A 449,083-nucleotide genomic window follows, 5' to 3' on the forward strand; every position below is an offset into this window, starting at 1 on the left:
TCCCTGTCAGCGGGCGTGGCCCGAAAATTCATCCCTGGCGCCAAATTATTCAGCGCTTTTTCATCAACGGCAGCATGCGCACCAGCGCATTGTCCTTGACGATGTAGTGGTGAAACAGTGCGGCGGCGGCATGCAGGCCGATCAGCCAGTAGCCGAATGACGCCAGCGTTTTGTGCCAGCCGATAATCATCCGCGCCTGCGGCCGATCGGCCACGTCGGCGAACGGCATCGGCAGGCCGAACAGATACCACTCCTTGCCGCCCAGATAGCGCGAATACACCCCCAGCACCGGCAGCGTCAACAGCAGCAGGTAAATCAGGGTGTGCGTCAGGTGCGCCAGGCCGGTTTGCCACTTCGGCGGTTTGGGCGCGATGGCGGGCGAAGGGTGGCGCCAGCGCAGGAACAGGCGGGCGATCATCAGCGCAAACACCGTTACGCCGCAGCTGAAGTGGGTGACAACCAGCACGTACCAGGGGGCGCTGCCCGGTTCGGCAAAGCCTCGCAGCTCGATGGTGACGCAGGTGATGACCAGCAGGATCGCCACCAGCCAGTGCAGGCGAATTTGCCACGGCATGTAGGTGTTCTGCACCGGGTTGCCTTTTGATGTTAAAGGGTCTGTGCGCCGATGGTAACGAAATGTTACAGGTGAGGAAAGCGCCCGTGTGCAGTTTAAGCAAAATGCCAGGGGTTAAACCGCTTATTAAGCTATGAATTTAGTGGGCTAAGTGCCTGGAGGCACGCAAGGCAGCCGGCATCGTAAGTTGTGAAGCTAATGGACGATAGATTCAGAGGCTGGCAGCTTAATAAGTAGCGAAGCAAATAGCGCCGCAGCCCTCGCTGCGGCGCCTGAGATCAGTTCAATTTGGCCTTGGCGAAATCGCTGCCGTTCACGTCCACCACATAGCCGCTCAGGTTGCTGCGGGTGGCGTAGAACACTTTGCCGGTGGCCAGCGGCAGCCACGGCGCCTGTTTGGCGAAGATCACCTGTGCCTGTTGATACAGCTTGGCGCGAGCCTGTGGCTGGTTCTCCAGAATCGCCTGCTGGATCAGCCGGTCATAATCCTTATCGCACCAGCGCGCCACGTTGGCGCCGCTCTGCACCCCGGCGCAGCCGAGCAGGGTGGCGAAGTTGTCCGGATCGCCGTTGTCCGACACCCAGCCGTACAGCGCGCTCTGCTGCTCGCCTTTGCGCAGCCCGGCCAGATACTGGCCCCACTCCCAGGTGACGATCTTGGCCTTCACGCCCACCTTCGCCCAGTCGCTCTGGATCATCTCGGCGATGCGCTTCGAGTTCGGGTTGTAAGGGCGCTGTACCGGCATCGACCAGATGTCGGTCTCAAAGCCCTGCTCCAGCCCGGCCTGCTTCAGCAGCTCGCGCGCCTTCTGCGGATCGTAGGCGTACTCCGGCAGTTTATCGTTGTAGCCCAGCATGCCCGGCGGCAGCAGCGAATTGGCCGGCGTGCCGCTGTCTTTGAACACCGCGGCGACGATCGCTTTCTTGTCCACCGCATAGCTCAATGCCTGGCGCACCAGCAGGTTGTCGAACGGTTTTTTCTGGGTGTTGAACGCCAGATAGCCGACGTTCAGCCCGGTGATGTCGTGCAGCTGCAGGTTGCCGTCGGCCTTGATGGCGGCGAACTGTTCCGGCAGCGGCGCGGGGATGATCTGGCATTCGTTGGTTTTCAGCTTGGCCAGCCGGGTTTGCGGATCCGGCGTGATGGAGAAGATCAGGTGCTTACTGGCCACTTCGCCCTGCCAGTAGTGCGGATTGGCGATGTAGCGGATCAGCGAATCCTGTTTGTACTGCTGCAGCGCGAACGGCCCGGTGCCGATCGGCCAGTTGTCGACGTATTCCGGCGTGCCCTTTTTCAGCATTGCGTCGGCGTATTCGGCGGACAGGATCGAGGCGAAATCCATCGCCCAGTCGGCGACGAAGGCGGCGTTGGGCTGGCTAAGCGTGAAGCGCACGTGATGCTCGTCCACCGCCTCCACCTTGGCGATCAGCTTGTCCAGGCCCATGTCGGTGAAGTATTCATAGTTGCCGCCGGAGACCTTGTGATACGGGTTAGCCGGATCCTTCTGCCTCATCACGGTGAACACCACGTCTTCGGCGTTGAAGTCGCGCGTTGGGGTGAAGTATTTGTTGCTGTTGAATTTCACGCCCTGGCGCAGGGTAAAGGTGTAGGTCTTGCCGTCCGGGCTGACGCTCCACTCGGTGGCCAGCGAAGGGGCGGGGGTTTTATCGCTTTCGCGCAGCGTCACCAAGCGGTTGTACAGCACCTGCGAGGTGGCGATAAAGGTCGGCCCGGAGCTGGAGAGCTGCGGGTTGAACGATTCCGGCGAGGCGACAGTGCAGTACACCAGCGCATCGGAAGCGGCCAGCGCGCCGCCCGCCGACAGCAGGCCGGCACTTGCCAGCGCCAGCGCGGCGATAGGGTGTTTTAAAAACGTCAAGGCAAGATCCTCAGGTGGAATGGGCCGTTACCGGCGAATTGATTTAACTATAGATAACGGATGGCGAGACGGGGAACAAGCGTCTCATCTGCGCATTCTGTGCGCCCCGCGTTGCCAGGCAAACCGCTTTAATCGGCCGCGCGCTTGCGGTCTGCATCATAGCGCTCGCGGGCGGCGTCCAGCTCGGGGAAATGGTATTCCGCCCATCGGTCGAGCGCCGTCAGCGTCTCGACCAGCGAGCAGGCGACGGCGCTGAGCCGGTATTCCACATGTGCCTGATTCTTTTCACTTAAATCCAGCCGTTCGAGCAGCCCGTTGCGTTCCAACTGGCGCAGCGTTTGCGTCAGCACCTTCTGCGAAATGCCGTCGATGCGGCGCAGCAGCTCGCCGTTGCGCATCGGCCGCTGTGCCAGCACGGGCAGGATCAGCATCACCCACTTGCCGGAAATCAGCGCCAGCGCATCGCGCGCGGAGCATTTACTCGAATAGACGTCGCCGGGATAGGCCATGGGGGGTTACCTTCAGGTGCGTAATTGCCAAGGGGGCGATAAAGCCACAGCATAGCAGCACCACCTTACAACGGGAGACACAGGATGAACGTGCTGATTGTGCTGGCTCACCCCGAGCCGCATTCTTTCAATGCCCATTTGGCCGAACAGGCGCGGCAGGCTTATCTGGCGCAAGGGCATCAGGTGAAGACGGTCGATCTGTATCAGGAGGAGTTTGATCCGCGCGAGGGTGCCGGTCATTACCCCAGCAGAAAGCAGGCGGACAGGTTCGATGCGATGCAGGAGCAGCGCCATCACTGGACGACTCAGGCGCTGCCGGCGGAGATCCGGCGGCATATCGAGCTGCTGCGCTGGGCGGACACGCTGGTGCTGCAGTTCCCTTTCTGGTGGTTCGGCGCGCCGGCCATCCTCAAGGGCTGGATGGATCGGGTGTTCGTTTACGGCGGGATCTACGACAGTCGCCACCGCCATGAAAACGGCGTGATGCGCGGCAAACGGGCGCTGCTGACCGTCACCGCCGGCGCCTCTGCTCAGGCCTGCGCACCGAACGGGCGCGACGGCGATATGCGGCTGATGCTGTGGCCGATCATGCATGCGCTGCACTATATCGGCTTTAGCGTGCTGGAGCCGTTCCTGGTTTATGGCGTGCGCGGCGGGTTGACGGGCGAGGCGCTGCAGGTGCAGAACGCCGCTTTGGCGCAGGTGACGCAGGCGTATCGGGCTGGCTTAGGCGATCTTGCCGCCTGGCCGGCGGTGTGGTTCAACCGCAATGAAGATTTTGACGCCGATCTGGCGCTGAAGCCCGGTGCGCCGGTCTATAGCCCGTTCGTGCGCCACCGCGATCCGGTTTAGAAACCGGCCTTCAGCAGTTCCTCGCGCAGGTCGTCGATAATCGCCGGTTCGATGTCGGGGAACTGCTGCTGAATATCGGCGATGGCTTCGGCCACGCTCGGGCCGGCAAAGGTGCCGGAGAAGGGCAGCAGCGGCAGATTGGCGTCGCTGTCCGGCAGCTCGCCGCGGATAGTGCCGGTGATCATGCCCGCTTTTTTTTCCGCCGTGAGGTCGTACTCCCCCACGTTTTTGTCGATCGGTTTCATTGGCCGCCTCGCTGTCGGTGAGTGTTTACCCTGTTCGGTTAAAGCATAGTGTTTCAGGCAATGAATACCAATCAATGTATATAATATTAATATAAAACAATGTGATGCGTATTTTGTTGTTTGACGTTTACCGGGGGCCGGCGCTATGCTCTTGGCGCTAAAGGAACCTTCCTCACTGACAGGGACAGACGACATGAAAAGACTGAAAAGCGCGGCGCTGTTGTTGCCGCTGTTGGCGCTCAGCGCCTGCACCCACCACCTCAGCAGCGCGGAGCGGCATGCCAAGCACTACGTTTATCAAACGCGCGACGACTTCGACCCGCAATTCCGCACCGATGTGAACGGCAGCATTAAAAACGCCGTGCCGATGTTCGAACAGTTCTACCAGCAGGGGAAAAAGGATCGCGCGGCAGGCGTGGCGCGCAGCGAGGCGCAGCAAAAGGCCGATTATCTGGCCAGCCCGGAATTCCAGCAGAACATGGAACACAAAACCATTTTCATCAATCGCGCCTACAGCGGCTCCGACAATCCTAAACGCCGTCAGGTGCTGTCGCAGGAAGCGGTGGGCGCCTACTGGGACGGTTACGAAGGCCGCTGACTGAATCCCACATAAACAGAAGGTAATAAAAACTGGCCTTCTGCCGGTTATTTGATTATAAAAACCGCCGCTAAGGACGATGTTCATAATCGAAACCAGGAGTGTTTATGTTGGCAAACGTTAAGCGTTCGTTCGCTGCCGCCGTCGTATTGATGTTGGCGCTGCCCGCGGTTCAGGCCGCGGATTACCGTGCGGGCGAGCAATACACCCGGCTGGATAAGCCGGTAGCCGCCGCGCCTGCGGTGGTGGAGTTCTTCTCCTTCTACTGCGGCCCTTGCTATCAGTTCGCCGAGACCTACCGCGTAGGCAGCACCGTGGCGCAGGCGCTGCCCGCCGGTGAGAAAGTCACCAAGTATCACGTCAGCCTGATGGGCAAACTGGGCAATGAGCTGACCGAAGCCTGGGCGGTGGCGACGGTACTGGGCGTAGAAGACAAGATTGAAGGGGCGATGTTCGACGCGGTGCAGAAACAGCGCGCCGTCAATAGCGCCGAAGATATTAAGCGGGTGTTCACGGCGGCCGGCATCGATGCCGCAACCTATGAAAACGCGCGCCACAGCCTGCTGGTCAAAGGGTTGATCGCCAAGCAGAACGAAGCGGTAAAGGCGTTCGAGGTGCGCGGCACCCCGTCGTTCTACGTAGCCGGCAAATACAAGATAGACAATGCCGGCATGGCCAGCACCAGCGTTGAAGGCTACGCCAAAGAGTACGCGGCGGTGGTGCGGCATCTGTTGGATACGCAGCCTTAAGGCGATTCCTCCTCCGGCGCCCGATGAGATGATCTGTGATCGCGGCGCCAAATCCCCGGCTCGCCATTGATTGTGTGTTAACGGATTGTTATGGTGGTTTTCTGTTCAACGGCGCAGCACCGCTGCTGTTTGAAGGGAGAGATCATGACGGCATTGGCAACGCTCCGGGACGTCGGCTTCGAAGAGTGGCTGGGGAAAATCAACACCGCCTGCGGCAGATTCTGCGCAAAAACGCTGGGGCCGGGCTTCAGCGGGGCGATGCAGGAATTCCGCGCCCATGCGCTGCGCCTGAGCGTGGTCGACGTGTCTCAGGCCCGGCTGTACCGCACGCCGCGCGAGATCGCCCGCAGCGACGGCGCGCACTTTTTTACCGTCTTCCAGCTGCGCGGCAGCGCGTTGATGGAGCAGGGCGAGAGCCAGACGGTGCTCTCTCCCGGCGACATCACGCTGATCGACGCCTCACGGCCCAGCAGCTTCACCTTCCAGCGCGATTCACGCCAAATCTCCCTGTTGTTGCCGCGCGGCTGCCTGCCGCTGCCGCCGCCTTGCGCCCAGCGTCTCGGAGCAGAGCTCAGCGCGGTGCGCCTCAGCCGCCAACTGGTGCTGAGCAGCATGCAGGATCTTCAACTCGCCGCGGCGGAAAGCAAGGCGGTGCTGAATGCGCTGGCGGCGCTGCTGCGCCCGGCGCTGGCGCTCGAACAGGCGCGCCCGGAGGGGCAACAGCCGGTTTTCGACAAGGCGCTGGCGTTGATCGACAGGCATATTCAGTCGCCGCAGCTGCGCCCGGAATGGGTGGCGGCCGAGTTGGGGGTGTCACTGCGCAGCCTGTATCGGCTGTTCGCCCGTCAGGGGCTGGTGGTGGCGCAGTACATCAGGAACCGCCGGCTGGATCTGTGCGCGCAGGCGCTGCGCAGCGCCGCCGGGCAGGAGAAGCTGGCCGGAGTCGGCCTCGACTGGGGTTTTGCCGATCACAGCCATTTCTCGACCGCTTTCAAGCAGCGTTTCGGCATGTCGCCGAGCGAGTACCGTCGGCAGTATCAGTAAGTCAGGGCGCGGGCCAGGCCCGCGCCGCTTCACTCAATAGCGGATGCAGACCGATTTCGACTCGGTGTAAGCGTCCAGCCAATCCGGGCCGAAATCACGGCCGCTGCCCGACTGTTTGAACCCGCCGAACGGCATGTTCGGGTCGATCAGCGTATGGGTGTTGACCCACACGGTGCCGGCCTGAATGCGCGGCGTCAGCGCCATCGCCTGCTGCAGGCTGGTGGTCCACAGGCTGGCAGTCAGCCCGAAGTCGGTGTCGTTGGCCTTGCTCAGTGCCTCCTCGGCGCTGGCCACCCGAATCAGGTTGACCACCGGGCCGAACACTTCTTCACGCGTCAGGTTCAGCCTGTCGTCCGGGTTGATCACCAGCGTCGGCGGAATGTAGAAGCCGTTGGCATCCGGCCCGGCCGCGCCGCCGATAAGCTCGGCGTTTTTCGCCCGGGCGTCGTCCAGGTAGGCCGCCACCTTGTCGCGGTGCGCGAGCGACACCAGCGGGTTGATTTGCGCGCCGGTATCCATCCCCGGCCCGACCGACAGCGATTTCACCGCCTGTTCGAAACCTGCCACCAGCTGGTCATAAATCGGCGCTTCGATATAAATCCGCGAGCTGGCGGCGCACACCTGCCCCTGATTGAGGAAGCTGCCGAGCATCAGGCCTTCGATCACCTGCTGCGGATCGGCATCTTTCAGCACGATGGCCGGGTTTTTGCCGCCCAGCTCCAGCGTCACGCGGGTCAGGCGATCCGCCGCCGCGCGCGCGATGCTTTTGCCCACCGGCGTGGAGCCGGTAAAGCTGACTTTGGCGATCAGCGGATGTTCGGTCAGCACCTTGCCGCACACGGTGCCGCGGCCGGTGACCACGTTGAACACGCCCGGCGGCACGCCGGCTTCGCTCGCCAGTTCGGCGATGCGCAGCAGGGTGAGCGGGGTGGTTTCCGACGGCTTGATGACGATGGAGCAGCCCGCCGCCAGCGCCGGCATCACTTTCCACATGCCGATCATCAGCGGGAAGTTCCAGGGCACGATGCCGGCGACCACGCCGATCGGCTCTTTACGGGTATAAACCTGATATTTAGCGCCCGGCGGCATCGGAATGGAGACGTCCAGCGTCTGGCCGGTGATTTTGGTCGCTAGCCCGGCGGTGTAGCGCATCCAGTTCAGGGTGCTGCCGACTTCGAAAGCGCGGGCGATGTTGATGGATTTGCCCTGCTCCAGGGTTTCCAGCTGCGCCAGCTCCTCGGCGTGCTGTTCCACCAGATCGGCGAAGCGCAGCAGGATGCGTTCGCGCTCTACCGGCAGACGCTGCGCCCAGACGCCTTCGCTGAAGGCTTTGTGGGCGGACTGCACCGCCAGCGCGACGTCGTGTTCGTTGGCATCGGCGGTGGTGGCGATCTGCTGCCCATTGGCGGGGTTATACACCGCCAGGCGGCCTTCCGCGGCGGACGCGCGCCACTGGCCGTCGATATACAGCCCATGCTGACGATCGAGAAAACGCGACACGCTATCCAGCACGGCTACGGTATTGTCAGACATACATCCTCCGATCAGGCTCATCAGGTTATCGTTAACCCTGCAAGTCTAGATCAGCGGAAAAGCGGCGGCTTTGGTCTGCCTGACATTCGGTTTGCCCTGCGTGTCATTTTGCCGTGACGGAAGGGTAAACCGCGGCCGGCGGGCGCCGGCCGGGAGGGATCACGAGCTCAGGGTCGCCAGACGGGTAGCGAAGCCGAGGAATAGCAGGCCGATGAGGCCGTTGCCGAGCTTCGCCAGGCCTTTCTTGTGATTGAAGAAATGCGCCAGCATCGCGCCGGAGAAGATCAGCGTGCTCATGTAGATAAAGCTGACGGCTTCGAGGATCAGCGCCAAAATGGTGAACGACAGTCCGGTGTGCGCGTAGTTGAAGTCGATGAACTGCACGAAGAACGACACGTAAAACAAGATAGCTTTCGGGTTGGTCAGGCTCAGCGTCAGCGATTTGCGCAGAATGCTGTGGCCGCCTTCAATCTGCTGCTGTTGCGCCTGCGCCTTCTGCACGAAGGTGGCGTAGAGGATTTTTGCGCCGAGGAACAGCAGGTAAATCGCGCCGAGAAAACGCACCAGGGTGAACAGGAACGGCGTGGTGCGGATCAGCGAAGCCACGCCGATATAGGCGCAGAAGATCAGGATCGCATCGCCGATGAACACGCCGAGCGCCGCGGTGTAGCCGGCGCGCACGCCGCGCGATACGCCGGTTTTCAGTACGTACAGCGTATTCGGCCCCGGCAGAATGATAATGAAGACCACCCCGGCCAAATAGGTCCATAAATTCAGGACGCCAAAACTCTCTAACACAATAACCTCTCCATGCGCGCAACTAACAGGCAAAAACACTGGCCACGCCCGTGACCGGCCGCGATCCTAACGCTGTGCAACCGGGTTGGCAACGTAATAAACTTCATATTGTTGGTTAAAAATTGTCGAAACATTGTTGAAAACGTCGGCGCCGAATTAAAAAGCAAGAGCCGACGTGTTTCGCCAACGGCCCGTCACTATGCTGGTTAACATCGAAACCGCAGTGAGGAACGGATGATGAAAAACGTAATCGACAGCGCCGACCCGCGCTGGCTGGCGATCGTCAGCCGCGATAAACACGCCGACGGCCGCTTTATCTATGCGGTGAAAACCACCGGCGTGTATTGCTCGCCTTCTTGCCCGTCACGCCAGCCGAACCGGCAAAACGTGGAGCTGTTCGAGGACGCCGAGCAGGCGGAGGCGGCCGGTTATCGGCCCTGCAAACGCTGCCGCCAGGGGCTGACGCCGTTGACGGAGCAGCATGCGCGGCAGATAGCCGAGGCCTGCCGCTATATCGAACGGGCGGAGAAAGCGCCGTCGCTGCAGACGCTGGCGCGCCACGTCGGGTTGAGCCAATACCATTTCCACCGGCTGTTCAAAGCGATCACCGGCCTGACGCCGAAAGGCTATGCTGACGCGCAGCGCAGCCAACGGCTGCGCACCGGTCTGACGCAGCAGGAGACGGTGACCGACGCGATTTTCGACGCCGGCTATGGCGCCAACGGCCGCTTCTACCGGCAAGCCAACGCCGCGCTGGGCATGACGCCGAAGGCTTACCGGGCGGGCGGCAAAGGCATGCGCATCCATTTCGCCGTTGGGCGCTGTTCGCTGGGCGAGATCCTGGCGGCGCAGAGCGAGGTGGGCATCTGCGCCATTCTGCTGGGGGACGATGCGCAGCGGTTGGTGCAGGATCTGCAGGACAAGTTCCCTAATGCCGAGCTGATCGGCGGCGACGCGCAGTATGAAGCGCTGATGGCGCAGGTGGTGGGGCTGATTGAAGCGCCGGAGAACGGGCTGGCGCTGCCGCTGGATATTCGCGGCACCGCGTTTCAACAGCGGGTTTGGCAGGCGCTGCGGGCGATACCGGTCGGCGAAACCGTCAGCTATGCCGATATCGCCCGGCGCATCGGCGCGCCCAAAGCGGTGCGCGCGGTGGCCGGCGCCTGCGCCGCCAACGTGCTGGCGGTGGCGATCCCCTGTCACCGGGTGGTGCGCAACGACGGCGCCTTGTCCGGCTATCGCTGGGGCGTCGAGCGCAAGAAAGCCTTGCTGGAAAAAGAGGCGCAGCGATGAGCCGCTCGCTGGCGGCGCGGCTGGCCGAATTGGACTGGGCGGCAATTGAACGCGAACTCGATGCGCAGGGCTGCGCGCGGTTGCCTGGCGTGCTCAGCCAAGACCTGTGCCGCGAGCTGGCGGCGCTCTACCCGCACGATGCGCATTTTCGCAGCCGTGTCGTGATGGCGCAGCACGGTTTTGGCCGCGGCGAGTACCGCTATTTCGCCTATCCGCTGCCGCTGCCGGTGGCCGAGGCGCGCAGCCTGATGTATGCGCGGCTGGCGCCGGTGGCCAACCGCTGGAATACCTTATTGGGCCTGGCGGCGCGCTATCCCGCCGAACACGAAGCCTACCTGGCCGAATGCCACCGGGCCGGCCAACGGCGGCCGACGCCGCTGCTGTTGCGTTACGAAGCGGGGGATTACAACTGCCTGCATCAGGATCTGTACGGCGAGCGGGTGTTTCCGCTGCAAGTGGCGTTTTTGCTCTCCGCACCCGAACGGGACTTCACCGGCGGCGAATTCGTGTTGACCGAACAGCGGCCGCGGATGCAGAGCCGGCCGGAGGTGGTGCCACTGCAGCAGGGCGACGCGGTGGTGTTCGCCGTGCATCATCGCCCGGTGGCGGGGGCTAAAGGCTATTATCGGGTCAATCTGCGCCACGGCGTCAGCCGGGTACGTTCCGGCCAACGCCACACGCTGGGGGTGATCTTTCACGACGCGCTATAGCTTGCGCGCCAGCAGGGTGGCGAAGCGCAGCGAGATACGGTTGCCGGCGGCGTCGGTCTTGTGCAACTGGCCGACGTCCTCGTTGTATTTGAGGATCTCCCAGTCGCGATAATAATGCTGCAGTTCACCCGGGCTAAAAGTGAACGGGAACGGCAGCGGGCAGGGATAATCCTCGCTATCCATCGCCGCCACGATCAGGTTATGGCCGCCGCGAACGGTGCTGTCCTGCATGTTTTGCACGATATGCGGAATTTGCTGGCGTTCGAGAAACATCATCACCACGGTGGACAGGATGAAGTCGTATTCGCCGCTGAAGCGGTGGGTATTGAGATCCTGCACCCCGGCGCTCAGGCGGGTCAGCTGCTCGGCGTCGATGATCTGATTGAGGCGGTCTATCGACGGCGCGTGCTTGTCCCAGGCGGTGACGTCGAAACCCTTCAGATTGAGATAGAGCGAATTGCGGCCGCCGCCGCAGCCCAGATCCAGCGCCTTGCCCGGCGCGATGCGCGCCGCCGCCTCGATCACTTCGGAGTGGGTGCGCGTCAGTTCGTATTTCTTGTGGTAGTAATCTTCCGCCGTGCAGTAAAACGCCAGCCGGCAGGTCATGTCGTCCGAGAAGGAAACGATGCGATGCCACTGCTGCGGTGCGATAAACGGCGGCTGGCTTTCGGGGCTGAACTGCCAGGTCTCGGTGGTGGCGCCGTCCTCGGTCATCATGGCGAACGTCAGGCTGCCGCTCAGTACGGTGAGCTTCGCCCAGGTGCCGCTCTGGGTGTTGTGGCGCTGGCGGAAGGCCTCCGGCAGCGTGTCGCTGTTCCATTCCGGCAGGGTTTTATAGCAAAGCAGCTGCTGCTCCATAAGGGGCTCCTCTGGCTGGGCAAGCAAAGTGATTTATATGATGTATATAAAATACATCTTTATCGAGCGTTTGAACATAGCGGCCTGACGGAAAGGCGTGGCATATCTTTATACTGGATTGTGCGCGGCGGCTGGGCTAATTTCAGTGCTGTTCATGTCATCACGTTCAGGGAAAAGATGCCGATACCTCGTTTATTCCACCCGATATCCTTCCGTTGGCTGAGCCTGGCCGCGCTGCTGGCGCTGGCGGGCTGTACCAGCAAAACCACCACCACGGCGCCGACGGCGCGCCCCGCCGATGTCAAAGCCCGGCTGCTGACGCTGATCCCGGCCAACGCCGGCGATCGTCAGGGCTGGGCCACCGATATTACCGCCGCCTTCGCCGCGCAGGGCATCGAGCCGAGCGATGAGAACCTGTGTTCGGTGCTGGCGGTGACCGAACAGGAGTCGACGTTCCGGGCTAACCCGCAGGTGCCGGGGCTGCCGAAGATCGCCTGGAAGGAGATCGACCGCCGCGCCGATCAGATGCACATCCCGAACTTTTTGGTACACACCGCGTTGAAGATTTCGTCGTCGAACGGGCAGAGCTACAGCGAGCGGCTGGATAAGGTGCGCACCGAGAAGGATCTGAGCGATATCTTCGATGACATGATCGACCGCGTGCCGATGGGGCAGAAGCTGTTCGGCCATTTAAACCCGGTACATACCGGCGGCCCGATGCAGGTGAGCATCGCCTTCGCCGAGGCGCACGCCAAAGGGTACCCTTATCCGATCGACGGCTCGATTCGCCGCGAAGTCTTCAGCCGGCGCGGCGGCATGTACTTCGGCATTATGCATTTGCTGGGATATCCGGCCGATTACAGCCGGCCGATTTATCGCTTTGCCGACTTCAACGCCGGCTGGTACGCCAGCCGCAACGCGGCGTTCCAAAACGCGGTCAGCCGGGCGAGCGCCATTCCGCTGGCGCTGGACGGCGATCTTATCGACTTCGGCAGCGACAAGCCCGGCTCGACCGAGCTGGCGGTGCGCACGCTCGGCAAGCGCCTGAACATGAGCGACAGCGCCATTCGCCGGGCGCTGGAGAAAGGCGAGACGGCCGACTTTGCCGACACCGATCTGTATAAGAAGGTCTTTGCGCTGGCGGGCGGCAAGCTGCCGCGCGAGATGCTACCGGGCATCCAGCTGGAAAGCCCGAAAATCACCCGCAAGCTGACCACCGCCTGGTTCGCCAAACGGGTGGATGAACGCCGCCAGCGCTGCATGGCGCGCGCCGGCGGGTAACCCAAAAGAAAACGCCGCCGGTGGCCTGAAACCATCGGCGGCGCGATCGCGCATCAGGCGCTGCGGCGCGGGTTGGTCAGGCCGAAGTTAAAGCTGTTGCAGCGGTTGCAGAACTCTTTCATCACCGGCGGCGTGTCCATCATCGGCACTTTCACCTCGATAAACGCCAGCCGATCCTGCCGCGAGGCGTGTTCCAGGGCCATTTCCAGCTGTTGCGTGGTTTCCACCGCCACGCTGAACGGCTGCGCCTGGGTATTCAATACCGCCGGCAGTTTGGCGTAGTCCCACGGGCCGATGTCGTTGTAGGACGAGTTTTCGCCGAGGATATACCGCTCGATGGTGTAACCGTCGTTGTTGATCAGGAAGATGATCGGCTTTTGCTCGCAGCGCAGCAGGGTAGACACTTCCTGCGCGGTGAGCTGGAAGGAGCCGTCGCCGATGAACAGCAGGTGACGGCGCTCAGGGGCTGCCATCAGGGTGCCGAGCAGCGCCGGCAGGGTATAACCGATCGAGCCCCAGATCGGTTGGTTGACCACCTTGACGCCGCCCGGCATGCGCATGCCGCCGATGGCGGCGCCAGAGGTGCCGTTTTCCACCACCACCACGTCATCCGCCCGGATAAATCGCTGGATCCGTTGCCACAGATAGGCCTGGTCGATGGGGGCGTCGCTCGGCGTCGCCAGCTTTTCACGCGGATCGGGCAGCGGCGCCAGGCGCTGTACCGGCGCGTCTTCGCTCAGATCCAGCAGCGCCTGCAGCAGATCCGCCGTCGCCACCGCTGGATAGGAGGTGTTGTCCAGCTTCAGCGAGAACGGCTGGATATCCACCTGAGCGGCGGCGGGAATTTGCTGCGAGAAATAGCCGGTGGTGGAGTCCACCAGACGCACGCCGAAGCTCAGCACGCAGTCCGAGTGCGCCATGCGTTCATACAGTTCGGGGCGCGACAGGTTGCCGCTGTAGCCGCCCATCCAACCGGCGGTATCTTCCGGAATGATGCATTTGGCGGTCGGCATATTGGTCAGCGGAATGGCAAAGCGGTGAGCGACCTCGATCACCAACCGCTGCAGCTGATAGCGATCCACCATTTGGTCGACCAACATGATCGGGCGCTGCGCGCGTTTTATTTTGGTTAACAGCGCCATCGCCGCTAATTGCACATTGTATTTATCGCTGGCCGGCAACTGCGGCGCCTCTGTGGCTGCGGTGATTTCAATTTCGACGTCGCAAATATCGGAAGGCAGCTGTAAATACACCGGTTTCTTCTCTATCCAGGCGCGGGAAATAACGCGCGGAATTTCCTGCGCGGCATTTTCCGGCGTAATCAAGGCTTGAGCAACGGTGAATTGTTTAAAACAGTTCATGACGTTGTCGAAATTGCCGTCGCCCAGAGTATGGTGCAATAGCTGATGATTCTTCATCGCGTGCAGCGGCGGCGTGCCGGCGATGCAGACCACCGGCGAGGATTCGGCATAGGCTCCGGCGATGCCGGACAGCGCGGCCAGATCGCCGACGCCGTAGGTGACGATCAGCGCGCCGGCGCCCTTCATTCGGGCATAGCCGTCGGCGGCGTAGGCGGCGTTCAATTCATTACAGTTGCCGATAAACGCCAGCCGGTCGTCGCTTTCCAGCAGCTCCAGCAGGCTGAGGTTATAGTCGCCGGGCACGCCGTAAATACGATCGACGTTCAGGGCGTGAAGCTGTTGCAGAATGAATGACCCGATAGTTATTTTCATTGATTGCTCCGGATTATTTATCTTTATTTTGTCAGGCGAAAATCAGCAAAAATAAATTGCTGGCGATGTTGTGTCGTTAGCATTAACAGTTATTTAAAGCGTCGACTTGTTCAAGAGACGGTGGGCAGGCGGTAAATAGACGGTTTGTATTCGGCGCTTTACGCGACTGGGAAATACATAAAAAGTAGGGTTATCGTGTATTGGGAGGAGGCGGTATTTTTCATTGGCGGTATATCGACAGCAAAGCGGCGGCGCATTGGCATTTATCATGATGCAGGGGGAGTTTACCGGTACTTTTGATGCCGCGTTAAATCCTGCCTGGCGGTACCCGGCAGTTAGCCTGGAAAAGAAAAGCCGAAGCTGACGTGAAGGGGGATTTTGGTGATCCGCCGCACGCTTATTTCATGAAACCATTGTGCAACTATTAAAAAACAAAAAATTAACAACAATCGGTTTTTGTTCGCCCATTTTCGTCAGCTTTGCTTTACGGGGGCTGCAGTGCGCGCCACGTCGGGCCGGCGTTAAAATACGCCGTTGCGGGCGCTAATATAACGTGGTGGCCATCACATTCCGTGGGAAGTGATACGTAAACTTTTCTCCACGTGCGCGAAGATGGCGTATACCTACCAAAGAGGGTAGTGCCCCAGTGGCACTGACCGACGGGGGGAAAGAGCGATGAAAAGCTATCGGCATATTCTGGTAATGATTCACGATGAGCGCGATGGGCTGCCGTTGCTGCGTCAAACGGTGGCGATGGTGCGCGGGCTGCCGATCGCCATCACCGTCGGCCACCTTAACGCCGACTATGCGGAGCTGGAGTACGGCAGCGATGCGCTGGTCAAAGATCGCCAGGCGCAGGAGGTGATCGCCGCCAAGGCGATGCTGAGCCGGTTGGTGAGCGCCGTCGATGCGCCGGTTGCGGTCAAGGAAATTGTCACCATCCGGCGCTTTAAGGACGTCAACGATTTCATTCATCAGGCCGGCATCGATCTGGTGGTGGTCGGGCACCAAAACCGCCTGTTCGGCCTCTATTCCTCATATTCTCTGGAATTTGTGAACCGTCTCGATGTCGATGTGTTGGTCAAGCATCTTGCCCGCGAGTAGCGTGCGACAAAGCGGACTTTTCCCACGGTTTTGCCGCCTTAAAGGCGATAGCATGCGGATAGACAGAGGTACGGTTTGTTATGAATTATTGGGCATTTTCCGGCGCTAAACTTAACCAAAGCACAACGGGCGTTGGATAAATTAGATACAGCTTGATCTTGCCTGGGCTATCGGTAAAAATCTGCGGCCGTATTTTTACAGGAGCTTTACGATGTTTCTCAAACGGACTCTTTTGGCATGTTCTCTGGCGTTGATATTTCCTGCACTGCCTTCTTACGCTGAGGTTGGTACAGAAAGTGGCAATACCGCGCAGGCTGAAAAACCGGGTCTATGGCAGCGTTTTACCGATAACGTGGCGGAGACCTGGAACAACTCGCCTAACCACGATCTCTATATCCCGGCCATTACCTGGCACAACCGTTGGACTTATGATGATGAACATATCGATAAGTACAACGAACGCCCGTGGGGCGCCGGTTACGGCATCTCCCGCTACGACAGCGACGGTGACTGGCACGGCATCTACATCATGGCGTTCAAGGACTCCTTCAACAAGTGGGAGCCGATCGGCGGCTACGCCTACGAGAAGATCTGGCGCCCGCTGGATGACAAGGATTTCCGCCTGGGGCTGGGCTTTACCGCCAGCGTCACCGCGCGTGACAACTGGAAATACATTCCCATCCCGGCGCCGCTGCCGCTGGCTTCTATCGGCTATCAGCGGCTGACGTTCCAGGCGACCTACATTCCCGGCACCTATAACAACGGCAACGTGTTCTTCGCCTGGCTGCGCTGGCAGTTCTAAACTTCCTGAATTCCGAAAAACGGCGCAGCGGCGAGATTAAAGGAACTTGTCGCCGCCGGCGGCGTCGGAAAGGGTATCCCGGCGCGCTGCGCCGATTGCATGCCGTTATTACAGGAGTTTCACCACTATGATCACCAAACATCGTTTACTGCTGGCTTTGGCGCTGTCCGCTACCCTGGCCAGCGGCGCCAGCCAGGCCGCCGGGCTGATGGATTCCCTCAGCAGCGCGGCGGGCGAACTGAGCAAGTCGGGCGGCGACAGCAGCGGCGGCATGTCGCTCTCCTCGTTGACCGGCCTGCTGAACGGTGGCGACAAGGCGTTGAGCTCCAGCAGCATGACCAATGCCGCCGGCATCCTGCAGTACTGCGTGAAAAACAACGTGCTGTCGGCTAACGGCGCCGAAGGGGTGAAAGATCAACTGCTCAGCAAGCTGGGCATCACCAGCACCGAAAACGCCAAGAGCCAGGATTATCAGCAGGGCCTGGGCGGCTTGCTGCAGACCGGCGAAGGCAAGAGCCTGGATCTGAACAGCCTGGGCACCTCGCAGATCACCGAGAAGGTGAAGCAAAAAGCCTGCGATCTGGTGCTGAAACAGGGCAAATCCTTTATTTCATGATAAGCGAACGGCGGAGTGCTCCGCCGTTCTTTTTTGTATAAGCTGGAAAAATGAAAAAAACGTTGATGCTTTCCCTGCTGGCAGGGATGACGATGTTGCAGGGGTGTTCCGTGAAATCCAACGATGCGCCACCGCCGCCGCAGGTGAAACCGATCGGCATGGCGAACCCGGCCGACGTGTACTGCACCCAAATCGGCGGCAAGCTGAACGCCAAAGAGAATGCGGCAGGCCAGTATTCCACCTGCACCTTGCCGAGTGGGCAGGAAATTGAAAGCTGGGAGCTGTTCCGCCGCGATCATCCGGTGAAAAAGTAACCCTATGCGGCGCCGGTTCCGGCGCCCGATCAGAATTGGCGATCGCCTATCGACTGCAGTTGCAGGCTGCCGTCCTTTTGTAGCGTCAGCGGCATGCGCCAATCGCGCTGTTTATCCAGGTTGAACGGCCGGGAGCGGAACATGCAGCCGGTCTTGATGTTCTTGATTTTCATCACGTGTTCCGCGTCCGCATTGATTTTCACCTCGAAGCTGCCGGCGGGCGGAATAAAGACTTCCGCCAGCTGCTGCGGCGCCGTCGGCGTTTCCAGCTTGACCAGCACCGCAAAATCGTTGCCCTGATTATCCAGCGTCAGCCGATGTAGACCGGCCGTGGGCAGCCGCGTCGGCTGATGCAGATAACCCGCTGAGGCGGGCCACGGCTGCCCGGCATTGTCATGCAGCGGCCCGCCGCACTGTTCACGCGCCTCGCGCAGCGGCATTTCGCGCTTTATTGCGCGGTTGTAATCGGCGGGGGCGGTGAGGCTGAACTCGTCGTCATATTGGTGGGCGCGCAGATAGCGCTTGGCGCCGAGCACCCCAACGGCGACCAGCATGAAGAACAAAAATATCCTCAGGCGATTTTTGAAAATCAGCCCGAACAGCTTCCCGGGGAGTTGAAACAGCCACCTTGCGATCGTCAATAACATCGTTTTCCCTTAGCGCCCAAGCCGTTACGTCTGCGGTAACTTCGCTTGCCTCAGTATAGCCAACATCCCGCAGGCGAAAATCCTGCCCGGCGATTTTTCTTTCGCTCACGGTTGTACGTTTGTGTTTGTTTATGTACATTTGTGATCACTTTAGCGTCACCGGATTGACACGATGTCCAAACTGCTACCGAATGAGCGCCACCAGGCCATTCTCGACACGCTTCGCCAACAGGGGCGGGTGCTGGCGCTGGAGATGGCGCAGCGGCTGAATACCACCGAAGCCACCATCCGCCGCGATCTGCGCCAGCTGGCGGCGCAGAATCTGTGCAAACGCATCTATGGCGGCGCGCTGGCGCCGACGCCGGCCGAGGGGCCCGTTGCGGCGCGCATGGCGCTCAGCGGCGATGAGAAGCTGGCGCTGGCGCAGACCGCGCTGGGGTTGATCGGTGAAGAGCAGCTGATCTTCCTCGACGCCGGCAGCACCCACCTGTATCTGGCGGATCTGTTGCCGCGCGATCGGCGTTTGACGGTGGTGACCAATGCGTTGAGCATCGCCGGCAAAATGCTGGAACGGCCGGGGCTCCGCACCATTCTGATCGGCGGCGAGCTGGATGCGCAGGTCGGCGGCTGCGTGGACGCCAAGGCGGCGGAAGAGATAGACGGTTTCCATTTCGATCTGGTGTTCACCGGCATCTGCGCCTACGACCCGGACGGCGGCTTTTCCGCGCTGAGCTACCAGGATGCCACGTTCAAAAAGCGGCTGCTGACGCGCGCCGGCAGCGTGGCGGTGCTGTGTACCCGCGACAAGCTCAATACCTACGCCCCTTACCCCTTCCTGCCCGCCGGGCGGGTGGATCATCTGGTGACGGCGCGCGGCGCGCACCCGCAGCTCGAGCTGCAGGTGGCGCAGGGCGGTGGCCAGGTTTGGCACAGCGATTTACCGACCGGAGAATGATGATGAAAATAGCCCATGTCGCCCTGTGGACCCGCGACATCGACGCGCAGCTGGCGTTCTGGCAGCGCTATTTCAACGCTGAGGCGGGCGAGGAGTATGTCAGCCGCAACCGGCCGGGGTTTGTTTCCCGCTTCGTCAGCCTGGCGGCCGGGCCGACGCTGGAGATCATGCGCGTGCCGACGCTGTTGCCGGCGCAGGCCCAGGAAGAGCGGGTGGGCTGGGCGCACATCGCGCTGTCGCTGGGGGATGAGGGGCAGGTCGATCGGTTGGCGAAGCGCGCGCAGCAGGAGGGTATCCTGCTGTCCGCGCCGCGCTGGACCGGCGATGGCTTCTACGAGGCCGTCATCCGCGATCCGGACGGCAACGCGATTGAAATCACCGCCTGATCACTCCTCTTCGATGCTGGTGAACTGCTCGCCCAGATAATCGAGCAGCAGCCTTACCGCCGGCAGCAGCCCGCGGCGCGACGGGTAAACCGCATGCACCACGCCGCCCTGCGGCTGCCAGCCGGGCAGGAGCTGGACCAGTTCGCCGCGCAGCATGTCGTCGCGCATCATCATCGCCGGCAGCTGAACGATGCCGGCGCCGGCGATGGCGGCGGTGCGCAGCATCAGCATGTCGTCGGTGACCAGCCGCGGCGTGTGTTCCCACTCCACCCGTTCACCCTGCGGGCCGGTCAGCCGCCATTGGTGCTGAGCGCGCGCGGGGCCGAGATCGAGCGTCGGGTATTTACGCAGGTCTTCCGGCGCGTGCGCCGGCCCGAGGGTACGCACCAGCGCCGGGCTGGCGGCGACGCACCAGGTGCGCTGCGCCAGGATCTTCAGCACCAGATCGCTGTCTTCCAGCGGCGGCGGCCGCACGCGGATCGCCAGATCCAACCCTTCCCCCACCACGTCCACCCGGCGGTTGGTCGCTTCCAGATGCACCGCCACCTTCGGATAGTCGGCCATAAAGGCCGCCACCATGCTGCCGACGCGGGTGTGCAGGATCGCCACCGGGCAGGACATGCGCACCGTGCCGCAGGGCTCGGCGCGCGTCTGTTCGATCGCCTGCTGCGCCGCTTCCGCTTCCACCAGCATCGCCTTGCAGTGCGCGTAATAGTTTTGGCCGACCTCGGTCACCGAGAAACGCCGCGTCGAGCGCTGGATCAGGCGCACGCCCAGCCGCTCTTCCAGCAGCGCCACGCGGCGGCTGAGCTTGGATTTGGGAATGCCCAACGCCCGGCCGGCGGGGGCGAATCCCTGGTGATCGACCACGCTGGCGAAGAAAAACAGATCGTTCAGATCGGTCAGCATCCTATCCCTTATCGTTCTACCAGTAGAACGCTGAGTGTACATCTTGCCTACTACTGCAGCAAACCCCGACGGATTAAACTTCCGACATCAACTTAAGGCCGTGAGGCCTGAAACGGGAGTTCAAGATGAAAAAAATCCTCGGTATTCACAACAGCCCGGAAGCACATTGGGTCGGTAACGGTTTCCTGGTGAATTCGCTGTTCTCTTATAACGATTTGGGGGCGGAAATGAGCCCGTTCCTGCTGCTTGATCACGCGGCGCCAACCAAATTCCGCTCTGCCTCCGGCACCCGCGGCGTGGGTCAGCATCCGCATCGCGGTTTTGAAACGGTGACCATCGTCTATCAAGGCGAAGTGGAACACCGCGACTCGACCGGCAGCGGCGGGGTGATTGGCCCCGGCGACGTCCAGTGGATGACCGCCGCCTCCGGCATTCTGCACGAAGAGTTCCATTCGCGGGAGTTCTCGCGCAAGGGCGGCACCATGGAAATGGTGCAGCTGTGGGTCAACCTGCCGGCCAAGGACAAAATGGCCGAGCCGGGTTACCAGACGCTGCTGAACGCCGATATTCCGGTGGTTCCGCTGGCGGACGGCGCAGGGCAGGTGCGGGTGATCGCCGGGGACTTTGGCGGCCACGCTGGCCCGGCACGCACTTTCAGCCCGCTCAACGTGTGGGATATGAAGCTGAATGCCGGCCACACCACCACGCTGACGGTGAAAGAAGGCCATACGCTGGCGTTGGTGATGCTGCACGGTGCGATCCTGGTCAACGGCGAAGAGGTGGTGCGCGAAACCCAAATGGTGCGTTTCGACCGGGCGGGGGATTCGATCACGATTGAAGCCAACAACGACGTCGCGCTGCTGGTGCTGAGCGGCGAACCGATCGATGAGCCTATCGTCGGCTACGGCCCGTTCGTCATGAACAGCGACGCGGAAATCCAGCAGGCGTTCCGCGATTTCAACAGCGGCAAGTTCGGCAGCATGAACGCCGAAGCAAGCGCCGGCTGACCTTGGCGCCTGGGGCGGGACGTGTTCCCCGGCTCAGGCGCTACACTTAAACCTCAACGCCCCGCCCTGGCGGGGCGTTTCATCCGCAACATCAACCCCCACAGGAGTAAAACCATGACTGCAAATTACAAGCGCCTCGACAAGGACCAGGCCGCCGTATTGCTGGTGGATCATCAGGCAGGGCTGCTTTCGCTGGTGCGCGATATCGATCCCGATCGGTTTAAAAACAACGTGCTGGCGCTGGGTGATTTAGCGAAGTACTTCAATCTGCCGACCATTCTCACCACCAGTTTCGAAAACGGCCCCAACGGCCCGCTGGTGCCGGAACTGAAAGCCCAATTCCCCGATGCTCCCTTCATTCCTCGCCCTGGCCAAATCAACGCCTGGGATAATGACGACTTCGTCAAGGCGGTAAAAGCCACCGGCCGTAAACAGCTGATCATCGCCGGCGTAGTGACCGAAGTGTGCGTGGCATTCCCGGCGCTGTCGGCGCTCAATGAAGGCTTTGAGGTCTTTGTGGTGACCGACGCCTCCGGCACCTTCAATGAGCTGACGCGTCAGTCGGCCTGGAGCCGCATGGAAGCCGCCGGCGCGCAGCTGATGACCTGGTTCGGCGTCGCCTGCGAACTGCACCGCGACTGGCGCAACGACATCGAAGGCCTGGGCACGCTGTTCTCCAACCATATCCCGGACTACCGCAATCTGATGACCAGCTATAACACGCTGACGAACGGTAAGTAACGCGCGCGATAGATGGGCAGTATTCCCTGCCCATCATTTGTCGCTGGATTCTGTATAAGTACCAATAATGGTTCACTCGCTATAAATTCCCATCTGTTAATACTTATCTCTTTTTTATTGTGATCGGCTGTAGGTCTTCGTGTTCCTATTTTGATTAAGGCTATTTGTTCTGCTATATAACTAATAATTAATGCTAATTCTATTAAATATTGACGGAGTTCTATTTAAGAACACCGCTTTGTTGCAAGAAAAGCACTTTTGAACGTGTGATTTAAGACTACAGCGATTTAACACAGCAGAGGGATGGTTGATGAATGCATTCAGAGATAAGCTTAAGGCCCATGTTCTTCATGTGGCCTCTGTTGGCCAGCATTGCAATACTGAGGAAACGACTAAGCAGGCATTAATTTTGCCGTTATTAGAAACCTTAGGCTTTCATCCGTATGACCCCACTAAGGTGAAGGCAGAGTATGGTGCTGATTTTCCAGGTGTTAAAGTGGGTGAGCGCGTTGATTACGCCCTTTTTTGCCATGCGGTTCCCGTCATGTTCATCGAGGCGAAGTCTTTCAATCAAAATCTGTCAAACCATAGTCCCCAGCTATCTCGCTATTTTAATGCGACACCAGAGGTCACTGTTTCTGCAATAACTAATGGAAAAGAATGGCGATTTTTCACCGATCTGAAAGATAAGAACATCATGGATGATTCGCCATTCCTGAAAATAGATTTTAATAATCTAAACGATTCTGATATTGATCAGCTTTATAGATTTAGACACGACCAATTTCAGCCTGAAGCGCTGCGAACGTTAGCTGAAGAAAGTATCTATCTGACTTCATTTACAAAAACTATCAGCGCCAGCCTTCGAGACGTTGATTCAGATTTTGTTCGTTATGTGGCAAGTCGCTCTAACGTTCAGCGTCAGCTAAACCAACGTTTTTTGGACACAATAACGCCATTGGTTCGTTTGGCTGTTGAAAAAGCAGTGAGTGCGATGGTCGTTTCTGGTCTGTCAGTGACGTCGGAAAGTGTTGTAACGTCTGAGTCACCAGATGAAGGTGAAACGCAAAACAGACCCGACCCGCTCGCCCCGATCGTTGACCCCGAGAATAGTAAAATAGTGACGACCTTTGCAGAAAGGTGCCTGTTTGACAATGTGGCGATGATCTTGGGCACTGAGGCAGAGCTGGTTGCGAAAGATACCGAAAGCTATTACAGCATCCTCTTTCAAGGGAAGACGACGCGTTGGATTCTGCGTTATTTCGACAATAAGCAACGCCCAACCATTTTGCTTCCGCTTGAGATAGACGATGCCAGGCAGGCTGAGATAACTCGCGCCGGCCTGGAGTTGGCAGCAGGGGGGCATATCATTATCGACCGCCCGGAAAATATTTTGCGGCTAACGGGGTTGATCGTTGATTCTTACCAATATTGTATTAATGACGAAAACTTTAGGCAGAAGAGAAAAGATAAGCAGGAAAGCTAGCCTGTATCCCCATTAAGTGGTTGATTGCAAAATTAAAGCCTTCCACACAGGGTTGTATGCGCCGTGTGGAAGGATAGAAAAATCGGAGTGCTTCCAAATCTTCTATTTTCATTAAGTTAGACGCGGGATGTAAGCAAAACGTAGCGGGGCGAAAAGGTAGCGAAAAGCGGCTTTCTCATTAGCCGGGAGCGGGGTAGCGTAATCCCGAACCCGGCAAATGAGGCTAATTCAATGAAACAAGCAATCAAGATCCTGGCGCTGCCCTGCATGGGCATGGCGCTGTTGTTCAGCGCGAGCGCGATATCTGCCCCCGAGGCGCCTGCGGCCAAAGCGGTGCCGCCCGCGGCGGATGAGCCGATGCGCATGCCGCCTTTCCCGGGCGGCCACCCGCCCAAGCCGGGGTTCTGCCACGGCGGTGAACTGTTCTGCGCCACCTCGGTCAGCGACAATCCGGTGGAAACCATCAATAAACTGACGGCGGTGATCCCGGCGGGCAGCGCCAAACATTACGAGGTGCGCGTCGCGGTGGTCGCCGTGCCGGACGCCCCGCCTGCGCGTTAACGGGCCGTCATCCCGCTCTGGTTCGCACGCTCAAGGCGCGTTAGGCTAAGGCGTGCGTTTAACGGGAGGCGGAATGACCCCTTTATCACCATTGCCCTATCTCCAGCCCGGCGATCGCGCGCTGTTGTTCGACGGCGAATGCAATCTGTGTCACGGGCTGGTGAGGTATCTTATTCGCGCCGATCGGCAGCGGTGCATTCTGTTGGCGACGGTGCAATCCGTCGAAGGGCAGGCGATCCTGCAGGCGTTGGGGCTGCCGACCGATCGTTTCGATTCCGTGGTCTATGTTGAGCAGGGGTGCTATTGGCTGCGTTCGGCTGCGCTGTTCCAGGCGCTGCGCCAATTGGGGTGGCCGTACCGCGTGCTGGCGCTGGCGCGTTACCTGCCGCCGCGGCTGGCGGACAAGGTCTACGACGCGGTCGCCGGCAATCGCTACCGGCTGTTTGGCCGCAACGACGGCACCGGCCTGCCGGGCGCCGATCAGCCCGGGCGCTATCTGCCCCGGCGGCGGGAACCGCCGGCCTGAGCTTTACGCTTCTTTACCATCCAACTGCTTGAAATATCAACATTCCAGCCCCATATAATGGAACGTTCAGCCAACAAGGAGCGCGTATGGGAATCAGTGAAGAAGAACACATCCGCCGTTTGACCCAGGAGAAGAGCGACATGGGCAATACGGCGAAGTGGGTGGCGATCGTTTCCGCCGTATACTTTGCCTTGATGGTGTTTTACGGCCACCCGATCGGCGTGTTGGCGATGTCGGGCGCGGTATTCATCGTCTCTACCACCACCTGGCTGAAAAAGCGTCAGAAGGTCAAATCTTACCGCATGGCGTTGGCTAAAATCAGCGGCGATCAGCCCTGATAGTCGCCGCGCTTTAGCGTATACACCAGGCTCGGCGCCGCGCCGGGCACGTCATCCAGCGTATCCACACGCTGCATGCCGATCTTTTCCAGCACCCGCCACGAAGCCTGATTCTCCGCGCGCACAATGGCGGAAATCTCACCCAGCCCCAGCCCGACAAACCCGTATTGCAGTGAAGCCCGCGCCATCTCGGTGGCCAGCCCCATGCCCCAGACGCAGGTGTCGAAGCGATAGCCGAGGTTCACGGTGCGCTGCGCGCCGAGCGGTTTCCAGGACAACCCGCCAAACCCGATAACCCAATCCGGCCGTTCGCGCAGGGCGAGCGCCCAGGAGCCGTAGCCGTGTTGCCGCCAGCCGGCGAGCCGCTCCTGCAGCGCCGAAGCGGCCTGCGCTTCGCTGGTGAGCGGGCCGGCGGGGTTGAAAAGCTGGGTTTGCGGATCGCCAAAGATGGCGTAGAAACGTTCGAGGTCCGCCATCACCGGCGGCCGCATCTGCAGGCGTTCGCTGAAGTACGGGGCTGAAGGATTAAAGCTCGGCATCGTTTCTCCCGGCCGGATAAATGAACAGCGTTCACTGTAGTCCAGATCGGCGAAACGGGAAATCCCCCCTCTGCGGGTGAGAGGGGGAGAGAGGCATTACAGGAAGGAATCGTCGTCGTCGTTGTAATCGTCGTCGGCGTAGTCCTGGTCGTCCTGGTAGTTGGCGTTCTGGAAGCCGTTGTCCTGATTCAGGAAGCTGCCTCCGTCGCCGCTGTTGACGGTATCAAGGTTGTTGGAGGCGTCGAAATTGCGCATCGCGCTGTCGTCCAGCGGCGCCGGGGTTTCTTCGATAATGTTCACGATTTCCTGCGGCTGCGAATGGCGAAACATGCCGGTCAGCATGTCGGCCAATACCACGCCGCCGGCGACGCCCGCCGCCGTTTGCAAGGCGCCTCCCAGGAAGCCGCCGGCGCGTGAAGGCGCCGCCTGCTGCGGTTGGGCGTAGGCTGGCTGCTGCGGCTGCGCGTAGCCCCCCTGCTGCGCGTTGTTCCAGGCCGCCGTATTTTGCTGCTGCGCCTGATACTGTTCACGCGGGCTTGGCGTATTGCGGCTGCCGCCGCCGAACAGGCCGGCCAGGAAACCGCCGCTGCTCTGTTGGCCGTTGGCGGTTTGCTGCAACTGCGCAACCTGGGCTTCCAGCTCTTTGACCCGCTGGTCCATCTGCTTGAGCGCCGCTTCCTGAATGATCATCGCCTGCGCCATGTAATAAGGGGCGGAAGGCTGCTCGCGAATATGCTGATTGATTTGCTGTTCTGCCTGGAGATCCCGTGGGCCCGTCTTGGTCTCGGCTTCTTTCAGGCGGCCAAACAGACCATCGATAAGGCGTTGTTCTTCGGATTGCATAGGCGTACCTCGGGAGATAAATAACGGTGCTGGATGATCGTTGTCATCGGTAACAATCACCCTAGCGCGTTTACATGAACCAATAAATAAATGACGGGTAAACCTGTCTATGAATTTGTTACCAATTACGGCAGCGGGATCAGCATCACCAGCTTCAGGCCGCCGTGCTCCGCCGGGTGGAAGGTGAGCTGGCGATAGCGCAGCGCGCCTTGCTGAGGGTGCTCGAACGCGCGCTCGCCGCCTTCGCGCGCCATCACGTCATGCTGTTTCCACCAGTGATTAAAGTCCGCGCTGTTGTGCGTCATGCTGCGCACGAAGGCGCGCATCTCTTCGGTGTTTTGATGGTGGCTGGTTTCGGCACGGAATTCGGCCACCACGCGGCGGGCACGTTCTTCCCAATCGCTGACCAGCGTTTTCGCCAGCGGGTGGAAGAACATGAAGTGCAGCAGGTTGGGGCTGTTGGCCACATCCAGCCAGCCGCTGAACAGCGCCGCCGCCTGCGGGTTCCAGGCGACGACGTTCCAGGTCACGTCCAGCAGGTAACAGGGCACCGTCATCTGGTGCACGCTTTGCAGCACCGCGTCGTTGGCGGTTTCGCGGTGAGTTTCCTGCTCGGGGTCGGCGACGCGCGCCAGGGTAAACAGGTAGTGGCGTTCGGCGGGGCCGAGCCGCAGCGCCTTGGCGATGCGCGCCAGCGTGAAGGGGGAAATGGACACCTCGCGCCCCTGTTCGATCCAGGTATACCAGGTGGCGCTGATGCCGCTGATTTGCGCCAGCTCTTCGCGCCGCAGGCCGCTGGTGCGGCGGCGTGAGGAACTGGGCAGGCCGAGCATTTCCGGCGTGATGCGTTCGCGGTGTGCGCGCAGAAACGCGCCGAGGGCCTTTGGCCCGGATAAGGCTTCTGATGACATAGCGTGGTACCTATTTATACCAGGATAACTGCTCATATTGTACCCGTATAGTAGCCTGATTATAGTAGCCGAAAGTCTTCAGGCACAGGCGCAAGCCGGATAATAACGGGAGCAAACATGAGCATCAGCAACAGCCATAAAAACGCGGTAGACCGGCAGTTCGGCGAGCAGGCCAACGCCTACTTAACCAGCGCGGTACACGCGCAGGGCAAGGATTTGCAGCGCCTTGCACAGTTACTGGAACCGCATGCCGGCGCGCGCCTGCTCGATCTGGGCTGCGGCGCCGGGCATGCCAGCTTCACGGCGGCGGCCAGGGTAGCGCAGGTGGTGGCCTACGATCTGTCGGCGCAGATGCTGGCGGTGGTGGAGCAGGCGGCGGCGGAAAAAGGCCTGAACAACATTCAGCTGCAGCAGGGCGTGGCGGAGTCTTTGCCGTTTGAGGACGCCGGCTTCGATCTGGTCATCAGCCGCTATTCGGCGCACCACTGGCACGACGTCGGCCAGGCGCTGCGTGAGGTCAGGCGGGTACTCAAGCCGGGCGGCAGAGCGATCTTTATGGACGTGGTCTCGCCGGGGCATCCGCTGTTGGATATCTATCTGCAAACCGTGGAAGTGCTGCGCGACACCTCACACGTGCGCAACTATGCGCCGGGCGAGTGGCTGACGTTGCTGACCGAAGCCGGGCTGGTGGTGCGCGAGGTGACGTCGGATCGGTTGATGCTGGAGTTTGGCAGTTGGGTGGCGCGCATGCGCACGCCGGCGCATTTCGTTACCGCGATCCGTGCGCTGCAGCAAAGCGTGTCGCAGGAGGTGGCGGCGCACTTCGCCATTCAGCCGGACGGCTCCTTTACCAGCGATATCATGATGTTTGAAGTGACGAAGGGCTGAAAGCAACGGGGCAGCCGATGAAGGCTGCCCCGCGAAACGCTATCGGCTGCGATGCGCTTATTTTTTATCTTCCAGCAGGCAGCGGTAGATCAGGCCGCCGATAATGCCGCCGACCAGCGGCACCAGCCAGAAGACCCACAGCTGCTGCAGCGCCCAGGTGCCCTGGAAGATCGCTACGCCGGTGCTGCGCGCCGGGTTGACGGAAGTGTTGGTCACCGGGATGCTGATCAGGTGGATCAGGGTCAGCGTCAGGCCGATCGCCAGCGGGGCGAATCCTGCCGGCGCGCGCTTGTCGGTCACGCCATGAATAACGATCAGGAAGAAGGCGGTCAGCACCAGCTCAATCACGATAGCTGATTGCAGAGAATAACCGCCCGGAGAGTGTTCGCCGTAACCGTTGGAGGCGAAACCGCCTGCGGTGGCGTCGAAACCGGCTTTGCCGCTGGCGATCAAATACAGTACCGCCGCTGCGGCGATACCGCCGATCACCTGTGCGATCACGTAAGGGATCACGTCTTTCGCCGCGAAACGGCCGCCGGCGAATAAGCCGACGGTGATCGCCGGGTTAAAGTGCCCGCCGGAAATATGGCCGACGGCATAGGCCATCGTCACCACGGTCAGACCGAAAGCGAGCGCGACGCCGAGGAAACCAATACCCAGCTGTGGGAATGCCGCTGCTAATACTGCGCTACCACAACCACCAAACACCAACCAAAATGTGCCAAAAAATTCGGCAAAAAGTCGCTTTGACATAGATTCCATCCTGCGGAATTGACTAACGGGCGTTAGCACTAAAAACTATAGAACAGCTTTTTCAGTTCATGCAGATATTCTATAGAATTTTCTTAATGCACCTTGAATAACGGCGGTATTAAATCCTCGGCATTTTATTTTGTCTATGAGAAAAACGCCGTTTTTTCCCGTGCCGGCGCGCGTTTGCCGATTTTTTTATCTTTGCCATAAGAATTTACCCTAAGCGAAATGGCACGCTATTTTCGGGCGATTTTTTCCAGCGGTTTTCCCCATTCAATACGCTCAGGTTAATTGCTAATTTCTATTTGCCAGCCAACCTTATTACCGATTGTGCATTTGACGAATGGCCTGTTGTCATCTAAGTGTCATGCTAAATTAATATCTTCTTCTGCCTGATAACGCTTCATTCAACCTCGGGTAAAAACCATGAAAATAAAATCGCTCTCCCTGCTGTTGGCTTCACTGTTTCCTGTATTCACCTACGCTGCCGACATTGAGGTGGCGCGTTATGTGGTCGGCTTTCCCGGCGGGGAACGCGTCGCGTATCAGGGGGCGTTCGCCAAGAATTTCCCGCAGGGGCTGCCGGTGGGGATCGGCTCAGGGCTGACGTTCAACAGCAAGCAGGGCGACGATCTGGTGCTGACGACGCTGACCGATCGCGGCCCGAATGCCGATGCCCCTGCGGTGGGCAAGCAAGAAGCCAAGATTTTCGCCAATCCGCAATTCGTGCCCCTGTTGATGGACATTCGTATTGGCGGCGGCAAGGCCGTGGCCGAGAATGCGCGGCCCTTGCATGACGAAAAAGGGCCGATCAGCGGGCTGCCGCTGCCGGGCGAGCTGATTGGTTCCACGAACGAAGTGGCGTTGAATGACGCGCTGCAACCGCTGTCCGGCGATCGCCGCGGGTTGGATACCGAAGGCATCATCGGTGACGGCAACGGCGGCTATTGGCTGTGTGACGAGTACGGCCCGTTTCTGATCCATGTCGACGGCAAAGGCAAAATTCTTGCCAAATACGGCCCAACGCCGCAGGCCGGCGAGCAGGCGGTGGCGAGCGGTTTACCGAACATCCTGAAGTGGCGCCAGCCCAACCGCGGTTTTGAGGGGCTGACCCGAATGCCGGATGGGCGCATTCTGGCGGCGGTGCAGAGCACGCTGGATGTCGAGGGCAAAAGCAAAAACAAGGCGCAGTTTATCCGGCTGGTGAGCTTCGATCCGCGCAGTGGCAAAACCGCCATGTACGGCTATCCCATCGATATCGACAGCTATAAAAAAGCCAAAGACGCCAAGATTGGCGATGTGGTGGCGTTGGACAACCAGCGCGTCCTGTTGATTGAACAGGGAAGCGATAAAGATAAGACGATGATCAACAAGATCTATCTGGTGGATCTCGCGCAGGCCAGCGATCTGAGCGCGTTTGACGACCAGGGGAAAGCGCTGGAGTTCGACGATGCGAAAGAGCTCGCCAAACGTGGCGTGAAGCTGGCGCAGAAACGGGAAGTGGCGGATCTGCGCCAGTTGGGCTGGCGCCAGGAGAAAGCCGAAGGGTTGGCGCTGATCGACGATCGCAGGCTGGCGGTGATCAACGACAACGATTTCGGCTTGCAGGCCAAGCTGGTGGATGCGTCGCCAAAGAGCAAGAAAATCGGCGACTACCAGTTGGAGAAAGAAGGGCGGCTGAGCCTCGACGGCGACAAGACCGACGCCCGCATCGAATTGCGCCCGCTGGAGCAGCCGGAGTCGCTGAGCGAGCTCTGGGTGCTCACCTTGCCGCACCCCTTGAAGTGACCGATATCGGGGGCGATAGCGCCCCCTTTTGCTTCAGGCTTTCGCGTGCCGCTGCGGCGTTCTGCCGCGCGAGATGCTCTCCCACATCGCCAAAATCAGCGTAGCTCAGCGCGCCTCGGCGGGGAAAAAATCTTAAATAGCGGCGGCGCGCGTTCTTTCTTTCGTCCTGTCTTTAATTGTTCATCAAATAGGGGTAAGGTGAAGCCTGTAAAGTTATTCCTGCCTGAAAATACATACTCGCTCTCACTTCCTCCTTATTCTCCTCACAATGATTGATGTTCTTTACGTTGCGTGACGTCCGTTTTCATTGGCTAGCGGATAATTAACATCACTGACAACGAGCTAATAAACAAGAACACCTGGAGTCAATCATGAAACTTATCCCAAGCATCGCAGCCGTATTGATCGCCGCCGCTTCCTTCTCCACTTTCGCCGCGCCGCTGTCGTCGGTGAAACAGGTCAACAGCGAGCAGGCCGCCAATCTGCAAAGCGTCGGCGTAGTGTCGGTTTCCGGCATTAGCGGCTCACCGCATGACGCCATCACCGCCCTGAAAGAAAAAGCCGCGGCGGACGGCGCCAGCCATTACCGCATTATCGGTCTGGATACCCCCGGGGATTCCAGCAACTGGCGCGGCAATGCGGAAATTTATCGCTAAGCGTTGGTTTTTTTACCCTCTGGCCGCGGCAGTGCGGTCAATAAAATAAACGGTCGTAATAATTATCTGAACAGCCGGGGCATAAGCGGCTTATTTTCAGGTCATTATTACGACCGTTTTTCTTTTTCCACCGCGGCAGAGGTTGCATTTTTTTACAACTGTGTCCGCCGCTTTCGGAATCATGTTAATGATTACTTAAGAAATTCGGCTCACATTGAGGGCTTAACCCAAGGAGGCCTCAATGTTAAATGCGACCCGGCTGCAACTGATGAATCACTTCGCTTACCTGCAGCAATTTATGGCTTCGCCGCGCACCGTCGGCACGCTGGCGCCTTCTTCTCCGTGGCTGTGCCAGGCGATGTTGAACCAGATTGAATGGACCCGGGCGTTGTCGATCGCGGAGCTGGGCGCGGCGGACGGCGTACTGACCAAACGCATTCTGGGGCGGATGCGCGCCGATGCGGCGCTGGAGGCTTTCGAGATCCAACCCCATTTCGTGCATCGGCTGCGCGGAATAGACGATCGGCGGCTGCAGGTGATGGCCCATTCGGCAACCCGGATGGCCACGGATTACGACGTGGTGTTTTCCTGCCTGCCGTTGCTGTCGATCCCGGTCAGGATCAGCGTGCGCATTCTTCAGCAGGCCCGGCAGCGGCTGCTGGCGCGCAATGGCACGCTGGTGCTGTTCCAGTACAGTCACCTGTCGGAAAAATTGCTGTCGCGCTATTTTCACTGGAAGCGCCTGCGGGTGGTGCGCAACTTCCCGCCGGCGCTGGTGTATGTCTGTACGCCGCGTTAGCTACAGCGTTTTCTCCATCACCACCACGTCTTCGTCATACTGCCGCCGGCGTTCCAGAGGCTGCCAACCCCAGCCGGCGTACAGCGCTTCCGATTTATCGGTGATGAGATGCAAGACCGAGTGATGGCGCTGCCGCGCCGCCTCGACGATGGCCATTTCCAGACGGTGGGCGATGCCCTTGCGGCGGTGATCGGGATGCACGAAAACGCCGGCCAGCCACGGGGTGAGATCCTGGCGCTGATGATCGTCGCTGGGCCACAGGCTGGCCATGCCCACCGGGCGATCGCCATCGATCATCATCAATGTCAGGTGATCGTCGCTCGGCCGGCTGCATTGGGCGAAGCGCAGCTGGGTGCGCTCCAGCGTTCCGCCGCGCTGTGAGCCCCACTGGCCGAAGGCCCAGGCGGCGCACACATCGGCAAACTGCGGGCACTCCGACAGCGGAATGATGCGTTGAGTCATGGTGATCTCCCGGTTTTTTGCTGTTTCTCCGTTCTATTTAACCGACTTTTCCGCCATTTTTTTAACTTTTTAAAGCCGCTCTTTCAGCGGTTTCGCGGTGTTTCGGCGCGCGCCCGGCGCCGTTTCCCGGATTTCTTTTGGCAATTGCGGCGCAGGATTGCAAGTGCTAATGAGAGTGATTATCATGCGCACACTATTCCCCGTGTCGGTTCAATCATGCGCAATTCCCTCATTTTACTGCTGCTTTCCCTGTGCTTTGGCGTGTTTTCCGCTCAGGCGAAGACGGTGACCGATATCACAGGCCGCCAGGTCGTGGTGCCGGACAACCCGCAGCGCATCGTGGTGGGGGAGAGCCGCATGCTGTATACGCTGGCGCTGCTGGAGCCGGGCAACCCGGCGCAGCGCATCGTCGGCTGGCCGGCGGATCTGGCGCGGTTCGACGCGCAAAGCTGGCAGCTCTATACGCAGAAGTTCCCGCAGATCGCCGCGATCCCCATTATCAGCGGCAATAATTTCCGCCAGGTCAACATCGAAAGCCTGCTGCAGCTGAAGCCGGATCTGGTGATCCTGGCGCGCTACGCGCGTGAAGACGGCGACAACGATCTGCTGGTTTCCGCGCTGAACAAGGCCGGCGTGGCGGTGATCTACGTCGATCTGCGCATCGATTTGCTGAATAACACCGTGCCGAGCGTGCGGCTGCTGGGCGAAGTGCTCAATCGCCAGCCGCGCGCCGAGCAGTTCATCGCGTTTTATCAGCAGCATATGGTGGTGATCCGGCAACGGCTGGCGGGCTATCAGGGGCCGAAGCCCAAAGTGATGCTGCACCTGCATCTGGGGCGGCGCGACACCTGCTGCACTACCGCCGCGCACGGCAATCTCGGCGATCTGCTGACCTTCGCCGGCGGCGACAACATCGCCAACGCCAGCGTCAAAGGGGTGTATGGCGAGCTGAACCCGGAAACCATTCTGAGCGCCAATCCCGACGTTTACCTCGCCACCGGCATGGCCGGCCCGCAGGGCAAACGGCTGTCCGATCTGCGCCTCGGGCCGCAGGTCAGCCAACAGGACGCCGCCGATAGCTTCCGCCGGCTGATCGCCAAACAGCCAATGCTGGCCAGCCTGCAGGCGGTGAAAAACCATCGCGCCTGGAGCGTCTGGCACAATTTTTACCTCAGCCCGTACCACGTGGTGCTGGTCGAGATGTTCGCCAAAGCGTTTTACCCGGATCTGTTCGCCGACATTAACCCGCAGCAGACCTTCCAACAGCTGTATCAGCAGTTTTTGCCGTTACCTTTTTCAGGGACCTATTGGAGTCAGTTAGATAATGAATAACAACAAGCGCGGCTGGTGGTGCGCGTTGCCTTTGGCGGCCTGCGCAACATCGCCGACGTGGGCGGCGGAAAAAGCCGCATCGAAAGAAGAAAGCCTGGTGGTGATTGGCCGCAAAGACGCCGACGGCGTGCAGAGTTATCAGCCGTTGACCAGCGTCACCGGCACCCGCAGCGAAACCAGCCTGCTGAACGTGCCGCAGGCGATCGACGTGGTGCCGCAGCAGGTGATTACCGATCAGGCGGTCAGCAGCCTGGACGAAGCGCTGTACAACGTCAGCGGCATTACCCAGGCCAACACGCTGGGCGGCACCCAGGACGCGGTCATGAAACGCGGCTTCGGCGATAACCGCGATGGCTCGATTCTGCGCGACGGCGTGCGCTCGGTGCAGGCGCGCAACTTCACGCCGACCACCGAGCGGGTGGAGGTGCTCAAGGGGCCGGCCTCGATGCTGTACGGCATGGGCGAGCCGGGCGGGATGATCAACATGATCACCAAAAAGCCCCAGCTGCAGCAGCATACCCACGTGGAAGGCTGGGGCAGCAGCTTCAACGGCGGCGGCGGCCAGCTTGACGTTACCGGGCCGCTCGGCACGTCGGGGTTCGCCTATCGCATGATCGTCGATCACGATGAAACCGATTACTGGCGCAACTTTGGTCGCAATCGCCAGACGGTGATCGCGCCGTCGTTGATGTGGTACGGCGAGAACACCACCGTGCGCTTGGCCTATGAACATATGGAATATCTGGTGCCGTTCGATCGCGGCACCATTATCGATTCGCGCACCGGCAAACCGGTGAATACGCCGCGCGATCGCCGTTTCGACGAAGCCTATAACGCCACCCGCGGCGATCAGGACAGCGTTACCCTGCAGATCGATCAAACGCTCAACGAGCGCTGGAAAAGCTCACTGACCTACGCCTACAGCCGCAACAGCTACAGCGACAACCAGGCGCGCGCCACGGCGTTGAACCCGGAGAGCGGCGTGTTGAGCCGCCAGGCCGACTCGACCGCCAACGCCGTCAGCCACGCCAACGCGGTGCAACTGACGCTCAATGGTGACGTGGACTGGGGTAGCATCAACCACCAGATGCTGTTCGGCTTCGATTTTGAAGATAACCGTACCTTCCGCGGCGACATGATCCGCGGCAAAAAGAACAGCGATTTCAATATCTACCATCCGGTATACGGTCTGATGCCGCCGTCGACGGCGGTCAGCGCCAAAGACAGCGACCAGCGGGAAAACCTCACCAGCTACGGTTGGTTTATGCAGGATTCCATCCAGCTGACCGATAAATGGCTGGTGATGGGCGGGCTGCGTTACGACGCTTTCGACGTCTATGCCGGCAAGGGGCGGCCGTTCCAGACCAATACCGACAGCTCGGACAGCAAGCTGGTGCCGCGCGCCGGGGTGGTCTACAAGCTGACGCCTTATGTGTCGCTGTACAGCAGCTATACCGAGTCGTTCAAGCCGAACTCTTCCATCGCCACCCAAATTGGTTCGCTGCCGCCGGAGCAGGGCAAGTCGTGGGAAGTCGGCGGCAAGCTGGCGCTGCCGAACGGCGTTACCGGCACGCTGGCGCTGTTTGACATCACCAAGCGCAACGTGATGGTCAGTGAGCTGGTGGAGGGCGAAACCGTGACGCGCACCGCCGGGCGCGTGCGTTCGCAGGGCGTGGAGCTGGACGTGGCCGGTAATCTCACCGACTCGCTGAGCCTGATCGGTTCCTATGCGTATACCGACGCGCGGGTGGTGGACGATCCGGACAACAAGGGGAAAGAGATGACCAACGTGGCGCGCCACACCGCCTCGCTGTTCCTGACCCAGAATCTGGGCAGCCCGGGCCTGTACAGCGGCGATGAGGTGCGCATCGGCGCCGGCGCGCGTTACGTGGGCCGCCGCCCGGGTGACGCCGCCAACAGCTTCTACCTAGATAATTACACCGTTGCCGATGCGTTCGCCGCTTATACCATGCCGATCAACGGCTATCGGGTGAAATGGCAGCTGAACGTGAAGAACCTGTTCGATAAAACCTACTACCCGTCCAGCGGCGGCAACCTGCGCGTGGCGGTGGGGGAACCGCGTGAGGTGGTGCTGCGCGGCAGTGTCGATTTCTAAGCCACGGGCGGTGAAATTTGCTTAAATAACCGCCCCAACGTTAAGGAGAACCCATGAGCCTGCAGATTCGTTTGGCGCAGCAGCGGGATATCGTGCACTTGATGGCGGTTGAACGTTCGGCGGCGCAGCTGTTTCGCCAGCAGCCGGAATGGCGCTTTATCGCCGAAGGCGAGGTGATGGCCCCGCAGCAGCATGCCTCATTTATCGCCGAGCGCCGTGAATGGCTGGCGGAAAGCGACAACGGCGAGTGCGCCGGTTTTATTGCCGTGCAGGCTCAGGGGGAAGATTGGCACATCGCCGAATTGTCGGTCGCCGGCACCTGGCAGCGGCAGGGCGTCGGCCGTCGCCTGATCGGCGCGGTGGCGCAAGAGGCCAAACGGCACGGTGCGGGCCGCCTGACGCTCACCACTTTCATTGAGGTGCCGTGGAATGCGCCTTACTACCGGCGGCTGGGATTCCGGCCGCTCGACGACGCGCGGCTCACGGCCGCTCTGCGGCGGCACCTGGATGAGGATCTGGCGCACGGCTTTGCTGCAGGCAGTCGCTGTGCCATGGAATTTACACTATCGTAAATATTGAAATACAGAGCGGGCAGGGTATGATGCTGCCACCACGCCATCGCACCCGCTCGGTATTTTGGTATGCAATGCACTCAAGTCACCGCATAAGGGACAACCCGTAATGACACAAACCCTGTTCATGATAGGCGCTCGCGGAGCCGGCAAGACCACGGTAGGCAGCGCATTGGCGCTGGCGTTGGGCTATCAGTTCGTCGATACCGATCTGTTTATGCAGCAGGCGGCGCAGATGAGCGTGGCGGAAATGGTCGAGCGCGAGGGCTGGCTGGGGTTCCGCCGCCGCGAGACCATCGCGTTGCAAACCGTGACCAAGCCGTCAACTATAGTTGCCACCGGCGGCGGGGCGATCCTGGCGGAGGAGAACCGTCAGTTTATGCGCCAGCATGGCACCGTTATCTACCTGCGCGCGCCGGCCAGCGTGTTGGCGCAGCGGTTGGAAGAGTACCCGGAAGATGCGCAGCGCCCGACGCTCACCGGCAGACCGATCGCCGAGGAGATGCTCGAGGTGCTGGCGGCGCGCGAAGCGCTGTATCAGGACGCCGCGCATTACGTGATAGACGGCGCCGCCGATCCGCAGCGGGTGGTGGAACAAATCCTCGCGGTGTTGCCGCGTGAGACGGTGAAGTAACCCTTTCTTCTCTTCGGGCGCCGGGCGCCCGTTTTCCTATTCCGTTTGCCGAGCCGGCGCAAAGTACGCCCCGGGCGTGACGCCGAAGCGGCGACGAAAGGCGGCGATATAGGCGCTGACGTTATCATAGCCACAGGCGTCGGCCACCTCGCCGACCGCTTTGCCGCGTGATAATCCCTCCAGTGAACGCAATACCCGCGCCTGCTGGCGCCACAGCGCGAAGCTGATGCCGGTTTCCTGCAGAAAGCGGCGGCTCAGGGTGCGCGGGCTGAGCCCGGCCCAAATGGCCCAGTCGCGCTGGCTGCGCGGGCTGGCGGGATCGTTCAGCAGCGCCCGGGCGATGTTCAGCAACCGGGCGTCCTGCGGCAGCGGCAATTGTAACGGCGCGCGGCTTGCCGCGTGCATTTCGTCCAGCAGCACCTGCAGCAGCCGCCGTTGCGGCGCGCTCAGCGGGCCGGCGGGGAACTGCGCGATGCGCTCCACCAGGGCCTGCAACAGCGCAGAGGCCGTGAACAGCTGCGGCAGCGGCGGCATCTCCGGCACGCTTTCCACCGGCAGATACAGACTCCAGCCCGCCACGTCGCCACAGGCCAGCGCCTGATGGGCGCATCCCGGCGGCAGCCAGCCCAGCGTACCGCCGGTGATCGCCCATTGCCGGCCCGGGAGTTCCATTGCCAGCATGCCGCGCGTCAAGAGATAGATCTGGCCGCCTTCGTGCCGGTGCCAGGGCGTCAGGTGCTTTTTTTCATGCTGAAGGCGTTGGCTGCGGATCTGCGTCATATTGGCCGTTTAACGTTATTAAAAGTCTTGATGTGGTTATTGTGCCATCGCCTGGCCGGGATAGGATCGCCGTTCACCCTATTTCGGAGAAACCTGATGACTCAACTTACCCCACTGGATCTGGTACTCGATACGCTGCAGCAGGTCGTCGCCAGCCCTGAACATCGGCCGACGCAGCTCGCCGCCCGTTTCAGTGCAGGCTACCGCCAGCAGGTGGATGGCAAGGTGCTGAACTTCGAGCAGTTTGAGCAACACATGGCGCTGCTGAAGCGGCAAACCCGGCGCATGACGCTGAGCGTGATCGCGGCGGCGGAGCGGGGCGAGGCGGTGCTGACCCATCATCTGGTCGAGGTGGAAAAGCGCGACGGCTCCTGCAGCCGCGTGCGGGTGCTGGCGCACTTCACCGTGCGTGAGGGCCGCATTTGCGCCTGCGACGAACTGACCGAGCTGCTGGCGGGCGCGCCCGGCGATCGCGATCTTGGCTCGCGCGTGTCGGAATGAGGGCGGCTGCTATACTTGCTACTGTGTGAAACACACGGGAGAACGGCATGCGCGAAAATGATCAACCTGCTTATCCACGGAGCGCCCGCGTCGTAGAGGTGTTTCGGGGCGACCCGAACCTGCATCTGCGCCGTTTTGAAGTGCGCACCGACGACATTGAGCCGAATACGCTGCTCAGTGAACATGAAACCGAGCAGGAAGCGCTTGACGCCAAGCATCGCTATGAGGACGAGGCGTTAGAGCTCTGACCTGCAGCCCAGCGGAAACCGGCGCCAGGCCGGTTTCCCGTTTATCCCCGCCTTAGCACATATTTCCCAGAACAATATTGATAATGATAATCATTTATGTGATTTTTATCGCCCCTATTGGGTGTTTCACTTCTGGGAAAAGAGATGTCCAATTCCGAGTTGCAGGCGCTGTTTCTGCGCCATATGCGGCCGCTGCAAGCCTATTTGAACGCCAAACTGCGCGACCCTCAGCTGGCTGCGGACTTGGCGCAGGAAAGTTTTACCCGCCTGACCGAGCAGTATCCGCAGGGTAATATTCTCGATATCGAGGCCTACCTGTACAAAACCGCCAAAAACCTGATGCTCGACCATCTGCGCCAGCAGCAGCGGCGGCAGACCGAAGCGGTCGAAGACGACATTCTGGCGCAGTATCCCTCCGGTGAACCGGCGCTTGAACAACTGGCGATCGATAGTCAATTGCTGCAACTGTTGCAACAGGCGCTGGCGGACATGCCGCCGCGCACGCAGCAGATTTTCCGCCTTAACCGGCTCGATGGCCTGACCCAGGCGCAGGTGGCGGCGCAGCTGGGCGTGTCGCTCAGCACGGTGGAAAAACACCTGGCCAGCGCGCTCGAGCGGCTGATGGCGCGGATGGAAGAACAATAATGGCAATTTTTTTACGGGTTTATCCGCGCTCAGACGTCTTAACCTATAACCAGAAAAAACAGAGGTCTATGCCATTATGAAACCGCTAACCGCACAGGCGCGACAGCAGGCGGCCGCCTGGGCCGTGAGCCTGGCCGAAGGGGCGCTGCCGGCCGATCGGCGGCGAGCGTTGGACGCCTGGCTGGCCGCCGATCCGCAGCATCGGGCGGCGCTGCGTCAGGCACGCCTGCTGTGGACGACGCTGGGGCAGCTGCCGCCAGAGCAGCGGCAGGCGTTACAACCGCAGGTGGCGGCGCTGAAAACGCCATCTCGCCATCGATGGCCCCGCTGGGCGGTGGCGGCGGCGGTGGCGATCGCCGTTTCCTTCGGCGTTTATCGCGGGCCAGCTCTGTGGATCGGCATGCAGGCGGATTATCAAACCGTTCGCGGCGAGGTGCGCGAAGTGGCATTGCCGGACGGCAGCCGGGTGGCGCTGGACAGCGGCAGCGCGATCGCGCTGGCGTATTCCGCAGGCGAACGCAAGGTGCGGCTGCTGAGCGGCGCCGCCTATTTTATCGTCGCGCCGTTAGGTGGGGCGGAAAGCCGCCCATTCAGGGTGGAGGCGGAAAACGGTGTCACCCAGGCGCTGGGCACGGAGTTCAGCGTGGCGCGCACCGAACGGGGCGTGGACGTCAGCGTGCATCAGCACAGCGTGCGGGTGACGCTTGAGCGCGGCGAGCGCTCGCTGGTGGTCGCGCAACGCCAGGCGGCGCATTACCGCAACGGGCAGCTGCAGCTGACGCGGCAAACGGCCGGCGATGACGCCTGGCGGCGCGGCTGGCTGGTGATCGACCGCCAACCGCTGCCGCAGGCGCTCGCGCAGCTCAACCGCTATCGCGCGACCCGCATCGTGGCGGTCAATCCCGCGCTAAGAGCGCGCACGGTGAGCGGCGTGTTTGCGCTCAATAAGCTCGACGACGGCGTCGGCGCCATTCGTCAGGAACTCTCCGCCCGCCAACTGAATCTCCCCGGCATCACGCTGCTTTACTGAGCGGCGCAGGCGGGCCGGGATGCCCGTTTCGCCGCTATTTTCACTTTCTGTAAAAAATCTTTACGGGTTTTTGCCTCCCGGAACGTCCTTATGTTTAAACGAGATTGATTTCCATTATCACTTGGTTTGGCATTCTTTCGGGTGGAACACACACGCATGTTTATTCACAAGGGAACCACGCCGGCTGGCCGATTGGCCACGGCGGTACGCGCCGCGCTGGCGGCGATGATGTTGACTCAGCCGGCTGTGGCGCTCGCTGCCCAGGCTGAGGCGAACGGCGCGCAGGCTGCACAGCAAAAGCATTTCAACGTTGCGGCGCAGCCGCTGCAGAGCGCCATGTTGCGCTTCGCCGAGCAGGCCGGCATGCAGGTATTTTTCGACGAGGTGAAGCTCGACGGCATGCAGGCGGCGGCGCTGAACGGCAGCATGAGCGTTGAACAGGGCCTGCGGCGCTTGATCGACGGCAATCCGGTGGCTTTCCGCCTGCAGCCGCAGGGGCAGATCGTATTGAGCCGGCTGCCGACGGCGAACGGCAACGGCGGCGCGCTGGCGCTGGACAGCCTGACGGTGCTGGGCGCCGGCGGCATCAACGCCAACGATTGGGTTTACGACGAACCGCGCTCGGTCAGCGTCATCAGCCGCGAACAGATGGACAACCGCCCGGCGCGACACGCGGCCGATATTCTGGAGCAGACGACGGGGGCCTATTCCAGCGTCAGCCAGCAAGATCCGGCGCTGTCGGTCAACATCCGCGGCATACAAGACTACGGCCGGGTGAACATGAACATCGACGGCATGCGGCAGAATTTTCAAAAGAGCGGCCATGGCCAGCGTAACGGCACCATGTACATCGATTCCGAACTGCTGTCCGGCGTAACCATCGACAAGGGCACCACCGGCGGTATGGGCAGCGCCGGCACGCTCGGCGGCATCGCCACCTTCAATACCGTCAGCGCGAGCGATTTCCTGGCGCCGGGCAAAGAGCTGGGCGGCAAGCTGCACGCCAGCACCGGCGATAACGGCACCCACTTCATCGGCAGCGGCATACTGGCATTGGGTAACGAAACCGGCGATATCCTGCTGGCCGCCAGCGAACGCCACCTCGGCGACTATTGGCCCGGCAACAAGGGCGACATCGGCAACATTCGCATCAATAACGACACCGGCAATTACGATCGCTACGCCGAGAGCATCAAGAACAACAAAATCCCCGACACTAATTACCGCATGCACTCGCGGCTGGCCAAGGTGGGCTGGAACCTGCCCGCCAACCAGCGCCTGCAGCTGAGCTATCTGCAGACCCAGACCGCGTCGCCGATCGCCGGCACCTTGACCAACCTGGGCACCCGGCCGCCTTATGAACTGGGCTGGAAGCGCACCGGTTACAGCGACGTGATGGCGCGCAACGCGGCATTCGACTACAGCCTGGCACCGGAAGGCGTCGACTGGCTCGATTTTCAGGCCAAGCTGTATTACGTCGATACTCAGGACGACAGCGACACCTACAGCACCAGCTCGCTGCTGGACAACGGCTACGCGACGCGCACCCGCCTGCGCACCTATGGCGCGCAGGCGCAAAACACCTCGCGTTTCAGCCTGGCGCCGGGACATGACTTCCGCGCCAACTACGGGCTGGAGTTCTATTACGACAAAGCGACCAGCGACTCTTCCCGTGAGGGTATGGAAGGGGTGACGCCGGCCGGCAACCGTTCGGTCGGCAGCCTGTTCGCCAACCTGACCTACGACTACGACGGCTGGCTGACGCTGGAGGGCGGGCTGCGTTACGACCGCTATCGCCTGCGCGGCCAGACCGGCCTGAGCTATCCGGATTTGGCCAAGGATGGGCAACGCTACACGATTGACAATCCTTGCAAAGCGTTGCGTCTGACCGGCTGTTCAACCACGACCCGCGAAGATTGGGACGTGGATCGCGATCAGGGCAAGCTGTCGCCGACGCTGGCGGTGGCGGTGCGCCCCGGCGTGGAGTGGCTTGAGCTGTATACCACCTACGGCAAATCCTGGCGGCCGCCGGCGATCACCGAAACGCTGACTAACGGCAGCGCGCACAGTTCTTCCACGCAATACCCCAACCCGTTCCTGCAGCCCGAGCGCTCGCGCGCCTGGGAAGTCGGGTTCAACGTGCAGCAGCCGGATCTGTGGTTTGAGGGCGATCGGTTGGTGGCCAAGGTGGCCTACTTCGACACCAAAGTGGATAACTACATCAACCTGGCGATAGACCGCAATAAACCGGGGCTGGTGCAGCCGAGCATCGGCAATGCCGCTTACGTCAACAACCTGTCTAAAACCCGCTTCCGCGGGCTGGAGTACCAGCTCAACTATGACGCCGGGGTGTTCTACGCCGACCTGACCTACACCCACATGATCGGTAAAAACGAGTTCTGCTCGAACAAGGCCTGGTTGGGAGGGCGTCTGCGCTACGGCGACGGATCGCGTCGCGGCAACTTCTATGTTGAGCCGGATGCCGCTTCCAATGACTTCGTCACGTGTGACGGGGGGACGCAGTTCGGCTCCGCCGCCTACCTGCCGGGCGATCGCGGCTCGGTGACGCTGGGCGGCCGCGCCTTCGATCGCAAGCTGGACGCCGGGGTGACCGTGCGCTTCGCGCCGGGCTATCAGGACAGCTCGGTGCCATCCAACTACCCGTACCTGGCCGACTGGCCGAAGTACACCCTGTTCGATCTGTACGCCAGCTACAAGCTGACCGAAAGCCTGACGCTGCGCGGCTCGGTGGAGAACCTGACCAACCGCGCCTATGTCGTCAGCTATGGCGAGACGCTGGCCAATACCCTCGGGCGCGGCCGCACCGTGCAGGGCGGGGTGGAATACCGTTTTTAAGCAGTAAAAGGGCGTTGCTCATCCTTGAGCACAAGGGCTGCCTCGCAAGGGGCGCCGTTCATCAATGGAGATAGAGAAATGGCATTTTCAGTCAACTATGACAGCAGCTTTGGCGGTTACAGCATTCATGACTATCTGGGCCAATGGGCTTCGACATTCGGTGATATCAACCATACCAACGGTAATGTCGTCGAAGGCTCAAACAGCGGTGGCTTCTACGGCGGCCGGTTGTCCGGTAGCCAATACGCCGTGACCAGTACGGATAACCATGTCACGTCGGTCGTGGCGGGTGGCAACCTGACCTACACGCTGTTCAATGAACCTGCGCATACCCTATACGGCCAGCTGGATTCCCTGTCATTCGGCGACGGTTTGAGCGGTGGCGATACATCACCGTACAGCATTCAGGTGCCTGACGTCAGCTTCGGCGGCCTGAACCTCAGCAGCCTGCAGGCGCAGGGCCACGATGGCGTGGTGCACCAGGTGGTGTACGGCCTGATGTCCGGCGATACCGGCGCGCTGGAGACCGCGCTGAACGGCATCCTCGACGACTACGGCCTGAGCGTCAACTCCACCTTCGATCAGGTGGCGGCGGCGACGGCGGTGGGCGTGCAGCATGCCGACAGCCCGGAACTGCTGGCGGCCTGATCGTGGCCGTTTGCCCGCCGGCGCCGCGCGCCCCGGCGGGCATTTTCTCGTTTTTAGCCGATGGAAAACGCCATGAAAAACGCCGTCAGGCGCGGAGAAGTGATGAGCGTGCTGGCCGCATACCGGCGCGTATTTTGGGGCATCGCACTGTTTACCGCGGTGATCAACCTGTTGATGTTGGCACCGGCGCTGTACATGCTGCAGGTCTACGATCGCGTGTTGCCGTCGGGCAACCGCATGACGCTGGCGATGCTGACCCTGATGGTGGTCGGCCTTTACCTGTTTATGGGGCTGCTGGAGTGGGTGCGCAGCCAGGTGGTGATCCGCCTCGGCGCCCAGATGGATATGCGCCTGAATCAGCGAGTCTACGACGCCGCCTTCGAAACCAATCTGAAAACCGGCAACCCGCTGGCGGGGCAGGCGCTGAACGATCTGACCAACCTGCGCCAGTTCGCCACCGGCAATGCGCTGTTCGCCTTTTTCGATGCCCCCTGGTTCCCGGTTTATCTGCTGGTGGTTTTTCTGCTCCACCCCTGGCTTGGCGCGTTGGCCAGCGCCGGGGTGATCGTGCTGGTGCTGCTGGCCTGGCTCAACCAGCGGGTGTCGCAGGCGCCGCTCGCGGAGGCCGGCCGGGTCGCGCTGAGCGCCACGCAGCAGGCCAACGGCAACCTGCGCAATGCCGAAGCCATCGCCGCCATGGGGATGCTGACCGACTTGCGCCTGCGCTGGCTGCGGCAGCATCAGCAGTTCCTGCTGTTGCAGAACCGCGCCAGCGAGAAAATCGCCGCCGTCACCGCCTGGTCGAAAACCGTGCGGCTGGCGCTGCAGTCGCTGATGTTGGGCTGCGGCGCGCTGCTTGCGGTCAACGGCGACATTACGCCGGGCATGATGATCGCCGGATCGATCCTGATCGGCAGGGTGCTGGGGCCGATCGATCAGCTGATCGGCGCCTGGAAGCAGTGGTCGTCGGCGCGCCAGTCCCTGCAGCGGTTGGAGGTGATGCTGGCCGCCAACCCGCCGCAGGCGGCGAGCCTGCCGCTGCCTGCGCCCAGCGGCACATTGGCCGTGAATCAGTTGACCGCCAGCGCGCCGGGCGGGAGCGCGCCGGTGTTGCACGGCGTCAGTTTTCGTCTGGAGGCCGGGGAGGTGCTGGGCGTCATTGGCGCGTCCGGCTCCGGCAAAACGCTGCTGATGCGCCAACTGGTCGGCGCGCTGACGCCGCTCAGCGGCGACGTGCGGCTGGACGGTGCGGATCTTCGGCAGTGGGACAAACAGCAACTGGGGCCGCATATCGGCTACTTGCCGCAGGATATCCAGCTGTTCGCCGGCACCCTGACGGAAAATATCGCCCGCTTTGGCCAGGTTGACGCCGAGAAGGTGGTGGCCGCCGCCGCGCTGGCCGGCGTGCACCAACTGATCCTGCATTTGCCCAAAGGGTATGAAACCGAGCTGGGCGAGGGTGGCAGCGGCCTGTCCGGCGGCCAGCGTCAGCGGGTGGCGCTGGCGCGCGCGCTGTATGGCTCTCCGGCGTTGGTGGTATTGGACGAACCGAACGCCAACCTCGATCGCGAAGGGGAAGAGGCGCTGCAGCGGGCGATCGAGGCGCTGAAAAAGCGCGGCACCACCATCGTGTTGGTGACCCACAAACCGGCGATCCTGGCGACGACCGACAGATTGCTGGTGCTGGCCGCCGGCCAGGTGCAGCACTTCGGCCCCAGCGACGCCATTCTGAAAAAACTGCCTGGTTTTACGCCCGCGGCCGTACCGGTCAACGCCGGCCGCAGCAGCGGCGGCGGTTTCAACGTCAACTACGCCAATTTTGCCAAAACGGCTAGCGGTGAACGAAAAGTATGAGCAATCAGAGTGTGATCCCCGGCGATATCGACGCGCTTTCCCGGCAGTTCGACGAAGGGCGCCACCTGCGGCTCGGTGGTTGGCTGGTGCTGTTGGGGTTTGGCGGTTTCCTGCTGTGGGGGCTGTTGGCGCCGCTGGATAAGGGCGTGCCGGTCTCCGGCAGCGTGGTGGTGGCCGGCAACCGCAAGGCGGTACAGCACCCGAGCGGCGGCGTGGTGTCGCAAATTCAGGTGCATGAGGGCGACCGGGTCAGCGCCGGGCAGGTGCTGCTGCTGATGGATACCGTCGACAGCCGCACCCAGCGCGATGCGCTGCGCAGCCAGCAGTTGAGCAACGCCGCGCAGCGGGCGCGGCTGCAGGCCGAGCGCGACGGCCTGCAGGCGATCGCTTTCCCGGCATTGCTGCAGGCACGGCGGGAGGAGCCGGAGGTGATGTCGTTGATGCTGTTGCAACAGCAGCTGTTCACCAGCCGCCGCGCGGCGTTGCAGAGCGAGCTGGCGGCGATCGCGGAGAGCATCGCCGGATCGCAGGCGATGCTGGAAGGGATCCGGCAGTCTTACGCCAGCAAGCAGCGGCAAAAGGCCATGTTGCAGGAGCAACTGAGCGGCATGCGCAAGCTGGCGGCGCAGGGATATGTGGCGCGCAACCGGCTGCTGGATCTGGAAGGGCAGTATGCGCAGATCGACGGCCAGGCGTCCGAAGACACCGGCAATATCGGCCGCCTGGGGCGCCAGATCCTGGAGCTGAAGCTGCGGGCGATCCAGCGGCGGGAAGAGTATCAAAAAGAGGTCAGCAGCCAATTGGCCGAGGTGCGGATGAAGCTGGACGAGCTGGATAACCGCCTGGCCAAGGCGGAGGCCGATCTGGGCCATACGCAGGTGAAAGCGCCGGTGGCGGGCACGGTGGTGGGGCTGAGCGTATTCACCGAAGGCGGCGTGATCGGCGCCGGTCAGCAGCTGATGGAGATCGTGCCCAGCGATCGGGGGCTGCAGGTGGAGGCGCGTATCCCGGTCGAGCTGATCGACAAGGTGCAGGTGGGCTTGCCGGTCGAGCTGTTGTTCTCGGCGTTTAACCAAAGCACCACGCCGCGCGTCGAGGGTGAAGTGACGCTGGTCGGGGCCGATCGCCTGACCGACGAGAAAAGCGGTGCGCCCTATTACAGCGTGCGCGCCAAGGTCAGCGAAGCGGGTCTGCAGCGGTTGAACGGGTTGGAAATCCGCCCGGGGATGCCGGTCGAAGGGTTCATCCGCACTGGCGAGCGTTCGATGATGAACTACCTGTTCAAACCGCTGACCGATCGCCTTCATCTGGCGCTGACGGAAGAGTGAGCATGTCGGTTTCGCCGCTGCCTTTCGCCGCGCCCGGCGATGCCATGCCCTGGCGCCGTTGCCTGGTGTTGGTGCTGGCGCTGCACCTGCTGGCCGCGGCGCTGCTCTGGCCCTGGCGAGACAAGGCCGAGCCGCCGTGGGTGCCGCCGCCGGCGGTCATGGTGGTGATGGCCGCCGCACCGCAGGCTCCGGCCGAGGTAAAACAACCGCCGGGGCAAAGGAAGCCGCCGCCTCAGGTTGAACCGCCGGCGCCGCCGGAACCCTTGCCGACGGTGAAGGTGCCTGAAGCCGTACGGCCGAATATCGCCGTAGCGCCGAAGCAGAAAAAATCGCCCAAGCCGGTGAAGAAAATCCCCCTGCCGCGCACGCCGCCGCAGGAGAAAACGATCGCGCCGCCGAGAATTCAGGAGCAAAGCGTCGGCGCGCCGCCGCCAGGCCGGGCGGATAAAGCGGCCGCGCCGCAAACCCGCCTGACGCCCTATGCACAGGCGGGGGAAGATAGCTGGCGCAGCCGCATCAACGGCCGCCTTAATCGCTTTAAGCGTTATCCCAAAGACGCCTTGCGGCTGAAGCGCCAGGGCGTCGGGCAGGTGCGTTTCACCCTGGACAGGCAGGGCCATGTGTTGGCGGTGACGCTGGTCAGCAGCGCCGGGTTGCCGTCGCTGGATCGCGAAATCCAGGCGCTGGTCAAGCGCGCTTCGCCGTTGCCTACGCCGCCGGCGGACGCCTACGTCAACGGCACGGTGGAATTGACGTTGCCGATCGATTTCAGTTTGCGCGGCGCAAGTTTTTGAGCCGCGACAATATCTCTCCCTGATAAAATCATTTTTCAGCAGCTTGTCCTGCCATTCATTATTTTCAAAGCGTATCGTTATTTTATTTGGCGCGGCGGAGTTGGCGTTCTGCGCGATATTTTCATTTAAAAAGCACGAATGCCTTTTATTTTGCGGCTGACAAAAAATAAACAGCTTGACGCTGCGGAGTTCGGGTTTTAGTTTTTAATTATAAAACAGGAACTGAGTTCCATATAGTGGAACAAGGCGGATCATGACAACGCTGGAAAATGCCGCTGCGGTATTAAAACTCTTTTCTCAACAACGCGTGATGCATGGCCAACCGGGCATTGCATTCAGCGACGTGGTGGACCAATTGGCGCTGCCGAAAAGCACGGTATCGCGCCTGCTGCAGAGCATGGAAAATCAGGGCATGCTGGAGCGCGATCCCGATAGCCGGCGTTACCGCATCGGCGCGCTGTTGCTGGCGGCATCCAGCCACTATTTGTCGATGCCGCTGGTGGACAACCTGGCGGCCAGCATGGCGCAGCTGTGCCGCCAGACGGCGTGTACCGGCTACCTCTCGGTGTTGGAGGGGCAGGAGATCATGGTGATGCGCATGTTCCCCGGCCGCCACTTTTTGCAGGTGGTCACCCCGGCGGGCTACCGTTCACCGGCGGCGGAAACCTCGGTTGGTCGGGCGATACTGGCGCGTGAAAGCGACGAGCAGGTTCGGGCGCGTTACGCCGGCGGTTACCGGGCGGCTTCGCCCAATGCGCCGCAAACGCTGGATGCGCTGCTGCAGAAGTTGCAGCAGGTGAGGCGCCAGGGCTGGTCGCTGGCGCGCAATGAAACCTTGAACGGCATCAGTTCGCTGGCGACCGCGCTGGTGAACAAGCACGGCAGCGAGACGGTGGGGCTGTGTCTGTCCTTCCCTTCGCAGGGCGAGGAACAGCCGTTTGTACCGGAAGTTCTGGCCGAATTAACCGCAGTCAGCCGCCAACTGGCGGAAAAATATGGCGATGATTATTGGCAGCAGATCAACTAACGCGCCGGAGCTATAACGTTTCATCATCATTAACGAGCGCCGACACCAGGGAACTCATTAATTATATTTCACCGTATTTTATTGGTGAGAAATAGACAGGCTAAATAAGAAAATAATCACGTTATGACGCCGGCAGTTCCAAATAATGGAACTGCCGCGGCGAACTATCGTCGGGCGTTATTTCCGGCATGCGGCAGGAAATATTCAGGGATACCAAGTATGAAATCAAATAATCCGCTAAAAGAGGCCGGCACGCTGTTGGTCATGGCGCTGCTTTCGGTGGTGGGGGCGATCATCGGCGTTCAGCTGATCACCACGCTGGGCGTGACGCCCAACACCTCGATCATCGGTGCGCTGATCGCCATGCTGCTGGCACGCATTCCGCTGCAAATGTTTCAACGCTACCGCTCGGTGCACACCCAGAACCTGGCGCAGACGGTGATCTCCTCCGCCACCTTCGGCGCGGCCAACTGTCTGCTGATGCCGATTGCGGTGCCTTACGTGATGGGGCAACCGCAGCTTATTCTGCCGATGTTCTGCGGCGTGGCGGCGGCGATGCTGCTCGACGCCTATCTGCTTTATCGCCTGTTCGATACCAAAGTGTTCCCCGCCGCCAATGCCTGGCCGCCGGGCGTCGCCGCCGCGGAGGCGATTAAAGCCGGCGATCGCGGCGGCAAGCAGGCCTGGCTTTTGGTGGTGGGCGTAGGGGTGGGCATCGCCGGATCAATGCTCAAGATCCCCATGGCGGCCTTCGGCACCGCCTTTATCGGCAATATCTGGGCGCTGAGCATGTTCGGCGTCGGGCTATTGCTGCGGGCCTACGCCGAGCCGGTGGCCGGTTTCGATATCAATGCCCATTTTATTCCGCACGGGGTGATGGTCGGCGCCGGCCTGGTGGCGCTGATCCAGGTCGCGCAGGTGATCCGCAGCCGCCGCGCCGATAGCGCCGGTTATACCCAACCGGACAGCGCGGTAAGCAAAGCGCTCGGCCTGGGCGCGGTCGGCTACATCGCCATCGCCGCGTTTTTGGCTCTGGTCGGCGGGCTGTTTAGCGAGATGTCGCTGCCGATGCTGGCGCTGTTCGTGATTTACGCGGCGTTCGCCGCTTTCGTTCATGAGCTGATCGTCGGTATCGCCGCCATGCACTCCGGCTGGTTTCCGGCGTTCGCGGTGGCGTTGATCACCCTGATCGTCGGTATCCTGATCGGTTTCCCACCGCTGGCGCTGTGCATCCTGACCGGCTTTACCGCCGCCACCGGGCCGGCCTTCGCCGACATGGGCTTTGACTTGAAAGCCGGCTTCATCCTGCGCGGCTACGGCGAGGATCTGCGGCAGGAACTGCTGGGGCGCCGCATTCAACTGTTTGCGGCGCTGATCGCCTTCCTCATCGCCATTCCGGTGGTTTACCTCTCTTACCACAGCTATTTCCTGCAGGACCTGATCCCGCCGGTCGCGCGCGTTTACGCCAAGACCATCGAGGCCGGTGCGCAGCCGGGCATCGCCTGGAGCCTTTTGATCTGGGCGATCCCCGGCGCCGTGGTGCAGCTGATCGGCGGCCCCAAGCGCCAGCTCGGCGTGCTGCTGGCAACCGGCCTGCTGATCAACAACGCCTTGGCCGGGTGGGCGGTGCTGGTGGGCATCGCGCTGCGCGTGGCGATCCTGCGCCGTTGGGGCGATCGCGGCCGCACGCCGATGGAGATCATGGCGGCCGGATTTATCGCCGGCGACGCGCTCTACAACTTCTTCAGCTCGATTTTTTCCAGCAAGGGCAAATAGCCCCTGCCGATGACATTGGTGAGGTAAAACGACCATGAGTTTGCAACAAACGCTGCAGGTTTTTGAATTGATTGATAGCGCATTCGTCAGCGGCCAGGACGTCGTCGACCTGTTTGCGCCTTACTCGGCGATCCGCGCCAGCACCCTGCGCGCCGAGGGGCCGAAGGGCGGCACCGATTTCGTGCGCATCGAGATCCCCGGCAGCGCAGGCAAATTCGCTGGCGGTGCGGCGCCGACGCTGGGCATTATCGGCCGCCTGGGCGGCATCGGCGCGCGGCCGACGCGTATCGGGCTGGTGTCCGACGGCGACGGCGCGATCGCCGCCATTGCCGCCGCGCTGAAGCTGGCGGAGATGCAGCGCAAGGGCGACACGCTGCCGGGGGATGTGATCGTCACCACCCATATTTGCCCGAACGCACCGACCCGGCCGCACGATCCGGTCGATTTTATGGATTCGCCGATCGATGACGTGACGATGAACGATAATGAAGTGGTGCCGGAGGCTGACGCCATCCTGTCGATCGACACCACCAAAGGCAACCGCATCATCAACCACAAAGGCTATGCGCTATCGCCGACGGTGAAAGAGGGCTACATCCTGCGGGTGGCGGAAGATCTGCTGCGCATCATGGAGATGACCAGCGGCCGCCCGGCGGTGACCTTCCCGATCACCACGCAGGACATCACCCCTTACGGCAACGGCGTGCATCACCTCAACAGCATCCTGCAGCCCTCGACCGCTACTGCGGCGCCGGTGGTCGGCGTGGCGATCTGCAGCGAATCGGTGGTGCCGGGCTGCGGCACTGGCGCCAGCCACGAAACGGATATCGCGCTGGCGGTCAAATTCGCGGTGGAAGTCGCCAAAGAATTCGGCCGCGGCACCTGCCGGTTCTACGATGCCGCCGAATATGGCCAGCTGCTGGCGCTGTACGGCAGTCTGAGTCACCTGCAAAAAAGGAGATAGCCCCATGACGGCTTCATTCGCCACGCTGACCATCGGCCAGGCGCCGCGCAGCGATATCATGCCGCTGCTGTCTGCTTATCTGCCGGCGGAGCGGGTGAGGCACGTCGGTTTGCTGGACGGCCTGGATGCTGGGCAGATCGCCGAGCGTTATGCGCCGCAATGGGGCGATAAGCTGCTGGTGTCGCGCCTGTTGGACGGCACGCAGGTGACGCTCTGTGCCGCTCGCGTCGAAAGCGGGTTGCAGCAGAAGATCCGCGAGCTGGAGGCGGCGGGATGCCAGGTGATCCTGCTGCTGTGCACCGGCGAATTCGGCCGATTGCAGGCGGAGCAGGCGCTGTTGCTGGAGCCGGATCGCATCATCCCGCCGTTGATCTCCGCGATCGTCGGCGAACACCGCGTCGGCATCGTGGTGCCGGTGGCGGAACAGGTTGGGCAGCAGGCGCGCAAATGGCGGCAGCTGGCGACGCCGCCGAGCTATGCCGTCGCCAGTCCTTATCTGGCGGATGACGCCGCGCTGGAGCAGGCGGCTTGCGCACTGCTGCGGCAGGGGGCGGAGGTGGTGGTGCTCGATTGCATCGGTTATCACCAGCGCCACCGCGCTTTTTTGCAGGCGCGTCTGTCGGTGCCGGTGCTGCTGTCGAACGTTCTGGTCGCCAAGCTGGCCGCAGAGTTAATCGGCTGATTCAAATAGCCATAAATCACCGCCCGGCGCGGCCTCGGGCGCTTTGCGCTCGCGGGTATCCCCGGGTTTCAGCAGCCCTGACTGCCGGAGAGAGGCCGGGCGGCGTTTTCCTCTGCGCCGCGATCGCATTTCGCGCGAAAAACCAGTGACAGATCAACCGCAATCCCCCAATATGGATTTTCCATCAAGATGATTACGCGGGTGCCAGTCTATGCTGAAAGTGAATGAGTATTTTGCCGGAAAAGTGAAGTCTATCGGTTTTGACAGTAGCAGCATCGGTCTTACCAGCGTGGGCGTGATGGAAGAGGGGGAATACACCTTCTCCACCGCGCAGCCGGAAGAAATGACGGTGATCACCGGGGCGCTGAAAGTGCTGCTGCCGGGGGCGCCGGACTGGCAGGTGTTTACGCCGGGTGAGAAGTTCTTCGTGCCGGGGCACAGCGAGTTCAACCTGCAGGTGGCCGACGCGACCGCCTATCTGTGCCGCTACCTGAGCAAATAAATTTTGTTCGTTAGGGAAACGCAGGGCTCAGCGGATGCTGGGCCCTGGTCGTTTCTGCGGCGGGATTAACGCTGGGCTTCGCCGCCGAGCGCTTCGATGGTGTTTTTGATCAACGCCGCCAGCTCGCTGGTCATCAGGATAAAGTCGGCGTCAAAGCGCTGGGCGAAGTCATCACGATCGATATCGTCGTTCTGCTCGCGCAGCGTGTCGGCGAACTTCAGGCGCTTGAGCGAGCCGTCGTCCGACAGCATCAGCTGAATGCGCTCCTGCCAATCCACCGCCAGCTTGGTCACCAGCTTGCCGGCTTCGATATGCACCGCGATTTCGTCGCTGATCAGATTCTGTTTCTTGCAGCGGATCACGCCGCCTTCTTCCAGAATCGCTTTCAGTTCCGCTTCATCCTGAATGGCGAAACCAGCCGGCATCTCGCCGGAACGCACCCATTCGGTCAGCGTCAGTTCGATCGGGCTTTCCATGGTCAGCGGCACCACCGGCAGCGAGCCGAGGCTTTTGCGCAGCAGCGCCAGCGTATCTTCGGCGCGTTTGGCGCTGGCGGCATCGACCATGATCAGATCGTTGACGGTGTCGATCCACATGAAGGTTTGGTTGAAGCGGCTGAAGGCGCGCGGCAGCAGGCTGTGCAGCACTTCGTCCTTCAGCGCGTCTTTCTCGGTTTTCTTCAGTTTGCGGTGTTGTTCCGCCTCCAGGCGCTCAATCTTGGCCTGCAGCTCTTGCTTGATGACCGGCGACGGCAGGATTTTCTCTTCCTTGCGCGCGCAGATGACGATTTGGCCGTTGACCGCGTGCGTCAGCGCATCGCTGTGCGAGCCCATCGGGGAGACCCAGCCGGTCTTGGCCATGTCCTGGCTGCCGCACGGCGTGAAGGCGAACGCGCTGAGTTGTTTTTCCATTTCATCCGCGTTTAACGCCACTTCGCGGCTCAAACGGTAAACCATCAAATTCTTAAACCACAGCATAATGTTATCCCTGGCTGGGCGTGCGCTCGGCACGCTGATTCGTCAAAAGCAGGGCGGCATGATAACGAATTGACGCTGAAAAATCGCCCCATTCTCTCCGAATTGCGTCGCCGACCGCAGAGGAAAAGGCCGGGCGGGGGAGAGGGAAACAGGTGATTCATCTGCGTACTTACATTAGGCTGTGGCAACGCTGCGCGGCATCGAGGAGAAAAATACATGCGCATTGGCATCGATTTGGGCGGGACAAAAATTGAAGTGATTGCGTTGGCGGACGACGGCCGGGAGCTGTTTCGCCATCGCATCGCCACGCCGCGCCATGACTATGGGCAAACCCTGGCGGCGATCGCCGGGCTGGTGAAACTGGCGGAAGATCATACCGGCGAGCGGGGATCGGTCGGGATCGGCATTCCCGGCACGCTGTCGCCGTTTACCGGGCGGGTGAAAAACGCCAACTCGGTATGGCTCAACGGCAAACCGCTGGACAAGGATCTCTCGGCGCTGTTGGCGCGCGAGGTGCGTATCGCCAACGACGCCAACTGCCTGGCGGTGTCGGAAGCCACCGACGGCGCAGGCGCCGGCGCGCAAACCGTGTTTGCGGTCATTGTCGGCACCGGCTGCGGCGCCGGCGTGGCGCTGAATGGGCAGGCGCATTCCGGCGGCAACGGCATCGCCGGCGAGTGGGGCCACAATCCGCTGCCGTGGCAGGATGACGATGAGCTGCGCTACGCCCGCGAAGTGCCGTGCTACTGCGGCAAACCGGGCTGCATCGAAACCTTTATTTCCGGCACCGGTTTCGCCACCGACTATGCGCGCCTGGGCGGCAACGCGCTGCAAGGGCACGAAATCATGGCGCTGAGCGAGCGGGGCGATGCGCTGGCGGAGCAGGCGATCGTGCGCTACGAAATGCGGCTGGCGAAAGCGTTGGCGCACGTGATCAACATTCTTGATCCGGACGTGGTGGTGCTCGGCGGCGGCATGAGCAACGTGGATCGCCTGTACCGCACGGTGCCGCAGCGGGTGAAAGATTGGGTGTTCGGCGGCGAGTGTGAAACGCCGATCCGCAAGGCGGTGCACGGCGACTCCAGCGGCGTACGCGGCGCGGCCTGGTTATGGCCGCAACAGCAGCGCTAAGCGTTGCAGCAAAGCGCGAGGCTGCTCGCGCTTTAAACCATTCCCTGTACAAAAACTGGACGGCGCTTTATGCTTTAGCTAACTTAGCTAAGGAGGACGCGTATGCCGATTCAGGCCAATATGCACGAAGCCAAATCCAATCTGAGCCAGCTGGCGGACAGAGCCGCGGAGGGAGAAACCGTGATTATTGCAAAAGCAGGGAAGCCGTACGTACAGCTGGTCGCCATCCAGGGCGAAGCGCGCCGGCCCGGCGCCGCCAAGGGCAAGTTTACCGTGCCGGCGGATTTCAACGCGGGGGATGCGGCCATTGCGGCGCTGTTTGAGGGCGATGCATGAAGCGCCTGCTGCTGGATACCCACGCGTTGCTGTGGTGGCTGATTGATGACGCCTGCCTGGGCGCGAACGCCAAAAGGCAGATCGCCGATCCGGGCAATGCGGTATACGTCAGCGCGGCCAGCATTTGGGAGATCTCGATCAAGCAGGCGCTGGGCAAGCTGGCGCTGCCGGAAGACATCTTTGCGATCATCGAGGCCGAAGATTTTCTGGCGCTGCCGATGGACGCCTTTCATTGCCAACAGGCCGGGCAACTGCCGCCCTATCATCAGGATCCTTTCGATCGCATGCTGATCGCACAGGCGCAGGCCGAGGGGCTGACGCTGATCTCCGCCGACGCGGTGTTTCCGCAGTACGGCGTGCGGGTAGCGGACGCCCGCCGTTAAGCCGGTTTTTCCTCGCTTTCGCTGCGCACCCGTTCGATATGAATGGTCAGGAACATCATCTCTTCCGTGGTGAGCTGGTGCTGATAGTGCTTTTCGATGTGGCGGTTGATCTTGCCGGCGCAGGCGAATGACTCACGGTATTTCTCTTTCACCACCTGATACAGCGAGTCGTCGTCGCTGTCGACGTAGTTTTTCCCCAGCAGGCGCTGGGCAAAGAATTTCAAATGGGTGACGAAACGGTGGTAACTCAGGGCTTCCTCGTTGTAATCAAAGCGGAAGTGGTATTTGACCAGGTTGAGGATCTCTTGCATCACGCGGGTGATGTGCAGCGTGTTGTGCATCTCGTCGTTAAGCTGGGCGTTGACCAGGTGCAGGGCGATAAATCCGGCCTCGTCTTCCGGCAGCGCGGTATTCAGCCGCTCGGCGATCAAGGCCAGCGCCTCCAGCCCGACGGCGAACTCGGCCTGATAGAGCTTTTTAATCTCCCACAGCAACGCATTTTTGATATCCAGCCCTTGCGCGTGGCGCTGCAGAGCGAAATGGATGTGGTCGGTCAGCGTGATGTAGACGATGTTATGCAACTTGCCCGGCAGCCGTTCGCGGGCGAGGGTAATAATCCGGTCGGCGGTGGTGACGCAGGCCAGCGGGATCTCGGAGAGCAGCTCTTTATAGCGCTCGGCGATTTCACCGCCGTTATGGGTGAACACCTTTTCGATCAGGCTTTCGTCCAGCGTGTCGCCGGGCTTCTTTTTAAAGCCGATTCCTTTTCCCATTACGACCGTCTCTTCCTGACGGTCGTCCAGCGTAATCACCACGTTATTATTGAGTATTTTAGCGATTTTCATGGTCTTTCCCGGTGTTTCAGCATCCTGAAAACGAAAAAACCTGACGCCCGGGAGCGATCCCGAGCGCCAGGTTTTGCCTGTATTTTATGTTTCTGTCCTGCGGCCTGAGCGGCGGAGGGGATACAGTAACAATCCTGTTATGTCTGCATAATAACCCGTGCTCGCCGCGGCTCAACGCTTTTCACCGCGGAGTGCCGCCGCGGTCACACTTCTGCGCCGCGGGATCATTCCAGCCTGAAGTGCGCCTCCAGCCGGCTGACGCCGAGCCCGTTGACCTTTTTCACCTTGATCTGCACCGGAATACGCTCTTTCATCGCCTCGACGTGGCTGATCACGCCAATGGTTTTGCCAGAGGCGTTCAGGCTGTCCAGCGCGTCGAGCGCGGTATCGAGGGTTTCGGCGTCCAGCGTGCCGAAGCCTTCGTCGAGGAACAGCGAATCGATGCTGGTTTTGTGGCTGACCAGATCGGACAACGCCAGTGCCAGCGCCAGGCTGACCAGGAAGCTCTCGCCGCCGGACAGGGTGCGGGTATCGCGCAGCGCGTCGGCCTGCCAGGTGTCCACCACCTGCAGCTCCAGCGCGTCGCTGGTTTTGCGCTGCAGCAGGTAGCGCCCGTGCAGCCGGCCGAGTTGCTGGTTGGCCAGATAGACCAGATGATCGAGCGTCAGCCCCTGAGCGAAGCGGCGGAACTTGTCGCCTTCTTTCGAGCCGATCAGCTGATTGAGGTAGCTCCAGTCGTCGTAGTCTTGCTGGCTGCGGGCGATTTGCTCGAACAGCGCCTGTTGATTGAGGCGGCGGGCGGCGTCGCTTTCCAGCTGGTTGCGCAGTTCACCCTGGCGCAGCTGCAACGTTTTCAACTGCTGTGCCAGCTCGGCCAGCGATTGCGTGAGTGCGTCGAGATCCGCGTTGGCTTCATCCACCCCTTCAGGGCGGCTTTGCCGATGCTGCTCCAGCGTTTGCGTCGCCTGCGTCAGCAGGGCGGCGGCCTCCACCTGGCGCTGTTGCAGTTGCTCTTTGCGCTGCTGCAATTCGCGGCGCAGGGCGTCGTCCAGCAACGCAGCGGCGAAGGCGGTTTCATCGGCGAATTCGCTGTCGGCCAGCGCCTGCTGCCACAGCTGCTGCGCCTGCTGCAGCCGTTCTTGCATTTGGGTGTGCTGTTGTTGCAATCCGGCCTGCTGGCCGGCCAGGCGCTCACGCAGTTCCTGCGCTTTTTGCCACTGCTCGGCGGCCTGCAAGCTGGCCTGCTCACAGGCGGTTTGTTTGGCGCGCAGCTGTTCGCGCACCTCGGCGACCTGCTGTTCGCCGAACAGCGCCAGCCGCTGCGCGCGCCGTTCGGCGAGGGTCTTCTCGCCTTCTTGCCAGCGTTGTTGCAGGTCTTGCTGCTGTTGCAGGCTGTCGGCATGGGTTTTCTGCAGCAGCGTAAAGCGCTCTTCGAGCAGCGCCAGCCGTTGCTGCGCCTGCTGCTGCTGCGTTTGCAGAGCGGCGAGCGCGTCTTTTGCCTGCTGTACCGCCTGCGCCGCCTGTTCATGCTGCTGCAGCGCGTGTTGCCCGCGCCGCTCTTCATCGTCGCAGCCGCTCAGCCAGGCGCTGAGCCGCTCGCCCTCCGCCAACGTAAAGTCGAATGCCAGCGGCGCGCTGAGCTGCTGCCACTGCTGCTGTTGGGCAGCCAGCTGCTGCTCATCCTGCGCGATAGCCTGCTGTTGGCGTTGCAATTGCTGTTGCAGGTTGTCGTAACGGGCTCGCAGCTCGACGCCTTGTTTTTGCAATGTTTCGGTCTGGACTTTCATTTGCTCCAGACGTTGCGCAGTTTCTGACAGTTTTACCTCTTGGTATTGTTCTACCGCCGGGTGATCGCATGAGCCGCACAGCGGGCAGGGGGCGCCGGGTTGCAAACGGGCGCGCTCGGCTTCCAGGCCCACGATCCGTTGTTCCAGCGCATAGGTTTTTTCAACATCGGCCTGGTGGGCTTTCTGCTGCTTAAATTGCTGACGGATGAGCTCTAACTGTGGCTCCAACTGGGTCAGTTCATTTTGACCGATGTTTAGCTCTTGCCGCTGCTGTTCCAGCCGTTTAACAACTTGTTGCGATAAAGAGGCGAGAGTAAATAACTGCTGGCGCGTCGGGCGCAGATCCGCCAGGGCGCTCAGGCGCTGGCGCAGCGGGGCCAGCGGCGTTTGCGCCGCCAGCGCTTGTTGCTGTTGCTGCTGAACGGCCAGCGCTTCGGTCAGTGCGTTCAACCGCTGCTGATGCTGTGCGGCCTGCGCCGTCAGCTGGCTGCGCTCGGCGGTGAGCTGCTCCAGCGTGGTTTGCTGTTTGGCACACTGCTGCGCGGCCGCATCGCCGGCCTGTTGCCGCTCGGTCTGTGTCAACTGCAGTTGGGCTATTTGGTGGTCGAGCGGGGCGACCTGTTCATCGATCAGCTGTTGTTGTTGCTGCATATGCTCGGCATGGGCTTGCTGCGCCAGACGGGCCTTTTCCACCGCCTGCTGCAGTGGCGCCAGCTGCGCCGAGTGCTGTTCCTGTTGCTGCGTCAGCTGGGCTGCCTGCTGTTGTATCGTCTGCAGCTCGGCGCGGCAGCGATCGCGTTCACCGCGCAGCGGCCGCAATTTCTCGGCCGGTTCGCTGAGCGCCAGCCGCTGCAGCTGCGGGGCGGCCTCCGTCTGCTCGCGCTGGGCGGTTTCCAGCCGCCGTTGACCCTCGTTTTGCTGTTGCTGGAGGCGTTGCCATTGCTGCAGCCAGCTCAGCGCCTGTTGCTGTTGCTGAGTTTGCTTACCGAGGGCGCTTTCCTGCGCGCTCAGCGCCGTCAGCTGTTCAGTCAGGGAGTGGCGCTGTTCATCGTTCAGCAACTCGATGCCGCTGGCGCGCTGGTGCAACCCATCCAGGTCGGTTTTGGCCTGCTTGTGCGATTCGAACACCTGTTCGGACAGCCGCCCGTAGATTTCGGTGCCGGTCAGCTCTTCCAACAGCTCAGCGCGATCGTTGGCGTCGGCGTTGAGGAATGCGGCGAACTGCCCCTGAGACAGCATCATCGATTTGGTGAAGCGGCCGAAGTCCAGCCCGGTGATGGCGGCGGTGATCTCCAGCTTGTCGCGCACCTTGTCCGCCAGGATCTTGCCGTCCTCGCGGCGCGCCAGTTCCACCTTCGGCGCCTGCAGGTTGCCGTCCGGCGCGTTTTTGGCGCGGCGCTGGCTCCAGAAGGCGCGATAGCCGACGCCCTTGACCTCGAATTCGACCTCCGCCAGCGATTCGGCGGTGTGGCGGGTCATCAGTTCATTCTGGCTCGGCGTGACGTTGAGACGCGGCGTCTGGTGGTACAGCGCCAGGCAGATGGCGTCCAGCAGGGTGGTTTTGCCCGCGCCGGTCGGGCCGGTAATGGCGAACAGGCCGTTGCTGGCGAACGGCTCGGCGGTGAAGTCAATTTTCCACTCGCCCTGCAGCGAGTTGAGGTTTTTTAACCGCAGGCTGAGGATCTTCATGGATTGGTCTCCTCAGGATTGTGCTGCACCGCCTCGACCACCTGGCGGAACAGTTGGTGCATCCGCCGTTGGCGCGCTTCTGGCATGTCGGCCTCCTGCGCCAACCTGCGTTCGAACACCTCGTTGACGCTCAGCTCGTTGAGCGTTTCCTTATCCTGCTGCGCGATCGCCTGGCGGCGCTGCTCTTTGCTGCGCCGCAGCAGCACCACTTCCACCGGCAGCTCATCCGCCAGCAGTTGGATGCGGCGCTGGATATCGCTGAGGTAGTCCTGCGTCGCCACTTCGATATCCAGCCACACCGGCAGCTCGCCGGCATAGTCGGCAAATTGCTGCAGCTGCCGTTCGATCTCGGCCAGATCGCCTTTGATCAGCTGCATGGGCTGGAACTGCGGGATCGCTAACGCTTCTACCTGCTGCAGGGCGCCGTCGGCGAAATCGACCAGGAAGACGCTTTTGGCTTTGCCCAGTTCATCGAAGCTGAGCGGAATCGGTGAGCCGCTATAGCGAATATGCTCTGATTTGGCGACGTTCTGCGCGCGGTGAATGTGGCCCAGCGCGATGTAATCGGCAGGTGGGAAGGCCTGCGCCGGGAAGGCGTCGAGGGTGCCGATATAGATGTCGCGCACCGAGTCGGAGGTGGTGACGCCGACGGTGGTCAGGTGGCCGGTGGCGACGATCGGCAGCGGCAGGCCCAGCCGATCGCGGCGTTCGCAGGCCGCCTGATACAGCGCCTGGTAATGTTCGGCGATGGCTTCCTGCAGCGCCTGCTGTTTTTGCGCGCCGGATTCGCCGGCGCGGCTGGTGAGCAGATCGCGCGGCCGCAGAAAAGGAATGGCGCACAGCACCGCGCCCGGCTGGCCGTCGCGCCGGTTCAGCACCACAATCTGCTGTTCGGGGGCGCTTTGCGCGCTCGCGATCACCGTGGTGTTCAGGCAGGAGAGCAGCTCACGCGATTCGTTCAGCGTCGCCACCGAGTCGTGGTTGCCGCCCAGCACCACCAGCTGACAGCCGGTGCGCTGCAGATCCACCACGAAGCGGTTGTACAGCTCGCGGGCGTAGCTGGGCGGCGAGCCGGTATCGAACAGATCCCCGGCGACGATCAGCGCATCCACCTGCTGCTGCTCGATCTGCTCGATCAGCCAGTTCAGAAAAGCCTGGTGCTCGGCGGCACGGCTTTTGGTGAAAAAGTACTGGCCAAGGTGCCAGTCAGAGGTGTGGATCAGGCGCATAACACTCCCGGATGCAAAGGTAATGGCGATGATTATAAAGGCCGCGGCGGCGGCTGTCCCGGCGCAATGATGATGACAACCGGATGATTTTTCTTTGCGCCGGGAAATAATCGCTATGCTTACTGCCTATAACAGCCGCTTTTTTTCATAAAAGTGTCACAAAACTGACGCATAATGGCGCCCGCAAAGTCGCTAACACATTGGCAGGATTGACGATGGCAAGACGCATACTGGTGGTGGAAGACGAAGCGCCGATCCGTGAGATGGTGTGCTTTGTGTTGGAACAGAATGGTTACCAACCGTTGGAAGCCGAGGATTATGACAGCGCCGTGACGCGCCTGTCTGAGCCGTTCCCTGATTTGGTGTTGCTCGACTGGATGTTGCCCGGCGGTTCCGGCATTCAGTTTATCAAACATATGAAGCGCGAAGCGCTGACGCGCGATATCCCGGTGATGATGCTGACCGCGCGCGGCGAAGAGGAAGACCGGGTGCGCGGCCTGGAAGTGGGGGCGGATGATTACATCACCAAGCCGTTCTCGCCCAAGGAGCTGGTGGCGCGCATCAAAGCGGTCATGCGCCGCATTTCACCGATGGCGGTGGAAGAAGTGATTGAAATGCAAGGGCTGAGCCTGGATCCGTCCTCCCACCGCGTGATGGCGAACGATCAGGCGCTGGACATGGGGCCGACCGAGTTCAAGCTGCTGCACTTCTTTATGACCCACCCGGAGCGGGTTTATAGCCGTGAGCAGTTGCTTAATCACGTCTGGGGCACTAACGTTTATGTGGAAGACCGTACCGTTGACGTGCATATCCGTCGGCTCCGCAAGGCGTTAGAAACCAGTGGGCATGATAAAATGGTTCAAACCGTTCGGGGCACCGGCTACCGGTTCTCAACGCGCTACTGATCGCGCTGCGCTGGAGAATATGCCGTGTTAGAACGTCTGTCGTGGAAGAGGCTGGCTCTGGAGCTGGCTCTTTTCTGTTTGCCCGCCTTACTGCTGGGGCTGATTTTCGGTTATCTGCCCTGGTTCCTGCTGGCCTCCGCGCTGGCCGCGCTGGTGTGGAATTTCTACAACCAGCTCAAACTCTCCCATTGGCTGTGGATCGACCGCAGCATGACGCCGCCGCCCGGCCGCTGGAGTTGGGAGCCGCTGTTCTATGGCCTGTATCAGATGCAACAGCGCAATCGCCGTCGCCGGCGTGAGCTGGCGCTGTTGATCAAGCGCTTTCGCAGCGGGGCCGAATCGCTGCCTGACGCGGTGGTGATGACCACCGTTGAAGGCAACATCTTCTGGTGCAACGGGCTGGCGCAGCATCTGCTCGGCTTCCGCTGGCCGGAGGACAACGGGCAGCACATCCTCAACCTGCTGCGCTATCCGGAATTCAGCCATTACCTGCAACAGCAGGAGTTCTCGCGCCCGCTGACGCTGCAGCTGAACAACGAACACTACGTCGAATTCCGCGTAATGCCCTATTCCGAAGGGCAGTTGCTGATGGTGGCGCGCGACGTCACCCAGATGCGCCAGCTGGAGGGGGCGCGGCGCAACTTCTTCGCCAACGTCAGCCATGAGCTGCGCACGCCGCTGACGGTGCTGCAGGGCTATCTGGAGATGATGGGCGACGAAGAGCAGGACGGTTCGCTGCGCAGCAAGGCGCTCGGCACCATGCAGGAACAGACCCGCCGGATGGACGGGCTGGTCAAGCAGCTGCTGACGCTGTCGCGCATCGAGGCGGCGCCCAATGTCGACATGAACGAGCGGGTGGATATCCCGCTGATGCTGCGGGTGTTGCAGCGCGAGGCGCAATCGCTGAGCGGCGGCAATCACGAGATCACTTTCCGGGTGAACGAACAGCTCAACGTGTTCGGCAATGAAGACCAGTTGCGCAGCGCGGTGTCTAACCTGGTGTACAACGCGGTCAACCACACGCCGAAGGGCACCCATATCGAAGTGAGCTGGCAGCAGACGGCGCACGGCGCGCAGTTCCAGGTCAGCGACAACGGGCCGGGCATCGCCGCCGAACACCTGCCGCGCCTGACCGAGCGTTTTTACCGCGTCGACAAGGCCCGTTCGCGCCAGACCGGCGGCAGCGGGCTGGGGCTGGCGATCGTTAAACATGCGCTCAGCCATCACGACGCGCGGCTGGAGATCCTCAGCGAGCCGGGGATCGGCACCCGCTTTATCTTTACCTTACCCAACCGGTTGATTGTTCCCGCCGCTTTATCAGAGAATGCGGTGAAAAATTAACGCGAGACACCGGTATGACCCGAATAACCCGAGGGCTGTTGCTTTGCCTGGCGCTGCTGGCCGGACGCGGCGCGCTGGCGCAGCCCGACGGCATGCTGGCGGGCAACCTGTCCAGCGTCGGTTCCGATACTTTGGCGAATCTGATGGCGCTGTGGGCGCAGGATTTCAGCCGGCATTATCCCAACGTTAACCTGCAGATCCAGGCCGCCGGCTCGTCGACCGCGCCGACCGCGTTGGCGGCGGGCGCTGCGCAGCTGGGCCCGATGAGCCGGCCGATGAAGGCGGCCGAGGTTTCGGCGTTCGAACACCGTTACGGCTATGCGCCGCTGGCGGTGCCGGTGGCGGTGGATGCGCTGGTGGTGTTGGTGCATCAGGACAACCCGCTGCGCGGCCTCAATCTGCAGCAGCTCGATCGCATTTTCTCCGCCACCCGGCGCTGCGGTGAAAGCAAGCCGCTGACGCGTTGGGGCGAGCTGGGGCTGAGCGGCGACTGGGCGACGCGCTCGCTGCAGCGCTTCGGCCGCAACTCGGCGTCCGGCACCTACGGCTATTTCAAACTGCGCGCGCTGTGCGGCGGCGATTTTATGCCGCGCGTCAATGAGCTGCCCGGTTCGGCCTCGGTGGTGCAGGCGGTGGCCGGTTCGCTCAACGGCATCGGCTACGCCAGCATCGGTTTTCGCGCCAGCGGCGTGCGGCTGCTGCCGTTGGCGGAATCGGGAGAGGACTATGTCGCGCCTACCGCCGCCAACGTGCGCAACGATCGCTACCCGCTGTCGCGCTATCTCTATATCTACATCAACAAAGCCCCCAATCAACCGCTGGAGCCGCTGACCGCCGCGTTCCTCGATCGCGTGCTGTCGAACGCAGGGCAGAGCCTGGTCAATCACGACGGCTATCTGCCGCTGCCGCCGGGCGCCCTGCAGAGGACCCGCCAGGCGCTCGGGCTGCAGCCGCTCGCGGCGGCCACGGTGCAATAAGCGACAAAAAGCGGCGTAATTTTCGCCTTTTTTAACGGCCAAACGGAGCTTATACCACGCGAAAACCGGGCATTTATTGGCGTTTTCGCGCGGTAAAGTGGTATATGTTTCACGTTTCGTGAATCCATTGTTCAAAAATGATACAAATCATGTAGTGTATATTTATTGATAGCCAATATGATCGACTGGTGGCTAAAGTTTATATGGTTGATAGCTCTGCTTTTCGCCGTGCGTCTTGCCTTGAAGCGCTATAAACGTTTACCTTAGCCCTCGTTGTCGGATTAAACCTCCATTTTTATAACTCCTAAAATTTTGCCCATCTTCATGAGCGGCCACTTTCGAATAGGGACATAAACGCCGGATCGACTGCGTTTAGGATGCTTATTTGGCGCTGCGACGATCGGGCATGCCGGCAACCGGTGGGGCGTCACGCCACCACGCTATCGGACACTATTTTTCATTTGAACAGGCAACACGACATCGTATGAGTCATCGTTTAACGTCAAAAGATATCCTGGCACTGGGCTTCATGACCTTTGCCTTATTCGTTGGGGCCGGGAACATCATCTTCCCGCCGATGGTCGGCTTGCAGTCCGGTGAACACGTCTGGATCGCGGCGCTGGGCTTCCTGATCACCGCCGTCGGTCTGCCGGTCATCACCGTCATCGCGCTGGCGCGCGTCGGCGGCGGCATCGACGCCCTCAGTTCGCCGATCGGCCGCGGCGCCGGCCTGCTGCTGGCGACCGTCTGCTACCTGGCCGTCGGCCCGCTGTTCGCCACGCCGCGCACCGCCACCGTGTCCTTTGAAGTGGGCATCGCCCCGCTGACCGGCGACGGCGCCATGCCGCTGTTCATCTACAGCCTGGTGTACTTCGCGCTGGTGATCGGCATCTCCCTGTATCCGGGCCGCCTGCTCGACACCGTCGGCCACGTGCTGGCACCGCTGAAGATTGTGGCGCTGGCCGTATTGGGCATCGCCGCGCTGCTGTGGCCTGCCGGCGCGCCGATCCCGGCGACGGCGGCTTACCAGAGCGTGCCTTTCTCTTCCGGTTTCGTTAACGGCTATCTGACCATGGATACGCTGGGTGCGCTGGTATTCGGCATCGTTATCGTCAATGCGGCGCGCTCGCGCGGCGTGAAAGACGCCGGTCTGTTGACCCGCTACACCATTCTGGCCGGTTTGATTGCCGGCGTGGGCCTGACGCTGGTTTACCTGAGCCTGTTCAAGCTGGGCTCCGGCAGCGGCGCGCTGGTGCCGGACGCCACCAACGGCGCGGTGATCCTGCACGCTTACGTTCAGAACACCTTCGGCGGCCTGGGCAGCTTCTTCCTGGCGGCGCTGATCTTCATCGCCTGTATGGTGACCGCGGTAGGCCTGACCTGCGCCTGCGCCGAGTTTTTCGCGCAATACCTGCCATTCTCGTACAAGACGCTGGTGTTTATCCTGGGCCTGTTCTCGATGGTGGTGTCCAACCTCGGCCTGAGCCACCTGATCCAGATCTCCATTCCGGTGCTGACCGCGATTTACCCGCCGTGCATCGTGCTGGTGGTGCTGAGCTTCACCCTGCGTTGGTGGCACAGCGCGCCGCGCATCATCGCGCCGGTGATGCTTGTCAGTCTGTTGTTTGGTATCCTTGACGCGGTGAAAGCCTCCAGTTTCCAGCAGCTGCTGCCGGCCTGGACCACTCACCTGCCGCTGGCGGAGCAGGGGTTGGCATGGTTGCCGCCTTCGCTGCTGATGCTGGTGCTGGTCGCGATTTATGATCGGGTGTGTACGCGTTCCCAAGTGACCGCGCACTGATAATCCCCCGGCTTAATCCAGGGCCACGGACATGTCCGTGGCTTTTTTACGTTTAAAACTATGGGTCATTTTCATGCAACAACAGTCACCCACCACTGCCCCCGACAATAAGCTGAAACGCGGCCTCAGTACGCGTCATATCCGCTTTATGGCGCTGGGATCGGCCATCGGCACCGGGTTGTTCTACGGCTCGGCGGACGCCATCAAAATGGCCGGCCCGAGCGTGCTGCTGGCTTACCTGATCGGCGGCATCGTGGCCTTTATCATCATGCGCGCCCTGGGGGAGATGTCGGTCAACAACCCGCAGGCCAGCTCGTTTTCCCGCTACGCGCAGGACTACCTCGGCCCGATGGCGGGTTACATCACCGGCTGGACTTACTGCTTTGAAATCCTGATCGTCGCCATCGCCGACGTGACCGCCTTCGGCATCTATATGGGGGTCTGGTTCCCGGAAGTACCGCACTGGATTTGGGTGCTGAGCGTGGTGCTGATCATCGGCGCCATCAACCTGATGAGCGTCAAGGTATTCGGCGAGCTGGAGTTTTGGTTCTCGTTCTTCAAGGTCGCTACCATCATCATCATGATCGCGGCCGGCATCGGCATCATCATCTGGGGCATCGGCAACGGCGGGCAACCGACCGGCATTCATAACCTGTGGACGAACGGCGGCTTCTTCAGCAACGGCTTTATCGGTATGATCCTGTCGCTGCAGCTGGTGATGTTCGCTTACGGCGGCATTGAAATCATCGGCATCACTGCCGGCGAAGCCAAAGATCCGAAAAAATCGATTCCGAAGGCCATCAACTCGGTGCCGTGGCGCATTCTGGTGTTCTACGTCGGCACGCTGTTCGTCATCATGTCTATCTACCCGTGGAACCAGGTGGGCACCAACGGCAGCCCGTTCGTGCTGACCTTCCAGCATATGGGCATCACCGTGGCGGCAGGTATCCTCAACTTCGTGGTGATTACCGCTTCGCTGTCGGCGATCAACAGCGACGTGTTCGGCGTCGGCCGCATGCTGCACGGCATGGCCGAGCAGGGCCATGCGCCGAAGATGTTCAGCAAGGTGTCGAAGCGCGGCATTCCCTGGGTGACGGTGGTGGTGATGATGCTGGCGCTGCTGCTGGCGGTATACCTCAACTACATCATGCCGGAGAGCGTGTTCCTGGTGATCGCGTCCCTGGCGACCTTCGCCACCGTGTGGGTGTGGATCATGATCCTGTTCTCCCAAATCGCCTTCCGCCGCAGCCTGAGCAAAGAACAGGTGAAGCAGCTGGCGTTCCCGCTGCGTGGCGGGGTGTTCACCTCGGTGGTGGCGATCGTGTTCCTGGTGTTCATCATCGGCCTGATCGGCTACTTCCCGACCACGCGCGTCTCGCTGTACGCCGGCCTGGTCTGGGTGGTATTGCTGCTGGCGGGGTACTGGTTCAAGGTCAACCATCAGAAAAAACGCGCACCGTTGGCGACGCAGCAAGACTAAATGGAAAAACACCGGCTAAGGCCGGTGTTTTTTTAGGAGCAGGCGTCAAGCGAAGTCCAGCTTGCGCAGTTTGGAAACGTCGATGGACTGCCTGGCCTGCCACAGATCGTAAGCATCCTGCATGCCCATCCAAACCTGTTCGGAACTGCCTATCACGATGGACAGGCGGATGGCCATTTCCGGCGAGATATCGGACTTTCCGCTGATCAGGCGTTGAACCGTGGAGGGCGCGACGTCCAGCGCTTTAGCCAGCGCGCGCGCGCTGAGATTCAGCGTTTCCATGGTTTCTTTGATCAACTCGCCAGGATGAGGGGGGTTATGCATGCGGTTCATTAGTGATAGTCCTCATAATTCACGATATAAACATCACCCTCGACCAGTTCAAACGTGATACGCCAGTTGCCGGTTACGGTGACGGACCATTGCCCGCTGCGAGCGCCCGTTAGCGGGTGCAAGAAGAAGCCGGGCAGATCTACGTCATCAATCACTTTCGCCAGATCCAGCACGCTCAGCCGCAGCGCGATTTTCTTCGCCTGCTTGGCGTCGATACCCGCCGTTGAACCGGTTTCGAAAAACTTTTTGAGTCCCTAATGCTTGAAGCTTCTTATCATCCTGACGGCTCCATGAGTGTTGCGCTATACGCATCATAGCCAGGTGTTGCGTATGGCGCAACAAGATGGGGCGTTTTTTAACCTATTATGCCGGGCGTTTGTCTTCCGCTTCATCCTCCCCGGCGGCGCGCGCTTCGATACGCACGTCGCCGCCGTTAAGGCGTTCCTCCTCTTCCTCGCCGGCACAGCGCGCCAGCACTTCGCGAATGTCCTGCATATTGCTGCTGAGGGCGCTCAGCGAAGGTTGCAGATTGCGGGGCATGCGGCTTTCGTCCAGCGAAGCGCTGTGCAGGCAGCCGATAAACAGCAGGGTGGCCATCAGGGTAAACAGCCGGTGACGTAAGCGTTTCAGCAAAGGCTTTCCCTCTCGGTGGTGAAGGTGATGGCGCATTAACGCCGTTTTCACCGGGGAAAAGAAGGGGATGGAGATATCTGCTGGCAATTGAAAGAACATCATTACCAGCAGACACAGTTACGTCAGCCGACGTCAGGAAGCGTTGGCGTTTTGTAGCAGCATGCCGCGCAGGTCATTGCCGGTTGGCGTTTGATGCACGCGCAGGCCGAACTCGTCGATCACCGCCAGGATATGGTCGAAAATATCCGCCTGAATGCTTTCATACTCCGCCCAGACCGTGGTGTTGGTGAAGGCGTAGATTTCCAGCGGCAGGCCTTCCGGCGTCGGCGCCAGCTGGCGCACCATCAGCGTCATGTTCTGGTGAATGCGCGGGTGAGCGCGCAGGTAGGCTTCCAGATAGGCGCGCAGCGTGCCGAGGTTGGTCAGGCGGCGGCCGTTGAGCGGCGAGGCCAGATCGATGGCAATCTCCTGATTGTGCCGGCTCAGCTCCTGGGTTTTATCATTCAGGTAGCTGTGCAGCAGCGGGTTGCGCTGCAGGCGACGCTGTTCCTCTTGCGACAGGAAGTGCACGCTGCCGGTGTCGATATTCAGGCTGCGCTTGATGCGGCGCCCGCCGGATTCCGACATCGACCGCCAGTTTTTGAACGAGTCGGAGATCAGCGCGTAGGTGGGAATGGTGGTGACGGTGTTGTCCCAGTTACGCACTTTGACCGTGGTCAGGCCGATGTCGGTGACCGCGCCGTCGGCACCGTATTTCGGCATTTCCAGCCAGTCGCCGATCTTCAGCATATCGTTGGCGGAGAGCTGGATGCCGGCCACCAGGCCGAGGATCGGATCCTTGAACACCAACATCAGGACCGCGGTCATGGCGCCCAGGCCGCTGAGCAGCAGCAGCGGCGATTTGCCCATCAGCAGCGAGACGATCATGATGCCGATCAGGATCGCCGCCACCAGTTTCAGGCCCTGGAAAATGCCGCGCAGCGGCAGCTGATTGGAGATCGGGCTTTGGCGCAGCAGCGCCAGCAGCGTATCCAGCAGCGAGAACAGCGACAGCAGGGTGAAGGCGAGGATCCACACCTGTGCGGCGGTGACGATCACCGCCTGGGTCTGGCTGCCGCTCTGTAACCACAGCGTCGCCTGGATGCTGATGATCACCCCTTGCAGCAGCAGCGCCACGCGCTGGAACAGTTTGTATTGGGTGATGGCCTGTTGCCAGACGCGCTGCGATTGCTGGCCGCGGCGCTGAAGGGCGGCCAGCACCACCCGGTGCAGCACCAGGTGGATCGCGACCGAGATCAGGACAATCAACCCCAATACCATCAACAGCGACATCACTCCGCCGAATTCCAAACCAAACTGTTCCAGCCAGCGCGTTATCTGTTGTTGCATTACCGCTCCTTAAAAAATGCGCAAAAAATATCCTGTAAACTTAAAACGCGTTAGCCTAAGGGGTAACGTGCAGGATTTGTACCTGTTTACCTTTTTTTACATCGGGTTAGCGTTATTTTTCGGTCTCCGCCCCCCGGCTCATCCCCGGGTTTTGCGGCCAGAGAGGAGGGGGAGTTGCACTTAACGTGGCATTGTTCGCTTCTTGAAGAACGCCGTCGATTTCGTTTGGTACAGCAGGAGAAACAGTATGCTTAACGCCTGGCATCAACCGGTCCCGCCTTTTGTGGTGAAGCAAGGGCAACGTTTGGATATCACGCTGTGGTTACAGGGGGATGAACTGCCGGAACGGGTGTTTTTGCGCGCCGAACCGGATAACGAAGAGTGGCTGCTGGTGATGAAAGCGCAGCGCCACGAGGGGATGCGGCGCTACCAGGCCAGCCTGACGCTGAATGAGGGCGAGCCGACGCGGCGTTACTGCTTCAAGCTGCTGTGGGCCGATCGCCAGCAGTGGTTCGGGCCGCAGGGCTGGTCGCCAACGCCGCCGGGGCAGCTGGCGCAGTTCGCCGTCGACGAACCTGACAACGGCCCCGAGTGGGTGGCGGATCAGCTGTTCTACCAGATTTTCCCCGATCGCTTCGCCAGCAGCGGCGGCGAGCACGGCATCCAGAGCGGCAGCTACCGCCATCACGCGGCCGGCGCCGAGGTGATTCGGCGCGACTGGCAGCACCCGCTGGAGGATCGCCACGCCGCCTCGACCTTTTACGGCGGCGATCTGGACGGCATCGGCGCCAAACTGCCGTATTTGCAGCAGCTGGGGGTGACGGCGCTGTACCTGAACCCGATTTTTACCGCACCGAGCGTGCATAAGTACGATACCGAGGACTATTACCAGGTCGATCCGCACTTCGGCGGCAACGCGGCGCTGCAGCGTTTGCGAGTGAGCACTCACAAGGTGGGCATGAAACTGGTGCTGGACGGGGTATTTAACCACACCGGCGACTCGCATCCGTGGTTCGACCGCCATCGTCAGGGCGAAAACGGCGCCTGTCACCACCCCGATTCGCCGTATCGCGGCTGGTTCAACTTTTACCCGGACGGCCGCGCGCTCGACTGGAAGGGCAACGCCAGCCTGCCGAAGCTCAACTTCGCCGAGCCGCAGGTGGCGGAAGCGATCTATCGCGGGGAAGGCAGCGTGGTGCGCCACTGGCTGCGCCCGCCGTACAGCATCGACGGTTGGCGGCTGGACGTGGTGCACATGCTGGGGGAGAACGGCGGCGCCACCGGCAACCTGCACCACCTGGCTGGCATCTATCAGGCGGTGAAGCAGGAGAATCCGCAGGCCTACGTATTGGGCGAGCACTTCGGCGACGCGCGCCGCTGGCTGCACGCCGGCGTGGAGGATGCGGCGATGAACTACATGGGCTTCGCGCTGCCGGTGCGGGCGTTCTTGGCGGGGCTGGACGTAGCCTATCACCCGGTGCGGCTGGACGCCGCCGGGTGCGCGCAGTGGATGGACGGCTACCGCGCCGGGCTGCCGCACGGCCGCCAGCTGATCCAGTTCAATCAGTTGGACAGCCACGATACCGCGCGTTTTCTCACGCTGTTGCAGGGGAACGCGGCGCGCATGCAGATGGCGGCGGTGTGGTTGCTGAGCTGGATAGGCGTGCCTTGCCTCTATTACGGCGATGAGATTGGTCTGGACGGCGGCAACGATCCGTTCTGCCGCAAGCCGTTCCCGTGGGACGTCGGCGACTGGGACCGGCCGCTTCTGGCGCTGTTCCAGCGCATGGCGGCGCTGCGTAAACAGAGCGTGGCATTGCGCCGCGGCGGTTGTCAGGTGCTGTACGCCAGCGGGGAAACGCTGGTGTTCGTGCGCCTGTATCAGCAGGAGCAGGTGCTGGTGGCGCTGCAGCGCGACGGCAGCGGCCAGGCGCAGCTGCCGTACAACCCGCTGTTGGCGCGCGGCCCGTGGCGGCGTGTGGAAGGGCGGGGAGAGTTGAGCGAAACGGCAGGCGGGCTGCGCCTGCAGCTGGCGGAAGAGACGGCCACCGTGTGGCGCTGTGAAGGCTAAAGACACTGCGGGGGCCGAAGGGCCCCCGCGATAAAGGTGAGTAGGCGTTTACATCAGTAACCGACCGCAGAACCTGCCGGGCGACGCACGTCGTTGGCACCGTACAGATAGCCTTCGCGTACCTTGCCGGAAACCGCCGAGTCGTTGCCGGAGTTGGCCGGGCTGACGCCCGCCGCACCCGGCAAGCCGACCAGAATCAGTTCGGCGGCGCCCCACGGCGTTTGCTCGACCATCTTATAGCCCATGCCGCTCAGCAGCTTCAGCGTATCGGCGGAAACGCCGCGCTGTTCGTAGTACACCTCATCCGGCAACCATTGGTGATGGATGCGCGGTGCGTCCACCGCTTCCTGCGGCGCCATGCCGTGGTCTATCACGTTCAATGCGGTCTGCAGGGTGATGGTGATGATGCGCGAGCCGCCCGGCGAGCCCAGCACCATAAAGATCTTGTTGTCCTTGGTCACCAGCGTCGGGCTCATCGACGATAGTGGGCGCTTACCGGGGGCAATGCTGTTGGCGGTGCCCTGCACCAGCCCGTACAGGTTTTTCTCGCCCACTTTGACCGTAAAGTCGTCCATCTCGTCGTTGAGGAAGAAGCCGGTACCCGGTGCGATCACCACGGCGCCGAAGCGGCCGTTGACGGTATAGGTGGTGGAGACCGCGTTGCCGTCGTGATCGACGATCGAATAGTGGGTGGTTTCCGGTTTCTCATGCGGTTCCATGCCGGGCTGCACGTTTTCCGACGGCGTGGCCTTGTCCGCGACGATTTTCTTGCGGATCTGCTCGGCGTAGCTCTTGCTCACCAGCCGGTCGATTGGGTTTTTGATGAACTCCGGGTCGCCGAGGTAGGTGTTGCGGTCCATGTAAGCATGGCGCATCGCTTCGGTCATGGTGTGAATGGCCGCCGCCGAGTTGAAGCCCATGCTTTTCAGGTCGTAGCCTTCCACCACGTTGAGGATTTCGCACAGCGTCACGCCGCCGGAGCTGGGAGGCGGCGCCGACACGAACTTGTAGCCGCGATAGCTGCAGGTAATCGGCGGCGTTTCGGTGACCTTGTAATTGGCGAAGTCGGCGGCGGTCAAGATACCGCCGCCCTGTTTGGCCGCCGCCTCCACCGCCTGCGGGATCTTGCCTTTATAGAAGGCGTCGGTTCCCCCTTTGGCGATGGCTTCCAGCGTATTGGCCAGATCGGTTTGCACCAGTTTGTCCCCCGGCTGCAGCGGGCTGCCGTCCGGGCGCAGGAAGATTTTGGCCGACTCGGGATCCTGTTTGAAGCGCGCGACGGTGGTGTCGAGGATATCGGTATCGGCGCGGGTCAGCACAAAGCCTTCGCGCGCCAGCCTGATCGCCGGCGCCAGCACCTGTTCACGGCTCAGCTTGCCGTACTTCTCACGCGCGGTTTCCATCCCCAGCACGGTGCCCGGCACGCCCGCCGCCAGATAGCCGTACAGGCTGGCGTCTTTCTTCACCTTGCCGTCGGCATCCAGATACATGTTGGCGCTGGCCGCCGCCGGCGCGGTTTCACGGAAGTTGATGAAGGTGTCGGTGCCGTCCGCCAGGTGAACGGTCATAAAGCCGCCGCCGCCGATGTTGCCGCAGCAGGGGTTAACCACCGCCTGCGCATAGCCCACTGCCACGGCGGCGTCGATGGCGTTGCCGCCCATCTTCAGGATATCCACGCCGACCTGCGAGGCCAGGTGCTGCGAGGTGACCACCATGCCGTTTTTGGCTTCCACCGCGGGGTTGGATGCCGCATACAGGCTGCCGCTGACCAGCAGCGCCGCCATGGTCAGGGGTTTGCTCCATTTCTGTAAAAACATAGTTATTCCTACCCTGTCAGTTTTTTATTGTGTTGTGTTTGCTTGCCGCTGTTCGCTTGCAAAGCGCGAGCCAGCGTTATTGATAGTAGCCGCTGCTGGGCGCACGCGCGGCGAGCAGGGTGGGAAATGTGAGCGGAAACAGGGAAATAAAGCACTGAAGGTGGGCGGTCTGCCCCATAAAGGGGCATAAAAAAACCGGCCGCGTGGGCCGGTTGATTCACTATCAGGCTGAAATTACAGCTTGGCAGCGTTTTCAGACAGGTATTTTGCAACGCCGTCTGGGGAAGCGCCCATACCTGCTTTGCCTTTTTCCCACTGAGCCGGGCACACTTCACCGTGCTCTTCGTGGAATTGCAGCGCATCAACGGTACGGATCATTTCGTCGATGTTACGGCCGATTGGCAGATCGTTAACAACCTGAGCACGCACGATGCCGTCTTTGTCGATCAGGAAGGAGCCGCGCAGCGCAACGCCGGCTTCCGGGTGTTCGATGCCGTAAGCTTTCTGGATTTCACGCTTGATGTCAGCAACCATTGCGTATTTCACTTCACCGATGCCGCCTTTGTCGACAGGGGTTTTACGCCATGCGTTGTGAACGAACTCTGAGTCGAAGGAAACGCCAACCACTTCAACGCCACGCTTCTGGAACTCTTCATAGCGGTGATCGAAAGCGATCAGCTCGGAAGGGCATACGAAGGTGAAGTCCATTGGCCAGAAGAACAGCACGGCCGGTTTGCCGTTCAGGTGCTTCTTCAGGTTGAAGTTTTCAACGATTTCGCCGCTACCCAGTACGGCAGCTGCAGTGAAGTCAGGGGCTTGACGAGTTACCAGGACCATAATTACTCCTGTAATAGGTGTTAAAGGGTGGATGTAAAAACAAGGGCCAGTATAGGGGCCGCGACTTGGTGAATAAAGGGTAAAAGACCAATCGATGAGATAGCTTTCACCTATCAAAGTCGTTGATATAATTTAGCGAGCTTTAAAAATAACCTTTTCCCACAAAAGGGCAAGCGGCAAAACGTAAATTCTTGCAAGGCGTTGCAATTTCAAGGGCTTGAGCTTGACCTCAGAGCGCTTTGTCCTTCGCCTGCCGCATCATTTGCGGGTAAAACTGCCAGAACTGTGTTTCAAGCTGATGATAATGTTGCTCGACGTCGGCGAACGAACCGGCCAGCGCCTCGAGGCGCGGGCGGCGGCTGGCCATGCCCTGCAGCACCCGGGCGATGAACGGCAATTCGGCGTAGCGCTCCAGCCAGCGTTCCTGCCACAGGTAGCCGTTCAGGTTCTGAAAGCGCGGCGGCGTGAGCGGCAGAAAAGGTTCGATCTGGCTGCGGGCTTCCTGGGTAAACTGGTGCAGGTCGCGCGAAGGCTCGAGCTGCTGCCAGTGGCGCGCCAGAAAATGGTCCCACACCACGTCGAGGGTGATCGGCGCCACGCGGCGGTAGGGGGCGCTGAAATAGTCGCGGCTGGCTTTGACCTGCGGCAGGCTGTCGGTCAGCACGTCGACGCGGCGGTGCATCATGATGCCGGCCACCACCTCGGGCTGGTAGTCGGCGGCGGGGTTGCCGCGCACGAAATCGGCCAGCAGGTTGCCCAGCAGCGAGCTGTCCGCCAGCATGGCCAGGTGAAGATGAGCGAGAAAATTCATCCCTCAACTATACCCGAAGTCAGGCAAATCCTCCTTATTTCTTGCCGCTGACCGCCCCCGGCTTTAGACTAGGCCGCCTGTTTTTTACCAACCAGCCCTAAATTGAAGAAGTGAATACCCATGCGCGTCGCTGATTTTTCGTTTGAACTTCCCGAATCCCTGATTGCCCACTATCCCCAGGCCGAACGCAGCGCATGCCGCCTGCTGCAGCTGGACGGGCCGAGCGGGGCGCTGACGCACGGCGTATTCACCGATCTGCTGGATAAGCTGGAAGCCGGCGACCTGCTGGTGTTCAACAATACCCGCGTGATCCCGGCGCGCATGTTCGGCCGCAAGGTCAGCGGCGGCAAGATAGAAGTGCTGGTGGAGCGCGTGCTGGACGACCATCGCGTGCTGGCGCACGTGCGCGCGTCGAAAGCGCCGAAGCCGGGCGCCGAGCTGTTGTTGGGGGATGACGAGAGCATCGCCGCCACCATGGTAGCGCGCCACGAGACGCTGTTCGAGCTGCGCTTCAACGACGAGCGCGACGTGTTCACTATCCTCAACGCCGCCGGCCACATGCCGCTGCCGCCTTATATCGCCCGCCCGGATGAAGACGCCGACCGCGAGCTGTATCAGACGGTCTACAGCGAGAAGCCCGGAGCGGTTGCCGCGCCGACCGCCGGCCTGCACTTCGACGAGCCGCTGCTGGCGGCGCTGCGCGCCAAGGGCGTGGAAATGGCGTTCGTGACGCTGCACGTCGGCGCCGGCACCTTCCAGCCGGTGCGCGTGGAAACCATCGAAGATCACGTGATGCATGCCGAATACGCCGAAGTGCCGCAGGAGGTGGTCGATGCGGTGCTGGCCTGCAAGGCGCGCGGCAAGCGCGTGGTGGCGGTGGGCACCACCTCGGTGCGCTCGCTGGAAAGCGCCGCGGCGGCCAGCAAAGAAGCGCTGATTGCGCCGTTCTTCGGCGACACCAGTATCTTTATCTATCCGGGCTATCACTATCAGGTGATCGACGCGCTGGTGACCAATTTCCACCTGCCGGAATCGACCCTGATCATGCTGGTGTCGGCCTTCGCCGGCTATAAAAATACCATGAACGCCTATCAGCAGGCGGTGGCCGAGCAGTATCGCTTTTTCAGCTACGGCGATGCGATGTTCATCAGCCGTAACCCGCAGGCGGAAAACGAGTCCGTCGGCGGTTAATTTCCCGGGCTGCGCGCACGGCGCGGCCCCGTTTCAACGACATCAGACTGTTTCTCTGATGCTGGAGGTTTTGTGAAGTACGAACTACAAACTACCGATGGCCGCGCGCGTCGCGGCCGCCTGATCTTCGACCGCGGCGTGGTGGAGACCCCGGCCTTTATGCCGGTCGGCACCTACGGCACGGTCAAGGGCATGACGCCGGAAGAAGTGAAAGAAACCGGCGCGCAGATCCTGCTGGGCAACACCTTCCACCTGTGGCTGCGCCCGGGCCAGGAGATCATGAAGCTGCACGGCGACCTGCACGATTTCATGCAGTGGCATGGGCCGATCCTTACCGATTCCGGCGGTTTCCAGGTGTTCAGCCTGGGGGCGATGCGCAAGATCAAAGAGGAAGGCGTGTACTTCCGCAACCCGATCAACGGCGACAAGGTGTTCCTGAGCCCGGAAAAATCGATGGAAATCCAGTATGACCTGGGTTCCGACATCGTGATGATCTTCGATGAATGTACGCCGTACCCGGCCGACTGGGACTACGCCAAGCGTTCGATGGAAATGTCGCTGCGCTGGGCGGAGCGCAGCCGCAAGCGATTCGACGAGCTGGAAAATAAAAATGCGCTGTTCGGCATCATTCAGGGCGGCGTTTACGAAGATTTACGTGATGTTTCAGTCAAAGGGCTGGTGGATATCGGCTTTGACGGGTACGCTGTGGGCGGCTTGGCTGTAGGCGAGCCGAAAGAGGATATGCATCGCATTCTTGAACACGTTTGCCCGCAAATTCCGGAAGATAAGCCACGCTATTTGATGGGCGTCGGCAAGCCGGAAGATTTGGTGGAAGGCGTGCGTCGCGGCATCGACATGTTCGACTGCGTCATGCCGACCCGCAACGCCCGCAACGGCCATCTGTTCGTGACTGACGGTGTGGTAAAAATCCGTAATGCCAAGCACAAGGATGATACTTCTCCGCTGGATAAGGACTGTGATTGCTACACCTGTCGCCATTACAGCCGCGCCTACTTGCACCATCTCGACCGTTGCAACGAAATATTGGGTGCTCGACTGAACACGATTCATAACCTGCGTCACTACCAACGCCTGATGGCGGGTTTACGCCAGGCTATCGAAGAGGGTAAATTAGAGCAGTTTGTTGCGGATTTCTATGGTCGGATCGGCAAGCCGATTCCGCCTTTAAACGCTTGATCCAATAATTGATAACTTAATGAGGGAATTTCAATGAGCTTTTTCATTTCTGACGCCGTCGCATCCGCAGGGGCTCCGGCTCAGGGAAGCCCGTACTCTCTGATCATTATGCTGGTGGTGTTCGGCCTGATCTTCTACTTCATGATCCTGCGCCCACAGCAGAAACGCGCTAAAGATCACAAGAAGCTGATGGACTCCATCGGTAAAGGCGACGAAGTGCTGACCACCGGCGGCCTGATCGGTCGCGTGACCAAAGTGGCCGACACCGGCATCATCGCCATCGCGCTGAACGACACCACGGAAGTGATGATCAAGCGTGACTTCGTGGCGGCCGTTCTGCCGAAAGGTACCATGAAGGCCCTGTAATCTTTTTTCCCGAAGGGAATTGCCGTGCTAAACCGTTATCCTTTGTGGAAGTATCTGATGTTGATCGTCGTGATCCTCGTCGGTCTGCTTTATGCGCTTCCCAACATCTACGGTGAGGATCCGGCCGTACAAATCACTGGCGCGCGCGGCGTCGCCGCCAGTGAAACTACGCTGGACCAGGTCCGTACCGTATTAGAAAAAGACAACATCGCGAGCAAGTCGATTGCGCTGGAAAATGGCGCCATCCTGGCTCGCTTTAAAGATCCTGACGTTCAGCTGCGCGCCCGCGAAGCGCTGGTGACCGAGCTGGGTGACAAATTCGTCGTGGCGCTGAACCTGGCGCCGGCCACGCCGACCTGGCTGGCCATGCTGGGCGCAGAGCCGATGAAACTCGGCCTGGACCTGCGCGGCGGCGTCCACTTCCTGATGGAAGTGGACATGGACACCGCGTTGAGCAAGCTGCAGGAACAGACCATGGATACCCTGCGCAGCGAGCTGCGCGAGAAGGGCATTCCTTACGCGTCTATCCGCAAGCTGGACAACAACGGCGTGGAAGTTCGCTTCCGCGACAATGCGGCCCGTGACCAGGCCATCAGCTACATCGGCCCGCGTCAGCGCGATCTGGTGCTGTCCGCCAACGGCGCCAACACCATGAAAGCCAGCCTGACGGACGCCCGTCTGAGCGAAGCGCGCGAATACGCCGTCCAGCAGAACATCACTATCCTGCGTAACCGCGTCAACCAGCTCGGCGTCGCCGAACCGCTGGTACAGCGCCAGGGCGCCGACCGCATCGTGGTCGAGCTGCCGGGTATTCAGGACACCGCGCGCGCCAAAGAAATTCTGGGCGCCACCGCGACCCTCGAGTTCCGTCTGGTGAATACCAATGCGGACGCCACTGCGGCGGCCAACGGCCGCGTACCGGGCGACTCCGAGGTGAAATACACCCGTGACGGCCAGCCGATCGTGCTGTACAAGCGCGTGATCCTGACCGGCGATCACATCACTGACTCCACCTCGAGCACCGACGAATACAACCAGCCGCAGGTTAACATCTCGCTGGACAGCGCCGGCGGCACGTCCATGTCCAACTTCACCAAGGACAACATCGGCAAGCCGATGGCGACCCTGTTCGTGGAGTATAAGGACAGCGGCAAGAAAGACGCCAACGGCCGTGCAGTGCTGGTGAAACAGGAAGAAGTGATCAACGTGGCGAACATTCAGTCGCGTCTGGGCAACAGCTTCCGCATCACCGGTATCGGCAACCCGAACGAAGCGCGTCAGCTTTCGCTGCTGCTGCGTGCGGGCGCGCTGATCGCGCCGATTCAGATCGTCGAAGAGCGCACCATCGGCCCGACCCTGGGTCAGCAGAACATCACCCAGGGTCTGGAAGCCTGTCTGTGGGGCCTGGTGGCGTCCATCGTCTTCATGGTGGTCTGGTATCGTAAGTTCGGCGTGATCGCCACCACGGCGCTGGTCGCCAACCTGGTGCTGATCGTCGGCGTGATGTCCCTGTTGCCGGGGGCGACGCTGACCATGCCGGGCATTGCCGGGATCGTGTTGACGCTGGCGGTGGCGGTCGACGCCAACGTACTGATTAACGAACGTATCAAGGAAGAGCTGAAGAACGGCAGGTCCGTTCAGCAGGCGATCCATGAGGGCTATAAAGGCGCGTTCTCCAGTATCGTCGACGCCAACATCACCACGCTGATCACCGCGATCATCCTGTACGCAGTCGGCACCGGTTCGATCAAAGGCTTTGCGATCACCACCGCTATCGGTGTGGCGACGTCCATGTTCACCGCGATTGTCGGTACCCGTGCCATCGTCAACCTGCTTTACGGCGGCAAACGCATTAACAAGCTGTCTATCTGAGGAGTGCGTTGTGGCACAGGATTATACTGTTGAGCAACTCAACTACGGCCGTAAAGTCTACGACTTTATGCGCTGGGACTATTTGGCCTTCGGCATCTCGTTGCTGCTGTTGGTCGCGTCGATCGCCACCATGTCGGTGCGCGGCTTTAACTGGGGTCTGGATTTCACCGGCGGTACGGTGATTGAAATCAACCTGGAGAAGCCGGCTAACCTCGACCTGATGCGCGATACGCTGGAGAAGGCCGGGTTCCAGGATCCGATCATCCAGAACTTCGGCAGCAGCCGCGACGTGATGGTGCGCATGCCACCGGCGACCGGCACCGCAGGCCAGGAACTGGGCAACAAGGTGATCGGCGTGATCAACGACTCGGTGGATAAAAACGCCACCGTGAAGCGTATCGAGTTCGTCGGCCCGAGCGTGGGCAGCGAACTGGCGCAAACCGGCGGCATGGCGCTGCTGGTGGCGTTGATCTGTATCCTGATCTACGTTGGTTTCCGCTTCGAATGGCGCCTGGCGCTGGGGGCGGTTATCGCGCTGGCGCACGACGTGATCATCACGCTGGGCGTGCTGTCGCTGTTCCACATCGAGATTGACCTGACCATCGTCGCGTCCCTGATGTCGGTTATCGGCTACTCGCTGAACGACAGCATCGTGGTTTCCGACCGTATTCGTGAGAACTTCCGCAAGATCCGCCGCGGTACGCCTTACGAGATCATGAACGTGTCGTTGACCCAGACGCTGAGCCGTACGCTGATGACTTCCGGGACCACCCTGATGGTGGTGCTGATGCTGTACATCTTCGGTGGCGCGATGCTGCAAGGCTTCTCGCTGGCGATGCTGATCGGCGTGTCGATCGGTACCGTCTCCTCGATCTACGTCGCGTCCGCGCTGGCGTTGAAGCTGGGGATGAAACGCGAACACATGCTGCAGCAAAAAGTGGAAAAAGAGGGCGCAGATCAGCCTTCGATTCTGCCTTAACAACCGCAGTATTCAGCGATATGAGAAGGAGCGACGATGGCGCTCCTTTTTTTTGCCTCGGGGGTCAGTGCTGCTTCACTACCGCCGGTTGGGCGGTCGAAACCAGACTGTGCAGACGGATATAGCCCAATTGTTCCGGCGTCAGGCCGCTGAAGCGCAGTTCGAAGTCCTGGCCGGGCTTCGGCAGCAGCGAATCGGCGCTGGCGATCGGTTGCGACAGCGCCTCGGCGGTCAACGGCCGGCCGGTGGCGTCGTCCAACTGGCCCCATTCCACCACGGCTTTGAACGGCGGCAGCGTGGCCTGTGAGAGGACGCGCACATGCAGCTGCGCCTGCGTGCCGTTGGCTTCATTCTTGATGTGGCTCAGCGAAACGCTCAGTTCGCCGATACCGCTCTGCAAACGGGCGGCGCTTCGGGCCGCCGGCAGCAGATAGACGCCGTTGTCGGAGTGCTGATTGAGCTGATTCTGCCGCTCCAGCGCGGTGGTTTGATCGGTCAGCACGCTCACTTTCTGGTTCAGCGCGGCGACCTGATGGCGCAGCTGGGGCACGGCGGCGTTATGCGCGCAGCCCGCCAGCAACACGGCGGCGGCGAGCAGGGCGATTTTGGGGTAACAGGTTGTCATGACGGCGATTTCCTATGCTGAATCTCCTGTTATCAGCTTAGTCCGCCCGGAGGGGAAAGTCATATCGGCGCCGCTTCCCGGCCGCGTGTCGCAACAAATGGCCGCCGCCCTTTGTTGTGGCTGCACTTCGGGGTAAACTGCATTTATCTATAAAAAACGTTTATCAGGACGTGTTATGCATTGCCCTTTCTGCGCCGCCGTTGATACCAAAGTCATTGATTCCCGCCTGGTGGGGGACGGTTCGCAAGTGCGCCGTCGCCGCCAGTGTCTGGTGTGCAATGAACGCTTCACCACCTTCGAGGTGGCTGAGCTGGTGATGCCGCGAGTGATTAAAAGCGATGAGGTGCGCGAGCCGTTCAACGAAGACAAACTGCGCCGCGGCATGCTGAAAGCGCTGGAAAAGCGCCCGGTCAGCTCGGACGACGTGGAAAACGCCCTTAATCATATCAAATCCCAACTGCGCGCCACCGGCGAACGCGAAGTGCCGACCAAACTGGTGGGCAATCTGGTGATGGACGCGCTGAAAAAGCTGGATAAGGTCGCCTACATTCGCTTCGCGTCGGTGTACCGCAGCTTCGAAGACGTGCGCGAGTTCGGCGAAGAGATTGCCCGCCTGCAAGACTAAAGGATCTTTCATGCATCACGACGAACTTTATATGGCGCGCGCCTTCGAACTGGCGCGGCTGGGGCGTTTTACCACCGCACCCAATCCGAACGTCGGTTGCGTTATCGTGCGCGACGGCGAAATTGTCGGTGAAGGCTATCATCTGCGCGCCGGCGAGCCGCACGCGGAAGTGCACGCGCTGCGCATGGCGGGCGACAAGGCGCGCGGCGCCACCGCCTATGTCACGCTCGAGCCGTGCAGCCATCACGGCCGCACGCCGCCCTGCGCCGATGCGCTGGTGGCCGCCGGCGTAACCCGGGTGGTCGCGGCGATGCAAGATCCCAATCCGCAGGTGGCGGGGCGCGGGCTGTACAAGCTGCAGCAGGCCGGCGTCGAGGTGCGGCACGGCCTGATGCTGGCCGAGGCCGAAGCGGTCAACCTGGGCTTCCTCAAGCGCATGCGCACCGGTTTCCCTTACGTGCAGCTGAAGCTGGGCGCGTCGCTGGACGGCCGCACGGCGATGGCCTCCGGCGAGAGCCAGTGGATCACCTCACCCGAAGCGCGTCAGGACGTGCAGCGCCTGCGTGCGCAGAGTGCCGCCATTCTCAGCACCAGCGCCACCGTGCTGGCGGACGATCCGTCGCTGACGGTGCGTTGGGATGAATTGGACGCCGAGACGCAGTGCCTCTATCCGCGCGACAATCTGCGCCAGCCGCTGCGCATCCTGCTCGACAGCCAAAATCGCATTACTCCGCAGCACCGCGTGGTGCAGCAGCCGGGCGCCACCTGGCTGGCGCGCCTGCAGGCGGATGAACAGGCCTGGCCGCAAGACGTCGAGCAGTTTATCTGCCCGGCGCACGGCGGCGGCGTCGATCTGGTGGTGATGATGATGCTGTTGGCCAAGCGCCAGGTGAATTCAATCTGGGTGGAGGCGGGCGCATCGCTGGCCGGCGCACTGCTGCAGGCCAGCCTGGTGGATGAGCTCATTTTGTACATCGCGCCGAAACTGTTGGGCGATAATGGCCGTGGCCTGTGCCACCTGCCGGGCCTGGAGCGGTTGGCCGACGCGCCGGAATTCGTCTTTAGCGACGTGCGCCAGGTCGGCCCCGATCTGCGTTTGCGCCTGCGGGTGAAACACTGAATCTCGCGCCCGTGCGCCGGTTTTACAAAAGCGCCGCGCAGGCGATGAAAGAATATGATAGAATCCGCCCCCCTGCGGGGTATTGAACCCATTTTTAAGGAAAGCCCATGAAAGTTATCGAAGGTGTTGTTGCTACTCCAAAGGCCCGTGTGGCGATCGCAATTGCACGTTTTAACAATTTCATCAACGACAGCCTGCTGGAAGGCGCGATCGACGCGTTGAAACGCATTGGTCAGGTTGCTGACGACAACATCACCGTTGTCTGGGTCCCGGGCGCTTACGAGCTGCCGCTGACGGCGAGCGTATTGGCCAAAACCGGCAAATACGACGCGGTTATCGCGCTGGGCACCGTTATCCGTGGGGGCACCGCGCACTTCGAATATGTGGCGGGCGAAGCCAGCTCCGGCATCGGCAACGTTGCGATGAATGCCGAAATCCCGGTTGCTTTTGGCGTGCTGACCACCGAAAGCATCGAGCAGGCGATCGAACGCGCCGGCACCAAAGCGGGCAACAAGGGCGCTGAAGCCGCGCTGACCGCACTTGAAATGATTAATGTTATCAAAGCTATTAAAGCCTGAATTTAGTTAAGGGGAATTCCGTGAAACCTGCTGCTCGTCGCCGCGCTCGTGAGTGCGCTGTTCAAGCGCTTTACTCTTGGCAGTTGTCTAAAAACGACCTTGCCGATGTTGAACACCAGTTCCTGACGGAGCAGGATGTCAAAGATGTTGACGTCGCCTATTTTCGCGAGTTGCTGTCCGGCGCGGCAGTGAATGCAGGTATGCTGGACGAACTGATGGCGCCTTACCTGTCGCGTCAGCTCGAAGAGCTGGGCCAGGTGGAGCGCGCGGTGCTGCGCGTCGCGCTGTTTGAACTGAAAATGCGCGAGGATGTCCCTTACAAGGTGGCGATCAACGAAGCGATCGAACTGGCGAAAACCTTCGGCGCGGAAGACAGCCACAAGTTTGTGAATGGGGTGCTGGATAAAGTGGCACCAACCCTTCGCAAGAAAAAGTAAAACATTAAGGCCGGTATTCCCGGCCTTAATTTCTTCTAGTGGAATATCGATATGGCATGCGGCGAATTTGACCTCATTGCCCGCTATTTTGACCGGTTCAAGCGTGTGCGCCGGGATGTACAGTTGGGCATTGGAGATGACTGCGCACTGCTGGCAGTGCCGGAAAAACAGCTGGTGGCCGTCAGTACCGATACGCTGGTGGCGGGCATGCACTTTCTGCCGGACATCGATCCGGCCGATCTCGGCTATAAGGCGTTGGCGGTCAATCTGAGCGATCTGGCGGCGATGGGCGCCGATCCGGCCTGGCTTTCGCTGGCGCTGACCCTGCCTGAAGTGAACGAATCCTGGCTGAAGGCCTTCAGCGACAGCCTGTTCGATCAGCTCAACTATTACGGCATGCAGCTGATCGGCGGCGATACCACGCGCGGGCCGCTGAGCATGACGCTGACCATCCAGGGGCTGATCCCGGCCGGCCGGGCGCTGACTCGCAGCGGCGCGCGCATCGGCGACTGGATCTATGTGACCGGCACGCTGGGCGACAGCGCCGCCGGGTTGGCGATCCTGCAGGATCGTTTGGCGGTGACGGAAACGACGGCGCGCGATTATTTGGTCGCTCGCCATCTGCGGCCGCAGCCGCGGGTGTTGCAGGGGCAGGCGCTGCGCGATCTGGCCAGCTCGGCGATCGACATCTCCGACGGCCTGATTTCCGATCTGAAGCATATCCTTAAGGCCAGCGACTGTGGCGCACGCATCGTGCTGGACGAGCTGCCGATGTCGCAGGCGCTGAGCAGCCACGCCGATGCCGAACAGGCGCTGCGCTGGGCGCTGGCGGGCGGTGAAGATTACGAACTGTGCTTCACCGTGCCGGAGATCAACCGCGGCGCGCTGGAAGTGGCGTTGAGCCACCTCGGGGCCGACTACACCTGTATCGGCCAAATTGGCCCGCTGTCTGAAGGCATCCGCTATTATCGCGACGATGAGGCGGTAGAGCTGGACTGGGCTGGGTTCGATCATTTCAACGCGGAGCCGGGCACCCATGGATGAAGCCAAGCGCCGGCTGCGGATGAGCAATCCGTGGCACCTGCTGGCCACCGGGTTTGGCAGCGGTTTGTCGCCGGTGATGCCGGGCACCATGGGATCGCTGGCGGCGATCCCGTTTTGGCTGCTGCTGATCCAGCTGCCGTGGCAGCTCTACTCGCTGACGGTGATGTTCAGCATCTGCATCGGCGTCTATATTTGCCACCGCACGGCAAAAGACATGAAGGTGCACGATCACGGCAGCATCGTCTGGGACGAGTTCGTCGGCATGTGGATCACGCTGATGGCGCTGCCGGTCAACGACTGGCGCTGGGTCGCCGCCGGTTTCGTTATCTTCCGCATTCTCGACATGTGGAAGCCGTGGCCGATCCGCTGGTTCGACCGCAACGTGCATGGCGGCATGGGCATCATGGTCGACGATATCATCGCCGGCGTGCTGTCTGCCGGCATCATCTACCTGATTGGGCACCACTGGCCGATCGGGCTGTTCTGACAGACGGGCGCGCCGTTTTGCGCCCGCTTCTCTTATTCAAATCCCGTCACCCGATGCGGCACGTAAGCCGTCTCCAGTTCTGCGACCTCTTGCGGCGACAAACTCAAATCGACCGCGGCGATGGCGTCATCCAACTGCTCGCTGCGTGAAGCGCCGACGATCGGCGCGCTGACCGCCGGCTTGTTCAGCAGCCAGGCCAGCGCGATCTGCGCGCGTGAAACGCCGCGTTCGTCGGCGAGGCTGGCGACGCGCTCGGCGATAATGGCGTCGATGCCTTCAGTTTCCTCGTACAGGCTCTTGCCGAACTGGTCGGAAACCAGCCGCGCGGTGGTTTCGCCCCAGGGGCGGGTCAGGCGGCCGCGCGCCAGCGGGCTCCACGGCAGCACGGCGATGCCTTCGGCGGTACACAGCGGATGCATTTCGCGCTCTTCTTCGCGCTGGATCAGGTTGTATTGATCCTGCATGCTAACAAAGCGCGTCCAGCCGTGCAGATCGGCGGTATACAGCGCCTTGGCGAACTGCCAGGCGTACATTGAGGAGGCGCCGATGTAACGCGCCTTGCCGGCTTTCACCACGTCGTGCAGCGCTTCCAGCGTCTCTTCCAGCGGCGTTTCGTAATCCCAGCGGTGGATCTGCAGCAAATCGACATAGTCGGTGCCGAGACGGCGCAGGCTGTCGTCGATGGATTGCATGATGTTGGCGCGCGACAAACCGCGCTCCAGGTTGCTCAGCGGGAAATACACCTTGGTGGCGACCACCACGTCTTCGCGGCGCGCATAGTCGCGCAGCGCCCGGCCGAGGATCTCCTCGCTGCTGCCGTCGGAATAGCTGTTGGCGGTATCGAAAAAGTTGATGCCGGCTTCCAGCGCCTGTTTCAGCAGCGGGCGGCTGCTCTCTTCCGGCAGCGTCCAGGCGTGATTGCCGCGGTTCGGTTCGCCGTAGGTCATGCAACCCAGGCAGATGCGCGAGACGTTCAGATCGGTGTTGCCCAGTTTCAGGTACTTCATACTTGCCTCCCATTCGAAAGCTCAGACAGTAACTGTAGCGCGGATCCCGGAGGGCGGAAACGAAAACGCCCCCGAGAGCGGAGGCGTTTTTTCAGGCGCGAGTGGCGATTACTGCGCCAGCCAGGTTTCGATTTGGCGCTGAATGCCGGCGGCGTCCAGCCCCAGATCGGCGCGCAGTTCTTCCTGGCTGCCCTGCGAGACAAAACTGTCCGGCAGGCCGAGGTTCAGCACCGGCACCGGACGGCGTTTGGCCATCAGCAGTTCGTTGACGCCGCTGCCGGCGCCGCCCATGATGGCGTTCTCTTCCAGCGTGACCAGCGTTTCATGGCTGGCGGCCAGTTCGAGCACCAGCTGCTCGTCCAGCGGTTTGACGAAGCGCATGTCGACCAGCGTGGCGTTGAGCGCCTCCGCCGCTTGCGCGGCCTCCGGCAGCAGGGTGCCGAAGTTGAGAATGGCGATCTTTTCTCCCTGGCGGCGCACCACGCCTTTGCCGATCGGCAGCAGGTTGAGCGGCTCCAGCGCCGCGCCGGTGCCGGTGCCGCGCGGATAGCGCACGGCGCTCGGGCCGTCGTTGTAGTGATAGCCGGTGTACAGCATCTGGCGGCATTCGTTCTCGTCGCTCGGCGTCATGATCACCATGGTCGGGATGCAGCGCATGAACGACAGATCGAACGCCCCCTGGTGAGTCTGGCCGTCGGCGCCAACGATGCCGCCGCGATCGATGGCGAACATCACCGGCAGGTTTTGGATCGCCACATCGTGGATCAGCTGATCGTAGGCGCGTTGCAGGAAGGTGGAATAGATCGCCACCACCGGCTTGTAGCCGCCGATCGCCAGCCCGGCGGCGAAGGTGACCGCATGCTGCTCGGCGATCGCCACGTCGAAATATTGCTGCGGGTAGTCACGAGAGAACTGCACCATGCCGGAGCCTTCGCGCATCGCCGGCGTGATCGCCATCAGCGAGCTGTCTTTGGCGGCGGTTTCACACAGCCAGTCGCCGAAGATTTTCGAATAGGTCGGCAGACCGCCGGCGCTTTTCGGCAGCGTGCCGCTGGCGGGATCGAACTTCGGCACCGCGTGGAAGCTGATCGGATCCTTCTCCGCCGGCGCGTAACCGCGGCCTTTCTTGGTCATGATGTGCAACAGCTGCGGGCCTTTCAGATCGCGCATGTTTTTCAACGTGGCGACCAGCCCCTGCACGTCGTGCCCGTCTACCGGGCCGATATAGTTGAAGCCCAGCTCTTCGAACAGCGTGCCCGGCACCACCATGCCTTTCAGGTGCTCTTCGGTGCGTTTCACCAGCTCCTTGATCGGCGGCACGCCGGCCAGCACTTTCTTGCCGCCTTCGCGCAGGGTGGAGTAAAGCTTGCCGGACAGCAGCTGCGCCAGGTGGTTGTTCAGCGCGCCGACGTTTTCCGAGATCGACATCTCGTTGTCGTTCAGCACCACCAGCATGTCCGGGTTGATGTCGCCGGCGTGGTTCATCGCTTCGAAAGCCATGCCGGCGGTGATGGCGCCGTCGCCGATCACGCACACCGTGCGGCGGCCTTTGCCTTCACGTTCCGCCGCCACCGCCATGCCAAGGCCGGCGCTGATCGAAGTCGACGAGTGGCCGACCGACAGCACGTCGTATTCGCTTTCGGCGCGCCACGGGAAGGGGTGCAGGCCGTTCTTTTGCCGAATGGTGGCGATACGGTCGCGGCGGCCGGTCAGAATTTTGTGCGGGTAGGCCTGGTGGCCGACGTCCCACACCAGATGATCGAACGGCGTGTTGTAGACGAAATGCAACGCCACCGTCAGTTCGACGGTACCCAGCCCGGAGGCAAAGTGGCCGCTGGAGCGACTGACGCTGTTCAGCAGGTATTGCCGCAGCTCATCGCACAGCTTCGGCAAGCTCTCTTTGGGCAGTGAGCGGAGTTCCTCGGGGTTTTCCGCTAGCGCCAGGGTTGGGTATTTGGCTATATCAAGACTCATTCGATACTCATATCAGAGGAGTTAACGTCACACGTTAATTGTCGCGTTCAATAATGAAGCTGGCTAACGCTCGCAATGGCGCTGTGTTATAAGATTGCGCTGCCAAAGTGTCTAATGCAGCTAATGCTTCCTGATAGAGATCCCACGCTTTTGCTTTCGCGCTGTCAAGCCCGAGCAACGCCGGGTAGGTACTCTTTCCGTGTTGTTGGTCCGCTCCCTGGCGCTTGCCGATTTTTTCAGTCTCGCCGACAACGTCCAAAATGTCATCCTGCACCTGGAACGCCAGGCCAACCGCAGCGGCGTAACGATCCAGCTGCGGCAACGCCGCTCGCCCGGCTTCGCCGGCGCTCAGCGCGCCCAGACGCACCGCCGCGCGGATCAGCGCGCCGGTTTTGTGGCGATGGATCTGCTCCAGCGCCTGCAGGTCCACGCGTTTGCCTTCGGCTTCCAGATCCAGCGATTGGCCGCCGCACATGCCGGCTACACCGCTGGCGGTCGCCAGTTCAGAGACCATCGCCAGCCGATCGCGCAGGGCCACGTCGGGCATTTCAGCATCGGCCAGGATCGAAAACGCCAGCGTTTGCAGCGCATCGCCGGCCAGGATCGCGTTGGCTTCGCCGAATTTAATGTGGCAGGTCGGCTGGCCGCGGCGCAGATCGTCGTCGTCCATCGCCGGCAGATCGTCGTGGATCAGCGAGTAGGCGTGAATGCATTCCACCGCCGCCGCCGGCGCGTCCAGGTTGGCCAGCGACACGCCGAACATCTGGCCGGTGGTGTAGACCAGGAACGGGCGCAAGCGCTTGCCGCCCAGCAAGGCGCCATGACGCATCGCCGCCACCATATTGCCGTCGTTGAACGGCAGTGGGGCGATGAAGTCCAGCAGCGCGCGATCGGCGCGCTGGCGGAAAATCTGCAGTTGATCGGCAAAAGCGGCCGCTGGGGCGATCTCAGACATGTCGGTTACTCGGCATCCGGTGTGAAAGGCGCCAGCGCCGCGTCGTCGGCGCTGTCGTTAAGAAGTATCTGCACACGCTGTTCCGCTTGTTGCAGTTTCTGCTGGCCCTGACGCGCCAGCTGCACGCCGCGTTCGAATTCGTTCAGCGCGTCTTCCAGCGGCAGTTCTCCTGATTCCAGACGCGTCACGATGCTTTCCAGCTCGCCGAGGGCGCTTTCAAAGCTGGCTGTTTGCTCTGTACTGGCTGATTGTGCTGGTTTTTTCGGCATAATTTTCTTTTTACGTCATCATGTGAACCGTGGCGCCAGAGCCTATCCTAGCGGATCTTGATTAGCAAATCATGGCGCTCATGTGTGGTTTTGTGCGCAGAGCGCGGCGATATGGTGATATACTCCGCGCCGTAATTCTTATCTGACAACAAAGACCGCCATGAAGTTTATCATTAAATTGTTCCCGGAAATCACCATCAAGAGCCAATCTGTGCGCTTGCGCTTTATCAAGATTCTCTCGACCAATATTCGCAACGTCCTGAAGCAGTATGATGAAACGCTGGCGGTTGTCCGTCACTGGGATCATATCGAAGTTCGCGCCAAAGATGAAAACCAGCGGCCGGTCATCGCCGACGCCCTGACGCGCATTCCCGGCATCCACCATATTCTGGAAGTGGAAGATCGCGCTTATACCGATATCCACCACATCTTCGAGCAGACGCTGGAAGCCTACCGCGCCCAGCTGGAAGGCAAAACCTTCTGCGTGCGCGTCAAGCGCCGCGGCAAGCAGGCGTTCAACTCGCAGGACGTGGAGCGCTATGTCGGCGGCGGTCTGAACCAGCATATCGAGAGCGCGCGCGTTAACCTGACCCGCCCGCAGGTTACGGTAAACCTGGAGATCGAAGACGACAAGCTGATGCTGGTCAAACGCCGCCTCGAAGGCATCGGCGGTTACCCGGTCGGCACCCAGGAAGACGTAATGTCGCTGATTTCCGGCGGTTTCGACTCGGGCGTGTCCAGCTACATGCTGATGCGTCGCGGCTGCCGCGTGCACTTTTGCTTTTTCAACCTGGGCGGCGCCGCGCACGAGATCGGCGTGAAGCAGGTGGCGCACTACCTGTGGAATCGCTTCGCCAGCTCGCACAAGGTGCGCTTCGTCGCCATCGATTTCGAGCCGGTGGTGGGTGAGATCCTGGAGAAGATTGACGACGGCCAGATGGGCGTGGTGCTCAAGCGCATGATGGTGCGCGCCGCTTCGCAAGTGGCCGAACGCTACGGCGTGCAGGCGCTGGTGACCGGCGAAGCGTTGGGGCAGGTCTCCAGCCAGACGCTGACCAACCTGCGCTTGATCGACAACGCGTCCGATACCCTGATCCTGCGTCCGCTGATCTCGCACGATAAAGAGCACATCATCAAGCTGGCGCGCGAAATCGGCACCGAAGACTTCGCCAAAACCATGCCGGAATACTGCGGCGTGATTTCGAAGAGCCCGACGGTGAAAGCCGTCAAGGCCAAGATCGAAGAGGAAGAGAGCCACTTCGATTTCAGCATTCTCGACCGGGTGGTGAGCGAAGCGAAGAACGTCGATATCCGCTCCATCGCCGAGCAGGCGCAGGAGCAGGTGACCGAGGTCGAAACCGTCGCGGCCTTCGGCGCCGACGAGGTGATCCTGGATATCCGCTCCAACGACGAGCAGGAAGAGAAGCCGCTGCAGCTGGAACAGGTTGAAGTGAAAGCGCTGCCGTTCTACAAGCTGAGCACCCAGTTCGGCGATCTGGATCAGAGCAAAACCTACCTGCTGTACTGCGAGCGCGGCGTGATGAGCCGCCTGCAGGCGCTGTACCTGCTGGAGCAAGGCTTCAGCAACGTGAAGGTTTATCGTCCGTAATTTATCCGCCGGCGTCGCCAGACGCCGGCCGTTTTCTTTCAAAGCGCATTTTCCCGCCAAATAACCCTGCTTATTACGCCGTTTTTTAAATAATACACTTAACTTGGCTTTTGTTTTTATTAAAATCACTTCAGTCAATATATTAAATATCTATTGATTTTTTTATTTGATGGTATGGATATTATTGTTATCGAACGCTGGCAGCCCTGTCGGTGTTTATCTGCAGATTCCCTATTGAAATTGTGTTTTGGCATTTGATTGCGCATATTTTTTCTCTTACTGTGCAAATTATATTTTTGCTGAGCATAGGCCATTCGTATTTTATGGTTATCAGGGTAATGCACATTGCAAAGGAGGATATCCCTATGGCCATTAATGTTTTTCGCCATTAGTCTGAACGTCAGTTAATGGTTGGCAGGGATGGACAACGTTATTTAAGGAGAGCGATTAATGAAAATGAATAAGACGACATTGCTGTTGTCGGCAGCGGCGTTGCTGTTGCCCAGCGCGCCGCTGTTGGCGCAAATAGCACCTCAGGCGGGGGGCGCATCGGTTGACCATATCAATCAGGTGCCGGTGGTGAATATCAATCGTGCGGGTGCGGACGGTGTCTCGCATAACGTTTACACGCAGTTCGACGTTGGCGCTCAGGGCGCTATTTTAAATAACAGCCTTGCGGGCGCGAATACGTCATTGGCCGGAACCGTTGCGGGGAACGCTCAGTTAGAGGGTCGTGCAGCTAAGGTAATTCTGAATGAAGTGAATTCGGCAAATAAAAGTATTTTGAAGGGGGTGGTAGAAGTCGCCGGGCAACGTGCCGATGTTGTCATTGCCAATAAATCCGGCATTACCTGCAACGGTTGCGGTTTTATTAATGCCCGCAACGGCGTATTAACTACCGCCGATTTGCAGTTCAAGGACGGCGCTTTTAACGGCTTCCACGTTAATCAAGGCAATATTCGAGTCGAGGGGGAGGGCTTGACGAAGGGAGATGTCGATTATACGGCTGTTATTGCGCGCACGGCGGAAATCAGCGCGGCGGTTCATGCGGACGCCCTGTTAGTCTCGGCGGGGAAAAAAACGGTTTCGGCAGATCTATCCCGCTTCAATAGCGTTGAAGCGTCTAAAGATAAGCCTGAAGTATTGATCGACGTCGCCGAGTTGGGGGGAATGTATGCCAACAAGATTAGGCTGGTCGCCAATGAAAACGGCGTAGGCGTCAATAGCGGCAATGCCAATGGGGCGGGCTCCAACGCCGGCGCCGCGTTGAACAATGTCAGCATCGTCAGTATCCAAACCGACGCGGGAAGTGATGAACGCGTGCAAATCGACAACGGCGCTCAAAACGTATCTCGCGCTTCCGTCGGTATCGCCAACCGCGGTCAGATTCAGGCGAAAAACGGTGGCGCCGACATCAGTACCGACTCGCTGGTCAATCAAGGAAATATCGCTTCACAGGGGCAATTGAACATCAGCGCTACCCGGCTGCAAAATGAAAAGAACGTGAGTGCGCGTTCGGCCTCCCTGACGGCAACGCAGCTGGACAATATCGGCCGCATCGAGGGCGGGGCAATACGGCTGAATGCGACCCAACTGAACAATCGCGGCAGCGTCAAAACGCAAAACGGCGCGCTGACACTGCGGGCGACCCGCGTCGACAATACCGGCGGCATTCAATCCGCGCAGGCTTTACAACTCAACGCCACCAGCTTGTTCAACGCCGGCAATGGCGTGATCGAAGCCCAAAACGGTGCGGCGATCCAGGGAACGTCCATCACCAACCGCGGGAGCATCGTTTCTCGCGCTTCTTCCATCAGCTTGTCGGACACCAGTTTCAGCAACTACGGCAGGATTGAAGCCTATGGCGATATCAGCCATCGCGGCGTCTCTTTCAACAACTCAGGCACGATGTGCTCCACGTCCGGCGCGGTCACCAACAACGGCCACGACATCAACAAGCCTGCGAATAGCTGGGGTTGGGGATACGGCGGTTTCGGCTGGCCTTACGGTTGGTCTTATTGGATGTGACAAACGTTTCCCCCACCCAAGGGTGGGGGAATGGATGAGAGAGCATGAAAAGGGAATGTCTTATTCTTTGTCTGGGCGTGCTGTTCAGCTGTTGCAGCCGCGCTGAAGCCACGCCGGCGCCGGCCAAACAACGCGTTAGCCAGGAAAGCCTCATCGGCGATACGCAACGCAAACTGTTACCGTCCACCCCTCCTGTTTTGTCGCCGCAGCCGGAGCAAAATGCGCAAGCGGACATATTTATCAGCGAATCTCCGTGTTGGATGATCGATAAAGTCGAAACGGCGACGGCGCCGCTACGCCTCACGGCTTTCAAACAGTTGGCGCATACGGCCCGTGGCCGCTGTATGGGGGATAAAGGGTTGGCGAGGTTGCGCAAAAAGCTGCAAAACGCGCTGATAGCGCAAGGTTATATCACTTCGCGGGTGCAGCTCGACGTTCAAGAGGTACCGACAGGGATACTGAAGGTACGTGTGCATTATGGCCGCATCGGTCAGCTGAAAATGCAGGCGGGCAGCAGCGCCTATTTCCGCCCCGATGCGCTTTTTCCCATTGCGGCCGGCGATGTGCTGAATTTGCGTAGTATCGAGCAAGGGCTGGAGAACATGGGGGGGATACCGGGCGTCATCAGCGATATCCGCATTGCTCCGGGCGAACGAGCTGGCGAAAGCGATATCGAGATCCTGCGCCAACAGGATAAATATTGGCGTTTTACCGCCTGGGCGGATGACGCCGGCGTTCGTTCTACGGGGCGTTATCAGACCGGCGGCGCGCTGTATCTCGATAATCTGACCGCATTGGGCGACGTTTTATACCTGTCGATGGCGCGCAGCATTCTGGCGCCGCCGGGCAAAGGCAATGAAAGCCGCGCCCTGTACTATAGCTTGCCTTGGGGATACTGGCGCTTCAGCGCGTTGGGCGGAGACAGCCGCTATCACCAGACTTTCGCCGGCAACTTCACCGATTATCGCTATAACGGCCGTTCGCAGTATTGGGGGCTGCAGGCTGACTATACGTTGGCGCGCGGGATGAATGAGAAAACGTCGTTGAATGCGCAACTGCTGCAACGTCATTACCGCTATTACCTCAATGACACGGAGATTGCCTTGCAGAGCGCACGGCTAACCAGCCTGAAGCTGGGCGCCAGCCATCTTTATTATGGCGCCCGTACGCAAATCGCGCTGACCGCCGACGCCCTTGCCGGCGTCGGGAAGGGGAGCTCACATGCCGAACAGCAGCTGCGAGCGGGCGGCAGTATGCTGAAACCCTTCAATGCATTTGGTCATCGTCTGCGTTATCTCGGGGAGTTATCGGGGCAATGGGCAAGCGCCGCACAGCCGATCCAGGATAAGTCGTTTATCGGCGACCGTTCTACGGTGCGCGGGTTTAGCGGCGATAGCAAATTGATCGGCAGCAGCGGAGGGTATCTGCGCAATACGCTGACGCTGGAACGTGACATGCTGCAACCCTATATTGGATTCGACTATGGGCAGTTGGCCAAACAACAGGGGGAAGGCGGCCAGTTGGCGGGGAGCGTCATTGGCCTGCAGGTGAATCAGGGGCGTTTTGCTGCGGACATTTTCGCCGGCACGCCGGTGATCAAACCCGGCGCGCTGCCGAGTGAGCGTCTGGTTTTGGGCTTCTCCAGCCAGCTCAGTTTTTGACGCGATACGGGGCGCGGATCTGCGCCCCGTGTTTACGATCGCTGATTCAGTTTTCTTCACTGTCGCGATAATCGTACATCCCGGGGATCAGCACCAGCTGCGCGGCGATCTCCGCCGCCTTGGCCTTGCCGAGCAGCAGGTCTATCAGCTTCAGCGCGAACTCCATCGCGGTACCCGGCCCCTGGCTGGTGAGCAGGTTGACGCGCGCGTCGTACACCACGCGGCGCTCCATCCATTTATCCGCCGGTATCTGGTCTTTCAGGCCCGGGAAGCCGGTCATGTTGCCGATCGGGAACAGATCGTGATGCTGCAGCACCAGCGCCGGCGCCGCGCAGATGGCGGCGACGATGTTGCCCTGCAGATGCATCTGCCGCACCTTTTCCACCAGCAGCGGGCTGTCGCGGAAGCATTCTGCGCCTTTCAGGCCGCCGGGCAGTACGATGGCGTCGAACGGCTCATCGACGATCGCCACCAGCGGCGCGTCGGCCAGCAGCTTGACGCCGCGCGAACAGACGATAGTCAGCTCGCCGTCGCCGGCAACGCTGGCGGTAGTGACTTTTACGCCCGCCCGCACCAGCAGATCGAGGGTGGTGACGGCTTCGATTTCTTCGCTACCAGGTGCCAGGCAGACCAGCGCCGATACGCTCATATTCATTTTCCTTTCGTTTAATCAGTTCAAATAGCCGCGCATTCTCCGGCAGCGTGAGGCCGTGGCTGCGCGCGCGGCGCAGCAGGTAACCGGTGATGTAGTCGATCTCGGTGTGCCGCTGGCTGCGGATATCCTGCAGCATCGACGAAACGTTGTCGGCGGTGCTGTGGATCACGTCCATCACGTATTGCATCAGGCCTTCGCAGGAGGTGTGGTAGCCCTCCATCGCCATCACGCTGGCGACTTCACGGCACAGCGTTTCGATCTGCTCCGGGTAGCGCTGCAGATCGCCGTTGCGGCAGCCGTACAGCGCCGTCAGCGGGTTGATCACGCAGTTGACCGCCAGCTTGCGCCAGTTGGCCGAGGCGATGTTGTTGTGCCAGGCGACGTCGGGCAGCGCCTGATGCAGCACTTCCGCCAGGTGGCTGAGGTGTTGGGCGGCCGGCGAGGTGGGGCCGATGTGGGTGATGCCGGTGGCGACGTGAATAATGGTGCTGCCTTCGTGGCGCGCGGCGTGGGTGGTGGTGCCTTGCAGGATCGGCTGGCCGTTCGGCGGCAGCTCCTCCTGGGTGCCCATGCCGTTGTGCAGCAGCAAAATGGCGCACTGGGGGTTCAGCTTCGGCAGCAGCGCGCTGACCGCGCTGGACACCTGCCAGGCTTTCAGCGTCACCAGCAGCAGCTCGCTCTGCGCGAGGTGCTCCGGATCGTTGGTGGGCAAATTGCGATTGAACGAGACGCCTTCCGGCTCTATCACGTTCACGGCGCAAAAAGGCTGAGGCACTCTTAGCCATCCCTGCACATCGTGGCCCTGTTGATACAGCCGGGAGAGCCACAGTTGTCCGAGCGCGCCGCAACCAAGAATGGTTATTTTCATTCAGTCTCCTTGGAAACACGGGAATACCGCTCAATTACCGTGAATTAACTATAGGCTTTATGGCAGCCCGAAGCGCTATCCCTGCGTGCGTTCAGCAGATTTTGTCTGAGGCGGCAAAGCGGTTATCATGCTCGGCATCAAAATCGCCTAAGCTATTAGGCACTCATTCAGGAGGAAGAAGTATGCCATCTTTCGACATCGTTTCCGAAATTGATATGCAGGAAGTGCGTAACGCCGTTGAGAACGCCACCCGCGATCTCGGCACCCGCTGGGATTTTCGCAACGTGCCGGCCAGCTTTGAGCTAAACGAGAAAAACCAAAGCATCAAGGTTGCCACCGAGTCTGATTTCCAGGTGCAGCAGCTGCTCGACATTCTGCGCGAAAAGCTGAGCAAGCGCAGCATCGACGGCGCCGCGCTGGAGATCCCGGAAGAGTTTACCCACAGCGGTAAAACCTACAGCGTGGAAGCCAAGCTGAAGCAGGGGATTGAAACCTCTGTGGCGAAGAAAATCGTCAAGCTGATCAAAGACAGCAAGCTGAAGGTGCAGGCGCAGATCCAGGGCGAAGAAGTGCGGGTGACCGGCAAGTCACGCGACGATTTGCAGAGCGTGATGGCGCTGGTGCGCGGCGGCGATCTGGGGCAGCCGTTCCAGTTCAAGAACTTCCGCGATTAATCTCTACGGGGCCGGCATTGCCGGCCCTGATGCTTTATAGCGAATTGACCAGCGCTTCCAGCTGACCGCGATTGGTCTGCTTGGTATCCACCTTGACGTAGGCGCTGCGCTCTTCCGGCACCACGATCGCTTCGGCCACGCCGGGCTGCGCCTTCAGGCGGCTTTCCAGCGCCGAATCCTTTACCGCCAGTTCCGACAGCGTAATGCGCAGGCTGCTGACATACGGCGGCTCTTTCATGGTGCTGCTGACCAGGAACCAGAGCGCGGCCAACACGGCGCCGGCGATAAACACCAAGCCCGCCCCCTGCAAACCGTACAGCCAGCCGCCGAGGCTGCCGCCGATCGCCACGCCGATAAACTGGCTGGTGGAGTAGACCCCCATTGCGGTGCCCTTATAGCCGGCCGGCGATTCTTTGCTGATCAGCGAAGGCAGAATGGCTTCCATCACGTTGAAGGCCATGAAGAACAGCTGCACGCCGGCGATGATGCCCCACAGGTGCGCGCCGGAGAGCCACAGCAGCACTTCGGCGCAAAACAGCACCGCCACGCAGCCCATAAAGACCTGCTTCATGCGGCGATATTTTTCGGCATAGATGATGAAAGGCACCACGGCGGCGAATGACACCAGCATGGTGACCAGGTAAACGATCCAGTGCTCGCTGGCTGCCAGTCCGGCTTTTTCCATCGCTAGCGGCAGCGCCACGAAGCTCGACATCAGCAGGATATGCAGGCACATGATGCCGAAGTTGAGCTTCAGCAGGCGCGAGTTGCTCAGCACCTTGCGGAAGCTGCCGCGCACGATGCTGGACTCGCGGTTCAGCAGGTGAGTGTCGGCGGAAGGCACCACCGCCAGTGTGATGACAATGCCAGCCAGCGCCAGTACGGCGATCATCCAGAACAGCGCATGCAGGCCTAAGGCGTGGGTGATGATAGGGCCCAATACCATGGCGATGGCGAAGGTGATGCCGAAGCTGACGCCGATAAACGCCATCGCCTTGGTGCGGTTCTGCTCGCGGGTCAGATCGGAGAGCAGCGCCATTACCGCGGCGGCGATGGCGCCTGAGCCTTGTAGCGCGCGGCCGAGGATCACGCCCCAAATCGAGTCGGTAGCGGCGGCGATCACGCTGCCGAGGGCAAAGATCAGCAGGCCGCCGACGATCAGCGGCTTGCGGCCGATGCGATCGGACACCAGGCCGAACGGGATTTGAAACACCGCCTGCGCCAGGCCGTAGATGCCGATGGCGATGCCGATCAGCGCTTCGCTGGCGCCGTTGAGCGCCATGCCGTAGGTGGTCAGCACCGGCAGTACCATAAACATGCCGAGCATGCGCAGGGAGAATACGGTGCCTAATCCCCAGGTGGCGCGGCGCTCCTGCGGGGTCATTGAATTATCGTTCACATCAAACCTCGGTAAAAACCATGCCATCAGACGTTGAGACAGCGCCTGATGGCATGATTTCTGTAAAGTTGCGTCATTTTAGTGTGCAGGGCAGGGGGGGTAAATCGAATGTTGTTTAACAGATATTACAGTTCGGCCGCTTTTCGGCGTGACAAATAAAATGGGCCGCAAAAGCGGCCCATTTACGGATGATTTGGCTTACCAAACGTAGGTCACCAGCGCTTCAGGCGCCGCCGTGGCGCTGAAGTCGATCGACATCATCACGCTCAGCGAGGTAATGGCGACGATGGAGAACACGAACAGTTTACGCGCCCAGACGCTGTCGTTTTCGGTTTTGTAACCGCGCAGCGCCATGCCCAGCCACCAGACGCTCACCGCCGCAGCGACGATCAGGTATTTGTAGCCGGCGTAGCCCACCAGGGTCAGCATCAGCGTGGCGATCATAAATGCCAGGATGTAGACCGTGATGTGGTTCTTGGCGACGGAAATGCCTTTCACCACCGGCAGCACCGGAATGTTGGCCGCCTGGTAATCTTTAAAGCGGAAGATAGCGATCGCATAAGAATGCGGCATCTGCCACAGGCTAAAGATAGCCAGCAGGATCAACGCGCCGGCGTCGAACTCGTTGGTTACCGCGCAGTAGCCGATAACCGGCGGCGCGGCGCCCGACAGGCTGCCGATCAGCGTGCCGTAGACCGAGTGGCGTTTCATGTACAGGCTGTAAACGCCGACATAAACCACGAAGCCCATCACCGCCAGCCACATGGCCAGCGGGTTGGCCGCGATATACAGCAACGCGAAGCCCACAATACCCAGAACGGTCGCATAAACCAGGGTGACACTCGGCGCGATCAGGCCTTTTACCAGCACCCGATTCTTCGTTCTCTCCATTTTCTTGTCGATGTCGCGGTCGATGTAGTTGTTAAACACACAGCCCGACGCGACCACCAACGAGACACCCACCAGGGTGGCGAGAAACAGGGGATAGTCGATGCTCCCTTTGGAAGCGAGCAGGAATCCCCCAACGACAGAAATTAAATTGCCGAAAATAATTCCTGGTTTAGTGACTTGCAGGTATTGCTTAATCATCACGTGCAGCTCAGCTCTTAATCGACCATCATATTGATGTTGAGGTTGTACATAATCCAGAGTGAACCTACAACAACGATACCGATGATCATAGCGGTGAACAGCAATGCCACCAGGTTCCAGCGCTCTTCCGATGAGGTGTTCATGTGCAGGAAGTAAACCAGGTGAACAATCACCTGGATAACCGCCATGCCGACAACAACCGCCAGGATGGTGGAATGAGAGGCAGTGCCGTTCATTACCATCGCAAATGGAATTACCGTCAGGATGATCGACAGGATAAAGCCGATCAGGTATGACTTCACGCTGCCGTGGCTTGCGCCGCCGTGAGAGGTTTCATGGGATGAATGGCTCATTACATAACCCCCAGCAGGTAGACAACGGTAAATACGCAGATCCAGACCACGTCCAGGAAGTGCCAGAACAGGCTCAGGCACATCAGGCGGGTTTTGTTGGTCGCGGTCAGGCCGAACTTGCTCACCTGAATCATCAGCACGATGATCCAAATCAGGCCGGAAGTTACGTGCAGACCGTGGGTGCCAACCAGCGCGAAGAAGCTGGACAGGAACGCGCTGCGATCCGGACCGAAGCCTTCGGCGATCAGATGATGGAATTCATAGATTTCCATCGCCACGAAGCCCAGACCAAACAGGAAGGTCAGGAACAGCCAGGTGTTTACACCGCCAACTTTACCCTTGTTCATGGCGATCATCGCCATGCCGTAGGTGATGGAGCTGAACAACAGCAGGAAAGTTTCGACCAGGACAAACTTCAGGTCGAAGATATCTTTACCTGAGGGACCGCCAGCGGTCCCGTTCACCAGGACTGCATAAGTCGCGAACAAGCTCGCAAACAAAATACAGTCGCTCATCAGGTAGATCCAGAATCCGAAGACTTTGGTCTCACCCGCATCGTGGTGCCCATGCTCTGCATGGGCTGCGTTATGATTGGTCAGAGTTTCAGTTGACATGGTTCACGCCTGCTTTACGGATTTGTTCGTAGTGTTGGTTCTCAATGCGCTCGATTTCATCAACCTGCACATAGTAGTCAACATCGTGATCGAAGCTCTTGCCGATCCAGACAACGATCATACCGATGAAGCCGGCCAGAGCCATCCACCAGATTTCCCAAATCATTGCGAAACCGAAGACCAGGCTGAAGAAGGCGATGATCACGCCGGCGCCGGTGTTCTTAGGCATATGAATCGGTTCGTATTTAGCCGGTTTCTTATACGCTTCGCCTTTTTCTTTCATGTCCCAGAATTCATCACGGTCATGAATCTGCGGCACTACGGCAAAGTTATAGAACGGCGGTGGAGACGAAGTTGACCACTCCAGAGTACGAGCGCCCCATGGGTCACCGGTCAGATCGCGGTTTTGTTCGCGGTCACGGATACTGACGAAGATCTGGATCAGCTGGCACAGGATGCCGCAGGCGATCAGCGCCGCACCGCCGGCTGCAACCAGCAGCAGAGGGTGGAACTCAGGGTTGATGTTCTGGCTGATACGACGGGTCATACCCATAAAGCCCAATGCGTACAGCGGCATGAAGGCGGTGAAGAAGCCGATGATCCAGAACCAGAACGCGCGGATGCCCCATTTTTCGTTCAGCGTGAAGCCGAAGGATTTCGGGAACCAGTAGGTCAGGCCCGCGAAGCAACCGAACACCACGCCGCCGATGATGACGTTGTGGAAGTGAGCGATCAGGAACAGGCTGTTGTGCAGCACGAAGTTCGCGCCCGGCACCGCCAGCAGAACGCCGGTCATACCACCTACGGAGAAGGTGATGATGAAGCCAACGGTCCACAGCATCGCGGAGTTGAGCTTGATACGGCCCTGATACATGGTGAACAGCCAGTTGAAGATTTTCACCCCGGTCGGGATGGAAATGATCATGGTGGCGATACCGAAGAAGGCGTTAACGTTCGCGCCGGACCCCATGGTGAAGAAGTGGTGCAGCCAGACGATGAACGACAGAACGGTGATCGCGATGGTTGCCCATACCAGTGAGGTATAGCCGAACAGGCGTTTTCTGGAGAAGGTCGCGGTGACTTCGGAGAACACGCCGAACACCGGCAGAACCAGAATATACACCTCTGGGTGACCCCAGGCCCAAATCAGGTTGATGTACATCATCATGTTGCCGCCCATATCATTGGTGAAGAAATGGGTGCCCAGATAGCGATCCAGGGTCAGCAGCGCGATGGTGACGGTCAGAATTGGGAAAGAAACGATGATCAGGACGTTGGTACACAGCGCCGCCCAGGTGAACACCGGCATCTTCATCATAGGCATGCCTGGGGCACGCATCTTCAGAATGGTGGCGAAGAAGTTCACGCCGGTCAGCAGGGTACCCAGACCGGAAATCTGCAGACTCCAGATCCAGTAATCGACCCCGACGCCAGGACTGTACTCTTTACCCGACAGCGGCGGATACGCCAGCCAACCGGTCTGAGCGAACTCACCGACCCCCAGGGAGATGTTGATCAGCACAACGCCCACCACGAAGAACCAGAAGCTCAGGGAGTTCAGGAACGGGAAGGCGACGTCGCGCGCACCGATTTGCAGCGGCACCACGACGTTCATCAGGCCGACCACGAAAGGCATCGCCATGAAGAAGATCATGATAACGCCGTGCGCGGTGAAGATCTGGTCGTAGTGGTGCGGCGGCAGGAACCCGGCTTCGCCGGCGGACGCCAACGCCTGCTGGCTACGCATCATGATTGCGTCGGCGAAACCGCGCAGCAGCATGACCATCGCCACGATGATGTACATGATACCAATTTTTTTATGGTCGACCGAAGTCAGCCATTCGCTCCACAACCACTTCCATTTGCCGAAATATGTCAGCAGCGCCAGCACTGCCAGGCCCCCGACAATAATTGCGGCTACGGTGACCATGATGATCGGTTCGTGGTACGGAACCGCATCAAGTGTTAATTTTCCCAACATCAGTTATTCCTCGGCTCCGGCGTGAGCAGCATGTTCACCCATGTCCATACCTTGGCTCATGTCCATGCCTTCGTGCGCGCCAGCGCCCTTGTGCATATCCATGTCGCCCATGAATTTGGCAATTGTTTCTTTGAACAAATTCGGTTTGACAGCGGCAAAGTACTCAACCGGGTTGTTTTCACTCGGCTCTGCCAGTTTGTTAAAGTCGTCGGTGGTGTTCAGGTTTTTAGACGATGCTTTCACCTTGGCTACCCACTGATCGAAGTCGCCTTCGGTCGGGGTAACGATCGCGGTGAATTTCATGCCGGAGAAGCCTGCGCCGCTGTAGCTGCTGGAGATGCCCTTGTAGGCACCGGCTTCGTTGCCGATCAGGTGCAGTTTGGTCTGCATGCCGGCCATCGCATAAATCTGTCCACCCAACTGCGGGATAAAGAACGAGTTCATTACCGAGTTAGAGGTGATCTTGAATTCGACTGGAACATCTTTCGGGAAAGCCAGCTCATTAACGGTCGCAATGCCTTGTTCCGGGTAGATGAACAGCCATTTCCAGTCGAGCGACACCACTTCGATCGTCATCGGCTTCTTGTCGGTGACAATCGGCTTGAACGGGTCGAGTTCGTGGGTGGTCTTCCAGGTAATGGTGCCAAGGATGGCGATGATAATGATAGGAATGGTCCAGACGACCGCTTCGATCTTGTTGGAGTGGGCCCAGTTCGGACTGTACTTGGCGTCTTTGTTGGAAGCGCGATACTTCCAGGCAAAGGCGAACGCCATGAAGATAACTGGCACCACCACGATCAACATCAACGCGATTGCAGTGATAATCAGTGTCCGTTGCTCAACACCAATTGCTCCTTTGGGATTCATCAAAACCATATCGCAACCACTGAGCAATACAGTGGCTGCGATTAATGACAGCATCCCAATACTTTTATTGTATTTCTTAAGTCTCATCTAACGACCTCAATAACAAAGGCTCAATTGTCGTTTCATGTGTGCGGGCATTTTACGGGAAGGTTGCAGTACTGTAAACATGCTTAAGGGAGTGTCAGCGGCTTGTTGACACTTTCTGTTAAGGGGGTCACAGATGTAACCCTGCGTGACAATTTACTAATGACAACAACGCGTTGGCACGCTGAATCGTGACGAGCAGCCCGTATGTTAAGGAAAACTAAAGGTATGATGAATTTGGCGAAGAAATGCGCGGCAGGGAAATACGAAGAAAAGGTTTATTTAATGTAAAATAATTGTGTCTTAAAGGTGAATTTAATTTTATTTCCGAGCGCGGCAGTCGGATAAAAAAATAATTTTCGCGCCGATTATCTTTTTTTAGCGAAATAAATATACCCCCGGATCGCTTTTTTTTCGGCCGGCGAAATCGCCGGCCGGTCAGATTATGCCAAACGGGTGCGGCGAAGGGCGAGGTAATCCAGCGTGCTGCCCATCGCGACGCCGAGCAGGCTCACCGCGGCGCCGACTTGCAGCAGCCGATCGGCCAGCAGCGGTGCCTGCGTCCAGTCCAGCGCATTGGCGATCAGCAACAGCAACCACAGGCCCAACAGCGAACAGCCTAGCGTCAGCAGGCGCAGTGCCCAACGGTAAGATTCTGAAAACTCGGTGCGCGGCATGAAGTCGCCATGCTGCTGGGTGTGCTCCAGCGTCTGACGGCAGATGCCGAGCAGCAGCAAGCCGGGCAGGGCGGCGGCGATAGAGAACAGGTAGAACAACGGCCAGCCGTGGGCTTCGACGAACCAGCCGGCGATCGGGCCGACATAGACGCGCCCCACGGCGGACAGCGCCGACAGCAGCGCGAACTGGGTGGCGGAGAACGAACGGTTGCACAGCGTCATCAGCAGCGCCACGAAGGCCGCGGTGCCCATGCCGCCACACAGGTTTTCGAGGAAGATGGCGCTGCCCATGGTGAGCAGGCTCTTGTCGGTCACCGCCAGGATCCAATACCCGAGGTTGGAGACCGCCTGCAGGACGCCGAACAGCATCAGCGCGCGGAACAGGCTGAGACGCTGCATCAGCACACCGCCGAACAGGGCGCCGACGATGGTGGCGAACAGGCCGAGGGTTTTGTTGACCAGCCCGACTTCACCGGCGTCGAACCCCACACCGCGGATCAGGAAGGTGGTGCTCAGGCTGCCGGCGAAGGCGTCGCCCATTTTGTACATCACGATCAGCAGCAGGATCAGCCAGGCGTTGTTGCGGCCGAAGAAATCGCGCAGCGGCGCGACGACCGCCTGTTCCATGGTGCGCGGCGCCGGGATGCTTTCGTCCGGCTCCGGCGCCAGCAGCGTGGCGGCCACGCCGATCAGCATCAATCCGGCCATCAGCCAGTAGGTGGCTTGCCAGCCGAAATAGCGATCCGCCAGCCACAGCGCCAGGCCGCCGGAAACCAGCATCGCCAGCCGGTAACCCAGCACCGAGATCGCCGCGCCCGCCCCGCGCTCTTCGGCTTTCAGCAGATCGGTCTTGTAGGCGTCGAACACGATATCTTGCGAGGCGGAGCAGAACGCCACCAGCACCGCCAACGCCGCCAGCCACCACAGGTGCTGCGCGGGCTGCATAAAGCCCATCGCCACGATCGCCGCCACCAGCAGCAGCTGGCTGACCAGCAGCCAACCGCGTCGCCGCCCGAGGAACGGCGGGGTATAGCGGTCCATGAACGGCGACCAGAGGAATTTGAAGACGTAGGCCTGGCCCACCAGCGAGAAGATGCCGATGGTTTTCAGATCGATATTTTCGACGGTCATCCAGGCTTGCAGCGTGCCGGAGGTCAATGCCAGCGGCAGACCCGACGCGAAGCCCAGCAGCAGCAGAATGGCGGAGTTACGCTGGGTGAAAATGTTCAGATAGTGTTTCGACATGAGTTCCCTGTCTGCGCCGCCCGATCCGCCGGGCGGCACAAGGCGCGGCGATTAGCGCGCGTTTTGCTTGATGAAATCGTTGACGCTGGTGTCCTGGGCCATATCGGCGATCACGTCGCCCAGCACGGAGTTGACGGCGTCGGTGATCTTCTCGTTGGTGGCCGTGAAGGCGCCCTGCACGTTATAGGTCGAGCGGTAATTCTTCACCTGCTTGTTGCCGTTCTTCGCCTGGGCGATGATCGAGATGTCGGCTTTGGTGGTGATGTTGTAGCGCAGGTTGCCTTCGGAGACGTCCGCGTACAGATTATTGACGACGATTTGCAGCGCCACCGGGCCGTCGGCGCCGATCATGTAGCCGCGAGCGCCCATCTGTTTCTCCAGCACTTCCTGCAGCAGGAAACGCAGATCGCGCGATGGCGTCAGCGTGACCAACTGGCCGTCGCGGTTCACCTTGGCCAGCGCCTGATCGGTGCGCTGATCCGCGCCGTTGATGCTGACGGTGATGCCCTGCAGGGTAGGATCCTGCTGCGGCAGAACGATTTTCGGCGTGACGTTCAAGGTGTTGCTGCTGGTCGCGCAGCCGGCCAGCAGCAGGGCGGCCAGCAAAGGAAGACAAAGTTTCTTTAACATGTTTTCTGTCTCATTCTCGATGGATTTAGCAATAATCAGAGCGGGATAGCTGACAACAAATTGCCGACATCATAGCATCGCCGCCGTTCGGTGGAAGCGCGGAAGGCGCCTGAGTGACAAATTTTTACCTGCCGTTGATAAAAACACGCTTTTTTGGCCCGCTCAATCGGATAATCCCCCAAGCGGCGGGGATGACGCTCATCATTTGACCGCAGAAAAGAGAAATTTGTCCCGGCGATGGTCTAAACGGGGGGAAACCGGCTAATATTGAACTAGATGGGCACGGTCCTCTGCCGGTGTTGTAAGGAGATCCTATGATTCGCGAGCAAATAGAAGCAAAGTTAAGGGCGGCGTTTGAGCCCGCGTATCTGGAAGTCGTTGATGAAAGCTATCGTCATAACGTTCCGGCGGGTTCAGAAAGCCATTTCAAAGTGGTATTGGTCAGCGATCGCTTCGTCGGCGAACGTTTTTTGACGCGCCACCGCTCCATCTACGGCGTGCTGTCGGAGGAGCTGGCGGACGGCGTACACGCGCTGGCGCTGCACACCTACACGCTCAAAGAGTGGGAAGGGTTGCAGGATACCGTGCCGGCTTCGCCGCCGTGTCGCGGCGCCGGGACGCTGGCCTGAGGGGGAAATTTTCAGGTATCAGTGGAACTTTGCCCTTGAATTAGGGTATTACTACTGACGAATTTTGAAACGGCCTGCGGGCCGTTTCTGTTTTTGACGACGACACGGCCGATGCGCAATGTGGCCAACGTTCGGGCTGTTTTGGCGGCCTTTTGGCGATCGAATCGGCAAAAGTGTGAGTTTTAGCGCGCCTGCGCCGCCTAGCTTTCCTCGACTCGCCATGCATGCGCCGCTATAATGTCGCGTCTTATTTTTCCGGAATGGTTTCGGGACGCTTCTGTCATCAGGGAACTCGGTTCTTATTTGTAGCCGTCCTGGTTCTTGGAACGGAGTTGACCGAGCACTGTGATTTTTTTGAGGTAACAAGATGCAAGTTTCAGTAGAAACCACTCAAGGCCTTGGGCGCCGTCTCTCTATTACTGTACCGGCTGATACTATCAAGCAGGCGGTGAAGAAAGAGCTGATCAACGCAGCGAAAAGCGTGCGTATCGACGGCTTCCGCAAAGGCAAAGTGCCGATGAACATCGTGGAACAGCGTTACGGCGCCTCTGTTCGTCAGGACGTGCTGGGCGAAGCGATGCAGCGCAGCTTCGTTGACGCGATCATCAAAGAAAAGATTAATCCGGCCGGCGCACCAAACTACGTGCCGGGCGAGTACAAAGAAGGTGAAGACTTCACCTTCGCCGTTGAATTCGAAGTGTATCCAGAAGTTGAGCTGAAAGGCCTGGAAAACATCGAAGTTGAAAAACCTGTGGTTGAAGTGAACGACGAAGACGTCGACGCGATGCTGGATACCCTGCGCAAGCAGCAGGCGACCTGGAAAGAAACCGATCGCGCAGCGGAAGCTGAAGATCGCGTGACCGTTGACTTCACCGGTTCTATCGACGGTGAAGAGTTCGAAGGCGGCAAAGCGTCCGACTTCGTACTGGCAATGGGCCAGGGCCGCATGATCCCAGGCTTCGAAGAAGGCCTGGTCGGTCACAAAGCGGGCGAAGAGTTCTCCATCGACGTGAACTTCCCGGAAGATTACCACGCGGAAAACCTGAAGGGCAAAGCGGCCAAATTCGCTATCGTGCTGAAGAAAGTTGAAGAGCGCGAACTGCCGGAGCTGACCGAAGAGTTCATCAAGCGTTTCGGCGTGGCGGACGGTTCCGTTGCCGGCCTGCGCACCGAAGTTCGCAAGAACATGGAGCGCGAGCTGAAAGGCGCCGTGCGTAACCGCATCAAGTCTCAGGCGATCGACGGCCTGGTGAGCGCGAACGAAATCGACGTGCCTGCTGCCCTGATCGACGGCGAAATCGACGTACTGCGTCGTCAGGCTGCACAGCGTTTCGGCGGCAACGAGAAGCAAGCGCTGGAACTGCCACGCGAGCTGTTCGAAGAGCAAGCGAAACGCCGCGTAGTGGTTGGCCTGCTGCTGGGCGAAGTGATCAGCACCAACGACCTGAAAGCTGACGAAGACCGCGTGAAGACGCTGATCGAAGAAATGGCTTCTGCCTACGAAGATCCGAGCGAAGTCATCGAGTTCTACAGCAAAAACAAAGAGCTGATGAACAACATGCGCAACGTGGCTCTGGAAGAGCAAGCGGTTGAAGCCCTGCTGGCAAAAGCGAAAGTGACTGAAAAAGCCACTACCTTCAGCGAGCTGATGAACCAGACTCAACAGGCGTAATGCCGGCGTGCCGGGCGCCATGAACGGCGCCCCCGGTTTCGCCTGGCGAACCGGCGCACGATGAAAAAGCCCGCAACCTCAGGTTGCGGGCTTTTCTTTTTGCCACGTTGCTGATTAATCTCAGGTTAAGCGGGGCAATATGCACTATATTTACCCTGTTGCCTGGGGAACTGGCTGGCATGATAACGGTCAGATTAACGGCATCGTTTTCGGCGCGCGGAGAAAATCGGCCTCTGGGCTTGAAATCGCGCCGGGATCCCCCAATCTGTAAAGAATAATTCTGGGGCTGTTTGCCAAAGTGCGCGGGATGAAATAACCGTCGGGTACGTGCGGCGCGGGTCGAATGCTTGAGCATAGTCATCATGGCCGTTCTCAAGTAGAATCGGCGTATTAGGGTGACACCCTGGCCGCCAAGGCAATTTCTATTAGGAGACGGTAATGTCATACAGTGGCGAACGAGATCAATTTGCACCGAACATGGCGCTGGTGCCGATGGTGGTAGAGCAGACTTCACGCGGGGAGCGTTCTTACGACATCTATTCCCGCCTGCTGAAAGAGCGCATCATTTTCCTGACCGGCCAGGTGGAAGATCACATGGCCAACCTGATCGTGGCGCAAATGCTGTTCCTCGAAGCGGAAAGCCCGGAAAAAGACATTTTCCTCTACATCAACTCGCCGGGCGGGGTGATCACCGCGGGCATGTCGATTTACGACACCATGAAGTTCATCAAGCCGGACGTCAGCACCATCTGTATGGGGCAGGCGTGCTCGATGGGCTCCTTCCTGCTGACCGCGGGCGCCAAAGGCAAACGTTTCTGCTTGCCGAACTCGCGCGTGATGATTCACCAGCCGCTGGGCGGCTACCAGGGCCAGGCGACGGACATCGAAATCCACGCGCGTGAAATCCTTAAGGTGAAAGCGCGCATGAACGAACTGATGGCCGAGCATACCGGCCAGCCGCTGGAGCAGATCGAGCGCGACACCGAGCGCGATCGCTTTATGACCGCGGAAGAAGCCGTGGAATACGGCCTGGTTGACGGCATTCTGACACACCGCAGCTAGAACCACGCGGCGCCGATGGACTATAGTAATCAGAGTGGGCAGGGGCTCGCTCTGTTGTGGCCCCTCGGCGTTCCCGATATGAGTTTGGGCGCACTGCCGCCGTGATTTTCCTGCGGGACAAGACTAAAGAAGAGGTTTGACTGATGACAGATAAGCGCAAAGACGGTTCAGGAAAGCTGCTGTACTGCTCTTTTTGCGGCAAAAGCCAGCATGAAGTGCGTAAGCTGATTGCCGGGCCGTCAGTGTATATCTGCGATGAATGTGTCGATCTGTGTAACGACATTATTCGCGAAGAGATTAAAGAAGTTGCCCCGCATCGTGAGCGCAGTGCGCTGCCGACGCCGCACGAAATTCGCCACCACCTGGATGACTACGTCATCGGCCAGGAGCAGGCGAAGAAAGTGCTGGCGGTTGCGGTGTACAACCACTACAAACGCCTGCGCAACGGCGATACCAGCAATGGTATCGAGTTGGGCAAGAGCAACATCTTGCTGATCGGCCCGACCGGCAGCGGTAAAACCCTGCTGGCGGAAACGCTGGCGCGCTTCCTGGACGTGCCGTTCACCATGGCCGACGCCACCACGCTGACCGAAGCCGGTTACGTGGGCGAGGACGTGGAAAATATTATCCAGAAGCTGTTGCAAAAATGTGACTATGACGTGCAGAAAGCGCAGCGCGGCATCGTTTATATCGATGAAATCGATAAGATTTCCCGCAAGTCCGACAACCCGTCGATCACGCGTGACGTCTCGGGTGAAGGCGTGCAGCAGGCGCTGCTGAAGCTGATTGAAGGCACCATCGCCGCGGTTCCGCCGCAGGGTGGGCGCAAGCATCCGCAACAGGAGTTCCTGCAGGTTGATACCTCCAAGATCCTGTTTATCTGCGGCGGCGCATTTGCGGGCCTGGATAAGGTGATCGGTCAGCGCGTCAACACCGGCTCCGGCATCGGCTTCGGCGCGACCGTCAAGGGCGAGTCCGAGAAGGCGACCGAGGGCGAACTGCTGCTGCAGGCCGAACCGGAAGATTTGATCAAGTTCGGTCTGATCCCAGAGTTCATCGGCCGTCTGCCGGTGGTGGCGACCCTGAGCGAGCTGAGCGAAGATGCGCTGATTCAGATCCTGAAAGAGCCGAAGAACGCCCTGACCAAGCAGTATCAGGCGCTGTTCAATCTGGAAGGCGTGGAGCTGGAGTTCCGCGACGAAGCGCTGAACGCCATCGCCAAGAAAGCCATGGCGCGCAAAACCGGCGCCCGCGGCCTGCGTTCCATCGTGGAAGGCGCGCTGCTCGACACCATGTACGATCTGCCGTCGATGGACAGCGTAGACAAAGTGGTGATCGACGAGTCGGTCATCGCCGGCCAATCCAAGCCGCTGCTGATTTACGGCAAGCCGGAAGCCCAGGCGTCTGGTGAATAATTAACCAGTTAAACCAGAGCGTTATCAGCAAAATGGGGGATTTCATCCCCCATTTCTTTTTCCTGCATTCTTGCCGTTGAATGTAAGAGATTCATCCCCATATACTCGTTAACCAGATTTTATGAAACGTTAGATGCTTGCGTCTCATGAGATTCCCCCTCAACCTGGCGGAAATTAAACTAAGAGAGAGCTCTATGAACCCTGAGCGTTCCGAACGCATTGAAATCCCCGTTCTGCCATTGCGCGACGTGGTGGTTTATCCGCACATGGTGATCCCGTTATTTGTTGGCCGGGAAAAATCGATTCGGTGCCTCGAAGCCGCAATGGATCACGATAAGAAGATCATGCTGGTGGCACAGAAAGAGGCCTCAACGGATGAACCTGGCATTAACGACTTGTTCTCGGTTGGCACCGTAGCGTCGATCCTGCAGATGCTGAAGCTGCCGGACGGCACGGTAAAAGTGCTGGTCGAGGGGCTGCAGCGCGCGCGCATCACCACGCTGTCCGACAGCGGTGAGCATTTCGCCGCGCAGGCGGAATACCTTGAGTCGCCGTCGATCGACGAGCGCGAGCAGGAAGTGCTGGTGCGCACCGCGATCAATCAGTTTGAAGGCTATATCAAGCTGAACAAAAAAATCCCGCCGGAGGTGCTGACTTCACTGAACAGCATCGACGACGCCGCGCGCCTGGCGGACACCATCGCCGCCCACATGCCGCTGAAACTCAGCGACAAGCAGTCGGTGCTTGAGATGTCCGACATCACCGAGCGCCTGGAATACCTGATGGCGATGATGGAATCGGAGATCGACCTGCTGCAGGTCGAGAAACGCATCCGCAACCGCGTCAAGAAGCAGATGGAGAAGAGCCAGCGCGAGTACTATCTGAATGAGCAGATGAAGGCGATTCAGAAAGAACTGGGCGAGATGGACGACGCGCCGGACGAGCACGAAGCGCTGAAGCGCAAGATCGATGCGGCGAAAATGCCGAAAGAGGCGCGCGAGAAAACCGAAGCGGAACTGCAAAAGCTGAAGATGATGTCGCCGATGTCGGCGGAAGCGACCGTGGTGCGCGGCTACATCGACTGGATGCTGCAGGTGCCGTGGAATGCGCGCAGCAAGGTGAAAAAAGACCTGAACAAGGCGCAGGAAGTGCTCGATACCGATCACTACGGCCTGGAGCGCGTCAAGGATCGCATTCTCGAGTACCTCGCGGTGCAGAGCCGCGTCAGCAAAATCAAGGGGCCGATCCTGTGTCTGGTGGGGCCGCCGGGCGTGGGTAAAACCTCGCTGGGGCAGTCGATCGCTAAAGCGACCGGCCGCCAGTACGTGCGCATGGCGCTGGGCGGTGTGCGTGACGAAGCGGAAATCCGCGGCCACCGTCGTACCTACATCGGTTCGATGCCGGGCAAACTGATCCAGAAGATGGCCAAGGTTGGGGTGAAGAACCCGCTGTTCCTGCTGGATGAGATCGACAAGATGTCTTCCGACATGCGCGGCGATCCGGCCTCCGCTCTGCTGGAGGTGCTGGATCCGGAACAGAACGTGGCGTTCAACGACCACTACCTGGAAGTGGATTACGATCTGTCCGATGTGATGTTCGTCGCCACCTCGAACTCGATGAACATTCCTGCGCCGCTGCTGGACCGTATGGAAGTGATCCGCCTGTCGGGTTACACCGAGGACGAGAAGCTCAACATCGCCAAGCAGCACCTGCTGCCGAAGCAGCTTGAGCGCAACGCGCTGAAAAAAGGCGAGCTGACGGTCGACGACAGCGCCATCATCGGCATCATTCGCTTCTACACCCGTGAAGCCGGGGTGCGCAGCCTGGAGCGTGAAATCTCCAAGCTGTGCCGTAAAGCGGTGAAAACGCTGCTGATGGACAAGAAGCTCAAGCATCTCGAGATCAACGGCGACAACCTGAAGGATTACCTGGGCGTGCAGCGCGTCGATTACGGCCGTGCGGATACCGAAAACCGCGTGGGCGAAGTCACCGGGCTGGCGTGGACGGAAGTGGGTGGCGATCTGCTGACCATCGAAACCGCCTGCGTGCCGGGCAAAGGCAAGCTGACCTACACCGGTTCCCTGGGCGAAGTGATGCAGGAATCGATTCAGGCGGCGCTGACCGTGGTACGCGCGCGCGCGGAGAAATTGGGCATCAACGCCGATTTCTACGAGAAACGCGACATCCACGTGCACGTGCCGGAAGGGGCGACGCCGAAAGACGGCCCGAGCGCCGGTATCGCGATGTGCACCGCGCTGGTCTCCTGCCTGACCGGCAACCCGGTACGCGCCGATGTGGCGATGACCGGGGAGATCACGCTGCGCGGTCAGGTGTTGCCGATCGGCGGCCTGAAAGAGAAGCTGTTGGCGGCGCATCGCGGCGGCATCAAAACCGTGCTGATCCCTTACGAGAACAAGCGCGATCTGGAAGAGATCCCGGACAATGTTATCGCCGATCTGGAGATTCATCCGGTGCAGCGAATCGATGAAGTTTTGAACATTGCGTTGCAAAACCCGGCCTTCGGCGCACTGCCGGTAGCGGCAAAATAGTGACGAATCGCAAAAACCATTGATAAAACTTATACTGGCAAGCCATTTCGGACTTGCCAGTATTTTTTTGTACCGCTAAGTTAGATCTCTGTCGGCCCGCGTTTTGCCACCCAGTCGGTGGCTTGCTAAGGTTCGATGGGATTGATATAACAGCTGCGCTGTCGCAACCGTAGGGATTTTTCGGTGCGACGATAGAATTCTAGAGGGGATGATAGAGTGAATAAGTCACAACTGATCGACAAGATTGCCGCAGGTGCTGATATTTCCAAAGCGGCAGCGGGACGTGCTTTAGACGCAGTAATCGCTTCCGTTACCGACTCTCTGAAAGCAGGGGATGACGTGGCTCTGGTAGGTTTCGGTTCCTTCACCGTGCGTGAACGTTCGGCTCGTACCGGCCGCAACCCGCAGACCGGTAAAGAGATCAAAATCGCGGCAGCCAAAGTACCGGCCTTCCGTGCAGGGAAAGCGCTGAAAGACGCTGTAAACTGATTTAGCGTCTAACCGTTTAGCGTAACAGGGTTTTGTAATAAACAATCACCTGACGCAGCGGTGCTGGTAAGGTAAGATACAAGGCGCATCGGACTGATGCGCTTTTTTTATTTTTGTCGCAGGGAACGCGCCTGCACAAGGGTTGTTAATCCACATCACAGCGGAGTGTTGTCACACTATGATGGACAATTTACGCGCGGCTGCTAATCACGTCGTGCTCAAAATCATCCTGGCCCTGATCATCCTGTCATTCGTTCTGACCGGGGTGGGTAACTACCTGATCGGCGGCTCCGGCGATTATGCTGCGAAAGTAAATGGTCAGACGATCGAGCGCGCTCAGCTGGAACAGGCTTTCCAAAGCGAGCGTAGCCGCATGCAGCAGCAGCTGGGTGACCAGTTCTCCGCGCTGGCCGGCAACGAAGGCTATATGCAGCAGATGCGCCGTCAGGTGTTGTCCCAGTTGATCGACAACATGCTGCTCGACCAGTACGCCAAGAAGCTGGGCCTGGCGGTCAGCGACGATCAGATCAAGGACGCCATCCGCAAGGCGCCTTACTTCCAGACCAACGGCCAGTTCGATAACGCCAAATACCTCGACCTGATCGGCCGCATGGGCTACACCGCCGACAACTTCGCGCAGTCGATGCGCCAGCAGTTGGTCAATCAGCAGGTGATCCAGGCCTTCGGCGATTCCGGCTTCGTGCTGCCGTCTGAATCGCAAGCCATGGCGGCGTTGGTGCTGCAGGAGCGCGACGTGCGCCTGGCGACCATCGATTTGAAAGCGCTGCAGGCGAAACAGAGCGCCGGCGACGACGAACTGAAGGCGTATTACGATCAGAACAAGAACAGCTTCATCGCACCTGAGCAGGTGAAGGTGAGCTATATCCCGCTGGACGCTGCGTCCATGCAGGACAAGGTGAAAGTGAGTGAAGAAGACATCAGCGCTTACTACGACCAGCACAAGAGCAGCTACGGCCAGCCGGAGCGTAAAAACTACAGCGTGATCCAGCTGAAAACCGAGGCGGAAGCCAACGCGGCGCTGGACGAGCTGAAGAAGGGCGCCGATTTCGCCACGCTGGCGAAAGAGAAATCCACCGATATCATCTCACGCCGCACCGGCGGCGAGCTGGGTTGGCTGGAGCCGGAAACCACCGCCGACGAGCTGAAGCAGGCTAACCTGACCGAGAAAGGGCAGCTGTCCGGCGTGGTGAAGTCTTCCGTCGGCTACCTGATCGTGCGTTTGAACGATATCGAACCTGAGAAAGTGAAGCCGCTGAGCGAAGTGCATGACGCCATCGCCAAGCAGGTGCAGCAGGAGAAAGCGGTAGACGCGTATTACGCGCTGCAGCAGAAGGTGAGCGAAGCGGCGACCAGCGACAACGAATCTCTGGCCTCGGCTGAAGAAGCGGCCGGCGTGAAAGCGGCGCAAAGCGACTGGTTCACCCGTGACAACATTCCTGCCGCGCTGAACTTCAAGCCGGTCGTGCAGGCGATCTTCGACGGCTCGCTGATCGGCGAGAACGGCGCGCCGGGCAGCAACTCCGACGTGATCACCGTAGACGGCGACCGCGCCTTCGTGGTGCGCGTGAGCGGCCACAAGCCGGAAGGCATCGAACCGTTCGACCAGGTGAAAGACCGCGTGGCGGAACTGGTGAAGCGCAACAAGGCGCTGCAGGCAGCGAAACTGCAGGGCGAGAAGCTGCTGGTTGAGCTGAAGCAGGGCAAGGGCGACGAGGCGATGAAAGCCGCCGGCCTGAGCTTTGGCGCCGTGCAGAAGATGGCGCGCGCGCCGGAAGACAGCCAGCTGGTAGAGAGCGTGTTCGCGCTGCCGCACCCGCAGGACGGTAAACCGGTATACGGCATGTCGCAGGATCGTCAGGACAACGTGGTGCTGATCGCGCTCGATGCGGTGAAGCCAGGCACGTTGCCGGAAGACGAAATGAAAACCTTCGTTGGCAAGATGGAAGAGGGCGCGACCGGCGTCTCCTTCGATTCGCTGCTGGCGAGCCTGCGTAAAGAAGCCGAGATCAAAATGGGCGCCGCTGAGCAACAGCCTCAGTAATCGCCGCATTTTTCTGCAACGCAGTGCAACAAACAAAGGCCGCTTTCGCGGCCTTTTCCACATCTGATATCCGCCGATTGCTGAATATCCGCCGCCGCGGCAAGGTAACCGTGCTGTCACACACAAGGAGGATACAGCATGCAACATTCAGAGAAAAAAGCGTTTTTCGGTTACCGTCGTCACGTTAACGCCGCGCTGACCGCGCTGTTGTTATGCCTGGCTGGGCCGGGCGCCGCGGCGGAAAAAACCGAGGCGCCGGCGCCCATGCTCTCAACGCCGACGAGCAATGGCGGGCAACAGACGATGACCAGGGTGGCCGAAGAAACGGCGGTCAGCATCAATCAGGCTACCGCCGAACAGCTGGCCGCCGCCTTGAGCGGCGTCGGCCTGAAGAAGGCGGAAGGCATCGTGCGCTACCGCGAGCAGAATGGGCCATTCACCCAGGTTGAGCAGTTGCAGGAGGTGCCGGGCATCGGGCCGGCGCTGTTTGAGAAGAACCGCGCCCGGCTGAAAATGTGATCCCGGTCGCGGCTGCGTGGCAAAATGCCGCTGAGGCCGAAACTCCTCTGCTACATTTTACAGGTCTTACCAGTTTGGCGCGTTGACCAAACGGGCGAGGGAGCCAGCGCGGCTCCCTCTTTCTGTAATCACCAGGCAGGAGCGATCGTTCCCTATGCAAACCTTTATCAAAGTTCGCGGTTATCATCTTGATGTTTACCAGCACGTTAACAATGCTCGCTATCTGGAGTTTCTGGAAGAGGCGCGTTGGGAGTGGCTGGAGAACGAGGCCGGGTTCCGCTGGATGACGGGAAACAACATCGCTTTCATCGTGGTGAACATCAATATCAATTACCGCAGCCCGGCGGTATTGGGGGATAAGCTGCGTATCGACAGCCAGATGGTGCAGCTCAACGGCAAGAGCGGCGTGTTGAGCCAAAAGGTGACGCAGGATCCGGCGGGGACGCCGGTGGCCGACGCGCTGCTGACTTTCGTGTGCGTCGATCTGAAAACGCAGCGTGCGCTGCCGCTCGAGGGGGAACTGCGTGCGCATCTGGAGGCGCTTGTGCCGCAGGAAAACTCACGGTAAACAGGGGGATAATGGGCGGCAGAAGCTGCCGCCGTCACTGCCTCAGGCCAGACCGGCCTTTTGTTTCAACGCGACCATCACTTCCACCTGATTGGCGCGATACTGCGTCAGGCCATTGGCGCGCAGGTTGCAGGCGGCGCACTCGCCGCAGCCGTCACCCTTGATGCCGTTGTAGCAGGTCAGCGTATCCTGGCGCACGCGATCCAGCTGGTGGTAATAGTCCGCCAGCGCCCAGGTCTCGGCCTTGTTCAGCCACATCAGCGGCGTTTCGAAGCGGATATCGCGGGCGATGCCCAGCGTCACCGCCTTGTTCAACGCTTTAACGAACTCGTCGCGGCAATCGGGGTAGCCGGAGAAATCGGTTTCACACACGCCGGTGATCACCGCTTCCGCTTCCACCTGGTAGGCGTAGATCGCCGCCAGCGTCAGGAACAGGATGTTGCGGCCCGGCACGAAGGTGCTCGGCAGCGCATTTTTCTGATTGGGATCGTAGGCGGGAACCGGGATATTGTCGCGCGTCAGGCTGCTGACGGCCAGCTCGTTGAGCAGCGTTACGTCCAGCACCTTGTGCGCCTTGGCGCCGAGGGCCATTGACAGCTCCTGAGCCACTTCAATCTCGGCGCGATGGCGCTGGCCGTAATCGAACGTGACGCAGTGAACTTCGTCATACTGTTGCAATGCCTGGATCAAGCAGGTCGTGGAGTCTTGTCCACCGCTGAAAACGACAACCGCGCGCTTCATAAAATCACCTTTTTGGGCTTTGGCCTCTCCCGATACACATTCGGGCGGCAGGATAAAATTGCGTTGCGGCGACAATGGTAGCAGAAAGGGCCGCCAGGTGCAGGGCGGTTCGGCTCAGGCCGGGGCGTCGTCCACCGGCGGCGGCAGCCACGCCTGGCAAAAATCGAACCAGCCGTGGGCGGTCAGCGTGACGCCATGCATGCGCGGCGGCGCGCTGATCTGATACTGGTAGTGAAACAGCGGCGTGATGATGGCGGCGGCCATCAGCCGTTGATAATAAGCCTGCAGTTGTGCGAAGCGCGGTTGCTGCGCCTGCAGCTGCTGGATCTGCCGCAGCGTGTCCTGTTGCTGTTGCCAGCGGCTTTCCGTCAGGATGCCGCGCCACAGCGTATCCTGCCGCAGCCAGCTCTCCAGCGTCGCCTCCGGCGCTTCGCCGATCAGGTTGTCCGCCAGCAGCAGGTCGGCCTGGGCGATCTGTTCCTCGCTTTGCCAGCGCTTGCCGGCGTAGTAGCGCACTTCCAGCTCGCAGCCGTGCTGCGCGAGCAGCCGCTGTAGCGCGGCCGTCACCGTTTCCAGCTCGACCGGCGGCCGATACAACAGCGTCAGCCGGGCGGGCAGGGCGACGTCCTCTTCGACCTGTTGGCGAGGGATGCGCCAGCCGGGCAGCATTTCATGGCTGGGGGTGATCACGCTGTTGGGGATCGGCAGATGGCTCAGCAGGCCGGATTGCTGGATCAGCATCAGCAGTTTTTGCCCCTGGGCTTCGCTCAGCACGCCGTGGCGCAGGTTCAGCGCCAGATAACACCAACCCAGGCTCATGCTGCGCTGCACCGGCCGGGCCTGCGCCAAATCGTCTTGTTGACCGATGGTGATGCGCACCGGATGCTGGCAGCTGGTGTAGGGGGCGGCGGTGGGCAGATCGGGGGTGATCCAGTATTCGATGGTGTCCAGATACGGATGCTGCAGGTGGTAACCGGCGTGCTGTTCCAGCCGCACCAGCTGCGGTTCATTCAGCGTCAGCTTGAACGGGCCGGCGCCGATGGCCGGCAGCTCCGGGTGGGTCATCAGGCAAGGCAGTTCCGCCAGCCGGTGGGCCAGCCAGTAATCCGGCAGATGCAGATCGAACTGAACGCACAGCGGATGCGGCAGGCTGATGCGCGCGACGTTGGCCAGGCTCGGTTGGCTGCGCGGGTGGTGTTGCAGTTTTTCCAGCGTTTGCAGCAGCTGGTGGCCGGTCAACGGTTCGCCGTTGTGCCAGCGCAGCTGGCTGCGCAGAAAGAAGCGCCAGCGCAGGCCGCGATCGCTAATCTGCCAATGGTGCGCCAGATCGGGCTGCGGTTCCGGGTTACCGGTCATCAGGCGCGTCAGCCCGGCGTGCAGGGTCGACACCAGGTGTTGCTCGGCGCGGCCGGTCAGCGTGAGCGGGTCGAGCGCTTCCAGCGTGCGGTAATAGGGAATGCGCAGCGTCGGGCTGCCGGCCTGCCATTGCCCGCCGAGGTGCGGGCTGAGCAGATCCTGCAGGTGCTGCGGATCGAGCTGCGCCATCTCCAGCGCCCCCTGATGGTTGCCCTGTTGCAGCAGCTGTTGCAACAGCTGCGCGCGTAGCTCATCCGGGGTTTTCAGGCAGTGCAGGCGAGCGCGTTTGCCCCGGCCGGGCTGCGAATGCCAGCTCAGCCAGCCCTGATCCTGCAGCTGTTGCACCAGCGTGCGGGCGTGCCGCTCGCTGCAGTAGAACATCGCCGCCAGTTCGCCGATGGTCACGGCGACCGGCGCGCTGCCGAGCTGATGGTACAGGCGTTGATATTGGCTGAGGCGGTGAACCAGGCGCATGGGCAGAAATCCGGAACGGTTTTTTCAAATTGTTCACTATTACTTCCGCAAATACCATTCCATACTGCACGGATTGTAATCGCGTTCACATTCAAGAGGTCTTTATGTATCGCCTGGCAGCTTTCGATATGGACGGCACGCTGTTGATGCCGGATCACCGGGTTGGCCCGGAAACGCTGGCGGTGCTGAACCAGCTGGTGGAACGGGAGATGGTGGTGACGTTCGCCACCGGGCGGCACTACCTCGACGCGCAGCCGATCATGGCGCAGCTGGGGCTGCAGGGCTACCTGATCACCGGCAACGGCACGCGGGTGTATGACAACCGCGGCCAACAGCTGCACGCTACCGATCTGCCGGCGGCGGTCGCCGAAGAGGTGCTGCATCATCATTGGCGCACCCGCGCCAGCATGCATGTGTTCCGCGACGAAGGCTGGCTGACCGAGTTTCCCGTGCCGGAAGAGATGCTGCGGGCGCACCACCTGAGCGGCTTTCGTTTTCAGCTGGCCGACGTGCGCCGCCTGCCGGCGTTCGGCAACAGCAAGGTGTGCTTTGTCGCGCCGCACGAGGAGCTGCTGGCGTTGCAGGTGCAGCTGCGGGCGCAGCTGGGTGACGAGGCAGACCTGTGCTTTTCCGCCTACGATTGCCTGGAGGTGCTGCCGCTCGGTTGCAATAAGGGCACGGCGCTGGACCGGCTGAGCCGCCATCTGGGGCTGACGATGGCCGACTGCATGGCGTTCGGCGACGCGATGAACGACAAAGAGATGCTGGGGGCGGTGGGGCACGGCGTGGTGATGGGCAACGCCTTGCCGCAGCTGAAATCCCTGTTGCCGCAACTACCGGTTATCGGCCATTGCCAACAGCAGGCGGTGGCCCACTATTTACAACATTGGCTGCGTTCACCTTGCCTCACCTATTCCCCCGAAGAATGAGGTTCTCCTTACAGCCGGCCGGGTATGACTACCCGGCTTTTTTTTATCCGGAGCCTGGCGTTACAAATCCGCCAGCTGCGCCAGATACGGCTGCAGATCGCCGATGTTATTGCTGACCCATTCCGGGTTGTAATAGGTATCCAGATAACGCTCGCCGCTGTCGCACAGCAGGGTGACGATCGACCCTTGCTCGCCGTTTTCCCGCATCTGCTTCGCCAGCTGCAGCGCCCCCCAGACGTTGGTGCCGGTGGAAGCGCCAACCTTGCGGCCGAGCACGCCTTCCAGCCAGTGAATGGTAGCGACACTGGCGGCATCCGGCACCCGCAGCATGTTGTCGACCACCGACGGGATGAACGACGGCTCGGCACGTGGGCGGCCGATGCCTTCGATGCGGCTGCCGCAGCTGCCGATCAGGGTGCGATCGCCGTGGTGGAAGCAGTCATAGAACACCGAATTTTCCGGATCGACCACCGTCAATTGCGTATCGTGCCCCTGATAGCGGATGTAGCGCCCCAGCGTGGCGGAGGTGCCGCCGGTGCCAGCGCTCATCACGATGTGTTTCGGCACCGGGAAGGGTTCGCGCGCCATCTGGCGGAAGATGCTGTCGGCGATGTTGTTGTTGCCGCGCCAGTCGGTGGCGCGCTCGGCGTAGGTGAACTGATCCATATAGTGGCCGTTCAGCTCTTTCGCCAGCTGTTCGGAGGCGGCGTAGATCTGGGCGGCGTGATCGACGAAGTGACAGCGGCCGCCGTAAAAGGCGATCTGCTCCACCTTGCGGCGCGCGGTGCAGGACGGCATCACCGCGATGAACGGCAGGCCGATCAGACGGGCGAAGTAGGCTTCGGACACCGCGGTGCTGCCGGAAGAGGCCTCGATGATGGTGGTGTTTTCGGTGATCCAGCCGTTGCACAGGCCATAAAGGAACAGCGAGCGCGCCAGACGGTGTTTCAGGCTACCGGTCGGGTGGGTGCTCTCATCTTTCAGATACAGGCAGATGCCGGGAAACGCCGGCATGTTCAGGCGAATCAGGTGCGTATCGGCGGAGCGCTGAAAATCCGCTTCTATTTCACCGATAGCATATTTTACCCAAGAGTTTGTCATGATTTGGCCTCAGAATAGGGGGCTGGTTTATGGCGTAGCATAGCCTGTCGGCAGGAAAAAAGGATTGCCATTTTCCCTGTTTAATCGCCTAATGGGAGAAAATTTTTCTCCTGGTAGCCGCTATGTTAGATAAAACAGACCGTAAGCTGCTGTGCATGCTGCAGCAAGATTGCACCCAGTCACTGCAGGCGCTGGCCGATGCGGTCAATTTGACCTCGACGCCGTGCTGGAAACGGCTGAAGCGCCTGGAAGACGAGGGCTATATCCGCGGCCGGGTGGCGCTGCTGGATAACGAAAAGCTCGGCCTGGGGCTGACGGCGTTTGTGCTGATCAAGACCCAGCAGCACAGCAGCGAGTGGTATCAGGCGTTTGTGCAGTTGACCAGCCAGATGCCCGAGGTGCTGGCGTTCTACCGCATGGCGGGGGAGTACGATTACCTGATGCAGGTCGAAGTGGCGGACATGAAAAGCTACGACGGCTTTTATAAGCGCCTGGTGAACGGCGTACCGGGCCTCATCGACGTCACCTCGAGCTTTGCCATGGAAAAAATCAAATACACCACTGCATTGCCGGTGCCGGAGTGAAAAGTTCACCGGACGGGCGGCTCAACGGTGGTATCCTGCTCCGCTGAAGCAGAAAAAGAGACAAATCCCATAAAATCCTGGAATCAAACTGCGTGAGATTATTTGCTCAAATCGGCTGGTACTTCCGCCGGGAGTGGCGCCGCTACCTCGGGGCGGTGGTGCTGCTGATCGTCATCGCCATCCTGCAACTGTTGCCGCCTAAGCTGGTCGGCATCATCGTGGACGGCGTCACCGAAAAACAAATGTCTACCGGCGTGCTGATGGCCTGGCTCGGGCTGATGATCGGCACCGCGATCGTCGTTTACCTGCTGCGCTATGTGTGGCGGGTATTGCTGTTCGGCGCGTCCTACCAGCTGGCGGTCGAACTGCGCGAGAACTTTTACCGCCAGCTCAGCCGGCAAAACCCGGCGTTCTACCTGCGCCACCGCACCGGCGATCTGATGGCGCGCGCCACCAACGACGTGGACCGCGTGGTGTTCGCCGCCGGCGAAGGCGTGCTGACGCTGGTGGATTCGCTGGTGATGGGGTTGGTGGTGCTGGTGGTGATGAGCACCCAAATCAGCTGGCAGCTGACGGTGCTGGCGTTGATCCCGATGCCGCTGATGGCGATCGCCATCAAATATTACGGCGACCAGCTGCACCAGCGCTTTAAATCGGCGCAGGCGGCGTTTTCCAGCCTGAACGATCAGGCGCAGGAAAGCATGACCAGCATCCGCATGATCAAGGCCTTTGGGCTGGAAGATCACCAATCCAACCGCTTTGCCGACGTCGCGGCGCAGACCGGCGCCAAGAACATGCACGTGGCGCGGGTGGATGCGCGCTTCGATCCTACCATTTATATCGCCATCGGCGCCTCTAACCTACTGGCCATCGGCGGCGGCAGTTGGATGGTGGTGAACGGGTCGCTGACGCTCGGGCAACTGACCAGCTTTGTGATGTACCTCGGCCTGATGATCTGGCCAATGCTGGCGCTGGCCTGGATGTTCAACATCGTCGAGCGCGGCAGCGCGGCCTACAGCCGCATCCGCAGCCTGCTCGACGAGGCGCCGGCGGTGCAGGACGGCCCGCAGGCGCTGCCGGCCGGGCGCGGCGTGCTGGACGTGGATATCCGCGCGTTCCACTACCCGGAAAATCCGCACCCGGCGCTGCATGATGTGGCGCTGACGCTGAAACCGGGGCAGATGCTGGGGCTGTGCGGGCCGACCGGCGCCGGCAAATCGACGCTGCTGTCGCTGATCCAGCGCCAGTTCGACGTCGATCAAGGGCAGATCCGCTATCACGGCCTGCCGCTGCCGCAGGCCAAACTCGACGACTGGCGTTCGCGGCTGTCGGTGGTGAGCCAAACGCCGTTCCTGTTCTCCGATACCGTGGCGAACAACATCGCGCTGGGCCATCCGGGGGCGACGCAGGCGCAGATCGAACAGGCGGCGCGGTTGGCCAGCGTCCATGAGGACATTCTGCGGTTGCCGCAGGGCTATGACACCGAGGTGGGCGAACGCGGCGTGATGCTGTCGGGCGGGCAGAAACAGCGAATCTCCATTGCGCGCGCGCTGCTGCTGGATGCGGAGATCCTGATCCTTGACGACGCGCTGTCGGCGGTGGACGGCCGCACCGAACACCAGATCCTGCACAACCTGCGCAGCTGGGGGCAAGATCGCACGGTGATCATCAGCGCGCACCGGCTGTCGGCGTTGACCGAAGCCGGCGAGATCCTGGTGATGCAGCACGGCGGCGTGGCGCAGCGCGGCGATCATGCGGCGCTGGCGGCGCAGCCGGGCTGGTATCGCGATATGTACCGTTATCAGCAGTTGGAAGCGGCGCTGGACGAAGCGCCGGAAAACGGCGAGGAGGCGTTGGCCGATGAATAAAGTGCAAAAGCTGTGGCCGACGCTGAAGCGGCTGCTGGCCTACGGCTCGCCGTACCGCAAACCGCTGGGACTGGCGGTGCTGATGCTGTGGGTGGCGGCGGCGGCGGAAGTCGCCGGGCCGATCCTGGTGAGCTATTTCATCGATAACTACGTCGCCAAAGGGCAGCTGCCGCTGACGATCGTCGGCGGGCTGGCGGCGGCTTACATTCTGCTGGAGCTGCTGGCGGCGGCGCTGCACTACTTCCAGGCGCTGCTGTTCAACCAGGCAGCGGTGGGCGTGGTGCAGCGGCTGCGCACCGACGTGATGGACGCTGCGCTGCGCCAGCCGCTCAGCGCCTTCGACACCCAGCCGGTCGGGCAATTGATCTCGCGCGTCACCAACGACACCGAGGTGATCAAGGATCTGTACGTGATGGTGGTCTCCACGGTGCTGAAAAGCGCCGCGCTGATCGGCGCCATGCTGGTGGCGATGTTCAGTCTCGACTGGCGCATGGCGCTGGTGGCGGTCTGCATCTTCCCGGCGGTGTTCGTGGTGATGGGCATCTATCAATACTACAGCACGCCGATCGTGCGCCGGGTGCGCAGCTATCTGGCGGACATCAACGACGGCTTTAACGAAGTGATCAACGGCATGGGCGTGATTCAGCAGTTCCGCCAGCAGGTGCGCTTCGGCGAGCGCATGAGCGCCGCCAGCCAGTCGCACTATCTGGCGCGTATGCAGACCCTGCGGCTCGACGGTTTTCTGCTGCGGCCGCTGCTCAGCCTGTTTTCGGCGCTGGTGCTGTGCGGCCTGCTGATGCTGTTCGGCTTCAGCGGCGAAGGCGTGATTGGCGTCGGCGTGCTCTACGCCTTCATCAATTATCTGGGGCGCCTGAACGAACCGCTGATCGAGCTGACTTCGCAGCAGTCGATCCTGCAGCAGGCGGTGGTGGCCGGCGAACGCATCTTCGAGCTGATGGATCGCAGCCAGCAGAGTTACGGCGCCGACGATCGTCCGTTGGCCGGTGGCCGCATCGACATCACCGATCTGAGCTTCGCCTACCGCGCGGACAAAAAGGTGCTGCAGCACATTTCGCTGGCGGTGCCGTCGCGCGGCTTCGTGGCGCTGGTCGGGCATACCGGCAGCGGCAAGAGCACCTTGGCCAACCTGCTGATGGGCTATTACCCGGTCAGCGAGGGGGAAGTGCGCCTCGATGGCCGCCCGATCTCCAGCCTGTCGCACCGCACGCTGCGCCAGGGCGTGGCGATGGTGCAGCAGGATCCGGTGGTGATCGCCGATTCGGTGCTGGCCAACGTCACGCTGGGGCGCAACATCGAGGAAGAGGCCGTGTGGCGGGCGCTGGAAACGGTGCAGCTGGCGGATCTGGTGCGCGGCTTCCCGCAGGGCATTCACACCCGGCTGGGAGAGCAGGGCAATAACCTGTCGGTCGGGCAGAAACAGCTGCTGGCGATGGCGCGGGTGTTGGTGCAGGCGCCGCAGATCCTGATCCTCGACGAGGCGACCGCCAACATCGACTCGGGCACCGAACAGGCGATCCAGCGCGCGCTGCGTGCGATCCGCGAGCACACCACGCTGGTGGTGATCGCCCACCGATTGTCGACCATCGTCGATGCCGACTCCATTCTGGTGCTGCATCGCGGCCAGGCGGTGGAGCAGGGCAATCATCAGCAGCTGCTGGCGCAGCAGGGGCGCTACTACCAGATGTATCAGCTGCAGCTGGCGGGCGAGCAGTTGGCGGAAGCGGTGCGCGAGGAGAGCCAACCCGCCTGAACATGGGCCGCGATCGCGGCCCTTGTTTCTTTCCCTCGCACCACAAGCAGGCAACCCGCCTGCGTCACGCCCCCTTTCTGCACTTTTTCGACGCGATGCGCACCAAATCAGTGCGCATTATTTAACCCATTCAAGGTATCGGTGCGGCGCTGCGTCGCGGGGGCGCCCGCGTGCCCGCTAATCCGCTGAATCGCCATGAAAAATTAAATTTGGCACAGCCCTTGCTACATAAGAGGCGTACCAGGGGTGAGTTTGGGCTTAATTCGTGGAGGGGCAATATGAAGCTGGTGACCGTGGTAATCAAACCGTTCAAGCTGGAGGACGTGCGCGAGGCCCTGTCCTCCGTGGGCATTCAGGGGTTGACCGTAACCGAAGTGAAGGGCTTTGGCCGCCAGAAGGGGCACGCCGAGCTGTATCGCGGCGCTGAATATAACGTCAACTTCCTGCCCAAGGTCAAAATCGATATCGCCATCGCCGACGATCAGTTGGATGAAGTGGTTGATGTGATTAGCAAAGCCGCCTACACCGGCAAAATCGGCGACGGCAAAATTTTCGTTGCCGAGTTGCAACGCGTGATCCGCATTCGCACCGGCGAAACCGACGAATCGGCACTGTAACCGCGAACTCAGTTAAGTGATGGGGATGATTGATAATGAAAAGACTGTTATCCATGTTGGGCCTGAGTTCGGTAACCCTGGTTCCTTCTTTGGCCCTGGCCGCTCCGGCGGTCGCTGATAAGGCCGACAACGCCTTTATGATGATCTGCACCGCGTTGGTGCTGTTCATGACGCTGCCCGGCATCGCGCTGTTTTACGGCGGCCTGCTGCGCGGCAAAAACGTGCTGTCGATGCTGACGCAGGTCACCGTCACCTTCGCGCTGGTTTGCGTGCTGTGGGTGTTGTATGGCTACAGCCTGGCGTTCAGCGAGGGCAATGCGGTGTTCGGCGGGTTCGAAACGGCGATGCTGAAAGGCATCGGCATCGACAGCGTCACCGGCAGCATCAGCCAGATGATCCACGTCGCCTTCCAGGCCTCCTTCGCCTGTATCACCGTGGCGCTGGTGGTGGGTGGCTTCGCCGAACGCATTCGCTTCTCGGCGGTGCTGATCTTCGCGATCCTGTGGTTCACGTTGTCTTACCTGCCGATCGCGCACATGGTGTGGGGCGGCGGCTACCTGGCCGCCGACGGCGCATTGGACTTCGCCGGCGGCACCGTGGTGCACATCAACGCCGCCAGCGCCGGGTTGATCGGCGCCTACCTGATCGGCAAGCGCGCCGGCTTCGGTAAAGAGGCCTTCAAACCGCACAACCTGCCGATGGTGTTTACCGGGGCGTCGATCCTGTATATCGGCTGGTTCGGCTTCAACGCCGGCTCCGCCAGCGCGGCCAACGGCATTGCAGCCCTGGCATTCCTCAACACCGTGGTTGCCACCGCGGGCGCCATTCTCTCCTGGACCTTCGCCGAATGGGTGCTGCGCGGCAAGCCTTCGCTGCTGGGCGCCTGCTCCGGCATGATCGCCGGGTTGGTTGCGGTGACGCCGGCGGCGGGCACCGTGGGCGTGGGCGGGGCGTTGATCATCGGCCTGGTGGGCGGCGTCGCCGGTCTGTGGGGCGTCGTAACGCTGAAAAAATGGCTGAAAGTGGACGACACCTGCGACGTATTCGGCGTGCACGGGGTGTGCGGCATCGTCGGCTGCCTGCTGACGGGCGTGTTCACCGCCTCTTCACTGGGCGGCACCGGCTACGCCGAAGGCGTGACGATGGGCCACCAGGTCTGGATCCAGCTGGTGAGCGTGCTGATCACGCTGGTGTGGTCGAGCGTCGCCGCCTTTATCGCCTTCAAGATCGCGGGCGCCATGGTGGGGCTGAGAGTGCCGGAAGAGCAGGAACGCGAGGGGCTGGATGTCAACAGCCACGGCGAGAGCGCCTACAACCAATAAGACTCGAAGCAGGGCAGTGCGCTAAAGACTAAAATAATGATGAAGCCAAAAGGGGCGATGGAAACATCGCCCCTTTCTTTATATTGCGGATCAGGCGTCGCGCTGGCGAATCACCCCTTCCTGCACGGTGGTGGCGACCAGTACGCCGTCGCGGGTGTAGATCTGGCCGCGCACAAAGCCCCGTGCGCCGGAGGCGGAGGAGCTCTCCACCGCGTACAGCAGCCAGTCATCCATGCGGAACGGACGGTGGAACCACATCGAGTGGTCAATGGTGGCCACCTGCATGCCCGGCTCGAGGAAGCCCACGCCGTGCGGCTGCAGCGCCGTCGGCAGGAAGTTAAAGTCCGACGCGTAGCCCAGCAGATATTGGTGGATGCGCTGATCGTCCGGCATGCTGCCGTTGGCGCGGAACCACACGTAGCGATGCGGTTCTTCCACGCTGCCTTTCAGCGGGTTGTGGAATTTCACCGGGCGCATTTCGATCGGCTTCTGGCCGATAAATTTTTCGCGCACTTTTTCCGGCAGCATATGCGCCAGTTTCTGGGCGATCTCTGACTCGGACAGCAGCCCTTCCGGCGGCGGCACGTCCGGCATCAGGTTCTGATGCTCGAAACCCGCTTCCGGGCTCTGGAAGGAGGCGGTCATATAGAAGATAGGTTTGCCGTGCTGGATGGCGCTGACGCGGCGCGCACTGAAACTGTTGCCGTCGCGCAGGGTTTCCACGTCGTAAACGATAGGCTTGCTGCTGTCGCCTGGGCGCAGGAAGTAGCTGTGGAACGAATGCACGCTGCGTTCGTCCGGCACCGTCTGTTTGGCGGCGTACAGCGCCTGGCCGACCACTTGCCCACCGAACACCTGGCGCAGCCCCAGATCTTCACTCTGGCCGCGGAACAGCCCTTCTTCGATTTTCTCCAGATCCAGCAGATCGAGGAGGTTTTGCAATGCCTGGCTCATAAAGTTATTACCTTTCTAATAATCATTTTGCGCAGTGTGCGGAATATCACGGCGCGGCGTCAACATTTTGCGTTAAAGGGCCGATGAGAATGCTCTTAATCGTGGACGCCTTGGGTTGTTTAAGTGATTAATAGGCAGGGTAAAGTGGATTTATCAGTGTTTTGTGCTAGGTTTAATAGGTGAGGTGGTGAAAGCCACCAACATGTTGATAATAAAAAAGGAGACCGATCCATGAAACTCTGGCAAATCGTAGGCGGTGCCGCGGCACTGACGATCACGCTGGCGGGATGCGCGCAAAAGAGTGCTGATGTGCCTACCCAGGCGGCCGGTAATCCGGCGGCTGCGCAAACGCAGATTCAGGGCCCGGCGGTGACAGGTTCGGTTAATATACGTCAGCGCATTGCGCTGCCGCCGGACGCCGTACTGACGGTCACCCTCTCTGATGCCTCGCTGGCAGATGCGCCGTCCAAAGTGATTGCACAGCGCGCGGTACGTACTGAAGGGCAGCAGGCGCCATTCAGCTTTACGCTGCCGTACAACCCGTCCGACATCCAACCGAATGCGCGTATCATTCTGAGCGCGGCGGTGACGGTCAACGGGCGACTGATGTTTATTACCGACACCATCCAGGAAGTGGTTAACCGCAACGGCACCCGTGCCGATCTGCTGCTGGTTCCGGTTCAGGGTGTGCCGATTCAGGCTGCGCCAACCGCCATGCAGTAAGCTTACTGCGGTACAGCAAGATGAAATCAGCAGCCTTTGCGCTTCGGCCAAAGGCTGTTTTGTTTTACCAGCGCCAGCCGTAGCGATCGAAATCGACCGTGCTGTGCGGGCCGAAAATAATCCCCTCCGCCAGCAATGCCTGCCGTTGCCGTTGAAAATCCTCCCCCTGCTGCGAGATCTGTCCGTGCCGGTTGATCACCCGGTGCCAGGGCAGCGTGCTGCCTTCCGGCAAACGCCGCAGCACGCCCCCGACCTGACGCGCGGCGCGCGGCGAGCCGGCCAGCCGGGCGACTTCGCCGTAGGTGGTGACTTTGCCGAACGGGATGGCGGCCACGATATGGAAAACCCGCTGGCTGAAAGAGGCGTCTTCTGGTTGCATATTGCTGTTCCTGCGTGACTCAAAACCCAGGCGAAGAGTGTGCCACAGCGCAGGTGGGTAAGAAAACAGCGGTTAACCCCGGTTGGCTTGCTATTTGATGGGGCATCGCCGATAATGCCCACCGCTTCGGAGTACAGAAGCCGTCAATGGGGGCCCTGTTGGTTCTCCCGCAACACTAACTTGTGAACTCGGTCAGGTCCGGAAGGAAGCAGCCGCAGCAGGTGACGTGTGTGCCGGGATGTAGCTGGCAGGGTCCCCACCCATTTTGCGGCCCGCAAAATGTTTATCCCCGTTATTCCTCATGTCGACAAGCTGCGCAAGCGTCATTTCGCACGCCGCGAGCGTGAATCTTTTCCTCTGCGCCGTTTTTGCCCTTCTCCTCCCGTGACCAAATGTATTGTTGCCAACAGATCCGATGACGGTGAAAAAATAGCGTTTATATCGTTATTTGTGGGACAAATAATGACGCAGGGATAGGGAAAATTCTTAAAGTTGCACGCCTGTTGGGATGGCGTTAGTATGGTTTATTCTCGTTGCGAAAAAACTATCCGCGCTTCGCGGCGGTCGACGAACTGGCTGAATAAGTTTAAATAATAACCCGTGTGCGCTGTCAGGCTGAACATGATTTATATCATTGATAAAGATATTACATTTAACACTGAAAACGGTTCATTGAAGAGTATAAAGAAGGGACGGGAAGTTTTCTTATCCAGCGTCAATTCGAGAGTATTCAAATGCTTGCTCGAGCATGGCCACGAGGCGGTAAGCCGGGAAACGCTGTTGCAACAGGTTTGGAGCGATCACGGCTTGAGCGCTTCTTCCGCGACGTTAAATCAATATATCAGCCTGACGCGGCGGGCCTTGACGTCTGTCGGTTTCAACGAGCGCCTGATCGTTACCCTCTCTAAAAAGGGGTATAGACTCAATAGAATAATATCGATAGAGCGGCTGCGGATTGATTTGCCTGAGCCTCCCCACGCCGCGGACGTTCCCGCTACATCGCCCGCATCCGCCGCGGCGTCAAAAAATACCCACCATTATTTTTTTATTCTGCTGCGCAGCTTATCGATCGTCGTGCCATTATCTTTTCTGGCGCTGTGCTTCATCTATTACAAACATCATCGCGACAGTGAAAAGAAGCAGGTATTGTCTTACGTCGGTACGGTGAACGGCTGCCCGATCTACTATGCCGGCCATTTTTTGGAGAATCATCAGGACGACTATTTGCAGTTCTTGATCCGTAAGGATCTTTATGGCCAGCGTTGCCGCCCCGGTGAGATTATCATCACCAAGGTTAACCGTTCTCATAATGCCAGTGAAGACAGCGGACGCCAGTTTATCGCCAAATGCACGAAGGACAGTGCGGCCGTTTTGCATAATTGTGAGAGCGAGTACATCCGGGCATGGAAAAAAAGTTAAATATCTTGTCAGCCACGCTGGTCGGCCTGTGCGTGTTGACCGGCAGCGTGGTGTATTCCCTGGTGCGCAGCCATCATGGCTTCGGCGATTTGTCCTGCGAAGCGAACGCCACGTTTAATTATTTCAATTCGCTGGACGCGCAGGCGGCGCACGATGATATCCAGCTGTCGCTAAAAATAAACTACATCTTTTTGTCCGGCGATAAGGGCGTGATGATGCTGTCGGGCCTGGCCAACGATGGCGAAGAGAAGTATTTCGTCAACCGACGGGTTAACTTCAGCTACGTCTCGCAAGGCAGTTTTTATCGCTTCCACTATGGCGAGGTGAATTATTCGCCGCGTGATACCTTGCCGGACGAGGTGTATACTTACTTTTTCAGCACTGAATCGACGTTTTATCATATTCGCAGCGTGGATAAGAATACGTTGATGTTTAGCGATGCCTACTCGCCGATGTTTTTATGCAATATTGAATCCTGATGTGCATGTTATTTTATATGGGTTAAGGTGTATTCTGGTTACCTTTTATATCCTCATGTCCTGCCTTTTTCGCACGCAGCTAATAACATGGGTTATTATGCGTGAATGCCTATTTTTTCATTGTTAATCAAATTTAATGGTGATTTAGCTATTTTACAAAAACGGCTATCATCATGTTTTTAAATGATTTAATGAATCTAAGGCGATGCGGTGTAGCCATATTAATTTTATATTGTTTATATTAAAGAAATAAGTTGCATGAATGTTTTTCGCATGATTAATTGAGGCCGCTCTTGAAACGGCGAACTATTAATTTTCATTGAAAATGCATCTCGCCGCATGCGTGCAAAGGTGATGGCACAAGAGCCTTTGGACTTCATTAAACTGATAGGCGAGAGATGGACATACATAACATTGCCCTGAACGAGACTCTGTTGGAAAATGAGTTGGTGATATTAAACAACAATGAAAAAACGCTGTTGTTTAAAAAAGAGAATGTGCTCATTGAAATGACCGAATTACAGCGGCGCTTCATGCTGTGCCTGTTGAGCGGTATTTATAAGAAGAACGACATTATTCGCGCGGTCTGGTTTTGCAATCATGAGACCATCAGCGACAACAATTATTATCAGATGATATTCCAATGCCGTTCTTTGCTCTCACGCCACGGTATTCCCGGCGAGGTGATCAAGACCATTCCCCGATTTGGCGTGATGCTGAGCTTTCAGGCCTGCGAGCGCGCGGCCGCTAATTTGCAGGGGGACTGCCCGTCGCCATCGGCTAATAAGCGCCGGCGAACGTGGTTGGACGCCGTGAATTATAAAGTGGCCCTGATCATCACGCTGCTGTTTTCTGTCGCGATGGTGGTCGGTATTTCCGCTTAGCGTTGACACCGTTGAATAACCGGGGGGCACGTGAGCAAGCGGTTGACAGACCTTCTTATTCTACTTTTCTGCCTGATAAATCTGGCATTCATGCTCCAGCTGGGATGGCGAATGGTGGCCGGGGATGGCGCGCCCGTTGAGCCGAGCCGTGAAAACGCGCGCGGGTCGGTGCGTCATAGTGTCTTTCCTCAGGAAGATGGCATCGGAAAAATTAATGACGCGCACTGGTTTGGCCGCTATCAAGCGGCGAAAAACGGCGAAAAGGCGCACGGGTATAAAGTCGGCGAATGGGCGATCGGTGCCGAGCTGCTGGCTAACGCGCCGGAAGCCGCAGCGCTCGGCAAGATAGCCGGCTTGCTGTTCAGCGACAACGCCAAAAAAAGCCTGGTCATCGTCGAGCATGGCGGCAAGCAAACCGGTTATGGCGTTGGCGACCGTCTGGCCGGCAGCAATGCCGTTATCGTGCGGATAGTGAAAAATAAAATACTGCTCGATGAAAACGGCTATTACGCCACGCTGACGTTTAAAGAGTAGCCGGCGCGTCGTTTCGGCGCGGGGTGTTTCATAGCATAAGGCGACATTGTGATTACGCATTTCATTTATCGTTCTGGCCCAGGCTGGAGCGCCGGCTTATGGCGCGCATTAGCGGCGGCGGCCGTCATGATCGCGCTGGGCGGCGCGGCGCGCGCGGAGCAATTCTCTGCCAATTTCAAAGGCACGGACATTCAGGAATTTATCAATACGGTCAGTAAAAACCTGGGCAAAACCATCATTATCGATCCGGCGGTGAAAGGTAAGGTCACGGTGCGCAGCTACGAACAGCTCGACGAGAAACAGTATTACCAGTTCTTTCTCAACGTGCTGGACGTCTATGGCTATACGGTCATCGGCATGCCCAACAACGTCCTGAAGGTGATCGCCGCCAAAGAGGGGAAAAGAGCCGCGCTGGCGCAAAACGGCGCAGAGGCGATCGCCGAAGGGGATGAGGTGGTGATGCGCGTGGTGCCGCTGCGCAATATCGCGGCCAAGGACGTTTCGCCGATATTGCGCCAGCTTAACGACAGCATCGGCGTGGGCAGCGTGGCGCATTACGAGCAGGGCAACGCGCTGTTGATCACCGGGCGGGCCAGCGTGGTCAACGGCCTGCTAGAGCTGGTCAGGGAGATGGATCAGGACGACGGCAATCGGGTCGAGACCCTCGCGCTGAAGCATGCGGCGGCGCCGGAGATCGCGCGCATGGTGAATGAACTGTTTCGCGAAGAGGGCAAGCGGCGTACGGCCGGCGCGAGCTCGCTGCGGCTGGTGGCGGATGAGCGAACCAACAGCGTGATGATCGCCGGGGACGATCGGGCCCGCGAACACGCCAAAGAACTGATTGATCAGCTGGATAACAAGAGCGTCACCCAGGGCAATACCCAGGTTATTCCGCTCAAATACGCCAAGGCGCAGAGCCTGGTCGAGGTATTGACCGGCGTGAGTGCGGGCCTGCAAAACGAGAAAGAGAGCGCCGCCGCCAACGTGGCGCTGCTGAAAAACGTGGTGATCAAGGCCGATGAGCAGACCAATGCGCTGATCATCACCGCCGCGCCGGACGTGATGCGCGATCTGGAGGCGGTGGTCGCCAAGCTCGACGTGCGCCGCGCGCAGGTGCTGGTCGAAGCGGTGATCGTCGAAGTGCAGGATGGGCAGGGGCTGAACATCGGCGTGCAGTGGGCCAACAAATACGGCGGCGGCACGCAGTTTGCCGGCTCGGCGCCCGGGGTGTCGGCGGGGTTCGAAAACGGCATGAGCGACGTGTTCGGCAAGGCCAACGGCCTGATGACCGGTTTCTACAGCGGTAACTGGGGCGTATTGCTGTCCGCCATCGCCAGCAACAACCAAAACAATATCCTGGCCACGCCGAGCATCGTCACGCTGGATAACGCCGAGGCGGAGTTCAGCGTCGGGCAGGATGTGCCGATCCTGACCGGTTCGCAAACCACCAACAGCGATAACGTCTTCAATACCGTGTCGCGCAAGACGGTGGGGATCAAACTCAAGGTCAAACCGCAGATCAACCAGGGCCAGTCCGTGCTGCTGCAGATCGAACAGGAGGTCTCCAGCGTTGCCGACAGCGCCGGCGCCACGCCGGATTCGCTGGGGGCGACCTTCAATATCCGCACGGTCAACAACACGGTGCTGGTGGACAGCGGCGAAACTGTGGTGGTGGGCGGCCTGTTGGACAAGTCCAACTCGGAGCTGGAGAGCAGCGTGCCGATCCTCGGCAAGATCCCGCTGGTGGGGGCGTTGTTTCGCTCGACCGCCACCAAAGCGAGCAAGCGCAATTTGATGCTGTTTATCCGCCCGACCATCATTCGCAGCACCGAGGGGTATGCCCGGCAGAGCCAACGCAAGTTAGGCAAGTTCGACGCCGAGCAGCAGGACGATCGTGAGCTGAATGACGCGCTGCGCGGCGAGATCGCCGGCGATAAGAAGGCGCTCGACAATCGGGCGTTTCTCGCCACCGTTGCCAGTATCGACGCGTTTTATCCGCGGGGAGCCCGCCCGTGAAGCGCCGTTCCGCGGGGCCGCTGCTGCCTTTCGCCTGGGCGCGCCAGCATGGCGTGCTGGCCGTCGATGGGCAGAGCGGAATCCAAATGTATTGCCATCCTGAAACGAGCCACGCCGGGTTGATGGAGGCCTACCGCTGCCTGCCCGGCGTGCCGGCGCTGGCCCAGCTGGAGGTGGCGGCTTTTGATCAACGGCTGGTGGCGCACTACCAGCAGGAGAGCGGCCAGGCGCAGAGAATGATCGACGATCTGGGCGGCGAACTGGATTTTTACGCGCTGGCCGAAGAGCTGCCGCAGCAGCAAGACCTGTTGGACGAACAGGACGATGCGCCGATTATCCGCCTGATCAACGCTTTACTGAGCGAGGCGATCAAAGAGCGCGCCTCCGATATCCACATCGAAACCTACGAGAGCGAGCTGGTGATCCGCTTTCGCATCGACGGCGCGCTGCGGCGGATTCTGGCGCCGCAGCGCAAGCTGGCGGCGCTGCTGGTGTCGCGCATCAAGGTGATGTCGAAGCTGGATATCGCCGAGAAGCGCGTGCCGCAGGACGGGCGCATGGCGCTGAAGGTCGGCGGGCGGGCGATAGACGTGCGGGTGTCGGTGATGCCGGCCAGCCACGGCGAGCGCGTGGTCATGCGCCTGTTGGACAAACAGGGCGTGCGGCTCGAACTGCCCAGCCTGGGTATGGCGCCGGCGCACCAGCAGGCGTTGCTGCGCCTGATCCGCCAGCCGCACGGCATCATTTTGGTCACCGGGCCGACCGGCTCCGGCAAGAGCACCACGCTCTATACCTTGCTGAGCCAGATCAACGATGAACAGCGCAACATCATGACGATCGAAGATCCCGTCGAGTATGAGTTGGCCGGCATCGCGCAGACGCAGGTGAATCCCAAGGTGGACATGACCTTCGCACGCGGCCTGCGCGCGCTGTTGCGGCAGGATCCCGACGTGGTGCTGATCGGCGAGATCCGCGACGGCGAAACGGCGCAGATCGCGGTGCAGGCCTCATTGACCGGGCATTTGGTGCTGTCGACCCTGCATACCAACACGGCGATCGGCGCCGTGACCCGGCTGCGGGACATGGGGGTCGAACCGTTTCTGCTTTCGAGTTCGCTCAGCGGCGTGTTGGCGCAGCGCCTGGTGCGTCGGCTTTGTCCGCAGTGCCGCGAGCCCTATGCGCTGTCTGACGCGCAGCGGCGCCTGCTGGGGCTGCCACCGACGCAGGCGGTGACCTGCTGGCGCCCGTTGGGGTGCGAGGCCTGCGGCGGGCAGGGATATCACGGCCGAATCGGCTTGCACGAACTGTTGGTGCTGGATGAACCGATGCGCATGGCGATCCATCGCGGTGACGGCGAGCTGGACATCGCGAAACTGGCCGCCGAACGCTACCTGCCGCTGCGCCAGGATGGGATCGCCAAGATGCGCGCCGGGGAGACCAGCCTGGAGGAAGTGCTGCGGGTGACGCGCGAAGGGGACGGCGATGAAGTTTGATTATCGCGCCTGCGATCGTGAGGGGCGCGCCCAGCGCGGCGTGTTGGAGGCGGATTCTCTGCGCCACGCCCGCGATCGCCTGCGTGAAAAGGGGTGGCAGGTGCTGGCGGTGCAAGCGCGCGGGCGGCCCGTTTTCGCCGGCATGTTGGCCGGCCGCTGGATGAGCGGCGTGAGCAGCGGCGATGTGGCGCTGTTGACCCGGCAGCTGGCGACGCTGCTCTCCGCTGCGCTGCCGCTCGAGGAAGCGTTGATGGCGGTGGCGCGGCAAACGGAGAAAAAAGGCCTGCAGGCGGCGTTGGCTCAGGTGCGGCAGCGCATTCTGGAGGGCTTCCCGCTGGCGCAGGCTCTAGGGCAGCATCCGCGAATTTTTGACCGTCTCTACTGCGCCATGGTGGCGGCCGGTGAGATTTCCGGCCATCTGGCGCCGGTGCTGGAGCGGCTGGCCGACTACGTCGAACAGCGCCAGCAAATGAAGAACAAGATCGTGCAGGCGCTGGTGTACCCGATGGTGCTGACGGCGGTGGCGATCGGCGTAGTGGCGATCCTGTTGACGGCGGTGGTGCCGAAGGTGATCGAACAGTTTGTGCATATGAAACAGACCTTGCCGCTGTCGACCCGGATGCTGCTCGGCGCCAGCGACGGGCTGCGCCAATGGGGGGCATTGGCGCTGATGTTGGCGCTGGCGAGTCTCGGCGCTTTCCGCTATCGCCTGCGGGATCCGGCGCGGCGCGTGCGCTGGCATGCGTTCATCCTGCGGTTGCCGGTGGTCGGCAAACTGTCGCTGGCGGTGAATACGGCGCGCTACGCCAAAACGCTGAGCATTTTGAACGCCAGCGCGGTGCCGTTGCTGGAGGCGATGCGCATCAGCGCCGGTGTGTTGGGCAACGACGCCGCCCGCGAACGGCTGCTGGCGGCGATGGAGCGGGTGCGGGAGGGCGAAGGGTTATCGCCGTCGCTCGAGGGCACCGCGCTGTTCTCGCCGATGATGCGGCACATGATCATGTCCGGCGAGCGCAGCGGTGAGCTGGACATGATGCTCGAGCGGGCGGCGGCTATGCAGCAGGAGGCCTTCAGCCGGCAAATCACGCTGGCGCTGGGGTTGTTCGAGCCTTTATTGGTGATCGCGATGGCCGGTTCGGTGCTGTTCATCATTTTGGCCATCCTACAGCCGATATTGCAGCTCAATAATATGGTCGGCTAATCATGCCATTAATGGAGAGTAAAGTGAGTTATATCAGCAAGACAAGCAGGTCTCGGCAGCGAGGGTTTACGCTGCTGGAAATCATGGTGGTGATCGTCATTCTGGGGCTGTTGGCCAGCCTGACCATTCCAAGCCTGATGGGAAACAAGGAGAAGGCCGATCGGCAAAAGGCCGCCAGCGATATCGTGGCGCTGGAGAACGCGCTGGATATGTACAAGCTGGATAACGGGCGTTATCCCAGCGCGGAGCAGGGGCTGGCGGCGCTGGTGACCCGGCCGGTGCTGGCGCCGATCCCGAGGAATTATCCCGAAGACGGCTATATTCGCCGGTTGCCGCAAGATCCCTGGGGGCAGGAGTACCGTCTGCGCAACCCGGGGCGCCACGGCAAGCTGGACGTGTTTTCTCTGGGCCAGGACGGCGTTGCCGACACCGATGACGACATCGGCAACTGGGTGGCCGACGCCGACGCGCCATGAGGCGCATACGCGGCTTTACGCTGCTGGAGATCATGCTGGTATTGCTGTTGCTGGGAGTGACCAGCGGCCTGGTGATGCTGAGTTTTCCTGCGGATGAGAAGCCGCTGGCGCGGCAGGGGGAGCGGCTGAACCATTGGCTGTATGCCCTCGCCGAGCGGGCCGAACGTGAAGGGGTTAGTTATGGCGTGGCGTTCTCCAGCGGCGGTTGGCGCAGCGTCGCCGCCGAAGAGGGGCGGGATGAATACGTTTTGCCGGAGGGCATCGCGCTGCGGCTGAGCGTTGATGGGCAAGCCGTCACGCTTGACGACGCGGCGGCGCAGATGCCGCAGGTGTGGCTGTATCCGGGGGGCGAAACCACGGCGTTCAGCGTGGCGCTGTCGCAGGGCAAGTGCCAGTGGCGATTGCAGGCACCCGGTTACTTCGTATTTGAAACGACGGATATTCGTTGCGATGACGCGGAAAATTAAACGCCAGCGGGGTATGACGCTGCTGGAGGTAATGGTGGCCTTGATGATCTTCGCCATCGGCTGCCTGGCGCTGATCAACAGCACCGGCGGCCAGGTGCGCAGCCTGAGCGCGATCGAAGCCAAGACCGTTGCGCTGTGGGTGGCGGACAACCAGTTGACGCTGCTGCAGCTCGACCCGCATCCGCCGACGCTGGCCTGGCATTCGGGCACTGCGGCGATGGCCGGTGAAACCTGGCACTGGCGCTATCGCGGGCAGGAGACCAGCGACGCCGGAATGCGGGCGATCGCGATTGAAGTCCGGCGCGATCCGCAGGATCGCAACGCGCTGGTGGAGATGCTGGCCTACAGGGCACTGCCATGAAACGCGGTTCGCAATGCGGTTTTACGCTGGTGGAAATGCTGCTGGCCATCGCCCTGTTCGCCATGCTGTCGCTCACCGCGCTGGCGGTCTTTAGGGGCGTGCTGAAAAGCGATGAAATCACCCGGCGCAAATCGACGCAGCTGACCCAGCTGCAACGGGCGCTGGCGATCGTCGAACGCGATTTCACTCATGCGCAGGCGCGGGCGCCGATTGGCGATAAGCGCTTGCCGGCGGTGCCGGAGTTCGCGGTGCGGCAGACGGTGGGCGAGGACGCGGATATACAGCTGCTGCTGATCCGAAACGGCTGGCCGAATCCACACGCTCGGCTGCCGCGCGCCACGCTGGAGCGGGTGGAGTATCGCTACCGGCAGGGGCGGCTCGAGCGTCTCAGCTATCCGAGTTTGGGCAGCCCGCAGGCGGCGGCGCGCAGCGTGCTGCTGCTGCCGGAGGTGACGCGGTTCCGCCTGCGTTTTTACCTGCAGGGCGAATGGTTGACGGCCTGGCGCGCCGGCGGGCTGCTGCCGCAGGCGGTGGAGATCGTCGTCGAAACTCCCGCGCTGGGGGAGGTGCGCCGCATCGTCACGGTGCCCGCCGCGAGGCCATCATGAAAAAACAACGCGGTATGGCGCTGTTGATGGTGCTGCTGCTGATGTCGCTGATGGCGATCGTGGCGATCAATATCAACGATAACTGGCAGCGTTCGCTGGCGCGCACCCAGTCTCAACAGGATCGGCTGAAGGCCAAATGGCTGCTGCTGGGCGGGGAGATCTACGCCCAACAGCGGTTGCGGCAGGCGGGAGAGAAGCGCAAGGCCTGGGGAGCATCAGGAGCGGCGTTCAGTATGCGTACCGAAGAGGGGGAGGTGGCGATACGCCTGCGCCGCGTCGATGCCTGTTTCAACCTAAATGCCCTGATCCGCGCCGCCGGCCCAACGGAGGCCGGGGATAGCGAGGGGGGGCCCCCCAATAAGGAGAGGCGGATATTCATGCTGTTACTGAACAACCTGGGGATCGACGACGCGCAGGCGGCCGCGATTGCCGAGGCCATCGTCGCCAGGGGCGATGACGAGGGGTATCTGATGGGGAATGTCAGCGAACTGCGGGAGCTGGCCGGCATCGATCGTGAGCTTTACCTGCGCCTGGCACCGCAGCTTTGTGCGGCGCCGGATGCCGAACTGCGCATCAACCCGGATGCCGTGAGCGAGGCGCAATTACCGCTGCTGCGGGCGATGCTGATGAACGCCCTGAGCGATGAACGGCTGCGGGCGCTGCTGGCGGCCCGTCCGCCGCAGGGCTGGCAGACGCTGGCGTTTTTGTCGCAGGAAAAAGCGCTGCAAGACTTGGGTGACGACGATCTCGGCGAGCGATTGACGTTCGACGATAGCCGCTGGATTGCGCAGCTGCAGCTGACGCTGAACGACGGGCGCTATCGGCTCGTCAGCGCGTTGCAACCGGGCCAGTCAGGCGTCACGGTCAGCGGACGCCTGTTCGACAGAGGGGAGGGGTAAAGGGTGGCGAATACAATCCTGCTTATCGCGCTGAGCGAGGACTTGATGGCCGATGTGCGCTGGGGCCGCGTCGGCGAGACGAGTTGCCGCTTTGGCGCCCACCTCGATCTGACCGAAGGCGGCGGCGAGTTGGCTGCCATGGCGCAGGGCAGCCGCGTCGTGGTGTTGGTGCCTGCCCGTCATGTGGCGCTGAGGCAAACGACATTCCAGGGCAAGGCCCGGCAGGCGACGCCGCTGGCGCTGGCCTACGCCCATGAGGCCGGATTATTGGCCGATGCTGAGCAGATGCACTGGGCGGTGCTGGACAAGGCGCAGCGCGATTTCACCCTCGCCGGCGTCGCGCTGACGCAGATGCAGGAATGGGTCGAGCGCCTGAGCGCCAGCGGCATTCGCGCCGATAAAATGCTGCCCGACGTGCTGGCATTGCCGCTGCCCGGCCAATGCAGCGCGCTGCATTGGCGCAACCACTGGTTGATCCGAACGGGAAGCGGGCAGGGAATGCAGCTGCCCGACGCCTGGCTGGGCTGCGCTTCACTGCCGACGCCGGACTGGTGTCTGCACCGCGGCGGGGAGGTTCCGGCGGGCTGGGAAGCGGCGCGCATTGACGAGGATCCGCTCTGGCGACTGGCGGAAGAGGCCTGGAACAGTACATTCACGCTGCTGCAGGGACGTTTCAAACCGAGCGTACGCTGGCCGCGCCGCCTGCCCGACAAGACCGCCTGCGCGCTGCTGTTGCTCAGCGGTTCGCTGCTGGTGGGCGGTTTGCATCACCAACAGATGGCCCGGCAGAACGAGAGCCAGATTGCGGCGCTCTCACGGCACCTGCTGCCGGGTCAGGCCGCGTCGGCGTTTGCCGAGCAGGCGGCGAAAGCGCGGGTGCGGCGTATGCAGGATGCCCTGAATGCGCCGCAGCTGTTCAGGCTGTTGCCCTACGCGGCCGGGGCGCTCGCGTTATGGGCGCCCCCGCAGCTGCAGGCGCTGGCTTTCGACGCCGCCGACGATCGTCTGGTGGTGACGGTGAACAGAAACGACGTGCCGCTGCCGGCGCCGGTTAACGACGGCGAGGTCAGCATGGCGTTCAGCGAAGGCGGTGCGTCCAACCAGGCGATCCTGACGGTGAGAGGTGAGCGATGAATATCGGGTGGCGCGATAAGGCGTTGCGGCGGGCGGTGCTGTTAAGCCTGTTGCTGCTGGCAGCCTGCGGCTACTGCCTGTATCAGTTTTCACAGGCGCAGAAAAGCGCACAGCGCCTGGCCGCGCTGCAGGGGCAGGCACGCGTCATCCAGCAACTGCAGGCGCGCTTGCCGCCGGATGCCGCTGCGCGCGAGCAACTGCCGGAGCGGCTGCGGCAGAGCGCGCAGGCGTTCCGCATCCCCATCATCGCCCTGACGGAAAGTGATGCGCAGATGCAGGTGGGGCTGCCGCCCGTGCCGTTTGAAAGCCTGCTGTCGTGGCTGGCCGCCCTGCAGCGTGAGCATGGCATCCGCGTGCTGGCGCTCGCCGTGGAACGCGCGGAGCAGGCGCCGGGCATAGTGCAGGTCAGCCTGCTGCGGGTAACGACGCAGCCGTCGATGTAACCAACGCGAAAGAATCATCAGGGATCAGAAAAAATCATGCTATTTGCTATAAACGCGGCGGCAGATGAACACTGGCTGTTATTTAGCGCCGTGTTGAGTCTGTGCGTCGGTAGTTTTATTAACGTAGTCGTTTATCGGCTGCCCATTATGCTTGAGCGCGAAATGGAAACGGCGCAGGCCGAGCGGTTCGATCTCTTTTGGCCGCGTTCATTCTGTCCGTCATGCAAAAAAAAATTATCGGCGTTCGATAATATTCCTTTATTAAGTTGGCTGCTGTTGCGTGGCCGCTGTCGTTATTGCCGCCGTCCTATTGCCGTGCGTTATCCACTGCTGGAATTATTTCTGATGCTGATGGGGATAACCCTGGCCTGGCGGCTCGGCATCGGGGGGGATTGGTTTTTCATGCTGACGTTGGTTGCGCTGTTGCTGGCGTTGGCGGCGATCGACAACCAATGTCAGCTGCTGCCGGATTGCCTGACGCTATCGCTGCTGTGGATCGGCTTACTGTGGCATTGTCTGGCGCACCCGGCCTTTTTGCCGGCGGCGGTCATTGGCGCGATGGCGGGCTATCTGGCGCTCTGGCTATTGTATTGGGGATTTCGTTTGGCGACCGGCCGCGAGGGGCTGGGATACGGCGATTTCAAACTGTTGGCGGCGCTTGGCGCCTGGGGCGGCTATGCCGCTTTGCCGTCGATCCTGCTGTTCGCCTCCGCCGGCAGCCTGCTGTGGCTGTTGCTGCGCGCGTGGCGCGGCGGCGATGCGGCCCAACCCCTGCCCTTCGGGCCGGGGCTGGCGACGGCGGGCGCCGGCGCGGTGGCCTGTCAGTGGCTTGCGCTGCCGATAGGGGGCTAACGCAGCTGGGCTAAAAAAGGCGCCAGCGAGCGGTTGAGTTCACGGCACTTTTCCTGCAGCGGCGTGGCGTCGGCCTCCAGCTGCGCGGCGACGTGTTTACCCGCCGCAAGCAGTTGGGCGCGATTGAGCGCCGGCGTCCAATCTTTTTCCTTCGCTTCCTGCAGCGCCGCCGCCGCGAGCTTATCGCCGGCCGGAATATCGGCGCGGTTGCACCTGTCTCTTAGAAATTGACCGGCGCCGACCAGCGACGACAGCTGGTCGCGTTGGGTGGCGGCGTCAGGAGCCGATTTGGCGGCGTGCTGGCAGCCGGATAACAGCAGGGATGCCACGATCGCTGCGGCAATATTTTTCAATGTCACGTTATTTTCTCTGCGGTGTTGGTACGGTGTATTTATTTTCTTGCTCGGTGCTACGGTATTTCACGCTTTCCGGATTATTTTAAACGTTTGTCATGCCATTTAATATCATGACGATATTAGGTTTTATTATTTTAATGCATTCTAAGTGCCGGGCGTTCAGGGCTTCTACTTATTATTCCTCTCGCGGTATCGCCGCACCTCTTTGAGTTTCTTCTCACTCAGTTGGAATCCAATAAATTTAACTGGAGTCGTAATGAAATTATCCAAAATCGCCCTGATGATGGCAACGCTCGCGGCCTCCTCGGCCGCCTGGTCGCACGGTTATATCGAAGTGCCCGAGAGCCGCGCCTACAAGTGCAAGCTGGGCAGCAACACCGACTGCGGCCGGGCGCAGTGGGAACCGCAGAGCGTCGAGCAGGTTTCCGGCTTCCCTGGCGGCGCGACGCCGCTCGACGGCCAGCTGGCCAGCGGCGGGGTGAACGGCTTCGAGTCGTTGGATCGCCAGGGCGTCAACGTCTGGGCGTTGAATACCATGAAGCCGGGGCCACAGACGTTCACCTGGTACCACACCGCCAAGCACAAAACCAATAACTGGCGTTACTACATCACCAAACAGGACTGGGATGTGAACAAGCCGCTGTCGCGCGAGGCCTTCGAAAAAGAGCCGTTCTGCGAGATTGATGGCCATGCCAAGCCGCCAAAAGATCGCGAAGTGCACCAGTGCGTGGTGCCGGAGAGAACCGGCTATCAGGTGATTTACGGCGTGTGGGAAATCAATGACACGGTAAACAGTTTCTATCAGGTGGTTGACGTTAACTTCGAAGACGACGGCGTCGTGTCGGAATGGCGCAAGCAGCTGCAAGGTTCCCTCACCGGTAAAAACCTGCAGGTTGGCGACAAGGTGATCGCCCGCTTCTTCGATGCGGACGGTGAAGTGCTGACTATGAAAACCGAACTGGCGATCGACAGTGAGACGCTGACCGACAAAAACCGCTGGGGTCACGCGCTGGCCAGCAAGATCAACGCCGAACAGAAAGCGGTGCGTGCCGGGGTGAAAGACGGCAAAGGCAACGTCAATCCGGTATTCGGCAACAACGCGGTCTACGCCAAGCAGGGCAGCACGATGAAGAGCGTGGTGATTTCCTATGAGGAAGAAACGCCGGCTATCACCGAAGAGATCCGCATCGGCAACCTGTCCAGCACCAAAATCAAGGACGGCAAAGCTCAGCTGACCTTCAATGCCGAGGTCAAAGGCAAACTGACGGTTGAAGCGCGCGTTTACGACCACGGCCAGACGGAAAAAGGCTACCTGAAAGCGACGCTGGAAGACGCCAGCCAGCCGCTGACTATGGCGCTGAGCAACGTCAGCGAAGGCCACCACATGCTGAAAGTGATCGCCAGCAACGACAACGGGCAGAGCATTCAACCAGATATCGAAAACTTCAACCTGGAAGCGGAATCCACCGGCGGTGGCGGCGGCAACGGCGACTATAACTTCGTCTTCCCGAACGCGCTGAGTAAATACACTGCCGGCACCACAGTGCTGCAACCGAAAGACGGCAAGGTATATCAGTGCAAACCTTTCCCTTACAGCGGTTACTGCATGCAGTGGAACAGCGGCGCGACTCACTTTGAGCCGGGCGTGGGTTCCAACTGGCAGGATGCCTGGGTCGTGAAAAAGTAAGTGTAAATCGGATAGCCAAGCGGCCAGCGATGGCCGCTTTTAAAGGAGTTTTATGTCACACGAACCTGCCCGTTACGATCTTTTCAGTCGGTTACTGCATTGGGGCATTGCCGCCGTGATGATCTACGTAATGATCGTTGGTTATTCACTGCATTTTATGACGGATGCACGCATCTTCGCCTTTTTCTCCGTGACCAATATGTCGCTGGCCTTGGTGCTGACACCGCTGATGGCGGCGCGCTTTATCTGGCGTTTTTTCCGGCCTAAGGTGCCCTATGGCGATATGCTGCAAGGGCACGAGAAGGGATTGGTGCATTTGCTGCACGAAATATTCTACCTGCTGATTTTCGTGGTGCTGCTCAGTGGATTCCTTATGCTGGAGCACGGCTTTGCCGTTTTCGGCGCGATCGACTTCCCTCGCCCGATAGCAAATCTCGACGTTAACCGCTTCTTTTTCGCCGTGCACCGTTATTCGTGCATCGCGCTGTCGGCCATGATCGTGCTGCACATAGCGGCGGTGATTAAACACCACTGCTTCGCCGGGCAGGCGATTTTGCGCCGCATGCTCTGATTTTACGGGGCGATCACGCCGCCCGGCGAGGCAGTGCGGCGGCGTGGCCGCGAAGGTAATAGGAAAGAGCGACGGCATGACCGTGACGCGTGTGGCCGATAAGCAGGGAGTGCGAGAGACAGCACGCGTTAATCGCGTTAAGGCGTAATACCCCGGACAGGAACAGAGAATTGTTTCTATTTATTATTAACGATAAAAATGAACGTAATTAACATTTCATTGTCAATAGGAAAAATACGTATTCAGTTTGAACATTGAAGCCGATAAAAGCATCGGCTCAACGCGTTGGGGGATGATTATCTGACATATTTCCAAACGGAGGTGGGGATTTTGTCATACAGTTTGTTCATGGTGAGCTCCGCCAGACGGTGATCGGCCGCTGAGTAAAACAGCTCCAGTTCATCATCGGAAAGCTCGTACTTATTTTTCTCAATAACACGTTCGAGAGTATCAATCGTGGTGCATTTACGTAAACGCATCAGATAGTCGGTTTTAGTCATGGTGGCCTTTAGTTTAATAACCGTAAAATAGCTCGGGAATAATTATCCCCTAAGTTTTCATTGTCGTACAGATGTCCTCTCCTGAGAACATTCTGAATAATCTCGCCTTGGTTTTTTGCCAGCGGCGCAGGTCGGAATCATTGATACCGTAGCTGCTGAACAGCGTATAGGTATCGTCGAGATATTCTTCGACTAACTCCGACAGGTCTGATTCGTCCATGTATTTAATTTTATAACTCATCACAAACGAAGCGATATGTTCGATCAACTCATTAAGCTGCAGGTTGACGGAGGACGTCGGATCGTTGACCCACCCATGGTGACTGTCTCCCAGGGTAGCGATACCTTCATCATACAAATTTTCGCACAAGAATTTGAGCTGAGCAATGTCGTGTCGCTTAGGCGAATACTCATCCATATCATCCCCTCCGTAAGTCTTAATTGCGGTGTGATAACACTATGTGAGTAAGCTGATTTACATCATGGACGGAGGCAGCTTAACGGTGGTTAAATAAACTTCCCGTAAAATGAATATAAATCATTTTTTCGCGTTTGGCCTGCAGTTATTACGTAAACTTACAATTCATCCGCAGTTGATGGCCGTGAGTTATCAATGATGTCGAAGATTAAACCCCGCTCCGTCACTCGGAACCGTACGCTGTCGTTGATGATATCTTCGCAGTTGATATCCAGACAGGCATTAAAAATGCCCCACTTATAGCGATAACTCATTGAATAATCGCCGTCACCTTGTCGTACTATATCAAGTATTTCTAATGAATCTTCGGCATAGCGTGCGCTTTCAGAATAAAAACTCAGTCCGCTGGTCAGCGCCGGCACTAACTCCGCTATATTGTCATTAATCACTTTCTTTAATTTTTTAACAGAAAGTGCGTTGACGTCCAGGTTACAGGCAAGGGTAACAAGCATTAATCTCGGCCAACAGCAATGTTATCTGCTTATCTTACTCCTTTTTCACTCACGCCGGTAAATTTTTCGATTTACCGCTGTTCTTTACCTTATGCCAACATTTCAACCGAATGGGAATATCCCTGGATTTGATAAGGAGGCTGCGGGGGGAAGCGCCGCTGCGCGAAGGACTGTTACGTTCCGTTGCATTATTGTCGCGCCATAGCTTGAGATGTGGTAGTTGGTGTGATGTTATATTATAACTATTAACCCATCATTTTGGTCACCACATTGACTCCCTCTTCACAACATGACGCCGCGCCGTCACTGAATTCGTTGTTTACCACCTCCGCCGCCGCGCGCTGTGCGGGGGCCGTTGCGCTGCTGGCCCTGCTGTGGCTCGGCATCTTCTGGGCGGTATCGCTGCCATGATCTCCTTGCGCCAACTGGCGATAGGCTATGGCGTCACGCCGCTTTTCCCGCCGCTGAGCGGGCAGTTCAGCGCCGGTTCGTTAACCGCGGTGGTGGGCGTCAACGGGGCCGGGAAATCGACGTTGCTGAAAACGCTCGCCGGATTGTTGCCGCCGCTGGGCGGCAGTCTGAGTTTTAGCGGCGGCAAGCCACCGCGCAGGGCTTATCTACCGCAGCAGGCCGAGCTGGATCGGCAATTCCCGATCGCGGTAAGCGATCTGGTGGCGATGGGCTGTTGGCCGCAAAGCGGCATGTTCGGCGGCATGAACAGGCGTGCGGCAAGCCAGGTCAATGAGGCGCTGGCGAACGTTGGCATGAGCGCGCTGGCGCGCAGCCCGGTGGGCGAACTGTCCGGCGGCCAGCTGCAGCGGGTGCTGTTTGCGCGCCTGCTGGTTCAACCGGCGCCGCTGATTTTGCTGGATGAACCTTTCACCGGCATCGACAGCGCCACCACGCAGATCCTGCTGCAGGCGATCGCGCAACTGCACCGGCAGGGGAAAACGGTGATCGCCGTGCTGCACGATATGTCGATGGTCGCCGAGCATTTTCCACAGGTGCTGTTGCTGACGCCGCAGGCTTGCCACTGGGGCGCGGCCGAGCGGGTATTGGAACAGGTGCCGAGGTATCACGCCGCCGAACGGCAGCCGGATCTGCGGGCGGTGGCGCCATGATGCTGTGGCATGGGCTTATCGATCCTTTCCTCTCTTTCGGTTTTATGCGCCGCGCGCTCATGGCGTGCCTGGCGTTGTCGCTCAGCGCCGCCCCGCTGGGCGTGTTTTTGCTGCTGCGCCGCATGAGCCTGGTGGGGGATGCCTTGTCCCACGCGGTGTTGCCGGGCGCGGCGATCGGCTATCTGATCTCCGGTATGTCGCTGGTGGCGATGGGGGTGGGCGGCTTTATCGCCGGGCTGGCGGTGGCGATGCTGTCCGGCCTGGTGAGCCGCCGCACGCCGCTGAAAGAGGACGCCAGTTTCGCCGGGTTCTATCTGGGCTCACTGGCGCTGGGGGTCACGCTGGTCTCGCTGCGCGGCTCCAGCGTGGATCTGCTGCACGTGCTGTTCGGTTCGATCCTGGCGGTGGATGCGCAGGCGATGCTGATGGTCGGAGCGATCGCCTCGGTTTCGCTGCTGGCGCTGGCGGCGCTGTACCGTGCATTGGTGATCGAGTCCTTCGACGTCACGTTCCTGCGCGTCAACGCGCCGCGCCGGTTGGCGCTGATCCACGGCCTGTTTCTGGCGCTGGTGGTGGTCAATCTGGTGGCGGGATTCCAGATCCTCGGCACTCTGATGTCGGTGGGGCTGATGATGCTGCCCGCCGCCAGCGCGCGCTTCTGGGCGCGCAATCTGCCGCAGACGCTGGCGACGGCGATGGGCATCGGCGCGCTTTCCAGCCTGATTGGGTTGGTGTGGTCCTATTACGCTTCGCTGCCCGCCGGCCCGGCGATCGTGCTCAGCGCCAGCGTCATCTTTTTCGTCTCGATCCTGTTTGGAACGCGTGGAGGCATTTACGCCTTCGCGCGCCGTTGAGAAGTGCCATTTGCAAGGAGAAAGTATGAAACGTTTACCTATATCGCTGGCGGTCGCTGCGCTGCTGGCCAGCCCATTGGCGATGGCGAAGACCGTCGACGCCGTCGCCAGCTTTTCCATTCTGGGGGATATCGTCAAACAGGTGGGAGGCGATCACGTCAAGGTCAGCACGCTGGTGGGGCCGGATGGCGATCCGCACAGTTTCGAGCCTTCGCCGCAGGACGGCAAAAAGTTGGCTCAGGCTGATGTGGTATTCGTCAGCGGACTGGGGCTGGAAGGGTGGATCGATCGCCTGGTCAGCGCTTCGGGTTATAAAGGGCAGGTGATCACAGCTTCACAGGGCATCAGCACCCGCCAGATGGAGGAGGACGGCAAAGCGATTACCGATCCTCACGCCTGGAACAGCATGAAAAACGGCGTGCAGTACGCCACCAACGTGATGAACGCCCTGATTGCCGCCGATCCCGAGGATGCCAACTATTTTCGCCAGCGCGGGGCCGAATACGTTCAGCAACTGCAAAAGCTGGACCTGTGGGCCAAAACCCAGTTCGCCGCAGTGCCGCCACAGAAACGTAAAGTGCTGACCAGCCATGATGCTTTTGGTTACTTTGGGCAAGAGTATGGCGTCACTTTCCTTGCCCCGGTCGGATTTTCCACCGAGGCCGAAGCCAGCGCCAGCGACGTGGCCGGCCTGATCAAGCAGATCAAACAGGAAAAGGTCAACGCTTACTTTATCGAGAATCAGACCGATCCGCGGTTGGTGAAACAGATTGCCGCCGCCACCGGCGCCAAGGCGGGCGGCGAGCTGTACCCTGAAGCGCTCTCCCGTACGGGCGGCCCGGCGGCCACCTATGAACAGGCGTTCAAACACAATGTCGACGCGCTGCTGAGTAGCATGAAGTAACCTCTGCCCCCGCCTGCCGGCGGGGGACAGCTTGCAGGCACTTTCTCGCCATAAAAAAAGCCCCGTTGAGCAGCAACGGGGCTTTGCGACAGATGACACTGGGGAGTTAACGCTTTTTCTTACGTCCCTGTACCGCTTTGAATCGCGGATTGCTTTTACAGATCACATAGATGCGGCCACGACGACGCACGACTTTGCAATCCGGGTGGCGATTTTTCGCCGAACGCAATGAACTCAATACCTGCATGGGATTTCCTTGTTACTTATTGCCGATAAAGCGGCCAAAGCGCTGCTGGAAGCGCGCCGTGCTGCCTTCTTTGGAATAGTCTTTCTGCTTGCCGGTGTAGTACGGATGCGAAGCGGAAGAGACGTCGAGGGTGACATACGGCCAGCTTTCGCCGTCCAGCTCGATGGTGCGATCGGTTTTGATGGTCGATCCCACTTTAAAGTAGGCGTTGGCGCTGACGTCGTGGAAGACCACGGTGCGGTAATCGGGATGGATGCCGGGTTTCATAATGGCTCTCTCGTGTAATGTTATACTATAACAATAATTATGCGCCGACCCGGCGTCGCGATCAAGCGTAAATTGCGCCCACGAGTGAATTAATGAGAACGGTTTGCATTAAGCAACTGAAGCAAAAGAAAAAGGCCGCATGCGCGGCCTTTTCGATTATCGGGTGGAGCTCATATCACTGAGCGATCAGTGGTGCTCTACCGGATGGCTGTGTTCCAGGTCCTCGTTCTTCTTGCTGAAGCGGCGGCGAACCACCACGAAGAACACCGGTACGAAGAAGATCGCCAAGACGGTGGCGGTGATCATCCCGCCCATTACGCCGGTACCTACCGCGTTCTGTGCGCCGGAGCCCGCACCGCTGCTGATAACCAGCGGCAGAACCCCGAGGATGAAGGCCAGAGACGTCATCAGGATTGGACGCAGACGCATACGCACCGCTTCCAACGTCGCTTCGATCAGGCCTTTGCCTTCTTTTTCCATCAGATCCTTGGCGAATTCCACGATCAGGATGGCGTTCTTCGCCGATAGACCGATGGTGGTCAGCAGCCCCACCTGGAAGTACACGTCGTTGTTCATGCCGCGCATCGTCGCGGCCAGCAACGCACCGATAACCCCCAGCGGCAATACCAGCATGACCGAGAACGGCACGGACCAGCTTTCATACAGCGCCGCCAGACACAGGAACACCACCAGAATCGAGATGGCGTACAGCGCCGGCGCCTGGTTGCCCGACAGACGTTCCTGATAGGACATGCCGGTCCAGTCGTAACCGATGCCGCTTGGCAGTTTGGACGCCAACTGTTCCATCAGGTTCATCGCTTCACCGGTACTCTTGCCCGGTGCGGCCTGGCCCAGAATTTCCATCGACGGCAAGCCGTTATAGCGTTCCAGGCGCGGTGAGCCGTATTCCCATTTCGCCGAAGAGAAGGCGGAGAATGGCACCATCTGGCCGCTCGTGCCGCGCACGTACCACTTGTTGATGTCTTCCGGCAGCATACGGAACGGCGCGTCGGCCTGTACGTATACCTTCTTCACACGACCGCGGTCGATGAAGTCGTTGACGTACGAGCCGCCCAGCGCGGTGCTCAGCGTGCTGTTGATGGTGGTGATGCTGACGCCCAGCGCCTTGGCTTTCTCCTGATCGACGATCAGTTTGAACTGCGGCGTATCTTCCAGGCCGTTCGGGCGCACGCCCACCAGCACGTCCGGATGTTGAGCAACCATGCCCAACAGCTGGTTACGCGCTTCGGTCAATTTCTCGTGCCCCAGGCCGCCCTGGTCAATCAGCTCGAAGTCGAAGCCGGTGGCGGTACCGAGTTCGATGATCGCCGGCAGGTTGAACGGGAATACCAGGCCTTCTTTAATCTGCGAGAATGCGCCCATGGCGCGACCCGCGATCGCTTCGACCTTGTTCTCGCTCCCTGGACGCTCGCCCCAGTCTTTCAGGCTGACGAATGCCAGGCCGTTGTTCTGGCCGTTACCGTTGAAGCCGAAGCCCGCGACGGTAAACACCGAAACCACGTTGTCCTTTTCCTTGTTCAGGAAGTAGTCGGAGACTTCTTCCAGCACTTTGTTGGTGCGGGACTCGGTGGCGCCGGCAGGCAGCTGCACCATGGTCAACAGGATGCCCTGATCTTCGTCCGGCAGGAACGAGGAAGGCAGGCGCAGGAACAGCAGGCCCATGCCAACCACGATCAGCAGGTAGATGATCAGATAGCGGCCGGTGCTGCGCAGGATGTTGCCCACGCTGTCGGTATAGTGATGCGTGCTTTTCTCGAACATGCGGTTAAACCAGCCGAAGAAGCCTGTTTTAACCCCGTGATCGCCTTTCGGGATCGGTTTGAGCATGGTGGCGCACAGCGCCGGCGTCAGGATCAAGGCCACCAGCACCGACAGCGCCATCGCGGACACGATGGTGATCGAGAACTGGCGATAGATGGCGCCGGTTGAACCGCCGAAGAACGCCATCGGCACGAATACCGCCGACAGCACCATGGCGATACCCACCAGCGCGCCCTGAATCTGGCCCATCGATTTACGGGTGGCTTCTTTCGGCGGCAGCCCCTCTTCGGCCATGACGCGCTCGACGTTTTCCACCACCACGATGGCGTCATCCACCAGCAGGCCGATCGCCAACACCATGCCGAACATCGTCAGGGTGTTTATCGAGAAGCCGAACGCCGCGAGTATCGCAAAGGTCCCCAGCAGCACCACCGGCACCGCGATGGTTGGGATCAGCGTCGCGCGGAAGTTCTGCAGGAACAGATACATCACCAGGAATACCAGGATGATGGCTTCGATCAGCGTTTTCACCACTTCGTTGATGGAGATCTTAACGAACGGGGTGGTGTCGTACGGATAAACCACTTTCATCCCTTGCGGGAAGAATGGCGTCATCTTGGCCAGCTCGTCTTTCACACCTTTGGCGGTGTTCAAGGCGTTGGCGCCGGTTGCCAGTTTGATACCCAGACCGGCGGCAGGCTTACCGTTGTAGCGAGCGGTAACGGCATAGCTTTCCGCGCCGCGCTCGATGTGAGCGACGTCGCGCAGGCGTACCTGGGAACCGTCGGTATTCACCTTCAGCAGGATCTTGCCAAACTCTTCCGGCGAAGTCAGACGGGTCTGCGCGATGATCGAGGCGTTCAACTGCTGCCCCGGCACCGGCGGCAGGCCGCCCAGCTGGCCTGCGGCGATCTGGTTGTTCTGCTCGGTGATGGCGGAGGTCACGTCCGTGGTCGTCAGCTGGTAGTTGTTCAGCTTGTTCGGATCCAGCCAGATACGCATCGCGTACTGGGCACCGAACAGCTGCACTTCACCCACGCCGGACGAACGGCTGATCGGATCCTTGATGTTGGACGCCACGTAGTCCGCAATATCGTCCTGAGTCATGTTCGGATCGTCGGAAACGAAGCCGGCCACCATCAGGAAGCTGCTGCTGGATTTTTCTACTTTCAGGCCCTGTTGCTGAACTTCTTGCGGCAGCAACGGGGTGGCCAACGACAGTTTGTTCTGGACCTGAACCTGCGCGATGTCAGGATCGGTGCCGGATTCAAACGTCAGGGTAATGGTGACGCTACCAGAGGAATCACTGGTGGAGGACATGTACATCAGGTTATCGATACCGTTCATGTTCTGTTCGATAATCTGCGTGACGGTATCCTGCACCGTTTTGGCATCTGCGCCCGGGTAGTTGGCGGAAATACTCACCGCCGGCGGTGCAATAGTGGGATACTGCGCAATAGGCAGTTTCATTATTGCAAGCACCCCCGCCAACATGACGATGATGGCGATTACCCAGGCGAAAATTGGGCGGTCTATAAAGAACTTAGCCATGTATTACAGGCTCCTTTTTATGACTTCTGCGCTTCAGACTGCGGCTGTTTTTGCGCCTGAGTGTCAACTTCCTGCACTTTTACCTGCGCGCCCGGATGCACTTTCATCAGGCCGGAGACGATCACGCGATCGCCGGCTTTCAGGCCATCGGTAACCAGCCATTTGTCGCCAATCGCCTGGTCCGCCTTCAGCGTGCGTAGCTCAACTTTGTCGTCTGCCCCTACCACCAACGCCGTCGCTTCGCCGCGCGGGTTGCGGGTGACGCCTTGCTGAGGCACCAGCAGCGCATCGCTGCGCACGCCTTCGTCCAGACGGGCGCGCACGAACATGCCCGGCAGCAGCGTATCGTTCGGGTTAGGGAACAGGGCGCGAATGGTGATGGAGCCGGTGGTCTCGTCGACGGTGACGTCGGAGAATTCCAGCGTGCCTTCCTGTGCGTATTCGGTGCCGTTTTCCAGCAGCAGTTTCACTTTAGCCTTGCCGTTTTCCTGCTTCAGCGCGCCGCTGGCCAACTCTTGCTTCAGGCGCAGGAAGTCGGTGCTCGACTGGGTGACGTCGACATACATCGGATCCAGCTGCTGCACGGTGGACAGGGCGGTCGCCTGGCCGTTGCTGACCAGCGCGCCTTCGGTCACGGCGGACTTGCCGATGCGGCCGGAGATCGGGGAGGTCACCTTGGTGTACGCCAGGTTGATGCGCGCGGTTTCCACGGCGGCCTTGGCGGCCACCACGGCGGCATCCGCCTGCTGCAGGGTGGAGACGGCGTTGTCGTAGTCCTGCTTGCTGATGTAGCTGGTACCCAGCAATGGCTTGTAGCGGTTTACCGTCACGCGTGCGATGGAAGCGCTGGCCTGTGCTTTGGCCAAATCGCCTTTCGCGCTGTCGTAGCTGGCTTGATAGGTGGCGGGATCGATTTGGTACAGAGACGTCCCGGCCTTGATATCGCTGCCTTCAACGAAGTTGCGCTTCAGGATGATGCCGCTGACCTGAGGGCGAACTTCGGCGATACGATACGCAGCGGTGCGGCCAGGAAGATCGGTAGTGATGTTGAGAGGCTCGGCCTTCAAGGTGACTACGCCCACTTCAGGCGCCTGTTGTTGGGCGCCTTGCTGTTGGGTTTCTTTATCGTTACATCCTGTTAGCACTAAGCTGCCTGAAAGCATCAGAACGGCCGCCAGAGGCGTTAACCCTCTGTTTTTGTTCATAGAAAAACCTCAAGTGTCCGATTTCAAAATGATCAATGGATCACAAGCTTTAAAACCCATTGCTGCGTTAATTATATGTGCGTGCTATGGTACATACATTCGCGAATGTATGTAAATCACACTCCCCCTAAATAACAATGCCATGGCACGAAAAACCAAACAGCAGGCGCAAGAAACCCGACAGCAAATCCTTGATGCTGCGGTGAGAGAGTTCTCTGAACGTGGCGTTGCTGCAACGTCACTGACAGATATTGCCACCGCTGCCGGGGTTACGCGTGGAGCCATTTACTGGCACTTCAAGAATAAGGTAGACCTGTTTAATGAAGTTTGGGAATCTACCGAGCCGAAAATTGACCAGCTCGAAACAGAGTATCAGGCAAAGTTTCCCGATAATCCACTGCGGGTTATCCGAGAAATTCTGATTTACATTCTGACGTCTACGGTTGAAGACGGCCGTAGGCGGGCGTTGATGGAAATTATATTCCACAAATGCGAGTTTGTCGGTGAAATGATGCCGCTGCTGGATTCGCGCAAGGTGCTGTACCTCGCCGGCTACGAACGCATTGAAGCGGTGCTGTATAACTGCATTCACCACGGGCAATTACCCGCCGATTTACATACCCGCCGCGCGGCGATCATCCTGCGCGGTTATATCACCGGCCTGATGGAAAACTGGCTGTTTATGCCGGAAAGTTTCGATCTGCGGGCCGAAGCCGAAGCGCTGGTGGACGCGTTTTTGGAAATGCTGCAGTTTTGCCCCACCTTGCGCCTCAAACCCGACGCGGCGACGTCTGATGCCGACCGCCTTCCTTTATAAGGAGAGATTTCATGTCATCCATCGTTCTCATCGCCAATGGCGCCGCCTATGGCCATGAATCCTTGTTCAATGCGCTGCGGTTGGCCATCGCCATGAAAGAGCAGCAGAGCAGTCTCGACCTGCGGCTATTTCTGATGTCCGATGCGGTGGTGGCCGGGCTGGCCGGGCAGCAGCCGCACGAGGGATACCACCTGCAGCAGATGCTGGAGATCCTCACCGCGCAGCAGGTGCCGGTCAAGCTGTGCAAGACCTGTGCCGACGCGCGCGGCGTCAGCCGCTTGCCGCTGGCGGACGGCGTGGCGATCGGTACGTTGGTCGAGCTGGCGCAGTGGACGCTGGCGGCGGAAAAAGTGCTGACTTTCTGATTCCGCTGCAACGGGCCATCAGCTGCAACGCTTTTGTTGTTCGTTGCCCGCCGGTGGCCGTGACAATCTTCAGGCTTCTTAACCGATCCGAAGCTAAATCATGCAGCGCTGATTGATTCTGCCTTCTCTGGCGCCGCTCACGTTTGTCGGCGCATCGCCGCCGCGATACGCTTTTTTTTCCTTGTTTATTTGCGCGCTCAGCTCGCCGGACGAAGGCGGCCAGACGGCGGGCTGATGAGCGTTGAAAGACGAAAGGGACAGCGGCGCTGTCCCTGATTACTGTCCGGCAGGCAGATAGGGAGAGGTGACGCCGGCGCGCTGCAGTTTTTCCTGATAATCCCGTTTGACGATATCCAGCGCCGCCAGCGCGGTGGCCGGATCGATCTCGTTGCATTCCAGCAGGTAAATCAAGTCTACCGCCAGCTGCAGTTCGGGTGAGGCGTTTTCCAGAGACATAGCACCTGCGCTTAATTAATGAAATGAATAACTCGCGTACCGGCAGAGTATAGTGAACCCGGCGCGCAACCGGGAATAATCATTAAAATATTGTGATAAATCTTCAAAAACCGTTTTCTTTGCGCTCGATATTGCGCTCGATGCGCGCCAGCGCCTGGCGGCAGCGCATCAGGCGCCCCTCCAGCGCCGCCAGCTCGTGCTGCAGCTTTTGCTGCGCCGCCAGCGTGGTCTGGCGGCCGAGCAGGCTTTCCCGATCCTGAATCATGGCGATCAGCCGGCGTTCGTAGTCCTGATGCTCGGCCAGCTTGTGGTACAGATCGGCCTCGGGGGCTTCTTTCGGCTGGTTCTTGCGCCGCAGCGCCTGGGTGGCCAGCTCGCGCTGCAGGGCGGCGATCTGAGCCACCAGTTTTTCGGCCAGAAAGGCCACCTGGCTGGTACGGCTGTCGTTGGCGGCGCTTTGCAGCTGGGCGAAATTCTTCTCCACCTCGGCCAGGTAGTCGCGCAGCCGCGTGCCGCGGTTGGCGAACAGGGCGGCGTCGAAGCGCGCCTGCGGGATCGGAACGTCGCCGCGCGGGGTCACTTCGGCTGCCAGCGCCGCGATCTGCTGTGCCAACACCTGTAATAGACGCTGAGTGCTCACATAAGCTCCCTCTTGATTTCAACAGGCGTAAGCTTGCCCGCGATCCTGCCGTGAAACAAGCGCCGCACGCATATTCCGCCGGCGCGGCGCCGATGCTACAGTAGGCGGCAACCGATTGAGGAGCGAAGAGCCGCATGACGCGTGGGTTATTGATCATTTTGGGCTGGCTGGCGGTGGTGCTGGCGACGTTGGGCGTGGTGCTGCCGCTGTTGCCGACCACGCCGTTTCTGCTGTTGGCCGCCTGGTGTTTCGCCCGCTCTTCGCCGCGCTTTCATCACTGGCTGCTGCACCGCTCCTGGTTCGGCCCCTACCTGCGCCACTGGCAACAGCATCGCGCGCTGCCGCCGGGAGCGAAGTGGAAGGCGGTGCTGGTGATCGTGCTCACCTTCGCCTGTTCGCTGTGGCTGGTGAAAATCTGGTGGGTGCGCGGGCTGTTGCTGCTGATGCTGGTCATTTTGCTGACCTTTATGCTGCGCCTGCCGGTTATTGACCTGCCGCAACAAAAACAGCGCTGATTGTCCCTTAAACTCCCCAATAGCTTTCAAGCCGCAGCTAGACGACAAACGCAGGCATCCCCGGGAGCTTACTTAGGTAAGTGACCGGGGGGAATGCGTGCAGTCAACAACGCTGCGGGTTGAAAGATGCAGGGGAGAGTTGCATTTGTCCGCCAGTTTGCATAGATTTGGGCGTTTTCGTGCGCGGATCGCCTGCCATTTCATCTCCGGTGTGTTTCACCCGGCGGCGGCGGGTGAGCGGCGCGCCGGTTTTCAGGCAGTTTTATCAGGCAACAATTATGACCGCTACTGCGCAGCAGCTTCAGTTTATTAAAGACAGTATCAAAACCATCCCGGATTATCCGAAGCCGGGCATCCTGTTCCGCGACGTGACCAGCCTGCTGGAAAACCCGTTGGCCTACGCCGCCAGCATCGAGCTGCTGGTTGAGCGCTATCGCGAAGCGGGCGTGACCAAGGTGGTGGGTACCGAAGCGCGTGGTTTCCTGTTCGGCGCGCCCGTCGCGCTGGCGTTGGGCGTCGGTTTCGTGCCGGTGCGCAAACCGGGCAAACTGCCGCGCGCCACGCTCAGCGAAAGCTATGAGCTGGAGTACGGCACCGACAAGCTGGAGATCCACACCGACGCCATCACCGCGGGTGACAAAGTGCTGGTGGTGGACGATCTGCTGGCGACCGGCGGCACCATCGAAGCGACCACCAAACTGATCCGCCGCCTGGGCGGTGAAGTGAACGACGCCGCATTCATCATCAACCTGCCGGATCTGGGCGGGGAAGCGCGTCTGAACAAGCTGGGCATCGACTGCTACTGCCTGGTGGACTTCGCCGGCCATTGATGCGGCATTGCCCCTTGGGCACAACGGCCTCGCGGATCGCCGCGGGGCTGTGTTAGCATGACCCTCCAGATTCCTCGACTTCTCCGGTATTAATGAGCTATCAGGTTCTCGCCCGTAAGTGGCGCCCTCAAACGTTCGCAGACGTGGTCGGCCAGGAACATGTCCTGACCGCGCTGGCCAACGGCCTCTCGCTGGGGCGGATCCATCACGCCTATCTGTTCTCGGGCACGCGCGGCGTGGGGAAAACCACCATCGCGCGCCTGCTGGCCAAAGGCCTGAACTGTGAAACCGGCATCACCGCCACGCCGTGCGGCCAATGCGACAACTGCCGCGAGATCGAGCAGGGCCGCTTCGTCGATCTGATCGAGATCGACGCCGCTTCCCGAACCAAGGTTGAAGATACCCGCGATCTGCTGGACAACGTTCAGTACGCGCCGGCGCGCGGCCGCTTCAAGGTCTACCTGATCGATGAAGTGCACATGCTCTCGCGCCACAGCTTCAACGCGTTGCTCAAGACGCTGGAAGAGCCGCCGCCGCACGTCAAATTCCTGTTGGCCACCACCGATCCGCAAAAGCTGCCGGTGACCATTCTCTCGCGCTGTCTGCAATTCCACCTCAAGGCGCTGGACGTCGATCAGATTCGCCAGCAGCTGGAAACGGTGCTGACGGCGGAGCAGATCACCAGCGACGCCCGCGCGCTGCAGCTGCTGGCGCGCGCCGCCGACGGCAGCATGCGCGATGCGCTGAGCCTGACCGATCAGGCGATCGCCATGGGGCAGGGGCAGGTGACCGCCGCCACCGTCAGCCAGATGCTCGGCACGCTCGATGACGAACAGCCGCTGGCGATCCTCGAAGCGCTGGTCAGCGCCGACGGCGAAAAGATGATGGCGCAGGTCGCACAGGCCGCTTCGCGCGGCGTGGACTGGGAAAACCTGCTGGTGGAGACGCTGGCGCTGCTGCACCGCATTGCGATGGTGCAACTGCTGCCTTCGATGCTCGACAATCAGTACGCCGCCGTGGAACAACGGCTGCGCGAGCTGGCGCGCACCCTGCCGCCGGCCGATGTGCAACTTTACTACCAGACGCTGTTGGTCGGCCGCAAAGAGCTGGCCTATGCGCCGGATCGCCGCATGGGGGTTGAGATGACCCTGCTGCGTGCGCTGGCGTTTCACCCGAAAGCGGTGATCCCGGAGCCGGTGGCGTTGGTGCAGACCGCGCCGGCGCCGATGGCGCAGCCGCAGGCCGCCGCATCGCAACAGCCGCCGCAGTTTCAGGACGCGCCGCCGCCGCTAGGGCAGCCGGCCGCGCCGTCGCGGCAATCATCGACCCCATTACCGGATGCCACTGCCCAGCTGTTGAAAGCGCGGTCCCAGCTGCAGCGGCAGCAGGGAGCATCCACACCAAAAAAGAATGAGCCGGCGGCGCCAGGAATAGCGCGGCCGGCAAACTCGGCGCTGGGGCGTTTGGCTTCCGTGACCGAGCGTAGCCAGCAGCGTCTGGCGGAGAAGAAGGTGCCGGAAAAACCGGCCAAGCCGGAAGCATATCGCTGGCGCGCGCAGACCGAGCCGGAAGCGGCACCGGAACCGCTGGCGACGCCGAAAGCGTTGCGCACGGCGTTGGAGCACGAGAAAACGCCGGAGCTGGCCGCCAAGCTGGTGGTGGAGTCGCTGGAGCGCGACGTCTGGGCGGCGGAAATCGACAGGCTGAAGATCCCGAAACTGGTGCAGCAGCTGGCGTTGAACGCCTTCAAGCAGCAGCCGGAAGCGGGCAAGATTTGCCTCCATCTGCGGTCTTCGCAGCGTCATCTGAATTCGCCTTCGGCGCAGAAGACGCTGGCCGAAGCGCTCGGCGAGCTGTACGGCAGCCCGATCGAGCTGACCGTGATAGAGGATGATAATCCGGCGGAGCGCACCCCGCTGGAATGGCGACAAGCCATCTATGAAGAAAAGCTGGCGCAGGCGCGCCAGTCCATCGTTGCGGATACCCATATTCAGACGCTGTGCCGGTTCTTCGACGCGGATCTGGATGAAGAGAGTATTCGCCCCCTTTAAACGCCGCGCGAGGTGCGCGGCCCTAGCGACGAGAGACGACTATGTTTGGTAAAGGCGGTCTGGGCAACCTGATGAAGCAAGCCCAGCAAATGCAAGAAAAAATGCAGCAGATGCAGGAAGAAGTCGCCAAATTGGAAGTGACCGGCGAGTCTGGCGCGGGCCTGGTGAAGGTCACCATCAACGGCGCGCACAACTGCCGCCGCGTGGAGATCGATCCTAGCCTGATGGAAGACGACAAAGAGATGCTGGAAGATCTGATCGCCGCCGCGTTCAACGACGCCGCGCGCCGCATCGAAGAGACCCAGAAAGAGAAGATGGCCTCCGTCTCCAGCGGCATGCAGTTGCCGCCTGGCTTCAAGATGCCGTTCTGATGCAAACCAGCCCGCTCCTTGAATCCCTGATGGAGGCGCTGCGCTGCCTGCCGGGCGTCGGCCCGAAATCGGCGCAGCGCATGGCGTTTCAGCTGCTGCAGCGCGATCGCAGCGGCGGCATGCGCCTGGCGCAGGCGTTGACGCGCGCGATGTCGGAAATCGGCCACTGCGCCGACTGCCGCACCTTCACCGAGCAGGACGTCTGCACCATCTGCGCCAATCCGCGCCGTCAGCAAAACGGCCAGATTTGCGTGGTGGAAAGCCCGGCGGATATCCACGCCATCGAGCAGACCGGCCAGTTCGCCGGGCGCTACTTTGTGCTGATGGGGCATCTGTCGCCGCTGGACGGCATCGGGCCGGGCGATATCGGTCTGGATCGCCTGGAGCAACGGCTGGAAAAGGAGAGCATCACCGAAGTGATCCTCGCCACCAACCCGACGGTGGAAGGGGAAGCGACCGCCAACTACATCGCCGAGATGTGCGGCCAGTATGGCGTGCTCGCCAGCCGCATCGCCCACGGCGTGCCGGTGGGCGGCGAGCTGGAGATGGTCGACGGCACCACGCTGTCGCATTCGCTGGCCGGGCGTCACGCCATCAAGTTCTGATGTTTTCCCGGATGGGGCCGTTCGGCCCCGTCATTTTTTTGCCAAAAATCTCCCGCCGTCCGCTTGAAAAACAAGACCCTGACCCTCATCTGATCCTCATTGTTCGATTTTGGTAGCCATTGTCTTTTGAGGTAATCAATGAGTATGAAAGGTCAAGAAACCCGCGGGTTCCAGTCTGAAGTAAAACAGCTGCTTCATTTGATGATCCATTCGCTGTACTCCAACAAAGAAATTTTCCTGCGCGAGCTGATTTCCAACGCCTCTGACGCCGCCGACAAGCTGCGCTTCCGCGCCCTGTCCGCGCCAGAGCTGTACGCCGGCGACGGCGAGCTGCGCGTACGCTTGTCCTTCGATAAAGAGCAGCGCACCCTGACCATCGCCGACAACGGCATCGGCATGCGCCGCGAAGAAGTGATCGAAAACCTCGGCACCATCGCCAAGTCCGGCACCAAAGCGTTCCTGGAATCCATCGGCTCCGATCAGGCGAAAGACAGCCAGCTGATCGGCCAGTTCGGCGTCGGTTTCTACTCGGCGTTCATCGTGGCGGACAAAGTGACCGTGCGCACCCGCGCCGCCGGCGCCGCCGATGACGAAGGCGTGTTCTGGGAGTCTGCCGGCGAAGGCGACTACACCATCGCCGACATCACCAAAGAGACGCGCGGCACCGAAATCACCCTGCATCTGCGCGAAGGCGAAGATGAGTACCTCGACGCCTGGCGCCTGCGCTCGGTGATCGGCAAATATTCCGATCACATCGCCCTGCCGGTGGAGATCGAAAGCAAAAACGAAGAAGACGACACCGTCACCTGGGAGAAGATCAACAAGGCGCAGGCCCTGTGGACCCGCAGCAAGGCTGACGTGACCGACGAAGAGTACAAAGAATTCTACAAGCACATCGCCCACGACTTCACCGATCCGCTGAGCTGGAGCCACAACCGGGTAGAAGGCAAGCAGGAGTACACCAGCCTGCTGTATATCCCGGCGCAGGCGCCGTGGGACATGTGGAACCGCGATCACAAGCATGGTCTGAAGCTGTACGTGCAGCGCGTGTTCATCATGGACGACGCCGAGCAGTTCATGCCGAACTACCTGCGCTTCGTGCGCGGCCTGATCGACTCCAACGATCTGCCGCTGAACGTGTCGCGCGAGATCCTGCAAGACAGCCGCGTGACGCAAAACCTGCGCGGCGCGCTGACCAAGCGCGTGCTGCAGATGCTGGATAAGCTGGCCAAAGATGACGCCGAAGGCTACCAGAAATTCTGGCAGCAGTTCGGTCTGGTGCTGAAAGAGGGCCCGGCGGAAGACCACGGCAACCAGGAAGCGATCGCCAAGCTGCTGCGCTTTGCCTCCACTCACGGCGACAGCTCGGCGCAGACCGTGTCGCTGGAAGAGTACGTCGGCCGCATGGCGGAAGGGCAGGAGAAGATTTACTACATCACCGCCGACAGCTACGCCGCCGCCAAGAGCAGCCCGCACCTGGAGCTGTTCCGCAAGAAAGGCATCGAAGTGCTGTTGCTGTCCGATCGCATCGACGAGTGGATGATGAGCTATCTGACCGAATTCGACGGCAAGCCGTTCCAGTCGGTTAGCAAAGCGGATGAAACGCTGGATAAACTGGCGGATGAAACCGAAGAGCAGAAGGCCGCCGAGAAGCAGCTGGAGCCGTTCATCGAACGCGTGAAAACCCTGCTGGGCGAGCGGGTGAAGGATGTGCGCCTGACGCACCGCCTGACCGATACGCCGGCGATCGTGGTGACCGACGCCGACGAAATGAGCACCCAGATGGCCAAGCTGTTCGCCGCCGCCGGCCAGCAGGCGCCGGAAGTGAAGTACATTTTCGAGCTTAATCCGGAGCATGCTCTGGTCAAACGCGCATCCGATGTGGGCGATAACGAACATTTCGCCGAATGGATCGACCTGTTATTGGATCAGGCGCTGCTGGCTGAACGCGGCACGCTGGAAGATCCGAACCTGTTCATCCGTCGCATGAACAAGTTGCTGTCCGCCTGAAACTGAAAATATGCGCCCTTAACGGCACCGTTAGGGGCGCATTGCCGATTTTTCCCCGCTTTTTCTCGCCTTTTGCTTGCCCGCTTTTTTGCACATTCCGCAATCGATTTCCTTCGCGCGCCTTGAGCCTGCCCCCCCTGAAATGGTATCGTTGAGCGTTTTCGCAATTTTATAAAAACTACATAGCAAGGGGATTTACGCAATGCGTATCATTCTGCTGGGCGCTCCGGGCGCTGGTAAAGGTACTCAGGCTCAATTCATCATGGAGAAATACGGCATTCCGCAAATCTCCACCGGTGATATGTTGCGCGCAGCCGTGAAGGCCGGCAGTGAACTGGGCAAGCAGGCGAAAGAGATCATGGACGCCGGCAAGCTGGTGACCGATGAGCTGGTGATCGCGCTGGTCAAAGAGCGCATCGCTCAGGAAGATTGCCGCAAGGGCTTCCTGCTGGACGGTTTCCCACGCACCATTCCGCAGGCTGACGCAATGAAAGAAGCCGGCATCAACGTGGACTTCGTGCTGGAGTTCGACGTGCCGGACGAGCTGATCGTTGACCGCATCGTTGGCCGCCGTGTGCACGCGCCGTCCGGCCGCGTATACCACGTGAAGTTCAACCCGCCGCAGGTGGAAGGTAAAGACGACGTGACCGGCGAAGAGCTGACCACGCGCAAGGACGATCAGGAAGAGACCGTGCGCAAGCGCCTGGTGGAATATCATCAGATGACCGCGCCGCTGATCTCTTACTACAGCAAAGAAGCGGCGGCGGGCAACACCCAATACCGCAAAATCGACGGCACCCGCAAGGTGGCCGAAGTGAGCGCAGAGCTGGCGACCATCCTCGGTTGATCGCAAGCACGTTGTGCATGACGCCGGGCCTGTGGCCCGGCGTTTTTTTTTGCCGTTTTCCCGCCAAATTGTGATCGCGGCGGCTTGTTGCGGACGTGCCCGTTAATCGCCCGCGCCAAATAGCGTATAACAAGCCTGCGTTTTCACCCTCAGCAGGGAGCGGGCATGCTCAGACAAACCAATCTTCTGGCGGAAGCCACCGCGCGCCAGATCGTCCAGCGGGCGATGGGCATCATCAGCCATTCCGTCAACGTGATGGACAGCAACGGCGTGATCATCGCCTCCGGCAACCCGCAGCGCCTGTTCCAGCGCCATGAAGGCGCCGTGCTGGCGCTGGCGGAAAATCGGGTGGTGGAAATCGACCGCGCCACCGCCGAACATCTGAAGGGCGTGCGGCCCGGCATCAACCTGCCGTTCAGCTTTCGCAACCAGCGGGTGGGGGTGATCGGCATCTCCGGCGAACCGGCCGAGGTGCGCGCCTACGCCGAGCTGGTGAAGATGGCGGCGGAGATGATGGTGGAGCAGGCGGCGCTGCTGGATCAGCACCAGTGGGAAAAACGCTACCGGGAAGAGCTGGCGAACCAGCTGCTGCAGCCCCAGCCGAACACCGCGTCGCTGGCGGCGATGGCGGCGTATTTGGGGTTGGATCTGCGCCAGGCGCGCATCGTGTGGATCGTCGAGCTGCAAGAGGCGCAGCCGCACCTGCTGCGCGAGCTGCTGGCGGAGCTGGAGGCCACCCAGCGCGACGCGTTGATCGCCATTACCGGCTTCAATGAAATGACCCTGCTGCGCCCGGCCTGCATGGTGCAGGGCGAATGGAGCCTGAAGCTGGAGCGCCAACAGGCCCAGCGTTTGCAAAACCAACTCAAACACCGCTTCCGGGTGCGGCTGATCGTCGGCGGTTTTTATGACGATCCGCAAAGCGCCTACCGTTCCAGCCTGACGGCGCGCGCCACTCAGGCGATGGCGCAGCGCCTGAAACTGCGTCACGCCACGCTGTTCTACCACGACTACCCGCTGCCGTCGCTGTTGTGCGATCTGGGGGAGGATTGGCGCGCGCAGGAGCTGGGTCGCCCCTGGCGGACGCTGGGCGAACAGGACGAAAAAGGCGTGCTGCGCGGCACGCTGCGCCACTATTTTTCGCAGAATTGTGATCAGACGCAGACCGCCGCACAGCTGCATATCCACGTCAATACCCTGCGCTATCGCCTGCAGCGTATCGAAGCGATAACTGGCATGAAAATCAACCAATTAACCGACGCTCTGCGGTTATATATCGGCATGCTGATGCACGACTGAGTTGTGCCAACCCACAAATTCCACGCCGTTCCCCCGGCGATTTTTTGTTGTTTCCCCTCAGGCCAACGCCGGGCGCGCGGGATATGTTGGCCTGCACATCAACCACGGAGAAAACAACAATGACAACCGTATCCACTCTGGGGGCGCTGGTGGCGTTAGCCGTCGCCATCGTCCTGATTCTACGCAAGGTGCCGCCGGCTTACGGCATGATCGCCGGCGCGCTGGCTGGCGGGCTGTGCGGCGGCGCCGATCTGGTGCAGACCGTAACGCTGATGATCGGCGGGGCGCAGGGCATCACCAACGCCGTGATGCGCATCCTGGCGGCGGGGGTGCTGGCCGGGGTGCTGATCGAATCCGGCGCGGCGCACACCATCGCCGAAACCATCGTGCGCAAGGTGGGCGAAACCCGCGCGCTGCTGGCGCTGGCGGTGGCTACACTGATCCTGACGGCGGTAGGGGTGTTTATCGACGTGGCGGTGATCACCGTCGCGCCGATCGCGCTGTCGATAGCCCAAAAGGCCGGCATTTCGCGCGCGGCGATCCTGCTGGCGATGATCGGCGGCGGCAAGGCCGGCAACGTGATGTCGCCCAACCCGAACACCATCGCGGCGGCGGACAATTTCCACGTGCCGCTCACCTCGGTGATGATGGCCGGCATCGTGCCGGGGCTGTGCGGCCTTGTGGTGGCCTATCTGCTAGCGCGTCGCCTGAGCGATAAAGGCAGCAAAGTGATGGCCGAAGAGCTGACTCAGCATGCCGAAGGGGCGCGGCCGGGCTTCGCTGCGGCGATCAGCGCGCCGCTGGTGGCGATCCTGCTGCTGTCGCTGCGGCCGATCGCCGGCATCGCCGTCGATCCGCTGATCGCGCTGCCGGCCGGCGGCTTGGCGGGCGCGCTGCTGATGGGGCGCATCCGCCAGTGCAATCAGTTTATGGTCTCCGGCCTGTCGCGCATGGCGCCGGTGGCAATCATGCTGCTCGGCACCGGCACGCTGGCGGGCATTATCGCCAACTCGGCGCTGAAGGATGTCTTGATTAACGGCTTAACGCATACCGGGCTGCCGGCCTGGCTGCTGGCGCCGCTGTCCGGCGCGCTGATGTCGATGGCGACCGCGTCGACCACCGCCGGCACCGCCGTGGCTTCCGGGGTGTTCAGCTCCACGCTGCTCGAGCTGGGCGTGAGCGGGCTGGCCGGCGCTGCGATGATCCATGCGGGCGCCACGGTGCTGGATCACCTGCCGCACGGCAGCTTCTTCCACGCCACCGGCGGCAGCGTCAATATGGCGGTACACGAGCGGCTGAAGCTGCTGCCGTACGAAACGCTGGTGGGGTTCACCATTGCGGCAATCTCGGCGCTGATGTTTGGCGTATTTAACCTGGCGGGATAAGGAACAGTGATGAAAACGCTGAAAAAAGTGGTTATTGCCCCGGATTCTTTCAAAGAGAGCCTGAGCGCGCTCGGCGTCGCCGACGCCATCGAGCGGGGGTTCCGCCAAATTTACCCGCAGGCGCACTACGTGAAGCTGCCGATGGCGGACGGCGGCGAAGGCACGGTGGAGTCGATGGTGGCGGCCACCGGCGGTGAAATCGTCCAGGTGACGGTCACCGGGCCGCTGGGGGAGCCGGTGCAGGGGTTCTATGGCCTGCTGGGCGACGGCGAAACCGCGGTGATTGAAATGGCCGCCGCCTCAGGGCTGCACCTGGCGCCGCCCGGCCGGCGCGATCCGCGAATCACCACCAGTTACGGCACCGGCGAACTGATGCTGGCGGCGCTGGAACGCGGCGTGAAGGCGGTCATTCTCGGCATCGGCGGCAGCGCCACCAACGACGGCGGTGCCGGGATGATGCAGGCGCTGGGCGTGAAGTTGCTGGATAAGGCACGCCGGCCGCTGCCGGCGGGCGGAGCGGCGCTGGCGCAGCTGGCGCATCTCGATCTCGCCGGGCTGGATGCGCGTTGGCAACGGGTGAGCGTGACCGCCGCCTGCGACGTCGATAACCCGCTGTGCGGCGAAAAGGGCGCCTCGGCGGTGTTCGGGCCGCAGAAGGGAGCGACGCCGGAGATGGTGGCGCAGCTCGATGCCGCGCTGTATCACTATGGCGAGCTGCTGGAACGGGAAACCGGCCGCGCGGTGCTCACCCAGCCAGGGGCGGGCGCGGCGGGCGGCATGGGGGCGGCGCTGCTCGGCATGCTCAACGCGCGCTTGCGGCCGGGCATCGAGATCGTCACCGAAACCCTGCGCCTGGATGAGGCGGTGCGCGATGCCGATCTGGTGATCACCGGGGAAGGCCGGCTGGACAGCCAGTCGATCCACGGCAAAACGCCGATCGGCGTGGCGCGGGTGGCCAAGCGCTACGGCGTGCCGGTGATCGCCATCGCCGGCAGCCTGACGCCGGATTACCAGGTGGTGCATCAACACGGCATCGACGCGGCGTTTTCGGTGCTCGATGGCATCGTGACGCTGGAAGAAGCGCTGGCGGGCGCCGATCGCAATCTGCAGGTGACGGCGCGCAACGTGGCGGCGGTGTGGCGACTGGCGCAAGGGGGAGGCCCACAGGCATAGCCTGTTGCTGTTATCGGTTTCGATGCACGACTTTTCCGTTACAATAGCCGGCATTAATGGCTGCTGACATCCCGACCCAGAACGGAATGCCGGCCGGAAAGGAAATGAGGGGAACTGAGATGAAGCAAGAGAAACACGGCGTATTGCTGGTGAACCTGGGCACGCCAGATGCGCCGACCTCGTCGGCGGTCAAACGCTATCTGAAGGAATTCCTCAGTGACGATCGCGTGGTCGACACGGCGCCGCTGATCTGGTGGCCGATCCTCAACGGCGCGATCTTGCCGATCCGTTCGCCGCGCGTGGCGAAGCTCTATCAGTCGGTGTGGATGGAAGAAGGCTCACCGCTGCTGGTGTACAGCCGCCGCCAACAGCGGGCGCTGGCGGCGCGCATGCCGAATACGCCGGTGGAGCTGGGCATGAGCTACGGCTCGCCGAGCCTGGCGGAAGCCATCGACAAGCTGCTGGCGCAGGGCGTGACCAACCTGGTGGTGCTGCCGCTCTATCCGCAATATTCCTGTTCCACCAGCGCGGCGGTATGGGATGGCGTAGCGCGGGTGCTGAAAGGCTATCGCCGCTTGCCTTCTGTGGCCTTCATCCGCGATTACGCCGAACACCCGGCCTACATCGCCGCGCTGCAGCAAAGCGTGGAGCGCTCGTTCGCCGAGCATGGCCAGCCGGATCGGTTGGTGCTGTCGTTCCACGGCATCCCCAAACGCTATGCGCGCCTGGGCGACGACTACCCGCAGCGCTGCGAGGATACGCTGCGAGCGCTGAGCGCCACGCTGCCGCTGGCGCCGGAGCGAGTGATGATGACGTACCAATCGCGCTTCGGCCGCGAGCCGTGGCTGACGCCGTACACCGATGAGACCCTGAAGGGGCTGCCGGCGCAGGGCGTGAAGCACATTCAGCTGATTTGCCCGGGTTTCTCGGCGGACTGCCTGGAAACGCTGGAAGAGATCAAGGAGCAGAACCGCGAGATCTTCCTCGAGGCCGGCGGCGAGAAGTTTGAGTATATCTCTGCGTTGAACGACGAGCCGGCGCATATCGATATGATGCAGCAGTTGGTGGCGCAGCGCCTCTAATCATCAATAATCTGTATATTAGAATCATCGTGATCGGGCGGGAATGTGTTAACATTCTCCGCTTGTTAAACCGCCACCACCGCCAATCACATGAAATTTCCTGGTAAACGCAAGTCCAAACACTATTTCCCGGTGAGCGCCCGCGATCCGCTTCTGCAGCAGGCCCAGCCCGAAAGTGAAATCAGCACCTCGTATATCGTCGGCATCGACCAGACGCTGGTGGATATCGAGGCGAAGGTGGACGACGCTTTTGTCCAGCGCTACGGCCTGAGCCTGGGCCACTCTCTGGTGATCGAAGACGACGTCGCCGAGGCGCTGTATCAGGAACTGAATGAAAACAACCTGGTTACCCATCAGTTCGCCGGCGGCACCATCGGCAATACCATGCACAACTATTCGGTGCTGGCGGACGATCGCTCGGTGCTGCTCGGCGTGATGTGCAGCAACGTGAAAATCGGCAGCTACGCCTACCGTTACCTGTGCAATACCTCCAGCCGTACCGATCTCAACTATCTGCAGGGCGTAGACGGCGCCATCGGCCGCTGTTTCACGCTGATTGGCGAAAGCGGCGAGCGTACCTTCGCCATCAACCCGGGCCAAATGAACCAGCTGCGCCCGGAAAGCATTCCTGAAGAGGTGATCGCCGGCGCGTCGGCGCTGGTGCTGAGCTCTTATCTGGTGCGCTGCAAGGAAGGGGAGCCGATGAAGGCCGCCACCCTGCAGGCGATCGAATACGCCAAAAAGCACGACGTACCGGTGGTGTTGACGCTGGGCACCAAGTACGTGATCGCCGACAACCCGCAGTGGTGGCGCGACTTCCTGAAGGAAAACGTGACGATTCTGGCGATGAACGAAGACGAAGCGCTGGAGCTGACCGGGCTGAGCGATCCGCTGACCGCCTCGGACATGGCGCTGGAGTGGGTGGATCTGGTGCTGTGCACCGCCGGGCCGAACGGCCTATATATGGCGGGCTACACCGAAGAGGCCAACAAGCGCCAGACCCAGCACCCGCTGCTGCCGGGGCATATCGCCGAGTTCAACCGCTACGAATTCAGCCGCGCCATGCGCCGCGAACACTGTGAAAATCCGCTGCGCGTTTATTCGCACATCGCGCCGTATATGGGCGGGCCGGAGAAGATCATGAACACCAACGGCGCCGGCGACGGCGCGCTGTCGGCGTTGCTGCACGATATCGCCGCCAACGGCTATCACCGCCACAACGTGCCGAACTCCAGCAAGCACGTGCGCAGCTACCTGACTTACTCCTCCCTGGCGCAGGTGTGCAAATACGCCAACCGCGTCAGCTACCAGGTGTTGAACCAGCATTCGCCGCGCCTCACTCGCGGCCTGCCGGAGCGGGAAGACAGCCTGGAAGAGTCTTACTGGGAGCGTTAACCCGCTGAAAAAGAAAAGGTCCGGCATGCCGGACCTTTTTTTGCGCGCGTGGCGCTTCAGATAGGGCAGCCGCCCATTTTTTCTTCTTCGCTCAGGGTGTCCAGCTGCAGGATGTTCAGCATGCTGTTGGCGATCTCCCGTTCGCCCATCACTACCTGGTTGGCGCCGCGATCGGTGATGTAGGCCACCTCGTCGTCGTAGTGGGCGCGGGCGATGATCTCGATATTCGGCCGCTTGGCGCGCGCCGAGGCGACGATCTCGCCGGCCTCATAGCCGTTGGGGATGGTCAGCAGCAGCCAGCGCGCGCAGTCGAGCCGCGCCAGATCCATCACTTCCGGATTGGCGGCATTGCCCAGCACCGTCTTGATGCCCTGTTCGCGCAGCGCTTCCACCCGCGGGCGGGAGTTCTCGATCACCACCAGCGGGATGCCCGCTTCGGCCAGTTTGCCGCCCAGCAGGCTGCCGACGCGGCCATAGCCGACCACCAGCGCGTGATTGCACATATCCACCGGGATTTGCTTCTCTTCTTCCACCGCCTCTTCGAGGATTTGGTCTTCGATGGTTTCGGTCTTGGCCAGATAGCGTTCCAGCAGGGTGAACAACAGCGGATTGAGCATGATGGACAGAATGGCGCCGGCCAGCACCAGATTGCGGCCGTGTTCCGACATCATGCCGAGCGCAATGCCGAGGCCCGCCAGAATAAAGGCGAACTCGCCGATTTGCGCCAGGCTGGCGGAAATGGTCAGCGCGGTGCGCTTGGAGTGACCGAACATTTTCACCAGCAGGAACGCGGCGGCGGATTTGCCGAACACGATGATCGCCAGCGTCGCCAGCACCGCCAGCGGTTCGTTAATCACGATCATCGGATCGAACAGCATGCCGACCGAGACGAAGAACAGCACTGCGAATGCGTCGCGCAGCGGCAGGGTGTCGTGCGCCGCACGGTGGCTCAGTTCGGACTCGTTCAGCACCATGCCGGCGAAGAAAGCGCCCAGCGCGAAGGAGACGTCGAACAGCTTCACCGCGCCGTAGGCGATGCCGAGCGCCAGCGCCAATACCGCCAGGGTGAACAGCTCGCGCGAGCCGGTGCTGGCGGTTTTGGACAGGATCCACGGCACCAGGCGGCGGCCGACCACGATCATCAGCGCGATAAAGGCGATGACCTTACCGATGGTCAGTGCCAGCTCCATCAGCAGCTGGCTGCTGCTGGCGTTGTCGTTGCCCAGCATGTTGCCGAAGGCCGGCAGCAATACCAGCGTCAGCACCATCGCCAAATCTTCGACGATCAGCCAGCCGATGGCGATTTGCCCGCGCTGGCTGTCGATCAGCTGCCGCTCCTCCAGCGCGCGCAGCAGCACCACGGTGCTGGCGGTGGAGAGGCACAGGCCGAACACCAGGCCGGAGATCAGATCCCAGCCGAGCAGCTTGGACAGCCCCATGCCGAGCAGGGTGGCGACGGCTATTTGCGCTACGGCGCCGGGAATGGCGATAGATTTTACTGCGAGGAGGTCTTTCAAAGAGAAGTGCAGGCCAACACCGAACATCAACAGGATAACGCCGATTTCCGCCAGTTCCGGCGCCAATGAGGTATCGGCGACGAAACCGGGGGTGAACGGGCCGGCGAGCACGCCTGCGGCCAGATACCCCACCAGAGGGGAGATGCGCAGGCGGTTCGCCAGCATGCCGAGGAGGAAGGCGAGTACTAACCCTCCGACGATGGTGGTAATGAGCGGTGTTGAATTATGCATCCATACTCCTTCTGGCTATGCATCGCGGCACGGGAGAAACGCAACAAAGTTACGAAAAGATACATTTAGTTTATTGCATTTGTGCGCGGCTTGCTTGGCTAATTTGGCCTTTTTTGTAAAAAGGCAGAGGATTTCACTTAAGGCGCGGCAATGAGGGGGTTTTGTGCCAGATAGGGAAAATAACATTGATTTATCCGTAAGATAACCCGGAAGAATAAGTAATTTCATCCGGGCTAGTCGCGGGGTTATTGCGGTTTATGCTCCATATTGGGCAGTAGTGCGGTGATAATACCGATCAGCGGCAGGAAAGCACAGATTTGGTAGACCAGTTCGATACTGGTCAAATCCGCGACATAACCAAGAACTGCCGCGCCTAATCCGCCCATACCGAAAGCAAAACCGAAGAATAAGCCGGAAACCATGCCCACCTTGCCGGGGATCAGCTCCTGGGCGTAGACCAAAATGGCGGAGAACGCCGAGGCGAGAATAACCCCGATAATCACCGTTAAAATGCCGGTCCAATAGAGCGATGCATAAGGTAAAACAAGGGTAAACGGCGCAGCGCCGAGAATAGAGCCCCAAATAACGTATTTTCGCCCTATCTTGTCGCCGAGAGGCCCGCCGATAATGGTGCCTGCCGCCACCGCGAACAGGAAGGCGAACAGGTGAATTTGCGCATTCTGCACCGAAACGCCGAATTTATGTATCAGATAAAAGGTGTAATAGCTGCTGATGCTGGCCAGATAGAAATATTTAGAGAAAATCAGCACCAGCAGGATGCCCAGCGAGTAGACTACGGTACGTTTTGGCAGCGGTTTCAGCGTTGATGGGCTTTTCGGCTGCCCTTTAGTTGTCCGGTGCTGATGTTGATACCACTTGCTGACCTGCAGCAACACCACGATCGCCAGCAGCGCCGCCAGCGTGAACCAGGCGACGTTACCCTTGCCGTAAGGCGCGATGATCAGCGCAGCCAGCAGCGGGCCTAGCGAGCTGCCGAAGTTGCCGCCGACCTGGAACAGCGACTGCGCCAGGCCGTGCCGCCCGCCGGAGGCCATGCGCGCCACGCGCGAGGATTCCGGGTGGAACACCGATGAGCCGGTGCCCACCAGCGCCGCCGCCAGCAGCACCAGCGGGAAGGTGCTCGCCACCGACAGCAGCAGCAGGCCGGACAGGGTAAAGCCCATGCCGATCGGCAGCGAATAAGGCTGCGGGTGTTTATCGGTGTAATAACCAATCAGCGGCTGCAGCAGCGAGGCCGTCAGCTGATAGGTCAGGGTGATCATACCGATCTGCACGAAGCTGAGGTGAAAATCGGCTTGCAGGATCGGGTAAATCGCCAGGATCAGCGATTGGATCATATCGTTGAGCAGGTGAGACACGCTGATGGCGCCGAGGATGGAGAAGGCGGTGCCTTTCACCGCACTGCCCTTGGCGGGCGGCATCGCGCTTTGGCTACTGTCGGTCATATTATTATTAGCCTGATAAGTTGTTGAGCACAGAGAAGACATCTTAGGCAGGGTGCGCAATTTTTACCATATCTGAAATAATCAGACTCACATCGCAAAAATTTGAAATCAGCTGTCATTGATTCGCGCTACAATTTCGCCCTCATCATAAAAGCCATTTAATACACGGAGATCCGCCATGCGTTTTTCGCTGAAAACCACCGCATGTGCGTTGGCCGTTTCCCTGACGTTGCTGTCGGGGGCCGCCAGTGCCTGGGAAAAGGATAAGACCTACGCCATCACCATTCTGCATACCAACGACCATCACGGTCACTTCTGGCAGAACGATCATGGCGAATATGGCCTGGGCGCGCAGAAAACGTTGGTGGACGGCATTCGTCAGGAAGTGGCGGCGCAGGGCGGCAGCCTGCTGTTGCTGTCCGGCGGCGATATCAACACCGGCGTGCCGGAATCGGATTTGCAGGACGCCGAGCCGGACTTCCGCGGCATGAACCTGGTGGGTTACGACGCGATGGCGATCGGCAACCACGAATTCGACAACCCGCTGAGCGTGCTGCGGCAGCAGGAAAAATGGGCGACCTTCCCGCTGCTGTCCGCCAATATCTATCAGAAAAGCACCGGCCAGCGCCTGTTCAAGCCTTACGCCTTGTTCGACAAGCAGGGCATCAAGATTGCCGTGATCGGCCTGACGACCGACGACACCGCCAAGATAGGCAACCCGGAGTACTTCACCGACATGGAGTTCCGCGTGCCGGCGCAGGAGGCGAAGCAGGTGGTGGAGCAACTGCGTAAGGACGAGAAGCCGGACGTGATTATCGCCGCCACCCATATGGGGCACTACGACAACGGCGAACACGGCTCGAACGCGCCGGGCGACGTGGAAATGGCGCGCAGCCTGCCGGCCGGGTATCTCGACATGATTGTCGGCGGCCACTCGCAGGATCCGGTGTGCATGGCCGGCGACAACCGCAAACAGGCAGATTACGTGCCGGGCACGCCGTGCTCGCCGGATCGCCAGAACGGCACCTGGATCGTGCAGGCGCACGAGTGGGGCAAATACGTGGGTCGCGCCGACTTCGAATTCCGCAACGGCGAGCTGAAACTGGTGCATTATCAGCTGATCCCGGTAAACCTGAAGAAGAAGGTGGAGAAGGCGGACGGCACCAGCGAGCGGGTGTTCTACACCAAGCAGATCGCGGAAGACCCGACCATGATGAAACTGCTGACGCCGTTCCAGGAGAAGGGCAAGGCGCAGTTGGGCGTGAAGATCGGCAGCGTTAACGGCAAGCTGGAGGGCGATCGCAGCAAGGTGCGCTTCGTGCAGACCAACCTGGCGCGGGTGATGCTGGCGGCGCAGAGGGAGCGCGCCGATGCCGACTTCGCGGTGATGAGCGGCGGCGGGGTGCGCGATTCGATTGAAAGCGGCGATATCACCTATAAGAACGTGCTTAAGGTACAGCCGTTCGGCAACACCCTGGTGCATGTCGATATGAAAGGCAGCGAGGTTGAGCAGTACCTGGCGGTGGTGGCCAACATGAAGCCGGATTCCGGCGCCTACGCCCAGTTCGCCAACGTCAGCCTGGTGGCGGACGGCAAGGGCGTCAGCGAGGTGAAGATCAACGGCCAGCCGCTGCAGGCGGATAAAACCTACCGCATGGCGACGCTGAACTTCAACGCGCTGGGCGGCGACGGCTATCCGAAGCTGGACGGGCTGCCGAGCTACGTCAACACCGGCTTTATCGACGCCGAGGTGTTGAAGCAGTACATCGAGAAACATTCACCGCTGGATGCGGCGGCCTACGAGCCGAAGGGCGAGATCGTCTATCGATAAGGGCGTAGCGGAACGGCGTTTCTCGCTTGTCGCGGGGGCGCCGTTCCCGCCGTCGCTTTTTTCCTCCCCATCAACGCATTCTGTCGGCGTTGCCGTTTTAGACGGCCTCTTACTTTCTTCTCTCCATATACGCCCTCGGCGGGCAGCCCACCATATTCTTGAAAAAAGTGGCGAAGGCGCTGTCGCTGGAAAACGCCAGCCGACCGGCGACGTCGGATTGGCTCAGCCCTGCGGCCAGCATCTCTATTGCTTTGATCAGGCGCCATTGCTGACGCCACTGTTGATAACTGAGGCCGGTTTCACGGCGGAAAATCCGGCTGATGGTTTTCTCGGAAGCGCCGCTGTAGCGCGATAGCTCGTGCAGCGGCGGAAGCATGTCCAGATTGGCCAGATGGCGCAGGCGCCGGTCGCTGGGCAGCGGCAGCAACGTCAGTTCGCGCGGCGCGGCGGCGAACTCGTCCAGGCAGACCGCCAGAATATTGGCGTGAGGCCCATGCTGCCAGTCGGTGTCGAATGCGGCGAACGCGATGCGTTCCAACACCTCGCGCAGCAGCGGCGAGGCTGTCAGTACGGCAAGCTGCGCAGGCAGACAGGCATAGCGATCGGCGTCGAGATAAAGCGAACGGTAACCGACTACGCCGTTGACCTGAACGCGGTGAGCCACTTGCGGCGGGATCCAGGCAACTCTGCCCGGCGGCAGCATACAGATGCTTTGGTTGAGCGTGATACGCATGCTGCCTTGCTGACAGAACAGCAACTGGCCCCTGTCATGCCAATGCGTGCCAGAGTCGTGCTGCGCCAGTTCGGCGGCGATCCCGAGCACGCCGTTGTCGAGCGTATCCGGATTAAAACTGTCCTGCGCCTGAAGCCACGCCATAGTATGTCCGATTTTGTAAATTTATTGTCTTTTATATTGTAATCGGCGCCGGGGAGCAGATGCTACCTTGTGCAGCTTATTCTTGGCTACAGGATCTGTTATGCAACGTAAGCTGACTCTGACATTGGCGACGTCGATGATGATGTTTCCCCAGGTGGTGGAGACCATCTACAGCCCGGCATTGACGCACATTGCGCACGGTTTCCGGGTAAGTGCGGAAATGGCGGCGCAAACGCTCTCTTGCTACTTTTTCGCCTTTGCGCTGGGCGTGGTGGTTTGGGGGCGGATGTGCGACGTTATCGGACGCCGTCCCACCATTTTGGCCGGGCTGACGCTCTATCTGCTGGCTTCTATCGTCGCACTGTTCAGCGGCAGCTTCAGCGTGCTGCTGGCGGCGCGGGTGCTGGCCGCCTTTGGCGCGGCGGTCGGTTCGGTCGGGACGCAAACGGCGATTCGCGATCGCTTCGACGGTTATGAGTTGGCGCGGGTGTTCTCGGTGATGGGGATCGCCATGGCGATCAGCCCGGCGGTTGGCGTATTGAGCGGCGCAGTGTTGACTCATTACTGGGGCTATCAGGGGGTGTTTAGCGGTTTGGCGCTGCTGGCGGCGCTGTTGCTGGGCTATGCCGGTTGGCAACTGCCGGAGACGCGTCCGCAACAGGTGGTGAAGCATTCATTTTTCGGCACGCTGGGGCGGATGATCAAGGACGGGGATATTTGGCTCAGTGCGCTGCTGGTGGCGTTGTTCAATATTTGCATGTTCAGCTATTACCAGCTGGCGCCATTCCACTTCTCGGCGTTGGAACTGCCGGCGCAGTGGTTCGGTTATACCGGTTTGGTGTTGGCGGCCGGGGTCGGTATCGGCGCGGCGATCAACAAGTTTTTGATCGGCAAACACTGGCTGTTCCCCGCGTTGCTGATGCTGGCCTGCGTTTTGTCACTGGCCGGCGGCCTGCTGGTACTGCTGCTGGAAGGGAGCTTGTGGTTCGTTCTGCCGATGATGCTGGTGGTGATGGCGTACGGCATCGCCATTCCCAATATTCTGGCGCGCGCGCTGCGGCATTATAAAGACTGCATGGGCACCGCCGGCGCGATCCTTGGCCTGATGTATTACCTGATGCTCGGCGGTGGCTTGGTGCTGGCCGGGCTGTCGCAGCACCTGGGCGCCGTACTGTCGCTCTGCAGCCTGTGCGTGCTGCTGTTGGCGTGGCGGGTGGTGCACAACGAGCGCCGTTTGGCGTTGCCTGAGAGTGAAAACGCCTGAGTGTTACCGGCTGGCCGGTTCGCTCAGGCGGCCAGCCAGCAACTGGTGAACGCCGGCTATCACCGCCTCGCGCTGCGTGGTGATATACATATGTCCGCCGGCAAAAGTGCGCTGCTGAAAATCGCCTTGCGCGATCCGGCGCCAGTCGAGCAAATCCTGCCGATCGATCAACTCGTCGTTTTCACCATAGAACATCGCCAGCGGGGCGTGGTAACCCGGTTGCGCAGGGAAAAGCAATTGGCTGGACAGCAACAGATCGGCACGGATCAACGGCAGATAGTAATCGACCAGCGCGCTGTCGCCGATGAGAGACTCATCCAGGCCCTCGCCGGCACAAAGCGCGTTCAACAAAGCGGCACGCGGCATCCTCAGCAACTGGCTGTGGCGCGCCAGAAAGGGCGATGAACTGGCGGAAATGATCAACTGCAGCGGCGGTTGGGGCAGCGCCATCGCTAACGCCAGCGCAACCCGCCCGCCAAGACTGTGGCCGAAAAAAATCAGCGGTTTATCCTGCAGTGGCTGCAGTGCCGGTATCAGTTGATTGATGAGCGATTGGGGTTGGCAGAGCGGCGCTTCGTGCGCCCGCTCCTCTCGACCGGGGTATTGCACGGCATAGAGTTCGATGTCCTGATGCAACGCGGGGCTCCATCGCTGAAAGGCAGTGGCTCCGGCGCCGGCGTGGGGAAAAGCGATCAGCCGCAGGCTGCCCTGGCGTCCCGGCGTCAGCGGTTTCAGGCCGAGGGGGGCGTTGGGGAAGTGGGTGCAATGCATGGCGAAAATCCGTATTTTCAGGGGGGCCAAGGAAGCCTGAGCTTCCTTGGCGTTAAGGGAATGCACTCAGTTGATGGCGTTCCACAATTCATCGAAGATCGGCGTGAACAGCGTAGATTTAAGATAGTCCGAACCCGATGAACCGCCGGTACCTTTCCGCTGCCCGATCGTACGCTCCACCAGTTTCACATGGCGGTAACGCCACTCTTGCAGCAGTGAATCCAAATCAAGCAGTTGGTTGAGCAGCAGCGACTCGCAGCCTGAACGCGTCAGCGATTGCCTGATGATGTCGTCGAAGCCTTGCGCCGCCTGATTGGGCTGGTCATTGAGACGCATCAGGTGGCCGCGTATCGCCTGCCATAGGGAAACCGGTTGGATGATAGCCGCCAATCGGCGCTGTGCCTCTTCATCACCTTGATACTGTTGTAGTTTCTTTGGGTTTTCCTTGCCGAGCAGCGCTTCTATGCCGGCAAACTGGTAGGATTGGAAACCGCTGGCGGTGCCGAGATAGCTGCGAAAACGCTGGAATTCATGAAACTTCAGCGTGCAAATCACGGCGATCTGATTCACCACGGTTTGGGTAATGGCATTGACGCGCGTCATCGTTTCGATCGCCGCCGGTATATCTCCTTCTTCGATCAGCGCGATCGCCAGATGAAGCTCATCGATCAACTGCTTGAACCAGAGCTCGTAGGTTTGATGAGTGATGATAAACAAGTTTTCATTGCGGTGTTCCGCAGACGGCGAGGCTGGCTGTTGCAGTGACAGCAGCTGGTTTAGCTGCAGATAGCTGGCGTAATTCATGATGTCACTTTCCCTGTAGAAAACGAAAATAGGACGGGCCGACTGGGAAGGGCATCCCCGCTCAGATCCGGCAGTTGAATGGTCAGAAAATAGTGTCCCGCCGCGGCGTGCGCGGGAACCTGAATCAGCTCGGTCACGGAGGCGTATTTGCGCCCGGAGTGCGGCCTGTCGGGGGCATCAAGCCCCCAAAAATGGCGATGGTTGTCCATGCGTCCGCCGTCGTATAGCCGGTCGATCGACGGAATATCCACCAACAGATGCTGGACGCCGAGTTCGACGATGCGCGCCAGAGCTTGATGGCTGAAGTAGGGCGCACAGGCTGCGGCGCGGAAATCGCTCGGCGTCTCGACCGCTATCACCAAAGCCTGCAGGTAGTCGCCCGACAACGGCGCCAGCGCGTCATCGAGCGCCGCCCGGGTAATCAGCCAATCTTCAGAGGCAGCGCTGGCGTTATAGCTCTCCGTGGTCCCGTCCGCGCGTTGCGGCCTGACGCGAATCAGGGTGGCGGCGATGAACGGTTCAAGCGGCAAATCCGCCACGTTGTGCGTTTCAGGAAGAATATGGCCGATGCATTCGGTGTGCGTGCCGTGGCAGTGTGGCACCAGGCTGATACGCTCGGCGTTGCAGACCCCGCCATGACGCACGCTGGCGACGGTATCGCCGTAACTCAGCGGCGCCGAATCGGCGGGGGCCACGCCATAAAGGTTGATCGGGTTATCGGCGAAGTCCAGCCTGGCCGAGAGCCGCAGCGGCTCTCGGTAGTCAAGGTGATGACAACGTCCATGGTGGTACACCTCAATGCGTTTCATCGGCGACCCCGGCAGTTTTGCTCAAGGCCAGCGCGGTGAGTTCGCGGATCTGGCTGTGCATGATGAATTCGCGGATAGTCAGCGAGACGCCCATCTGTTGACGAATGGCGTGCAGCAGTTGCGGGATCTGCAGTGAATTTCCACCCAGGCTGAAGAAACTGTCGCAGACGCTGATCTGCGTCTGCGACAAGACTTGTTGCCAGATATGCTGCATGGCGCTTTCCGCCTCGTTGGCCGCAGGCGTGTAGTCCGCTTCGGAAGCCGAGTAGTGGGTTTCCGGCGCCGGTAGCCGACGAATGTCGATTTTATTGTTGTTGGTGAGCGGGAAGGCCGACAGCACCACAAAACCGGACGGGATCATGATATTCGGCAAGCGAGCTTTCAGCGCCGTGCGCACCGCTTTTTCATTCAGCTCCTCTCCCGGCGTTAACTGCAGGTAGCTGACGATGCGGGCCTGCTGGCCTTCACCGACAATTAAGCTGAGCGACCGCTCGATATTGTCGAGAGAGGATAAACTGAGATCGATTTCGCTCAATTCGATGCGGTGGCCGCGAATTTTGACCTGGTGATCGTTCCGGCCGAGGTATTCCAGCTGCCCCTGACGATTAAACCGCACAATGTCGCCGGTGCGGTACATATAGCGCTCGGTGCCGAACGCCTGGCGCCGTAGAAAGACCTTATCGCTCAGCGTCGGGTTGCGCCAATACCCCGGTGATACCCCTGCGCCGCCCAGCCATAGCTCACCAAATGCGCCGCTTGGCATCGGGTTGCCGGCCTGATCCATGACCAGAACGTCAGTTGACTGTATCGGCGTGCCGATACAGTCGCTCGCGCCTTCGTGAGTCAGATCGGCGCAGGTCGACCAGATGGTGGTTTCCGTCGGGCCATACACCTGCAGCACCCGTGTCGCGATGCGTCGCAATTGCGTCAACAAGGCCGCCGGCATCTTCTCGCCGCCGCACAGCACGGTCAGGGGGCGCTGACCCGCCGCCGGCAGATGGTGGACGATGGTGCTCCAGACGGTAGGTGTCGCTTGAATCACGCTGGGCTGCTGTCGCTCGATAAAGTGATACAACTTGACCGGATCCATGGCGGTTTCGCGTGGACACAGCGTGACGTGCGCGCCGCCGGCCAGCGAGCAGAACAGTTCCAACCCAAAAATATCGAAACTGATGCTGGTCAGGCTGAGCACCTTATCGCTCGCGCTCAGCGCCAGCCGCCCGACGAAGTCGTGGGTGAAATTGTTCAGGTTGCCGTGGGTGATCATCACGCCTTTGGGGTTACCGGTTGAGCCTGAGGTGTACATGATGTAGGCCAGCGTATCGTCGGCTGGGATCGGCAATGTGTCGGCCGCTGCAGGTTGAGAAACCAGCGAGTCGAAACCGACGGCGGGACTGGCCCAACGTTGCTCTGGCTCACCATCGGTCACCAGCAACCGGGCTTGCGCGTTCTCGATCATGTAGCTCACGCGGTCGGCCGGGTAGTGTACGTCAATCGGCACGTAGTGTTTGCCGGCTCTCAGCACGCCGAGCAGGAGTACGGCGACGTGGCAACTTTTCTCCATCATGACGCCGACCGAAAAAGGCTTGCTGTCGATGCGCTGCAATGCATGCGCGATGCGCTCAGACTGCGCCCACAGCTGACGGTAGCTGTACTGTTGCCGTTCGCAGCTGACGGCGAGGCTGTCAGGCTGGGTTTGTGCCAAGCGAGCAATTTGCACCAGCAGCGAGTCACCTGAACCAGCGTCCGAGCTGACGGCCAACTGTTGCAGCCAATGTTGCTCCCGTTCGCATAGCGGGTTGAGGGCTCGCTGCGCCGTGTTGGCCGGCAGGGTGAGCAGTTGCCGCAGCGTTTGCTGATAGTTGTCCAACAGCATCTGCATGCTGGCGGGATAAAACAGTTCGCTGGCGTAATCGAGTTCGATGGCGACGGCGTCCTGTTCCACACTAAAGTTCCAGGTCATATCGAACATCGAGAAGCCGGACGAAAGCGGCAAGCGATGCAGCGTGCAATCGTGCAGGTTTTGTTGGCATACGTCGCCGGCGTTCTGCAGGATCGCCATGATTTGGAATAACGGATTTTTGTTCGACATCCGCTCGTATTCGATCTGGTGCAAGATCCGGTCGAACGAGAGCTGCTGATGCTGATAGGCGCCGATGCAGGTTTCCATCATGTTACCGATCAGCTCGGCCAGGGTGTCCTGTTCGCTCAGTTGGATACGCAGCGGTACGGTATTGACATGGAAGCCGCTGACCTGCGCCTGATCCAGGTTGTCCCGCGCTGCGATGGCGGTGCCGATGACGATATCCTGCTGCTGGGTATAACGGCTGAGCAGTAAACTTAATGCCGCGCAGAGCAAGGCGAAAGGCGTGGCGCCCAGCGCTTTGCCCCGTGACGCCAGCAGACCGGCCACGTCAGGCTGCAGCTGATAATGGATGCGTTCTCCGGCGTGCGTCGGCATTAGCGGGCGTGGTTTATCCAGCGGGAAGTCCAGTTCGCGGCAGCCTTGCAGTTGCTGTTGCCAGTAAGCGACATCCGCCGGCGCAGGTGGCGCGATGCCGCTGTTGACGATGTCTATGGTTTGGATCTGCGGTTGCGGCGCGTCAAACCCATTGTGATCGTCGAGCTCGTTATAGCGCTGCCACAGATCGTTAAGGATCAGCTGTTCGCTCCAGGCGTCGGTAATTATGTTGTGTTTTACCCAAATCAAAACATGGTGCTGCTGATGATACTGTACCAGCCGAAGCGTCAGAGGCGGCCGAGCGGTGATGTCGAAAGGCGTGGCACACAGTTGGCGCACCCACTTTTCTGCCGACAGCGTTTGGCCTTCCACCCAGTGGTCGGCAAGGCGAATCGGGGTATGCGGTTCTGCCAACTGATAGGCGACACCGTCGGTTTCGGCGAAGCGAGTGCGCAGGCTTTCATGTTTTTCATAGATAAAATTGATCGCCTGTTCAAAGCGCGCCAGATCGAGCGAGCCCTGGATGTCTATCGCCAGCGGCAGGTTGTAACTGCAGTCGTCAGGATTCAATGCGCTCAGGTACCAGAGCAGGTTCTGCTGAGGGCTAAGCGGCGCGCGGCGTTCGTCGCAGATAGCGATGGCGCGCTCCGCGGCAACGGCCTTATTCTCGATATATTCGGCCAGTTTGCGTACCGTATTATGGCGGAACAGATCGGCGATGCTCAGGTGGCAGCAAAGATCGCGTGCGACGAGCGCGACGATTTTGCTCATGGTCAGCGAGTGTGCGCCCAGGTTGATGAACTCCTGTGTGACGTCGGCTTGCGGACAGCCGATGGCGTTGGCCACGATGCGCTCGAGAATGGCCTCAGTTTCTGTTTCCGGCGGCGTCAGGCGTTCATTTCGTTCATCCAGCGGCCAGTTTTCCAACTGTTGACGGGCGATCTTGCCATTGATGGTCAGCGGCAGCGCCGGCAAGAAAATAAAGACGCTGGGGATCGCGGCGGGGTGGAGCTGTGTGACCAACGCGTGACGCAGCGCGTCGATCGTCAGCTCAGGCGAAGCGGGTTGTACGAAGGCGGCGAGAATTTTGCCCGAGGGCTGGCTGCGAGCCACCACGCAGGCGCTGTCAACCAGGGGGTGACTGCGGACGGCGCTTTCCACTTCACCCATTTCGATGCGTACACCGCGTATCTTCACCTGGAGATCACGGCGGCCGACGAAAATAATGTTGCCCTGTTCGTCCCATTTGGTGATGTCGCCGGTTTGATAAAGGCGCTCTTCGGCCGCCATATACGGTAGCCGACAGGTAATGAACTTCTCTGCGCTCAGCGCCTCTTGATGCAGGTAACCGTGCGCCAGGCCGCTGCCGGCGATGCACAGTTCGCCCTCAAAACCGACCGGCAGTGGATTATGGTGGGGATCAAGGATGTGACAACGGTAGTTTTTCAGCGGTTTGCCAATGCAGTTCCAGGGAACGCCTGGACGATACTCGCACAGCGAAGTGGCAATGGAAGCCTCGGTCGGCCCGTAACCGTTGCACAATCGGGTGCGCTCGGCCCACCAGGTGACGACGTCCGCTGGCGGTGCGTCTCCCATGACGATCATCGTCCGCAGTCCCGGCCACATCTCGCGGGGCAACAATTCCAGAATTGCCGGTGTAATAGTGATATGGCCGATATCGTGTCGAGTCAGATAATCGTGCAGCGCGCCGACATCGGTATGCAGTTCCGAGGGTGCCAGATAAAGCGTCGCACCGCTGACCAACGCGCCATAGACGTCCCAGCCGAAGGCGTCGAAACCCAGCGAGGCGATGGCCAGCACGCGGCTGCCTTGCGCCAGGCCAATGAAATCGCGGTGGTTTTGCGCCACGTTGCTCAGGCCCTCACGCCCTATCATGACGCCTTTGGGCTTGCCGGTCGTCCCGGAGGTATAGCAGACGTAGGCCAGTGCGTCTCGCGATTGAGGGAGTTGCTCCGCATGAATGTTCAGCGAACGGTAGTCAATGCTTGATGGCGCAATGCACGGCGCGTCGCCGGAGTGCAACGGCGAGTCGGCCAAAATCAGCGCAGGCTGCACGTCGTCAAGAATGCTTTGATTGCGCGCCGCTGGCGCCTGCGGATCGAGCAGTACATAGGTTTTATTGCTTTTCAGTATCCCTAACAGCACGATCAGCAGCGTCGCTGACTTGTCCATCGAGACGGCGACGACCGAGCTGGCGGCCCCGCTGTGTTCAAGCAGCCAACAGGCAAACTGATCCGAGGCGCGATCGATCTCGCCATAGCTGTATATCTGGCCATCGGCATGCAGCGCGGCCTGTTGCGGATGAGCGGCGGCGGCGTGGCGGAACAAAGCGATGACGTCGTGTGCCAGCAGCTTGGCATCGTCGGTTGCGTTGAATTGGCTCAGGCGATGTAACGTTTGAGGTTGAGTAACAATGGGCGCGGCGACGGGATCGGCCGGATCTGCCAATAGCGCGTCAAGATAGTCGGTGAACGCGTTGAAACGCATGTCGTCGCCATACAGGGTAAGCTGAGTGCCGTCACCGCAAGCCGCTACGTCGACCATCGCTCGTGGCTGGGCATAGCGCCCCTGTTTGAGCGCGCCGGTTTCATTAAAGAAGAAATGTTGCAGCTGTGCGGGGGACGTGATGTCCGCCACCGGCAGCGTATGGAAGTCGGCGCCGGGTTGCCAGGTGAGATGGCAGAGATCGCTGCCGCAACGCCCCTGCATCTGATCGCCAAGGCGTTCCATCAGCAATGCGGTCAACTCGCGCATGCGCGTCGGTGATTCGGCATAGTATTTACGCGCCAAACGGTAGGGAGTGTCTTGTGCGTGCGGTAAGCCGCCACGCGAAAGCTCGACCACAATGTCGACAAGCTTTTCCTGCAGCAGGGGAAGTTGGGCGCCTGCGGCCATATCGGACAGCGCGTCGCACAGATAAGCGGTTTGGCCGGCGGAGCTAAAGTACAGAGAAAAGTGTTCTTGGTTTTGCAGGGTATCAATGTCGCTAATATTTTTTTTATTGGTTACGATCGTCAGCAGATTTTTTCCCTGCTGTTGCAGGCGTCGTATTGTTTCAGCGTTATTTTCAGTGGTGATAATAAGATCGAATTTTTCGATTGGACGGCGTTCGAGACTAATAAAACTAACCTGATGGCCGTATTCCTGTATTTCGTCTGTTAATAATTTACCGCAGGCACTGTCGCCGAAATAGCCAATATGAAGTAATTCCATTTTTGCTTCCTGAGAATAATGATTTCCCTTGCGGAATATCAAAGGGTGCTGAATTTTTATGCCGGTTAATTAGATTTTTGCATGCAGCGCATCGGCGATAGGCAAATCGGCCAGAATGCCTGATTTATTCAGTGCCACCAGCATTTGTTCCGTGACGATATTATTGGTTTCCCACGGTTTAACATGCGTTGCTGGATAAGTATCTGCGATGATGTCGATAATTTCCGCTTCGGCCAGACCGAGTTGGCGCAACATGCAGGCGCTGAAATCTTTGGCGATAGCGTCGGTTGCGTAGCCTTCCAGGAAAGCCAAAATCGGTTGTTGCAACGCTTGCTTGGTCGCCGCGTCGCTGTGGCGCCAGATATGGCTTAGCACCTGCTGTGAGAAGCGGGCATGGCGGCCTTCATCCGCAACGTGATCTTTCATCACCAGATAGAAGGTCGGGAAAATATCTTCGTTGTTGATCACATCGATAAGATCGGTCGTCAGCGCCTGCTCCGACAGAGACACGCACACCAGTCGCAGCAGTTCGCGCAGCCGTTCGTCCCCCATTGCCAACGATTGCGCCAGGGCATAGGAAGCCTCGGTGTCTTTTGGCATCGGCAGCGGCGCAATGGACGTCATCTGCTCTACCTGATTGATCAGATCCAGCGCCACCAGGGCATGATAGGACTCATCCACGACCACGGTCAGCGCGTCTAAGCGCATTTCAAGCGGAAAGTCTACGCCGACCGCGTTTTTGTAGAGCTTGTAACTGGAATCATTGATGATATCCAACTCGATGTTGGCGATGCCATTCAGGTAGTGGTAGAGGGTTTGCACCTGAATATAGCGCAATGCTTGTTCACCGAGCGCGGCAACGCGCGGATGGAGGCACAGCGGCAGACGTTCCAAGGGGAAGAAAAGGGTTGATTGGCTGTCCTGTTCGTTGAGAAGGCGACGAGGACGGGAGCGGACAATCGCGGCGCGATCCCATTTTTTCAACGTGGTTTCAATGAGGCTCATCGGTTAATCCTTATTAATAGAGTTCTATTTCAATATCCGATTGTGAATAGGCACAGCAGGCTAGAATAATATTCTCTTCTAACTCCTCTTCGCATAAGGCACTCTGTTTTTCATGGCGTATATTTCCGCTGATTAGAAGTAATTTGCAACAGCCGCACCTCCCCTTTCGGCATAGGTTGGGGATGTCGATATTTAATCTTTCAAAGTTTTCAAGCAGCGACGTTTCAGGACAAAAGTCACCGATGCCCGCGCCATCAAAAATAACATGATGACCATCGGGCCCTGTTTTTGCAGACATGGCGTGTTATTCCCTATGGAAGTCAGTGAGTGAGATCACATTTTAAAATTCATATAAGTAAATTGTTATTAATAATAGGTTGTGGGTTTTAATGGGGAGTAACGATAGCTTTGGCTTTGTATATTGTCAACACGACACATTAAAAACATTAACATTATATTAAAGGTTGTTTCACATAATATAGTTCATATTCAAACTTTATTGCCTGGATTGTTTAGCAATTCTTATTATTGTTTGTTTTATAATATCAACAGGCAAAAATCTTTGTTCAGCGAATGGAAAACAGGACGTCGCCGCCTTCTAATGATAGCCTGAGCGGCAATTTGGTTTTGATAACGCAAGCAGGAAGATGACATGTTGAAAACCGCAGGCTGGCTGCTGCCCGCCATTCTGGCGCTGGCGGGGTGTTCGTCATCCGGCCAACGTCATGAGCAAACGCTTAGCCAGGCGCTGACGGCCCTCGGTCAGGACAAGGCGCTGATTGGGGCGTCGAGCGGCGTGATGGTGCGCGACGCCGAGAGCGGCACCGTGCTGTATCAGGCGCACGCGCAGCAGCGTTTGGCGCCGGCTTCCAACATGAAGATGTTCACGTCTCTGGCGGCGTTCGGCGTGCTGGGGGCGGATTACCGGTTTGAAACCCGGCTGCTGACCACCGGCGAGCAGCGCGGCGATACTTTGCGGGGGGATCTCTATCTGCAGGGCAGCGGCGATCCGACGCTGCATCCGGACGATCTCGACATCTTTGCCGCCACGCTGGCGCAGCGCGGCATCCGTCATATACAGGGGCGGTTGTTGCTGGACGCCAGCGCGTTCGATCAAACGCCATTCGGCGCCGGATGGAGCTGGGACGACGAACCCTTCGCCTTCGCCGCGCCGATCTCGGCGCTGAACTACGCCTTTACCCCCGGCGGCGATATCAACGTGGTGCGGGTGGACGTGCAGCCGGGCGCCCGCGCCGGTGCGCCAGGGCGGGTGAGTTTCTATCCCGCCAATGACGCGGTGACGCTGGTCAACCGCACCACCACCGGCGGCGACACCGCACTGACGTTCGATCGCCAGCCGGGCAGCAACCGAATCGTGGTCAGCGGCACCGTCGCCGCGCAGGCGGAGGCCAGCTCGCGATTGATTACCGTCGATCAACCGGCCCTCGTCGTCGGCGCTTTATTGCAACATGCTCTGCGCGCGCACGGCATCACCCTGCGCGGCAACGCTGAAGAGGGCGTGACACCGGCCGGCGCCCGGCTGCTGGCGCAAAAAACTTCGCCGCCGCTCTCCCGCCTGGTCGTCACTTTCCTGAAAGTGTCCAATAACGGCTACGGCGAGATATTGACCAAGGCGATGGGCCGCAAGACGCAGGGCAAAGGGGATTGGGCCGCCGGCCTTCAGGCGATAAACGGATTTGTGCAAAGCCAGGGCATCGCGGCTGACGCGTACCGTCAGGTGGACGGTTCAGGGCTGTCGCGCATGAACCAGATCACGCCGCAACAGCTGACGACGCTACTGCTGGCGGCCAGAAAACAGCCGTGGTTCGCCGACTGGTATCGGGCCTTGCCCGTCGCGGGCGAGCCGGGGTTGCTGGTGGGCGGCACGCTGCGTAACCGCATGGTGAAAAGCGCGGCTGCCGGCCGCGCCCACGCCAAGAGCGGTTCCATGACCGGGGTATCGTCGCTCAGCGGCTATGTCGACTCGGCGACCGGGCGGCCGCTGGCGTTCGCCATCATCAGCAACAACTACCTGGTGCCCGGCGCAGAGGTGAAAGCGCTGGAGGATCGCCTGGTCGAGACGCTGGCGGCCTGTGACGCCTCGGTGGTGTGCCGCTGAGAAGGCGGCGTCAGTCGCGCTTGGCGATGTCGGCGAAGCTGCCGGCCAGCAGGCGGCACAGATCGGCGGCGGCCAGTTCGATGTCCAGCCCGCGTTTGCCGCCGGAAACGTAGATGGTGGCGAACGCTTGCGCCGGGCTGTCGATCACTGTCGGCAGCCGTTTTTTCTGCCCCAGCGGGCTGATGCCGCCCACCAGATACCCGGTGACGCGCTGGGCCAGCTGCGGATCGGCCATCTCGGCCTTTTTGGCGCCGAGCGCGCGGGCGACCTTTTTCAGATCCAACTGGGTGGCGACCGGCGTGACCGCCACCGCCAGATGTTTGGCGTCGCCGTTCAGCGCCACCAGCAGCGTTTTGTAAACCCGATCGGCATCCAGCCCCAGCTTTCTCACCGCTTCGTCGCCGAAGTTGGTTTCGTCGCTGTCGTGGTGATACGGATGAAGGGTGAAGGCGACCTTTTGTTTCTCGAGCAGAACGACTGCGGGCGTCATAATGTATTGTCCAAAATGTCCCTAACGGGGAAGGGGTGATAACCAGCCTTAAAAATACAAAAATCCAACCCGCCCGGCAACCTGAGCGGCTGTTACATAAAGCGGGTTGCCAAGATATTCACCGGGTTGCTACCCTGTTTGTTGTAACCGTTAACACGGTTGCTATGCGTATAACTACAATACAAGAAATTCCTCTTTGACTGGCCAATAGCGATATTGGCCTCTTTTTTAGCCCTGTGGCTGCAGCATCGCCGGCAGGTTATCCTCGCCGTACAGGTGCAATGCGCCAACCGCCACCACATAGTCACCCGCCGGCAGCGCCTCCAACTGATGCCGCCAGTCGCGATTGCGCTGATGCATCAGCACATCGTACAGCCCGGCGCTGAAGGTGGCGGGCAGGGTGTCCAGCGTGCCGCGCGGTTTGGCGTCCAGCCACCAGCTCACCATGGTTTGCAGCAGCCGCGCGTTGGTGTGCCAGTGCTCCAGCGTATCGCGCAGCAGCGCGATGCCGCCTTCCGGCAGCTGTTCCAGCATCGCCAACTGCTGCTGTGCCCCTTCCAGCTCGATCACCGGTTTGTCATGCGCGCGGGCGGCCTGCAGCAGCTGATAGTCCACGCCGTACTCTGCCCGTAGCCCCAGACGCTGAGCCTGGCGCGCCTGCATCATCAGCGCCACCTGCCAGCCGGGCAGGGTGGCGAAGGCGTGCGGATCGGCGCCCAGCTCGTGGCAAAGCGTCAGCAGCCGTTGATATTCTTCGGCGGACAGGCGCTGTTCCAGCGCCGGCTGCTGTTCTGCGTGGTCAAAAGGGGAGGCGGCGCCGGTGATATCGGCCTCGACGATCAGCGCGTCGGCCTGCTGCAGCCGGGCGGCCAGCCGCGCCGGCAGCGGCGACATATCGACGGTGCCCATATGGATGCTGCCCACCAGATGCAGCCGACGATCGCCCGGCAGAGTGATGTCCAGCGCCGGATAAGCGTATCGTTTGGGCGAGATCAGGCCGAGAAAGGCGGCGAGGCGGCGTAACAGTTGACCCATACGGCGTGGCTCCTGAATAACGGGTGCGCGTTTCAGCATGAAAGGCGAGGGAAAATCGTCATTCATGCTAAACGCTATCCGCCGCGCAGGAAAGCCCGGAAAACGGCGGGGCGCCATGACGGCGCCCCTGAGATCACTTCCTGGGTTTAAAACGCAGCAGCCGGTTGGCGTTGCTGACCACGGTAATCGACGACAGCGCCATCGCCGCGCCCGCCACCACCGGGCTGAGCAGCGTGCCGGTCAGCGGGTAGAGCACGCCGGCGGCGATCGGGATGCCCAGCGTATTGTAGATAAAGGCGCCGAACAGGTTCTGCTTCATGTTGCGCAGCGTGGCCTTCGACAGTTCCACCGCATCCGCCACGCCGTGCAGGCTGTGGCGCATCAGGGTGATGGCGGCGGTCTCGATGGCGATGTCGCTGCCGCCGCCCATCGCGATGCCCACGTCGGCCTGCGCCAGCGCCGGGGCGTCGTTGATGCCGTCGCCGACCATCGCCACGCGTTGGCCCTGCGCCTGCAGCTGTTTGATCGCCGCCGCTTTGCCGTCCGGCAGCACCCCGGCAATCACCCGATCGATACCGGCCTCTTTGGCGATGGCGTTGGCGGTCACCGGGTTGTCGCCGGTCAGCATCACCAGCTGATACCCCTGCTGGTGCAGGCGCTGCAGCGCCGCGACGCTGTCTTCGCGCAGCGGATCGCGAATGGCGAACAGCGCGGCCGGTTTACCGTTAACGGCCAGCAGCACCGGTGTCACGCCGCGTTCGGCCTGGTCGCGCATCGGCGCTTCCAGTTCGGCGATCGCGACCTGATGCTGCTCCAGCAGCGCGGCGTTGCCCAGCAGCAACTGCACGCCGTCGATCTCCCCGCTGACGCCGGCGCCGCGCAGGGTGCGGAACTGCGCCACCTGCGGCAGCGTTTGCCCGGCGGCGCGTTCCATGATGGCGCGCGCCAGCGGGTGATTGGAGCCTTGCTCCAGCGCGGCGGCCCAGCCGATCGCCTGCCGTTCGCTGACCTGATTGAAGGTCAGGATCTCCACCACCTGCGGCTTTCCTTCGGTCAGGGTGCCGGTTTTGTCGAACACCAGGGTGTCCAACTGGCTGGCCTGCTGCAGGGCGTCGGCGTCGCGTACCAGCACGCCAAACTCCGCCGCGCGGCCCACGCCGGAGATGATCGACATCGGCGTCGCCAATCCCAATGCGCACGGGCAGGCGATGATCAGCACCGTGGTGGCGATCACCAACGTATAGACCAGCTGCGGCTGCGGGCCGAAGAAGTACCATATCGCCGCGCTGAACAGGGCGATCGCCACCACCGCCGGCACGAACACCGCCGAGACGCGGTCGGCCAGTTGGCCGATCGCCGGTTTACTGCTCTGCGCCTGGCGCACCAGTTTGATGATGCGCGCCAGCGTGGTTTGGCTGCCGATGGCGGCGGCGCGGAACAGCACGCTGCCGTCGTCGACCACCGTCCCGGCATGCACCGTATCGCCGGGGCCTTTCTGCTGCGGCACCGCTTCGCCGGTCAGCATCGCTTCATCGAGCCAGACTTCACCCTGCACGATTTCACCGTCGACCGGCACGCGATCGCCGGTGGTCAGCCGCAGCGTCATGCCGAGCTGCACCTCCGCCAGCGGGATATCGCGCTCGCCGTCGTCGGTTACCAGCCGTGCGGTAGGCGGCGTCAGATCCAGCAACCGCTCCAGCGCCTGCGAAGAACGCTGGCGAGCGCGCTGCTCCAGCGCATGGCCGAGGTTGATCAAACCGATGATCATCGCGCTGGCCTCGTAATAGAGGTGGCGCGCCTCCATCGGGAAGAAATCGGGCCAGATGTTGACGGCGATCGAATAGAGCCAGGCGGCGCCGGTGCCGAGCGCCACCAGGGTATCCATGGTGGCGCTGCCGTTCATCAGCGCGCGCCAGGCGTTGCGGTAGAAGTGCCCGCCGGCGAACACCATCACCGCCAGGGTGATGACGCCGACCAGCAGCCAGGGGCGCTGGGTTTCCGGCGTCAGCGTCATGCTGCCGCCGAACAGCCCCCAGGCCATCAGCGGGATACCCAACGCCAGACCCAGCGCCGCCTGCCAACTAAAGCGCTTCATGTTGGCGCGTGCGGTCTGCTGTTGGCGCTCGCGGCGTTCGGTCTCGTCCTGAATCATTTCGGCGCCGTAGCCGGCTTTTTCCACCGCCGCCACCAGCGCCTGCGCATCGGCGGCGCCGGTCACCAGCGCGCTGCGCTCCGCCAGGTTGACGCGCGCGTGCTCAACGCCGGGAACGCTTTGCAGCGCCTGCTGCACTTTATTGACGCAGCTGGCGCAGGTCATGCCGCTGAGCAGCAGCTGTACGCTGTCGTCCGCGCCGTCGGTTGCCGGAAGGGGAGATTGCGCCGCTGGCTGAACGTCCGGCAACGAAGGTGTTGCGTCAGTCAACGGCTCAGTTTTTGGGGCGGCGGCGCCCGCTACGCCGGCGTGATAACCGGCATCTTCCACCGCGGCGATCAGCGCCTGCGGATCGGCATCGCCGTACACTTTCGCGCTGTCGATAGCGACGTCGGCGGCGAACACGCCCGGCACCGCTTCCAGCGCTTTGCGGGTGGTGCCGACGCAGTGCATGCAGCTCAGGCCGCTCAGCTGCAGTTCGGTATCGGCGCGCGGCGCGACTTCGGCCTGATAACCGGCGGCGATCACGCTGTCGATCAGCGCGCTGTCCGGTGCGTCGCCGGTCACTTTGGCGTAATGCACGTTAACGTCCGCCTGTTCGACATCGCTGCGGCTTTCCAGGGCTTTTTTCACCCGCTGCGCGCAGTTCATGCAGGACAGCCCCTGCAATGCCAGCATAGTGGTGTGTGACATGATTGAACTCCTTGCTTAAACGGCGGTGTTTAAAGGTTGACCGCCGAACCTGTTTTCACTAAGAATGAAGCTTAAACCTTCCAGCAAGGGTAAGGTCAAGGAGGGAAAATGAATATTAGCGACGTCGCGAAAAAAACCGGGTTAACCAGCAAAACGATTCGTTTTTACGAAGAGAAAGCGCTGATTACCGCCCCGATCCGCAGCGATAACGGTTACCGCCATTATTCCGCCAGGCACGTTGAAGAGCTGACGCTGCTGCGCCAGGCGCGGCAGGTGGGCTTCAACCTGGACGAGTGCCGCGAGCTGGTGGCGTTGTTCAACGATCCGGCCCGCCACAGCGCCGACGTGAAGGCGCGCACGCTGCAGAAGGTGGCGGAGATCGACAGGCACATCAGCGAACTGGGCGAAATGCGCCAGCGCCTGGTGACGCTGGCCGACCAATGCCCGGGCGACGAGGGGGCAGAGTGCCCCATCATCAACAACCTGGCGGGATGCTGTCGTTCTAATTAACGGCCGATGGCGCGGATCACCAGCGTGACCCCTTCCACCGCCACCACTTCCACTTCGGTGCCGGCGGGCAGATCTTCCGCCGCCTGCGCGCGCCAGCTGCTGTCGCCGATATTGATGCGCCCCATGCCGTTGTGCATCGGCTCCGTCAGCGTAGCGCGAGTGCCGATCAGCTGGCGGTTGCGCTGGTTGAGCACCGGCGAACCGCCGGATGCGGCCGCCGGGCGCCGGCGCAGCCAGTACCACCACAGATAGGCGACGACGACGGTCAGGACGGCGAAGATCATGCCCTGCCACGCCCAGGAAAGCGGCGGCAGCAGCCAGATCAGCACGCCGACCAACAGCGCCGCCACGCCGCTCCACAGCAGGTAACCGCCGGCGCCGAGCATTTCCGCCGCCAGCAACACGCCCCCGAGGGAGAGCCAAAACCACAGCGGATTCGCCGCGATCAGTTCGAGCATGATTATTTGCCTTTGCTTTCTTTCAGCAGTTCGGTAATGCCGCCGATAGAGCCGAGCAGGCTGCTGGCGTCCAGCGGCATCATCACCACCTTGCTGTTGTTGGAGGAACCGATCTTCTGCAGCGCGTCGGTGTATTTCTGCGCCACGAAGTAGTTCACCGCCTGAATGTTGCCGCTGGCGATGGCGTCGGACACCAGCTGGGTGGCGCGCGCCTCGGCCTCGGCGGCGCGTTCACGCGCTTCCGCCTGCAGGAATGCCGACTGGCGTTCGCCCTCGGCCTTCAGGATCTGCGACTGTTTCTCCCCCTCGGCGCGCAGAATGGCCGCCTGACGCACCCCTTCCGCCTCCAGGATGTCGGCGCGCTTGGTCCGTTCGGCCTTCATCTGGGCGTTCATCGAGGCGATCAGTTCCGCCGGCGGCCGCACGTCACGGATCTCGATACGGGTGATTTTCACCCCCCACGGATTGGTCGCTTCATCGACGATGTGCAGCAGGCGGCTGTTGATGCTGTCGCGCTGCGACAGCATTTCGTCCAGCTCCATCGAGCCGAGCACGGTGCGGAAGTTGGTCATGGTCAGGTTGACGATCGCCTGTTCGAGGTTGCTGACCTCGTAGGCGGCGCGGGCCGGATCGACCACCTGGATAAAGCACACCGCGTCGATGGCGACGTTGGCGTTATCGCGGGAAATCACCTCCTGCGAGGGAATGTCCAGCACCTGTTCCATCATGTTGATTTTACGGCCGATGCGGTCCATGAACGGCACCACCAGGTTCAGGCCCGGCATCAGCGTTTTGGTGTAGCGGCCGAAGCGTTCTACCGTCCATTGGAACCCCTGCGGCACAATTTTGACGCCGGCGAACACCACAATCAGCGCGACGACGATCACGATGGGGATAAAAGTAAGCATGCAAACCTCCTGTCAGACATATGTAAACAGATATTACGTCAGCGCCGGAAAAATGCCTACCGATACCGAGACTTAATCCAGAGCGCCGATCAAACCCGCGATCAGCGGATCCCGCGTCTGGAACAGGTTGATAAGGGTGCGCACCGCTTCGCCGCCGCGAGCATCGGACCAGGCCAGCGACAGGGGAGAAGACTGGCGCGGGTATTTGAGCTGTTTGGCCACCAACTCGCCGCTCTCCAGATAAGTTTGGCACAGCCGGCGCGGAAGGAAACCGATCCCGAGACCGCGCAGATGGCACTCCAGCTTGGTGCGCAGATCCGGCACCTTGATTTCCTGCTGGCCCGACAGCAGCCAGGCGGTGCGCTTGGCCAAATGGCGTGCGGTATCTTCGACGTTGATCGCGGCGTAAGGGCGCAGCTGCGTTTCGTTCAGCGGATCGGCGGCGGCGGCCAGCGGGTGCGTCGCCGCGATGGCGAACACCCACTCTATTTTGCCCAGCGGCAGCACCTTGATGCTGTTTTCCAGCGATTCATTGCCCGCCGCGCCGATCGCCAGATGGCAATCCTCATTCAGCAACGCGTCCCACACGCCCATGTACACCTGGCGGGAAATGTGGAATTGGGTGAACGGGTATTTGTCGTGCAGGTGAGTTAACAGCCCGGCTACGGCGGCGGCGTCGTACAGCAGGTTGTTGATCACGATATTCACCTGATGCTCTACGCCGTCGTTGATTTGCCGCAGCTCGCCCGGCATGGCGTCCAGCCAGGTGTGCCACTGGCGGCAGCGTTCCAGCAAATACTCTCCGGCCGGCGTCAGGTTGACGGTGCGGGTGGTGCGGATAAATAGCTGCGTGCCGATGCTCTCTTCCAGCGTTTTGATGCGGTAGCTGATGGTGGCGGTGGTTTTGTGCAGCAGCTCCGCCGCGCGGGAGAAACTTTGGCACTCGGCAACCTTGATAAACGAACGAATGGTTTCGTGATCCAGCATGAGGGGTCCTTGGCTGACACCGCCTTTTCGGTTATCGGTGAGAAGAATCTACTGATGTTGCGGCGCGATAGGCAGCGGCAAAGCGCAACCCCACGATCCCGGTCACAGAATCACCCGATAGCGATGAATATGCGCCGCCCCATTTTGCCCGATGATGAATCAGGCGGTTTTTTAATTCATTGATTTAAGGCAACTAATATTGCTCTTCGATCATAAAGCGTGCTGGCGATCTTGTTGTGGAAAAATTTTCCAAAAAAATGCTGTCAAATTCACCACGCGCTGTCTAGAGTGAAGGCGTTGGGTGAAATATCGCCGTTCAATCGTCGTCTGGGTCATGCGCTTGGGAGAATCACATGGATTTAGTCATCGAAGAATTAACGCCGGCGGCCTTTGCGCCTTATGGCGATGTATTGCAGATAGAGGGCTCGCGTTTCTTTCATATCAATGACGGGAAAACCGAGCGTTATCACGATCTCGCCAGGATAGAGGTGTCCGACGGCAACCGGGTGCTGGCCAGCATCAACCGGGCGGAACCCTGCGATCTGCCGATGACCTTTTCCCTGTTGGAAAAGCATCCGCTCTCGTCGCAGGCCTTTGTGCCGATGAACGGCGAACGCTTCGTGGTGATCGTCGCCGAACCGGGCGAAACCATCCCCGTCGGCACGCTGCGCGCCTTTATCACCAACGGCAAACAGGGGATCAACTATCATCGCAATGTCTGGCACCACCCGCTGTTCGCCTATGCGAAGGTCACCGACTTTTTCACCATCGACCGCGCGGGCGCCGACAACTGCGTGGTCAGCCGCTTGCCGGAGCCGTATCGCATAGTTTTGGCATAGCGCTGGCCGCACGCCGCGCTGGGCGTTTATCATAGCGTCACCCATGCCGTCACTGACAAAGGAAGCTTGAATGACCGAATTACGCAGGAAAGGACGACCCGCCACTGAAGCCGGCGCCACCAAAGGAGCGCAGGCGTTGGATCGCGGGCTGGAGATCCTCCAGTACCTGGCCAACGCCGGGGGGAGTTCGTCGGTTTCCGTGCTGTCCGAAAAGCTGGAACTGCCGCTTTCCACCACCTTCAGATTGTTGAAAGTGCTGGAGAAATCGGAATTCGTCTTTCAGGATCCACAGCTGGGCTGGTGGCATATCGGCATTCAGTCGTTCACCGTCGGTTCCGCTTACATGAACGATCGCGACGTGGTATCGGTGGCCGGGCCGTTCATGCGCCGGCTGATGTTGCTGTCCGGCGAGACCGCCAACCTGGCGATCCGCAACAATTTCGACGCGGTGCTGATTCGCCAATGCGAGTGCCAGGCGATGGTGCGCATGTGCGCGCCGCTGGGCAGCCGCTTGCCGCTGCACGCCTCGGGCGCCGGCAAGGCGCTGCTGTACCCGCTGGCGGAAGAGGAGATGCTGGATCTGATCGTGCGTTCGGGGCTGCAATCCTATACGCCGAAGACGCTGACCAGCGTGAACCTGCTGCGCAAGGATCTGCATCAGTCGCTGGAACAGGGCTACACCATCGACGATGAAGAGCACGCGCTCGGCCTGAACTGCCTGGCTTCGGCGATTTTCGATCGCAACAACAACGTGATCGCCGCCATCTCCATCTCCGGGCCCAGTTCGCGGGTCGGCAAGGAGCGGTTCAAGGAGCTGGGCGAACTGGTGGGTGAAGTGGCCAGAGACATCAGCGCCGCGCTGGGCGAATCGCGCAGCAAGGCGTAAACGTCGCGCGCCGGGCTGAACCGGCGCGGAGCAAGACTCCCCGTTTGATGAGCAAACGGGTTTTTTTGAGCGTAATTTTAAGTTGGAAAAATTTTCCAATAAATTGAGGAGAGCATCACATGGCAATTATGCGAGCGGTAGACGCGGCAATGCACGTGCTGGAAAAAGAAGGGATCACCACCGCGTTCGGCGTGCCCGGCGCGGCGATCAACCCGTTCTACGATGCGATGCGGCGGCACGGCGGCATCAAACACTACCTGGCGCGGCACGTGGAAGGGGCCTCGCACATGGCGGAAGGCTACACCCGCGCCGCCGCCGGCAATATCGGCGTGTGCATCGGCACCTCCGGCCCGGCGGGCACCGACATGATCACCGGCCTTTACTCCGCCTCCGCCGATTCGATTCCGATCCTGTGCATCACCGGCCAGGCGCCGCGTGCGCGTTTGCACAAAGAAGATTTTCAGGCGGTAGACATCGAATCGATCGCCAAGCCGGTGACCAAGATGGCGGTCACCGTGCAGGAACCGGCGCTGGTGCCGCGCGTGCTGCAGCAGGCGTTCCACCTGATGCGCTCCGGCCGGCCGGGCCCGGTGCTGATCGACCTGCCTTTCGACGTGCAGATGGCGGAGATCGAGTTCGATCCGGACACCTACTCTTCGCTGCCCGCCTATAAGCCGGCGGCCACCCAGGCGCAGATCGACAAAGCGCTGGATCTGCTGTGCGCGGCGAAAAAACCGCTGATCATCGCCGGCGGCGGCATTCACAACGCCGACGCGGCGGATCTGCTGCAGCAGCTGGCGGAGATCTGCAACGTGCCGGTGATCCCGACGCTGATGGGCTGGGGCGCCATTCCGGACGATCACCCGCTGATGGCGGGCATGGCGGGCCTGCAAACCTCGCATCGCTACGGCAACGCCAACCTGCTGGATTCGGATCTGGTGTTCGGCATCGGCAACCGCTGGGCCAACCGCCACACCGGCTCGGTGGACAAGTACACCGCCGGGCGCAAGGTGGTGCACATCGATATCGAGCCGACGCAGATTGGCCGGGTGATCTGCCCGGATCTGGGCATCGTTTCCGACGCGCGCATCGCGCTGCAAATGCTGGTGGACACGGCAAAGCGCCGCTTCGAGCGCGGCGAGTTGCCGAATCGCGACGCCTGGTGCGCCGCCTGTCTGCAGCGCAAGCAAACGCTGCTGCGCAAGACCCACTTCGACAACGTGCCGGTCAAGCCGCAGCGGGTGTATCAAGAGATGAACCGCGCCTTCGGCCGCGACGCCTGCTACGTCACCACCATCGGGCTGTCGCAGATCGCCGCTGCGCAAATGCTGCACGTTTTCGAGCCGCGTCACTGGATCAACGCCGGCCAGGCCGGCCCGCTGGGCTGGACGTTGCCTGCGGCGCTGGGCGTGTGCGCCGCCGATCCGCAGCGCAAGGTGATCGCGCTGTCGGGCGACTATGATTTCCAATTTATGATTGAAGAGCTGGCGGTCGGCGCGCAGTTCAAGCTGCCCTATATCCACGTGCTGGTGAACAACGCCTACCTGGGGCTGATCCGCCAGGCGCAGCGCGGTTTCGATATGGATTACTGCGTGCAGCTGTCGTTTGAAAACATCAACAATGCGGAGATTGGCGAGTATGGCGTCGATCACGTCAAGGTGGCGGAAGGGCTGGGCTGCAAGGCGCTGAGGGTGTTCAAACCGGAAGAGATCGCGCCGGCGTTCCGTCAGGCCCAGGAACTGATGCAGCAGCACCGGGTGCCGGTGGTGGTGGAAATCATCCTGGAGCGCGTCACCAATATTTCCATGGGCACCGAGCTGGATAACGTCAACGAGTTCGAACCGGTGGCGGCAACGCCGGAAGACGCGCCGACCTCGGTCAACTTCTTTGATTACCGTTAAGGAGCCTTACCATGCCGAAATTTTCAGCCAACCTGTCCATGCTGTTCACCGAAGTCGATTTCATGCAGCGCTTCCGCCGGGCGAAGGAGCAGGGCTTCAGCGCGGTGGAATACATGTTTCCCTATGACTACCCGATCGCCGCGCTGCGCAGCGAACTGGAGGCGCATCGCCTGAGCCAGGTGCTGTTCAACCTGCCGGCCGGCGACTGGGCGGCGGGCGAACGGGGCATCGCCTGCTTGCCGGGGCGCGAAGCGGAGTTCCGCGACGGCGTCGGGCGCGCGATCGAGTATGCGCAGGCGCTGGGCTGCGATCGCATCAACTGCCTGATCGGCAATCCGGATCCCGCCGTCAGCCGCCACACCACCGACGAACGGGTGAAGGAGAACCTGAGCTACGCCGCCGACACCCTGGCGCGGCAGAATATCCGCCTGCTGATCGAACCGATCAACCGCTACGACATGCCGCAGTTCTACCTGCAAACCTCCCGGCAGGCGATCGAACTGATCGAAGCGATCGGCAGCCCCAACCTGTATCTGCAGTACGACCTTTACCACATGCAGCGCATGGAGGGAGAGCTGACGCAGACCCTTGAGCGCCTGCTGGCGAAGATCGACCACGTTCAGGTCGCCGACAACCCGGGGCGGCACGAGCCGGGCACCGGCGAAATCAACTGCGAGTTTATCTTCGCGCAGCTGGATCGCATGGGTTACCGCGGCTGGATCGGCTGTGAATACAAACCGCTCACCACCACGGAAAGCGGCCTGTCATGGATTAAAAAATACCTGTCTTGAGGAGATGAAAATGAAAGTGGGATTTATCGGTCTGGGCATCATGGGCGCGCCGATGGCGGAAAAGCTGCTGGCGGGTGGGCACACGCTTTACGCCCACACCCGGCATCAGGTGCCGGCGGCGCTGTTGCAGCAAGGGGCCATCGCCTGCGGCGATCCGCAGCAGGTGGCGGATGAGGCGGACGTGATCTTTATCATGGTGCCGGATACGCCTCAGGTGGAGGAGGTACTGTTCGGTGAACGCGGCTGCGCCGCCGGCAAGCTGAACGGCAAAGTGGTGGTGGACATGAGCTCCATTTCACCGCTGGAGACCAAGCGGTTCGCGCAGCGCATCAACCAGCTGGGCGCCCAGTACCTGGACGCGCCGGTTTCCGGCGGCGAAGTGGGCGCCAAACAGGGCACGCTGACCATCATGGTGGGCGGCGAGGAAGCGACCTTCGAACGGGTGCAGCCGCTGCTGGCGCTGATGGGCAAGAACATCACGCTGATCGGCGGCAACGGCGACGGGCAAACCTGCAAGGTCGCCAACCAGATCATCGTGGCGCTGACCATCGAAGCGGTCTCCGAGGCGCTGGTGTTCGCCTCGCGCGCCGGCGCCGATCCGGCCCGGGTGCGCGAAGCCCTGATGGGCGGTTTCGCCTCGTCGCGCATTCTGGAGGTGCACGGCGAGCGGATGATCAAGCGGGCGTTCGCGCCAGGGTTCCGCATCTCGCTGCACCAGAAGGATCTTAATCTGGCGCTGCAGGGCGCGAAGGCGCTGGCGCTCAGCCTGCCGAATACCGCCACTTGCCAGGAGTTGTTCAACGTCTGCGCCGCCAATGGCGACGGCGAACTGGATCACTCCGCGCTGGTGCGGGCGCTGGAGATCATGGGCAACCACCGGGTGGCCGTCTAAGAGCACCCCCGGCATTTGATTTGCCGGCTTATCGTTAGAATCAGAGATGTTCGACATTAATAACGCCCTCTTTATGATAAATAAAGAGGGTCCCCGCCAATCCAATAAAAAATGATTCAGCACAATAAAAAGTAAAAAGCAGGATGCCAACCGAGGAGACACTGAATATGGCAACCGATAATGCTGTTATTGATAAAGATATTCTTACCGCCCCTGACAAAAACCGTTTATATCGAAAAATCGCCTGGCGCATTATGCCCATTTTATTAGTGAGCTATATCGTCGGTTATCTCGATCGGGTTGGCATTTCGTTTTCGAAATTTCAAATGATGCCCGATATTCTGAACGGCAATGTCTCGATGGCCGAAGCCGTTTACGGGCTGGGCGCCGGGGTGTTTTTCATCGGCTATATCATCGCCGGGGTACCCAGTAATATTCTGCTGAGCCGCTACGGCGCCAGAAAGATCATCGCGCTGCTGATGGTGGTGTGGGGGGCGATTTCGATGCTGAGCATCTTTATCACCAACCCCTGGCAATTTTACCTGGCGCGTTTCCTGCTGGGGCTGGCGGAGGCCGGCTTCTACCCCGGCGTGATCCTCTATCTGACGCTGTGGTTCCCGTCCAGCCAGCGCGCCAAGATGACGGCGCTGTTCGTGTGCGGTATCCCGGTCAGCAACATCATCGGCGGCCCGCTGTGCGGGTGGATCATCGAGCACATGAACGGCCTGATGAATCTCTCCGGTTGGCAGTGGCTGTTCTTTATCAGCGGCCCGCGCGCGCTGCTGATCGCCATCGTCATCTTCTGTTTCCTGGATAATACCTATCAGAGCGCCAAGTGGCTCAGCCCGCAGGAGAAGGCGCTGATCAAAGAGGATATGGCGCAGAGCGCGCCGCGCCAGGGCGCTGCCGGCGGGCAGGAGTGGACGATGAAAAGCATGCTGAGATCGTCCGCGTTCACCAAAATGTGGCTGATTTGCTTCTGCACCGTGATGGGCCAGGGCGGGCTGGCGTTTTGGGTGCCGACCATCATTCGCGACACCGGCGTGACCTCGGTGATGGATATCGGGTTGCTGACCATGCTGCCGTATATGCTGGCGGTGGTGGCGATGCTGGTGGCCGCGCGCAGTTCGGACAAGCATCGCGAGCGGCGTTGGCACATCATCGTGCCGTTCTGCATCGCCGCGGTGTCGCTGATCTTTATCGGCCTGTTCCCGGACAACAAGCACGTGGTGATGGCGGCGCTGTGCGTGGCGGTGGCGTCGAGCCTGGTGCCGTCGCCGCTGTTCTGGAGCCTGCCGAACGCCATTTTTACCGGCACCTGCGCCGCGGCGGGCATTGCGCTCATCAATTCCATCGCCAATATCGGCGGTTTTATTTCACCTTATATCATCGGCTATTTCAAACAGCTGACCCACAGCAATTTGGCGGCGATGTGCGTCTTGTCGACAATGATGATACTGGGGGCGATATTAACCTACAGCGTGCCGGCGAAATGGGTCAATAAATAACGCTTCCCTTCATCTTCATTAAATAGTCGGCAACAGTTTTATTTTATTTCGCCATGCATTTCTCATCTGATTATTTCAGCGGGGGAAGGCATGGCCATTTTTATTTCGTCTCGAATAAAGGAGGCATCATGAAAATTGTTATTGCACCGGATTCATTTAAAGAAAGCGTCAGCGCGGAACGGGCGGCGCGGGCGATCGCGCGCGGCTTCCACGAGGTTTATCCCGATGCCGAGTGCGTCTGCCTGCCGATCGCCGACGGCGGCGAAGGCACGGTGGACGCGCTGGTGGCCGCCACCGGCGGGCGCAAAGTGAGCGTGGCCGCAACGGGGCCGCTGGGGGAACGGGTGGCGGCGTTTTACGGCGTCAGCGGCGACGGCAAGACGGCGGTGATCGAAATGGCGGCGGCCAGTGGATTGATGCTGACGCCGGCGGCGCGCCGTAACCCGCTGTTGGCGACCAGCTACGGCACCGGCGAACTGATCCTGCATGCGTTGGATCAGGGCATTCGCCACCTGATCCTCGGCATCGGCGGCAGCGCCACGGTGGATGGCGGCGTCGGCATGGTGCAGGCGCTGGGCGGGCGCTTCTACCGCCCGGACGGCAAGGCGCTGCCGTGGGGCGGCGGCGAGCTGGCGACGCTGAGCGGAATCGATCTCAGTACGCTGGATGCGCGCCTGCGGCAGTGCCGGATCGAGGTCGCCTGCGACGTAGACAATCCGCTGGTGGGGCCGCGCGGCGCAGCGGCGGTGTTCGGGCCGCAGAAGGGCGCGACGGCGGCGATGGTGGCGCAGTTGGAACAGGGCCTGACGCAGTATGCCGAGGTGATCCGCCAGAGTACCGGGCGCGACGTGCGGCACGTCGCCGGCGGCGGGGCGGCGGGCGGCATGGGGATCGCCTGCCAGGTGTTTCTCGGTGCAGCGCTGAAGCCGGGCATCGAGATCGTGATGGCGGCGCTGGGCCTGGAGCAGGCGCTGGCGGAGGCCGATCTGCTGATCACCGGCGAAGGGCGCATCGACAGCCAAACGCTGGGCGGCAAGGCGCTGTCCGGCGTCGCCCGTCTGGCGCGGGCGCGCGGTTTGCCGGTCATCGCGCTGGCCGGCGTGGTGGAGGAAGGGGCGGAGGCGCTGCACGCGCAGGGAATAGACGCGATGTTCAGCATTCTGCCGCGCCTGAGTGCGCTGGAGATCGCACTGTCGCAAGGGGAACTCAACCTGCAGCGCAGCGCCGCCAACGTCGCCCGCGCGATGCGCATCGGCCGGCGATTGGGATAAAAAGAAGGCCACGCTGCGCGAGCAGGTGGCCTTGGTTTTGGCGGCGAAGCGCTTACGGCTCGACGTCGCGGTTGCAGTCCTTGGAGTAGATGTAGCTGAAGGTTTCCTGGCCCACCGCATAGCCCGCCTGCTGCACATAGGCGCCCATGAAGATGTAGTCGCCTTGCTTCACCGGCATCCATTCATTGTCCAGGTTGTACACGCCGGCGCCGCTGAGAATGTAGGCGCCATGCTCTTGCACGTGGGTCTCGATGTAGCCGTGGCTGGCGCCGGGGGCGAAGGAGAGGATGTGCATATTCATGTCGAAGCCCAGATCTTTCGGCAGCAGATCCTGCAGGATCACCTCGCTCATGCCTTCGTAGTGGATCTTTTCCAGGTTGGCGACGTTGTTGCTGACCACGTGCGCCTCGTAACCCTTGATGCGCTGGTAGCGGCGCTTGTAGAGGAACAGGCGGCTGGATTGGCCGCCGTTGGCGTTTTCCAGCCGCAGGGTGACGCCCGCCGGGCAGTAAAGATAGCCGCCGGCGGTCAGCGGGTAGTCGGTGGCGTCGGCGGAAGCGGTGATGGCGCCGTCGATGACGTACACGAAGGTTTCGATCTCTTCGCCGCCAAAGCCTTTGGTGTTGCGGCCGCAGTCGTGCAGCGTTACCAGATAATCGACGAAGGTGGCGCCCAGTTTCGGCGTCGACAAGATGGTGACGTCGCAGTTTTCAAAACCGGGAATGACGTTGCGCACCAGGCCGTTCGGCGGGATCAGCGCATAGTTGCCGCGTTTGATGATGGCGCGCGTTGACAGAATGTCGGTTGGATATCCGGTTTGATTGTTGAAGTAACCCACGTTAATTCTCCTGATCGTTGAAAGGGCGCCGCGGCTGCGCCCGGTAAAAAAGCGCCGTCAGGCCTCGGTGGCCGTTCGGGTTGGCGTAGTGCGTTTCATCAAGACGTTGACGGTGAAGAAAATGGCGGTGCCCACCAGCAGGATGGCGGCGGAGATGTAAAACCCCATCACCTTGGAGCCGGTGCTGTCGGAGATCACGCCGGTCAGGAAGGGGGCGATCACCGACGAGGACATGCCGAAGAAGTTGAACACGCCGAAGCTGGTGCCATAGCCTTTCTTCGGCGCGTTGTCGGCGACGAAGGAGATCATGATCGGATCGACCGCCAGCTTGCCCAGCAACCCGTACAGGATCAGGCTGATCAGCAGCATGGTGGAGTCCGGCGAAATGACGGTGCAAACCAGCATCACCGCCGCGCACAGCTCGAGGAAAATGATCAGCTGCACCTTCTTGTTGCGGAAACGGTCGGACATGCGGCTGAAGAACAGCGCGCCCGGCACCGAGGCGAACGCCACCAGGGCGGAGGAGAAGCCGATGGCCACCCCTTCAAAGCCGCGCTCTTGCTGCAGGAACGAGGGCAGCCAGGTGACTATCATGTAGTAGCCGTAGCAGGTGGCGAAGTACATCGCGTAGGCGGAGATCATGCGCAGGCTGAACAGGCCGCTGGGCTGGCCGTCCTCCTCGGGCTCGGCAGCCGTCGGCGCAACGGTCTGGCTGACGGCCGCCGCGGCGTGAGGCTGCGAGCCTTTGATGACCACGGCGAACACCAGCGTCATCACCACCAGCAGGCCGGTGATGATGAACAGCATGATCTGCCAGTTCATGTTGAAGCTTTTCACCAGCAGGCTGGAGGCGATCAGGCCGATGGCCATGCCGAGCGCCGAGCCGCTGTTGATCACCGCGGTTGCCAGGCCACGGCGTTCCAGCGGGATATTCTCCGACGACAGGGAGTAGGCCGAGCCGTAGTAAGAGCCGCAGCCCATGCCCGCCAGCAGGCTGCCGGCATAGACCATGGTCAGGCTGGTGGCGTTGCCGATCAGCAGCGTGGCGATGATGAACAGGCAGAAGCCCGGGATCAGCACCACCTTCTTGCCGAATTTGTCCACCAGGATGCCCGCCGGGATCTGCATCCCGGTGTAGGCGAAGAAGTAGAAGCTGGCGATCAGCCCCATTTCCGCATTGGAGTGCGCGCCGATGGTTTGTTGGATCTCGGGGAAGATCGGCGTCAGGACGGTGCGATAGATCCAGATCACCGCCCAGCCCAGACAGAGCACGACGACGATCTTTTTCCAGTAGCGCGGGTCGATGTCTTTGCTCATGCCTCGGCCCCCTGTTCGGTGTAGGCCAGCTGATACAGCGTCTGCGCCAGGATTTTCACCCCTTCGTTCAAATCGGCGACGGCGGTTTTTTCCGCCGGGTTATGGCTGATGCCGGCGATGCTCGGCACGAACATCATCACCGTCGGCACGCGCGGGGCGAAGATTTGCGAGTCGTGTCCGGCGCCGCTGTGCATCATGCGGTAATTCAGCCGCTGCGTTTCGCACAGGCGGCTGACGCAGGCCACCAACTGTTCGTTCATCGGGATCGGCGCTTCGTCCATCCACAGATCGATCTCGGCCTCGATGCCCATCTCGGCGCAGATGCGCTGGATATCCTGCTCGATCTCCTGCGTGAAGCGCAGCAGCGCGGCCTGATCGGTGTGGCGGCAGTCGAGGGTGAAGTGGGTGAAGCCCGGCACCACGTTGACGGTGTTCGGCTTCGGCTCCACCTTGCCGAAGGTCAGCACCAGCGGGTCGCCCTCGGCGCGCGCCTTGGCGATCGATTCGCAGCAGATGCGGCTGAAGGCGTGCACGGTATCCCGGCGGTAGCTCATCGGGGTGGTGCCGGCGTGGTTGGCTTCGCCCTGCAGCCGCACGTCATAACGCCGTTGGCCGACGATGCTGGTCACCACGCCGATGGTTTTGCCTTCGGTTTCCAGCACCTTGCCCTGTTCGATATGGATCTCGACGAAGGCCGCGATGTCGCTGCGCAGCGGCTGATGCGGCGGAGGGAAATCGAAACCGGCGTCGCGCATGGCGTTGACGAAGCCGACGCCCTTGGCGTCCGTAATGTGCTGCACGTCTTCCCGCCGGGCCAGGCCGACGATGTTCTTGCTGCCCCAGAACACATAAGGGAAGCGGCTGCCTTCTTCTTCCGCCAGCGCGATGACTTCCAGGCTGCGCAGCGGCGGACCGTAGGTGTCTTTGAGGTGTTTGATCGCCATGAAGGCGGCTTCGATACCGAACTGGCCGTCGAGGTTGCCGCCGTTGACCACCGTGTCGATGTGCGAACCGGAGAGAATCACCTGGTCGGGGTATTTGCTGCCCTCCAGCCGGCCGAACAGGTTGCCGACCGCATCAAAATGGGTGCGCAGTCCGGCGGCCTCGAAGGTGGTTTTCAGCGCGTGCTGCGCTTCGATCCATTCCGGGGTATAAAGCAGACGCGTCATGCCGCCGCTGGGATCGGCGCCGATTTTCGATAACCAGCCGGAAATATCACGGATTTCTTGTTGGAAGTCTTTCATGTTTACCTGCCCGCATGTTGTGTCTCAGCGGCGATGCGGCCAGGGCGGAGGCTATTCGCCGCCGGCCGACCTATTGCGCTGAGCGCGCTGATGAAGGTTTTCTTTTTTCTCCCCGGCTCAGAAATATCAACCGCGAGCCGCGGCGTAAAAAGCCCACGATAATAGAGTGCGTTAACTGGCGAAGGGATCTTTATGGTCGTAAGAACGCTGGTAAATAGCATTTGAAATTAAGTATTGATAAATATCGTCGACGATTTCGATACCGTTTTTCTCGCTTTCCATTTCACGCGCATGGCTGTTCTGCCCTGGATAAAGCACTTTGCTGACGCCCGGCGCCGGCTTAACGGCATTCAACTCTTTCATGACCTGGCTGATATTTTTACGGAACGCCGATTCGTTGGTGAAATAACCCGGATTCAGGACGATATGCAATTGGCCCAATTCCCGGCCGGCGCTGAGATCGTGATACATCGAGCTGACGTGTTTGCCGAACGGCAGGCCGAGCAAAATGCCCGACAGCACGTCGACCATCATCATCAGGCCGTAGCCTTTCGGCCCGGCGATCGGCAGCAGCCCGCTGACGGCGAACGGATCGGTGGTGTGCTTGCCCTCGGCGTCCACCGCCCAGGTGTCGGGGATGGCGGCGTTGCGCGAGCGGGCGTCCAGCACTTTGCCCCAGGCCTGCACGGTGGTGGCCATATCGAAGGTGATCAGCTCGTCGCCTTCGCCCGGCGCGGAGAAGGCGATGGGGTTGGTGCCGTAGTAGACCTCGGCGCCGCCGTACGGCACCACCATCGGATCGGACTGGCACAGCGAAATGCCGACCATGCCGGCGCGCGCCGCCTGCTGCACGAAGTAGGACAGCGCTCCACTGTGGCCGATGCGGCGCACGCCCACCACCGCCACGCCGTTCTCTTTCGCCATTTCAATGGCGCGATCCATGCTCAGCTTGGCCGCCACGTGCCCGGCGCCGTTGTCGCCGTCGAAAATGGCGCTGCAGGGGCCGGTTTTCTCAAAGGTGAAATGCGGGTGATTGTTGGTGCCGCCTTTGCTGATGCGTTCGGAATAGTATTCGACCCTGACCGCACCGTGAGAATGAATGCCGCGCGCATCGGCATGAACCAGCACGTCGGCGACGATGCCGGCGTGTTCCTGGCTCAGGCCGGCGGCGTGAATTTTTTGCTGGATAAGCTGATGTAATTGTTGTTTAGAGACCTTCATATACAGTCCTTTTATCACTACGGTTTATTTAATTCGCCTCTGCGTTGTAATGTATAAATACCGGGGGGGAATAATGTGATCCAGATGCGTTTTATCCGATTGGATTAAAAATTCGTTGAATTAAATCACCATTGTTAGAAGTTTTTTTATAAATGATTTTTCCCTTCTGGATTAACTAATATTCAGGCGATTAAGTTATTTTTTCTAACAATGGATAAAGTGTGACCGTACTCACCTCGGGGCACGATTTTAATTTGTAGCTTGATAATTAACCTTTTCGCTGAATTCAATGCGTCGCCGCGCCGCCGGTGCGGGAAATATTGCCGACATTATTAAATGCTGTCTTAAGGATATCACCATGATCCATGCTTTTATTAAAAAGGGGAGCTTTCAGGATTCCGTCAGCCTGATGTTGATCTCCCGCAAACTCAGTGAATCTCCCAAGGTCGAGGAAATATCCGTCATGATGGGGACACCGGCCAATAAATCCTTATTGGAGGTGACCGGTTTCTGGCACCCGCAGTTTAGCGAAGCGACGCCGAACGATATTTGCGTGGCGATCAAGGCGGAGTCCGCCGACGAGACGATCGCCGAGGAGATCGGCGCGGCGCTGGAGACGGCGCTCAAGGCGATTGCGCAGGGCAGCCAGGGCGGCAAAAAACTGCTGCGGGCGCGCAGCTGGCGCACCGCCAGGCAGAAGCTGCCCGCCGCCAATCTGGCGCTGATCTCGATCGCCGGCGAATATGCGGCGGAGCTGGCGGATAGCGCGCTGGAAGACGGCTGCAACGTGATGATGTTCTCCGACAACGTCAGCCCGGCGCAGGAAGTGGCGCTGAAAACCAAGGCGCGCGAACGCGGGTTGATCGTGATGGGGCCGGACTGCGGCACCGCCTGCATCGCCGGCGCGCCGCTGGCGTTCGCCAACGTGGCGCCCGCCGGATCTATCGGCGTGGTGGGCGCCTCCGGCACCGGCATTCAGGAACTGATTTCGCAAATTGCCCTGGCGGGCCAGGGCATCTCGCACGCCATTGGCCTCGGCGGGCGGGATTTGACGGCGGAGATCGGCGGCATCAGCGCCATCAGCGCGCTGCGCATGCTGGCGGCGGATCCGCAGAGTCTTGTGCTGGCGTTCGTGTCCAAACCGCCGGCGCCCGAGGTGCGCCAGCGGGTGATTGACGAGATGAAAGCGCTCGGCAAGCCGGTGGTGGCGCTGTTCCTCGGCGCGCAGTCCGCCGTGCGTCAGGAGGGCAACATCACGTTCGCCGCCACGCTGGATGAAGCGGCGCGGCTGGCGGCGATGCTGGGCTGCGTGCAGCAACAGGCGGCGCAACAGCCCGCGGTGCCCGGCGGCAAAATCGCCGGGCTATACGCCGGCGGCACGCTGGCGGCCGAATGCGCGATGTTGCTGGCGGAAAAACTGTCCCTGCCGGTGGATAGCGAGCACCCGCGCGGCGCCATGCTGGTGGCCGACGGCCATCGCATCATCGACATGGGCGATGACTTTTATACCCAGGGGCGCCCGCACCCAATGATTGACCCGACCGCCCGCAATCAAGAGATCGCCCGCCTGGTGCAGCAGCCGCAGACCGGCGTGTTGCTGCTGGACGTGGTGATCGGCTTCGGCGCTCAGGACGATCCGGCGGCGTCGCTGGCGGCCGAGGTGGCCAATGTGCGTGCGGCGCGCGGCGCGGCCCACCCGCTGGCGGCGATCGCCACCGTCACCGGCACCGAACAGGATCCACAGCAGCGCTCGCGGCAAATCGCCACCCTGCAGGAAGCCGGCATCGCAGTGATGCCGTCGCTGCCGGCGGCGGTCGCGCTGGCGCACCAGCTGATTACCCCCGTCTTACCTGCACCTGAACGCGAACGGCCGGCCTTGCTGGACGGCGTCGCGGTGATCAACGCCGGGCTGCGCAGCTTCGCCGATGACCTGCAAACCAGCGATATCCCGGTGGTGCATTACCAGTGGGCGCCGGTGGCCGGTGGCGATCAACGATTAGCCAACATCTTGAAAAAATTAAAGTAAGGAACCGCTATGTACGCAACGATTGAGCAAGCAAACGCCGCCGTTATCGCCCGTATCCGCGAGGCGCGCCCGCACTGGCAGGATGTGGATCTGGCGCACCGCTTGATCCCGCAGCTGGCCGAAGGGCGCAAGCTGCTGCACGCCGGCCCGCCGGTCACCTGGCAAGAGATGAGCGGCCCGGTGCGCGGCGCCTGCATCGGCGCCTGCCTGTTCGAAGGCTGGGCGCAGGATGAGCAGCAGGCGCTGGCGCTGCTGGAGCAGGGGGAGATCGAGTTCATCCCGTGCCACAGCGTGAGCGCGGTGGGGCCGATGGGTGGCATCACCTCGGCCCACATGCCGATGGTAGTGGTCAGGAACACCGTTCACGGCAATTACGCCTACTGCAACATGAACGAAGGCATCGGCAAGGTGATGCGCTTCGGCGCCTACGGCGAAGACGTGCAGCAGCGCCTGCGCTGGATGCGCGACTCGCTGGCCCCGGTGCTGAAAGCGGTGTTGGCGACGCTGGAGGAGGGGATCGATCTGACCGCGCTGATGGCGCAGGCGATCAGCATGGGGGACGAATTCCACCAGCGCAATATCGCGGCCTCGGCGCTGCTGATGCGCAGGCTGGCGCCGGAGATCAGCCTGCTGCCGCGCGATAAGGCGGAGCTGGCACAGGTGATGCAGTTCCTCAGCATCACCGATCAGTTCTTCCTCAATCTGGCGATGGCCTACTGCAAGGCGGCGATGGACGCCGGGGCGGAAATTGAGCAGGGCACCATCGTCACGGTAATGACCCGCAACGGCAAGAACTTCGGCATCAAGATCAGCGGGATGGGCGATCGTTGGTTCACCGCCCCCGTCAATACGCCGGAAGGGCTGTTCTTCTCCGGCTTCAGCCAGGCGGACGCCAACCCGGACATCGGCGACAGCGCGATCACCGAAACTTTCGGCATTGGCGGCGCGGCGATGGTGGCGGCCCCAGGCGTGACGCGCTTCGTCGGGGCTTCCGGCGGCATGAGCGCCGCCACCGACATCTCCGAGGAAATGGCGGAAATCTACCTCGAGCGCAACATGATGCTGCAGATCCCGACCTGGGACTTCCAGGGCGCCTGCCTGGGGCTGGATGCCCGGCGGGTGGTGGAAACCGGCATCACGCCGCTGATCAACACCGGCATCGCCCACCGCGAAGCCGGGGTCGGGCAAATTGGCGCCGGCACGGTGCGCGCGCCGCTCGGCTGCTTCGAGAAAGCGATCGAAGCGCTGGCCGATAAGCTCGGCATCACGGCGTAAGCCAACGGAGGGGCGTATGGACATTATCGCGCTGGCCGGCAGCCGCCATGCGACGCAAGACTACGGCGCGCTGCGCTGCGTCGGCAGCTTCAACAACGCGATCAATTTCCTGACGGAACGCGCGCGGCTGCTGACGCTGCACCGCGCCGACAGCGGCCTGAGCCCGATGGGGTGGCAGCTCGGCGCGCGGGATTTCGATCGCGTGCGGCGTGCGGTGCCGTCCGTAGGGCGCTGCGCCTTCTCCGCCGCAGGCATCACGTTGGATGGGCTCCTGGTGCGGCCCGCCGCCGCGGCGCGGGATCTGGCGCTGACATCGCGTGCGGCCATTGCCGATCGGCCGCTGACGGCGGTATTGCAGCGCTGCACGGCGCAGTGCGGGTTACACGGCGAGCTGGGCCGATTGGTGAAGCAGCCGTTAACGCCGGAGCCGGCCGCGCTGGTGCGGGATTTCTCCCGTTGGCTGCGGGGCGGCACGGTCGACTGGCGCCAGACGTTGGGCAAGGGGCCGGGGCTGACGCCGAGCAACGACGACACCTTGCTCGGCCTGCTGCTGAGCGCGCACCTCGACAGCCGCATTCAGGTCGCCGGGCTGGCGCCGTTTTTCGCCCATACCCCCCCGCTGGACGCGCTGACCACGCTGGTGAGCGCGCACTACCTGCATTATGCCGAGCAGGGCGTGTTCGCCACGCCGCTGCAGGCGTTGGCGCAGGGGCTGCGGGCGCCTGGAGACGTATCGGCGGCGGTGGCGGCGGTGCTGAGCCTGGGGCACTTTTCGGGAGCGGACACGCTGCTGGGCGTGTGGCTGGGGGTGACGACGATTAACGCACTGTGCGGCGCGCGGTGTGAACACGAGGGCCGGATCGCGGATCCGGCCGGGACGGTATGATTTCAACTACGGGTGCAAACCATGAAAACCTTGGTCATTGCGTTGGGCGGCAACGCCCTGTTGCAGCGCGGAGCCGTGCTCTCTGCGGAAAATCAGTATAAGAGCATCGCCCTTATCGCCGACGCCATCGGCAAGCTGGCGCAGAAATACCGCATCGCCATCGTGCACGGCAACGGGCCGCAGGTGGGGCTGCTGGCGTTGCAGAACCTGGCGTACCGCGACGTGCCGCCCTATCCGCTGGATATTCTGGTGGCCGAAAGCCAGGGCATGATCGGCTATATGCTGGCGCAGCAGTTGAGCGCCAGCCATCCGCAGCAGCCGGTGTCCACGCTGCTGACGCGGGTGCTGGTGGATGCGCAGGATGCGGATTATCAGGCGCCGAGCAAGTTCATCGGGCCGGTGTATGCGCCGGAACAGCGGCAGGCGCTGGAGGCAAAATACGGCTGGACGCTGAAGGCGGACGGCAACTACATCCGCCGGGTGGTGCCTTCGCCGGCGCCGCAAAAGATCCTCGACATCGAGGCGATCACGCTGCTGCTGTCGCAGCGGCACATCGTGATCTGCAACGGCGGCGGCGGTATCCCGATGATCGCCGGCGAGCGTGGGCTGACGGGCAGCGAAGCGGTGATCGACAAAGATCTGGCGGCGGCGTTGTTGGCGGAGCAGGTGGGGGCCGATCATCTGGTGATCCTCACCGACGCCGACGCGGTGTATCAGGAGTGGGGCACGCCGCGCCAGCGCGCCATTCGGCGTGCCACCACGCAGGAGCTGGCGCCGATGGCGGTGGCGGACGGCGCCATGGGGCCGAAGATCATGGCGGTCAGCCGCTTCGTCGATCGCACCGGGCGGACGGCGCATATCGGCGGCCTGCAGGATATCGACGCGGTGCTGGCGGGCCAGGCCGGCACCTCTATTTTACCTTAGCCGCCGTCGGTTTAACCGCGCCCGAGTTGGCGCGGATAAGTATGCCTAAATGGCATGATTTCAATAATTTTTATTCATTTCATGATGTTGCTCGCCTTGGCTAGAGTAAAAACACCCCCGTATTTACCGTCAAAAATTTGTCATTTTTATTTGCGACTATGCTTTTTGAAATGACATTTCGGCCAAGGATTGTTATGGATTCGCTCAGTGTTGATGAACTCGCCCAGAAGAAGGATCGCTGGTATCGCATTGTGGAGGAGATGTTGGCGGAAGCCGGCGTCGCCATCAACGGCCCGCGCGCCTGGGATATCCGGGTGCACAATCCAGCGCTGTTCAAACGCATTTTGCAGGAAGGCTCGCTCGGTTTCGGCGAAGGCTATATGGACGGCTGGTGGGAGTGCGAACGGCTGGACATGTTGTTCACCCGTATTCTGCAGGCCGGCGTCGATGAGCGGCTGCCGAAAAGCCTGAGCGACATCGCGCGCATCGCCTATGCCCGGCTGTTCAACCGCCAATCGCGCAAGCGCGCCTGGCAGGTGGGCAAAGAGCACTACGACATCGGCAACGACCTGTTCCGGGCGATGCTCGATCCTTACATGCAATACTCCTGCGGCTACTGGAAAGAGGCGCAGACGCTCGAGCAGGCGCAGCAGGCCAAGCTGCGGATGATCTGCGAAAAACTGCAGCTGAAGCCGGGCATGACGCTGCTGGATATCGGCTGCGGCTGGGGCGGGCTGGCGCAGTTTGCGGCGCAAAACTACGGCGTCTCGGTGCACGGCGTGACCATTTCGGCCGAGCAGCAGAAGCTGGCGCAGGCACGCTGCGCCGGGCTGGACGTCGAGATCTTGCTGCAGGATTACCGCGATCTGGATCGCCAGTTCGATCGCATCGTATCGGTCGGCATGTTCGAGCACGTCGGGCCGAAAAACTACGAGACCTATTTCAGCGTCGCGGCGCGCAACCTGAAGCCCGACGGCCTGTTCCTGCTGCACACCATCGGTTCCAATCAGACCGATCTCAACGTCGACGCCTGGATAGACAAATACATCTTCCCCAACGGCTGCCTGCCTTCGGTGCGGCATATCGCCGAGGCCAGCGAAGGGCGTTTCGTGATGGAGGATTGGCACAACTTTGGCGCCGATTACGATCGCACGCTGATGGCCTGGCTGGAGAACTTCAAACGGGCGTGGCCAGAGTTGGCCGGCGGCTATTCCGAGCGCTTCGAACGCATGTTCACTTATTACCTGAACGCCTGCGCCGGCGCGTTCCGTTCGCGCAACATTCAGCTGTGGCAGGTGTTGTTCAGCCCGGCGGGCGTGGAAGGCGGGGTGCGGGTCTATCGCTGATATCCCCGTCATATTTCAAGCTGCATCTGTGTTGGCTGCGTTTGCGCGCCCCGGTCGCTTACTTGAGTAAGTTCCCGGGGACTTACAAACTTGCCGCCTTGATGCAACTCGAACTATTTAGGGGATACCCTTCAATATTTACTTTGGGACAACACATATACCCAATGGATTTCCAGTTGCGTCTAGGCGGCAAACGTGAGAAACCCCAGGAGCTTAGATAACTAAGTGACTGGGGTTCGAACGTGCAGCCAACAACGATGCGGCTGGAAAGACGAAGGGTATATCAGTACAGCAGGGAGTACAGCTGGCGGCGATACTTAGCGGCCAGCGCGTCGCCGGTGCCGAGCGCGGCCAGAATGTCCATCAGGGTCTTGCGCGCGTTGCCGTTGGCGGCGGCCAGATCTTTCTTCAGATGCCCCATCAGCAGTTCCAGCGCTTCTTCGTTACGCCCGACCTGATGCAGCTGCAGCGCCAGCTGCACCGCCAGCTCGACGTTGCCCGGCTGCTGCTGCACCTGCTGTTGCAGCTGTTGGATTTCCGGCGTGTCCGCCGCCTGCTTCAACAGTTCAATCTGCGCCACCAGGCCCTGATAGCGGGTATCGCGATCCTGCAGTGGAATGGTCGCCAGCACCGCTTCGGCGTCTTCGCTGCGGCTGAGCGCGATCTGAGTTTCGGCCAGGGTCAGGCCGATATCGCTGCGCTGTTGGCTGCTCTGCCAGGCGTCTTTCAGCAGCGGCAGCGCTTCGGCAGCGTTGCCGGCGGCCAGCAGTTCCTGCGCCTGCGCCAGTTTCAGATCTTCTTCCTTCGGCAGGAAACGCTGCAGCAAGTCGCGGATCGCTTCTTCCGGCTGCGGGCCCTGGAAGCCGTCGACCGGCTGACCGTCTTTGAACAGGTAGACGGTCGGAATGGAACGCAGCCCGAATTGGGAGGCGATCATCTGTTCGGCGTCGCAGTCCACCTTGGCCAGAATGAACTGGCCGGCGTATTCCGCCGCCAGTTTGTCGAGCACCGGCGTGAGCTGCAGGCAGTGTTGGCTGCGCTCGGACCAGAAGTAGAACAGCACCGGAATGGACATCGACTGTTCCAGCGTCTGGTGCAGGTTAGTTTCGTTAATATCAACAACAGCTTGAGCTAGCATCTTTTTTCTCTCTGATCGTGCGGAGCCATGGGGTGTAGATGGGGGCGCGCCGCCATTCTTCAACCCCGGCGGGCGAATTAAGCGTTGCTGCGCAGCAGCCAATCCAGACAGCGGCCCGGCAGAATGCGGCGCAGCACGCTCATGGCGTGCGCCAGCAGGGTCACCGGGTAGCGCAGTTTGGCGCGCGGGCTTTCCAGCGCGTGGCGCAGCTTGGGCAGAATGGCCTCCGGCGGCAGCGTCAGGCGCTTGGCGATGCCGGGGTTATGCACCGGTTTGTCGCTCTGCGTCTGATTGACGTTCTGGCTAAAGTGGGTGGAAATCGGCCCCGGTTCGATCAGGCTGACCTGAATGCCGCTGCCGTGCAGCTCCATGCGCAGCGCGTCTGACCAGGCTTCCAGCGCGAATTTGCTGGCGGCGTAGGCGCCGCGCCCGGCGCTGGAGACCAGGCCCATCACCGAGCTGGTCTGGATAATGCGCCCTTCGCCGTGCGGCAACATCGCCGGCAGCAGCAACTGGGTCAACTGGTGGGTGCCGAACAGATTGGTGGCGAACTGCCGCTCCAGCTGGCTGCGCGAGATGCCGCTGAGCGGGCCGTAAACGCCGAAGCCGCCGTTGTTGAACAGGCCGTACAGACGGCCGCCGGTCAGCGCGATCACCTCGGCGGCGGCGCGCTCGACGCTGGCGCTGTCGTCCAGATCCAGCTCGATGCCTTCCAGCCCGAGCTGGCGCATGTTTTCCACGTCCTGCGGCTTGCGGCAGGCGGCCAGCACTCGGTAGCCGCGGTTGCGCAGATCCTGCGCCGCAATCAGTCCAATCCCGCTGGAGCAGCCGGTTATCAATACTGCTTTTTGCATAACTTTACCTAGTGTACGACCCTAATTTAGTTAGACTCATGTTTTACTAGCGGTTCCAGGCGCTCCGCCATCCAGGTGGCGATAAACGGCTGGGCGTCCCCATTGGGGTGCAATCCGTCATCCTGCATCCATTCCGGCTTCACCACCACCTGTTCCATATAGAACGGCAGCAGCGGAATGTTGAACTGCCTGGCCAGCGCCGGGTAGACGGCGCTGAACGCCTCGGTATAGCGGCGGCCGTAGTTCGGCGGGATGCGGATCTGCATCAGCAGCGGCTGTGCGCCGCCCTGCTGCACCTGCGTGATGATCTGGCCGAGATCGCGCTGCATGTCCGGCGCCGGGAAACCGCGCAGGCCGTCGTTGGCGCCCAGCTCGATCAGCACCCAGCGTGGCTGATGCTGTTTCAGCAGCGCGGGCAGACGCGCCAGCCCCTGTGCGGCGGTGTCGCCGCTGATGCTGGCGTTGACCAGCTGCGGCGCGCCCGGTTTTTTCTGCCACTGTTCGGCCAACAGCGTCGGCCAGGCCCGCTCGATCGGCAGGCGGTAGCCGGCGCTTAAACTGTCGCCCAAAATCAACAAGGTATCGGCGGCGACAGCGCGTAAACTGAATAATCCCAACAGCAAAAGGAAGGGAAGATGCCAGCGGAAAACGTTCTTGAAGTTCATCATCTTAGTAAACACGTTGGTCAGGGTGAGCATCAGCTCACCATCCTTACCGGAGTCGAGCTGCTTGTCAAACCCGCGCAGACGATCGCCCTGATCGGCGAATCCGGATCGGGGAAATCGACCCTGCTGGGCATTTTGGCCGGGCTGGATGACGGCAGCGAGGGCGAGGTGCGCCTGCTCGGCGAGTCGCTGACCGCGCTGGACGAAGAAGGCCGCGCCGCGCTGCGCGCCAGGAACGTCGGCTTCGTGTTTCAGTCGTTCATGCTGGTGCCGACGCTGAACGCGCTGGAAAACGTGCAGCTGCCGGCGCTGCTGCGCGGCGAGAGCGACAGGCAGAGCCGCGAGCAGGCGATGCAGCTGCTGGAACAGCTGGGATTGGGCAAACGGCTCGATCACCTGCCGGCGCAGCTGTCCGGCGGCGAGCAGCAGCGTGTGGCACTGGCGCGCGCCTTCAGCGGACGGCCGCGAGTGCTGTTCGCCGATGAACCGACCGGCAACCTCGATCGCCAGACCGGCGATCGCATCGCCGACCTGTTGTTCTCTCTCAACCGCGATTTTGACACCACCCTGATCCTGGTGACCCATGACGAAACCCTGGCGGCGCGCTGCCAGCGGCGGCTGCGGCTGCGTGAAGGCAAGCTGTGGGAGGAAGCATGATCTGGCGCTGGTTCTGGCGCGAATGGCGTTCGCCGTCGCTGCTGATCGTTTGGCTGGCGTTGACGCTCTCCGTGGCCTGCGTGCTGGCGCTGGGCAGCATCAGCGATCGCATGGACAAAGGGCTCAGCCAGCAGAGCCGCGATTTTATCGCCGGCGATCGGGTGCTGCGCAGCGCGCATCCGGTGCCGGAAGGCTGGCTGCTGGACGCGCAGCAGCAGGGGCTGACGCTGAGCCGCCAGCTGTCGTTCACCACCATGACCTATGCCGGCGACCGGCCGCAGCTGGCGGACGTGAAAGCCACCGATCTGGCCTATCCGCTGTATGGCAAGCTGGAAACGCGCCCGGCCAACATCAAGCCCGAACCGGGCAGCGTGCTGGTGGCGCCGCGTCTGCTGGCGCTGCTGAACGTGAAAGTGGGGGATTCGCTCGAGGTGGGCGACACCACGCTACGCATCGCCGGTGAAATCATTCAGGAGCCGGACGCCGGCTTCAACCCGTTCCAGACCGCGCCGCGCATCATGATCAACCTGGCGGACGTCGATAAGACCGGCGCGGTGCAGCCGGGCAGTCGCCTGACCTACCGCTACATGTTCGCCGGCGCCGAGCCGGATATTCAGCGTTACGAGGAGCGGCTGACGCCGCAGTTGACGCCGGATCAGCGCTGGTTCGGGCTGCAGGAGTCCGGTAGCGCGCTCGGCAAGTCGCTGCAGCGATCCCAACAGTTCCTGCTGCTGTCGGCCCTGCTGACGCTGCTGTTGTCGATCGCCGCCGTGGCGGTGGCGATGAGCCACTATTGCCGCAGCCGCTACGATCTGATCGCGGTGCTGAAAACCCTCGGCGCCGGGCGCGGCGCGCTGCGTAAACTGATCGTCGGCCAGTGGCTGGCGGTGATGGCGCTGGCGGCGGTGTGCGGCGGGGCGATCGGGCTGGCGTTCGAAGCGCTGTTGATTCGCCTGCTGAAGCCGGTGTTGCCGGCCGCGTTGCCCGCCGCCGGCGCCTGGCCGTGGCTGTGGGCGCTCGGCGCGCTGGTGCTGATTTCGCTGCTGGTCGGGCTGCGGCCGTACCGTCAGCTGCTGGCCACCCAACCGCTGCGGGTGCTGCGCCGCGATGTGATGGCCAACGTCTGGCCGCTGCGCTACTTCCTGCCGGTGACGGCGGCGGTTGTGGTGGCGCTGCTGGTGACGCTGATGGGGGCCAGCACGCTGCTGTGGGCGATCCTGGCGGGCATGGCGGTGCTGGCGCTGCTGCTGGGCGGCATCGGCTGGGGCAGTCTGCAGCTGCTGCGCCGCATCACGCTCAAGAGCCTGGCGCTGCGGCTGGCGGTCAACCGCCTGCTGCATCAGCCGTGGGTGACCATCAGCCAGCTGGCGGCGTTCTCGCTGTCGTTTATGCTGTTGGCGCTGTTGCTGGTGCTGCGCGGCGATTTGCTCGACCGCTGGCAGCAACAGCTGCCGCCGGACAGCCCGAACTATTTCCTGCTCAACATGACCGAGGCGCAGGTGCCGCAGGTGAAAACCTTCCTGCAGCAGCACCAGATCAAGCCGGAAACCTATTATCCGATCGTCCGGGTGCGCCTGACCGAGATAAACCAGCAGGTGGCGACCGAGCGGGTGCATGAAGACGATCCGGGCGGCGAGGCGGTGAACCGCGAGCTGAACCTGACCTGGTTGGCCGATCTGCCGGATCACAATCCGCTGGTGGCGGGCAATTGGCCGCCGAAAAGCGGCGAGGTTTCGATGGATGAAGGCATTGCCGGGCGGCTGAAGATCAAGTTGGGCGACACGCTGACCTTCAGCGGCGATACCCAGGCGTTCAGCGCCAAAGTCACCAGCCTGCGCCAGGTGGATTGGGAAAGCCTGAAGCCGAACTTTTACTTTATCTTCCCGCCGGGCGCGCTGGACGGCCAGCCGCAGACCTGGCTTACCAGCTTCCGCTACGACGGCGACGGTCAGATGCTGACCCAGCTCAACCGCCAGTTCCCGACGCTCAGCCTGATGGACATCGGCGCGATCCTGAAACAGGTCGGCGGCGTGCTGCAGCAGGTCAGCCGCGCGCTGGAGGTGATGGTGGTGCTGGTGGTGCTGTGCGGCGGCCTGCTGCTGCTGGCACAGGTGCAGGTCGGCATGCGTCAGCGCCGCCAGGAGCTGGTGGTGTATCGTACGCTGGGCGCCGGCAAACGGCTGCTGCGCCGCACGCTGTGGTGCGAGTTCGCCCTGCTGGGGCTGGTGGCGGGCATCGCGGCGGCGGTGGGCGCCGAGGCGGCGCTGTGGCTGCTGCAGAGCCGGGTGTTCGACTTCCCGTGGACGCCGACGCCGGTGCTGTGGTGGGCGTTGCCGCTGGCCAGCGCGCTGCTGCTGTCGCTGTGCGGCGGCTGGCTGGGCGTGCGCCTGCTGCGCGGCCGGGCGCTGTTCCGCAGTTATGATGGCTGATCTCGCTATCGCAGGTCCGTTGCCGCCAAGCGCGGCCGGGCCTGCCGATTTTCCGCCGCGCGTTACCGTGGCTTTTCTCTTTGTTCCCCTCCGCACGTCACGCTGATTTTTGTGAAATCGGTTACATTTTTTCTCTGTCGATACAATGCGTATTGGCAATGCTGTTACCAAACCCAGGCCTTTGTTTACTTTTTTATGTATATAAATAATGGGTTACACAGTAACTAAACGAGTTTTTCGTCTGTTGACGCGTAGGATTAAGGTTTAAAATTATGTAACCGCTTCCACTAATGTGATCGTACTCACTTATCTCCGACGCATTGCCTCCTATCATGTCGCACACTGATGACCGTTTTCTCCTGGAGGCTGTATGAGCGCTACCGTTAAAGTTGCACCGGCGGAGAAAAGCCCGACCCATGTCGGCATGACTTTTTTCGTCTGTTTTTTGGCCGCCTTGGCCGGCCTGTTGTTTGGCTTGGATATCGGCGTAATCGCCGGCGCTCTGCCGTTTATTACCGACACTTTTCATATCACCAGCTCTCAGCAGGAGTGGGTGGTCAGCTCGATGATGTTTGGCGCCGCCGTCGGCGCTATCGGCAGCGGCTGGATGAACTTCCGGCTGGGGCGCAAATACAGTTTGATGATCGGCGCCATTCTGTTCGTGGCGGGATCGCTGTGTTCAGCGTTCGCCCCCAACGTGGAGGTGCTGATCGTTTCACGCATTCTGCTGGGATTGGCGGTGGGTATCGCTTCTTATACCGCGCCGATTTATCTTTCTGAAATCGCGCCGGAGAAAATCCGTGGCAGCATGATCTCGATGTATCAATTGATGATCACCATTGGTATTTTGGCGGCTTACCTGTCTGATACGGCATTCAGCTATACCGGCGCCTGGCGCTGGATGTTGGGCGTCATCACCATCCCGGCGGGGCTGTTGTTGGTTGGCGTGTTCTTTTTACCTGACAGCCCGCGGTGGCTGGCCTCGCGCAATCGTCATGAGCAGGCGCGCCAGGTGTTGGAGAAGCTGCGCGACAGCAGTGCCCAGGCGCAGCATGAGCTGAATGAAATTCGTCAAAGCCTCAAACTGAAGCAAAGCGGTTGGGCGTTGTTCAAAGGCAATAAAAATTTCCGCCGCGCGGTTTTCCTTGGCGTTCTTCTCCAGGTGATGCAGCAGTTCACCGGGATGAACGTCACCATGTATTACGCGCCGAAGATTTTCGGTCTGGCGGGCTTCGCCAGTACGGAACAGCAGATGTGGGGCACGGTGATCGTCGGTCTGGTCAACGTGCTGGCCACCTTTATCGCTATTGGACTGGTCGATCGCTGGGGCCGCAAACCCACCCTGATCCTTGGGTTTATCGTGATGGCCGTCGGCATGGGGGCGCTGGGAACCATGATGAATATCGGCATGAACTCGGCGGTGGCGCAATATTTCGCCATCGTCATGCTGCTGATGTTTATCGTCGGCTTTGCCATGAGCGCCGGCCCGCTGATTTGGGTGCTGTGTTCAGAGATCCAGCCATTGAAAGGCCGCGATTTCGGCATCACCTGTTCCACCGCCACTAACTGGATCGCCAATATGATTGTGGGGGCGACATTCCTGACCATGCTGAATTCGTTGGGTAGTGCGCACACCTTTTGGGTCTATGCGGGGCTTAACGTGCTGTTTGTTTTCATCACGTTGGCGCTGATCCCGGAAACCAAAAATATTTCTCTGGAACATATTGAACGCAATCTGATGGCCAGCAAACCGTTGCGTAATATCGGCTCGCGTTGATCTTTGCGGCAAAAAAAAGGTTCAGCCTGGGCTGAACCTTCTTCTTTTTCGGCGGTATAAACCGTTAAGCCAGCTTCTGCTGCGCCCAGGCCAGCCCGCTTTGGTACTCGCCCGGCAGCAGCGGCGCCAGCGCCTGCAGCGCCTGGCGCAGATCGGCGGCGCTCGGGTCGTTCAGATTGAGATGGCCGACCTTGCGGCCCGGGCGCACCTCTTTCTCATACCAGTGCAGATGCACCAGCGGCAGCGACAGCCACTGTTCGTTGACGGCGGTGCCGATCAGGTTGACCATCACCGACGGCGTGCTCACCACCGGCTGCGGCAACGGCAGGCCGAGAATGGCGCGCAGGTGCAGCTCGAACTGGCTGATGGACGCGCCGTTTTGCGTCCAGTGGCCGCTGTTGTGCACGCGCGGCGCCAGCTCGTTGATCAGCAGCCGATCGCCGACGATAAAGCACTCCATCGCCATCACGCCGACGTAGTTCAGCTCGTTCAGGATCGCCGCCAGCATCTGCTCGGCCTGTTGCTGCAGCGCCGGGTTGGGCTGCGGCAGCGCCACGCTGGTGCGCAGGATGCCGTCTTCATGCAGGTTGTGGGTCAGCGGGTAGAATACCGAACGGCCGTCGTGGCCGCGCGCGCCCACCAGCGACACTTCGCCGGAGAAATTGATGCCTTGCTCGACGATGCACTCGCCATAGGCATCGGCCGGCAGTTCGGCTTCCTGGCCTGGACGCAAACGCCATTGGCCGCGGCCGTCATAGCCGCCGACCCGGCGTTTGACGATCGCCAGCTCGCCCAGCGAAGCGAATACCTGCGGCCATTCGGCGGCGCTCGCCAGCAGCTGCCACGGCGCGGTCGCCAGGCCGAGCTGATCGAGCAGCTGTTTTTGCGTCAGGCGATCCGCCAGACGCGGGAAGATGTCGCGGTTGACGAAGGCGCTGTGGGTCGCCAGCTCGCGCGTCAGCGCGGTTTCCGGCCAGCGTTCGATCTCGGCGGTAATGACGCTATTCTGATACGGCACTGCCTCGGGTTCGGCATCGATGCCGACAGGGTAAACGGCGATGCCCAGCGGTTCGCCGGCCTGGCGCAGCATGCGCCCCAGCTGGCCGTTGCCCAGTACGCAAACCGGCTTCATGCGTCCTCCCGCGGATCGGGGTGGTTCAAGACGTCTTCGGTCTGCGCCTGACGCCAGTCCGCCAAACGCTGCGCCAGCGCGGCGTCGTGCAGCGCCAGGATCTGCATCGCCAGCAGCCCGGCGTTGGCGGCGCCGGCTTTGCCGATCGCCAGCGTGCCCACCGGAATGCCGCGCGGCATCTGCACGATGGAGTACAGGCTGTCTACGCCGCTCAGCGCGGCGCTTTGCACCGGCACACCCAGCACCGGCACCAGGGTTTTCGCCGCCAGCATGCCCGGCAGGTGCGCCGCACCGCCGGCGCCGGCGATGATCACGTCAAAACCGTTGGCGGCAGCCTGCTCGGCGAAGCTGAACAGCTTGTCCGGCGTGCGGTGGGCGGAAACGACTTCGACATGGAAGGGGACATCGAGCTGGGTCAGGACTTCGGCGGCGAACTGCATGGTGGCCCAGTCACTTTTCGATCCCATTACAATTGCGATTTTCGCCCCGGTAGTGGCGGCTGAAGCGGCGTTGGCTCCCATGGGTGTAAGGCTCCTGTGATTTGTCTGGCGTCGGCTGAGGGCCGAATGAGGGCGTAGAGCATACCATGAGCGCACGGCGAGGAAAACGGTTGCGTCGCCGGTTTTCACCGTCGAAAGCGCGAATTTTCACTCGCGCGCCAGTCCGGAATTCAGAATGGGAATTGGATCAGCTCGACGGCGTCGGCGCTGACTTTGATCATCGATCCTTCGACGTGCCAGGCTCCCAGCACCGCGCGATGGGCTTCGCCGTTGCTCAACGCCAGCCGGTGCACCGCCGGGCGGTGGGTATGGCCGTGGATCATCCAGTGCACGTCGTGGCGCAGCATGGTTTGCTCGACCGCCTGCGGGTTGACGTCCATGATGGCTTCCGACTTGTCCTGGTTGGATTGCTGGCTGCGGGCGCGCATTTTGGCGGCGATCTTCAATCGCCAGCGCAGCGGCAGCGCCAGGAACAATTTTTGAATCAGCGGGTTGTGCACTTTACGGCGGAATTGCTGATAGGCGTGATCGTCGGTGCACAGGGTGTCGCCGTGCAGGATCAGCATCCTGCGACCGTACAGCTCCAGCACTTTCTCTTCCGGCAGCAACTGCATGCCGCTGGCGCGGGCGAAGCGTTTGCCGAGCAGAAAATCGCGGTTGCCGTGGATGAAGTAGCAGGGCACGCCGGCCTGTTGCAGCGCTTTCAGCGCCGCGGCGATCTCCGCGTGCAGCGGCTCGGGATCGTCGTCGCCGATCCAGGCTTCAAACAGGTCGCCGAGGATGTACAGCGCGTCGGCGTGAACCGCTTCGCGCCGTAAAAAACGCAGAAAACCGGCAGTGATTGCCGGTTCCTGTGCGCACAAGTGCAGATCTGCGATGAACAGCGTACTCATGCAGCCGCGATTACTCGCTGACGGTCACGCTGTTGATCACCACGTCTTCTACCGGTACGTCCTGGTGCATGCCGCTGCGGCCGGTTTTCACGCCTTTGATCTTGTTGACCACGTCCATGCCTTCAACCACTTCAGCAAACACGCAGTAGCCCCAGCCCTGCACGTTTTCGCCACGGAAGTTCAGGAAGTCGTTGTCAGCCACGTTGATGAAGAACTGTGCGGTGGCGGAGTGCGGATCGTTGGTGCGCGCCATTGCCAGGGTGCCGATGGTGTTTTTCAGACCGTTGTTGGCTTCGTTCTTGATGGCCGCGTTGGTCGCTTTCTGGTTCATGCCCGGCTCGAAACCGCCGCCCTGGATCATGAAGCCGTTGATCACACGGTGGAAGATGGTGTTGTCGTAGAAACCGGCGCGGCAGTAGTTCAGGAAGTTTTCAACGGTAACCGGCGCTTTGTCAGCAAAGGTCTTGATAACGATATCGCCGTGATTGGTGTGGAAAGTAACCATAGTTTTAATCCTAACAAGGTGAAGTGAGACGTCACGTAAAGCGAGTGAACATTCAGACCGCCCTTATAACATATCCGCCCCAGCGAGTCAGCAGCGGCTCAACCGCGCACTGTCTGTGGTAATTGTATTTGTGTTATATTATAACAATTTCGCCGACCGCCGAATTTCGCGCATTTTATTCGCGTGAAATCAGCAAAGCATGGCCTTAACCTTGCAATAGATCAGGCTTCAGGTTTCAATACGCTACCGGGCGGAAACCTGAAGCCCGGTTATCTTTTTTGTTATCACGCACACCACGGAATCTCCCGATGCTAAAGATTTTTAATACCCTGAGTCGTCAAAAAGAGGAATTCAAACCCATTCATGCCGGGAAAGTGGGCATGTACGTGTGCGGGGTAACCATCTATGACCTGTGTCACATCGGGCACGGTCGTACCTTTGTCGCTTTCGACGTGGTGGCGCGTTACCTGCGCTACCTCGGCTATTCTCTGAACTACGTGCGTAACGTCACCGACGTGGACGACAAAATCATCCGCCGCGCGGCGGAAAATCATGAGACCTGCGACCAGCTGACCGAACGCATGCTGGCGGAAATGCACGCCGACTTCGACGCGCTGCTGATCGATCGCCCGGATCAAGAGCCGCGTGCGACCCAGCACATCGCCGAGATCATCGAGATCACCCAGCGCCTGATCGATCGCGATCACGCCTACGTGGCCAGCAACGGCGACGTGATGTTCTCCATCGACAGCGATCCGCAATACGGGCTGCTGTCGCGCCAGGATCTGGATCAGCTGCAGGCCGGCGCGCGCGTGGAGATCGACGACGTGAAGCGCAACCCGATGGACTTCGTGCTGTGGAAGATGTCCAAGCCGGGCGAGCCGAGCTGGCAGTCGCCGTGGGGGCCGGGCCGTCCGGGCTGGCACATCGAATGCTCCGCCATGAACTGCAAACAGCTGGGCACCCACTTCGACATTCACGGCGGCGGTTCCGATCTGATGTTCCCGCACCACGAGAACGAGATCGCGCAGTCGAGCTGCGCCCACGACGGCCCGTACGTCAATTACTGGATGCACTCCGGCATGGTGATGATCGACAAAGAGAAGATGTCCAAATCGCTGGATAACTTCTTCACCATCCGCGACGTGCTCGGCCATTACGATGCGGAGACGGTGCGTTACTTCCTGATGTCCGGCCACTATCGCAGCCAGCTGAACTACAGCGAAGAGAACCTCAAACAGGCGCGCACCGCGCTGGAGCGCCTCTATACCGCGCTGCGCGGCACCGACGCCGACGCCGCGCCGGCCGGCGGCGAAGCGTTCGAAGCCCGCTTCCGCGAAGCGATGGACGACGACTTCAACACCCCGGAAGCCTACTCGGCGCTGTTCGATCTGGCGCGCGAGGTTAACCGCCTCAAGGGTGAAGACATGGCGGCGGCCAACGGCATGGCGGCGGAACTGCGCAAGCTGGCGAAGGTGCTCGGCCTGCTGCAGCAGGCGCCGGAGCAGTTCCTGCAAGGGGGCGCTCAGGTTGACGACGGCGAAGTGGCGGAGATCGAAGCGCTGATCAAACAGCGTAACGAAGCGCGCGCCGCGAAGGATTGGGCGCTGGCGGATGCCGCCCGCGATCGGTTGAACGAGATGAACATCGTGCTGGAAGACGGCCCGCAGGGCACCACCTGGCGCCGTAAGTAAGCCGGCCGCAGAGAAAAACAAAAAAGGCGCTGAATTCAGCGCCTTTTTCTATGGCTGCGGGTCAGGGTTTAACCATGACCTTGCCACCGTTGAACTCCACCACCTGATCGGCGACGATCTTGCAGCGCTTGCGGGTTTCGACCTTGCCGTCGACTTTCACCTGCCCTTCAGCGATGACTTCTTTGGCGGCGCCGCCGCTTTCACACCAGCCCTGGAACTTCAGCAGATCGCACAGTTCGACGTGGGGATGATTGTCCAGATTGAAAATTTCCATACTGCCTTACTTATTTAGGTTGAACGTCGTGATATTCCTCGCAGGCCTGCAAGGTATTTTGGATCAGTGTAGCAACGGTCATCGGGCCAACGCCACCCGGCACAGGGGTGATGTAGGCGGCGCGCTCGCTGGCGGCGTCGAAATCGACGTCGCCCACCACTTTACCGCTTTCCAGACGGTTGATGCCGACGTCCACCACGATGGCGCCCGGTTTGATCCAGTCGCCCGGAATGAAGCCCGGTTTGCCGACCGCCACCACCAGCAGATCGGCGTTCTCGACGTGATGACGCAGATTCTTGGTGAAGCGGTGGGTGACGGTGGTGGTGCAGCCGGCCAGCAGCAGCTCCATGCTCATCGGGCGGCCGACGATGTTGGACGCGCCGACCACCACGGCGTTCAGGCCGTAGGTATCGATGTTATAACGCTCCAGCAGGGTGACGATGCCGCGCGGCGTGCACGGGCGCAGCTTGGGCGCGCGCTGGCACAGGCGGCCGACGTTATACGGGTGGAAACCGTCGACGTCTTTGTCCGGGTGGATGCGTTCCAGCACCTTGACGTTATCGATGCCGGCCGGCAGCGGCAGCTGCACCAGAATGCCGTCGATTTCCTCATCGGCGTTCAACTGGTCGATCAACGCCAGCAGCTCGGCTTCACTGGTGGCAGCGGGCAGGTCGTAGGAGCGGGAAAGGAAGCCGACTTCATCGCAGGCGCGGCGCTTGCTGGCGACGTAAATTTGCGAAGCCGGGTTCTCGCCGACCAGCACAACCGCCAGCCCTGGGGCGCGTTTGCCGGCCGCCAGACGTTGTTTCACTTGCTCAGCCACTTCGTTTCTAACCTGCTGCGCAATCGTTTTACCATCAATAATCTTTGCTGACATCAGTGTGGAAATCCATCAATTAAGAAAAGCGGGGATGCCGCTATTCTGGCAGAAGCTGAGCGCGCTGTCAGGCGCAGAATCACCCTCGCGGCCGTTGCCGACGGCGATTTACGCTTTTTTTATGCCGGCCTCAGGATCCTCTACGTCATTTTTACCTGTATTTGGATACGCTGGGGCTATTCACAGGGTGAAAGAGGGCAGGATCATGAGAGCGATAACCCGGCTTTACCCGTTGCATCATCAGCCTGACGAGCAACCGGCGGAGCCTAAACATGTGGGGGAAACGGTGTTCGATTCTTCATTGCATCCGGCGGACAGCGCGCAACTCACCGCGCTGCATCAGCTCGGTAAGCATGAAGGAGCGCCGTCGTGGCGGGCGCGCCTGAATGCGCTGTGGCGGAAATTATACGTATGAAGGGCTGCGCCTGGGCAGGCTGCACGCTGTTGCTGGTTTGGGCATCGGGGAGCCAGGCTTCTTTAAACAGCGCCCGCCCCGACGCCACACTGGAGGAAAGGGTGGCGGCGACCTGCAACGCGCGGGGGGTTGAGCACGCCGATTGGGGCGACATCGCCGCAGTCGTGCAGTCCGCTCGCCTTTGCCGGTGGTGGGGTGACGGGCGGCGGTGGTCTGAACGCGCGCCGATTTACGTAGGCGTCGGCCAGGTTCAGCATGGCGGCGCCCGGTTGACGGGAACCCTCGCCGCGCGGGCGCTGGCGGAAAAAACGCCATAAAGCACGGCCTCCGCCGTAACGCCATGAAAAGGCATTGACTCGCTAACCTCTGACCGTATAATCCCAACCCGCAGCCGCAGGTTGCCGCATCTCAATGCGCCCTTAGCTCAGTTGGATAGAGCAACGGCCTTCTAAGCCGTAGGTCATAGGTTCGAATCCTATAGGGCGTGCCATTACTCCCTTGATTTTCTTCCCCCTACTTGTTCCCTTGAAAACTCGACTGCGCTACCCGTACTCCCGTTGGCTCGCCGCTGAACGTCATGCTATGTTCATGCGTTAACTTTCAGTGAGTAGTAGAGAGAAAAATGCAAAGCTTATTCGTTTACGGCACCCTGGGGCCGGGCAGGCCCAACGCGCACATTATGGAAGCCATCGGCGGCAGCTGGGAAGAAGGCAGCGTTGGCGGCTCGCTGCTTAACGAAGGCTGGGGCGCCGAGATGGGCTACCCGGGCATCGTGCTGGATAACAGTGGCAATCGGGTGAACGGGTTTCTGTTCCGTTCAGCTAACCTCGTCAACCACTGGCCGACTCTCGATGCGTTTGAAGGTGAGGGTTATGAACGAGTGGCGGTCAGCGTCACCACCGCCGGCGGCGAAACCGTCGATTCGTTTATCTACATGCTGAAGAAATGATATGAAGCCGCCTCGCCGAATGAGTGCGAGGCGCTTGACCCGCCGGCAATTGAACCTTCGTTTATTTTGCCGCGCTACAATAGGCGAAAATTTCCCCATGGAGCCTATCGTGCGCAAATCCAGATTCCTGCTCGTGACCTTGCTGTGCCTGTGCGCCGCCGCCGTGCTGTACGTGATGGCTTACCGGGCGCTGGGGCATTACCTCAGCGACGGCGAGAAGGCCTACCCGGATATCACTGTTGAAATCCGCTGAGGGCCGTTCGTCGCCGGGGGGGCAATACCGGCACCTTCAAGAGCGGCGGCTTGAGTCGCGCCTGTTCGTGGTGCGTTGAGAAAAATGTCATATTTCCCATTCGGCGTTACATCTGGCCGAGCAAACTTACGCGGGGATGACAGTTCTATACATTGGGATTGGTACTGTAGCTCTACCCGATGATGTTGTGTGTTATCCATTCCCTGTAGTGTATTACCCCATCCCTGTTAAGTTTATCCCGCCTTGCGCGGGATTTTTTTTATCTGTGCATGCCTGGCAGAGGAACGCGATTTTTTTGAATAACACCGTCAGTTTTATTCGGTATTCAGCCGCTGCGCGCTTGATTAGATTGAACGCGAGAGGGGCGCCGTCGGCGTCTTTGTGCAATGAGTGGAGAATTTCTATGGCGAAGACAGTAGTGGTGTTTCATTCCGGCTACGGCCATACCAAGCGTTTGGCGAAAGTCGTGGCGGAAGGCGCCGGGGCGGAATTGATCGCCATCGATCAGAACGGCGATATCAGCGACGAAGCCTGGCGGACGCTGGATGAGGCGGACGCCATCATCTTTGGTTCGCCGACCTATATGGGCGGCCCGTCGTGGCAGTTCAAGAAATTCGCCGACGCCAGCTCCAAGGCCTGGTTCGGCCGCAAGTGGCAGGACAAAGTGTTCGGCGGCTTTACCAACAGCGCCAGCCTGAACGGAGACAAGCAGGTAACGCTGATCGCGCTGCAGACGCTGGCTTCGCAACATGGCGGCCTGTGGGTCAGCCTGGGGCTGATGCCGGCCAACACCAAATCGGCGCAGCGCACCGACGTCAATAACCTGGGCGGTTCGGTGGGGCTGCTGGTGCAGACCCCGGCGGATGCCAGCGTGGATGAGATGCTGTCGGGCGATCTGGCGACCGCCAAGCTCTATGGCCAGCGCGTAGCGGGCTTTGCCGCCAAACTGGCGTAAGGCCTTCCGTGCAGAGAGGGCGGCGGTGCGGTTGAACGGACGCCGCGTTCATTTTCTCTGCACAATTGGCGTGTAAGCTGCGAAATGTTATTAGCCTGCTTGGGCTAACACTGCATTTCGTACAAATATTCCCGGTTCCTAGGCCGGGTTTTTTGTTGCTAAGGTCTGCTTAAGCTTTCACCGCTATACTGCGCGGCAGTACGGGCATGCAAGGCATGGCCGTGTTGTAACTGTCGATTTGCTGTTGTTCAGGCAAGCCCGCGCTATGCGGGCTTTTTTGGGGTTGTTATTGCACGGGCGGCCCAGTTGCAGGAAAATAATCGCGCAGTTATTCAAACAGCATTCAACGACCAATAACCATAAACTTATTAATGTAATTAACGCCCTCGGCGGCCTATTACGCTATGCGCTATGCTGACAGCAGAGTGGGCATTATTTGCTGACGCTATGCGGGGGGAGTCCGCCACAGGTGCATCAGGCTAAGAAAAGTCTGTTAATTAAATGTTAATGCTTTTTATTATTGATTTGTCTGGCTTTTTTGGTTGAAATTCGGATTGACTATCCCTCACTGGCCGGGCGAGAGAGTATGCACATTATTATTCTGGTTATTAGCAAAATATGGGCGAGGCGATGAACGCCAGAATAAACGCCAGGCATGGCCTGCCGCTAACGGTTCAGCTGATCAATCTTTTCATGCTGGCCTTTTTACTTTCCCTGGTGGGTATTCTTAGCCGGCCGATTGGCTCGCTTTCCTTATTTTGGCCGGTGAATGCGATTCTGCTCGGCCTGCTGCTGCGCAAACCCGTTTACGCCACGCCGCTCGGCTGGTTCACCACCTATCTGGGCATGGTCGCCGCCGATCTCAGCACCGGCGAAGGCTGGTCTCTGGCGCTGTGGCTGAACGCCTGCAACATGTCGCTGATCGCCGTCGGTTATGGCATCATGCTGATGCTGCCCCAATCTCAACGGCGCATGGGCAAACCCCAGGCGATACTCTATATGTTCAGCGCCAGCCTGGCCGGTGCGGCGGTGGCGTCGACGCTGTCGGTGCTGCGCAACGACAGCCTGTACAACAACACGGTGGTGGTCGCCTGGCTGGCCTGGTTCAGCGAGCAGTTCTCGACGACCTTGCTGCTGTTGCCGGTGCTGATGGCGGCGCCGCGGTTGAAGCAGCTGCTGCGCATGCAGGTGCGTTGGCGCCTGAAGGGCTGCCTGCCGCTGCTGGCGCTGCTGCTGTCGCTGATATTCAGCGTCTATATCGGCGGGCCGGGGGCCATCGCCTTCCCGATCCCGGCGCTGCTGTGGTGCGCGGTGCGCTACCCGCTGTTCCCCGTGACGTTGCTGACGCTATTGACCGGCATGACCGAGATCAGCAGCATTTCCGCCAACCTGATGCTGTACGAAACGCCGAACAACCACAACGCCTTCCTCGATACCCTGATGTCCGCCCGCTTGGGCATCGCCATGCTGGTGATGGGGCCGCTGATCCTCGCCAGCTCCATCGCCGCCAACCGCAAGCTGATGCGGCGTTTGGAGCACAGCGCCAACCACGATTTTCTGACCGGGGTGCTGGCGCGCAGCGCGATGACGCGCAAAGCGGGCGAGCTGCTGGAACACAAGCACCGCTCGAAAGAGGCGGTGTCGCTACTGCTGATCGACATCGACCATTTCAAGCAGATCAACGATACGCACGGCCACAGCGCCGGCGATCAGGTTTTGGCGTCGTTCGCGCACATCGTGCGTCGCGAACTGCGGCACGATCAGCTGTTCGGCCGCCTGGGCGGGGAAGAGTTCGCCATCATGCTGCCGCGCGCGCTGGCGGCGCAGGGCGTGGCGCTGGGGGAACATCTGCGCCGGCTGGTGGAGCAGACGGCGCTGCAGGTGGAAGGCAAGCAGACGTTGAAAATCACCATCAGCGTCGGCGTCGCCAGCCTGGCGATGAATGAGGTGAAATCGCTGGAGCAACTGATGAATATGGCTGATATCGCGCTGTATCGCGCCAAATCGCAGGGGCGTAATCGGGTGGAGTCGTTCAACGTGGTGAGCGGCAACAGCGTCGAGCATATCCTGTTCCGCTAGGGCTCGACGCTGGGCAGCCGGCGCTTACAGGCTTTTCAGCGCCTTAATGGTCTCATCCATATCGATCTCGTGCTCGGAGAAAGTATGGGTGGTGTTCTGGAAGGTGGTAATGGTCAGCATGCGCAGCGTTTGCATGGTCTGCGCCTGATCTTCTGACTGCGGGCGAATGCGGTTCATCAGCAGGCCGACCGACAGCACGGTGTTCTCTTTATCCACGTCGGCTTTGGCCGGCACTTCCTTGGTGAAAGTATTGAAAGACTTGATGCTGGCGATCTTGATTCTTTCATTGGCGATGATGATGTATTTGCTGGGCGCCAACACTTTAACCGCATAAGCCGACGGGCCTTTGGTGTTGTTGGTCGGTTCGAAGGTCACCGCCGCGTTTTTCTTAATCAGCTCCGGGTTTTGCACTTTAATCACGTGAAAATAACGATTTTCTCCGTTCTCGTCGGTAATAAAGCCGAAGCCTTTGTCTTCAAAAAAAGTCGTTATCTTGCCGTTCATCGCTATTCTCACAAAAGGGTTCAATACAGCGCTTATGATAGCGCGGAATGCCTTGCAGCGACAGATTGCGCGGGCGGCATTTCGTCATGCGATAACGGCATTTAGCGGCTTTCCCCCCACATGCTATGTTCATGCTGACTTCATTCAATGCGTAAAGGAATAGCGATGGGCATCAAACGTCTCAATCACGCCGTGCTGTATGTCAGCGACGTGCGGCAGAGCGCCGACTTCTATCATCAGGTGTTGGGGTTCAAGCTCAAGCCGTCCGACAGCCCCGATCGGGCGGTGTTTACCCAGGCCGCCGATTCGGACAACGATCACGATTTGGCGCTGTTCAGCAAGAACCTGGGCCAGCAGCGCGCCGGGGGGTTTCGCGCCAACAACGAGCCGCCGGCGGAGCATGAGCCAGCGGCCGGGCTGTACCATCTGGCCTGGGAAGTGGACAGCCTGGAGGAGCTGGAGCGCATTCGTCACCAGCTGGCCGAACGCGGTATTCTCGGGCTGGAAGAGGATCACGGCGTGCACAAAAGCATTTATGGCCACGATCCGGACGGGCTGCTGTTCGAGGTAACCTGGTTTATTCCGCCGGCGTTGCTGACCGAAGAGGACAAAAACCAGCAGGGGATCCGCCCGCTGGATTTCGCCGCCGAGAAGCGGCGCTTCGCCGGCCGGTAAGCAGCTCGGGTACGGGGCGCCGCGGCGCCCCGACGATCACAGCACTTTGTTGAGGAAGTTGACGGTGCGCGGATGCTGCGGCTGGGCCAGCACTTGCCTGGCGTCGCCCTGCTCGACGATCTGCCCATCGACCATAAACACCACCCGATCCGCCGCTTCGCGCGCAAAGCCGATTTCATGGGTGACCACCACCAGCGTGACGCCCAGATCCGCCAACCCCTTGATCACGTCCAGCACTTCGCCGACCAGCTCGGGATCGAGCGCGGAGGTCGGTTCATCGAACAGGATCACCTTCGGGTTCAGCGCCAGCGCGCGCGCGATGGCGATGCGCTGCTGTTGGCCGCCGGAGAGGTGGCGCGGGTAGGCGTCCGCCTTGTGGCGTAGCCCGACGGTATCCAGCAGTTCATAGGCCACCGCTTTCGCCCGTTCGCGAGAGTGGATCTTGTGCACCACCGGCGCTTCGATGATGTTTTCCAGCACCGTCAGGTGCGGGAACAGGTTGAAATTCTGGAACACGTAGCCGACGTTGATGCGTTGCCGAAGGATGGCCTTTTCCTTCAGCTCATACAGCCGGTTGCCTTTGCGGCGGTAGCCGACGTAGTCGCCGTCGATGCGGATAAAGCCTTCGTCCACGCGTTCCAGGTGGTTGATCGCCCGCAGCAGCGTCGATTTACCGGAGCCGGAAGGGCCGAGGATTACGGTGACGGTGCCCGGCTGCAGCGTCAGGCTGACGTCGTCCAGCGCCTTGTGCTTGCCGAAGAACTTGCTGACGTTGCTGATTTCGATCAGGCCGCGTGCCGGCACCGGGGTGAGATTGCGCGCCGGCTGTTCGGGCAAGGCGTAATAATCAATGGCTTCAGACATGCGGGTCTCCTAACGTTTTAGCCAGCCGGCCAGTTGCTGCCAGGGCGTCGGCGGCAGTTCGCGCACCGCGCCCCGGGCGAAATAGCGCTCGATGTAGTATTGGATCACCGACAGTGCGGTGGTGATGAACAGATACCAGACGGTGGCGACCATCAGCAGCGGTATTACCTGCTGGGTGCGGTTATAGATAACCTGAATGGTGTAAAACAGCTCCGGCAGCGCCAGCACGTAAACGATCGAGGTGCCTTTCGCCAGGCTGATGATCTCGTTGAAGCCGGTCGGAATAATGGAGCGCAGCGCCTGCGGCAGAATGATGCGGAAGGTACGGCGATAGCCCGGCAACCCCAGCGCCGCCGCCGCTTCGTGCTGGCCGTAATCCACGCCCAGGATGCCGCCGCGGATGATCTCGGCGGTGTAGGCGGACTGCACCAGCGTCAGGCCCAGCACCGCCACGGCGAACTGGCCGAGAATGTCGATGGTCGGGTAGCTGGCGAACACCACGGAGGTGAAGGGAATGCCCAGCGAGATGGCGTCATACAGATAGGAAAAGTTGTACAGGATGATCAGCACCAGGATCAGCGGCAGCGAGCGAAACAGCCAGATATAACCCCAGGCCAGCGACGCCAGCAGGTAAGAGCGCGACAGCCGCGCCAGCGCCAGCAGGGTGCCGAACAGGATGCTGAACAGCGTGCCGAGCAGCGTCAGCAGCAGGGTTTGCCCCAGCCCTGCCAGCACCGCCGGCGCGAAGAACCACTCGGCGAACACGCCCCATTCCCAGCGCGCGTTGCCCGCCACCGATTGCACGATGGCGGCCAGAATAAACAGCGAAAACAGCGCGCCGATCAGCCGCAGCGGATAGCGGGCGGGCACCACTTTCAAGACTTCTTGTTTGGACATGTCATGTCTCCTGATACAGATTAAGGGGCCTTAGGCGATTTTCCTTTCCGACGCGCAACAACACGCGTCCTCTGCAATCAGGCTTTTGCGGAACGGCAGGCGGCCATCGTAGGGGGGGCGGCTGTAGACCTCGCTGTCGACGGTGGGATCGAACTGCGGCTGATACCCGTTGCTCAGATACAGGCCCACCGCTTCGGGCTGGCGAAAGCCGGTGGTTAGATAGAGCCGGCGATATCCCTGCGCCAGCGCCAGCGTTTCCAGCTGCTGCAGCACCCGCTGCGCCAGGCCCTGGCGTCGCAGGTCGCCCCGCGTCCAGATGCGCTTCAGCTCGGCGGTTAGCGCGTCATAGCGTTTGAAGGCGCCCATGGCGATCGGCGCACCGGCGCGCAGCAGCACGATGAAGGCTCCTTGCGGCGGCGCGTACAGATCCAGCGCTTCCGGTTCCTGGTCACCAAAATAGTCGCCGTAGCGCTGACGATATTCGCCGAACAGCCCTTCGATCACCGGGGCGATCAGCGGGTCGGTCGGCAGCGTCTGAATGAAGGTGTCTTGCGTCATCGCGCGCTCCTAATCGCCCTGGCCGGGCGGGTTGATTTCCGACTGCGCAAGGCGTTCGGCGCTCTCGCCCCAGCGGTTGACCATGGCGTTCGCCTGCGGGGTCTTCGGCGCGTGAATAGAGGGGCATAGGCCTGCAAATCGATGCCGGTGCCCGCCTGCGCGGCGCCGGTCAGGCTCGGCAAGGCCGCCACGAGGGCGGCGGTAACGGTTTTCTGCATAGCGGGTATCCCTGAAATCGATCTTATTACTGGGTGAATCTGTTCAACGGGCGCTTCAGGCCTAAATGTTCACGCAGCGTGTCGCCGTGGTACGCCTGGCGGAACAGGCCACGTTGCTGCAGGACGGGCACCACCCGATCGACGAAGTGGCCAAAGGCGTTGGGCGTACCGCCGCTGATGATGAAACCGTCGGCGGCTTCGCCGTCGAACCAGCGTTGCAGGCCATCCGCCACCGCTTCCGGCGTGCCGCTGAACACCGGGCGCGGCGAGGCGGCTTCCAGCGCCACCTGGCGCAGCGTGAGGTTGCGCTCGCGGGCGCTGCGCTTGATGGCGTCGGTGGTGCTGCGGAAGCTGTTTTGCCCCAGATCGCCGATGTCCGGGAAGGGGGCGTCCAGCGGATGGCGGGCGAAATCGTAATGCTCGAAGTAGCGGCCGAGGTAGTTGAGGGCATTCTCGATGCTGACCAGGCGGGCGGTCTCCTGGTACTGGCGCTCGACGTCCGCGTCGTCGTCGCCGACGATCACGCTGACGCCCTGGAAGATGCGCAGATCGTCCGGTTCGCGCCCCTGTTCCACCAGCTGCCGCTTCACGTCCTGGTAGAAATCCTGCGCCTGCTCCAGCGTGTCGTGATGGGTGAAGATCGCATCGGCGTGTTGGGCCGCCAGCCGTTTGCCGTCTTCGGAGGCGCCGGCCTGGAACAGGATCGGGCGCCCCTGCGGCGTGCGGCCGATGTTCAGCGGTCCCTGCACCGAGAAGAACTCCCCCTGGTGATTGAGAGTGTGCAGTTTGCCGGCGCGGAAGAATTCGCCGCTGGCCTTATTACGCACGAAGGCGTCGTCTTCCCAGGAATCCCACAGCCCTTTGGCAACGTCGAGAAACTCGCCGGCGATGCGGTAACGCAGGCTGTGCTCCGGGTGTTCTTTGCGCGAGAAATTTTTGGCCGAGCCTTCCAGCGGCGAGGTCACCACGTTCCAGCCGGCGCGGCCGTTGCTCAGGTGATCGAGGCTGGCGAACTGGCGGGCGACGGTGAACGGATCGCTGTAGGAGGTGGAGAGGGTGCCCACCAGGCCGATTTTATCGGTGGCGGCGGACAACGCGGCCAGCAGGGTGAGCGGTTCGAAACGATTAAGAAAATGCGGAATGGACTTTTCGTTGATATATAGCCCATCGGCGACGAAGACGAAATCGAATTTCCCCTGTTCGGCTTTTTTCGCCGTGGCGATATTAAATTCGAGGTTGATGCTGGCGTCGGCGGTGGCGTCCGGGTGGCGCCAGGCGGACATATTTCCCGATGCACCATGCAGAATGGCGCCCAGCCGCAATTGCCGTTGATTAGTCGCGTTGTCGCTCATCGTGATTATCCTGTCATGCGCCGCAGAGGCGCGCGGTGTCTGATGTGCCCACTATTGATGAGCGGCGGCGGGATGTAAAACAACAAAACAGCATATTCAAATGTTGAAAATTGCAAATATCACGGCGAGCGAAAAATAATCCCCGACGCGGCATCCGCGGCGTCGGGGAAATACGCTTTACCGTTATTCAGGCGTTGCTGAGGGCTTTTTCCGGCGTGGTGGTTAATTGTTGCAGCGTGCGTTCCGCCAGCAGCGTGAAATATTGCGCGGCGGGGAACAGAGCGCGTTCATCGGGATTGAAACGCGGATGATGCAGGCCGAATTCGCTGGCGGAGCCGATGCTGACGAATACGCCCGGCACATGGTGCAGATACAGCGCGAAATCTTCACCGCCCATCTGCAGTTCCGCCTCTTCGACCCGGTAGCCGGCCTCGGCGGCGACGGTTTTGCTGAACGCCGCCCAATGCGGATCATTGATTACCGCCGGCGGCCCCGGCTGCCAGCGGAGTTCGGCCTGCGCGCCCAGCGCGGCGGCAACGCCGTCGATCACCTGGCGAATTTTGTCCGGCACCTGGCGGCGCACCGCGTCGCTGTGGGTGCGCACCGTGCCTTCCAGCTCCACGGTTTGCGGCAGCACGTTCCAGGTATTGCCGCCTTCGATGCGCGTTACGCTCACCACCAGCGATTCCAGCGAGCTGAAGCTGCGGCTGGGCAGCGTCTGCAGTGCGCCGACGATCTGGCTGGCGGTGACGATGGTGTCGACGCCCTGTTCCGGTTTGGCGGCGTGCGCGCCTTTGCCGGTGATGAGGATCTGGAAGCGATCGACGTTGGCGTAGAACGGCCCGGCGCGGGTGGCGAAGGTGCCGGTGGGCAGCTCCGGCGCGTTATGCAGGCCAAATACCGCCGCAACGTTATCCAGCGCGCCAGCGTCGATCAGATGCCGGGCACCGTTGAAGGTCTCTTCCGCCGGTTGGAAGAAGATGCGCACCATGCCGGGCAGGTCGGCCTCACGCGCTTTGAGCAGGTGTGCGGCGCCGAGCATCACCGAGGTGTGAAAGTCGTGGCCGCAGGCGTGCATCACGCCGCGGTTTTGCGAGCTGAAGGGCACGTCGGCGATTTCGTCGATCGGCAGGGCGTCAATGTCACCGCGCAGCGCGATGATCGGCCCCTTGCCGCTGCCAATCTCCGCCACGACGCCGGTTTTCAGCGCCAACGGCAGCAGGCGAATGCCCGCCTCTTGCAGCCAGCGGGTCAGCCGGGCGGTGGTGGCGAATTCGTGATTGGAAAGCTCCGGGTTTTGGTGCAGCTCACGCCGATAGGCGATGATTTTGTCTGCCAACTGGCTGGTCATAGGCTTGGCTCACAGTGGGAAATAAACCCTAACCCTAGTGCAGCGGCCGCCGAAGCAAAAAGACCATCTGGTTATATTTCATAGCGATTGCGTCTGCATGGGGGCGTCAACGCTGGGGTAAGCGGGCGGGTTTGGCCGTTCGCGCATTGTTCGCCGGCGCGTGGAGAGGATTGACCTGTAACGGGAGCTTATCGCAACCGGTGCAATCCATTTACACCGGGCTACACGGATTTTTTCACTCTTTATCGGATTTCTGTGATCGCGGTGGTGGACAAAATCCTGCCTGCTTGCTGTACTGTAATCGACACAGGTTTTGTGTCTTTCATTCACGTTAAAGGTAAGTTTGATGTCTAAGATTAAAGGTAGCGTTAAGTGGTTTAATGAATCCAAAGGCTTCGGTTTCATTACTCCGGAAGATGGTAGCAAGGACGTTTTCGTTCACTTCTCTGCCATCGTTAGCAACGGTTTCAAAACGCTTGCTGAAGGCCAGCGTGTAGAGTTTGAAATCACGAACGGTGCCAAAGGCCCATCTGCCGCTAACGTTACTGCTATCTAAGCTGCGTAGCTGAATTTCTTAAAACCCGCTCATTGAGCGGGTTTTTTATTGGGCGCGTTATGCCTCGCTGCGGCGGCCTAATAGGCTGAACAGCAGGATAGCGATGGCGTAACAGCCGACGATGGTCAGCGCCATCGACAGGCCCGAGGTGCCGCCCAGCCCGGTGAGCGGCACGACGCAGGCGCCGAGGGCGAACATGCATACGCCGATCAAGGCCGAGGCGCTGCCCGCTTTGTCACCCTGGCTTTGCATGGCCAGCGAAGAGGCGGTCGGGCCGACGATGCCGATCACCGCCACCGAAAAGAACAGCGGCACCAGCAATACGACCAGCGGCGCATGCAGCGCGGCGGCCAACAGCAGCAACAGCGATGCGATGGCCGCCAGCGTTAGCCCGCTCTTCAATACCCGACGCTCCCCCCAACGCGAACTGAGGCGGCTGGCCAGCTGCGCCGCAATGATCAGCCCGACGCCGTTAATGGCGAAGCACAGGCTGAATATCTGCGGGCTGAGGCCGTAGATCTGCTGCAAGACGAAAGGCGAGGCGCCGATATAGGCGAACATGCCGGCCATCACGAAGCCTTGCGTCAGGCACAGGCCCATGAAATAGCGCTGGGTCAGCAACCCGCCCAGCGACATCAGCATCGCCAGGATACCGCCCTGGCTGCGGCGTTCTACCGGCAGGGATTCGCGCAGCTTCAGCGCCGACAGGCTGAACAGCAGCACGGCGATGGCCGCCAGCACGCCGAAGATGCCGCGCCAGTTCATCACCTGCAGCATCACGCCGCCCAGCACCGGCGCGACGATCGGCGCCAGGCCATTGACCAGCATCAGCAGGGCGAAGAAGCGGGTCAGCTCATGGCCGGCGTACAGATCGCGGGCGATGGCGCGGGAAATCACCGCGCCACCGGCGCCGGCGATGCCCTGCAGCAGACGGGCGATCAGCAACTGGTCGATGGTGGGTGCGAGGGCGCACCACAGCGAAGCGCCCAGCAGCAGGATCAGCGACAGCAACAGCGGGCGCATGCGGCCCAGTTTGTCGCTGTAAGGGCCGAAAATCAGCTGGCCGACGCCCAGGCCGAGCAGCCCGGCGGTCAGGCTGAGCTGTGCGGCGGCGGTGGAGGTATTCAGTTCGCCCGCCATTTCCGGCAGGGCGGGCAGATAGAGATCGGTGCACAGCGGCCCCAGCGCGGCCAACAGGCCAAGCACGACGGCGTACACCAGACGTTGTCTGGCTAAGTGTTTGGTCATGGGAGATTAGCGTTTCCTGAACAGGTGAGAAATGGCCTGCTGATACAGCTCGCGCAGCAGGGACGCATCGGCTTTTTGCGTGGTAAGGATGCGGTAACCGGTGCCTTCGCTCATGACGGCGATAAACTCCACTCGCGCGGCGATCTCTTCCGCGCTGAAATCGGGATACAGCCGCTGCAGGTTGTGGCACACGTGGCGAAACAGCCGCGCTTCCGCATCGCTGAGCATTTTGGCTACCACCGGGTTGCGCGTGGCCTCGGCGGTCACTTCCAGCATCAGCATGTGATCGGTTTCGCTCTCGCCCGGCTGCTGAAACAGCGTGCGCGCCGCCAGCGTGCCGGCGATCAGGTTGATGTGATCGCCAAGGTTTTCCAGCCGTTGCATCTTGCTGGCGATGATGCGGTTGACGATCTCTTCGATAATCGCGTCTTTATTGGCGAAATAGCGATAGATTTGCCCGACGCTGAGCTGCGAGCCCTGGGCGATCTCCGCCATGCTGGCGGCGTGGAAGCCGTGGCGGCGGAAGCTGGTTTTCGCCGCTTCGACGATCTGATCGCGGCGGGCCTGCACCTTGGCCTGTTTACTGTCGTTGGGGGAGAGCATCTGCCCGATCCTTTGCTACGCGTGAGCCGGGTTCACATTTTTGGGTGTGAACGTTCATTCTCAATTGTAGTGTAACCGGCGGGAAAGACGCAACATGAACGCGTGCTGCGGGAAAAAGCGCTTAAGCGAACAGGTAGGATTTGATAAAGGCGGCGACGATCAGCACGCACAGCGCAACGGCAATCGCTTCGGCGGCGGTTTTCGGCAGGCTAAACATAGCGGTTTCTCATCCAGTCAGGAGTACTGGATGAGATTATGCGCATGCAAGATTAAGGAAACATTAAGGGCTTAGCGCCCGTTGACCCACATCACCAGCATGAAAGCCAGCAGCGTCATCGCCAGCGAGCCGGCCAGGTTGAGCAGCATGTTGGCCAGCGCCCAGCCGAAGCGGCCATCCTGCATCAGGTACACCACCTCCAGCGAAAAGGTGGAGAAGGTGGTCAGGCCGCCGCAGAACCCGGTGGTGACCAGCAATTTCCAGGTGGGATCCAGATGCGTCATGCGGGTGAAAATCGCCATCGCCAGGCCGATGATAAAACCGCCGATCAGATTGACCATCAGCGTACCGAGCGGAATGTGGGCGTTCAGCGGATTCATTTTCATGCTTACCGCCCAGCGCAAAACGCTGCCGACGCCGCCGCCGATAAATACGGCCAGTAAAGAGCTCAACATGGGGCAACTCCCTTTCAATCAGAGAAATTCACGGGGCTCGGAAAGGGACAGACGTAACGCTACGCGCCTCTCTCCGAGAGGTTACGTAGACATCATCAGCCTGTGAAGGCGGTTAGGGAGGAATGTCATCTCCAGCGTGCCGCACGGCCTTTTTCGCCGCACCGGATGGATGTTACACCTAACGCCGCCTATTTTGTAGTATCGACAATCTGCGAGGTCACCCCATGGAAATCAGAACGGCGTGCCTGAGCGATCGCCGAATTAATGACGGCGCTGGATTATCCCGGCACCGAGGCGCTGCTGGTGGCGGTGGAAAGCGAGCGGGCGCATGCGTTTTAGCGGCGTGAAGGCTTTGTCGAAGCGCCGAAGTATTTTGCCAAGTTATTAAACCAGTCAGTTAGTCGCCCGTCGGCGCCGCCGTTTCCAGGCGGTTGCGGCCATTTTGCTTCGCCCGGTAAAGCGCGCCGTCGGCCGCTTTCAGCCAGTCCAGATAACCGCCCAGCGCGGGGTGGTAGTTGGCGATGCCGGCGCTGATCTGCAGCCGCAGCTGTGGCGCCTCTTTGAAGATAACGGCGTCCAGTCGCTGCTGGATGCGCCGCAGGACGGTTACCGCCTGTTCGGCGCTGGTGTTCGGCAGCACTGCGCCAAACTCGTCGCCGCCGTAGCGCCCGACGATATCCACGTTGCGCAAGCCAATCAGCAGCTCTTCCGCCAGCGCCGCCAGGGCCTCATCCCCCAGCGCATGGCCGAAAGTGTCGTTGATGGTTTTGAAACGATCGATATCCATCAGGATCAGCGTGGCGTTGTCCTGGTAGCGGCGGCAGCTGTCGAACTGGCGATGCAGCAAGTGCTCCCAGTGGCGGCGGTTGTACAAGCCGGTCAGCCCATCGCGGGTGCTGATGCGCTGTAGCTCCTGTTTTTTTTCCGCCAGCCGCTTGGCGGTGCGGTAGGTCACCAGCCCGAGCAGCGTCGGGTACAGGTAGATCATCGGCAGGCACAGATAGATTTGCAGCGGCGTGCTGTGCGGTTGAAACGGGAAGCCGAGCAGCGCGCCGGTCAGCGCCGCCGTGGCCAATTGAATCGCCAACCCTTTGACAAACAGCGCTTTGCCGGCGGAAGCGATGTTGTTCATGCTCATCATCGACAGGATGACGATCGCCGGCAGCGCATTGAACGCCATCATCGCGGCCCAGAAGCCACCGAAGGCGGAGTCGATCAGCAGGTTGCGGATCTCGGCTTTGAACGGATCTTTGGCGCGGCGGGCCAGGTGGTAGGCAAGATGCGGCCAGAGAAAGCCGTGAAAGGCCAGCAATAGCCAGACCGCCGTGGGCGGAGCCAAGGGGTAGAGCGCGGCGCAGACGCAGATAAAGCCGAGTCCCAGGCCGGCGACGCGGGGCAGATAGGTGCGTTTGGCGAAGCTGAGGCCGGATTTTCGGGCATCGAAAATGGGTGGAGCAATATACATCCGGCATCTCCCTGATAAGTATCACGGCAGCGTATCATGCGGGCGATAAACTAAGATTAGTCTGGAATCCGCGCCGTGCGGCCGCGTGGCATTCCTGCGACGGATCTCACTCTGTTACATGTTGCGGTTGTGCGAGCCGAAGGAAAGTCGCTAAATATTCGCAGGCAAGGTCAGTTTTTCTCGCTGTTCACGCAGCGCTCTATGATAAGAAGGTGAGTATGGAAGGTATCAGCATTACCAAACTTCTGGTGATTGCCGTGTTGGTGATTTTACTGTTCGGCACCAGCAAACTGCGCACGCTCGGCGCCGATCTTGGCGCGGCGCTGAAAGGCTTTAAAAAAGCCGTGGGCGACGACAGCACGCCGCCGGCCGCCGGCAACAACGCCGCCGAAAGCCAGTCCGCTCAGCAGAGCGTCGAAAAGAAAGACGTTTAGCCCTGCCAGGTGGCGCGCAATAAAAAACGGATGCCTTGCGGACATCCGTTTTTTTGGCGTTTTTGCCGTCTTTAGCGTAACAAACTATTACGCGTTATTTCACTTCCATCCCTTTGGCCTGCAGATCGGCGTGGTAAGACGAACGCACGAACGGGCCGCAGGCGGCGTGGGTGAAGCCCATCGCCATCGCTTCTTCTTTCATCTCGTCGAACTCGGCCGGGCTGACGTAGCGCTGCACCGGCAGGTGGTGACGACTCGGCTGCAGGTATTGCCCCAGCGTCAGCATGGTCACGCCGTGGCGGCGCAGATCGCGCATCACTTCGACGATTTCCGCGTTGGTTTCGCCCAGGCCGACCATCAGGCCTGATTTGGTCGGGATATCCGGGTGCGCTTCTTTAAAGCGCTCCAGCAGCTTCAGCGACCACTCGTAGTTGGCGCCCGGGCGCACCTGGCGATATACGCGCGGCACGTTTTCCAGGTTGTGGTTGAATACGTCCGGCGGCGTGGCGGTGAGGATCTCCAGCGCGCGATCCATACGGCCGCGGAAGTCCGGCACCAGCGTTTCAATTTTGATGTTCGGGCTCTTGGCGCGGATGGCCGAGATGCAGTCGGCAAAGTGTTGAGCGCCGCCGTCGCGCAGATCGTCGCGGTCAACCGAGGTGATTACCACGTAGCGCAGCGCCATGTCGGCGATGGTTTGCGCCAGCTTTTCCGGCTCGTTGGCGTCTGGCGCGATCGGGCGGCCGTGGGCCACGTCGCAGAACGGGCAGCGGCGGGTGCAGATAGCACCGAGGATCATGAAGGTGGCGGTGCCGTGGTTGAAACACTCGGACAGGTTAGGGCACGAGGCTTCCTCACAGACGGAGTGCAGGCCGTTCTTACGCATGGCGGCTTTGATGCCCTGAATGCGCGTTGAGTCGGCAGGCAGTTTGATCTTCATCCACTCGGGTTTACGCAACAGCTCCTGCCGTTCGGTGACCACCGTTTTGACCGGGATCAGCGCCATTTTGTCAGCATCGCGGTATTTGACGCCGCGTTCCATCTGAATTGGTTTACTCATAATCGTGCAGGTTCCAGTTACGAAGCTCGACCGTCTGGTAGCCGAGTAAATGAACAAATTCCTGTACCAGGATTGGGTGTATGTCTTCAATGCCAACGCCGGGCGCCAGCGCGCTGACCTGCGTCATCTGCATGCCGGCGTAACCGCAAGGGTTGATGCGTTGGAAGGGGCTGAGATCCATCGCCACATTCAGGGCCAGGCCGTGGAATGAGCTGCCTTTGCGGATCCGCAAACCCAACGAACAGATTTTCTGCTCCCCCACGTACACGCCCGGCGCATCCGGACGGGCGCGCGATTCGAGGCGGAAGTGGGCGAGGGTGTTGATAACCGTATCTTCTATCGCCGTGACCAATTGGCGTACGCCGACCTTGTTGCGTTTCAGATCGACCATCACGTACATCACCTGCTGGCCCGGCCCGTGGTAGGTCACCTGGCCGCCGCGATCGCTCTGAATCACCGGGATATCGCCGGGCATCAGCACATGCTCGGCTTTGCCGGCCTGGCCCTGGGTGAACACCGGGTGATGCTGCACCAGCCACAGCTCGTCCGGCGTGGTCTCGGTACGACTGTCGGTGAAGTTATGCATGGCTTGGGATACAGGCGCGTAGGGCTGCAACCCCAGCTGACGCAAAATGATCTTGTCTGGTTGCAAAAGAGTCATCGTCAGGTTACAGAAGTGGTAAAGCCATTATACCGGGCGCTCCGGTCTGCGGCCAGCCTTTCGCTGACCAAAAATGCGCAACCCGGGAAGACGCTGCGCCGTCCCGGGTTGATAAGCAGGGGTTTATGCTGGAATTACAGCACCATGCGAACAATTTCAATGTTGCCCAACTCTTCGTACAGGGTTTCGACCTGCTCGATGTGAGTGGCGTTGATGGTGATGGAGACCGAGTGGTAGTTGCCTTTGCTGCTCGGCTTGACCTGCGGGTTGTAGTCGCCCGGCGCATGGCGCTGCACCACTTCAACTACCTGGTCAACCAGCTCAGGCTGCGCCAGGCCCATCACCTTGTAGGTAAACGGGCAAGGGAATTCGAGCAGTTCGTTCAGTTTAGTTTTTTGCATGTGCGTGCGCTCCAGAGTGCTAGCTAATCTATAAAGTATAACTCCCGCCGGGGCGGGAGTTAGTGTTATTCACTATATGGGGCCAATTTCGCCCGTTTCAACCGTTAACCGAACCAGTGGTGGAACATCAGTTTGATGTAGTCCACGATGCGGCTGAAGAAACCGCCTTCTTTCACTTCGTTCATCACCACCAGCGGACGCTGGTCGATGGTTTTGCCGTCCAGCTGGAAGTTGATGCTGCCGACCACCTGGTTTTTCGCCAGCGGCGCGTGAATTTCCGGCGTGTTCAGCACGTAGCTGGCCTTCAGATCTTTCATGCGGCCGCGCGGGATGGTCAGGTAGACGTCTTTGTCCACGCCCAGCTCAACGCGGTCGGCATCGCCGAACCAGACCGGCTCGGAAGCAAACTCTTTACCGACCTTCAGCGGCGCCACGGTTTCGAAGAAGCGGAAGCCCCAGGTCAGCAGTTTCTTGCTCTCGGCTTCGCGGCCTTTGTAGGTGCGGCCGCCCATCACGGCGGAGATCAGGCGCATCTGGCCTTCGGTCGCCGAAGCCACCAGGTTGTAACCCGCCGCGTCGGTGTGGCCGGTTTTGATGCCGTCGACGTTCAGGCTGTTATCCCACAGCAGACCGTTGCGGTTCATCTGGCGGATATTGTTGAAGGTGAACTCTTTTTCTTTGTAAATCGCGTACTCGTCCGGCACGTCGCGGATCAGCGCCTGGCCGATCAGCGCCATGTCGCGCGCCGAGCTGTACTGGCCCTGGGCATCCAGGCCGTGTACCGTCTGGAAGTGGGTGTTCTGCAGGCCCAGCTTGCTGACGTAGGTGTTCATCAGGTTAACGAACGCGTCCTGGCTGCCGGCGACGTAGTCGGCCATCGCCACGCAGGCGTCGTTACCGGATTGCAGGTTGATGCCGCGGGTCAGCTTGGAGACCGGCACCCGATCGCCCGGCTTCAGGAACATCAGCGAGGAGCCTTTGAACACCGGGTTGCCGGTCGCCCAGGCGTCCTGACCGACGGTCACCAGATCGTCCTGGCCGATTTTACCCGCTTTCAGCGCCTGGCCGATGACGTAGCTGGTCATCATTTTGGTCAGGCTGGCCGGATCGCGACGCGCGTCGGCGTTCATCTCGGCCAGCACCTTGCCGGAGTTGTAATCAATCAGGATGTACGCTTCCGCATCGATCTGCGGGACACCTGGGATCATGGTTTTGATGTTAACGTCATCGGCATGTGCAACGGAGGCTGCGCTCATTGCGATAACGGTGCCGAGTGCGATGCTTTTGATTAAGCGAAAAGAAGTTACTTGTTTCATGATCGGGACTACAACATCCGTGAAAGTAAAGTTAAAAAACGAGCCACACTATAGCAGATGCGATCCCGGCAGGCATTATCCATTCATCTGACTAATTGCGGTTAAAGACCTTTTAGCTGCAAGAAAATGTTTCAGCTAAATAACCGCTTATCAGCCGCGAATGCCCGCCGGGCATAACGCTTAGGGTGCAGCAGTAACGAAAGACTGTTGTTGCGCTTCGCTGGCCAGGCGTTGCTGCAGCTGGGCCGCCTGCTGACGGCTGCTGAATGGGCCGAGCTGGACGCGATAAACGTTGCCGTTGGCTGCCACTTTGCCCGGCACGCCAAACTGTTGGCTCAGGCTTTGCTGCCAGCTCTGGGCGCGCTCGGCGCTGCTCAGCGCACCGACCTGCACCACGTAACCGCCGGAGGAAGAAGCGGCCGCCATGCCGGCCGCCGCAGCGCCGGCCGCAACCGGAGCGGCCACGGCGGCGGCTTCTGGTTCGGAACCTTCCAGCACGCCGGCCGGTACTGCGCTTGGCGCGCCGAGGAAACCGCTGCGGCCGTTGCCGGCGTTTGCCGGAACGCCATCGTCGGTGCGCAGGGTGCTGTTATCGATCGGGCGCACCGCCGCGCCGCCGGCGACCGGCACGTCCTGTTGGATCGGGGTGCCCATGCCGCTGGCGCCGAGATCCGGGCGTGCCGGCAGGGCGTAACTCTGTTTCGCCACGATGGTGCCGATGGTGCCCGGGCCGCTCAGCGTGCCGTCCGGCGCCACGTTGATGAAATCGACTTTGACCTTGGTGTTGTTGGACAGGTTGAGGCGGTCGGCGGCGGCTTTCGACAGATCGATGATGCGGCCCTTGGTGTATGGCCCGCGATCGTTGACGCGCACCACCAACTGACGGCCGTTGGCCAGGTTGGTGACGCGCACATAGCTTGGGATTGGCAGCGTTGGGTGCGCCGCGGTCAGGCCGTTGGGATCGAACTGCTCACCCAGCGCCGTGGTGTTGCCGTTGGCCTCTTCGCCATACCAGGACGCCAGGCCGGTCTGCGAGAAGTTCTGCGGATCTTTTACGATGCGGTAAGTATCGCCATTAACCTTATAATCCTGCATGTTGTTAGGGTTATAGGGTTCATATTGAGGCTCGACGCCACCGATTTCCACCACCGGGCCGTTGTACGGCTGCTGTGGCGCCTGCTGTTCCGTGGTCGGGGCGGTACAGGCGGAGAGCAACACCGCCGCGACGCCGATCCAAAGCCATTCCTTACGCATTACTCACCTCTTATAAACTTTTAGACAGCATTTTCCGATGCGTGTGGATCGACATGATGATGCCGAAACCGGCCATCAACACTATCAGCGCCGAACCCCCGTAACTGACCAGAGGCAAAGGTACGCCAACTACCGGCAAAATGCCACTGACCATACCGATGTTAACAAAGACATAAACGAACAAAATCAGCATCAAGCCGCCAACCATCACGCGGCCGAAGGTGGTTTGCGCCTTGGCGGCGATCATCAGCCCGCGAATGATCACCAGCAGGTAGAGCGCCAGCAGCACCAATACCCCGATCAGCCCCAGCTCTTCGGCCAACACGGCAAAGATAAAGTCGGTATGGCGTTCCGGCAGGAACTCCAGCTGCGACTGGGTGCCGTGCAGCCAGCCCTTGCCGGACAGGCCACCGGAGCCGATGGCGATCTTCGACTGAATGATGTGGTAGCCGGCGCCGAGCGGGTCGCTTTCCGGATCGAGCAGCATCATGACGCGGTCGCGTTGATAACCGTGCATCAGGAAGAACCACAGCACCGGGATAAAGGCCGCCAGAGCGACGGCGGCGACGGCGATCAGTTTCCAGCTCATGCCCGACAGGAACAGCACGAACAACCCGGAGGCGGCGATCAGGATCGAGGTGCCCAGATCCGGCTGTGCGGCCACCAGCAGCGTCGGCAGGAAGATCAGCACCAGCGCGATGGCGGTGTTTTTCAGCGAAGGCGGGCAGACGTCGCGGTTCATAAAGCGCGCCACCATCAGCGGCACGGCGATCTTGGCGATTTCCGACGGCTGGAAGCGCACCACGCCCAGATCCAGCCAGCGCTGCGCGCCTTTACTGATCTGCCCGAAGGCGTCTACCAGGATCAGCAAAATCACGCAGAAAATATACAGATAGGGCGCCCAGCTTTCGTACACGCGCGGCGGGATTTGCGCCATGACGGCCATCACGATCAGCCCCATGACGATCTGCCCGATCTTGCGCTCCATCATGCCGATGTCCTGGCCGCTGGCGCTCCACATCACGAAGGCGCTGTAGACCAGCAGGGCCAGGATCAGCAGCAGGAACGTCGGGTCGATGTGGATTTTGGTCCAGATCGAGCCTTTTTGTTGGCTTTCAGTCATGTTCTACCTTAGTCACCTTCTACGCCAGGCGGCAGCGGGGCCTCGCTTGGCAATTGCGTATTGTTGTCGCCCAGCATGATATGGTCGAGGATCTGGCGGGTGATGGTGCCCACCGCCGGACCGGAGCCGCCGTTTTCCAGAATGATGGCGACCGACACCGTCGGGTTGTTGAACGGCGCGAAGGCGGTCATCAGCTTGTGATCGCGCAGGTGCTCCGCCAGTTTGTGGGCGTTGTAGGTTTCGTAGCCGAATACCTGTGCGGTACCCGATTTCGCCGCGGCTTTATAAGGTGCGTCCGCAAAGTACTTGCGCGCCGTCCCGTTCGGACGGTTGGCCACCCCGTACATGCCGTCTTTGGCGATTTCCCAGAAGCCGGAGTGAATATCGCCGATCTGCGTGCTCTCTTCCTGTTTGAACGGCACCAGCGCGCCGTTGACGCGGGTGCTCTGCAGCAGGTGCGGCGTTTTGACGGTGCCGTCGTTGATCAGGGTGTTCAGCGCCTTGGCCATCTGGATCGGCGTGGCGGTCCAGTAGCCCTGGCCGATGCCCACCGGAATGGTGTCGCCCTGATACCACGGTTTTTTATAGCGTTTCAGCTTCCATTCGCGCGTCGGCATCAGGCCGGAACGCTCTTCGGCCAGATCGATGCCGGTGTACTGGCCATAACCGAATTTGGTCAGCCAGCTCGACAGCCGATCGATCCCCATGTCATAGGCGACCTGATAGAAGTAGGTATCCGCGGACTCTTCCAGCGCCTTGGTGACGTTCAGCCGGCCGTGGCCCCATTTTTTCCAGTCGCGGAAGCGTTTTTCCGAGCCGGGCAGTTGCCACCAGCCGGGATCGAACACCACGGTGTTCTTGGTGATCACGCCGGCGCTGAGTGCCGACACTGCGATATAAGGTTTCACCGTCGACGCGGGCGGGTAAACCCCCTGCGTGGCGCGGTTGATCAGCGGGCGATTCGGATCGTTCAGCAACCCCTGATAATCCTTGCTGGAAATGCCGTCCACGAACAGGTTCGGATCGTAGCTCGGGTTGGACACCATCGCCAGGATGGCGCCGGTGCGCGGATCGCTCACCACCACCGCGGCGCGGCTGCCCACCAGCAGCTGCTCGATGTAGCGCTGCAGCTCAAGATCGAGCGTCAGGTAGACGTCCTGACCGGCGGAAGGCGGCTGCTCGTGCAATTGGCGGATCACCCGGCCGCGGTTGTTGACTTCAACCTCTTCGTAACCGGTTTTGCCGTGCAGCGTGTCTTCGTAATAGCGTTCGATGCCCAGTTTGCCGATATCGTGGGTGGCGGCGTAGTTGGCCAGTTTGCCGTCTTTGTCCAGGCGTTCGACGTCGCGGTCGTTGATCTTCGACACGTAGCCGGTGACGTGGGTGAGGGCGGAGCCGTAAGGGTAGTAGCGGCGCTGGTAACCTTTCACTTCCACGCCGGGGAAGCGGAACTGATTGACCGCAAAGCGGGCGACCTGCACCTCGGTCAGCGCGGTTTTCACCGGAATGGAGACGAAGCGGCGCGAACGCTTGCGCTCTTTTTCGAAATTGGTTATGTCGTCGTCGGTCAGATCGACCACCGTGCGCAGCGCCTGCAGCGTGGCCTTGAGATCGTCGACCTTCTCCGGCATCAGCTCCAACTGATAAATGGTGCGATTGAGCGCCAGCGGGGTGCCGTTGCGATCGTAGATAATGCCGCGGCTGGGCGCGATGGGCACCAGCTTGATGCGGTTTTCGTTGGAGCGGGTGCGGTAATCCTCGACGCGGAGCACTTGCAGATTATACAGGTTGGCGATCAGGATGCCGGACAGCACCAGGATGCCCAGAAACGCCACCAGGGCGCGGCGTACAAACAGGGCGGATTCAGCCGTATAGTCGCGAAAAGGGTTACGTTCTATTTTCATCCCGCTGCTTTATTTCACTCTGTCACGGTCACCACCGGCTATTCCCGGTGGTAAGGATGATTTGTAGTAATACTCCAGGCGCGGTAGAGGCTTTCGGCCACCAGGACGCGCACCAAAGGATGCGGCAGCGTCAGCGGAGACAGTGACCAGCTCTGCTCGGCAGCGGCTTTGCAGGCGGGCGCCAGCCCTTCCGGGCCGCCGATCAGCAAGCTGACGTTGCGGCCATCCTGCTTCCAGCGTTCAAGCTGCTGCGCCAGCTGTGGCGTTTCCCACGGCGTGCCTGGGATATCCAGCGTAACGATGCGGTTGCCTTTGCCTACCGCCGCCAGCATCTGTTCGCCTTCCTTGTCCAGAATGCGCTTGATGTCGGCGTTTTTGCCGCGTTTGCCCGCCGGGATCTCGGTCAGCTCAAACGGCATATCTTTGGGAAAGCGGTGCAGGTAATCCATAAAGCCGGTTTGCACCCAGTCTGGCATTTTGGTGCCGACCGCCACCAATTGCAGTTTCACCGCTTAGCTCCAGAGTTTTTCCAGCTCGTACAGGCGACGGCTCTCTTCCTGCATCACGTGTACGATCACTTCGCCCAGATCGACCACGATCCAGTCGGAGGCTTCCTGGCCTTTCATGCCGTACAGTTCCATGCCCGCGGCACGGGATTCCTGCACCACGTGGCTGGCGATCGACATCACGTGGCGAGTCGAGGTGCCGGTGCAGATGATCATGCAGTCGGTGATGCTGGATTTGCCCTGGACGTCCAGAGCGATAATGTCTTGGCCTTTCAGATCATCGATTTTATCGATGACGAAATCTTGGAGCGCTTTACCTTGCAAAGGTTCCCCCTCGGGTGTGTTCTGTTCAGTCGGCTGCGGCGGGCAAAATGCGCGCGCCGCGGCGTAACCGGATAATGGTTTCGGCAGGCTGCCGCTGAAAGCCAGCTAACTGGTGACTGCCCGGCCAGCTAAGGTTTCCGGGGTTTTCAGCGGATACCTGAAAAATAGCGGCGCAGTATATCACGCACCTTTCGCTAGCGATATAAACCCTGCAACTCGATATAGCGCTGCACCGGGCGTGGCAGCAGATCGTCGCAGTTGAGGCCCTGATGGCGGCGCTGACGGATCTCGGTGGCGGAAATTTCCAGCTCCGGCGTATCGGCCAAATAGATATGGCCGTGCGGGCGACGGCTGAGCAGCGCCGGGTCGGCGGTGCGATGGCGTTCCAGCCACTGCTGCAGTTCCGGCGTGTCCATGCGATCGTTATAGCCCGGGCGCGCCAGCACCAGCAGATGACACACGTCCAGCAGCGCCTGCCAGCGGTGCCACTTATGCAGCGTCAGCAGCGAGTCCTGACCAATGATAAACGCCAGCGGCTGGGCGGCGCCACGCTCTTTACGAATCGTTTCCAACGTCTCGATGGTGTAGGAGGGGGTGGTGCGGTGCAGTTCGCGATCGTCGACGGCAAACAGTGGATTGCCGGCGATCGCCAGCTCGACCATCTTCAGGCGCTGCTGCGCATTGGCCTCCGGCTGTGGGCGGTGCGGCGGCACGTGGTTAGGCAGCAGCGTGACGCGATTCAGGCCCACTTCGGCGGCCAACACTTCCACCGGCCGCAGGTGGCCGTAGTGGATCGGGTCAAAGGTGCCGCCGAACAGCGCGTGCAAAACGGTGGGGTGTTCCGGGTTAGTGGGCATCGGTAAAACTCGTGGCCAAGGGTTTGCCGCACAGCAGCATCGACAGGGTTTCCAGTTCCGGCCAGACCGACTGGCCATAGTCCTGCTTGAGGGTCAGCTCGATTTGCGTCAGCAGCTGTACCACCTGCTGCAGCTGGGGGCCGGACAGGCGTTGCAGCGCCTGGGTCACCAGCGGGCGGCGGTTCTGCCAGACCTTGTGCTGATCGAACAGCGTGCGCAGCGGCGCGGAAGCCATGCGGCGCTGCAGCGTCAGCAACAGCAGCAGTTCGCGCTGCAGGGTGCGCAGCAGGATCACCGGCTCCACGTCTTCTTGCTGCAGCTGCTGCAAAATATGCCAGGCGCGCTTGCTCTTGCCGGCCAGCAGGGCATCCAGCCAGTGGAACGGCGTGAAGTGGGCGGCGTCGTTCACCGCCTGTTCGACGCGCGGCAGCGTGAGCTTGCCGTCCGGGTGCAGCAGCGACAGCCGCTCCAGCGCCTGCGACAGCGCCAGCAGGTTGCCTTCGTAGCAGTAGCACAGCAGCTGATTGGCGGCGTCGTCCAACTCCAGCTTCATCGCCTTGGCGCGCGTGGCGACCCAGCGCGGCAGCTGCGCCTGTTCCGGCGTCTGGCAACTGACGAGGGCACCGTGCGGGCTGAGCGCCTTGAACCAGGCGCTGTTTTCCTGCGCTTTGGTGAGGCGCTGGCCGCGCAGGATCAGCAGAATATCCTCGTGCAGCAGCGTGGCGAGTTTGGTCAGCTGTTCGCCGATCGGCGCCGTCGGGCCGTTTTCCGGGAAGATCAGCAGCAGCGTCTGGCGGCTGGCGAACAGGCTCATCGCCTGGCAGATGCCGAAGATGGCGTCCCAGTCGGTATGGGCGTCGAGGGAAATGCTGTAGTGCTCACTGAACTGCTGCTGTTGCGCGGCCTGCCGGAGCAAATCCTGGCTCTCCTGCAGCAGCAGCGGTTCATTGCCGCTCAATAAATAACAAGCGCGCAGCCCCTCTCGGAGCTGCGCGGCAAGTTGTTCCGGGTAAATGCGGATCATTGTGCGGTTTGGCTTGCCGCTCGTTCGCCGGCGGCAGCGGCTTTCTGCCGGTTATCTTCTTCCGCCGCATGCACGGCCAGCAGTTTGCGCACCAGCTGTTGCGCCGCCTGCTCACGCATTTCCTGGCGAATGATCTCCTGTTCGGAGTCCTTGGCCAGCGCGGTCAGCGGGTTGTCGAAGAAGGAACGGAACACTTTCACCGACAGCGGATACAGGTCATGGCCCGGGATCAGCACCTGCGCCTGCACGGTCAGCACCAGCTGGTACTCGGCGGTTTTACCGTCCTGGAAGATCGAAGCGGTATCCTGGCTTTCCGTCGCGCCGACGATGCGCAGGGAAGGCACGTCTTTACGCTTCGGATCGCTGACGATAGTCACGTCGTTCAGACGCAGCTGTTCGCGCACCGAGCGCGTCAACGGGCCGTAAGGGTCAGCGCTGTCCAGGATCAGCGTTTTCATTTCATTAGGCACCTGCGTGGTGCCGCGCAGGTGAAAACCGCAGCCGGCGGTGACCAGCACCGCCAACCCCAGCAACAGCGTCAGAATGCGTTGTCGCACAATTCCTCCTTGTGTTAACCCACAACCAGGTTAAGCAGTTTGCCCGGAACGTAGATCACTTTGCGAATCGTGACGCCGTCCAGATATTTAGCCACCAGATGCTCTTCGGCAGCGCGCGCACGCACCTGCTCTTCGGTCGCATCGGCGGATACGGTGATTTTAGCGCGAACCTTGCCGTTCACCTGCACCACCACCAGTTTGGAGTCTTCGACCATCGCCTGCTCGTCGGCAACCGGCCATGGCGCAGTGTCCACGTCGCCTTCGCCGCCCAGCGCCTGCCACAGCGTGAAGCACACGTGCGGGGTGAACGGATACAGCATGCGAACCACGGCCAGCAGCGCTTCCTGCAGCAGCGCGCGATCCTGCTCGCTCTCCTGCGGTGCGCGGGCCAGCTTGTTCATCAGCTCCATCACGGCGGCGATCGCGGTGTTGAAGGTCTGACGGCGGCCGATGTCATCGGTCACCTTGGCGATGGTTTTGTGCAGATCGCGGCGCAGCGCTTTCTGATCTTCGTTCAGCGCTGCTACGTCGAGCGGCTGCACCGCGCCTTTTTCCACGTGATCGTAGGCCAGTTTCCACACGCGTTTCAGGAAGCGGTTAGCCCCTTCCACGCCGGATTCCTGCCACTCCAGCGTCATTTCTGCCGGTGAAGCGAACATCATGAACAGACGCACGGTGTCCGCGCCGTATTTTTCCACCATCTCCTGCGGGTCGATGCCGTTGTTTTTCGACTTCGACATTTTGCTCATGCCAGCATAGACCAGTTCACGGCCTTGCGGATCGGTGGCCTTGATGATGCGGCCCTTGTCGTCGCGCTCGACGGTGGCGTCAACCGGGGACACCCAGACGCGCTCACCGCTGTTGCCGGTGTAGTAGAAGGCGTCGGCCAACACCATGCCCTGACACAGCAGGCGCTTGGCCGGCTCGTCGGAATCCACCAGGCCCGCATCGCGCATCAGCTTGTGGAAGAAGCGGAAGTACATCAGGTGCATGATGGCGTGTTCGATGCCGCCGATATATTGATCGACCGGCAGCCAGTAGTTGGCGGCGGCCGGATCCAGCATGCCTTGGTCATACTGCGGGCAGGTGTAGCGCGCGTAGTACCAGGAAGACTCCATAAAGGTGTCGAAAGTATCGGTTTCACGCAGCGCCGGCTGGCCGTCGACGGTGGTCTTCGCCCACTCAGGATCGGCCTTGATCGGGCTGGTGATGCCGTCCATGACCACGTCTTCCGGCAGGATCACCGGCAACTGGTCTTCCGGCGTCGGCATCACGGTGCCGTCTTCCAGCGTCACCATCGGGATTGGCGCGCCCCAGTAACGCTGACGGGAAACGCCCCAGTCGCGCAGACGGTAGTTGACCTTGCGCTGGCCTACGCCCTTGGCGACCAGTTTGTCGGCGATGGCGTTGAAGCCCGCTTCATTGTCCAGGCCGTCGAACTCGCCGGAGTTGAACAGCGCGCCTTTGTCGGTCATCGCTTCGGCGCTCACGTCAGGCTGGCTGCCGTCGAGGTTCAGGATCACCGGTTTGATCGGCAAATCGTATTTGGTGGCGAATTCCCAGTCGCGCTGGTCGTGCGCCGGTACCGCCATCACGGCGCCGGTGCCGTATTCCATCAGCACGAAGTTGGCGACCCACACCGGCAGCTTCTCGCCGCTCAGCGGGTGGACAACGAACAGGCCGGTCGGCATGCCTTTCTTCTCCATCGTCGCCATTTCGGCTTCGGCAACTTTGGTGTTGCGGCATTCGTCGATGAAGTCGGTCAGCGCCGGGTTGTTGCGCGCGCCCTGTTGCGCCAGCGGGTGGCCCGCGGCGACCGCCACGTAGGTGGCGCCCATGAAGGTGTCGGGACGGGTGGTGTAAACCGTCAGCTTCTCTTCGCTGTCCGCCACGTCGAAGGTGATTTCCACGCCTTCGGAGCGGCCAATCCAGTTGCGCTGCATGGTTTTCACCTGCTCCGGCCAGCTTTCAAGCGTGTCCAGATCGTTCAGCAGCTGATCGGCGTAGGCGGTGATTTTGATGAACCACTGCGGGATCTCTTTACGCTCGACCTTGGTGTCGCAGCGCCAGCAGCAGCCGTCGATAACCTGTTCGTTGGCCAGCACGGTCAGATCGTGCGGGCACCAGTTCACCGCCGAGGTCTTCTTGTAGACCAGGCCTTTTTCATACAGCTTGGTGAAGAACCACTGTTCCCAGCGGTAGTATTCCGGCTGGCAGGTGGCGATTTCGCGATCCCAGTCGTAGCCGAAGCCCAGCAGTTTCAGCTGGTTCTTCATGTATTCGATGTTGTCGTAGGTCCACGGGGCCGGTGCGGTGTTGTTTTTCACCGCCGCGCCTTCCGCCGGCAGGCCGAACGCATCCCAGCCGATCGGCTGCAGCACGTTTTTGCCCAGCATGCGCTGATAGCGCGAGATCACGTCGCCGATAGTGTAGTTACGAACGTGGCCCATGTGCAGTCGGCCGGACGGGTAAGGCAGCATGGATAGGCAGTAGTACTTTTCCTTGCTGTCGTCTTCGGTAACTTTGAAAGTCTGCTTCTCTTGCCAGTGAAGCTGTACGTTCGATTCTATGTCTTCTGGACGGTATTGCTCTTGCATGGCGGCCGGTGGTCCTGTAGGTGTAAACCGTTGCCCCGGTCAGAGGCAACGCAATGAACATTTAGTATTCGTAGATCCGCATAGCATAGCTGATAAGACCTCCCGGCAACAACTCCAAGCGCCTGACTCGGCGCATTTAAAAAAAGCGTCGTCATGACGCGGCTCACAACCTGCGGATCCCGCGTCTTGCCAAGTGACATCAGTGATTTACGGCTAAAATAAGAACAAGTAGCTTAGGGGTATCCCTACAGCCAAGTCCGGCGCAGCGTTTATCGAGGAGAGTCTATGAACAAGGTTGCTCAGTATTACCGCGAATTGGTGGCATCGCTGACCGAACGCCTGAAAAACGGTGAACGCGATATCGACGAACTGGTGGCCAGCGCGGAGCGGCGGTTGAACGAGGCCGAGGATCTGACCCGCGATGAGGTGCGGCAGGTGACGCAGGCGGTGCGGCGCGATCTGGAAGAGTTCGCCCGCAGCTATCAGGAGAGCCGGGACGAGTTTACCGACAGCGTGTTTATGCGGGTGATCAAAGAGAGCCTGTGGCAGGAACTGGCGGATATCACCGACAAAACCCAGCTGGAGTGGCGCGAGGTGTTCAAGGATGTCAGCCACCACGGCGTTTACCACAGCGGTGAAGTGGTGGGGCTGGGCAATCTGGTGTGCGAGCAGTGTCACTACCACCTGGCGTTCTACACGCCGGAGGTGCTGCCGCTGTGCCCGAAATGCGGCCACGACCAGTTCCAGCGGCGGCCGTTTGAACCTTGATGGCGCTCCCCGGCAGGGCGGGGAACGCTAAGGCCGGCGTTTAGCGGAACAGTTTCTTCAGCAGGTTGCTGAGGAAACCGCCGCTGACGGTGGCCGGGGCGGCCTGCGCCTGCGCCGGTGCGCTGGCCGGTACGGCGACGCCGGCCGGGATTTTCTGCGCGACCGCGATGCGGCTGTCCTGGGCGGCTTTCTCCGCCGCTTCCGGGCCGTAGGCGAAGCCTTCCGCCAGCACGAATTCAACGTCGGTGATGCCGATAAAGCCCAGGAACAGCTTCACGTACGGCGTGATCAGATCCGTCGGCGTGTCGGCGTGGATGCCGCCGCGGCTGGAGATGACGATCGCTTTCTTGCCTGTCACCAGCCCTTCGGCGCCGGCGGAGGTATAGCGGAACGTCTGACCGGCGCGGGCGATCAGATCGAAGTAGATCTTCAGCTGCGTCGGGATGTTGAAGTTGTACATCGGGGCGCTGATGATCAGCGTGTCGTGCGACTTCAGCTCGGCAATCAGCTCATCGGACAGCGCCAGGGTGCTTTGCTGGTGCGACGTCAGCGGTTTATCGCCGGCGGTAAAACCGGCCATCACTTCACCATCCAGCTCCGGCAGCGTCGGGTTGGCCAAATCGCGCACGGTGAACCTGTCTTCAGGGTGAGTTTCACGCCATTGTTCAACAAAAAAATCGACTAATTTTCCAGACTGGGAATATTCACCCAGAATACTTGATTTCAGGACCAGTACGCGGCTCATTGGCTTATCTCCAGGCGAAGTCTAATCGGTAACGATGTCAGTCGGTGTAAACGCATGGTAGAGGCAAGCCAGGAACAGTGATAGCGCAAAAATTCGCTGAGTTAAATCAAAAAAATTGAACTAGGGGCGCGAATGCGCCCCGATGGGATCAATAACGCGCTACGCGCTCGGCCAGCAGATCGATAAAGCCTTCGCGGTTGATGCCGGTCAGCACTTCCACGTTGGCCGCGTTGCCGGTTTGCTGGAAATAGTCCACCACCGTCATCCCGGCGGTGTATTCCCCCTTGGTTTCCACCCCCACCCAGCGCTCTACGCCGGTAAACAGCTGCGGCGCCAGCAGCCAGGCGATGGTGCAGGGATCGTGCATCGCCGCGCCGGGCAGGCCGCGCGGGTGGCTGAGATACAGCGGCAGGTAAAAATCGAGCATCTCCGCGACCGCCTGCGCGACCGGATTGGCTATCTGACGAATGCGTTCGATATCCTGCGGTAACACCAGCGCCTGATGGGTGACGTTCAGCCCGGCCATGGTCAGCGGCACGCCGGATTTCAGCACCATTTCGGCGGCTTCGGGATCGACGAAGATGTTGAACTCCGCGACCGGCGTGGTATTGCCGGCGTTCATGCCGCCGCCCATGAATACAATGCGCTCTATGCGGCTTTTCAGCTCGGCATGCTGGGCCAGCAGCAGGGCGATGTTGGTCATCGGGCCGGTCACCACCAGGGTTATCGGCTGCGGGCTGGCGCGCAGCAGGTCGGCGATCAGCTCGATGGCGCCGCGGGGATCGGGTTTGAGGGTCGGCGCCGGCAGGTGGGTGTTGCCCATGCCGGTTTTGCCGTGGACATAGTCGGCGATCACCAGCTCGCGCATCAGCGGGCCGCCGGCGCCGGCGGCGACCGGTATGTCCTCGCGCCCCATCAGGGTCAACAGGCCCAGCGCGTTATGCAGGGTTTTCTCCGGCGTCTGGTTGCCGGCGGAGGTGGTGATGGCTTTGACGTCCAGCTCCGGCGAACGCAGCGCCATGGCCAGCGCGATGGCGTCGTCGAGGCCGGGATCGCAATCGATGATAATAGGGCGGGGCATGTTCTTTCTCCTCTGTTTGTTATCCAGCGAGCATCGGATCAAAACCGGGGAGAAACAAGCGCTTTTAGTGCCGGGCGTTTGCGCGACGGGATAAGGCGTTCAGACACCGCAGAGTTCATGAGCGCTGCGTTTCCATTCTTCCACCTCGGTTGGGTGCAAGAAGGAGTAATAGACGGTAGTGCCGTCGGGCAAGATATTTTGCAGTGCTTGCATGCAGTTGGCCTCGCAGGGGCGCAGCTCGATATACACGTTGGTGATCGGCACCTGCTCCTTATCGGCGTCAAAGCGTTCGATGCGTCTTATCGCCGCAACCAGCGCGGCCATTTCGGCATGAAGCTTGACCCAATTATGGGTGTAGATATCCGGCGGCATCTCCATTTTCATCTGGCTATTGCCAAAGGCATAGCGAGTGCTGCCGCGCAGCTGGTATTCGATGGTGGCGCAACAGGACTCAGGCCCGTAACCCGGTTTTTCAATCAGTTTCTTCTTGTCTTCCAACGTGCGTCGAACAATCGGATAACCGGATTTGATGTTGTACTCCGCTTGTACCAGTTGAATCATGCCAGCCATCTCTGATGGGTGAGTTAATCATCAAAGGTAGGACAGCCTGCAGGATCGCGCGTTGTTTACGGTCATCGCGACGGGGGGTTTAAGATAAATCCTAACTTTGTTGAGGCGGCAATGAGGGGCATTCAGGCGCATGGGCGCCGAAAAACTAGCGCCCCTTGGGGCGCTTGGGTTTAGGGGACTGCGCGATCAGTGCAGGATCTTGGCCAGGAAGTCCTTGGCGCGATCGGATTCAGGGTTGTTGAAGAAATCGTCTTTGTTGCGGTCTTCGACGATTTTGCCTTCGTCCATAAAGATCACGCGATTCGCCACCTTGCGGGCGAAGCCCATTTCGTGGGTCACCACCATCATGGTCATGCCTTCGTTCGCCAGTTCGACCATCACGTCCAGCACTTCGTTGATCATTTCCGGATCGAGCGCCGAGGTCGGCTCATCGAACAGCATGGCGATCGGATCCATGCACAGCGCGCGGGCGATGGCGACGCGCTGCTGCTGGCCGCCGGACAGTTGACCGGGGAATTTGTTGGCATGGGCGGTGAGGCCGACGCGCTCCAGCAGCTTCAGGCCCTTCTCGCGCGAGGCGGTCTTATCGCGCTTGAGCACTTTTACCTGCGCCAGCGTCAGGTTGTCGATGATGGACAGGTGCGGGAACAGTTCAAAGTGTTGGAACACCATGCCGACCTTGGCGCGCAGCTGCGCCAGGTTGGTTTTCTTGTCGTTGACCGGCGTGCCGTTCACCAGGATGCTTCCCTGCTGGATCGGCTCCAGGCCGTTGACGGTTTTGATCAGGGTGGACTTGCCGGAACCTGAAGGACCGCAGACGACGACCACTTCGCCTTTTTTCACTTCGGTGGTGCAATCGGTCAACACTTGAAAGTGACCGTACCACTTGGAAACATTTTTCAGGGATATCATCAAACAGTCCTTTTCTTCAAATAGCTTACCAGCGCCGAGGCGGCGAGGCTGATAACAAAATAGACAAAGCCGGCGAACAGGATCATTTCAACCTGGGTGCCGTCGCGTTCGCCGATGGTCGACGCGGTGCGGAAGAAGTCGGCCAGGCTCAGTACGTAAACCAGCGAGGTATCCTGGAACAGCACGATGCCCTGGGTCAGCAGCAGCGGCACCATGGCGCGGAACGCCTGCGGCAGGATCACCAGCCGCATGGATTGCCAGTGGGTCATGCCCAGCGCCAGCGCGGCGGAAGATTGGCCGCGCGAGATGCTGATAATGCCGGCGCGGATGATTTCCGAATAATAAGCCGCTTCAAACAGGGAAAAGGCTACCATAGCCGAGATCAGGCGAATATCGGTTTTCGGCGAAAGCCCTAGAACCTGTTGTAATAAGCTTGGAACCACCAGATAGAACCACAGCAGCACCATCACCAGCGGCACCGAACGGAACAGGTTGACGTACAGGGTGGCGAACCAGCTGATCGGTTTGAACGGCGACAGGCGCATCACCGCCAGCACGGTGCCCCACAGGATGCCGACCACGACGGCGGTCACGGTGATCTTCAGCGTGATCACCATGCCCTGCAGCAGATAAGGGAAGCTTGGGACGATCGACGCCCAGTCAAATTCGTACATTATTTACTCCCCAGGTTGCCAGGCAACTGCACTTTCTTTTCGACCAGACGCATAAACAGCATGATAACGGCGTTGATGCCGATATAAGCCAGCGTGATGGCGGTAAAGGATTCATAGGCGTGTGCGGAGTAATCCAACAGCTTGCCGGCCTGCGCGGCCATGTCCACCAGCCCGATGGTGGAGGCGATGGCGGAGTTTTTGACCAGGTTGAGCATCTCCGAGGTCATCGGCGGCACGATCACCCGATAGGCGTTCGGCAACAGCACGTAGCGGTAGGTTTGCGGCAGCGTCAGGCCCATCGCCAGCCCGGCGGCTTTCTGGCCGCGCGGCAGGGATTGAATGGCGGCGCGCACCTGCTCGCAAACGCGGGCGGCGGTAAACAGCCCCAGACAAAGCATGGAAGAGACGAAGAACTGCACGTTGGGATCCAGCTCGGTCTTGAACCAGGTGCCGATATTGACCGGCAGCAGCTCGGGGATCACCAGATACCAGGTAAAGAATTGCACGATCAGCGGCACGTTGCGGAACAGCTCGACGTAACAGGTGCCGAGAGTGGAAAGAAAGCGGTTGGGCACGGTACGCAAGATACCGAACAGCGAACCGACGAAGAAAGCGATAATCCATGCACAGACGGAGAGGGCCACCGTGACCTGAAAGCCGGACCAGATCCAGCCGAGGTAAGTGGTGTTCCCAAACGGGGCCTGCTGCAGGAAGATACCCCAGTTCCAATCTATTGACATAACAAACTCCGATAAACGGGCGCAGGGCGCCGAAGATTGATGACTTGATGAGCGCCGATCGCCGCGCGGCCAGTCTGGCTGGCTTGTTGTGTACGGATGTCGGTGGCGCGCCTTGGGGAAAATGAGGGAGGGGAACGGCCCCCCTCATTCCTGTCTGTCCCAGTCATCAACTGGGCCGGTTTGGCCTGGCGGCCGCCCCGGCTTTTGTTCTATTTAGTTCAACGCTTTGTCGTTAGGCTCTTTGAACAGTTGCTTCATGTCGTCCGACAGTTCGAAGTTCATGTTGAGCTGTTTTGGTGGGATAGGCTGTTTGAACCATTTGTCAAACCACTTGGCCGCCTCACCGGAAGTTTGCGCCTGGGCGATGGTGTCATCGACCAGTTTTTTGAACTCAGGGTCGTCTTTACGCAGCATGCAGCCGTAGGCCTCTTTCGACTGCGGCGTGCCGATGATTTCCCACTGATCCGGTTTCTTGGCCTTGGCGCGCTCGCCCGCCAGCAGGGCGTCATCCATCATGAAGGCCACGGCGCGGCCGCTTTCCAGAGTGCGGAAGGAATCGCCGTGATCTTTGGCGCTGATGATGCGCATGTTCATCTTGCCGCTGTCGTTCAGCTTGTTCAGCAGCACTTCGGAGGTGGTGCCGGAGGTGACCACCACCGGTTTGCCTGCCAGGTCTTTAAAGTCTTTGATGTCGGAGCCTTTTTTCACCAGCAAGCGGGTGCCGACCACGAAAATGGTGTCGGAGAAGGCGGCCTGTTTTTGGCGCTCGAGGTTATTGGTGGTGGAGCCGCACTCGAAATCATAGGTGCCGTTTTGCAGCAGCGGGATGCGGTTCTGCGAGGTAATCGGCAGCATTTTCACCTGCAGATTCGGTGCATTCAGCTTTTTCTTAACGGCTTCAACGATTTGGTTGGAGTAGTCCTGAGAGTAGCCCACAACTTTTTGTTGGTTGTCGTAGTAGGAGAACGGCACTGACGATTCGCGGTGGCCGACAACGATCACGCCATTGTCTTTGATTTTCTTCAGCGTACCGGTCAGGTCTTCCGCATGCGCTACGCTACCTGCCATACCGAGCAGCAGTAACGATAACGCCAATTTACGCATTTGCATGGTCCAACTCCTTTGCTGTTGTGGTGGCTCTGACTAAAGAGCGTCAGGTTAAACCGACTATTTATTGCTCAAGTTATAAAGATAGTCTTAGAACGGATAGCCGTTAAAAAATAACCGATTGTGAATATCTTGAAACTAAAATGTTTCATTTTTTGAGACGCCGCGCGCACCAAATCAATGCAACAAAACGCTGACGCACTCGTGCGGTGCGCTCGATGCACCCAAAATGTGCGCAGGTGCGACAAAACGTCAGCAAAAGTAAACCGGCGCGCGAGGTCGCCATAGATAAAAGCAAGGAGTGTGCCAGCCGCGTTGATTTAACGGCATTTTCTGACTGAGGTGGGGATATTGACGGGAAAGTGGGGCGCGGCGGGCGCGCCCCGACGGAGAGGATTATTTGCGGCGCAGGCCCAACATCAGCGCCCAGCCGCCCAGCAGCAGGGTAATCACCCACAGCGGCGTGGCGCCGAAGCGCGCATAAGGCGTGACGCCGGTGGTCGGCGTGACCTTCACTTCGAGCACCTGACGGGTGAACTGCGGGATCTCGGCGATCACCTCGCCGTTCGCGTCCACCGCGGCGGTGACGCCGTTATTGGTGCTGCGCAGCAGCGGCCGGCCGAGCTCCAGCGCCCGCATGCGCGCCATCTGGAAGTGTTGCCACGGGCCGATGGAGTGGCCGAACCAGGCATCGTTGGAGATGGTCAGCAGGAAGTTGGTGTCCGGGCGGAAGTTATCGCGCACCTGCTGGCCCAGCACGATTTCGTAGCAGATGGCCGCCGTCAGGTTGTACCCGCGCACGCTGAGCTGCGGCTGCACATAGTCGCCGCGGCTGAAGGAAGACATCGGCAGATCGAAGAACGGCGCCAGCGGCCGCAGCAGCGTCTCCAGCGGCACGAATTCGCCGAACGGCACCAGGTGGTGCTTGTTGTAGCGATTCTTATCCGGGTAGCTGTATGGCGTCGGCTCGCCGAGCACGATGGCGCTGTTGTAGATCTGCTGGCCCTGTGGCGTGGCGCGCACGTCGACGATGCCGGTGATCAGGCTGCTGTTCTTCGCCCGCATCAGGTCGTCCATCATGGTCAGGAAGCCGTTCTGGTTGGCTTCATAATCCGGGATGGCGGACTCCGGCCAGATGACGATCGGCGCCTTGCCCACGTACGGACGGGTTTCGTCCAGATAGGTTTGCAGCGTGCTGACCAGCGCTTTCGGATCCCATTTCATCGACTGGGCGATGTTGCCTTGCACCAAGGCGACGTTCACCGCTTTCTCCGGCTGCGGGGTAAACCACTGCAGTTGGCGCAGCGGCCACGGCAACAGCAGCAGCGCGGCGGCGATGACCGCAGCCGACAGGCGGCGCTGATTGACGGCATACACCAGCAGACCGGCGATGGCCATCAGCACAAAGGTGATGGCGTCGACGCCCAGCAGCGGCGCGATGCCCTTCAGCGGGCCGTTGATCTGGCTGTAGCCGAACTGCAGCCAGGGGAAGCCGGTCAGCACCCAGCCGCGCAGGAATTCGGTCACCTGCCACAGCGCCGGCGCGGCGATGGCCAGCCGCCACCAGCGAGTGGCCGGGCACAGGCGCGTCAACAGCCCGGCGAACAGCCCGGTATACAGCGACAGGTAAGCGGCGAGCAGCACCACCAGGAAGACGTTGACGGCGAAAGGCATGCCGCCGAAATCGGCGATGCTGACATACACCCAGTTGATGCCGCTGCCGAACAGCCCGAAGCCCCAGACAAAGCCGAGCAGGGCGGACTGTTTGGCGGTGCGATTGAGGGTGACGGCCAGCAGGCCGAATAGGGAGACGATGGCCGCGGGCCAGAAGTCGTAGGGTGAGAACGCCAGCGTCCCGCCGGCACCTGACAACAGCGCCAGCAGGGCGCGAACCCGCTGGCGTTCAAGTAATGAGGCTTTAGCCATGTTGGATTTAATCTTCCAGTTTCGGTGGTGGAGAATCGTCCGGAATTTTTACATGAACCTGGATAATACGTCGACTGTCGGCCATGGCAACTTTAAATAGGTAACCTTCGATTTCAATGGTTTCCCCGCGCGCCGGCAGGTGGCCGAAGGCCTGCATCACCAGACCGCCGATGGTATCGACCTCGTCGTCGCTGAAATGGGTGCCGAAGGCTTCGTTGAAGTCTTCGATTGGGGCCAATGCGCGCACGGTGTACATGTGGCGGCTGAGCTGGCGGATATCCAGATCGTCTTCGTCGTCGTATTCGTCTTCGATCTCGCCGACGATCAGTTCCAGAATGTCTTCGATGGTGACCAGGCCGGACACGCCGCCGAATTCGTCAATGACAATCGCCATGTGATAGCGCTGGGAGCGGAACTCTTTCAGCATCCGGTCGACGCGCTTGCTTTCCGGCACCACCACCGCGGTGCGCAGCACCTTGTCGATGCTGAACGGCTCGGAGTCTGCGCGCATGAACGGCAGCAGATCCTTGGCCATCAGGATACCTTCGATGTGATCTTTGTCTTCGCTGATCACCGGGAAGCGCGAGTGGGCGGAGTCGATAATCACGTCCAGGCACTCTTCCAGCGTCTGGTTGCGCTTGAGCGTCACCATCTGGGAGCGGGGGATCATGATGTCGCGCACGCGCTGCTCGGCGATATCCATCACGCCTTCCAGCATGTCGCGAGTATCGGGATCGATCAGGTCGTTTTGTTCGGAATCACGGATCAGCTCGACCAGATCGCCACGGTTTTTAGGCTCGCCGTGGAACAGCTGGTTAAGGATAAGAGTAAAGAACCCTTTCTTGGGACTGGGGCTGTCATTGCTTTGTGAATGGTCGTCGCTCATGGCGTTTTCGTTACTGTCACTCATGTCAGAGTTAAGGGGCGTCAGCGACAGCCCCGCAGGGGGCTGTAGGGTAAACGGCTGACGTCAGACGGGGTCTTTTTCCGCCAGGTACGGATCAGGATAGCCCAGTCCGTGCATGATTTCGGTTTCCAAAGACTCCATTTCTTCGGCTTCATCGTCTTCGATGTGGTCATACCCTAGCAGATGAAGACTGCCGTGGACAACCATATGCGCCCAGTGGGCCTCCAGCGCCTTGCCTTGCTCAATCGCTTCCTGTTCAACCACCTGGCGGCAGATGATCAGATCGCCGAGCAGCGGCAGCTCGATGCCCGGCGGGGCCTCGAACGGGAAAGAGAGCACGTTGGTCGGCTTGTCTTTGCCGCGGTAGGTCAGGTTCAGCTCGTGGCTTTCCGCTTCGTCAACCAGACGCACGGTCACCTCGGCCTCTTCCTGAAATTGCGGCAGCACGCCTTCCAGCCAGCGCTGGAAGGTGGCCTCATCCGGCAGGCCGTCGCCGCTTTCACAGGCAATCTGCAGATCCAAAATCACCTGGCTCATGGTGTCTCCTGCTCGGAGGCGGCGAGCGCCTCGCGCTTACGTTGTTCGGCAATCGCGTCTTTGCGTTTCTGTTCGGCCGCTTCCCAGGCCTCATAGGCGATGACCACGCGGGCCACCACCGGGTGGCGCACCACGTCTTCGCTGTGGAAGAAGTTGAAGCTCAGTTCTTCCACGTCCGACAGCACTTCCACCGCGTGGCGCAGGCCGGATTTCTGGTTGCGCGGCAGGTCGATCTGGGTGACGTCGCCGGTGATGACCGCCTTCGAGTTGAAGCCGATGCGCGTCAGGAACATCTTCATCTGTTCGATGGTGGTGTTCTGGCTCTCATCCAGAATGATAAAGGCGTCGTTCAGCGTGCGGCCGCGCATATAGGCCAGCGGCGCGACTTCGATCACGTTGCGCTCGATGAGCTTCTCCACGCGCTCGAAGCCCAACATTTCGAACAGGGCGTCGTACAGCGGGCGCAGATAGGGATCGACCTTCTGGCTCAGATCACCCGGCAGGAAGCCCAGCTTTTCGCCGGCTTCGACCGCGGGGCGGGTCAGCAGAATGCGGCGAATTTCCTGGCGCTCCAGCGCATCTACCGCGGCGGCGACCGCCAGGTAGGTCTTGCCGGTGCCCGCCGGGCCGATGCCGAAGGTGATGTCGTGATCGAGAATGTTGGCGATGTACTGCGCCTGGTTGGGCGTGCGCGGTTTCACCATGCCGCGCTTGGTTTTGATGGTGACCGCCTTGCCGTAATCCGGCACGCTGTCGGCTACCTGTTCCAGCACCCGGCTCTCTTTGATGGCCAGGTGGATTTGCTCCGGATCGATATCCGGGATCACGCCGCGAATCGGCGCGGTATCCACGTACAGATGGCGCAGGATATCGGCGGCGGCGGCCACGCACAGGTTTTTGCCGACCAGCTTGAAACGGTTGTCGCGGCGATTGATTTCGATGCCCAATCGGCGCTCGAGTTGTTTGATGTTGTCATCAAACGGGCCGCACAGGCTGAGCAAACGCTTGTTGTCTGCGGGCTCTAACAAAATTTCTTGTGTTGCGACGTTCAAACTATTCCTCTAGGTCACATCGGGCCTGGTTGATGTCACATAGCGCGTCGGGGACGCGCGCGTTCAGGGCGAGCCTGAATACTCTCTTTCTTGAATTATTCATGGTGCGCCGCAACGGCGCAAGTTTACCGCTGATCTATCTGTGCGCCGTCGGCGAAATTCAAGGGAAGAAAAGGAAAAAACGCGGCGGGGCGCAAAGCCCGCCGCGTCATCACAGAACAAGGCCGCTGGGAATCAGTTCTTTTTCACGAACTCGGATTTCAGCTTCATCGGGCCGAAGCCATCGATTTTGCAGTCGATGTTGTGATCGCCTTCGACCAGGCGAATGTTTTTCACCTTGGTGCCGATCTTGAGCATCGAGGAGCTGCCTTTGACCTTCAGGTCTTTGATCACGGTGACCGCGTCGCCGTCCACCAGCAGGTTGCCGTTGGCGTCTTTGACGATCAGCGCGTCCTGATCTTCCGCCGGGGCGCTGTCGCTCCACTCGTGGGCGCACTCAGGGCAGATGAACAGGGCATTGTCCTGGTAGGTGTATTCGGAGTTGCACTTCGGGCAGTGTGGGAGTTGCATGTTATGTCGCCTCTTCAACAATAAAAAAATAAAAAAGCAAATCACCGGGCGCGGACGCCCGGCGGAGAAACGGTAAGGAGTAGCGCGAATGGGCGGCGATAAGGCGGCCGCCGCGGCGTCAGGGCTTGTAAATGCCGACGCCCAGCGCGTTTTCTTTGCGGGTACGGGCGATCACCGACTGCGGGGATTCATGTACGCGCAGATCCATCTGCTGTTCGGTGCGCACCACTGCGCCACGCAGGGTGTTGGTCAGCACCTCGGTAATTTCCACGTCGACGAACTGGCCGATCATGTCGGGCGTGCCCTCGAAGTTTACCACACGGTTGCACTCCGTGCGCCCGGCCAGCTCCATCACGCTTTTGCGCGAGGTGCCCTCCACCAGAATGCGCTGGACGGTGCCGAGCATGCGGCGGCTGAACTGCAGCGCCTGCTGGTTGATGCGGTCCTGCAGAATATACAGCCGCTGTTTTTTCTCTTCTTCGCTGACGTCGTCGACCATGTCCGCCGCCGGGGTGCCCGGGCGCGACGAATAGATGAAGCTGAAGCTGACGTCGAAATTGACGTCGGCGATCAGGTTCATGGTCTGTTCGAAATCGGCCTGGCTTTCGCCCGGGAAACCGACGATGAAATCGGAGCTGAGCTGAATGGCCGGCCGCGCCTTGCGCAGCTTGCGGATAATCGCCTTATACTCCAGCGCGGTGTGCGCGCGTTTCATCATGGTCAGGATGCGATCCGAACCGCTCTGCACCGGCAGATGCAGGAAGCTGACCAGCTCCGGCGTGTCTTCATACACCGCGATGATGTCATCGGTGAACTCGATCGGGTGGCTGGTGGTGAAGCGAATGCGATCGATGCCGTCGATGGCCGCCACCAGGCGCAGCAGTTCGGCGAACGAGCAGATATCGCCGTCATGCGTGGCGCCGCGGTAAGCGTTGACGTTTTGGCCGAGCAGGTTGACCTCGCGTACGCCCTGCGCCGCCAGTTGGGCGATTTCGAACAGCACGTCGTCGCTCGGGCGGCTCACTTCCTCGCCGCGGGTGTAAGGCACCACGCAGAAGGTGCAGTATTTGTTGCAGCCTTCCATGATCGACACGAATGCGGTCGGGCCTTCGGCGCGCGGTTCCGGCAGACGGTCGAACTTTTCGATCTCCGGGAAGCTGATGTCGACCACCGGGCTGCGGGTGCCCTGAACGTGATTGATCATTTCCGGCAGGCGGTGCAGGGTCTGCGGGCCGAATACCACGTCAACGCAGGGCGCGCGGCTGCGGATCAGTTCACCTTCTTGCGAGGCCACGCAACCACCGACGCCGATGATCACCGACGGGTTCTTTTCTTTCAGCAAGCGCCAGCGCCCCAGCATGGCGAAAACTTTCTCCTGCGCCTTTTCACGGATCGAGCAGGTGTTCAGCAGCAGCACGTCCGCCTCTTCGGCGTTTTCGGTCCACTCGAAGCCGTGCGTGCTGTTCAACAGGTCGGCCATTTTCGATGAATCGTACTCATTCATCTGGCAGCCCCAGGTTTTGATATGTAGTTTTTTCGTCATTGACTTGCCATTACTCAGTGCGGAGCGAAAGTTGCGTTACGCGACATGCAGGGCGCGTATTGTAATCATTTGCCGCCGTTGTGACCAGCGCGGGGGAAAATGGCACGCAACCTGAAGCCGGAGCGAAAATCCGGTACACTGCGCAAAACGCCATACCGGATGGGATGGCGAGCATTCACACAGAAAACATAGCCAATATGAAGACATCTCAAAATCGGTATGACGCGGTGGTGGTCGGCGGCGGCATGGTCGGCGCGGCGGCGGCCTTGGGGCTGGCGCAGGCGGGCTGGTCGGTGGCGTTGCTGGAACATCAGGCGCCGCAGGCGTTCGAGGCGCAAAGCCCGCCGGATCTGCGCATTTCCGCTATCGGCTGCACCTCGGTGGCGCTGCTGAAACAGCTCGGCGCCTGGCAGGCCGTGACGGCGATGCGCACGGCGCCGTATCGCCGGCTGGAGACCTGGGAGTGGGCGTCGTCGCGCGTGGCGTTCGACGCGGTGTCCCTGGGGCTGCCGGAGCTGGGCTTTATGGTGGAAAACCGCATTCTGCAGCTGGCGCTGTGGCAGCAGTTCGCGCAGTGCGCCAATTTGACGCTGCTGTGCCCCGCCAGGCTGCAATCGCTGCAGCGGGCGGACAATGCCTGGCAACTGACGCTGGACGGCGGTGAGACGCTGCAGACGCGTTTGGTTGTCGGCGCCGACGGCGCCAACTCGCAGGTGCGCAAGCTGGCGGCGATCGGCACCAACGGCTGGCAGTATCGTCAGGCGTGCATGTTGATCACCGTCGATACCGGTGCGCCGCAGCAGGATGTGACCTGGCAGCGCTTCTTCCCATCCGGGCCGCGTGCCTTCCTGCCGCTGTACGACAGCTGGGCGTCACTGGTGTGGTATGACAGCCCGCAGCGCATTCGCCAGCTGCAGGCGATGCCGCCGGCGCAACTGGAGCGCGAGATCGCCGCCGCTTTCCCGGCGCGACTGGGGCCGGTTAAGGTGCACGCTGCCGGTTCGTTCCCGCTGACGCGGCGTCATGCGCAGCGCTACGTGTTGCCGGGGCTGGCGCTGTTGGGTGATGCGGCGCATACCATCAATCCGCTGGCCGGGCAGGGCGTCAATCTGGGGTATCGCGACGTGGATGCCTTGCTGAACGTATTAAGCGATGCGCGGGAGCAGGGAGAGGACTGGAGCAGCGAGGCGGTACTGCTGCGCTATCAGCGCCGCCGCCGTACCGACAATCTGCTGATGCAGAGCGGCATGGATCTGTTCTATACCGCTTTCAGCAATAACCTGGCGCCGCTGAACGTGGCGCGCAATCTGGCGCTGATGGCCGCGCAGCGGGCGGGCAAGCTGAAAGAGCATGCGTTGAAGTACGCGTTGGGATTGTAACCGACAGGGCTCGGCTGCGGCTGGGCTCGTTAGGATTGGCCGAGCGCCGGAAAGCAAAAAGCCCGCCGAAGCGGGCTTTTCTAAATATGGCTGGGGTGCCAGGATTCGAACCTGGGTATGCTGGTATCAGAAACCAGAGCCTTACCGCTTGGCGACACCCCAATTATGGTGGCTACGACGGGATTTGAACCTGTGACCCCATCATTATGAGTGATGTGCTCTAACCAGCTGAGCTACGTAGCCGATGGTACTTTTTACTTCTTTGATTTGCAAGCAGTTTGTTATGGCTGGGGTACCTGGATTCGAACCAGGGAATGCCGGTATCAAAAACCGGTGCCTTACCGCTTGGCGATACCCCACCTGCAAACAAATCTTATGTTGACACCCCATTCCCGAAAGAATATGGCTGGGGTACCTGGATTCGAACCAGGGAATGCCGGTATCAAAAACCGGTGCCTTACCGCTTGGCGATACCCCATCAACATACTGCGCCGACGATGAAGAGAAATGGTGCGGGAGGCGAGACTTGAACTCGCACACCTTGCGGCGCCAGAACCTAAATCTGGTGCGTCTACCAATTTCGCCACTCCCGCAAATGCAAAAAAGAGATGGTGGCTACGACGGGATTCGAACCTGTGACCCCATCATTATGAGTGATGTGCTCTAACCAGCTGAGCTACGTAGCCCACTTTTTTTGCTTTGCCTTCATCGGCGTTGCGGGGCGCATTATGCGTATATGACCGATTTGCGTCAACAAGTTTTTTCCCGAAAAAGTGCCCGGAAGCGCCGTTTGTCTGGCTTGTGAACATTATGGCGATAAAATCGGCAATTCAGGCAGTTGGCGGGGGGAAAAGGCAACAAAAAGGCGGGCCAAAAGGCCCGCCCTGAGGGAAAGCGCCGCGCGATTATTTATAGGCGGCCTGGTGTACGCCGACGGCGCGGCCGGAAGGATCGTCCATCTTCTTGAACGATTCGTCCCATTCGATGGCCTTGGCGGACGAGCAGGCGACGGACGGGCCGCCCGGCACGCATTCGGCGGCGCTCGGCAGCGGGAACAGCTCCTCGAAGATTTCGCGGTACAGGTAGCCTTCTTTCGAAGTCGGCGTGTTGTACGGGAAGCGGAAACGCGCGGTTTCGAGCTGTAGATCGCTGATTTGCTGCGCAGCGACCTCTTTTAGCGTGTCGATCCAGCTGTAGCCGACGCCGTCGGAGAACTGCTCTTTCTGGCGCCAGGCCACGCTGGCCGGCAAATAGGACTCGAAACATTCGCGGACGATGTGTTTTTCCATTTTGCCGTTGCCGCACATTTTATCTTTCGGGTTGATGCGCATCGCCACGTCGAGGAATTTCTTGTCCAGGAACGGTACGCGGGCTTCGACGCCCCAGGCGGACATCGCCTTGTTGGCGCGCGCGCAGTCGAACATATGCAGCGCCAGCAGCTTGCGCACGGTCTCTTCGTGGAATTCGCGGGCGTCCGGCGCCTTATGGAAATAGAGGTAGCCGCCGAACACTTCGTCCGCGCCTTCGCCGGAGAGCACCATTTTGATGCCCATCGCCTTGATTTTGCGCGACATCAGGTACATCGGCGTCGAGGCGCGGATGGTGGTGACGTCGTAGGTTTCGATGTGGTAAATCACGTCGCGGATGGCGTCCAGGCCTTCCTGCACGGTGAAGTGGATTTCATGGTGCACGGTGCCCAGATGGTTGGCCACCTCCTGCGCGGCGCGCAGATCCGGCGAGCCTTCCAGGCCGACGGCGAAGGAGTGCAGCTGCGGCCACCAGGCTTCGCTGCGTTCCTGATCTTCCACGCGGCGCGCGGCGTACTTCTTGGTGATCGCCGAGATGACCGAGGAATCCAGCCCGCCCGACAGCAGCACGCCGTAAGGCACGTCGGACATCAGGTGGCTTTTCACCGACTCTTCCAGCGCGGTGCGCAGGGCGGTGGCGTCGGTCACGTTGTCTTTGACGCTGTCGTAATCGAACCAGTCGCGGCGATAGTATTCGCGGATCTCACCGTCCTGGCTCCACAGGTAGCTGCCGGCCGGAAATTCCTTGATGGTGCGGCACACCGGCACCAGCGCTTTCATTTCCGAGGCGACGTACAGGTTGCCGTGCTCGTCGTGGCCCATGTACAGCGGGATGATGCCCAGATGATCGCGGCCGATCAGGTAGGCGTCTTTTTCGGTGTCGTACAGGGCGAAGGCGAACATGCCTTGCAGATCGTCGAGGAAGTCCGGGCCTTTCTCCTGATACAGCGCCAGGATCACTTCACAGTCGGAACCGGTCTGGAACGCGTAGCGGTCGCTCAGCTGTTGGCGCAGCGCCTGGTGGTTGTAAATTTCGCCGTTGACCGCCAAAACGTGGGTGTGCGCAGCGTTGTACAGCGGTTGAGCGCCGTTGTTGACGTCGACGATCGACAGGCGTTCGTGGGCCAAAATGGCTTTGTCGCTGGCGTAAACGCCGGACCAATCCGGGCCGCGGTGGCGCATCAGGCGCGACAGCTCCAGCGCTTTCTTACGCAGTTCAACGGGATCGGACTTCAGATCGAGCACACCGAAAATAGAACACATACAACTCTCCTAACGGGCTTTTATGACTGTGATGTTGTTTTTTACTGTTATGGGCAGCATTGCCGATTCATCAGCGATAACGCGGTTTTGCTGCGCTGTGGTTATGAAAATGCGCCTAAAGCTGCATGAGATGCAAGCGTTTTAGCCATACGCTGAGAAATAGTTGTTTGCCTGGGCGCGGTTTTTGACGGATTTTCAGTTATCGGCGGGGAAAATTAGCGATTATGCAATTTTTAGCGTAATGACGGGATTGCCGGCCGGTTTGACCGGCAATCGATTAGCGATTAGGCGATGAGCTGCCACAGGGTGAAGGCGGCGTCCGGCGTCCAGCCGGCGTTGGAGGTGTGCGTCTGAATACAGGTGTATTTCTTGCCTTTATAACTCACCACGTCGCCGGCTTGGTAGCTGTGGTTGTTCTGCCACTCGGGCGCGCTCGGATCGGGCGGCGTGCCGTCGTTGGCGGTTTTGACCGCCAGCGCGCTGCTCGGCAGCGAGGTATTGCCCTGACTGTCGGTTGCGGTAACGAAGTAGCTGTACTGGGTGGCCGGAGCCAGGCCGTTGTCGGCCAACGACAGGCCGGCAGTCTGGCCGATCGGGTTGCCGTTGCGGTAAACGGTGTAACTGGCGATCGGTAAGGCGCCGGTGGCGGCGGCCCAGCTCAGCTTCAGCGAGGTGGCGCCCAACTCGGAGACCGTCAGCGCCGTCGGCGCATTAGGCTTTCCCGGCGGCGGGGTGACTCCGCCCTGAATCAGCGGCGCGTAGCGGGTTTTGAACTCCCAGCTGTAGGCCACGCCGGCTTTGCTCTTGCCGTTGTCCCAGTTGATTGACCAGGTCATCAGGCCCTTGATCGACAGGTTTTTGGCGTCGAGACGCGAGAAGGCGTTATACACCGCCTGTTTGTCGATCACGTAGCCGGTGGCGGCGGCATCGTTGTTGCTCGGCAGGCCGATAACGAATTTACTGGCTGGAATTCGGATAAATCCGCGGGTGCCGGTGACCAGACTTTCCGTCAGGTAATAGAGGAAGTCTTCTTTCATGGCATCGTTGTTTTGGGCAATCCAGGCACCGGCACCGTTATTGGCCTCGGGAACCCAGATACCGTCGCCACCCTGGTTATAATATTGCGGCGCGATAAAGTCATAATAGCCATCTAACGCATTAATATAATCGCCATAGCTGCCGTTAGCCTGCAGATAAGGGAATTCCGGCGCCATGCTGATAATAAAGTTTTTCCCCTGCGCGACGTAATAGTCTTTTACTTTTTTCAATGCCGCAGGCAAGACGGTTTTATTATTGGCGGCGCCGATTGCCGCCTGTTCCAAATCGATATCCAGGCCGTCGAAGCCATAGACTTCCACCAGACGAATAATCTCGTCTTTCAGCTTATCTTCGTCGCCGGTTTTCAGCTCGATGTGCGCGTCTGCGCCGCCGAGGGAGATCAGCACCGCGCGGCCCTGGCTGTTCAGCACGCCCACCTGGCGGCGGAACTCGGCGTCGGACAGGTTGTAAGGCTTGAAGGTCGGGATTCCCTGGCCTTTCATAAAGGCGACGGCCACCACGTTATATTCGGCGGGAATGTCGGTCAGGTTCATATTGGCGAACTGGCCTTGTTGATAACCGTCACTGGCGCCGGCGGCCCAGTTGTGCCAGAAACCCATCAGGATTTTTTTATTGGCGATAGTCGGCATAATGGCTGCGTCATCGGCGGCATTAATAATGTTATTTGTGCTCATGGTAGCCTCATTAATTAGGGTAAGGGATTTTCGCCTGCCGGCAATATCAGCTATTGGCGGGGCGTAAGGTTATAATGAGGGTTTTTAGCGCGGGCAGGCTGAAACCTTTTGCGGCCATGAACGAATTAAATTCAAACTGCGGTCAGGAAGAGGGAAATAATGGCGGCCGGGCAGCCGCCATAAATGCGTCAGAAAATAGTGATATCGGCAACGGAAGGGTAGACGTAGCTCGGGCGGAAAGGCATGGTTTCGATGTCGCTCAGCGTGGAGACGCCGGACAGCACCAGCACGGTTTCCAGGCCGGCCTGGAAGCCCGCCAGAATGTCGGTGCGCAGGTTGTCGCCGACGATCACCGTCTCTTCCGAGTGCGCCTGCATTTTGTTCAATGCGGCGCGAATGATCCACGGGCTGGGCTTGCCGACGTAAAACGGCTTGCGGCCGGTGATCTTCTCGATGGGGGCGCACAGCGCGCCGCAGGCCGGCGAGAAGCCGTGGCCGTGGCTATCCGGGTTGGTGGCGATAAAGCGCGCTCCGTTACTGACGAAGTAGGCGGCCTTGTGCATCATGTCCCAGTTGTAAGAGCGGGTTTCTCCGACGATCACGAAATCCGGGTTGATGTCGGTGATGGTGAAACCGGCTTTGTACAGCTCATGGATCAGCGCGCCTTCGCCCACCACATAGGCCTTCTTGCCTTCCTGGCGGCGCAGGAAATCGGCGGTGGCCATCGCCGAGGTATAGAACGCGCTCTCCGGTACTTCCAGCCCGGCGGCGGCGAAGCGGTTCGCCAGATCCTGCGCGGTCTGTGACGGGTAGTTGGTCAGCACCACCAGCGGCATGCCTTGTTCCTGGATGCGCGCCAGGAACAGATCGGCGCCGGGCACCGGCGTATTGTCATGCAGCAGCACGCCGTCGATATCGCATATAACGTTTTTGATTTTCATTTGTCGCTGTTTCTCATGATTACGGCAGGCAAGGGGTGACGATAACACACCTGCCAGAAGCGGCGGATCAGCTTTCCAGCAATCGCTGCAAGAGCACGCCGTTGAGCATCGCGCGTTTGGCCAGGGCGAAAGCGCCGATCGCCGAGCGATGATTGAGTTCGGAGGTCACCACCGGCAGATTCTTGCGGAAGTCCTTCAGCACCTGGGTATTGATGCAGCTCTGGATCGCCGGCAGCAGCACTTTGTCCGCTTCGGTGATCTCACCGGCGATCACCACCTTCTGCGGATTGAACAGGTTGATGGCGATGGCCACCGCCTTGCCCAGATAGCGGCCGACGTGTTCGATCACTTCGCTGGCCAGCAGATCGCCGCGGTTGGCGGCCTTGCAGATGGCGTTGATGCCGCAGTCTTCCAGCGTCAGTTTGCTCGGGTAGCCCTGGCTCAGCAGCTGGCGCACGCGCTGTTCGATCGCCGCGTTGGCGGCCACCGTTTCCAGGCAGCCGAAGTTGCCGCAGTGGCAGCGTTCGCCGAGCGGATCGATCTGGATATGGCCGATCTCGCCGACGTTGCCGTTGTTGCCGAGAAAAATCTGCCCGTTGACGATGATGCCGGCGCCGGTGCCGCGGTGCAGGCGCACCAGAATCGAGTCTTCGCAGTCGCGGGTGGCGCCGAAGTAGTGCTCCGCCAGCGCCAGGCTGCGGATGTCGTGGCCGACGAAGCTGGTGACGTTGAAACGTTGCTGCAGGTTGTCCACCAGCGCCCAGTTGCTGACGCTGATGTGCGGCATGTAGCGCACCACGCCCAGCGCCGGATCCACCAGGCCGGGCAGGATCACCGCGATGGCGATCAGCTCGCGCAGGCGGCGCTGATTCGCTTCGATGAATTGGGCGATGGCGGCGAACAGCGCATTCTCCAGCGTTTCCTGGGTGCGTTCCGGCAGCGGATAGTGTTCTTCGCCGAGCGATTTGCCGCTCATGTCATACAGGGTGATGGTGGCGTCGTGGCGGCCGAGACGCACCGCGACGGTATGGAAATGACGGGTTTCCGACACGATGGAGATCGCGCGGCGGCCGCCGGTGGAGGCTTGCTGATCGACTTCTTTGATCAGCCCGCGCTCCAGCAGCTGGCGAGTAATTTTGGTGACGCTGGCGGGGGCAAGCTGGCTGAGTTCGGCAATTTGAATGCGCGAGATCGGGCCCTGCTGGTCGATCAGGCGGTAAACTGCCGCGCCGTTAAGTTGTTTGACTAAGTCAACGTTCCCTATTTGTGCTTGTCCGCCGGTGCTCATCAATAATGTTACTCGCTGTTCATTGAATTAAACCTCGTTACCGTTAACGAGCGTTTTGGTGATTTTAAAATCACGGGTGAAGGCGGTCAGGTTAGCCACCTTGCCGGCTTCGATGGTGCCCAGACGGTGCTCGACGCCGATGGCGCGCGCCGGGTACAGCGTCGCCATGCGCAGCGCTTCGTCCAGCGCGATGCCGATATGTTCGACGCTGTTTTGCACCGCTTCGATCATGGTCAGCGCGGAACCGCTCAGGGTGCCGTTCTCATCCACGCACAGCCCATCCCGATAGTATATTGTTTTACCGGCGAAAATAAATTGGTCAATATCTGCACCTGCCGGTGCGGTCGCGTCGGTGACCAATACCAATTTATCACCTTTCAGGCGTTTGGCGTTACGGATACTCGCCCAGGCCACGTGATGGCCGTCGGCGATGATGCCGGTATAGACCTCCGGCGTGTCGAAGATCGCTCCCATCAGCCCCGGTTCGCGGCCGGTGATATACGGCATGGCGTTGTACAGGTGGGTGGCAAAGCTGATGCCGGCGGCGAAGCCGGTGCGCGCCTGATCGTAGGTGGCGTTCGAGTGGCCGGCGGAGACCACGATGCCGGCCTCGGTCAGCTGCTTGATAACGTGTGGCTCAACCATCTCCGGCGCCAGCGTCACCTTGGTGATCACGTCGGCGTTGGCGCACAGGTAATCGATCATGTCCTGCGTTGGCTTGCGAATGAACGCCGGGTTATGGGTGCCTTTTTTCACCGGGCTGAGGTACGGCCCTTCCAGGTGCAGGCCCAGCGCCTGGTTTTGGTGCTTTTTCAGATAGGCGCGCATCACCTCGACGCTGTGCTTCATGAATTCGTCGCTGCTGGTGATCAGCGTCGGCAGATAGCTGGTGCAGCCGGATTTCTCGTTGGCGCTCTGCATGATCTCCAGCGTTTCTTCCGAAATCGCTTCCAGCGAATCGTTGAACTGTACGCCGCCGCAGCCGTTCAGCTGCACGTCGATAAGCCCGGGGGCCAGGATGGCGCCACCCAGGTCGCGCGTTTCGATGCCGGCGGGCAATTCAGCCGCCGGGCAGACTCTCTCGATCAGCCCATCAGCGATAATGACTGCATGGTCATCAAGTACGTCGTGGCCGGTATAGATTCGGCCGTGGGTTAAAGCGAACATCGTAGCCCCCTGCAAAGATTAAAGACTTTTCACGCTTTCCGCTTCTAACTCGCGGAAATATTTGACGGTTTTGACTTTCAGTTCCATAGTGGCCGGCTCGTCGCACACCACCACCGCTTTGGCGTGCAGCTGCAGGCAGCTGATGGTCCACATGTGGTTGATGTTGCCTTCCACTGCGGCCTCCAGCGCCTGCGCCTTGGCGTGGCCGGTCACCAGGATCATTACTTCTTCCGCGTCCAGCAGCGTACCCACGCCGACGGTCAGCGCATATTTCGGCACCAGGCTGACGTCGCCGCCGAAGAAGCGCGAGTTGGCGATGCGGGTGTCTTCGGTCAGCGTTTTGATGCGGGTGCGCGAAGCCAGGGACGAAGCCGGCTCGTTGAACGCGATATGGCCGTCGATGCCCACGCCGCCCATGAACAGGTTAATTTTGCCGTAAGACTTGATCTTCTCTTCGTACTGGCGGCACTCGGCGTCGACATCCGCGGCGTTGCCGTTCAGCAGGTTGATATTTTCACGAGGGATATCAACGTGATCAAAGAAGTTGCGGTACATGAAGGTGTGGTAGCTTTCCGGGTGTTCCTGCGGCAGGCCAACGTACTCGTCCATGTTGAAAGTCACAACATGCTTAAAGCTTACTTCACCTGCTTTGTGCATCGCAATCAGATGTTTGTAGGCTTCCAGCGGCGTGCCGCCGGTAGGCAGGCCGAGGACAAACGGGCGCTCTGCGGTTGGCTTGAATGCGTTGATGCGTTGAACGATATGACGCGCGGCCCATTTGCCGACTTGTGCGGTATCTTTCAGTGGGATAAGTCTCATCTAACACCTCTTGGGATAAGTAAACTAAAGCTATACTGTACGGGCCTGCGGGAGTCCTAAGCGTAACCCAGCTTTATGATTCTCGCGTGAATCGTCCGTCCGGTTGATTTTTTGAATGATAAAATAAGTTTTGTGTGATGGCCAGCAATCCGGGAGGGAAAGACTACTTTTTGGTGATATTTATCACAAAAAGGGAGGTTTTAATTTGCGATACAAAATAAATTTTTTACACTCGGCATGAGTGATACGTGCCATGCGTTGTTTCTAAAAAGGTAGTGAGAGCTCCAAATAAACTACTAATAGGGTCCGTCCGCGGACAACATAGGGGGAAAAGGTGAACATTCTTAGTTATTTGCAAAAGGTGGGACGGGCGCTGATGGTGCCGGTCGCCACGCTGCCCGCCGCCGCCATCTTGATGGGCGTCGGGTACTGGATTGACCCTGTTGGTTGGGGCGGCGACAACGCTTTCGCTGCCTTATTGATTAAGTCTGGCTCTGCGATTATCGATCATATGGCGGTGTTGTTCGCCGTTGGTGTCGCCTACGGCATGTCCAAAGACAAGGACGGCTCTGCCGCACTGACCGGCTTCGTCGGCTTCCTGGTGCTGACCACCCTCTGTTCACCGGCCGCCGTGTCGATGATTCAGAAGATCCCGCTCGATCAGGTGCCCGCCGCGTTCGGCAAGATTGAGAACCAGTTCGTCGGTATTCTGGTGGGTATCATCTCCGCCGAAGTGTACAACCGCTTCAGCGGCGTCGAGCTGCCTAAGGCGCTGTCGTTCTTCAGCGGCCGCCGCCTGGTGCCGATCCTCATTTCCTTCCTGATGATCCTGGTCGCTTACATCCTGATGTTCGTCTGGCCAGTGGTGTTCGGCGCTCTGGTGAGCTTCGGCGAACACATCCAAAAATTGGGCTCGGTCGGCGCGGGCATCTATGCCTTCTTCAACCGCCTGCTGATCCCGGTCGGCTTGCACCACGCGCTGAACTCGGTGTTCTGGTTCGACGTGGCCGGCATCAACGATATCCCTAACTTCCTCGGCGGCCAGCAGTCGATCGACGCCGGTAAAGCGGTCGTCGGCATCACCGGCCGTTATCAGGCGGGCTTCTTCCCAATCATGATGTTCGGTCTGCCGGGTGCGGCGCTGGCCATCTATCACTGCGCGCGTCCTGAGAATAAGGCCAAAGTGCTGGGGATCATGATGGCGGGGGCCTTCGCCGCTTTCTTTACCGGCATCACCGAACCGCTGGAATTCTCCTTCATGTTCGTGGCGCCGGTGCTGTATGTGATCCACGCCGTGTTGACCGGTATCTCGGTGTTCATCGCTGCTAACATGCATTGGATTTCCGGTTTCGGCTTCAGCGCCGGCCTGGTGGATATGATGCTGTGGGTGCGTAACCCGCTGGCGACCCACTGGTACATGCTGATCCCGCAGGGCCTGGTGTTCTTCGTCATCTACTACGTGGTGTTCCGCTTCACCATCAACAAATTCAACCTGATGACCCCGGGCCGCGAGCTGGCGGTTGCCGGTGACGAAACCGACGGTTACGACGTCAACGTCAACAGCAACGGCGGTAAAGACGAGAACGAAACCACCACGCTGGCCCGTCGCTACGTCGGCGCGATCGGCGGTTCCGACAACCTGACCGGTATCGATGCCTGCATCACTCGCCTGCGTTTGAACGTGAAAGACTCCGCGCTGGTGAACGACGCCTTGGCGAAACGCCTCGGCGCATCCGGCGTTATTCGCCTGAACAAGCAGAGCGTGCAAGTGATCGTCGGCACCCGTGCCGAGCTGATTGCCAGCGCAATGCGCAACGTGATTGCAGCCGGCCCGGTAGCGGCAGCGGCGGCCCCGGCGGCGGCACCTGCCGCGGAAGCCAAACCGCAGGCGGTACCGAACGCGCCGAAAGCCGCGTTTGAAACGCTGGTGGCGCCGGTGACCGGCGAAGTCGTGGCGCTCGATCAGGTGCCGGACGAAGCTTTCGCCAGCAAGGCGGTAGGCGACGGGCTGGCGATTCGCCCGACCGACAACATCGTCGTGGCGCCGGCGGACGGCACCGTGGTGAAAATCTTCAATACCAACCACGCGTTCTGCCTGGAAACCGACAAGGGCGCCGAGATCGTGGTGCACATGGGGATCGACACCGTCGCGCTGGAAGGCCAGGGCTTCAAACGCCTGGTGGAAGAGGGCGCGGAAGTGAAAGCCGGTCAACCGATTCTGGAATTGGATCTGGATTATCTCAACGCCAACGCGCGTTCGATGATAAGCCCGGTGGTGGTCAGCAACGCTGACGACTACGCCGGCCTGGCGGCGCTGGCCACCGGCTCGGTGGTCGCCGGTCAGACCAAGCTGTACGAGATCCAAAAGTAAGGCCGTTTTTACCTGAGTAGTACCGGGGGGCGGCCACGCATCATGGCGGAGTTTGCCCCGATTTGGCGGGAAGAGAGCGATCTCTTCCCGCTTTTTTTATCCCGTTTCGCCCCACGGCGGTGCGCTGCGCGCCGAGGGGGCAACGCGCTGCATTTTTCGTGCAACAAACGGTTGTTTCCAGACGTGGCTTGTTGGATCATAGGCGGTTATGTGTAGCGCTTTGCATTGAGGAACAGTGAAATGAGTGAGGCTGAAGCCCGCCCAACCAATTTTATCCGTCAGATCGTCGATGAAGATCTGGCGTCGGGGAAACACACGTCGGTACATACCCGCTTCCCGCCGGAGCCTAACGGCTATCTGCATATCGGTCACGCCAAGTCCATCTGCCTGAACTTCGGCATCGCCAAGGACTATCAGGGCCAGTGCAACCTGCGTTTCGATGACACCAACCCGGTGAAAGAAGACATCGAGTTCGTGGAGTCAATCAAGCACGACGTGGAGTGGCTGGGCTTTGAGTGGAGCGGCAACGTTCGTTACTCCTCAGACTATTTCGATCAGCTGCACCAGTATGCGGTCGAGCTGATCACCAAGGGGCTGGCCTACGTCGATGAGCTGTCGCCGGAGCAGATCCGTGAATATCGCGGCACCCTGACCGCGCCGGGCAAAGACAGCCCGTACCGCGACCGCAGCGTGGAAGAGAACCTGGCGCTGTTCGAGAAGATGCGCAACGGCGAGTTCGCCGAAGGCGCCGCCTGCCTGCGCGCCAAGATCGATATGGCTTCGCCGTTTATCGTGATGCGCGATCCGGTGCTGTACCGCATCAAGTTCGCCGAACACCACCAGACCGGCAATAAATGGTGCATCTACCCGATGTACGATTTCACCCACTGCATTTCCGATGCGCTGGAAGGGATCACCCATTCGCTGTGTACCCTGGAATTCCAGGATAACCGCCGTCTGTATGACTGGGTGTTGGATAACATCACCATTCCTTGCCACCCGCGTCAGTACGAGTTTTCGCGTCTCAACCTCGAATACGCCATCATGTCGAAGCGCAAGCTGAACCAGTTGGTGACCGAGAAGATCGTCGAAGGCTGGGACGACCCGCGGATGCCAACCGTCTCCGGTCTGCGCCGCCGCGGTTATACCGCCGCCTCGATTCGCGAGTTCTGCCTGCGCATCGGCGTGACCAAGCAAGACAACAACGTCGAGATGGTGGCGCTGGAATCCTGCATCCGCGACGATCTGAACGAGAACGCCCCGCGCGCCATGGCGGTGCTGGATCCGGTGAAAATCGTCATCGAGAACATGGGCGATGCGGTGGAAATGGTCACCATGCCTAACCATCCGAACAAGCCGGAAATGGGCAGCCGCGATGTGCCGTTCAGCCGCGAGATCTATATCGATCGCGCCGACTTCCGCGAAGAAGCCAACAAGCAGTACAAGCGCTTGGTGCTGGGCAAAGAAGTGCGTCTGCGCAATGCGTACGTGATCAAGGCCGAGCGCGTCGAGAAGGACGAAGCGGGCGAGATCGTCACCATCTTCTGCAGCTACGATGCGGAAACGTTGAGCAAAGATCCTGCCGACGGCCGCAAGGTGAAGGGCGTGATCCATTGGGTGTCCGCGGCGCACGCGCTGCCGGCGGAAATTCGCCTGTACGATCGCCTGTTCAGCGTGCCTAACCCGGGCGCGGCGGAAGATTTCCTCTCCACCATCAACCCGGAATCGCTGGTGATCAAGCACGGCTTCGTCGAGCCGAGCCTGGCGGCCGCACAGCCGGAGAAAGCCTATCAGTTCGAGCGTGAAGGTTACTTCTGCGCCGACAGTCGCTATTCGTCGGCCGAGCATCTGGTGTTTAACCGCACCGTCGGCCTGCGCGACACCTGGGCGAAAATCGAGGGCTAATCTTATTCGCCTCGAAAATTAATGAATCAGCGCGGCTTAGGCCGCGCTTTTTTTTGCCTGTAATTTCACCTGCGATCTATTTCTCTCTGATTTTAACCGGAGCGCGTTTAATTAATCACGGCGCATTAACCCATAAGCTTTCTGATATTGGCCTTGTTAGTCTTAATATTTACTTATATATTCGTGATGCGAATTAATTTCATTTAGAGAGCGCTTTCAATTTTTATCGCCTGACTGACGGATTTAGTCGGGCTGAAACCATTAATCGTCTCTGGTTGACCTGGTATCTCAATTTATTCTGATTTAATTGAATTTTTTATTCGACACCTTCCATGATCACCGGCGTAACAAAATCTCACTGATATGTGCTCCTTGTCATACTTTGACAAATCTCCCGCATTTTTCATTTGATAATTCGCGTCGCGAAAAATAGTCTGTCTGTAGCAATTAGTGCTGTGGGAATAACATCTCGTCGGCAATATTTTTTACCCGTTCGGGTTTTTTATTGGCAGTCGTGCAGGGCAGTGGTGAACACAGGCGGCTGCAACTTTTAAGTTAAGTCAAAGAGGAATTTCAATATGGGTACGCACGGTGCTCAGCGTAAAACGCTGGCGCTCGCAGTCGCGGGCGCGCTGTTGGGAACAGGGTTTGCCATGGCGCCTGAGGCGAAAGCCGCAGGGTTTATCGATGATTCCACGCTGACCGGCGGCATCTATTACTGGCAACGTGAGCGCGACCGTAAAGATCTCAATCCGGACAGCAAGGATTACAACCAATACACCACCAACCTGTCGCACTCCACCGCCAACCTGAGCCTGGATTTCGCTTCGGGCTACGCCTGGGATATGTTCGGTCTGGACGTCGGTGCCTTCACCGCCATCGAGCTGGCGGAATCCAGCGCCAGCGGCCACCCGAACGAGATCGCGTTTTCCTCGAAAAACCGGACCTACGACGAAGACTATTCCGGTGACAAGGGCGGCATCAGCCTGTACAAAGCCGCCGCCAAATTCAAATACGGCCCGGTCTGGGCGCGCGCCGGCTATATTCAGCCGAGCGGCCAAACCCTGCTGGCGCCACACTGGAGCTTTATGCCGGGCACCTATCAGGGGGCCGAAGCCGGCGCCAAGTTCGACTACGGCGATGCCGGTGCGTTGAGCTTCTCCTACATGTGGGCCGACAAATACAAGGCGCCGTGGCATATCGAGGTGGACGACTTCCGCCAGAACGACAGGAAAACCCGCGTCTCCTACCTGCACTCGCTGGGCGCCAAATACGATTTCAAAAACGATCTGGTGCTGGAAGCCGCCTTCGGCCAGGCGCAGGGATACGTGAATCAATACTTCACCAAGGCGTCTTACAAATTCGATCTGCTGGGCAACCCGCTGACCACCAGTTACCAGTTCTACGGTGCGGAAGACCGCATCAGCGACAAGAACGATCCGAACAGCATCTACGACGGCCTGGCCTGGCTGCAGGCGCTGACCTTCGGTTACACCACCGGGCAGTTCAACTGGCGTCTGGAAGGCACCATGGTCAAGGCGGAAGGCAACCAGGGCTTCTTCCTGCAGCGCATGACCCCAACCTACGCCTCATCCAACGGCCGCCTGGACGTGTGGTGGGACAACCGCTCCGACTTTAACGCCAACGGCGAGAAAGCGGTGTACGCCGGCGTGATGTATGACCTCAGCAACTGGAACCTGCCGGGCATGGCGGTCGGCGGCTCCTACGTTTACGCCTGGGACGCCAAGCCGAGCACCAACCCGATCTACGATCAAAGCCAGCGCCTGAAAGAGAGCGCCTGGAGCCTGGACGCGATGTACACCATCCAGGAAGGGCGCGCCAAGGGCACGCTGATCAAGCTGCACTACACCCAGTATGACAACCACACCAACATCCCGAGCTGGGGCGGCGGTTACGGCAACATCTTCCAGGACGAGAAAGACGTCAAGTTCATGGTCATCGCGCCATTCACCATCTTCTGATGCGTTCCCCGGCCTCGCCGCCGGGGGCAAGTTAAGGGAATTCAACGATGAAAAAAATCATGCTGATGTTGGCGGCCGCCGCGGCCTTGAGCGCCTGCGCGCAACCCGCCGCGCCGCCGGAAGACGCCAAATTGAAGCAGGCTTACAGCGCCTGCATCAACACCGCCGAAGGTTCACCGGAGCGTCTGCAGCCCTGCAAGGCGGTGCTGAACGTGCTGAAGCAAGAGAAGCAGCACCAGCAGTTCGCCGCGCAGGAAACGGTGCGGGTGATGGATTATCAGAACTGCATTATGGCGGTTCACAGCGGCAACGGTCAGGCTTACGACGCCAAGTGCGGCAAGCTGTGGCAAGAAATTCGCGATAACAATAATTAAGAAGGACAAGAACATGAACGCATTCAAACTGAGCGCATTAGCCGCTTTGACGGCAACGATGGGATTCCTGGGCGGCATGGGAAACGCCATGGCTGATCAACAGCTGGTGGATCAACTGAGTCAGCTGAAGCTGAACGTGAAAATGCTGGATAACCGCGCCGGCGAAAACGGCGTGGATTGCGCGGCGCTGGGCGCCGACTGGGCCTCTTGCAACCGGGTGTTGTTCACCCTCAGCAACGACGGCCAGGCGATCGACGGCAAAGACTGGGTCATCTATTTCCACAGCCCGCGCCAGACTCTGCGGGTGGACAACGACCAGTTCAAGATCGCTCACCTCACCGGCGATCTGTACAAGCTGGAGCCGACCGCCAAATTCAGCGGTTTCCCGGCCGGTAAGGCGGTGGAAATTCCAGTGGTGGCCGAATATTGGCAGCTGTTCAGAAACGACTTCCTGCCGCGCTGGTATGCCACGTCCGGCGACGCCAAGCCGAAAATGCTGGCGAATACCGATACCGAAAATCTGGATCAGTTCGTGGCGCCGTTCACCGGCGACCAGTGGAAGCGCACCAAGGACGACAAAAACATTCTGATGACGCCGGCTTCGCGCTTTGTCAGCAATGCCGATCTGCAGACGCTGCCTGCCGGCGCGCTGCGCGGCCAGATCGTGCCGACGCCGATGCAGGTGAAAGTACACGCGCAGGACGCCGATCTGCGTAACGGCGTGGCACCGGATCTGAGCACGCTGGTCAAGCCGGCGGCGGACGCCGTCAACCAGCGCTTTGCGCTGCTGGGCGTGCCGGTTCAGGCCAACGGCTATCCGATCAAGACCGACATTCAGCCGGGCAAGTTTAAAGGCGCGATGGCGGTGTCAGGCGCCTATGAGTTGAAAATCGGCAAGAAAGAGGCGCGAGTGATCGGTTTCGATCAGGCCGGGGTGTTCTACGGGCTGCAGTCGATCCTGTCGTTAGTGCCGAGCGACGGCAGCGGCAAGATCGCCACGCTGGACGCCAGCGATGCGCCGCGCTTCGAGTATCGCGGCATTTTCCTCGACGTGGCGCGCAACTTCCATAAGAAGGACGCGGTACTGCGCCTGCTGGATCAGATGGCGGCCTACAAGCTCAACAAATTCCACTTCCACCTGAGCGATGACGAAGGCTGGCGCATCGAGATCCCCGGTTTGCCTGAGCTGACGGAAGTCGGCGGCCAGCGCTGCCACGATCTGAGCGAAACCACCTGCCTGCTGCCGCAGTACGGCCAGGGGCCGGACGTCTACGGGGGCTTCTTCAGCCGTCAGGACTATATCGACATCATCAAATACGCCCAGGCGCGCCAGATTGAAGTGATCCCGGAGATCGACATGCCGGCGCACGCCCGCGCCGCGGTGGTCTCGATGGAAGCGCGCTATAAAAAGCTGCATGCCGCCGGGAAAGAGCAGGAGGCCAACGAATTCCGCCTGGTGGATCCGACCGATACCTCCAACACCACCTCCGTGCAGTTCTTTAACCGCCAGAGCTACCTGAACCCGTGCCTGGACTCTTCCCAGCGCTTTGTCGACAAGGTGATCGGCGAAATCGCCCAGATGCATAAAGAAGCCGGCCAGCCGATCAAGACCTGGCACTTCGGCGGCGACGAAGCGAAAAACATTCGCCTGGGCGCCGGCTATACCGACAAGGCGAAACCGGAGCCGGGCAAAGGCATCATCGATCAGAGCAACGAAGACAAGCCGTGGGCCAAGTCGCAGGTGTGCCAGACGATGATCAAAGAAGGCAAGGTGGCCGACATGGAGCACCTGCCGAGCTACTTCGGCCAAGAGGTCAGCAAGCTGGTGAAGGCGCACGGCATCGACAGAATGCAGGCCTGGCAGGACGGCCTGAAAGACGCCGAGAGCGCGAAGGCGTTCGCCACCTCGCGCGTGGGCGTCAACTTCTGGGATACCCTGTACTGGGGCGGTTTCGATAGCGTCAACGACTGGGCCAACAAAGGGTATGAAGTGGTGGTTTCCAACCCGGACTATGTCTATATGGACTTCCCTTACGAGGTGAACCCGGACGAGCGCGGTTACTACTGGGGCACCCGCTTCAGCGACGAGCGCAAGGTGTTCAGCTTTGCGCCGGACAACATGCCGCAGAACGCGGAAACCTCGGTCGACCGCGACGGCAACCCCTTCAGCGCCAAGAGCGACAAGCCGTGGCCGGGTGCCTACGGGCTGTCCGCTCAGCTGTGGAGCGAAACCCAGCGCACCGATCCGCAGATGGAATACATGATCTTCCCACGCGCGCTGTCGGTGGCGGAACGCGCCTGGCACCGCGCCGGTTGGGAGCAGGACTATCGCGCCGGCCGCGAATACAAAGGCGGGGAAACCCACTTTGTCGATACCAAGGCGCTGGAGAAAGACTGGCTGCGCTTCGCCAATATTCTGGGCCAGCGTGAACTGGCCAAGCTGGACAAAGGCGGCGTCGCTTACCGTCTGCCGGTGCCGGGCGCGCGCGTAGCGGGCGGCAAGCTGGAGGCGAATATCGCGCTGCCGGGATTGGGCATCGAGTATTCCACCGACGGCGGCAAGCAGTGGCAGCGCTATGACGCCAAGGCCAAACCGGCGGTTTCCGGTGACGTTCAGGTGCGTTCGGTCAGCCCGGACGGTAAACGCTACAGCCGCGCCGAGAAGGTTTAAGCCCGGTGCAACGGCCTGCTGCCCGGCGGCAGGCCGTATAACGAAGGGGGAATGCGTCTGCCTTCGCGCGTGTCGGCGCGGGGCGGACGTTGAAGTGAGAGTAGTACGTGGAGTCGCAGTGCCGCTGCAATTGTGATATTTCATGACATGATTTTCCCCGGCTTGTCCGGGGATTTTTTTGCCCGTTGCACGGCGGGCATAAAAAAACCGCCTCGGTGTGAGGCGGTTTTTCATAGCCGGTCAGGCTTATTTCTTGTCGTGCAGCGTTTCGTCTTCACGACAGTCACCGGTTTCGCAGTGGCCGTACAGGTACAGGCTGTGGTTGGTGAGCTTGATGCCGTGCTGCTTGGCGATATCACGCTGGCGAACTTCGATGGATTCGTCGCTGAATTCAATCACTTTGCCGCAGTCCAGGCAAATCAGGTGATCGTGGTGATGCTGTTGGGTCAGCTCGAACACGGACTTGCCGCCTTCGAAATTGTGACGTGTCACAATGCCCGCATCGTCAAACTGGTTCAGTACGCGATAAACCGTTGCCAGCCCGATCTCTTCGCCCATATCAATCAGTTTTTTGTACAAATCTTCCGCACTGACGTGATGGCATTCCGGATTTTGCAGTACTTCCAGGATTTTGAGTCGCGGAAGCGTGACTTTTAAGCCGGCCTTCTTCAGTGCGATGTTGTTGTCGGTCATGCGAATTCAGTCCTGTTACTATGCTAATCAAGTTGAGGCGTACTCGCCTGTGGCATCGGTCGGCACAAAGAGTTAATGCGTCTCATTATAGAACCGGTTGTACTAAATAGAAACCGCCGGTTGTTAACAAAGATATAATTGCACTATTGCATGTTTTGCATGCAACGCCTTGATGGATGGGATAAACCGATATCTCAGTCTACCGTGACGGGGTGGGAAGTTACAAATCTGTAGCTTCTATCGCAGCAATCCCTGCTGCCGATGACGGCCCTGTGGGCACACTATGCACTTTACAGGGCCTTTGTTCAACCTTTCGCCAGTGCCGGGGCTTAGCCGACGATATCGGCCAGGCTCAGCTCTTCGACGATCTGTTTGACCCAGGCGTCCACGCGCTCGTTGGTCAGCTCCGGCTGGCGGTCTTCGTCGATCGCCAAACCGATGAAGTGATCGTCGTCCGCCAGGCCTTTGGAGGCCTCGAAGTGGTAGCCTTTGGTCGGCCAGTGGCCCACGATGGCCGCGCCGCGCGGTTCAATGATGTCGCGGATGGTGCCCATCGCGTCACAGAAATATTCTGCGTAGTCTTCCTGGTCGCCGCAGCCGAACAGCGCCACCAGTTTGCCGTTGAAGTCGACTTCTTCCAGCGTCGGGAAGAAATCATCCCAGTCACACTGTGCTTCACCGTAGTACCAGGTCGGGATACCCAGCAGCAGGATATCGAACCCTTCCAGGTCTTCTTTGCTGCTTTTAGCGATGTCATGCACTTCAGAGACGTCGTCGCCAAACTGTTTCTGGAGAATTTTCTGGATCATTTTGGCAATGTTTTCGGTATTGCCAGTGTCGCTGCCAAAGAAAATGCCTACAGTAGCCATATCGCGTATAACCTTTAAATTCAAGTAATTGCATTACTCGACGCCGGCACTGCCGCCGCTGACGCCGATTAAAATGATGCCATGGCAAGAGCCTTTCGCCTCCGGGGCGGGCGCCGACAGGCGCAGTCTCTAGCCGGTAAATGCGTATCATGCCAGAAAGTGGCGCCGGGGTTTTATCGCATTTATGCGATGCCGGAGAATGAAGAAAAGCGTGGTCGATCCGGCGTTGTCCTTAACGCCGCGCCGCGCGTGCGGCCGAAGAGATCAATGTTCCGGCTGTTCTTCCGCCAGTTGCGCCAACAGCATCTGCTCGATGAGTTCGCTGCGGCTGATGTTGCGCTGTTCCGCCAGTTTGTTCAGGGCGTCCACCGCATCCGCGTTGATTTTCAGCTCTACGCGCCGCAATCCACGCACTTTATCGCGCCGTAACTGATTGCGCTTATTGATTCTAAGCTGTTCATCGCGGGAGAGCGGGTTGGTTTTCGGGCGCCCCGGACGGCGTTCATCTGCGAACAGATCCAGCGTCGTGCGATCCGTTTGTTCTTTTGCCATAGGTAGCGGTACTGCAAGGGAGTTTGCATCAAAAAGCGCTCACACGCTTCCGGAGGCATCGGTTAACACACTTCGGGCCAATAAACCCTAACCCAAATTCACCCCCGAACCGGCGTTCGTGAACGCGCTGGCGCGGCGGCAAAATTATAGCGCGCCATATTACCCCAGCAGATGGAGCGGCGACAATGCCTAACTGCGGGCTAAACGCGCTAAGCCGTTATCTTTAGCGCGTTTTTTCGCCAGGAAAGCGTGTTTTTCAGGCTTCGTCGAGGAAACGGTGGATGGCGCGCAGCACCGCTTCCGGTTTTTCGGCGTGGACCCAATGGCCGGTGCCGGCGACGACGTGCGCGCGGGCCTGCGGGAACTGGCGGGCGATGTCCGCACGGTAACTGTCCTGCACGTACGGCGACAGGCCGCCGCGAATGAACAGGGTCGGGTGCGGCCAGGCCGGGACTTCCTGCCAGCCGGTGATGTCTTCGTAGCGTGCGATCAGCACCGGCAGGTTGAAGCGCCATTCGCCGTTGTGGAAGGACTTCAGCAGGAACTGGATCACGCCTTCTTCCTGCAGGTAGTCGCGCATCAGCTCGGCGGCCGCCTGGCGCTGGGTGATGCCGGCGGCGCTGACGGCCTTCAGCGCGGCGAAGATCTCGTCGTGACGGCGGGTCTGGTAATCCACCGGCGCGACGTCGATAACGATCAGCTTGGCGACACGCTCGGGCGCGATGGCGGTCAGCGCCATCGCCGCTTTGCCGCCCATCGAATGGCCGATGACGATCGCTTTCTCCAGCTGCAGTTCGTCGAGCAGCGCCAGCAGATCCTGTGCCATGGCGGGATAGTTCATGTCGTCGGCGCGCGGGGAGAGGCCGTGATTGCGCAGATCGACCTTGATCACCGTGTGCTGTTTATGCAGATCGCGCGCCAGCACGCCCAGGTTGTCCAGATTGCCGAACAGCCCGTGGATCAGCAGCACCGGCAGCGCGTCTGACTCGGCGGCCAGCAGTTGATAATGTAATTTCATGGCGAAGTTCATACTGAGAGAGATTCAGATTAGGGTATCATGATTGAATCGCACGATGAATCATGCGGAATTTTCGCGGCGCGGGCTTGGCAGTGCCGGCTATAGGTATTAGTCTGCATTTGCCGTCCGGAGGCACATTGTTGTGTTCGCCCCAGCGCTTTTAACCTTATAATCCCATGGCTTGAATGCAGGATCTGGCTTCAGGTTCTAAGTAGAAAAAACAGTATTGGATAAAGATGAAAACTATTGAAGTCGACGAAGAGCTTTACCGTTATATTGCCAGCCACACGCAACACATCGGTGAAAGCGCGTCCGATATTTTACGCCGCATGTTGAAATTCACCGCCGGGCAGCCGGTGCGCGCGTTGCCTGCCGCCAGTGCCCCGCAGTCCGTCGAGCTGGAAAAAGCGGCGCCGGCGCAGCGTCCGCGCGATCGCGTGCGCGCCATGCGTGAGCTGCTGTTATCGGATGAATACGCCGAGCAGAACAAAGCGGTCAACCGTTTCATGCTGGTGCTGTCCACGCTGTACACCCTCGATGCCGCCGGTTTCGCCGCCGCCACAGAGGCGTTGACCGGCCGTACCCGCACCTATTTCGCCGGCGATCAGCAGACCCTGCTGGCCAACGGCACGCATACCAAGCCGAAGCATGTACCGGGCACCCCTTACTGGGTGATCACCAATACCAATACCGGCCGCAAACGCAGCATGATCGAACACATCATGCAGGCGATGCAGTTCCCGGCGGAACTGATCGAGAAAGTTTGCGGTACCGTCTAATTTAGCGAACAGCCCGTCATGCTGGCCGTGCGCGACGTATTGCCCGGTCACCGACAGGGATGAGGGAGATATGTCGATGGCGAATAATCCACGTGCCGGGCAGCCCGCCCGCCAAAGCGATCTGATCAACGTAGCCCAGCTGACGTCGCAGTACTATGTGCTGCAACCTGAAGCCGGCAATGCCGCACACGCGGTGAAGTTTGGCACCTCCGGCCACCGCGGCAGCGCGCAGCGCCACAGCTTCAACGAAGCGCACATCCTCGCCATCGCTCAGGCGATCGCCGAAGTTCGTCATCAGCAGGGCACCACCGGCCCGTGCTACGTGGGCAAAGATACCCATGCGCTGTCTGAGCCGGCCTTCATTTCCGTGCTGGAAGTGCTGACCGCCAACGGCGTCGATGTGATCGTGCAGGAAAATAACGGTTTCACGCCAACGCCGGCGGTATCGCACGCCATTCTGTGCCACAACCGCCGCGGCGGCGCGCAGGCCGACGGCATCGTCATTACGCCGTCCCACAACCCGCCGGAAGACGGCGGCATCAAATACAATCCGCCGAACGGCGGCCCGGCTGACACCAACCTGACGTCGGTGATCGAGAAGCGCGCCAACGAACTGCTGGCGCAGCAGCTGAAAGGCGTTCAGCGCCAGTCGCTGGACAAGGCCTGGAACAGTGGCCACCTGCACGCCAAAGACCTGGTGCAGCCTTATGTTGAAGGCCTGGTTGAGGTGGTCGACATGCCGGCCATTCAACGCGCCGGCCTGAAGCTGGGCGTGGATCCGCTCGGCGGCTCCGGCATCGCCTATTGGCAGCGCGTGGCGGAACACTACAAGCTGGATCTGACGCTGGTGAACGATTCCATCGATCAGACCTTCCGCTTTATGCACCTGGATCACGACGGCATCATCCGCATGGACTGCTCGTCCGAGTCGGCGATGGCCGGCCTGCTGGCGCTGCGCGACAAATTCGATCTGGCGTTCGCCAACGATCCGGATTACGACCGCCACGGCATTGTCACGCCGAAAGGCCTGATGAACCCGAACCACTATCTGGCGGTAGCCATCAACTACCTGTTCCAACATCGCCCGCAGTGGGGCGCCGATGTCGCAGTCGGTAAAACGCTGGTGTCCAGCGCGATGATCGACCGCGTGGTGGCCGACCTGGGCCGCAAGCTGGCGGAAGTGCCGGTCGGTTTCAAATGGTTTGTGGACGGCCTGTTCGACGGCAGCCTGGGCTTCGGCGGCGAAGAGAGCGCCGGGGCTTCGTTCCTGCGCTTCAACGGCCAGCCGTGGTCGACGGACAAAGACGGCATCATCATGTGCCTGCTGGCGGCTGAAATCACCGCGGTAACCGGTGAGAACCCGCAGCATCACTATGACGATCTGGCCAAGCGTTTCGGTGCGCCGAGCTATAACCGCATCCAGGCGCCGGCAACCCATGCGCAGAAAGCGGCGTTGTCCAAGCTGTCGCCGGAGATGGTCAAGGCCAGTACGCTGGGCGGGGATCCGATCACCGCACGTTTGACCGCGGCGCCGGGTAACGGCGCCTCGATCGGCGGGCTGAAAGTGATGACCGACAACGGCTGGTTCGCGGCCCGTCCTTCCGGTACCGAAGAGGCTTACAAGATCTATTGCGAGAGCTTCCTCGGCGCGGAACACCGCGAGAAGATTGAGCATGAAGCGGTCGAAATCGTCAGCGAAGTGCTGGCTTCCGCCAAGTAATCACTTTCCCTGATTGATAAAAAGCGCTGTTTTTACAGCGCTTTTTTTATGCCTGAAATTTAGATATATCTTTTTATCGGTGCGCGCTTGCGCATTTAGATATATCGATCTAGATTAGCGTTATCGACGCTGTTTAGATATATCTAAACAACCTCGTATTGATGTTCACTGTTAAAGCGAGGTACCACCCTATGTTTCATCGATTAGGTTTACACCGGCATCACCATCACCATCATAAATGTGAAGAGGGCCGCCGTCATCGCGGCGGGCGCCATCATTTCGGCGGCGACGGCGAAGAGCACGGCCGGGGTGGGCGCGGCGGCCGGGGCGGGCGTCATCGTCTGTTCGAACACGGCGATCTGCGCCTGGTGTTGCTGGCGCTGGTGGCGCGCAAGCCCAGCCACGGCTATGAGCTGATCAAGGCGATCGAGGAAGCCTCTTCCGGCCTGTACGTGCCGAGCCCGGGGGTGATTTACCCCACGCTGACGCTGCTGGAAGAGCAGGATTTCCTTGAGCCGCTCACCACCGGCAACGGCCGCAAAAGCTACCGCATCACCGCGGCGGGCGAGGGCGAGCTGCAAAAGCATCAACAGGCGGTTGACGTCATTCTAGCGCGCCTGGCGGGCGCCGGCCGCGAGCATCATCGGCACGGCAACCTGGCGGAAGGCATCTACGACGCCATGAACCGCCTGCGCAGCCTGCTGCGCGGCAACGTGATGCGCGCCGATCTTACGCCGCAGCAGGTGGAGCGCATCAACGCCGCGTTGCTGACCGCCGTGGCGGCGATCGAAAGCGAAATGCATATTCAACCCACGCAGCAGGAGAAGAACTGATGCCCGGCCACCGTTTTACTATTACCGTTGAAGCCCTGAGCGATCGCCAGGGCAATCCCGTCGAGAAAGCGCCGCTGAGTTTTGAAGTGACCAACCATGACGATATTCTCGAGATCGTCGAGCGCATCCGGGCGCGTGACGATCTGAACTTCGGCCCCGAGCAGAGCGCGGCCTTCGCCGTGGGGTTGAAGCTGTTCTCCGAAGTGATGATCGAAAACCGTAAACACCCGGTGTTCGCTCCGCTGCGCGATGCGTTTAAGGAATTTATGGTCGGATTGAAGAAAGGCCCGGCGGCGTAAAGGCGCGGCACACCGCGCCCGCCGGGGTTAAGGCATGAAGCGGTAGCCGACGCCGGTTTCGGTCAGCAGGTGTTTGGGCCGGGCCGGATCGGCTTCGAGCTTCTGCCGCAGGTGGCCCATGTAGATGCGCAGATAGTGGCTGTGCTCCACGTAGTTCGGCCCCCAGACGTGGCTCAACAGTTGGCGTTGGGTGATCACTTTGCCGGCGTTGGCCAGCAGCTCCGCCAACAGGCGAAACTCGATCGGCGTCAGATGCAGATCTTCGTCGTTGCGCAGCACCCGGCGATTCACCAGATCGACGGTGATCGCTGAAAAACTCACCAGCGGGCTTTCCTGCTGGCTGGCGGAGTGGCGGCGCAGCGCGACCCGCACCCGCGCCAGCAGCTCGCCGATGCCGAACGGCTTGCTGAGGTAGTCGTCGGCGCCGGCGTCCAGTGCGGCGATCTTGTCCTCCTCGGCGTTGCGTGCCGACAGCACGATCACCGGAATGGCGCTCCACTGCCGCAGATCGCGGATGTAACTCAGCCCGTCGCCATCCGGCAACCCCAAATCAAGGATGATCAGATCCGGTTTGCGCGTGCCGGCTTCAATCAGCCCGCGCTGCAGCGTTTCACTTTCAAACACCCGCAGGCCTTCGCTCTCCAGCGCGGTGCGCACGAAGCGGCGGATCTCTTTTTCATCTTCAACAATCAGAATGTTGGTTGGCGTTATGCTCACGTTTCCCCTGCGTTGATTACAGATCGAAGGCGTCACCGTCGATCTCGGGCGGTTTTTCCAGCGGCAGCACGAAGCGGAAGCTGGCGCCGCCGTTGGCGCCGTTTTCCGCCCAGATGCGGCCATTATGCACTTCAATAATGGCACGGCAAATCGCTAACCCCAAGCCGACGCCGGGGATCGCCGACTCTTTATTGCCGCGTGAAAACTTGTCGAAAATCAGCTGCAGCTGATCGGCGGGGATGCCGGGGCCGTTATCCCAGACCTCGACTTCCAGCCACTCGGGCAGCGTGCGCGCGCGAATGCCGATGGTGGCCTCGGCGCCGGCGTATTTATTGGCGTTTTCCAACAGGTTGGTGAACACCCGTTCCAGCAGGCTGCCGTCGCAGTTGACCAGGATCTGTTCCGGCGGCAGCTCGACCACGATCGGATGCTGGCTGAGCAGCGGCTCCAGCATGTGCAGCGAGGCGCCGACGATCTCTTCCAGCGACTGCCACTCTTTGCGCAGGCTGAAACCGCCGGACTGGATGCGCGCCATATCCAGCAGGTTGTTCACCAGCCGGGTGGTGCTCAGCACCTGCTGGCGGATCTGGCTGGCCTGGGTGGCGTGATTGGAGCCTTCGGCCGCCAGGTCCAGCGTGAGGATTTCCGCCTGGCCGAACAGCACGGTCAGCGGCGTGCGCAGATCGTGCGACAGCGCCGCCAGCAGCGAGTTGCGCAGCTGTTCGCGCTCGGCGTCCAGCTTGGCTTCTTCGGCGCTGCGCGCCAGGTGCAGCCGCTCCAGTGCGCTGGCGATCAGCACCGCGAAGGTCTGCAGCAGCCGCTGCTGTTCCGGCACCATCAGCTGGCGCAGGTTGTTGGGCTCGATCGCCAGCAGGCCGAAGGTCTGCTTGGGGGTATTGAGCGGCAGCAGCTGGTAAGGCACGCCGGGCAGGGTGTCGGTGCCGGCACCTGCCGGCAGGCCTTTGTCGAAGCTCCAGCGCGCGATGGCTTCATCAACCGACAGCAGCCCGCCTTCCTCGCCGACCATCTGTTGCAGGCGGCCGTCTTCCTGCGGCAGCAGCAGCACGGTTTTCGCCTGGAAACTGCTGGAGAGGAAATGACGGCTGGTGTTGGCGATGTCGGCCACGGTCAGCGCGCGGCTCAGCCCGCGCGACATTTCGTACAGGTGACGCGCCCGCTGCTCGCGGTAGCGCGCCACCCGGGCCTGATAACGCACCCCGGCGGTCAGGTTGCCGATGATGATGCCGACGGCGAGCATTACGCCGAAGGTCAGCAGATACTGCATATCGCTGACGGCGAACGACCATTCGGGCTGGACGAAGAACAGATCGAAGCTGGCGACGTTGATCACCGCCGCCAGCACCGACGGCCAGCGGCCGAAGAACAGCGCGACGATCGCCACGCCGAGCAGATAGATCATCACCAGGTTGGCCTGATCGAAGCCCGGCAGCAGCCACTGCGAGAGCAGGGTGATCAGCGCGCACAGCGCCACCGCCACCGCGCAGCCGCGCAGTTGCATGCGCCATTTCTCATTGAAGCTGCGGCCGTCGTGCTCCTTGCCCGGCGGCGGCAGCGCGGCGTCGTTCTCCAGCGCCACGATCACCAGATCGAGATCCGGGCCCAGCCGGCCGAGGCGATCGGCGAAGCTGCCGCGCAGCTTCCAGCGCTGTTCGCTGCGGCGGCCGATGATGATTTTGCCGAGGTTATGCTCGCGGGCGTAGCGCAGCACCGCGCGCTCTTCGGACGGATCGGCCAGGGTGGCGGTTTCTGCCCCCAGCTCCTGCGCCAGCCGCAGCGCGCGCAGAATGGCGCGGCGCTGGTTTTCCGGCAGCCGGTGCAGCTTGGGGGTTTCCACATAGACCGCATGCCAGTGGCAGCCGAGCCGCGCCGCCAGCCGGGCGGCGATGCGCACCAGCTTTTCGTTGCCGCTGTTGTGGCCGACGCACAGCAGAATGCTGTCGCGGGTGTGCCACACTTTCTCGCGCCCCTGGGTATCGCGAAACTCGCGCATCTGATCATCGACCCGATCGGCGGTGCGGCGCAGCGCCAGCTCGCGCAGGGCGATCAGGTTGCCTTTGCGAAAGAAGTGCTCGATGGCGCGCTCGGCCTGACCGGGAATATACACTTTGCCTTCGTGCAGCCGCCGGCGCAGATCGTCCGGCGGCAGATCGACCAGCACCACTTCGGCGGCTTCGTCAAACACGTGGTCGGGCACCGTTTCGCGCACCCGCACGCCGGTCACGCCGCCCACGACGTCGTTCAGGCTTTCCAGATGTTGCACGTTGACGGTAGTCAGCACGTCGATGCCGGCGTCCAGCAGCTCTTCCACATCCTGCCAGCGTTTGGGGTGGCGCGAACCCTGGGCGTTGCTGTGCGCCAGTTCGTCCATCAGCACCAGCGCCGGGTGGCGCGCCAGCGCGGCGTCGAGATCGAATTCATGCACCAGCCGGCCGCGATGCTGGATGCGTTTTTGCGGCAGCAGCGACAGGCCGTCGAGCAGGGCGGCGGTCTCGCTGCGGCCGTGGGTTTCCACCACGCCGACCAGCACGTCCAGCCCCTGAGCGCGCAAACGCTGGGCCTCCTGCAGCATGGCGTAGGTTTTGCCCACGCCGGCGCAGGCGCCGAAGAATACCTTCAACCGGCCGCGCGGTTTTTCATTGGCCAGCGCCAGCAGGCTATCGGGATCGGGGCGCTGCTGCTCTTCTTCGACCATGACAATTCCTTGTGTTACCAAGCAAAAAGGGGTTCGGCATGCCGAACCCTATCACTATGCTGAATACGGCGCGTTACTTCAACGCATCCAGCGCCAGGTTCAGCTTCAGCACGTTGACCACCGATTCCCCCATGAAGTTGGGCGTGGCCCGATCGGTATTGTCGTCGATCAGTTTGGCGACCTGTTCCGGCGGCAGATGACGCGCCGCCGCGACCCGCGCCAGCTGATATTGCGCGGCGGCGATCGAGATCTGCGGATCCAACCCGCTGCCGGAGGCGGTCAGCAGATCGACCGGGATCGGGCCGCTCATTGCCGGGTTGGCCTGGCGCAGCTGCGCTGCGCGTTCGGCGATAGCCTTATCCAGCGCCGGGTTGGTGGCCGCCAGGTTGCTGCCGGCGGAGGCCTGTGGATTATAGGCCGAATCGCCGGTGGCCGACGGGCGGCCCCAGAAATAGTCGGCGCGCGTAAAGTTCTGGCCGATCAGCGCGGAGCCGACCGCCTTGTCGCCTTGGTACAGCAGCGAGCCGTTGGCCGCGGCCGGAAACAGCAGCTGCGCCAGCCCGGTGGTCAGCAGCGGATAGGCGATGCCGGTGATCAGCGTCAGCAAAATCAGCATCACCAGCGCAGGTCGTAAATAAGTCATGTTCATTTCCCTCAATGGTTAACCGGCGACGTGCAGCGCGACCAGGATCAGGTCGATCAATTTGATGCCGACGAACGGCACCAGCAGACCGCCGACCCCGTACAGCCACAGGTTGCGGCGCAGCAGGGCCGCGGCGCTCATCGGTTTATAGCTCACCCCTTTCAGCGCCAGCGGGATCAGGAACACGATCACCAGGGCGTTGAAGATCACCGCCGACATGATGGCGGAGGCGGGGGAGTGCAGGTGCATCACGTTCAGCGCGTTCAGCTGCGGGTAGGTGGCCGCGAACGCCGCCGGAATGATGGCGAAGTATTTGGCCACGTCGTTGGCGATGCTGAAGGTGGTCAGCGAGCCGCGCGTCATCAGCATCTGTTTGCCGATGTGCACCACTTCGATCAGCTTGGTCGGGTTGGAATCCAGATCGACCATGTTGCCCGCCTCTTTGGCGGCCTGGGTGCCGGAGTTCATCGCCACCGCCACATCGGCCTGCGCCAGCGCCGGGGCGTCGTTGGTGCCGTCGCCGGTCATCGCCACCAAACGGCCTTCTCCCTGATACTGGCGGATCAGCGCCAGCTTGGCTTCCGGCGTGGCTTCCGACAGGAAATCGTCCACCCCGGCTTCGGCGGCGATCGCCGCCGCGGTCAGCGGGTTATCGCCGGTGATCATCACCGTTTTGATGCCCATCTTGCGCAGCTCATTGAAGCGTTCCTTGATGCCGCCCTTGACGATATCCTTCAGCGCCACCACGCCCAGCACCCGGGCGCCTTCCGCCACCACCAGCGGCGTGCCGCCGGTGCGCGCCACGCTTTCCACCAGATCGTCCACCGCCCGCGGGAAGTGGCCCTGATTGGTTTCGACGTGGCGGCGAATGGCGTCCACCGCGCCTTTGCGGATCATGCGTTCCTGCACGTTGACGCCGCTCATGCGGGTCTGGGCGGAGAAGGGCACGAAGGTGGCGTTCAGCGCCTGCAGATCGCGTTCACGCAGGTTGAAGCGCTGTTTGGCCAGCACCACGATACTGCGGCCTTCCGGCGTTTCGTCCGCCAGCGAGGCCAGCTGCGCGGCGTCCGCCAGCTCTTGCTCTTTCACGCCCGGCGCCGGCAGGAACTCCGAAGCCTGGCGGTTGCCCAGCGTGATGGTGCCGGTTTTATCCAGCAGCAGCACGTCCACGTCGCCGGCGGCTTCCACCGCGCGGCCGCTGGTGGCGATCACGTTGGCGCCGAGCATGCGGCTCATCCCGGCCACGCCGATGGCGGACAGCAGGCCACCGATGGTGGTGGGGATCAGGCAGACCAGCAGCGCGACCAGCACGGTGATGGTGACCACGCTGCCGCTGCCGGCCGCTTCCACGCTGTATTGCGAGAACGGGAACAGGGTGGCGGTGGCCAGGACGAACACGATGGTCAGCGCCACCAGCAGGATGGTCAGCGCGATCTCGTTCGGCGTTTTGCGGCGTTTGGCGCCTTCCACCATGGCGATCATGCGATCGAGGAAGGTTTCCCCCGGGTTGACGCTGCACTGCACCACCAGCCAGTCGGACAGCACGCGGGTGCCGCCGGTGACCGAGGAGAAGTCGCCGCCGGATTCGCGGATCACCGGCGCGGATTCGCCGGTGATGGCGCTTTCATCCACCGAGGCGCCGCCTTCCAGCACTTCGCCGTCGCACGGGATGGTATCGCCGGCTTCCACCAGCACGATATCGCCTTTGCGCAGGCTCTCGGCGGCCACTTTCTCCGTGGCGCCGTCGCGGCGCGGGCCGGCCAGCTTTTTCGCCCAGCTGGTTTTCTTGGTGCCCTTCAGGCTTTCCGCCTGGGCCTTGCTGCGCCCTTCGGCCAGCGCCTCGGCGAAGTTGGCGAACAGCACGGTGAACCACAGCCACAGGGCGACGCTGCCGGTGAAGGCGGCGGCGCCGTCGGTTTGGCCGGTGAGGATCGCCAGCCAGATGGCGGTGGTCAGAATGCTGCCGATATACACCACGAACATCACCGGGTTGCGCCATTGAACGCGAGGGGCCAGTTTTTTCACCGCATCGATCAGCGCGGTGCGCACCAGAGCCGGTTCAAACAGCGCGCGTTGTTTGCGAGTCATCTCTTATTCTCTCTCTGTGACGTCGATTAGTTTGCCAACCAAAGCTGCAAATGCTCGGCCACCGGGCCCAGCGCCAGCGCCGGCACGAAGGTCAGCGCGCCCACCAGCAGCACGGTGCCGATCAGCAGGCCGATAAACAGCGGCCCATAGGTCGGCAGGGTGCCGTTGCCCGCCGGCTGGCGCTGCTTGGCGCTCAGCGAGCCGGCGATCGCCAGCACCGGCAGGATCACCCCGAAGCGGCCGACGAACATGGCGAAGGCCAGCAGCAGGTTGTAGAACGGCGTATTGACGCTCAACCCGGCGAAGGCGCTGCCGTTGTTGTTGGCGGCGGAGGACAGGGCATACAGCACTTCGCTGAAGCCGTGGGCGCCCGGGTTGAGGATGCCGGCGCGGCCCGCGTCGGTGCCGATGGCCAGCGCGCTGCCCAGCAACACCAGCGTCGGCGTGACCAGGATCGCCAGCGCGGTCATCTTCATGTCGTAAACGTCGATCTTCTTGCCCAGATATTCCGGGGTGCGGCCGATCATCAGACCGGCGATAAACACCGTCAGCAGCACGAACAGCAGCATGCCGTACAGGCCGGAGCCGACGCCGCCGAACACCACTTCGCCGATCTGCATCAGCCACATCGGCACCATGCCGCCCAGCGCGGTGAAGGAGTCGTGCATGGCGTTAACCGCCCCGCAGGACGCGGCGGTGGTGACTACCGAGAACAGGCTGGTGGCGAGAATGCCGAAGCGCGACTCTTTGCCTTCCATATTGATGTTGCTGTCGGCGCCCAGCGCGCTCAGGTGCGGGTTGCCTGCCAGCTCGGCGACCATCACCGCCACCACCGCCGCCACGAAGATCAGCGCCATCGCCCAGATCAGCGTATGGCCCTGGCGGTTTTCACCGGCCAACTGGCCGAAGGAGAAGCACAGCGCGCAGGGGATCAGGAAGATGGCCAGCATCTGCACGAAGTTGGTCAGCACGGTTGGGTTCTCGAACGGGTGCGCCGAGTTGGCGCCGAAGAAGCCGCCGCCGTTGGTGCCGAGCATCTTGATCGCTTCCTGCGAGGCCACCGGCCCCATCGGCAGCGTCTGCTGCGCGCCTTCGAGCGTGGTGACGTGCAGGTAAGGCAGGAAGTTTTGCAGCGTGCCCTGGCTGACGAAAAACAGGGCGATCAGCAGCGCGATCGGCAGCAGCACATACAGCGTGATGCGAAACAGATCGGCCCAGGCGTTGCCGACGGTATTGCCGGCGCGGCGGGTAAAGGCGCGGATCAGCGCAAAGGCCACGGCGATGCCGGTAGAGGCGGAGACGAAGTTCTGCACCGCCAGCCCGGCCATCTGGCTGAAATAGCTGAGGGCGCTTTCGCCGCTGTAGGCCTGCCAGTTGGTGTTGGTGACGAAGCTGACGGCGGTGTTGAGCGCCAGATCCCAGGAGAGGCCCGGGAAGCCTTGCGGGTTGAGCGGCAGCGAGCCCTGCGTCATCAGCAGGGCGAACAGCAGCGCCAGGCCGAGCAGGTTGAACGCCAGGATCGCCAGCGCGTACTGCCACCAGTTCATCTCGGTGGCGCGGATGCCGCAGGCGCGCCAGACGCCGGCTTCTACCCCGCGCAGCGCAGGCAGCGGTTCACCTTCGATCAGGCGCGCCATAAAGCCGCCCAGCGGCCGGGCCAGCAGCAGAAGCACCAGCAGGAAGCTGGCGATCAGTAAAAAGGCTGAAGCCGCCATCAGAAATCCTCCGCGTTAAACAGGGCGTAGACCAGATAGGCCAACAGCAGCAGAACCAACAGCGCACCACCAATAACGCTGAAACTCACGGGACACCTCCAGAGGTGTTGTTTTTGATAGAGGCAGTGTAGGGAGAGGGGTAGAAAGAAGATGAAAAAATCGCGCGGGCGGGTGTAAAAAAAGTATAAAAATGGCTGAAATTTCAGCGAAAATTTAGCATTTCAATCATCAGGCCGGTGGCGAAAGGGGGCTTGATGGGGGAATGAGAACGGGCGTAAGCGGGAAATAATGAACCAGATAATAACCACAATGTAACCCATGTTTAGTTAAAAATTAACCTGGGTGTAACAAAATTACGAATCGCGGCGGAGATTAGCGATTTTTTGTGCGATTTAGTGGTCGGATGAGTAGTAAACTTTCATCAAGTGCGCTAAAATTTTGTCCAGTTACCAAATTACCGATTGTTCATTTGATACGCCGACGCCGTTTTCCCTGACAAATCAACGGCAGGCGTTTTTAGGAGGTTCGCATGTCTACGACCTATCACGCTTATTCACTGCATCGGATTCTCCTGCGCCGCAGCGCAGTGGTTATCGCGGGCATTTTGGCCCTGCCGGTGATGCTGTTCCGCAGCGATCGCGGGCGTTTTTACAGCTACCTGCACCGCGTCTGGTCAAAAACCAGCGATAAGCCGGTCTGGCTGCAGCAGGCGGAACTGGCGTCCTGCGATTTCTACTGAGCCACTGCCGATTCACGAAAACCCTCGCCCTGCGGCGAGGGTTTTTTTATGCCTATAGCCGGCCCTATCAAGCGCAAGGTCGTATTCGGCAAGCCATTCTTCTACACTTTCCTCATCGGTCAACAACACGGGAGAGCGGTATGAGCGACAAGATCCCTATCGGCATCAGCGCCTGTTTACTGGGCGACGCGGTGCGTTTCGACGGCGGCCACAAACGGCTGGCCTTTGCGGTGGAACAGTTGGCGCCCTATGTGCGCTTTGAGCCCGTTTGCCCGGAAATGGCGATCGGCCTGCCTACGCCACGCCCGGCGCTGCGCTTGGTGAAGCAGGCGCAGCCGTGGCCGGCGATGCGCTACAGCAACGACGCCGGCGTGGATCTGACCGAGGAAATGCGCGGCTTCTCCGCGCAGCGCGTGGCGGCCTTGCAGCATCTGTGCGGCTATATCGTCTGCGCCAAGTCGCCGAGCTGCGGCCTGGAGCGGGTGCGGGTCTACAGCGAAAACGGCAAGGACTCGCGTAAAAACGGCGTCGGGCTGTTTACCGCCGAACTGCTGCGCCAGATGCCGTGGCTACCGGTGGAAGAAGACGGACGTTTGCAGGATGCGGCACTGCGGGAAAACTTTATCGAGCGGGTGTACGCGCTGTACGAGTTGAACATGCTGTGGCGCCAGGGGCTGACCCGCGGCGGGCTGATCGCGTTTCACAGCCGCTACAAGCTGTCGCTGCTGGCGCATTCGCAGCCGGCGTATCGCGAGCTGGGGCGCTTCGTCGCCGATATTCACCGCTGGGACTCTCTGGAGGCCTTCGCCGTTGAATACCGCAGCCGCCTGATGGCGCTATTGGCGCACAAGGCAACGCGCCGCAACCACACCAATGTGTTGATGCACGTGCAGGGCTATTTCCGCCGTCAGCTCAGTACGGCGCAGCGCCAGGAGCTGGCGCACCTGATCGACCGCTACCGGCAGGGCATGCAGCCGCTGCTGGCGCCGATCGCGCTGCTCAAGCATTACATGGCGGAATACCCCGATCGCTATCTGGCGGAACAACGCTATTTCGAACCTTATCCGGAGGCGCTGCGTTTGCGTTACGGCCATTGATTGACAAGGAGTTTTATGACCACGCATCTGGTCTGGTTGCGTAACGATCTGCGTATCACCGACAACAAAGCCCTGCACGCCGCCTGCAGCGATCCCGAAGCCCGGGTGCTGGCGGTGTTTATCGCCACACCGCAGCAGTGGCGGCAACATGAGATGGCGCCGCGGCAGGCGGCGCTGATCCACGCCAGCCTGCAGGCGGTGCAGCAGGCGCTGGCGCACAAGGGCATTGCGCTGCATTGCCATTCCTGTGCGGACTTTGCCGCGTCGATCGACTGGCTGGCGGACTATTGCGAGCGAGAGCAGGTGGATGCGCTGTTTTACAATCGCCAGTACGAACTGAACGAACGGCGGCGCGATGCGCGGCTGGAGCAGCGGTTGAGCGGCCGGGTGAGGTGCCACGGTTTCGATGACAGCCTGCTGTTGCCGCCGGGCAGCGTGCTCACCGGCGGCGGCGAGATGTACAAGGTTTATACGCCGTTTCGCAACGCCTTTCTTCAGCGCCTGACCGAGTCCGACGTGAGTTGCCTGCCGGCGCCGAAGACTCGCGCCGGTGGCGCGTTGCCTGCGCCTGAGGCGCCGGCGGCGTTCGATTACCCCACGGCGGAGACTGGGGATGGCTATCCCGCCGGCGAAGAGGCCGCGTTGCAGCGGCTGCGCGCCTTTTGCCGCGAGCAGGTACAGGATTACCTCCGGCAGCGCGATCTGCCCGCCCTCGCCGGCACCAGTAGCCTGTCGCCCTATCTGGCGATCGGAGTACTGTCGCCGCGCCAGTGCTTCAATCGCCTGCGCGCCGAATGCCCGCAGCTGCTGGAAGATCGCGAAAGCGGTGCCTTCGCCTGGCTCAACGAGCTGATTTGGCGTGAGTTCTATCGCCATCTGCTGGTGGCCTATCCCGATCTGTGCCGCCATCGGCCGTTTATTGCCTGGACGGACAAGGTGCGCTGGTGCGATGACGCGGCGAAGCTGCACGCCTGGCAGCGGGGCGAGACTGGCTATCCGATCGTCGATGCCGCCATGCGCCAGCTGAACGCCACCGGCTGGATGCACAACCGGCTGCGCATGATCAGCGCCAGTTTTCTGGTGAAGGATCTGTTGATCGACTGGCGTGCCGGGGAGCGCTATTTCATGTCGCAACTGCTGGATGGGGATCTGGCGGCCAACAACGGCGGCTGGCAGTGGGCGGCATCCACCGGCACCGACGCCGCGCCGTATTTCCGCATCTTCAACCCGACGACTCAGGGTGAACGTTTTGATCCACAAGGCACTTTTATCCGTAAATGGTTGCCGGAACTGGCGGATGTGCCCGACAATGACATCCATCATCCCCATCGCTGGTCGGAAAAGCAGCGATGCACGCTGAACTACCCGCTGCCGATCGTCGATCATAAGCAAGCCCGGCTGGAGACGCTGGCGGCGTTCGAGGCGGCAAAACGGGGAGAGTCTTGAGGCAACTGCAAGGAGCGACGCAATGATGAAAAAGGTGCTGGCCCTGTGCCTGAGCGGCTATTCGGCGCTGGCGATCGCCGGCTTTGACGTGGTGGCGCTCGGCGTCGACGGCGGCGTCAGCGACGGCAATCTGACCTCCTACCTGATCCGCAGCGACAATCAGCCGCGGTATGTGGCGCTGGACGCCGGTTCGCTGCTGCCGGGCATCGCCAAAGGGCTGGAGAAGGGCAGCTTCCCGCAGGTGACGCCCGAGCTGGCCGCGCCTTACACGCCGCAGGGCTATGTGTTCCGGCAGTTGATCGGCAGCTACTTTATCAGCCACGGCCACCTGGACCACGTGGCGGGGCTGATCCTCGGCTCACCCGAGGACAATAAAAAAACCGTTTACGCCCAGGCGGACACCGTACTGACCCTGCGTAATCACTACTTCAACTGGAAGGCGTGGCCGAACTTTACCGACGCCGGCAACGGCTCGCGGCTGGGCACCTATCGGCTGCAAACGGTGCGGCCGCAGCAGCGGTTTACCCTCGGCCTGACCGGATTGACCGGCGTGATGTACCCGCTCAGCCACGATCGCTATCCGTCGTCGATGCTGCTGATTTCCAACGGCAGCGAGTTCTTCGCCTACTTCGGCGATACCGGGCCGGATAAGGTGGAGCAGTCGCGCGATCTCGATACCGTCTGGCGCGCGCTGGGGCCGCTTGTCGAGCAGAAGAAGCTCAAGGGCATGATTATCGAAACCTCTTACCCTAACGGGGTGGAGGATAAACATCTGTACGGCCATTTGACGCCGGCCTGGCTGCTGAAGGAGCTGAAGAACCTGACGCAGTACAGCGGCGGCAAAGGCTCGCTGAACGGTTTGCCGGTGGTGATCAGCCACATCAAGCCCAGCCTGAAGCAGGGCGAAGATGCGCGCGCCGCCATTGCGCAACAGCTGGCACAGGGCAACGATCTGGGGGTGAAATTCATCCTGATGGCGCAGGGCGACCGGCAGACATTTTGACTATGAAGAGAGAAGAGAATGCGTAACCTCGATCTGGAACAACTGATCAACACGGAACTGAACGCCGCGGCGTTTCAGGACTACGCCCCCAACGGATTGCAGGTAGAAGGCCGCCCGCACGTGCAGCGCATCGTGACCGGCGTCACCGCCTGTCAGGCGCTGCTGGACGCCGCGGTGGCGCATCAGGCCGACGCGATTATCGTGCACCACGGCTATTTCTGGAAAAACGAGGCGCCGGCGGTGCGCGGCATGAAGCGCAACCGCCTGAAAACGCTGCTGACCCACGATATCAACCTGTACGGCTACCACCTGCCGCTGGACGCGCATCCGGTGCTGGGCAACAACGCGCAGCTGGCGCAGGCGCTGGGTATTCGGGTGATTGGCGACGTCGAGCCGCTGGTGCCGCACGGCGAATTTGAACAGCCGCTGACCGGCGAAGCGCTGCAGCAGCGTATCGAAAGCCGGCTGGGGCGCGCGGTGCTGCACTGCGGCGATAACGCGCCTGAGCACATTCGCCGGGTGGCCTGGTGCACCGGCGGCGGCCAGGGCTTTATCGACAGCGCGGCGCGCTTTGGCGTCGATGCGTTCATCAGCGGTGAAGTGTCTGAGCAGACCATTCACAGCGCGCGCGAAATGGGCGTGCATTTCTTCGCCGCCGGCCACCACGCCACCGAGCGCGGCGGCGTGAAGGCGCTGGGCGACTGGCTGGCGCAGCACCACGGCTTTGATGTGACCTTTATCGATATCCCGAATCCCGCCTGATTTTTTTCTTCCCCGGATCCAGCCCGGCCTGTGCGCCGGCTGAATCCTTTTACCGCGCTATTTCCTTATTTTCCTTATGGTTGCGTTCTATTGACAGCCGGGGCCGCGTCACGCATAACTGGTGTGTTTTTCATCGCGATAATAATAAGGAGAATAAGGGTGCAACAAGCACGTTATTACCTGTTGGGTGAAAGAGCGGTAGTGCTTGAACTGTCGCCGCCGGTGACCTTACCGAGCCAGCAGCGCATCTGGGCGCTGGCGGAAAAGCTGAATCACCACCCCGACGTGCGGGAAGTGGTGCCGGGGATGAACAACCTGACGCTGTTGCTGCATACGCCGCAGGCCGACGCCGAAGCGATGCTCGCGCTGCTGCAGCAAGGCTGGGAAAGCAAAGAGAGCCTGACGCCGGAATCGCGCCAGGTGGATATTCCGGTGGTCTACGGCGGGGAGCAAGGCCCCGATCTGGATGAAGTGGCGCGCCATACCGGCATGACGCCGCGGCAGGTGGTGGAATGCCACGCGGCGGCGGCCTACGTGGTCTATTTCCTCGGCTTTCAGCCGGGCTTCTCCTATTTGGGCGGCATGCCGGAACTTCTGGCGACGCCGCGCCGCGCGGAACCGCGTCTGGCGGTGGCGGCCGGCTCCGTCGGCATCGGCGGCGGCCAGACCGGTATCTATCCGCTGGTGACGCCCGGCGGCTGGCAGCTGATCGGCCGCACGCCGCTGGCGCTGTTCAATCCGCATGAAATGCCGCCGACGCTGCTGCGCCCGGGCGATAACGTGCGCTTCGTGCCGCAGAAGGAGGGCGTATGCTGATTATTCTGCGTGCCGGCATCTATACCACGGTGCAGGATTTGGGCCGCGAGGGATTCCGCCGCCTGGGCATCAGCACCGGCGGGGCGCTGGATCAACCGGCGCTGAAGATCGCCAACCTGCTGGTGGGCAATGCGCCGGAGGCCGCCGGGCTGGAGATCACCCTCGGCCAGTTCAGCGCCGAGTTTACCCGCCCTGGCTGGATCGCCTTGACCGGTGCCGGCTGCGACGCGCAGCTGGACGGCAAGCCGCTGTGGACCGGCTGGCGCTACCCGGTGAAAAAGGGGCAGCGGCTGGCGCTGGGCACGCCGAAACGCGGCATGCGCAGCTACCTGGCGATCTCGGGCGGCATCGCCGTGCCGGAAATGCTGGGCTCGTGCAGCACCGACATGAAAGCCGCCTTTGGCGGCCACGAAGGCCGTAATCTGAAGGACGGCGATCGGCTGCCGCTGGGCAAATCCACCGTGCTGCCGCAACACCGTTGCGGCGTGAAGCAGCTGCTGTTCACCAACCGCATTCGCGCGCTGCCGGGGCCGGAGTACGCTGAGTTCAGCGAAGAGGCGCAGGACACGTTCTGGCGCACCGCCTGGCAGCTCAGCCCGCAGAGCAACCGCATGGGCTACCGCCTGCACGGCGGCACGCCGCTGGAGCGCACCACCGATCGAGAGATGCTGTCGCACGGCCTGCTGTCCGGCGTGGTGCAGGTGCCGCACAACGGCCAGCCGATCGTGCTGATGGCCGATGCGCAAACCACCGGCGGTTACCCGCGTATCGCCTGTGTGATAGAGGCCGATCTCTACCACTTGGCGCAGATCCGTCTCGGCGAACCGATCCACTTCGTTCTCTGCTCACTGGCCGAGGCGCAGCGCGCCAAAGCCGAGCAGGATCTCTTCCTTCGACAGATTGCCTGGGGGTTACATGATCGTTGATTTGAACGCCGATCTCGGCGAAGGCTGCGCCAACGACCAGGCGCTGTTGCAACTGGTGAGCTCGGCCAACATCGCCTGCGGCTTTCACGCCGGCGATGCGCAGACCATGCGTCAGTCGGTGCGCTGGGCATTGCAGTACGGCGTGGCGATCGGCGCCCACCCGAGTTTTCCCGATCGGGAGAACTTCGGCCGCACCCGCATGCAGCTGCCGCCGGAAACGGTGTACGCGCAGGTGGTGTATCAGCTCGGGGCGCTGGCGGCCATCGCCCGCGCCGAGGGCGGGGTGATGGTGCACGTTAAGCCGCACGGCATGCTGTACAACCAGGCGGCGGTTGAGCCGGCGCTGGCGGAAGCGATCGCCCGGGCGGTGCAGGCGGTCGATCCGGCGCTGCGGCTGGTGGGGCTGGCCGGCAGCGAGCTGATTCGCGCCGGGGAACAACTCGGTCTGACCACCCGGCAAGAGGTGTTCGCCGATCGCGGCTATCAGGCCGACGGCACGCTGGTGCCGCGCGGTTTGCCGGGGGCGCTGATTGAGGATGACGAACAGGCGCTGGCGCAAACGCTGGAGATGGTGCGCCATCACCGGGTGCGCAGCGTGGATGGCGTCTGGACTGCCGTTCAGGCGGAAACCGTCTGCCTGCACGGGGACGGCGAGCATGCGCTGGCGTATGCGCGCAAGCTGCGGGACAGTTTTGTTCAGCAGGGCATCCGCGTCAGCGCGGAGCAGTAAAGCAATAAAGCAAGACACAACATCACAAGCAAAAAACTATTAGAAAATATCGAGGGAAGACTATGGAACAGGCCGTGAATCTCTGGCCACTGATTGGCATCGCCGCCATCGTGGTCGGGTTTGTATTGCGTTTCAACCCGGTGCTGGTGGTGATCGCCGCCGGCATCATCACCGGTTTGGCGGCGCTGATGCCGCTGGACGTCATTCTGGAAAAGCTCGGCGAGGGCTTTCTCAACACCCGCAACCTGCCGCTGATCCTGCTGTTGCCGCTGGCGGTGATCGGCCTGCTGGAGCGCCACGGGCTGAAAGAACGGGCGCAGGCGTGGATCGCCAGGATCAAAAGCGCCACCGCCGGCCGTCTGCTGATCGTCTACCTGTTCGTGCGCGAGATTACCGCGGCGATGGGGCTGACCAGCCTGGGCGGGCATCCGCAGATGGTGCGGCCGCTGCTGGCGCCGATGGCGGAAGGGGCAACGGAAAACCGCTACGGCGAGCTGCCGGAGCGCACGCGCCACCGTTTGCGCGCCATGTCGGCCGCGACCGACAACGTCGGGCTGTTCTTCGGCGAGGATATCTTCGTCGCCTTCGGCGCGATCATCTTCATGCACAACTTTATGCTGGAGTCCGGCGGCATTCAGACCGAGCCGCTGCATATCGCGCTGTGGGGCATTCCGACCGCGATTTTCGCTTTCCTGATCCACGCGTTCCGGCTGTATCGGATGGATAAGCAGCTGAGCGCAGAGCTGGCGCAGCTGAATCAGGCGGCGCTGCAGGCGAAGGGGGAGGCACGATGAACTTCCAGCAACAATATCTCTACTGGCTGGCCGGCGCGGTGCTGCTGATTGTGGCGGTGATGTCCTTCCGCGATCGCGCCAACCCGCGCCGCATCACCACCGGGCTGTTTTGGGGGCTGTACGGCCTGGTGTTCCTGGTCGGCGACTGGACTTACCGCCTGCTGGGCGACGTGCTGGGCGAGGGTAGCAACGAAAAACGCATGCTGCACATCATAGTTGGCGTGGTGGTGGTGGTGATGGCCCTGATTGCCGGTTTCGGCGGTGTGCGCCTCGGCAGCTATCATCAACGGACGCCGCAGGAGCGCGAGGCCAGCGCCAAGCGCCTGGGCAACAAGCTGTTTATCCCCGCTCTGGCAATCCCGGTGGTGACGGTGATCGGCGTGCTGCTGTTCAACAACGTGCCGGCGTTGCAAAGCGCGGTATTCGGCAGCGGCAACCATGCGACGCTGATCACCCTGTTCTCGATGACCGTCGGCTGCCTGATCGGTCTGGCGATCGCGGTGAAAATGACCCATGAGAAGGCCCTGCAGCCGATACAGGAAGCGCGGCGCCTGCTGGATTCGATCGGCTGGGCGTTCATTCTGCCGCAGATCCTCGCCACGCTGGGGCTGCTGTTTACCGTCGCCGGCGTCGGCACCGCGATCTCGCATTTGACCCAGGAGTATCTGGCGGTGGATAACCGCTTTATCGCCGTGGCGGTCTACGCTATCGGTATGGCTGTGCTGACCATGGTGATGGGCAACGCCTTCGCCGCTTTCCCGATCGTTACCGCCGGCATCGGCATTCCGATCCTGGTGTTGCAGCACGGCGGCAACCCGGCGGTGATGGCGGCGATCGGCATGTTCTCCGGCTATTGCGGCACCCTGATGACGCCGATGGCGGCGAACTTCAACATCGTGCCGGCGGCGCTGCTGGAGCTGCCGGACAAGAATGCGGTGATCAAGGCGCAGGTGCCGACCGGCGTGCTACTGCTGTTGGTTAACGTGTTCCTGCTGTATTTCCTGATGTTTCTGTAGGAGTAAGGATGCAAAAAGTATTGATTACCGGCTTTGAGCCGTTTGGCGGCGAGCGCCTCAACCCCTCCTGGGAAGTGGTGAAGCAGCTCAATGATATGGAGCTGGTCGGCACGCGCATCGTGGCGCGCCAACTGCCGTGCGTGTTCGGCGCGGCGCTGGAGGCGCTCAATGCGGCGATCGACGAGGTGCAGCCGGTGATGGTGCTGGCTATCGGCCAGGCCGGCGGCCGCACCGACATCACGATTGAACGGGTGGCGATCAACGTCGACGATGCGCGTATCCCCGACAATCAGGGGCAACAGCCGGTGGACGAGCCGATCGTCGCCGGCGGCCCGGCGGCCTATTTCAGTACATTGCCGATCAAGGCGATGGTCAGTTCGATGCGTGAGGCCGGCATTCCGGCCGCCGTTTCGCAGACCGCCGGCACCTATGTGTGCAACCATGTCATGTATGGCCTGCTGCACCGTTTGAGCGGCCAGCGCGAGGTCAAGGGCGGCTTTATCCATATCCCGTACCTGCCGGAGCAGGCGGCGGCGCACCCCGGCGCGCCGAGCATGGCGGCTTCGACGGTGCTGTTTGCATTGGAGCTGGCCGTTTCCATCGCTTTGCAGGTGGAGCACGATCTGAAAGTGGTGGGCGGCGCGACGCATTAATCAAGAAAATCCCCGGCGCATCGGGCTGCGCCGGGTCTACGTAAGGAGTGGTCTATGCCGGAAGGACCGGAGATTCGCCGGGCGGCGGACAAACTGGCGGCGGCGGTGATCGATCAGCCGTTGACCGCCGTCGATTTCGCTTTTCCCCAGCTGAAACACTATCGCCAGCGTCTGCTCGGCGAGCGCATCGTCGCCATCGAGCCGCGCGGCAAGGCGCTGCTGACCCATTTCTCCAATGGGTTGACGATGTACAGCCACAACCAGCTGTACGGCGTGTGGAAAGTGGCGGCGGCCGGGGAGACGCCGGAGACCCGGCGCGATCTGCGGGTGCGGCTGGAAACCGCCCGCAGCGCGATATTGCTCTACAGCGCTTCCGACATTACCGTCGGGCCGCGCGAGGAGATAGAGCAGCACCCGTTTTTGCAACGCATCGGCCCCGACGTGTTGGACATGTCGTTGACGGTGGAAGATGTGGCGGAGCGGTTGCTGACGCCGCGTTTTCGCCGCAGGCAGCTGGGCGGCATGCTGCTCGACCAGGCGTTTCTTGCCGGATTGGGTAACTATCTGCGCGCCGAAATCCTGTGGCAGGCCGAACTGGCGCCGCAGCACAAACCGCAGGATCTGCCGCCGGAAGCGCTGCGCCGCCTGGCGGACGCATTGCTGGCGGTGCCGCGCCTTTCCTACCAGACGCGCGGGCAGGCGGATGACAACCGGCATCACGGCGCGCTGTTTCGCTTCAAGGTGTTTCATCGCAGCGGCGAGCCCTGCGAACGCTGCGGTGAGATGATCGTGCGTACCGAGCTGTCGTCGCGGCCGTTTTATTGGTGCCCGGGCTGCCAGAAATAACCAAAAAAAACGCCGCCCGAAGGGGCGGCGCTGTGCGGTTTCAGCCGGGAAAGCGGCTTACTTGTTTTTCAGCTGGGATTTGAAATCGCGTTCGGCATAGCCGGTATACAGCTGACGCGGACGGGCAATTTTGATGCCTTCGTCGTGCATTTCGTTCCAGTGGGCGATCCAGCCGATGGTGCGCGCAATGGCGAAGATTACGGTGAACATGGAAGAAGGAATGCCCATCGCCTTCAGGATGATGCCGGAGTAGAAGTCGACGTTCGGGTACAGTTTCTTCTCGATGAAGTACGGGTCGTTCAGCGCGATGTGTTCCAGCTCCATCGCGACCTGCAGCAGGTTGTCGTCCTTCTTGTTCAGCTCTTTCAGCACTTCGTGACAGGTTTCGCGCATCACGGTAGCGCGCGGATCGTAGTTCTTGTACACGCGGTGGCCGAAGCCCATCAGGCGGAAGGAGTCGTTCTTGTCCTTGGCGCGCTTGATGAATTCCGGAATGTGCTCGACGGTCTTGATCTCTTCCAGCATTTTCAGCGCCGCTTCGTTGGCGCCGCCGTGTGCCGGCCCCCACAGGGAGGCGATGCCGGCCGCGATGCAGGCGAACGGGTTGGCGCCGGAAGAGCCGGCGGTGCGCACGGTAGAGGTAGAGGCGTTCTGCTCATGGTCGGCGTGCAGGATCAGGATGCGGTCCATGGCGCGTTCCAACACCGGGTTCACCACGTACTCTTCGCACGGGGTGGCGAACATCATGTGCAGGAAGTTGCCGGCATAGGACAGATCGTTGCGCGGGTAAACGAACGGCTGGCCCAGGGAGTATTTGTAGCACATCGCCGCCACGGTCGGCATTTTGGACAGCAGGCGGAACGCGGTGATTTCACGGTGACGCTCGTTGTTGACGTCCAGCGCATCGTGGTAGAACGCCGCCAGCGCGCCGGTCACGCCGCACAGCACCGCCATCGGGTGCGAGTCACGACGGAAGCCACGGAACAGATGGGTGATCTGGTCGTGGATCATGGTGTGGCGGGTGACGGTGGTCTTGAAGGTCTCGAACTCTTCCGGCGTTGGGGTCTCGCCGTACAGCAGGATGTAGCACACTTCCAGGTAGGAAGATTCTTTCGCCAGCTGCTCGATAGGGAAGCCGCGGTGCAGCAGCACGCCTTTGTCGCCGTCGATGAAGGTAATCTTGGATTCGCAAGAAGCGGTGGAGGTAAAGCCGGGATCAAATGTGAAATAACCTTTGGAACCCAGAGCGCGGACATCGAGGACATCGGGGCCCAGTGTCGGTGTCAATACGCCCAGTTCGATCGGAGCTTCGCTGTCGTTAATGGTTAGCGTCGCTTTCTTATCAGTCATTTACTGTCTCCTTAGCGCCTTATTTTAAAAACCACTAACAACTGAAATACCTTAAATCTCTGCAGGTTGCCCGCAAAAAAATGGTGCGGACGCTAACTCTGTGAGCGACTGCGCAACTGTGCGCGGGTAGGGTACAGAGTGCTGACCAGGCGAACGAGACGGGTGACCAGTTGTTAACGATTCATAGTAATTCGTTATAGTCTGTTAATCTTACCTATGAGCTGTTCGAAGAGATGTGAACCTATCCCAATAATCTGTTTTTATTTGCTTTATTTGCTTTTTGACGCCGGCAAAATCGAGCGGGAAACAACGGCTATTGGGATAGGTTCGTCAAATACACTGTTGCATAACTCGAACCCGGGGGGAAGTGTATCTGCTGACCCATAGCGCATCATAGGACCGTTTGTGCCCCTATATGTAATGGAAATGTTGATCTCTTGTCAAATCAGATAATTAATTTTGCACTAATTGTGAAATTCGTGATCTGAATCACTGTTCGGGGGAAATGTTATCAAAGCGGTTGTATGAGAATTGTAATCAGAATGTGATCCTCCTATACTGCCGCCAGGTCTCCGGATTACCCTGAAGTAGGAGCACCCAGCGTTATAAATGCGCGCCGTTTGAGCACAGAGGATGTTGATGTTTGAGCGCGTGACGTGTAAGGGTTTTAGGCTCTTAACGCTGTCTGATCCCCGCCCAGGCCCGGAGGAAGGAAAATAATAAGAGCTGTGTGGGCAAATACGTGAAAAAACAACGACCTGTCAACTTGGATCTGCAAACGATCCGGTTCCCCGTAACTGCGATAGCGTCTATCTTACACCGAGTCTCTGGCGTAATTACCTTCGTTGCCGTGGGTATCCTCCTCTGGCTGCTGGGCCTGTCACTCTCTTCCCAAGAGGGGTTCCTGCAGGCGGCCGCCATCATGAATAGCTTCATCGTCAAATTCATATTCTGGGGCATCCTCACGGCGCTGGCCTATCACATTTGCGGTGGCATCCGTCACTTGTTAATGGATTTTGGCTACATCGAAGAGAGTTTGGCCGCCGGTACCCGTTCCGCCCAGGTGGCGATCGGTCTGACCGTCGTGCTGTCAGTTCTGGCTGGAGTCCTCGTATGGTAAACAACGTTTCTGCATTAGGGCGCAACGGCGTGCACGATTGGCTGCTGCTGCGCGCTTCCGCTATCATCATCACCCTGTACGTCCTGTATATCCTGGGTTTTTTCGTCACGGCCCCGGAACTCACTTATGACATCTGGCGCGGTTTCTTCGCCACTTCCATTACGAAAGTGTTCACTCTGCTGACCTTGCTGTCGATTCTGGTGCACGCCTGGATCGGGCTGTGGCAGGTGCTGACGGACTACGTCAAGCCGCTGGCGGTTCGCCTGGTGTTGCAGCTGGCTGTCGTGGTCGCGTTGCTGGTCTATTTACTGTACGGAACAATCGTAGTGTGGGGTGCTTAAATGAAACTGCCAGTCAGAGAGTTTGATGCCGTCGTAATCGGCGCCGGCGGTGCGGGCATGCGTGCCGCGCTGCAAATTTCCCAAGCGGGCTCGACCTGTGCCCTGCTGTCCAAAGTTTTCCCGACCCGTTCCCATACCGTGTCCGCACAGGGCGGCATCACCGTCGCGCTCGGCAACAGCCACGAGGACAACTGGGAATGGCATATGTACGACACGGTGAAAGGTTCCGACTATATCGGTGACCAGGACGCCATCGAATATATGTGTAAAACCGGCCCGGAAGCGATTCTGGAACTGGAACACATGGGCCTGCCGTTCTCTCGTCTGGACGACGGCCGCATCTATCAGCGCCCGTTCGGCGGCCAGTCGCTGAACTTCGGCGGCGAGCAGGCGGCGCGTACCGCAGCCGCAGCCGACCGTACCGGCCACGCGCTGCTGCACACCCTGTACCAACAAAACCTGAAAAACCACACCACCATCTTCTCCGAGTGGTATGCGCTCGATCTGGTGAAAAACCAGGACGGCGCGGTGGTTGGCACCACGGCTATCTGCATCGAAACCGGTGAAGTGGTTTACTTCAAAGCCAAGGCCACCGTGCTGGCGACCGGCGGCGCAGGCCGTATTTACCAGTCCACCACCAACGCCCACATCAACACCGGCGACGGTGTCGGCATGGCGCTGCGCGCCGGCGTGCCGGTGCAGGACATGGAAATGTGGCAGTTCCACCCGACCGGCATCGCCGGCGCGGGCGTGCTGGTGACCGAAGGCTGCCGCGGCGAAGGCGGTTACCTGCTGAACAAACACGGCGAGCGCTTCATGGAGCGTTATGCGCCGAACGCCAAAGATCTGGCGGGCCGCGACGTGGTTGCCCGTTCGATCATGATCGAAATCCGCGAAGGCCGCGGCTGCGACGGTCCTTGGGGCCCGCACGCCAAGCTGAAGCTGGATCACCTGGGTAAAGAGGTGCTGGAATCCCGTCTGCCGGGCATTCTTGAACTGTCCCGCACCTTCGCGCACGTCGATCCGGTGAAAGAGCCGATCCCGGTTATCCCAACCTGTCACTATATGATGGGCGGCATTCCGACCAAGGTGACCGGCCAGGCGTTGACCGTGAACGAGAAAGGCGAAGACGTGGTGATCCCGGGGCTGTTCGCGGTGGGCGAAATCGCCTGCGTATCGGTGCACGGCGCCAACCGCTTGGGCGGCAACTCGCTGCTCGACCTGGTGGTGTTCGGCCGTTCCGCCGGCATGCACCTGCAGGAATCGCTGGAAGAGCAGGGCGTGAGCCGTGACGCCAGCGACTCCGACGTGGAAGCCTCGCTGGATCGTCTGAACCGTTGGAACAACACCCGTTCCGGCGAAGACCCGGTCGAAATTCGCAAGGCGCTGCAGTCTTGCATGCAGCACAACTTCTCGGTATTCCGCGAAGGCGATGCGATGGCCAAGGGCCTGGAAGAACTGAAAGTGATCCGTGAACGTCTGAAGAACGCACGCCTGGACGATACCTCCAGCGAGTTCAACACCCAGCGCATCGAGTGCCTGGAGTTGGATAACCTGATGGAGACCGCGTATTCCACCGCCGTGTCGGCCAACTTCCGTACCGAGAGCCGTGGCGCACACAGCCGCTTCGACTACCCGGAACGCGATGACGCCAACTGGCTGTGCCATTCGCTGTATCTGCCGCAATCGGAAAGCATGACGCGTCGTGAAGTGAACATGCAACCGAAGCTGCGCCCGGCATTCCCGCCGAAAGTGCGTTCTTACTAATTGCGGAGATCGACAGATGAAACTCGAATTTTCCATTTATCGCTACAACCCGGATGTCGATGACGCGCCGCACATGCAGGATTACACCCTGGAAGCGGAAGAAGGTCGCGACATGATGCTGCTGGATGCGTTGATCCAGCTGAAAGAAAAAGACCCGACCCTGTCGTTCCGTCGCTCATGCCGCGAAGGCGTGTGCGGTTCCGACGGCCTGAACATGAACGGTAAAAACGGCCTGGCGTGCATCACCCCGATTTCGTCGCTGCGCAAAGGCAACGGCAAGATCGTGATCCGTCCGCTGCCGGGCCTGCCGGTGGTGCGCGATCTGGTGGTGGATATGGGCCAGTTCTATACCCAGTATGAAAAGATCAAGCCATACCTGCTGAACGACGGCAAGAACCCGCCGGCGCGCGAGCACCTGCAGTCGCCGGAGCAGCGCGCCAAGCTGGACGGTCTGTACGAGTGCATTCTGTGCGCCTGCTGCTCGACCTCTTGCCCATCGTTCTGGTGGAACCCGGACAAGTTCATCGGGCCTGCCGGTCTGCTGGCGGCGTATCGCTTCCTGATCGACAGCCGTGACACGGAAACGCAAGAACGTTTAGATGATCTGGACGACGCTTTTAGTGTTTTCCGCTGCCATAGCATTATGAATTGTGTCAGTGTATGTCCTAAAGGCTTGAACCCGACGCGTGCGATCGGGCATATCAAGTCCATGCTGCTGCAACGCGGCGCATAAACGGAATGAGATGCTGCGCCGGGCTCTTTTCCGGCGCACATCCCATAGGGGAGGGAACCTCTAAAAACTGACCCGCGGCTGCGGCGCTATGCAGCCTGGTTCTTCCGCCGGTTTTTAGAGGTTCCTTGTAAGGGACCGCAAGGTCCATAACAGAACGTATCGGGCCGTCATGGCCGCAAGTACGTCGAGTGAACCGTTTTACGGCAAACCGTATTCATCACGGTAATTATGTTAACCACGGCGAAAACTAAAGCTTCAAAGCTTAAGGGATCATGATGCAGAACGGCGCAATGAAGGCCTGGCTGGATTCCTCCTATCTGGCGGGCGCGAACCAGTCTTACATAGAGCAGCTCTATGAAGACTTCTTAACCGATCCGGGTTCCGTTGAAGATAGCTGGCGTTCCATTTTTCAACAGCTACCAACCGCGGGTGTCAAACCCGATCAGCTTCACTCTCAAACGCGCGATTACTTCCGCCGCCTGGCGAAAGACTCCGCGCGCTACAATACCACCATCACCGATCCGGAAACCGACGCCAAACAGGTCAAGGTACTGCAGCTGATCAACGCCTTCCGCTTCCGCGGGCATCAGCATGCCAACCTCGATCCGCTCGGCCTGTGGCAGCGCGAGCAAGTTCCTGACCTTGATCCCGCTTACCACAACCTGACCGAAGCCGATTTCCAGGAAACCTTCAACGTGGGCTCTTTCGCCATCGGCAAAGAAACCATGAAGCTGGGCGATCTGTACGCCGCGTTGAAGCAGACCTATTGCGGGTCGATCGGCGCTGAGTACATGCACATCACCAACACCGAAGAGAAACGCTGGATCCAACAGCGCATCGAGTCGGTGGTGGGGCGCGCCAGCTTTACCGCCGACGAAAAACGCCGTTTCCTGAACGAGCTGACCGCGGCGGAAGGCCTGGAACGCTACCTGGGCGCCAAATTCCCGGGCGCCAAACGCTTCTCGCTGGAAGGCGGCGACGCGCTGGTGCCGATGCTGAAAGAGATGGTGCGCCACGCCGGCAAGAACGGCACGCGCGAAGTGGTGCTGGGCATGGCCCACCGCGGCCGTCTGAACGTGCTGATCAACGTGCTGGGCAAAAAGCCGGCCGATCTGTTCGACGAATTCGCCGGCAAGCATAAAGAACACCTCGGCACCGGTGACGTGAAATACCACCAGGGCTTCTCTTCCGACGTGGAAACCGAAGGCGGCATGGTTCACCTGGCGCTGGCGTTCAACCCGTCGCACCTGGAGATCGTCAGCCCGGTGGTCATGGGCTCGGTTCGCGCCCGTCGCGATCGCTTGGACGAAGCGCGCAGCAACATGGTGCTGCCGATCACCATTCACGGCGACGCCGCCATCACCGGCCAGGGCGTGGTTCAGGAAACCCTGAACATGTCTCAGGCTCGCGGCTACGAAGTGGGCGGCACCGTGCGTATCGTCATCAACAACCAGGTTGGTTTCACCACCTCCAACCCGCTGGATGCGCGCTCTACCGAATACTGCACCGACATCGCCAAAATGGTTCAGGCACCGATCTTCCACGTCAACGCGGACGATCCGGAGGCCGTGGCCTTCGTCACCCGCCTGGCGTTGGATTTCCGTAACACCTTTAAGCGTGACGTGATGATCGATCTGGTCTGCTACCGTCGCCATGGGCACAACGAGGCCGACGAGCCGAGCGCTACCCAGCCGGTGATGTATCAGAAGATCAAGAAACACCCTACGCCGCGCAAAATCTACGCTGACGTTCTGACCGAACAGAACGTGGCCAGCCTGGAAGATGCCACGGAAATGGTCAACCTATACCGTGACGCGCTCGACCGCGGCGATTGCGTGGTTGAAGAATGGCGTCCGATGAACCTGCACTCCTTCACCTGGTCTCCGTACCTGAACCACGAGTGGGACGAAGAGTACCCGAGCAAGGTTGAGATGAAGCGCCTGCAGGAGCTGGGCCGCCGCATCAGCACCGTGCCGGAAGCGATCGAAATGCAGTCGCGCGTGGCGAAAATCTACGCGGACCGCGCCGAGATGGCAGCGGGCAACAAGCCGTTCGACTGGGGCGCCGCCGAAACGCTGGCCTACGCCACCATGGCGGATGAAGGCATTCCAATCCGCATCTCCGGCGAAGACGCCGGCCGCGGTACCTTCTTCCACCGTCACGCGGTGGTGCACAACCAGAAAAACGGTTCCGTCTACGTTCCGCTGGCGAACATCCACAGCGGCCAGGGCGAATTCAAGGTCTGGGATTCCGTGCTGTCCGAAGAGGCGGTGCTGGCGTTCGAATACGGCTACGCCACGGCGGAACCGCGCACGCTGACCATCTGGGAAGCGCAGTTCGGCGACTTCGCCAACGGCGCGCAGGTCGTTATCGACCAGTTCATCAGTTCCGGCGAGCAAAAATGGGGCCGTATGTGCGGCCTGGTGATGCTGCTGCCGCACGGCTATGAAGGCCAGGGCCCAGAGCACTCTTCCGCGCGTCTGGAACGCTATCTGCAGCTGTGCGCAGAGCAGAACATGCAGGTGTGCGTCCCGTCCACGCCGGCGCAGGTTTACCATATGCTGCGCCGTCAGGCGCTGCGCGGTATGCGCCGTCCGCTGGTGGTGATGTCGCCGAAGTCGCTGCTGCGTCACCCGCTGGCGATTTCTTCGCTGGACGAACTGGCCAACGGCACCTTCCTGCCGGCGATCGGCGAGATCGACGACTTGGATCCGAAAGCGGTCAAGCGCGTCGTGCTGTGCTCCGGCAAGGTCTACTACGACCTGCTGGAACAGCGTCGCAAGAACGAGCAGAAAGACGTGGCCATCGTGCGTATCGAGCAGCTGTATCCGTTCCCGCATCAGGCCGTGCAGGCCGTGCTGGAGCAATACTCGCACGTGCATGATTTCGTCTGGTGTCAGGAAGAGCCGCTGAACCAGGGCGCCTGGTACTGCAGCCAACACAACTTCCGTGAAGTGGTGCCGTTCGGGGCTTCTTTACGCTACGCAGGACGTCCGGCCTCCGCTTCTCCGGCGGTGGGCTATATGTCCGTACACCAGAAGCAGCAGCAGGCTCTGGTGAACGACGCGCTGAATATTGACTAATGTTCGCTCGCTTGCCGGCCAAGGGGCCGGCAAGCAGATGATAAAAAACTTAAGGGAAAGCTAAATGAGTAGCGTAGATATTCTGGTTCCTGACCTTCCTGAATCGGTTGCCGATGCGACCGTAGCCACCTGGCACAAAAAACCGGGCGACAGCGTGCAGCGTGATGAAGTCCTGGTTGAAATCGAAACCGACAAAGTGGTGTTGGAAGTGCCGGCCAGTGAAGCGGGCATTCTCGATGCTATCGTGGAAGAAGAGGGTGCGACCGTACTGTCTCGCCAGCTGCTCGGCCGCATCCGTCCGGGCGACAGCTCCGGCAAGCCGACCGCTGAGAAGAGCCAGGAGAAAGAAGCCACGCCTGCACAGCGCGCTACCGCGAGCCTGGAAGAAGAAAGCAATGACGCGCTCAGCCCGGCGATTCGCCGCCTGATCGCCGAACACGATCTCGATGCCAGCGCCATCAAAGGCACCGGCGTGGGTGGCCGCATCACGCGTGAAGACGTGGAAGCGCACCTGGCCAAAGGCGGCGCCGCCGCCAAACCGGCCGCCGCCGCTGAAGCCGCGCCGCAGCCTGCTCTGGCCGGCCGCAGCGAAAAACGCGTGCCGATGACTCGCCTGCGCAAACGCGTCGCCGAGCGTCTGCTGGAAGCGAAGAACAGCACCGCGATGCTGACCACCTTCAACGAAATCAACATGCAGCCGATCATGGATCTGCGCAAGCAGTACGGCGAAGCCTTCGAGAAGCGCCACGGCGTGCGTCTGGGCTTCATGTCCTTCTACATCAAGGCGGTGGTTGAAGCACTGAAGCGCTTCCCGGAAGTGAACGCGTCGATCGATGGTTCTGACGTGGTTTACCACAACTACTTCGACATCAGCATCGCGGTTTCGACCCCGCGCGGCCTGGTGACGCCGGTACTGCGCGATGTGGACGCCATGAGCATGGCTGACATTGAGAAGAAAATCAAAGAGCTGGCCGTTAAGGGCCGCGACGGCAAACTGACCGTGGAAGAGCTGACCGGCGGTAACTTCACCATTACCAACGGCGGCGTATTCGGCTCCCTGATGTCTACCCCGATCATCAACCCGCCGCAGAGCGCCATCCTGGGCATGCACGCCATTAAAGATCGCCCAATGGCGGTCAATGGTCAGGTGGTGATCCAGCCGATGATGTATCTGGCGCTGTCTTATGACCACCGCCTGATCGACGGTAAAGAATCCGTCGGTTATCTGGTGACGGTCAAAGAGATGCTGGAAGATCCGGCTCGTCTGCTGCTGGACGTCTAGTAACCCTTGCCGGGCGCGGCATGCCGCGCCCGCACTCTGTGCTATGTGGCCGGAAAACCATGCGGTTTACCGCGTAATAATGGTCCGGCTAAAAACCTTCAGAACTGAATGGATAGAACATCATGAATTTACACGAATATCAGGCAAAACAGCTGTTTGCTCGGTATGGCATGCCGGCACCAACCGGTTACGCCTGTACCACTCCGCGTGAAGCAGAAGAAGCCGCATCCAAAATCGGCTCCGGCCCGTGGGTGGTGAAATGTCAGGTTCATGCTGGCGGCCGCGGTAAAGCGGGCGGCGTTAAAGTCGTCAACAGCAAAGAAGATATCCGTGCCTTCGCGGAAGCCTGGTTGGGCAAGCGTCTGGTGACTTACCAGACTGACGCGCTGGGCCAGCCGGTTAACCAGATCCTGGTTGAAGCGGCGACCGACATCGATAAAGAACTGTACCTGGGCGCCGTCGTAGACCGTGCGACCCGTCGCATCGTGTTCATGGCGTCTACCGAAGGCGGCGTGGAAATCGAGAAGGTGGCGGAAGAAACCCCAGAACTGATCCACAAAATGACCATCGATCCGCTGGCGGGTCCACAGCCTTATCAGGGCCGTGAGCTGGCCTTCAAACTGGGCCTGACCGGTAAGCAAGTCAGCCAGTTCGCCAAGATCTTCATGGGCCTGGCGACGCTGTTCCTGGAGCGTGACCTGGCGATGGTTGAGATCAACCCGCTGGTGATCACCAAGCAGGGCGATCTGGTGTGCCTGGACGGCAAACTGGGCGCCGACGGCAACGCCCTGTTCCGCCAGCCGGAACTGCGTGAAATGCGTGACCCTTCCCAGGAAGACGAGCGCGAATCCCGTGCGGCTCAGTGGGAACTGAACTACGTTGCCCTCGACGGCAACATCGGCTGCATGGTTAACGGCGCCGGCCTGGCGATGGGCACCATGGACATCGTTAAACTGCACGGCGGCGAACCGGCCAACTTCCTGGACGTTGGCGGCGGCGCGACCAAAGAGCGCGTGACCGAAGCGTTCAAAATCATCCTGTCCGACGACAAGGTGAAAGCGGTTCTGGTTAACATCTTCGGTGGTATCGTACGTTGCGATCTGATCGCCGACGGCATCATCGGCGCAGTGGCCGAAGTGGGCGTTAACGTCCCGGTGGTGGTGCGCTTGGAAGGGAACAACGCCGAACTGGGCGCCAAGAAACTGGCGGACAGCGGCCTGAATATCATTGCTGCGACCAGCCTGACTGATGCGGCTCAGCAAGTTGTTGCAGCAGTGGAGGGTAAATAATGTCCATTTTAATCGATAAGAACACCAAAGTAATTTGCCAGGGCTTCACCGGTAGCCAGGGGACTTTCCACTCCGAACAAGCTATCGCTTACGGCACCAAAATGGTTGGCGGCGTAACCCCGGGCAAAGGCGGCACTCAGCACCTGGGCCTGCCGGTGTTCAACACCGTGCGCGAAGCGGTTGAAGCGACCGGCGCCACTGCCTCTGTGATCTACGTTCCAGCGCCGTTCTGCAAAGACTCCATCCTGGAAGCGATCGATGCCGGTATCAAACTGATCATCACCATCACCGAAGGCATCCCGACGCTGGACATGCTGACCGTGAAAGTGAAGCTGGACGAAGCCGGCGTGCGCATGATCGGGCCGAACTGCCCAGGCGTGATCACCCCGGGCGAGTGCAAAATCGGCATCATGCCTGGCCACATCCACCTGCCGGGCAAAGTGGGCATCGTTTCCCGCTCCGGCACCCTGACCTATGAAGCGGTAAAACAAACCACCGATGCCGGTCTGGGCCAATCCACCTGCGTGGGCATCGGCGGCGACCCGATCCCGGGCTCCAACTTCATCGATATCCTGAAGATGTTCCAGCAGGATCCGCAGACCGAAGCGATCGTGATGATCGGTGAGATCGGCGGCAGCGCTGAAGAAGAAGCAGCAGCTTACATCAAAGAACACGTCACCAAACCGGTTGTCGGCTATATCGCCGGCGTGACCGCGCCGAAAGGCAAGCGTATGGGCCACGCGGGCGCCATTATCGCAGGCGGCAAAGGCACGGCGGACGAGAAGTTTGCTGCGCTGGAAGCGGCGGGCGTGAAAACCGTTCGCAGCCTGGCAGACATCGGCGACGCGGTAAAAGCGGTGCTGAAGCGCTAAGCATTTAGTACGAAATAACACTATCTCGACATGTTTGGCCACCCATTGGGTGGCCTTTTTTATGGGCGACGATCAGAAGTCGTTGAGCGCCTTGATCAGCGCGATCCGATCCTGCAGGCGGCGCTGTTGCACCGGATCCACGGCGGCTTGGCGCTGTTGCTCCAGCGAGGTGAGGGCGGCGCGGTAATCTTCGGCGTTGCGGAACAGCGCGTTTTTGACGTTGATCGACGCGACGTTGGTGTAGCGGCCGTCGTCGGTGGTCGGTACCTGGATAACGCCCTCATTGAGCAGCCGTTTGACGATCGCCCGCTGCGGTTCGTAACCCTCCATGCCGACCAGCTTCCAGCGCTGCGGCGGCACGCCCTGATACTGGCCGTGTTTCACTTCCGTCAGGTAGCGCAGGGTCAGGTGGCGAATGGTGCCTTCTTCTTCACCGTATTGCGCTTTGCTGTCGAACAGCACCGTGAAGGATTGCCCCTCCAGCGCGCCACCCTTTTGCGTCAGGTGGCCCATGCGGTAACTGTTCATGCCCAGGCGGATCGGCATATCGTCGGTGACCGGCGTGCCGTCCGTCAGGCGCAGATCGACGATGCGCGAGCCGGCGGGTTGGCGCAGGTCGATGGTGTAAGTGACGCCGTCGAAGAAATCGTTGGTGGAATATTTGGACGATCGCCGCGCCGGGTTAAAGCTGTAGGTGACGTCGCCCGGCTGCAGCTGATTGAAATAGTCGGCGGACCACTCCATGTAGCGTTTAAGCGCTTTGCCGTTGAGCTGATACACGGTGATCTCGCCGCCGGCGTATTGGTAGTTAAAGGCGATGTCCTTGGCCTTGATGTCGCCGACGTCCAGTTTGGCGCGATCGTTGTCGATCTGCAGGGCGATCACCTGCGCCAGCGGCGCATAGTGGCGGGCGGCCTGCTGGAACAGCGCGCTGATGCCGGTATCCTGCACGTGCACCTGGGGAATGCCGCGGAATTCGTCGGCGGGCACCAGATCGCTGCCGCTCAGCTTCGCCACGACCCGGTTGGCATTGGCGCGCAAAATGTCATGGTACGGCTGGTAGAGCGCCTGCATGGCGCTGTCCGGCGTCATCCCCTTGATGGGGTAGGTGTAGCTGTTTTTGTCGATCAGCGTGAATTTGCCGTCGCGGCGTTCAAACTGCAGATCGATGCGCGACAGCGCGCGACCGTATTTATCCGGCTCGGTGATGATGACGCCGTTAACCACCGCTTTGTCGATCTTCACATGCATATGGCCGGCGACGATCGCCGCCAGCTCCGGGTTGGCGTTGGCGATGTCGGCCACGCCGGTGCCGGGGCGCTGGTTCTCATTGTCGATGCCCATATGCGCCACCAGCACGATGGCGTCGACCTGGCCGTCGATTTGCCTGATGACCTGCTTCACCGCCTGCACCGGATCGGTGAAGTTCAGCCCTTTGATGCGATCGGTGCCCTTGGCGAATTCCGCGGTCATCGGCGTGTCCATGCCGATAATGCCGATCTTCACGCCCTGGCGTTCGACGATGGTGTAGGCCGGCAGATAGGGCTTGCCGTTGTCCCAGACGATATTGCCCGCCAGCGCCGCGCCCTTGAACTGCTTGAGCGGCGTAGCCAGCACCGGCAGGCCGAAGTCGAACTCGTGGTTGCCCATCACCCAGACGTCATAATTGAGCGCGTTGAGGCCCAGCATCATCGGGCTGACGGCCTCATGCTTGAAGGTTTCGACGAAGTTGCCCTGAATGGTGTCGCCGGCGTCCACCAGGATCAGGTTGGGCTGCTCGGCGCGCACCTTTTTCACCTGGGTGGCTATCTGGCTCAGGCTGCCCGCCAGATTCTCCGTGTCGCTGGCGTAGTCCCAGGGCACGAAGGTGCCGTGCAGATCGGAGGTGCCCAGCAGGGTGATATTTACCGTTTCGGCGGCCATGGCGTTTCCCGAGAGTCCCAAGACAGAGGCAAAGATGATTTTTTTCATAAGTTATTGTCACTCAATGCAATTTTAACATAAGTGGTCATTCTGCTACAAAATCGCAACCTTTACGATCCCATCGCGAGAAATAGACTAATATTGGAGAGAGATTTGTTGTTTTGTGACTGCTATCACTGTCACGGCTTATTGGAAATAAAAGGTTAATTATGTCGCATAATAAGCGCGTAATAATACAATGGCGGCTCTTTTAAATTACATTTATTTAACACAAAAATATCATTAAAAAACAATTAAACCATTGCGCAACATGACCCTAAGAAAATTATGCGAAATGTGCTGATGAATATGGAAATAAGATGCGGATAGGCTTAAATTGTCTCAGATCAAATTAGCCCGAAGTACCTCTTTCGGCTAAGATTTGACCTGTAACCAAAAGTCTAACCCACGTCACGTAAAAACCTATTTATTGTGTGGGATTGGGCGAGTATCATCCATGTTGTGATTATGGATGGTTGATCTTGTTGCATTTGTTACCCGTTGTCGGTTTTCAGTGGCGTGCTTGTCGAGGGCCCGAGGGGCTATTGGCCGAGTGTGCGGTTGAAAGCGGAGAAGCTGGATCAAATTTGTTGTGTTTAAGGGCATTCACTGCGGGGCGTTACTGGCGGCTTTGAAAGAGGCGTGCCGATAACCGCGTGTCGGAGTCTTCCTGCGAGGAGCAAGGAGTCAAGATGTTTGATATTGTCGAACTGTCGCGCTTACAGTTTGCTTTAACGGCGATGTACCATTTCTTATTTGTCCCATTAACGCTCGGTATGGCGTTCTTGCTGGCAATTATGGAAACGGTATATGTCCTGTCTGGCAAACAAATCTATAAAGACATGACCAAATTCTGGGGAAAGTTATTTGCGATTAACTTTGCTCTGGGTGTGGCCACCGGTTTGACCATGGAGTTCCAGTTCGGGACTAACTGGTCGTATTTCTCTCACTACGTCGGCGATATCTTCGGGGCCCCACTGGCTATCGAAGGTCTGATGGCGTTCTTCCTTGAATCGACGCTGGTCGGCCTGTTCTTCTTCGGCTGGGATCGTCTGAGCAAGGTGCAGCACATGGCGGTAACCTGGTTTGTGGCCCTCGGCTCCAACCTGTCCGCGCTGTGGATCCTGGTCGCCAACGGCTGGATGCAGAACCCGATCGCGTCGGATTTCAACTTCGAAACCATGCGCATGGAGATGGTCAGCTTCTCCGAACTGGTGCTTAACCCGGTTGCGCAGGTGAAATTCGTTCACACCGTGGCTTCCGGCTACACCTGCGGCGCGATGTTCGTTCTGGGCATCAGCTCCTACTACCTGCTGAAAGGCCGCGACATCGCCTTCGCCAAGCGCTCCTTCGCCATCGCTGCCAGCTTCGGTATGGCTGCCATTCTGTCCGTTATCGTTCTGGGTGATGAATCCGGCTACGAAATGGGCGACGTGCAGAAAACCAAACTGGCCGCTATCGAAGCGGAATGGGACACCCAGCCGGCGCCGGCGTCCTTCACCCTGTTCGGCATTCCCGATCAGGACAAGATGGAAAACTCCTTCTCTATTCAGATCCCGTATGCGCTTGGCCTGATCGCCACCCGCTCCACGGACACTCAGGTCACCGGCCTGAAAGATCTGATGGCGCAGCATGAAGTGCGCATCCGCAACGGGATGAAAGCCTACCAGCTGCTGGAAGAGCTGCGCGGCGGCAACACCGACCCTGCGGTGCGCGCCGAATTCAACAAAACCAAGCAAGACCTGGGCTACGGCATGCTGCTGAAGCGCTATACCCCGAACGTCACCGACGCGACGGAAGCGCAGATCCAGCTGGCGACCAAGGACTCCATTCCGCGCGTGGCGCCGCTGTACTTCGCCTTCCGCATCATGGTGGCCTGTGGCGTGATCATGCTGTTGATCATCGGCCTGTCGTTCTGGAACGTGATCCGCGGCCGCATCGGCCAGAAAAAATGGCTGCACCGCGCGGCGCTGTACGGTTTGCCGCTGCCTTGGATCGCGATCGAGTCCGGCTGGTTCGTGGCGGAATACGGCCGCCAACCGTGGGCGATTGGTGAGGTGCTGCCGACGGCGGTCGCCAACTCTTCGCTGACCGCGGGCGACATTCTGTTCTCGATGGGGCTGATCTGCGGCTTGTACACCCTGTTCCTGGTGGCTGAATTGTACCTGATGTTCAAGTTTGCGCGTCTGGGTCCAAGCAGCCTGAAAACCGGCCGCTATCACTTTGAACAACCGACTGCCGCCGTGCAGGAAGCGCGCTAAACAGGAGTCCACGTATGTTTGACTATGAAGTACTGCGATTTATTTGGTGGGTCCTGGTTGGCGTACTGCTGATCGGCTTCGCCGTCACCGACGGTTTCGACATGGGCGTCGGCATTCTGGTGCGCATCATCGGGAAAACCGATACCGAGCGCCGGGTGATGATCAACTCCATCGCCCCGCACTGGGACGGTAACCAGGTGTGGCTGATCACCGCCGGCGGCGCGCTGTTCGCCGCCTGGCCGATGGTCTACGCAGCGGCCTTCTCCGGCTTCTACGTCGCCATGATCCTGGTGCTGGCCGCCTTGTTCTTCCGCCCGGTCGGTTTCGATTACCGTTCCAAGCTGGAGAGCAGCCGCTGGCGCAACATGTGGGACTGGGGCATCTTCATCGGCTCCTTTGTGCCTGCCGTGGTCTTCGGCGTGGCGTTCGGCAACCTGCTGCAGGGCGTGCCGTTCCACATGGACGAGTACATGCGCCTGTTCTACACCGGCAACTTCTTCCAACTGCTGAATCCGTTCGGTCTGTTGGCGGGCGTGGTCAGCCTGACCATGCTGGTCACCCAGGGGGCGACCTACCTGCAAATGCGCACCACCGGCGAGATCCACCTGCGTTCACGCGCTGCGGCGCAGATCGCGACGCTGATCATGGCGGTGTGCTTCCTGCTGGCGGGCGTATGGCTGGTGAAAGGCATCGACGGCTTCGTCGTGACGTCGGCGCTGGACACCCTGGCGGAATCCAACCCGATGCGTAAAGAAGTGGCGCATCAGGCCGGCGCCTGGCTGATCAACTTCAACAAGTATCCGCTGCTGTGGGCGTTGCCTGCGCTGGGCGTGGTGCTGCCGTTGTTCACCATCCTGTTCTCGCGTCTGGAGAAAGGCGCGCTGGCGTTCGTCACCTCGTCGCTGACCATCGCCTGCGTCATCCTCACCGCCGGGGTCACCATGTTCCCGTTCGTGATGCCGTCCAGCACCGTGCCTAACGTCAGCCTGACCATGTGGGACGCGACGTCGAGCCTGTTGACGCTGAAAGTGATGACCGTCGTGGCGGCGATCTTTGTGCCTATCGTTTTGGCGTACACCAGCTGGTCGTACTACAAAATGTTCGGTCGCCTCGACAAGAACTACATCGAAAACAACAAGCATTCGCTGTACTAAGGATAAGGAGCTAAACCATGTGGTATTTTGCCTGGATTCTCGGAACGCTTCTTGCCTGCGCCTTCGGCATCATCACGGCGCTGGCGCTTGAGCAGAGCGAAGCGACCAAAGCTCAGCAAGACGGTAAGTGATGAGCTCGTCCGTGATTGACAAGCTGTACGCTGTCACCGACAAGGGCCCGATCCGGGCCCTTTCCCTGGTGCTGGCGTTGGTTTTGGCGGGGTGCGTGTTCTGGGATCCGACGCGTTTCGCCGCCAAAACCAGCTCGCTGGAGATTTGGGAAGGGCTGCTGCTGATTTGGGCGGTGTGCGCCGGGGTGATCCACGGTTTCGGATTCCGCCCGCAGCGCAGCATTTGGCGGGCCTTTTTCGCGCCGCTTCCCGCAATTGTGATCTTGTGCGCAGGATTACTTTACGTTTCTTTATAATCTCCCCGATGTCCCCATGTTATGGGCCCTCACGGCCCATAATTATTTTCATTCCCATCTTGTAACCCATTCCCAACCCGATCCGTCTTGCGTATAGTAGCAGCGTTAAATTGCATTGCTGGGAAGTAGAGTGAGTAATACGTTGTTTCGATGGCCGGTTCGCGTTTACTACGAGGATACCGATGCCAGTGGTGTGGTCTATCACGCCCGCTACGTCGCCTTTTTTGAAAGAGCGCGCACAGAGATGCTGCGTCAGCACAACTTTCATCAACAGCAGCTGCTCAGTGAACAAGTCGCTTTTGTCGTCCGGCGCATGACGGTGGATTATCTGGCTCCGGCTCGTCTCGACGAGCAACTGGAGGTACAGAGTGAAATCACCTGTCTGCGCGGGGCTTCTCTCACGTTTGCTCAACGCATTGTCAATTCTGACGGGGCCCTACTGAGCCAGGCAGATGTCCTGATTGCCTGTATTGATCCACACCAAATGAAGCCGAGAGCGCTTCCTAAGTCTATTGTCGCGGAGTTTAAGCAGTGACTGACATGAACATCCTAGATTTATTCTTGAAGGCGAGCCTGCTGGTTAAGCTTATCATGTTGATTTTGATATGCTTCTCGGTAGCCTCCTGGGCGATCATCATTCAGCGCACCCGCATCCTCAATGCGGCGACGCGTGACGCCGAAGCCTTTGAAGACAAATTCTGGTCCGGTATCGAGCTTTCCCGTCTGTACCAGGAAAGTCAGGCGCGTCGCGATAGCCTGACCGGCTCCGAGCAGATCTTCCATTCCGGCTTCAAAGAGTTCGCCCGCCTGCACCGCGCCAACAACCATGCGCCGGAGTCGGTGATCGAAGGGGCGTCGCGCGCGATGCGCATTTCGATGAACCGCGAGCTGGAAACGCTGGAAACCCATATTCCGTTCCTCGGCACCGTCGGTTCGATCAGCCCGTACATCGGCCTGTTCGGCACCGTGTGGGGGATCATGCACGCCTTTATCGCACTGGGCGCGGTGAAGCAAGCCACGCTGCAGATGGTGGCGCCGGGTATCGCCGAAGCGCTGATCGCCACCGCGATCGGTCTGTTCGCCGCCATCCCGGCGGTCATGGCCTATAACCGTCTCAACCAGCGCGTCAACAAGCTTGAGCAGAATTACGACAACTTTATGGAAGAGTTCACCGCTATTCTGCATCGTCAGGCCTTCTCCAGCGACAGCAAATAAGTAGGAGGTAGCATGGCGAGAGTACGTGGACGTAGTCGGCGCGAGCTGAAGTCCGAAATTAACATCGTTCCGCTGCTCGACGTGTTGCTGGTGCTGCTGCTGATCTTTATGGCAACCGCGCCAATCATCACGCAGAGCGTGGAGGTTGACCTGCCGGACGCCACCGATTCCAAAACGGTGTCCAGCGATGACAATCCGCCGGTGATCCTCGAGGTTTCCGGCGTAGGTCAATACACCCTGGTGGTGGATCACAACCGTATGGAGCTGTTGCCGCCTGAGCAAGTCGCGGCCGAAGCCAAGTCGCGTTTGGCGGCTAACCCGAAAACGGTCTTTTTGATCGGCGGTGCGAAGGAAGTCCCTTATGATGAGATTATCAAGGCATTGAATATTCTCCATCAGGCGGGCGTGGCTTCCGTGGGGCTGATGACCCAGCCAATCTGACCGTAAGGCGAACGGCAACCCGGTTCCTGCGCTGCGGCCCAGGAACCCCGTATAAGCAACACCAGTTTTTGGGAATCTATTTTGGTAAAGGCAACTGAGCAAAACGATAAGCTGAACCGCGCCGTTATTGTTTCGGTCGTTCTGCACTTCATACTGATTGCCCTGCTGATTTGGGGATCGCTGCAGGAAAATGTCGACATGGGCGCCGGCGGTGGCGGTGATGGCACCGTGGTGGGCGCGGTGATGGTCGATCCCGGCGCGGTGGTGGAGCAGTACAATCGCCAGCAGCAGCAGAGCAACGATGCGCAGCGTGCCGAAAAGCAGCGCCAGAAAAAGGCGGAGCAACAGGCCGAAGAGCTTCAGCAGAAGCAGGCGGAGCAACAGCAGCGCCTGAAAGAGCTGGAGAAAGAGCGTTTGGCGGCGCAGGAGAAAGCCGCGCAGGACGCCAAAGCGCAGGCTGAGCAACAGCAGAAGGCGGCGGAGCAGCAGAAACAGGCAGCCGAGCAGCAAAAAGCGGCGGAAGCCGCCGCAGCCAAGGCCAAAGAGCAACAGAAGGTCGCCGAGGCCGCCGCCGCGAAGGCGAAGGCTGAAGCGGACAAGATAGCCAAAGCGCAGGCGGACGCGCAGAAGAAAGCCGAAGCGGAAGCCAAGAAAGAAGCGGCCGCCGCTGCCGCCGCCAAGAAACAGGCGGAAGAGGCGAAGAAAGCCGCGGCCGCCGCCGCAGAGCAAAAAGCCGCAGAAGCTGCGGAGAAGAAAGCGGCCGCTGAAGCCGAGAAAAAAGCCGCAGCGGAAGCCGAGAAGAAAGCTGCAGCCGAGAAAGCCGCTGCCGCCAAGAAAGCCGCCGCGGACGCCAAGAAGAAGGCCGCCGCTGAGGCTGCGAAGCAATCGGAGGAGGTCAACGATCTGTTTGGTGGCCTGGCGGACGGCAAGAACGCGCCGAAAGGCGGCGGTGCCAAATCGAAGGGCGACGGTAAACCGGCCGGGCAGGGCAATGCCAAAACGGCTGGGGCCAGCGGGGCGGATATCAGCGGTTATATGGGGCAAATTCAGGGGGCGATTCAGAGCAAGTTCTATGACGCCAGCTCGTTCGCCGGCAAAACCTGCGATCTGCGTATCAAGCTGGCGCCGGACGGCCTGCTGATAAGCGTACAAGCGGCGGGCGGCGATCCGGCGCTGTGTCAGGCCGCGGTGTCTGCCGCCAAGTTGGCGCATATACCGAAGCCGCCGAGCGATGCCGTTTATCAGCACTTTAAGAATTCTATCCTTGAATTCAAACCGAAATAACGGTTGATTGACTGAGTGATATCACAGGGATGTACTAAGGTAACCAACAGGGATTATGTAGTTTTACGTAAGTTGGTTTGTTAAAATTCTGCTAATTTATCGCAGGCATCCCGCCTGGATAAGGGAGATGAGATGAAGCAGGCATTTCGAGTAGCGCTAGGTTTTTTAATTCTGTGGGCGTCCGTGCTGCACGCGGAAGTTCGCATTGAAATCACCCAAGGGGTCGACTCCGCTCGTCCGATTGGCGTGGTGCCGTTTAAATGGGCGGGCCCAGGCACGCCGCCGGAAGATATTGGCAAGATTGTCGGCGCGGATCTGCGCAACAGCGGAAAATTCAACCCGATCGACGTGGCGCGCATGCCGCAGCAACCGACCTCCGCGTCTGAAGTGACCCCGGCGGCCTGGACTGCGCTGGGCATCGACGCCGTGGTTGTCGGCCAGGTTCAACCTGGCGCCGACGGTAGCTACCTGATCTCCTACCAGCTGGTGGACACCTCGGGTTCGCCGGGCACCGTATTGGCGCAGAATCAGTATAAAGTGACCAAACAGTGGTTGCGTTATTCTGCCCATACCGCCAGCGACGAAGTGTTCGAGAAGCTGACCGGCATCAAGGGCGCGTTCCGTACCCGTATCGCCTACGTCGTGCAGACCAACGGCGGGAAATTCCCGTATGAGCTGCGCGTAGCGGATTACGACGGTTACAACCAGTTTACGGTGCACCGTTCGCCTGAGCCGCTGATGTCCCCGGCCTGGTCGCCGGACGGCAGCAAACTGGCTTACGTGACCTTCGAGAGCGGCCGTTCCGCGCTGGTGGTGCAGACCCTGGCTAACGGCGCCATCCGCCAGATCGCCTCGTTCCCGCGCCACAACGGTGCGCCGGCGTTCTCGCCGGACGGCAGCAAACTGGCCTTCGCGCTGTCCAAGAGCGGCAGCCTGAACCTGTACGTGATGAACCTCGGCTCCGGCCAGATCACGCAGCTGACCGATGGCCGCAACAACAACACCGAACCGACCTGGTTCCCGGATGGCCAGTCTCTGGCGTTTACCTCCGACCAGGGCGGGCGTCCGCAGATTTATAAAATCAGCGCCAGCGGCGGTGCCGCACAGCGCCTGACGTGGGAAGGCTCTCAGAACCAGGATTCTGAAGTCAGCTCCGACGGTAAATTCCTGGTGATGGTCAGCACCAACAGTGGTGCGCAACACATCGCCAAACAAGATCTTGGATCGGGCGCCGTTCAGGTTTTGACCGGTACCTTCCTGGATGAAACGCCTAGTATTGCGCCAAACGGCACCATGGTGATCTATAGCTCGACGCAAGGTATGGGCTCCGTGCTGCAGTTGGTGTCAACTGATGGGCGTTTCAAAGCGCGTCTTCCGGCAACTGATGGACAGGTCAAATTCCCTGCCTGGTCGCCGTATCTGTGATGCATGTGTAAATATGTATGGCAAACTATAAAAGGATCAAAGAAATGCAACTGAACAAAGTGCTGAAAGGGCTTCTGCTGGCACTGCCAGTTCTGGCTGTAGCAGCTTGTAGTTCTAACAAAAGCGCAAACAACGACCAATCTGGTATGGGCGCTGGCACTGGTATGGAAAACGGCAGCAGCAACCTGTCTTCCGAAGAACAAGCTCGTCTGCAGATGCAAGAACTGCAGAAGAACAACATCGTTTACTTCGGCCTGGACAAGTATGACGTAAGCTCCGAATTCGCTCAGATGCTGGACGCGCACGCTGCATTCCTGCGTAACAACCCGTCTTACAAAGTGACCGTTGAAGGCCACGCTGACGAACGCGGCACGCCGGAATACAACATCGCTCTGGGTGAGCGCCGTGCTAACGCCGTTAAAATGTACCTGCAGGGTAAAGGCGTTTCCGCTGACCAGATCTCTATCGTTTCTTACGGTAAAGAAAAACCAGCAGTACTGGGCCACGACGAAGCGGCTTATGCTAAAAACCGTCGTGCCGTTCTGGTTTACTAAGAGAATCGCATGAACAGTAACTTCAGACGTCACCTGTTGAGTCTGTCGTTACTGGTTGGCGTAGCGGCCCCCTGGGCCGCTACTGCCCAAGCGCCAATCAGTAATGTCGGCTCCGGCTCGGTCGAAGACCGCGTCACCTCGCTTGAGCGCATCAGCAATGCTCAAGGCCAGCTTTTAAATCAACTCCAGCAACAACTCTCTGATAACCAACGCGACATTGATTCTCTCCGTGGGCAAATCCAGGAAAGCCAGTATCAGTTGAATCAGGTGGTTGAACGCCAGAAGCAAATCTATCAGCAGATGGATAGCCTCAGCCAGGGCGGCGCTCAGAGCGCCTCTGCGGCCGCGGGCGCTGCCGGCGGGGCAGCCGCAGGCGCATCTTCCGATGCGGGCGGCAGCGCTCCCGCAGCCGCCTCCGCCACGCCGAGCGGCGGTGATGAGAACAGCGACTACAACGCCGCTGTTTCTCTGGCACTGGAAAAAAAACAGTATGACCAGGCGATTTCCGCCTTTCAGTCCTTCGTAAAACAGTACCCGAAGTCTACTTACCAGCCCAACGCCAACTATTGGCTGGGCCAGTTGTTCTACAACAAGGGTAAAAAAGACGACGCGGCCTACTATTTTGCGGTGGTGGTGAAGAATTACGCTAAATCACCGAAGGCGCCGGACGCCATGTACAAGGTGGGTATCATCATGCAGGAGAAAGGGCAGGCCGATAAAGCCAAAGCCGTGTTCCAGCAGGTGATTAAACAGTACCCAACCAGTGCGGCGGCCAAACAGGCGAAAAGTCGCGTAGGCGGTTAACAGTCAGAAAAATGAGCCCAGAAGTTAGTCGATTTGACCGATTTCTGGGCTCATTCGCGTGAAGAACAAGCAGTTGAACGCATCGGTAAAAAATTTAGGTTGCGCTGCCAAGATAAATTAGTAATATATGCCGCCGTTGCCAAGACATCTTGCAAGATGTTAAAGCGGCAGGGAAATTGGGTCGTTAGCTCAGTTGGTAGAGCAGTTGACTTTTAATCAATTGGTCGCAGGTTCGAATCCTGCACGACCCACCAATTTCTGAAGTAGCAGTAACCACAACAGTGGGTGATTAGCTCAGTTGGTAGAGCATCTCCTTTACACGGAGGGGGTCGGCGGTTCGAGCCCGTCATCACCCACCACTGTTATGGGTCGTTAGCTCAGTTGGTAGAGCAGTTGACTTTTAATCAATTGGTCGCAGGTTCGAATCCTGCACGACCCACCATTCTTTAAGAAAGAATGGTAGCTTCAGAATCGGTTTGATGTGGCAAAGTAAAGGTCCGAGTCGAGTACCCGTCGAGTTGTCCTGAACATCCCCATCCTTGTTTTCCGCGAGTTGGTTTCAGTAACCTATTCGCCATCAGCAGTAAACCACATCAGTGGGTCGTTAGCTCAGTTGGTAGAGCAGTTGACTTTTAATCAATTGGTCGCAGGTTCGAATCCTGCACGACCCACCAATTTCTGAAGTAGCAGTAACCACAGCAGTGGGTGATTAGCTCAGTTGGTAGAGCATCTCCTTTACACGGAGGGGGTCGGCGGTTCGAGCCCGTCATCACCCACCACACTGCGGGTCGTTAGCTCAGTTGGTAGAGCAGTTGACTTTTAATCAATTGGTCGCAGGTTCGAATCCTGCACGACCCACCAATTCAGAAAAAAGCGCCTTTTGGCGCTTTTTTCGCATCTACGCCACCAGATTCTGCTTTATCCTCTTGCCAACAGAGTTCACCGAGTCGTGCGGGTGAGAGTCTGCGCTCAGGTTCGAGCATCGCGCAGCGATACGACAACGCGCAGCGTTGCCCGCAGGGTGAGGCCACAGGCCGAATTAATCCTGCACGACCCACCAATTCAGAAAAAAGCGCCTTTTGGCGCTTTTTTCGCATCTGCAGAACCGTAACCTACATACGTGCTTTCTCGTTTCAACACTGCACCGATCATCATCCCGCTGTTCTCTGAACGGGCTATACGGTCTCGTCAGGCCATTATCCGCTGTGAACTGCACGGCCAGCGTCCGTGTTTTTAATTCATTAAACAATGGATGCGCAAATATGAAAATATCAGCGGACTTTTCGCGCAAGTTTAGGTATTTTGTTTAGTATATAAAACGAAGGGCGTTGCGGCAGGCGATATTCACGCGGCAGGCGCCCAGCCTAGCATGAGATTGCAGCGATGAGTGAAATGTTTGATGTCAATGCGGCGGTGTATCCCTTCCCGCCTAAACCGGTACCGCTGGACGTAGCCGAAAAAGCCTTTTATCGCGAGAAGATCAAAACCCTGCTCAAGCAGCGCAATGCGGTGATGGTCGCCCACTATTATACCGATCCGGAAATCCAGGCGCTGGCGGAAGAAACCGGCGGCTGCGTGGCGGATTCGCTGGAAATGGCGCGCTTCGGTAGCGCCCATCCGGCTTCCACGCTGCTGGTGGCCGGCGTGCGTTTCATGGGGGAAACCGCCAAGATCCTCAGCCCGGAAAAGCAGGTGCTGATGCCGACGCTGTTTGCCGAATGTTCGCTGGATCTGGGCTGCCCGGAAGAGGAGTTTCATGCGTTTTGCGACAGCCATCCCGATCGTACCGTGGTGGTCTATGCGAACACCTCGGCGGCGGTCAAAGCGCGCGCTGACTGGGTGGTCACTTCCAGCATCGCCGTCGAGCTGATCGAACACCTGGACAGCCTGGGCGAGAAGATCATCTGGGCGCCGGATCGCCATCTCGGCAGCTACGTGCAGAAGCATACCGGCGCCGACGTGCTGTGTTGGCAAGGCGCCTGCATTGTCCATGACGAGTTCAAGACTCAGGCGCTGCGGCGCATGAAGGCGCTCTATCCGCAGGCGGCCATTCTGGTGCATCCCGAATCGCCACAGGCGGTGGTTGAATTGGCGGATGCGGTGGGATCGACCAGCCAACTGATTCAGGCGGCGAAAACATTGCCGCATCAACAGCTGATCGTCGCCACCGATCGCGGTATCTTTTACAAGATGCAGCAGGCCTGTCCGGACAAGGAGCTGTTCGAAGCGCCGACCGCCGGAGAAGGGGCGACCTGCCGCAGCTGCGCGCACTGCCCGTGGATGGCGATGAATGGCCTGAAGGCGATTGCCGAAGGGCTGGAGCAGGGGGGCGCGCAGCATGAGATCCATGTGGACGCCGCGCTGCGTGAAAAGGCGCTGGTGCCGCTGAACCGCATGCTGGATTTCGCCGCTCAGCTTAAAATGCAGGTTAAAGGCAACGCTTAACCGTTTAAAAGGATGACCTCATGAGCTTCTTCAGTACCAGCAATATTCTGGTGCACATTCCGCTTGGCGCGGGCGGTTACGATCTGTCGTGGATCGAAGCCATCGGCACGCTGTTCGGGTTGCTGTGCATCTGGTACGCCAGCAAGGAAAAAATCATCAACTACCTGTTCGGCCTGATCAACGTCACGCTGTTCGCGGTGATTTTCTTCCAGATCCAGCTGTACGCCAGCCTGCTGCTGCAGCTGTTCTTTTTCGGCGCCAATATTTACGGTTGGTATGCCTGGAGCCGCCAGACCCAGGATAATCAGGCTGAGCTGCAGATCCGCTGGCTGCCGCTGCCGAAAGCGTTGGCCTGGGCGGCGGTCTGCGTCATCGGCATCGGCCTGATGACCTTCAATATCGACCGCGTGTTCGCCTGGCTGACGCAGATCGCGGTGGCAGTGATGCAAGGGCTGGGGCTGAACGTGCAGATGCCTGAGCTGCAGCCGGACGCGTTCCCGTTCTGGGATTCGGCGATGATGGTGCTCTCCATCGTGGCGATGATTCTGATGACGCGCAAGTACGTGGAAAACTGGCTGCTGTGGGTGGTTATCGATGTCATCAGCGTGGCGATCTTCGCCTACCAGGGGGTGTACGCGATGGCGCTGGAGTATGTCATTCTGACGCTGATTGCCCTGAACGGCTCCTGGCTATGGATCAAGAGCGCCGGGCGCAATGGTTCCAACCCGCTCTCTTCCGCACCTTAACAACGCAGAGGGCGCCGTGATGGCGCCCTCTTGGCTTAGTGACGATGTCCCAGATGGGAGTGGGCTTCGGCATGTGAGTGTTCACTCGGCTCCGGCGCCCGGTTGATACCGCAGTCCGGCGTCTCGCAGTGCCGGTACTCCATCTGAATGGTCACGTGGCCAATCTTGTAGTGTTCCAACAGATAAGCCTGAATGCGTTGCAACAGCCCATCGTGGTCATGCGGCGGGATCACCTGCGCATGCAGCGTCATCAGCTTCTGTTCGCCGATCTGCCAGACGTGCACGTGATGGATGTTGCGCACTTCCGGGATATTCAGGCACAGGTCTTTTTGCAGCTTGGCGATATCGACCTCCTGCGGCGTGCCTTCCAACAGCTCGTGGAAACTCTCCTTCAGCAGCCGCCAGGCGCTGCGCAGCACCAGACAGGAGACGAGCACCGACAGGATCGGGTCAATCGGCGTCCAGCCGGTGGCAAGAATGACGATGGCGGCGACGATGGCGCCCACCGAGCCGAGTAGATCGCCCAGCACATGCAGCGCGGCGGCGCGCACGTTGATATTTTTCTCTTCGCTGCCGCGATGCAGCAGCCAGAAGGCGAACAGGTTCGCCAGCAGCCCCGCTACGGCGATGATCAGCATCGGGGTACCCATCACCGGCTGCGGCTCGAAGAAACGCCGTATCGCCTCCCACAGGATGAATACCACGATCACCAGCAGCGCCGCGGCGTTGAGGAAGGCCGCCAGGGTGGTCAGGCGCAGGTAGCCGAAGGTGTGGCGCGCGTTGGGCTTGCGCTGAGAGAAATGCACCGCCATCAGCGCCACCAGCAGCGCGGCGGCATCGGTCAGCATGTGGCCGGCGTCGGCCAACAGCGCCAACGAGCCGGACAACAGGCCGCCGACCACCTCGGCCACCATAAAGACGGCGGTGACTAAAAAAGCGGTCAGTAGGCGTTTACTATTACTGTCTTTCGGCAGGTGTACGTGTGGAGTGTCCGACATTATTCATCCTTATGCATAGCCAAAGAGGGGGCGGCGGCGAGCAGAGCGTCCAGCTCCGGCACTATCTGCGCCACTAACGCCTTTAATTTAGTATAAGCGGCGGCGGCAAGCGCGCCCCGACGTGCGGTTTCCACCAGCTGCTGGCACAGCTGCGCGGCTTCCGGCAGTTGCAGCATCAGCAGGCTGCCCTTGATGCGGTGCGCCGCCTGCTCCAGGCGCGGCCAGTCGTTCGCGGCGACGGCGTCCGCGAGCCGCTGCCGGTCTTGCCGCAGCGTATCGCCGAGCGTCTGCGCCAGCCGCTGCAGCATGGCGCGATCGCCACCCGCCATTTCGACCAGCGTTTGCCGCAGGTCAGTAAGGACTGACTTTGCTTCCTGCACCTGCGGTTGCTGAGCCAACACCTGGCCGATCGCCGCCAGTGAAATCGGTTTGGTCAGGAAGTGGTCGATCGCCACCAGCCCCGGAGGAATGCGGGTAAACTCCTGCACGTCTGCCGAACAGAGCACGATGCGGCAAGGCGGGCGTTGCAGCCGCTGTTCGTCGCGGCGGATCAGCCTGGCCAGCGTCAGGCCGTCCGGGCGCGGCATGTTATAGTCGATAAACAGCAGATCGAACGGTTGCCGGCGTTGGGCCTTCAACAGCGCATAGCCTTGTTCGAAGCGGGCGGGTTGCAGCCCGAAGTGGCGCAGCTGGCGTTCCATCAGCAACAGATTGGTGGGGTGATCGTCGATCAGCGCGGTACGCAAGGCGGAAGACGGCAGAGCAAAGGGGCTTTCCTCCGGGGCGGCAACCGGCGCCGCGCCGCTCAGCTCGACCGGTATCGCGACCTCGACGCGGGTGCCTACGCCCGGCTGCGAGTGCAGCTCGATGCGGCCGCCCATCTGTTCGACGATCTCTTTGCAGATCGACAGCCCCAAACCGGTACCCTGCACCGAGATGCGTTGCGCGCCGCGCGCGCGGTAAAACGGTTGGAACAGTTTGTCTATTTCATCGGCGGCGATACCGCAGCCGCTGTCGTTCACCGTCAGATGCAATTCCCCCTGCCGCTCATCCTGCGCGCGCCAGCCGATCTCGACCTGAATGGCGCCGCGCGGCGTAAATTTTATCGCGTTGTTTATTAGGTTGTTAGCCACCTGAAGTAAACGCTCACCATCAATCACTACCGCCTCCGGCAATGCCGGATCCGCCACCACGCTCAGCGTCAACGGCCGCTCGCCGATCAGCGGCCGGTAGAGGGCGTCGATGCGCGCTACCCAGGGGCGCAGCACCACCGGTTTCGGCGCCAGCGTCAGCGAGCCGGTTTCCAGCCGCGCGTGATCCTGCAGGTCGTTGAGCAGGTTGAGCAGCGATGAGGCCGAGCTGTATATCACCGGCAGGCCTTCCGGTGCGGGTTGGCGTTTGAGCTCCAGCTCCAGCAGGCCGAGGATGGCGTGCATCGGCGTGCGCAGCTCATGGCTGACGGTGGCGAGGAATTTGCTCTTCATGCGGTTTTCCGCCTCGGCGCGGCGGCGCGCGTGCTCGAGTTCTTCGCGTTCGCGTTTTTCACGGCGCTGCAGCATGAAACGGCGCAGCGTCAGCGCCAGCAGCAGCACGGTGGCGGCGGCCAGCAGCGCCAGCAGCCAGGTGGTCTGCGGCGGCATGCGGTTGTCGTTCACCGCGTCGATCAGGTTGCTGCGATCGACGATCCACTCGTCGCGCAGCGATTGCAGGGTGTCAGCCGGGATCTGCATCAGGTTCTTATCGAGGATCGCCAACAGAAGAGGCTGATCGCGGCGCACGCCGAAGGCCACCGGATAGGGAATGTTGTTGGCGGCGAAGGCCAGCTTGATGGCACCGGAATAGCGCGACAGCGCCAAAAAGTTGGCGGAGATGACGTTATCTACCAGCGCATCCAGCTGGCCGTTGGCCAGCGCGTCGTACATCGACTTGCTGTCGGCGAAGCTGATGGTTTGCTCCTGTTCCGGCACCAGCCCCTGCGCCAAATCGCCCTGCAGCACGCCGATGCGCTTGCCGGCCAAATCGCTCCAGGTGGAAATGCCGTTAGCGTGCTGGCCGACGTAAACCCCCCACAGCGAACGGTGGATCGGCATGCTGGCGCCGTAGCGCGCTTTGACGCCGCGCGCCAGCGGCAGGGCGGCGCGGAAGCTGGCCTGGCCGGACTGCACCAGCAGATCGGCCTGCTCGGCGTTGCGCGCCCACAGCGGCGCGAAACGCAGCCCGGTGTTTTGCGCGATGATGTTGAGAATGTCGATGGCGTAGCCGCGCGGCTGGCCGTCGGAGCCGCGGTAGGCGAACGGGAAGTTGTTTTCGATGGCGGCGTAGTAAACCACGCGGTGGCTCGCCACCCAATTCTTCTCCATCGTCGTCAGATCGGCATTGCCGGTGTCGAGGTAGCTGGGGATCTTCTTGCTCCAGCGGCCCTGCAGGGCGTTCATCAGCTCCATCGGCGCGTCGGCAATGGCGGTGTCCAGCGTGTCTATCAGCCGCGAGTCGTCGGCGGCGAACACGAAGGACAGGTTGCCCAGGTTCTCGTTGCTTTCAATCTGATAGAGCTGGCCGAGCTGCAGCTGATCGATGATAAAGCTGGCGCTGGCCTCGTCGGCGATAAAGTAGTCGCTGCTGCCGTTGAGCAGCGAGTAGACCGCCTGCAGATTGTTGTCGTAGCGCTGGATCTGCGACGCGACCGCCTGCAGAGCGCCGCCGGACTGCATGTCGGTCAGCGCGCCGATCGCGACGCGGGCGTTGGCGGAGTTGAGCATCACCGGGCGATCGTTGCTGCGATCGCGCAATACGCGCAGGTTGCTGACGTAATAGGGCTGAGAGATCGCCAGGCCGTGCAGCGCCTCACTCTGCGGGATGCCGTACAGCAGATCGATCTTGCCGTCGTGCAGCGCCTGCTCCAGCTGCGTCAGATCGGTAAAGCCGTAAATGGCGAAGCGAATGCCGGTCACCTGCTGGATATAGCCGAGGTAGTCGGCATTCAGCCCATACAGATCGTCATCCACGATGATGTTGTACGGGCTGGTGTTCTCACTGACGATGCCGAGGCGCAGCGTACGGTCGCGCCAGGGGTTTTTCTCGCCGACGATCAGCATATTCTCGGGGGTATTCAGATTGCTGACCAGCTGATAGCGCACCGGCTCCGCCGCCTGCGCCAGACCGCACCACAGGAACAGCAGCAGCAGGGCGCGGCGCATCATGGCGCCAGCTCTTTAAACACCGCCACCAGCTCCAGCAGGTTGCCGGCGCCGGTTTTGCGCTGGATGTTCTTCTTGTGGGTGCTGACGGTCTTGTTGCTGATGTGCAGCCGATCGGCGATCTGCAGGTTGGATAGCCCCTGGCTCAACAAGCCCAGCACCTCGAGCTCTTTAGGAGTGAGCAGCCCGCCGTCTGCCGTCGGCGCTTCTTCGGCCAGCGCGGCGGCGGGGAAGTGGGTTTCACCGTCCAGCACCTGCTCGATCGCCTGCAACAACTCTGCCAACGAGCTGCCTTTGTTGACGAAACCGTTGGCGCCGGCGGCATGCGCCATGCGCGCATAGACCTCGGCCTCCTGCGCGGTATAGATCAGGATCGGCTGCTGCGGGTAGCGGCGGCGGATTTTTTTCAACAGCTGCAGCCCGTCGACCTGCGGCAGGCCGATATCCAGGATCACCAGGCCGAAAGCGGCCTCGGCCAGCAGGGCCAGCGCCTGGACGTCGTCCTGCGCCGCCTGCAGGCGGTAGGGGCGGGATGATTTCATTAGCGCCGCTTCCAGTGCGACATGAACCACCGGGTGGTCATCAACTAATAACAGAGAGGGCATGTTCAACTCGGGTCGCTTTATATTCCGATCGCTAGCATAGCGAAAAAGGAGCCTCTGCGCTCCCCTGATGAAACAGCACAATCTGCTGTTAATTTGGCGGTTCCAGCGGCGGGGGGCAAAGGTGATTTACAGCGCCATTCCCACAGGCTAGATTGTTGGGATCTACACCGTTACGCACTGCGAAATACCCCTCGATACCGAATGGAAAAGCTATGAATTACCAAAACGACGATTTACGCATTAATGATATTAAGGAACTCCTGCCGCCGGTGGCTTTGCTGGAGAAATTCCCGGCCACTGAACGCGCAGCAAAGACGGTGTCCCAGGCCCGCAGCGCAATTCACAATATCCTCCGCGGCAGCGACGATCGCCTGCTGGTGGTGATTGGCCCTTGCTCTATCCACGATACGAAAGCCGCCAAAGAGTACGCGGGGCGCCTGCTGGCGCTGCGTGAAGAACTGAAGGGCGAGCTGGAAGTGGTCATGCGCGTATACTTCGAAAAACCGCGCACCACCGTGGGCTGGAAAGGCCTGATCAACGATCCGCAGATGGACAACAGCTTCAACATCAACGACGGTCTGCGCCTGGCGCGCAAGCTGCTGGTGGAGATCAACGACAGCGGCCTGCCGGCCGCCGGCGAATTCCTCGACATGATCACGCCGCAGTACCTGGCGGATTTGATGAGCTGGGGCGCCATCGGCGCGCGCACCACGGAATCGCAGGTGCACCGCGAGCTGGCCTCCGGCCTTTCCTGCCCGGTGGGCTTCAAGAACGGCACCGACGGCACCATCAAGGTGGCGATCGACGCCATCAACGCCGCCGGCGCGCCGCACTGCTTCCTGTCGGTGACCAAATGGGGCCACTCGGCGATCGTTAACACCAGCGGCAACGGCGATTGCCACATTATCCTGCGCGGCGGCAAAGAGCCGAACTACAGCGCGGCGCACGTGAAGGACGTCAAAGCCGGCCTGAGCAAAGCCGGGCTGCCGGCGCAGGTGATGATCGACTTCAGCCATGCCAACAGCAGCAAACAGTTCAAAAAGCAGATGGACGTGAGCGCTGACGTTTGCGGGCAAATTGGCGGCGGTGAAAAAGCGATCATCGGCGTGATGATCGAAAGCCACCTGGTGGAAGGCAACCAGAACCTTGAAAGCGGCGAGCCGCTGGTTTACGGCAAGAGCGTGACCGACGGCTGCATCGGCTGGCAGGATACCGAAACCGTGCTGCGCGATCTGGCGGCGGCGGTGAAAGCGCGCCGCGGATAATAGCTAAAATGACAAGGGCCCGGCAGCGGGTCCTTGTTTTATCCTTGTCATTGTACTTCTCTCTCCCGATAATTTAAGGCTTACACTTAATAGGCCAATGAAATCATTAAGCGGCCACCTTCGCATTATTCCTATTTAATAAAAGAATAATTGTCACTGCTCGCGGCATTGTGCTTATATAAGACGCTTTTTTATTCCACAAACCCCGCATGACAAATAAGCGGGGAGTGGTATGACCTATTCCTTTCAGGACGAAAGAATTATGACAAGCAATACCTCGCAGCCGCTGGGGCTGCACCGGATTAAATTCCATGGGAAAGGCGGCGAGTACTTCGCGATTTGGTTGGTTAACGCATTATTGACCATCGTGACGCTGGGCATCTATTCCGCCTGGGCGACGGTGCGCCGCCGCCGCTATTTTTACGGTAACACGGAATTGGACGGCGATCGTTTCGATTACCATGCGCAACCGCTGCAAATTCTGAAAGGGCGGCTGTTGGTGATCGGCGGCCTCATCGTATTTTATATCCTGTTGGCGGTAACGCCACTGCTGGGGCTGCTGGCTTTGCTGGTGTTGCTTGCCCTGCTGCCGTGGATCGTTATCCGCAGCTGGCGCTACAATGCGATTATGTCGAGCTATCGCGGCGTGCGTTTTAATTATGTTTGCCGCACCGGGCGCGCTTATTGGGCGTTACTGTTCTGCCCGCTATTGCTGATTATCGGGCTTTATGTCGCCTTAATCATTTTGCTCAGCATTGGCAGCGGTTTTGACAGCATCAACGCCATCGGCCTGATGTTGGTGTTGACGCTGCTGTTGGCCGTGCCGGCATTCGCCGCCGTCAACGGTATTATTAGCGCGCTGCAGCACGATCTGTACGTTAATAACCTGTTTTTCGGGAATACGCCGTTTATTGCCGAGCTGAAAAAGTCGGCCTTTATCAAATTTGCCTTGATCGGCCTGCTCATTTTCCTGCCGTTTATGTTGGCGGCGCTGGTGTGTATGGGGTCGTTCATTCTGTCGCTGTACCAAATGGTATTGATGGGCATGCTGACGGATGAAACCGCCGATTTGCTGGTGTTGGAAAATATTGGCAGCCTGCTGCTGATGATGGTGGTGCTGCTGATTGGCGCCTTGATCGCCGGCAGCTACCAGGTCGTCGCCCAACGCAACTATCTGTTTAACCAGGCGACGCTGAACGGCAACGTTAAACTGCACTCTTCCATGCAAACGCTGCCGTATATGGGGCTGTTGATCACCAATACCCTGATCACCCTGTTCTCGCTCGGTTTCGCCGTGCCGGTGGCGGAAGTGCGCCACGCCCGTTATCTGGCGGAGTGCACGGCGGTCGAAGGCGATCTGGCATTGCTGGACATCGCGGCGCATCAGGAAACCGCCAACAGCGCGGTGGCCGAAGAAGCGTTGCAGGCGCTGGATCTGGGCGGCAGCTTCTGAGGCGCCGATGATCCTCGAGGGCGCCTATCAGTTGCCGGGGCGGGCCGCGCGTGAGGCGGCTCGCCTGCTGGTGAACGAAAGCGGCGAGGGCGTGACGCTGCAGCGGCAGGATGAGCAACGTTACATCCCCTTGGCGGACATCACCGTCTCTGCGGCGCTGGGCAATATTCCGCTGACGCTGACCTTCAAGGACGGCGCGCGCTTTGTGCCGGATGACGATGCGGCCTTCCGCCGCTGGTTCTATCAGCGCCGTTCGCCGGGCTGGGTGCATCGCCTGGAGCGCCACAAACGCGGCGTCGCCGTGGCGCTGCTGATGACGCTGCTGGCGGTCGTAGCCTACGTTAACGTCGTGCTGCCGTGGGCGAGCAGCGAGATCGCCATGCGCATCCCTACCTCGGTGGAACAGACGCTGGGCGAACATACGCAGACGTTTTTGAGCCAAAGCGGCTTTGAACCCTCCGCATTGCCGGCCGAGCGTCAGCAGGCGTTGCAGCAGCTGTTCCGGCAGGTGATGCCGGCCGAGATGCGCCAGGAGCGTACGCCGCTGTCGTTGAAGCTGATGGCGGCGCCCGGTGCGCCGAACGCCTTTATGTTGCCGGACGGCACGCTGGTGCTCAGCGATGGGCTGGTCGCCCTGTCGAAAAACGACGATGCTCTGGCGGCGGTGATGCTGCATGAGATGGGGCATCACGCTTATCGCCATCCGATGCGCATGCTGGTGCGTTCGTCACTGGTGGCGTTGACGCTGATGTGGATGACCGGCGACGTCAGCGGCATCGGCGACACGCTGCTGCAGTCTGCGTCCTTCGTGAATGAGATGCAGTTTTCCCGCGGCATGGAGCGTGAGGCGGATGCGTTTGCGATAGCGGAAATGCAGCGCCAGGGGCGTTCGCTGGCGCAAATGGCGGCGATCTACCGCGCGTTGGCGCAGGCGCCTGAACGCGAAACGGCTGACGGCTGGGCGCTGCCGGCCTGGCTCAGCACCCATCCGGCGATGCAGGAACGGCTGGACGCGGTGAACGAGGCGATGGCGCAGCAGTAATAAAAAAGCCCCCGGTTTTCACCGGGGGCTTTTTCGTTAACGGGCGAAATTACTTCGCTTTACCCTGGTTTGCCACGGCGGCCGCTTTTGCAGCGATCTCGTCGGCGTTACCCAGGTAGTAACGTTTGGTTGGCTTGAAGTTCTCGTCGAACTCATACACCAACGGCACACCGGTTGGGATGTTCAGTTCGAGGATTTCGTCTTCGCTCAGGTTATCCAGGTATTTCACCAGCGCGCGCAGCGAGTTGCCGTGCGCCGCAACGATCACGCGCTCGCCGCTCTTGATGCGTGGCAGGATCTCTTCGTCCCAGTAAGGAATCACGCGATCGATGGTCAGCGCCAGGCTTTCGGTCAGCGGCAGCTCTTGCTCGGTCAGCGAAGCGTAGCGCGGATCGTGGCCAGGGTAACGTTCGTCTTCTTTGGTCAGCTCAGGTGGGGTCACCGCGAAGCCGCGACGCCATTGTTTCACCTGCTCGTCGCCGTATTTTTCGGCGGTTTCCGCTTTGTTCAGACCCTGCAGCGCGCCGTAGTGACGTTCGTTCAGCTTCCAGGATTTTTCGGTCGGCAACCAGGCCTGATCCAGCTCGTCGAGGATGTTCCACAGGGTGTGGATCGCGCGCTTCAGTACGGAGGTGTAAGCGAAGTCGAAAGTGAAACCTTCCTCTTTCAACAGCTTGCCTGCTGCTTTCGCTTCGGTGCGGCCCTTGTCGGACAGATCAACATCGTACCAACCGGTGAAGCGGTTTTCTTGGTTCCACTGGCTTTCGCCGTGACGCACCAGAACCAGCTTAGTTACAGCCATAGCTTAACTCCTTAATAATCTGACATTTCAATGATAACGAAAATCATTATATTGCCGCGGGCCGGGGCTCGGCAATCGATAGTGTCTAACCATAGCCAATTTCTTGCCGCAAAGTAAGGGCTGGCGAAAGGAAAAAGCTGAATCGTTCAGGCTGGCGCTGCGAGGGGGGAAACGGCGCGCCAAAATCGCTTCGGGCGCGCCGTGGCGTGGGGAAAATCAGGCCGATTTTTTCAGGCAGTTGCTCATGAAGGTTTTACGCGCGTCGCCCTTCAGATCTTTGGTCTTGGCGTCGGCGTTGCAGTTCTTCATTTTCTGCTGCTGCGGCGTCAGGGTTTTGCCCGTCGCGGCGGAGCCTTCGGATTTCAGACAGGTGCTCATGAAGGTGGAACGATCGGCGCCTTTCAGCGATTTGGTGGATGCTTGCTGGTTGCAGTCGGTCATGCGTTTCTGTTGAGCCGCCTGCGCCGGCGAAGGCGTTTTCGTCGCCGTCGTCGCGTCGGCCGCCATCAGATTGGTGCTCAGCATTAAGCCCGCCAGCAATGGAAGTGCAGTAATCAGACGCATAGGTGTTCCTTCAGCTATTGATTGGCCGCCATCGGCCGAAAAAGGTGACGTTGCACAAGGCGTTGTGCTTATCACGGTAGCCTGAGTGTAGTGCGCGCTTTGGAATAAGGGAAGGCGGGCGCCGGTGGGGGGATAGCGTTAAAAGGTAAGTATTTATAACAAATTGCCCCCGGCCGTACGGCGAGGGGCGTGGCGGGTCAGATAGGATAAAACTGATAATGCGTGGCGCTGCGATAGCGGCTCCCCGGCTGCAGCCAGCAGTCCGGCTGCGGCCACTCGGGATGGTGCGGGCTGTCCGGCAAGAACTCGCTCTCCAGCGCCACGCCGGCATGGTCGGCGTAGCTGCCGCCATCGCGCGCCGGCGTGCCGGCCAGGTAATTGCCGCTGTAGAGTTGCAGCGCCGGCGCGTCGGTGAACACGCTCATTTGCACTTGCCCGTCGGCGGACCACAAATGGGCCGCCGGGCTCTCCAGCGCCCCGCAGGTACGATGCAGCAGGAATGCGTGATCGTAGCCTTTTACCCGCTGCTGGTCGCTGTCGCGCAGGAAATCCTGCAGCAGCGTTTTCGGCTGGCGAAAATCCATGCCGCTGCCGTCCACCGGCGTCAGATCGGCGCAGGGAATGCCCTCGGCGTCGACGGGCAGATAGCGATCGGCGAACAGCTGCAGCCGCTGGGCGCGGGCGTCGGTGCCGGCGCCGTCCAGGTTGAAATAGGCGTGGTTGGTCAGGTTGACCGGGCAGGGTCGATCGACCTGCGCCAGATAGCTGATTTCCAGGCGATTGTCATGAGTCAGGCGGTAACAAACCTGCACGTCGAGATTGCCGGGAAAGCCCTGATCGCCCTCCGCCGAGTGCAGCACATAGCAGACCTGCTGCGCATCATGCTGTACCCGGCGCCAGCGGCGGGCATGAAAACCGTCGGGGCCGCCGTGCAGCTGGTGGGCGCCCTGATTGGCGGCCAGCGCATGGGGGTTCCCGTCGATGAGCAGACTGGCGTTGGCGATGCGGTTGGCGTAACGGCCGACGGTGGCGCCCAGATAGGCGCCCTGACGCGGGTAGTCCGCCGGGCTGCGGCAGCCGAGCAGCAACTCGCGTCTTTCGCCGGATTTGAGCGGCAAGACGGCGGACAGCCAGGTGGCGCCCCAGTCCATCAGCGTCACTGTCATGCCGCCGGCGTTTTGCAGCTGCGTCAGCTGATAAGGTTGCCCATCGGGGGCGACTGCCGAGGTTGCGGTCAGCATAGGCCGGCGCCTTGCGAAGCCTGGCAGACATAGAAGGTTTCCTGTAATCCGCCGGTTTGCCGCGGATACTCGTGCGCCACGGCGGCACGCACCGTCTCCACGAGATCCTGCGGCATCAGCGCGACGACACAGCCGCCAAAGCCGCCGCCGGTCATGCGCACGCCGCCGCGCGGGCCGATCGCCGCTTTGACGATCTCGACCAGCTTATCGATCGGCGGAACGGTGATTTCAAAGTCGTCGCGCATCGAGGCGTGGGACTCCGCCATCAGCTGGCCCATGCGTTGCAGATCGCCTGCCGCCAGCGCGTCGGCCGCCGCCAGCGTGCGGGCATTCTCGCTGATGACATGGCGCGCGCGTTTGGCCACCAGCGGATCCAACTGATGTTGACGCGCTTCGAACTGTTCCAGGCTGACGTCGCGCAGCGCCTTGACGCCGAAGAACCGCGCCGCGTCTTCACACTGTTTGCGGCGGGTGTTGTATTCGCTGTCCACCAGCCCGCGTTGCACATTGGAGTTGACGATCACCACCGCGACGTTGTCCGGCATCGGCACCGCACGGGTTTCCAGCGAGCGGCAGTCGATCAGCAGCGCGCTGTCGCGCCGGCCGAGCGCGGAGATCAGCTGGTCCATGATGCCGCAGTTGCAGCCGACGAACTGGTTCTCCGCTTCCTGGCCGTTCAGCGCCAGCGCTACGCCGTCCAGCGGCAGCTGATAGAGCGCCTGCAGCGCCTGGCCCACCGCCACTTCCAGCGCGGCGGAGGAGCTGAGCCCCGCGCCCTGCGGCACATTGCCGGCAATCACCAGATCCGCGCCGCCGAAGTCGGTGTTGCGGCGCTGAAGGTGCTTCACCACGCCGCGCACATAGTCCGACCAGCGCTGATCGGGGTGGCTGACGATCGGATCGTCGAGCGAGAATTGATCCTGCTGATGCTGATAATCGGCGGCCAGCACGCGGATCTGGCGGTCGTCGCGCTTGGCGCAGGCGATGACGGTTTGGTAATCGATGGCGCAGGGCAGCACGAAGCCGTCGTTGTAATCGGTATGCTCGCCGATCAGGTTCACCCGCCCCGGCGCCTGGATGGTCAACGCCGGCGCGTAGCCGAAGTGTTCGGTAAACAGGGAATGGGTAAGCGGTTTCAGGCTCATGCTTGGGCTCCGGCTTCACGGTAATGAATATCGCTGACGGCGCGCAGACGCTCTGCGGCCTGTTCGGCGGTCAGATCGCGCTGGGCTTCCGCCAGCATCTCGTAACCGACCATAAATTTGCGCACGCTGGCTGAACGCAGCAGCGGCGGATAGAAATGGGCGTGCAGCTGCCAGTGTCGGTTGTCGGCGCCGTTGAACGGCGCGCCGTGCCATCCCATCGAATAGGGGAAGGAGCACTGGAACAGGTTGTCGTAGCGGCTGGTCAGCTTCTTCAGCGCCAGCGCCAGATCCTGGCTTTGCGCCGCGCTGAGATCGGTAATGCGCTGCACCGCCGCTTTCGGCAGCAGCAGCGTTTCAAACGGCCAGGCGGCCCAGTAGGGCACCACCGCCAGCCAGTGCTCGGTGTTCACCACGATGCGTTCGCCGGCGGCCAGCTCGCGCTGCGCGTAGTCCAGCAGCAGCGGGGAGGCATGTTCTTGAAAATACTCGTACTGCAGGCGATCTTCGCGTTCGGCCTCGTTCGGCAGAAAACTGTTGGCCCAGACCTGCCCGTGCGGGTGCGGGTTGGAGCAGCCCATCGCTGCGCCTTTGTTTTCGAACAGCTGTACCCAGGGGTAGTGCTTGCCCAGCTCATCGGTTTGCGCCTGCCAGGCGGCGATCACCTGCTCCAGCGCCGGCAGCGTCAGTTCGGGCAGGGTCTTGCTGTGATCGGGAGAGAAGCAGATCACCCGGCTGACGCCGCGCGCGCTCTGGCTGCGCATCAGCGGATCCTGGCTGTCGGGCGCCGGCGGTGTATCGCTCAGCAGCGCGGCGAAATCATTGGTGAAGACGTAGGTGCCGCGATAATCCGGATTGCGATCGCCGGTGATGCGCGCGTTTCCCGGGCACAGGAAACAGTCGGGATCGTGCGCCGGCAGCGTTTCCGTCGGGACGGTCTCCTGCTGGCCCTGCCAGGGGCGCTTGGCGCGGTGCGGTGAGACCAGCACCCATTGGCCGCTCAGCGGGTTGTAGCGGCGGTGCGGATGATCGATAGGGTTAAATTCTGTCATACGGTTCCTTTCTTGGCGTCGACGAGGGTGTAATCGCTTCCAATTACCGTCTTAATACGCCCTTTGCTGAACAGGGAGAGGTCATTGCGCAAAAAGATAGCACGCCCGCGGCGCTAAAAAGGTGATCTAACGCGAAAAATGGAATCGTTTACACTGTGATAAAAAGCGCCTGATGGGCGGAGAAAAGCCGTTGGCAACGTGATTGAGGGCATTGCGGTGCGCTGCCGATGATAGCGTTTTCACCCGACCTGCCGGCAGAGAAGGGCTCTCTGCCGGCGTCAGCCGTTAAGGATGCTGATACAGCGGGTAGGTAAAGAACAGCAGATGGGTCAGATTAAGCCCGAAATGGAACAGAATCGGCACCCACAGGCGGCCGCTCCACATCCACGCCAGGCCGTAGATTACCCCGGCCAGCGTCGCGAAGATCACCATCAGCATGCCGCCGGCCAAATGCGCGGCGCCGAACACCAGAGAAGCGACGATCAGCGCCGGCCAGGCGCCCAGCCACTGGCTGAGGCGCTGCTGCAGGTAGCCGCGAAACAGCGCTTCTTCGGCCATACAGACGAAGAACAGGTTCGCCATCACGAAAGGCAGGATCCAGGCGGGCGCATGCAGCTCGATTTTTAAGCCGCCCAGCGCCACGGCCAGCAGCAACAGCGCCGGCACGGCCAGCAGCAGCGCAATCCAGCCCGCTTTGCCGACGTTGCCGCCGCGTTCAGCGGAAAACAGCGTGGGCAAGCAGGCGAACAGCAGGAAGGGCACCATCGCCTTGTCGAAGTTGTAATACATGGTGAACGGCGCGCTGAGCGGGCCGGCTTTTTCACCGTCGATCATCAGCTGATTGTGGATGCCCGGCACCAGGTGCAAGAACAGCGCCACGCAGCCGGCGACCACCAGCCCTTCGAACGCGATCGCCAGACTACGCCGCTCGCGAAAATGGTGACGTAGCCCCGCCAGCGCCACGATGGCCAACAGGCAACCCAGGCTGAGCGGCGTCAATACCCCATGATAAAGCCCCATGCCCGCCGAGGCGGCCAGGATAACCCAGGCTATCAGCCGGTTAAACGGTAAGAAAAATAACGAAGCAGCCAGTACGCCCCACATGATATGTCCCTTTAAAATATGTACACGGCGCTCAGCGCCTATGCGGCGTGCGATGATGGCAAAATTGAGCGCTAGAGCGGATAGTAGCACACCAAGATGACGCTAAAGGTCGGGGCAGTGACGCATCCGTGCAGGGTGCCGGCCCACACGACCGGCGGTATTGAGGTCAGCCTTGCATCCAGGCCTGCGAACGGGCGATTTCCGCCAGGTTTTGCAGGGTGTCCAGGCTCTGCTGGTGGAGCTCCTGCGTGGGGGCTGCGCACAGATCGTGCAGCACGGTCACCTGGAAGCCGGCGTCGTGCGCCTGACGCGCGGTGCTCTCGATGGCGAGCGGCGTGCTGACGCCCGCCAGCAGCAGATGATGGCACCGATGTTGCCGCAGCCAGGCTAACAAATTGTTACCGGAGAAGGCGCTCACCGCCGTTTTATCAAACTGCAGATCGGTCTCCTCCTGATACAGATCGGGCGCCCAGCGGCAGCCCGGGCCGTTTAGCCGCAGCGCGCCTATCTGTTTCAAATGGTTGAACAGCGGTGAGTGGAGCGGGATGTCATGATAATCGTCGGCAAATCCCGTCCGCACCCAAATCACCGGGATTTTTCGCACCCGGGCGTAGGCCGCGGCGGCATTGACGTTGGCGAGCAGGTGGCTTGCCGTCACCTGTTCGTGGCAGTGATTGGCGCGCCCTTTGGGCCCGATCAGATCCTCGATCAGGTCGATGATAATCAACGCAGCGGACATGGCGTCTCCAGAAAATGGCCTTCTTTCTTTCTATGATAAAAGGCCAAATGTGATGTGCTGCGGTGAAGTGTTGCCGGATATGTTTACGCCGCGCTTCAGGCGGAAGCCGCCTCCAGCCGTTGCTGTTGGTAGCCGTAGCCGCCCTCGCCGTCGGGCACGAAGCTGAGGCGGTGTGTGATGCACTGCGGCGCGTCTTCTGCATGGTGCGAGACGAACAGCAGCTGGGTGGCGCCCTGGCCGATCAGCACGTCGATGAAGCGGCGCACCAGCTGGCGATTGAGCGGATCCAACCCTTGCAGCGGCTCGTCGAGGATCAGCAGCGCCGGGTGTTTCACCAGCGCGCGGGCGATCAGCGCCAGCCGCTGTTGGCCCCAGGAAAGGCTGTGGAACGGGGCGTCGCCGCGCGCGCCGTCGAGCCCGAGCAGCGCCAGCCATTGCTCGGTCAGCTGCCACTGACGATCCGAAACCGCCTGATAAATGCCGATCGAATCGAAGAACCCCGACAGCACCACGTTGCGCACGCTGGTGTTGACGCGATAATCCAGATGCAGGCTGCTGCTGACGTAGCCGATATGGCGCTTGATCTCCCAAATGGTTTCCCCGCTGCCGCGGCGGCGGCCGAACAGCGTCAGATCGTTGCTGTAGCCCTGCGGGTGATCGCCGGTGATCAAGCTGAGCAGCGTGGATTTGCCGGCGCCGTTCGGGCCGACGATCTGCCAATGTTCACCGGGGTTAACCTGCCAGTCGAGATGATTGAGGATCGGCCGGTCGTTATAGCTGACCACGCCGTCGCGCAGGACGATCAGCGGCCGATCCGCCGGCAGCGCGACCTTTTGCGTTGGATCCTCCTCCTCCGGCAGCGCCAGCCCGCTGAGGTTTTCGCTGTGCGCCAGCTGCGCCACCAGCGCGTCCTCCATCACCTGGCGGCGCGGCCCGCGGTTGGTCAGGGTACAGTCCGCCAGCACGCCCACCTGCCGGACAAAATCCGGGATGTCGTCGAACCGGTTGAGCACCAGCACCACGGTCTGGCCCTGGGCGGAAAGCTCGCTCAGCAGCGTGGCGAGCTGCGCGCGCGAGTGAACGTCCAGCCCGTCGAAGGGTTCGTCGAGGATCAGCAGGTCAGGCTCGGGCATCAGCGCCCGGCACAGCAGGGTTTTGCGCGTTTCGCCGGTGGAGAGGTATTTGAAGCGGCGCGTCAGCAGGGCGGTGATGCCGAACTGCGCGGCCAGCCGCTCACAGCGCGCGGCGTCTTGCACCTCTTCCTGAATGATTTCCGCCGCGGTGCGGCCGGTGTCGTCCTCGTCCGCGCTGAGCAGATCGGTGTTGTTGCGTTGCCACTCGTCGCTGACCATTTTTTGCAGCTGTTCGAAGGAGATGCGCACCGCGTGCTGAAAGTCGCTGCGGCGCTCACCGCTCAGCAGAACCAGTTCGTCGGCCAGCGCGCGCGCCAGGGCGGATTTGCCGCTGCCGTTGGCGCCGACGAAGGCCCAGCTGTCGCCGGCCTGGATTTCCAGCGCGTCCAGCGTCAGGGTGCGGGTATCGCTTAAGCGGAATGAACCTTGCGAAATGTGCAACGACGACATCACCTGTTCCTTTTTTTGCAATTATTTGCCTTAGGAATAGGCGCATTGCAGGGTGATGTCAATCAACAAAAACGCAACGTTACGTTGCGCTTAACACAACGTGGCGACAATCACGCGATCGGCGTTGAACAGGGCGTGTACGGCGGTGCCGACGCTCAGCTGCAGGCGCTGTAGCTCCGCCGTCGTCAGGGTGGCGCACAGGGTTTCGCCGCCCGCCAGCGTCACCAGCACCTCGCTGTGTTCGGCGCCCGGCTGAATGCCGGCCACCACGCCCGCCAGCGCGTTATCCGCGCCGATATGCTCCGCCGAATCGACGCTTAACCGCACCCAGGGCGCCTTGATCAGCGCCAGCACCTCTTTGCCCGGCGTCAGCTGCAGCCGGTCGGCGCTTTGCTGGGTGACGGCCGCCGTCAGGCGAGTGGTGCCGTCATTCAACAAAATCGCCAGGTGCTGCTGCACCTGCTGATGATCGCGTTCGATGACGGTACCGAAGAACTGATTGCGCGCGCTGGTTTGCAGCGAGAAGCGCGAGATGGCCGCCAGCAGGCTGTCGAGCGGCAGATCGTCCTGCTGCAACACGTCGAAAGCTTTTTGCTGCACCTGGCCCAGCAGGTCATACAGCTGGATCAACCGCTGGCCATAGTGCGTCAGCTGTGCGCCGCCGCCGCCTTTACCGCCGGTGGCGCGTTCCACCACCGTTTGTTCCGCCAACTGGTTCATCTCATTGATGGCGTCCCAGGCGCTTTTGTAGCTGATGCCCGCCAGTTTGGCGCCCTGGCTGATGGAGCCGGTGTGCTGCACCTGTTTCAGCAGCGCGATGCGGCGCGGATCGGCGAACAGCTTTTGCTGGAGTTTGAGAGTCAGAAGAATTTCGGCCTGCATAGCGCATCCTGTCGGCGGCAAAAATCTTATTGTCGCCGATTTGGCGGCAAAGCGCCAAGCGCAGTGCGCTGGAGGGCGGGGCAATAAAGACTGGCATTGCTTTGTTGTTATAATATAACATAACAGAAAAACAATAAGGCTTTACGCTGGCTGCGGCCGGTTTTTATTTCACCACAGGGATGCTTCACATGAGTACGACACGCCGGCGTCTTGTCACGCCCAGAAAATCGTTATGCCTTGCCGCCGCCTGGGTCGGCGGCGCACTGACGGCGCCGTTGGCTTTCGCCGCCGACTGCGATAAATCCCGCAATGCCACGGGATGCGAAGAACAGCTCACCGTGGAGGCGGCGGCCCCCGCCGGGCGCTACGATGCGTTGAGCGCCGTGAGCCGCAGCGCTTCGCAGCTTGGGCTGACCGCTCGGGAGACGCCGCGCAGCGTCGATATCATCAGCGCAAGAGCGATCCAACAGCGGGGCGATCGCTCGCTGGCCGCCGCCGTCGAGCACGCCACTGGCCTGTCCGGCGTCGCTTCGCCGACGCTGTCCAACAACTTTTCCGCGCGCGGTTTCCGGCCGATCGCCTGGCTGTATAACGGCGTGGAGATGCCCGGCAGCACGCTGCAGCTGGGCGATCCGGCGCATTACGACAGCATCGAGATACTGCGCGGGCCGGGATCGGCCTTGAACGGCCTGAGCGCCGCGGGCGGCAGCGTCAACCTGATCTCGCGGCGGCCGACCTTCAGCCGCCAGCCGCTTGAGCTCGATTATGGCTTCGGCAGCTACCGCAGCCAGCGTCTGCATCTGGGGGCCGGCGGCGCGCTGGTGGACGATGCGGTGGCGTACCGGCTGGACGTCAGCGGCAACGACAGCGGCAGCAACGTGCAGTACGAACGCGATCGGCAGAAGCGGGTTTCCGGCTCGCTGCTGTTTAAGCTGACGGACGATGCGCTGTTGACGCTGAGCCTGGACCGCATGCTCAACCGCACCAACAACCCTTACTACGGCACGCCGCTGCTGGACGGGCGCATTGCCGGCGAGCTGCGCGACATCAATTACAACAACCTGACCGACAGCCGCATCCAGAGCAACGCCACCGCATTTCAGGCCAGTCTGGACTGGTTTATGACGCCCGAAGTGGAGTGGCATAACCAATTCTATTACTACAGCGGCTTTCGCGAGTGGCGCAACGTCGAACGCTTTCGCGTCGCGGCGGCGGCCCGGCCCGGCGACGTCAACCGCGACTCCTTCGGCGCCCTGGCGCACGACGACGATCTGATCGGCAACCGCAGTTCGCTGGTGTTCGATCGCGCCATCGCCGGTTTCGATAACCGGTTGCTGGTCGGCCTCGATCTGAGCAAGCGGCATTTTCAGTACTACTCCAACGGCTTCCCCGGATCCGAAGACGTGCCGCTTGGCGCGCCGCCCCGAGAGCCGTTCGCCCAGGGAACCGACCGCCAACGCGCGCCGGTGCGCCACGTTACCCAGAACCAGTACGCCGCCTTTCTCGAGGATCGCTTCAGCCTGACCGAGCGTTTAGCGTTGCTGGGCCAGCTGCGCTACAACCATATGAACATGGACTGGCGCTTCCAGGGGCCGCAGGAAGAGAGCCGCGCGCACACCTACGTTTTCAGCACCTGGAGCCTGGGCCCCAGCTATGCATTGACCGACAACCTCACGCTCTACGCCAACTACACCACCGGCCAGGAGCCGGGCAACGATCTGTTCTTCCTCAGCCCAACGCAGACCGATCTGCCGCTGACGCGAGCGCGCCAGTGGGAGGCCGGCGCCAAAGGGCAGTTCTGGGGGAACAAGGGCGAGGCGACGCTGGCGCTGTACGAACTGCGCAAGGACAACCTGTTTGTGCCCGACGCGCAGCGGCCGGATGCGTTGAACGCGGTAGGCAGGCAGACGTCGCGCGGCATCGAGCTTGGCGTGGTGCTGCGTCCCGACGAACGCTGGGAGCTGGCCGGCAACGCCGCTTACACGCATGCCCGCTACGACGACTATCGCGGCGGTAGCCCGCTGCGCAGCTACAACGGCAATCGCCCGGCCTATATCCCGGACTGGACCGCCAATCTCAGCGTGCATTATCAGGCGACGGAGCGCCTGGGGCTGGCTTCTTCGCTGCGCTACGTCGGCAGCAGCTACAACGACGACGCCAACCGGCGCAAGATGCGCGCGTACACCACGCTCGATCTGGCGGCAGACTATCAGCTGACGCCGATCGTCGATGTCGGTTTTCGCATTCGCAACGCCACCAACCAGCTGTACGCCTATCAGCGTACTTACCCGGACCAGGCGCTGATCGCGCCGCCGCGCAGCTATGAAACCTTCGTGTCGGTCAGGTTCTGACGGCGTGAAAGGCTGGCTTGCCCTGCTGTTGTGCGCCCTGGGATTGGGCGGCGGTGCGCCGCTGCGTGCCGATGCCGTCAGCCTGCAAAATTGCGGGGTAACGCGCGATTATCCGCAGCCGCCGCAGCGGGTGCTGGTTTACGCCAACCCGGCGCTGGAAAACCTGCTGGCGCTGGGGCTGGCTGGCCGTGCGATCGGCGTGGTCGGGTATGACCGCGCGCGCGATCCCGCGCCGACGGCGCCGGCCGATGCGCTGCGGGCGCCCACCAGCCCGGCGCCGCCCACGGCGGAAGCGTTGCTGCTGATGCGGCCGGATTTTGTCTATTCGGCTAGCTATTACTGGCTGCACAGCCCGGAAACGCCCGATCGGGCGCGGCTGGCAGAATGGGGCATCGGCACTTATCTCTCTCCTGGCGCCTGCAGCGGCCAGCAAAGCGCGATCGCCGCCGCGCTGACGTTCGAAGACATTTTCACCGAGCTGCGGGAGCTGGCGCGCATTTTCAACGTCAGCCGCGCCGGTGAAGCGCTGATCGCGCGGCTGCGCGGGCAGCTGAGGGCGTTTGAGGCGCAGCGCGCGCCGCTGCCGCATTTACGTCTGCTGTGGTGGTATGCCGGCGCGCAAACGCCCTACGTGGCGGGCTGCTGCGGCGCGCCAGGTTTGCTGAGCCGCAGCGTCGGCAGCGAGAACCTGTTCGGCGATCGGCCCGAGCTGTGGCCGACGGTGTCCTGGGAGGTTATCGCCGCCCGCGATCCGGATGCGATCGTGCTTGGCGATCTGCCGCGCGGCGGCCTCGGCGACAGCGCGGCCGATAAGATCGCCTTTCTGGAACATCACCCGCTGACCGCGACGCTGCGCGCCGTGCGTCAGCGGCGCTACGTGATCCTCCCCGGTTACGACATGGACCCTTCCGCCCGCACCGTGGCGGCGCTGGGCCGTTTGATTCGGGGCCTGGCGGCCTTGCCGCCGCAGGCGCCGACTTTTTCCAACAAGGAACCTTGATATGACTGCCGTTTCATTCTCTTCGCTGCTGGACTCCTGGGATCGCCAGCAGGCGGCCTACATCGCCGAACGGGAAGCGCGTTTTAACGCCCAGCTGGAGGTGCTGGCGCTGGCCGCCGGCCAGGATTTTCACGTGGTGGATCTGGCCTGCGGCCCGGGATCGCTGAGCCTGCGCATTTTGCAGCGCTTTCCGCAGGCCAGGGTGACCGCCATCGATCTCGATCCGCTGTTGCTGGCGGTGGCGCGCGGTGCGCTGGCGGAGTACGGCGATCGGATCCGCATTCTGCAGGCCGATCTGGCGGATCCGGCCTGTTTTGCCGCGCTGTCCGGCCCCGCGCCACAGGCGGCGGTATCCAGCACGGCGCTGCACTGGCTGATGCCCGAGCAGCAGCTGGCGCTGTACCGCAACGTTGCCGGGCTGCTGGCCGACGGCGGCGTGTTCCTGAACGCCGATCATCAGCGCTATGACCAGCGTCAGCCGCGGCTGAAAGCGTTGGCGGAGCGGCACGACGAGCAGACCCAACAGCGCGCCTGGGACAACGGCGTCGAGGATTGGGATCGCTGGTTTGCGGGCGCGCTGCAATCGCCGACGCTGGCCGCTTATCAGGCCGAGCGTGAAGCGCTGTTCGCCGGCCGCCCGGTGCCGCCGCCGACGCCGGTGGATTTCCAGCTCGCGGCGCTTAGACAAGCCGGTTTCAGCGAGGCGGGGACGGTGTGGCAGCTGTTGGACGACTATGTGATCGCAGGCTGGAAATAGCATGATCCGGCGGTTACTGCCCGGCCGTGAGGCCGGCTGGCTGCTGTTGCTGGCGGCGGCGTTGCCGCTGGTCCTGCTGGGCGCCACCTTGTCGGGGCCTGCGCCGATCGCGTGGCACGATGCCTGGCGCATCGTATTCGGCGTCAGCGGCAGCGCGGCGACCGACGCCGAGGTGTATCAGCGCATCATCTGGTCGCTGCGGATGCCGCGCGCGCTGTTGGCGGCGCTGGCCGGCGCCGGGCTGGCGTTGGCGGGCACCGTGCTGCAGTCGCTGACCCGCAACCCGCTGGCCGATCCCTGGGTGCTGGGCATCTCCTCCGGCGCCGGCGTGGGGGCGGTAACGGTATTGGTATTGGGGCTGGGGGGCGGCCTGCTGTCGGTGTCCGGAGGCGCGTTTATCGGCGCGCTGGGAGCATTTGCGTTGGTGATGCTGCTGGCCGGGCGTTCGCTGCAGGGGGAGTCCACGCTGTTTATTCTGGCCGGGGTGGCGGTGACGCAGCTGCTTTCTGCGTTGACTTCGCTGATCACCCTCTGGCAGGCGGACGCCAACGCCACGCGCGGCGTGATGTTCTGGCTGCTGGGATCGTTCAGCGACGCGCGCTGGCCGCAGGTCGGGCTGTGCGGGCTGGCGCTGGCGGCGGCGCTGCTGCTTTGTTGGCTGCGGGCGGGTGAGCTGGACGCGCTGGCGTTCGGCGGCGTGACCGCCGCTTCGTTGGGGGTGGCGGTGGCTCCGCTGAAGCTGCTGCTGTATGTGGTGACCACTGCGCTGACGGCGGCGATCGTCGCGTTCAGCGGCGCGGTGGGATTTATCGGGCTGACGGTGCCGCATGTCGCCCGGCGGCTGGTCGGCTCGCGGCATCGGCTGCTGTTGCCGGCCAGCGCGCTGTGCGGCGCGCTGTTCGCCGTGGCGGCGGACACGCTGGCCAGAACGCTGTTTGCCCCGCGCGAGCTGCCGGTCGGCGTGCTGACGGCGCTGCTGGGGGTGCCGGTATTCCTGCTGTTGCTGTATCGGAAGGTCAATGCATGACGATTGAAAAAGCGCGATCCGGCCTGCGCGCCGAAGCGGTGAGCTGGCGAGCGGGCGAACGCACGGTGCTGGAAAATCTGGATTTCTGCGCCTTGCCCGGTGAGGTCACCGGCGTGCTCGGCGTCAACGGCAGCGGTAAATCCACGTTGCTCAAGCTGCTGGCCGGGTTGCAGCCTGCCGCCGGGGGCCGCGTTTGGCTGGAAGGGCGCGAAATTACTGCGTTTTCCGGGCGGGAGCGCGCCAGGCGCATCGCCTTTCTCGAGCAATCCGCCCCCGGCGCCTTCGCGCTGCCGGTGAAGGAGGCGGTGCTGCTGGGGCGCTTGGCCCATATCGGCCGCTGGCGCGGTTTCGGCCCCGAAGATCGCCGTCTCGCCGGGCAGGCGATGGAGCAAGTGGGCATCAGCCACCTGGCCGATCGCGATTGGCAGCGGCTGTCCGGCGGCGAACGGCAGCGGGTGCACCTGGCACGCGCGTTGGCGCAGCAAACGCCGTGGCTGCTGCTGGATGAGCCCGCCAACCATCTGGATATCGCCCATCAGCAGCAGTTTATGGCCTTGCTGCGGCGGCTGAAGCTCAGCGTGGTGGTGACGCTGCACGATCTGAATCTGGCCGCCTGCTATTGCGATCGGGTGGCGCTGCTGCAGTGGGGCAGGGTCTGCGCGGCGGGTGCGCCGCGGCAGGCGCTGACGCCGGAGAACATTCGCGCGGTGTACGGGGTGGAGGCCCGGCTGGCGGCGCCCGCCGGCTATGCGCCGCCGCTGATCTATTACCCCGCACCGGCATGAGCCCGGTGGAAAGGGCACGTTTAGCCGATCACAATTTCGCCCCGCTGGCTAAAATAACTCCGGTTTTACCGATTTTTTGGGTTAGAATAACCCGATATGCGGTGAAAGGCATTTGCCGCTCAATGGGCAGTTAAGCGAGGCTATCATGTTGGAATTATTGAAAAGTCTGTTGTTTGCCGTGGTCATGGTGCCGGTGGTCATGGCGCTGATCCTCGGCCTGATCTACGGTTTTGGCGAAGTATTCAACGTCTTCTCCAAAGTGGGCCGTTCGAAAGAAAATCGCACCCAGCACTGACCGTTCCCCATCCCGATACCCGCCGGCATCGCCCGGCGGGCATTCCTCAAGTTATCTCACGCTTTGCCGATAAACCGCATGACAAGCTTTCGCGCAACGTTATATTATTTTTTATATAACGAAGAGTGATAATGCACGTTAACTTGCGGAGAAAAACAATGAAACAGCAATGGACCAAATGGGTTGGCGGGATCGTGTTGGCATCGGGCCTGGTGGCACAGGCTTCGGCGGCGGAAAAGATCACCGTGTTCGCCGCCGCGTCGCTGACCAACGCGCTGCAGGACATCGCCACCCAGTATCAAAAAGGCAAGGATGTGCAGGTGGTTTCCTCCTTTGCGTCCTCTTCGACGCTGGCGCGCCAAATTGAGCAGGGCGCCCCGGCCGATCTGTTCATCTCCGCCGATCAACAGTGGATGGATTACGCCATCGACAAGCAGCAGATGGTGAAAGACACCCGCTATACGCTGCTGGGCAACGAACTGGTGCTGATCGCCGCCAAGAGCGATAAGCAAGATAAGATCGCCATCGACAAGCAGACCGACTGGACCAAGCTGCTCAACGGCGGCCGTCTGGCGGTGGGCGATCCGGATCACGTGCCGGCCGGCATCTACGCCAAAGAGGCGCTGGAACACCTGGGCGCCTGGAGCGCGCTGGAGCCGAAACTGGCGCGCGCCAACAACGTGCGCAGCGCGATGGCGCTGGTGGAGCGCGGTGAAGCGCCGCTCGGCATCGTCTACGGCTCCGACGCGGTCGCCAGCGACAAGGTGAAAGTGGTGGGCGTATTCCCGGAAGACAGCCACAAACCGGTTGAATATCCGATGGCGATTGTGAAAGATCGTCAAAATCCGACGGTCAGCGCTTTCTATACCTATCTGAAGGGCCCGGAAGCGGCCGCTATTTTTGAACATTATGGATTCACCCCGCGTAAATGATTCTGAGTGAGTACGAGTGGCAGGCGGTTGAGCTGAGCCTGAAAGTCTCCGGTTTGGCGGTGGTCTGCAGCCTGCCGTTCGGCATTCTGATGGCCTGGGTGCTGGTGCGTTGCCGCTTTCCCGGCAAGGCGCTGCTGGACGGCGTCATTCACCTGCCCCTGGTGCTGCCGCCGGTGGTGGTCGGCTATTTGCTGCTGATCGCCATGGGGCGGCGCGGCGTCATCGGCGAGTGGCTGTACGACTGGTTCGGCTTCAGCTTCAGCTTTAGCTGGCGCGGCGCCGCGCTGGCATCGGCGGTGGTGGCGTTTCCGCTGATGGTGCGCGCCATCCGGCTGGCGCTGGAGGCGGTGGATACCCGGCTGGAGCAGGCGGCGCGCACGCTGGGCGCCAACCCGTGGCGGGTGTTTTTCACCATCACGCTGCCGCTGTCGCTGCCCGGCGTCATTGTCGGCGTGGTGCTGGCCTTCGCCCGCTCGCTGGGGGAGTTCGGCGCCACCATCACCTTCGTCTCCAACATTCCCGGTGAAACCCGCACCATTCCGCTGGCGATGTATACGCTGATCGAAACGCCGGGGGCGGAAGCCGCCGCCGCGCGGCTGTGCGTGATCGCCATCGTGCTGTCGCTGGCTTCGCTGATGGTGTCCGAATGGCTGGCCCGCTGGGGCCGCAAACGGATGGGGGTGTAAATGCTGGAGCTGGATTTCTCGCAGCAACTGGGCGACCTTAATCTCAACGTCCGCGCCGATTTGCCGGCGCAGGGCATCACCGCGATTTTCGGCCTGTCCGGCGCGGGCAAAACTTCCCTGATCAACGCCATCGGTGGCCTGACCCGTTTGCAGCAGGGGCGCATCGCGCTCAATGGCCGCACGCTGGTGGATACCGCCGCGGGCCTTTGCCTGCCGCCGGAAAAGCGCCGTATCGGCTACGTGTTTCAGGATGCACGGCTGTTCCCGCACTATCGGGTGCGCGGCAACCTGCAGTACGGCATGGCGGCCGGCATGCGCGCACAGTTCAACACTATCGTCGAGCTGCTGGGCATCGGGCCGTTGCTCAATCGGCTGCCGCTGACGCTCTCCGGCGGTGAAAAACAGCGGGTGGCGATCGGCCGCGCGCTGCTGACCGCGCCGGAACTGCTGCTGATGGACGAGCCGCTGGCCTCGCTCGATCTGCCGCGCAAACGCGAGCTTCTCCCGTATCTGGAGCGGTTGGCGCAGGACGTCAACATCCCCATCCTCTATGTCAGCCATAGCCTGGACGAGATCCTGCGCCTGGCCGAGCAGGTGATGGTGCTGGATCGCGGCGAGGTGCGTGCGTTCGGCGGGCTGGAAGCCGTCTGGGCCAGCAGCGCGCTGCGGCCGTGGCTGCAGCGTGAAGATCAGAGCAGCGTGCTGCGCGTCAGCGTGATCGAGCATCATCAGCGCTATGCCATGACCGCGCTGGCGCTCGGCGATCAAAGGCTGTGGGTCAGCGGTATCGACGCCGAACTGGGCACCCAGTTGCGCATTCGCATCAACGCCGCCGACGTCTCGCTGGTGCTGCAGCCGCCGGTCAACAGCAGCATTCGCAACGTGTTGCCGGCCAAGGTAAGCGAGTGTCTGGACGTGGACGGGCAGGTGGAAGTGAAGCTGGCGGTCGGGGAACACGTGCTGTGGGCGCGGATCACGCCGTGGGCGCGAGACGAACTGGCGATCCGCCCTGGGCAGTGGCTGTACGCGCAGGTGAAGAGCGTGTCGATCAGCCGCGAGAGCCGCTAAGACAGGCCCTCCCGGCGGGAGGGCGAAAAGATTACAGCACGCGGGTGCGGATCACCTCGGCGATGCCCGGCTGCAGGTTATCGGCGATCACCAGATCGGCGCGTTCCTTGATCGCGTCATCGGCGTTGCCCATCGCCACGCCCAACCCGACCGCTTCCAGCATGCTGATGTCGTTGTAGTTGTCGCCGAATGCCACCACCTGATCCATGCTCAGCCCCTGCGACTCCACCCATTGGCGCAGGCGCTTGCCTTTGCTGTTGCCGCCTTTGGCGATATCCACCTGATCGTGCCAGGACCATTCGCACGCCAGCCCCAGCTCTTTCTCCACCGTGTCGGCAAACTCGCGCAGCGCCAGGGTATCGGCGTGCGAGGTGGCGAATTTCCAGATCGCCTGCGCGTCGTCGGCCGCCTGCGCCAGGCTGCCGACCTGCAGCAGCGTTGGGCGCTGCGCCGCCGGCAGGGTTTCGGCCCAGGCCAGCGAGCGGGTCACGTGGCCGCTCGGCTCCTGGTAGAGCATGGCGTCGTCGACGTACATCAGCCCGTGAATGTCGGTCTGTTTGAGCATCTGCAGCACCTGCTTGGCCTGATCTTTCGCCAGAGGATCGGCCGCCAGCACCTTCTTCTGCTGAAAATCATACAGGTAGGTGCCGTTGCAGCAGATGGCCGGGGTATCTATCTGCAGCGCCTGGTAGAACGGATGGATAGCGACGTGGTGGCGGCCGGTGACCACCACCACCTGGATGCCGGCGGCGCGCGCCTGCGCCAGCGCTTCCAGCGACTGCGGTAAGATGCGTTTTTGGTTGTCCAGCAGGGTGCCGTCAAGATCGAGGGCGATGACGCGGTAGCTCATAGGGTTCTCGTTATCGTTAGCCATAAAATTAATCCGATGGTACACCGGATAGCCAACGGAGAAAACCGCGTGAGCTTCCGGTGCTAAGCGGGGTTGCCATGCGACGGATGTGCGGTAAGCTAGGGGCAATCGAACGGCCTGAAACCGGTTCCTCTTTTACCCTTTGCAAGGAGAACACATGAAGCAAATCGTTTATGTCGCCAGCCCGGAGAGCCAGCAGATCCACGTTTGGCAGTTGGACGATGCCGGCGCGCTGGCGCTGCTGCAAACCGTTGATGTGCCGGGCCAGGTGCAGCCGATGACCCTTCATCCGGACAAGACCCACCTGTACGTCGGCGTACGTCCGGCGTTCGGCATCGTCAGCTACCGCATCGAGGCGGACGGCACGCTGCAGCAGGCCGGCATGGCGCCGCTGCCGGGCAGCCCGACCCATATCTCCACCGATTTGCAGGGGCGTTACCTGTTCTCCGCCTCCTACAGCGGCAACTGCGCCAGCATCAGCCCGATCGGCCACGACGGCGTGGTGACGGCGCCTATTCAGCAGATCGACGGCCTGACCGCGCCGCACTCGGCGAACATCGATCCGACCAACCAGCTGGTGCTGGTGCCTTGCCTGAAAGAAGACCGCATCCGCCTGTTCAACCTGAGCCTGGCGGGCCAGCTGACGCCACACGCGCAGGAAGCGGTGGCGACCGCCGCCGGCGCCGGGCCGCGTCATATGGCGTTCCACCACAACGACAAGTTCGCTTACTGCGTCAATGAGCTGGACGGTACGGTGGACGTGCTGGCCATCTCGGAAAACGGCGGTCACTACACCGTGACGCAGACGCTGGACATCATGCAGGCCGACTTCGACGGCACCCGCTGGGCGGCGGACATTCATATCACGCCGAACGGCCGCTTCCTGTACACCAGCGATCGCACCGCCAGCATTCTGACCATCTTCAGCGTTTCCGAAGACGGCGGCACGCTGAGCGTGGTCGGCTATCACCCGACCGAAGCGCAGCCGCGCGGTTTCAATATCGATCACAGCGGCCGCTTCGTGATTTCGTCCGGCCAGAAGTCCGATCACATCGCGGTGCATGAGATTGATCAGCGCAGCGGTGAGCTGACCACGCTGGCGCGTTATCCGGTGGGCAAAGGCCCGATGTGGGTGAGCGTGCTGGCGAAGTAATTCGGCGGTCAGATGAGTATGGAAAAAGCGCGGTTCGGTTGAATCGCGCTTTTTTATTGGCGGGGGATCAGTTGAACGTCACCGTCAGCGTGGCGCTGCCGAGGCTGTGGAAATGGACGTTAAAGCCCACCAGCGCGCCGCTGGATCCCTCATCCACTTCGATACGCTCCACGTCCAGCGCATGCACGGTGAACTGGTAGCGGTGGCTCTCGCCCTCTGGCGGCGCCGCGCCGCCGTAGCCAGCCGAGCCGAAGTCGGTGCGGGTCTGCAGTGCGCCGGCGGGCAGCGGCGCTTTGCCGGAGCCCGCGCCCTGGGGCAGCTCGCGCACGTCGGCGGGAATGTTGGCCACGATCCAGTGCCACCAGCCGGAGCCGGTCGGGGCATCGGGATCGTAAACGGCGATTACGAAGCTCTTGGTGCCGGCCGGCACGCCGTCCCAGGCCAGGTGGGGCGACAGGTTATCGCCGTGGTAGCCCATGCCGTTGAAGACCTGCGCCTGCGGCAGCTTGCCGCCGTCCTGCAGATCGTTGCTGTACAAACGAAAAGCCATAGTGACTCCCAGTTGTCGGTAAACGCGGACCCTTAAGCTAGATCGTTTCGCCGTGACAATACAAGTGGGATTGCCATTCGCCAACGGCGGCGCGGATCGGTTACCATGGCCGCATCTTCCTTCCTACAGACCGCCGGATAGCCAAATAACGCCACCATGATCTCACTGAAAAAACGCACGCCGTGGTTCGGCTGGCTGCGCCGTTGGGCCAAAAGCATCAAGCGCGATATTTACGCGCTGTGGCTGGCCGCCCGTGATAAGCGCACCCCGTGGTACGCCAAACTGATCGCGCTGCTGGTGGCCGGCTATGCGATCTCGCCGATCGATCTGATCCCGGACTTCATTCCGGTGCTGGGCTATCTGGATGACGTCATCATCGTGCCGTTGGGCATCATGCTGGCGGTGCGCCTGATCCCCAAGCCGCTGATGGCCGAGCTGCGCGAGAAGGCGCAAAAGCGCGTCGATAACCCCACCGGCCGCATGGCGGCAGCGATGATCATTTTACTTTGGCTGCTGTGTCTGGGATTGCTGGCCCGCTATCTGGACCAGCATTGGTAAGGCATTAACGCGCGGCGGCGGCGACGGCGGCGGTCAGGCGGCTGAGCTGTTCCGCTTCGATGATGTAAGGCGGCATCAGGTAAATCAGCTTGCCGAACGGCCGGATCCACACCCCGCGTTCGACGAATCCGCGCTGCAGCTCGGCGACGTCCACCGGTTCACGCATCTCCACCACCCCAATCGCGCCCAGCACCCGCACGTCCGCCACCTTCGGCAGCGCCGCGAGCGGCAGCAGTTCCTGTTTCAGCTGGGCTTCGATGGCGCTCACCTGCGCCTGCCAGCGATTTTCCGCCAGCAGCGCCAGGCTGGCGTCCGCCACCGCGCAGGCCAGCGGGTTGCCCATAAAGGTTGGGCCGTGCATAAAGCAGCCGGCCGCGCCGTTGCTGATGGTCTCCGCCACGTGGCGGGTGGTCAGGGTGGCGGACAGCGTCATGTAGCCGCCGGTCAGCGCCTTGCCCAGGCAGAGAATATCCGGCACCACCTGTGCGTGCTCGCAGGCGAACAGCTTGCCGGTGCGGCCGAAGCCGGTGGCGATTTCGTCGGCGATCAGCAGCACCTGATGGCGATCGCACAGCTCGCGCACCCGCTTGAGGTAGGTCGGGTGGTAGATACGCATGCCGCCGGCGCCTTGCACCACCGGTTCCAGGATCACCGCCGCCACTTCACCGGCGTGCTGCTCCAGCAACGCGGCGAACGGCGCGATGTCCTCTTCGCGCCATTCCTCGTCGAAGCGGCACTGCGGCGCGGTGGCGAACAGGTGCGGCGCCAGGTAGCCCTGATAGAGGCTGTGCATCGAGTTGTCCGGATCGCAGACCGACATCGCGCCGAAGGTATCGCCGTGATAGCCGTGGCGCAGCGTCAGGATGCGCTGCCGCCGCTCACCGCGCGCCTGCCAGTACTGCAGCGCCATCTTCAACGACACTTCTACCGCCACCGAACCGGAATCCGCCAGGAACACGCACTGCAGCGCTTCCGGCGTCATCGCCACTAACCGGCGGCACAGCGAGATGGCGGCCGGATGGGTAATACCGCCGAACATCACGTGCGACATCTTCTCCAGCTGCCGGCTGGCGGCCTGATTCAGGTGCGGATGGTTGTAACCGTGGATCGCCGCCCACCAGGAGGACATACCGTCCACCAGACGCCGGCCGTCCGCCAGCTGCAGCTCGACGCCGCTGGCCGACTCGATCGGGTAACAGGGTAACGGGCGGCTCATGGAGGTGTAGGGGTGCCAGATATGACGTTGGTCAAACGCCAGGTCGGAAGCGGTGACAGACATACTTGTAAACCAAATTGAATTAAGATTGGTTGACAGTATATCCACAATATTTAAACTGGCGACACTTTTTCGTTTTGGAGACGCCATGATGGCCGATCGCATTCACTGGACAGTAGGGCAAGCCCAGGCCCTGTTTGATAAACCTCTGCTTGAACTGCTGTTCGAAGCGCAAACCGTACACCGCCAGCACTTTGACCCGCGTCAGGTGCAGGTCAGCACGCTGCTGTCGATCAAGACCGGCGCTTGCCCGGAAGACTGCAAATACTGCCCGCAAAGCTCGCGCTACAAGACCGGCCTGGAGTCGGAGCGGTTGATGCAGGTCGAACAGGTACTGGAATCGGCGCGCAAGGCCAAGGCGAACGGCTCGACCCGTTTTTGCATGGGCGCGGCGTGGAAGAACCCGCACGAGCGCGATATGCCTTATCTGCAGCAGATGGTGCAGGGCGTGAAAGCGATGGGCATGGAAACCTGCATGACGCTGGGCACGCTTGACGGCACTCAGGCCGAGCGGCTGGCGGAAGCCGGGTTGGATTATTACAACCATAACCTCGACACCTCGCCGGAGTTTTACGGCAGCATCATCACCACCCGCAGCTACCAGGAACGCCTGGATACGCTCGACAAAGTGCGCGACGCCGGCATCAAAGTATGCTCCGGCGGCATCGTCGGGCTGGGTGAAACGGTACGCGACCGCGCCGGGCTGCTGGTGCAGCTGGCCAACCTGCCGAAGCCGCCGGAGAGCGTGCCGATCAACATGTTGGTGAAGGTAAAAGGCACGCCGCTGGCGGATAACGACGACGTCGATCCGTTCGACTTTATCCGCACCATCGCGGTGGCGCGCATCATGATGCCGTCTTCTTATGTCCGCCTCTCCGCCGGCCGTGAACAGATGAACGAACAGACGCAGGCGATGTGCTTTATGGCCGGCGCCAACTCGATCTTCTACGGTTGCAAGCTGCTGACCACGCCGAACCCGGAAGAAGACAAGGATCTGCAGCTGTTCCGCAAGCTGGGGCTGAACCCGCAGCAGACCGCCACCGAACACGGCGACAACCAGCAACAGCAGGTGCTGGCTAAGCAGCTGCTGAACGCCGATACCGCCGAGTTTTACAACGCGGCGCCGTGATGAGCTGGCCACAACGCATCGAGCAGGCGCTGGCAGAGCGGCGCCTGAACGCCGCCTACCGTCGGCGACAGACCACCGAGGGCGGCAACGGCCGCCAGATCCGACTCGGCGATCGTCTCTACCTGAACTTCTCCGGCAACGACTACCTGGGGCTGAGCCAGGATGCGCGGGTGATCGCTGCCTGGCAGCAGGGCGCGCAGCGTTACGGCGTCGGCAGCGGCGGGTCGGGCCATGTCACCGGCTTTTGCGCAGCGCATCAGGCGCTGGAGGAGCAACTGGCGGCGTGGCTCGGCTATCCGCGCGCGCTGCTGTTCATCTCCGGTTACGCCGCCAACCAGGCGGTGCTGGCGGCGTTGATGCAGAAAGGCGATCGCATTTTAGCCGATCGCCTCAGCCACGCCTCGCTGCTGGAGGCGGCGGCGCAGTCGCCGGCCGAGCTGCGCCGCTTCCAGCACAATCAGCCGCAGGCGCTGGCGGATCTGCTGGCCAAACCCTGTGAAGGGCAGCGGTTGGCGGTGACCGAAGGGGTGTTCAGCATGGACGGCGACGGCGCACCGTTGGCGGAACTGCATCGCTTAACCCGCGCGGCGGGCGCCTGGCTGATGGTGGACGATGCCCACGGCGTCGGCGTGCGCGGCGAGCAAGGCCGCGGCAGCTGCTGGCAACAGGGCGTGCGCCCTGAACTGCTGGTGGCGACCTTCGGCAAGGCGTTCGGCGTCAGCGGCGCGGCGGTGCTGTGCGATGAGGCGACCGCCGAGTATCTGCTGCAGTTCGCCCGCCATCTGATTTACAGCACCGCGATGCCGCCGGCGCAGGCCTGCGCGCTGCAGGCGGCGCTGGCCTGCATTCGAGAGGGCGATGAACTGCGCGCCCGGCTGCAGGACAACATTCGGCGTTTCCGCCAGGGCGCGGCGCCGCTGGCGCTAACCCTGACGGATTCCGATACCGCCATCCAGCCGCTGCTGGTGGGGGACAATCAACGCGCGCTCGATCTGGCGACCCGCCTGCGCGAGCGCGGGCTGTGGGTGAGCGCCATCCGCCCACCGACGGTGCCGCCGGGCGGCGCGCGGCTGCGCATCACCCTGACGGCGGCGCATCAGCCGCAGGACATCGATCGCCTGCTGGAGGTATTGCATGACGTCAGCCAATGACGCGGTGAACAAACAGGCGGTCGCTTCGGCCTTCAGCCGCGCCGCCGGCAGCTACGACGCCGCCGCCGCGCTGCAGCGTGACGTTGGCGAGCGCTTACTGGGGATGGGGAGTGCCCATCCGGGCGAACGGCTGCTGGATGCCGGCTGCGGCACCGGCTATTTCAGCCGCCTGTGGCGCGAGCGCGGCAAGCAGGTGACCGCGCTCGATCTGGCGCCGGGCATGCTGGACGTCGCCCGTCAACGGCAGGCGGCGCACCATTATCTGCTGGGCGATATCGAACAGGTGCCGCTGCCCGATGCGGCGATGGACATCTGTTTCAGCAGCCTGGTGGTGCAATGGTGCAGCGATCTGCCCGCCGCGCTGGCGGAGCTGTATCGCGTGACCCGCCCCGGCGGCGCGATCCTGTTTTCCACGCTGGCGGCGGGCTCGCTGCAGGAACTGGGGGATGCCTGGCAACAGGTGGACGGCGAGCGCCACGTGAACGCCTTTCTGCCGCTGGCGCAGATCCGCGCCGCCTGTGCTGGCTATCGACACGAGCTGGTCACGGAGTTGCGCACCCTGAACTACCCGGACGTGATGACGCTGATGCGTTCGCTCAAGGGCATCGGGGCCACGCACCTGCATCAGGGGCGCGAGGGCGGCCTGATGTCGCGCGGCCGTCTCGCCGCGCTGCAGGCGGCTTACCCGTGCCGGCGGGGGCAGTTCCCGCTCAGCTATCATCTGGCTTATGGAGTGATTTATCGTGATTAAACGTTGGTTCGTAACCGGCACCGACACCGAAGTGGGGAAAACCGTCGCCAGCAGCGCCTTGCTGCAGGCCGCCAACCGGGCGGGCTACCGCAGCGCCGGGTATAAGCCGGTGGCTTCCGGCAGCGAGATGACCGCCGAGGGACTGCGCAACGGCGACGCGCTGGCGCTGCAGGCCAACAGCGGCGTGGCGCTCAGCTACGATGAAGTGAACCCTTACGTTTTTGCCGAACCCACCTCGCCGCATATCGTCAGCGCCGATGAAGGCCGGCCGATCGACACGGCGCGGCTGTCCGACGGCCTGCGCCGGCTGGAACAGCGCGCCGACTGGGTGCTGGTCGAGGGCGCGGGCGGGTGGTTTACCCCGCTGTCGGCGGAGTACACCTTCGCCGACTGGGTGCAGCAGGAGCAACTGCCGGTGATCCTGGTGGTGGGCATCAAACTGGGCTGCATCAACCACGCGGTGCTGACGGCGCAGGCGGTGCAGCAGGCCGGGCTGACGCTGGCCGGTTGGATCGCCAACGACGTGGCGCCGCCGGGGCGGCGGCATCAGGAATACCTGGCCACGCTGCGCCGCATGCTGCCGGCGCCGCTGCTGGGCGAAATCCCGCACCTGCCGCAGGCTGAGCGGGCGCCGCTGGGGCAGTATCTGGACATCAGCCTGCTATAAACTCTCAATGAGGGGGGCTTCGCTCCCTCATCCTTCTTCTTGCCCTGCCAACCCGGCGCCGATCAACGCCTCATCCAGCTGCGCCAGCGCGCCGTGCGCCACAGTGCGCCCGCTGTCCAACAGGCAGAAGCGATCCGCCACCCGGCGCACGAACGGCAGCTGATGCTCCACCAATAAAATGGTCATGCCCAGTTCGCGGTTGAGCCGGCGGATCACGTTGCCGATGTCGGCGGCGATCGAGGGGGGGACGCCCGCCGTCGGTTCGTCGAGGATCAGCAGCGCCGGCTCCTGAGCCAGCGCCCGACCGATAGCCAGCTGGCGCTGAGCGCCCACGCACAGATCGCCGGCGCGGCGCGCGCGCATCTGGCGCAAATGGGGAAACAGGCTGTAGATCAGCGGCGGAATGCGGCGAGGGGCGCCGCGCCCGGCCATTTGCGCCACCTGCAGATTCTCCTCCACGCTCAGCTGTGAAAAAAGCTGCCGCCCCTGGGGCACGTGGCTGATGCCCAGCGCGGCGCGGCGCTCCATCGGCTGCAGCAGCAGATTTTGCGGCGGCTGATCCGCCGGCTGCCAGGTCATGCTGCCGCTCACCACCGGCACATGCCCCATGATGCAGTTGACCAGCGTGGTCTTGCCCACGCCGTTGCGCCCGAGCAGCACGGTGCACTGGCCGCGCGGCAGCTCCAGGTTGATGTCCCACAGGGTGTGGTTCTGCCCGTAAAATTGATTGACCGATCTCAGGCTCAGCATTTGGCATTCTCCTCATAGACGCTCGTTTCACTCGTTGGCTGGGGCTGCAAAGGCCGCATGCGCGGCGAATTTCCCGAGTGTGGCAATGTCTGGAACAAAATGCCGTCCGTCCGAGGAGCCAGAGCCAGGTCTGCGGTGGACGGAATGACAGTCAATATGTCGTTAAAAACGACGCTTGTGACGACTTGGTGTCGTTCTTGCGTTTTTACGGGCGATAACGCCGCGGCGGTGAAACTCTGCGGCCGGCAGCGCATCATGCTGCCGCACCGCATTTATACGCAGGAAGATAAAGCAACTCCCAGGCCAATTTTTGCCGCCGGGTGAAAACGGGGGATTGTTATCGCCTTGTTAACCGCACGTCAGGCCTGACGCGCGCTGCCGTGACGGCCTGAAAATACGCGGGCAAGTTAACCCGGACGTTTTTTGCACTCTTGTGGTGCTGTTCGGTGTGGGCATGGTGCAAGGCATTGCGCCGCCGTCAAGAGCGATCCACGTGAAAGGAGCCAATGCGATTTTGGCAATGGGGATTTTTAGTATTAATCGGCATAAACAAAGCGATATTTTTATGAAAAAATAACTAAAAAAGGCATTTTGGCCAGTGTAAAGGGCGAAAAGCTTTCTTTCTGTAACTCCCGCCCCGGGCGGGGCGGTGAGAGTTATCCACTATTCCTGTGGATAACCTTGTGTATTAGATTTAGAAAAACGCTGTAAAGCGAGAGCGGACGCGGGTTCTGTTCGCTTTGCCCGCATTCTCGTCTTTTTATTAAAGTAATTAATTATCAATAATTTAATTAAAATCAAGACGCGAGGGTATTGATCAGGTCTCTATGTATGATTTTTCGACGCGGTGCTATCAATAAGTTAATTCGCGGCAAGTTCTGGGGATAAATCTGTTATTGACAATAAAAATGTCACCGGACTGTAACGCCACGGTGCAACGGCGTTGCCGCGGCATCGGGCGCAGCGACAAATCCGCTTGAAGCTGGTTTTATATCCAGTATCATGGGCACTGGCGCAAATCGCCGACACTTTCCATAATTAGGGGCCATGCCCGGCGCAGAGTCGGCTGGCCGCCTGAGCGCGCGCATCTCCACAGGGTAGCCGAGCAATGAGTAAACTTTTCAAACTGCATTCAGAGTTCAAACCGGCCGGCGATCAGCCGGAAGCCATCCGCAAGCTGGAAGAGGGGCTGGAAGACGGCCTGGCGCACCAGACGTTGCTGGGTGTCACCGGTTCGGGCAAGACATTCACCATCGCCAACGTGATAGCCGATCTGAATCGGCCGACCATGGTGCTGGCGCCGAACAAGACGCTGGCGGCGCAGCTGTACGGCGAGATGAAAGAGTTTTTCCCGGAGAATGCGGTGGAATACTTCGTCTCCTACTACGACTACTACCAGCCGGAAGCCTACGTGCCCAGCTCCGATACCTTCATTGAAAAAGACGCTTCGGTGAACGAGCACATCGAGCAGATGCGCCTTTCCGCCACCAAGGCGCTGCTGGAGCGGCGCGACGTGGTGGTGGTGGCGTCGGTGTCGGCGATCTACGGCCTGGGCGATCCGGATCTTTACCTGAAGATGATGCTGCACCTGACCCAGGGGATGATCATCGATCAGCGATCCATTTTGCGCCGGCTGGCGGAGCTGCAATATTCCCGCAACGATCAGGCCTTTCAGCGCGCTACCTTCCGCGTGCGCGGCGAGGTGATCGACATTTACCCGGCGGAGTCGGACGAGCTGGCGCTGCGCGTCGAGCTGTTCGACGAAGAAGTGGAGCGGCTGTCACTGTTCGATCCGCTGACCGGGCAGATCGAGCAAGTGGTGCCGCGCTTTACCATCTACCCGAAATCGCACTACGTGACGCCGCGTGAGCGGATCATGCAGGCGATGGAAGAGATCAAGGTCGATCTGGCGGACCGCCGCAAGGTGCTGCTGGCCAACAACAAGCTGCTGGAAGAGCAGCGCCTGACGCAGCGCACCCAGTTCGATCTGGAGATGATGAACGAGCTGGGCTACTGCTCGGGCATCGAAAACTACTCGCGCTACCTGTCCGGGCGCGCCGAGGGCGAGCCGCCGCCGACGCTGTTCGACTACCTGCCGGCGGACGGCCTGCTGGTGGTCGACGAATCCCACGTCACCATTCCGCAGATCGGCGCGATGTTCAAGGGCGACCGCGCGCGCAAGGAAACGCTGGTGGAGTACGGCTTCCGCCTGCCGTCGGCGCTGGACAACCGCCCGCTGCGCTTCGAGGAGTTCGAGGCGCTGGCGCCGCAGACCATCTATGTCTCCGCGACGCCGGGCAAATACGAGCTGGAGAAATCCGGCGGCGATCTGATCGATCAGGTGGTGCGGCCGACCGGGCTGCTGGATCCGATCGTGGAGGTGCGGCCGGTCGCCACCCAGGTGGACGATCTGCTCTCCGAGATCCGCAAGCGAGCGGCGATCAACGAGCGCGTGCTGGTGACCACCCTGACCAAACGCATGGCGGAAGACCTGACCGAGTACCTGGAAGAGCATGGCGAGCGCGTGCGGTACCTGCACTCGGACATCGATACCGTGGAACGGGTCGAAATCATCCGTGACCTGCGTCTGGGCGAGTTCGACGTGCTGGTGGGCATCAACCTGCTGCGTGAGGGGCTCGACATGCCTGAGGTGTCGCTGGTGGCGATTCTGGACGCCGACAAGGAAGGTTTCCTGCGTTCCGAGCGTTCGCTGATCCAGACCATCGGACGCGCGGCGCGTAACCTGAACGGCAAGGCGATCCTGTATGGCGATCGCATCACCGATTCGATGGCCAAGGCGATCGGTGAAACCGAGCGGCGCCGCGCCAAGCAGCAGGCCTACAACGAAGCCAACGGCATCGTGCCGCAGGGGCTGAACAAGAAGATCGGCGACATTCTGCAGATCGGCCAGCCGGTCAACCGCGCCAAGAGCAAAGGCAAGGGCAAGGCGGCGGACGGCGGCGCTTCGCTGCAGAACCTTACGCCGAAAGCGCTGGATCAGAAAATCCGCGATCTGGAAGCGCAGATGTACACCCACGCGCAAAACCTGGAGTTCGAGCAGGCGGCTGCGCTGCGCGACCAGATCCACCAGCTGCGCGAGCAGTTTATTGCGATTTCCTGACCGTTGGATGGCGCCCGCGCGGCGGGCGTCGAAATTCCTTGTCGGCCGCGTCAAAGCTGTTAAGGTGTGCGGCCCGATTTGACCACGAAGAGTACCGAACATGAGCCAACACCAGTCCAAAGACCCGCTGCACGGCGTGACGCTGGAGCAACTGCTGAATAAGCTGGTGGATCACTACGGTTGGTCCGAGCTGGGCGCACGCATTCGCATCAACTGCTTCCGCAGCGATCCGAGCATCAAGTCCAGCCTGAAGTTTTTGCGTCGCACGCCCTGGGCGCGCAAAGAGGTGGAAGATCTGTATATCGATATGGTCAGCCATCCCGCCCCAGCCAGCGATAATCCCTGGCTGCGCGGGCGAGACGGTTAAATTCGGTCAGCGGCGGGCGGCCAGCGCCACCAGCGCCCGATCCAGCGCCTGGCGCAGCAGCTGGCGATCGTGTCTGTAGGGGATGTCGCTCGCTTCCAGCGGCTGTTGAATCACCACCCGATCCTGCACTTCACTGGCGTCTACCGCCGGGCCGACGATCAGCGCATCGATCATCCGGCGGCCAATCTTCTCTTCCATCAGCGTCAGCTTATCCTGTAGCGACAGCGCCGCGGCGGCCACGCTCAGCTCGCGGCCGAGGTTGCCGATATAGATCATGCTGGCGCTGCTGCGGCGCAGCGCCTGGGTGAGATCGTCCAGCAGCAGCAGCGGCATCAGGCTGGTGAGGAAACTGCCCGGCCCGATCAGGATCACGTCGGCCTGCGCGATGGCGTCCAGCGCTTCGCGCGTGGCGCTGACCGGCGGCGACAGCATCAGCTCCTGCGGCATATGGGCCAGCTGATCGACATTCACTTCACCGTAAACGTGATTGCCTTCGTGATCGTGCGCCATCAAATCCACCGGCTGCTCCGACATCGGGATCAGCGCCGCGTCTACCTTCAGCAGGCTGCGCACCAGGTTGATCGCTTCCAGCGGGCGCACGCTCAGGTGATCCAGCGCTTTCAGCATCAGGTTGCCGAGGTTGTGGCCGGCCAGTTCGCCGTTGCCGCTGAAGCGGTATTCGAACATCGCCGAGGCGACGCTCGGTTCGGTGATCAGCTGGTTGAGACAGTTACGGGTATCGCCCCAGGCAATGCCGCCTTCCGAACGGCGGATGCGGCCGGTGGAACCGCCGTTGTCGGTGGTGGTGACGATGCCGGTCAGGCGAGAGCCTAAGGACGACAGGGCCGACATCACACGGCCCAGGCCGTGTCCGCCGCCTAACGCCACCACGCGGTCGAGATCGGCCAGGGTACGATTACGCATAAATTTCCTTACAAAGGGGCTGAACTGCCCGCATAAGGTAACGGATCCGGCATAAAAACGCGATATACCCGTCATCCTTGAAGTTGCCTCTGTGTTGGCTGCATTTAGTTACGTGGCCCGTCCATGGGCCACGCCCCTTCAGGGCCGCTGCAAGCAGCGTTCAAATCTGCTCCCGGCAGATTTGTCACCCCAGTCACTTACCTAAGTAAGCTCCTGGGGACTGATGGGCCTCGTCCTGAGGCCCCCCCTTCGGGCCAGCGCAAACGCTGTTCAAATCGGTTCCCGACCGATTTGTCCCGCTCTTGCCGTCGGGAGGCAACTCCAATTATTTAGGGCATAAAGAGTGTCATTTGCGTGATTCCGGTCAATTCGTCCGCGCAAGTGATGTTTATCATGGTTTACCAGAATACGCGGCGTCTAAAAACGCTGTATAGACAATTATATAGCGAATTTACGCGTTGGCTATCGTTGCCGATTAGCGCTAGAATTCTGCTGAAAACCACGGTTTCGTTCCGGCTACTCAAGGTAGCGGGAAGAGAAATCAAACTCCTAGCCCCTGCGCCTACGTTGTTCATCCGGAACGATATGGCGCCTGGGCCGTGGCGAAGTCAGCCACCAGGGTGCAGAGGGGAAACGCTCGCATCTCCCGACTTTGGAAAGGTGTTATGGTGCCGCAACTCATTGATGCTTATGAGCGCAAGTTCTATTACCTGCGCTTGTCGATCACCGACGTGTGCAACTTTCGTTGCACCTATTGTCTGCCCGACGGCTACAAGCCGAGCGGCAGCCCGAAAAGCTTCCTGTCGCTGGATGAAATCCGCCGCGTCAGCCGCGCGTTCGCCGAACTGGGCACCGAAAAGGTGCGCCTGACCGGCGGCGAGCCTTCGCTGCGCCGCGATTTTACCGAGATCATCGCCGCCGTGCGGGAAAACCCGGCCATTCGTACCCTGGCGGTCACCACCAACGGCTACCGTCTGGCGCGCGACGTCGCCGCCTGGCGTGACGCTGGTCTGACGGCGATTAACGTCAGCATCGACAGCCTGGATCCCCGCCAGTTTCACGCCATCACCGGTCAGGACAAGTTCCGCCAGGTGATGGACGGCATTGATGCCGCCTTCAGCGCCGGTTTCAGCAAGGTCAAGGTCAACGCGGTGCTGATGCGCGACGTTAACCACCAGCAGCTCGGCGCCTTTCTCGCCTGGATCAAGGACCGGCCGATCCAGCTGCGCTTTATCGAACTGATGGAAACCGGCGAGGGCGGCGAGCTGTTTCGCAAACACCACGTTTCCGGCGAAGTGATTCGCCTGCAGTTGGAGCAGCAGGGCTGGCAGCGCCAGGCACGCGGCCGCAGCGACGGCCCGGCGCAGGTGTTCAGCCACCCGGACTACCAGGGCGAGGTGGGGCTTATCATGCCGTATGAAAAAGACTTTTGCGCCAGCTGTAACCGGCTGCGCGTCTCTTCCATCGGCAATCTGCACCTGTGCCTGTTCGGCGAGCAGGGAGTGCCCCTGCGCGATCTGCTGGCGGACGACGGCCAGCTTGACGCGCTGAAGGCGCGCATCCAGAGCGGGCTGCTGAGCAAGAAGCAGACCCATTTCCTGCATCAGGGCAACAGCGGGATCACCCAGAACCTGTCGTTTATCGGCGGCTGACAGCCAATAGGAGCCTATTGAACCATGAGCCATGCGAGCAGCGAGTTTATTGCGGCGCATATCGCCATCCTGACCGTCTCCGACAGCCGCGGCGCGGCGGAAGACACCTCCGGCCACTATCTGCAGGAAGCGGCGCAGGAAGCCGGCCATCAGGTGGTGGATCGCGCCATCGTCAAAGATGACATTTACCAGATCCGCGCGCGGGTTTCCGCCTGGATCGCCGATGACAACGTGCAGGCGGTGCTGATCACCGGCGGCACCGGTTTTACCGCCCGCGACAACACGCCGGAAGCGCTGCTGCCGCTGTTCGACAGAGAGGTGGAAGGGTTCGGTGAACTGTTCCGCATGGTGTCGTACGAAGAGATCGGCACCGCGACGATCCAGTCGCGCGCGCTGGCCGGCCTGGCCAACCGCACGGTGATCTTCGCCATGCCGGGCTCCACCCGCGCCTGCCGCACCGCCTGGGAGCGGATTATCGAAGAGCAGTTGGACGCGCGCCATCGCCCGTGCAACTTCCAGCCCCACTTGAAGAAGCCCTGAGTCATGACACAGCTAACCCACATTAACGCCGCCGGCGAAGCCCATATGGTTGACGTTTCCGCCAAGGCCGAAACGGTGCGTGAAGCGCGCGCCGAAGCCTTCGTCGAGATGCTGCCCGCCACGCTGGCGATGATCGTCGACGGCAGCCATCACAAGGGCGACGTGTTCGCCACGGCGCGCATCGCCGGCATTCAGGCGGCCAAACGCACCTGGGAGCTGATCCCGCTGTGCCACCCGCTGATGCTGAGCAAGGTCGAAGTGCAGCTGGAGGCGCAAACGCAGCACAGCCGGGTGCGCATCGAAACCTGCTGCCGGCTGACCGGCAAAACCGGCGTCGAGATGGAGGCGCTGACCGCCGCCTCGGTGGCGGCATTGACCATTTATGACATGTGCAAAGCGGTACAGAAAGACATGGTGATCGGCCCGGTGCGCCTGCTGGCGAAAAGCGGCGGCAAATCCGGCGATTTTAAGGTGAACGTATGATCGATATTCTTTTCTTCGCGCAGGTGCGCGAACTGGTGGGCACCGGCGGCCTGTCGATGCCGGCGGATTACCCGACCGTCGAGGCGTTGCGCCAGGCGCTGTGCGCGCGCGGCGATCGCTGGGCGCTGGCGCTGGAGTCCGGCAAGCTGTTGGCGGCGGTCAATCAGTCGCTGGTGGCGGCGGACCATCCGCTGCGCGCCGGCGATGAAGTGGCCTTCTTCCCGCCGGTCACCGGGGGGTAAGCATGGAAAATACCCGCATTCGCGTGGGCGAAGCGCCGTTCAACGTCGGCGACGAGTACCAGTGGCTGGTGCAGTGCGACGCCGATGGCGCGGTGGTGACCTTCACCGGCAAGGTGCGCAACCATAATCTGGGTGACGACGTCAGCGCGCTGACGCTGGAACACTATCCCGGCATGACCGAGAAGGCGCTGGCGGAGATCGTGGCCGAGGCGCGCAGCCGTTGGCCGCTGCAGCGGGTGACGGTGATCCACCGCGTCGGCGCGCTGTATCCCGGCGACGAGATCGTGTTCGTCGGCGTGACCGGCGCGCACCGCAGCATGGCGTTCGCCGCCAGCGAGTTCATCATGGACTACCTGAAGACCCGCGCGCCGTTCTGGAAGCGCGAAGCCACCGGCCAGGGCGATCGTTGGGTGGACGCTCGCGACAGCGATCGCGAGGCCGCGCAGCGCTGGCACGACGCGGCTAAATAACGCGTCAACAGCGGAAACAAATCAAGACCTTTGCCGCTTTCGCCCGGCATATTCTGTGGTACGCTTATAGCAGGCGAAGCCCCGTTCGCGGGGCTTCGGAATCTTGTTTACAACGCAAAAGGTAACCGTCATGGACCGATATCCACGCTCTAATGGTTCAATCGTCGAACGTGCCAACAGCGGCATTCAGGCCTACATGGCGCAGGTTTACGGCTGGATGACCTGCGGTCTGCTGCTGACGGCGTTCGTTTCCTGGTATGCGGCCAACACGCCCGCGATCCTCAACTTCATCTTCTCCAGCCAGATCACCTTCTTCGGCCTGATCATCGCTCAACTGGCGCTGGTGTTCGTGATCTCCGGCATGGTCAACCGCCTGAGCGGCGCGGTGGCCACTTCGCTGTTCATGCTGTACTCGGCGCTGACCGGGCTGACGTTGTCGAGCATCTTCATTGCCTACACCTACAGCTCGATCGCCAGCACCTTCGTGGTCACCGCCGGCATGTTCGGCGCCATGAGCCTGTATGGCTACACCACCAAGCGAGATCTGAGCGGCTTCGGCAGCATGCTGTTCATGGCGCTGATCGGCATCGTGCTGGCCTCGCTGGTGAACATCTGGCTGAAAAGCACCGCGCTGATGTGGGCGATCACCTACATCGGGGTGGTGGTGTTCGTCGGCCTGACCGCGTACGACACGCAAAAACTCAAGGCGATGGGCGAGCAGCTGAACGCCGATGATAAAGACAGCTTCCGCAAGTACGCCATCGTCGGCGCGCTGACGCTGTATCTCGATTTCATCAACCTGTTCCTGATGTTGTTGCGTATCTTCGGCAACCGCCGCTAAATCCGTGGTCTTTCAAGCAGCAGCTTGAAATCCACAGGACTTACCAGGCTCTGCATGTGACATGCAGAGCCTTTTTTATGCGATCTTGCGGCGGAACAGCGCGTAGGCGGCGCTGCCGGTGGTGGCGGTGATCACCAGCAGCGGCCACAGGCTGTGCCAGATGATGCTGAAACTGGCGTCCTTCAGGTAGATCTGCTTGGTGATGTCGGTGAAGTGGCGTATCGGGTTAACCCAGGTCAGATCCTGCAGCCACACCGGCATATTCTCTACCGGCGAGACGTAACCCGAGAGCAGGATCGCCGGCATCATGAACACGAACACGCCGATGAACGCCTGCTGCTGAGTGGCGCACAGCGACGAGATCAGCAGGCCGAAACCGACCAGCGACAGCCCGTAGATCAGCATGGTGGCATAGAACAGCAGCAGCGATCCGGCGAACGGGATCTGATACAGGAAGATGCCGATCAGCAGCACGATGCTGGCCTGGAAGCTGGCGACGATCAGCGCCGGCACCGCCTTGCCGATAAAGATCTGCCAGGTGGTGAGCGGCGAGACCAGCAGCTGTTCCAGCGTGCCCTGTTCGCGTTCGCGCGCCACCGACAGCGAGGTGACGATCAGCACGCCGATGGTGGTGATCATGGCGATCAGCGACGGCACCACGAACCATTTGTAGTCCAGATTCGGGTTATACCAGTTGCGCACCACCAGCTCGCTGTTGTTGGGTTTAGCGCGGTTGCCGAGCAGCTCGTTCTGATATTCCTGCACGATCTGCTGCACGTAGTTGGCGGCGATCTGCGCGCTGTTGGAGTTGCGCCCGTCGAGCAGCAGCTGCAGCGGCGCGGTGTTGCCGGTGGCGATATCGCGCGAGAACTGCGCCGGGAAGCGGATCAGCAGCAGCGCCCGCTGGTTGTCGATGGTGGTCCTTATCTCCTGCGGGCTGCGCAGCAGCAGCACGTGTTGAAAGGCCTTGGCCTTGGCGAAGCGCTGGGTCAGCTCTACCGAGGCCTGGCCGCTGTCCTCGCTGTAGACCGCGATGGTGGCGTTGGTGACTTCCAGCGTCGCGGCGAACGGGAACAGCAGCACCTGCAGGATCACCGGCATGATTAAAATGGCGCGGGTTTGCGGATCGCGCAGCAGCGCCTGCATTTCCTTGATGATGAGCGTCAACAGACGATGAAACATCGCTTTTCTCCTCAATCCAGCCGGCGCTGGGTTTTCCAGGCCGTCAGGCCGATGAACACCACCGCGGAAGCGATCAGGAACAGCAGATTGATCAGCAGCACGGTGCCGACGTTGCCCGCCAGGAACAGCGTTTGCAGCGTGCTGACGAAGTAGCGCGCCGGAATGATGTAGGTCACCGCGCGCACGATGGCCGGCATGCTGTCGATCTGGAAGATGAAGCCGGACAGCATGATCGACGGCAGGAAGGCGGCGTTCAGCGCCACCATCGCCGCATTGAACTGATTGCGGGTGAGGGTGGAGATCAGCAGGCCCATGCCGAGGGTGCTGGCGAGGAACAGGCTGCTGATCAGCAGCAGGATCAGCAGCGAGCCGCGATAGGGTACGCCGAGCACCCACACCGCCACCGCCATGCACAGTGCCATGGCGGCCATGCCGAGGAAGTAATAAGGGATCAGCTTGGAGAGCAGCAGCTCGCTGCGCGTCACCTGGGTGGACAGCAGGGCCTCCATGGTGCCGCGCTCCCATTCGCGGGCGATCACCAGCGAGGTGAGGATGGCGCCGATCACCGTCATGATGATGGTGATGGCGCCGGGAATGATGTAGTGCCGGCTGATGGCCGCCGGGTTGAACCAGTAGCGCATCTGTACGTCAATCAGCGGTTTGTCGCTGTTGCCCCGATCGGTGGCGCGCTGCTGCTGCCAAACTTGCCATACGCCCTGGGCATAACCCTGCACGAAGTTGGCGGTGTTCGGCTCGCTGCCGTCGGTGATCACCTGGATGGGGGCGCTGTCGTGCGGGCGCGCCATGCGCTGGTCGAAGTCCACCGGGATCACCACCAGGCCGCGGATCGTGCCGGCCTGCATCTGCTGGATCAGCTGTTGGCGGTTGTCGCTGATGGTCGGTTCGATATAGGGGGAACCGGCGAATGCCTGGGCCAGATCGCGCGCGTCTTCGCTCTGTTGCTCCATCAGAATGCCCAGATGCAGCTTGCTGGAGTCCAGGTTGATGCCGTAGCCGAAGATAAACAGCAGCATCAGCGGGATGACGAAGGCGATCAGGCCACTGCTGGGATCGCGCAGTATCTGCCGCGTTTCCTTCAGGCACAGCGCGCGCAGCCGGCGCCAGGAGAAGCCGCCGTCGTCGATTGGGGTGCGGTTATCGCTCACCGTGATTCCTCCTCATCGTAACCCTGCACCAGCTCGATAAACGCCTGCTCCATCGAGGGGTTGGGATTGTCGTCGCGCGCCACCTGCTGTTTGAGATCGTCCGGCGTGCCGGCGGCGATGATCTTGCCGCGGTATACCAGGCCGATGCGGTCGCAGTATTCCGCCTCGTCCATAAAGTGGGTGGTCACCATCACCGTGACGCCCTTGTCGACCATGCCGTTGATGTGCAACCAGAACTCGCGCCGCGTCAGCGGATCGACGCCGGAAGTCGGTTCGTCGAGGAACAGGATATCCGGTTCGTGCATCAGCGCGCAGGCCAGCGCCAGGCGCTGTTTGAAGCCGAGCGGCAGCGCGTCCGGCGTCTGATCGAGGATCGGCGCGAAGTTGAAGGCGCGGGACATCTCGTCGATTTTGTCGCGCTGCGCCTTGCCGCTCAGGCCGTAGACGCCGGAGAAAAACTTCAGGTTCTGCGCCACCGTCAGGTTGCCGTACAGCGAGAATTTTTGCGCCATGTAGCCGAGGCGTTGGCGCGCCTGGCCGGAGCTGGTCTTGAGATCCATCCCCAGCACCAGCGCCTTACCGCTGGAAGGGATCAGCAGGCCGCACATCATTTTGAAGGTGGTGGACTTGCCGGCGCCGTTCGGCCCGAGCAGGCCGAAAATTTCGCCGCGCCGCACCTGGAAATCAACGTGATCGGTAGCGGCGAAGTCGCCGAATTTCTTGGTCAGCTGCACCGCTTCGATCACCGTTTCACCGCTTTCACCGTTGACGGTCGGCATGATCTCCGCCAGCGCCGAGCGGTGGTTGGGGCCGCCGCCGAGCAGATCGATAAACGCATCCTCGAAGCGCGGATCCGCTTCGTCCAGTTCGGCGTCCGGTAGATCCAGCGCTTGCAACAGCTGCCGGTGATCTTCGCCTTCCTTCAGGATCAGGCGTAGATACTTGCCCTGGATCACCCCGTCGGTGACCGCCGGCAGGCAGATCGCCCGCTGCAGCAGCGATCGATGGCTGCCGGGGGGCGCGGCGATCAACACCGTGCGCCCGGCCATACGGCGGGTCAGCTCCTGCGGCGCGCCGGTGAACAGCAGCTCGCCCTCGTTGAGCAGCAGCACTTCGCGGCACTGTTCGGCCTCATCGAGATAAGACGTACTCCACAGAATCAGCATGCCGTCGTTGGCCAGCTCGTGCACCATGCGCCACAGCTCGCGGCGCGAGATCGGATCGACGCCGACGCCCGGCTCATCCAGCAACAGCACCTGAGGTTCGCCCACCAGCGTGCAGGCCAGGCCCAGCTTTTGCTTCATGCCGCCGGACAGCTTGCCCGCCAGGCGCTCGGTAAAGCGTGTCAGATCGGTGAATTTCAACAGCCGCTCGAAGGTCTGGCGGCGAAGATCGCCGGTGACGCCGCGCAGATCGGCGTACAGCGTCAGGTTCTCCATCACCGTCAGATCCTCATACAGCCCGAACTTCTGCGGCATGTAACCGAGGATCGCGTGCAGTTGACGATCCTGCGCGATCGGATCCAGCCCGGCGACCCGCAGTTTGCCGCTGCTGGGCTGCAGCAGCCCGGCCAGCATGCGCAGCAGGGTGGTTTTGCCGGCGCCGTCCGGGCCGACCAGCCCAATCACCGCGCCGCTGCGCAGGGTGGTGGTCAGGCTGGCGACCGCCGGTTTCTCAAGCGACGGGAAGCGCTTCTCCAGCCCTTCCAGCTCAATGGTGTGCGCCTGTTCCATGGCCGGCCTCAGGGTTTGGCGAAGCGCAAGGTGACCGGCATGCCCTGGCGCAGCGCGTCGTCGGCGTCGGTGACGATCACCCGCAGGCGGTACACCAGATCAGTGCGCAGATCCGGCGTTTCAACGCTTTTCGGCGTGAATTCGGCGGTCGGCGAGACGAAGCCGATCTTGCCGTGATAAGGCTTGCCGGGGCGGCCGTCGGTGTAGATCTCCAGTTCGGTGCCGGGCACCGCCTGGCTCAGGCTGGTTTCGTTGACGTAGGCGCGCACCCACACCGGCCGGGTCAGCGACAGGGTGAAGACCGTGCCGCCGGCGCCGAGCATGGTGCCCGGCTCCACCGCGCGGGTCAGCACCGTGCCGGCGGAAGGGGAAACCAGCGTGGCGTCTTGCAGGTTCAACTGTGCCTGCGCCAGCGCCGCCTCGCTCTGCGCCACGTCGGCCTTAGCCTGTTCGATTTCTTGCGGGCGGTTGCCGCTGCGGTATTGCGACAGCTTGTCTTTCGCCGCCTGCAGGTTGGCCTGCGCCTGATTGCGGGCGGTGCGCGCATCCTCCAGCGCGTCGGCGGAGGTGGCGTTTTTCGCCCACAGCCCCTGCTGGCGCTTCAGGAAGCTGTCGGCGTAGGCGAAGGCGGACTGGCGCTGCGCCATTTCCGACCGTACCTGGGCGATCTCTTCGGCGCGGTAACCGGCCTGCAGCAACGACAGCTTGGCGCGCGCGCTGCCGACGTTGGCTTCGGCCTGCTGCAGCGCGTTGCGGTAGGGGGCGTCGTCCAGCTTACCGAGCAGCTGGCCCGGCTGAACGGCATCGCCTTCATCCACCGTCAGCGACGCCAGGCGGCCGTCGACGCGAAAGCCGAGGTTCACCGTGCGGATGTCGACGTTGCCATACAGCGTCAGCGGCTTATCCTGCTGCTGTTGGTAATGCCATACCCCGTAAGCGGCGGCCGCGATCAGCAGAATTAACAACACGATCAAGGCACTGCGTTTTTTGTTCATAACACTCCCTGCCTGAATTTACGCGCCGTGACGTTGGCGCAGCCCAACAACCAGAATCTCGATATGCTCGCTCAGCACCGCCGCGATTTGCGCCGCTTCGCCCTCACCAATCTCTTGCCAGCCGGCCTGACGGCGGATGGTTTCGCGCGCCACGCGGAACGACAGCACCTCGCCGATCAGCGCATGGGTATGCAGCACGAGGCGGGGGGCGCGTTCGTCGATGCCGGTGGCGGCCGCCAGCAGGCGGCACAGCCGCTCGTGCATCGGCGCGATCACCTGGCTGTGGATCAGCGGGTAGGCGTCGGTCGGGGCGAGCTGTTCGCGCGACATGATTTTGCTCAGGTTCAGCGTGTGCGGCTGGGTCATCAGTTCGCTGAAGGCCAGCAGGCCACGCTGCAGCAAACGCAGCGCCGCGTCGGGTGAGCGCTGCGCGACGGGCTGTTGCCAGAAGCGATCGACCTCTTCGGCCAGCGGGGCGAACGCCTGCTGGATGAAATCGGCGAGCGACTGCGCCACGGCCAGGTACAGCCCCTCTTTAGAGCTGAAGTAATAGGTGATGGCGGCGATGTTCTGGCCGGCGCGCTGGGCGATATCGCGGGTGGTGGCGCCCTGCAGGCCATATTCGCCGAACAGGTCGGTCGCCGCGGCGAGCAGCTGCCGGCGCGCTTGCTCGCCGCGCGCCCGGCCGGCGGCCTGATGAGGTACGGAAGCTGGCATGGGTCACGCTCGAAGTTAATCAATCATATGATTAACTTTATGCCAGATTGTTTAAAACGCAACCGCTAATCACAATGAGTTATGTGATCGGCTTCAGACAATGCTGAATTTACGGCAGATTGTGCTCTCCACGCGTAAAAGTGCTTTTTATTGCGCGACTTCTGTTACAATCGCCGCCTGGTGCACTGCAGTTTGTGCCAATCCCTCGTGGTCATGCTTAATGCCCCGTCTGATCATCCTCCCAGGAAACTGCACCGAACACCGTTAGGTTAGGGGGGATCTGGAGTTTTTCTCTTTATGTCATTTGAAACCCTCGGCTTAAGTGCTGAAATTGTGCGCGCTGTTGAAGAACAGGGCTATCGCGAACCGACGCCAATTCAGCGTCAGGCTATTCCTGTCGTGCTGGAAGGTCGTGACCTGATGGCCAGCGCCCAGACCGGCACCGGTAAAACCGCCGGTTTTACCCTGCCGCTGTTGCAGCTGCTGAGCAAGCATGACCATCCGGTCAAGGGCCGTCGCCCGGTGCGCGCGCTGATCCTGACGCCAACCCGTGAGCTGGCGGCGCAGATCGGCGAAAACGTCGATGCCTACAGCAAACACCTGCGCCTGCGTTCGCTGGTGGTGTTTGGCGGCGTGAGCATCAACCCGCAGATGATGAAGCTGCGCGGCGGCGTCGATATCCTGGTGGCGACGCCGGGTCGTCTGCTGGATCTGGAACATCAGAACGCGGTTGACCTGTCCAAAATCGAAATTCTGGTGCTGGACGAAGCGGACCGCATGCTGGACATGGGCTTTATCCACGACATCCGCCGCGTGCTGGCCAAGCTGCCGGCCAAGCGTCAGAACCTGCTGTTCTCCGCCACCTTCTCCGACGACATCAAGGCGCTGGCCAACAAGCTGCTGCACAACCCGGCTTCGGTAGAAGTGGCGCGCCGCAACACCGCGTCCGAGCAGATCGAACAGAGCGTGCATTTCGTCGACAAGAAGCGTAAGCGGGAACTGCTGTCGCAGATGATCGGCGAAGGCGACTGGAAACAGGTGCTGGTGTTTACCCGCACCAAGCACGGCGCCAACCACCTGGCGGAGCAGCTGAACAAAGACGGCATCACCGCCGCGGCTATCCACGGCAACAAGAGCCAGGGCGCCCGTACCCGTGCGCTGGCGGACTTCAAAGACGGCCGCATCCGCGTGCTGGTGGCCACCGACATCGCGGCGCGCGGTCTGGATATCGACCAGCTGCCGCACGTGGTGAACTACGAGCTGCCTAACGTGCCGGAAGACTACGTGCACCGTATCGGCCGTACCGGCCGCGCGGAGCGCACCGGCGAAGCTATCTCGCTGGTGTGCGTGGACGAGCACAAGCTGCTGCGCGACATCGAGCGTCTGCTGAAGCGTGAAATTCCACGCATCGCGCTGCCGGGCTACGAGCCGGATCCGACTATCAAGGCCGAGCCGATCATCAACGGCCGCCAGGGTGGCGGGCGCGGTGCGCCGCGCGGCAACGGCGGTGGCCAGCGTTCCGGTAACGGCGGCGGTCAGCGCAGCGGTAACGCGAACGGCGGCCAGCGTGAAAACCGCGGCAACGGCAACGGCAACGGTAACGCCCGCCCGCAGGGTGACGGCCAGCGCCGTTCCGGCGCGCCTTCGCGCCGCCCGCGCAATCGCAAACCGGCCGAATAAGCCTGATTGCTCTAAGAGTAAGCCGCCGATACGGGCGGCTTTTTTTTTGCCTGGCGGAAAGGCATTTTCGTACTAGGCTGGACGGTGGCTACCCCTAGATTCCAGGAGACGGAGATGAAATTGAAGTGCGCAATTCTCGATGATTACCAGCAGGTGGCGCTCAAGATGGCGGATTGGTCGGCGCTGGCCGAGCGGGTGGAGGTGTCCGCCATCAGCGCGCACTTTACCGATGAGGCGGAGCTGGCGGTGCATCTGCAGGAGTGCGACATTCTGGTCATCATGCGCGAGCGCACGCCGATGACCGCCTCGCTGCTGGCGCGGCTGCCGAAGCTGAAGCTGCTGATCACCTCCGGCATGCGCAACGCCGCTATCGATTTGGCCGCCGCCGCCGAGCGCGGCGTGGTGGTGTGCGGCACCAGCAGCGGGTCGGCGGCGCCGATGGAGCTGACCTGGGCGCTGCTGCTCGGGCTGGCGAAGCATATCGTGCCGGAAAGCGTCGGGCTGCAAAACAACGGCCCGTGGCAGCGGGATCTCGGCGTCACCCTGCAGGGCAAAACGCTGGGGCTGCTGGGGCTGGGCAAGATCGGCGGCCAGATGGCCCGGGTGGCGCAGGCGTTCGGCATGCGGGTGCTGGCCTGGAGCCAGAACCTGACGGCGGAACGGGCGGCGCAGGAGGGGGCTGAACTGGCGCCGTCCAAACGGGCGTTGTTCGAGCAGAGCGATTTTGTCTCTATCCACCTGGTGCTGAGCGATCGCAGCCGCGGGCTGGTGGGGCGTGACGAATTGACGGCGATGAAGCCCACCGCTTACCTGATCAACACCTCGCGTGCGGCGATCGTCGATCGGGCGGCATTGGTGGACGTGCTGCAACAGCGGAAGATCGCCGGCGCCGGGCTGGACGTGTTCGAGACGGAGCCGCTGCCGGCCGACGATGCGTTTCGTCAGCTGCCCAACGTGCTGGCGACGCCGCATGTGGGCTACGTGGCGGACGACAACTACCGCGCCTACTTCACCGAGGCGGTCGAGGATATTGCGGCGTTCCTCGCCGGCCAACCGATCCGCCGGCTGGGCTGACGGCGCTTTTAATGCCCGCAGAGGCTTGTCTGGCGCGGGCATTCACCCGTATCATTGCGGGTCTTTTTTTAGCTGGGATTGGTCATGCGCGTATTATTGGCTCCGATGGAGGGCGTTCTCGATTCTTTGGTGCGTGAGTTGCTCACCGAGGTGAACGACTACGATCTGTGCATCACCGAATTTTTGCGCGTGGTCGATCAGCTGCTGCCGGCCAAGTCGTTCTACCGGCTGTGCCCGGAGCTGCGCCACGCCAGCCGCACGCCGTCGGGCACGCTGGTGCGCGTACAGCTGCTGGGGCAGCACCCACAGTGGCTGGCGGAGAACGCCGCGCGCGCGGTGGAGCTGGGCTCTTACGGCGTCGATCTCAACTGCGGCTGCCCGTCCAAGCTGGTGAACGGCAGCGGCGGCGGGGCGACGCTGCTCAAAGATCCGGAATTGATCTACCAGGGCGCCAAAGCGATGCGCGCGGCGGTGCCGGCCCATCTGCCGGTCACGGTGAAGGTGCGTTTGGGTTGGGACTCCTCCAACCGCAGTTTTGAAATCGCCGATGCGGTGCAGCAGGCGGGCGCCAGCGAGCTGACGGTGCATGGCCGCACCAAAGAGGACGGCTACAAGGCGGATCGCATCAACTGGGCGGCGATCGGCGAGATCCGCCAACGGCTGAGCATTCCGGTGATCGCCAACGGCGAGATCTGGGATTACCAGAGCGCGCAGGATTGCCTGCAGGCGACCGGCTGCGACGCCATCATGCTGGGGCGCGGCGCGCTCAACGTGCCGAACCTGAGCCGGGTGGTGAAGTACAACGAACCGCGCATGCCCTGGCCGCAGGTGGTTGAGCTGCTGCAAAAATACGTCCATCTGGAAAAGCAGGGCGATACCGGCCTGTATCACGTGGCACGCATCAAACAGTGGCTGGGCTATTTGCGTAAAGAATATGACGAAGCCAGCGAACTGTTCAGCGAAATACGCGCGCTGACGACGTCAGGGGATATTGCGCGCGTCATCTGCCGTAGCTAAAAATAAACCCGCACGCGGCGGGTTTATTTAAATCGGTATTATCAGGCGGCTTTGTCGAGACGGTTCAATTCTATCTCGATATCCTGAATGGTTTTTTCCAGCCCTTCCAGACAGGCGCCCTGTTTATTCAACAGGTCGTTAATGGCTTCGGCGAATGCCTTATTTTTGCATTCCCCCTGATCGAAGGCCAGCCAGTGTGCGGAGAGCGTTTCGGTATTCGCCTGCGCATAGTGGCGCATTTCCTTCAGCTGGGAAGCGACGTTACGTAAATTATCCAGCTGCGCCTGTGCGTTTGCATTGTTGCTCATGAATTTCTCCTTGAGTTGGCCGTTAAATAATTTCGACTGCGGGATTAAGCTTACCCCATCTAAATAAAAATATCACCCTTGGTGGCCCAGGTGGTTATTTTCTAATGAATGCGACTATATTTATTTTTCGATTGAACAAGGACTTGGGTGGAATTGTAAAAATAGATAAATACGGTTTTTTTGGCGGTTATTAACGGCCATTCCATGCGGAATGGCCGTTATTCTAACGCTTAAGAGTGATGCTTATTATGCCGCGTCCGCCAGCATAAACATGCCGTAGGGGTGTATTTCCAGATAATACTGTTCGCCGACGTTGGGCTGCAGGCGAGTGGCGTTAACCTGCAGCAAAATCTGCTGCCCATGCCACGCCACCGTGACTTCATACTGCGGCCCCATGTAGGCGACATGCTGGATCACGCAGCGCTGGCTTTCCTCGCCGTACTCGCTCAGCGTGATCGCTTCCGGCCGCACGCCCACCGTGCCGGCGCCTTCGGCGGTAAAGTGCGCGGGGCGCGGCAGGCGATAGCCGCTGATATCGACATAGTCCGCGCTGAAGCCGGCCGGGAACAGGTTGGCGTCCCCCATGAAGCTCGCCATAAAGCGCGACGCCGGCTGCCGATAGAGATCCTGCGGCGAGCCTATCTGCATGATATGCCCCTTGTTCATCACCAGCACGGTGTCTGAGACCGCGAAAGCCTCGCTCTGATCGTGGGTGACGTACAGCGACGTGATATCAAACTGCTTTTGCAGCTCGCGGATCTTTTCGCGCATGCTGCGGCGCAGGTTGGCGTCGAGGTTGCTCAACGGCTCGTCGAACAGCAGCACTTTCGGCTTGAGGATCAGCGCGCGCGCCAGCGCCACGCGCTGCTGTTGGCCGCCGGAGATCTGATCGACATAGCGATCGTCGAACCCCGCCAGATCCACCATCGCCAGCGCTTCCTGCACGCGCGCTTTCGCTTCGGCGCGCGGAATGCCGAGCATCTTCAGCCCATAGCCGACGTTTTCCCCCAGCGACATGTGCGGGAACAGGGCATAAGACTGGAACACCATGCAGATGTCACGCTGCTGGATGGAACGATGGGTAACGTCTTCACCATCAATGAATATCTGCCCGTCGCTCGGCTTTTCCAGCCCGGCGACCAGGCGCAAAATGGTGGTCTTGCCGCAGCCGGAAGGGCCGAGCAGCGTCACCATCTGCCCCCGAGGGATGGTGAGCGCGATGTTATCGATCACCGTGTTGCTGCCGAACCGTTTGGAGACGTTGCGCAGTTCAACGAAATTTTTCTGGCTCATCATGGGCTCCATTACGCCTGGTTTTTGGCTTTTGAACGGGAGATGCGTGCCTCGCCGATCAGCCAGTCAAAGAGGAAAATAATCGCCAGCATCACCACGATCAGAATTGAACCGTAGGCGATCGCCACCCCGTATTCGCCGTCTTCCACGCGGTTGAGGATGTATGCGGTGGCCACGCGGGTATCGGGGGTGACCAGGAAGACGATGGCGCTGACGGTGGTGATGGCGCGCACGAAGCTGTAGATCAGCGCCGACAGGATCGCCGGGCGCAGCAGCGGCAGCAGGATGTGCGTGATGGTGCGCAGCGAGCCGGCGCGCAGGCTGAGCGAGGCTTCGTCCAGAGATTTGTCTATCTGGCCCAGCCCGGCGATCCCGGCGCGAATGCCCACCGGCACGTTGCGCATCACCATCGAGATAATCACGATGGCGGCCGTCCCGGTGAGGTACACCGGCGCACTGTTGAAGGCGAGAATGTAAGAGACGCCGGCCACGGTGCCCGGCACCGCAAAGCACAGCATGGTGGTGAACTCGATGGTCTTTTTGCCCTTGAACTGCTGGCGCACCACGATCCAGGCGATCAGCAGGCCGAAGGCGGCGGTGATCGGCGCGGCGATCCCGGCGTACAGCAGCGTGTCGAGCAGCGAAGGCCACGCGCCGTCGCTCATGCCCTGGCCGAACAGCTTGATGAAGTTATCCAGCGTCAGCGTGTAATCCACCCCCCAGTTGACGGTGAAGCTGCCGTAGAAAATGCTGCCGTAGAGCAGGGCGTTAAAGGCTACCCACACCGCCAGCAACGCGATCACGCCCCACACCAGCGTGACCGGCAGCGGCTGTACGTCGCCGCGGTAGGATTTGCCGGACACGGTGACGTAGGAACGCTTGCCGATCCACAGGTACTGAATGCAGAACACCAGCAGCGAGAACAGCAGCAGGAAGGCGCCGAGGGTGCTGGCGGCCTGATAGTCGAGCTGCGAGCCGGTGATGTAGAAATAGATTTGCGTCGCCAGTACGTCGAAGTTGCCGCCGAGCACCAGCGGGTTGCTGAAGTCGGCCAGCGATTGCACCACCACGATCAGAAACGCGTTGGCCAGCGCCGGTTTCAGCAGCGGCACGAACACGCCGTTAAAGGTTTGCCAACGGCTGGCGCGCAGGGTGTAGGAGGCTTCTTCCAGCGAAGGATGAATGGTCTTGATCGCGCCGTCGAGGATCATGAACGCCATCGGCGTGAACGCCAGCACCTGCGCCAGCCAGATGCCGGTAAAGCCGTACAGCCAGTTGGTGTTGGTCAGGCCGAACCAGGCCACCATCCACTCGGTGACGTAGCCGGAGCGCCCCATCATCAGCGTGACGCCCAGGCCGACGACGAACGGCGGCGTGACGATGGGCAGGATGGAGAAGATGCGGCCGATAATGGCGCTGCGCCTGGCGATGCGGGTGGTGTAAATCGCCAGCACCAGGCCGAAGAAGGTGCAGCCGGCGCCCACCGCGATCGACAGGGCGATGGAGTTGAGGATCACCTGAACGATATGCGCCTGCGACAGCACGTTCATAAACGCCAGCGGCGCGAACGCACCCGTCTGGTCGGTGAACATCGGAATGAAAATCGCGATGCTCGGCCAGACGATGAAGACGCCGATCAGCGCCACGATGGTGACCAGCGCGCCGATAACGAAACGGTCGCCGCCCAGCCATTCGAGGCGGGTCAGCGCCAGCGTCATGATGGCGCCCAGCGCGGTCAATTGTACCAGGGTGGCGTAGCCTAAACCGCGCCCCGCCACCGTGGCGCTGACGACGATAAAGGCCATGCACAGCAGCGCCCAGCCGGCATCGAACGCGTGGCGCCGCCGCCGTTCACCGCCCGCTGGGGCGTAGGGGCGAAGCAGCAGCAGGCTCGGCAACAGGCACCATAGCCAGCTGACATTGCGGTGTGACCAGCCGTAGGCCGCGAGGATTTCATCGCCGGTGGACTCCAGCAGGCCGTAATCCAGGCTCCAGCTCGGCAGCAGGGCGAACGCCAGCCAGCCAAGCAAGACCCAAAGGAATATCGCATCTCGTTTTTTCACGAGATGGAGAGCATGTGTATGTGACATAAGTTTCCCGGATGTTCAGGCCGGGTAAGGCGTGAGGCTTACCCGGCAACAGGCGCAGAATGCGGGTTTATTTACCCATCTTGACTTCGCTGACCCATTTGTTGATCAGCGCCTTGCGGACCTCGGTCGAGCCGTATTTGTCCATGTCGTAGTTGATCAGTTTCAGATCGTCGAGCTTCAGCGAGTTCGGCGAGGTAGCGGCGGTGGTATTGGTCAGGATCTGATAGGACTTGCCTTTCTGCCATGCCAGTTCCTGCGCCTCTTTCGACAGCACCCAATCCACGAACAGCTTGGCGTTGTCGAGGTTGCGCGCGCCTTTGAGGATGCTGACGCCGCCGATTTCGTAGCCGGTGCCTTCACAAGGCGAGATCAGCTCAAGCGGCGCGCCCTGTTCCTTTTCGAGCGAGTAGTCATGCAGGAAACCGATGCCGATTGCCGTTTCGCCGCGGGCGGCGTTGCGCGCCGGGGCAATGCCGGACTTGGTGTACTGCGAGACGTTGGCGTTCAGCTGCTTGAGGTAATCGAACGCCTGATCGTCCCCCCACAGCTGGGCAAAGGTCGCCAGAGCGGTGTAGGCGGTGCCGGAGCTCTGCGGATCGGCGATTTGAATCTCGCCTTTGTATTCCGGCTTGGTCAGGTCTTTCCAGCACTTGGGCACCGGCAGGTTTTTCTCTTTCAGGCGCTGGGTATTGACGCCAAAGCCGAGAATGCCGACGTAGACCGCCGAGGAGTAGTTGCCTTTCAGCTTCGCCGGATCGCGGAATTGTGGCATCACCTGTTCGAGGTTTGGCGATTTATATGGCTGCAGCAGCCCCATTTCACCGGCCTGGGATTGCGGATCGAGCGTGCCGCCGTACCAGACGTCCGCCTGCGGGTTTTTCTTCTCGGCGTCCACTTTCGCCAGCGTGCTGCCGGAGCCGTTGCGGATGAACGAGGTTTTCACGTCATATTTCTCGCCGAAGGCTTTGGTTTCCGCTTCGCACATTTCATTGGTGGCGCTGCAGTAGACCACCAGGCGGCCCTTGGCGTGCGCGGCGCCGCTCAGCGTGGCCAGCGCGATGCCGGAAGCTATCAGGGTAGTGACTAAGGTTTTTTTCATTGTTTTATCCTTCTCTCGGTAGAGGTGGTAACGCTCGCCATCAGCAGCGGCATCAGCAATAAACCCATAAGAACGGCGGCGATCGACAGCAAACTGAACATGCCTGACCAGCCGTAGCCTTCGATGATCTGCGACAGCGGCCAGCCCGCCAGTGCAGCCCCCAGGTAGGCGAACAGGCCGAGAAAACCGGTGATGGAGCCCGCTGCGCCTTTGTGCCCGCATTCCACGGCGGCGAGGCCAATCAGCATCTGTGGGCCGAAGACAAAAAAACCCACCGCAAAGAAACAGCCCGCCAGCAGCGCGTAGTGATGCACCGGCGCCAGCCATAGCGCGGCGACGGAAACCATCAGCCCGAGCGTGAACAGCAAAATCATCGGCGCGCGCTGCCCGCCGAACAGCAAATCCGAGCCCCAGCCGGCGAACAGCGCGCCGAGCAGGCCGCCTACCTCGAACAGCATCACCGTGGCGTTGGCGCTGAGCAGGTTGACGCCGTGGCTTTCCGTCAGCCAGAGATTGCCCCAGTCGTTCAACGCGATGCGGATCAGGTAGACCAGCACGTAAGAGACGCCGAGCAGCCAGATCATCGGGTTCTTCAGCATCGTGGTGCGCAACATCTGCCACAGCCCCATCGGCGGGCTTTGCTGTTCCTGGCGCAGTTCCAGCGGATCGTGGCGCCACCGGCCGACCGACGGCAGGCCTTCTTCCTGCGGCGTGCCCGTCAGCCGCCGCGTGAGCCAGATGCCCAACACCATGCTGACGGCGCCCGGGATCAGCATCGCCGCCTGCCAGCCCCAGCGCTGGGCGGCGAAGGCGCTGATCAGCGGCACGATCGCGCCGCCGAGGTTGATCGACATATTCCAGCAGCCCCACCAGAAGCCGCGCTCGTTGCGCGAATACCAGTGGGTCAGCAGCCGCGCGCAGGGCGGCCAGCCCCAGCCCTGAAAGAAGCCGTTCAGCGCCCAGACCGCCAGCAGCAGCGTCAGCGATTCGCCGAAGGCGAACGCCACGTCCAGCAAGCCGGTGGCGAACAGGCCGATCCCCATAAATCTGCGCTGCCCGTGGCCGTCGTGCCACAGTCCGGCGGCGAATTTCGACAGGCCGTAGCTCAGGTAAAACAGCGAGCCGAGCAGGCCGATGTCCCCTTTATCCAGCCCCAAATCCGTTTGCAGCGCCGGCAGCACGTAATTCACGCTTTTGCGCGTCAGGTAAAAGGCGGCGTACCCGATGACCATGTACAGCAGCAGTCGCGGGCGCAGCGCGCGGTAACGATGATCGATTTCAGATGCCGAGCGTGCCTGCATAGCCGCCTCCCTGGTGCTGACTATAAGAAGGTGAAAGGGAAAGGGGATGAGAGAAAGTCCGGAGTGGCTAAGACTTTTTCCTAGTTAGTCGATGGTTTGTTGCAAATTTGTGGGCAGGTTAACAATTACCCGCGTGCCGCAATGCGTTTCCAGCGTCAGCTCGCCGCCCAGCGCGCTGACCCGCTCGCGCATCCCCTGAATGCCGAGGCCGGGCGCCTTGTCTGCGCGGATGCCGATGCCGTTGTCCCGCACCTCGAGGTGCAAAAGCGCGCCCTGTTGATACAAGACGATGGCGACCTCGCTGGCTTCGGCGTGTTTGCACACGTTGTTGAGCAGCTCTTGCAGCAGCCGGTAGAGGGTGAAGCGCACCGTTTCGCCGGCGGGCGTGTCTATGAGTCGGTAGTCGAAACGGCAGCGGATGCCCCGTTCGGCAAAGGCGAATTCGCTCAGCAGGTGGTGAAGCGCCTCTTTGAACGCCAGCTCGTCCAACGCGGGCGGGCGAAGCTGGCGCAGCAGCTGGCGCGTGGAGTGATGAATGCGCCGGGCGAGCTCGCTTATCTGGTGCGCGGCGGCCTGGGTTTGCGCCGGATCGCGCGCCCGTTTGACCAGCTGCGACTGGATTTGAATCGCGGTGATGTTCTGGCCGATTTCATCGTGCAGCTCGCGCGCCAGATTTTTCCGCGTGTCTTCTTCGGTGTGGATCAGTTTTTCGGTCAGCGCCCGCCGCGCCGCCAGCTCTTCTTCCAGGCGACGCTGATAGTGGTGCAGGTTTTGCGCCAGGTGCTGCTGGCGGCTGATGGCGATGCCCAGGCCGATGCCGAGCAGCGCCTGCGTCGCCAGAAAGATTTCCAGCTCGACCAGATTGCCGAACCCCACGCCGACCTGCCGGGCGAGGGTGATCATCATGCTGCCGAGCAGGCCGGACAGCACGCCGCCCTGCCAGCCGAACTTCCACGCCATCACCACGTTCGGCAGAAACACCACGATCAGCAGCAGGCGTTCGATTTCCGGCGACAGCACCATCTGCGTGCCGATGCCGATAACGAAGAACAGGCTGCACCAGATGATTAAGGACGCGCGCAGCGGCGGGTTGGGGGTGTCCAGCCCCAGCAGGTGGTAACGGTGCTGCTGGCGCAGAAATTCAAAGATCAGATAGACGAACGGGGTCAGCAAGACGCCGCCGGTAAACGACGCCAGGCCAAGCAGCATCGCCGGGCTTGGCACAAACGGCGAAAGCAGGGTGGTATTGAGCAGCGAGGCGGCGGTCACCGCAGCCAGCAGCAGCGTCAGCCGCTGCCAGTAGAGCGGAAAACGGTGCCAGAGTCGTTGCGCGACCGCGGCCGGAAGCAGGGTGATAAACGGCGCGGCCAGCAGGCCGTAGCCGCTCAGCAGGCGTTCGCCGTGCAGCCAGAACAGCAACAGCACCGGCGGAATTATCAGGGCGGGCCAATAGCGGCGCGCCAGCAGGATCAGCAGCGCGAGATAGACGCCGTGCGGCAGAAACAGCGCCGCCTGATTGCCGTTGTGGGTCAGATAGAAACCAAGCGTCCATAGCATCAGCCAGCCGCTGCCCCAGGCCAACAGGATAAACAGCGAGATAACCCAGGGCCGGAGTTTGGGCGACATCAATGCCCCGCCAGCAGCTGATGGTCGAGGGCGAAATGCACCAGCTCGATGGTGCTGTTGCACTGCAGCTTGCCCAGGACGTTGGCGCGATGCACGTGCACCGTTTTATGGCTGAGCGCGAGCCTGAAAGCGATCTCCTTTACGCTGTCGCCTTTGACCAGCAGATCGAAGATTTCACGCTCGCGCGGGGTCAGCACTTCCAGCGCCGTGGCCGGCTGCTCGCCGCCGCGCAGCGCCCGCAGCGCGTCGGCGCACAGGTAATGGCCGCCCATATCGACGGAACGCACCGCTTGCACCAGCTCTTCCGGCCCGCAGCGTTTGGTCAGATAGCCGCTGGCGCCGGCGTCCAGCGCGCTTTGCACGAAGGTGGGGGAGTCATAGATGCTGAGGATAATCGCGCGGAACTGCGGCTTCTGCGCCCGCAGGCGCTTCAACAGGCTGAGACCGTTTTCATCCGGCATGGCGATGTCCATCAACGCGACGCTGACGTCGTCGCGCAGCAATGCCGGCCAGGCCGCCGCCGCGCTGCTGTATTGCCCCACTACGTCGAGATCGTCCTCGAGGCTGAGCAATTGCGCAAAGCCGGAGCGCACCACCACATGGTCATCCACCAGTATCACACGGATCATTTTTCGCACTCTGTTGCCGAATCATGGCTCTATGATGCCTGCCGCCGCGGTGCTGGCAATCAGCCAAGCGCGGTTATGCAATCGGTGTAACAGAATCGTAATAAAAGGGCGCCGCCTGCGCCGTCAACGATCCAAATCGATGGCGAAATGCTGCCACAGCGCGGCGCGCCGTTCCTCTTCCGAATGCAGCGTCGTTTCGTGGCGCTGGTGATCTTCGGTCACGATCAGCTTCATGTCGCTGAGGGTCACCCGGCCGTGCTCCGTCGGCCGTGAACACACCAGGCGCTGGGTGAAATGCGACTGCGGCGAGGTGCTGTGGAAGCGGCACATCTCGTCGAACTCATGCAGCTCGCGCGGCTGAACGGTAAAGCGATACAGGGTTTTGGCATGCGAACGTTGGTCGCCGTTGCGGCGCTCCAGCAGGTAATACTCGCCTTCCCGCTCCAGGTGGAAGGTGCCGCTGGCCTGCGGTTGCGGCTCGGCGGCGACGATCTTCAGCGGCGTCAGGAAGGAATCGCCGAAACCGACGTCCACCAGCCAGGCCTGGCCCGCCAGATCCACCCGCAGCGCCAGATGGTCGTAGGGCGGGCCGAAATGGCCGTCGCGCGCGCGGATCTCGCCGGAGATGAAGCTCACCTTGAAACCGATCTCGCGTAGCAGCAGAGCAAACAGCGCGTTCAGCTCATAACAGAAACCGCCGCGGTTGCGCTCGACCACCTTGCTGAACAGCGCCTCCGGCGCCAGCTGAATACCCTGATGATAAATAATGCTCAGATTCTCGAACGGGACGCTCAGCATGTGGCGATGGTGCAGCTGTTGCAATGTGGGGAGGTCTGGGCGGGCGGCGCCGGTAAAGCCGATATGCTGCAGGTAGCGTTGGGTATCCACAGGGAGTCTCGCATGAGAAAAAGTAGGCATAAAATAGCGGGCTTTGCGGCTTTTGTGAGCGCATTACGTGCTGCGCTGTCGCTGCTGCCGCAAACTGTCACTGGCCGGCGCTAGCCTGTTCCCCTGAGTTCAATCTGGCAGGAGAACGGCTATGCAAGATTTCAAACATCGGGTGGCGCTGGTGACCGGCGCCTCCACCGGCATCGGCGAAGCGATCGCCGCCGAACTGTTTCGGCGCGGTGCCACGGTGGTGATGACCGGCCGCCACGCCGCGCCTCTCGCCGCCGCCGCCGCGCGGCTCGATCCCGAGGGCCGACGGGTGATGACGTTGCGGATGGACGTGCGTGAGGCGCCGTCGGTGCAGCAGGGTATTAAAGAGACGGTGCGGTGCTGCGGCGCGCTGCATCTGCTGGTCAACAATGCCGGGATCACCGGCCCGCAGGAGGTGGACATCGATCGGTACGCGGTCGAAGACTGGCATGAGGTGATCGCCACCTGCCTGAGCGGCACGTTTTTCGGCATGAAGTACGGCCTGCCGGCGATCGTCGCCGGCGGCGGCGGGGCGGTGGTGAACCTCTCTTCCGCCAACGGCGTGGTGGGGATTGCCGGGATTGCGCCCTATACCGCCGCCAAGCATGGCGTGCTGGGGCTGACGCGCTCGGCGGCGCTGGAATTCGCCATGCGCGGCGTGCGCATCAACGCCGTCGGGCCGGGCTATGTGGATACGCCGGCGATGGGGACTCTGCCGGCGCCGGTGCGGGCGCAGATGGCCGCTTCGCACCCGATGGGGAGAATGGCGACGCGGGAAGAGGTGGCGAAAACGGTGGCTTTCCTGCTCTCGGACGACAGCAGTTTCACCACCGGCGCGTTTTACAGCATCGACGGTGGTTATACCGCGCGCTGAGCCAGCGCCTGCAGCCAACGGAGAAACGCCGCTGCGCCAGGTTTTTCCAGCGTGCGCGGCGGGTAAACCACGTAGTAGGGCTTGCTGAGCGGCAGCGCCGGTTCGGCCAGGGTGACCAGCTGGCCTTCCGCCAGTTCACGGCCGATCAGCTGCCGCTGGCCGAGCAGCACCCCGCGCCCTTGCACGGCGGCGTCGATGGCCAGTGAAGTCAGGTTATAGGTCAGCCCGCGCCGCGCCGGCGGCATTCGATCGGCGGCGGTAAACCACTCGTGCCAGCCCGGCAGAAACTGGCTCTCTTTGCCCCAGTCGACGTGGATCAGCGGCAACTGCGTCCAGTCGCCGCGATCGCGCAGCGCCGGGCTGCACACCGGCTGCACCCGATCCTGAAACAGCCGCACCTTTTCCAGCAGCGGATAATCCTGATCGCCGAAGCACAGGGCGAAGTCCGCCGCCGAATGGGCGAAATCGACCGCCGCATGGGTCGCGTGCAGCCGCAAATCGCCGTCGGGGCACTGCGCCAGCCAGTCGCCCAGCGCCGGGTTCAGCCACTTGGAGGCCAACGCCGGCAGGGCGAACACCGTCAGCGCCTGTTTGCCGCGCTGGCGCTCGACGTGTTGCTGCGCCACGCGCAGCGTTTCGAACGCCTCCTGCACGTAGGCCAGGTAGTCCGCGCCCTGTTCGGTTAGCGTGACGCCGCTTTTGGCGCGGATGAACAGCGTGATGCCCAGATGTTGTTCGAGCTGGCGGATCTGTTGGCTGACGGCGGCGGCGGTCAACGCCAGCGTATCCGCCGCGCGGGCCAGGCTGCCGGTGCGGGCGGCGGTTTCGAACGCCAGAATGGCGCTCAGCTTGGGCAAGCGCGCGCGGGACGGTGAGTGCATGGGCAGGGCTATCGCTAAGAATTGGTTAGCTTATCCATAACGTATTTTTGTTATGGCGGCAATGCGCCATTCGCTACAGTGAGAGGCATCCGGCTATCGCACACGAGGGGGAACGCCATGCCGCAACTTGCCGATATTATCGATCTGTCCGCCCATCCCATCGACGACGCCGCGTTCCGCACCCGTTGCCGGCAAACGCTGGAGCGCGCCGGCGCGCTGGTGCTGCCGGGATTTCTGCGCGCCGCCGCGCTGGCGACGGTGCGGTTGGAAGGTGCCGAACAGCACCACGCGGCGTTTTACGCCACCAGCAAACACAACGTGTATCTGCGGCCGCAGGACGACGCGCTGCCGGCCGATCACGCGCGCAACCGGCTGGTGGTGTCGTCCAAGGGCTGCATTACCGACGAAGATATTCCGCCGCAGTCGCCGCTGCGTGCGCTGTACGACGCCCCGGCGTTTCGTGCGTTCCTCTGCGCGGTGTTGGATGAGGCGCAGCTGTATCCCTACGCCGATCGGCTGTCGTCGATCAACCTGCATTACGCCCACACCGGCCAGGAGCTGGGCTGGCACTTCGACAACTCGTCGTTCGCCATCACGCTGCTGATCCAGAAACCGGCGGCGGGCGGGCGTTTCGAGTACGTGGAGAACCTGCGCGACGCCGATCGCGGCGAGATGAACTATGCCGGGGTCACGCAGGTGCTGGACGGCGAGCGGGCGGCCAAACGGCTGGCGATGGAGGAGGGGGATTTGGTGCTGTTTCGCGGGCGCAACGCCATGCACCGGGTGACGCCGACCGAAGGCGACATCACGCGCATGCTGGTGGTGCTGGCCTACAATGCGCAGCCGGACGTGATGCTGTCGGAAAGCGCCAGAATGACGTTCTACGGCCGCTTATAGCGGATAAAAAAACCGCCCCGGAGGGCGGTTTGTCGATTCAGTGCGGGTTCTGCTCTTCGTGAGCCTGCTGCTCCCGCTTCACTTCCTGCGCGCGCTTGCGCAGGCCGAACCAGCCCAGCGTCAGCAGCACCGCCAGCACCGGAATGGTGGCGATGGTCCAGGTGCCGTTCGGGTAGTCGAACGCCATCATAACCACCACGATCAGCAGGAACGCCAGCGTCAGCCAGGAGGTGAACGGCGCGCCCGGCATTTTGAACGATACCGGCTGCGCGCGGCCTTCGCGCACGGCTTTGCGCAGGCGCATCTGGCAGACGATGATAAACGCCCAGGAGGCGATGATGCCCAGCGAGGCGATGTTCAGCACGATCTCGAATACCTGCGAAGGCACCAGGTAGTTGAGCACCACGCCGATCACGTAGATGCCGCAGGTGACCAGGATGCCGGCATAAGGCACCTGCTGGCTGCTCATTTTGGCCATCAGCTTCGGCGCCGAGCCGCCCATCGCCAGCGAACGCAGGATGCGGCCGGTGGAGTAGAGGCCGGAGTTGAGGCTGGACAGCGCGGCGGTCAACACCACGATGTTCATGATGGTGCCGATGTAAGGCACGCCCAGCTTGCTGAAGAAGGTGACGAACGGGCTTTGGCCGGCCTGATAGGCGTTCCACGGCAGCAGCAGCACCAACAGCACCACGGAGCCGACGTAGAACAGGCCGATACGCCAGATCACGCTGTTGATCGCTTTGGGCATCATTTTGGCCGGATCTTTACACTCGCCGGCGGCGGTGCCGATCAGCTCGATGCCGGCGAAGGCGAAGATCACCCCTTGCACCAGTACCAGCGCCGGCAGCAGGCCGTGCGGGAACATGCCACCGTTTTCGGTGATCAGGTGCATGCCGGTGGTGTGGCCGGCGACCGGGGTGCCGGTGCCGAGGAAGACGACGCCGACAATCAGGAACAGCGCGATGGCGACGACCTTGATCAGCGCGAACCAGAACTCCATCTCGGCGAACCACTTCACGCCGATCATGTTCATGGTGGCGACGATGCCGAGCGCGCCGAGGGCGAACAGCCACTGCGGCACGTCGGCAAAGGTGCCCCAGTAGTGCATGTACAGCGCCACCGCGGTGATGTCGACGATGCCGGTCATCGCCCAGTTGAGGAAGTACATCCAGCCGGCGACGTAAGAGGCTTTCTCACCGAGAAATTCGCGGGCGTAAGAAACGAAGCTGCCGCTGGAAGGGCGATGCAGCACCAGCTCGCCCAGCGCGCGCAGGATGAAGAAAGAGAAGATCCCGCACACCAGATAGACCAGCGCCAGCGCCGGCCCGGCCAGTTCGAGACGGCCGCCGGTACCGAGGAACAAGCCGGTGCCGATCGAACCGCCGATGGCGATCATTTGGATCTGCCGGTTGCCCATGCTTTTGTGATAACCGGATTCATGAGAGTCTAGCCAGCGTCTTCTGGCGGCGTGTTTATCGTCCGCCGACTTTTTTTGTGAGTGCATTATCCGTCCTGTTTACCTGTCTATGATGAACGCCGCCCTGAGCTGCAGGGCAAACGATTGCCATCAGCAATCGTAATGAGAATGAGGTCGTGGCATCATTCCGCTGTTTATTGTGTATACAGCCGCCGTTAAATAACGGCGTGGCATGCTACCGTTTCCCGATAAAGGTGGCAAAAAAACCTGCGTACAAAGCGTGAACAATTGTGTGTATTTTTTAAACTGAAAACAAAAGCGCATATTATTCAGTAAGATGAGTCTTATTATCAACACGGAAATATCGAACGATAAAAGTGATTGAAATCACAGAATAATAATTACCGCGCAAATTAAAGGGATTTTGAAGTTATTTTGCGTGAGGGGGAAGGCGGGCGGAAAATAAAGCGATGGCGCCTGCGCAGTAATTAGCGTGCGCAGGCGAATCGGACGCGGGGGCTTTTTAGGCGGATTCACCGGCCGGCAGAGCCGAAGCCGGCAGGCCGAACAGCTTGTCGAACGCCCAGTTAAACAGGAAGGTGTAGCAAGGAATGATGACGATCAGCGCCATATCCAGCAGCAGCGCCTGCCACAGCGTGATGCCCATCCACCAGGCGATCAGCGGGATCAGATACACCACCAGCGTCAGCTGAAAGCCGACGGCGTGCAAAATGCGGCGCTTGAGCGTGCGGGTGCGCGACAGCTGGCGGCTTTCCCACCACTCGAATAAATAGTTGTAAATGAAGTTCCAGCTGACCGCGATGGTGGTGATCACCACCGCCAGCGGCCCGGTGCTGCTCGGCGCATGGCCCGACAGCAGCGCCAGCCCCAGCGCCGAGATCGCCATGCCGATGATTTCATAAGCGGTGACATACACCAGTTTGCGTTTGACGCCTTGCATTGTTTTCTCCCGATCTGTTTTTAGTTGCCTCTGCGGCGACGGCGGCTAAGATAACGTCAATCACATTGATAGAAAAAGTAAGGAGCTGTCAGTTTTACTGACAGGTTAAACGATGAACTTTTCCAGCGACAATATCGAACTGTTTCTGGCGGTGCTCGATCGCGGTTCGTTTTCCGCTGCCGCCCGCGCGCTGCGGCGCGTACCGTCCGCTGTCAGCATGGGCATCGCCAACATGGAGGCGGAACTCGGTTTCGCCTTGTTCGATCGCTCGCACCGCGAACCGACGCCGACCGCGCTGGCGTTGGCCCTGGCGCCGCACGCCCGGCTGATCGCCGGGCAGCTCAAGCAGCTGCAGGTGCACGCTATCGAACTGTCTCAGGGGCTGGAGAGCCGGCTTTCGATCGGCGTGGCGTCGGACATTAACGGCGCCAGCCTGCTGGCGGCGGTGAAGACGCTGTCGCAGCGTTATCCGCTACTGAACATCGAAGTGCTCAGCGCGCCGCAGGACGACGTGCTGCACATGCTGCACCAGGAGCGCATTGGCGTTTGCCTGGCGTTCGGCGGGCTAAACATCAACAGCGCGGAGCAGTTCCACTCCGTCGGCGCGGAATCGCTGGTGGCGATGGTCTCGCCGCAGCACCCGGCGCTGGACGGCGCGGCGGGCGAGCTGTTTCTCGAGGATCTGGTCAACGTGCGGCAGATCATGGTGGCCAGCCGCGATCTGCCGATCGGCGATCTGCGCCCGCAGGTGGCGGAGGCCTACTGGCGCACCGACAGCCTGCCGATGGCGCTGAACATGGTGGAAGCGGGCCTGGGGTGGGGCAATTTCCCGCTGTCGCTGGCCGAGCCGCTGCTGGCGCAGGGGCGGCTGGTGCGGCTGAAATTCAAAAACACTAAGAACGAGCTGCGCTTGCCGATGCATTTGATCTGGCTGAAGAATCGCCCGCTGGACAAGGCGGCGCGCGAGCTGGTCGAGCTGATGCGCACGGCGCCGCAGGAAAGCTGACGCCAGGCGCGCTGGCTTATTCCGCGTGGCGTTTGCGCCACCAGAAGCGCACCAGCAGGATGGCGGCGATCGCCAGCGCGACAAACAGCAGGCTGGAGAGTTTTTTGTCGAAGCCGGTAACGAAGCGTTCGATCGCCTGGCCGCCAAAATAGCCGAGCATGACGAAGATCGTTGCCCACAGAATGGCGCCGAGGATATTGAGCGGCACGAAGCGCGATGGCGGCAGGCGGCTGGCGCCGATCAGCACCGGGCCGATGATGCGGAAGCCGTACATAAAGCGCACCCCGATAACGAACAGCATCGGGTGGCGGGCGATCAGCCTTCTGGCGCGCGCGATGCGCTTTTCCTGCCCCTTGAGCCGCGAGATGACCCGGCCTTCGAACCGGCGGCCGGCGAAGTACAGCAGCTGATCCCCCAGTGTACCTCCCAGCGCCACCACCGCGATCACCCACGGCCAGTGCAGCAAGCCTTCATGGGCGGCGATGCCGCCCAGCAGCGTGATGGTTTCTCCCTCAGCCAGGCAGCCGATAAACAACGCCCAGTAGCCGTAGTCCGTAATGTAGTGGGCCAAATCGGTCATTCCTTACTCCTTATGTGGCTGACGCATAAGGGCAAGTATACCCCCGATCGCTAGCCTTGGGCGATCTGGGCCACCAATGCTCTGCGCCGCGCCAGGCTTTCCGCCATCTGCGCCTGTACCCTGGCGTAAATGTGCGGCGGGGCCAGTTCCGGCGTGCCGCCCGTGAACGGCGGGGCCGGGGCGTATTCCAGATAAAGCTGGATCGTCTGGGCAGTGTCTTCGCCGTGCAGTTCGGCGATCAGCGCCAGCGCAAAGTCGATGCCGGCGGTGACGCCGCCGCCGCTGATCACGTTGCCGTCGCGCTCTACGCGTGCAGCGCTGGGGATGGCGCCGAACAGCGCCAGGCTGTCGCGCATCGACCAGTGGCAGGCGGCACGTTTGCCCGCCAGCAGGCCGGCCGCGGCCAGGATCAGCGAACCGGTGCACACCGAGGTCAGGTAGCGGGCATCGGCGCCCAGCCGCCGGATTTGCTGCATGAACGCTTTATCCTGCAGCGCCTGGGTGCAGCCGCTGCCGCCCGGCACGCACAGCACGTCGCAGCGCGCGATCTCCGGCAGCGGGCGCAGCTGGGTGAAGTGCAAGCCTTCCGATTCGACATCCGCGCCGTCTACCGAAGCGACGATGATTTCCGCGCCCGGCATGTGGCGCAGAAACTGCAGCGGGCCGGTGAAGTCGAGCTGGGTGACGCCTTGATAGATGGGAAATACAATCACGAGTGGTTCAGACATGACATTCGCCTCATTTTTATCGTTGGACCTGGGCCATAATAGCCGCCCTGATTTTGGCTGGTATGACAGATAACCCTCAAAAAGCGCCATCATGAAAACGATCGGTTTTGTGGTTTTTCCCGGTTTCAACCTGCTGGATTTTGCCGGCCCTCTGGCGGCGTTCGATAACGTCAGCCAGTTTACCGATCCATCGGCCTACCGCTGCGTGGCGATCTCGCCGCAGGGCGGGATGGTCGCCAGCTCGGCCGGGGTGGAGATCGCCACGCAGCCGTGCGGCGACGAGCGTTTCGATACGCTGGTGGTGGCCGGCGGCAGCGGCAACGTGATGGCGGCGCAGTCGCCGGCGCTGGTGGCGTTTCTGACCACCCACAGCCGGCGGGCGCGGCGCATCGCCAGCGTGTGCACCGGCGCGTTTATTCTGGCGGCCTGCGGTTTGCTGGACGGCAAGCGCGCCACCACCCACTGGTATCATGCGGCGCGGCTGCAGCAGAGCTATCCGCGCATCCGCGTCGACAGCAACCGCATTTTCATTCGCGACGGCGATATCTGGACCTCGGCCGGCATCAGCGCCGGTATCGATCTGGCGCTGGCGTTGATAGAAGACGACCTTGGCGCCACCTTGGCGGCGGCCGTGGCGCGGCAGCTGGTGGTCTATCATCGGCGCCCCGGCGGGCAGTCGCAGTATTCGCTGCTGCTGGCGTTGAACCCGTCGTCCGATCGCATGCGCGCCGCGCTGTCGTTCGCGCGCGAGCACTTGCACCTGCCGCTGTCGGTGGCGGATCTGGCCGACGCCGCCTGCCTGAGCGAGCGCCAGTTCGGCCGGCTGTTCCGCGCCGAAACCGGGCAGACGCCGGCCAAGGTGATCGAACAACTGCGGGTGGAGGCGGCCAGGGTGCGCATCGAAGAGAGCGCCGAGCCGCTGGAGGCGATCGCCCGTTCGGTGGGGTTCAGCGATCCGGAGCGCATGAGGCGGGCGTTTATCCGCGTATTTGGCCTGTCGCCGCAGGCGATCCGCCGGCTCGGCCGCGCGGGATAACTTTTTTGCCACGCCTGGCGGCGGGGCACACCAGAGGAGCAACGGATGTATCAGGATTTCGAGAGCGAATTGAACTGGGCGATGCGCCATATGCCGCGCACCCGGGCGGCGGTGGCGGCGTTGCCGGACCTGCACGGGGTGCGGCTGGCGTGCAATATGCACCTGGATCTGAAAATGGCGCCGCTGGTGGCCGGCCTGCTGGATAAGGGCGCGGCGATCTTCCTGACCACCTGCAATCCCACCACGGTGCAGAACGACGTGGTGGCCTGGCTGGAACGGCGGGGCGCGCAGGCCTATGCCTGGCGCGACATGAACGCCGGCGAATGGTCGGAGTCCTTCGACCGCGCGCTGGCCTGGCAGCCGACCCACCTGTGCGAAATGGGGGCAGATCTGACCACCCGTTTGCACCAATCGCCGAGCGGCCCGCGGATCGTCGCCGGGCTGGAGGCCACCGGCTCGGGCATCAGCCGGTTAAACGGCGTGGCACCGCGCTACCCGATCTTCAACTGGGACGATCTGCCGGTGAAAGAGGGGCTGCACAATCGGCATATGGTTGGGCTGACCGCCTGGCACACCTTCTTCCAGACCACCCACTTGACGCTGCACGAAAAGCGCGTGCTGGTGATCGGCTACGGCCTGGTCGGGCAGGGGACGGCGGCGGCGGCCAGGGCTTACGGCGGCCAGGTGATGGTGGCGGAAATCGATCCGGCGCGCGCGCTGCAGGCGCGTTATGACGGCTGGCAGGTGGTGGATCTGGCGAGCGCCGTCGCGCAGGCGGACGTGATCGCCACCGCAACCGGCGCGAAAAACGTGCTCTCGGCGCAGCATTTGCGGCAGGCGCAGGACGGCGTGTTTATCCTCAACGTCGGCCACGTGGCGGAAGAGATCGACGTCGGCTTCCTCAAAGGCTTGCCGCACCACGAGCCGATGCCTTATGTGAATGCTTACCAACTGAATGAAAAGACGGTCTATTTGCTGGCCAACGGTTCGATGTTCAACCTGACCGCCGGCTACGGCGACAGCCTCAACGCCTTCGACGTGACGCTGGCGGTGATGGCGGCCGGCATCGGCCATATCGTCGGCGCCGGTGCGCGGCAAACGCCGGGGCTGTACCTGTTGCCGCAGTCGGCCTGGCAGCCGGCGCTGTAACTTTTTCCACGCGGGCGTTCATCCCAGAGCGCCCGCGGGCTGCGTCGTTTTTCAGCGGACAGAATTTGTCACAAATCCGCCATACAATCCCAGTGCCAAGCGCTGAACCCTCACATATAATTCGCTGAGTTCAAGCCCCCATTTCAGAGTAATGCCTGTGAAAATACGTGTTTTGGTTCTGACCCTGCTCGCTTTGCAGGCGGGCGCAGGCTTTGCGCCGCGCGCGTTGGCCAGCGACAACGCCGCCGCCCTGCACGCCACCCAACCGGAGCTGGCCTCCGGCAGCGCGATGGTCGTCGATATGCAAACCCATAAGGTGATGTATGCGCGCAACCCGGATGAAGTGGTGCCGATCGCCTCGATCACCAAGCTGATGACCGCCATGGTCACGCTCGACGCGCACCTGCCGCTCGACGAGATGCTGGCGGTGGACATTCGCCAGACGCCGGAGATGAAAGGGGTGTATTCACGGGTGCGGCTGAACAGCGAAATCAGCCGTAAGGATATGCTGCTGCTGGCGCTGATGTCGTCGGAAAACCGCGCCGCCGCCAGCCTGGCGCACCACTATCCGGGGGGCTACAACGCCTTCATCAAAGCGATGAACGCCAAGGCCAGGGCGCTGGGCATGACCAATACCCATTATGTGGAACCGACCGGGCTGTCTATTCATAACGTGTCGACGGCGCGCGATCTGACCAAGCTGCTGATCGCCACCAAGCAATATCCGTTGATCGGCCAGCTCAGCACCACCACCGAACGCATGGCCAGCTTCAAGGATCCGAACTACACGCTGCCGTTCCGCAACACCAACCACCTGGTGTACAACCCGAAATGGAACATCCAGCTGACCAAAACCGGCTTCACCAACCAGGCGGGCCACTGCCTGGCGATGCGTACGGTAATCGGTAACCGCTCGGTGTCGCTGGTGGTGCTGGACGCCTTCGGCAAATACACCCACTTCGCCGACGCCAACCGCCTGCGCAGCTGGATTGAAACCGGCAAGGTGACGCCGATCCCGGCCGCCGCCCGCGACTATCGTCGCCAAAAAGACGCCCGTCTGGCGAAGAACGACAGCGAATAACCCGCCTGGCGGCCTGCCCGTTTGCGGCAGGCCGCTATCGGCCCTCGGGCCGTCTGATGACAAATCCCCGCTCGCGATCGCCGTCGAAACCCGCCTTGAGATAAAGCTGGTGCGCGCCGGTGCGTTGCTGCCCCGACAGCAGCATCACCTTGTAACAGCCCTTGCGCCAGGCCAGCTGCAGCGCGTATTCGATCATCGCGAGCGCCACGCCGTGGCCGCGATAGGGCTCCGCCGTCACCACGTGTTCGATGACGCCGAACGGCTGCGCCTGATGCGCCAGCCCCGGGATCAGCGCCAGCATGCAGGTGGCGATCGGCTGTTCCTCTTCCGCTGCCACCACCAGACGAATGGCCGGATCGTCCAGCAGGCGCTGCAGGGCACGGCGCGCGTCGTCGCTGCGCAGCGGCGCATCCTGTGGGCGCAGCTCGCGATACAGAGCCAACAGGCCGTTGAGATCGTCCGGCTGCGCCAGGCGATGAATGATGCTCATGGTTGCTCCTTTCGCCGCTTCAAGGGTAATCCGCTATCCTCCATTAATACCACAACGATTACCGAAGGGGATGTTATGAGTCAGGTTTCGACCTTTGTCATGTTCCAGGGGGAGGCGCAGCAGGCGATCGACCTCTACAGCCAGGTGTTTGCGCGTTTTCGGCTCATGCAGGTGCAGCATTACGACCCGACGCCGGACGGCCGGCGGTTAATCAAGCATGCCACCATCGATTTCGACCGGCAGAACCTGGTGTTTACCGACAGCCCGATCAGCCATGATTTCAGCTTTACCCCGGCGGTGTCGCTGTTCATCAACCTGCCTAACGAAGAGGCGCTGGAGCAGGCTTTCCACCGCCTGGCGGAGGGCGGCAAGGTGCTGATGCCACTTGACGACTACGGCTTCAGCGCTCGCTTCGGCTGGCTCAACGATCGCTTTGGGCTTTCCTGGCAGCTCAATGTGCCGGCGGGGGATCTGCCCTGAGGCTAAGGGGGAGTGTGCAAAAGGCATGGTAGTTCCTGTTGTTGTTTCATATGCTTATCGCCGGGGCAGGAACTCTGCCGTGGGGAATACCGACAACATCATGGAAAGGTGCGATTTGATTGATTTTGACCGCTATGTTGAGCAAGCGAAGTCTTACGGTGAGTGGCCGGGGGCACAGGTGGGCACGTTGTCCGGTTGCGTTGAGGGATTGAGCTACCGCCTGTATCGACAAACTGCCGAGAGCGAAGACGTGATCGTGGTTTATCACGGCGGCGGGGTTAACAGCGCCGCCGGGTATGACATTCTTGCGCGCCAGCTGGCCGCCGAGCCAACGCTCGCGGTGTGCCTGGTCGATATTCGCGGGCATGGCGATTCCACGGGAGAGCGGGGGACGGTTGAGCGGCCTGAGCGTATTTGGCGCGATGTCGATGTCATCCTGGCGGAAATGCGCCTGCGTTTTCCGTTAGCGCGCAGGCACCTGCTTGGCCATTCCAGCGGCGCCGGGATGTTGCTCAACTACCTGACCCGCTATCCTTGTGAACAGCAGGCGGACAGCCTGATCCTGCTGGCACCCGAGCTGGGGCCATTTTCCGGGATGGCCCGCGATCTGGCGGCGGCGGCCCGTTTTGCCCAGGTGCGGCAATGGCCTTTTGTGGCCAATGCGCTCAGCGGTGGGCGATGGTTTGGGCAATCTCGGGCGGTCAGCCTGAATTTCCCCCCGGCCGTACTGGCCGCCTCCCCCGATTTTGTTTGCCAATACAGCGTTAATATGGCTAACGCCTTGACGCCACGCACCCCGGCAAAGCAACTGGCGGCGCTGCGATTGCCGACTTTGCTGCTGGCGGCAGCGCAGGATGAGTTGTTCAGCGCACAATCCTTGCAGCGTTTCGTTGAACAGCATGGCAGCGTGCATGTTGCCTTTGGCTTGCTTGCGAGCAGCACGCATTTATCGTGCGTCTTTGAGGCCCACGGCCCGATCCTTCAACATATCTCACGCGCGTTCGCTCTCGGAGCTGATGAGGGACTGTCAGGCGAGAGGTTTTAACTTCCACCCGGCGTTTTCCGCGATCCTCCCATATCCTTTCATGACGCTTTACCGCTATGCTAAATATAGAATGGCCCGTGAACATGAAAAGGATGAATCATTTTGGCAGGAAGTAGCTTACTTACCCTTATCGACGATATCGCCTCGTTGCTGGACGATGTCTCTTTGATGACCAAGATGGCGGCAAAAAAAACCGCTGGGGTGCTGGGGGACGATCTGGCGCTCAACGCGCAGCAGGTCACCGGCGTTAAAGCCGACCGCGAACTGCCGGTGGTGTGGAGCGTCGCCAAAGGTTCGCTGATCAACAAGGCGATCCTGGTGCCGCTGGCGCTGCTGATCAGCGCTTTCGCGCCCTGGGCGATCACGCCGCTGCTGATGGTGGGCGGCGCCTACCTGTGCTACGAAGGGTTCGAAAAGGTGTATCACAGCCTGAGCCAAGACAAGCAGGCACATGAGGATAAGCAAGACGGACCGGGCGCCAATGAGGATGTGGCGGCCTATGAAAAGCGTAAGATAAAAGGGGCTGTGCGTACCGATTTCGTGTTATCCGCCGAGATTATCGCCATTACGTTGGGCACCGTCGCCGGCGCCACTTTCAGTCAGCAGGTGATCGTGCTGTGCGGCATCGCGCTGGTGATGACGCTGGGGGTTTACGGCATCGTCGCCGGTATCGTCAAGCTGGATGATTTGGGGCTGTACCTGAGCCGCAAGGGCAGCGCGTTGGCGCGCGCCGTCGGCGGCGGCATCGTGCGCGCCGCGCCTTATTTGATGAAAACGCTGTCGATCGTCGGCACAGTCGCCATGTTTATGGTCGGCGGCGGCATCCTGACCCACGGTCTGCCGCCGGTACATCATCTGTTTGAGGACTGGGCTTCCTACGCTACGGTGGTGCCAACGTTGGGGCATATTTTGCAGGGTGTCATTCCAGCTCTGCTGAACGTGGTGTTCGGTGTGATCGCCGGCGGCGTGGTGCTGGCGGTAGTGTCGGCGCTGGGCGCGGTGCGCGCGCGTTTCAAGGCATGATGAAAAGTCTCGCCCCGCAAGGGGCGGGACGGAGCTGACGCTTTAAAAAATCAGTTTGAGAACGCCGGTAATCGTCAACAAACCCACGATGAAGATGATGGCGACAATCCACAGAATAATTTTCATTTACTTCTCCCTTACCGGTTAAATGTGGCGCACGATTGGCGCTAACTTAATGAAATCACTCTTCACTATAGACGCTAACTCCCTATCGTGCGTCGCCATGTATTCAAGGATGCTGACTGTCGCCCGAGCCCAGCGCGCGCTGCATGAGGTGGGTGTCGCGCCATTCCCCCAGTTTGAATCCCACGGCCTTTAACGTCCCGACGCTGGTAAAGCCGAGCGACTGGTGCAGCGCCAGCGAACCGCGGTTGGCGGCGGAATCGCCGACGATCGCCAGCATCTGGCGCCAGGGGCCTTGCTCGCAGCGGGCGATAAGCTTGCTCAGCAGCGCCTTGCCGACGCCTTTACCCTGTTGCCCCTCGGCGATATACACCGAGTCTTCCACGGTAAAACGATAGGCCGGCCGGGGCCGATACGGCGTGGCGTAGCAGTAGCCCACAATATGGCCTTCGCTTTTCGCCACCAGCCAGGGCAGCCCGGCTTCTTGCACCTTGCTCAGCCGCAGCTGCATTTCCGCCAGGGGCGGCGGCTGTTCTTCAAACGAGGCGGCACCGTACAGCACGTGGTGAGTGTAAATTTGCAGCACGGCGGCCATATCGTCCGGCGTGGCATCGAGGAGGCTGAGTACGGGAGCGGAGAGCGTCATGGTAATGCCTGTTTACCTTGGAAATCAGCGGATAAACGCCATTATGCGCGCCGCTCGCCGCCGGGGTAAATCGGGTTTTCTTATGGTGAGATAAGAAAAGGCGATGATGATGTGGCAGGGGCTCTTTGGGGAGAGCCCCTGTGGCGCTGTGCCTGGAATTACCAGCCTTTCACCGCGCCGCCGTTGAAGATTTTCTCGGCGGCCTTGGCCACTTCGTCAGACTCATAGGCTTTGATGAAGTTCTGCACGTTCGGCGCGTCCTTGTTGTCTTCGCGGGTGACGATGATGTTGGTGTACGGTGAGTCTTTATCCTCGATGAAGATGCCGTCTTTGGTCGGCGACAGGCCGGTCTGGTTGATGTAGGTGGTGCTGATGACGGCGACTGTGACCTTTGGATCGTCCAGCACGTGCGGCAGCTGCGCGCCTTCCAGCTCCATGATTTGGTAACGGTGCGGGTTGGCGCTGATGTCCAGGGCGGTGGGCAACAACCCCTTGCCTTGTTTCAGCGTAATCAATCCGGTTTTTTCCAGCAGCAGCAGGGCACGCCCTAGGTTGGTCGGATCGAGCGGGATGGCGATCACCGCGCCGTCCGGCAGCTCTTTGAGCGATTTTATCTTTTTGGAGTAGCCGGCCATCGGGAAGACAAAGGTATTGCCGACCGCCACCAGCTTATAGCCGTGATCTTTATTTTGCTGTTCGAGGAACGGGCGGTGCTGGAACACGTTGGCGTCCAGTTCGCCCTTGTCGGTGGCGTCGTTCGGCAGCAGCGAACCGCTGAAGCCGACCAGCTCGACGTCCAGCCCGTATTTCTCTTTCGCCACTTGCCTGGCGACTTCCGCCACGTCCTGTTCCGCGCCGTTGATGACGCCGACCTTGATATGGTTCCGATCGGTTTTTTGATCGCAGCCCTGAAGCGCCAAAACGGCGGCGAAGGCCGCCGCCAGAGGGGTGATACGCCAGCGTAAGGTCATCGAAGTCTCCCTGAAAAGAACAATAAAATCAGTTGGTTTTTGTTCTTACAGCTAAGCTTGAACCGCCGATGAAGTCAAACGCTCGCTCAGCATAAACGGCTATAGCTTATAGCCGTTATGCGGCGGGGGATTATCGGCTGAGCGAACGCAGCACCACGATGCCCGGCGTGGCCATCACGTAATCCATAAAGGGCGAATCGACCACCCGCATGTTGGCCTTGCGCGATGAGGCGTTGCGCAGCACCGGGCCGTTGTCGGTCATCACGAATATGCCGGTGTGGGTCACGTCCAGCCCGTCCAGGTTGGTGTAAATACCGATGTAATCGCCGGTGCGCAGCTGGGCCAGCACCTTGTCGTCGATGCGGTCGCTGGGGATATAGGTCACGCTGCGTTGTACGTCGGGCAAGCCGGGCAGGTAGCTGCCGCCATCCGCTTTGCGGTTGAGGGTTTTCACGAGGGTGACGGCGTGCGGGCTGAGCCGCGCGGTGATGTCTTCAGCCACTTTTTTCGGCCGCTGCGCCCAATCGGTGAAGAAGTGTTTGCGCTGCGGGAAGGCGATGTTGCCGTCGACGTAGCGAATGTCTACCAGGCGCTGTACGAACTCGCCCTCGCTGCGGGCGGTGCTGAGTGCTTCCACATAATCGATGTAGGTGAAGCAATCCAGCCCGCGGAAGTCGATCACCAGCTGCTCGGGCGTGCTCTGCGAACCGATCAGGCGGTTGGCGAGATAGGGCGTGCCGAGAAACTCGCGCGAAATCAAATCGACGGTGCGGCCATGTGGCTGCGTGGCGTGCCAACCGGCGCGCAGCGCGAGGATCTCATGCAGCTTGCTGCGGGTGCTGGCGTCCATCTGCGGTTGCACAGCCGGCGGCGAAACGGTGACGTCGGTCGGCGGCGTTGCGGGGGAGACGGCGGTGGGGCGCTCGGCGCATCCGCTCATGGCGATAGCTAACATCAGTAAAACAACCTTGTTCTGGTTCATACGGCCCTCCCTGGGTGTCGCTGGCTTATCAGAGTCAGTGATAACAGTTCTCATCCGATGGTAGGGGTTAAAAAGTAAACATAGCCTCAATGGCGGCCGATAAATCAGTAACCGATTTCGCTATTGAACGGCAAATACCAGAACAGCGCGATTTCGTGATCGGCGATCTCCGGCTCGGCGCGGTACAGCAAACGGTCGATGCCGCCGAGAATAAACCCGTAATGCTGGTAGCAGCGACAGGCGGCCAGATTGTTGTTCTGCGTTTCGAGCATCATACCTGAGGTTTCCTGCTGCCGCGCCCACTGTTTGGCGCAGTCCAGCAGCGCCCCGGCGATGCCCTGACGGCGCGCGTGAGCGCTGACCGCGATCTCGTCGATCAGGGTGTAACCGTTCCAGTTTTTGCTCAGCGTGATGTGGCCAACGGCTTGGTCCTGGCGATACGCCAGGAAAGTCGCGCTGTCTTCGTTGGCGAACGGCGCCAAGGGATACTGTTTGCGAAACGGCGCCACCGGGCGGGTTGGCCAGCTGTCGACCGGGGTGTCGAACTGCGGCAGGGCGTAACAGCGGATGGTAAAGCCGAAATCGCCGCGCGTCAGGTAATCATCGGGCAGCGCCTCAATGGCCGCGATGCGGATGACCGGGGTCATTACGGCAGCTCCCGCAGCAGGCGCGCCGGGTTGCCGGCATAAATCCCCTTGCGGGTGATGTTGCGGGTCACGACCGCCCCGGCGCCGATCACCGCGTCGCTGCAGATCTCCACCGCCAGGATGGTGGCGCCGGAGCCGATGGACACCCGATCGCCGACGCGCGTGCGCCCCCAGCTGGCCGGATCGGCATTGGGTGCGCCGTCTTTGAACAGATCGTTGGCGAAGGTGACGCCGTGGCCGACAAAGCACGCTTCGCCGAGGGTGACGTATTCGCAGATAAAGCTGTGCGACTGAATTTTACTGCGCGCGCCGATGCTGACGTGGCGCTGGATCTCCACGAACGGGCCGACGAAGACATCGTCGCCGAGCCGGCAGCCGTACAGATTGCAGGGCTCGATAACGGTGACGTTGCGCCCGGCGTCGACGTCGACGATCCCCGCCTGGCGGGTGGTGATAACGGATGACATGGCCTTCCTCGCAGCCTGGTTTTTATGGTGGGAGTATAAGACAAAGCGCCGCGGCGTTGCGCTTTCCGCACGTTTTTTCGCCGAAAGACTATAATGAGTACAGGGGAGAGAGCCCCGTGGCCGCAATCCTCGCACGGGTAGCAGTCCGTCGGAGGTGTGAAATTCGTTCGCCGATCGCGGCCTACGGCGAGATAGGAGGTGTCTCATGGTCAGTCATGTTTGGGGACTTCTGGCGCATCCCAGCGCCGAGTTCGAACAGATCAAAAACGAGAATGAAAGCGTCTCGCACCTATACACCCATCACGTGTTGCTCTTGGCAGCAATCCCGGTGGTCTGCGCCTTTATCGGCACCACCCAGCTGGGCTGGCTCTCCGGCGAGGGACATGCCATCAGGCTCGACATGTTTACCGCGCTTTATACCGCCGTGGCGTTTTACCTGCTGATGCTGGCGGGCGTAGCGGCCATGGGGAAAGTCATTCACTGGATGGCGCGGCGCTATGAATCGCGCCCCAGCCTGCACCGCTGCATGGTGTTCGCCGGCTACGTAGCGACCCCGATGTTCCTAAGCGGGATTGTGGCGCTCTATCCGGTCGTCTGGTTGTGTCTGTTTGTCGGCATTATCGGCCTGTGCTATTCGGGCTATCTGCTGAATCTGGGGATCCCGCACTTCCTGAATATCGACAGTAAGGAAGGGTTCATCTTCTCCAGCTCGACCTTCGCCATCGGCATTCTGTTGCTCGAGCTGCTGCTTGGGGTGACGGTGCTGCTGTGGGGGTACGGTTCCTGGTTATTCTGAGTTAACGGTTGTTGTTGTCGCCCCCGCGCCGGTGGAACGGCGCGGGGGCTTTTGCTTTTATACGCGGCGGAAAACCAGCATCACGCCGAGCACGATGCCCGCCATGCCCAGCAGGCTCAGCGCCGCCAGCGCGTGGCCGAGCAGCAGGTAGTCCAGCAGGGCGGTGACCGCCGGGATCAGATAGAACAGGCTGGTGACCTGCACCAGGTTGCCGCGCTGGATCAGGCGATACAGCAAGAAGGTCGCCAGCACCGAGATCACCACCGCCATCCACAGCAGCGGCAGCACGAACGCCGGCCGCCATTCGACCCGCAGCGGCTCAAACGGCAGCGCCAGCGTACACATCAGCAACCCGACGGCATACTGCAGCGGCAAGACCGCCAGCGGCGGCTGCGTCATGCCTTTTTGCAGCAGGGTGCCGGCGGTCATGCAGCCCAGCGCGATAAAGGCGAACAGCATGCCGCTCAGCGAGAAGTGGGCCACCATCAGGCTTTGGTACACCACCAGCGTCAGCCCGACCATTGCCAGCGCCAGGCCGAGCGCCCGCAGCCCGGTGCAGCGCCGTTCGGTGAAGAACTGGGTGAGGATCGGCTGTACGCCAAGCAACGTGGCCAGCACGCCGGGCGTAATACCCTGTTCCAACGCCAGTAGATAGCAGATTTGATAGCTGCCGATCATCAGCACGCCAATCAGCGCGACGCGCCGGCGGGTGCCGGGGGCGGGCAGGCACTGGCGCTGCCACAGGCCGATGGCCAACAGCACCGCCAGCGCGATGGCGCAGCGGAAGAACAGAAAAGCGAAGGCGGAGGCGTGCTCCAGCCCCCAACGGGAGAAAATCGCGCCGCTGCTCCAAAGCAGGACGAACAGCGTAGCCAGGCCGGCATTGGCCCAGAGAGAAGGTAATCGCATGTCAATTTCACCTGTCGTGAAAATTACAGGCTCCGGCGTGCGCGGCGGTCTACGCCTGAACGCAACAGATCAATAAGCCGGAGGTAAAAAGTCGGTTTGGCTTAGCGCACGACCACAATGCGTGGCGGGTAAGCGGCAACCGCTGAAACGACAGAGGAAACGGCGGGTGGAGCGGAAGAAGCACACAGCAAAACGGCGGCCGGAACGGTCGCGTTTGTCGGATCTGTGCTGTGCGCCAGGTAGGCCATGTGAGTTCCTGAAAACCGGGAATGAAACTAATCGCTCAAACATAACTAAGTTCAGCGGGGCGTGCAATCGGAAATCGCAGTGATTTAAATGATAATGAAAATCATTATCATTTATTGAGAGGTATGCTATGTTGCTTTGGCCGCGCAGTTTTGACGCAGAGGGCGCGGCTTGCTCTTGCCTCGGTTCACGCAATGCGTGCGACGAAAGACGCTGCGATTCGCTTTTGCAGAAGGCGCGTAATCGTGGTAAAAATATTGATATGTTATAATATAACAATTTGCGCATAATGAATTCAGTTCACGACATCCTCCACGTTGATGGGATTAGCCTGACCGGCCACGGCGGGGCATTGATACTCGACAACATCCATTTCGCGCTGCGCGCCGGTGAGAAGCTGGCGGTGATCGGCCCTAACGGCAGCGGCAAGTCCAGCCTGTTGCGTGCCCTGATCGGTGAAACGCGGCCGGACAGCGGCGGCATTTACTGGCGAGGGCGCGCCTTGTCCGCGTGGCCGGCGGCGGAGCGCGCCAGAAGCATCGCCTTTCTGGCGCAAAACGATTCGCCGGATTTGCGGCTGTTGGTTGAGGACTACGTGGCGTTGGGCCGTTTGCCGCATGGCGCATGTTCTGCGACGGGAAAGCGCATCGTTGACGAAGCCATCGGGGAAACCGGGTTGGTGCCGCTCAGGCGCCATCCGTTGGGGCGGCTCTCGGGCGGCCAGCGCCAGCGTGCCGCGCTGGCTCGGGCGTTGGCGCAGTCTCCCGATCTGCTGTTGCTGGATGAACCGACCAATCACCTCGATCCGCCCGGGCGCTCGGCGCTGCTGTCGTTAGTGAAAAATAAAGACATCGCCGTGATTGCGGTCTTGCACGATCTGCCCGTGGCAGAGGCGTTTGCCGATCGGATCCTGGTGCTGAACGAAAGCCGTCAGGTGGCCTGTGGTACGCCCGAGGCGGTGTTGCAGACCCCGGTGATTCTGCCGGTGTTCGGCATGAACAGTTTCAAGGTGGCACATCCCGTCAGCGGGAAAACGCTGCGCATTTTTGACGTTCCCCATTGCGCTTGATAAACCAGAGAGAAACATGAACGCACGCGTATTCATTCTGCTTCTGCTGCTGGCCGCCAGGTCGGCGGCGGCCGAACATTTTCCCGTCACCGTAGAAAGCTGCGGTGTGCCGGTCACCTTCAACCAGGCGCCGCAGCGCGCCGTCATCAACGACATCAACATGGCCGAGATGGCCTTTGCACTGCATCTGCAGGATCGCATTGTCGGGCTGACCGGCATCACCGGCTGGTACAAACTGACGCCCGACTTCAAGGCCGCGATGGGCACCATTCCCGAGCTGGCGCCGAAATATCCCGCTTTGGAAACGCTGCTGGCGGCACAGCCGGATTTCTTTTTCGCCGGCTGGAATTACGGCATGAAGATCGGCGGCGACGTCACGCCGGAGAAGCTCGCCCCGTTCGGCATCAAAACGCTGGTGCTGGGCGAGAGCTGCGTACAGGCCGGCGGGCGGCCGCAGAAGGCCGATATGAACCTGCTGTATGACGATGAGCTGAAGCTCGGCAAGATTTTCGGCAAGCAGCAAGAGGCCACCGCGCTGGTTGAGGGCTGGCAGCGCCGGTTGGCTGCGCTTCCCGCCAGGCCGGCGGGCCAGCCGCCGCTCAAGGTGTTCGTCTATGACTCGGGGGAGGAGAAGCCTTTCACCAGCGGCAAATACGCTATGCCGACGGCGATCATCGAAGCGGCGGGCGGCCGCAACGTGATGGACGGTTTGCCGGCGAGCTGGACGACGGCGTCCTGGGAGGCGGTAGCGGCGGCCGAGCCTGATTTCATTATTCTGCTGGATTACCAGACCGGTTCGGGCGCCGATGCGCTGCGGCGCTTCCTCGAGTCTCACCCGTTGATGAAATTGACGCCTGCCGTACGGCACCACCGCTATCTGAAACTGCAGTATGCGGAGCTGACGCCGGGGCCGGCTAACATCGGCGCAGTGGAAAAGCTGGCGCGGGCGCTGTACGCGCCGGAGGCTGAATGAACTCGCCGACTCGGCGCTTTATGCTGCTCGCACCGCTGGCGCTGTCGGTATTGTGCGGGCTAATGATCTGGAGCCTGCAGCTGGGCAGCGTCGCGCTGTCATGGCGGCAGGCGTTTGCGGCGTTAGGGCTCGGTTCGGCGCCGCTTTCCGGCATGCTGGACACCATCGTCGTGCAGCTGCGGGTGCCCAGGGCTTTGTTGGCGGCGTTAACCGGCGCCGGACTGGCGATGACCGGCGCGCTGCTGCAGACCACCACCCGCAATGAGCTGGCCGATCCTTTTTTGTTTGGGCTCTCTTCCGGTGCCTCCGCCGGCGCGGTGCTGGTCATCACGCGCTTCGGTGATGCGCTGGGCGCACTGACGTTGCCGCTGTCCGCTTTCGTCGGCGGCATTCTGTCCGCGATGGCGGTGATGATCCTGTTTCGCGTCAGCCGGGTCAGGCGCGCCGAGCAGTTGATCGTCTGTGGCCTGGCGGTCTCATTTTTGTTTAGCGCGCTCACCAGCTACCTGGTGTTTTCCGGCGATCAGCGGGCGGCCGGTTCGGTGTTGTTCTGGTCGCTCGGCGGGCTGGGGCTGGCGCGTTGGGATAATCTGTTCATTCCGCTGGCGAGTTTCGTGCTGCTGGCCGGGTTTACGGCGCTGCGTTGGCGGGCGCTGGACGCGCTGCTGGCGGGCGAGCAAACCGCCCATTCGATGGGGGTCAACGTGGCGCGGCTGCGCACCGAGACCTTTCTGTGCTGCGCACTGTCCACGGCGTTTCTCGTTTCGCTGACGGGCGTGATCGGCTTTGTCGGGCTGATGGTGCCTTATCTGGCCCGGCGCCTGGTGGGCGTGCGCCACCGATTGTCCGTGCCGATGTGCGGCATGCTGGGGGCGATGCTGCTGACCGGCGGTGACATGCTCAGCCGCAGCCTGATCCCCAATCAGGAACTGCCCATCGGCATCATTACGGCGGGGCTGGGGGGCGCGTTCATCGTGTCCTTGCTGCTGCGCGCGGAGCGGTGAACGCCGCCCTGTCTCAATAGAGCTCCAGATGCAGGCGCTGCTGCTCAATCAGCGTCTGCCACAGGTTTTCCGCCCCGTGGGCTTGCTCCAGCGCCGTCGCCACGGCATGTTCCAGATACTGACGATTGCCGCACAGGTAGACATGCGCGCCCCGCCGCAGCAGGCCGCTGACGACACCGGCGTGATCGTCGATGGCGTGTTGCACGTAATACTTGTCGGCGGTGTCGCGCGAAAATGCCGTGATGAGCCGCGTGAGTACGCCCGCCGCGTTCAGCGTGACCAACTCCTCGCCATACAGGAAGTCTTCATCGCGCCTTTTCTCACCGAAGATCAGCACGGTTTCACGCCGTTCGCCCTGGGCGGCCATTTCGCGCAGTAAGCCAATCAACGGTGCGATGCCGGTACCGGTACCGATAAGCAGCACCGGTACGGTGGTATCGCGCGGCAGGTAAAAGCCGGGGTTGGCGCGGCAGAAGAGGCGGAAAGGGCCGGGTTGGCTGAGCAGCCAGCCGGTCGCCGTGCCGCGCCGGGTGCGGCCGCCGCGTTCATAATGCACGTCGCGCACGCACAGATCGAGGCTCTCTTCCCGCGTTGCCGAAGCGATGGAGTAGGCGCGCGGCAGGCAAACGGGCAGCAGCGTCAGCAGGTTCTCCAGCGTGACCGCGTGCGGCGGGCAAAAATCGTGCAGCACGTCCAGCAGATCGGCGCCGTACAGATAACTCTCCAGGGCTTTGCGCTGGCGGATCTTGAGCAAGCCTTTGAGTTCTTCGCTGTCGGCCAACTGCGCCAGTTCGCGCAGCGTCGTTTTGCTGAGCTGGCGCAGCTCCCGACGCCGCAGCGTGTCGACGGCCTCCGGCCTGCCGAGCCAGTCAGCCAGCCGGGTCAATAATCCTTCGTCGTTCTCCGGCAACAGATAGACGGTATCTCCCGCCCGGTAAACGATGCCGCTGCCGGCGATATTCAGCCGCAGGTGCCAGGCCTGTGGCGTGCGTGCGCTGAGCGGCCGCCGTTCGAGGAGGGCGGCGCTGAACGCATGGTCTTCACCGTAGGCGGTTACGCGCAGATGTAAATCGCGGCCGGCCTGGGCATCGCCGGCCAGCACCTTATCCAGCGTCGTCAGCCAGGTTGCGAAGAACGGTTCGAAGTTAACGTCTGCGTCGACGCGATTGACGATGGCGTGGGCGCCGTATTGCGTCAGGCGTGCATCCAGCGCCTGCGTGAAGCCGCAGAAATGCGGGTACGCGGTGTCGCCGAGGCCGAAGATGGCGTAGCGCAACCGGTGGCGGTCAGGCCATTGCGCCAGCGCGTCGGAAAAACGCTCGGCGTTGGCGGGCGGTTCGCCGTCGCCAAATGAGCTGGAGACGATCAGTAGGGCGTCATGCTCGCCCACATCGGCGGGCTGGATGGCGTTGAGTTCTTTCACGACGGGGCGGTAGGGTTGCAGGCTGCTTTGCTCGCCCAGGCGCATCGCCAGCGCCCGGGCGTTGCCCGACTCCGAACCGTAACCAATCAGGATGCGTTCGATAAGGTCGGCCATGGCGGTTACTTGTCGTAGTGGTTGTCGAACTGTTCTTTGGCGAATTCCACCGATTCGAAGTCGGTCATCAGATCGTTGATCACGCGGCGGATGCTGATATAGGCCGCGATATTGCCCTGGGCGTCATACAGCGGCTGCACCGTGGTGTCGACCACGTACAGCACGCCGCCTTTGCCGACGTTCGGAATGATGCCGGTCCAGATGCCGCCCGCCTTGATGGTGTCCCACATCGCTTTGTAAACCGCTTTCGGCACGGAAGGGTGGCGCACGATGCTATGGGGCTGGCCCACCAGCTCTTCCCGGGAAAAGCCGGTCAGCTGGCAAAACAGATCGTTGACGTAGGTGATGGTGCCCTGCAGATCGGTGGTGGAGATCACCATCACTTTATCGAGCGCGGCTAACAGCTGGGCGGAATCGAGGGTCTGACTCATGGTAGGTTCCTTCTCATTAACAACTTCGCGGTGATTGCCACGGCGGATGCCATGTATCCGTCATGACAGTTTTGTAATTGATTCTCATTTGCGATGAATGGTAATCGGGAAATTTATAAGTTGCAATAAAAATGCATCTTTAAAGGCGCAGAAAGATCACGATGAGGCAGGCAGGGGAGAGTCGGCCCGCGCCGGGTGCGGCGGCGGGCCAATCGGGCGGTCTTAGCGGGGGCCTTCGGCCCAGCCTTTGCGTTTACTGGTTTTGCCGATGCCGGGGTTGAAGCTGTTGGTCGGATCGGCGGCGCGGTAGAACGCCTGCAGATCCGGTTTGGCGTGATACAGGTGGCCGACGTTATGCTCCGCCGGGTACTCGGCGCCGCGCCGGTTGAGGATCTCGAGCATCTTTTCTTTCAGCGCGTGGCTGTCGACGCCTTTTTTCACCACGTAGTCCTGATGGAAGACGTGGCACATAAAGTGGCCGTAATACAGCTTATGCACCAGCTGGCTGTCGATTTCCGGCGGCAGCGTTTCAAACCAGTCGGTGTCGTTGCGGCGCAGGGCGATATCCAGCGCCAGAATATCTTCCACCTTGTCGGCGTGCACCGCATGGTAGCGCACGGCGGCGCCGGCGGCGGCGAAGCGGTGCAGGAAGGCCTTTTTGCCTTCGTCAGGGGTGCAGGCGAAGAAAGCGCCTTCGGCCTGGGCGAAGTACTCGGTCAGGTAGCGCTGCGCTTCGTCTACGCCGGGGCCGGCCATCTTCAGCAGCAGGTGATGTTCGAAACGTTCGCGGTAGTCCTTCATGCGCTTCGGCAGGTGGCTCGGCGCCAGATGGCTCAGGCCCTGCATCAGCCGGTCGGTCAGGTTGTGCGGCAGCAGCGGCAGCTTGTTGAGGCTGGCGTCCATACGGCCTTTGAGGGTGAAGAAGCGCGGCATCTGATCGGTGCCGAGCTTGTCGATCATCATGAAGGTGTCTTTGCCGTACACCTCGGCGATGTCGAAGATATCGCGGTGCATGTACTCACCGGCCACCGGCAGGTTTTCGAACTGGCTCAGCATGTGGCGGCGCAGTTCGGTCAGCACCGCGGTGTCGTTGGTGCCGATATAAAACACCTGCTCTTTGCCTTCTTTCTCGAAGGTGTCGAGTCGCACCGCGAACACCGCCAGCTTGCCGGCGCAGCCGGAGGCCTCGTACAGGCGGCGTTTGTCGGCGTTGAAGCGGGAAGGGGTGTCGGCATCGACGTCGCGCACCCGGCTGGCGTACTCGTTATCCGAGGCGCGCAGCTCGCCGTATTCGACGTCTGTCGGGCGATAGTCGCCTTTTTCCAGCCGGGTAAGGATCTCTTCCGGCGTGTCGCCGAGGCGGATGCCCAGATGGTTCACCAGGCGCAACTGGCCGTCTTCCCCGAGCTGGGCGTACAGCGCCATTTCGGTATAGGCCGGGCCGCGTTTCACCAGCGAGCCGCCGGAGTTGTTGCACACGCCGCCGATCACCGAGGCGCCGATGCAGGAGGAACCGATCACCGAATGCGGTTCGCGGCCGTAGGGCTTGAGCAATTTCTCGAGGTGGTGCAGGGTGCTGCCGGGGAAGCCGACCACCTGTTTGCCGTTGTCCAGTACCTGAATATGGTCGAGGCGCAGGGTGCTGACGATGACGATGTCGCGGTCATAGTCGTTGCCGCTGGGGGTCGATCCTTCGGTCAGGCCGGTATTGGCGGCCTGCATGATGACGATTTTGTCGGCGGCCACGCAGGCCTGCAAAATGCGCCACAGCTGCAGCAGGCTGGTGGGAAACACCACCGCCAGCGCCTGGCCTTCGCCGGAGCGGAACCCCTTGCGATAGCGCTCGGTGTTGCGATCGCCGGTCAACAGCTGCGGGCCGCCGACGATGTCTTTAAGCTGGTTGATAAATGCCTGATTGCCTGACTGCATGCTGCCTGTCTCCCTGTCATCCCCGTCGCTTTAACTGCGGCGCCGGAGTGCCGCATATAAACTAAGAGGTTATCAATTAAATGACTTATTAAGCTATCAGCTTGCCAGGCTAATGGCTTGTGGGTTTAGTAGCGCTCGGCGTAGCCGGCCCGGCGCTCTTCGTCGCGCAGCGTCAGGATCTCCACGCCGTCGGCGGTGACCGCCACGGTGTGCTCCCACTGCGCCGACAGTTTTTTGTCGCGCGTCACCACCGTCCAGCCGTCTTTCTTCTGCTTGATGCGGCGGTCGCCCTGGTTGATCATCGGCTCGATGGTGAACACCATGCCTTCCTGCAGCACCAGACCGCTGCCGGGTTGACCGTAGTGCAATACCGCCGGCTCTTCATGCATATCGCGGCCGATGCCGTGGCCGCAATACTCCCGCACGATGCTGTAGCCGGCCTGCTCGGCGTGCCGCTGGACGGCATGGCCGATATCGCCGAGGGTGGCGCCCGGTTTCACCGCGCGAATGCCCTGCCACATCGATTCATAGACGTTGTTCACCAGCCGTTTGGCCAGCGGCGTCACCTGGCCGATGCAGTACATCTTGCTGGAGTCGGCGATGTAGCCGCCGTTTTCCAGCGTGATGTCCACGTTGACGATCATGCCGGAACGCAGGATTTTGCTGGCCGACGGCACCCCGTGGCACACCACGTCGTCGATTGAGGTGTTGAGCACATAGGGGAAATCATACTGCCCTTTGCTGGCCGGGCGCGACTTCAGCTCCTCGACGATAAACGCCTCGGCGCGGTCGTTGATCTCCATGGTGGAGATGCCTTCGACGATGACCTCATCGAGCATAGCAAACACTTTCGCCAGCAGGGCGCCGGAATGGCGCATTTTGGCAATCTCTTCCGGCGTTTTAATCACAATCTGTTTCACCCGACAATCTCCTTCAGCGTCAGCGCGTTATCTTTCATCATCTTTTTTACCAGCTGTGGGTAGGTCAGTTCCGGATGGAACTCCGCCAGCATGCCGATCTTGATCCAGTACTCGGCCTGCGCATTGATCGAACGCGTCATGGTCAGGCTGGCGAGGCGCAGATCGTCATGCAGCGCGTCTGAAATTTTTACGATGCCCATCGGCGTCTCCCTAAGTGAACGATATACGAAGTGTATACGTTTAGGATGGTCGCGATGTGGCATTCCGTGGCGTAAGAAGATTCTGGCGACAACGATTGCCGCCGCCGGGCAATGCGTTTATTGTGATGAACGACTTTTTTGCCATGATTTTTCAGAAGGATTTAAGGCGTGACTAAACTACGTGTTGGGGTGATTTTTGGCGGTAAATCGGCGGAGCATGAGGTGTCGCTGCAGTCGGCCAAAAACATTGTGGATGCAATCGACAAAGAGAAGTTTGACGTCACGCTGCTGGGGATCGACAAACAGGGGCAGTGGCACATCAACGACGCCTCCAACTACCTGCTCAACGCCGAGAACCCGGCGCTGATCGCGCTGAACCGCTCGAACAAGAACGTGGCGCTGATCCCGGGCCAGGAAAAACAGCAGCTGATCGAAGCGGGCAGCGCCGGCGCGCTGGGCCAACTCGACGTCATCTTCCCGATCGTGCACGGCACGCTGGGGGAGGACGGCTCGCTGCAGGGGCTGCTGCGCATGGCCAATATGCCGTTCGTCGGCGCCGGCGTGCTCGGCTCGGCGGTCAGCATGGATAAAGACGTGACCAAGCGCCTGCTGCGCGATGCCGGGCTGGCGGTGGCGCCGTTCGTCACCCTGACCCGCGCCAACCGCGCCGGATTCACGTTTGAGCAACTGAGCGAGCGCCTCGGCCTGCCGCTGTTCGTTAAGCCGGCCAACCAGGGCTCGTCGGTCGGGGTCAGCAAGGTGGAAAACCGCGCCGAGTTCGACGCGGCGGTATCGCTGGCCTTCAGCTTCGATCACAAGGTGCTGGTGGAGTCGGCGATCGTCGGCCGCGAGATCGAGTGCGCGGTGCTGGGCAACGACGATCCGCAGGCCAGCGTGTGCGGCGAGATCGTGCTGAGCGACGCCTTCTATTCTTACGACACCAAATACATCAATGAGCAGGGCGCTCAGGTGGTGGTGCCGGCGGCAATCGCGCCGGAAGTGAGCGACCACATCCGCGAGGTGGCGCTGAAGGCGTTCCGCGCGCTGGAGTGCTTCGGCCTGGCGCGGGTGGATGTGTTCCTGACGCCGGACAACCAGGTGGTGATCAACGAAATCAACACGCTGCCGGGCTTCACCAATATCAGCATGTATCCCAAGCTGTGGGCCGCCAGCGGCGTCAGCTATCAGGCGCTGATCACGCGCCTGATCGAATTGGCGCTGGAGCGCCACCAGCAGGATCGCGCGCTGAACAGTTCGGTGTTCGATCGCTAAACGCGGCAGGGGGCGGCGGTGCCGCCCCCGTCTCTCACTTCACCGTCACATCGATATCGCCGAAATACTTCTTCGACAGCGCCGTCACCGTGCCTTGCTGTTTCACTTTGGCGATGGCGGCATCCAGTTTTTTCTTCAGCGCCTCATCCCCTTTACGCAGGCCGAAGGCGATACCTTCACCGAGGATTTTGTCGTCGCGCACCGCCTCGCCGACGAAGGCGAAGCCTTTGCCGTCCGGCTGCGACAGGAAGCCGCTTTGCCCCGACGGCGCCATCACCAGCGTGGCGTCGAGCCGACCGGCCGCCAGATCGAGGTAAACCTGATTCTGATCCTGATAAGACACCACGTCCACGCCCGCCGGCGCCCAATGGGTTTTGGCGTAAATCTCCTGAATCGATCCTTGCAGCACGCCCACGTGTTTGCCCGCCAGCGATTTGGCGTCCGGCAGCAGGCCGCTGCCGGCTTTGGCGATCAGGCGGTTCGGCACCTGATAGATGGCGTCGGTGAAGGCGATCGCCTGACGCCGCTGTTCGGTCACGTTCATCGCCGAGTTGATGGCGTCGAACTTGCGCGCCTGCAGCGCCGGGATCAGGCTGTCGAACGAGGTTTCCACCCAGCTGCATTGCAACTGCGCGGCGGCGCATACCGCGTCGCCCAGTTCGATGTCGAACCCTTCCAGTTTGCCGCTGGCGGATTTGGATTCGAACGGCGGATACAGCGCTTCCAGGCCGAAGCGCAGGCTGTTTTCCGCCGCCAGCGAAGCGCCGGCGGCCAGCAGGCATCCGGCGGCGAACAGCGTTTTCAATGCTTTCATAGGCAGTGCCCCTTTCCCATGGTTGGACAAAAAATCACACCTGGCTCAGGCGGCGCGCGCCTTCCAGCAGGGTCTCGTTATCTTTGGAAAAACTCAGCCGGATAATGCCGGTATCGGTGCCGTCACTGTAGAACGCCGACAGCGGGATCGTCGCCACCTTCGCTTCGCGGATCAAGCGCACGGCGAAATCATTGTCGCTTTCGTGACTGAAGCCGCTAAAGCGGGCCAGCATGAAGAAGCTGCCGCGGCTGGGCAGCAGCTCAAAGCGCGAATCCTGCAGGGCGCTGGCCAGCAGATCGCGCTTTTGTTGGTAAAACGCCGCCAGCCCCAGGTAGCTATGCGGGTTGGCGAGCGCGGCGGCGAAGGCGTGCTGCATCGGCGTATCGGCGGAGAACACCATAAACTGGTGCACCTTGCGGATCTCGTCCATCAGCGCCGCCGGCGCCAGGCAGTAGCCGACGCGCCAGCCGGTGACGTGGTAGGTTTTACCGAACGACGACACGATCACGCTGCGTTCCGCCAGCTGCGGGTAGCGCGCCATGCTGTGGTGAATATCGCCGTCGAACACCACGTGCTCGTAGACCTCGTCGGACAGGATCACGATGTCGGTGTCGCGGGTCAGGGCGGTCAGACGTTCGATGTCGTGCGCGTCAAACACCGCGCCGGTCGGGTTGTGCGGCGTGTTGACGATGATCATGCGCGTTTTGCCGTTGATGGCGGCGGCCACTTCGTCCCAGTCGACGCGAAAATCCTGCAACGACAGTTTGATCGCCACCGGCGTGGCGCCCTGCAGGCGCACGATCGGCGCATAGCTGTCGAACGCCGGTTCGAAATAGATCACCTCGTCGCCGGGATGCACCAGCGCGCTGATCGCCGAGTACAGCCCTTCGCTGGCGCTGGCGATCACCGTGATTTCTTCGTCGGCGTCATAGCGTGCGCCATACAATCGTTCAGCTTTTTCCGCCAGAGCAGCACGTAACGCCGCCACGCCGCTCATCGGCGCGTATTGGTTATGACCTGCGCGCATGGCTTGCGCCGTTGCCTCGATCAGCTGCGGGTCGCCGGCGAAGTTGGGCGCGCCCTGCGACAGATTGAGGGCCTGATGTTCGGCGCTGAGTTGGCCAATGACGGTGAAAATGGTGGTGCCGACGTCCGGCAGCTTCGAGCGGGATGAACAGGCGCTCTGCATGATGGGCTCCAGGCAAACAGGGAAGTGTTGAGCGATTAAGCATCAGCCGGCGTAGGCGGACAAGGGAAAGTTTGTCATACTTGCCATGCACTACGATCATACCTAATCGAGGCCCGCTATGCCGATATCCCTGCCGTCGCTCGACGTGTTGAAAACCTTCGTGGTGGTGGCGCAACGCCTCAACTTTACCCATGCCGCCCGGCAGCTGCACCTGACGCAGGGGGCGGTCAGCCGGCAAATCCTCGGGCTGGAACAGCGCCTGGGCTATCCGCTGTTCAGCCGCCAGGCGCGCGGTTTGGCGCTGACGCCGCAGGGCGCGCAGCTGCTGGCGCCGGTGCAGCTGGCGCTGGGGCAGTTGGACGAGGCGCTGACGCGGGCCGCCGCCCCGCCGGGGGCGCTGCGCATCAAATGCCCGACCTGCGCGATGCGCTGGGTGCTGCCGCGCATCATTCGCCTGCAGAATGAACGGCCGGACATGCATATTGAGCTGACCGCTTCGGTGTCGCACGGTCTGGATTTCAGCACCGAGCAATTTGACGCCGCGGTGGTATTCGGCCGGCCGCCGGGCAAAAAGCTGAGCGCGCACCTGCTGTTCGACGAAATCCTCACGCCGGTCTGCACGCCGACGTTTCTGCCGCCGGCGCCCCGGTTGGTGGATTTGACGGACAAAACTCTGCTGCACCCGACGCGCGATCGCCGCGACTGGCTGCGCTGGCTGAAGGCGGCGGGCGCCGATACGTTGCCGTCCGGCAAGGCTCAGCATTTCGATACTCTCGATCTGGCGATGAGCGCCGCGCTGCAGGGGTTCGGCATCGCCATCGGCGATCTGTGCCTGCTGGAGGAGGATATTCAGGCGCGGCGTGTCGTGACGCCGTTCCCGCTCTGCGTCAGCAGCGGCGCGGCCTATTATCTGGTCTATCCTGAACGCGGGGCGCCGCCGCCGGCGTTGGCGCCGCTGATCGATTTTCTGGCGGCGGAGGCCGCCGACAGCCGCGCCCGGCTGAAGAATTACCTGCCGATAACCTGTAATGCTTTGTAAACATTAGCGATGCGAATTCCCTTGGCGATGAAACAGAGTGTGGCAAACTGTTTCTTCACTCCGATTAAACCCCGCGGCGTTGGCAGCGGAAACACGCCTGAGATAAAACAAGATGAAATGGCTTTGTGTGGTGAGTATGTTGTCCGGTCTGGCCCTCAGCCCGGCTTTTGCGCAGGAAACGCCGATAACGCAGGGCATTCACGCCCAGCAGCGCGACGCCTTCGTGTCCCATTTGATGAAGCAGATGACGCTGGAAGAGAAGATCGGCCAGCTGCGACTGATCAGCGTCGGGCCGGATAACCCGAAAGAAGCGATCCGCGAGGGCATCCGCAAAGGGCAGATCGGCGCCATCTTCAATACCGTCACCCGCCCGGACATTCGGGTGATGCAGGATCAGGCGATGCAGCTCAGTCGCCTCAAAATTCCGTTGTTCTTCGCCTATGACGTGGTGCACGGCCAGCGCACCGTGTTCCCGATCAGCCTGGGGCTGGCGGCCAGCTTCGATCTGGAAGCCATTGCGCTCAGCGCCCGCGTGGCGGCGCAGGAGGCCAGCGATGACGGTCTGAACATGACCTTCGCGCCGATGGTCGATATCACCCGCGATCCGCGCTGGGGCCGGGTCTCCGAAGGCTTCGGCGAAGACACCTGGCTGGTGTCGAAAATCGCCAAAGTGATGGTCGACGGTTATCAAAACGGCGACCCGGCCAAGCCCGGTTCGGTGATGGCCAGCGTTAAGCACTTTGCGTTGTACGGCGCCGTCGAAGGCGGCCGCGATTACAACACCGTCGACATGAGCCCGCTGCGCATGTATCAGGACTATCTGCCGCCTTACAAAGCGGCGGTGGATGCCGGCAGCGGCGGGGTGATGGTGTCGCTCAACTCGGTAAACGGCGTGCCGGCCACCGCCAACCCGTGGCTGCTGAAAGAGCTGCTGCGTGACCAGTGGGGCTTTAAAGGCATCACCATCAGCGACCATGGCGCAATTAAAGAGCTGATTAAACACGGCGTGGCCGCCGACGCGCGCGACGCGGTACGCCTGGCAATCACCTCCGGCGTCGACATGAGCATGAGCGACGAGTTTTACGACAAATACCTGCCGGGTCTGGTGAAAGACGGGCTGGTGCCTGAAAGCGATATCGATCGCGCCTGCCGCGACGTGCTGAACACCAAGTACGACATGGGGCTGTTCACCGATCCGTATGTGCATCTGGGCCCGGCGGGTTCCGACCCGCAGGACACCAACGCCGAAAGCCGTCTGCACCGCGCCGAGGCGCGGGTGGTGGCACGCAAAACGATGGTGTTGCTGAAGAACGATAAGCAGACGCTGCCGCTGAGCAAGCAGGCGACCATCGCGCTGGTCGGGCCGATGGCAGACAGCCAGCGCGACGTGATGGGCAGCTGGTCGGCCGCCGGGGTGGTCAAGCAGTCGGTGACCCTGCGTGAAGGGTTGGAGCGGGCGGTGGGCGACAAGGCGCGCATTCTTTACGCCAAGGGCGCCAACGTCACGCAGGATAAAGGCATCATCGACTACCTGAACGAGTACGAGCCGGCGGTGGCGTTCGACACCCGTTCGCCGCAGCAGATGATCGACGAAGCGGTGCAGGCGGCGAACAAGGCCGACGTGGTCGTGGCGGTGGTGGGGGAATCGCAGGGCATGGCGCATGAGGCCTCCAGCCGCGCCGATATCACGATCCCGCAGAGCCAGCGCGATCTGATCGCCGCGCTGAAAGCCACCGGCAAGCCGCTGGTGCTGGTGCTGATGAACGGCCGGCCGCTGGCGCTGAGCTGGGAGAGCGAGCAGGCAGACGCGATGCTGGAAACCTGGTACAGCGGCACCGAGGGCGGCAACGCAGTGGCAGACGTGCTGTTCGGCGACTACAACCCGTCGGGCAAGCTGCCGATGACTTTCCCGCGCTCGGTCGGCCAGATCCCGATGTACTACAACCACCTGAACACCGGCCGCCCGTTCGGCAAGGAGAATCCGGGCAAGTACACCTCGCGCTACTTCGATTCGCCGAACGGCCCGCTGTACCCGTTCGGTTACGGCCTGAGCTACACCACCTTCAGCCTGTCGGATCTGAAACTGTCCAGCCCGACGATGGCGCGCAACGGCAAGCTAACCGCCAGCGTCACGCTGAAAAATACCGGCAAGTACGACGGCGCCACGGTGGTGCAGCTGTATCTGCAGGACGTGACCGCCTCGGTCAGCCGGCCGGTAAAAGAGCTGCGCAACTTCAAGAAAGTGACGCTGAAGGCCGGCCAGTCGCAGCAGGTTGAGCTGCCGATTAGCGAAGACGATCTGAAGTTCTACAACGCCAGCCTGAAATGGGGGGCGGAGCCGGGCAAATTCAACGTGTTCGTCGGCCTGGACTCCGACAACGTGCAGGCGCAAAGCTTTACGCTGAAGTAACCCTGTCCCCCTCGTTCGCCGCGCTGAGCGAGGGGCATCTATTCATTCCCGCTAACGTCATCGGAGCTTGCCTCATGAAACGCTATCTGGACTGCAGCGCCAGCGATCTGGCCGATATCGGCAAAGCCGATCTGCTCTACGCCATCCGCGCCAGCGAAGGGCGCATCTTGGTCAGCGAAACCATCGCGGTCACTCAGCCGCTGCTCAATAACGTCACCAACGCCGAGCTGGCGGCCAGTCAGGGCGCCGACCTGCTGCTGCTGAACCTGTTCGACGTCGACCATCCGCACATCGCGGGCCTGCCCGCCGACGTGCCGCCGCAGGAGGCGCTGCGCACGCTGCAGCGCCTGACCGGGCGGGTGATAGGGGTGAACCTGGAGGCCGTCGATCCGGCCTTCGCCACCGAACATAACGATTTCTGGCAGATGACGGCGGGTCGTGCCGCCACCGCCGAGAATGCCCGCAAGCTGTATCAACTCGGCGCGCGCATGCTGGTGCTGACCGGCAACCCGAACAACGGCGTCAGCAATCAGGCGATCGCCGCCGCGCTGAAAGCGATCCGCGATGAGGTGGGCGACGAGATGGTGCTGGTGACCGGCAAGATGCACGGGGCCGGTATCGTGCGCGAAAGCGGCAGCCAGCTGATCGGCGAGCAGGATATCGCGCTGTTCGTGGAGAACGGTGCGGACATCGTGCTGTTGCCGGCGCCCGGCACCATTCCCGGTATGTCGCAGGAGAAAGTGGCGGCGCTGATCGCTTATGCGCAGCGGCAGGGCGCGCTGGCAATGACGGCGATCGGCACCTCGCAAGAGGGGGCCGACGTGCAGACCGTGCGGCAGATTGCGCTGATGAGCAAAATGGCCGGCGCGGATCTGCACCATATCGGCGATACCGGCTATCTGGGGCTGGCGCTGCCGGAAAACATCTTCGCTTACAGCGTGGCGATTCGCGGTGTGCGCCACACCTACAGCCGCATGGCGCGCTCGGTGAACCGCTAAGCCTGGGGCTTTTGCGCCGTCACGATGCTGAAATAGCCGAGCGACGGCAGCACCTGAGCAGGCCCGAAGCCGACGTCGTGCAGCAGGTCGCCGATTTCCCTGCCGGAGTATTGGCGGCCCTGCGTCCATCCCATCATCATCAGGCCGCATCCCGCGGCGGCCAAAGGCTGCTGATCAAGTTCCAGAAATAACCGAAATAATGCGGTTTTTTTAACAAAAAGGGTTCCGCTTCCGGCGTAAGATGAAATGTTTCGCCGTCTCTAGCGATCAATTTCAATGCCAATAGCGCCATGATCAACGTTTCCGCCGGGCGTCTTTCCACATTGGCCTGAGCGCATATATCGGTCAGGTTGCGGGGGGGCAGAGCAATAAACTCAAAGATGCCCAGGCGATGCGCGATAAGCACCGCTGGATAGAGATATAAATTCATCGTGATATCGAGAAGGGGTTTTCGTCGCATTGCGGCGGCCGGACGGCATGATTCATGTGAATCCCCTTCCACTAAGGCATGACACATCTTAACAGGCTATGCCACGCCGGTGGTTTTGGCAAAGAGGGGCACGCAATTGACCGCAGGCCAACGCTTCCGTTGTAAATAATTCCTGGGTGAGATTATTTTTACTATGAATTGAGCGCGGCCAATGCCGAACGTGCAAAAATGACAGCGGGCGGAGATTATTACCCCGGCATGCGTTTTTATTTTATTGAGGCTTAACTTAATCACCGCTATTAATGTATTAGGGTTGTGTTAATCTAGGCCGCCATTATACCGTACCGATATTCACACTGTATTTGTGAATAATTAAAAATTAAATAATTCATTATTAAAACGAGTTAACAATGAAAAAAAACATTCTGACCGGCATGATTGCCGCGACTCTGGGCCTGTTCAACACCGCTAACGCTGAAGGGATGGATCCTGCCGCATTGAAAAACGTCTATGACATCACGCGCAATACCGCCGGGTTGATGTCCTACTGTGTCGATAAAGGTTTCCTGAAAGCCGACAGCATCGACAACGCCAAGAAAATGGTGGCCTACGTGGCGGCTATTCCCGGCGGCGTCGACACCCGCGACGGCGACAAGCGCGAAGCGATGGGCCGAGAAGGCAATGTGCTGAACGACGACGGCAAAGTGGTCGCGTTGGAAAAAGAAGCGCCGCAGGGGCTGCAGGCATGGTGCCAGCAGGCTGACGAAGGGATCCGCCAGGGGCTGACGTCTATCGGTCAGTAAGTCTTCTTCACGCGCCCTTACAGGGCCGATGGGATCCGTCGCCACACCGGCGGATCCGCTTCCAGGATCGCATTCACGCCTCGTTTTACCTCCCGAGTACCCGCATCCGGTTTGATCCCGCTGATTGTTTCGCCATGCACATCGCTATATTATTTGCTATACAACGATAATCAACCGGTCACTGCCATGTTTAACTTTCTCCCGCGCCTGCTGTTGGCGCTTGTTTTGTTTTCCACCGCCGCCCAGGCGGATCGCCAGGTCACCGATCAGCTCAATCGCCAGGTCACGCTGCCCGATCGCATCACCCGCGCGGTGGTGCTGCAACACCAGACGTTGAACCTGTTGGTGCAGCTTGATGCGATGCCTCAGGTGGTCGGTGTGCTCAGCAGTTGGAAAAAGCAGCTGGGGCCAAACTACCTGCGGCTGGCGCCGACGTTGGCAACCCTGCCGATGCCGGGCGATCTGACTTCGGTGAATATCGAGAGCCTGCTCGGCCTGCATCCGCAGGTGGTGTTCGTGGCCAACTATGCGCCGCCGGAGATGATTGCGCAGATCGAACGGGCGGGCATTCCGGTGGTGGCTATCTCGCTGCGCCGCGAGGCGGCCGATCAGGCGGGTAAAATGAATCCGCAGCTGAGCGATGAGGATCGGGCCTATACGCTGGGGCTGCAGGACGGCATTCGCCTGATCGGCGAGGTGATGTCGCGTCAGCCTCAGGCAGAAGCCCTGATTAAGGACGTCATTCAGCAGCGCGCGTTGGTCGCCGAACGGCTGCGCGATCTGCCGGAAAATCAGCGGGTGCGGGTGTATATGGCCAACCCCGATCTCACCACCTACGGCGCCGGCAAATATACCGGGTTGATGATGCGGCACGCCGGTGCGCTCAACGTAGCGGCGAAGGACATTCAGGGGTTTAAACAGGTTTCTATCGAGGATGTCCTGAAGTGGGATCCGGCGGTGATTTTCGTGCAGGAGCGCTACCCGGAGGTGGTGAAACAGATCCTGACGTCACCGCAGTGGCAGCCGATCGACGCGGTGAAGAATAAGCGGGTCTACCTGATGCCGGAGTACGCCAAGGCCTGGGGGTATCCAATGCCGGAAGCGATGGCGTTGGGTGAGTTGTGGATGGCGAAAAAACTTTACCCGCAGCGTTTTGCCGATATCAATCTGCAGCAGCGGGTCGACGCTTACTATCAACGTTATTACCGCGCCACCTGCTGCCAGAGCGGGCAATGAGGCTGGGCTGGCTGGCATTGTTGACGCTGTGCTGCGCGCTGTTTTCGCTCGGCGTTGGCCGCTTTCAGGTGCCAATAACGCACAGCCTGATGATTTTGCTGGAGCCGTTCACCGGGCAGCATTATGCCGGCATCGATGCTATCCAACGCCAGGTGATCCTGGTTGTGCGCGTGCCGCGAGTGCTGTTGGCGATGGGCGCCGGCGCAGCGCTGGCCCTGTGCGGCGCGGCTTTGCAAGGCGTCTTTCGCAACCCGCTGGTCGACCCGCATATCATCGGCGTGTCGTCCGGCGCGGCCTTTGGCGGCACGCTGGCTATCCTGCTCAGCCTGCCATTGGCGGCGCTGCTGCTGTCGGCTTTTGTTTTCGGCATGGCGGCGCTGCTGTTGATTTTCACTCTCACCAGCGCCATTGCGCGGCGCAATATTCTCTCTTTGGTACTGGCGGGAGTGATCCTCAGCGGCTTCTTCTCAGCCTGCGTCAGCCTGATGCAATATCTGGCGGATACCGAAGAGAAACTGCCGAGCATCGTGTTTTGGCTGCTCGGCAGCTTTGCCACCGCCGATCGGCAAAAGCTGCTGATGCTGTTTGTGCCTTTGCTGTTGGCCGGCGGCTTGCTGTTGGCGCTGCGCTGGCGCATCAATCTGCTGTCGTTGGGTGATGAGGATGCCGGTGCATTGGGCATCAACGTTGAGCGCACCCGCTGGCTGATTTTGACGCTGTGCGCCGCCATCGTGGCCGCCCAGGTGGCGGTCAGCGGCAGCATCGGTTGGGTCGGCTTGGTGATCCCGCACGTGGCGAGGCGGCTGGTGGGGCCGGATCACCGGCGCCTGTTGCCGGCTTCACTTTGCCTGGGGGCCCTGTACATGCTGGTGATCGACGATTTGGCGCGCACGCTGAGCAGCAGCGAAATCCCGCTGGGCATTCTGACCGCGCTGATTGGCGCGCCGCTGTTCGCGCTGCTGCTGCGTCGCGCGCAAGTGAGAGGCTGGCATGACTGACACCTTATTGGCCGCCAGGGGCGTGAGTTTCGCCTGGCCGGGCGGGGCTCCGCTGTTCCAACATCTGGACATTCAGCTGCGGCGCGGCGAAGTGCTGGCGATATTGGGCCCGAATGGGCGTGGCAAGAGCACGCTGCTGCAGCTGTTGTTAGGCAGCCTGACGCCGCAATCCGGCGAGATTGAGCGCCACGGTGAGATGGGCTTTGTCCCGCAGCACTTTGCGCCGCCGTTCGCCTATCGGGTGCTGGATATCGTATTGATGGGGCGGGCGCGCCATGTCGGCCTGTTCCGTTCACCGTCAGCCGAGGACCATCGGCTGGCGAGAGAAGCGTTGCAGTCGTTGGATTTGCAGCACCTGGCAGAGCGCGAGTTTGGCAGCCTATCCGGCGGTCAACGTCAATTAGTGATGATCGCCCGCGCGTTGGCGATGCGCTGCGAGGTGTTGATCCTGGATGAACCGACTTCGGCGCTGGATCTGCATTATCAGGATCGGGTGTTGAGCCTGATGGCGAGCCTGGCGCGGGAGCAGCAGTTGGCGGTGGTGTTCTCTACGCATCAACCCAATCATGCTCACGCGGTGGCCGATCGGGCTTTGCTGTTGGGCAAGGAAGGGCGCAGCCGGCTCGGTGCCTGCCGCGAGGTGTTAACGGCGCAATCCCTGTCACCCCTGTTCGAGCTGGCGATCGAACGGGTGCCGCTGACGGTGGCGGGCCGCCGCTACGCGACGCTGGTGCCGCTGTATCGCAGCCAACTGGAGCGACATGATGAGTGATATCCTGCTGTTTGCCGCCGGCAGCCTGCGGCTGGCGTTTGCGCCGCTGCTGTCGGCGTTTCAGCGGCGCGCCAGGCAAAAAGTCACGGCGGAATTCGGCCCGGCGGGGTTGTTGCGCCAGCGGATAGAGAATGGCGAGCGGCCACAGCTGTTCGCCTCGGCCAACGTGGCGCACCCGCAAAGGTTGGCGGATCTTGGGATAGCGGGGGCGGTGCAGATTTTTGCGCGCAATCGGCTCTGTGTGACGGTACGCAACGTGCCGGCATTAACCGAACGTCCGCTGCCGCAGGTGCTGTTCGATCCCCACTGGCGCCTTGCTACCTCGACACCGGAGGCAGATCCTTCCGGCGATTATGCGCTGCAGCTTTTCGAACGTTGTGAGCAATACTGGTCGGGGCAAGGGGAAGCGTTGCGCCGCCGGGCGCTGCCGTTGGTTGGCGGCAGGGATTCTGCCCCGGTGCCGGCGGGCCGATTGGCAGCGGAATATCTGATCGCCGGCGGGCAGGCGGATATTTTTCTCGGCTACGCCAGCTATGCTCCGGCCTTAGCCGCCTACCCGACGTTGGCGGTGCGGCCGTTGGCGCCGCCGCTGGACATCGAGGCGGATTACGGTTTATGCCTGTTGGATGACGGCGCGCAGCGGTTAGCCGCATTTATCTTGAGCGAACAGGGGCAGGAAATCCTGAGCCGACACGGGTTTATGCGGCGCGCGGAATGACTCGCCGGGCCTGGCGGCCCGGAGAATGTTACCAGAACAGCGGGGTGGTGTTTTCAGCCAGAAACGCCAGCAGGATTTCGTTGACCGCCGTCGGGTTTTCCTTGTTGCTGATATGCCCGGCGTTGGGGATCAGCACGTGCCGACAGCCGAGAAGATCGGCCATGCGCTGGCCTTCCGCTGGCGGGCGCGGTTTATCCTGCGCGCCGGTGATGACGATGCTGGCGGCGGTGATGTTTTCCAGCAGCGCCAGCTTGTCGGGGCGACCGAAGATCATCCGGCCCAGCGGGACGATGCTCTCGCGCAGGCGAGCGGCGGGCAGGCTCTGCAGATGGGCCAACAATGGTTGCGACAACGCATCGGGTACTTCGTCGGAATAAAACTGCGCGGCGATATACTCCAGCAACGGCGAGGTGATGGCGCCGGCCTGTTCAACGGCCGCCAGCATGCCCATATAACGCTGCCGCGCCTCCGGCGTTTCGTCGCCCAGATAGCTGTCCATCAGCGCCAGCACCTTGACCCGCTCAGGCGCCAGTGCTGCCAGTTCGGCGCCCCACATGCCGCCGACGGACAGGCCGACGATGCCGAACTCTTCAATATCCAAATGATCCATCAGCGCCAAATGATCGGCGGCGATATCCGACAGGCTGTTTCGCCCGGCCGGCAGCGCCGGTGAGTCGCCGTGGCCCCAGAGATCCGGCACGATCAGGCGGTAGCGTTTCGCCAGCGCTTCGAACTGCGGTGCCCACATGTTCAGATCGAACAGATAGCTGTGGCCCAGCAGCAACGGAAAGCCTGAGCCCACGTCGAGATAATGCAGGGATTTGCCCATCGTTGGCATCTTATCGGTTCCTTATATAAAGAGAGTCCGGCTGCTTATATCACACTCATATTCAACCTGCGGTATTAATTTACCTTAAATTACTTAGGTAAATCCTTATTTTTAATTTCTCTTGATAACAAGACGTCAATGAAAGGTAACGCTAAGGATAATATTCTGGTGACGATAAGCGCCTTGGTTTATGCTGGCGCTCCTTTCAAGATGGAATAGCTAAACAGGGAGTCACGATGAAAAGACTTTTCAGACTATTAATTATTTTGCTTGTCATTTTGCTGCTGGCGGCGGTGCTGTGGTGGTTCTTCGGGCGTGGTAATCCGAATGCGCTGTGGCAAATCGTCAGCCAACAGTGCGTGCCCAATCAGCAGCAGAACAACGATCCGGCGCCCTGCTTAAAGGTTGATTTAACACAGGGTTATGTGCTGTTTAAGGACAGCAAAGGCCCCTATCACGATCTGGTGATGCCAACCGAAAAGGTCAGCGGCATCGAGAGCCCGGCATTGCAGACGGAGCACGCGCCGCCTTATTTCGCCCAGGCCTGGAATAACCGCGAACATATATCCGGCGAGTTGGGTAAGCCGTTAAAAGATGCGTGGCTTTCGCTGGCGGTCAATTCGAAATATGGCCGTTCTCAGGATCAGCTGCATATTCACGTTGCCTGCCTGCGTCAGGATGTCTATAACGCGCTGGGGCAACAGGCGGAGCAATTAGATCAGCAGTGGCGCCCGCTGGCGGTGAAATTAGTCGGCCACCAATATCTGGCCAGAAAATTGGCGGGCACCGATTTAACCCAGGAAGATCCTTTCCGTTTGCTGCACAACTATGTGGTCGAGCAGGGCGACAGCATCGGCAATTATGGCCTGGCGCTGGCGGTCAGCCCGCAGGGCGAGATGCTGCTGTTGGCTAACCGTTTGAAGTTGACCGATCTGAACTTGGGCTCGGCCGGCGAAATTCAGGACTACCACTGCGCGGTGGCGGGGAACTGAGTTTTTCTTATCGCTCCCCGCGTTGTCGGGGAGCAAATCTGTAAAAATGCGATATATCGCTCTGTATTAACTGGATTTTATTTTATTCCGCGACATCTGCTTGATCCTGTCATAACGTCCGATCTATTATTTGTTTGCACAAGCAAATAAATAAGCGAGAGCATTCCGGTATGTCACAACCACGCAAACTTCCTGCTGCGCTGGGCATCCATCTGGATGTGACCAATCGCCTGTGGCGCACGGCG

At 60.9% G+C, this 449,083-nt stretch carries 433 protein-coding genes, 13 tRNA genes, 2 other RNA genes, 2 riboswitches and 1 other annotated feature (1 of these 451 cut by a window edge); of the genes, 250 read left to right on the forward strand and 198 right to left on the reverse strand.

Features of this window, described 5'->3' with window-relative positions:
- Nucleotides 1-49 precede the first annotated feature (49 nt).
- From cybB to ACJ8HH_RS00305, 3 genes are all read right to left on the reverse strand, one after another.
- On the reverse strand, nt 50-574 hold the full coding sequence (cybB, locus tag ACJ8HH_RS00295) for a cytochrome b561 (RefSeq protein WP_079656961.1): 525 nt from the start codon (nt 572-574) through the stop codon (nt 50-52).
- Nucleotides 575-852: 278 nt separating this feature from the next.
- A complete protein-coding gene (locus ACJ8HH_RS00300; protein ID WP_060451932.1) occupies nt 853-2,454 on the reverse strand; it encodes an ABC transporter substrate-binding protein in 1,602 nt (533 codons plus the stop codon).
- Nucleotides 2,455-2,582: 128 nt separating this feature from the next.
- Nucleotides 2,583-2,963, reverse strand: a complete 381-nt coding sequence (locus tag ACJ8HH_RS00305) for a winged helix-turn-helix transcriptional regulator (protein ID WP_060426660.1) — start codon at nt 2,961-2,963, stop codon at nt 2,583-2,585.
- Nucleotides 2,964-3,047: 84 nt separating this feature from the next.
- Between ACJ8HH_RS00305 and ACJ8HH_RS00310 the strand changes: the two genes are divergently transcribed.
- Complete coding sequence (locus ACJ8HH_RS00310) at nt 3,048-3,815, forward strand: NAD(P)H-dependent oxidoreductase (RefSeq protein WP_049213762.1); 768 nt, start codon at nt 3,048-3,050, stop codon at nt 3,813-3,815.
- Here the strand turns inward: ACJ8HH_RS00310 and ACJ8HH_RS00315 are convergent.
- Nucleotides 3,812-4,060, reverse strand: coding sequence for a hypothetical protein (locus ACJ8HH_RS00315; RefSeq protein ID WP_019454278.1), 249 nt, complete (start codon nt 4,058-4,060; stop codon nt 3,812-3,814). The genes ACJ8HH_RS00310 and ACJ8HH_RS00315 overlap by 4 nt on opposite strands.
- Before the next feature lie 193 nt (nt 4,061-4,253).
- Here ACJ8HH_RS00315 and ACJ8HH_RS00320 point away from each other — a divergent pair, with 193 nt between their 5' ends.
- From ACJ8HH_RS00320 to feaR, 3 genes are all read left to right on the forward strand, one after another.
- Nucleotides 4,254-4,658, forward strand: a complete 405-nt coding sequence (locus ACJ8HH_RS00320; protein ID WP_041033536.1) for an Exc2 family lipoprotein — start codon at nt 4,254-4,256, stop codon at nt 4,656-4,658.
- Nucleotides 4,659-4,765: 107 nt separating this feature from the next.
- Entirely contained in the window at nt 4,766-5,407 is a 642-nt protein-coding gene (locus ACJ8HH_RS00325; RefSeq protein WP_049213763.1) for a DsbA family protein, read from the forward strand.
- Between the two features lie 144 nt (nt 5,408-5,551).
- A complete protein-coding gene (gene feaR / locus ACJ8HH_RS00330) occupies nt 5,552-6,451 on the forward strand; it encodes a transcriptional regulator FeaR (protein ID WP_049213764.1) in 900 nt (299 codons plus the stop codon).
- A 33-nt stretch (nt 6,452-6,484) separates the two neighbouring features.
- On the opposite strand, the gene ACJ8HH_RS00335 is transcribed toward feaR, so the two are convergent.
- Complete coding sequence (locus ACJ8HH_RS00335; RefSeq protein WP_060451931.1) at nt 6,485-7,984, reverse strand: aldehyde dehydrogenase family protein; 1,500 nt, start codon at nt 7,982-7,984, stop codon at nt 6,485-6,487.
- 159 nt (nt 7,985-8,143) lie between these two features.
- Complete coding sequence (gene leuE, locus ACJ8HH_RS00340; RefSeq protein ID WP_016928933.1) at nt 8,144-8,782, reverse strand: leucine efflux protein LeuE; 639 nt, start codon at nt 8,780-8,782, stop codon at nt 8,144-8,146.
- A gap of 237 nt (nt 8,783-9,019) precedes the next feature.
- On the opposite strand from leuE, the gene ada reads away from it, so the two are divergent.
- Together ada and ACJ8HH_RS00350 are read left to right on the forward strand one after the other, a co-directional pair.
- Nucleotides 9,020-10,075, forward strand: coding sequence for a bifunctional DNA-binding transcriptional regulator/O6-methylguanine-DNA methyltransferase Ada (ada, locus tag ACJ8HH_RS00345; protein ID WP_060436972.1), 1,056 nt, complete (start codon nt 9,020-9,022; stop codon nt 10,073-10,075).
- Nucleotides 10,072-10,785 carry a 2OG-Fe(II) oxygenase gene (locus ACJ8HH_RS00350; protein WP_060451930.1) on the forward strand — a complete coding sequence of 238 codons (714 nt, stop codon included), beginning with the start codon at nt 10,072-10,074 and terminating at the stop codon, nt 10,783-10,785. Before ada ends, ACJ8HH_RS00350 begins: the two co-directional genes overlap by 4 nt.
- On the opposite strand, the gene tehB is transcribed toward ACJ8HH_RS00350, so the two are convergent.
- The gene (tehB, locus tag ACJ8HH_RS00355; protein ID WP_060426659.1) at nt 10,780-11,643 is read right to left on the reverse strand and encodes an SAM-dependent methyltransferase TehB; all 864 of its coding nucleotides are present in this window, start codon (nt 11,641-11,643) and stop codon (nt 10,780-10,782) included. The genes ACJ8HH_RS00350 and tehB overlap by 6 nt on opposite strands.
- A gap of 177 nt (nt 11,644-11,820) precedes the next feature.
- On the opposite strand from tehB, the gene ACJ8HH_RS00360 reads away from it, so the two are divergent.
- On the forward strand, nt 11,821-12,924 hold the full coding sequence (locus tag ACJ8HH_RS00360; RefSeq protein ID WP_049213770.1) for a DUF1615 domain-containing protein: 1,104 nt from the start codon (nt 11,821-11,823) through the stop codon (nt 12,922-12,924).
- Between the two features lie 53 nt (nt 12,925-12,977).
- On the opposite strand, the gene ACJ8HH_RS00365 is transcribed toward ACJ8HH_RS00360, so the two are convergent.
- Entirely contained in the window at nt 12,978-14,657 is a 1,680-nt protein-coding gene (locus tag ACJ8HH_RS00365; protein WP_060451929.1) for an alpha-keto acid decarboxylase family protein, read from the reverse strand.
- A gap of 675 nt (nt 14,658-15,332) precedes the next feature.
- On the opposite strand from ACJ8HH_RS00365, the gene ACJ8HH_RS00370 reads away from it, so the two are divergent.
- The 4 genes from ACJ8HH_RS00370 to ACJ8HH_RS00385 all read left to right on the forward strand — a co-directional run bounded on the left by ACJ8HH_RS00370 (nt 15,333) and on the right by ACJ8HH_RS00385 (nt 17,493).
- Nucleotides 15,333-15,761: a universal stress protein gene (locus ACJ8HH_RS00370; protein ID WP_060451928.1), complete on the forward strand. Its 429-nt coding sequence runs from the start codon at nt 15,333-15,335 to the stop codon at nt 15,759-15,761.
- Between the two features lie 211 nt (nt 15,762-15,972).
- The gene (pagP, locus tag ACJ8HH_RS00375) at nt 15,973-16,563 is read left to right on the forward strand and encodes a lipid IV(A) palmitoyltransferase PagP (protein ID WP_025301698.1); all 591 of its coding nucleotides are present in this window, start codon (nt 15,973-15,975) and stop codon (nt 16,561-16,563) included.
- A 127-nt stretch (nt 16,564-16,690) separates the two neighbouring features.
- Nucleotides 16,691-17,179 (forward strand): DUF2501 domain-containing protein, encoded by a 489-nt coding sequence (locus ACJ8HH_RS00380; protein ID WP_033637239.1) that lies wholly within the window; start codon nt 16,691-16,693, stop codon nt 17,177-17,179.
- A 50-nt stretch (nt 17,180-17,229) separates the two neighbouring features.
- A complete protein-coding gene (locus ACJ8HH_RS00385) occupies nt 17,230-17,493 on the forward strand; it encodes a putative hemolysin (RefSeq protein ID WP_004940597.1) in 264 nt (87 codons plus the stop codon).
- A gap of 29 nt (nt 17,494-17,522) precedes the next feature.
- Here ACJ8HH_RS00385 and ACJ8HH_RS00390 read toward each other — a convergent pair whose 3' ends face one another.
- Nucleotides 17,523-18,140 (reverse strand): hypothetical protein, encoded by a 618-nt coding sequence (locus ACJ8HH_RS00390; protein ID WP_060451927.1) that lies wholly within the window; start codon nt 18,138-18,140, stop codon nt 17,523-17,525.
- Nucleotides 18,141-18,312: 172 nt separating this feature from the next.
- On the opposite strand from ACJ8HH_RS00390, the gene ACJ8HH_RS00395 reads away from it, so the two are divergent.
- Together ACJ8HH_RS00395 and ACJ8HH_RS00400 are read left to right on the forward strand one after the other, a co-directional pair.
- Nucleotides 18,313-19,095: a DeoR/GlpR family DNA-binding transcription regulator gene (locus tag ACJ8HH_RS00395; RefSeq protein WP_033647381.1), complete on the forward strand. Its 783-nt coding sequence runs from the start codon at nt 18,313-18,315 to the stop codon at nt 19,093-19,095.
- 2 nt (nt 19,096-19,097) lie between these two features.
- Nucleotides 19,098-19,481: a VOC family protein gene (locus tag ACJ8HH_RS00400; RefSeq protein WP_060451926.1), complete on the forward strand. Its 384-nt coding sequence runs from the start codon at nt 19,098-19,100 to the stop codon at nt 19,479-19,481.
- Here the strand turns inward: ACJ8HH_RS00400 and ACJ8HH_RS00405 are convergent, their stop codons facing one another.
- Nucleotides 19,482-20,390, reverse strand: coding sequence for a LysR family transcriptional regulator (locus tag ACJ8HH_RS00405; protein ID WP_060451925.1), 909 nt, complete (start codon nt 20,388-20,390; stop codon nt 19,482-19,484). It lies immediately after the preceding gene.
- Between the two features lie 125 nt (nt 20,391-20,515).
- Between ACJ8HH_RS00405 and ACJ8HH_RS00410 the strand changes: the two genes are divergently transcribed.
- From ACJ8HH_RS00410 to ACJ8HH_RS00435, 6 genes are all read left to right on the forward strand, one after another.
- Complete coding sequence (locus ACJ8HH_RS00410; protein ID WP_033637244.1) at nt 20,516-21,397, forward strand: pirin family protein; 882 nt, start codon at nt 20,516-20,518, stop codon at nt 21,395-21,397.
- Between the two features lie 114 nt (nt 21,398-21,511).
- Nucleotides 21,512-22,138 (forward strand): isochorismate family cysteine hydrolase YcaC, encoded by a 627-nt coding sequence (ycaC, locus tag ACJ8HH_RS00415; RefSeq protein WP_004928476.1) that lies wholly within the window; start codon nt 21,512-21,514, stop codon nt 22,136-22,138.
- A 310-nt stretch (nt 22,139-22,448) separates the two neighbouring features.
- Entirely contained in the window at nt 22,449-23,624 is a 1,176-nt protein-coding gene (locus ACJ8HH_RS00420) for a type I restriction endonuclease (RefSeq protein WP_033647376.1), read from the forward strand.
- A gap of 231 nt (nt 23,625-23,855) precedes the next feature.
- Nucleotides 23,856-24,185 carry a hypothetical protein gene (locus tag ACJ8HH_RS00425; protein WP_033647375.1) on the forward strand — a complete coding sequence of 110 codons (330 nt, stop codon included), beginning with the start codon at nt 23,856-23,858 and terminating at the stop codon, nt 24,183-24,185.
- Between the two features lie 73 nt (nt 24,186-24,258).
- On the forward strand, nt 24,259-24,711 hold the full coding sequence (locus ACJ8HH_RS00430) for a thiol-disulfide oxidoreductase DCC family protein (RefSeq protein WP_033647373.1): 453 nt from the start codon (nt 24,259-24,261) through the stop codon (nt 24,709-24,711).
- Nucleotides 24,712-24,797: 86 nt separating this feature from the next.
- Nucleotides 24,798-25,049, forward strand: a complete 252-nt coding sequence (locus ACJ8HH_RS00435; protein ID WP_039567022.1) for a hypothetical protein — start codon at nt 24,798-24,800, stop codon at nt 25,047-25,049.
- Here ACJ8HH_RS00435 and ACJ8HH_RS00440 read toward each other — a convergent pair.
- From ACJ8HH_RS00440 to ACJ8HH_RS00450, 3 genes are all read right to left on the reverse strand, one after another.
- The gene (locus tag ACJ8HH_RS00440) at nt 25,040-25,588 is read right to left on the reverse strand and encodes a GNAT family N-acetyltransferase (RefSeq protein WP_060436967.1); all 549 of its coding nucleotides are present in this window, start codon (nt 25,586-25,588) and stop codon (nt 25,040-25,042) included. The genes ACJ8HH_RS00435 and ACJ8HH_RS00440 overlap by 10 nt on opposite strands.
- Before the next feature lie 96 nt (nt 25,589-25,684).
- Entirely contained in the window at nt 25,685-26,431 is a 747-nt protein-coding gene (locus ACJ8HH_RS00445; protein WP_043146676.1) for a DUF2076 domain-containing protein, read from the reverse strand.
- Between the two features lie 125 nt (nt 26,432-26,556).
- A complete protein-coding gene (locus ACJ8HH_RS00450; protein ID WP_033647368.1) occupies nt 26,557-27,342 on the reverse strand; it encodes a helix-turn-helix transcriptional regulator in 786 nt (261 codons plus the stop codon).
- A gap of 117 nt (nt 27,343-27,459) precedes the next feature.
- On the opposite strand from ACJ8HH_RS00450, the gene ACJ8HH_RS00455 reads away from it, so the two are divergent.
- Complete coding sequence (locus tag ACJ8HH_RS00455; RefSeq protein ID WP_039567018.1) at nt 27,460-28,230, forward strand: class I SAM-dependent methyltransferase; 771 nt, start codon at nt 27,460-27,462, stop codon at nt 28,228-28,230.
- A 57-nt stretch (nt 28,231-28,287) separates the two neighbouring features.
- Here ACJ8HH_RS00455 and aqpZ read toward each other — a convergent pair whose 3' ends face one another.
- Nucleotides 28,288-28,983 (reverse strand): aquaporin Z, encoded by a 696-nt coding sequence (aqpZ, locus tag ACJ8HH_RS00460; RefSeq protein ID WP_025301712.1) that lies wholly within the window; start codon nt 28,981-28,983, stop codon nt 28,288-28,290.
- A 426-nt stretch (nt 28,984-29,409) separates the two neighbouring features.
- Here aqpZ and ACJ8HH_RS00465 point away from each other — a divergent pair, with 426 nt between their 5' ends.
- From ACJ8HH_RS00465 to ACJ8HH_RS00475, 3 genes are all read left to right on the forward strand, one after another.
- Nucleotides 29,410-30,771 (forward strand): esterase-like activity of phytase family protein, encoded by a 1,362-nt coding sequence (locus ACJ8HH_RS00465; RefSeq protein ID WP_039567017.1) that lies wholly within the window; start codon nt 29,410-29,412, stop codon nt 30,769-30,771.
- A gap of 371 nt (nt 30,772-31,142) precedes the next feature.
- Complete coding sequence (locus ACJ8HH_RS00470) at nt 31,143-31,427, forward strand: YdgH/BhsA/McbA-like domain containing protein (RefSeq protein WP_033647361.1); 285 nt, start codon at nt 31,143-31,145, stop codon at nt 31,425-31,427.
- A 241-nt stretch (nt 31,428-31,668) separates the two neighbouring features.
- Nucleotides 31,669-32,226, forward strand: a complete 558-nt coding sequence (locus tag ACJ8HH_RS00475) for a class I SAM-dependent methyltransferase (RefSeq protein ID WP_033647359.1) — start codon at nt 31,669-31,671, stop codon at nt 32,224-32,226.
- Here the strand turns inward: ACJ8HH_RS00475 and ACJ8HH_RS00480 are convergent, their stop codons facing one another.
- Nucleotides 32,227-32,688, reverse strand: coding sequence for a GNAT family N-acetyltransferase (locus tag ACJ8HH_RS00480; RefSeq protein ID WP_033647358.1), 462 nt, complete (start codon nt 32,686-32,688; stop codon nt 32,227-32,229).
- A 216-nt stretch (nt 32,689-32,904) separates the two neighbouring features.
- Between ACJ8HH_RS00480 and ACJ8HH_RS00485 the strand changes: the two genes are divergently transcribed.
- The 4 genes from ACJ8HH_RS00485 to aroL all read left to right on the forward strand — a co-directional run bounded on the left by ACJ8HH_RS00485 (nt 32,905) and on the right by aroL (nt 37,342).
- Nucleotides 32,905-34,020, forward strand: coding sequence for an ABC transporter substrate-binding protein (locus ACJ8HH_RS00485; RefSeq protein ID WP_039567016.1), 1,116 nt, complete (start codon nt 32,905-32,907; stop codon nt 34,018-34,020).
- Nucleotides 34,013-36,136: a TonB-dependent siderophore receptor gene (locus ACJ8HH_RS00490; protein WP_043146682.1), complete on the forward strand. Its 2,124-nt coding sequence runs from the start codon at nt 34,013-34,015 to the stop codon at nt 36,134-36,136. Before ACJ8HH_RS00485 ends, ACJ8HH_RS00490 begins: the two co-directional genes overlap by 8 nt.
- A gap of 53 nt (nt 36,137-36,189) precedes the next feature.
- Nucleotides 36,190-36,708 carry a GNAT family N-acetyltransferase gene (locus ACJ8HH_RS00495; RefSeq protein WP_043146683.1) on the forward strand — a complete coding sequence of 173 codons (519 nt, stop codon included), beginning with the start codon at nt 36,190-36,192 and terminating at the stop codon, nt 36,706-36,708.
- 109 nt (nt 36,709-36,817) lie between these two features.
- A complete protein-coding gene (gene aroL, locus ACJ8HH_RS00500; RefSeq protein WP_033637260.1) occupies nt 36,818-37,342 on the forward strand; it encodes a shikimate kinase AroL in 525 nt (174 codons plus the stop codon).
- A 36-nt stretch (nt 37,343-37,378) separates the two neighbouring features.
- Here the strand turns inward: aroL and ACJ8HH_RS00505 are convergent, their stop codons facing one another.
- Complete coding sequence (locus tag ACJ8HH_RS00505) at nt 37,379-38,122, reverse strand: helix-turn-helix domain-containing protein (protein ID WP_033637261.1); 744 nt, start codon at nt 38,120-38,122, stop codon at nt 37,379-37,381.
- 96 nt (nt 38,123-38,218) lie between these two features.
- Here ACJ8HH_RS00505 and ACJ8HH_RS00510 point away from each other — a divergent pair, with 96 nt between their 5' ends.
- The 14 genes from ACJ8HH_RS00510 (at nt 38,219) to ppnP (ending at nt 52,977) form a co-directional block, all read left to right on the forward strand.
- A complete protein-coding gene (locus ACJ8HH_RS00510) occupies nt 38,219-38,623 on the forward strand; it encodes a nuclear transport factor 2 family protein (protein WP_048321309.1) in 405 nt (134 codons plus the stop codon).
- Nucleotides 38,624-38,670: 47 nt separating this feature from the next.
- On the forward strand, nt 38,671-38,871 hold the full coding sequence (locus ACJ8HH_RS00515) for a YaiA family protein (protein ID WP_004940491.1): 201 nt from the start codon (nt 38,671-38,673) through the stop codon (nt 38,869-38,871).
- A gap of 144 nt (nt 38,872-39,015) precedes the next feature.
- Complete coding sequence (locus tag ACJ8HH_RS00520; RefSeq protein ID WP_021504701.1) at nt 39,016-39,516, forward strand: RNA polymerase sigma factor; 501 nt, start codon at nt 39,016-39,018, stop codon at nt 39,514-39,516.
- Between the two features lie 76 nt (nt 39,517-39,592).
- A complete protein-coding gene (locus ACJ8HH_RS00525) occupies nt 39,593-40,546 on the forward strand; it encodes a FecR family protein (protein ID WP_060387338.1) in 954 nt (317 codons plus the stop codon).
- A 156-nt stretch (nt 40,547-40,702) separates the two neighbouring features.
- Nucleotides 40,703-43,402, forward strand: coding sequence for a TonB-dependent hemoglobin/transferrin/lactoferrin family receptor (locus tag ACJ8HH_RS00530; RefSeq protein WP_197766295.1), 2,700 nt, complete (start codon nt 40,703-40,705; stop codon nt 43,400-43,402).
- Between the two features lie 78 nt (nt 43,403-43,480).
- Nucleotides 43,481-44,050, forward strand: a complete 570-nt coding sequence (locus tag ACJ8HH_RS00535) for a heme acquisition protein HasA (protein WP_033647344.1) — start codon at nt 43,481-43,483, stop codon at nt 44,048-44,050.
- Nucleotides 44,051-44,122: 72 nt separating this feature from the next.
- Entirely contained in the window at nt 44,123-45,904 is a 1,782-nt protein-coding gene (locus tag ACJ8HH_RS00540; protein WP_060443532.1) for a type I secretion system permease/ATPase, read from the forward strand.
- Nucleotides 45,901-47,232, forward strand: coding sequence for an HlyD family type I secretion periplasmic adaptor subunit (locus tag ACJ8HH_RS00545; protein ID WP_033647342.1), 1,332 nt, complete (start codon nt 45,901-45,903; stop codon nt 47,230-47,232). The genes ACJ8HH_RS00540 and ACJ8HH_RS00545 overlap by 4 nt, the downstream gene beginning before the upstream one ends.
- A 2-nt stretch (nt 47,233-47,234) precedes the next feature.
- Nucleotides 47,235-48,026 carry an energy transducer TonB gene (locus ACJ8HH_RS00550; protein ID WP_060426648.1) on the forward strand — a complete coding sequence of 264 codons (792 nt, stop codon included), beginning with the start codon at nt 47,235-47,237 and terminating at the stop codon, nt 48,024-48,026.
- 253 nt (nt 48,027-48,279) lie between these two features.
- The gene (locus ACJ8HH_RS00555) at nt 48,280-49,053 is read left to right on the forward strand and encodes an IclR family transcriptional regulator (RefSeq protein ID WP_033647338.1); all 774 of its coding nucleotides are present in this window, start codon (nt 48,280-48,282) and stop codon (nt 49,051-49,053) included.
- A gap of 219 nt (nt 49,054-49,272) precedes the next feature.
- The gene (locus ACJ8HH_RS00560) at nt 49,273-50,829 is read left to right on the forward strand and encodes an OPT/YSL family transporter (RefSeq protein ID WP_060420419.1); all 1,557 of its coding nucleotides are present in this window, start codon (nt 49,273-49,275) and stop codon (nt 50,827-50,829) included.
- Between the two features lie 34 nt (nt 50,830-50,863).
- On the forward strand, nt 50,864-51,793 hold the full coding sequence (locus ACJ8HH_RS00565) for a DUF1177 domain-containing protein (RefSeq protein WP_060418261.1): 930 nt from the start codon (nt 50,864-50,866) through the stop codon (nt 51,791-51,793).
- A gap of 4 nt (nt 51,794-51,797) precedes the next feature.
- On the forward strand, nt 51,798-52,475 hold the full coding sequence (locus ACJ8HH_RS00570; protein WP_033653288.1) for an AroM family protein: 678 nt from the start codon (nt 51,798-51,800) through the stop codon (nt 52,473-52,475).
- Nucleotides 52,476-52,686: 211 nt separating this feature from the next.
- Complete coding sequence (gene ppnP, locus ACJ8HH_RS00575) at nt 52,687-52,977, forward strand: pyrimidine/purine nucleoside phosphorylase (RefSeq protein ID WP_004940463.1); 291 nt, start codon at nt 52,687-52,689, stop codon at nt 52,975-52,977.
- A 65-nt stretch (nt 52,978-53,042) separates the two neighbouring features.
- Here the strand turns inward: ppnP and rdgC are convergent, their stop codons facing one another.
- Entirely contained in the window at nt 53,043-53,954 is a 912-nt protein-coding gene (gene rdgC / locus ACJ8HH_RS00580; RefSeq protein ID WP_004940461.1) for a recombination-associated protein RdgC, read from the reverse strand.
- 216 nt (nt 53,955-54,170) lie between these two features.
- Here rdgC and mak point away from each other — a divergent pair, with 216 nt between their 5' ends.
- From mak to ACJ8HH_RS00595, 3 genes are all read left to right on the forward strand, one after another.
- Nucleotides 54,171-55,085 carry a fructokinase gene (gene mak, locus ACJ8HH_RS00585; RefSeq protein WP_043146700.1) on the forward strand — a complete coding sequence of 305 codons (915 nt, stop codon included), beginning with the start codon at nt 54,171-54,173 and terminating at the stop codon, nt 55,083-55,085.
- A gap of 102 nt (nt 55,086-55,187) precedes the next feature.
- A complete protein-coding gene (locus tag ACJ8HH_RS00590) occupies nt 55,188-55,421 on the forward strand; it encodes a type II toxin-antitoxin system Phd/YefM family antitoxin (RefSeq protein WP_033637280.1) in 234 nt (77 codons plus the stop codon).
- Entirely contained in the window at nt 55,418-55,804 is a 387-nt protein-coding gene (locus tag ACJ8HH_RS00595; protein ID WP_033637281.1) for a type II toxin-antitoxin system VapC family toxin, read from the forward strand. Before ACJ8HH_RS00590 ends, ACJ8HH_RS00595 begins: the two co-directional genes overlap by 4 nt.
- Here ACJ8HH_RS00595 and licT read toward each other — a convergent pair.
- The 3 genes from licT to sbcD form a co-directional block, all read right to left on the reverse strand.
- Entirely contained in the window at nt 55,801-56,649 is an 849-nt protein-coding gene (licT, locus tag ACJ8HH_RS00600) for a BglG family transcription antiterminator LicT (RefSeq protein ID WP_033637282.1), read from the reverse strand. The two genes, ACJ8HH_RS00595 and licT, sit on opposite strands and share 4 nt — an antisense overlap.
- A 224-nt stretch (nt 56,650-56,873) precedes the next feature.
- Nucleotides 56,874-60,125 (reverse strand): exonuclease subunit SbcC, encoded by a 3,252-nt coding sequence (gene sbcC, locus ACJ8HH_RS00605; RefSeq protein ID WP_060451921.1) that lies wholly within the window; start codon nt 60,123-60,125, stop codon nt 56,874-56,876.
- Entirely contained in the window at nt 60,122-61,354 is a 1,233-nt protein-coding gene (gene sbcD, locus ACJ8HH_RS00610) for an exonuclease subunit SbcD (RefSeq protein WP_060451920.1), read from the reverse strand. The genes sbcC and sbcD overlap by 4 nt, the downstream gene beginning before the upstream one ends.
- Nucleotides 61,355-61,569: 215 nt before the next feature.
- Between sbcD and phoB the strand changes: the two genes are divergently transcribed.
- From phoB to proY, 5 genes are all read left to right on the forward strand, one after another.
- Nucleotides 61,570-62,259 carry a phosphate response regulator transcription factor PhoB gene (gene phoB, locus ACJ8HH_RS00615; protein ID WP_004940438.1) on the forward strand — a complete coding sequence of 230 codons (690 nt, stop codon included), beginning with the start codon at nt 61,570-61,572 and terminating at the stop codon, nt 62,257-62,259.
- Nucleotides 62,260-62,283: 24 nt separating this feature from the next.
- The gene (gene phoR / locus ACJ8HH_RS00620; protein WP_025301740.1) at nt 62,284-63,600 is read left to right on the forward strand and encodes a phosphate regulon sensor histidine kinase PhoR; all 1,317 of its coding nucleotides are present in this window, start codon (nt 62,284-62,286) and stop codon (nt 63,598-63,600) included.
- 14 nt (nt 63,601-63,614) lie between these two features.
- On the forward strand, nt 63,615-64,577 hold the full coding sequence (locus ACJ8HH_RS00625) for a PstS family phosphate ABC transporter substrate-binding protein (protein WP_033647326.1): 963 nt from the start codon (nt 63,615-63,617) through the stop codon (nt 64,575-64,577).
- A gap of 484 nt (nt 64,578-65,061) precedes the next feature.
- The gene (gene brnQ / locus ACJ8HH_RS00630) at nt 65,062-66,378 is read left to right on the forward strand and encodes a branched-chain amino acid transport system II carrier protein (RefSeq protein ID WP_060429164.1); all 1,317 of its coding nucleotides are present in this window, start codon (nt 65,062-65,064) and stop codon (nt 66,376-66,378) included.
- Between the two features lie 73 nt (nt 66,379-66,451).
- Nucleotides 66,452-67,858 carry a proline-specific permease ProY gene (gene proY, locus ACJ8HH_RS00635; protein WP_060451919.1) on the forward strand — a complete coding sequence of 469 codons (1,407 nt, stop codon included), beginning with the start codon at nt 66,452-66,454 and terminating at the stop codon, nt 67,856-67,858.
- A gap of 45 nt (nt 67,859-67,903) precedes the next feature.
- Here the strand turns inward: proY and ACJ8HH_RS00640 are convergent, their stop codons facing one another.
- The 4 genes from ACJ8HH_RS00640 to ACJ8HH_RS00655 all read right to left on the reverse strand — a co-directional run bounded on the left by ACJ8HH_RS00640 (nt 67,904) and on the right by ACJ8HH_RS00655 (nt 70,213).
- Nucleotides 67,904-68,191 carry a HigA family addiction module antitoxin gene (locus ACJ8HH_RS00640; protein ID WP_025160069.1) on the reverse strand — a complete coding sequence of 96 codons (288 nt, stop codon included), beginning with the start codon at nt 68,189-68,191 and terminating at the stop codon, nt 67,904-67,906.
- The gene (locus ACJ8HH_RS00645; RefSeq protein WP_230298451.1) at nt 68,191-68,406 is read right to left on the reverse strand and encodes a type II toxin-antitoxin system RelE/ParE family toxin; all 216 of its coding nucleotides are present in this window, start codon (nt 68,404-68,406) and stop codon (nt 68,191-68,193) included. The genes ACJ8HH_RS00640 and ACJ8HH_RS00645 overlap by 1 nt, the downstream gene beginning before the upstream one ends.
- Nucleotides 68,407-68,554: 148 nt before the next feature.
- On the reverse strand, nt 68,555-68,824 hold the full coding sequence (locus ACJ8HH_RS00650; protein ID WP_033637289.1) for a hypothetical protein: 270 nt from the start codon (nt 68,822-68,824) through the stop codon (nt 68,555-68,557).
- A gap of 132 nt (nt 68,825-68,956) precedes the next feature.
- A complete protein-coding gene (locus ACJ8HH_RS00655; RefSeq protein WP_039566999.1) occupies nt 68,957-70,213 on the reverse strand; it encodes a mechanosensitive ion channel family protein in 1,257 nt (418 codons plus the stop codon).
- A 247-nt stretch (nt 70,214-70,460) separates the two neighbouring features.
- On the opposite strand from ACJ8HH_RS00655, the gene malZ reads away from it, so the two are divergent.
- On the forward strand, nt 70,461-72,284 hold the full coding sequence (malZ, locus tag ACJ8HH_RS00660; protein ID WP_039566998.1) for a maltodextrin glucosidase: 1,824 nt from the start codon (nt 70,461-70,463) through the stop codon (nt 72,282-72,284).
- A 53-nt stretch (nt 72,285-72,337) separates the two neighbouring features.
- Here the strand turns inward: malZ and ggt are convergent, their stop codons facing one another.
- From ggt to ACJ8HH_RS00675, 3 genes are all read right to left on the reverse strand, one after another.
- Nucleotides 72,338-74,101, reverse strand: a complete 1,764-nt coding sequence (gene ggt / locus ACJ8HH_RS00665; protein ID WP_033637292.1) for a gamma-glutamyltransferase — start codon at nt 74,099-74,101, stop codon at nt 72,338-72,340.
- A gap of 234 nt (nt 74,102-74,335) precedes the next feature.
- Entirely contained in the window at nt 74,336-74,938 is a 603-nt protein-coding gene (locus ACJ8HH_RS00670) for a peroxiredoxin C (protein ID WP_019454212.1), read from the reverse strand.
- 229 nt (nt 74,939-75,167) lie between these two features.
- The gene (locus tag ACJ8HH_RS00675) at nt 75,168-75,749 is read right to left on the reverse strand and encodes an ACP phosphodiesterase (RefSeq protein WP_033647323.1); all 582 of its coding nucleotides are present in this window, start codon (nt 75,747-75,749) and stop codon (nt 75,168-75,170) included.
- Nucleotides 75,750-75,869: 120 nt separating this feature from the next.
- Here ACJ8HH_RS00675 and queA point away from each other — a divergent pair, with 120 nt between their 5' ends.
- From queA to secF, 5 genes are all read left to right on the forward strand, one after another.
- A complete protein-coding gene (queA, locus tag ACJ8HH_RS00680) occupies nt 75,870-76,940 on the forward strand; it encodes a tRNA preQ1(34) S-adenosylmethionine ribosyltransferase-isomerase QueA (protein ID WP_004940394.1) in 1,071 nt (356 codons plus the stop codon).
- Between the two features lie 72 nt (nt 76,941-77,012).
- On the forward strand, nt 77,013-78,137 hold the full coding sequence (gene tgt / locus ACJ8HH_RS00685) for a tRNA guanosine(34) transglycosylase Tgt (RefSeq protein ID WP_033647322.1): 1,125 nt from the start codon (nt 77,013-77,015) through the stop codon (nt 78,135-78,137).
- 33 nt (nt 78,138-78,170) lie between these two features.
- A complete protein-coding gene (gene yajC, locus ACJ8HH_RS00690; protein WP_004940391.1) occupies nt 78,171-78,503 on the forward strand; it encodes a preprotein translocase subunit YajC in 333 nt (110 codons plus the stop codon).
- A gap of 24 nt (nt 78,504-78,527) precedes the next feature.
- Nucleotides 78,528-80,375 carry a protein translocase subunit SecD gene (gene secD, locus ACJ8HH_RS00695; protein ID WP_072008390.1) on the forward strand — a complete coding sequence of 616 codons (1,848 nt, stop codon included), beginning with the start codon at nt 78,528-78,530 and terminating at the stop codon, nt 80,373-80,375.
- 10 nt (nt 80,376-80,385) lie between these two features.
- Entirely contained in the window at nt 80,386-81,354 is a 969-nt protein-coding gene (gene secF / locus ACJ8HH_RS00700) for a protein translocase subunit SecF (protein ID WP_033647318.1), read from the forward strand.
- A gap of 64 nt (nt 81,355-81,418) precedes the next feature.
- Here the strand turns inward: secF and ACJ8HH_RS00705 are convergent, their stop codons facing one another.
- Nucleotides 81,419-81,979 (reverse strand): DUF3251 domain-containing protein, encoded by a 561-nt coding sequence (locus tag ACJ8HH_RS00705; RefSeq protein ID WP_033653274.1) that lies wholly within the window; start codon nt 81,977-81,979, stop codon nt 81,419-81,421.
- Between the two features lie 175 nt (nt 81,980-82,154).
- Between ACJ8HH_RS00705 and nrdR the strand changes: the two genes are divergently transcribed.
- The 6 genes from nrdR to pgpA all read left to right on the forward strand — a co-directional run bounded on the left by nrdR (nt 82,155) and on the right by pgpA (nt 86,270).
- Complete coding sequence (gene nrdR / locus ACJ8HH_RS00710) at nt 82,155-82,604, forward strand: transcriptional regulator NrdR (protein WP_004940387.1); 450 nt, start codon at nt 82,155-82,157, stop codon at nt 82,602-82,604.
- A 10-nt stretch (nt 82,605-82,614) separates the two neighbouring features.
- Nucleotides 82,615-83,724: a bifunctional diaminohydroxyphosphoribosylaminopyrimidine deaminase/5-amino-6-(5-phosphoribosylamino)uracil reductase RibD gene (gene ribD / locus ACJ8HH_RS00715; protein ID WP_043146712.1), complete on the forward strand. Its 1,110-nt coding sequence runs from the start codon at nt 82,615-82,617 to the stop codon at nt 83,722-83,724.
- Between the two features lie 107 nt (nt 83,725-83,831).
- Entirely contained in the window at nt 83,832-84,302 is a 471-nt protein-coding gene (gene ribH, locus ACJ8HH_RS00720; RefSeq protein ID WP_033637299.1) for a 6,7-dimethyl-8-ribityllumazine synthase, read from the forward strand.
- A 20-nt stretch (nt 84,303-84,322) separates the two neighbouring features.
- Nucleotides 84,323-84,739: a transcription antitermination factor NusB gene (nusB, locus tag ACJ8HH_RS00725; RefSeq protein ID WP_004940384.1), complete on the forward strand. Its 417-nt coding sequence runs from the start codon at nt 84,323-84,325 to the stop codon at nt 84,737-84,739.
- A 51-nt stretch (nt 84,740-84,790) separates the two neighbouring features.
- Nucleotides 84,791-85,783, forward strand: a complete 993-nt coding sequence (thiL, locus tag ACJ8HH_RS00730) for a thiamine-phosphate kinase (protein WP_089187009.1) — start codon at nt 84,791-84,793, stop codon at nt 85,781-85,783.
- On the forward strand, nt 85,776-86,270 hold the full coding sequence (pgpA, locus tag ACJ8HH_RS00735; protein WP_033634010.1) for a phosphatidylglycerophosphatase A: 495 nt from the start codon (nt 85,776-85,778) through the stop codon (nt 86,268-86,270). The genes thiL and pgpA overlap by 8 nt, the downstream gene beginning before the upstream one ends.
- 32 nt (nt 86,271-86,302) lie before the next feature.
- On the opposite strand, the gene ACJ8HH_RS00740 is transcribed toward pgpA, so the two are convergent.
- The 4 genes from ACJ8HH_RS00740 to xseB form a co-directional block, all read right to left on the reverse strand.
- Nucleotides 86,303-87,277: an aldo/keto reductase gene (locus ACJ8HH_RS00740; protein WP_033637302.1), complete on the reverse strand. Its 975-nt coding sequence runs from the start codon at nt 87,275-87,277 to the stop codon at nt 86,303-86,305.
- Between the two features lie 108 nt (nt 87,278-87,385).
- Complete coding sequence (gene dxs, locus ACJ8HH_RS00745) at nt 87,386-89,251, reverse strand: 1-deoxy-D-xylulose-5-phosphate synthase (RefSeq protein WP_033637303.1); 1,866 nt, start codon at nt 89,249-89,251, stop codon at nt 87,386-87,388.
- 34 nt (nt 89,252-89,285) lie between these two features.
- Nucleotides 89,286-90,206: a (2E,6E)-farnesyl diphosphate synthase gene (ispA, locus tag ACJ8HH_RS00750; protein ID WP_033637304.1), complete on the reverse strand. Its 921-nt coding sequence runs from the start codon at nt 90,204-90,206 to the stop codon at nt 89,286-89,288.
- 5 nt (nt 90,207-90,211) lie between these two features.
- Nucleotides 90,212-90,475 (reverse strand): exodeoxyribonuclease VII small subunit, encoded by a 264-nt coding sequence (gene xseB / locus ACJ8HH_RS00755; protein WP_015376838.1) that lies wholly within the window; start codon nt 90,473-90,475, stop codon nt 90,212-90,214.
- 160 nt (nt 90,476-90,635) lie between these two features.
- Between xseB and thiI the strand changes: the two genes are divergently transcribed.
- The 3 genes from thiI (at nt 90,636) to ACJ8HH_RS00770 (ending at nt 95,773) form a co-directional block, all read left to right on the forward strand.
- Nucleotides 90,636-92,084 (forward strand): tRNA uracil 4-sulfurtransferase ThiI, encoded by a 1,449-nt coding sequence (thiI, locus tag ACJ8HH_RS00760; RefSeq protein WP_033637305.1) that lies wholly within the window; start codon nt 90,636-90,638, stop codon nt 92,082-92,084.
- Nucleotides 92,085-92,534: 450 nt separating this feature from the next.
- Nucleotides 92,535-94,112 (forward strand): filamentous hemagglutinin N-terminal domain-containing protein, encoded by a 1,578-nt coding sequence (locus ACJ8HH_RS00765; protein ID WP_052210563.1) that lies wholly within the window; start codon nt 92,535-92,537, stop codon nt 94,110-94,112.
- Between the two features lie 44 nt (nt 94,113-94,156).
- Nucleotides 94,157-95,773: a ShlB/FhaC/HecB family hemolysin secretion/activation protein gene (locus tag ACJ8HH_RS00770; RefSeq protein WP_039566995.1), complete on the forward strand. Its 1,617-nt coding sequence runs from the start codon at nt 94,157-94,159 to the stop codon at nt 95,771-95,773.
- A gap of 46 nt (nt 95,774-95,819) precedes the next feature.
- On the opposite strand, the gene yajL is transcribed toward ACJ8HH_RS00770, so the two are convergent.
- Together yajL and panE are read right to left on the reverse strand one after the other, a co-directional pair.
- Nucleotides 95,820-96,422: a protein deglycase YajL gene (gene yajL / locus ACJ8HH_RS00775; RefSeq protein WP_033647310.1), complete on the reverse strand. Its 603-nt coding sequence runs from the start codon at nt 96,420-96,422 to the stop codon at nt 95,820-95,822.
- Nucleotides 96,385-97,296: a 2-dehydropantoate 2-reductase gene (gene panE / locus ACJ8HH_RS00780; RefSeq protein ID WP_033647309.1), complete on the reverse strand. Its 912-nt coding sequence runs from the start codon at nt 97,294-97,296 to the stop codon at nt 96,385-96,387. The genes yajL and panE overlap by 38 nt, the downstream gene beginning before the upstream one ends.
- Nucleotides 97,297-97,478: 182 nt before the next feature.
- Here panE and ACJ8HH_RS00785 point away from each other — a divergent pair, with 182 nt between their 5' ends.
- Nucleotides 97,479-97,970 carry a YajQ family cyclic di-GMP-binding protein gene (locus ACJ8HH_RS00785; protein ID WP_004940373.1) on the forward strand — a complete coding sequence of 164 codons (492 nt, stop codon included), beginning with the start codon at nt 97,479-97,481 and terminating at the stop codon, nt 97,968-97,970.
- 34 nt (nt 97,971-98,004) lie between these two features.
- Here ACJ8HH_RS00785 and ACJ8HH_RS00790 read toward each other — a convergent pair whose 3' ends face one another.
- The 8 genes from ACJ8HH_RS00790 to ACJ8HH_RS00825 form a co-directional block, all read right to left on the reverse strand.
- The gene (locus ACJ8HH_RS00790) at nt 98,005-99,369 is read right to left on the reverse strand and encodes an MFS transporter (RefSeq protein ID WP_033647308.1); all 1,365 of its coding nucleotides are present in this window, start codon (nt 99,367-99,369) and stop codon (nt 98,005-98,007) included.
- A gap of 198 nt (nt 99,370-99,567) precedes the next feature.
- Nucleotides 99,568-100,458 (reverse strand): heme o synthase, encoded by an 891-nt coding sequence (gene cyoE / locus ACJ8HH_RS00795; protein ID WP_019454196.1) that lies wholly within the window; start codon nt 100,456-100,458, stop codon nt 99,568-99,570.
- A gap of 17 nt (nt 100,459-100,475) precedes the next feature.
- Nucleotides 100,476-100,814: a cytochrome o ubiquinol oxidase subunit IV gene (locus ACJ8HH_RS00800; protein ID WP_004940369.1), complete on the reverse strand. Its 339-nt coding sequence runs from the start codon at nt 100,812-100,814 to the stop codon at nt 100,476-100,478.
- The gene (locus ACJ8HH_RS00805) at nt 100,814-101,428 is read right to left on the reverse strand and encodes a cytochrome o ubiquinol oxidase subunit III (RefSeq protein WP_004940367.1); all 615 of its coding nucleotides are present in this window, start codon (nt 101,426-101,428) and stop codon (nt 100,814-100,816) included. The genes ACJ8HH_RS00800 and ACJ8HH_RS00805 overlap by 1 nt, the downstream gene beginning before the upstream one ends.
- On the reverse strand, nt 101,418-103,409 hold the full coding sequence (cyoB, locus tag ACJ8HH_RS00810) for a cytochrome o ubiquinol oxidase subunit I (RefSeq protein ID WP_033637313.1): 1,992 nt from the start codon (nt 103,407-103,409) through the stop codon (nt 101,418-101,420). Before cyoB ends, ACJ8HH_RS00805 begins: the two co-directional genes overlap by 11 nt.
- 3 nt (nt 103,410-103,412) lie before the next feature.
- Nucleotides 103,413-104,363 (reverse strand): cytochrome o ubiquinol oxidase subunit II, encoded by a 951-nt coding sequence (gene cyoA, locus ACJ8HH_RS00815; protein WP_025301763.1) that lies wholly within the window; start codon nt 104,361-104,363, stop codon nt 103,413-103,415.
- 440 nt (nt 104,364-104,803) lie between these two features.
- The gene (gene ampG, locus ACJ8HH_RS00820; protein ID WP_039566994.1) at nt 104,804-106,282 is read right to left on the reverse strand and encodes a muropeptide MFS transporter AmpG; all 1,479 of its coding nucleotides are present in this window, start codon (nt 106,280-106,282) and stop codon (nt 104,804-104,806) included.
- Between the two features lie 51 nt (nt 106,283-106,333).
- Nucleotides 106,334-106,912, reverse strand: a complete 579-nt coding sequence (locus ACJ8HH_RS00825) for a lipoprotein (protein WP_033634001.1) — start codon at nt 106,910-106,912, stop codon at nt 106,334-106,336.
- Between the two features lie 314 nt (nt 106,913-107,226).
- Here ACJ8HH_RS00825 and bolA point away from each other — a divergent pair, with 314 nt between their 5' ends.
- From bolA to ACJ8HH_RS00870, 9 genes are all read left to right on the forward strand, one after another.
- Nucleotides 107,227-107,541: a transcriptional regulator BolA gene (bolA, locus tag ACJ8HH_RS00830; protein ID WP_004940361.1), complete on the forward strand. Its 315-nt coding sequence runs from the start codon at nt 107,227-107,229 to the stop codon at nt 107,539-107,541.
- A gap of 367 nt (nt 107,542-107,908) precedes the next feature.
- Nucleotides 107,909-109,213, forward strand: a complete 1,305-nt coding sequence (gene tig / locus ACJ8HH_RS00835; RefSeq protein ID WP_004940358.1) for a trigger factor — start codon at nt 107,909-107,911, stop codon at nt 109,211-109,213.
- 438 nt (nt 109,214-109,651) lie between these two features.
- Complete coding sequence (gene clpP / locus ACJ8HH_RS00840) at nt 109,652-110,275, forward strand: ATP-dependent Clp endopeptidase proteolytic subunit ClpP (protein ID WP_016928858.1); 624 nt, start codon at nt 109,652-109,654, stop codon at nt 110,273-110,275.
- A 143-nt stretch (nt 110,276-110,418) separates the two neighbouring features.
- A complete protein-coding gene (gene clpX, locus ACJ8HH_RS00845) occupies nt 110,419-111,690 on the forward strand; it encodes an ATP-dependent protease ATP-binding subunit ClpX (protein ID WP_004940354.1) in 1,272 nt (423 codons plus the stop codon).
- A gap of 194 nt (nt 111,691-111,884) precedes the next feature.
- Nucleotides 111,885-114,239 carry an endopeptidase La gene (gene lon, locus ACJ8HH_RS00850; RefSeq protein WP_033653263.1) on the forward strand — a complete coding sequence of 785 codons (2,355 nt, stop codon included), beginning with the start codon at nt 111,885-111,887 and terminating at the stop codon, nt 114,237-114,239.
- A 216-nt stretch (nt 114,240-114,455) separates the two neighbouring features.
- Nucleotides 114,456-114,728, forward strand: coding sequence for a nucleoid-associated protein HU-beta (gene hupB, locus ACJ8HH_RS00855; RefSeq protein ID WP_004940351.1), 273 nt, complete (start codon nt 114,456-114,458; stop codon nt 114,726-114,728).
- 178 nt (nt 114,729-114,906) lie between these two features.
- Entirely contained in the window at nt 114,907-116,790 is a 1,884-nt protein-coding gene (gene ppiD, locus ACJ8HH_RS00860) for a peptidylprolyl isomerase (protein ID WP_033637316.1), read from the forward strand.
- Between the two features lie 138 nt (nt 116,791-116,928).
- Nucleotides 116,929-117,309 (forward strand): ComEA family DNA-binding protein, encoded by a 381-nt coding sequence (locus ACJ8HH_RS00865; RefSeq protein ID WP_039566993.1) that lies wholly within the window; start codon nt 116,929-116,931, stop codon nt 117,307-117,309.
- Nucleotides 117,310-117,463: 154 nt separating this feature from the next.
- Nucleotides 117,464-117,877, forward strand: coding sequence for an acyl-CoA thioesterase (locus tag ACJ8HH_RS00870; RefSeq protein ID WP_043146722.1), 414 nt, complete (start codon nt 117,464-117,466; stop codon nt 117,875-117,877).
- A gap of 42 nt (nt 117,878-117,919) precedes the next feature.
- On the opposite strand, the gene queC is transcribed toward ACJ8HH_RS00870, so the two are convergent.
- The gene (queC, locus tag ACJ8HH_RS00875; protein ID WP_043146723.1) at nt 117,920-118,618 is read right to left on the reverse strand and encodes a 7-cyano-7-deazaguanine synthase QueC; all 699 of its coding nucleotides are present in this window, start codon (nt 118,616-118,618) and stop codon (nt 117,920-117,922) included.
- A 114-nt stretch (nt 118,619-118,732) separates the two neighbouring features.
- Complete coding sequence (locus ACJ8HH_RS00880) at nt 118,733-120,448, reverse strand: SgrR family transcriptional regulator (protein WP_039566991.1); 1,716 nt, start codon at nt 120,446-120,448, stop codon at nt 118,733-118,735.
- Between the two features lie 104 nt (nt 120,449-120,552).
- Between ACJ8HH_RS00880 and cof the strand changes: the two genes are divergently transcribed.
- Nucleotides 120,553-121,377, forward strand: coding sequence for an HMP-PP phosphatase (gene cof / locus ACJ8HH_RS00885; RefSeq protein ID WP_033647299.1), 825 nt, complete (start codon nt 120,553-120,555; stop codon nt 121,375-121,377).
- Between the two features lie 60 nt (nt 121,378-121,437).
- Here the strand turns inward: cof and ACJ8HH_RS00890 are convergent, their stop codons facing one another.
- Nucleotides 121,438-122,478: a PLP-dependent cysteine synthase family protein gene (locus tag ACJ8HH_RS00890; protein WP_041033654.1), complete on the reverse strand. Its 1,041-nt coding sequence runs from the start codon at nt 122,476-122,478 to the stop codon at nt 121,438-121,440.
- Nucleotides 122,479-122,600: 122 nt separating this feature from the next.
- Here ACJ8HH_RS00890 and ACJ8HH_RS00895 point away from each other — a divergent pair, with 122 nt between their 5' ends.
- The 5 genes from ACJ8HH_RS00895 (at nt 122,601) to amtB (ending at nt 128,640) form a co-directional block, all read left to right on the forward strand.
- Nucleotides 122,601-123,062 carry an Lrp/AsnC family transcriptional regulator gene (locus ACJ8HH_RS00895; protein ID WP_004940330.1) on the forward strand — a complete coding sequence of 154 codons (462 nt, stop codon included), beginning with the start codon at nt 122,601-122,603 and terminating at the stop codon, nt 123,060-123,062.
- A 92-nt stretch (nt 123,063-123,154) separates the two neighbouring features.
- Nucleotides 123,155-124,930, forward strand: coding sequence for a multidrug efflux ABC transporter permease/ATP-binding subunit SmdA (smdA, locus tag ACJ8HH_RS00900; RefSeq protein ID WP_033647298.1), 1,776 nt, complete (start codon nt 123,155-123,157; stop codon nt 124,928-124,930).
- Nucleotides 124,923-126,701, forward strand: a complete 1,779-nt coding sequence (gene smdB, locus ACJ8HH_RS00905) for a multidrug efflux ABC transporter permease/ATP-binding subunit SmdB (RefSeq protein ID WP_033647297.1) — start codon at nt 124,923-124,925, stop codon at nt 126,699-126,701. Before smdA ends, smdB begins: the two co-directional genes overlap by 8 nt.
- A gap of 278 nt (nt 126,702-126,979) precedes the next feature.
- Nucleotides 126,980-127,318 (forward strand): P-II family nitrogen regulator, encoded by a 339-nt coding sequence (gene glnK, locus ACJ8HH_RS00910; protein WP_004940327.1) that lies wholly within the window; start codon nt 126,980-126,982, stop codon nt 127,316-127,318.
- Nucleotides 127,319-127,353: 35 nt separating this feature from the next.
- The gene (amtB, locus tag ACJ8HH_RS00915) at nt 127,354-128,640 is read left to right on the forward strand and encodes an ammonium transporter AmtB (protein ID WP_004940322.1); all 1,287 of its coding nucleotides are present in this window, start codon (nt 127,354-127,356) and stop codon (nt 128,638-128,640) included.
- 90 nt (nt 128,641-128,730) lie between these two features.
- On the opposite strand, the gene tesB is transcribed toward amtB, so the two are convergent.
- Nucleotides 128,731-129,594: an acyl-CoA thioesterase II gene (gene tesB, locus ACJ8HH_RS00920; RefSeq protein WP_004940320.1), complete on the reverse strand. Its 864-nt coding sequence runs from the start codon at nt 129,592-129,594 to the stop codon at nt 128,731-128,733.
- A 231-nt stretch (nt 129,595-129,825) separates the two neighbouring features.
- Here tesB and ACJ8HH_RS00925 point away from each other — a divergent pair, with 231 nt between their 5' ends.
- Nucleotides 129,826-130,317, forward strand: a complete 492-nt coding sequence (locus ACJ8HH_RS00925) for a YbaY family lipoprotein (RefSeq protein WP_016928846.1) — start codon at nt 129,826-129,828, stop codon at nt 130,315-130,317.
- A gap of 64 nt (nt 130,318-130,381) precedes the next feature.
- Here ACJ8HH_RS00925 and ACJ8HH_RS00930 read toward each other — a convergent pair whose 3' ends face one another.
- Nucleotides 130,382-130,696, reverse strand: a complete 315-nt coding sequence (locus ACJ8HH_RS00930) for an MGMT family protein (RefSeq protein WP_033647296.1) — start codon at nt 130,694-130,696, stop codon at nt 130,382-130,384.
- A 156-nt stretch (nt 130,697-130,852) separates the two neighbouring features.
- On the opposite strand from ACJ8HH_RS00930, the gene ffs reads away from it, so the two are divergent.
- The 16 genes from ffs to ACJ8HH_RS01010 all read left to right on the forward strand — a co-directional run bounded on the left by ffs (nt 130,853) and on the right by ACJ8HH_RS01010 (nt 143,962).
- Nucleotides 130,853-130,949: signal recognition particle sRNA small type (ffs, locus tag ACJ8HH_RS00935), an RNA gene on the forward strand.
- A gap of 368 nt (nt 130,950-131,317) precedes the next feature.
- Entirely contained in the window at nt 131,318-132,115 is a 798-nt protein-coding gene (locus ACJ8HH_RS00940) for a winged helix-turn-helix domain-containing protein (RefSeq protein ID WP_033637326.1), read from the forward strand.
- Nucleotides 132,100-132,594: a FidL-like protein gene (locus ACJ8HH_RS00945; protein WP_033637327.1), complete on the forward strand. Its 495-nt coding sequence runs from the start codon at nt 132,100-132,102 to the stop codon at nt 132,592-132,594. The genes ACJ8HH_RS00940 and ACJ8HH_RS00945 overlap by 16 nt, the downstream gene beginning before the upstream one ends.
- Nucleotides 132,595-132,992: 398 nt before the next feature.
- Nucleotides 132,993-133,478 carry a winged helix-turn-helix domain-containing protein gene (locus ACJ8HH_RS00950; RefSeq protein WP_033637328.1) on the forward strand — a complete coding sequence of 162 codons (486 nt, stop codon included), beginning with the start codon at nt 132,993-132,995 and terminating at the stop codon, nt 133,476-133,478.
- Nucleotides 133,479-133,508: 30 nt separating this feature from the next.
- Complete coding sequence (locus ACJ8HH_RS00955; protein WP_197761729.1) at nt 133,509-134,012, forward strand: type II secretion system protein N; 504 nt, start codon at nt 133,509-133,511, stop codon at nt 134,010-134,012.
- A 126-nt stretch (nt 134,013-134,138) separates the two neighbouring features.
- Nucleotides 134,139-136,028, forward strand: a complete 1,890-nt coding sequence (gene gspD / locus ACJ8HH_RS00960) for a type II secretion system secretin GspD (RefSeq protein WP_033638681.1) — start codon at nt 134,139-134,141, stop codon at nt 136,026-136,028.
- The gene (gene gspE / locus ACJ8HH_RS00965) at nt 136,025-137,521 is read left to right on the forward strand and encodes a type II secretion system ATPase GspE (protein WP_172904926.1); all 1,497 of its coding nucleotides are present in this window, start codon (nt 136,025-136,027) and stop codon (nt 137,519-137,521) included. Before gspD ends, gspE begins: the two co-directional genes overlap by 4 nt.
- Nucleotides 137,511-138,722: a type II secretion system inner membrane protein GspF gene (gene gspF / locus ACJ8HH_RS00970; RefSeq protein WP_033647285.1), complete on the forward strand. Its 1,212-nt coding sequence runs from the start codon at nt 137,511-137,513 to the stop codon at nt 138,720-138,722. Before gspE ends, gspF begins: the two co-directional genes overlap by 11 nt.
- An 11-nt stretch (nt 138,723-138,733) precedes the next feature.
- Nucleotides 138,734-139,198, forward strand: coding sequence for a type II secretion system major pseudopilin GspG (gene gspG / locus ACJ8HH_RS00975; RefSeq protein ID WP_048321315.1), 465 nt, complete (start codon nt 138,734-138,736; stop codon nt 139,196-139,198).
- Complete coding sequence (locus ACJ8HH_RS00980; RefSeq protein ID WP_060451909.1) at nt 139,195-139,665, forward strand: prepilin-type N-terminal cleavage/methylation domain-containing protein; 471 nt, start codon at nt 139,195-139,197, stop codon at nt 139,663-139,665. Before gspG ends, ACJ8HH_RS00980 begins: the two co-directional genes overlap by 4 nt.
- Nucleotides 139,649-140,026: a type II secretion system minor pseudopilin GspI gene (gspI, locus tag ACJ8HH_RS00985; RefSeq protein WP_223182041.1), complete on the forward strand. Its 378-nt coding sequence runs from the start codon at nt 139,649-139,651 to the stop codon at nt 140,024-140,026. The genes ACJ8HH_RS00980 and gspI overlap by 17 nt, the downstream gene beginning before the upstream one ends.
- A complete protein-coding gene (gene gspJ / locus ACJ8HH_RS00990; protein ID WP_033647282.1) occupies nt 140,023-140,634 on the forward strand; it encodes a type II secretion system minor pseudopilin GspJ in 612 nt (203 codons plus the stop codon). The genes gspI and gspJ overlap by 4 nt, the downstream gene beginning before the upstream one ends.
- Nucleotides 140,631-141,533, forward strand: a complete 903-nt coding sequence (gspK, locus tag ACJ8HH_RS00995) for a type II secretion system minor pseudopilin GspK (RefSeq protein WP_033647281.1) — start codon at nt 140,631-140,633, stop codon at nt 141,531-141,533. The genes gspJ and gspK overlap by 4 nt, the downstream gene beginning before the upstream one ends.
- 3 nt (nt 141,534-141,536) lie before the next feature.
- The gene (gene gspL, locus ACJ8HH_RS01000; RefSeq protein ID WP_033647280.1) at nt 141,537-142,667 is read left to right on the forward strand and encodes a type II secretion system protein GspL; all 1,131 of its coding nucleotides are present in this window, start codon (nt 141,537-141,539) and stop codon (nt 142,665-142,667) included.
- A complete protein-coding gene (gene gspM, locus ACJ8HH_RS01005) occupies nt 142,664-143,110 on the forward strand; it encodes a type II secretion system protein GspM (protein WP_039566985.1) in 447 nt (148 codons plus the stop codon). The genes gspL and gspM overlap by 4 nt, the downstream gene beginning before the upstream one ends.
- Before the next feature lie 36 nt (nt 143,111-143,146).
- Nucleotides 143,147-143,962: a prepilin peptidase gene (locus ACJ8HH_RS01010; protein WP_060451908.1), complete on the forward strand. Its 816-nt coding sequence runs from the start codon at nt 143,147-143,149 to the stop codon at nt 143,960-143,962.
- Here the strand turns inward: ACJ8HH_RS01010 and gspS are convergent.
- Nucleotides 143,959-144,321: a type II secretion system pilot lipoprotein GspS gene (gene gspS / locus ACJ8HH_RS01015; protein ID WP_033647278.1), complete on the reverse strand. Its 363-nt coding sequence runs from the start codon at nt 144,319-144,321 to the stop codon at nt 143,959-143,961. The genes ACJ8HH_RS01010 and gspS overlap by 4 nt on opposite strands.
- A gap of 253 nt (nt 144,322-144,574) precedes the next feature.
- Here gspS and gbpA point away from each other — a divergent pair, with 253 nt between their 5' ends.
- Nucleotides 144,575-146,005, forward strand: coding sequence for an N-acetylglucosamine-binding protein GbpA (gbpA, locus tag ACJ8HH_RS01020; RefSeq protein WP_043146738.1), 1,431 nt, complete (start codon nt 144,575-144,577; stop codon nt 146,003-146,005).
- A 52-nt stretch (nt 146,006-146,057) separates the two neighbouring features.
- A complete protein-coding gene (locus ACJ8HH_RS01025) occupies nt 146,058-146,576 on the forward strand; it encodes a cytochrome b (protein ID WP_043146740.1) in 519 nt (172 codons plus the stop codon).
- A 296-nt stretch (nt 146,577-146,872) separates the two neighbouring features.
- Here the strand turns inward: ACJ8HH_RS01025 and ACJ8HH_RS01030 are convergent, their stop codons facing one another.
- The 3 genes from ACJ8HH_RS01030 to ACJ8HH_RS01040 form a co-directional block, all read right to left on the reverse strand.
- Nucleotides 146,873-147,076 carry an HHA domain-containing protein gene (locus ACJ8HH_RS01030; protein ID WP_004940313.1) on the reverse strand — a complete coding sequence of 68 codons (204 nt, stop codon included), beginning with the start codon at nt 147,074-147,076 and terminating at the stop codon, nt 146,873-146,875.
- Between the two features lie 49 nt (nt 147,077-147,125).
- Complete coding sequence (gene tomB, locus ACJ8HH_RS01035; RefSeq protein WP_004940312.1) at nt 147,126-147,494, reverse strand: Hha toxicity modulator TomB; 369 nt, start codon at nt 147,492-147,494, stop codon at nt 147,126-147,128.
- 158 nt (nt 147,495-147,652) lie between these two features.
- The gene (locus ACJ8HH_RS01040; protein WP_060451907.1) at nt 147,653-148,006 is read right to left on the reverse strand and encodes a hypothetical protein; all 354 of its coding nucleotides are present in this window, start codon (nt 148,004-148,006) and stop codon (nt 147,653-147,655) included.
- Nucleotides 148,007-148,413: 407 nt separating this feature from the next.
- On the opposite strand from ACJ8HH_RS01040, the gene ACJ8HH_RS01045 reads away from it, so the two are divergent.
- Genes ACJ8HH_RS01045 through ACJ8HH_RS01055 form a run of 3 tightly spaced genes read left to right on the forward strand, consistent with a single transcriptional unit; the run spans nt 148,414 to nt 150,885 of the window.
- Nucleotides 148,414-149,127 carry a metal ABC transporter ATP-binding protein gene (locus ACJ8HH_RS01045; protein WP_033647273.1) on the forward strand — a complete coding sequence of 238 codons (714 nt, stop codon included), beginning with the start codon at nt 148,414-148,416 and terminating at the stop codon, nt 149,125-149,127.
- Nucleotides 149,124-149,981 carry a metal ABC transporter permease gene (locus ACJ8HH_RS01050; RefSeq protein WP_033637343.1) on the forward strand — a complete coding sequence of 286 codons (858 nt, stop codon included), beginning with the start codon at nt 149,124-149,126 and terminating at the stop codon, nt 149,979-149,981. Before ACJ8HH_RS01045 ends, ACJ8HH_RS01050 begins: the two co-directional genes overlap by 4 nt.
- Before the next feature lie 25 nt (nt 149,982-150,006).
- On the forward strand, nt 150,007-150,885 hold the full coding sequence (locus tag ACJ8HH_RS01055; protein WP_060451906.1) for a metal ABC transporter substrate-binding protein: 879 nt from the start codon (nt 150,007-150,009) through the stop codon (nt 150,883-150,885).
- A 106-nt stretch (nt 150,886-150,991) separates the two neighbouring features.
- On the opposite strand, the gene ykgO is transcribed toward ACJ8HH_RS01055, so the two are convergent.
- The 4 genes from ykgO to sdeX all read right to left on the reverse strand — a co-directional run bounded on the left by ykgO (nt 150,992) and on the right by sdeX (nt 155,937).
- On the reverse strand, nt 150,992-151,132 hold the full coding sequence (ykgO, locus tag ACJ8HH_RS01060) for a type B 50S ribosomal protein L36 (protein WP_004940304.1): 141 nt from the start codon (nt 151,130-151,132) through the stop codon (nt 150,992-150,994).
- 12 nt (nt 151,133-151,144) lie between these two features.
- Nucleotides 151,145-151,399 carry a type B 50S ribosomal protein L31 gene (locus tag ACJ8HH_RS01065; RefSeq protein WP_004940303.1) on the reverse strand — a complete coding sequence of 85 codons (255 nt, stop codon included), beginning with the start codon at nt 151,397-151,399 and terminating at the stop codon, nt 151,145-151,147.
- A 186-nt stretch (nt 151,400-151,585) separates the two neighbouring features.
- Entirely contained in the window at nt 151,586-154,732 is a 3,147-nt protein-coding gene (sdeY, locus tag ACJ8HH_RS01070) for a multidrug efflux RND transporter permease subunit SdeY (RefSeq protein WP_033637346.1), read from the reverse strand.
- A 17-nt stretch (nt 154,733-154,749) separates the two neighbouring features.
- Nucleotides 154,750-155,937 carry a multidrug efflux RND transporter periplasmic adaptor subunit SdeX gene (gene sdeX / locus ACJ8HH_RS01075; protein ID WP_033637347.1) on the reverse strand — a complete coding sequence of 396 codons (1,188 nt, stop codon included), beginning with the start codon at nt 155,935-155,937 and terminating at the stop codon, nt 154,750-154,752.
- Nucleotides 155,938-156,079: 142 nt separating this feature from the next.
- On the opposite strand from sdeX, the gene acrR reads away from it, so the two are divergent.
- The gene (acrR, locus tag ACJ8HH_RS01080; RefSeq protein WP_033637348.1) at nt 156,080-156,754 is read left to right on the forward strand and encodes a multidrug efflux transporter transcriptional repressor AcrR; all 675 of its coding nucleotides are present in this window, start codon (nt 156,080-156,082) and stop codon (nt 156,752-156,754) included.
- An 11-nt stretch (nt 156,755-156,765) separates the two neighbouring features.
- The gene (locus tag ACJ8HH_RS01085) at nt 156,766-157,119 is read left to right on the forward strand and encodes a DsrE/DsrF/TusD sulfur relay family protein (protein WP_033647269.1); all 354 of its coding nucleotides are present in this window, start codon (nt 156,766-156,768) and stop codon (nt 157,117-157,119) included.
- Nucleotides 157,120-157,395: 276 nt separating this feature from the next.
- Here ACJ8HH_RS01085 and rsmS read toward each other — a convergent pair whose 3' ends face one another.
- Both rsmS and priC read right to left on the reverse strand, forming a co-directional pair.
- Complete coding sequence (gene rsmS / locus ACJ8HH_RS01090; RefSeq protein WP_016928837.1) at nt 157,396-157,575, reverse strand: pleiotropic regulatory protein RsmS; 180 nt, start codon at nt 157,573-157,575, stop codon at nt 157,396-157,398.
- A gap of 103 nt (nt 157,576-157,678) precedes the next feature.
- A complete protein-coding gene (priC, locus tag ACJ8HH_RS01095; protein ID WP_033653242.1) occupies nt 157,679-158,215 on the reverse strand; it encodes a primosomal replication protein PriC in 537 nt (178 codons plus the stop codon).
- 134 nt (nt 158,216-158,349) lie between these two features.
- On the opposite strand from priC, the gene ACJ8HH_RS01100 reads away from it, so the two are divergent.
- The 12 genes from ACJ8HH_RS01100 (at nt 158,350) to ACJ8HH_RS01155 (ending at nt 171,778) form a co-directional block, all read left to right on the forward strand.
- The gene (locus ACJ8HH_RS01100) at nt 158,350-158,730 is read left to right on the forward strand and encodes a DUF454 family protein (RefSeq protein WP_041033683.1); all 381 of its coding nucleotides are present in this window, start codon (nt 158,350-158,352) and stop codon (nt 158,728-158,730) included.
- Nucleotides 158,731-159,008: 278 nt separating this feature from the next.
- A complete protein-coding gene (gene apt, locus ACJ8HH_RS01105) occupies nt 159,009-159,560 on the forward strand; it encodes an adenine phosphoribosyltransferase (protein ID WP_015376864.1) in 552 nt (183 codons plus the stop codon).
- 92 nt (nt 159,561-159,652) lie between these two features.
- Nucleotides 159,653-161,611 carry a DNA polymerase III subunit gamma/tau gene (gene dnaX, locus ACJ8HH_RS01110; protein ID WP_060418275.1) on the forward strand — a complete coding sequence of 653 codons (1,959 nt, stop codon included), beginning with the start codon at nt 159,653-159,655 and terminating at the stop codon, nt 161,609-161,611.
- Nucleotides 160,944-161,008 (forward strand) — a sequence feature (DnaX frameshifting element). It overlaps the preceding gene by 65 nt.
- Nucleotides 161,612-161,652: 41 nt before the next feature.
- A complete protein-coding gene (locus ACJ8HH_RS01115; RefSeq protein WP_004940264.1) occupies nt 161,653-161,982 on the forward strand; it encodes a YbaB/EbfC family nucleoid-associated protein in 330 nt (109 codons plus the stop codon).
- A complete protein-coding gene (recR, locus tag ACJ8HH_RS01120; protein WP_004940263.1) occupies nt 161,982-162,587 on the forward strand; it encodes a recombination mediator RecR in 606 nt (201 codons plus the stop codon). Before ACJ8HH_RS01115 ends, recR begins: the two co-directional genes overlap by 1 nt.
- 144 nt (nt 162,588-162,731) lie before the next feature.
- On the forward strand, nt 162,732-164,597 hold the full coding sequence (gene htpG, locus ACJ8HH_RS01125) for a molecular chaperone HtpG (RefSeq protein ID WP_033637352.1): 1,866 nt from the start codon (nt 162,732-162,734) through the stop codon (nt 164,595-164,597).
- Between the two features lie 202 nt (nt 164,598-164,799).
- Nucleotides 164,800-165,444: an adenylate kinase gene (gene adk, locus ACJ8HH_RS01130; protein ID WP_004940261.1), complete on the forward strand. Its 645-nt coding sequence runs from the start codon at nt 164,800-164,802 to the stop codon at nt 165,442-165,444.
- A gap of 165 nt (nt 165,445-165,609) precedes the next feature.
- Nucleotides 165,610-166,743 carry a sugar diacid recognition domain-containing protein gene (locus tag ACJ8HH_RS01135; RefSeq protein WP_039566980.1) on the forward strand — a complete coding sequence of 378 codons (1,134 nt, stop codon included), beginning with the start codon at nt 165,610-165,612 and terminating at the stop codon, nt 166,741-166,743.
- 119 nt (nt 166,744-166,862) lie between these two features.
- On the forward strand, nt 166,863-168,128 hold the full coding sequence (locus tag ACJ8HH_RS01140; RefSeq protein WP_015376868.1) for a GntP family permease: 1,266 nt from the start codon (nt 166,863-166,865) through the stop codon (nt 168,126-168,128).
- A 9-nt stretch (nt 168,129-168,137) separates the two neighbouring features.
- Entirely contained in the window at nt 168,138-169,301 is a 1,164-nt protein-coding gene (locus ACJ8HH_RS01145; RefSeq protein WP_048321319.1) for a glycerate kinase, read from the forward strand.
- A 119-nt stretch (nt 169,302-169,420) separates the two neighbouring features.
- Entirely contained in the window at nt 169,421-170,383 is a 963-nt protein-coding gene (hemH, locus tag ACJ8HH_RS01150) for a ferrochelatase (RefSeq protein WP_033637355.1), read from the forward strand.
- Nucleotides 170,384-170,473: 90 nt separating this feature from the next.
- Complete coding sequence (locus ACJ8HH_RS01155) at nt 170,474-171,778, forward strand: inosine/guanosine kinase (protein WP_033647265.1); 1,305 nt, start codon at nt 170,474-170,476, stop codon at nt 171,776-171,778.
- A 56-nt stretch (nt 171,779-171,834) separates the two neighbouring features.
- Here the strand turns inward: ACJ8HH_RS01155 and ybaL are convergent, their stop codons facing one another.
- Together ybaL and ACJ8HH_RS01165 are read right to left on the reverse strand one after the other, a co-directional pair.
- Entirely contained in the window at nt 171,835-173,526 is a 1,692-nt protein-coding gene (gene ybaL, locus ACJ8HH_RS01160; RefSeq protein WP_033637356.1) for a YbaL family putative K(+) efflux transporter, read from the reverse strand.
- A 245-nt stretch (nt 173,527-173,771) separates the two neighbouring features.
- Nucleotides 173,772-174,992, reverse strand: coding sequence for an MFS transporter (locus ACJ8HH_RS01165; protein WP_060451905.1), 1,221 nt, complete (start codon nt 174,990-174,992; stop codon nt 173,772-173,774).
- 178 nt (nt 174,993-175,170) lie between these two features.
- Here ACJ8HH_RS01165 and ushA point away from each other — a divergent pair, with 178 nt between their 5' ends.
- On the forward strand, nt 175,171-176,823 hold the full coding sequence (gene ushA, locus ACJ8HH_RS01170; RefSeq protein ID WP_060451904.1) for a bifunctional UDP-sugar hydrolase/5'-nucleotidase UshA: 1,653 nt from the start codon (nt 175,171-175,173) through the stop codon (nt 176,821-176,823).
- 109 nt (nt 176,824-176,932) lie between these two features.
- Here the strand turns inward: ushA and ACJ8HH_RS01175 are convergent, their stop codons facing one another.
- Entirely contained in the window at nt 176,933-177,700 is a 768-nt protein-coding gene (locus ACJ8HH_RS01175; protein WP_060451903.1) for an AraC family transcriptional regulator, read from the reverse strand.
- 100 nt (nt 177,701-177,800) lie between these two features.
- Between ACJ8HH_RS01175 and ACJ8HH_RS01180 the strand changes: the two genes are divergently transcribed.
- A complete protein-coding gene (locus tag ACJ8HH_RS01180; protein WP_060429638.1) occupies nt 177,801-178,964 on the forward strand; it encodes a multidrug effflux MFS transporter in 1,164 nt (387 codons plus the stop codon).
- Between the two features lie 3 nt (nt 178,965-178,967).
- Here ACJ8HH_RS01180 and ACJ8HH_RS01185 read toward each other — a convergent pair whose 3' ends face one another.
- From ACJ8HH_RS01185 to ACJ8HH_RS01210, 6 genes are all read right to left on the reverse strand, one after another.
- Nucleotides 178,968-179,765 (reverse strand): thioesterase II family protein, encoded by a 798-nt coding sequence (locus ACJ8HH_RS01185; RefSeq protein WP_130042481.1) that lies wholly within the window; start codon nt 179,763-179,765, stop codon nt 178,968-178,970.
- Nucleotides 179,766-179,801: 36 nt separating this feature from the next.
- Entirely contained in the window at nt 179,802-180,539 is a 738-nt protein-coding gene (locus ACJ8HH_RS01190) for a tryptophan 2,3-dioxygenase family protein (protein ID WP_033647260.1), read from the reverse strand.
- The gene (locus ACJ8HH_RS01195; protein ID WP_060426606.1) at nt 180,536-181,348 is read right to left on the reverse strand and encodes a cyclase family protein; all 813 of its coding nucleotides are present in this window, start codon (nt 181,346-181,348) and stop codon (nt 180,536-180,538) included. The genes ACJ8HH_RS01190 and ACJ8HH_RS01195 overlap by 4 nt, the downstream gene beginning before the upstream one ends.
- On the reverse strand, nt 181,335-187,043 hold the full coding sequence (locus tag ACJ8HH_RS01200; protein WP_442520209.1) for an amino acid adenylation domain-containing protein: 5,709 nt from the start codon (nt 187,041-187,043) through the stop codon (nt 181,335-181,337). The genes ACJ8HH_RS01195 and ACJ8HH_RS01200 overlap by 14 nt, the downstream gene beginning before the upstream one ends.
- Nucleotides 187,044-187,112: 69 nt before the next feature.
- Nucleotides 187,113-188,048 carry a diiron oxygenase gene (locus ACJ8HH_RS01205; protein WP_033647255.1) on the reverse strand — a complete coding sequence of 312 codons (936 nt, stop codon included), beginning with the start codon at nt 188,046-188,048 and terminating at the stop codon, nt 187,113-187,115.
- 13 nt (nt 188,049-188,061) lie between these two features.
- Nucleotides 188,062-188,346 (reverse strand): 2Fe-2S iron-sulfur cluster-binding protein, encoded by a 285-nt coding sequence (locus ACJ8HH_RS01210; RefSeq protein WP_071883774.1) that lies wholly within the window; start codon nt 188,344-188,346, stop codon nt 188,062-188,064.
- 354 nt (nt 188,347-188,700) lie between these two features.
- Between ACJ8HH_RS01210 and dacB the strand changes: the two genes are divergently transcribed.
- Nucleotides 188,701-190,167 carry a D-alanyl-D-alanine carboxypeptidase/D-alanyl-D-alanine endopeptidase gene (gene dacB, locus ACJ8HH_RS01215; RefSeq protein ID WP_060451901.1) on the forward strand — a complete coding sequence of 489 codons (1,467 nt, stop codon included), beginning with the start codon at nt 188,701-188,703 and terminating at the stop codon, nt 190,165-190,167.
- Between the two features lie 10 nt (nt 190,168-190,177).
- Here dacB and ybaK read toward each other — a convergent pair whose 3' ends face one another.
- The 3 genes from ybaK to copA all read right to left on the reverse strand — a co-directional run bounded on the left by ybaK (nt 190,178) and on the right by copA (nt 194,537).
- Nucleotides 190,178-190,657: a Cys-tRNA(Pro)/Cys-tRNA(Cys) deacylase YbaK gene (gene ybaK / locus ACJ8HH_RS01220; protein WP_004940240.1), complete on the reverse strand. Its 480-nt coding sequence runs from the start codon at nt 190,655-190,657 to the stop codon at nt 190,178-190,180.
- A 228-nt stretch (nt 190,658-190,885) separates the two neighbouring features.
- Nucleotides 190,886-191,692 (reverse strand): TraB/GumN family protein, encoded by an 807-nt coding sequence (locus ACJ8HH_RS01225; protein WP_043146751.1) that lies wholly within the window; start codon nt 191,690-191,692, stop codon nt 190,886-190,888.
- A 133-nt stretch (nt 191,693-191,825) separates the two neighbouring features.
- Entirely contained in the window at nt 191,826-194,537 is a 2,712-nt protein-coding gene (gene copA / locus ACJ8HH_RS01230) for a copper-exporting P-type ATPase CopA (RefSeq protein ID WP_060426376.1), read from the reverse strand.
- A gap of 108 nt (nt 194,538-194,645) precedes the next feature.
- Here copA and cueR point away from each other — a divergent pair, with 108 nt between their 5' ends.
- The gene (cueR, locus tag ACJ8HH_RS01235) at nt 194,646-195,047 is read left to right on the forward strand and encodes a Cu(I)-responsive transcriptional regulator (protein WP_033637368.1); all 402 of its coding nucleotides are present in this window, start codon (nt 194,646-194,648) and stop codon (nt 195,045-195,047) included.
- Here cueR and ACJ8HH_RS01240 read toward each other — a convergent pair.
- The 3 genes from ACJ8HH_RS01240 to allS all read right to left on the reverse strand — a co-directional run bounded on the left by ACJ8HH_RS01240 (nt 195,044) and on the right by allS (nt 197,400).
- Nucleotides 195,044-195,505, reverse strand: a complete 462-nt coding sequence (locus ACJ8HH_RS01240; RefSeq protein WP_033637369.1) for an NfeD family protein — start codon at nt 195,503-195,505, stop codon at nt 195,044-195,046. The two genes, cueR and ACJ8HH_RS01240, sit on opposite strands and share 4 nt — an antisense overlap.
- Before the next feature lie 2 nt (nt 195,506-195,507).
- A complete protein-coding gene (locus ACJ8HH_RS01245) occupies nt 195,508-196,413 on the reverse strand; it encodes an SPFH domain-containing protein (protein ID WP_004940203.1) in 906 nt (301 codons plus the stop codon).
- 72 nt (nt 196,414-196,485) lie between these two features.
- Nucleotides 196,486-197,400: an HTH-type transcriptional activator AllS gene (gene allS / locus ACJ8HH_RS01250; RefSeq protein ID WP_060438005.1), complete on the reverse strand. Its 915-nt coding sequence runs from the start codon at nt 197,398-197,400 to the stop codon at nt 196,486-196,488.
- Nucleotides 197,401-197,753: 353 nt separating this feature from the next.
- On the opposite strand from allS, the gene ACJ8HH_RS01255 reads away from it, so the two are divergent.
- The 7 genes from ACJ8HH_RS01255 to ACJ8HH_RS01285 all read left to right on the forward strand — a co-directional run bounded on the left by ACJ8HH_RS01255 (nt 197,754) and on the right by ACJ8HH_RS01285 (nt 205,488).
- Nucleotides 197,754-198,239 carry an ureidoglycolate lyase gene (locus ACJ8HH_RS01255; RefSeq protein WP_033653231.1) on the forward strand — a complete coding sequence of 162 codons (486 nt, stop codon included), beginning with the start codon at nt 197,754-197,756 and terminating at the stop codon, nt 198,237-198,239.
- 70 nt (nt 198,240-198,309) lie between these two features.
- Nucleotides 198,310-199,125: an HTH-type transcriptional repressor AllR gene (allR, locus tag ACJ8HH_RS01260; protein ID WP_015376892.1), complete on the forward strand. Its 816-nt coding sequence runs from the start codon at nt 198,310-198,312 to the stop codon at nt 199,123-199,125.
- 119 nt (nt 199,126-199,244) lie between these two features.
- On the forward strand, nt 199,245-201,026 hold the full coding sequence (gcl, locus tag ACJ8HH_RS01265) for a glyoxylate carboligase (protein ID WP_039566970.1): 1,782 nt from the start codon (nt 199,245-199,247) through the stop codon (nt 201,024-201,026).
- Between the two features lie 11 nt (nt 201,027-201,037).
- On the forward strand, nt 201,038-201,817 hold the full coding sequence (gene hyi, locus ACJ8HH_RS01270) for a hydroxypyruvate isomerase (protein WP_039566969.1): 780 nt from the start codon (nt 201,038-201,040) through the stop codon (nt 201,815-201,817).
- Between the two features lie 10 nt (nt 201,818-201,827).
- On the forward strand, nt 201,828-202,709 hold the full coding sequence (gene glxR / locus ACJ8HH_RS01275; protein ID WP_060451900.1) for a 2-hydroxy-3-oxopropionate reductase: 882 nt from the start codon (nt 201,828-201,830) through the stop codon (nt 202,707-202,709).
- Nucleotides 202,710-202,963: 254 nt separating this feature from the next.
- The gene (locus ACJ8HH_RS01280) at nt 202,964-204,217 is read left to right on the forward strand and encodes an MFS transporter (RefSeq protein WP_223307168.1); all 1,254 of its coding nucleotides are present in this window, start codon (nt 202,964-202,966) and stop codon (nt 204,215-204,217) included.
- Nucleotides 204,218-204,345: 128 nt separating this feature from the next.
- The gene (locus ACJ8HH_RS01285; RefSeq protein ID WP_039566968.1) at nt 204,346-205,488 is read left to right on the forward strand and encodes a glycerate kinase; all 1,143 of its coding nucleotides are present in this window, start codon (nt 204,346-204,348) and stop codon (nt 205,486-205,488) included.
- Nucleotides 205,489-205,540: 52 nt separating this feature from the next.
- On the opposite strand, the gene allE is transcribed toward ACJ8HH_RS01285, so the two are convergent.
- The 4 genes from allE to allD all read right to left on the reverse strand — a co-directional run bounded on the left by allE (nt 205,541) and on the right by allD (nt 210,108).
- Nucleotides 205,541-206,326 (reverse strand): (S)-ureidoglycine aminohydrolase, encoded by a 786-nt coding sequence (gene allE / locus ACJ8HH_RS01290; protein ID WP_033637377.1) that lies wholly within the window; start codon nt 206,324-206,326, stop codon nt 205,541-205,543.
- A 57-nt stretch (nt 206,327-206,383) separates the two neighbouring features.
- On the reverse strand, nt 206,384-207,643 hold the full coding sequence (locus ACJ8HH_RS01295; RefSeq protein ID WP_039566967.1) for an MFS transporter: 1,260 nt from the start codon (nt 207,641-207,643) through the stop codon (nt 206,384-206,386).
- Nucleotides 207,640-208,887, reverse strand: coding sequence for an allantoate deiminase (gene allC / locus ACJ8HH_RS01300; protein WP_033647238.1), 1,248 nt, complete (start codon nt 208,885-208,887; stop codon nt 207,640-207,642). The genes ACJ8HH_RS01295 and allC overlap by 4 nt, the downstream gene beginning before the upstream one ends.
- Before the next feature lie 171 nt (nt 208,888-209,058).
- Nucleotides 209,059-210,108: an ureidoglycolate dehydrogenase gene (allD, locus tag ACJ8HH_RS01305; RefSeq protein ID WP_015376901.1), complete on the reverse strand. Its 1,050-nt coding sequence runs from the start codon at nt 210,106-210,108 to the stop codon at nt 209,059-209,061.
- Nucleotides 210,109-210,466: 358 nt separating this feature from the next.
- Between allD and ACJ8HH_RS01310 the strand changes: the two genes are divergently transcribed.
- The 5 genes from ACJ8HH_RS01310 to cfa all read left to right on the forward strand — a co-directional run bounded on the left by ACJ8HH_RS01310 (nt 210,467) and on the right by cfa (nt 216,565).
- Nucleotides 210,467-212,134, forward strand: coding sequence for an acyl-CoA synthetase FdrA (locus ACJ8HH_RS01310; RefSeq protein WP_060438007.1), 1,668 nt, complete (start codon nt 210,467-210,469; stop codon nt 212,132-212,134).
- Nucleotides 212,135-212,143: 9 nt separating this feature from the next.
- Nucleotides 212,144-213,409, forward strand: coding sequence for a DUF1116 domain-containing protein (locus tag ACJ8HH_RS01315; RefSeq protein WP_015376903.1), 1,266 nt, complete (start codon nt 212,144-212,146; stop codon nt 213,407-213,409).
- Nucleotides 213,410-213,425: 16 nt separating this feature from the next.
- Nucleotides 213,426-214,295, forward strand: a complete 870-nt coding sequence (locus ACJ8HH_RS01320) for a DUF2877 domain-containing protein (protein WP_033647235.1) — start codon at nt 213,426-213,428, stop codon at nt 214,293-214,295.
- 21 nt (nt 214,296-214,316) lie between these two features.
- Complete coding sequence (locus tag ACJ8HH_RS01325; protein WP_033637382.1) at nt 214,317-215,219, forward strand: carbamate kinase; 903 nt, start codon at nt 214,317-214,319, stop codon at nt 215,217-215,219.
- A gap of 194 nt (nt 215,220-215,413) precedes the next feature.
- Nucleotides 215,414-216,565, forward strand: a complete 1,152-nt coding sequence (gene cfa / locus ACJ8HH_RS01330; RefSeq protein ID WP_033637384.1) for a cyclopropane fatty acyl phospholipid synthase — start codon at nt 215,414-215,416, stop codon at nt 216,563-216,565.
- Nucleotides 216,566-216,848: 283 nt separating this feature from the next.
- Here the strand turns inward: cfa and ACJ8HH_RS01335 are convergent, their stop codons facing one another.
- From ACJ8HH_RS01335 to tesA, 3 genes are all read right to left on the reverse strand, one after another.
- Nucleotides 216,849-217,703 carry a co-chaperone YbbN gene (locus tag ACJ8HH_RS01335; RefSeq protein ID WP_033647233.1) on the reverse strand — a complete coding sequence of 285 codons (855 nt, stop codon included), beginning with the start codon at nt 217,701-217,703 and terminating at the stop codon, nt 216,849-216,851.
- A 77-nt stretch (nt 217,704-217,780) separates the two neighbouring features.
- Entirely contained in the window at nt 217,781-218,557 is a 777-nt protein-coding gene (locus ACJ8HH_RS01340; protein WP_033637386.1) for an SDR family oxidoreductase, read from the reverse strand.
- A 26-nt stretch (nt 218,558-218,583) separates the two neighbouring features.
- Entirely contained in the window at nt 218,584-219,222 is a 639-nt protein-coding gene (tesA, locus tag ACJ8HH_RS01345) for a multifunctional acyl-CoA thioesterase I/protease I/lysophospholipase L1 (protein ID WP_161781826.1), read from the reverse strand.
- Here tesA and ybbA point away from each other — a divergent pair.
- The 3 genes from ybbA (at nt 219,193) to ACJ8HH_RS01360 (ending at nt 224,085) form a co-directional block, all read left to right on the forward strand.
- A complete protein-coding gene (gene ybbA, locus ACJ8HH_RS01350; protein WP_043146768.1) occupies nt 219,193-219,879 on the forward strand; it encodes a putative ABC transporter ATP-binding protein YbbA in 687 nt (228 codons plus the stop codon). The genes tesA and ybbA overlap by 30 nt on opposite strands.
- Complete coding sequence (gene ybbP, locus ACJ8HH_RS01355) at nt 219,876-222,308, forward strand: putative ABC transporter permease subunit YbbP (protein WP_442520210.1); 2,433 nt, start codon at nt 219,876-219,878, stop codon at nt 222,306-222,308. The genes ybbA and ybbP overlap by 4 nt, the downstream gene beginning before the upstream one ends.
- A gap of 370 nt (nt 222,309-222,678) precedes the next feature.
- Nucleotides 222,679-224,085 (forward strand): sugar porter family MFS transporter, encoded by a 1,407-nt coding sequence (locus ACJ8HH_RS01360; RefSeq protein ID WP_060451899.1) that lies wholly within the window; start codon nt 222,679-222,681, stop codon nt 224,083-224,085.
- 64 nt (nt 224,086-224,149) lie between these two features.
- On the opposite strand, the gene purK is transcribed toward ACJ8HH_RS01360, so the two are convergent.
- The 4 genes from purK to ppiB all read right to left on the reverse strand — a co-directional run bounded on the left by purK (nt 224,150) and on the right by ppiB (nt 227,115).
- The gene (gene purK, locus ACJ8HH_RS01365) at nt 224,150-225,217 is read right to left on the reverse strand and encodes a 5-(carboxyamino)imidazole ribonucleotide synthase (protein ID WP_043146773.1); all 1,068 of its coding nucleotides are present in this window, start codon (nt 225,215-225,217) and stop codon (nt 224,150-224,152) included.
- The gene (gene purE / locus ACJ8HH_RS01370; RefSeq protein WP_025301815.1) at nt 225,214-225,738 is read right to left on the reverse strand and encodes a 5-(carboxyamino)imidazole ribonucleotide mutase; all 525 of its coding nucleotides are present in this window, start codon (nt 225,736-225,738) and stop codon (nt 225,214-225,216) included. Before purE ends, purK begins: the two co-directional genes overlap by 4 nt.
- 149 nt (nt 225,739-225,887) lie before the next feature.
- A complete protein-coding gene (locus ACJ8HH_RS01375) occupies nt 225,888-226,610 on the reverse strand; it encodes a UDP-2,3-diacylglucosamine diphosphatase (RefSeq protein WP_043146774.1) in 723 nt (240 codons plus the stop codon).
- 10 nt (nt 226,611-226,620) lie between these two features.
- Nucleotides 226,621-227,115, reverse strand: a complete 495-nt coding sequence (gene ppiB / locus ACJ8HH_RS01380) for a peptidylprolyl isomerase B (RefSeq protein ID WP_016928800.1) — start codon at nt 227,113-227,115, stop codon at nt 226,621-226,623.
- A gap of 308 nt (nt 227,116-227,423) precedes the next feature.
- Between ppiB and cysS the strand changes: the two genes are divergently transcribed.
- Nucleotides 227,424-228,809, forward strand: coding sequence for a cysteine--tRNA ligase (gene cysS / locus ACJ8HH_RS01385; protein ID WP_039566957.1), 1,386 nt, complete (start codon nt 227,424-227,426; stop codon nt 228,807-228,809).
- 61 nt (nt 228,810-228,870) lie between these two features.
- On the opposite strand, the gene ybcJ is transcribed toward cysS, so the two are convergent.
- Nucleotides 228,871-229,083, reverse strand: a complete 213-nt coding sequence (ybcJ, locus tag ACJ8HH_RS01390) for a ribosome-associated protein YbcJ (RefSeq protein ID WP_033637394.1) — start codon at nt 229,081-229,083, stop codon at nt 228,871-228,873.
- Nucleotides 229,084-229,093: 10 nt separating this feature from the next.
- Nucleotides 229,094-229,960: a bifunctional methylenetetrahydrofolate dehydrogenase/methenyltetrahydrofolate cyclohydrolase FolD gene (gene folD, locus ACJ8HH_RS01395; protein ID WP_004940177.1), complete on the reverse strand. Its 867-nt coding sequence runs from the start codon at nt 229,958-229,960 to the stop codon at nt 229,094-229,096.
- A 205-nt stretch (nt 229,961-230,165) separates the two neighbouring features.
- Between folD and ACJ8HH_RS01400 the strand changes: the two genes are divergently transcribed.
- The 6 genes from ACJ8HH_RS01400 (at nt 230,166) to ACJ8HH_RS01425 (ending at nt 234,611) form a co-directional block, all read left to right on the forward strand.
- Nucleotides 230,166-230,375, forward strand: a complete 210-nt coding sequence (locus tag ACJ8HH_RS01400; protein ID WP_039567125.1) for a hypothetical protein — start codon at nt 230,166-230,168, stop codon at nt 230,373-230,375.
- A 413-nt stretch (nt 230,376-230,788) separates the two neighbouring features.
- Nucleotides 230,789-230,865: transfer RNA gene (locus ACJ8HH_RS01405), tRNA-Arg, on the forward strand.
- Nucleotides 230,866-230,997: 132 nt separating this feature from the next.
- Nucleotides 230,998-231,324, forward strand: a complete 327-nt coding sequence (locus ACJ8HH_RS01410; protein WP_033647222.1) for a gamma-glutamylcyclotransferase family protein — start codon at nt 230,998-231,000, stop codon at nt 231,322-231,324.
- Between the two features lie 109 nt (nt 231,325-231,433).
- Nucleotides 231,434-231,577: a hypothetical protein gene (locus tag ACJ8HH_RS01415; RefSeq protein ID WP_162846218.1), complete on the forward strand. Its 144-nt coding sequence runs from the start codon at nt 231,434-231,436 to the stop codon at nt 231,575-231,577.
- Between the two features lie 403 nt (nt 231,578-231,980).
- The gene (locus tag ACJ8HH_RS01420) at nt 231,981-232,532 is read left to right on the forward strand and encodes a flavodoxin family protein (protein WP_060451860.1); all 552 of its coding nucleotides are present in this window, start codon (nt 231,981-231,983) and stop codon (nt 232,530-232,532) included.
- Between the two features lie 630 nt (nt 232,533-233,162).
- Nucleotides 233,163-234,611 (forward strand): sensor domain-containing diguanylate cyclase, encoded by a 1,449-nt coding sequence (locus ACJ8HH_RS01425; protein WP_060387811.1) that lies wholly within the window; start codon nt 233,163-233,165, stop codon nt 234,609-234,611.
- Between the two features lie 24 nt (nt 234,612-234,635).
- Here the strand turns inward: ACJ8HH_RS01425 and ACJ8HH_RS01430 are convergent, their stop codons facing one another.
- A complete protein-coding gene (locus ACJ8HH_RS01430; RefSeq protein ID WP_033647218.1) occupies nt 234,636-235,115 on the reverse strand; it encodes a cold-shock protein in 480 nt (159 codons plus the stop codon).
- Nucleotides 235,116-235,280: 165 nt separating this feature from the next.
- Between ACJ8HH_RS01430 and ACJ8HH_RS01435 the strand changes: the two genes are divergently transcribed.
- Nucleotides 235,281-235,790 carry a VOC family protein gene (locus ACJ8HH_RS01435; RefSeq protein ID WP_442520211.1) on the forward strand — a complete coding sequence of 170 codons (510 nt, stop codon included), beginning with the start codon at nt 235,281-235,283 and terminating at the stop codon, nt 235,788-235,790.
- Between the two features lie 36 nt (nt 235,791-235,826).
- Here ACJ8HH_RS01435 and ACJ8HH_RS01440 read toward each other — a convergent pair whose 3' ends face one another.
- The 5 genes from ACJ8HH_RS01440 to ACJ8HH_RS01460 all read right to left on the reverse strand — a co-directional run bounded on the left by ACJ8HH_RS01440 (nt 235,827) and on the right by ACJ8HH_RS01460 (nt 241,030).
- The gene (locus ACJ8HH_RS01440) at nt 235,827-236,654 is read right to left on the reverse strand and encodes an amino acid ABC transporter ATP-binding protein (RefSeq protein ID WP_015376924.1); all 828 of its coding nucleotides are present in this window, start codon (nt 236,652-236,654) and stop codon (nt 235,827-235,829) included.
- A gap of 9 nt (nt 236,655-236,663) precedes the next feature.
- Nucleotides 236,664-237,551 (reverse strand): amino acid ABC transporter permease, encoded by an 888-nt coding sequence (locus ACJ8HH_RS01445; protein ID WP_033647216.1) that lies wholly within the window; start codon nt 237,549-237,551, stop codon nt 236,664-236,666.
- Nucleotides 237,552-237,581: 30 nt separating this feature from the next.
- Nucleotides 237,582-238,109: a GNAT family N-acetyltransferase gene (locus ACJ8HH_RS01450; RefSeq protein ID WP_060438997.1), complete on the reverse strand. Its 528-nt coding sequence runs from the start codon at nt 238,107-238,109 to the stop codon at nt 237,582-237,584.
- Between the two features lie 244 nt (nt 238,110-238,353).
- Nucleotides 238,354-239,679 (reverse strand): LLM class flavin-dependent oxidoreductase, encoded by a 1,326-nt coding sequence (locus ACJ8HH_RS01455; RefSeq protein WP_047568926.1) that lies wholly within the window; start codon nt 239,677-239,679, stop codon nt 238,354-238,356.
- A gap of 187 nt (nt 239,680-239,866) precedes the next feature.
- A complete protein-coding gene (locus ACJ8HH_RS01460) occupies nt 239,867-241,030 on the reverse strand; it encodes a M20 peptidase aminoacylase family protein (protein WP_060418289.1) in 1,164 nt (387 codons plus the stop codon).
- Nucleotides 241,031-241,376: 346 nt separating this feature from the next.
- Between ACJ8HH_RS01460 and cspE the strand changes: the two genes are divergently transcribed.
- On the forward strand, nt 241,377-241,586 hold the full coding sequence (gene cspE, locus ACJ8HH_RS01465) for a transcription antiterminator/RNA stability regulator CspE (protein WP_004940030.1): 210 nt from the start codon (nt 241,377-241,379) through the stop codon (nt 241,584-241,586).
- A 57-nt stretch (nt 241,587-241,643) separates the two neighbouring features.
- On the opposite strand, the gene ACJ8HH_RS01470 is transcribed toward cspE, so the two are convergent.
- The 4 genes from ACJ8HH_RS01470 to ACJ8HH_RS01485 form a co-directional block, all read right to left on the reverse strand.
- The gene (locus ACJ8HH_RS01470; protein WP_060451859.1) at nt 241,644-242,834 is read right to left on the reverse strand and encodes a multidrug effflux MFS transporter; all 1,191 of its coding nucleotides are present in this window, start codon (nt 242,832-242,834) and stop codon (nt 241,644-241,646) included.
- A 6-nt stretch (nt 242,835-242,840) separates the two neighbouring features.
- Nucleotides 242,841-243,437 (reverse strand): TetR/AcrR family transcriptional regulator, encoded by a 597-nt coding sequence (locus tag ACJ8HH_RS01475; RefSeq protein ID WP_033637421.1) that lies wholly within the window; start codon nt 243,435-243,437, stop codon nt 242,841-242,843.
- Nucleotides 243,438-243,725: 288 nt separating this feature from the next.
- Nucleotides 243,726-244,109, reverse strand: a complete 384-nt coding sequence (crcB, locus tag ACJ8HH_RS01480) for a fluoride efflux transporter CrcB (protein WP_060387373.1) — start codon at nt 244,107-244,109, stop codon at nt 243,726-243,728.
- A 79-nt stretch (nt 244,110-244,188) separates the two neighbouring features.
- Nucleotides 244,189-244,251: riboswitch (Fluoride riboswitch) on the reverse strand.
- A gap of 255 nt (nt 244,252-244,506) precedes the next feature.
- Nucleotides 244,507-245,574 (reverse strand): diguanylate cyclase, encoded by a 1,068-nt coding sequence (locus tag ACJ8HH_RS01485; RefSeq protein ID WP_039566949.1) that lies wholly within the window; start codon nt 245,572-245,574, stop codon nt 244,507-244,509.
- Nucleotides 245,575-245,792: 218 nt separating this feature from the next.
- On the opposite strand from ACJ8HH_RS01485, the gene tatA reads away from it, so the two are divergent.
- Nucleotides 245,793-246,008 (forward strand): Sec-independent protein translocase subunit TatA, encoded by a 216-nt coding sequence (gene tatA, locus ACJ8HH_RS01490; protein ID WP_004940019.1) that lies wholly within the window; start codon nt 245,793-245,795, stop codon nt 246,006-246,008.
- Between the two features lie 94 nt (nt 246,009-246,102).
- On the opposite strand, the gene lipA is transcribed toward tatA, so the two are convergent.
- From lipA to leuS, 13 genes are all read right to left on the reverse strand, one after another.
- A complete protein-coding gene (lipA, locus tag ACJ8HH_RS01495; RefSeq protein ID WP_025301835.1) occupies nt 246,103-247,068 on the reverse strand; it encodes a lipoyl synthase in 966 nt (321 codons plus the stop codon).
- The gene (gene lipB, locus ACJ8HH_RS01500) at nt 247,061-247,729 is read right to left on the reverse strand and encodes a lipoyl(octanoyl) transferase LipB (protein WP_033637424.1); all 669 of its coding nucleotides are present in this window, start codon (nt 247,727-247,729) and stop codon (nt 247,061-247,063) included. Before lipB ends, lipA begins: the two co-directional genes overlap by 8 nt.
- Nucleotides 247,730-247,863: 134 nt before the next feature.
- Entirely contained in the window at nt 247,864-248,130 is a 267-nt protein-coding gene (gene ybeD / locus ACJ8HH_RS01505) for a DUF493 family protein YbeD (protein WP_033637425.1), read from the reverse strand.
- 104 nt (nt 248,131-248,234) lie between these two features.
- A complete protein-coding gene (gene dacA / locus ACJ8HH_RS01510; RefSeq protein WP_033637426.1) occupies nt 248,235-249,446 on the reverse strand; it encodes a D-alanyl-D-alanine carboxypeptidase DacA in 1,212 nt (403 codons plus the stop codon).
- Between the two features lie 180 nt (nt 249,447-249,626).
- Nucleotides 249,627-250,700 (reverse strand): endolytic peptidoglycan transglycosylase RlpA, encoded by a 1,074-nt coding sequence (gene rlpA / locus ACJ8HH_RS01515; RefSeq protein WP_039566946.1) that lies wholly within the window; start codon nt 250,698-250,700, stop codon nt 249,627-249,629.
- A 10-nt stretch (nt 250,701-250,710) separates the two neighbouring features.
- Entirely contained in the window at nt 250,711-251,823 is a 1,113-nt protein-coding gene (gene mrdB, locus ACJ8HH_RS01520; protein WP_004940006.1) for a peptidoglycan glycosyltransferase MrdB, read from the reverse strand.
- Between the two features lie 8 nt (nt 251,824-251,831).
- On the reverse strand, nt 251,832-253,727 hold the full coding sequence (gene mrdA, locus ACJ8HH_RS01525) for a peptidoglycan DD-transpeptidase MrdA (protein ID WP_033637428.1): 1,896 nt from the start codon (nt 253,725-253,727) through the stop codon (nt 251,832-251,834).
- Between the two features lie 38 nt (nt 253,728-253,765).
- Nucleotides 253,766-254,236 (reverse strand): 23S rRNA (pseudouridine(1915)-N(3))-methyltransferase RlmH, encoded by a 471-nt coding sequence (gene rlmH / locus ACJ8HH_RS01530; RefSeq protein WP_004940002.1) that lies wholly within the window; start codon nt 254,234-254,236, stop codon nt 253,766-253,768.
- A gap of 3 nt (nt 254,237-254,239) precedes the next feature.
- On the reverse strand, nt 254,240-254,557 hold the full coding sequence (gene rsfS, locus ACJ8HH_RS01535; protein ID WP_016928774.1) for a ribosome silencing factor: 318 nt from the start codon (nt 254,555-254,557) through the stop codon (nt 254,240-254,242).
- Between the two features lie 194 nt (nt 254,558-254,751).
- Nucleotides 254,752-255,414 (reverse strand): nicotinate-nucleotide adenylyltransferase, encoded by a 663-nt coding sequence (nadD, locus tag ACJ8HH_RS01540; RefSeq protein WP_033647203.1) that lies wholly within the window; start codon nt 255,412-255,414, stop codon nt 254,752-254,754.
- A complete protein-coding gene (holA, locus tag ACJ8HH_RS01545; protein ID WP_060451858.1) occupies nt 255,404-256,438 on the reverse strand; it encodes a DNA polymerase III subunit delta in 1,035 nt (344 codons plus the stop codon). The genes nadD and holA overlap by 11 nt, the downstream gene beginning before the upstream one ends.
- Entirely contained in the window at nt 256,435-256,995 is a 561-nt protein-coding gene (gene lptE, locus ACJ8HH_RS01550) for an LPS assembly lipoprotein LptE (RefSeq protein WP_033647199.1), read from the reverse strand. Before lptE ends, holA begins: the two co-directional genes overlap by 4 nt.
- A 14-nt stretch (nt 256,996-257,009) precedes the next feature.
- A complete protein-coding gene (gene leuS, locus ACJ8HH_RS01555; RefSeq protein ID WP_033637432.1) occupies nt 257,010-259,592 on the reverse strand; it encodes a leucine--tRNA ligase in 2,583 nt (860 codons plus the stop codon).
- 285 nt (nt 259,593-259,877) lie between these two features.
- Between leuS and ACJ8HH_RS01560 the strand changes: the two genes are divergently transcribed.
- The gene (locus ACJ8HH_RS01560) at nt 259,878-260,360 is read left to right on the forward strand and encodes a zinc ribbon-containing protein (protein ID WP_025301844.1); all 483 of its coding nucleotides are present in this window, start codon (nt 259,878-259,880) and stop codon (nt 260,358-260,360) included.
- Nucleotides 260,361-260,400: 40 nt separating this feature from the next.
- On the opposite strand, the gene ACJ8HH_RS01565 is transcribed toward ACJ8HH_RS01560, so the two are convergent.
- The 13 genes from ACJ8HH_RS01565 to miaB all read right to left on the reverse strand — a co-directional run bounded on the left by ACJ8HH_RS01565 (nt 260,401) and on the right by miaB (nt 272,724).
- Entirely contained in the window at nt 260,401-261,105 is a 705-nt protein-coding gene (locus ACJ8HH_RS01565; protein WP_060387377.1) for an FMN-dependent NADH-azoreductase, read from the reverse strand.
- A gap of 148 nt (nt 261,106-261,253) precedes the next feature.
- Nucleotides 261,254-262,186, reverse strand: a complete 933-nt coding sequence (rihA, locus tag ACJ8HH_RS01570; protein WP_039566941.1) for a pyrimidine-specific ribonucleoside hydrolase RihA — start codon at nt 262,184-262,186, stop codon at nt 261,254-261,256.
- 99 nt (nt 262,187-262,285) lie between these two features.
- Nucleotides 262,286-262,747 carry a hypothetical protein gene (locus ACJ8HH_RS01575; protein ID WP_033647196.1) on the reverse strand — a complete coding sequence of 154 codons (462 nt, stop codon included), beginning with the start codon at nt 262,745-262,747 and terminating at the stop codon, nt 262,286-262,288.
- A 195-nt stretch (nt 262,748-262,942) separates the two neighbouring features.
- Nucleotides 262,943-263,668 (reverse strand): amino acid ABC transporter ATP-binding protein, encoded by a 726-nt coding sequence (locus ACJ8HH_RS01580; RefSeq protein WP_033637437.1) that lies wholly within the window; start codon nt 263,666-263,668, stop codon nt 262,943-262,945.
- The gene (gene gltK, locus ACJ8HH_RS01585) at nt 263,668-264,342 is read right to left on the reverse strand and encodes a glutamate/aspartate ABC transporter permease GltK (RefSeq protein WP_033637438.1); all 675 of its coding nucleotides are present in this window, start codon (nt 264,340-264,342) and stop codon (nt 263,668-263,670) included. Before gltK ends, ACJ8HH_RS01580 begins: the two co-directional genes overlap by 1 nt.
- Nucleotides 264,342-265,082: an amino acid ABC transporter permease gene (locus ACJ8HH_RS01590; RefSeq protein WP_033647195.1), complete on the reverse strand. Its 741-nt coding sequence runs from the start codon at nt 265,080-265,082 to the stop codon at nt 264,342-264,344. The genes gltK and ACJ8HH_RS01590 overlap by 1 nt, the downstream gene beginning before the upstream one ends.
- 213 nt (nt 265,083-265,295) lie before the next feature.
- Nucleotides 265,296-266,192 (reverse strand): amino acid ABC transporter substrate-binding protein, encoded by an 897-nt coding sequence (locus ACJ8HH_RS01595; protein WP_033637439.1) that lies wholly within the window; start codon nt 266,190-266,192, stop codon nt 265,296-265,298.
- Between the two features lie 393 nt (nt 266,193-266,585).
- Nucleotides 266,586-268,115, reverse strand: coding sequence for an apolipoprotein N-acyltransferase (lnt, locus tag ACJ8HH_RS01600; protein WP_039566937.1), 1,530 nt, complete (start codon nt 268,113-268,115; stop codon nt 266,586-266,588).
- 7 nt (nt 268,116-268,122) lie between these two features.
- On the reverse strand, nt 268,123-269,001 hold the full coding sequence (gene corC / locus ACJ8HH_RS01605; protein ID WP_004939973.1) for a CNNM family magnesium/cobalt transport protein CorC: 879 nt from the start codon (nt 268,999-269,001) through the stop codon (nt 268,123-268,125).
- Nucleotides 269,002-269,085: 84 nt separating this feature from the next.
- Nucleotides 269,086-269,559 carry an rRNA maturation RNase YbeY gene (gene ybeY, locus ACJ8HH_RS01610; RefSeq protein ID WP_033637441.1) on the reverse strand — a complete coding sequence of 158 codons (474 nt, stop codon included), beginning with the start codon at nt 269,557-269,559 and terminating at the stop codon, nt 269,086-269,088.
- On the reverse strand, nt 269,556-270,611 hold the full coding sequence (locus ACJ8HH_RS01615) for a PhoH family protein (protein ID WP_033637443.1): 1,056 nt from the start codon (nt 270,609-270,611) through the stop codon (nt 269,556-269,558). The genes ybeY and ACJ8HH_RS01615 overlap by 4 nt, the downstream gene beginning before the upstream one ends.
- A gap of 234 nt (nt 270,612-270,845) precedes the next feature.
- Nucleotides 270,846-271,181 (reverse strand): zinc ribbon domain-containing protein YjdM, encoded by a 336-nt coding sequence (locus tag ACJ8HH_RS01620; protein WP_060451857.1) that lies wholly within the window; start codon nt 271,179-271,181, stop codon nt 270,846-270,848.
- A 118-nt stretch (nt 271,182-271,299) separates the two neighbouring features.
- The gene (gene miaB / locus ACJ8HH_RS01625; RefSeq protein WP_060451856.1) at nt 271,300-272,724 is read right to left on the reverse strand and encodes a tRNA (N6-isopentenyl adenosine(37)-C2)-methylthiotransferase MiaB; all 1,425 of its coding nucleotides are present in this window, start codon (nt 272,722-272,724) and stop codon (nt 271,300-271,302) included.
- A 197-nt stretch (nt 272,725-272,921) separates the two neighbouring features.
- On the opposite strand from miaB, the gene ubiF reads away from it, so the two are divergent.
- Nucleotides 272,922-274,103 carry a 3-demethoxyubiquinol 3-hydroxylase gene (gene ubiF, locus ACJ8HH_RS01630; protein WP_060451855.1) on the forward strand — a complete coding sequence of 394 codons (1,182 nt, stop codon included), beginning with the start codon at nt 272,922-272,924 and terminating at the stop codon, nt 274,101-274,103.
- Between the two features lie 87 nt (nt 274,104-274,190).
- On the opposite strand, the gene ACJ8HH_RS01635 is transcribed toward ubiF, so the two are convergent.
- The 12 genes from ACJ8HH_RS01635 to nagB all read right to left on the reverse strand — a co-directional run bounded on the left by ACJ8HH_RS01635 (nt 274,191) and on the right by nagB (nt 282,621).
- Nucleotides 274,191-274,265 (reverse strand) — tRNA-Gln (locus ACJ8HH_RS01635).
- A gap of 4 nt (nt 274,266-274,269) precedes the next feature.
- Nucleotides 274,270-274,346, reverse strand: a tRNA-Met gene (locus tag ACJ8HH_RS01640).
- Between the two features lie 41 nt (nt 274,347-274,387).
- Nucleotides 274,388-274,462 (reverse strand) — tRNA-Gln (locus ACJ8HH_RS01645).
- A gap of 44 nt (nt 274,463-274,506) precedes the next feature.
- Nucleotides 274,507-274,581, reverse strand: a tRNA-Gln gene (locus tag ACJ8HH_RS01650).
- A gap of 30 nt (nt 274,582-274,611) precedes the next feature.
- Nucleotides 274,612-274,696: transfer RNA gene (locus ACJ8HH_RS01655), tRNA-Leu, on the reverse strand.
- 16 nt (nt 274,697-274,712) lie between these two features.
- Nucleotides 274,713-274,789 (reverse strand) — tRNA-Met (locus ACJ8HH_RS01660).
- Between the two features lie 219 nt (nt 274,790-275,008).
- A complete protein-coding gene (gene asnB / locus ACJ8HH_RS01665; RefSeq protein ID WP_060451854.1) occupies nt 275,009-276,673 on the reverse strand; it encodes an asparagine synthase B in 1,665 nt (554 codons plus the stop codon).
- A gap of 284 nt (nt 276,674-276,957) precedes the next feature.
- A complete protein-coding gene (locus ACJ8HH_RS01670) occupies nt 276,958-278,406 on the reverse strand; it encodes a carbohydrate-binding protein (RefSeq protein WP_060387380.1) in 1,449 nt (482 codons plus the stop codon).
- A 188-nt stretch (nt 278,407-278,594) separates the two neighbouring features.
- A complete protein-coding gene (locus ACJ8HH_RS01675; RefSeq protein WP_004939957.1) occupies nt 278,595-279,347 on the reverse strand; it encodes an HAD-IIA family hydrolase in 753 nt (250 codons plus the stop codon).
- Between the two features lie 67 nt (nt 279,348-279,414).
- Nucleotides 279,415-280,635: a DNA-binding transcriptional regulator NagC gene (nagC, locus tag ACJ8HH_RS01680; protein ID WP_033637448.1), complete on the reverse strand. Its 1,221-nt coding sequence runs from the start codon at nt 280,633-280,635 to the stop codon at nt 279,415-279,417.
- A 27-nt stretch (nt 280,636-280,662) separates the two neighbouring features.
- Nucleotides 280,663-281,802, reverse strand: coding sequence for an N-acetylglucosamine-6-phosphate deacetylase (gene nagA, locus ACJ8HH_RS01685; RefSeq protein WP_060387381.1), 1,140 nt, complete (start codon nt 281,800-281,802; stop codon nt 280,663-280,665).
- A gap of 18 nt (nt 281,803-281,820) precedes the next feature.
- Entirely contained in the window at nt 281,821-282,621 is an 801-nt protein-coding gene (nagB, locus tag ACJ8HH_RS01690; protein ID WP_004939952.1) for a glucosamine-6-phosphate deaminase, read from the reverse strand.
- A gap of 334 nt (nt 282,622-282,955) precedes the next feature.
- Between nagB and nagE the strand changes: the two genes are divergently transcribed.
- The 5 genes from nagE (at nt 282,956) to ACJ8HH_RS01715 (ending at nt 291,924) form a co-directional block, all read left to right on the forward strand.
- Nucleotides 282,956-284,992 carry an N-acetylglucosamine-specific PTS transporter subunit IIBC gene (gene nagE / locus ACJ8HH_RS01695; RefSeq protein ID WP_043146805.1) on the forward strand — a complete coding sequence of 679 codons (2,037 nt, stop codon included), beginning with the start codon at nt 282,956-282,958 and terminating at the stop codon, nt 284,990-284,992.
- A 240-nt stretch (nt 284,993-285,232) separates the two neighbouring features.
- Entirely contained in the window at nt 285,233-286,897 is a 1,665-nt protein-coding gene (gene glnS / locus ACJ8HH_RS01700; RefSeq protein ID WP_033655303.1) for a glutamine--tRNA ligase, read from the forward strand.
- Between the two features lie 578 nt (nt 286,898-287,475).
- Nucleotides 287,476-288,879, forward strand: coding sequence for a chitoporin ChiP (gene chiP / locus ACJ8HH_RS01705; protein ID WP_033655304.1), 1,404 nt, complete (start codon nt 287,476-287,478; stop codon nt 288,877-288,879).
- 47 nt (nt 288,880-288,926) lie between these two features.
- The gene (gene chiQ / locus ACJ8HH_RS01710) at nt 288,927-289,253 is read left to right on the forward strand and encodes a ChiQ/YbfN family lipoprotein (protein WP_004939944.1); all 327 of its coding nucleotides are present in this window, start codon (nt 288,927-288,929) and stop codon (nt 289,251-289,253) included.
- Between the two features lie 13 nt (nt 289,254-289,266).
- Nucleotides 289,267-291,924 (forward strand): beta-N-acetylhexosaminidase, encoded by a 2,658-nt coding sequence (locus ACJ8HH_RS01715; protein ID WP_041033874.1) that lies wholly within the window; start codon nt 289,267-289,269, stop codon nt 291,922-291,924.
- Between the two features lie 246 nt (nt 291,925-292,170).
- Here the strand turns inward: ACJ8HH_RS01715 and fur are convergent, their stop codons facing one another.
- The 4 genes from fur to ybfF all read right to left on the reverse strand — a co-directional run bounded on the left by fur (nt 292,171) and on the right by ybfF (nt 295,068).
- Entirely contained in the window at nt 292,171-292,617 is a 447-nt protein-coding gene (fur, locus tag ACJ8HH_RS01720) for a ferric iron uptake transcriptional regulator (protein WP_019454058.1), read from the reverse strand.
- Between the two features lie 329 nt (nt 292,618-292,946).
- Entirely contained in the window at nt 292,947-293,486 is a 540-nt protein-coding gene (gene fldA, locus ACJ8HH_RS01725; RefSeq protein WP_025301862.1) for a flavodoxin FldA, read from the reverse strand.
- A 264-nt stretch (nt 293,487-293,750) separates the two neighbouring features.
- Nucleotides 293,751-294,038, reverse strand: a complete 288-nt coding sequence (gene ybfE / locus ACJ8HH_RS01730) for a LexA regulated protein (protein ID WP_004939936.1) — start codon at nt 294,036-294,038, stop codon at nt 293,751-293,753.
- A 256-nt stretch (nt 294,039-294,294) separates the two neighbouring features.
- The gene (gene ybfF, locus ACJ8HH_RS01735; RefSeq protein ID WP_079656284.1) at nt 294,295-295,068 is read right to left on the reverse strand and encodes an esterase; all 774 of its coding nucleotides are present in this window, start codon (nt 295,066-295,068) and stop codon (nt 294,295-294,297) included.
- A 224-nt stretch (nt 295,069-295,292) separates the two neighbouring features.
- On the opposite strand from ybfF, the gene seqA reads away from it, so the two are divergent.
- The 4 genes from seqA (at nt 295,293) to ACJ8HH_RS01755 (ending at nt 298,687) form a co-directional block, all read left to right on the forward strand.
- A complete protein-coding gene (seqA, locus tag ACJ8HH_RS01740; RefSeq protein WP_033637454.1) occupies nt 295,293-295,835 on the forward strand; it encodes a replication initiation negative regulator SeqA in 543 nt (180 codons plus the stop codon).
- Nucleotides 295,836-295,911: 76 nt separating this feature from the next.
- Nucleotides 295,912-297,555: a phosphoglucomutase (alpha-D-glucose-1,6-bisphosphate-dependent) gene (pgm, locus tag ACJ8HH_RS01745; RefSeq protein ID WP_060445677.1), complete on the forward strand. Its 1,644-nt coding sequence runs from the start codon at nt 295,912-295,914 to the stop codon at nt 297,553-297,555.
- A 191-nt stretch (nt 297,556-297,746) separates the two neighbouring features.
- On the forward strand, nt 297,747-298,388 hold the full coding sequence (locus ACJ8HH_RS01750) for a PadR family transcriptional regulator (RefSeq protein WP_060451853.1): 642 nt from the start codon (nt 297,747-297,749) through the stop codon (nt 298,386-298,388).
- Nucleotides 298,388-298,687 carry a DUF3861 domain-containing protein gene (locus tag ACJ8HH_RS01755; protein WP_033655173.1) on the forward strand — a complete coding sequence of 100 codons (300 nt, stop codon included), beginning with the start codon at nt 298,388-298,390 and terminating at the stop codon, nt 298,685-298,687. Before ACJ8HH_RS01750 ends, ACJ8HH_RS01755 begins: the two co-directional genes overlap by 1 nt.
- Nucleotides 298,688-298,714: 27 nt before the next feature.
- Here ACJ8HH_RS01755 and kdpE read toward each other — a convergent pair whose 3' ends face one another.
- The 6 genes from kdpE to ACJ8HH_RS01785 form a co-directional block, all read right to left on the reverse strand.
- The gene (kdpE, locus tag ACJ8HH_RS01760) at nt 298,715-299,404 is read right to left on the reverse strand and encodes a two-component system response regulator KdpE (RefSeq protein WP_033637458.1); all 690 of its coding nucleotides are present in this window, start codon (nt 299,402-299,404) and stop codon (nt 298,715-298,717) included.
- A 16-nt stretch (nt 299,405-299,420) separates the two neighbouring features.
- The gene (kdpD, locus tag ACJ8HH_RS01765; protein WP_060451852.1) at nt 299,421-302,117 is read right to left on the reverse strand and encodes a two-component system sensor histidine kinase KdpD; all 2,697 of its coding nucleotides are present in this window, start codon (nt 302,115-302,117) and stop codon (nt 299,421-299,423) included.
- 73 nt (nt 302,118-302,190) lie between these two features.
- A complete protein-coding gene (gene kdpC / locus ACJ8HH_RS01770; RefSeq protein WP_047571678.1) occupies nt 302,191-302,760 on the reverse strand; it encodes a potassium-transporting ATPase subunit KdpC in 570 nt (189 codons plus the stop codon).
- 18 nt (nt 302,761-302,778) lie between these two features.
- Nucleotides 302,779-304,848 carry a potassium-transporting ATPase subunit KdpB gene (gene kdpB / locus ACJ8HH_RS01775; RefSeq protein WP_060451851.1) on the reverse strand — a complete coding sequence of 690 codons (2,070 nt, stop codon included), beginning with the start codon at nt 304,846-304,848 and terminating at the stop codon, nt 302,779-302,781.
- Nucleotides 304,849-304,874: 26 nt separating this feature from the next.
- Nucleotides 304,875-306,563: a potassium-transporting ATPase subunit KdpA gene (kdpA, locus tag ACJ8HH_RS01780; RefSeq protein WP_039566930.1), complete on the reverse strand. Its 1,689-nt coding sequence runs from the start codon at nt 306,561-306,563 to the stop codon at nt 304,875-304,877.
- Nucleotides 306,563-306,652 (reverse strand): K(+)-transporting ATPase subunit F, encoded by a 90-nt coding sequence (locus ACJ8HH_RS01785; protein ID WP_016928742.1) that lies wholly within the window; start codon nt 306,650-306,652, stop codon nt 306,563-306,565. Before ACJ8HH_RS01785 ends, kdpA begins: the two co-directional genes overlap by 1 nt.
- A gap of 440 nt (nt 306,653-307,092) precedes the next feature.
- On the opposite strand from ACJ8HH_RS01785, the gene ACJ8HH_RS01790 reads away from it, so the two are divergent.
- The 12 genes from ACJ8HH_RS01790 to nei all read left to right on the forward strand — a co-directional run bounded on the left by ACJ8HH_RS01790 (nt 307,093) and on the right by nei (nt 317,391).
- On the forward strand, nt 307,093-307,302 hold the full coding sequence (locus ACJ8HH_RS01790; RefSeq protein ID WP_004939916.1) for a YbfA family protein: 210 nt from the start codon (nt 307,093-307,095) through the stop codon (nt 307,300-307,302).
- Between the two features lie 140 nt (nt 307,303-307,442).
- A complete protein-coding gene (locus ACJ8HH_RS01795) occupies nt 307,443-308,399 on the forward strand; it encodes a YbgA family protein (RefSeq protein ID WP_033647169.1) in 957 nt (318 codons plus the stop codon).
- 15 nt (nt 308,400-308,414) lie between these two features.
- The gene (gene phrB, locus ACJ8HH_RS01800; RefSeq protein WP_060451850.1) at nt 308,415-309,845 is read left to right on the forward strand and encodes a deoxyribodipyrimidine photo-lyase; all 1,431 of its coding nucleotides are present in this window, start codon (nt 308,415-308,417) and stop codon (nt 309,843-309,845) included.
- A 22-nt stretch (nt 309,846-309,867) separates the two neighbouring features.
- Nucleotides 309,868-310,848: an MBL fold metallo-hydrolase gene (locus ACJ8HH_RS01805; protein ID WP_033647165.1), complete on the forward strand. Its 981-nt coding sequence runs from the start codon at nt 309,868-309,870 to the stop codon at nt 310,846-310,848.
- Between the two features lie 18 nt (nt 310,849-310,866).
- Nucleotides 310,867-311,610 (forward strand): type 2 GTP cyclohydrolase I, encoded by a 744-nt coding sequence (locus ACJ8HH_RS01810; RefSeq protein ID WP_025301873.1) that lies wholly within the window; start codon nt 310,867-310,869, stop codon nt 311,608-311,610.
- 159 nt (nt 311,611-311,769) lie between these two features.
- The gene (pxpB, locus tag ACJ8HH_RS01815; RefSeq protein WP_110621179.1) at nt 311,770-312,426 is read left to right on the forward strand and encodes a 5-oxoprolinase subunit PxpB; all 657 of its coding nucleotides are present in this window, start codon (nt 311,770-311,772) and stop codon (nt 312,424-312,426) included.
- Nucleotides 312,420-313,352 carry a 5-oxoprolinase subunit PxpC gene (gene pxpC / locus ACJ8HH_RS01820; RefSeq protein ID WP_049221828.1) on the forward strand — a complete coding sequence of 311 codons (933 nt, stop codon included), beginning with the start codon at nt 312,420-312,422 and terminating at the stop codon, nt 313,350-313,352. The genes pxpB and pxpC overlap by 7 nt, the downstream gene beginning before the upstream one ends.
- Nucleotides 313,342-314,082: a 5-oxoprolinase subunit PxpA gene (gene pxpA, locus ACJ8HH_RS01825; protein ID WP_033647161.1), complete on the forward strand. Its 741-nt coding sequence runs from the start codon at nt 313,342-313,344 to the stop codon at nt 314,080-314,082. Before pxpC ends, pxpA begins: the two co-directional genes overlap by 11 nt.
- Before the next feature lie 62 nt (nt 314,083-314,144).
- Nucleotides 314,145-314,876 (forward strand): DUF969 domain-containing protein, encoded by a 732-nt coding sequence (locus tag ACJ8HH_RS01830; RefSeq protein ID WP_015376970.1) that lies wholly within the window; start codon nt 314,145-314,147, stop codon nt 314,874-314,876.
- Nucleotides 314,873-315,892 (forward strand): DUF979 domain-containing protein, encoded by a 1,020-nt coding sequence (locus ACJ8HH_RS01835; RefSeq protein ID WP_033655164.1) that lies wholly within the window; start codon nt 314,873-314,875, stop codon nt 315,890-315,892. Before ACJ8HH_RS01830 ends, ACJ8HH_RS01835 begins: the two co-directional genes overlap by 4 nt.
- A gap of 8 nt (nt 315,893-315,900) precedes the next feature.
- Entirely contained in the window at nt 315,901-316,545 is a 645-nt protein-coding gene (pcp, locus tag ACJ8HH_RS01840; protein ID WP_016928732.1) for a pyroglutamyl-peptidase I, read from the forward strand.
- Nucleotides 316,546-316,599: 54 nt separating this feature from the next.
- Entirely contained in the window at nt 316,600-317,391 is a 792-nt protein-coding gene (gene nei, locus ACJ8HH_RS01845) for an endonuclease VIII (protein WP_033647160.1), read from the forward strand.
- Between the two features lie 57 nt (nt 317,392-317,448).
- Here the strand turns inward: nei and ACJ8HH_RS01850 are convergent, their stop codons facing one another.
- Nucleotides 317,449-318,741, reverse strand: a complete 1,293-nt coding sequence (locus ACJ8HH_RS01850; RefSeq protein WP_016928730.1) for a citrate synthase — start codon at nt 318,739-318,741, stop codon at nt 317,449-317,451.
- 730 nt (nt 318,742-319,471) lie between these two features.
- Between ACJ8HH_RS01850 and sdhC the strand changes: the two genes are divergently transcribed.
- The 8 genes from sdhC to sucD all read left to right on the forward strand — a co-directional run bounded on the left by sdhC (nt 319,472) and on the right by sucD (nt 329,228).
- Entirely contained in the window at nt 319,472-319,861 is a 390-nt protein-coding gene (gene sdhC / locus ACJ8HH_RS01855; protein ID WP_004939893.1) for a succinate dehydrogenase cytochrome b556 subunit, read from the forward strand.
- The gene (gene sdhD, locus ACJ8HH_RS01860; protein WP_004939891.1) at nt 319,855-320,202 is read left to right on the forward strand and encodes a succinate dehydrogenase membrane anchor subunit; all 348 of its coding nucleotides are present in this window, start codon (nt 319,855-319,857) and stop codon (nt 320,200-320,202) included. Before sdhC ends, sdhD begins: the two co-directional genes overlap by 7 nt.
- Nucleotides 320,203-321,969, forward strand: coding sequence for a succinate dehydrogenase flavoprotein subunit (gene sdhA / locus ACJ8HH_RS01865; RefSeq protein ID WP_015376974.1), 1,767 nt, complete (start codon nt 320,203-320,205; stop codon nt 321,967-321,969). It abuts the gene before it with no gap.
- A gap of 16 nt (nt 321,970-321,985) precedes the next feature.
- Complete coding sequence (locus ACJ8HH_RS01870; protein ID WP_004939885.1) at nt 321,986-322,702, forward strand: succinate dehydrogenase iron-sulfur subunit; 717 nt, start codon at nt 321,986-321,988, stop codon at nt 322,700-322,702.
- Nucleotides 322,703-322,977: 275 nt separating this feature from the next.
- Nucleotides 322,978-325,785: a 2-oxoglutarate dehydrogenase E1 component gene (sucA, locus tag ACJ8HH_RS01875; RefSeq protein ID WP_033647497.1), complete on the forward strand. Its 2,808-nt coding sequence runs from the start codon at nt 322,978-322,980 to the stop codon at nt 325,783-325,785.
- Between the two features lie 64 nt (nt 325,786-325,849).
- On the forward strand, nt 325,850-327,067 hold the full coding sequence (gene odhB, locus ACJ8HH_RS01880) for a 2-oxoglutarate dehydrogenase complex dihydrolipoyllysine-residue succinyltransferase (RefSeq protein WP_049195548.1): 1,218 nt from the start codon (nt 325,850-325,852) through the stop codon (nt 327,065-327,067).
- Between the two features lie 122 nt (nt 327,068-327,189).
- Nucleotides 327,190-328,356 (forward strand): ADP-forming succinate--CoA ligase subunit beta, encoded by a 1,167-nt coding sequence (sucC, locus tag ACJ8HH_RS01885; RefSeq protein WP_015376978.1) that lies wholly within the window; start codon nt 327,190-327,192, stop codon nt 328,354-328,356.
- Nucleotides 328,356-329,228: a succinate--CoA ligase subunit alpha gene (gene sucD / locus ACJ8HH_RS01890; RefSeq protein WP_004939878.1), complete on the forward strand. Its 873-nt coding sequence runs from the start codon at nt 328,356-328,358 to the stop codon at nt 329,226-329,228. Before sucC ends, sucD begins: the two co-directional genes overlap by 1 nt.
- A gap of 72 nt (nt 329,229-329,300) precedes the next feature.
- On the opposite strand, the gene ACJ8HH_RS01895 is transcribed toward sucD, so the two are convergent.
- Nucleotides 329,301-331,199, reverse strand: coding sequence for a bifunctional metallophosphatase/5'-nucleotidase (locus ACJ8HH_RS01895; RefSeq protein WP_033647159.1), 1,899 nt, complete (start codon nt 331,197-331,199; stop codon nt 329,301-329,303).
- Nucleotides 331,200-331,882: 683 nt separating this feature from the next.
- Here ACJ8HH_RS01895 and cydA point away from each other — a divergent pair.
- The 20 genes from cydA to pnuC all read left to right on the forward strand — a co-directional run bounded on the left by cydA (nt 331,883) and on the right by pnuC (nt 343,946).
- A complete protein-coding gene (cydA, locus tag ACJ8HH_RS01900; RefSeq protein ID WP_019454034.1) occupies nt 331,883-333,451 on the forward strand; it encodes a cytochrome ubiquinol oxidase subunit I in 1,569 nt (522 codons plus the stop codon).
- Nucleotides 333,452-333,465: 14 nt separating this feature from the next.
- Nucleotides 333,466-334,605, forward strand: coding sequence for a cytochrome d ubiquinol oxidase subunit II (gene cydB, locus ACJ8HH_RS01905; protein ID WP_019454033.1), 1,140 nt, complete (start codon nt 333,466-333,468; stop codon nt 334,603-334,605).
- Nucleotides 334,606-334,622: 17 nt separating this feature from the next.
- On the forward strand, nt 334,623-334,736 hold the full coding sequence (gene cydX, locus ACJ8HH_RS01910; RefSeq protein ID WP_004939868.1) for a cytochrome bd-I oxidase subunit CydX: 114 nt from the start codon (nt 334,623-334,625) through the stop codon (nt 334,734-334,736).
- The gene (gene ybgE, locus ACJ8HH_RS01915; protein ID WP_033647158.1) at nt 334,736-335,032 is read left to right on the forward strand and encodes a cyd operon protein YbgE; all 297 of its coding nucleotides are present in this window, start codon (nt 334,736-334,738) and stop codon (nt 335,030-335,032) included. Before cydX ends, ybgE begins: the two co-directional genes overlap by 1 nt.
- A gap of 130 nt (nt 335,033-335,162) precedes the next feature.
- The gene (ybgC, locus tag ACJ8HH_RS01920) at nt 335,163-335,567 is read left to right on the forward strand and encodes a tol-pal system-associated acyl-CoA thioesterase (protein ID WP_025160034.1); all 405 of its coding nucleotides are present in this window, start codon (nt 335,163-335,165) and stop codon (nt 335,565-335,567) included.
- Nucleotides 335,564-336,247 (forward strand): Tol-Pal system protein TolQ, encoded by a 684-nt coding sequence (tolQ, locus tag ACJ8HH_RS01925; protein WP_004939862.1) that lies wholly within the window; start codon nt 335,564-335,566, stop codon nt 336,245-336,247. The genes ybgC and tolQ overlap by 4 nt, the downstream gene beginning before the upstream one ends.
- A 12-nt stretch (nt 336,248-336,259) precedes the next feature.
- Nucleotides 336,260-336,688: a colicin uptake protein TolR gene (gene tolR, locus ACJ8HH_RS01930; protein WP_004939859.1), complete on the forward strand. Its 429-nt coding sequence runs from the start codon at nt 336,260-336,262 to the stop codon at nt 336,686-336,688.
- A gap of 81 nt (nt 336,689-336,769) precedes the next feature.
- Nucleotides 336,770-337,972: a cell envelope integrity protein TolA gene (gene tolA, locus ACJ8HH_RS01935; RefSeq protein ID WP_033647156.1), complete on the forward strand. Its 1,203-nt coding sequence runs from the start codon at nt 336,770-336,772 to the stop codon at nt 337,970-337,972.
- Nucleotides 337,973-338,104: 132 nt separating this feature from the next.
- Nucleotides 338,105-339,397, forward strand: a complete 1,293-nt coding sequence (gene tolB, locus ACJ8HH_RS01940; protein ID WP_004939856.1) for a Tol-Pal system beta propeller repeat protein TolB — start codon at nt 338,105-338,107, stop codon at nt 339,395-339,397.
- A gap of 44 nt (nt 339,398-339,441) precedes the next feature.
- Nucleotides 339,442-339,951 carry a peptidoglycan-associated lipoprotein Pal gene (gene pal, locus ACJ8HH_RS01945; protein WP_025160033.1) on the forward strand — a complete coding sequence of 170 codons (510 nt, stop codon included), beginning with the start codon at nt 339,442-339,444 and terminating at the stop codon, nt 339,949-339,951.
- Nucleotides 339,952-339,960: 9 nt separating this feature from the next.
- Nucleotides 339,961-340,755, forward strand: a complete 795-nt coding sequence (gene cpoB / locus ACJ8HH_RS01950) for a cell division protein CpoB (RefSeq protein ID WP_033647153.1) — start codon at nt 339,961-339,963, stop codon at nt 340,753-340,755.
- A gap of 178 nt (nt 340,756-340,933) precedes the next feature.
- Nucleotides 340,934-341,009: transfer RNA gene (locus ACJ8HH_RS01955), tRNA-Lys, on the forward strand.
- A 29-nt stretch (nt 341,010-341,038) separates the two neighbouring features.
- Nucleotides 341,039-341,114 (forward strand) — tRNA-Val (locus tag ACJ8HH_RS01960).
- Between the two features lie 7 nt (nt 341,115-341,121).
- Nucleotides 341,122-341,197: transfer RNA gene (locus ACJ8HH_RS01965), tRNA-Lys, on the forward strand.
- 156 nt (nt 341,198-341,353) lie between these two features.
- Nucleotides 341,354-341,429: transfer RNA gene (locus ACJ8HH_RS01970), tRNA-Lys, on the forward strand.
- Between the two features lie 29 nt (nt 341,430-341,458).
- Nucleotides 341,459-341,534, forward strand: a tRNA-Val gene (locus ACJ8HH_RS01975).
- Nucleotides 341,535-341,540: 6 nt separating this feature from the next.
- A tRNA-Lys gene (locus ACJ8HH_RS01980) sits at nt 341,541-341,616 on the forward strand.
- A gap of 74 nt (nt 341,617-341,690) precedes the next feature.
- Nucleotides 341,691-341,815, forward strand: a non-coding RNA gene (locus tag ACJ8HH_RS01985) — RtT sRNA.
- A gap of 323 nt (nt 341,816-342,138) precedes the next feature.
- Complete coding sequence (gene nadA, locus ACJ8HH_RS01990) at nt 342,139-343,200, forward strand: quinolinate synthase NadA (RefSeq protein WP_043146819.1); 1,062 nt, start codon at nt 342,139-342,141, stop codon at nt 343,198-343,200.
- A gap of 20 nt (nt 343,201-343,220) precedes the next feature.
- Nucleotides 343,221-343,946: a nicotinamide riboside transporter PnuC gene (pnuC, locus tag ACJ8HH_RS01995; protein WP_033637475.1), complete on the forward strand. Its 726-nt coding sequence runs from the start codon at nt 343,221-343,223 to the stop codon at nt 343,944-343,946.
- Between the two features lie 35 nt (nt 343,947-343,981).
- Here the strand turns inward: pnuC and zitB are convergent, their stop codons facing one another.
- From zitB to ACJ8HH_RS02010, 3 genes are read right to left on the reverse strand one after another with little or no spacing between them, the layout of a single operon-like run.
- Complete coding sequence (gene zitB, locus ACJ8HH_RS02000) at nt 343,982-344,944, reverse strand: CDF family zinc transporter ZitB (RefSeq protein ID WP_033637476.1); 963 nt, start codon at nt 344,942-344,944, stop codon at nt 343,982-343,984.
- Nucleotides 344,944-348,144: an ATP-binding protein gene (locus ACJ8HH_RS02005; protein ID WP_060451376.1), complete on the reverse strand. Its 3,201-nt coding sequence runs from the start codon at nt 348,142-348,144 to the stop codon at nt 344,944-344,946. The genes zitB and ACJ8HH_RS02005 overlap by 1 nt, the downstream gene beginning before the upstream one ends.
- On the reverse strand, nt 348,141-348,746 hold the full coding sequence (locus ACJ8HH_RS02010; RefSeq protein ID WP_033638694.1) for a response regulator: 606 nt from the start codon (nt 348,744-348,746) through the stop codon (nt 348,141-348,143). The genes ACJ8HH_RS02005 and ACJ8HH_RS02010 overlap by 4 nt, the downstream gene beginning before the upstream one ends.
- A gap of 212 nt (nt 348,747-348,958) precedes the next feature.
- Between ACJ8HH_RS02010 and aroG the strand changes: the two genes are divergently transcribed.
- The 3 genes from aroG to ACJ8HH_RS02025 all read left to right on the forward strand — a co-directional run bounded on the left by aroG (nt 348,959) and on the right by ACJ8HH_RS02025 (nt 352,506).
- Nucleotides 348,959-350,011 carry a 3-deoxy-7-phosphoheptulonate synthase AroG gene (gene aroG, locus ACJ8HH_RS02015; protein ID WP_033647150.1) on the forward strand — a complete coding sequence of 351 codons (1,053 nt, stop codon included), beginning with the start codon at nt 348,959-348,961 and terminating at the stop codon, nt 350,009-350,011.
- 262 nt (nt 350,012-350,273) lie between these two features.
- Complete coding sequence (locus ACJ8HH_RS02020) at nt 350,274-351,464, forward strand: YjgN family protein (RefSeq protein ID WP_060387813.1); 1,191 nt, start codon at nt 350,274-350,276, stop codon at nt 351,462-351,464.
- Between the two features lie 7 nt (nt 351,465-351,471).
- Nucleotides 351,472-352,506 carry a M48 family metallopeptidase gene (locus ACJ8HH_RS02025; protein WP_033647148.1) on the forward strand — a complete coding sequence of 345 codons (1,035 nt, stop codon included), beginning with the start codon at nt 351,472-351,474 and terminating at the stop codon, nt 352,504-352,506.
- Between the two features lie 49 nt (nt 352,507-352,555).
- Here ACJ8HH_RS02025 and gpmA read toward each other — a convergent pair whose 3' ends face one another.
- The 9 genes from gpmA to modE all read right to left on the reverse strand — a co-directional run bounded on the left by gpmA (nt 352,556) and on the right by modE (nt 361,615).
- Nucleotides 352,556-353,308: a 2,3-diphosphoglycerate-dependent phosphoglycerate mutase gene (gene gpmA, locus ACJ8HH_RS02030; protein ID WP_004939834.1), complete on the reverse strand. Its 753-nt coding sequence runs from the start codon at nt 353,306-353,308 to the stop codon at nt 352,556-352,558.
- Nucleotides 353,309-353,524: 216 nt separating this feature from the next.
- The gene (locus ACJ8HH_RS02035; protein WP_033637480.1) at nt 353,525-353,872 is read right to left on the reverse strand and encodes a PsiF family protein; all 348 of its coding nucleotides are present in this window, start codon (nt 353,870-353,872) and stop codon (nt 353,525-353,527) included.
- Nucleotides 353,873-354,069: 197 nt separating this feature from the next.
- Nucleotides 354,070-355,113 carry a galactose-1-epimerase gene (gene galM / locus ACJ8HH_RS02040; protein WP_043146833.1) on the reverse strand — a complete coding sequence of 348 codons (1,044 nt, stop codon included), beginning with the start codon at nt 355,111-355,113 and terminating at the stop codon, nt 354,070-354,072.
- Complete coding sequence (gene galK / locus ACJ8HH_RS02045) at nt 355,107-356,258, reverse strand: galactokinase (protein WP_043146836.1); 1,152 nt, start codon at nt 356,256-356,258, stop codon at nt 355,107-355,109. The genes galM and galK overlap by 7 nt, the downstream gene beginning before the upstream one ends.
- Complete coding sequence (gene galT / locus ACJ8HH_RS02050) at nt 356,255-357,307, reverse strand: galactose-1-phosphate uridylyltransferase (protein WP_043146838.1); 1,053 nt, start codon at nt 357,305-357,307, stop codon at nt 356,255-356,257. Before galT ends, galK begins: the two co-directional genes overlap by 4 nt.
- A gap of 285 nt (nt 357,308-357,592) precedes the next feature.
- Entirely contained in the window at nt 357,593-358,411 is an 819-nt protein-coding gene (locus ACJ8HH_RS02055) for a CPBP family intramembrane glutamic endopeptidase (RefSeq protein WP_033647143.1), read from the reverse strand.
- Nucleotides 358,412-358,577: 166 nt separating this feature from the next.
- Nucleotides 358,578-359,150: a cysteine hydrolase family protein gene (locus ACJ8HH_RS02060; protein WP_043146840.1), complete on the reverse strand. Its 573-nt coding sequence runs from the start codon at nt 359,148-359,150 to the stop codon at nt 358,578-358,580.
- A 95-nt stretch (nt 359,151-359,245) separates the two neighbouring features.
- Entirely contained in the window at nt 359,246-360,733 is a 1,488-nt protein-coding gene (gene modF / locus ACJ8HH_RS02065; protein ID WP_060451757.1) for a molybdate ABC transporter ATP-binding protein ModF, read from the reverse strand.
- Nucleotides 360,734-360,823: 90 nt separating this feature from the next.
- Complete coding sequence (gene modE / locus ACJ8HH_RS02070) at nt 360,824-361,615, reverse strand: molybdenum-dependent transcriptional regulator (RefSeq protein ID WP_033647141.1); 792 nt, start codon at nt 361,613-361,615, stop codon at nt 360,824-360,826.
- A 188-nt stretch (nt 361,616-361,803) separates the two neighbouring features.
- On the opposite strand from modE, the gene ACJ8HH_RS02075 reads away from it, so the two are divergent.
- The 9 genes from ACJ8HH_RS02075 (at nt 361,804) to modC (ending at nt 370,516) form a co-directional block, all read left to right on the forward strand.
- On the forward strand, nt 361,804-363,966 hold the full coding sequence (locus ACJ8HH_RS02075; protein ID WP_060387398.1) for a TonB-dependent siderophore receptor: 2,163 nt from the start codon (nt 361,804-361,806) through the stop codon (nt 363,964-363,966).
- A 4-nt stretch (nt 363,967-363,970) separates the two neighbouring features.
- Nucleotides 363,971-364,966 (forward strand): ABC transporter substrate-binding protein, encoded by a 996-nt coding sequence (locus ACJ8HH_RS02080; protein ID WP_230298424.1) that lies wholly within the window; start codon nt 363,971-363,973, stop codon nt 364,964-364,966.
- Between the two features lies 1 nt (nt 364,967).
- Complete coding sequence (locus ACJ8HH_RS02085) at nt 364,968-365,723, forward strand: class I SAM-dependent methyltransferase (RefSeq protein WP_060440495.1); 756 nt, start codon at nt 364,968-364,970, stop codon at nt 365,721-365,723.
- A 1-nt stretch (nt 365,724) separates the two neighbouring features.
- A complete protein-coding gene (locus tag ACJ8HH_RS02090) occupies nt 365,725-366,750 on the forward strand; it encodes a FecCD family ABC transporter permease (RefSeq protein ID WP_060451378.1) in 1,026 nt (341 codons plus the stop codon).
- Nucleotides 366,747-367,535, forward strand: a complete 789-nt coding sequence (locus ACJ8HH_RS02095) for an ABC transporter ATP-binding protein (RefSeq protein ID WP_060423686.1) — start codon at nt 366,747-366,749, stop codon at nt 367,533-367,535. Before ACJ8HH_RS02090 ends, ACJ8HH_RS02095 begins: the two co-directional genes overlap by 4 nt.
- 145 nt (nt 367,536-367,680) lie before the next feature.
- Nucleotides 367,681-367,830 carry an AcrZ family multidrug efflux pump-associated protein gene (locus tag ACJ8HH_RS02100; RefSeq protein WP_004939813.1) on the forward strand — a complete coding sequence of 50 codons (150 nt, stop codon included), beginning with the start codon at nt 367,681-367,683 and terminating at the stop codon, nt 367,828-367,830.
- Between the two features lie 158 nt (nt 367,831-367,988).
- The gene (modA, locus tag ACJ8HH_RS02105; protein ID WP_038870956.1) at nt 367,989-368,762 is read left to right on the forward strand and encodes a molybdate ABC transporter substrate-binding protein; all 774 of its coding nucleotides are present in this window, start codon (nt 367,989-367,991) and stop codon (nt 368,760-368,762) included.
- The gene (gene modB / locus ACJ8HH_RS02110) at nt 368,759-369,448 is read left to right on the forward strand and encodes a molybdate ABC transporter permease subunit (RefSeq protein WP_015377003.1); all 690 of its coding nucleotides are present in this window, start codon (nt 368,759-368,761) and stop codon (nt 369,446-369,448) included. Before modA ends, modB begins: the two co-directional genes overlap by 4 nt.
- Nucleotides 369,449-370,516 (forward strand): molybdenum ABC transporter ATP-binding protein ModC, encoded by a 1,068-nt coding sequence (gene modC / locus ACJ8HH_RS02115; protein ID WP_016928697.1) that lies wholly within the window; start codon nt 369,449-369,451, stop codon nt 370,514-370,516.
- Between the two features lie 31 nt (nt 370,517-370,547).
- Here modC and ACJ8HH_RS02120 read toward each other — a convergent pair whose 3' ends face one another.
- Nucleotides 370,548-371,366, reverse strand: a complete 819-nt coding sequence (locus ACJ8HH_RS02120) for a pyridoxal phosphatase (protein WP_060451379.1) — start codon at nt 371,364-371,366, stop codon at nt 370,548-370,550.
- A 178-nt stretch (nt 371,367-371,544) separates the two neighbouring features.
- Between ACJ8HH_RS02120 and pgl the strand changes: the two genes are divergently transcribed.
- Nucleotides 371,545-372,540 (forward strand): 6-phosphogluconolactonase, encoded by a 996-nt coding sequence (pgl, locus tag ACJ8HH_RS02125; protein ID WP_060451380.1) that lies wholly within the window; start codon nt 371,545-371,547, stop codon nt 372,538-372,540.
- A 67-nt stretch (nt 372,541-372,607) separates the two neighbouring features.
- On the opposite strand, the gene ACJ8HH_RS02130 is transcribed toward pgl, so the two are convergent.
- Nucleotides 372,608-373,090 (reverse strand): kinase inhibitor, encoded by a 483-nt coding sequence (locus ACJ8HH_RS02130; RefSeq protein ID WP_060420913.1) that lies wholly within the window; start codon nt 373,088-373,090, stop codon nt 372,608-372,610.
- Nucleotides 373,091-373,246: 156 nt separating this feature from the next.
- On the opposite strand from ACJ8HH_RS02130, the gene ACJ8HH_RS02135 reads away from it, so the two are divergent.
- Nucleotides 373,247-373,648, forward strand: coding sequence for a YkvA family protein (locus ACJ8HH_RS02135; protein ID WP_038870940.1), 402 nt, complete (start codon nt 373,247-373,249; stop codon nt 373,646-373,648).
- Between the two features lie 4 nt (nt 373,649-373,652).
- On the opposite strand, the gene bioA is transcribed toward ACJ8HH_RS02135, so the two are convergent.
- Entirely contained in the window at nt 373,653-374,927 is a 1,275-nt protein-coding gene (bioA, locus tag ACJ8HH_RS02140; RefSeq protein WP_060440490.1) for an adenosylmethionine--8-amino-7-oxononanoate transaminase, read from the reverse strand.
- Nucleotides 374,928-375,015: 88 nt separating this feature from the next.
- Here bioA and bioB point away from each other — a divergent pair, with 88 nt between their 5' ends.
- From bioB to bioD, 4 genes are read left to right on the forward strand one after another with little or no spacing between them, the layout of a single operon-like run.
- Nucleotides 375,016-376,053, forward strand: a complete 1,038-nt coding sequence (gene bioB / locus ACJ8HH_RS02145; protein ID WP_031299723.1) for a biotin synthase BioB — start codon at nt 375,016-375,018, stop codon at nt 376,051-376,053.
- Nucleotides 376,053-377,204 carry an 8-amino-7-oxononanoate synthase gene (gene bioF, locus ACJ8HH_RS02150; protein ID WP_060451381.1) on the forward strand — a complete coding sequence of 384 codons (1,152 nt, stop codon included), beginning with the start codon at nt 376,053-376,055 and terminating at the stop codon, nt 377,202-377,204. Before bioB ends, bioF begins: the two co-directional genes overlap by 1 nt.
- Nucleotides 377,188-377,955 (forward strand): malonyl-ACP O-methyltransferase BioC, encoded by a 768-nt coding sequence (bioC, locus tag ACJ8HH_RS02155; protein ID WP_033637500.1) that lies wholly within the window; start codon nt 377,188-377,190, stop codon nt 377,953-377,955. Before bioF ends, bioC begins: the two co-directional genes overlap by 17 nt.
- Nucleotides 377,948-378,622, forward strand: a complete 675-nt coding sequence (gene bioD / locus ACJ8HH_RS02160) for a dethiobiotin synthase (protein ID WP_033647119.1) — start codon at nt 377,948-377,950, stop codon at nt 378,620-378,622. Before bioC ends, bioD begins: the two co-directional genes overlap by 8 nt.
- A gap of 27 nt (nt 378,623-378,649) precedes the next feature.
- On the opposite strand, the gene ACJ8HH_RS02165 is transcribed toward bioD, so the two are convergent.
- Nucleotides 378,650-379,372, reverse strand: coding sequence for an ATP-binding cassette domain-containing protein (locus tag ACJ8HH_RS02165; RefSeq protein WP_033647117.1), 723 nt, complete (start codon nt 379,370-379,372; stop codon nt 378,650-378,652).
- A gap of 144 nt (nt 379,373-379,516) precedes the next feature.
- Between ACJ8HH_RS02165 and ACJ8HH_RS02170 the strand changes: the two genes are divergently transcribed.
- The 3 genes from ACJ8HH_RS02170 to ACJ8HH_RS02180 all read left to right on the forward strand — a co-directional run bounded on the left by ACJ8HH_RS02170 (nt 379,517) and on the right by ACJ8HH_RS02180 (nt 382,860).
- Nucleotides 379,517-379,696, forward strand: coding sequence for a hypothetical protein (locus tag ACJ8HH_RS02170; RefSeq protein ID WP_126171671.1), 180 nt, complete (start codon nt 379,517-379,519; stop codon nt 379,694-379,696).
- Between the two features lie 784 nt (nt 379,697-380,480).
- Complete coding sequence (gene uvrB / locus ACJ8HH_RS02175; protein ID WP_033647115.1) at nt 380,481-382,493, forward strand: excinuclease ABC subunit UvrB; 2,013 nt, start codon at nt 380,481-380,483, stop codon at nt 382,491-382,493.
- Between the two features lie 100 nt (nt 382,494-382,593).
- Nucleotides 382,594-382,860: a VF530 family DNA-binding protein gene (locus tag ACJ8HH_RS02180; protein WP_004939783.1), complete on the forward strand. Its 267-nt coding sequence runs from the start codon at nt 382,594-382,596 to the stop codon at nt 382,858-382,860.
- A 6-nt stretch (nt 382,861-382,866) separates the two neighbouring features.
- Here the strand turns inward: ACJ8HH_RS02180 and yvcK are convergent, their stop codons facing one another.
- The gene (gene yvcK, locus ACJ8HH_RS02185) at nt 382,867-383,784 is read right to left on the reverse strand and encodes a uridine diphosphate-N-acetylglucosamine-binding protein YvcK (protein ID WP_033637504.1); all 918 of its coding nucleotides are present in this window, start codon (nt 383,782-383,784) and stop codon (nt 382,867-382,869) included.
- Nucleotides 383,785-384,318: 534 nt separating this feature from the next.
- A riboswitch (molybdenum cofactor riboswitch) is annotated at nt 384,319-384,463 on the forward strand.
- Between yvcK and moaA the strand changes: the two genes are divergently transcribed.
- The 6 genes from moaA (at nt 384,450) to ACJ8HH_RS02215 (ending at nt 388,012) form a co-directional block, all read left to right on the forward strand.
- Complete coding sequence (gene moaA, locus ACJ8HH_RS02190) at nt 384,450-385,436, forward strand: GTP 3',8-cyclase MoaA (RefSeq protein WP_016928681.1); 987 nt, start codon at nt 384,450-384,452, stop codon at nt 385,434-385,436. Its footprint overlaps the riboswitch before it by 14 nt.
- A gap of 24 nt (nt 385,437-385,460) precedes the next feature.
- A complete protein-coding gene (gene moaB / locus ACJ8HH_RS02195; RefSeq protein WP_033637505.1) occupies nt 385,461-385,976 on the forward strand; it encodes a molybdenum cofactor biosynthesis protein B in 516 nt (171 codons plus the stop codon).
- Nucleotides 385,977-385,979: 3 nt separating this feature from the next.
- Nucleotides 385,980-386,459: a cyclic pyranopterin monophosphate synthase MoaC gene (moaC, locus tag ACJ8HH_RS02200; protein ID WP_033637506.1), complete on the forward strand. Its 480-nt coding sequence runs from the start codon at nt 385,980-385,982 to the stop codon at nt 386,457-386,459.
- On the forward strand, nt 386,456-386,701 hold the full coding sequence (gene moaD / locus ACJ8HH_RS02205; protein ID WP_019453985.1) for a molybdopterin synthase sulfur carrier subunit: 246 nt from the start codon (nt 386,456-386,458) through the stop codon (nt 386,699-386,701). The genes moaC and moaD overlap by 4 nt, the downstream gene beginning before the upstream one ends.
- A gap of 2 nt (nt 386,702-386,703) precedes the next feature.
- Complete coding sequence (moaE, locus tag ACJ8HH_RS02210; protein ID WP_060451382.1) at nt 386,704-387,171, forward strand: molybdopterin synthase catalytic subunit MoaE; 468 nt, start codon at nt 386,704-386,706, stop codon at nt 387,169-387,171.
- Nucleotides 387,172-387,301: 130 nt separating this feature from the next.
- The gene (locus tag ACJ8HH_RS02215) at nt 387,302-388,012 is read left to right on the forward strand and encodes a Bax inhibitor-1/YccA family protein (RefSeq protein ID WP_033637508.1); all 711 of its coding nucleotides are present in this window, start codon (nt 387,302-387,304) and stop codon (nt 388,010-388,012) included.
- 75 nt (nt 388,013-388,087) lie between these two features.
- Here ACJ8HH_RS02215 and ACJ8HH_RS02220 read toward each other — a convergent pair whose 3' ends face one another.
- From ACJ8HH_RS02220 to cecR, 5 genes are read right to left on the reverse strand one after another with little or no spacing between them, the layout of a single operon-like run.
- Nucleotides 388,088-389,194: an ABC transporter permease gene (locus ACJ8HH_RS02220; RefSeq protein WP_060451383.1), complete on the reverse strand. Its 1,107-nt coding sequence runs from the start codon at nt 389,192-389,194 to the stop codon at nt 388,088-388,090.
- 11 nt (nt 389,195-389,205) lie between these two features.
- Entirely contained in the window at nt 389,206-390,360 is a 1,155-nt protein-coding gene (locus tag ACJ8HH_RS02225; protein WP_041033962.1) for an ABC transporter permease, read from the reverse strand.
- Nucleotides 390,357-392,093 (reverse strand): ATP-binding cassette domain-containing protein, encoded by a 1,737-nt coding sequence (locus tag ACJ8HH_RS02230; protein ID WP_041033963.1) that lies wholly within the window; start codon nt 392,091-392,093, stop codon nt 390,357-390,359. The genes ACJ8HH_RS02225 and ACJ8HH_RS02230 overlap by 4 nt, the downstream gene beginning before the upstream one ends.
- A gap of 8 nt (nt 392,094-392,101) precedes the next feature.
- On the reverse strand, nt 392,102-393,088 hold the full coding sequence (gene hlyD / locus ACJ8HH_RS02235; RefSeq protein ID WP_033647110.1) for a secretion protein HlyD: 987 nt from the start codon (nt 393,086-393,088) through the stop codon (nt 392,102-392,104).
- An 18-nt stretch (nt 393,089-393,106) separates the two neighbouring features.
- Nucleotides 393,107-393,805 (reverse strand): transcriptional regulator CecR, encoded by a 699-nt coding sequence (cecR, locus tag ACJ8HH_RS02240; protein ID WP_041033964.1) that lies wholly within the window; start codon nt 393,803-393,805, stop codon nt 393,107-393,109.
- A 297-nt stretch (nt 393,806-394,102) separates the two neighbouring features.
- Here cecR and rhlE point away from each other — a divergent pair, with 297 nt between their 5' ends.
- The 3 genes from rhlE (at nt 394,103) to dusC (ending at nt 397,576) form a co-directional block, all read left to right on the forward strand.
- Nucleotides 394,103-395,485 carry an ATP-dependent RNA helicase RhlE gene (rhlE, locus tag ACJ8HH_RS02245; RefSeq protein ID WP_033653500.1) on the forward strand — a complete coding sequence of 461 codons (1,383 nt, stop codon included), beginning with the start codon at nt 394,103-394,105 and terminating at the stop codon, nt 395,483-395,485.
- 114 nt (nt 395,486-395,599) lie between these two features.
- Nucleotides 395,600-396,559: a D-2-hydroxyacid dehydrogenase family protein gene (locus ACJ8HH_RS02250; RefSeq protein ID WP_048321350.1), complete on the forward strand. Its 960-nt coding sequence runs from the start codon at nt 395,600-395,602 to the stop codon at nt 396,557-396,559.
- A gap of 84 nt (nt 396,560-396,643) precedes the next feature.
- A complete protein-coding gene (dusC, locus tag ACJ8HH_RS02255) occupies nt 396,644-397,576 on the forward strand; it encodes a tRNA dihydrouridine(16) synthase DusC (protein ID WP_033647104.1) in 933 nt (310 codons plus the stop codon).
- A 41-nt stretch (nt 397,577-397,617) separates the two neighbouring features.
- On the opposite strand, the gene ACJ8HH_RS02260 is transcribed toward dusC, so the two are convergent.
- The 8 genes from ACJ8HH_RS02260 to ACJ8HH_RS02295 all read right to left on the reverse strand — a co-directional run bounded on the left by ACJ8HH_RS02260 (nt 397,618) and on the right by ACJ8HH_RS02295 (nt 406,810).
- Nucleotides 397,618-397,884, reverse strand: coding sequence for a hypothetical protein (locus ACJ8HH_RS02260; protein ID WP_004939738.1), 267 nt, complete (start codon nt 397,882-397,884; stop codon nt 397,618-397,620).
- Between the two features lie 246 nt (nt 397,885-398,130).
- Nucleotides 398,131-399,177 (reverse strand): ferric ABC transporter ATP-binding protein, encoded by a 1,047-nt coding sequence (gene fbpC / locus ACJ8HH_RS02265; RefSeq protein ID WP_033647102.1) that lies wholly within the window; start codon nt 399,175-399,177, stop codon nt 398,131-398,133.
- 11 nt (nt 399,178-399,188) lie between these two features.
- Nucleotides 399,189-401,267, reverse strand: coding sequence for an ABC transporter permease (locus ACJ8HH_RS02270; RefSeq protein ID WP_033647100.1), 2,079 nt, complete (start codon nt 401,265-401,267; stop codon nt 399,189-399,191).
- A gap of 67 nt (nt 401,268-401,334) precedes the next feature.
- Nucleotides 401,335-402,366: an ABC transporter substrate-binding protein gene (locus tag ACJ8HH_RS02275; protein ID WP_033647097.1), complete on the reverse strand. Its 1,032-nt coding sequence runs from the start codon at nt 402,364-402,366 to the stop codon at nt 401,335-401,337.
- Complete coding sequence (gene uhpC / locus ACJ8HH_RS02280; protein ID WP_268258858.1) at nt 402,363-403,691, reverse strand: MFS transporter family glucose-6-phosphate receptor UhpC; 1,329 nt, start codon at nt 403,689-403,691, stop codon at nt 402,363-402,365. Before uhpC ends, ACJ8HH_RS02275 begins: the two co-directional genes overlap by 4 nt.
- A 60-nt stretch (nt 403,692-403,751) precedes the next feature.
- Nucleotides 403,752-405,293, reverse strand: a complete 1,542-nt coding sequence (locus tag ACJ8HH_RS02285; RefSeq protein ID WP_060418315.1) for an MASE1 domain-containing sensor histidine kinase — start codon at nt 405,291-405,293, stop codon at nt 403,752-403,754.
- The gene (locus ACJ8HH_RS02290) at nt 405,293-405,922 is read right to left on the reverse strand and encodes a response regulator transcription factor (RefSeq protein ID WP_060418316.1); all 630 of its coding nucleotides are present in this window, start codon (nt 405,920-405,922) and stop codon (nt 405,293-405,295) included. Before ACJ8HH_RS02290 ends, ACJ8HH_RS02285 begins: the two co-directional genes overlap by 1 nt.
- A 123-nt stretch (nt 405,923-406,045) precedes the next feature.
- Entirely contained in the window at nt 406,046-406,810 is a 765-nt protein-coding gene (locus ACJ8HH_RS02295; RefSeq protein WP_060418317.1) for an arylamine N-acetyltransferase family protein, read from the reverse strand.
- Between the two features lie 151 nt (nt 406,811-406,961).
- Here ACJ8HH_RS02295 and ACJ8HH_RS02300 point away from each other — a divergent pair, with 151 nt between their 5' ends.
- Entirely contained in the window at nt 406,962-407,714 is a 753-nt protein-coding gene (locus ACJ8HH_RS02300) for an SDR family NAD(P)-dependent oxidoreductase (protein ID WP_060451386.1), read from the forward strand.
- Here the strand turns inward: ACJ8HH_RS02300 and ACJ8HH_RS02305 are convergent.
- Nucleotides 407,699-408,595, reverse strand: a complete 897-nt coding sequence (locus ACJ8HH_RS02305; protein ID WP_060387407.1) for a LysR substrate-binding domain-containing protein — start codon at nt 408,593-408,595, stop codon at nt 407,699-407,701. The genes ACJ8HH_RS02300 and ACJ8HH_RS02305 overlap by 16 nt on opposite strands.
- A gap of 117 nt (nt 408,596-408,712) precedes the next feature.
- Here ACJ8HH_RS02305 and ACJ8HH_RS02310 point away from each other — a divergent pair, with 117 nt between their 5' ends.
- A complete protein-coding gene (locus ACJ8HH_RS02310) occupies nt 408,713-409,492 on the forward strand; it encodes a HalD/BesD family halogenase (RefSeq protein WP_033637528.1) in 780 nt (259 codons plus the stop codon).
- A gap of 37 nt (nt 409,493-409,529) precedes the next feature.
- Here the strand turns inward: ACJ8HH_RS02310 and ansP are convergent, their stop codons facing one another.
- Nucleotides 409,530-410,996 (reverse strand): L-asparagine permease, encoded by a 1,467-nt coding sequence (ansP, locus tag ACJ8HH_RS02315; RefSeq protein WP_033637529.1) that lies wholly within the window; start codon nt 410,994-410,996, stop codon nt 409,530-409,532.
- Nucleotides 410,997-411,432: 436 nt separating this feature from the next.
- Complete coding sequence (locus ACJ8HH_RS02320) at nt 411,433-411,870, reverse strand: PACE efflux transporter (protein WP_033647078.1); 438 nt, start codon at nt 411,868-411,870, stop codon at nt 411,433-411,435.
- 112 nt (nt 411,871-411,982) lie between these two features.
- Between ACJ8HH_RS02320 and ACJ8HH_RS02325 the strand changes: the two genes are divergently transcribed.
- Entirely contained in the window at nt 411,983-412,876 is an 894-nt protein-coding gene (locus ACJ8HH_RS02325) for a LysR family transcriptional regulator (RefSeq protein WP_060451388.1), read from the forward strand.
- 16 nt (nt 412,877-412,892) lie between these two features.
- Here the strand turns inward: ACJ8HH_RS02325 and ACJ8HH_RS02330 are convergent, their stop codons facing one another.
- Nucleotides 412,893-413,456: a DedA family protein gene (locus ACJ8HH_RS02330; protein WP_033637532.1), complete on the reverse strand. Its 564-nt coding sequence runs from the start codon at nt 413,454-413,456 to the stop codon at nt 412,893-412,895.
- Between the two features lie 50 nt (nt 413,457-413,506).
- A complete protein-coding gene (locus tag ACJ8HH_RS02335) occupies nt 413,507-414,184 on the reverse strand; it encodes a DJ-1/PfpI family protein (protein WP_060387410.1) in 678 nt (225 codons plus the stop codon).
- A gap of 91 nt (nt 414,185-414,275) precedes the next feature.
- On the opposite strand from ACJ8HH_RS02335, the gene ACJ8HH_RS02340 reads away from it, so the two are divergent.
- From ACJ8HH_RS02340 to pbpG, 3 genes are all read left to right on the forward strand, one after another.
- On the forward strand, nt 414,276-415,220 hold the full coding sequence (locus ACJ8HH_RS02340) for a GlxA family transcriptional regulator (protein WP_060451389.1): 945 nt from the start codon (nt 414,276-414,278) through the stop codon (nt 415,218-415,220).
- A gap of 45 nt (nt 415,221-415,265) precedes the next feature.
- The gene (locus tag ACJ8HH_RS02345; protein WP_060451390.1) at nt 415,266-416,369 is read left to right on the forward strand and encodes an adenosylhomocysteinase; all 1,104 of its coding nucleotides are present in this window, start codon (nt 415,266-415,268) and stop codon (nt 416,367-416,369) included.
- A gap of 151 nt (nt 416,370-416,520) precedes the next feature.
- Nucleotides 416,521-417,450 (forward strand): D-alanyl-D-alanine endopeptidase, encoded by a 930-nt coding sequence (pbpG, locus tag ACJ8HH_RS02350; protein WP_041033978.1) that lies wholly within the window; start codon nt 416,521-416,523, stop codon nt 417,448-417,450.
- Nucleotides 417,451-417,484: 34 nt separating this feature from the next.
- Here pbpG and ACJ8HH_RS02355 read toward each other — a convergent pair whose 3' ends face one another.
- Nucleotides 417,485-417,940: a GNAT family N-acetyltransferase gene (locus tag ACJ8HH_RS02355; RefSeq protein WP_043146869.1), complete on the reverse strand. Its 456-nt coding sequence runs from the start codon at nt 417,938-417,940 to the stop codon at nt 417,485-417,487.
- A gap of 75 nt (nt 417,941-418,015) precedes the next feature.
- On the opposite strand from ACJ8HH_RS02355, the gene ACJ8HH_RS02360 reads away from it, so the two are divergent.
- From ACJ8HH_RS02360 to ACJ8HH_RS02370, 3 genes are all read left to right on the forward strand, one after another.
- Nucleotides 418,016-418,420 (forward strand): VOC family protein, encoded by a 405-nt coding sequence (locus ACJ8HH_RS02360; protein ID WP_060436911.1) that lies wholly within the window; start codon nt 418,016-418,018, stop codon nt 418,418-418,420.
- A gap of 79 nt (nt 418,421-418,499) precedes the next feature.
- The gene (locus ACJ8HH_RS02365; RefSeq protein WP_228657591.1) at nt 418,500-419,465 is read left to right on the forward strand and encodes an alpha/beta fold hydrolase; all 966 of its coding nucleotides are present in this window, start codon (nt 418,500-418,502) and stop codon (nt 419,463-419,465) included.
- A 102-nt stretch (nt 419,466-419,567) separates the two neighbouring features.
- Nucleotides 419,568-420,488 carry a DUF808 domain-containing protein gene (locus tag ACJ8HH_RS02370; protein ID WP_049195887.1) on the forward strand — a complete coding sequence of 307 codons (921 nt, stop codon included), beginning with the start codon at nt 419,568-419,570 and terminating at the stop codon, nt 420,486-420,488.
- Nucleotides 420,489-420,530: 42 nt separating this feature from the next.
- Here the strand turns inward: ACJ8HH_RS02370 and ACJ8HH_RS02375 are convergent, their stop codons facing one another.
- From ACJ8HH_RS02375 to ACJ8HH_RS02400, 6 genes are all read right to left on the reverse strand, one after another.
- Nucleotides 420,531-420,614 (reverse strand): membrane protein, encoded by an 84-nt coding sequence (locus ACJ8HH_RS02375; protein ID WP_016928643.1) that lies wholly within the window; start codon nt 420,612-420,614, stop codon nt 420,531-420,533.
- Nucleotides 420,615-420,717: 103 nt separating this feature from the next.
- Nucleotides 420,718-421,257, reverse strand: coding sequence for a GNAT family N-acetyltransferase (locus ACJ8HH_RS02380; RefSeq protein ID WP_060451392.1), 540 nt, complete (start codon nt 421,255-421,257; stop codon nt 420,718-420,720).
- A 158-nt stretch (nt 421,258-421,415) separates the two neighbouring features.
- Nucleotides 421,416-422,228, reverse strand: coding sequence for a MetQ/NlpA family lipoprotein (locus ACJ8HH_RS02385; protein WP_033653481.1), 813 nt, complete (start codon nt 422,226-422,228; stop codon nt 421,416-421,418).
- Nucleotides 422,229-422,358: 130 nt separating this feature from the next.
- The gene (locus ACJ8HH_RS02390; RefSeq protein ID WP_043146876.1) at nt 422,359-423,210 is read right to left on the reverse strand and encodes a DUF1460 domain-containing protein; all 852 of its coding nucleotides are present in this window, start codon (nt 423,208-423,210) and stop codon (nt 422,359-422,361) included.
- Between the two features lie 104 nt (nt 423,211-423,314).
- Entirely contained in the window at nt 423,315-423,857 is a 543-nt protein-coding gene (locus ACJ8HH_RS02395; RefSeq protein ID WP_033647063.1) for a GNAT family N-acetyltransferase, read from the reverse strand.
- The gene (locus tag ACJ8HH_RS02400) at nt 423,857-424,324 is read right to left on the reverse strand and encodes an acyltransferase (protein WP_049212816.1); all 468 of its coding nucleotides are present in this window, start codon (nt 424,322-424,324) and stop codon (nt 423,857-423,859) included. The genes ACJ8HH_RS02395 and ACJ8HH_RS02400 overlap by 1 nt, the downstream gene beginning before the upstream one ends.
- Before the next feature lie 205 nt (nt 424,325-424,529).
- Between ACJ8HH_RS02400 and ACJ8HH_RS02405 the strand changes: the two genes are divergently transcribed.
- Entirely contained in the window at nt 424,530-425,120 is a 591-nt protein-coding gene (locus tag ACJ8HH_RS02405; RefSeq protein WP_033637547.1) for a Yip1 family protein, read from the forward strand.
- Nucleotides 425,121-425,177: 57 nt separating this feature from the next.
- On the opposite strand, the gene ACJ8HH_RS02410 is transcribed toward ACJ8HH_RS02405, so the two are convergent.
- Nucleotides 425,178-426,029, reverse strand: coding sequence for a DMT family transporter (locus ACJ8HH_RS02410; RefSeq protein ID WP_049212817.1), 852 nt, complete (start codon nt 426,027-426,029; stop codon nt 425,178-425,180).
- Between the two features lie 598 nt (nt 426,030-426,627).
- Between ACJ8HH_RS02410 and ACJ8HH_RS02415 the strand changes: the two genes are divergently transcribed.
- The 3 genes from ACJ8HH_RS02415 to ACJ8HH_RS02425 are packed head-to-tail and all read left to right on the forward strand — an operon-like array spanning nt 426,628 to nt 429,321.
- On the forward strand, nt 426,628-427,344 hold the full coding sequence (locus ACJ8HH_RS02415) for an ABC transporter ATP-binding protein (RefSeq protein ID WP_033653477.1): 717 nt from the start codon (nt 426,628-426,630) through the stop codon (nt 427,342-427,344).
- A 16-nt stretch (nt 427,345-427,360) separates the two neighbouring features.
- A complete protein-coding gene (locus tag ACJ8HH_RS02420; protein ID WP_060438975.1) occupies nt 427,361-428,317 on the forward strand; it encodes an ABC transporter substrate-binding protein in 957 nt (318 codons plus the stop codon).
- Nucleotides 428,314-429,321, forward strand: a complete 1,008-nt coding sequence (locus ACJ8HH_RS02425; RefSeq protein ID WP_060420046.1) for a FecCD family ABC transporter permease — start codon at nt 428,314-428,316, stop codon at nt 429,319-429,321. Before ACJ8HH_RS02420 ends, ACJ8HH_RS02425 begins: the two co-directional genes overlap by 4 nt.
- A 13-nt stretch (nt 429,322-429,334) precedes the next feature.
- On the opposite strand, the gene ACJ8HH_RS02430 is transcribed toward ACJ8HH_RS02425, so the two are convergent.
- The 5 genes from ACJ8HH_RS02430 to ACJ8HH_RS02450 all read right to left on the reverse strand — a co-directional run bounded on the left by ACJ8HH_RS02430 (nt 429,335) and on the right by ACJ8HH_RS02450 (nt 434,338).
- Nucleotides 429,335-430,858, reverse strand: coding sequence for a flavodoxin domain-containing protein (locus tag ACJ8HH_RS02430; RefSeq protein ID WP_060421293.1), 1,524 nt, complete (start codon nt 430,856-430,858; stop codon nt 429,335-429,337).
- A gap of 5 nt (nt 430,859-430,863) precedes the next feature.
- On the reverse strand, nt 430,864-431,289 hold the full coding sequence (locus tag ACJ8HH_RS02435; protein ID WP_033647052.1) for a PAS domain-containing protein: 426 nt from the start codon (nt 431,287-431,289) through the stop codon (nt 430,864-430,866).
- Between the two features lie 222 nt (nt 431,290-431,511).
- Nucleotides 431,512-433,218 carry a D-lactate dehydrogenase gene (gene dld / locus ACJ8HH_RS02440; RefSeq protein ID WP_060451394.1) on the reverse strand — a complete coding sequence of 569 codons (1,707 nt, stop codon included), beginning with the start codon at nt 433,216-433,218 and terminating at the stop codon, nt 431,512-431,514.
- Between the two features lie 125 nt (nt 433,219-433,343).
- On the reverse strand, nt 433,344-434,138 hold the full coding sequence (gene map, locus ACJ8HH_RS02445; RefSeq protein WP_047568762.1) for a type I methionyl aminopeptidase: 795 nt from the start codon (nt 434,136-434,138) through the stop codon (nt 433,344-433,346).
- Nucleotides 434,135-434,338, reverse strand: a complete 204-nt coding sequence (locus tag ACJ8HH_RS02450; RefSeq protein WP_006324220.1) for a ParD-like family protein — start codon at nt 434,336-434,338, stop codon at nt 434,135-434,137. Before ACJ8HH_RS02450 ends, map begins: the two co-directional genes overlap by 4 nt.
- Nucleotides 434,339-434,506: 168 nt before the next feature.
- On the opposite strand from ACJ8HH_RS02450, the gene ddlA reads away from it, so the two are divergent.
- Nucleotides 434,507-435,610, forward strand: a complete 1,104-nt coding sequence (ddlA, locus tag ACJ8HH_RS02455; protein ID WP_033637551.1) for a D-alanine--D-alanine ligase — start codon at nt 434,507-434,509, stop codon at nt 435,608-435,610.
- A gap of 34 nt (nt 435,611-435,644) precedes the next feature.
- On the opposite strand, the gene ACJ8HH_RS02460 is transcribed toward ddlA, so the two are convergent.
- Together ACJ8HH_RS02460 and ACJ8HH_RS02465 are read right to left on the reverse strand one after the other, a co-directional pair.
- Nucleotides 435,645-436,424 (reverse strand): ABC transporter substrate-binding protein, encoded by a 780-nt coding sequence (locus ACJ8HH_RS02460; protein ID WP_033647048.1) that lies wholly within the window; start codon nt 436,422-436,424, stop codon nt 435,645-435,647.
- Between the two features lie 34 nt (nt 436,425-436,458).
- A complete protein-coding gene (locus tag ACJ8HH_RS02465; RefSeq protein ID WP_060420038.1) occupies nt 436,459-437,613 on the reverse strand; it encodes a methionine aminotransferase in 1,155 nt (384 codons plus the stop codon).
- Between the two features lie 118 nt (nt 437,614-437,731).
- Between ACJ8HH_RS02465 and ACJ8HH_RS02470 the strand changes: the two genes are divergently transcribed.
- From ACJ8HH_RS02470 to ACJ8HH_RS02480, 3 genes are all read left to right on the forward strand, one after another.
- Nucleotides 437,732-438,652: a LysR substrate-binding domain-containing protein gene (locus ACJ8HH_RS02470; protein ID WP_060451395.1), complete on the forward strand. Its 921-nt coding sequence runs from the start codon at nt 437,732-437,734 to the stop codon at nt 438,650-438,652.
- Between the two features lie 112 nt (nt 438,653-438,764).
- A complete protein-coding gene (gene bglX / locus ACJ8HH_RS02475) occupies nt 438,765-441,062 on the forward strand; it encodes a beta-glucosidase BglX (protein ID WP_060451396.1) in 2,298 nt (765 codons plus the stop codon).
- Between the two features lie 74 nt (nt 441,063-441,136).
- On the forward strand, nt 441,137-442,060 hold the full coding sequence (locus ACJ8HH_RS02480) for a DUF7916 family protein (RefSeq protein ID WP_033637556.1): 924 nt from the start codon (nt 441,137-441,139) through the stop codon (nt 442,058-442,060).
- Here ACJ8HH_RS02480 and ACJ8HH_RS02485 read toward each other — a convergent pair.
- Both ACJ8HH_RS02485 and ACJ8HH_RS02490 read right to left on the reverse strand, forming a co-directional pair.
- The gene (locus ACJ8HH_RS02485) at nt 442,057-442,200 is read right to left on the reverse strand and encodes a hypothetical protein (RefSeq protein WP_230120453.1); all 144 of its coding nucleotides are present in this window, start codon (nt 442,198-442,200) and stop codon (nt 442,057-442,059) included. The genes ACJ8HH_RS02480 and ACJ8HH_RS02485 overlap by 4 nt on opposite strands.
- Entirely contained in the window at nt 442,200-442,490 is a 291-nt protein-coding gene (locus ACJ8HH_RS02490) for a methyltransferase dimerization domain-containing protein (protein ID WP_060418503.1), read from the reverse strand. Before ACJ8HH_RS02490 ends, ACJ8HH_RS02485 begins: the two co-directional genes overlap by 1 nt.
- A 410-nt stretch (nt 442,491-442,900) precedes the next feature.
- On the opposite strand from ACJ8HH_RS02490, the gene ACJ8HH_RS02495 reads away from it, so the two are divergent.
- From ACJ8HH_RS02495 to ACJ8HH_RS02515, 5 genes are all read left to right on the forward strand, one after another.
- Nucleotides 442,901-443,293 (forward strand): hypothetical protein, encoded by a 393-nt coding sequence (locus tag ACJ8HH_RS02495; protein WP_033647042.1) that lies wholly within the window; start codon nt 442,901-442,903, stop codon nt 443,291-443,293.
- Nucleotides 443,294-443,479: 186 nt separating this feature from the next.
- Complete coding sequence (locus ACJ8HH_RS02500) at nt 443,480-444,529, forward strand: ABC transporter substrate-binding protein (RefSeq protein WP_033647041.1); 1,050 nt, start codon at nt 443,480-443,482, stop codon at nt 444,527-444,529.
- Nucleotides 444,526-445,527 (forward strand): FecCD family ABC transporter permease, encoded by a 1,002-nt coding sequence (locus ACJ8HH_RS02505; RefSeq protein WP_033647040.1) that lies wholly within the window; start codon nt 444,526-444,528, stop codon nt 445,525-445,527. The genes ACJ8HH_RS02500 and ACJ8HH_RS02505 overlap by 4 nt, the downstream gene beginning before the upstream one ends.
- Nucleotides 445,520-446,299, forward strand: coding sequence for an ABC transporter ATP-binding protein (locus ACJ8HH_RS02510; RefSeq protein WP_033647038.1), 780 nt, complete (start codon nt 445,520-445,522; stop codon nt 446,297-446,299). Before ACJ8HH_RS02505 ends, ACJ8HH_RS02510 begins: the two co-directional genes overlap by 8 nt.
- Nucleotides 446,292-447,017, forward strand: a complete 726-nt coding sequence (locus ACJ8HH_RS02515; RefSeq protein WP_079656313.1) for a substrate-binding domain-containing protein — start codon at nt 446,292-446,294, stop codon at nt 447,015-447,017. The genes ACJ8HH_RS02510 and ACJ8HH_RS02515 overlap by 8 nt, the downstream gene beginning before the upstream one ends.
- Before the next feature lie 28 nt (nt 447,018-447,045).
- On the opposite strand, the gene ACJ8HH_RS02520 is transcribed toward ACJ8HH_RS02515, so the two are convergent.
- The gene (locus ACJ8HH_RS02520) at nt 447,046-447,846 is read right to left on the reverse strand and encodes an alpha/beta fold hydrolase (protein WP_079656314.1); all 801 of its coding nucleotides are present in this window, start codon (nt 447,844-447,846) and stop codon (nt 447,046-447,048) included.
- Between the two features lie 236 nt (nt 447,847-448,082).
- Here ACJ8HH_RS02520 and ACJ8HH_RS02525 point away from each other — a divergent pair, with 236 nt between their 5' ends.
- Entirely contained in the window at nt 448,083-448,838 is a 756-nt protein-coding gene (locus tag ACJ8HH_RS02525) for a CDP-diacylglycerol diphosphatase (protein ID WP_033637562.1), read from the forward strand.
- 170 nt (nt 448,839-449,008) lie between these two features.
- Nucleotides 449,009-449,083, forward strand: the 5' end (the start) of a protein-coding gene (locus ACJ8HH_RS02530; protein WP_060451397.1) for a MarR family winged helix-turn-helix transcriptional regulator. It continues 450 nt past the right edge of the window; the window shows 75 of its 525 coding nt (coding positions 1-75); its start codon is at nt 449,009-449,011; its stop codon lies off the right edge, out of view.

The organism is Serratia sp. CY32780, from assembly GCF_052169135.1.
Lineage (GTDB): Bacteria > Pseudomonadota > Gammaproteobacteria > Enterobacterales > Enterobacteriaceae > Serratia > Serratia sarumanii.

Excerpts from the sequence above, each read along its gene's own strand:
- cybB (WP_079656961.1), bottom strand. The coding sequence starts at position 574 with ATGCCGTGGCAAATTCGCCTGCACTGGCTGGTGGCGATCCTGCTGGTC.
- ACJ8HH_RS00305 (WP_060426660.1), bottom strand. The coding sequence starts at position 2,963 with ATGGCCTATCCCGGCGACGTCTATTCGAGTAAATGCTCCGCGCGCGAT.
- ACJ8HH_RS00310 (WP_049213762.1), top strand. The coding sequence starts at position 3,048 with ATGAACGTGCTGATTGTGCTGGCTCACCCCGAGCCGCATTCTTTCAAT.
- ACJ8HH_RS00315 (WP_019454278.1), bottom strand. The coding sequence starts at position 4,060 with ATGAAACCGATCGACAAAAACGTGGGGGAGTACGACCTCACGGCGGAA.
- ACJ8HH_RS00320 (WP_041033536.1), top strand. The coding sequence starts at position 4,254 with ATGAAAAGACTGAAAAGCGCGGCGCTGTTGTTGCCGCTGTTGGCGCTC.
- ACJ8HH_RS00325 (WP_049213763.1), top strand. The coding sequence starts at position 4,766 with ATGTTGGCAAACGTTAAGCGTTCGTTCGCTGCCGCCGTCGTATTGATG.
- feaR (WP_049213764.1), top strand. The coding sequence starts at position 5,552 with ATGACGGCATTGGCAACGCTCCGGGACGTCGGCTTCGAAGAGTGGCTG.
- ACJ8HH_RS00335 (WP_060451931.1), bottom strand. The coding sequence starts at position 7,984 with ATGTCTGACAATACCGTAGCCGTGCTGGATAGCGTGTCGCGTTTTCTC.
- ada (WP_060436972.1), top strand. The coding sequence starts at position 9,020 with ATGAAAAACGTAATCGACAGCGCCGACCCGCGCTGGCTGGCGATCGTC.
- ACJ8HH_RS00350 (WP_060451930.1), top strand. The coding sequence starts at position 10,072 with ATGAGCCGCTCGCTGGCGGCGCGGCTGGCCGAATTGGACTGGGCGGCA.
- tehB (WP_060426659.1), bottom strand. The coding sequence starts at position 11,643 with ATGGAGCAGCAGCTGCTTTGCTATAAAACCCTGCCGGAATGGAACAGC.
- ACJ8HH_RS00360 (WP_049213770.1), top strand. The coding sequence starts at position 11,821 with ATGCCGATACCTCGTTTATTCCACCCGATATCCTTCCGTTGGCTGAGC.
- ACJ8HH_RS00365 (WP_060451929.1), bottom strand. The coding sequence starts at position 14,657 with ATGAAAATAACTATCGGGTCATTCATTCTGCAACAGCTTCACGCCCTG.
- ACJ8HH_RS00370 (WP_060451928.1), top strand. The coding sequence starts at position 15,333 with ATGAAAAGCTATCGGCATATTCTGGTAATGATTCACGATGAGCGCGAT.
- pagP (WP_025301698.1), top strand. The coding sequence starts at position 15,973 with ATGTTTCTCAAACGGACTCTTTTGGCATGTTCTCTGGCGTTGATATTT.
- ACJ8HH_RS00380 (WP_033637239.1), top strand. The coding sequence starts at position 16,691 with ATGATCACCAAACATCGTTTACTGCTGGCTTTGGCGCTGTCCGCTACC.
- ACJ8HH_RS00385 (WP_004940597.1), top strand. The coding sequence starts at position 17,230 with ATGAAAAAAACGTTGATGCTTTCCCTGCTGGCAGGGATGACGATGTTG.
- ACJ8HH_RS00390 (WP_060451927.1), bottom strand. The coding sequence starts at position 18,140 with ATGTTATTGACGATCGCAAGGTGGCTGTTTCAACTCCCCGGGAAGCTG.
- ACJ8HH_RS00395 (WP_033647381.1), top strand. The coding sequence starts at position 18,313 with ATGTCCAAACTGCTACCGAATGAGCGCCACCAGGCCATTCTCGACACG.
- ACJ8HH_RS00400 (WP_060451926.1), top strand. The coding sequence starts at position 19,098 with ATGAAAATAGCCCATGTCGCCCTGTGGACCCGCGACATCGACGCGCAG.
- ACJ8HH_RS00405 (WP_060451925.1), bottom strand. The coding sequence starts at position 20,390 with ATGCTGACCGATCTGAACGATCTGTTTTTCTTCGCCAGCGTGGTCGAT.
- ACJ8HH_RS00410 (WP_033637244.1), top strand. The coding sequence starts at position 20,516 with ATGAAAAAAATCCTCGGTATTCACAACAGCCCGGAAGCACATTGGGTC.
- ycaC (WP_004928476.1), top strand. The coding sequence starts at position 21,512 with ATGACTGCAAATTACAAGCGCCTCGACAAGGACCAGGCCGCCGTATTG.
- ACJ8HH_RS00420 (WP_033647376.1), top strand. The coding sequence starts at position 22,449 with ATGAATGCATTCAGAGATAAGCTTAAGGCCCATGTTCTTCATGTGGCC.
- ACJ8HH_RS00425 (WP_033647375.1), top strand. The coding sequence starts at position 23,856 with ATGAAACAAGCAATCAAGATCCTGGCGCTGCCCTGCATGGGCATGGCG.
- ACJ8HH_RS00430 (WP_033647373.1), top strand. The coding sequence starts at position 24,259 with ATGACCCCTTTATCACCATTGCCCTATCTCCAGCCCGGCGATCGCGCG.
- ACJ8HH_RS00435 (WP_039567022.1), top strand. The coding sequence starts at position 24,798 with ATGGGAATCAGTGAAGAAGAACACATCCGCCGTTTGACCCAGGAGAAG.
- ACJ8HH_RS00440 (WP_060436967.1), bottom strand. The coding sequence starts at position 25,588 with ATGCCGAGCTTTAATCCTTCAGCCCCGTACTTCAGCGAACGCCTGCAG.
- ACJ8HH_RS00445 (WP_043146676.1), bottom strand. The coding sequence starts at position 26,431 with ATGCAATCCGAAGAACAACGCCTTATCGATGGTCTGTTTGGCCGCCTG.
- ACJ8HH_RS00450 (WP_033647368.1), bottom strand. The coding sequence starts at position 27,342 with ATGTCATCAGAAGCCTTATCCGGGCCAAAGGCCCTCGGCGCGTTTCTG.
- ACJ8HH_RS00455 (WP_039567018.1), top strand. The coding sequence starts at position 27,460 with ATGAGCATCAGCAACAGCCATAAAAACGCGGTAGACCGGCAGTTCGGC.
- aqpZ (WP_025301712.1), bottom strand. The coding sequence starts at position 28,983 with ATGTCAAAGCGACTTTTTGCCGAATTTTTTGGCACATTTTGGTTGGTG.
- ACJ8HH_RS00465 (WP_039567017.1), top strand. The coding sequence starts at position 29,410 with ATGAAAATAAAATCGCTCTCCCTGCTGTTGGCTTCACTGTTTCCTGTA.
- ACJ8HH_RS00470 (WP_033647361.1), top strand. The coding sequence starts at position 31,143 with ATGAAACTTATCCCAAGCATCGCAGCCGTATTGATCGCCGCCGCTTCC.
- ACJ8HH_RS00475 (WP_033647359.1), top strand. The coding sequence starts at position 31,669 with ATGTTAAATGCGACCCGGCTGCAACTGATGAATCACTTCGCTTACCTG.
- ACJ8HH_RS00480 (WP_033647358.1), bottom strand. The coding sequence starts at position 32,688 with ATGACTCAACGCATCATTCCGCTGTCGGAGTGCCCGCAGTTTGCCGAT.
- ACJ8HH_RS00485 (WP_039567016.1), top strand. The coding sequence starts at position 32,905 with ATGCGCAATTCCCTCATTTTACTGCTGCTTTCCCTGTGCTTTGGCGTG.
- ACJ8HH_RS00490 (WP_043146682.1), top strand. The coding sequence starts at position 34,013 with ATGAATAACAACAAGCGCGGCTGGTGGTGCGCGTTGCCTTTGGCGGCC.
- ACJ8HH_RS00495 (WP_043146683.1), top strand. The coding sequence starts at position 36,190 with ATGAGCCTGCAGATTCGTTTGGCGCAGCAGCGGGATATCGTGCACTTG.
- aroL (WP_033637260.1), top strand. The coding sequence starts at position 36,818 with ATGACACAAACCCTGTTCATGATAGGCGCTCGCGGAGCCGGCAAGACC.
- ACJ8HH_RS00505 (WP_033637261.1), bottom strand. The coding sequence starts at position 38,122 with ATGACGCAGATCCGCAGCCAACGCCTTCAGCATGAAAAAAAGCACCTG.
- ACJ8HH_RS00510 (WP_048321309.1), top strand. The coding sequence starts at position 38,219 with ATGACTCAACTTACCCCACTGGATCTGGTACTCGATACGCTGCAGCAG.
- ACJ8HH_RS00515 (WP_004940491.1), top strand. The coding sequence starts at position 38,671 with ATGCGCGAAAATGATCAACCTGCTTATCCACGGAGCGCCCGCGTCGTA.
- ACJ8HH_RS00520 (WP_021504701.1), top strand. The coding sequence starts at position 39,016 with ATGTCCAATTCCGAGTTGCAGGCGCTGTTTCTGCGCCATATGCGGCCG.
- ACJ8HH_RS00525 (WP_060387338.1), top strand. The coding sequence starts at position 39,593 with ATGAAACCGCTAACCGCACAGGCGCGACAGCAGGCGGCCGCCTGGGCC.
- ACJ8HH_RS00530 (WP_197766295.1), top strand. The coding sequence starts at position 40,703 with ATGTTTATTCACAAGGGAACCACGCCGGCTGGCCGATTGGCCACGGCG.
- ACJ8HH_RS00535 (WP_033647344.1), top strand. The coding sequence starts at position 43,481 with ATGGCATTTTCAGTCAACTATGACAGCAGCTTTGGCGGTTACAGCATT.
- ACJ8HH_RS00540 (WP_060443532.1), top strand. The coding sequence starts at position 44,123 with ATGAAAAACGCCGTCAGGCGCGGAGAAGTGATGAGCGTGCTGGCCGCA.
- ACJ8HH_RS00545 (WP_033647342.1), top strand. The coding sequence starts at position 45,901 with ATGAGCAATCAGAGTGTGATCCCCGGCGATATCGACGCGCTTTCCCGG.
- ACJ8HH_RS00550 (WP_060426648.1), top strand. The coding sequence starts at position 47,235 with ATGTCGGTTTCGCCGCTGCCTTTCGCCGCGCCCGGCGATGCCATGCCC.
- ACJ8HH_RS00555 (WP_033647338.1), top strand. The coding sequence starts at position 48,280 with ATGACAACGCTGGAAAATGCCGCTGCGGTATTAAAACTCTTTTCTCAA.
- ACJ8HH_RS00560 (WP_060420419.1), top strand. The coding sequence starts at position 49,273 with ATGAAATCAAATAATCCGCTAAAAGAGGCCGGCACGCTGTTGGTCATG.
- ACJ8HH_RS00565 (WP_060418261.1), top strand. The coding sequence starts at position 50,864 with ATGAGTTTGCAACAAACGCTGCAGGTTTTTGAATTGATTGATAGCGCA.
- ACJ8HH_RS00570 (WP_033653288.1), top strand. The coding sequence starts at position 51,798 with ATGACGGCTTCATTCGCCACGCTGACCATCGGCCAGGCGCCGCGCAGC.
- ppnP (WP_004940463.1), top strand. The coding sequence starts at position 52,687 with ATGCTGAAAGTGAATGAGTATTTTGCCGGAAAAGTGAAGTCTATCGGT.
- rdgC (WP_004940461.1), bottom strand. The coding sequence starts at position 53,954 with ATGCTGTGGTTTAAGAATTTGATGGTTTACCGTTTGAGCCGCGAAGTG.
- mak (WP_043146700.1), top strand. The coding sequence starts at position 54,171 with ATGCGCATTGGCATCGATTTGGGCGGGACAAAAATTGAAGTGATTGCG.
- ACJ8HH_RS00590 (WP_033637280.1), top strand. The coding sequence starts at position 55,188 with ATGCCGATTCAGGCCAATATGCACGAAGCCAAATCCAATCTGAGCCAG.
- ACJ8HH_RS00595 (WP_033637281.1), top strand. The coding sequence starts at position 55,418 with ATGAAGCGCCTGCTGCTGGATACCCACGCGTTGCTGTGGTGGCTGATT.
- licT (WP_033637282.1), bottom strand. The coding sequence starts at position 56,649 with ATGAAAATCGCTAAAATACTCAATAATAACGTGGTGATTACGCTGGAC.
- sbcC (WP_060451921.1), bottom strand. The coding sequence starts at position 60,125 with ATGAAGATCCTCAGCCTGCGGTTAAAAAACCTCAACTCGCTGCAGGGC.
- sbcD (WP_060451920.1), bottom strand. The coding sequence starts at position 61,354 with ATGCGCCTGATCCACACCTCTGACTGGCACCTTGGCCAGTACTTTTTC.
- phoB (WP_004940438.1), top strand. The coding sequence starts at position 61,570 with ATGGCAAGACGCATACTGGTGGTGGAAGACGAAGCGCCGATCCGTGAG.
- ACJ8HH_RS00625 (WP_033647326.1), top strand. The coding sequence starts at position 63,615 with ATGACCCGAATAACCCGAGGGCTGTTGCTTTGCCTGGCGCTGCTGGCC.
- brnQ (WP_060429164.1), top strand. The coding sequence starts at position 65,062 with ATGAGTCATCGTTTAACGTCAAAAGATATCCTGGCACTGGGCTTCATG.
- proY (WP_060451919.1), top strand. The coding sequence starts at position 66,452 with ATGCAACAACAGTCACCCACCACTGCCCCCGACAATAAGCTGAAACGC.
- ACJ8HH_RS00640 (WP_025160069.1), bottom strand. The coding sequence starts at position 68,191 with ATGAACCGCATGCATAACCCCCCTCATCCTGGCGAGTTGATCAAAGAA.
- ACJ8HH_RS00655 (WP_039566999.1), bottom strand. The coding sequence starts at position 70,213 with ATGCAACAACAGATAACGCGCTGGCTGGAACAGTTTGGTTTGGAATTC.
- malZ (WP_039566998.1), top strand. The coding sequence starts at position 70,461 with ATGCTTAACGCCTGGCATCAACCGGTCCCGCCTTTTGTGGTGAAGCAA.
- ggt (WP_033637292.1), bottom strand. The coding sequence starts at position 74,101 with ATGTTTTTACAGAAATGGAGCAAACCCCTGACCATGGCGGCGCTGCTG.
- ACJ8HH_RS00670 (WP_019454212.1), bottom strand. The coding sequence starts at position 74,938 with ATGGTCCTGGTAACTCGTCAAGCCCCTGACTTCACTGCAGCTGCCGTA.
- ACJ8HH_RS00675 (WP_033647323.1), bottom strand. The coding sequence starts at position 75,749 with ATGAATTTTCTCGCTCATCTTCACCTGGCCATGCTGGCGGACAGCTCG.
- queA (WP_004940394.1), top strand. The coding sequence starts at position 75,870 with ATGCGCGTCGCTGATTTTTCGTTTGAACTTCCCGAATCCCTGATTGCC.
- yajC (WP_004940391.1), top strand. The coding sequence starts at position 78,171 with ATGAGCTTTTTCATTTCTGACGCCGTCGCATCCGCAGGGGCTCCGGCT.
- ACJ8HH_RS00705 (WP_033653274.1), bottom strand. The coding sequence starts at position 81,979 with ATGACAACCTGTTACCCCAAAATCGCCCTGCTCGCCGCCGCCGTGTTG.
- nrdR (WP_004940387.1), top strand. The coding sequence starts at position 82,155 with ATGCATTGCCCTTTCTGCGCCGCCGTTGATACCAAAGTCATTGATTCC.
- ribD (WP_043146712.1), top strand. The coding sequence starts at position 82,615 with ATGCATCACGACGAACTTTATATGGCGCGCGCCTTCGAACTGGCGCGG.
- ribH (WP_033637299.1), top strand. The coding sequence starts at position 83,832 with ATGAAAGTTATCGAAGGTGTTGTTGCTACTCCAAAGGCCCGTGTGGCG.
- thiL (WP_089187009.1), top strand. The coding sequence starts at position 84,791 with ATGGCATGCGGCGAATTTGACCTCATTGCCCGCTATTTTGACCGGTTC.
- pgpA (WP_033634010.1), top strand. The coding sequence starts at position 85,776 with ATGGATGAAGCCAAGCGCCGGCTGCGGATGAGCAATCCGTGGCACCTG.
- ACJ8HH_RS00740 (WP_033637302.1), bottom strand. The coding sequence starts at position 87,277 with ATGAAGTACCTGAAACTGGGCAACACCGATCTGAACGTCTCGCGCATC.
- dxs (WP_033637303.1), bottom strand. The coding sequence starts at position 89,251 with ATGAGTCTTGATATAGCCAAATACCCAACCCTGGCGCTAGCGGAAAAC.
- ispA (WP_033637304.1), bottom strand. The coding sequence starts at position 90,206 with ATGTCTGAGATCGCCCCAGCGGCCGCTTTTGCCGATCAACTGCAGATT.
- xseB (WP_015376838.1), bottom strand. The coding sequence starts at position 90,475 with ATGCCGAAAAAACCAGCACAATCAGCCAGTACAGAGCAAACAGCCAGC.
- thiI (WP_033637305.1), top strand. The coding sequence starts at position 90,636 with ATGAAGTTTATCATTAAATTGTTCCCGGAAATCACCATCAAGAGCCAA.
- ACJ8HH_RS00765 (WP_052210563.1), top strand. The coding sequence starts at position 92,535 with ATGAAAATGAATAAGACGACATTGCTGTTGTCGGCAGCGGCGTTGCTG.
- ACJ8HH_RS00770 (WP_039566995.1), top strand. The coding sequence starts at position 94,157 with ATGAAAAGGGAATGTCTTATTCTTTGTCTGGGCGTGCTGTTCAGCTGT.
- yajL (WP_033647310.1), bottom strand. The coding sequence starts at position 96,422 with ATGAGCGTATCGGCGCTGGTCTGCCTGGCACCTGGTAGCGAAGAAATC.
- panE (WP_033647309.1), bottom strand. The coding sequence starts at position 97,296 with ATGAAAATAACCATTCTTGGTTGCGGCGCGCTCGGACAACTGTGGCTC.
- ACJ8HH_RS00785 (WP_004940373.1), top strand. The coding sequence starts at position 97,479 with ATGCCATCTTTCGACATCGTTTCCGAAATTGATATGCAGGAAGTGCGT.
- cyoE (WP_019454196.1), bottom strand. The coding sequence starts at position 100,458 with ATGATTAAGCAATACCTGCAAGTCACTAAACCAGGAATTATTTTCGGC.
- ACJ8HH_RS00800 (WP_004940369.1), bottom strand. The coding sequence starts at position 100,814 with ATGAGCCATTCATCCCATGAAACCTCTCACGGCGGCGCAAGCCACGGC.
- ACJ8HH_RS00805 (WP_004940367.1), bottom strand. The coding sequence starts at position 101,428 with ATGTCAACTGAAACTCTGACCAATCATAACGCAGCCCATGCAGAGCAT.
- cyoB (WP_033637313.1), bottom strand. The coding sequence starts at position 103,409 with ATGTTGGGAAAATTAACACTTGATGCGGTTCCGTACCACGAACCGATC.
- cyoA (WP_025301763.1), bottom strand. The coding sequence starts at position 104,363 with ATGAGACTTAAGAAATACAATAAAAGTATTGGGATGCTGTCATTAATC.
- ampG (WP_039566994.1), bottom strand. The coding sequence starts at position 106,282 with ATGTCGAAACACTATCTGAACATTTTCACCCAGCGTAACTCCGCCATT.
- ACJ8HH_RS00825 (WP_033634001.1), bottom strand. The coding sequence starts at position 106,912 with ATGTTAAAGAAACTTTGTCTTCCTTTGCTGGCCGCCCTGCTGCTGGCC.
- bolA (WP_004940361.1), top strand. The coding sequence starts at position 107,227 with ATGATTCGCGAGCAAATAGAAGCAAAGTTAAGGGCGGCGTTTGAGCCC.
- tig (WP_004940358.1), top strand. The coding sequence starts at position 107,909 with ATGCAAGTTTCAGTAGAAACCACTCAAGGCCTTGGGCGCCGTCTCTCT.
- clpP (WP_016928858.1), top strand. The coding sequence starts at position 109,652 with ATGTCATACAGTGGCGAACGAGATCAATTTGCACCGAACATGGCGCTG.
- clpX (WP_004940354.1), top strand. The coding sequence starts at position 110,419 with ATGACAGATAAGCGCAAAGACGGTTCAGGAAAGCTGCTGTACTGCTCT.
- lon (WP_033653263.1), top strand. The coding sequence starts at position 111,885 with ATGAACCCTGAGCGTTCCGAACGCATTGAAATCCCCGTTCTGCCATTG.
- ppiD (WP_033637316.1), top strand. The coding sequence starts at position 114,907 with ATGATGGACAATTTACGCGCGGCTGCTAATCACGTCGTGCTCAAAATC.
- ACJ8HH_RS00865 (WP_039566993.1), top strand. The coding sequence starts at position 116,929 with ATGCAACATTCAGAGAAAAAAGCGTTTTTCGGTTACCGTCGTCACGTT.
- ACJ8HH_RS00870 (WP_043146722.1), top strand. The coding sequence starts at position 117,464 with ATGCAAACCTTTATCAAAGTTCGCGGTTATCATCTTGATGTTTACCAG.
- queC (WP_043146723.1), bottom strand. The coding sequence starts at position 118,618 with ATGAAGCGCGCGGTTGTCGTTTTCAGCGGTGGACAAGACTCCACGACC.
- ACJ8HH_RS00880 (WP_039566991.1), bottom strand. The coding sequence starts at position 120,448 with ATGCGCCTGGTTCACCGCCTCAGCCAATATCAACGCCTGTACCATCAG.
- cof (WP_033647299.1), top strand. The coding sequence starts at position 120,553 with ATGTATCGCCTGGCAGCTTTCGATATGGACGGCACGCTGTTGATGCCG.
- ACJ8HH_RS00890 (WP_041033654.1), bottom strand. The coding sequence starts at position 122,478 with ATGACAAACTCTTGGGTAAAATATGCTATCGGTGAAATAGAAGCGGAT.
- ACJ8HH_RS00895 (WP_004940330.1), top strand. The coding sequence starts at position 122,601 with ATGTTAGATAAAACAGACCGTAAGCTGCTGTGCATGCTGCAGCAAGAT.
- smdB (WP_033647297.1), top strand. The coding sequence starts at position 124,923 with ATGAATAAAGTGCAAAAGCTGTGGCCGACGCTGAAGCGGCTGCTGGCC.
- glnK (WP_004940327.1), top strand. The coding sequence starts at position 126,980 with ATGAAGCTGGTGACCGTGGTAATCAAACCGTTCAAGCTGGAGGACGTG.
- amtB (WP_004940322.1), top strand. The coding sequence starts at position 127,354 with ATGAAAAGACTGTTATCCATGTTGGGCCTGAGTTCGGTAACCCTGGTT.
- tesB (WP_004940320.1), bottom strand. The coding sequence starts at position 129,594 with ATGAGCCAGGCATTGCAAAACCTCCTCGATCTGCTGGATCTGGAGAAA.
- ACJ8HH_RS00925 (WP_016928846.1), top strand. The coding sequence starts at position 129,826 with ATGAAACTCTGGCAAATCGTAGGCGGTGCCGCGGCACTGACGATCACG.
- ACJ8HH_RS00930 (WP_033647296.1), bottom strand. The coding sequence starts at position 130,696 with ATGCAACCAGAAGACGCCTCTTTCAGCCAGCGGGTTTTCCATATCGTG.
- ACJ8HH_RS00940 (WP_033637326.1), top strand. The coding sequence starts at position 131,318 with ATGATTTATATCATTGATAAAGATATTACATTTAACACTGAAAACGGT.
- ACJ8HH_RS00945 (WP_033637327.1), top strand. The coding sequence starts at position 132,100 with ATGGAAAAAAAGTTAAATATCTTGTCAGCCACGCTGGTCGGCCTGTGC.
- ACJ8HH_RS00950 (WP_033637328.1), top strand. The coding sequence starts at position 132,993 with ATGGACATACATAACATTGCCCTGAACGAGACTCTGTTGGAAAATGAG.
- gspD (WP_033638681.1), top strand. The coding sequence starts at position 134,139 with ATGATCGCGCTGGGCGGCGCGGCGCGCGCGGAGCAATTCTCTGCCAAT.
- gspF (WP_033647285.1), top strand. The coding sequence starts at position 137,511 with ATGAAGTTTGATTATCGCGCCTGCGATCGTGAGGGGCGCGCCCAGCGC.
- gspG (WP_048321315.1), top strand. The coding sequence starts at position 138,734 with ATGGAGAGTAAAGTGAGTTATATCAGCAAGACAAGCAGGTCTCGGCAG.
- ACJ8HH_RS00980 (WP_060451909.1), top strand. The coding sequence starts at position 139,195 with ATGAGGCGCATACGCGGCTTTACGCTGCTGGAGATCATGCTGGTATTG.
- gspI (WP_223182041.1), top strand. The coding sequence starts at position 139,649 with ATGACGCGGAAAATTAAACGCCAGCGGGGTATGACGCTGCTGGAGGTA.
- gspJ (WP_033647282.1), top strand. The coding sequence starts at position 140,023 with ATGAAACGCGGTTCGCAATGCGGTTTTACGCTGGTGGAAATGCTGCTG.
- gspK (WP_033647281.1), top strand. The coding sequence starts at position 140,631 with ATGAAAAAACAACGCGGTATGGCGCTGTTGATGGTGCTGCTGCTGATG.
- gspM (WP_039566985.1), top strand. The coding sequence starts at position 142,664 with ATGAATATCGGGTGGCGCGATAAGGCGTTGCGGCGGGCGGTGCTGTTA.
- ACJ8HH_RS01010 (WP_060451908.1), top strand. The coding sequence starts at position 143,147 with ATGCTATTTGCTATAAACGCGGCGGCAGATGAACACTGGCTGTTATTT.
- gbpA (WP_043146738.1), top strand. The coding sequence starts at position 144,575 with ATGAAATTATCCAAAATCGCCCTGATGATGGCAACGCTCGCGGCCTCC.
- ACJ8HH_RS01025 (WP_043146740.1), top strand. The coding sequence starts at position 146,058 with ATGTCACACGAACCTGCCCGTTACGATCTTTTCAGTCGGTTACTGCAT.
- ACJ8HH_RS01030 (WP_004940313.1), bottom strand. The coding sequence starts at position 147,076 with ATGACTAAAACCGACTATCTGATGCGTTTACGTAAATGCACCACGATT.
- tomB (WP_004940312.1), bottom strand. The coding sequence starts at position 147,494 with ATGGATGAGTATTCGCCTAAGCGACACGACATTGCTCAGCTCAAATTC.
- ACJ8HH_RS01040 (WP_060451907.1), bottom strand. The coding sequence starts at position 148,006 with ATGCTTGTTACCCTTGCCTGTAACCTGGACGTCAACGCACTTTCTGTT.
- ACJ8HH_RS01045 (WP_033647273.1), top strand. The coding sequence starts at position 148,414 with ATGATCTCCTTGCGCCAACTGGCGATAGGCTATGGCGTCACGCCGCTT.
- ACJ8HH_RS01050 (WP_033637343.1), top strand. The coding sequence starts at position 149,124 with ATGATGCTGTGGCATGGGCTTATCGATCCTTTCCTCTCTTTCGGTTTT.
- ACJ8HH_RS01055 (WP_060451906.1), top strand. The coding sequence starts at position 150,007 with ATGAAACGTTTACCTATATCGCTGGCGGTCGCTGCGCTGCTGGCCAGC.
- ykgO (WP_004940304.1), bottom strand. The coding sequence starts at position 151,132 with ATGCAGGTATTGAGTTCATTGCGTTCGGCGAAAAATCGCCACCCGGAT.
- ACJ8HH_RS01065 (WP_004940303.1), bottom strand. The coding sequence starts at position 151,399 with ATGAAACCCGGCATCCATCCCGATTACCGCACCGTGGTCTTCCACGAC.
- sdeY (WP_033637346.1), bottom strand. The coding sequence starts at position 154,732 with ATGGCTAAGTTCTTTATAGACCGCCCAATTTTCGCCTGGGTAATCGCC.
- sdeX (WP_033637347.1), bottom strand. The coding sequence starts at position 155,937 with ATGAACAAAAACAGAGGGTTAACGCCTCTGGCGGCCGTTCTGATGCTT.
- acrR (WP_033637348.1), top strand. The coding sequence starts at position 156,080 with ATGGCACGAAAAACCAAACAGCAGGCGCAAGAAACCCGACAGCAAATC.
- ACJ8HH_RS01085 (WP_033647269.1), top strand. The coding sequence starts at position 156,766 with ATGTCATCCATCGTTCTCATCGCCAATGGCGCCGCCTATGGCCATGAA.
- rsmS (WP_016928837.1), bottom strand. The coding sequence starts at position 157,575 with ATGTCTCTGGAAAACGCCTCACCCGAACTGCAGCTGGCGGTAGACTTG.
- ACJ8HH_RS01100 (WP_041033683.1), top strand. The coding sequence starts at position 158,350 with ATGACGCGTGGGTTATTGATCATTTTGGGCTGGCTGGCGGTGGTGCTG.
- apt (WP_015376864.1), top strand. The coding sequence starts at position 159,009 with ATGACCGCTACTGCGCAGCAGCTTCAGTTTATTAAAGACAGTATCAAA.
- dnaX (WP_060418275.1), top strand. The coding sequence starts at position 159,653 with ATGAGCTATCAGGTTCTCGCCCGTAAGTGGCGCCCTCAAACGTTCGCA.
- ACJ8HH_RS01115 (WP_004940264.1), top strand. The coding sequence starts at position 161,653 with ATGTTTGGTAAAGGCGGTCTGGGCAACCTGATGAAGCAAGCCCAGCAA.
- recR (WP_004940263.1), top strand. The coding sequence starts at position 161,982 with ATGCAAACCAGCCCGCTCCTTGAATCCCTGATGGAGGCGCTGCGCTGC.
- htpG (WP_033637352.1), top strand. The coding sequence starts at position 162,732 with ATGAAAGGTCAAGAAACCCGCGGGTTCCAGTCTGAAGTAAAACAGCTG.
- adk (WP_004940261.1), top strand. The coding sequence starts at position 164,800 with ATGCGTATCATTCTGCTGGGCGCTCCGGGCGCTGGTAAAGGTACTCAG.
- ACJ8HH_RS01135 (WP_039566980.1), top strand. The coding sequence starts at position 165,610 with ATGCTCAGACAAACCAATCTTCTGGCGGAAGCCACCGCGCGCCAGATC.
- ACJ8HH_RS01140 (WP_015376868.1), top strand. The coding sequence starts at position 166,863 with ATGACAACCGTATCCACTCTGGGGGCGCTGGTGGCGTTAGCCGTCGCC.
- ACJ8HH_RS01145 (WP_048321319.1), top strand. The coding sequence starts at position 168,138 with ATGAAAACGCTGAAAAAAGTGGTTATTGCCCCGGATTCTTTCAAAGAG.
- hemH (WP_033637355.1), top strand. The coding sequence starts at position 169,421 with ATGAAGCAAGAGAAACACGGCGTATTGCTGGTGAACCTGGGCACGCCA.
- ACJ8HH_RS01155 (WP_033647265.1), top strand. The coding sequence starts at position 170,474 with ATGAAATTTCCTGGTAAACGCAAGTCCAAACACTATTTCCCGGTGAGC.
- ybaL (WP_033637356.1), bottom strand. The coding sequence starts at position 173,526 with ATGCATAATTCAACACCGCTCATTACCACCATCGTCGGAGGGTTAGTA.
- ACJ8HH_RS01165 (WP_060451905.1), bottom strand. The coding sequence starts at position 174,992 with ATGACCGACAGTAGCCAAAGCGCGATGCCGCCCGCCAAGGGCAGTGCG.
- ushA (WP_060451904.1), top strand. The coding sequence starts at position 175,171 with ATGCGTTTTTCGCTGAAAACCACCGCATGTGCGTTGGCCGTTTCCCTG.
- ACJ8HH_RS01175 (WP_060451903.1), bottom strand. The coding sequence starts at position 177,700 with ATGGCGTGGCTTCAGGCGCAGGACAGTTTTAATCCGGATACGCTCGAC.
- ACJ8HH_RS01180 (WP_060429638.1), top strand. The coding sequence starts at position 177,801 with ATGCAACGTAAGCTGACTCTGACATTGGCGACGTCGATGATGATGTTT.
- ACJ8HH_RS01190 (WP_033647260.1), bottom strand. The coding sequence starts at position 180,539 with ATGAATTACGCCAGCTATCTGCAGCTAAACCAGCTGCTGTCACTGCAA.
- ACJ8HH_RS01195 (WP_060426606.1), bottom strand. The coding sequence starts at position 181,348 with ATGAAACGCATTGAGGTGTACCACCATGGACGTTGTCATCACCTTGAC.
- ACJ8HH_RS01200 (WP_442520209.1), bottom strand. The coding sequence starts at position 187,043 with ATGGAATTACTTCATATTGGCTATTTCGGCGACAGTGCCTGCGGTAAA.
- ACJ8HH_RS01205 (WP_033647255.1), bottom strand. The coding sequence starts at position 188,048 with ATGAGCCTCATTGAAACCACGTTGAAAAAATGGGATCGCGCCGCGATT.
- ACJ8HH_RS01210 (WP_071883774.1), bottom strand. The coding sequence starts at position 188,346 with ATGTCTGCAAAAACAGGGCCCGATGGTCATCATGTTATTTTTGATGGC.
- dacB (WP_060451901.1), top strand. The coding sequence starts at position 188,701 with ATGTTGAAAACCGCAGGCTGGCTGCTGCCCGCCATTCTGGCGCTGGCG.
- ybaK (WP_004940240.1), bottom strand. The coding sequence starts at position 190,657 with ATGACGCCCGCAGTCGTTCTGCTCGAGAAACAAAAGGTCGCCTTCACC.
- ACJ8HH_RS01225 (WP_043146751.1), bottom strand. The coding sequence starts at position 191,692 with ATGGGTCAACTGTTACGCCGCCTCGCCGCCTTTCTCGGCCTGATCTCG.
- copA (WP_060426376.1), bottom strand. The coding sequence starts at position 194,537 with ATGTCACACACCACTATGCTGGCATTGCAGGGGCTGTCCTGCATGAAC.
- cueR (WP_033637368.1), top strand. The coding sequence starts at position 194,646 with ATGAATATTAGCGACGTCGCGAAAAAAACCGGGTTAACCAGCAAAACG.
- ACJ8HH_RS01240 (WP_033637369.1), bottom strand. The coding sequence starts at position 195,505 with ATGCTCGAACTGATCGCGGCGAATCCGCTGTGGTTTTGGCTCTCCCTC.
- ACJ8HH_RS01245 (WP_004940203.1), bottom strand. The coding sequence starts at position 196,413 with ATGCTTACTTTTATCCCCATCGTGATCGTCGTCGCGCTGATTGTGGTG.
- allS (WP_060438005.1), bottom strand. The coding sequence starts at position 197,400 with ATGCTGGATCACGAAACCATTCGTTCGTTTATCAAGGTTGCCGAGTGC.
- ACJ8HH_RS01255 (WP_033653231.1), top strand. The coding sequence starts at position 197,754 with ATGGATTTAGTCATCGAAGAATTAACGCCGGCGGCCTTTGCGCCTTAT.
- allR (WP_015376892.1), top strand. The coding sequence starts at position 198,310 with ATGACCGAATTACGCAGGAAAGGACGACCCGCCACTGAAGCCGGCGCC.
- gcl (WP_039566970.1), top strand. The coding sequence starts at position 199,245 with ATGGCAATTATGCGAGCGGTAGACGCGGCAATGCACGTGCTGGAAAAA.
- hyi (WP_039566969.1), top strand. The coding sequence starts at position 201,038 with ATGCCGAAATTTTCAGCCAACCTGTCCATGCTGTTCACCGAAGTCGAT.
- glxR (WP_060451900.1), top strand. The coding sequence starts at position 201,828 with ATGAAAGTGGGATTTATCGGTCTGGGCATCATGGGCGCGCCGATGGCG.
- ACJ8HH_RS01280 (WP_223307168.1), top strand. The coding sequence starts at position 202,964 with ATGCCCATTTTATTAGTGAGCTATATCGTCGGTTATCTCGATCGGGTT.
- ACJ8HH_RS01285 (WP_039566968.1), top strand. The coding sequence starts at position 204,346 with ATGAAAATTGTTATTGCACCGGATTCATTTAAAGAAAGCGTCAGCGCG.
- ACJ8HH_RS01295 (WP_039566967.1), bottom strand. The coding sequence starts at position 207,643 with ATGAGCAAAGACATCGACCCGCGCTACTGGAAAAAGATCGTCGTCGTG.
- allC (WP_033647238.1), bottom strand. The coding sequence starts at position 208,887 with ATGAAAGACTTCCAACAAGAAATCCGTGATATTTCCGGCTGGTTATCG.
- allD (WP_015376901.1), bottom strand. The coding sequence starts at position 210,108 with ATGAAGGTCTCTAAACAACAATTACATCAGCTTATCCAGCAAAAAATT.
- ACJ8HH_RS01310 (WP_060438007.1), top strand. The coding sequence starts at position 210,467 with ATGATCCATGCTTTTATTAAAAAGGGGAGCTTTCAGGATTCCGTCAGC.
- ACJ8HH_RS01315 (WP_015376903.1), top strand. The coding sequence starts at position 212,144 with ATGTACGCAACGATTGAGCAAGCAAACGCCGCCGTTATCGCCCGTATC.
- ACJ8HH_RS01320 (WP_033647235.1), top strand. The coding sequence starts at position 213,426 with ATGGACATTATCGCGCTGGCCGGCAGCCGCCATGCGACGCAAGACTAC.
- ACJ8HH_RS01325 (WP_033637382.1), top strand. The coding sequence starts at position 214,317 with ATGAAAACCTTGGTCATTGCGTTGGGCGGCAACGCCCTGTTGCAGCGC.
- cfa (WP_033637384.1), top strand. The coding sequence starts at position 215,414 with ATGGATTCGCTCAGTGTTGATGAACTCGCCCAGAAGAAGGATCGCTGG.
- ACJ8HH_RS01335 (WP_033647233.1), bottom strand. The coding sequence starts at position 217,703 with ATGCTAGCTCAAGCTGTTGTTGATATTAACGAAACTAACCTGCACCAG.
- ACJ8HH_RS01340 (WP_033637386.1), bottom strand. The coding sequence starts at position 218,557 with ATGCAAAAAGCAGTATTGATAACCGGCTGCTCCAGCGGGATTGGACTG.
- ybbA (WP_043146768.1), top strand. The coding sequence starts at position 219,193 with ATGCCAGCGGAAAACGTTCTTGAAGTTCATCATCTTAGTAAACACGTT.
- tesA (WP_161781826.1), bottom strand. The coding sequence starts at position 219,222 with ATGAACTTCAAGAACGTTTTCCGCTGGCATCTTCCCTTCCTTTTGCTG.
- ybbP (WP_442520210.1), top strand. The coding sequence starts at position 219,876 with ATGATCTGGCGCTGGTTCTGGCGCGAATGGCGTTCGCCGTCGCTGCTG.
- ACJ8HH_RS01360 (WP_060451899.1), top strand. The coding sequence starts at position 222,679 with ATGAGCGCTACCGTTAAAGTTGCACCGGCGGAGAAAAGCCCGACCCAT.
- purK (WP_043146773.1), bottom strand. The coding sequence starts at position 225,217 with ATGAAGCCGGTTTGCGTACTGGGCAACGGCCAGCTGGGGCGCATGCTG.
- purE (WP_025301815.1), bottom strand. The coding sequence starts at position 225,738 with ATGGGAGCCAACGCCGCTTCAGCCGCCACTACCGGGGCGAAAATCGCA.
- ACJ8HH_RS01375 (WP_043146774.1), bottom strand. The coding sequence starts at position 226,610 with ATGAGTACGCTGTTCATCGCAGATCTGCACTTGTGCGCACAGGAACCG.
- ppiB (WP_016928800.1), bottom strand. The coding sequence starts at position 227,115 with ATGGTTACTTTCCACACCAATCACGGCGATATCGTTATCAAGACCTTT.
- cysS (WP_039566957.1), top strand. The coding sequence starts at position 227,424 with ATGCTAAAGATTTTTAATACCCTGAGTCGTCAAAAAGAGGAATTCAAA.
- ybcJ (WP_033637394.1), bottom strand. The coding sequence starts at position 229,083 with ATGGAAATTTTCAATCTGGACAATCATCCCCACGTCGAACTGTGCGAT.
- folD (WP_004940177.1), bottom strand. The coding sequence starts at position 229,960 with ATGTCAGCAAAGATTATTGATGGTAAAACGATTGCGCAGCAGGTTAGA.
- ACJ8HH_RS01400 (WP_039567125.1), top strand. The coding sequence starts at position 230,166 with ATGAGAGCGATAACCCGGCTTTACCCGTTGCATCATCAGCCTGACGAG.
- ACJ8HH_RS01410 (WP_033647222.1), top strand. The coding sequence starts at position 230,998 with ATGCAAAGCTTATTCGTTTACGGCACCCTGGGGCCGGGCAGGCCCAAC.
- ACJ8HH_RS01420 (WP_060451860.1), top strand. The coding sequence starts at position 231,981 with ATGGCGAAGACAGTAGTGGTGTTTCATTCCGGCTACGGCCATACCAAG.
- ACJ8HH_RS01425 (WP_060387811.1), top strand. The coding sequence starts at position 233,163 with ATGAACGCCAGAATAAACGCCAGGCATGGCCTGCCGCTAACGGTTCAG.
- ACJ8HH_RS01430 (WP_033647218.1), bottom strand. The coding sequence starts at position 235,115 with ATGAACGGCAAGATAACGACTTTTTTTGAAGACAAAGGCTTCGGCTTT.
- ACJ8HH_RS01435 (WP_442520211.1), top strand. The coding sequence starts at position 235,281 with ATGGGCATCAAACGTCTCAATCACGCCGTGCTGTATGTCAGCGACGTG.
- ACJ8HH_RS01440 (WP_015376924.1), bottom strand. The coding sequence starts at position 236,654 with ATGTCTGAAGCCATTGATTATTACGCCTTGCCCGAACAGCCGGCGCGC.
- ACJ8HH_RS01445 (WP_033647216.1), bottom strand. The coding sequence starts at position 237,551 with ATGTCCAAACAAGAAGTCTTGAAAGTGGTGCCCGCCCGCTATCCGCTG.
- ACJ8HH_RS01450 (WP_060438997.1), bottom strand. The coding sequence starts at position 238,109 with ATGACGCAAGACACCTTCATTCAGACGCTGCCGACCGACCCGCTGATC.
- ACJ8HH_RS01455 (WP_047568926.1), bottom strand. The coding sequence starts at position 239,679 with ATGAGCGACAACGCGACTAATCAACGGCAATTGCGGCTGGGCGCCATT.
- ACJ8HH_RS01460 (WP_060418289.1), bottom strand. The coding sequence starts at position 241,030 with ATGACCAGCCAGTTGGCAGACAAAATCATCGCCTATCGGCGTGAGCTG.
- cspE (WP_004940030.1), top strand. The coding sequence starts at position 241,377 with ATGTCTAAGATTAAAGGTAGCGTTAAGTGGTTTAATGAATCCAAAGGC.
- ACJ8HH_RS01470 (WP_060451859.1), bottom strand. The coding sequence starts at position 242,834 with ATGACCAAACACTTAGCCAGACAACGTCTGGTGTACGCCGTCGTGCTT.
- ACJ8HH_RS01475 (WP_033637421.1), bottom strand. The coding sequence starts at position 243,437 with ATGCTCTCCCCCAACGACAGTAAACAGGCCAAGGTGCAGGCCCGCCGC.
- crcB (WP_060387373.1), bottom strand. The coding sequence starts at position 244,109 with ATGTTGAGCTCTTTACTGGCCGTATTTATCGGCGGCGGCGTCGGCAGC.
- ACJ8HH_RS01485 (WP_039566949.1), bottom strand. The coding sequence starts at position 245,574 with ATGTATATTGCTCCACCCATTTTCGATGCCCGAAAATCCGGCCTCAGC.
- tatA (WP_004940019.1), top strand. The coding sequence starts at position 245,793 with ATGGAAGGTATCAGCATTACCAAACTTCTGGTGATTGCCGTGTTGGTG.
- lipA (WP_025301835.1), bottom strand. The coding sequence starts at position 247,068 with ATGAGTAAACCAATTCAGATGGAACGCGGCGTCAAATACCGCGATGCT.
- lipB (WP_033637424.1), bottom strand. The coding sequence starts at position 247,729 with ATGACTCTTTTGCAACCAGACAAGATCATTTTGCGTCAGCTGGGGTTG.
- ybeD (WP_033637425.1), bottom strand. The coding sequence starts at position 248,130 with ATGCAAAAAACTAAACTGAACGAACTGCTCGAATTCCCTTGCCCGTTT.
- dacA (WP_033637426.1), bottom strand. The coding sequence starts at position 249,446 with ATGAAACAAGTAACTTCTTTTCGCTTAATCAAAAGCATCGCACTCGGC.
- rlpA (WP_039566946.1), bottom strand. The coding sequence starts at position 250,700 with ATGCGTAAGGAATGGCTTTGGATCGGCGTCGCGGCGGTGTTGCTCTCC.
- mrdB (WP_004940006.1), bottom strand. The coding sequence starts at position 251,823 with ATGACTGAAAGCCAACAAAAAGGCTCGATCTGGACCAAAATCCACATC.
- mrdA (WP_033637428.1), bottom strand. The coding sequence starts at position 253,727 with ATGAAAATAGAACGTAACCCTTTTCGCGACTATACGGCTGAATCCGCC.
- nadD (WP_033647203.1), bottom strand. The coding sequence starts at position 255,414 with ATGCCCACTAACCCGGAACACCCCACCGTTTTGCACGCGCTGTTCGGC.
- holA (WP_060451858.1), bottom strand. The coding sequence starts at position 256,438 with ATGATCCGCATTTACCCGGAACAACTTGCCGCGCAGCTCCGAGAGGGG.
- leuS (WP_033637432.1), bottom strand. The coding sequence starts at position 259,592 with ATGCAAGAGCAATACCGTCCAGAAGACATAGAATCGAACGTACAGCTT.
- ACJ8HH_RS01560 (WP_025301844.1), top strand. The coding sequence starts at position 259,878 with ATGAACAAGGTTGCTCAGTATTACCGCGAATTGGTGGCATCGCTGACC.
- ACJ8HH_RS01565 (WP_060387377.1), bottom strand. The coding sequence starts at position 261,105 with ATGAGCCGCGTACTGGTCCTGAAATCAAGTATTCTGGGTGAATATTCC.
- rihA (WP_039566941.1), bottom strand. The coding sequence starts at position 262,186 with ATGCCCCGCCCTATTATCATCGATTGCGATCCCGGCCTCGACGACGCC.
- ACJ8HH_RS01575 (WP_033647196.1), bottom strand. The coding sequence starts at position 262,747 with ATGATTCAACTGGTACAAGCGGAGTACAACATCAAATCCGGTTATCCG.
- ACJ8HH_RS01580 (WP_033637437.1), bottom strand. The coding sequence starts at position 263,668 with ATGATATCCCTGAAAAATGTTTCCAAGTGGTACGGTCACTTTCAAGTG.
- gltK (WP_033637438.1), bottom strand. The coding sequence starts at position 264,342 with ATGTACGAATTTGACTGGGCGTCGATCGTCCCAAGCTTCCCTTATCTG.
- ACJ8HH_RS01590 (WP_033647195.1), bottom strand. The coding sequence starts at position 265,082 with ATGTCAATAGATTGGAACTGGGGTATCTTCCTGCAGCAGGCCCCGTTT.
- ACJ8HH_RS01595 (WP_033637439.1), bottom strand. The coding sequence starts at position 266,192 with ATGCAAATGCGTAAATTGGCGTTATCGTTACTGCTGCTCGGTATGGCA.
- lnt (WP_039566937.1), bottom strand. The coding sequence starts at position 268,115 with ATGGCTAAAGCCTCATTACTTGAACGCCAGCGGGTTCGCGCCCTGCTG.
- corC (WP_004939973.1), bottom strand. The coding sequence starts at position 269,001 with ATGAGCGACGACCATTCACAAAGCAATGACAGCCCCAGTCCCAAGAAA.
- ybeY (WP_033637441.1), bottom strand. The coding sequence starts at position 269,559 with ATGAGCCAGGTGATTTTGGATCTGCAGATTGCCTGTGAAAGCGGCGAC.
- ACJ8HH_RS01620 (WP_060451857.1), bottom strand. The coding sequence starts at position 271,181 with ATGCAACTCCCACACTGCCCGAAGTGCAACTCCGAATACACCTACCAG.
- miaB (WP_060451856.1), bottom strand. The coding sequence starts at position 272,724 with ATGACGAAAAAACTACATATCAAAACCTGGGGCTGCCAGATGAATGAG.
- ubiF (WP_060451855.1), top strand. The coding sequence starts at position 272,922 with ATGAAGACATCTCAAAATCGGTATGACGCGGTGGTGGTCGGCGGCGGC.
- asnB (WP_060451854.1), bottom strand. The coding sequence starts at position 276,673 with ATGTGTTCTATTTTCGGTGTGCTCGATCTGAAGTCCGATCCCGTTGAA.
- ACJ8HH_RS01670 (WP_060387380.1), bottom strand. The coding sequence starts at position 278,406 with ATGAGCACAAATAACATTATTAATGCCGCCGATGACGCAGCCATTATG.
- ACJ8HH_RS01675 (WP_004939957.1), bottom strand. The coding sequence starts at position 279,347 with ATGAAAATCAAAAACGTTATATGCGATATCGACGGCGTGCTGCTGCAT.
- nagC (WP_033637448.1), bottom strand. The coding sequence starts at position 280,635 with ATGAGCACCGGCGGACAAGCACAAATAGGGAACGTTGACTTAGTCAAA.
- nagA (WP_060387381.1), bottom strand. The coding sequence starts at position 281,802 with ATGTTCGCTTTAACCCACGGCCGAATCTATACCGGCCACGACGTACTT.
- nagB (WP_004939952.1), bottom strand. The coding sequence starts at position 282,621 with ATGAGACTTATCCCACTGAAAGATACCGCACAAGTCGGCAAATGGGCC.
- glnS (WP_033655303.1), top strand. The coding sequence starts at position 285,233 with ATGAGTGAGGCTGAAGCCCGCCCAACCAATTTTATCCGTCAGATCGTC.
- chiP (WP_033655304.1), top strand. The coding sequence starts at position 287,476 with ATGGGTACGCACGGTGCTCAGCGTAAAACGCTGGCGCTCGCAGTCGCG.
- chiQ (WP_004939944.1), top strand. The coding sequence starts at position 288,927 with ATGAAAAAAATCATGCTGATGTTGGCGGCCGCCGCGGCCTTGAGCGCC.
- ACJ8HH_RS01715 (WP_041033874.1), top strand. The coding sequence starts at position 289,267 with ATGAACGCATTCAAACTGAGCGCATTAGCCGCTTTGACGGCAACGATG.
- fur (WP_019454058.1), bottom strand. The coding sequence starts at position 292,617 with ATGACCGACAACAACATCGCACTGAAGAAGGCCGGCTTAAAAGTCACG.
- fldA (WP_025301862.1), bottom strand. The coding sequence starts at position 293,486 with ATGGCTACTGTAGGCATTTTCTTTGGCAGCGACACTGGCAATACCGAA.
- ybfE (WP_004939936.1), bottom strand. The coding sequence starts at position 294,038 with ATGGCAAAAGAACAAACGGATCGCACGACGCTGGATCTGTTCGCAGAT.
- ybfF (WP_079656284.1), bottom strand. The coding sequence starts at position 295,068 with ATGAACTTCGCCATGAAATTACATTATCAACTGCTGGCCGCCGAGTCA.
- seqA (WP_033637454.1), top strand. The coding sequence starts at position 295,293 with ATGAAAACTATTGAAGTCGACGAAGAGCTTTACCGTTATATTGCCAGC.
- pgm (WP_060445677.1), top strand. The coding sequence starts at position 295,912 with ATGGCGAATAATCCACGTGCCGGGCAGCCCGCCCGCCAAAGCGATCTG.
- ACJ8HH_RS01750 (WP_060451853.1), top strand. The coding sequence starts at position 297,747 with ATGTTTCATCGATTAGGTTTACACCGGCATCACCATCACCATCATAAA.
- ACJ8HH_RS01755 (WP_033655173.1), top strand. The coding sequence starts at position 298,388 with ATGCCCGGCCACCGTTTTACTATTACCGTTGAAGCCCTGAGCGATCGC.
- kdpD (WP_060451852.1), bottom strand. The coding sequence starts at position 302,117 with ATGGTCGAAGAAGAGCAGCAGCGCCCCGATCCCGATAGCCTGCTGGCG.
- kdpC (WP_047571678.1), bottom strand. The coding sequence starts at position 302,760 with ATGACTTATTTACGACCTGCGCTGGTGATGCTGATTTTGCTGACGCTG.
- kdpB (WP_060451851.1), bottom strand. The coding sequence starts at position 304,848 with ATGACTCGCAAACAACGCGCGCTGTTTGAACCGGCTCTGGTGCGCACC.
- kdpA (WP_039566930.1), bottom strand. The coding sequence starts at position 306,563 with ATGGCGGCTTCAGCCTTTTTACTGATCGCCAGCTTCCTGCTGGTGCTT.
- ACJ8HH_RS01790 (WP_004939916.1), top strand. The coding sequence starts at position 307,093 with ATGTCTACGACCTATCACGCTTATTCACTGCATCGGATTCTCCTGCGC.
- ACJ8HH_RS01795 (WP_033647169.1), top strand. The coding sequence starts at position 307,443 with ATGAGCGACAAGATCCCTATCGGCATCAGCGCCTGTTTACTGGGCGAC.
- phrB (WP_060451850.1), top strand. The coding sequence starts at position 308,415 with ATGACCACGCATCTGGTCTGGTTGCGTAACGATCTGCGTATCACCGAC.
- ACJ8HH_RS01805 (WP_033647165.1), top strand. The coding sequence starts at position 309,868 with ATGATGAAAAAGGTGCTGGCCCTGTGCCTGAGCGGCTATTCGGCGCTG.
- ACJ8HH_RS01810 (WP_025301873.1), top strand. The coding sequence starts at position 310,867 with ATGCGTAACCTCGATCTGGAACAACTGATCAACACGGAACTGAACGCC.
- pxpC (WP_049221828.1), top strand. The coding sequence starts at position 312,420 with ATGCTGATTATTCTGCGTGCCGGCATCTATACCACGGTGCAGGATTTG.
- pxpA (WP_033647161.1), top strand. The coding sequence starts at position 313,342 with ATGATCGTTGATTTGAACGCCGATCTCGGCGAAGGCTGCGCCAACGAC.
- ACJ8HH_RS01830 (WP_015376970.1), top strand. The coding sequence starts at position 314,145 with ATGGAACAGGCCGTGAATCTCTGGCCACTGATTGGCATCGCCGCCATC.
- ACJ8HH_RS01835 (WP_033655164.1), top strand. The coding sequence starts at position 314,873 with ATGAACTTCCAGCAACAATATCTCTACTGGCTGGCCGGCGCGGTGCTG.
- pcp (WP_016928732.1), top strand. The coding sequence starts at position 315,901 with ATGCAAAAAGTATTGATTACCGGCTTTGAGCCGTTTGGCGGCGAGCGC.
- nei (WP_033647160.1), top strand. The coding sequence starts at position 316,600 with ATGCCGGAAGGACCGGAGATTCGCCGGGCGGCGGACAAACTGGCGGCG.
- ACJ8HH_RS01850 (WP_016928730.1), bottom strand. The coding sequence starts at position 318,741 with ATGACTGATAAGAAAGCGACGCTAACCATTAACGACAGCGAAGCTCCG.
- sdhD (WP_004939891.1), top strand. The coding sequence starts at position 319,855 with ATGGTAAACAACGTTTCTGCATTAGGGCGCAACGGCGTGCACGATTGG.
- sdhA (WP_015376974.1), top strand. The coding sequence starts at position 320,203 with ATGAAACTGCCAGTCAGAGAGTTTGATGCCGTCGTAATCGGCGCCGGC.
- ACJ8HH_RS01870 (WP_004939885.1), top strand. The coding sequence starts at position 321,986 with ATGAAACTCGAATTTTCCATTTATCGCTACAACCCGGATGTCGATGAC.
- sucA (WP_033647497.1), top strand. The coding sequence starts at position 322,978 with ATGCAGAACGGCGCAATGAAGGCCTGGCTGGATTCCTCCTATCTGGCG.
- odhB (WP_049195548.1), top strand. The coding sequence starts at position 325,850 with ATGAGTAGCGTAGATATTCTGGTTCCTGACCTTCCTGAATCGGTTGCC.
- sucC (WP_015376978.1), top strand. The coding sequence starts at position 327,190 with ATGAATTTACACGAATATCAGGCAAAACAGCTGTTTGCTCGGTATGGC.
- sucD (WP_004939878.1), top strand. The coding sequence starts at position 328,356 with ATGTCCATTTTAATCGATAAGAACACCAAAGTAATTTGCCAGGGCTTC.
- ACJ8HH_RS01895 (WP_033647159.1), bottom strand. The coding sequence starts at position 331,199 with ATGAAAAAAATCATCTTTGCCTCTGTCTTGGGACTCTCGGGAAACGCC.
- cydA (WP_019454034.1), top strand. The coding sequence starts at position 331,883 with ATGTTTGATATTGTCGAACTGTCGCGCTTACAGTTTGCTTTAACGGCG.
- cydB (WP_019454033.1), top strand. The coding sequence starts at position 333,466 with ATGTTTGACTATGAAGTACTGCGATTTATTTGGTGGGTCCTGGTTGGC.
- cydX (WP_004939868.1), top strand. The coding sequence starts at position 334,623 with ATGTGGTATTTTGCCTGGATTCTCGGAACGCTTCTTGCCTGCGCCTTC.
- ybgE (WP_033647158.1), top strand. The coding sequence starts at position 334,736 with ATGAGCTCGTCCGTGATTGACAAGCTGTACGCTGTCACCGACAAGGGC.
- tolR (WP_004939859.1), top strand. The coding sequence starts at position 336,260 with ATGGCGAGAGTACGTGGACGTAGTCGGCGCGAGCTGAAGTCCGAAATT.
- tolB (WP_004939856.1), top strand. The coding sequence starts at position 338,105 with ATGAAGCAGGCATTTCGAGTAGCGCTAGGTTTTTTAATTCTGTGGGCG.
- pal (WP_025160033.1), top strand. The coding sequence starts at position 339,442 with ATGCAACTGAACAAAGTGCTGAAAGGGCTTCTGCTGGCACTGCCAGTT.
- cpoB (WP_033647153.1), top strand. The coding sequence starts at position 339,961 with ATGAACAGTAACTTCAGACGTCACCTGTTGAGTCTGTCGTTACTGGTT.
- nadA (WP_043146819.1), top strand. The coding sequence starts at position 342,139 with ATGAGTGAAATGTTTGATGTCAATGCGGCGGTGTATCCCTTCCCGCCT.
- pnuC (WP_033637475.1), top strand. The coding sequence starts at position 343,221 with ATGAGCTTCTTCAGTACCAGCAATATTCTGGTGCACATTCCGCTTGGC.
- zitB (WP_033637476.1), bottom strand. The coding sequence starts at position 344,944 with ATGTCGGACACTCCACACGTACACCTGCCGAAAGACAGTAATAGTAAA.
- ACJ8HH_RS02005 (WP_060451376.1), bottom strand. The coding sequence starts at position 348,144 with ATGATGCGCCGCGCCCTGCTGCTGCTGTTCCTGTGGTGCGGTCTGGCG.
- ACJ8HH_RS02010 (WP_033638694.1), bottom strand. The coding sequence starts at position 348,746 with ATGCCCTCTCTGTTATTAGTTGATGACCACCCGGTGGTTCATGTCGCA.
- aroG (WP_033647150.1), top strand. The coding sequence starts at position 348,959 with ATGAATTACCAAAACGACGATTTACGCATTAATGATATTAAGGAACTC.
- ACJ8HH_RS02020 (WP_060387813.1), top strand. The coding sequence starts at position 350,274 with ATGACAAGCAATACCTCGCAGCCGCTGGGGCTGCACCGGATTAAATTC.
- ACJ8HH_RS02025 (WP_033647148.1), top strand. The coding sequence starts at position 351,472 with ATGATCCTCGAGGGCGCCTATCAGTTGCCGGGGCGGGCCGCGCGTGAG.
- gpmA (WP_004939834.1), bottom strand. The coding sequence starts at position 353,308 with ATGGCTGTAACTAAGCTGGTTCTGGTGCGTCACGGCGAAAGCCAGTGG.
- ACJ8HH_RS02035 (WP_033637480.1), bottom strand. The coding sequence starts at position 353,872 with ATGCGTCTGATTACTGCACTTCCATTGCTGGCGGGCTTAATGCTGAGC.
- galM (WP_043146833.1), bottom strand. The coding sequence starts at position 355,113 with ATGCTGACCGCAACCTCGGCAGTCGCCCCCGATGGGCAACCTTATCAG.
- galK (WP_043146836.1), bottom strand. The coding sequence starts at position 356,258 with ATGAGCCTGAAACCGCTTACCCATTCCCTGTTTACCGAACACTTCGGC.
- galT (WP_043146838.1), bottom strand. The coding sequence starts at position 357,307 with ATGACAGAATTTAACCCTATCGATCATCCGCACCGCCGCTACAACCCG.
- ACJ8HH_RS02055 (WP_033647143.1), bottom strand. The coding sequence starts at position 358,411 with ATGTGGGGCGTACTGGCTGCTTCGTTATTTTTCTTACCGTTTAACCGG.
- ACJ8HH_RS02060 (WP_043146840.1), bottom strand. The coding sequence starts at position 359,150 with ATGTCCGCTGCGTTGATTATCATCGACCTGATCGAGGATCTGATCGGG.
- modF (WP_060451757.1), bottom strand. The coding sequence starts at position 360,733 with ATGTCGTCGTTGCACATTTCGCAAGGTTCATTCCGCTTAAGCGATACC.
- modE (WP_033647141.1), bottom strand. The coding sequence starts at position 361,615 with ATGCAGGCCGAAATTCTTCTGACTCTCAAACTCCAGCAAAAGCTGTTC.
- ACJ8HH_RS02075 (WP_060387398.1), top strand. The coding sequence starts at position 361,804 with ATGAGTACGACACGCCGGCGTCTTGTCACGCCCAGAAAATCGTTATGC.
- ACJ8HH_RS02085 (WP_060440495.1), top strand. The coding sequence starts at position 364,968 with ATGACTGCCGTTTCATTCTCTTCGCTGCTGGACTCCTGGGATCGCCAG.
- ACJ8HH_RS02090 (WP_060451378.1), top strand. The coding sequence starts at position 365,725 with ATGATCCGGCGGTTACTGCCCGGCCGTGAGGCCGGCTGGCTGCTGTTG.
- ACJ8HH_RS02095 (WP_060423686.1), top strand. The coding sequence starts at position 366,747 with ATGACGATTGAAAAAGCGCGATCCGGCCTGCGCGCCGAAGCGGTGAGC.
- ACJ8HH_RS02100 (WP_004939813.1), top strand. The coding sequence starts at position 367,681 with ATGTTGGAATTATTGAAAAGTCTGTTGTTTGCCGTGGTCATGGTGCCG.
- modA (WP_038870956.1), top strand. The coding sequence starts at position 367,989 with ATGAAACAGCAATGGACCAAATGGGTTGGCGGGATCGTGTTGGCATCG.
- modB (WP_015377003.1), top strand. The coding sequence starts at position 368,759 with ATGATTCTGAGTGAGTACGAGTGGCAGGCGGTTGAGCTGAGCCTGAAA.
- modC (WP_016928697.1), top strand. The coding sequence starts at position 369,449 with ATGCTGGAGCTGGATTTCTCGCAGCAACTGGGCGACCTTAATCTCAAC.
- ACJ8HH_RS02120 (WP_060451379.1), bottom strand. The coding sequence starts at position 371,366 with ATGAGCTACCGCGTCATCGCCCTCGATCTTGACGGCACCCTGCTGGAC.
- pgl (WP_060451380.1), top strand. The coding sequence starts at position 371,545 with ATGAAGCAAATCGTTTATGTCGCCAGCCCGGAGAGCCAGCAGATCCAC.
- ACJ8HH_RS02130 (WP_060420913.1), bottom strand. The coding sequence starts at position 373,090 with ATGGCTTTTCGTTTGTACAGCAACGATCTGCAGGACGGCGGCAAGCTG.
- ACJ8HH_RS02135 (WP_038870940.1), top strand. The coding sequence starts at position 373,247 with ATGATCTCACTGAAAAAACGCACGCCGTGGTTCGGCTGGCTGCGCCGT.
- bioA (WP_060440490.1), bottom strand. The coding sequence starts at position 374,927 with ATGTCTGTCACCGCTTCCGACCTGGCGTTTGACCAACGTCATATCTGG.
- bioB (WP_031299723.1), top strand. The coding sequence starts at position 375,016 with ATGGCCGATCGCATTCACTGGACAGTAGGGCAAGCCCAGGCCCTGTTT.
- bioF (WP_060451381.1), top strand. The coding sequence starts at position 376,053 with ATGAGCTGGCCACAACGCATCGAGCAGGCGCTGGCAGAGCGGCGCCTG.
- bioC (WP_033637500.1), top strand. The coding sequence starts at position 377,188 with ATGACGTCAGCCAATGACGCGGTGAACAAACAGGCGGTCGCTTCGGCC.
- ACJ8HH_RS02165 (WP_033647117.1), bottom strand. The coding sequence starts at position 379,372 with ATGCTGAGCCTGAGATCGGTCAATCAATTTTACGGGCAGAACCACACC.
- ACJ8HH_RS02170 (WP_126171671.1), top strand. The coding sequence starts at position 379,517 with ATGACAGTCAATATGTCGTTAAAAACGACGCTTGTGACGACTTGGTGT.
- uvrB (WP_033647115.1), top strand. The coding sequence starts at position 380,481 with ATGAGTAAACTTTTCAAACTGCATTCAGAGTTCAAACCGGCCGGCGAT.
- ACJ8HH_RS02180 (WP_004939783.1), top strand. The coding sequence starts at position 382,594 with ATGAGCCAACACCAGTCCAAAGACCCGCTGCACGGCGTGACGCTGGAG.
- yvcK (WP_033637504.1), bottom strand. The coding sequence starts at position 383,784 with ATGCGTAATCGTACCCTGGCCGATCTCGACCGCGTGGTGGCGTTAGGC.
- moaA (WP_016928681.1), top strand. The coding sequence starts at position 384,450 with ATGGTGCCGCAACTCATTGATGCTTATGAGCGCAAGTTCTATTACCTG.
- moaB (WP_033637505.1), top strand. The coding sequence starts at position 385,461 with ATGAGCCATGCGAGCAGCGAGTTTATTGCGGCGCATATCGCCATCCTG.
- moaC (WP_033637506.1), top strand. The coding sequence starts at position 385,980 with ATGACACAGCTAACCCACATTAACGCCGCCGGCGAAGCCCATATGGTT.
- moaD (WP_019453985.1), top strand. The coding sequence starts at position 386,456 with ATGATCGATATTCTTTTCTTCGCGCAGGTGCGCGAACTGGTGGGCACC.
- moaE (WP_060451382.1), top strand. The coding sequence starts at position 386,704 with ATGGAAAATACCCGCATTCGCGTGGGCGAAGCGCCGTTCAACGTCGGC.
- ACJ8HH_RS02215 (WP_033637508.1), top strand. The coding sequence starts at position 387,302 with ATGGACCGATATCCACGCTCTAATGGTTCAATCGTCGAACGTGCCAAC.
- ACJ8HH_RS02220 (WP_060451383.1), bottom strand. The coding sequence starts at position 389,194 with ATGTTTCATCGTCTGTTGACGCTCATCATCAAGGAAATGCAGGCGCTG.
- ACJ8HH_RS02230 (WP_041033963.1), bottom strand. The coding sequence starts at position 392,093 with ATGGAACAGGCGCACACCATTGAGCTGGAAGGGCTGGAGAAGCGCTTC.
- hlyD (WP_033647110.1), bottom strand. The coding sequence starts at position 393,088 with ATGAACAAAAAACGCAGTGCCTTGATCGTGTTGTTAATTCTGCTGATC.
- cecR (WP_041033964.1), bottom strand. The coding sequence starts at position 393,805 with ATGCCAGCTTCCGTACCTCATCAGGCCGCCGGCCGGGCGCGCGGCGAG.
- rhlE (WP_033653500.1), top strand. The coding sequence starts at position 394,103 with ATGTCATTTGAAACCCTCGGCTTAAGTGCTGAAATTGTGCGCGCTGTT.
- ACJ8HH_RS02250 (WP_048321350.1), top strand. The coding sequence starts at position 395,600 with ATGAAATTGAAGTGCGCAATTCTCGATGATTACCAGCAGGTGGCGCTC.
- dusC (WP_033647104.1), top strand. The coding sequence starts at position 396,644 with ATGCGCGTATTATTGGCTCCGATGGAGGGCGTTCTCGATTCTTTGGTG.
- ACJ8HH_RS02260 (WP_004939738.1), bottom strand. The coding sequence starts at position 397,884 with ATGAGCAACAATGCAAACGCACAGGCGCAGCTGGATAATTTACGTAAC.
- fbpC (WP_033647102.1), bottom strand. The coding sequence starts at position 399,177 with ATGAGCCAGAAAAATTTCGTTGAACTGCGCAACGTCTCCAAACGGTTC.
- ACJ8HH_RS02270 (WP_033647100.1), bottom strand. The coding sequence starts at position 401,267 with ATGTCACATACACATGCTCTCCATCTCGTGAAAAAACGAGATGCGATA.
- ACJ8HH_RS02275 (WP_033647097.1), bottom strand. The coding sequence starts at position 402,366 with ATGAAAAAAACCTTAGTCACTACCCTGATAGCTTCCGGCATCGCGCTG.
- ACJ8HH_RS02285 (WP_060418315.1), bottom strand. The coding sequence starts at position 405,293 with ATGTCGCCCAAACTCCGGCCCTGGGTTATCTCGCTGTTTATCCTGTTG.
- ACJ8HH_RS02290 (WP_060418316.1), bottom strand. The coding sequence starts at position 405,922 with ATGATCCGTGTGATACTGGTGGATGACCATGTGGTGGTGCGCTCCGGC.
- ACJ8HH_RS02300 (WP_060451386.1), top strand. The coding sequence starts at position 406,962 with ATGCAAGATTTCAAACATCGGGTGGCGCTGGTGACCGGCGCCTCCACC.
- ACJ8HH_RS02305 (WP_060387407.1), bottom strand. The coding sequence starts at position 408,595 with ATGCACTCACCGTCCCGCGCGCGCTTGCCCAAGCTGAGCGCCATTCTG.
- ACJ8HH_RS02310 (WP_033637528.1), top strand. The coding sequence starts at position 408,713 with ATGCCGCAACTTGCCGATATTATCGATCTGTCCGCCCATCCCATCGAC.
- ansP (WP_033637529.1), bottom strand. The coding sequence starts at position 410,996 with ATGCACTCACAAAAAAAGTCGGCGGACGATAAACACGCCGCCAGAAGA.
- ACJ8HH_RS02320 (WP_033647078.1), bottom strand. The coding sequence starts at position 411,870 with ATGCAAGGCGTCAAACGCAAACTGGTGTATGTCACCGCTTATGAAATC.
- ACJ8HH_RS02325 (WP_060451388.1), top strand. The coding sequence starts at position 411,983 with ATGAACTTTTCCAGCGACAATATCGAACTGTTTCTGGCGGTGCTCGAT.
- ACJ8HH_RS02330 (WP_033637532.1), bottom strand. The coding sequence starts at position 413,456 with ATGACCGATTTGGCCCACTACATTACGGACTACGGCTACTGGGCGTTG.
- ACJ8HH_RS02335 (WP_060387410.1), bottom strand. The coding sequence starts at position 414,184 with ATGTCTGAACCACTCGTGATTGTATTTCCCATCTATCAAGGCGTCACC.
- ACJ8HH_RS02340 (WP_060451389.1), top strand. The coding sequence starts at position 414,276 with ATGAAAACGATCGGTTTTGTGGTTTTTCCCGGTTTCAACCTGCTGGAT.
- ACJ8HH_RS02345 (WP_060451390.1), top strand. The coding sequence starts at position 415,266 with ATGTATCAGGATTTCGAGAGCGAATTGAACTGGGCGATGCGCCATATG.
- pbpG (WP_041033978.1), top strand. The coding sequence starts at position 416,521 with ATGCCTGTGAAAATACGTGTTTTGGTTCTGACCCTGCTCGCTTTGCAG.
- ACJ8HH_RS02355 (WP_043146869.1), bottom strand. The coding sequence starts at position 417,940 with ATGAGCATCATTCATCGCCTGGCGCAGCCGGACGATCTCAACGGCCTG.
- ACJ8HH_RS02360 (WP_060436911.1), top strand. The coding sequence starts at position 418,016 with ATGAGTCAGGTTTCGACCTTTGTCATGTTCCAGGGGGAGGCGCAGCAG.
- ACJ8HH_RS02375 (WP_016928643.1), bottom strand. The coding sequence starts at position 420,614 with ATGAAAATTATTCTGTGGATTGTCGCCATCATCTTCATCGTGGGTTTG.
- ACJ8HH_RS02380 (WP_060451392.1), bottom strand. The coding sequence starts at position 421,257 with ATGACGCTCTCCGCTCCCGTACTCAGCCTCCTCGATGCCACGCCGGAC.
- ACJ8HH_RS02385 (WP_033653481.1), bottom strand. The coding sequence starts at position 422,228 with ATGACCTTACGCTGGCGTATCACCCCTCTGGCGGCGGCCTTCGCCGCC.
- ACJ8HH_RS02390 (WP_043146876.1), bottom strand. The coding sequence starts at position 423,210 with ATGAACCAGAACAAGGTTGTTTTACTGATGTTAGCTATCGCCATGAGC.
- ACJ8HH_RS02395 (WP_033647063.1), bottom strand. The coding sequence starts at position 423,857 with ATGACCCCGGTCATCCGCATCGCGGCCATTGAGGCGCTGCCCGATGAT.
- ACJ8HH_RS02400 (WP_049212816.1), bottom strand. The coding sequence starts at position 424,324 with ATGTCATCCGTTATCACCACCCGCCAGGCGGGGATCGTCGACGTCGAC.
- ACJ8HH_RS02405 (WP_033637547.1), top strand. The coding sequence starts at position 424,530 with ATGGTCAGTCATGTTTGGGGACTTCTGGCGCATCCCAGCGCCGAGTTC.
- ACJ8HH_RS02410 (WP_049212817.1), bottom strand. The coding sequence starts at position 426,029 with ATGCGATTACCTTCTCTCTGGGCCAATGCCGGCCTGGCTACGCTGTTC.
- ACJ8HH_RS02420 (WP_060438975.1), top strand. The coding sequence starts at position 427,361 with ATGAACGCACGCGTATTCATTCTGCTTCTGCTGCTGGCCGCCAGGTCG.
- ACJ8HH_RS02425 (WP_060420046.1), top strand. The coding sequence starts at position 428,314 with ATGAACTCGCCGACTCGGCGCTTTATGCTGCTCGCACCGCTGGCGCTG.
- ACJ8HH_RS02430 (WP_060421293.1), bottom strand. The coding sequence starts at position 430,858 with ATGGCCGACCTTATCGAACGCATCCTGATTGGTTACGGTTCGGAGTCG.
- ACJ8HH_RS02435 (WP_033647052.1), bottom strand. The coding sequence starts at position 431,289 with ATGAGTCAGACCCTCGATTCCGCCCAGCTGTTAGCCGCGCTCGATAAA.
- dld (WP_060451394.1), bottom strand. The coding sequence starts at position 433,218 with ATGCAGTCAGGCAATCAGGCATTTATCAACCAGCTTAAAGACATCGTC.
- ACJ8HH_RS02450 (WP_006324220.1), bottom strand. The coding sequence starts at position 434,338 with ATGGGCATCGTAAAAATTTCAGACGCGCTGCATGACGATCTGCGCCTC.
- ACJ8HH_RS02460 (WP_033647048.1), bottom strand. The coding sequence starts at position 436,424 with ATGAAAGCATTGAAAACGCTGTTCGCCGCCGGATGCCTGCTGGCCGCC.
- ACJ8HH_RS02465 (WP_060420038.1), bottom strand. The coding sequence starts at position 437,613 with ATGCAGAGCGCCTGTTCATCCCGCTCGAAGCTGCCGGACGTCGGCACC.
- ACJ8HH_RS02470 (WP_060451395.1), top strand. The coding sequence starts at position 437,732 with ATGCCGATATCCCTGCCGTCGCTCGACGTGTTGAAAACCTTCGTGGTG.
- bglX (WP_060451396.1), top strand. The coding sequence starts at position 438,765 with ATGAAATGGCTTTGTGTGGTGAGTATGTTGTCCGGTCTGGCCCTCAGC.
- ACJ8HH_RS02480 (WP_033637556.1), top strand. The coding sequence starts at position 441,137 with ATGAAACGCTATCTGGACTGCAGCGCCAGCGATCTGGCCGATATCGGC.
- ACJ8HH_RS02485 (WP_230120453.1), bottom strand. The coding sequence starts at position 442,200 with ATGATGATGGGATGGACGCAGGGCCGCCAATACTCCGGCAGGGAAATC.
- ACJ8HH_RS02490 (WP_060418503.1), bottom strand. The coding sequence starts at position 442,490 with ATGAATTTATATCTCTATCCAGCGGTGCTTATCGCGCATCGCCTGGGC.
- ACJ8HH_RS02495 (WP_033647042.1), top strand. The coding sequence starts at position 442,901 with ATGAAAAAAAACATTCTGACCGGCATGATTGCCGCGACTCTGGGCCTG.
- ACJ8HH_RS02500 (WP_033647041.1), top strand. The coding sequence starts at position 443,480 with ATGTTTAACTTTCTCCCGCGCCTGCTGTTGGCGCTTGTTTTGTTTTCC.
- ACJ8HH_RS02505 (WP_033647040.1), top strand. The coding sequence starts at position 444,526 with ATGAGGCTGGGCTGGCTGGCATTGTTGACGCTGTGCTGCGCGCTGTTT.
- ACJ8HH_RS02510 (WP_033647038.1), top strand. The coding sequence starts at position 445,520 with ATGACTGACACCTTATTGGCCGCCAGGGGCGTGAGTTTCGCCTGGCCG.
- ACJ8HH_RS02515 (WP_079656313.1), top strand. The coding sequence starts at position 446,292 with ATGAGTGATATCCTGCTGTTTGCCGCCGGCAGCCTGCGGCTGGCGTTT.
- ACJ8HH_RS02520 (WP_079656314.1), bottom strand. The coding sequence starts at position 447,846 with ATGGGCAAATCCCTGCATTATCTCGACGTGGGCTCAGGCTTTCCGTTG.
- ACJ8HH_RS02525 (WP_033637562.1), top strand. The coding sequence starts at position 448,083 with ATGAAAAGACTTTTCAGACTATTAATTATTTTGCTTGTCATTTTGCTG.